The organism is Candidatus Blochmannia sansabeanus (nom. nud.) (assembly GCF_059935345.1).
The window spans coordinates 115,343-576,715 of record NZ_CP011795.1; the positions used below are offsets into that span (position 1 = coordinate 115,343).

Genomic DNA, 461,373 nt, shown 5'->3' on the forward strand with positions numbered 1-461,373 from the left:
TTTAATATAAAAATTCTGATTGTTTATTTAAGTGAAAATTAAAAATACTAATTGTTCTTATTTTATTAATATTGTTTGCGCAAAAATATTCAAGAAATAATTTGATATGGTAAATAAAAAATGTTCTATATATTCTTCAAAGTGGTTACAAAAATATCATAAAGACCAATATGTGATAGAAGCACGAAAACAGAAATTACGATCGCGGTCTTGGTTTAAATTAGAAGCAATAAATCGTATGGATATGTTAATTGCTTCCGGTATGACAGTAATAGATTTAGGATCAGCACCTGGCGGGTGGACGGTTTATGTAAAAAGTAGAATAGGTAACACAGGACGCATTATAGCATGTGATATATTACCCATGCGTAGAATTTCTGGAGTAGATTTTTTGCAAGGGGATTGTTCTGATCCTGATGTTTTTAAAATATTGTGCACATGGATAGGACAACAAAAGGCTCATGTTGTTTTATCCGATATGTCTCCTAACATAACTGGCATATCAATAATTGATGTTAATCAATCTATACGCCTTGGAAATATAGCATTAAATGTGTGCCGTGATATTTTAATGTGTGGGGGAGATTTTTTAGTAAAAGTTTTTCAGGGAAAGGGATTGGATAAATATATGTATGATCTAAAGTCTTTATTTAACATAGTAAAAATCCGTAAACCAGATGCTTCCAGGTCTCATTCTCGTGAAGTCTATATTGTAGCGAAAAAACGTAAATATAATTAATATGTCATGTAACATGTTACAACTATTCAAATTTTGTTGTAATACAATTGCGAGGTTAATCTTTTGAGTGATATGGCTAAAAACCTAGGTCTCTGGTTAGTTATTGCGGTAGTTTTTATATCTTTGTTCCAGAGTTTCGGGCCTAGCGACTCAAGCAGTCGTAAATTGGATTATTCTACTTTTATGTACGATTTAAACCAAGATCAGGTTAAAGAAGCTCGTATTAACGGTCGTGAAATTGTTGTTATAAAAAAGGATAGTAATCGTTACACCACTTATATTCCAGTAAATGATCCAAAATTACTTGACATTCTTTTAACCAAAAAAGTAAAAGTTGTTGGAGAACCTCCAGAAGAACCTAGTTTAATTACATCTATTTTTATTTCTTGGTTCCCAATGTTATTATTAATTGGAGTATGGGTTTTCTTTATGCGTCAAATGCAAGGAGGTGGAAAGGGCGCTATGTCTTTTGGAAAAAGTAAAGCACGTATGTTAACTGAAGACCAAATTAAAACTACTTTTGCAGATGTAGCAGGATGTGATGAGGCAAAAGAAGAGGTAAAAGAATTAGTGGATTATTTGCGTGAACCTACTAGATTTCAAAAATTAGGAGGAAAAATCCCAAAAGGAGTGTTAATGGTAGGACCTCCTGGCACTGGAAAAACGCTTTTAGCAAAAGCAATTGCTGGAGAAGCGAAAGTGCCATTTTTTACTATTTCAGGTTCTGATTTTGTAGAGATGTTTGTTGGTGTTGGAGCATCTCGTGTGCGGGATATGTTTGAACAAGCTAAGAAAGCTGCTCCATGCATTATTTTTATTGATGAAATTGATGCAGTTGGTCGTCAAAGAGGCGCAGGATTAGGAGGAGGACATGATGAACGTGAACAAACTTTAAATCAGATGTTAGTAGAGATGGATGGATTTGAAGGCAATGAAGGAATTATTGTCATAGCCGCCACTAATCGTCCAGATGTACTGGACCCAGCTTTATTGAGGCCAGGTCGATTTGATCGTCAAGTAGTTGTAGGATTACCAGACATTAGAGGTAGAGAACAAATATTACAAGTACATATTAGTCATGTACCATTATCATCGGATGTAGATATATTAGTAATCGCTAGGGGAACACCAGGATTTTCAGGAGCTGATTTAGCTAATCTTGTAAATGAAGCAGCATTATTTGCTGCTCGTGATAATAAGAATATGGTATCAATGGTAGAATTTGAAAAAGCTAAAGACAAAATTGTAATGGGCGCTGAGCGTCGTTCTATGGTAATGACAGAAGCTCAAAAAGAATCTACAGCCTATCATGAGGCTGGCCATGCTATAATCGGTAGATTGGTTCCAGAGCATGATCCAGTGCATAAAGTTACTATAATTCCTAGAGGACGCGCCTTAGGTGTAACGTTTTTTTTACCAGAGGGAGATGCAATTAGTACGAGCAGACAAAAATTAGAGAGCCAAATTTCTACGTTATATGGAGGTAGACTGGCTGAAGAAATAATTTACGGGCCCAATAAGGTATCTACTGGCGCATCTAATGATATTAAAGTCGCGACTTCTATTGCTCGAAATATGGTAACTCAATGGGGATTTTCTGAAAAGCTTGGGCCATTATTGTATGCAGAGGAAGAGGGAGAGATATTTCTCGGACGTTCAGTAGCTAAATCAAAACATATGTCTGATGAAACTGCGCGTATTATTGATCAGGAGATTAAATTTTTAATTGAAAGAAATTATGTTCGTGCTCAAAATCTTTTAATAGAAAATGTAGATATCCTTCATTCTATGAAGGATGCGCTAATAAAATATGAAACAATTAACGCATCTCAGATCAATGATTTAATGAATCGAAAATCAATTGAGCCTCCGTCTGGATGGGAAAATAGTTCATTGGATACAAGTAATGATAAGAATGCTGCTTCTTGTATTTCTTCTGTAAAAGCACCAGAATCAGTAAGAGAATCTTACAATGATAATCCTGATACTGCGTCACAATAATATATAATAATTTATATAAAGAATAAAATTAATATTCGTTATTGTTATCAAAAATTTTTCATAAAATAGAAAATAATATATAGATTAATTTAAAACAATATATTAAAGATGTATGTGGATCTATGAGTTTGATTATAAATAAACTTAATTTAAATTTGTCCGAAGTTCAAATTATGGGTATTTTGAATGTTACCCCTGATTCTTTTTTTGATGGAGGAAATTATTGTACTCTTTCTAAAGCAATTGATCATGTATTTCATATGATTTCTGATGGCGCTACTTTAATTGATGTTGGCGGAGAATCAACACGACCTGGGGCTGATATTGTCAGCGATGAAGAAGAAGCAGAACGTGTAATACCTGTAGTACGTGCTATAGCACAACGTTTTGATACTTGTATTTCAATAAATACATCATCAGCATTAATAATACGTGAAAGTGCGGCAATTGGTGCTCATTTAATTAATGATGTACGCTCTCTCACTAGTAAGGGATCAATACAAGCTGCAGTATATTGTAAGCTACCAGTATGTTTAATGCATATGAAAGGAGAACCTAAGACAATGCAAAATTCTCCCGAATATTCTAATATCGTGGCTGAAGTAAATAAATATTTTTCTGAACAAATATCTCGTTTTGAATTGGCTGGTATTACCAGAGATAAAATATTAATTGATCCTGGGTTTGGTTTTGGAAAGAATTTAGCACATAATTATCAGCTTTTAGCTAATCTGAAATATTTTCATCATTTTGGTTTACCTTTATTAGTTGGTATATCACGTAAATCGATGCTGGGCCTGAGTAATAATCAATATGATCCTAACAATAGGTTAATAGGTAGTATTACTTGTGCAGTAATTGCAGCCATACAAGGCGCACAAATCATTCGTGTACATGATGTCAAGGAAACGGCAGAAGCATTACAAGTTGTTCGAACTATGTTTCAACATACAAAAAAGTAAGGAAACCTAATATGAAGCACCTCAAATACTTTGGTACCGATGGTATTAGAGGTAGGGTTGGAAACATTCCAATCACTCCAGATTTTGTTTTGAAGCTTGGTTGGGCTGCAGGTAAGGTGTTGAGTCGGTATAGCAAATGTCGATCTAATCAAATTATTATTGGAAAAGATACTCGTATTTCTGGGTATATGTTAGAATCAGCATTAGAATCAGGGTTAGCTGCTGCTGGCTTGTCTGCAGCATTGACTGGTCCTATGCCTACTCCAGCTATTGCATACTTAACTCGTGCTTTTAGAGCTGAAGCTGGTATTGTAATTTCTGCCTCGCATAATCCTTTTTATGATAATGGTATTAAGTTTTTTTCTGTTAAAGGTACTAAATTAGATAGCGCAGTAGAGCATTCTATAGAGATAGAATTAAACAAATGTTTAACATGCGTTGATCCAAAAGAACTAGGGAAAGCTAGTCGTATTGTTGACGCAGCTGGTCGTTACATAGAATTTTGTAAAGGAACCTTTCCAACTCATCTTAGTTTGAGGAAATTAAAAATAGTTGTAGATTGTGCTAATGGGGCTACTTACCATATAGCCCCAAATGTATTTCGTGAATTAGGAGCTAATGTGGATACTATTGCGTGCCGTCCGAATGGAGTAAATATTAATAAAGAATGTGGTGCGACAAACATTCGGCAATTACGCACACAGGTTTTAGCAAAAAAGGCAGATTTGGGTATCGCTTATGATGGAGATGGTGATAGAGTAATTATGGTTGATCATTTTGGAAATAGAGTAGACGGTGATCAAATGTTATATATTATTGCTCGAGAAAAATTATATCGTAGTAAGCGACTCACAGGAGGCGTAGTAGGTACTCTTATGAGTAATATGGGACTCGTATTAGCATTAAAACAGTTAAATATTCCTTTTATACGCGCTGGCATCGGTGATCGTTGTGTGCTTAAAATGTTAAAAAAAAAAGGTTGGCATATTGGCGGAGAGAATTCAGGACATATTGTACTCTTAGATAAAACTACTACAGGAGATGGTATTATTGTTGGTCTCCAAATATTATCTGCAATGGTAAATAATTGTGTAAGTTTATATGAATTATGTAATGACATATATTTATTACCACAAATTTTAGTTAACGTATATTGTTCTGGTATTGATAGTCCTTTAGAATCTGATTTAGTTAGAAAAGAAGTTAAAGCAGTAGCAGGGGAATTGTCCGAACAAGGACGAGTGTTATTACGTAAATCCGGCACTGAACCGTATATCCGTATTATGGTGGAAGGAAAACATTACGATAAAATATCGTATTTAGCAAATAGAATGGCTTCTGTAATAAGATCACAAATAAAATAAACACGATGGCAATTGAGTTTAGCATTTGTTGTATATATTATATACTGCTAATTTTTTAGTCAATTATTTAATTATGATAATTTATGTTTATGTAAGGACAACATAATGTTATGTATCAAACTTTTTTAGTTATATTTGTAATAATAGCAGTAGCCTTAATTATATTGATTATGTTTCAACAAAATAAAGGTCGTAATTCTGGAGGAATGTTTAGTAATCGATCTTTAACTGATATGCTAAATTCAGGAGGTTTAAGTGATGGAATAACTCGTTTGATAGTAATTTTAGCTATATTGTTTTTTTTACTTAGTTTATTGTTGGGAAACATGAATAGTAAACAAAATCAGAAATATATTCAAAGTAGTGTACACAATGATCAATTTTGATATGGAACTAAATCATTTACATTTTCCTCTTGGAGTCCATGATATATAATGATTGATATCTGATAATATATCAGACAAATGTATTTATTCATGTATGATAAAAATGTATATAGACATATTTAATTGGTAATTAATATAAATAATAATGATGTACGTATGTCATTTTAGAATGGTGCGTCGCATCAATACCGAGGTGGTGGAACAGGTAGACACGCTACTTTGAGGTGGTAGTTTCTCTTGTCTGAGATTACGGGTTCGAATCCCGTCCTCGGTATTTCTTTATAATATAAATAGTTTGATTTTTTAGAGTTGTGTGGTGTATAATCTTGTTGTTTTGATACTAACGCGGGGTGGAGCAGTATGGTAGCTCGTCGGGCTCATAACCCGAAGGTCATCGGTTCAAATCCGATCCCCGCAACCCTATCAGTTAGTGCCATGCCGAGCAGTGTGCGCTTGACAAGTCTTGCATTATAAAACAAAATTATAAAATATGTTAGTATTTTTAATTCAAACCATCAATTATTCAATTGGGTTTTAGTAATCGATTAATATACAAAAAGTCTTGATGAACCTATTGTAATAATAATATATATTAATGGACAAATAGATTACTGATTATTTTATATGAAAATTTATCAAGATTCATTAGTTTCACAATATCAAATAGAATTCTGTTATGCGTACTATTAGGCTGTCTGATACATACAAGATACTAGATTAGCGTGTGTCTATATAATCATGATTTTATCATTTAAATCGATAATTACGGTAATTTTGTATTTTAAATAAAAATAACTGGAAGATTTTCATATTTAAAAGACTGACTTAAATTAAGTAATTCTTGTAGTTATTAAAAATAGATTTTTGAGATAACTAAGATGAATAAAGAGATTTTGGCTGTAGTAGAAGCAGTTTCTAATGAAAAAGCTGTGCCTCAGGAAAAAATTTTTGAGGCATTAGAGATTGCATTGGCTGCTGCTACTAGAAAAAAATATGAACAGGATGTTGAAGTGCGTGTTGTAATTGACCGTAAATCAGGTCAGATTAATACGTTTAGGAGATGGGTTGTAGTGGAACAAGTCACTCAGCCTACTAAGGAAATTACATTAGATGCTGCTCGGCTTGAAAATCCAAAAATTAAAATTTATGATTATATTGAAGATATGATTGAATCTGTTAGTTTTGATCGTATCACAACACAAGCTGCAAAACAAGTCATTGTCCAAAAAGTGCGTGAAGCTGAGCGAGCAATTATTATAGAACAATTTTTAAGTCGCCAAGGCGACATTGTAACTGGTATAGTAAAAAAAATTAATAGAGACAGTATTAATATAGATTTAGGAAATAATGCTGAAGGGATCCTTAATAAGGAAGAGATGCTGCCACGTGAAAATTTTAGATTAGGCGATAGAGTTCGTGGAATTTTATATTTAGTGCGACCAGATTTTAAAGGTCCACAATTATTTATAAGTCGTACTAGAATTGAAATGTTAGTTGAATTGTTTCGTATTGAAGTTCCTGAAATTGGAGAAGAATTAATTACAATTAAGACTGCTGCTCGAGATCCTGGTTCGCGAGCGAAAATTGCTGTCAAAACAAATGACAAACGTATTGATCCAATAGGTGCTTGCGTAGGTATGCGAGGAGCGCGTGTTCAGGCTATTTCTAGTGAATTAGGTGGAGAACGTGTAGACGTTGTGTTATGGGATGATAATCCCGTACAGTTTGTTATCAATGCTATGTCTCCTGCTGATGTTGCATCTATTGTTATAGATGAAGATAAGCATACAATGGATATTTCAGTAGAAGAATCTAATTTAGCTCAAGCTATCGGACGAAACGGACAAAATATCCGTCTAGTGTCTCAATTAAGTGGTTGGGAATTAAATATTATGACTGTAGATGAATCAGAAAAAAAACGTCAGGTTGAAGTATGTGCTGTCACTAATATTTTTATGAATACCTTAAATATTAGTGAGCAATCTGCTCAAATTTTAATTGATTCAGGATTTTCTTCACTTGAAGAATTAGCGTATGTACCTATAACAGAATTGTTATCGATAAAAAAAATTGATACTAAGACAATGGAAATAATTAGAAATCGCGCAAAAAACGCTTTAAAAAATTTTACTATTACACATAATAAAGACGTTAAAGATAATAATCATGCTGCTATTATTAATCCTATTATAGAGTTGTCAAGACTATCTAATATTGAATATGGATTAACATTAAAATTGATTGAACGTGGTATTTCTACATTAGAAGATTTAGCTGAACAAGATATATCAATTCTATCCGACATCGAAGGAGTAACCAAAGAAAAAATCGGAGAATTAATTATGGAAGCTCGCAATATTTGTTGGTTTTCTAACGAAAGTAAACATTAATATTATAGTAATAAATAAGGAACGCCATGATAGATAGCACCATACAATCATTTGCTATGGAAATGAAGACGTCAGTAGATCAATTAATACAATGGTTTTCATATCTTGGCATTTTTAAAACAGAAAAGGATGTTATAACTCAAATAGAAAAAGAAATTTTATTTAAACATATGAATGATAATAAAAAAGGGTTATCTAATAAATTAACATTGCAACGAAAAAGACGCAGTACTTTAAGTGTATCTGGTATTGGTGGTAAAAGTAAACAAGTACATATAGAAATACGGAAGAAACTTACATATATACAATATACTACTTTACAAGAACCAGAGTGTATTGACTTAAAAAATAAAATAGTATCTAATGTTGATCATGAATTAATTGAATTGACTGCAAAAAATAATTTAATAAATAAAAAAGTAGATGATACTATACATCCGTTTTTTTTAATACAAAGTTCTAAAAAAAATAATTATTATTCTGAATCAGTAAAATGTAAAGAAAAAGTGACGAGAAAAGCGTGTCATCGTAAAACTGAAGGTAAATATCTTCAAGAAAAAAATGAAACACAATCAGTTATTAAAAATAGATCTGAAGATAATTGGAATATTGAAAATTCAAAAATAATTCATCCTAATTTAGAAGATAATCATAACAATAGCAAATCGTATTGTATGCCTTCGCCTATAGAAAAGAATAACAATCAAAAATTGGAAAACGAACGACGTAATCGTTCTCGTATTCGTATGCGGAATCGAAGTGGAGGAAAACTAATTAAACAACAGCAACATAAAAGAAGTAATAATAATCGTCTGTATGCAATTATATCTGACGAATTTGGTAAAGAAGAAGAGTTGTATGTTTCAAATCGAATAAATAAAAATAAGCGCAAACAAAGTACATTACTACAAAGTTTCAATAAACCTGTTCAGATAATCACTCGTGATATTGTTATTGGAGAAACTATAAGTGTAGCTGACTTAGCTAATAAAATGTCAATAAAAAGCTCGTATGTTATTAAAGTGATGTTGCAATTAGGTATTACGGTAACTACTAACCAAATCCTTGATCAAGAAACGGCTCAATTAGTAGCGGAAGAAATGGGGCATAAAGTTATTTTACGCCATGATAACGAGCTAGAAGATTTGATTACAAATGATCGTATTAATAGTTGTACTATGATCGAAAATCGGGCACCGATAGTAACTGTTATGGGCCATGTAGATCATGGAAAAACTTCTCTTCTTGACCGTATTCGTTCGACCAAAATAGCATCTTCTGAAATTGGAGGTATTACTCAGAGTATAGGTGCATATAATGTAAGCACTGATAATGGAACGATTACTTTTCTCGATACCCCCGGACATTCGGCATTTACAGCTATGCGTGCTCGTGGAATTCAGTTAACAGATATTGTAGTTTTGGTAGTAGCTGCTGATGATGGGGTTATGCCTCAAACTATTGAAGCAATACAACATATCAAAGCCGCTAATGTTCCTGTGGTAGTAGCAATAAATAAAATTGATAAATCACAAGCAAATCCTGAACGAATAAAAAATGATCTAAATAATCATGGTCTTATTCCAGAAGATTGGGGTGGTGATACGCAGTTTATAAATGTTTCTGCTATTTCAGGGGATGGAATAGATAATTTATTGGATGCTATTTTATTACAGTCAGAAATATTAGAACTAAAGGCAATGCGTCATGGTATGGCAAGTGCTACAGTTATTGAGTCTTTTTTAGATAGAGGACGTGGTCCCGTAGTTTCTGTTTTGGTTCGTGAAGGCACACTAAAATGTGGTGATATAATTCTATGCGGAACAGAATATGGACGCGTACGTGCTATGAGAAATGAATTTGGGAATGATATTACTTCAGCAGGCCCATCAATTCCGGTTGAATTATTAGGGCTATCAGGGATACCTGATTCTGGAGAAATGGTTATTGTGGTTCGTGATGAAAGAAAAGCGCGAGAAGTGGCATTGTATCGTCAAGGAAAATCTCGAGAAATAAAATTAGCTCGTCAAAAAGAACCTAATATAGCAAATATCTTTGCTAATGTTAAAAATACTACCAGCGGCACTATTCCTGAATTGAATTTAATTATTAAATCTGATACACAAGGTTCTTCTGGGGCTATTCGTGAATCTGTAGAACGTTTATCAACCAATAATAATGTGATAGTAAAAATTTTATCTTCGTCTATTGGCGGTATTACTGAAACGGATATCGCATTAGCAGTAACTTATCACGCAGTTATTTTAGGGTTTAATGTTAGAGCAGATCCTTCTGCTCGACGTATAATTGAGTTAGATCAAATAGATGTACGTTATTATTCAGTAATTTACGATTTAATAAATGAAGTAAAGCAAATGATGAATGGTATGCTAGTGCCACGATATAAACATGAGAGTATTGGTTTAGCAGAAGTACGAAGTGTGTTTCGTTCTCCAAAATATGGAAATATTGCCGGTTGTATGGTTGTTGAAGGGATGATAAAATGTCATAAAAAGATTAGGATCATACGAGATAATATAGTTACCTATGAAGGTGAATTGGAGTCGTTGCGTCGTTTTAAAGATGATGTGAATGAAGTAAGAAGCGGAGTAGAATGTGGAATCGGTATCAAAAATTATAATGATATTCATTCTGGAGATATGATTGAAGTCTTTGATATCATAAAAATATCTCATATTTAACTTTAAATAAAACATAATTAATTATTAGATTCTTGTTTAATTAAGAGTATGGTTGTGTCTTTATATGAAACGTGAGGTAGTGATTATTTTATAAAAGGTAAGGAGAAATGTATATGCATAGTCAAAATAACTACTATCGCATTCAGCGTGTTTCTCAAGAAATACACAAAAATATTTCTATTATTTTGCAGCACAAGATCGATGATATCCGTATAGGTAAACCTACTGTTTCAGGAGTTAAAGTATCTAAAGATCTAAAAAACGCCAATATTTTCGTTACTTTTATTGATAAAGACAGTCCAGAAGAAATAAATTCTGCTATTGCAATATTACAGCACGCCTCACATTTCATTCGTTTTTTATTGGCTAAGACTGTATGTTTACGTATTATTCCCATTTTATTATTTAAATATGATTCTTCATTAAGTGAAGGAATAAAAGTATGTGATTTGATCGCTACTATTACAACAAAAATTGCAATAGAAAAATTAAATTAAATATATTAGAGTTATTAGTGAAGAGATATAAAAACAAATTAATTAGGGATATTGATGGAATTTTATTATTAGATAAACCTAAGGGAATATCTTCTCGTGCGTTATTAAATAAAATTAATAAGTTATTTTGCGCCCATAAAATAGGACACGCTGGTACTTTAGACCCTTTGGCTACAGGAATGCTTCCTGTTTGTTTTGGAAAGGCAACTAAATTTGCTAAGTATTTATTGAATTATGATAAAAGGTATAGAGTGACCGCTCAATTAGGAGCAAGTACTGATACTTTTGATTCAGATGGAGTGGTGGTTCGCATATCGCATCATGTACAACTAGATAATAGTAAATTAGAACAATGCTTACAATCTTTTATAGGAGTAACCAATCAGATTCCTCCTATGTTTTCATCATTAAAATATCGTGGATTACCTTTATATAAATATGCTAGAAAAGGAATAACCATCCCTAGAGAACCTAGGATAATTCATATATATAATTTAAATCTTCTTAAAAAAATAGAAAATATTATTGAGTTAGACGTTAGTTGTTCTAAAGGCACCTATATTCGGAGTATAATAAATGATATTGGGGAAACTTTAGGTTGTGGAGCGCATGTTACAGCATTGCGTCGTTTATCAGTCGGAAAATATATATCTTCTTCTATGGTCAATATTCAAACCTTGGAAGCTATTTTTTATAATGATTCTTTTGATGATTTAGAAGTTTTTTATAAGCTGGATGCATTATTGATACCAATAAGCTCAATTAGTGTTGGAACGCATTAAATATAGTTAATAAGTATAAGTTCAGTTACGGCATATTTATTATTACTAATTAAATTCAAAATGCAAATAGTGGAATATATTTTGATTATTTTGTTCTGTTAAATGGTATATATATAAATATCACTGTATTACTTACTGTGCGTAAAATAAAAGCAGATTAAAACAGCAATTCAAATTTGTGATAGTCACATATATAGCGCACAAGCATTACGGTTTTCGCTTATCTAATTTATTTATTTTTACATGGATGAGCAATGAAAATAAAACATTGATTTTAATTAAAGTTTTATTTGATTTCAATTTTAAATATAATTTATCGTTAAAAATATAGGTTTCTCAAACAAAAGGTGTTTTGCATGTCTTGGAGTGCTAAAAGAAAAATAGAAATAATTTCTAAATTTGGTCGTGATCTTAAAGATACTGGTTCTACTGAAGTACAAGTTGCTTTATTAACTGAACGTATCGATTATTTGAAGCATCATTTTTTAGAACATAAAAAAGACCATCATAGTCGCCGTGGATTACTTAAAATGGTTGCTCATCGACGAAAACTATTGAAATATTTAAAGGAAAATCATGTATTACGTTATACTAATTTAATAAAAAACTTAGGATTACGTCATTAAGACAAATTTTTAATTAAATTGAGATTACAGTAGTACATAATACTATTTTAAAATGAAAAAGTAAAACATGGAGTGTTTTTAACATATCATGGATGATTAATTCGGTACATAAAAATTATATTAAAATATAAAAGGACATTGTTTTGTTAAATCCGATTATTCATAAGTTTAAATATGGGAACCATACTGTAACTTTAGACATTGGAACTATAGCTCGTCAGGCGAACGCTGCAGTTATGGTGAGTATGAGTGACACTACAATACTTGTTACTGTAGTTAGTTCTAATCAAGTGAAATTAGAACAAGATTTTTTGCCTCTTGTTGTAAATTATCAGGAACGCACGTATGCTGCCGGAAAATTTCCAGGAGGCTTCTTTCGTAGAGAAGGTCGTCCAAGTGAAAATGAAACGTTAATATCTCGATTGATTGATCGCCCTATTCGACCATTATTCCCCAAAGGATTTACTAATGATGTACAAGTAGTTGCTACAGTAATGTCAGTAAATCCACAGGTGGATCCAGATATAGTAGCAATAATAGGAGTTTCTGCTGCGTTAAGTTTGTCCGATATTCCTTTTTTAGGGCCAATTGGAGCAGCTAGAGTTGGTTATATTAAAAATAAATACGTACTAAACCCAACAACAACGGAGTTATCCAATAGTCAGTTAGATTTAGTTATTTCGGGTACTGAATCTAATATTTTGATGGTAGAATCAGAATCATGTTTGCTAAGCGAAAAAGAAATATTAGATGCTATTATATTTGGGCATGAACAACAACAAGAAGTGATTTACAATATTAATAAATTAGTTAAAAAATCTGGAAAATCTAAATATTTCTGGAAAGAAAAAGAAATCAACATACCTTTAAAAACATATTTATCTGAATTATATGAATCTCGTTCTAAAGATATATATTGTTTTTTTGATAAACAGGAACGTCGTGTTCAAGTTGATAACATTAAGAAAGATATCATCAAGACTGTTCTTAATAGTAGCCATAACAGTAATGGTCTTATAGATGAAAAGGAAATAATATATCTTTTGAATTATTTAGAAACACAATCTATTCGTTATCGTATTCTAGCAAATAAATTACGTATTGACGGACGTTCAACAGATGTAATTCGCGAAATAAATATAAAAACAGGGATACTACCTCGTACTCATGGATCAGCATTATTTACTCGAGGAGACACCCAGGCATTAGTTACTGTCACACTTGGCACAGAACGTGATGCACAGAATGTTGATGGACTAATTGGAACGCGTATTGATAGATTTTTGTTGCATTATAATTTTCCGCCATATTGTGTTGGGGAAATAGGCATTATGGGCGCTCCAAAAAGAAGAGAGATTGGACATGGACGATTAGCAAAGCGTGGAATGTTAGCAGTGATGCCTGATTCTAATGAATTTCCTTATACAATACGTGTAGTGTCAGAAATTACTGAGTCTAACGGATCATCTTCCATGGCATCTATTTGTGGAACGTCTTTAGCGTTAATGGATGCTGGAGTACCAATTAAAGCATCAGTTGCTGGTGTTGCTATGGGGTTAATTAAAGAAGGAAACGATTTTGTAATATTATCCGATATTATAAGTGATGAAGATCATATTGGAGATATGGATTTTAAAATATCTGGTAGTCGTCAGGGTATAACGGCGTTACAAATGGATATTAAAACAGATGGAATCACTTATGATATTATAAGTATTGCGTTAGAAAAAGCAAAACATGCCAGGTTTAAGATACTAGATCTGATGGATAAAGTTATTCAGGTTCCTAAGAAGGAAATTTCGATATTTGCGCCAAGAATATACAGTATTAAAGTTAATCCAGGTAAAATTAAAGATGTTATAGGAAAAGGAGGATCTGTTATTCGTTCACTGACTGAAGAAACTAATACTATTATTGATATTGAAGATGATGGTACTATAAAAATAGTTTCTTTAGATCATGATAAAGCAAAACAAGCTATTCGCAGAATTAATGATATTACCGCAAACGTTGAAATAGGAGCTATTTATACTGGAAAAGTTACGCATATTGTTGAATTTGGGGCATTCGTAACTATTTTATCCGGAAAAGAAGGATTACTACATATTTCTCAGATTTCTGAAAAAAGAATAAATAAAGTTACTGATTATTTAAAATTAGGGCAAGAAGTATTAGTAAAAGTATTGGAAATAGATCGCCAAGGGCGCATTCGTTTGAGTATGAAAGGAATAATAACCGTATGATATAATTATCATTATAGTGATAATAGTTATTTAGTTATTATATGTGCATATAATAATATGCGATTTGTAGTTATTTACATAGATTGGTAATTATTTATTTACCTATCTGAATCGTGTTGCATTATGATTTATAGTAATTTAGTCGTATTTAAAATCGTTTAATATAAATATAATATATAGTTTAACAATATATTTATAGGAACAAATTTATAATTATTGATAAATAAAGATTAAAATGAGTAGATACTACAATAAAATATTTGTGAGTACACAATCAATTATATAGGTATTTAAGAAGTCAATAAACATTGGGATTTTGTTGTGTATATTACTATATGACAATATATAGGTTATTATTGTGTATGGATGATGATTTAGTGATATTTTGAGAATTAATATTTTTGTTTTTAGTAAAGGAGATATTTATATTTTTAATGTAACTTTTATAAATATCATACGAGTTTTTAATTGTAATTTGTTGCAATTTATATATATGATAATAGTAGTATTATATTTGAATAATTTTGATCCATATATGTACATATTTTTATATTAAAGAATATTACTTTTCTAAAAATTTTTATATTAAATTTATATAGTTAATTGGTTTATCAAACATGGAGTAATTACAGATGTCAAAAACCGCAGATTCTTTTATGGATTTAGGGTTGAATCATCATATAATTAATGTTTTACGTGATTTTGGATATGAAAAACCTTTACCTATTCAGACTCGGTGTATTCCATATTTATTAGCTGGATATGATGTATTAGGGATGGCGCATACAGGTAGCGGAAAAACTGCAGCATTTGTATTACCATTGCTGCATAATGTTGATATTAATGATTCTTTTTCTCAAAGCTTAATTGTGACACCTACTCGAGAATTAGCAATCCAAATTGGAAGAGTATGTTCTGATTTTACAAGATATATGAATAAAATAAATATTGTGACTTTATATGGAGGACAAAATTATAGCATTCAATTAAATGCTTTGAATAAAAAGCCTCATATTATTGTCAGTACTCCAGGTAGATTAATAGATCATTTAAATCGTGGTACTGCTGATTTATCCAAATTAAAAACTTTAGTGATAGATGAAGCTGATGAAATGTTACGTATGGGATTTATTGAAGATATTGAGCGTATTATTAAAAATGTTCCAATTAAACGCCAAACAGCGTTATTTTCTGCTACTTTACCTATAGGTATTCGCCGTATAAGTTATAGATTTATGCATAATCCAAAAGAAGTATATATTCATACTAACACAAATATGCGTGCTGATATTAAACAAAGTTATTGGTTAGTGCGTGGAATAGCTAAACATGAAGCATTAATGCGGTTTTTAGAAACAGAAAAGTTTGAAGCAGCCATTGTTTTTGTTCGAACTAAATGCGCAACATTAGAACTTTCTAAAATATTAGAGAAATTTGGTTATAATAGTGCGGCTTTGAACGGAGATATGAATCAATCAATACGACACCAAACGTTAGATCGATTAAGACATGGTAGTTTAGAGATTCTTATAGCTACTGATGTTGCTGCTCGTGGGTTAGATATTCATCGTATCAGTTTAGTAATAAATTATGATATACCAATAAATTCTGATGCCTATATACATCGTATAGGAAGAACTGGTAGAGCAGGACGCATCGGAAAATCTTTATTGTTTGTAGAATACAAAGAATATCGTCTATTGCGTAATATTGAACGTAAAATAAATGTAAATATTACAGAGGTTAAATATCCTACTGTCAGGACTTTACTTGCTTGCCGTTTGGCCAGATTTGCTAGTAAAATAGAATGTCAATTAAATACTAATAATGATTTAGATGTATATCGATCATTGTTACCACAAATAAAACCTAAAAAAGATTTGACAATAGAAAATTTAGCGGCTGTTTTATTAAAAATAGCACAGGGAAACCGTCCATTAGTGTTGCCTCCAGATCCAATTATTAAAAATAAATTAGATTATAAAATACATACTAAAAACAATCATAAAAATAATTGTCGTATCGATAATAGAGCTTTGAAAACTAGATTAAAATTTAATAAAATATCTTCTGAAAATATGGATATTTATCATATATCAGTAGGACGCAACGATGGAGTTAAAATCCGTCATATTGTTGGAATGCTTTCAAACAAAATTGATAATATTCGTTGTTATGAAATAGGTAATATTAGATTATTTTCATTCCATTCTATTATTGAATTAAATAAAGGATTATCTAACAATAAGATATTAACTCAGTTATCTCATGTGCGAATTTTGAATAAACCAATAAATATGAAATTATTAGGTAGCTCATCCTCGTGCAATAATATGTCTCAGAATTAATATTCTTCTGAAAAATATACGTGTATTCAATAAAATAGTACAACAAAATTAAATTAGTTAAACATATAATTACTGTTTAGCATTAATAATTTATTTTAGTTGTATATAATGCTCTATTTATACACATTTAATGTGAAGTAAGTATGCAGATTAATCACAAAGGTAAACAAAGTCATTCTGTTCTACAAAAATTAGGTATTACACTGTGGAAATTACGATATCCTGTAGTTCTAAATAATAATAATCAGATTAAATTACGGATATGTTTTCGTTTATTATTAATATCATCAGATTTTCCAATATCATTGAATGACTCTTTTGTTAAGGATGTGATACGTACTATGAAGTTTAATCTTAAAGAAGTATACGCATTAACTAATAACCAAATTGATCACTTAATTATTCCATCAGGATTTTCTTGTCACTGTTGGTGGATTGGCACTGAAGTATCAAAAAATTTTTATGGCGTGTGTATAAATACTCCATCATTGCCAGTATTAAAATGTAATGTTAAAGCTAAACGCGATTTGTGGCGACAAATTAATTGTATTAAATTTAACATTTAAATTTGTTTTAGAAACACTCTATTAAACATAGAAATAAATTAAATTATTATGATAATAAATATTTTTTTATATTTTAAGTTTTAAAAATATGTTTGTAGGTACTCTACGCATTTATTTGAAGCTATTAATGCAGAAATTAATTGATGACATATAGCTCAATGTAGTCTATGTAGATGGATAAGATAAAAGTATGTTGCACGATTGCAGTGAAGGTTGCAAGAAGTGACAAATTATTTTAGTATCATCATATCAGTGCCAATTGTGTAATTAATTAAATCGATATCTAATAATGTTGATTGCATCATTTTAATGCTCATACTTGCGCGAAATACGTATAAAATTATTTCTTATATTAACAATATATTTTATTTTAATAAGCGGTATTGTTTTGTTATTGTTCTATTAGCAGATATTATTTTGTTCCATATTTAACATAATAAATATTCAAGTATATGAAATATATAAACATTACCTAATTTAAATCTATTTAATAAATAATACATCTTTAATAAAGGCATGTTGTATATCTATGATAGTGAGACTATTTTTATATATAAATTTATTTATATATTTTAATTTTTAATTAAAACAAAAATACTTTGATTTTAGAAACGTTTTACTATACCTAAATAATAATCGATTATATTTCATTATGAAATTTTATTATAGATAGTATTTATATTAAGTGATATAATGATATTATTGATTATAATGTGTGTTTGTTCTAATTTTTAACTATTTATTATAATATTTCTCCATAAAATAATATGGTAAATAATATGGATAAATATTAAGGAATTTCTGTGTGGCTATTCTTATTATAATAAAAGCTCGAGATATTAGAAATCATATTTAGGAGATAAAACATGCGAGTATTGAAATTTGGTGGAACTTCGCTTTCTAACGCAAATCAGTTCATTCATGTCGCCAATATTATTGAAAAAAATGCTCAAGAAGAACAAATAGCAGCAGTATTATCAGCGCCTGCAATGATTACTAATCATCTAGTATCCATCATCGATCACACATTGAATGGTAATTTAATTTTAGAACATATTCACAATATAGAAACTATTTTTAATACTTTATTAAAAAATATAGATCAGATTCAACCAGGATTTAATCATACAGCTTTACATGCTATATTAGAACAAGAATTTATTTATTTGAAAAATTTACTACATGGAATTTCATTATTAAAATTTTGTCCAGATAATGTAAATGCTAACATTATTTGTTTAGGAGAGAAATTGTCTATTATTTTAATGGAAGGTCTGTTAATCGCAAGAAATCTTCAAATAACTGTTATTAATCCAGTAGATACTCTTGTAGCACAGGGAGGAGGATATCTTGCTTCTATGGTAAATATTGAAGAATCTGCACGACGTATTCAAAATATACCTATTTCTCATTCAAATATTATATTAATGGCTGGATTTACCGCAGGTAATGAGCAAGGAGAATTAGTTGCTTTAGGGAGAAATGGTTCTGATTATTCAGCTGCAATTTTAGCGGCTTGCTTAGGAGCTAATCGGTGTGAAATCTGGACAGATGTAGATGGTATTTATACATGTGATCCGCATCAAGTGCCTAATGCAAAATTATTACATTCATTGTCTTACCAAGAAGCCATGGAACTTTCTTATTTTGGGGCCAAAATTTTACATCCACGCACTATAGTTCCAATTGCTCAATTTCATATACCTTGTTTAATAAAAAATGTTTTTAAGCCTAATGCTCCTGGAACATTAATTGGACCAATTAATGATGATTCAACTAATATAGTTAAAGGAATTACATATTTAAATGATATGGTAATGTTAAATATTTCTGGACCAGGAATGAAGGGTATGATCGGCATGGCTGCTCGTGTATTTTCAGCAATGTCTAAGGCTATATGCTCAGTAGTATTAATTACTCAATCATCCTCCGAGTATAGCATAAGTTTTTGTGTACCTTATCAGGAATTATCAAAAGCTTGTACTTCATTGAATGAGGAATTTAATTTAGAGTTAAAAAATGGTCTTTTGGAGCCAATAGATGTAATGCAAGATCTTGCAATTATTTCGGTTGTTGGTGATGGTATGCGTACTCAACTTGGGTTATCCAATAAATTATTTGGGGCATTAGCTCGTGCTAACATTAATATTATTGCGATTGCCCAGGGATCTTCAGAACGTTCTATTTCGGTAGTTATAAAAAATAGTGTTACTGCTATTGGAATTAGGGTAGCTCATCAAATGTTGTTTAGTGTCGATCAACTAATAGAAGTATTTATTATTGGATCTGGAGGTGTTGGTACTGCTCTAATAGAACAAATTAAACGTCAGAAATATTGGCTAAAAAATAAACACATTGATTTACGCATATGTGGTATTACTAATTCACGAGTGATGTATATTAATACAAATGGAATTGATTTGAATCATTGGAGATCATCACTTAAAGAAACGCATGAATCTTGCGATTTAAAAAAATTAATAGATGTTATAAAAGAAAATCATTTATTAAATCCAGTTATTGTTGATTGCACTAGTAGTGTTGATGTTGCTGATCATTATGTAAATTTTTTACTAAATGGTTGTCATGTAATTGCTCCAAATAAAAAAGCTAATACAGGGTCTATGAAACGTTATCGGACGCTACGAGAAGCTGTAATAACATCACGAAGAAAATTCTTATATGATACTAATGTAGGAGCTGGATTACCAGTTATAGAAAATTTACAAAAATTATTGAATGCTGGAGATGAATTAATAAGTTTTTCAGGTATTCTATCCGGATCTTTGTCTTTTATTTTTGGAAAATTAGATGAGGGATTATCATTATCTACTGCAATTTTGTTAGCTAAGAATAAAGGATATACTGAACCAGATCCTAGAGATGATCTCTCTGGTATAGATGTTGCTAGGAAATTATTAATTTTAGCGCGAGAAGTTGGATATGAATTAGAGTTGGACGATATTCAAATTGATCCAGTGATCCCATATAATTTCATGAGCGAATATGATACGGATAATTTTTTTGAAAAATTATATTTGTTAGACGACATTATTTTGAGTAAAGCTAAGAAAGCATATGAATTAGGACATGTATTGCGTTATATTGCAAACATACAAAAAGGACAATGTCGTGTACAAATTGAATCTATAGATAATGATCATCCATTATTTAAAGTAAAAGATGGAGAAAACGCTCTTGCATTTTTTACACGGTATTATCAGCCGTTACCATTAGTACTGCGCGGTTATGGCGCAGGAAATGATGTTACAGCAGCAGGAGTATTTGCAGATTTACTACGTACTTTATCATAAAAATAGTAAGGATGTGTAGATATGGTTAAAGTTTATGCTCCAGCATCCATTGGTAATATTGGGGTAGGGTTTGATACATTAGGTATGGCAATTACTCCAATAAATGGTAGTTTAGTTGGAGATTGTGTAAGTGTTGAAGATTCTGATATATTTAGTTTAAAAAGTATAGGATGTTTTCATAAGCAATTGCCAACACAATTGGAAGAAAACATTGTATTTCAATGTTGGAAGAGGTTTTGCAAAACTTTAGGACAAACGTGTCCTTTAAGTATTAAGCTAGAAAAAAATATTCCTGTTTCTTCTGGTTTAGGTTCTAGCGCTTGCTCTATAGTAGCTACATTAGTAGCAATGAACTATCATTACGGGTCTCCACTCAATGAAGATCAATTGCTTACATTAATGGGAGAAATGGAAGAAAAAATTTCTGGGTCAATTCATTTTGATAATGTGTCGCCTTGTTTTTTGGGAGGCATGCGTTTAATTTTAAAAAATTGTAATAGTGTTAACCAAACAATCCCTAATTTTAATAATTGGTTATGGATTTTAGCTTATCCAGGTGTGAAAATATCTACTGCAATGTCTAGATCAATATTACCAAATAAATATGATCGTGAAGATTGTGTTAGTCACAGTCAATATTTATCCGGATTCGTTCATGCTTGTCATACTCAACAAGAATCTCTGGCAATTAAATGTATGAAAGATATTATTGCAGAACCTCATCGCTCGCGATTATTGCCAGTACAACTATCTTATATACGTCATAATATTATGGAAAAAGGAGCCATATCTTGTGGTATCTCAGGGTCTGGTCCGACAATTTTTGTATTATGTAATACTTATGATGTAATAGAGAATATTTCTGATTGGCTATCACGTTTTTATTTGCAAAATGATTCAGGTTTTGTTCGAATTTGTTCCCTTGATGAGCGTGGAGCACGTATTATAGTGGAATAATAATAATGAAATTATATAACATTAAACAACGTGGTGAACAAGTGACATTTTGTCAAGCTCTTATACAAGGATTAGGAAAAGATCAAGGGTTATTTTTCCCGGTAGATCTTCCAAAATTCTCCATACTTGACATTAATTCTATGTTAGAAATGAATTTCATAGAACGTAGTGTATATATTTTATCTACATATATTGGTTCTGAGTTATCAAAAAATAGTATATTGAGTTGCGTTCAGAATGCTTTCAATTTTCCAGTACCATTAGTATTTATAAAAAATAATATTGCTATTTTAGAATTGTTCCATGGACCAACTTTAGCTTTTAAAGATTTTGGAAGCCGATTGATGGCACAAATGTTGAATGCAGTTAATTATCGATTTGATAAACCTATGGTTGTTCTTACAGCTACGTCTGGAGATACAGGAGCAGCTGTAGCTCATGCTTTTGCGGGTTTAAATGATGACATACATGTTATTATCTTATATCCTAAAGGGAAAATTAGTGTATTACAAGAAAGATTATTTTGTACTTTAGGAGGTAATATTTCTACTATATCAGTAGATGGAGATTTTGACTCATGCCAATTTTTGGTGAAACAAGCTTTTGAAGACAGCATATTACGACAAACTGTAGATTTAAACTCTGCTAATTCTATTAATATTAGTCGTATATTAGCTCAAATTTGTTATTATTTTGAAGGAGTATCGCAATTACCACATCAAGTGCGTAATAAATTAGTTATCGCAGTTCCCAGTGGAAATTTTGGAAATTTGACTGCAGGACTATTAGCGCAATCTTGTGGGTTGCCGGTGAAAAAGTTTATTGCCGCTACTAATATGAATGACACTGTGCCTAGATTTTTAAGAAATGGTTGTTGGAAGCCTTATCCTACTATTTCAACATTTTCTAATGCAATGGATGTAAGTTGTCCAAATAATTGGCCTAGAATAGAAGAATTGTTTCATCGAGAAAACAGATCTATTAAAGAATTAAAATATGGTTGCGTCAATGATATATTTACCGAAAAAACAGTTCAAGAAATTGCGGATTTAGGGTATCTTTCTGAACCTCATACTGCTGTAGCATATCGATTGTTGTCTGATCAATTGGATTCTGATGAATTTGGAATATGTCTTGGTACTGCTCATCCAGTTAAATTTAAAGAACTAGTAGAATATTTTTTGGCAAAAAAGATACAGCTGATATTGCCAGAGACATTAAAAAAACGTATGAGATTACCTATTTTATCATATGAAATATCCAAATGTTTTTCTTCATTGCGTAATTTAATTTTAAAAATAGTATCTTAAATTTTATGTATAAACGATATTTATTATTATTAAAAATTTTTAATATATTTATATTTGCACACATTCAATTGATGCATTCAATGACCAACGCTTAATTAATTTCAGTCGCAATTAGTACAATAAAATAAAAATTTTATGGCAATAATAATTTAAACTGAATGTTATCTAACAATAGTCACATTGTATTATTAATATACATGTGTTTTATAATTTTGTTAATAATACATTTATAAAATAATAATTAAACTAAAATTTGTATGATGTTTTGAAAAGTTTTGAAAACAAACCTATTTTAAGGTTGAAAAGTACAGTTTTGACCGCATATCAGGTGCATAGTGTGATTGAATTGATTTTCAGTGGAGGCGTTTAGATGGGAAAAATTATTGGTATAGACTTGGGCACAACCAATTCTTGTGTCGCAATTATTGAAGGAAATAAGCCTCGTGTATTAGAAAATAGCGAAGGTGATCGTACAACTCCCTCTATTGTTGCTTATACACAAGACAATGAGATTTTAGTTGGTCAGCCAGCCAAACGTCAGTCTGTTACTAATCCTAAAAATACTTTATTTGCTATTAAACGATTGATTGGTCGTAGATTTCAAGATAAAGAAGTGCAGCGTGATGTTAATATCATGCCGTACAAAATAATCTCTGCTAACAACGGAGATGCTTGGTTAGATGTTAAAGGGCAAAAGATGGCTCCTCCTCAAGTTTCTGCTGAAATTTTGAAAAAGATGAAGAAAACCGCAGAAGATTATCTTGGAGAGCAAATTTTGGAAGCGGTTATTACGGTTCCAGCTTATTTTAATGATGCTCAACGCCAGGCTACTAAAGATGCTGGGCGTATTGCTGGGTTGGAAGTTAAACGGATTATAAATGAACCAACTGCTGCAGCGTTAGCTTATGGTTTAGATAAAGAAACTAGAGGTAACCGTACTATTGCTGTATATGATTTAGGTGGAGGAACGTTTGATATTTCGATTATTGAAATTGATGATGTTGATGGAGAAAAAACTTTTGAAGTATTATCTACTAATGGGGATACTCATTTGGGTGGTGAAGATTTTGATAGCCTTTTAATAAATCATTTAGTGGATGAATTTAAGAAAGATCAGCATATTAATTTACATAATGATCCTTTAGCAATGCAGCGATTAAAAGAAGCGGCAGAGAAAGCAAAAATAGAATTATCTACTTCGCATCAAACTGATGTAAATTTACCATACATTACAGCAGATAATACTGGGCCGAAGCATATGAATTTTAGGGTAACGCGTGCTAAATTAGAATCTCTTGTGGAAGATTTGGTAAATCGTACTATGGATCCACTTAAAGTGGCATTAAAAGATGCTAATTTATCTGTTACTAAAATAAATGATGTTATTTTAGTAGGCGGACAGACTCGTATGCCTCTTGTACAAAAAAAGGTTTCTGAATTTTTTAAAAAAGAACCACGTAGAGACGTTAATCCTGATGAAGCGGTTGCTATTGGAGCAGCGGTACAAGGAGGGGTATTATCAGGAGATGTAAAGGACGTGTTGTTGTTAGATGTAACTCCATTATCTTTAGGAATTGAAACTATGGGCGGAGTTATGACTTCATTAATCTCCAAAAATACCACTATCCCTACTAAGCACAGTCAAATTTTTTCTACAGCTGAAGATAATCAATCTGCTGTTACTATTCATGTATTGCAAGGTGAAAGAAAAAGAGCTAGTGATAATAAATCATTGGGGCAATTTAATTTGGATGGAATAGCGCCGGCAATGCGCGGTACACCTCAAATTGAAGTAACTTTTGATATTGATGCCGATGGCATTTTGCATGTATCTGCTAAAGATAAAAATAGCGGACGTGAACAAAAGATAACTATTAAAGCTTCTTCTGGTTTAAATGAGGAAGAAATTAAGAAGATGGTGAAAGAAGCAGAAGTTAACGCTGAATCAGACCGTAAATTTGAAGAATTAGTACAAATTCGCAATCAGGCTGATCATTTGTTACATAGTACAAAAAAACAATTAAAAGAAGTGCATGACAGTATATCATTAGATGATAAATCTTCTATAGAAAACGCATTAAAAGAATTGGAATCAGTCATAAAAAATGAAGATAAAAGTGAAATTGAAGATAAAATTCAATCTTTGATTAAAGTTTCTGGAAAATTATTAGAAGCAAGTCAAAAACATCAAGAACAACAATCTAAATCTCAAACTTCTAATAGCACTGCTGATCCAACTGGAGAAGTGGTGGACGCAGAATTTGAAGAAATAAAAAATAAAAAGTAATTTTTTGACAAATGAAATTTAGAACAGGAGAAAATAATATTAAAAGTACAACTCAAAAAATATTGCGAAAACAAATATGTTACATACCTAATGAATAGGTATATTGAGGGACATAAAGAAAACCATGGCTAAATCAGACTATTATGAGATTTTAGGCGTTTCCAAAAATGCGGATGAGCGTGAAATCAAAAAGTCCTATAAACGCCTGGCAATGAAATTTCATCCAGATCGTAATCCAGGAAATACTGCAGCTGAAACAAAATTTAAAGAAATTAAAGAAGCGTACGAAATATTAAGTAATGCGGAAAAACGCGCTGCTTATGATCAATATGGTCATACAGCGTTTGAACAAGGCAATATGGGGTCAGCAGCTAATTCAGGAAGGACATCAGATTTTAGCGACATTTTTGGCGATGTGTTTGGAGATATATTTGGAGGAAATAGAAGGAGTCGTTCAGGCAGAGGTTCAGATTTACGGTATAATATAGAATTAAATTTAGAAGATGCAGTACGTGGGGTTATTAAAGAAATCTGTATACCAACTTTATCAACTTGTGAGAAATGTCATGGAAGCGGAGCAAGGTCTAATGCAGCAATAGTCACCTGCATGACATGTCATGGTCAAGGACAAATTCAAATACGACAAGGTTTTTTTTCTGTGCAACAATCGTGTCCTGCATGTCATGGACACGGAAAAATTATTAAAGAAGTTTGTAATAGATGTCATGGAAATGGACGAATAGAGCGACCTAAAACTCTTTCTGTTAAGATCCCTGCAGGCGTAAATACAGGAGATCGTATACGTTTATCAGGTGAGGGTGAATCTGGAATAAATGGAGCGCCTTCAGGGGATTTGTATGTTCAAGTACAAGTTAGAAAACATCCAATTTTTGACAGAGAAGAAAGAAATCTTTATTGTGAAGTGCCAATTAGTTTTTCTATGGCAGCTTTAGGAGGTGAAATTGAAGTACCAACTTTAGATGGTAGAGTCAAATTAAAAATTCCTCCCGAAACACAAACTGGAAAGTTGTTTCGAATGAGAGGAAAGGGCGTGAAATCAGTACGTAGCAGTGGTAGTAATGGGGATTTGTTATGTAGAGTGGTAGTAGAAACTCCAGTTAGGTTAAGCAATACCCAAAAACAACTGTTGCAAGATTTATCAGATAGCTTTGATGGACCTAATGGTAATAGAAATAGCCCTAGGTCTAAAAGCTTTTTTGATGGCGTAAAAAAATTTTTCGATGATCTCACTCGTTGAGCCCCGAGTAAACGGGAGTTGTTGCTGTTTTTAATAAACAACCTTTCTAGCTCTTCATTTTCTTCTTATTATGAAGAACGAATCATTGACTTAATGCACGCATACGTTCTAGATTTATGCCTGGCGGCTTTATTTCTATGAATTAAACCTTTACGAGCCTGACTATCTATTATTTTTTGCATTGAAACAAACAATACCATTGCAGCATCTTGATCTTTGCTCGCAATTGCTATACGCACTTTTTTGATAAAAGTGCGTAGCATAGATCGACGACTTACATTATATTTGCGTTGATTCTTTGATTTTATAAGATTTTTTTTAGCGGATTTAGTATTAACCAATACATTACTCCCAAATATTAAATATAACAGCACAACACAAAATATATTATACTGTTATATTTAATATTACAATGATTATTTATAGTTTAAATATAATTATTTCTACGATAATAGTGTGTATTTATTTTTTGATTCTATTTTACAATTAAATTATTTTTAATTAATTAAATTATAGAATAATATAAATCTTTTCTAATAATTTAATTAAATTTTAACATGGAATTTATTAGAGGATTACACAATATAAAATCTCATCATAGAGGCTGTATACTTACTATTGGCAATTTTGATGGATTTCATCGTGGACATCAAGCATTAATTTCAAAATTACAAAAAGAAAAGAATAATTTAAAATTACCTGTTATGGTTATGATTTTTGAACCACAACCCAGAGAATATTTATCTAATATAATAGAAATACGATTAACTACGTTACGAGATAAAATTAATTATTTATATACTGCAGGTGTAGATGTTATTCTATGTATCACTTTTAATAAAAAATTTGCTTCAATAGAAGCATATAATTTTGTTAAGGATATATTAATCTATAAACTAGGAGTGCAGTTTATCTATATTGGAAATGATTTTAGGTTTGGAGCCTTTAGGAAAGGAGATTTTTTTTTATTGAAAAAAATAAGTAAATATGAAGGTTTTAAAGTAATACGTACCTCTGCTTATCTTGACTCAAATGGAAAAAGAATAAGTAGTACTGCAATACGTGCAGCTTTAATAGAAAATAGAATTTTGGATGCTGAATTATTACTGGGACATTCTTATTGTATTTCTGGTAGAGTAATACATGGAGACAGCTTAGGACACAAACTTGGATTTCCTACAGCTAACATATCATTACAGGGTAAAAAATTACCTATACATGGTGTATATGCAGTAGAAGTGTATGGTATTTTTAGTCGGCCATTACCAGGTATAGCTAATATAGGCGTACGTCCTACAATCACTGGTAAAAACCGACAACAATTAGAAGTGCATTTATTAAATATATCTACAAATTTATATACTTATCATATTAAAGTAGTTTTTTTAGCTAAAATACGCGATGAACAATATTTCTCTTCCATGAAAACATTACAACATCAAATTAAAAACGATATAATAAATGTACGTAGTTATTTTGATAAAAATAATATTAACAAAATTTATAAAAATGGAATAATTTATAAATGATGAACTATAAAGATACTTTGAATTTACCGCATACATTATTTCCGATGCGCGCTAATTTAACTACATGTGAGCCTGCCATATTAAAACGTTGGTATAAAAATAATTTATATGAAGCAATTCGTCTTAAAAAAATAAAAAAAAGACTGTTTTTGTTACATGATGGCCCACCTTATGTCAATGGCAGTATTCACTTAGGACATGCAGTCAATAAGGTCCTTAAAGATATTATTCTTAAATATAAAGGTTTCATGGGATATAATGCTCCCTATATCCCAGGGTGGGATTGTCATGGATTGCCTATCGAACTACAAGTAGAACGATTAATAGGACAACCGGGAATTAATATTAGTTCAAACGAATTTCGCAATATCTGTCGTAATTACGTTCTAGATCAAATAGAAATACAAAAAAAAGATTTCGTGAGGTTAGGTGTTTTAGGAGATTGGGATCAACCTTATTTAACGATGAACTTTAAGACTGAAGCAAACATTATTCGCACTTTAAGTAAAGTGATATCTTGTGGTTATTTTTATAAAGGTATTAAACCAATACATTGGTGTTGTCAATGTCATTCTGTATTAGCTGAATCAGAAATAGAATATAATAATCATTCATCTTCTGCTATTGATGTTGCTTTTGCCGCGGTGGACAGTATTCGTGTTTCTGAAATATTTAATATTAATTTATATAAGAATACAATTGAATTAGTTATTTGGACTACTACCCCTTGGACATTGCCTGCTAATCAAGCTATTTCTGTGCATCCTGATTATAGTTACCAATTAATTTTAATAAACAATAATAGATATATAATTGTTGCGGCTAATTTAGTAGATCTTGTAATGAAACGCATGCAATGCTTATCTTGGAAGATTTTAGGAGAAACTTTAGGTAATTCTTTAGAATCATTAAGATTTCATCATCCATTTATGCCTTTTGATGTCCCTATTATATTAAGTTGTCATATAGCGTTGGATACTGGAACAGGAGCGGTACATATAGCTCCAAATCATGGTATTGATGATTATATTATTGCTCAAAAATATAATTTAAAAAAAATTAACAATGTGATCAACGATGAAGGATATTATATGTCTGATATACATCCCATGTTAGACGGAGTACATATTTTTCAGTCAAACAGTATAATAATAAATTTACTAAATCAATTAGGAGCCTTATTACATGTAAATTACAATTATAAGCACAGTTATCCATACTGTTGGCGTCATGAAACTCCCGTTATATTTAAAACTACTTCACAGTGGTTCTTAAGTATAGATAAATATGACTTAAGAAATAAATTATTAAAAGCGATACATAAAGTATGTTGGATTCCAGAAAAGGGAAAATCTAATATTGAAACAATGATTATTAATAGACCTGATTGGTGTCTTTCAAGACAGCGTGTTTGGGGAGTACCAATACCTTTATTTATTCATAAACAAACGGATATTTTACATCCACGTACATTTGAATTGATAGAAATCGTTGCACAACGCGTAGAACAGTGTGGCATACAAGCATGGTGGGATCTAAAAGTTGAAGATATTATAGAAAAAGAAGCGGCGGATCAATATGAAAAAGTATTAGATACACTTGATGTTTGGTTTGACTCTGGTTCTACTTGCGACTCAGTAATACCAGAAAGATTCAAATATCATAAACATGTACCAGATTTATATTTAGAAGGTACAGATCAATATCGGGGTTGGTTTATGTCTTCTTTAATTATATCAACTGTAATTAAAGGAAAAGCGCCTTATAGAGAGGTATTAACTCATGGATTTACTGTAGATGCTCAAGGACGTAAAATGTCTAAATCTCTTGGCAATGTTATTAGTCCACAGGAAATAATAAAGAATTTTGGAGCGGATATTTTGCGATTATGGATAGCTTCTTCTGACTATTCTAAAGACATGACGATTTCTAATACTATTTTAAAACATACAACTGATGTATATCGACGTATTCGTAATACTGCTCGATTTTGTTTAGCTAATATTAGTGATTTTAACCCAGAACAAGATTGTGTTCATCCAGAAAAAATGATTGCAATAGATTGTTGGGCAGTAAATTGTGCTTTATCTGTACAATTAGGAGTAATATCAGATTATAAAAAATATAATTTTCATAATGTAATACGGCGAATTATGCAGTTTTGTTCAGTAGAAATGGGTTCGTTTTATTTAGATGTTATTAAAGATCGACAGTATACTATGAAAAGAAATAGCACGGCACGTCGTAGTTGTCAAACTGCATTGTATCACATTATTGAGTCCATGGTACGTTGGATAGCTCCAATTTTATCTTTCACTGCTGACGAAATTTGGAAGTATATTCCAGGAAATCGATCAGAATATGTATTTACCGAAGAATGGTATGATGGACTATTTAGTATAAATTCAACACAAGTCATGAGTAGTAATCATTGGAACACTTTTTTAAATGTTCGAAACGAAGTAAATAAAACAGTTGAACAAGCACGTCTTAATGGAATTATTGGAGGATCCTTAGATGCTAGTGTAACTTTATATGCTATTCCAGAATTAGCAAATAAATTACGTATATTAGATAATGAGTTGTCTTTTGGATTGATAACATCTTCTGCTATAGTTTTAGATTATTACGATAAATTTAATACAATTATATATAAACAAGAAGGAATACCGGGATTGCAGATTTTGTTAGAAAAAGCTAAAGGAAAAAAGTGTTTGCGTTGTTGGCATTATAGATTAGATGTTGATCAAAATAAAAATTATTCGAATATCTGTGCACGTTGTGTCTCTAATATAATTGGTCCAGGAGAAAATCGTAGGTTCTTTTAATAATGCAACATGAAAAATATAATTATAAAAATTTAAAATGGTTATGGTTATCTATATTATTAATGTTATTAGATATAGAAACTAAATATTTAATAAAGACTCATTTTTTGATTGGAGAAGTATCGTCAGTATTACCTGGTATTAATTTCTATTATATTCACAACTCAGGATTAGCTTTTGGAATATTTGCTAATCTTAATTTATATTATCATTGGATATTGATATGGATAACAATATTAATCATTATAGTATTTATTATAACTTTATATAAAATGATAGAGTATTCCAAGTGTTATAGTATATCTTGTTCTATGATTATTGGAGGAGCTTTAGGAAATCTATCAGATCGAGTGTTATATGGAACAGTAGTTGATTTTATTGATATATATATTAAAAGTTGGCATTGGCCAACTTTTAATATTGCAGATATGGCAATTTGTATAGGAACTATTATTTTAATGATAAAACACTATTATGATATTTAAGAAATTTTAATTTGCGTTGTTCATGTATGTTTATATAAACTATATTATGATACAACAAACAATTGTGTTAATATACATACAAATAAGGAGGTAATATTAAAGTTATATTAGCTAATCCGCGTGGATTCTGTGCAGGAGTAAATCGAGCAATTGATATTGTGGAAAAAGCTATTCAAGTATATGGCACTCCGATTTATGTGAAACATGAGTTAGTACATAATAGTTATGTAATAAATCAATTATCCAAGAAAGGTATTATTTTTATTGAAAAAATAAATGAAGTTCCTAATGGATCAGTTTTAATTTTTTCTGCTCATGGAGTATCAAAAAAGATACGGGAAGAAGCCAAAGTTAAAAACTTAGTCATACTCGATGCTACCTGTCCATTAGTTACTAAAGTACATATGGAGGTTTCACGCGCTAATCGTAATGATATGGAAGTTATTTTAATAGGTCACTCTGGTCATCCAGAAGTAGAAGGAACGATGGGGCAATATATTTCTAAAAATTCTAGAAGAAAAATATACTTAGTTCAATCTCAATCAGACGCTTGGTTGCTTCAAGTGAATTATCCAAATAATTTGTTTCTTGTAACACAAACAACTTTGTCAATAGATGATACTGCAAAAATTGTTACGATTTTACATAAAAGATTTCCTAATATTCTCAGTGCTAAAAAAAATGATATTTGTTATGCCACATTTAATAGGCAAAATGCTCTTAAAAATTTAGCTTTAGCCGTAGAGATAATATTTGTTGTAGGATCAAGAATGTCATCTAATTCTATGAGATTAATTGAATTAGCACATCGTATTGGAAAAATTGCATATTTAATTAGTCATGCTGATGATATTCAAGAAGATTGGTTACGTGGAATGAATAACATTGGCATTACTGCCGGAGCATCTGCTCCAGATATTTTAGTACATCAAGTCCTGAATAAGTTGCGCATCTTAAGTAAAGATCATTTTGTTGTTGAAGAAATGATTGGAGATAAAGAGAATATAGTCTTTGGTATACCTAAATTTAATATACTGAAACAATAATGTATTGATTAATTTAGTATAGTAATGAAGCTATAAGTTTCAAATAACATGAGACAACACAAAAACTACATAATAGCATATATTATTATATTTTACTAGACAAATGCAACAGGTAATGACTAAATATGCTGAAATTTATATATTATTATATTTATATCTTCTATATGTAAAACAAGTCATGTGATTGTATGATCTTCTGTTAGAATAAGTACTATTATAGGGTATACAAAATTATGAATGATACACTTCTTCGTATTGCCGTTACGGGAATAACCGGACGTATGGGAAAAAGAATACTACAATGTATTGTTGAGGGAGGGGAAAAAATTAGTCGAGAAATTACCTTAGGAGCTGCTATAGCACGTTCAAATGCTAGTATTTGTGGGATGGATGTTGGAAAGTTAATAAAAACTGATACTTTAGGTATAATAATTACTGATGATCTTGAGTTAGTCAAAAATGACTTTGATGTATTAGTAGATTTTACTGCTCCCAGTATATCTATAGAATATTTAAAGTTTTGTGTTAATAATAAAAAAAATATAGTTATTGGTACGACTGGATTTAATCAGGCTCATGAGCGTTTTATTACAAACGCGTCTCAAAAAATAGGAATTGTTTTTTCTTCCAATTTTAGTATAGGTATAGCGTTGATATTAAGATTGTTACACAGAATTACGCAGATTATGGGTGATAATTCAGATGTTAGTATTGTGGAAGCACATCATAATAGAAAAAGTGATATTCCATCTGGAACCGCTTTAATGGTACGAAATACTATTATAAATGCATTGAGATCTATCCGGTCAAATAAAGCTATGGGTTGTAACAATATAGATGATACAACATATTCATCAATATCTTCCGATCGTGATATTTTAATTCATTCAATACGTGCTGGGAATATTATTGGAGAGCATACTATTTTATTTATAGGACCAGAAGAACGTTTAGAAATAACGCACAAGGCGTTAGATCGTGCAATCTTTGCTAATGGAGCATTACATTCTGCTATTTGGTTAGGACGTGATAAAGTAGGATTATTTGATATGAAGGATACTTTAGAAATAAATACATTATTGTGATCGTTTGGATAAAAAATAATAGTAGTAGTATATTATATTGAATACTAAAACATTTATAAATTAATAATAAAATAAAACATGTGTAAATAAAATTTACACATGTTTTATTTTATTATACTATAGTATTAGTTGAAAATTTAGTACTTAGCTCATCAATTTCCTTTAATAAATTAAATATAAATTATATATTTAACGATTAATTTACTTAAAACATAGAGGTATTTTGATGAAACCAGCGTTATTAGTATTAGAAGATGGCAATCGATTTTATGGATATGCAATAGGAGCTGAAGGAGAAACGGTAGGAGAGGTAGTGTTTAACACATCAATGACTGGATATCAAGAAATAATTACTGATCCTTCTTATGCATATCAAATAGTAATTTTAACTTACCCTCATATTGGGAATGTTGGAACCAACGAAGTTGATAATGAATCTTCTTGTATCCAGGTAAGAGGGCTTATTATTCATAATTTAGCAGTTACTGCTAGTAATTTTCGCCATACGTTAACTCTTTCAGATTATTTAATACAACAAAATATTGTTGGTATTGCTGGAGTAGATACCCGTAAATTAACTCGACTAATACGAGAAAAAGGAATACAACATGGATGCATTACTGCTCGAGATGTTCCTAATGTTACATTAGCATTACACAGAGCTCGCGAGTTTTCTGGATTACATGGACTTAATCTTGCTCATAAAGTAAGCACTTCTCAACAATATATATGGAATCAAGGTACTTGGAATATTAAATCGGGAGTATTCGTTACTCCGTTAAGTTTACCTTATCATGTTGTAGTGTATGATTTTGGTATTAAACGGAACATCATGCGTGTATTAGTAGATTATGGTTGTTTACTAACTGTAGTTCCAGCGCATACCACAGCACGTGAAATAATTGATATGAAACCAGATGGGATCTTTTTAGCTAATGGACCCGGAGATCCAAATGTATACGAATATGCGATTAATGCTATTCAAATTTTTTTAAATACCACTAAAATACCATTGTTTGGAATTTGTTTAGGACATCAATTACTAGCGCTAGCCAATGGAGCAAAAATAATAAAAATGAAATTTGGTCATCATGGATCTAATCATCCAGTTAAAGATATAGAAACAAATAAGGTTATCATAACTGCTCAAAACCATAATTTTGTAGTAGATAAAAATACTTTGCCTGATACTTTAAAAATAACACATATTTCATTATTCGATGGAACATTACAAGGCATTCACCACATTAATAAACCTGCTTTTAGTTTTCAGGGTCATCCAGAAGCTAGTCCTGGGCCTCACGATGCCACATCGTCATTATTTAGTCACTTTATCAAACTAATTAAAAACTATCGTAATCAATAAAATACTATGTTTGGGAGAATACAAGCATGCCAAAAAGAACCGATATACAAAGCATTTTGCTATTGGGGGCTGGACCAATTATTATCGGTCAAGCCTGTGAATTTGATTATTCTGGAGCACAGGCTTGTAAAGCATTGCGTGAAGAAGGATATCGTCTTGTTTTAGTCAACTCTAATCCTGCCACAATTATGACAGATCCTGACATGGCGGACGCAACTTATATTGAAGCAATTCAATGGAAAATAATATCTAAAATTATTGAAAAGGAACGTCCAGATGCACTACTTCCAACTATGGGCGGACAAACTGCTTTGAATTGCACTTTAGATTTAGAACGTCACGGAATTTTAAGAAAATTTAATATCATAACTATTGGGGCAACGATAGATTCAATCTATAAAGCAGAAAATCGTCAAAAATTTCGAGAATCTATGAAAAAAATTAATTTAGATATAGCTCGATCTGAAACTGTACGTGATATAAATGAAGCTATGATAACTTTAGAAAAAATTGGATTGCCTTGTATCATTCGTCCTTCTTTTACTTTAGGAGGCAGTGGAGGTGGAGTTGCTTATACTGAAGGAGAATTTAAAAAGCTTTGCAGATATGGATTAAATTTATCCCCTAATCATGAACTGTTAATTGATGAATCTTTAATTGGTTGGAAAGAATATGAAATGGAAGTTATTCGTGATGTTAAAGACAATTGTATAATTGTATGTTCCATAGAAAACGTTGACCCCATGGGTATCCATACTGGTGATTCTATTACTGTAGCACCAGCTCAAACTTTAACCGATAAAGAATATCAAGTGATGAGAAATGCTTCAATAATGGTATTACGTGAAATTGGAGTAGAAACTGGCGGCGCTAACGTACAATTTGCAGTGAATCCAAATAACGGAAGACTTGTTGTCGTTGAAATGAATCCAAGAGTATCAAGGTCATCAGCATTAGCTTCAAAAGCAACTGGGTTTCCTATAGCTAAAATAGCTACTAAACTAGCAGTAGGATATACTCTAGATGAATTATCAAATGATATTACCAATGGATGCATTCCTGCATCTTTTGAGCCATCTATTGATTATATAGTAACTAAAATTCCCCGATTTGATTTTGAAAAATTTCCAGGACGACACAATAATAGATTGACAACTCAAATGAAATCAGTAGGTGAAGTGATGGCGATTGGCCGTAGTCAACAAGAATCTTTACAAAAAGCAATACGTGGACTAGAAATAGGAGCAACAGGGTTAGATTCCAAAATTAATTTAAATCATCCTAAAGCATTCAATACTATTAGGCATGAATTAAAAAACGCTAGTAGCAACAGAATATGGTATATCGCTGATGCTTTCCGATATGGAATATCTTTAGAACAGGTTTTTCATTTAACTAATATCGATCGTTGGTTTTTGGCTCAAATTGAAGAATTAATACAATTAGAAAATGATGTAATATCTAAAGGTATATCATATCTTAATAAAAAGAGATTATATTTTCTTAAAAAGAAAGGGTTTTCTGATGCAAGATTAGGGAAATTGACAGGTGTATCAGAAAACAAAATTCGAGAATTAAGATTTATGCATAATATACATCCTGTATATAAGCATGTAGATGCTTGTGCCGCAGAGTTTTCTGCTGATACTTCTTATATGTATTCTACTTATGATGGTGAATGTGAATTGCAATTCAATCAAAATAATAATAAAACTATCATGATATTAGGAGGAGGACCTAATCGTATTGGACAGGGTATTGAATTTGATTATTGTTGTGTGCATGCAGCATTAACATTGCGTGAGAGTGGATATAATGTAATTATGGTAAATTGTAATCCCGAGACTGTTTCTACTGATTACGATATATCAGATATGCTTTATTTTGAACCAATTACTTTAGAGGATATTTTAGAAATCATACGTATTGCCAAACCAATCGGGGTAATTGTTCAATATGGAGGGCAAACCCCATTAAAATTAGCTAAAGCAATAGAAGCAGCTGGAACATCTATTATAGGAACTAGTCCAGATGCAATTGATCAAGCAGAAAATAGAGAACGATTCCAACGTTCAATAAAATGTTTAGGATTACAACAACCCAACAATGTCACTGTTACATCATTAGAATCAGCTTTAAAAAATGCTAAAATTATAGGGTATCCTATGGTAGTTAGACCTTCTTATGTTTTGGGAGGTCGAGCTATGGAAATAGTATATAATAAAGAAGAATTATTATGCTATTTTAAAAATGCTGTTAAAGTATCTAATAACGCTCCAGTTTTATTAGACCGTTTTCTAGAAAATGCAATTGAGGTAGATGTAGATGCTATTTGTGATGGACAGCAGGTGTTTATTGGAGGAATTATGGAACATGTTGAATATGCAGGGGTGCATTCTGGAGATTCAGCATGTTCTTTACCGGCTCATACATTAAGTAAAAATATTCAAGATCAGATACGATGTCAAGTAAAAAAATTAGCATTTAAATTTAATGTGAAAGGTTTAGTTAATATACAATTTGCAATACAAAAAAATGAAATTTATATAATTGAAATTAATCCAAGAGCATCACGCACAGTGCCTTTCGTATCTAAAGCCACTGGTATAGCGTTAGCAAAAATTGGGACTCGAGTAATGATTGGGCAATCTTTGGTTGATCAAGGTGTTATAAAAGAAGTGATTCCTCCTTATTTCTCAGTAAAAGAAGTGGTGTTGCCGTTTAATAAATTTACTGACGTAAACCCAAAATTGGGACCAGAAATGAGATCTACAGGAGAAGTAATGGGTATTGGGCGTACTTTTGAAGAAGCGTTTGCTAAGGCTACGGTAAGTAGTCGGTCTTATATTAAAAAACATGGTGATATATTATTATCGTTATCTACAAGAGATACAAATAAAGCGATAGATTTAGTTACTAAATTTATTCAAAATGGTTTTATGTTAGATGTTTCATATGAAACTGCAAAGATGTTAGAAAGTGTTGGAATTGTTTCTAAAATGATTAGGCCAGTACATATAGCTAATGCATATATTCATAAAAAAATTAAGAATGGTGAATATAGTTATGTTGTAGATACTACTTCAACAGATAGAGTTAGCAGTAATCATATTGCATTGCTGTGTCGTACTGCGCTGCAACATAATATTAATTATGGTACTACAATAAATGGAAGTTTTGCTGCAGCAATATCGTTAACTGTTGATACTACGGAACACGTTGTATCCATTCAAGATATGCATTCTAAAATCAAACATTAATTATAATTAATTTGTATATAAGAGATATATATAATTATAATGATATATATATTTTACATGGAGTTTTTGTTGGTATTTTAGATATTCTTTAAAAATGTTTTGTTTAATTTAATACACATTAAAATTTTAATATATGATTATTAGTCTAATTGTTGCATTAACCACCAATCATGTGATTGGAAAAAAAAATGTTATTCCTTGGTATTGCCCTATAGATATTAAATGGTTTAAATATCATACTTTACATAAACCAGTAATCATGGGACGTAAAACATTTGAGTCAATAGGGAAAAAACCATTATTAAATAGATTAAATATTGTTTTGAGTCGCAGTTTAATAAATAATTGTAATGATATTCTTATGGTAGACAATCCAGATTATGCTTTATTTTTGACAAAAGATACATATGAAGTTATGGTAATTGGAGGAAGCGCAATGTATAATGTTTTTTTGCCTTACGCGCAACGTTTGTATTTAACGTATATCAATAGTATTATTGATATTGACGGTGATTCCTGGTTTCCTGATTATGATATAAGAGAATGGAAATCTGTTTTTAACAGTTTTTACAAAATAAACGATGGTTTTTTTTATTCTTTAAATTTTAAAATTCTAGAACGTTTTTAATAAGCAATTAATTATACAAGTATTCTATTTCGCAGGAATCAATGATATTCGAGATCAATAAATCATATTTTTTAAAAATATTGACAGATTGAATACAATTATTCATTTATTTTAGTTTATAATGTATTTATATATAAAATTATCAAAATATTAATGCTTATTTTTTAAGCATTAAGCAGGTGGAGTACAAGGTATACAGATAGTTTCTTTATTTTCCCATCGCAGTAAAGTAAGTGCACCGCCCCAACAACAGCCAGAATCTAAACCATAAATACCAGAAGGAACTTGTATGTTGGTTAATGCTGCCCAATGGCCAAAAATTATGTTATATGTAGGATCAATTAATTTTTTTAAAGAAAACCATGGATAAATATTTTTTGGAGCATTTTTGGGCGCTCCTTTGTACTTAAAATCTAACTGCCCATTTAAATAAACATAACGTATTCGAGTAAACACATTGATATTTTCTTGTATCTGTTTCAATTTTTTTTTATTTATTTGCATCTGATTTGCATCACATGCATCTTTATATGTATTTTTAAAAATTAAATAAGGATGATCGCTAACTAAGATTTCTTCTATTTCTTCAGCATATTTTTTAATAGTTTTAATATCCCAATTAGGACTAATTCCTGCATGTGTCATTATTATCTTTTTATTTTCATCTATGTATAGTATAGGTTGATGACGTAGCCAATACATTAATTCTTCTAAATCTGGAGCATTCAATATTGCATTGAAGTAATCTTTATGATTTGTACGATCCATTCCAAAATATGTTTTTAACAAATGCAACTCGTGATTACCTAATACTAGGCGAGCGCTCGAATTAAAATTGTGGATTAGACGTAACACCTCTAGTGAACTAGGACCTCTAGCTATTAAATCCCCGGTTAAATGTAAAGTGTCAATATTAGGATCAAAGCATATGCGATCCAGCATAGTTTCCAAGTTTTTATAACATCCATGTACATCTCCAATAAAATAAGTAGACATTTTTGATTATAACTTTTACTCTTAAAAAGTCGATGATATTTATTATTACGAATTCTACACTTTAGATAAAGATACGAGTCTCTTCTTGATAAAAATATTATAATTTATAAGATAAATTTATTTATAAAAATAATAAGCAAATACCTTTCCTTGCTAAAGGATTTTCCAATTATAAAATGACTGTTTTATGCGAACTATCCAATTGTTGAGATCTTTTAGAAACAGATCTCAACAATTGGACATCGTCCATATTGACGGTATGATATCACTTGATTAACTGAAATACAATTATTCATGATTGTATTTCAGTTATATATAAAATATCATTTTAAATTAAGTTTGTTTGTTGTTTAGTATAGACGTTAGCGCACAATATTGGTTAATGGTAATATTTTCTGCTCGTAATGCTGGATTAATTCCTTGTTGAATTATTTCTGTTTGGTTAAAAAATGTGGATAAACTATTACGTAAAGTTTTACGCCTCTGTCCAAATGCTAGCTTTGTAAGCAAGGATAGTTTTTTTACATCAACTATGGGATAAGGAGTACTAGTATGTGGAATGAAACGTATCATCAAAGATTCTACTTTTGGAATGGGAATAAAAGAAGTGGCTGGTATTTTAAATAATGGAATAATTTTATAATGATACTGTGTTATTATACTTAATCGTCCGTATTCTTTGCTATTGGGACCCGCACAAATTCGTTTTCCTACTTCTTTTTGAAACATAAAATGCATATCATCAATTACATTAACATACCTAAATAAATATATGATTAATTTTGTAGCTATATTATAAGGTAAATTTCCTATTAATCGTAGTTTTTGTCCGACTTGGTTGGATAAATCAAAAAAATTTGTTGTCATTGCATCTTGATGAAAAATTTTAATTTTTTTGCTAAACATCTGAATTAATCGATTAACTAAATTGGAATCGCGTTCTATTAATATTAAGAAATTAATATCTATAGTATTTAAAATTTGTTTGGTTAATGCGCCTAATCCAGGTCCAATTTCTACTATTTTTTGATATTTTTTAGGATTAATAGATTTAATAATAGCATTAATAATTTTGTGATCGCTAAGGAAGATTTGACCCCATTTTTTTTGTATAAAATGATTTTTATAATAGTATATCTTTTTCATAAAGTTTATTTATCATGCTAATTGCCACAGTAATAGCCATCATCATACTATTGGGTAACGCTAATCCTGTACCAGATAATTCAAGAGCAGTTCCATGATCTACAGAAGTTCTAATAAAAGGTAATCCAAAAGTAATATTTACTGATTGACCAAATCCAGAATATTTCAATACAGGTAGTCCTTGATCATGATACATAGCTAATATTACGTCTGCATGTTGTATATATTTTGATTGAAATATCGTATCAGCTGATAAAGGTCCTATTATTTCATAATTAGTAGTTTTTCTTAAAATATTTAGAGCAGGTATAATAGTTTCAATTTCTTCTTGTCCCATATACCCAAATTCTCCAGCATGCGGATTTAAACCACATACATAAATTTTAGGATGTAGAATACCAAAGTATTGATTTAATCCTTTAGCGAGAATAGTAATAGTATCACAAAGAGATTTTTGAGTAATTTCTTTTGGAACAGATGATATAGGTATGTGAGTAGTAGCTAACGCAACACGTAGCTTGATCTTACTATTACTTAACATCATAACAGTTTTATTGCATTTATTTATACGAGACAAAAATTCAGTATGTCCACAAAATGCTATATTTCCTTTATTCAGAATAGCTTTATGTACGGGACCAGTAACTAATGCTGCAAATTCTTTATTCAAACATCCTTGCGATGCCCTTTTTAAAGTATTAATAACGTAATCGTTATTATCAATATTTAAACGACCAGGTACAGATTTTTTTGGAAGCAATATTTCTAAAATAGATAGTTCTCCGGGCATACAAGGAAAGGCTATTGTCTCAGCATGATAAGAACGTAATTTTAAAGGTAAATTTATTTGATTTGCCCTATCTAATAGCAAATGAGGATCTGCGCATACAACTAATTCTACAGGCCATTTTTTTTGAGCACTCATGATTATTATATCAGGACCGATTCCAGAGGATTCTCCTGTAGTAATAACAATTCGTTGAAATTTTTTATTTTTTTTAATCATTTTAATTAATAATTTTAATATATGATGCAGATCGTAACTCTTGAATCCAATGTGTCATAATTTCATTAAATTTTTTACTTAACAAATATAAATAAGCACGTTCATGTATTATTTCGGTATAATCTAGTACGGAAAAATCTATTAATTGAATTAAATACCATCCATTGTAAATATGTATTGGCATACTAATTTCATTATTTTTTAGAGTAACTAAAATTTTCCGTATAGATGGTTCAAAATCATCTAAATCTTTATATATTATATTTTCTTCATAATTATCAAAACATATATCTTTTGACTTTTCTTTAGTAATTATATCAAACGTAGTATTGTTGTTTTCAACAAGTTCTTTAATCTGTAACAATTGTTTTACTATGTTTACATTTTTACATGAATCTTTTATACCAAATATTTTTGCTTTAATTTTAGTAACAGGTAATATTAGCTGTTTATAACGTATATCTTGTACTTCTGCAATATGTATTCCATCATGCGACAAAATGGGACCAATAAGATCACCTTTTTTTATTGTTTGTAAATATTGATCAAAAATCATTGGTATATCTTTCCATGAAACCCATTCTGTTTCTTGTGCTTTAATTATTGGAAGAATATCTTTATTAGAATAAAGACGTATTAATTTTTTAATATTATTATTTTTGTTACATTCTTTTTGTTTAATTAACAACCTTGAAAAACATTCTATTATATTTATTTGGTTTTGTGTTGGCTGTATTGGTAATGAAAATGTGATATGTATCAATTTAAATTGTTTATTAAAATCAATTATTTTTGAGTTATTAACAATTTTATTTATTTCATTAGTCAGTATACTAGCACGATGATAAATAATACGATCACATATACTGGTTTTCAGCATATCCTGATATTGTTGTGTACAATATTTTTCATAGTTTAGCCCAATATTATATAAATATACACGAAATTGATCTAGTGTCATATCATATAGATTTGCAACGCGACAAATCACCTGATTAAGTTGAGTATAATTATTTTTTGCACTCTCTTGTTGAGTAGCGATCTGAAAAATGAGTTTATCTGTAATTAATTGATCTAAAACTTGTTGATAATATACAGTATCTTGTAATGTATTGTTATCAATATTAGAAATGTGTTCTCGAAGCATATACGTACTGTTTCGCACATCACTATCTAATATAATGTGACGATTTACTAATGCTACAATTTTGTCTGTTGTTTTTATTTCTCCAAAAACAATTTCTGCATTTATTATAAATATTAAAATTAATGTTTTCCAAAATTTCATAAATAATTTAACAATATGGTGAGTATAAATTTCAAGTTCCTTACACAGAACACATAAAATTAGAAGATATGTTGATACGGTAAAATACCAATATTTAACATTTTATGCAGATGTTTTTGAAAATCTGATATAGAATTATATATTCTAATATCTAATCGTATTTTGCTATCATAGATATAATGATTCGATTGATTAATCCAATCAATGATTTTTCGTTCATAAGATATGTTAATTCCCCAACATGGAGTATGATATTGTATTCCTATTGTTTGATCAATAAATTGATTAGTTTTTATATTATGGTAATGCGAACAACTTATTCTCCAATTGTTACGTAATGGATAACAAGTCAAAAACCCTAATTGAGCAATTGTTTTATAATAAGTTAATTCATTAATTTTTGGTAATATTTTTTCAAGATATTGCCCATTGACATATCGATAATGTGTTTGTAATACTTGATTGTCTTTTGCTATATACTCCAATATTATAGTTCCAAAAGATAAAGTATGGTGCTGCATATCATATTGTATTTCACTGCTTGTATTCCAATAATTATTAATATTCCAACGACCTGTTCCAGAAAACAATTTAATATTGGGAACGCGATATTTATATTTAGTTACTTTTGAATATGTGGTATTAAATCGCGTTAAATCCAATATTTGACCTATAGATGCGTAAAAAAATTCATTTTTTTTCTTAAAACATCGTACTGCTATATCTCCTATAACTTGATTAGCAGGGAAAATACGATCCAATCCACTGCAGATAGAAGCATGAAATAAATTTTTATGATCTATATGAATCATATTGGTATCATATACACCGATGTTATCTTGAAAACGATATGGTATATATAAATATTGAAATTTTGGTTCTAAGAAACTTCTATATTTGTTAAAAACATATGTTTTTTTTTTAAGAATCATTTTTCCATTAATTTTAAATTGTGGAATAAAACGATTAACTGTATTTTGCAAAGAACAATCCATGCATTGCGTTTTGTTATAGTAATCGATATTTTTTTGCTGATAATGTGTCATTCTCAATTTTGCTTCAGCATTAAATCTGCCCCAACAATTATTGATTGGCCAATTTAAAGTTGGTTCTGTATGTATTCTGATTGTTTTTGGAAAATTATAGTTTACAGGTATAAATTGAGTTAATTGACTGAAGAATTTTAAATTAAACGGTGTATTTCGTATATTATTATAATAAGTATTGAATTCTAATTGAGGAGCTGCTTTATAGTTATAATGACTTAGGATCGTTGTCTTTTTAGTATTTGCAACACCAAAATAAGCAAAACTAGTGTTCCAATTTTTATCACTATAATTACATAAAATTTTTTGATTCATATGGTCGTTATGAGAGCATGTATATGCTGGTGTATTGGTATTAATATAATTATTAAAATCTGTAGTTAAGATATAATCAGAATAAAAATGCCATTTTTTATTCATGATACCATTGTGTTTCCAATATAGTTGCCAATTATTATTGTAACAATTATTATTAAATTTATTATTATGTATTTTTTCATTTCCTATGATATTTAAAATTAATAATCCAGTTCCTGGTTTAACTAAATAACGTATTTCTGTTTCTAATTTTGCTCCTAAGTTAGATATATAACATGGAGTAATACTGCCCGAATAATGTTTTGAGAAATTGATAGGGCAAGGTATTTTGAATCCTAATCCTTGTTTATTACTATATTTAATACTAGGTATATAGTGTTCTAAAATATTATCCTGTCGTAAATGTAACGATAAATAAGGGGTATAAAATATTGGTATTTTTTTTATTTTAAGGCATGCATTCCAAATATCTATGTTGCGTTTATGATGATCATATACCATTTCTGATCCTGTTATATTCCAATAATTATCATTTAGAATACAAGAGGTGCACTTCCCCTGTTTAACGATAGTATAACGATTTTCGCCTCGTTGCATAATAGAATTTGCTATCCCATAAATATGCGGTTCTAATAAATAATATGAGCCTTTATGAATGTCTATATTTTTGTTACAAAAATTAATCCAAGCATGAGTACCTGTTAACGCAATGTAATCGCTATTGTATTTTACATGACCATAAGCATATAAAGTATTATATAACACTTCGTTTTTTTCATTATGTGATATTACTAATTTATCAGACATTAAAATATGATTATCTTGTTTAATACTAACATGTCCAGAAAACTGAATTTTTCTAGGATAATAGATATCTAATTCGTCAGATTGGACACAAATAGGCTGATCAACATAAAAAAATTTGCTGATCATAGGAATTTGTATGCAATCAGACGCATGGACTAAAAAATAAAATTGAGCGTAGAATATGAAAAAAATTAAATTAACAAAAATGTTTTTAAAAAAAAACTTAATTTTATCAACTAAATTATTTTGATGCATATTTTATCAAAAATACGAAATTTTGATTGAGGCGAAGACAAATTTTATGTATTACTTAGCTACTATCAGATATACGTTTCATATTAATCAAATAATGTTATTGAAATATTTTATTATAAATTAAATAAAATAATATGTGCTGTAGTATATTAATTCTTAATTTTAAAAATATAACTTTTATTCACATATCCCAATATTACTTTTATCTTCTTTTTCTATAGAGGTATATTCTATCTTTCGTTATAAAACAATGATTAATACGTGTCTATCAGAATAACACGAAATTATAGTAATTATTTTTTAAGTTTTGATTATCTATATTAAATAAACGCTTCTGCAATTATATATTTTTTCAATAAAAAACTTAGCATATCCTATACATGCATAGTAAATTGATCGTCAATTAAACAATATAATAAATAAATAATTACAATACCCGAGGACTATGCTATTTAGATGATTTTTAATATTTATTTTTATTTTTAATTTATATCAACAAAACGCCATAATATATTATGCAATACTCTATTTAGATATTTATCTTAAATATGATGGTTGATTGTCTTCATATTTCTTAATAACAGCATCATATTGTAAAGTTAAGTTAATATCATCTATATTATTAAGCATACAATTTCTATAAAAATCATTTATTTTAAATAAATATTTTTTTTTGTTATCATATGTATAAATAATTTGCTCATGTAAATTTACAGTTAAGGACATACCTTTTTTTTGTATTAAAATTTCTTTAAATAAATCGTTGATCTGTAGTTCCGATAAAGTTATAAGTAATAAGCGATTATTAAAACTGTTTTTATGAAAGATATCTGCAAAACTTGGCGCTATGATGACTCTAAATCCATAATCTATAAGCGCCCATACTGCATGTTCGCGGGACGACCCGCATCCAAAATTTCTTTGACTTAATAAAATGCTAGCATTTTTATAACATGGTTTATTTAGCACAAAACTTGGGTTCATAATTTTAGTCGTATTTCCAAGAAAACGCCAATTAAAAAACAAGTATAATCCAAAATTGACACGAGTAATAGTTTGTAAAAATTGTTTTGGAATTATGCTATCAGTGTCGACGTCGGCGACATCAAGCGGTGCAACTACACCAGTGTGCTGAATAAACTGAGACATATTACATACATCCTTATATTATTTTATTTTCGGATATCTACAAAACGCCCGGCAATGGCTGCTGCTGCTGCCATTGCCGGGCTTACCAAATGAGTGCGACTTCCACGACCTTGACGACCTTCAAAATTACGATTACTAGTAGAAGCACAACGCTCACCTATATTCAGTCTATCATTATTCATAGCTAAACACATAGAACAACCAGGTAATCTCCACTCAAATCCTGCTCGTATAAAGATCTGATCCAGTCCTTCTGCTTCTGCTTGTTTTTTAACTAATTTAGACCCAGGCACTACTATTGCTTGTGTATTATTAGAAATGCAACGTCCCTTAATGATTTGTGCTGCTAAACGCAAATCTTCAATACGTGAGTTAGTACACGATCCTATAAATACTTTATCAATAGAAATATCTGTCAAATAAGTATTAGGTTGAAGTTTCATATAAGTTAAAGCTCGTTCAGCAGAACTACGTGCTATAGGATCTATAAAAGATTCTAAAGATGGAATCGGTTGATCAATAGAGATTACTTGGCTAGGATTAGTTCCCCAAGTTACTTGCGGTTTAACATGAGATACATCAAAATTAAATGTTTTATCAAAATAAGCGTCATGGTCGGAATGTAATGTTTTCCAATATAATAATGCTTGTTCCCAATTTTTTCCAGTTGGTGAAAATTTACGATTTTTTAAATAATCATAAGTAGTTTTATCTGGTGCTATTAAAGCAGAAGTTGCGCCCATTTCAACGGCCATATTACAAAGAGTCATACGCTCTTCCATAGTTAAAGAATTAATGACAGGTCCACAAAATTCTACTACATAACCAGATCCTCCTCCATGTCCAATTTTTCCAATAATTGCTAGAATTATATCTTTAGCTGTAATCTGAGGAGCAATAACACCGAATAAGTTCATTTGCATAGATTTATATCGAATTTGTTTCAAAGTTTGTGTAGCTAACACATGTTCTATTTCTGAAGTTCCTATTCCAAATGCTAAAGCACCAAAAGCTCCATGAGTGGCAGTATGAGAATCTCCACATACAATAGTCATACCAGGTAATGTAATTCCCTGCTCTGGAGCTAATACATGAACTATTCCTTGATAAGGATGATCCAAATCAAATAATTTAATTCCAAAATCCTTACAATTTTTAGTCAATCTATCTAATTGTGCTTTAGCCATATTCTCGGAAATGTTCATATTTTTTGTTGTAGTAGGAACATTATGATCCATAGTAGCAAAAGTTTTATTTGGTTGTCTAACTATACGTTTTTTAAAACGCAGTGCTTCAAAAGCTTGTGGAGATGTAACTTCATGTAATAAATGTCGATCAATATATAATATTGGAACGTCATCTTTATTTTCATATACGATATGCATGTCATATAATTTTTGGTATAAGGATTTTCCCATATTATTTTTCTCTTTTATTTTGAATTAAAGAAGCTATGATATCGCCCATCTCGTTAGTACTTATGCTTTTGTCGCATTCTGACGCTATATCAAACGTGCGATATCCCAACGTTAGTGCTTGATAAACTGCTTTTTCAATTGCAATCGCAATATGATTTAATTTTAAACTATATCTGAATAATAATGCGGTAGAAAGAATATGCGCAATAGGATTAGCAATATTTTTACCTGCAATATCTGGAGCGGATCCTCCCGCGGGTTCATATAAACCAAAGTCATATTCATTAATACTAGCAGAAGGTAGTGTACCAATTGATCCACTTATCATGGCACACTCATCAGATAAAATATCACCAAATAAATTTGAACATAAAATAATATCAAACTTAGATGGATTTTTGATTAATTGCATACTGGCGTTGTCAACGTATAAATGTTCTAATTTAACATCCGGATAATTTTTTGCAACCTGTGATACTACTTCTCTCCATAATATAGAAGTATGAAGTACATTAGCTTTATCTATAGAAGACACATGCTTACGTCTCGTTTGAGCTAATTTAAAGGCAACATTAGCAATGCGTTCTATTTCAAATCGATGATAAATGGCAGTATCAAAAGCATATTCATGCGAACCTACGCCTGAACGGCCCTGTGGTTTGCTAAAATAAATACCTCCAATCAATTCACGTACGCATATAATATCGATTCCATCTGGAATTATTTTTATATTTAAAGGAGATAATTCCTTTAATGTAGCAGAAAGATATATGGGTCTTAAATTAGCAAATAAATTAAAGTGTTTTCGTAAAGCTAATAAGGCCCCCTGTTCCGGTCCAGCTGACCCTTTTAAATGCGCCCACTTCGGCCCTCCTACCGCTCCAAGTAGTATTGCATCCGATTGATCACAATACTTTAAAGTACTATTAGGCAAAGGAGTCCCTTCACTATCAATTGCATCGCCTCCTACTTTATGTTCTGTAGTAACAATATTGATTTGAAATTTTTTTCTTATTACATTTAAAATCTTATACACTTGCTGTGTAATCTCTGGACCAATACCATCCCCTGGTAACATTGCAATTCTATAATTAATATTCATAAATGTTTAGGTTTTTTAAATTATTAGTTATTATCTTTTTTTAAATAGTGTCGCTGGATTATTACTTGTTTTGCACGCCAAATATTATTTAAAACATGGATCATAGCTTGGACTGAAGATTCTATTACATCTGTATCTAATCCAACTCCATGAAAATTGCGACCTTCATATGACACGACAATATCTACCTGCCCTAATGCATTCCGACCATGTCCTTTTGCATTAAGTTGGTATTTCTCTAAATTTATAGATAATTTTGTAATACACGTTAATGCTTCATAAATCGCATCTATCGGCCCGTTCCCAGTTGCTGAATAAGAGCATGTGTTATTTCCACAATATAATTTTACTAAAGCGGTAGCGATTCCAGAAGAACTAGAATGTACATTAAAACACTTTAATCTGAAGAATTCTGATTGTTCCTGTTGGTTATTAATAAATGCTAAAGCTTCTAGATCATAATCAAACACTTGGCCCTTCTTATCTGCTAATTCTAAAAAAACATCGTATAATTTGTCCATGTCATAATCACTTTCTTGATAACCCATTGCTTGCATATGATATTTTACTGCTGCTCTTCCAGATCGGGATGTAAGATTTAATTTGATATCTTTTAAACCAATACTTTCTGGTGTCATAATTTCATAATTTCTTCTATTTTTTAATATGCCATCCTGATGAATACCTGAAGAATGAGAAAACGCGTTTGATCCGACTACTGCCTTATTAGCTGAAATAGGCATATTACATAATTGACTAACTACTTGACTAGTTCTATAAATTTCTTGGCAACGAATATTAGTGTGTACTTTTAATAAATCTTCTCTCACTTTAATGGCCATAATTACTTCTTCTAGTGCAGTATTTCCTGCTCGTTCACCAATACCATTTATAGTGCCTTCAATTTGTCGAGCTCCTTCTTGTATGGCTGAAATGGCATTACCTACTGCCATACCTAAATCATCATGACAATGCACTGAAATAATAGCTTTATCAATGATAGGAACGCGATTATATAAAGAAGCAATAATTTGACCAAATTGATATGGAGTTGTATAGCCTACTGTATCAGGAATATTAATTGTGTTTGCTCCAGATTGAATAGCAATTTCAACAATACGGCACAAATTATCTATACTAGTACGTCCAGCATCTTCGCAAGAAAATTCTATATCATCGGTATATTTTCTTGCATAATGTATTGCATGAATGGTCATTTCTATAATTTGATTAAAATTTTTATTCAATTTCGATTGAATATGTACAGATGAGGTGGGTAAAAATATATGAATACGAAAATTTTTAGCACCTTTTAATGCTTCTGCCGCAATATCGATATCTTTGTCAACACATCTAGCCAAGGCACATACTAAACTATTTTTTATTTGTTTAGCTATCGTACGTACTGATTCAAAATCTCCTGGAGAAGATATTGGAAATCCAACCTCCATGATATCTACCCCTAATCGTTCTAAAGCAAAAGCAATTTGTAATTTTTCCTTTACATTTAAACTTGCTTGTAAAGATTGTTCACCATCTCGTAAAGTTGTATCAAAAATAATAACTTGTTGACTCATAGATTATCGATGTCTCATGAATGTTAAAAACAAATATACGCATGGTATTTTATAATCATAAATAAACCACAATTAATAATATCGGATTCAAATAATAATTTATTACATTAAATTTATTTAAAATCTATTGCATATTACTTGTCAACTACTAATACTGTATAAACAAAATATTATAATAGTAAATATTATAGTATTTCAGAACTAATTTTCGTATTATTATCATTTGTGATGATAATACGTTTTACATTTTTTTAAAATGATAGTAAGTATATTTTAATACCTACAACATAGAGCATAAGAATATACCACAATTATTAAATATTTTTATAGACACTAAGTATGATGAAGCATAGAATGCTACATATTTAGTAATGTTTATTATACTCAGATACTTTATATGTATTAAAATTTAAGTATACATATATAACGTATTTATATGTTAATGATTATGTGTACATTTCATATTAACTGCAATCATGAAAGTGTATTGTTAGAAGAAGCGATACAAGCATTGAATATTAATTCAACAGGAGTATACGTTGACGGAACATTTGGTTCGGGAGGTCATTCTAAGTTAATTTTATCTAAACTAACTAAAAAAGGCCGTTTATTAGCGATTGATAGAGATTGGTCAGCTGTAAAAATTGGGAATATAATAGCTGCACAAGACAGTAGATTTACAATAATACACAGTACATTTTCCAAAATACATAAACATATCAAAAATATGGGCCTTACTGGATCAGTAGATGGCATTCTATTAGATCTAGGGGTGAGCTCATTTCAATTGAATGATTATAATAGAGGGTTTTCATTCATGAGAGATGGTCCTTTAGATATGCGTATGGATATTAGTAGTGGACAATCCGCTGCTGAGTGGTTATCGAAAGCTTCATTGGAAAATATTGCTTGGGTATTGAAAACTTTTGGAGAAGAAAGATTTGCTAAAATTATTGCTAAGGTTATTGTATCTATAAGACGATATAAGCCTATTGTACGTTCCATCATTTTGTCTAAATTAATTTGCGACATTATTCCATATCACAACATGCGTAAGCATCCTGCAACTAAAAGTTTTTTAGCAATTAGAATGTATATTAATAATGAATTGGAAGAAATAATACAAATATTAGAAGATTCATTAAGAATGTTGTCTGCACGAGGAAGATTAGTAATAATTAGTTTTAATTCTTTAGAAGATCGTTTAGTAAAACATTTTATTCGTGATCATAGTCGTGTCTTACCTATACCCCCTAAAATTCCATTAACAGATTATCAAATATTTAGTAAATATAACAGTAAATATAAACTGAAAGATATGGGGAAATTAATGCCTTCAAAACAAGAAATTAAAAGAAATACATGTGCTCGTAGCGCGATATTACGTTATGCTGAAAAATTGGTTATTTAATTAAGTATTTAGGTATGATAAAAAAAAGACAATATAACCTTATTAATATTATTTATAATGATTTATTTTTTTATGGTAAACAGCAAATACTTTTATTGTTATTAATATTAATTTCAGCAATGCTAGTAATTCTGGTAACGTATCATACTAGATCAATGGTTATGGATCGCGAAAAAATTTTGTTAGAAAAAGATGCTTTAGATACTGAATGGAGAAATTTGATCCTTGAAGAAAAAATATTATCTGACCATAGTCGTATTGAACGTATTGCTATAAATAAATTACGAATGCATTATGTAGATCTAACACAAAATAATATGTTCCACTGACTTAATAAATATATGTTTGATGTGCAAAAAGTTATTTATGCAAAATCATACATCATCATATAATAACTTAATATATATTATATGAAGTTTAAACCTTATAACTTTCAAACAATTTTAAATGATAAACGTTTTAACTTATTATATAGTTGCATTTTTCTTATATTAGTTATTTTACTATCAAGATTAACTTATTTACAAGTTATTTATTCTAATAAGTTAATTAATGAAGGCGATTTGCGTTCATTGCGTGTACAACATATCTCATTCACTAGGGGTATTATTACTGATAGAATGGGGCAATTGCTAGCAATTAGTATACCTTCTGATTCTGTTTGGGCGGATCCTTATAAAATTAATAGGAGTGGTGGTATCGCTTCTGATATATATCGTTGGACGGAGTTATCTAAAATACTAAATATATCATTAGATAAATTATCATCTGTTGTTAACAATCACGCTACAGGACGTTTCATTTATTTAGCGCGACAAATAGATCCTTCTGTTTCTCAGCGTATTAGTCAACTAAAATTACCAGGAGTATATTTACAACAAGAATTAAAACGACATTATCCTGCTGGACGTACAACTGCTCATCTAATAGGAATAACGGATATAGATGGTCAAGGTATCGAAGGTATAGAAAAAAGCTTCAATACTTGGTTATCTGGTCAACCTGCCACAAAAGTAATACGAAAAGATAGATTTGGTAGAACAATTGAAGAAACTACTATAAACAATGGTCAAGCTTCTAAAAATATCATTCTAAGTATCGATGAACGGTTACAATATTTAGCATATCATGAATTAAATAATGCTATACGCATAAATAAAGCAGAATCTGGAAGTATAGTGTTAATAGATATTAATACTGGTGAAATTTTAGCTATGACAAATAGTCCATCATATAATCCAAATAATTTATCTATTATTGATAAATCTGTTATGCGCAATCGTGCTATTACTGATGCATTTGAGCCAGGTTCAACAGTGAAACCTATTGTAATTATGGCTGCATTAAAACACAACATAATAAAAACAGGTACTATTATTAATACATCTCCTTATATGATTGATGGATATCAAATTAAAGATGTAATTTATCGCGATAAATTAACTATTAGAGAAATATTGCAGAAATCTAGTAATGTTGGTGTTTCTAAATTAGCACTATCTATGCCTTCAACAACTTTAGTAAATACATATGTAAATTTTGGGATGGGTAAAGCGACAAATATAGGATTAATAGGAGAAAGTAGTGGAGTATACCCATACGATAAATGTTGGTCAGATATAGAACGAGCTGTATTTTCTTATGGATACGGCTTAATGATTACTCCGTTACAATTGGCTAAGGTTTATGCTACCATTGGCGGTATGGGAGTATCTAAGCCACTTTCTATCATACGAATTGATTCTTCTTTAACATTAGGGGATCGAGTTTTTCCGAAACCGTTAGTACGTACTGTTTTAGATATGATGGAGGGTGTATGCTTACCAAGCAATAGTTATCAGGAAACGATTAAAAAGGGATATCGAGTTGCAGTAAAAACTGGTACTATCAAGATAGTAGGATCACATGGGAAATATATTAATAAGTATATTTCATGTGCTGCTGGAGTAGCTCCAGTGAGTCATCCTAGATTTGCTTTAGCAGTAGTTATAAATGATCCTAAAAACGGTCACTATTATGGAAGTATGGTATCTGCGCCAGTGTTTCGCACAGTTATGGGTCATGCATTAAAAATAATGAATATTGCACCAGATTTTTTACAGTAATTTAGAAGAAATATTATAATTTTTTCATAAAACATTATATGCATAAATTACATAATTTATATAAATTTCTTCTGTCATGTGTTTCTAATAATTATGTTAGTCCCATGTTAACAGGAGTACAATTAGATAGTCGGGATGTTGTACTGGGAAATTTATTTGTAGCAGTTAAAGGTTATAAGACTGACGGAAGATTATATATCGATTGTGCAATTAAAAAAGGAGCTACAGCAGTTCTATCAGAATCTTGGAATAATACAATAATATTTAAAAAATATAGTTCTAATACAAATAAAATACCTGTAATTTATGTAAATCATTTGTCACAACATTTATCTAATATAGCAGGAATCTTTTATAATCATCCATCACGGTTTTTAAACTTAATTGGTGTAACTGGCACCAATGGAAAAACTACCGTCACACATTTATTAACTAGTTGGGTTCAATTATTAGGGGAAAAAAGTGCTGTGATGGGTACGCTAGGTAATGGGATATTGGACAATATGTCTTTATCCGATAATACAACTTGTTCTGCTATTGATACTCAAAAAATATTAGCTCAATTTGTTCAAGATAAGATTGTGTTCGTTGCCATGGAAATATCATCGCATGGATTATCTCAATATCGTGTAGATGCTTTGTATTTTAAAGTTGCTATATTTACTAATTTAAGCCACGATCATTTAGATTATCATGGTAACATGGGACAATATTTAATGTCTAAACGGCGATTGTTTAGTGAATTACATGCAGAGAAATATGTTATCAATGCTGATGATCGTGTTGGTTATCAATGGTTGTATGATTTACCACAAGCAGTTGCAGTCACCACAACAAGAAATTTACCGTTTTTTTGGAAAGGTAAATGGATATCTGCAATTAAAGTGAATTATTATTTGCACTGCACAGATATTGTTTTTGATTCAAGTTGGGGAGGTGGGGTAATTCATAGTCAATTATTAGGAGAATTTAATGTTAATAATTTATTATTAGCCTTAGGTACATTATTAATGTTGGGATATCCTTTATCGTTATTAATACATACATCATCTCAATTACGGCCTGTAATTGGTAGAATGGAGGTATTTCGTTCTTATGGATATCCTACAATTGTAGTAGATTATGCACATACTCCTGATGCATTAAAAAAAGCACTGATTTCAATTAGGCGATATTGTTATGGCCAATTATGGTGTGTTTTTGGTTGTGGAGGTGATAGAGACCCAAGTAAACGTGCTTTAATGGGTTATGTTGCAAAACAATATGCAGATTGCATAATTGTTACTAATGATAATCCACGCACTGAAGAACCACAATCAATTATAAATGATATTATGTGTGGTGTCGGTGTATTATATTCAAAAAAAATTATCAAAATTATTGAAAATCGTTATAGTGCAATACAAACTGTTATTTCCCAAGCGCGTTCAGAAGATATAATATTGATTTCTGGAAAAGGTCATGAACAGTTCCAAATTATAGGAAATAATTGCATATATCATTCTGATCAAGATATAGTAAAAAAAATTTTAAAAAAAATATCATGATTCCGTTTAGTCTTCATGAAATAGCACCAATTTTAAACGCAAAACATGTTGGCATAGATTTGATTGTTCATTCAATTACTATTCATTCAAATGTTATTTATAAACAATGTATGTTTGTAGCATTGATAGGTAAATATTTCAATGGTCATGATTTTGCTATTCAAGCAATTGAATCTGGAGCTAAGGCATTATTGGTAAATAATTACATTTTTTTAGATGTTCCTCAATTAATTGTACCTAATACTCATTATGCTTTACTAAAATTAGCACATTGGGTACGTCGACAAGCATCCGCTAAGGTCGTTGCTATAACTGGATCCAGTGGTAAAACATCAGTAAAAGAAATGACTAAATCTATACTAAAGAATAGTGGGTATACGGTAGCAACACAAGGCAACTGTAATAATACAGTTGGAGTTCCAATCACTTTATTACGTTTAACCAAACAAAGTAATTTTGCGATTGTTGAATTAGGTTCAAATCATCCAGGAGAACTAACACAATTAAGCAAGATCGTTGCTGCGCATTCAGCTTTAGTAAATAATATTTATCCATCACATTTATTAGGGTTTGGATCGTTAACTACAATAAAAAAAGAGAAAGGGAAGATTTTTGCTGAATTAGATTCACATGGGAAAGGTATTATAAATGCTGATAACCATGCTTTGGATTTATGGCGTAAAGTATTGCAAGGAAAATCTATATGGAATTTTTCTTTATATACTAATATTGGTGTGGATTTTTTTGCAAGTAATATCATTTCCGAAAAAAATGGAATGCGGTTTTTTTTGCATAGCCCATATGGGACTTCTTCAGTATTTTTATCAATGTTAGGCAGACATAGTGTATCTAATGCTTTGGCCGCTAGCGCTCTTGCTTTTTCTGTAGGCGCAGGGTTATCGGAAGTAGTTACTGGATTAGAAAATATAAAACCATTGCCCGGTAGGTTATTTCCAATTATTTTAGGTAAAGGTAAGTTATTATTGGATGACACTTATAATTCTAACGTTGGTTCTATGATATCTGCGATTTATGTATTAACTGCAACGCCAGGTTATCGAATATTGGTAGTGAGTGATATGTCGGAACTAGGAAAATATAAAGAAATTAAATATCACTCTTATATTGGGAAATTAATTGCAAGAACAAATATAAATAAAATTCTTACTATAGGTAGTGCTAGTTATTTTATTTCTAAAATGTGTAAACAAGGAAAACATTTTAAAAACAAACATCAATTAATTATTTATATTAAAAAAATGTTATCCAGCTATACATCAATTACTATATTAATAAAAGGATCTCGTGTTTTTAAAATGGAGAAAATAGTAAATGCCATCAAGGATGAGAAAAAATGTTATTTTGGTTAATAAAGAATATATTAATATTATATTCACCCAATTTTAATATTATTTGTCATTCAACTTTTAGGATTATTGCTAGTTTATTATCAGCATTATTTATTTCTTTAGGAATAGGTTCTTATATAATCAAACGGTTTCATAATTTACGTTTTTTTCAAATAGTACGTGAAAATGGGCCAAAAGCGCATATTCAAAAGCAAGGTACGCCTACTATGGGTGGAATTATAATACTTCTGTCTGTTTGTATAACGGTAATAATGTGGGCTGATTTATCTAATTTATATGTATGGTATGTATCATTTATATTGATAACATATGGGATATTAGGATTAATTGATGATCTTTTAAAAATAAAAAGAAAAAGTACTGCCGGTTTAAGTGCATTACATAAGTATTTTTGGCAATCATTAATTGCATTAACATTGATTATTACTATGTTTTTATTAGACCGCAATATTGTATCTACACCATTAATAGTGCCATTTTTTAAAAATTTTATGCCACAATTAGGTGTTTGGTATATTGTATTAGCGTATTTTGTCGTTGTCGGAACAAGTAATTCAGTGAATTTATCTGATGGATTAGATGGATTAGCTATTATGCCCATAATATTGATTACAGCTGGATTAGCTTTCATTGCATCTATAACTAGTGATATATACTTTTCTTATTGTTTACATATTCCTTATCTTGATCTTTCTGGAGAATTAATAATTGTATGCTCTGCCATTATTGGAGCTGGTGTTGGGTTTTTATGGTTCAATACCTATCCAGCTCAAATATTTATGGGTGATGTAGGTTCTTTATCCCTTGGAGGTACACTTGGAATAATGGCTGTATTATTACATCAAGAATGTTTATTATTAATTATGGGCGGGGTATTTGTAATAGAAACTATATCTGTGATCTTACAAATAAGTTATTTTAAATTATTTGGAAAACGAATATTTAAAATGACACCAATTCATCATCATTTTGAATTAAAAGGTTGTCCAGAGCCTCGAATTATAGTGCGATTTTGGATTATATCGTTAATATTGGTTTTATTTGGGTTAATTACTTTGAAGATACGGTAATAAAAATATGAGTAATTATCGAAGATCACGAGTTGTGATTATCGGTTTAGGAATCACGGGTTTGTCTTGTGTTCATTTTTTTTTAGCTAGAGGTGTAATACCAAAAGTAATAGATACTCGCGCGTATCCTCCGGGAATAAATCAATTACCACATATTGTAAAATATTGTTTAGGTGTGTTTAACGATATATGGTTGTTACGTGCTACATTAATTGTAGTTAGCCCTGGAATACGACTAGATCATCCTATTTTAATTGAAGCATTAAAATTGGGAGTAGAGATTATTGGTGATATTGAATTATTTGCTCGAGAAGCAACTGCTCCGATAATAGCTATTACTGGATCTAATGGTAAAAGTACAGTAACCCAATTAGTTTCTAAGATAGCTAAGAGTGCTGGATGGTATGTCGGTGTTGCAGGAAACATAGGTATACCTGTTCTTTCTTTATTAGATAAACCATATCAATTATATATATTGGAGATTTCAAGTTTTCAATTAGATACAACTTACAGTTTACGCGCAAAAGCGGCGATAATCTTAAATATTAGCGAAGACCACATGGATCGTTATCCTGGTGGATTAAAACAATATTATCTCTCTAAGCAAAAGATTTATAAAAATGCCACAGTTTGTGTAATGAACGCTTTAGATCCTTTAACAGTACCCATATATGATGGCTATGATTGTTGCGTAAGTTTTGGTATAAATCAAGATTCTGCAGATTATCATCTAAAATATTATAAAGGACATAATTGGATCATTGCATATAACGAATACGTACTTAATTGTTCCTTAATGAAAATTAATAGTCACATTAATTATATGAATGCATTATCTGCTTTAGCCTTATCAGATATTTTCAATATCCCTCGTTCTATTTCCTTACAAGTATTGTGTCAATTTTCTGGATTAACGCATCGTTGTCAGTTAATTTATAAAAATCATGGAGTTAGTTGGATTAATGATTCTAAGGCTACTAATGTTAATGCAACTACAGAAGCTATTAATAACTTAAGATTATCTGGAACACTGCATTTGATGATAGGAGGTGATGCTAAGTTAGCTGATTTTTCTGTGTTGAAACATTTAATTAAACAATATGAGATACATCTTTATTGTTTTGGAAAAGACGGATTATTTTTAACAAAACTAGGTTTTGATCATGTTATTCTCACAAATACGATGATACAAGCCATGCGCATTATTAGTCGGCGTGTAAAAAGAAAAGACATAGTTTTGTTATCTCCAGCTTGTTCTAGCTTAGATCAATTTAAGTCATTTGCAACTCGTGGATTTATGTTTGCCTATTTTGCACGAGAATTTGGATAATGAGAGTATTAAAAGAAAAAACTATTAATCAATTATTAAAATCACATAAAAAAAAATCATCGTATATTGATGTGTTATATGATCGTTTGTTGTTTTGGTGTGTATTAGGATTAATCTGTATTGGTTTTATTATCATTAGTTCAGGATCCATTCCTATTGGGATACGATTAATGAATGATCCGTGCTATTTCATAAAGCGTGCAGTTGTTTATTATAGTATAACGTTCTTGTTATCTGTAGTTATCTTAAAAATACCTATAATAATTTGGAAAAATTATAGTTTCATAATGTTGTTGTATAGTTACATAACTTTAATAGCAGTATTAATATTAAATAATTCTACTAATGGAGCATCACGTTGGATAATGTTAGGTTCGTTATGTATGCAGCCTTCAGAACTATCAAAGTTATTTTTTATTTGCTATCTTGCTAATTATTTAACACGTAAATCCAAAGAAATACGCGCTAATTTTTGGGATATATCTAAACCCATAGTAATAATGATGCTATTAGCTATATTATTATTAGCGCAACCTGATTTTGGTAGTATTATTATTTTATTTATCACTACCTTATCTATATTATTTCTTTTCGGAGCCAAATTATGGCAATTAGCATTGATTTTTGTATCTAACATATTTTTGATCGCATTATCGATTATAATTAAACCTTATCGTATACAACGTATACTTACTTTTTGGGATCCATGGAAAGATCCATTTGGTAATGGTTACCAATTAACTCAATCATTGATGGCATTTGGTCGTGGAAAATTTTTTGGAGAAGGATTGGGAAATTCTGTACTTAAATTAGAATATTTACCTGAAGCTCACACTGACTTTATTTTTTCTATTCTTGCAGAAGAATTAGGATATTTTGGAGCAATTTTAGTATTATTTATGTTATTTATAATTGTGTTTCGTGCCATGACTATTGGTTATAGTGCGTTGAATATTAATCATAGATTTTCTGGCATTTTGGCTTGTTCTATCAGTATCTGGTTTGGGTTACAAATATTTATCAATATAGGAACTGTTAGCGGAATATTACCTACTAAAGGTTTAACATTACCGTTTATCAGTTATGGAGGATCTAGTTTTTTAGCTACAATGATAGCAAGCATGCTGTTGTTAAGAATAGATTTTGAAACACGTTTATCTAAAGATCAAGCTTTTTTAAAGAGTACGAAAAATGAATCAAAAAAAGAGAATTTTAATAGTAGCAGGTGGTAGCGGAGGACATGTATTTCCAGGGTTGTCAGTAGCTCATTACTTAATTGAGAATGGATACCAAGTTGTTTGGTTAGGTACCTCAGATCGTATTGAAGCTAAACTAGTTCCAAAATATGGTATTGATATTAAATTTATTCATATTAAAAGATGGCATGGTGAGAAATTATACATCAAATGTATAATGCCACTATATATTTGCTTAGCAGTATATCAAGCAAGAAAAATTATAAAATTTTGGAAACCTGACATAGTCTTAGGCATGGGCGGATATGTCTCTGGACCTAGTGGATTAGCTGCATGGATATGCGGTATTCCACTAATAATACACGAACAAAACAGAATTATTGGTTTAACTAATCGGTACTTATCGATGTTCGCTGTAAAAGTATTACAAGGATTTCCTAATACCTTTCCTAATGCAAAAATAGTAGGAAATCCAATACGACGAACAATATTAGCTATTCCAAATCCAGTTAAACGATGGAAAGGCCGTGTTGGTCCTATTCGTGTTTTAGTGATTGGAGGTAGTCAAGGGGCTCATATATTAAATAAAATTATTCCAAACATGGCGGAAAAGTTATCTAATAAACTGATCATATGGCATCAAGTTGGAGAACAAGATTTCAAAAAAGTAAAATGGGCTTACCAAAAAATAAAGCAAAACTGTCACAAAATTGTAAAGTTTATTGATGATATAGCTCAAGCATATTCTTGGGCAGATATATTAATTTCTCGCGCTGGTGCGTTAACAGTAAGCGAGGTGTCGATTGTAGGATTGCCAGCAATATTTGTACCTTTTATACATCATAAAGATCGTCAACAATATTGGAATGCTATGCCTTTAGTACAAGTAGGAGCAGCAAAAATTATTGAACAACAAAACTTTACAAGTGATTATGTTAGCACAGTGCTAGAATCTTGGGATAGAAAAACATTATGTAATATGGCTCAGCGCGCTAGAAATATGGCTATTCCTAATGCAACTCAACAAGTTTCTCAGATAATAATTGAATATCTAAAGAAATAAATATATTAATCGTTTAAATTTATTGATATATATATAATATTTCAAATATATTAAATGAATTTGATTAATATACCGTTATTTAAATCAAGAGATTTAATGTTAATGATGAGTCATTTCAAAAAAATACATTTTGTTGGCATAGGTGGAACTGGTATGTGCGGTATTGCGGAAGTATTAATGTATGAAGGTTATGATATTACTGGTTCTGATATTGTACATAATAATGTAACGCGTCACTTACTCGAAATAGGAGTAAAAATTTATTTCGGCCATAAATATAGTAATATAAATAATGCTAATGTTGTAGTCATATCTAGCGCTATTACTTCAAATAATCCGGAAATTTTAGCTGCTAAGCAAGCCCAAATTCCTATTGTTAAACGCACAGAAATGTTATCTGAGCTCATGAGATTTAAATATGGAATAGCTGTGTCTGGAACGCATGGGAAAACTACTACTACAACAATGATAGCTAATATTTATACTGAATCAGGGTTAAATCCAACTTTTATAAACGGTGGCCTAGTAAAATCAGAAGGTGTATATGCTCGCCTTGGATATGGTCGTTATTTAATCGTAGAAGCAGACGAAAGTGATGGTTCATTTTTGCATCTACATCCCATAGTAGAGGTAATTACTAATATTGATACTGATCATATAAATGCATATCAAGGTAACTTTGAAGGTCTTAAAAAAGCATTTATTAGTTTTTTACATAATCTACCATTTTATGGATATGCTGTAGTATGCATTGATGATCCCATAATTTGTGAAATCTTACCCAAAATTAATAGAAAAATTATTACTTATGGTTTTAGTAAAAATGCTGATTTATGTGTGTTTGATTATCATCAAAATGTAGAAAAGAGTAGTTTTACCATATTACGTCAAAATAAATCAACAAAACTAAAGGTAATTTTAAATGCTCCTGGGCGCCATAATGCACTTAACGCTACAGCTGCTATTGCAGTAGCAACTGAAGAAGGAATTAGTGATGAACATATTCTTAAAACTATGTTATATTTCCAAGGAACGCAACGACGTTTTGAAAATTTAGGTCATTATCCTTTAAATAAAATAAATAGTCAAACAGGAGAATTTATATTAATAGATGATTATGGACATCATCCTTCTGAACTATATGTCACTATTATGACGGCTCGAATTGGATGGCCGAATAGACGATTAATTATGATATTTCAACCTCATAGATATACACGTATAAAAGAATTATATGATGATTTTGTTAATGTACTTTCTAGTGTAGATATTCTTTTAATATTAGATGTTTATTCTGCTGGAGAAACACCTATTTTAGGAGCAGACAGTCAGTCTCTGTGTTGTACAATTCGTGAACATGGTAAAATTAATCCAATATTTATATCAAATACACAGATGTTATCAAACATACTAGCTCAATCCTTGAAAAATAACGATTTGCTCTTAATTCAAGGAGCAGGTACAATAAGTGATATTGTGCGTAAATTAATTGTTAAAAAATAACGATATGTATATAAAATTATCATGATAAATAGTATTAAAATAAAATATAGGTATGTACAAAATAATAATGAATTTTATGACAGTAAAATCATTATAAAATGAAATAGATTACTAAACACTTCGAGCAGTGTTAAACGCACGTAAAAACACAAAAATTAAATATAGCTTAAAACCAAGTGTAAGTAGATATTATAAATTTCGTCATCCGTTATTAGATTGGATATTATTATCCATCGCTGTAATTGGTGTTGTTTGGAGTTTTTATTCTATAAAAACATGGATTTGTAGTTCTTGTTGTTACCCACTATCTTATATAATAGTGACTGGGAATCGCTATTACACTACTAATACTGATATTAATCAGATAATATTAAAATTAGGTGTATTGGGTACATTTATAACACAGGATATTAATATTATTCAAGAAAAAATTGAATATTTACCATGGATTCAGCAAGTGAGTATAAGGAAACAATGGCCAGATACATTAAAGATTCATATAGTAGAACATGTTCCATTGGCGTATTGGAATAATTTACAAAACATTAGCGCAACAGGTACTATTTTTAGTATACCTAGAGAATATCAAAATAATGCTCTAACAATTCCACATTTATATGGACCAAAAGACAGCGAAAAAACCGTATTAACTAATTACTTCATATTTAATGAAATATTAAAGTCTAGTAAATTTCAAATAAAATCAATAAAAATGGATGCACGTTATTCATGGCAATTGATTTTGCAAGATAATATTCATCTAAAATTAGGTAGAAATAATATAATCGAACGATTATATTATTTCATTAAAGTTTATCCTATTCTTCTTCAAGAAATTAATGACAATAATAAATATATTGATTATATAGATTTACGTTATCGATCAGGATTTGCTGTAAGATGGATTTATAGCTCAATTGCTCCCATACAATAAATAAAGAAAAAATAAATAAAGGCAAATACGAACATGATCAAAACTTCAGATAAAAAATTACTAGTAGGATTAGAAATTGGCACAGCTAAAGTTGCTACGATGGTAGGTGAAGTTTTACCTGATGGAATAATAAATATTATTGGATTAGGATATTGTTCGTCACGCGGTATGGATAAAGGAGGGGTAAATAATTTAGAGTCAGTGATAAAATGTGTACAATATTCTATTAATCAAGCAGAATTAATGGCGGGCTGTCAAATTTCATCTGTTTATCTTTCTTTATCTGGAAAACACATTAGCTGTAAAAATGAAATAGGTATGGTGCCTATTTCAGAGGAAGAGGTAACACAATCAGATGTAGATAATGTAGTACATATAGCTAAATCAGTTAAAATACGTGATGAACACCGAATATTACACGTTATTCCACAGAATTATGCTATTGATTATCAAGAAGGGATAAAAAATCCAGTTGGATTATCTGGGGTTAGAATGCAAGCTAAAGTTCATTTAATTACTTGCCATAACGATATGGCTAAAAATATTGTTAAAGCAGTAGAACGATGCGGATTACAGGTAGATCAACTGATATTTTCTGGATTGGCATCAAGTTATGCTGTCTTAACAGAAGACGAGCGTGAACTAGGCGTCTGTGTTGTAGATCTTGGTGGTGGTACAATGGATGTAGCAATATATACTGCTGGAGCTTTACGCCATACTAAGGTTATTCCATATGCTGGGAATGTAGTTACTAGTGATATTGCTTATGCTTTTGGAACACCATTATCTGATGCAGAAATAATTAAGATACGTTATGGTTGTGCTTTAGAATCGTTAATTAGTAAAGGAGAAAATATAGAAGTTCCAAGTGTTGGAGGCAGACCTCCTCGTACTTTACAACGTCATATGTTAGCAGAAATCATCGAGCCTCGATACATTGAGTTAATGATGTTAGTTAATCAAGAAATACTACAATTACAATTACAACTGCGCCAAATTAATATTAAACACCATCTTGCAGCAGGTATTGTGTTAACTGGTGGAGCATCTCTTATAGATGGATTATCAGCTTGTGCTCAAAAAGTATTTCATACACAAGTTCGCATTGCATCTTCCATAAATACAAGCGGAATAATAGATGATGTAAGAAATCCACAGTATTCTACTGTTATCGGATTGTTACATTATGGAAAAGAATCTCATTTGAATAATGAGATAGATATAGAAAAAGGAATAACAATTAAAAGTTGGATAAAAAAAATGAATAATTGGTTAAAAAAAGAATTTTAAAAAACTGTAATAAATATAAATATGCTAAATCCGTTAAAAATTTATTTTTAAAATAACTGAAGTAATATGGGGAAAAATATGTTTGAACCAATGGAATTAACTAGTGATGCAGTAATTAAAGTTGTCGGTATTGGCGGAGGTGGCAGTAATGCAGTTGAGCATATGTTGCGTGAACGTATTGAAGGCGTAGATTTTTTTGCTGTTAATACTGATGCTCAAGCCTTAAGAAAAATGACAATAGGCCAAACCATTCAAATTGGTAGTTCTATTACTAAAGGGTTAGGAGCAGGCGCTAATCCAGAAATTGGTCGTAACTCTGCAGAAGAGGATCGCGATGTATTGAAAGCTACTATAGAAGGTGCAGATATGGTTTTTATCGCCGCAGGGATGGGCGGAGGAACTGGAACAGGGGCTGCTCCGATAGTAGCTGAAGTAGCTAAAGATTTAGGCATTTTAACTGTAGCCGTAGTTACTAAACCTTTTAATTTTGAAGGGAAAAAACGTATGATGTTCGCTGAACAAGGAATTTCTGAACTATCTAAATATGTAGATTCATTAATAACGATTCCAAATGATAAATTATTGAAAGTTTTAGGACGTGGTATATCATTATTAGATGCATTTAGTGCTGCCAATGATGTATTAAAAGGAGCAGTGCAAGGTATTGCGGAATTAATTACTCGACCAGGTTTAATGAATGTAGATTTTGCAGATGTACGCACAGTAATGTCAGAAATGGGATATGCCATGATGGGGGCTGGAGTAGGATGTGGAGACGATAGAGCAGAAGAAGCATCTGAATCAGCCATTGCTAGTCCTTTATTAGAAGATATTGATTTGTCTGGTGCTCGCGGTGTTTTAGTAAATATTACTTCTGGTTTAGATCTACGATTAGATGAATTTGAAACTGTGGGTAATACTATACGTTCTTTTGCTTCTGATAATGCAACAGTAGTAATAGGTACAGCTTTAGATCCAGATATAAATAACGAATTACGTGTTACTGTGGTTGCAACAGGAATTGGTATTGATAAGCGTTCGGATGTCATTCGGTCAAATATTAAAGAAGAAAAAAAAATAGTACGAGATAATCATTATCATAATCATTCTTCTCAAAGAGTATCTACATTTTTCAAAGAATCTAGGAGGCATGCATCATCTGCTACAGTTAATCAGCAGAGTACAGCCCTTGATAAAGATACAGATTATTTAGATATTCCAGCGTTTCTAAGAAAACAAGAAGATTAAATTAAAGATAATATGAATGAGAAATTTTCACAAAAATGCCAATGTATGTCTATGTAATTTATTATATAGTAATAGTATAATAATTGTATGAAACAAGATCATGATAAAACAACGAACATTAAAGCGCATTGCACAAGTTAGTGGCGTAGGATTACATACTGGCAAAAAAGTTACATTAACTTTGCATCCTACTGTAGCAAATACTGGTATTATTTATCGTCGTACTGATTTACACCCTCCTGTAGATTTTCAAGTTAATATTAAATCAGTAGGCAGCACTGCATTATGTACATGTTTGATTAATGAGTACGGTGCTCAAATTTTTACTGTTGAACATTTAAGTGCTGCTCAAGCAGGATTGGGTATTGATAATATTATTATAGAATTGAATGCCCCTGAAGTGCCAATAATGGATGGCAGCGCTAATCCTTTTGTATGCGTATTATTAGATGCTGGAATAGAAGAACTTAATAGTGCTAAAAAATTTATCCGATTAAAACAAACTGTACGTGTTGAAGATGGTGATAAATGGGCTGAGCTAAGACCATTTGATGGGTTTACGCTTGATTTTACTATTGATTTTGATCATCCAGCTATCAATGTTAATACGCAGCATTATTTTTTTAATTTTTCTTCCGAATCTTTCGTTCATAATATTAGTAGAGCACGTACTTTTGGCTTTATGCGGGATGTAAAAGACTTACAATCTCGTGGATTCGCTTTAGGAGGAAGCTTCAATTCAGCTATAATAATTGACGATGATCGCGTACTCAACGAAGATGGATTACGTTTTGACGATGAATTTGTTCGACATAAAATGCTTGATGCTATTGGTGATCTATTTATGTGTGGACACAATCTTATCGGTTCCTTCATTGCTTTTAAATCCGGACATGCCCTAAATAATAAATTGTTGAAAACTGTTTTATCACGCCAAGAATCGTGGGAAATCGCTACTTTTTCTAAGGCATCTGATTTACCTTTAGGATTTTGAATATTCATTCATATTTTAAATGTGTGGTATAACAATGTTATCATAAATTTCAATATATAAATTTATTTAATTTATTTTAGATAATTTCGTTATTATTGTTTAATTATTTAAAAAAATTTCACATATTAATACATATGTGGTTGTACTGAACACTATATATTTCTAATCTATTAAATTAAAAACACTAAAAATGATTTACATGTATCTATAATAAACATTTTTATTTTATGGAATAGACAATATATATATATATCTAAGTATGATATGTCTAAACTAAAAATTTATATAATTACAAAAGTCAGAGATAAACGAATATTTTTGATATTTTATTGCTTTTTATTCGTATGCATATAAATTTTCTATACTATCAAATTAATATATATCTCTGTATATAAAATATGTTTTCATATTCGTATATAATAAATTTAATAGTTATGAGTAATGACTTAAGAGATGTTTAAACTTTATTTAAATAATTTCATATTCAGAATATCAAGTATGTTAATCAATCATTAGTCATATGTCAAATATATACAATATATCTAATACACAAACACAACACATAAATTTATGTAGCAAAAATTTATACTTTTATTATTCGCATATGCTTTTATTATTTAGATATTTCTATAAAAATATTTATGTTAATCAACGTGATTAATGATATTTAACATACATTTTATTCAATTTGTTCACATTTATTTTTAATAGATTGTAAAATAATATAAATTAAATCACTCTTATTAAGATAACTAATATATATAAAATATGCATCATCAACAATAATATATATTGCCACATTATTATTTATATAATATACCATCATTGTAATGAGATATAAACTGTTATGATAACACCATTTAAATTACTTACTAAAATTTTTAAAAATAAAAATGAACGTGCACTACATCGTATGAAAAAAGTGGTGGATATTATAAATTGTATGGAAAAAGACATAGAAAAGTTAAGTGATAATCAACTAGCATCTAAAACTGATGAGTTTCGTGTATCTATTAAGTCAGGTGTAAAATTTGAAGAACTGTTGCCACAAACGTTTGCTGTAGTACGTGAAGCTATCAAAAGAATATTTAACATACGTCTTTTTGATGCCCAATTATTGGGTGGAATAGTTTTAAATAATCGTTGTATCGCAGAAATGAAAACTGGCGAAGGAAAAACTCTAACCGCTACATTACCTGCTTATTTGAATGCGTTAAGCGGTAAAGGAGTACATATCGTTACAGTTAACAATTATTTAGCACATAGAGATGCGGTAAATAATAGACCATTGTTTGAATTTTTAGGATTGACTGTTGGAATCAATTTACCGGAACAATCAGCATCAATGAAACGTGCTGCATATGCAGCAGATATTACCTATGGAACAAATAATGAGTATGGTTTTGATTATTTGCGTGATAACATGGTTTTTGTTCCAGAAGAACGGGTACAACGAGGATTACATTATGCATTAATCGATGAAGTAGATTCTATTTTGATCGATGAAGCTCGTACCCCATTGGTTATTTCTGGTCCATCAGATGATACTTCTTTATTATATTTAAAAATAAACGAATTAGTTTCTACTATAATTCAACAAAATACAAAAAATATACACGATCTACAAAAAGAAAAATATTTCATAGTTGATGAAAAATCTAAACAAGTTATATTAACTGAGCAAGGATTGGTATTAATAGAACAATTATTAATTAAATCTGGTATCATGAATCAAGGCGAATCATTATATTCATCAGATAATATTATATTAATGCACCATGTTAATGCAGCATTTCGTGCGCATACTTTATTTGCATGCGAAGTGGATTATCTTGTTAAAAATGGTGAAATACTGATTATTGATGAACATACAGGACGTGTTATGCCTGGTCGTCGATGGTCAGATGGATTACACCAAGCAATTGAAGCTAAAGAACGAGTAACAGTTCAAAATGAAAATCAAACTTTAGCTTCAATTACATTTCAAAATTATTTTCGTTTGTATGAAAAATTATCTGGTATGACGGGAACCGCTCACACTGAAGCATTTGAGTTTCAATCTATTTATAAATTAGATACTATTATTATACCAACTAATCGTCCTATGATTCGCAACGATTTACCAGATGTAATTTATATGACGGAACATGAAAAAATTGATGCTATTATTCATGATGTTAAGAATTGTGTTAAACGTAATCAGCCAGTTTTGGTAGGAACGATATCAATTGATAAATCTGAAATTATTTCCCGTGCTTTAAAGAAAGCTGGAATTATTCATAAAGTTTTAAATGCTAAGTTTCATTCTGTAGAGGCAGATATTATAGCTCAAGCGGGTCATCCTGGCGCAGTAACTATTGCTACAAATATGGCTGGCCGTGGAACTGATATTATGTTAGGAGGAAATTGTCGAGCAGAAATTGCTGCATTGAATACAACGAGTACATATAAAATTTCAAAAATTAAATCTGCTTGGAAAAAACGTCATGATACAGTATTAAAATCTGGAGGGTTACATGTAATTGGTACTGAACGGCATGAATCTCGTCGTATTGATAATCAACTGCGCGGGCGATCTGGACGACAAGGAGATATAGGTTCCTCTAGATTTTACTTATCCATGGAAGATTCTTTAATACGAATTTTTGCTTCTGATAGATTAGTAAACATGATGAAAAAATTAGGCATGAAATCCGGAGAAGCAATTGAACATCCATGGATCACTAAAGCTATTGCTCATGCTCAAAAAAAAGTAGAAAATCGAAATTTTGATATTAGAAAACAATTATTAGAATATGATGATGTAGCTAACGATCAACGTCGAGTTATTTATGATCAACGCGAGAAATTATTAAACATGGCGAATATTGATGACATTATAAGTAATATTCGTTGTGATGTTATTGATAAATTATTTAATATTTATATTCCTTTACAAATCATAGAGGACAAAAATGATCTAATAAAATTAGAAGAATGTTTGAAAACTGATTTTTATTTAACGTTACCTCTTAGAGAATGGATAGATCTAGATCCTAAATTATATGAGGAAAAAGAAAGATTACGTCAGCGTGTATTGGACAGTATGATCCAACAATATGAACATGCAAAAAAAATAATAGGAACAAATATTGTGCGTTCTTTTGAAAAAGGAATTATGTTAAGAACATTTGATATCTTATGGAAAGAACATTTATCATCAATGGATTACTTACGTCAAGGAATTCATTTAAGAGGGTATGCGCAAAAAGACCCTAAACAAGAATATAAAAGAGAATCATTTGCCATGTTTACTAAAATGTTAGATCATTTAAAATATGAAGTAATAAGTGAAATTAATAAATTAGTGATGAAATCACTTAATAAAAAAGAATCGATTGTCTCAAAAGATAATAAGTATAATGAAATACAATCTATTAATCTACAAACAATTAATAGTAAATTATTATCTATAGACTGTTTTCTACATACAAATACATCAGTTAAAAAAAGTGGTAGGTCGTAATGATTCTTGTTCATGTGGATCTAATAAAAAGTTTAAGAAGCGTTATGGTAAAATTATATATAAGTATCATTAATATATATAAATTACTTCAAATTATTTTTTGAATTAATTACCATAATAGACAATGAAGTTACATTTTTATCTAAAAGTTAAAAGTGATATTTACAAATTATAAATAATGAATATTGTAAGTGTACATATTTAGTATAAAACAACTGCTTTATCTTCAGTTTATTATTATTAAGTCAGATCAAATGATAATTTGAGATATTTATAATTTTTATTATCGTGTATAATGTTGGTTCATTTGAAATTAGTTATTTATAATTTTAATCATGGGTTTTATTGTTTATATGTGTGAAGCGCGGGTATTAAATGATTATAATGATTATAAAATAATTAATATAAATTTTTAATTACTACATGACAATAGAGTCGTGTATACCATATAGTGAATAAATACATAATTTTGAAATTTTTTTTAATAAAAACAGTGGTATTAGTGATTATTTTTTTTTATATTCATATAATATTCATGTAATATAGAGATGTCTGTGTCGATTTCGTCCAGTTTTTTATTGTTGTTAATAATATCATCGGCAAAATCAAGCCTGCGTTGACGAGATACTTGTGATAACAAAATATTTTTAGCGTATTGTTGAGTAATTTTATCTCTGCGCATGATTCGATTCAATTGAATGTCAGGATGAATATCTACTACTAATATTCGATCTGCAAGTTTTTGTAAATTATTTTCTATTAACAATGGAGTAACCCACAACACATAATATGATTTATTGGATAATAGATTTATAGTTTTCTGAGTTTCTTTTCTAATGATTGGATGTAATAATTTTTCAAGCCATTCTTTGTCTTTAAGATTAAAAAAAATTATTTTTTTTAGCATAGATCTATTTAATGAACCGTCGGGAAATAATATACCTGATCCAAAATATTTGGTTATCATATGTAAAGCAATGCTTCCGGGTTGTGTGACTTGTCTAGAAATTACATCGGAATCTATTACAGATACTCTTGCTGATAAATCAGAAAATTTTTTAGAAACAACACTTTTTCCAGAACAAATACCCCCAGTTAATGCAATGATATAAGACATAATATATTTTTGTTAAGTAAAATTTTTTCTATAAAGTATAATTTTTAGAAATCATAAGATGAATATTATGGTGCTCTTGTATAAATATTTAATAAATTATGTATAATACTATTATTTATGATTAAAATCATAATATTCTTGTAAAGACTCAAGTAATATTATATGACACAATCCACAGTTTTAAACAGTGATCAATACTTATATTGTCGTTTCTATAAGCAACACAAAACATATATACAAACCAATTATAATATTTTGTCAAAATATTATAATTGGTTTGTATATATGTTGAGATGATTCTATAATCACGTGTATGTTTTACAAGTAATCAAGTATCGTAATAAGATGAAAAGGTTATTTGCTTGAAAAGATCTATTATGTTTTATTAAATAATAATATTTATTTTATTGGATTTTTTATTCATTATATGTTTGTAATATTATTAGTGAATTTTATTTAAATAATTAAATTTTATAGCATATTGATGTAAATTTGTTTTAGTATATATAAATTAGGAGCAGTTATATGCCGACCAAATCATCAAACCGTAGTAACAAATATTCTTCTTTAAATGTATTAATAATTGCAGGGGTTACACCATATCAGCGCAAACCTAATGAAGAATATATGAGCTATGATCAATTATTACATTTTAAACGTATTCTTGAAACATGGAAGAATCAACTTAAACATGATTTAGGATCTGCTGCATTGTGTGTACAAAATCAAGAATCTGTCAATTTTCCAGATCCAGTAGATAGAGCTGCACAAGAAGAAGAATTTAACATTAAATTACGTAATCGAGATAGAGAACGTAAACTTATTGAAAAAATTGAAAAAACTTTAAAAAAAATAGATACAAATGAATTTGGATTTTGTGCTTCATGTGATGTAGAAATCGGAATCCGAAGATTAGAAGCTCGACCAACAGCTGACTTATGTATTGATTGTAAAACTTTAGAAGAAATTAAAGAAAAACAAATGACTGGATAAAATTCCATAGTAAAAATCAATCTTTTTAGTATCTTCACTCTTATATGCAAATATAATTAAAATTAATTTTAATAATTCACATATAGTTTTATCGCGATAGTGAGCACAATTAATATTTTTTAATTATATTTAATATATACTAGGAGCGTAATTATATAAAAATATGTGTCATCTTTTAGTTTTAATGATATTTAAATTTTATAATTATAAAAATAAAAAATTGGTGATTTGATAGTTAATTAAGATTAGGAATATGATTAAATGGAACGAGTCTGGATAGGATTAGGCAGTAATATATTCAATCCTAAAAAACAAGCTAATAAGGCCGTGCGGGCTCTTTCTAAACTTCCAATGACCAAACTTATAGCCTGTTCGTCCTATTATCGTAGTCGGCCATTAGGACGAAAAAATCAGCCTGATTTTTTAAACGCAGTAATAATATTAGATACTAATCTTTCTCCAAAATCACTGTTGAGTCACATCCAATATATTGAAAAAAAACAAGGACGCATTCGGTTGCGTAATTCTCTTTTATGGCAATCACGCACATTAGATCTAGATATTTTATTATTTGGCAAACATAATATATACACCTCTGAATTAATAATACCGCATTATGATATATATAATCGAGAATTTATAATTTATCCGTTAATTGAATTAGATAATCATTTAATTTTTCCTAATGGAAAAATTATAACAGATATCGCTAAAACTATTCCTGAAAATGATTTAGATTTTTGGAAAAAATAAAATCTTATTATCTGTGATAGATGTGGTATAAGGATTATTATTTATTCTATAAAATAAATCATATACATAATTAGTTGTTTACAGGTAAATGAAAGATATTAACGTATCTATTTGTTTACTTAATATTATGAGAGTATCGATTTGATCTGATTATCTAAAATTTTATCTATAACAAATTCTATATTATTTTATTTTCGTTATCTTAATGCAAATTAAATAACAAAATTATTCCGTCATATTTAATAAAAATATCTAATAATAGTTACAATTTGTAGCAATATCTGTAAATGAAATAAATTTTAAAAACTGATATGCTAAAATATTAGGAAAACGTTTATAATTGAGATATAAATAATAACTTAATATTATTAATAGCGCGTATTATCATATTTTTATTGCTTAAGATAGTTATTTCATTGTAATAGTATACTTATTTATCAATAAATAAGTTAACACTTGAGAAACAAGAACTGCATATATAGTACTCACAAAAGTGTTTGCTATATGAATAGTTTGAAATTTAATTTAGAATAAATTAATTAATATTTATTTTTCACATATATAGGTATTAGTTTTTAATAATGTAATACTGCGTAAGTACATATTATACTTATAATAAAAAATATATTAATATTGGTAATTATTTGATTTATAAAACGTTATTATACTGAACTGTTATATTACTGATTAAAAATAAAAGTTATTTAATGATTTTAATTGAAGAATGCTACAATATAATAATGATAATAAAACTATGCCCTATATATATTTAATAATGTAAATTTTTTTAATCGTTAAATTTGATAACTTTTGTGCTTTTAAAATATTCATCAAAACTTTTATCTTTTAGATTTTCATATATAAATAAAGTTAACATTTTAATTGTATTTGTGGAACACACGTTAGATAAAATAGCACATGATAACAACTATTGCTATGTTCATACAATTTAATAAATTTATATAAAATTTACTATTAAATAAAATATAAATCGTTTTATTTTATTAGATAATGTGATTTTAATAATACAAAACACTGCTACTTAGTTAGTTTTAGTGATCTATATATAACAAGTACATGGATGAGTATAATAGTAACTCTCAGTAAAAAAGTTATTGTTAATGTATACAACAATAAATATATTTAATTATTTTTAAATTAGATTGAATGATTAAAGATATATATTAAATTTAAATATTTTCAAATTTCTTAATCTATCTCTAATTTCACAAGAGATTGATAATATATTTAGTTATTTTGTTATTATTAAAATTTTTTATTTATATACAATAATACAACATTTTAGATCAATTTTTAATGACATACTTATAACTTACATCACTAATTCTAATATGAAAATAAATTTCTATTATTATAAGAATAAACATTTTAAATAATAAAATATTCAATTTCTAATTATAGTTAATTAATATCCGAAAATTAATTATATCCTAAATTAAACTAACTAATGATAAATATAATGAATACAAAACACACGACACATTTGCAATCTATGCAATTGTTGTGTACATAATTTTATAATGTTTAACATAATGAATGTCAATTCCTACTGATCGATGTTGTTATTTTAAATATTTCATTGCCATCAATTAAACTATATCATATCCAAATAATATAAATAATTACAACTATTATATTTAATTTGTAAAATTATGTAGTATATAAAATACTAAACACTAATATACTTCATAAATTAAAACAAACTACATATCAATGTAGTACTATTTCTAAATTTAATTTATTAAAATTTAATAATTATATAAAATTTATTATATTCATATTTTTATATTAGGCATATCAGTACTCGATCCATCATAAATAGATGCTGCTGATGCTATTGATTCATATAAAGTTGGGTGAGCATGAATAGTTAAGATAATATCTTCTGCATCACACCCCATTTCAATAGCTAATGCAACCTCTCCTAATATTTCACTAGCGTTCGTGCCTAAAATAGATCCTCCAATAATTCTGTTTGTTTTTTTATCGAAAATCAATTTAGTCATACCTTCTTTACAATCTTCAGTAATTGCTCGACCTGAAGCCATCCAAGGGAAAACAGTAACTGTATAATCTATATTTTTTGCTTTCGCATCTTTTTCAGTATAACCAACCCATGCTATTTCGGGATTAGTATATATAATAGACGGAATTATTATTGGATCAAAATAACGTTTTTTACCAGAAATAACTTCTGCTGCTACATATCCTTCATGGATACTTTTGTGCGCTAACATTGGATGCCCAATAATATCGCCAATAGCAAAAATATGTTTTATATTAGTACGCATTTGTTGATCTACAGGAATAAAACCATATTTATCTACATGTACTCCTGCGTTTTCAATGCTCAACATATTACCATTCGGAGCGCGACCAATTGCTAGTAATAATACATCATAGCGTTTAATATTTTTTAATGAAGTTTGATTATCTTCCATAGTAACATAAATACCATCTGTTTTAGATTCTATTATGCTGACTGTAGTATTTAAAATTAAATTCACATTTCTACTCATTATTTTAGAAAAAAGATTGATAATATCTTCATCTAAAATTGGTACAATTTGATTATATACCTCTACTATATCAATTTCTGATCCAAACGCACGATATATTGTTGCCATTTCTAATCCTACAGCCCCAGAGCCTATGATAAGTAAACGCTTAGGTATTGATTGTAAAGATAAAGCATCAGTTGAACTCCAGATACGATTATCCTCAGGAACATGTGGTAAGGACACAGCATGTGACCCTGCTGCTATAATAGCATGATTAAATGTTATTTCTAAAGTCATTTGATTATTTTCAACTTGAATAGTATGCTCATCAATAAATTTCCCAATTCCATTAATTACTTTTACATTACGTGTTTTTGCCATAGCACTTAAGCTGCTTGATAGCTGCTTGATGATCTTGTCTTTCCAAGCACGTGTTTTGTCAATATCAACATCTGCTTCTGTTGATGTAAGAATACCATATTTATCTAAATGTTTTTTTGTTTCAATTAATTTAGCAATATGTAATAATGTTTTAGAAGGAATGCAACCAACATTAAGACATACTCCACCTAAAATGGGGTAACGTTCCACTATAGTAGTTTCCATTCCTAAATCAGCACAGCGAAAAGCCGCTGAATAACCTCCTGGTCCCGCGCCTAAAACAAGAATTTGGGTTTTTAGTTGCATATGCATAGCTCTCTCTTTTTTTACCTTTCAGATTTTAATTAACACTATAGATCAGTATATCTAATTTAATTAGATATGTATGTCTTTATTATGTTAATTTTTATATCTGATAATGATATATACGCTTATATTTTATGTGATATCATCATAATTTACATAATAATCAATTTACATAGCCAATAGTCGTATATCGGAAATTATTCTATTAATAAGTGTTATGAATCGAGCGCCATCTGCACCATTAATAACACGATGATCATATGATAATGATAAAGGCAATATTAAACGTGGAACGAATTTTTTTCCAGTCCACACTGGTTTTGTAAAAGATTTAGATATACCTAAAATAGCTACTTCTGGAACATTAATAATAGGAGTAAAAGTTGTACCTCCTATATTTCCTAGATTAGATATAGTAAAACTTCCTCCTTGCATATCAGAAGGAACCAATTGATTTCTAGAACGCGCTTTATTTGAAAGTGCTGTTAACTCTTGTGATAATAAAATGATACCTTTTTTATTTACATCACGTAAAACAGGCACTAATAACCCTTCAGAAGTATCTACTGCTATGCCAATATTAATATATTTTTTTAAAATTAACGTTTGACTGTCTTGAGATAAAGAACTATTAAATTGTGGTAATTCTTCTAATGCTTTTGAAACTGCTTTTATAACAAAACCTAGTAGCGTAATTTTACAATTTATTTTTTTCTTTTCAATTTCAAGATTTTGTTGCTTTCTAAAATGTTCTAAATCAGTAATATCAACTTCATCAAATTGTGTTACATGAGGAAGCATTATCCAATTTCTTTGCAAATTTGCGCCAGAAATTTTTTGTATTTTACTTAACGTTGTAGTTGTAATATTGCCAAATCTACTAAAATCTATTTTTGGCCAAGATGGTATAGATGATAAGAATTGATTAGATTGAATAGATGGCATACAGTTTTTATGATGTATTGACATATTATTCATGTAATCCTGAATATCTTCCTTTAAGATACGTCCTTTACGGCCACTACCTTTTACTTTTGATAAATCTATTCCGCATATACGAGCTATATGACGTACTAATGGAGTAGCGTGTATTGTAATATTGGGCGTAGAATAGATACTGTGGTTTGTCGTATTATTATATATGTCTCTGTTCTTTATGTTATTGGCTTCTAAAAAACAAGAAGAGGGGCTGGTATTTTTTTGATCATTAAAAGATGATACATTGGTCTCAGTTTGTGTGTTAAGTAATAAAATTAAAGATCCTGTGTGTACTTTATCTCCAACATGAACATAAATTGTAGTAACAATACCAGAACAGGAAGCTGGTATTTCCATAGAAGATTTATCGCTTTCTATTATAATAAGCGGTTGATTAATATTAATTTCGTCTCCAATTTTTACCATGACTTCTGTAACTTCTAATTCATCATCACCAATATTTGGCACATTAACTTCAATTGTCGTCATGCTACCTCCTATGATAGACGTGGATTAATTTTATCAGGATCAATATTAAATATTTTGATAGCATTTAGAACAACATTAGCATGAATATGGCCATTTTTTACTAATTGAGCTAATGCAGCTGTAACTACATAACCTGTATCTACTTCAAAATGATGCCTTAAATTTTCTCGACTGTCAGATCGCCCAAATCCATCTGTACCTAAAACAAAAAAATGATCACTTGGAACAAAACAACGAATTTGTTCTGCAAATAACTTCATATAATCAGTAGCTGCTATAGTAGGAAAATTACTTAACACGGTAGTAATATATGGTATTTTGGGTATATCCATAGGATGCAACATGTTCCAACGTTCACAATCTTGCCCATTTCGTGCTAATTCAGTAAAAGAAGTAACGCTATATACATCAGAACTTACATTATATTCTTGAGACAAGATTTGAGCTGCTTCACGAATAAGACGTAAGATAGCACCAGACCCCATTAACTGAATTTTTCCATTTTTTCCAGATAAAGATTCTAATTTATAAATTCCTTTTCGAATACCTTCTTCAACCCCTTCTGGCATTGCTGGCATATGATATTTTTCATTTAATGTAGTGATATAATAATATATATTTTCTGGATTATTACCATACATACGTACTAATCCATCTTGTATAATTACAGCAATTTCATATGCATATGCTGGATCATAGGAAATACAATTAGGAATTGTCAGTGATTGAATATGACTATGGCCATCAGCATGTTGTAGTCCTTCGCCGTTTAAGGTAGTACGACCAGATGTTCCTCCAATTAAAAATCCTCGAGCTTGTTGATCAGCAGCAGCCCAAAAAAAATCTCCAATTCTTTGAAAACCAAACATTGAATAATAAATATAAAAAGGAACCATAGGAAAATCATTAGTACTATATGAAGTGGCAGCAGCCAACCAAGAGGCTGCTGCTCCCAATTCGTTAATGCCTTCTTGTAAAATTTGCCCTTGTTTATCTTCGCGATAGTATGCAAGTATATCACGATCTTGAGGAGTATATTGTTGCCCCATAGAACTATAAATACCAATTTTTCGAAATAATCCTTCCATCCCAAAAGTTCGAGCCTCATCAGCAATAATAGGCACCAGTCTGTGTTTGATGGGCTCATATTGTAGTAGTATATTGAAGACACGCACAAATGCAAGAGTAGTAGAAATATCTTTATTTTGTTGTATTAATAAAGGATAAAAATGTTTTAATGTTGGCAGTTCTAATGAATAAGTAGAATGTTGCAATCTGTTCGGAACATATCCAAATAATTTTTTGCGTTGTTCATGTAAGTATATGTATTCCTTAGAACCCTCTTTAAATGTTAAATAAGGTAAAGATTCAATTTGATCATCTTTGATAAAATTAAGATTAAATCTATCTCTAAAATGACGTATTCCTTTTATATTAATTTTTTTAATTTGATGCGCAATGTTCATTCCTTCAGCACTGGAACCCATTCCATAACCTTTAATAGTATGCGCCAATATTACGACAGGCTTTCCTGAACTATTTTTAGCTTTTTCTAAAGCAGCAAATACTTTTTTAGGATCATGCCCACCTCGATCTAATGCCCAAATTTCAGCATCACTCATATCATCCACCAATGCATTAGTTTCTGGATATCTTCCAAAAAAATGTTTACGTACATATGCGCCATCTTTAGATTTAAATGTTTGATAATCTCCATCAACGGTTTCATTCATAAGCTTAATGAGTTTGCCACTAGTATCCTTATGTAATAAAGAATCCCATTTACTTCCCCAAATAACTTTAATTACTTCCCAACCTGATCCTTTGAATATATTTTCTAAATCATTGATAATTTTTCCATTTCCTATTACTGGACCATCTAATCGCTGTAAATTGCAATTAATAATAAAGATTAAATTATCCAATTTTTCTCTAGCGGCAATGTTAAGCACCCCTTTAGATTCAGGTTCATCCATTTCTCCGTCTCCTAAAAAAGCATATACTGTTTGTAAAGTAGTATCTTTTAAATTCCTATTTTTTAAGTATTTTAAAAATTTTGCTTGATAAATCGCACTAATTGGAGTAAGTCCCATAGAGACTGTAGGAAATTGCCAAAATTCTGGCATTAATTTTGGATGGGGGTATGAAGGAAGTCCCAGGTTTTTAATTTCTTGACGAAAATTATTTATTTGATCTTCATGTAATCGTCCTTCAAGAAAAGCCCGAGCATATATCCCAGGTGAAATATGACCTTGAAAATATACTAAATCACCTCCATCATGCTTATTACGCCCACGAAAAAAATGATTAAAACATACCTCGTACAACGTAGCTGAAGATTGAAACGAAGCAATATGTCCTCCTAGATCTAAATTTTTTTTTGATGCATGTAATACCATCATAATAGCATTCCAGCGAATAACAGCGCATATATGTTGTTCTATTTCCAAATTGCCAGGATATTTAGGTTCATCTTGAACTGGAATAGTATTTATATAATCATTTGTTATTATTTCATTACTAGAGATAACAACACCATTACTACGGGCTACGTGTATAATTTGATTTATTAAAAACTGAGCTCGTTTAACACCTTCTTTTTGAATAACTGAAGAAATAGATTGCAACCAATCTTGTGTTTCTATTGGATCCACATCATTAGATAAACATTCTAACATTGTAGCGTTTCCTTAATGTGTTGAAATATATGTATATTATTTATATTAATATTATAAATTTTTTTGCATGACGTATAATATAAATTATTTATATACGATTATGTTCATAATGAAACAAAATTATTCTTTAAAATATATTAATTTTGTTGTTTTAAGATAAAACTTTTGGTATGCAACGACAATTTAGTAATTCAGATGACTATAAAACATTCCTAGGATGTTCTATAATCACCTTTTAAAAGCAATAAATAACACAAATCAGATAAGTAAACATAATATATACAAATATTATTTATTAATTTTTCGTACTAATTTTTATAATATATTATTTATTTAAATAACTGTACTAAGATATATAATCAATTCATTTTTTATACCAATATTTTTTAGGATGATGTACATAATATATGTCACATATAAAACAATAATATTTTTAAATAGTTTTAAGATTATTTCATCATAAAATGAAATTATGTTTCATATTTTTTATAATGATCAACTAGAAAATACATATTAATTGGTATTTTATTGTTTCTTCATCGTAATATAATTTATATATTAAATCAATTTGTTGTTTATAAATTTATATATAACAAAAAATTTACTTAATACTTAAATTTTTTCTAATTTAAATTAGATGTTTACAAAATTATTATATTTATTTTTTCATTTAATTTTCACATAGTATTTTAAAATGATAATAATAAAAGAATAAATGTACCTTCATATCACACATTTGTATCTATTAAAACTATATAATTATTATATGTAATATATATTATTCAATATTTAACCGCGCTCAAATATAGTTACACGCGCAGCATATGCTCAATAATGCAAAAATAAATTAAAATATAAGTACGAATATTTTAAATTTTAAACACAAAACTGCATGCTTATATAGAAACAATATGGATTGAAATTATTTTCAACATTAATCGCAATGTAGATATATAAAATCATAAGTTTCTTGTGTGTATAAGAAATGATATTTATGTATATAAAATTTTATCAGATTTGTAATTATAAAAAATTTACAATTTTAGGTACTAAATCTGATTGATGATTAATATTAATTAATTAATTATATAAATCTATATAAATGTAATTATTTAAATAAATCATAAGTCAAAATAGTAATTTTACAATATAATTGTGATAAAATTTTTAAATATTTTTTGGAAAAACAAATGTGCGCAAACATCACTTCTTTATTTTCATAATAATTTACTTTATAAAAGTTATGAATAAAAATTTTATTTAGTTATATTAAATAAAAAAATCTATACATTGTTAAATTTGATTGTAATATTTTCATGACAATTTAATTTTTTATGTACTTCTAACACATATATTAAAGCTATTCTATTTTATTTAAAAATATTTACTTATGTATTTTATTCTGTAGAGACCTCAAGCAAATATTATAAAAAATTATTTAATATTTTTCATGAAGAAGTTTTAATTATATAAATATGTATATGAGATATATTCATATTTAAAAGATTTAAATAATACCTATGTATTATATTTATGAATACTACATAACTTCAATTTATTTTCATATAAATATAATCATTTACAATATTGTTTTAGTAGATTTCCAATCTTATTGAACTGATTTAATAAAAATTATTTATAATTTACCAGAGATGTATTCATATATAAAATATAAGTTAAAACTATTATATAAATATTTTTATATGATTTGTTTATAGCTTTCATGCTATATTTAATGTGTTTATGGTTTTGTTTATTAAAAATAATAAACAAAACCATAAATTCTTATTTAAAAAATGTATAAATTACTGTAAATTGATCGTAATATTTTAAATACTGTTACTTAAATATAGTAAATATATATCTCACATAATGTTTATCACATATAATAAAAAGCAATATCAAAGTAATTAATTGATAATTAATTTACCTTGAGTATCATAATGTGTATTGAAAACTACAATTTTATAGATCAATTACCATATAAGTATCATTTAATCATTGTGCAACGAACTTTACATTTTGTATATACTATAATATGCATTTTTGCATTTATTATTATTCTAATTGCAATGTATGGAATATTCTTAGATAAGACAATTCAAAGTCGGATTAACGGAAAAGTCTGGCAATTGCCTACTGTTGTTTATAGTCGTATGATTAATATTGAACCTAATATGTCATACAATAAAAATGATATAATTCATTTATTAGAATCATTACAGTACCGTCAAGTATCTAAAATTACTCATCCAGGAGAATTTATCGTACGTAATAATGAAATTGAGTTATTTCGTAGACCTTTTAACTTTCCAAGTGGAGAGGAAGGAGAAATACATGCATCCTTTTTTTTTAATCAAGAAAAATTACTACGCATTTATAATCAAGATACAAAAAATAATTTTGGATTATTTCGGTTTGACCCTAAAATCATCTCTATTATATATGCTCCTAATGGGCAACAAAGGTTATTTTTGCCAAGATCTGAATTTCCAGACGTATTAATAGATATGTTGTTGGCCATTGAGGATCGTTATTTTTATCGGCATGATGGTATTAAAATATCTTCTATTGGTCGTGCTTTTTTAGCTAATGTTATTTCCGGCCGCGCTGTACAAGGTGGGAGCACCTTAACTCAGCAATTAGTAAAAAATTTATTTCTGAATAATACCCGATCATTATGGCGTAAATTTAATGAAGCCTATATGGCTTTAATTGTTGATTATCGATATAGTAAAGACCACATTCTTGAATTATATTTAAACGAAATATATTTTGGTCAAAATAGAAATGATCAGATTCGTGGATTTCCTTTAGCCAGTTTTTATTATTTTGGAAGGCCAATAAGTGAATTAAGTTTAGATCAACAAGCAATGTTAGTTGGAATGATAAAAGGAGCATCGTTATATAATCCCTGGAAAAATCCACAGATAACATTGGAGCGCCGAAATTTAATACTAAAATTATTAGCACATAGAAATATTATTGACAAAAAATTATATACTATTCTTATTGCACGCCCTTTAGGAATACAATCAAAAGACGAGGTATTAATATTACGTCCTGCCTTTGCACAAATGGTAAACGAAGAAATACAAAATATTAATCAAATTAACAATTTTTCTGGAATAAAGATATTTACGACGTTAGACCCTATTTCTCAAAAATCAGCAGAAAAAGCAATGGAATTAGGTATCCATAATCTAAGACGTTTTTATAAAATAAAAGATTTAGAAGGAGCCATAGTTGTAGTAGATCGATTTAATGGAAAGATACGTGCTATGGTAGGTGGATCTGACCCATATTTTTATGGATTTAATCGTGCTATGTATGCCCGTCGTTCTATTGGTTCACTAGCAAAACCAGCAACTTATTTAGCAGCCTTGAGTAATCCTAATCAATATCACCTTAACACATGGATCGCTGATGAACCTATTACTTTAAAACAACCAAATGGAGTGATTTGGTCTCCTAAAAATTATGATCGAAAATTTAGGGGAAAAGTTGCGCTGATTGATGCATTTATTAAGTCTCTCAATATACCTACCGTCAATTTAGGAATGACAATAGGATTAGACGTAGTGTCTAATTTTTTAATAAAATTGGGTATTCCACCTGATTGTATTTCTTCTTTTCCATCTATTCTGTTAGGATCTATCAATTTGACGCCTATAGAAGTAGCACAAAAATTTCAAACCATTGCTAATGGTGGTCAATATTCTTCCTTATCGTCTGTTCATTATATTATGAATGAAGAAAATACGATACTGTATCAATATTTTCCTAAAACAGAACGTGTTATTTTTCCTCAAGCCGCTTATTTAATATTATATGCAATGCAACAAGTAGTAGCGCAAGGAACTTCTTATATTTTATCCGTAAAATTTCCTTATTTACAGTTGGCTGCTAAAACTGGCACTACTAATGATCTTCGCGATAGTTGGTTTGTCGGAATTGACGGCAAAGAAGTAACTGTGATTTGGATAGGTCGTGACAATAATGGAGAAACCAAATTAACAGGAACAAATGGGGCATTAACTCTATATAGTCTTTATTTGGAACATCACCATAAACCTACCCCTTTAAGTTTAATACCGCCTAATGGTATTAAACACGTACCCGTAGATAATCGTGGTAATTTTATCTCATATGATAGTAAAAATACCTGTTATCAGGTCTTACCAGTATGGACAACTGATCCACACTCACTATATAAATCACTCAATCAAACAAATATAATTTCATATGATCCACAATCAGCAGATAATATCATAGACAATAAAGATATTCATGATGTAATTGAATAAATTAAATAATTTTATCCATAAGTAAAATGTTACTTATTGTAAGTCACATTACAGTATAATTGTAATAATAATTTAACTATATTAATTAAGTTTATATAGTTTTTATACTATATTGCGAAATCAATATTATTAATTTAAATATTTTTAATAAAAATAAAAACAAAAAGTTTTATACATTTATTTTAACTAACTTATTGCTAACAAGTTAATTATAGCACTATATATCATGTAAAAGAAAAGGCTGGTAATTATGAACAGTAATGCAACGTTTCCTGTACAATTGACTGATTTTGCAGCTGATAAAGTAAGACTTTTAATTAAAAACAAAACAACAAACAATTTAAATTTAAAATTACGTGTGTATATTATAGGAGGAGGTTGTAGTGGATTTCAATACGGATTTACTTTAGATGAACAAAAATCTAATGATGATTATATTATAGAAAACAATGGTGTTACTTTAGTAATTGACCCTGTGAGTTTGCAGTATTTATTTGGAGGCATTATAGATTATTATGAAGGACTAGAAGGATCCCGATTCGTTGTAATTAATCCAAACGCTAAAACTACTTGCAGTTGTGGTTCATCATTTAGTATATAAAATGTATAGTACAAGTAATAATATATTTTACAAATGATACAACATATTATGGTTTTGTAATTAAAACATACATGTATCATGTTTCGTTCAGTATAAACTTTATCAAAATAAAAAATTAATATTATGGTAGTATAATTTATACTATTGTTATGTTACTAATATAAATATATATGATTATTCTCTAATAGTATTAGTAGGTGATTTAAACCCAAATATTCATTAACACTAAACCATTCACTATTAAAAGTTTAAATGACATTCAAGAATAATTATAATTTATATTCCAGAAACAAAGATAAGTATATCAAAAAATTAATATTTAACTAAATAATTCGCTATAATTTATAATAAAATTTAAATCATAGAAATTATATATATTTATATAATTTAGGTTAATGTGTGAAAATTAATTATATTTTTGTTACTGGAGGAGTGGTATCATCTTTAGGTAAAGGTATTGCTACAGCATCGTTAGCTGCAGTTTTAGAAGCACGTGGTTTGCGTGTGACTATAATGAAGCTAGATCCTTATATTAATGTAGATCCTGGTACGATGAGTCCTATACAACATGGTGAGGTATTTATTACTGAAGATGGAGCAGAGACTGATTTAGATTTGGGACATTATGAACGTTTTATCCGTACCAAAATGAGACATCATAATAATTTTACTGCCGGTAAAATTTATGCCGATGTTTTAAGCAAAGAACGTCGTGGTGATTACTTAGGAGCTACTATACAGATTATTCCTCATGTTACTGATACCATAAAAAAATGGATTATAGCGGGTGGTTCTGGTTACGATGTTTTATTGGTGGAAATAGGAGGAACAGTAGGTGATATCGAATCATTGCCTTTTTTAGAAGCTATTAGACAAATGGTAATAGAGGTACATAAAGAAAAAACCTTGTATATACATTTAACATTGGTTCCTTTTATTACAGCATCCGGAGAACTAAAAACAAAACCTACGCAACATTCAGTAAAAGAATTACTTTCTATAGGTATCCAGCCTGACATTTTAATTTGCAGATCTGATAGAGTAATCAGCAATAATGAACGGAAAAAAATTTCTTTGTTTTGTAATGTACCCAAACAAGCAATCATTTCTCTTCAAGATGTAGATTCAATTTATAAAATACCTGCTTTATTAAAATCACAAGGACTAGATGATTATATTTGTAAACGTTTTAATTTAAATTGTCCTGAAGCAGATCTATCAGATTGGGAAGAAGTAATTTATTATCAAGAACATCCAATAGGAGAAGTTACTGTTGGCATAGTAGGCAAATATATTGAATTAGTAGACGCTTATAAATCAGTAACAGAAGCATTAAAACATGCTGGAATAAAGAACCGTTTTATTGTCAATATTCGTCTTATTAATTCTCAGGAAGTAGAACAATTAGGTATAGAAAAAACTTTAAAGGGATTAGACGCAATTTTAGTTCCTGGAGGATTCGGTTATCGTGGAGTAGAAGGAAAAATTTTATCTGTACAACATGCCAGAGAAAACAACATACCATACTTCGGGATTTGTTTGGGTATGCAAGTAGCGTTAATTGAATTTGCCCGACATGTTGCTGGAATGCCAGATGCTAATTCTACAGAATTTATAACTAATTGTAAATGCCCAGTAATAGCTTTAATAACTGAATGCAAAGATGAAAATGGCACTATGATGACGTACAATACTAATCTAGGTGGTACTATGCGCTTAGGAAATCAAGTATGTTATTTAATTAAAGGAAGTTTGACATATCAAATATATGGAAAAAGCACTATATTAGAACGTCATCGACATCGTTACGAAGTTAATAATATGTTATTAAAAAATATAAAACATGCCGGATTAGCTTGTGTTGGATTTTCTGAAAATAATCATTTGGTAGAAGTTATTGAATATTCAAAACATCCATGGTTTATAGGTAGTCAATTTCACCCTGAATTCAATTCTACGCCTCGCGAAGGACATCCTTTATTTATAGATTTTATAAGAGCTGCAATGGAATATAAACATCGTCATAATAAATTAATTTAGTGTATATGAGTTCATGTTTATGGTACTATATTTCTAGTTTGCAATTAAAAATATAGATTCATTTATAAAGGAAATATACATGCCTAAAATTTTAAATATTGTTGGACGTGAAGTTATCGATTCTCGTGGTAATCCAACAGTGGAAGCTGAAGTATATATTAAAGGTGGCTCTAGATTAGCATCAGTACCATCTGGAGCATCTGTCGGTTCCCAAGAAGCTGTAGAACTGCGAGATAATGATAAAAATCGTTTCTTCGGAAAAGGGGTAATAAAAGCAGTTAATGCTATAAATGGGCCTATTAATAAAATATTAAAGGGCATAGATGTAACAAAACAACATACTATTGATAATACCATGATTGATTTAGATGGCACTAGTAATAAATCAAAACTTGGAGCTAATGCCATCTTAGGGGTTTCTTTAGCAATTGCAAAAACGGCTGCAGTATTTAAAAATATTCCGTTATACCAGTACATCGCCGATTTATATAGTATGTCAACAAATAAATTTTCTATACCATTCCCTATGATGAACATTATTAATGGCGGTAAGCATGCTGCTAATAATTTAGATATCCAAGAATTTATGATCATTCCAGTTGGAGCAAAAACAATTAAAGAAGCGATTCAGATGGGATCTAAAATATCACATGTTTTAGGTACGATACTAAAAAATAAAGGAATCTCTACGCAATTGGGCGATGAAGGCGGATATGCTCCTAATATCAATTCTCATACTACCGTTCTAGAACTAATAAAAGAATCTATTGAACAATCCAATTATGTCTTAGGAAAAGACATTGTATTAGCAATAGATTGTGCCGCATCTGAACTATTTGATAGAACAACTGCCAAATATAATATAAAAAGTGAAAAAAAATCCTTTACTTCTAAAGAATTTACTCATTATTTATCATTATTAACACAAAAATATTCAATAGTTTCTGTTGAAGATGGACAAAGTGAACATGATTGGGATGGATTTGCTTATCAAACTAAAGTTCTTGGAGATAAAATTCAATTAGTAGGAGATGATTTATTTGCAACCAATGTAAATCTATTACAAGCAGGTATTGACCAAAACATTGCAAATTCTATCTTAATTAAGTGTAATCAGATAGGATCATTAACTGAAACATTATATACCATCAAAATAGCTAAAAAAGCAGGATATACTACAATTATTTCACATCGTTCCGGAGAAACTGAAGATACTAGTATTGCTGACATAGCAGTGGGTACCAATGCAGGTCAGATAAAAACTGGACCTGTTCGCTGTTCTGAACGTGTAGCTAAATATAATCAACTTATTCGTATAGAAGAAATTTTAAGTAAAAAAGGGGCATTATGCGGGTTTAATAACATAAAGTACATATCAAATTCTGATATATAATTAAGTGTATCTAAAAATATGTAATACTTAATCAAGATATACTTTATTGTATAAAAATTAAATAACGAGAATATAATTCTCTATCACTTAATAATAGAACGTTAAGTACAAAGATAACTAGTTTTAATGATATTAATTATACTAGACAAATGATATTATATAACATATAGATATATGCAGAAGTAGTGATAATAAATTATTATTTTTAATATGTATTTATAGTAAATAAATATGTAAACTATTGCAAGTACTATTTCTCATACTATTATGGTAATAACAAAATATAATATATGATTAATATTATCGTAGGTTTATAGTATCTTCAAAGATCACAACAAGTAATTTTTTAAATTAGTATCTATTGACTAAATTAAACATTTGGATAAATTACACGCATACATTTGTATTTAGTGTATCTGTTTTATCTAAATATTATTGATCATAGTAAACAATCTTTGCTTTTTATAAGCATAAAAAATTAAGTTTTTAATTTAGTAATGAAAAAAATTGCACATGACAAGATAACACCATTAACTTCAAAACAATTAAATGATATTCAATCTATTTTTGTCACTTTGTCTAATTATCAATTGATTTGGATATCTGGATACTTGTGGGGATTAATAAATGCTATTCAATCCGATAGAATAACCAACATTTCTGAAAAAACTACAATTGCAGATTCTTGCTCTAATAAAACAATTACTCTTATATCTGCTTCCCAAACTGGTAATGCACGTCAATTAGCTGAACAATTACGTGATGATATTAATTCAATCAATTTAAATGTTGTATTATTCAATGCTAGAGATTATCAATTCAAAAAAATTGCTAAAGAAACATTATTAATTATTATCATTTCTACATACGGAGAGGGAGAGCCTCCAGAAGAAGCAATCGCTTTATACAAATATTTGTTTTCTAATAAAGCAGCTAAAATGGAAAACACTCATTTTGCTGTGTTTAGTTTTGGAGATCGATCATATGAATATTTTGCTAAAGCTGGAAAAGATTTTGACCGTCGCTTAGAAGAACTTGGAGCGCATCGATTATGTGACCGGGTTGATGTCGATACTGATTTTAAAGAAGAAGCTAATACATGGAGAAAAAAAATAGTATTTTTATTGAAAAAAAAGACAACAAATACTTCTATTTTCGATCAACTTAATAAAGTTCATGGTATCACACAAGTAAACCATACTGTTTACAATAAAAAATATCCATTAATTGCTTGTTTATCGACACGACAAAAAGTTACTAGTCGGAATTCACTTAAAGATGTTCATCATTTGGAAATAGATATTACTGATTCTAATATATGTTATCAACCAGGAGATGCATTAGGAGTGTGGTATGAAAATGATCCTAATCTTATTGATGAGTTATTAGAATTATTAGGTTTAAAAGGAACTGAAGAAATACAAATTGAAGGAAAATTAATATCTCTTAATGAGGCATTAAAAAATCACTATGAATTAACACATAATTCTGCAATTGTTGTAAAAAATATAGCTACTATTACTCAAAATAAAATATTACTAGATTTATTTAGTGATCAAAGAAAATTAAATACATTCATTTTAACTACGCCTATTATTGAAATGATGCATCATGTGTCAGTGAAAATAAATGCTCAAGAATTATTACAAATATTACGACCCATGCAACCTCGATTTTATTCTATTTCTTCTGCTCAATCAGAAGTAGGAGAAGAAATACATATTACAGTCAGCGCAATACGTTATAAAATAAACGAACGATTTAGAACAGGTGGTGCCAGCAGTTATTTAATAGATCGTATAAAAGAGAATGATAAGATACGTATTTTTATTGAACCTAATGATAATTTTAGATTACCAAAAGATTCTAATGTTCCAATAATTATGATTGGAGCAGGAACAGGTATTGCTCCATTCCGTGCTTTTATCCAACAACGCGCTGCAGATGAAGCATTAGGAAAAAACTGGTTGTTTTTTGGAAATTTAAGATTTATTGATGATTTTATTTATCAAATTGAGTGGCAACGTTATTTCAAAAATGGTGTATTGACTAAAATTGATACCGCTTGGTCTAGAGATCAAGATTATAAAATTTATATACAAGATAAATTATTAAAAAATAGCGCTGAAGTTTGGTCATGGATCCAAGAAGGAGCTCATGTATATGTGTGTGGTGATGCCAAACATATGGCTAAAGATGTAGATAAAGCTTTAATTATGTTAACATCTCGGCATGGAGGCATGACTTTGGATAAAGCAAACGAATTTTGGGATGAAATGCGAATACAACGGCGTTATCAAAGAGATATTTACTAATGAATATAAAACATAACGATAATAATAATGTAAAGTTATTATCTGAGAATGAACGAATAAAACAGACAAGTAACTTCTTAAGGGGCACTATTGCTCAAAATTTAGATAACAGCTTGACTGGAGGATTTAATGCAGAAAATATGCAATTAATTAAATTTCATGGAATGTATCAACAAGATAATCGTGATGTACGTGTAGAACGAGAAAATCAAAAATTAGAACCACTAATTAGTATGATGCTACGTTGTCGTTTACCGGGCGGTGTAATTACTCCAAAACAATGGCTAGCTGTTGATGATTTTTCAAAAAAGTATACTTTATATGGAACAATCCGTCTTACTACTAGACAAACTTTTCAACTACACGGTTTGTTAAAACCAAATCTAAAAAGTTTACATCATTTGTTAAATAAATTAGGATTAGACTCTATAGCTACTGCAGGAGATGTAAATCGTAACGTAATATGTACAGCTAATCCAATGGAATCAACATTACACTATCAAGTATGGGAATTAGCAAAAAATATTTCTGAGCATTTATTACCAAAATCTCGAGCATATGCAGAAATTTGGTTAAATGAAAAAAAAACAGAATCCACAGAATCTGAACCAATTTTGAGTGCTACTTATTTACCTCGTAAATTTAAAATAGCAATTGCTATACCACCAATGAATGATGTGGATATTCATGCCAATGATCTTAGTTTTATTGCTATTAAAAGTAATAATACTGAAAAAATAATTGGTTTTAATGTATTAGTTGGTGGAGGATTAGCGATGACTTACGGGGATATGACTACCTATCCCCGTACAGCTAGTGAATTTGGGTACATTGCCACAAAAGATATCTTAAAGATTACGGAAGCAGTAGTTACGACACAAAGAGATTGGGGAGACAGATCTGATCGTAAACATGCAAAAACAAAATATACTTTAGCTCGAGTTGGAATAACTGTATTTAAATCAGAAGTCGAACGTCGTTCTGGAATAAAATTTCACCCAATTCATCCCTATACATTTACAAATAGAGGAGATCGATTTGGATGGATACAAGGTATTGATGGCAATTGGCATTTTACTTTATTTATAGAAAATGGAAGAATATTAAATAATGATCCTAAAAAATTATTAAAACTAGGAATATCAGAAGTTGCACGAGTACATTCCGGTTCTTTTAGATTAACTGCAAATCAAAATTTGATTATTTCTGGGATATCTAAAGATAACAAATTACTGATTGAAAGTATATTGAAAAAATATGGTATAACAAATGATGACATTACGCCACAACGACGAGCATCTATGGCATGTGTAGCGCTTCCTACTTGCCCTTTAGCGATGGCAGAAGCAGAACGATTTTTGCCTGAATTCATTACTAAAATAGAAAATATTATGTCAAAGTATAAACTCGAAAAAGATGCTATTATTTTGAGAGTAACGGGTTGTCCAAACAGCTGTGCTCGTGCAATGTTATCAGAAATTGGATTAACAGGAAGATCAATCGGACGTTATAATCTTTATTTAGGAGGTAATAATATCGGTACACGTATTCCTAGATTATATAAAGAAAATATCACAGAAATAGACATCTTAAATATACTAGATATGACTATTAAACGTTGGGCAAAAGAAAGAATTAATCAAGAATCCTATGGAGATTATGTAGTAAGATCTGGGATAGTTAATGCTGTTGTAAATTCTGAAAAAGATTTTTATGAATAAATTATTAAATGTTATTGACCATTGTTGGACTATCACACAACTCAATTCATTTAACATAAATGAACAAAAATTGATATTAAATAAAATAAATCAACATCTAGAATCTTTAACGACGGAAGATAGATTTAAATGGGCCCTAGAACACTTGCCTAATCAGGCGGTATTATCTTCAAGCTTTGGTATTCAGTCATCAGTCAGCTTGCATTTAACTACTTATTATTATCCTAATATCCCAATTATTTTGATTGATACCGGTTATTTATTTCCAGAAACATATCGATTTATCGATCAACTAACAGAAAAAATGCAATTAAATTTACATGTATTTTCTCCAAAGCAATCTGCAGCATGGCAAGAAGCACGATATGGTAAATTATGGGAACAAGGTATAAATGGTATTAAACAATATAATAATATCAATAAAGTTGAACCGATGCATCGTGCTCTAAAAACACTCAAAGTAAAAACATGGTTTGCAGGTTTACGACGTAATCAATCAAATAGTCGTAAAAAATTACCAATAGTCACTATTCAAAATGGAATATTCAAGTTTTTGCCCATCATTGACTGGGATACTTCTCGAATTGATAGATATATGAAAACCCATTCTTTGGAATATCATCCATTATGGAAACAAGGATATTTATCAATAGGAGATGTGCACACCAGTATGAAATGGGAACCTGGTATGAAAGAAGAAGAGACACGATTTTTTGGATTACAGCGTGAATGTGGTTTACATATTATTGATTAAAATTTATTTTTATATAAATTATTTATATAATATACTTCAATTATAATCACATGGCATGCATTTAAATAACGAAACATATGATCACTAATAATAGTTAGTTCTAAAAACATGAACACTTATATTTTAGCGCTTATCTAACATATTTTAGTTATATATTATTTATAAATATTAAAGATTGCTTGAAAATTAAAATATATCTGTATATTAAAAAATTATGTATTTATATATAAATACATAATTTTTTAATACTTACAATTTCTGTCAATTTTAATATAGTAAAATACACAATATTACCGACTTATTATATCTGCTCATTAGGTATAACTCAATGGAATATTTACCATTATTTATTGATCTTAAAAATAGGCCAGTTTTGGTTGTTGGAGGGGGAAGTATTGCTGTACGGAAGATACAAATTTTACAAAGAGTTGGAGCTATTATTACAATAATAGCTCCAACTCTTTGTCCGGAGTTAAAAAAATTTTTATTTGTACAAAATATCAGTTGGATTAACAAAAATTTTAATCCCACAATGTTAAATAAAGTAATTTTAGTAATTGTGGCAACCAACGACACTAAATTAAATACTTTAATATATCAAAATGCTGAAGAACGGAATATATTAATAAATACTGTGGATGATAAGAATAAATGTTCATGTATTTTCCCTGCTATTATCGATCGGGATCCTATTTTAATAGGAATTTCTTCCTGTGGAAAAGCACCCATATTAATACGTATTTTACGTGAAAAACTTGAAGCATTATTACCAAAGTCTCTTGGTTTGATCGCAAAATTAGCTGGTGCATGGCGTAATCAAGTAAAACAACATATTATTGACGTAGTATGTAGACGTCGGTTTTGGGAAAAAATATTTTATAATGGGCACATTGCTAATTTAGTTGAAAAAAATCACTTGGAAGAAGCTAATACAACTATTAAATTTGCTCTTAAAAATATTGGAAATGACAACAATAATAAAAAAGGTAGTGTAACGTTGGTAGGTGCAGGGCCTGGAGATGTAGGATTATTAACTATTAAAGGGTTACAAATAATACAGCAGGCAGATGTAGTACTATATGACCACTTGGTAAGTTCAGATGTATTAGATTTAGTTCGCCGAGATGCCGATAAAATTTATGTTGGAAAACGCGCCGGAGATCATTCAATTTCTCAAAATAAACTTAATCAATGCATGGTGCAATTAGCTCAACAAGGAAATAAAGTTGTTAGGCTTAAAGGAGGGGATCCGTTTATTTTTGGTCGTGGAGGAGAAGAATTACAAATAGTATCAGAAGCAGGTATTTCTTTTCAAGTGGTCCCTGGGATTACAGCGGGTATTGGTGTTCCAGCTTATGCTGGAATTCCGTTAACTCACAGAAAGTATGCTCATAGCGTTATCTTTATTACAGGTCATAATATAAATAATAGTCAATTTAACTGGAATACTTTATCAAATAATCAACAAACATTAGTCATTTATATGGGTAAACTTAATGCCATAAATATTAGCAATAATTTAATTACTCATGGAAGAAATACACATACCCCAGTAGCTATAATTAGCCGAGGAACATATAGAGATCAAAAAATTCTAATTGGTACCTTAATTGAATTAGAAAAATTAGCAAAAATGGCTGATCGTCCAGCCTTGTTGGTTATTGGCAATGTTGTATCATTACATAGTACAATAAATTGGTTTGGAAAAAAAACATTGAGTTTTTATCCGATTAATTCAATTATTAATTTGATGTAAATTAAAAGGATAATTATGATACAAAACAGAAAATATATTACTTATTTAAATAAATTAGAATCAGAAAGTATCTATATTCTTCGTGAAGTAGTAGCTGAATTTCATAAACCAGTCATGTTGTATTCCATTGGTAAGGATTCTTCAGTAATGTTACATTTAGCAAGAAAAGCATTCTATCCTAGTAGATTACCTTTTCCTTTATTACATATAGATACTGGTTGGAAATTTCATGAAATGTACGTATTTCGTGATAATACTGTTAAATCTTATGGATTTGAACTATTAGTTCATAAAAATTTACAAGGTATATCTATGGGAATGAATCCATTTATTCACGGCAGTGCTAAATATACAGATATTATGAAAACAGAAGGACTGAAACAAGCATTAAATAAATATGGATTCGACGCAGCTTTTGGTGGCGCCCGTCGTGATGAGGAAAGAATTAGATCTAAAGAACGAATTTATTCGTTTCGGGATAAGTTTCATTGCTGGAATCCTAGAAATCAACGCCCAGAACTATGGTATAACTACAATGGGAAAATTAATAAAGGGGAAAGTATTAGAGCATTCCCATTGTCTAATTGGACAGAATTAGATATTTGGCAATATATTTTCTTAGAAAAGATCGAAATAGTATCGTTATATTTAGCTAAAAATCGTCCCGTAATACGCAGAGATGGGAATTTAATTATGGTAAATGACGAACGTATTAACCTTAAGCCTGGGGAAATTATAGAAGAACGCATGATACGATTTCGTACATTGGGGTGTTGGCCATTAACTGGAGCAATAGAATCTAAATCAGAAACGTTACCTAAGATAATTGAAGAAATGTTAATATCTAAAAATAGTGAGCGGCAAGGACGAATTATTGATTTTGATCAATCTGGATCTATGGAAATTAAAAAACGGCAAGGTTATTTCTAAGGAACTTATTATGACTAACACCATAGAGCAAGAAATTCTCAATTATGGAGGAATCGAAAACTATTTATATGCGCAACAATATAAAATATTGTTGCGCTTTCTCACATGCGGTAACGTAGACGATGGAAAAAGTACTTTAATAGGACGATTATTATATGATTCATATCAAATTTATGATGATCAATTATCTATTTTGCATATGGATAGTAAAAAAATTGGTACTCAGAAAAATAAATTGGATTTAGCATTGTTAGTAGATGGATTACAATCAGAACGTGCGCAAGGTATTACCATAGATGTTGCCTATCGTTATTTCTTTACTAAAAAACGGAAATTTATAATCGCTGATACTCCAGGGCATGCAGAATATACAAAAAATATGGTTACTGGTGCCTCTACTAGTGAATTAGCTATTTTATTAGTTGACGCACGTAAAGGAATACAGGGGCAAACCAAAAGACATTGGTTTATAAGCGTGCTTTTAGGTATTCGATATATAATAGTAGCAATTAATAAAATGGATTTAATAGATTATAATCAAGAGATATTTCAAAAAATTAGTCAAGAATATTTAGAATTTTCTCAACGATTATCCACTGATATAGCTACTAAATTTATTCCAATATCTGCTTTAGATGGAGATAATATTACAACACTATCAAAAAACATGAAATGGTATAAAGGCTCTACTTTGTTAGAAATATTAGAAGATATTAATATTAACAGTTCCTGTCGTTCCGAAAAACAAGAACTACGTTTCCCAGTACAATATGTACTGCGTCATAATCCAGATTTTAGAGGTTACTCTGGAACTATTGCGTCTGGTAGTATGCATACTGGACAACATGTTAATATTTTTCCTTCAAATACTACTTCTAGCATTAAACGCATTATTACTTTGAATAAAGATCAAAAATATGCTCAAACTGGAGAAGCGATCACTATAACTTTAGAAGATGATCTAGATATTAGCAGAGGAGATATGATAATCGATGCTCACACAACCATTACTCCTGTATGGTCTGCATTAGTAGATATAGTATGGATGAAAAAGGAAGAATTACAAGAAAACCAATATTTTAATATTAAGACTGCTACTAAAATTGTAAAAGTACAAATAAGCAACATAGAATATCAAGTAGATGTACAGACTTTACAATTCCAAAAAACGCAATCAATACCACTCAATGGTATTGGGTTGGTCAAATTATCATTTGATGAACCATTATTATTAGATCAATATTCTTATTATCCAATAACTGGAAGCATGATATTTATTGATTTGTTGACTAATGAAACCGTAGGAGCCGGAATGGTTCGAACCCCTGTAAAATATTGTCAGCCTAACAGTAAAAATAATCACAGTGAATTTGAATTGGCGTTACATGCATTAATTCGTGTTCATTTTCCGCATTGGAATATTAAAGATTTACCATGATCATACTTATATTATGACTAATAAGAATATCGGTTATGTTTCTAATAGAAATATTTTTTGGAACGCGTTTTATATAAAACGACAAGATCGTGAACTTTTACATAAACATCGTGCTATATTATTATGGTTTACAGGATTATCAGGCTCTGGTAAATCAATTTTAGCTAATGTTTTAGAAAAAAAATTACATAATAAGAATATTAGTACATACATATTAGATGGGGATAACACGCGACACGGATTATGTTGTGATTTGGGATTCAGTGATTATGATAGACATGAAAATATACGTCGAGTAGGAGAAACAGCGCGATTAATGGTTGATGCTGGGATAGTAGTATTGGCTACTTTTATTTCTCCTTATCATTATAATCGTCAAATGATACGTAACATGTTTCCTATTAATCATTTTATTGAGATATTTGTTGATACTCCTCTACATATTTGTGAAGAACGTGATCCAAAAGGTTTGTATAAAAAAGCTAGATCTGGTGAAATAAAAAATTTTACCGGCATAAGTTCTCCATATGAAAAACCACGAAACCCACATATATATTTAAATGGACAAAAATCGATAGTAGAATTAATTAACCAAATATTACAGTCATCGTTCCTTAAATCTTTATTTAAAATAGATCATCATCTGAAATGATACAAAACAAATGCATATATTTGATAATTTTATAATAATTAAATTTCTGTAATAAAGAAGATGATGCATATCAAAAATATTATTTGTTTTAATAGGAATTATTTATTAATTAAATAAAAATTAATTTTTAAAAAATATTCATTATAATAAATACAAATAATTCGCAATAATTTTTGAATTAGTTTATTTTAATGTGTATCATGTACGGTATGAATGGCCATATATTATACATTATAACAGAAATTATAATTACCTACTTTTTTAATTTTTATCTATTATATTTTCAAAGAGAAAAATTATTTATCTCACAAATACAATCGATACTAGTACAAAAACATAATAAATTATAGTAGGTAGTATAAATATGAATAAATTGAGTTGTTTATTACTGACGTTGCTTGCTTGGCTGCAATATTCACTGTGGTTAGGTAAAAATGGCATTTGTGATTTAATTAATATTCATAATACAATCAGATTATGTGAAAATATTAATGAAATTACCCAAATGAGACTTCGTAATAATCAATTATTGTACGAAATTTATGATTTGCTTCATGGATATGAAGCTGTTGAGGAGCGATCAAGATATAACCTCGGCATGATTAAGGTTGATGAAAATTTTTATCAAATAAAATCATAATCATAACAATATTAATTTCAATAAACATTAATAATGGTTTAACGAAATTGGTGTGTATGGCAATGGCATGCTTTATTAAACATGGCAGAAAGGATTTTCCAGATATTACAGCTATTCTTCCAGCAGCAGGTACTGGAAAGCGTATGAACAGTATGCTTCCGAAACAATATTGTACAATAGGCGATAAAACTTTACTTGAGCACTCCATTAGTACTTTATTATGTCAATCATGTATTCGTCGTTGCATAGTAGTGATTAATGCTCGAGATCGTTGGTTTAAAAAATTATCTATTGCTTGCGATCCTAGAATCAGTGTAGTTATTGGAGGAAAAACACGAGCCGATTCAGTAATGGCTGGCTTGCAACATGTAAAAAAATCGATTTGGGTGATCGTACATGACGCAGTAAGACCTTGCCTGCATCCTGAGGATCTATTACGATTATTTGAGATTACAAAATTTTCTCAAGTAGGTGGAATGTTAGCAATACCAATCTGTAACACTATTAAACAAACTTATTGTGGTACTAATTTCGTAAGATATACTCTAGACCGTAATAATCTATGGCATGCTTTAACTCCGCAGTTATTTAATTATAATCTTTTAAAAAATTGTCTTAAAAAAGCTTTAAAAAATAGAGTTACTGTTACTGATGAAGCATCAGCTGTAGAATATTGTGGATATACATCTATTTTAATACAAGGTCGTTCAGACAACATCAAAGTTACTCATCAAAATGATTTAAAATTAGCTAGATTTTACTTATCTGAATTAAATAAGAAAACTGAATAGGATTGATAAAATATGTTACGTATTGGTTATGGATTTGATGTACATCAGTTTGGAGGATATCGTCCGCTCATTATTGGAGGGGTAAATATTCCTTACACACAAAAAATAGCAGCACATTCTGATGGTGATGTATTAATACATGCGCTAATCGATTCTTTATTAGGAGCTGCTTGCCATGGAGATATTGGGTCCATGTTTCCAGATACTGATTCTAAATATAATAATATAGATAGCCGAAAATTATTACGAATCTCTTGGAAAAAAATTACCGCACAGGGGTATCTATTAGGAAACGTAGATATAACTATAATCTTGCAAATTCCAAGGATAAATACATATATTTATCAGATGCGTCATTATATTTCCAAAGATCTAAATTGCCCAGTAACTAATATCAACATAAAAGCCACTACTACTGATACTTTAGGTTATATTGGACGTTCTGAAGGTATTGCGTGTACAGCAGTAACATTATTGACAAGTTAATATTTATTACGATAAAGATATATCTTTATCTATGGTTGAAATATATATTTATATATATAAATATGTTAGCAAGCTGATATAGCTGTTATTAATTTAAATTAAATTAATAACATAAGCGTATAAGTAACAATAATAATATCAGTCAATTTGTCAATTTATTAAAGAATCAATAACTTTACATTTGATATGTAATAAATATACGAATTTGTACTAAATCTATAAGTTATTTTTAATATTAAAAATATATGTTATTTGTAATTTAATATTAGTATTAAATACATATATATTCTATTTATAATCTATAATTTATTTAATAAATAAATTATTAATAGAAATAAATAGAAATCAAAGGAATTCAGTATAGTCACTATGCTAAACAACAATATATTAATAATTTATACGATAATAATTTTTATGTTTATGGGAGGATGCTCGAATAACAATAATATTCACAGCAGATATCATAGTGGATATATGTCACGTTCTACGAATTTTGGGGCTAATATTTCTTCATCCCAAGATAAAGAGAAAAATTTATGGTATCAACAAAAAATACTTACCACTAGAGCTCATAAATATAATAATATAAATTATAGTTCTTATCATAAATCCACATATACGGTAAAATCTGGTGATACTTTATTTTATATTGCCTGGATTACAGGAAATAACTGCTCGAATTTATCAAAAATAAATAATATTAAAGATATAAATCAATTAAAAGTAGGTCAAGTAATAAGAGTGCCTCATAATACAGCATTGTCATCTTTTAAAAAATCCTCAAAAAATTTTTTTACAGATTTTAATTATAATAACAGTACTTTAAGAAAAATATTATTTTTTATTAAAAACCAATTATTATCTTTACGGGCTAACAAATATAATTCCTCTAACATAAAAGATATATCTCATAATATGGCTTCTTGCTTAAAAAAATCAGAATTAGTAGCAGTTAAGAATTGGTATTGGCCAACACATGGAATTATAATTAATGCTTTTTCTAATTCTGAAAGAGGCAATAAAGGAATTGATATATCTGGAGTTTTAGGTCAACCTGTATTAGCTACTGCGAATGGAAAAGTAGTATACGCTGGCAATACATTGAAAGGATATGGCAATTTAATTGTTATTAAACATGATAATAATTATCTCAGCGCTTATGCGCATAACGACACAATATTAGTAACAGAACAGCAAAAAGTTAAAATGGGAGATAAAATAGCTACTATGGGTTATAGTGGTACTAATGAAATAAAATTGCATTTTGAAATCAGATATAAAGGAAAATCAGTAGATCCTTTATATTATCTGAAACAATAGATAATCTAATCCTAATTAGACATAAATATTTTAACCACGAAACATATAAGAATGTATATTTATGAAAATAATAATTATTTTATCCGTTGAATTAATTTAATTATATTTTAATGTTTTAACTTTAATAATTGATCAAAATTATTAAAGTCACAAATATATGTAGCTAGTATTTAAATCAGCCTTTAAATAATATTAATCAAATATAACTATTTAATACGTTAAATATAAAATATAGTATGTATGCAATATATATATTGTTTTGATAAAATATTAATTTTATATTTTAATCTGAATATTAAGTTTTATTCTATTATTTGTAAATAAAAAGTTAATTATAATAAGTTACAGTCTTGATTATATTAATTTTTATTATCTAATGAAATAGATCATTGATTTTTCAATATACTTGCATTTATTGCATTGTTATGAACAACGTACATAAAAATTTCATGTATATAATACTGTATTGTTATAAAAATTTTTATATACCTATACCAGATTATTTCAATAATAAAAGATAAAATTATTTGATTACTAATATTTTAAAACACAGATTACGTCCAATAAATATATAATTCTAAACTTATTGAATTATTTATATTTATTAGTAAATATATTTAATAATAATATATTTATATAATGAATATATAAGAGATCTATTAATTAATTCATTTTACATATATCTTATGAATTACTTTTAAACAAAATTTGATGGGCTACTTAAATAAGTGCTGTATTGAAAATTAAATATAATATATGTATAAATACTTTTCTTTTTATTTCCGAAATATATCCGTACATGATAAAGTATTACTTACTGACAATACTTAATAAGTTTTTATACACATAACATTTAGTCTTCATTTATATGCATTCAAAATAAGTAATATTCTGAAATTTTAATTTCTATCTTTTTTAAAATTGTTTATAATATTTGATTATATAAATCAAATATATGGCATTTTCATTTCGTGATGGAATCTATATGTACAAAAATATTGATGATATTCGTCGGGAATTTCTTAATTTTTTTAAAAAAAAAGGACATGAAATTGTTTCTAGCAGTACTTTAATTCCTGACAATGATCCAACATTATTATTTACTAATTCTGGTATGAATCAGTTTAAAAATATATTTTTAGGTATTGATAAGCCGTTATTTAAGCGTGCTACGACCGCACAACGTTGCGTACGTGCTGGAGGAAAACATAATGATTTAGACAATGTTGGATATACTGAACGACATTTAACATTTTTTGAAATGTTGGGTAATTTTAGTTTTGGAGATTATTTTAAATATGAAGCTATCCAATTTGCTTGGGAATTATTAACTGATCGTAATTGGTTTAATTTATCTAAAAATAAATTATGGGTAACAGTACATATTAGTGATTTTGAATCTTATAATATTTGGATTAAACAAATAGATATACCCAACGAACATGTTGTTAGAATTGGTAATCATACAGATGATGTTTACGATTCTGATAATTTTTGGAAAATGGGAAACATTGGCCCTTGTGGGCCTTGTTCCGAAATATTTTATGATTATGGCGATCGATTTCAAGGAGACCCTCCTGGTAGTTTAAAAGAATTTGGAGAAAGATATGTTGAAATTTGGAATCTAGTATTCATACAATTTAATCGTCAATCGAATGGGCGTCTTTTGTCACTTCCTATGTTATCAGTAGACACCGGGATGGGTTTAGAACGCATTACTGCGATATTACAGGGAGTGCATAGCAGTTATTCCATTGATATATTTAAAAAATTGATATCTTCTATATCTCAAATTATTAACGTTAGTGATGATAATACTAATAGATCTTTATATGTGATAGCTGATCATATTCGTACATGTTCATTTTTAATTCAAGATGGGGTTATACCTTCAAATGAAGGACGTGGTTATGTGTTACGCCGTATTATCCGTAGAGCTATTCTTCATGGAAAAAAATTAGGTACAAATAATATTTTTTTCTATAAATTAGTCCTCCCTCTCGTTAAATATATGCAACATTTATCTGATAAATTATATGAAAAAAAAGACTTTATAGAAAAAATATTACTTAATGAAGAAAAATTGTTTGAAGATACTTTAAAAAAAGGTTTAAAATTATTGGAAAAAGAATTGGCATTATTAAAAGGAAATATTTTGAATGGTGAAATAGCATTCAATTTATACGATACTTATGGATTTCCTTTAGAACTAACTAAAGATATTTGTTTAAGACGTGGTATACACGTAGATCAAGTAAAATTTGATAAGTCTATGTCGAAACAGAAAAAAAATGCGAAAGAATCAAATAAATTTGATATAATTAGTGAAAATATATTACTTCGTAATATATCAAATACGTTTGTTGGATATCGTGAACTAACTTGTAGAACTAAAATAACAGCATTATATCACACAAATAAGCCAGTAAACAAAATATATACAGAAGAAGAAGGAATAGTAATTTTGAAGAATACTCCTTTTTATGGAGAATCTGGAGGTCAAATTGGAGATGCTGGTCAATTGAAAACTATATCTAGTTTATTTCAAGTTACTAATACAAAAAAATATGGACAAACAATAGGTCATTTTGGAGTAATGAAAGGTGGAGCTATTAGTGTAGGAGAAGAAGTAATTGCACAGGTAGATCAATATAAAAGGAAATATATTTCTTTAAATCATTCTGCTACTCATTTATTACGCGCTGCGTTATGTCAAGTACTCGGATCTCACATAGTACAAAAAGGATCATTAGTAAACGATCAATATTTACGTTTTGATTTTTGTCATCGTGACATAATAACACCGGTACAAATTGATACGATAGAGAATCTTGTAAATAAACAAATTTGGCACAATTTTTCTATTGTGGCTGACATGATGCCAATAGAAACTGCTCAGAGCAGCGGAGTTGTGTTGCTTATAAATAAGCAATATGAAAAAATAGTACGTGTTATAAAAATGGGAAATTTTTCTGTTGAATTATGTGGAGGGACCCATGCTAAAAGTACTGGAGAAATTGGGATATTTATCATTACTAAAGAATCTAGTATTGCTTCTGGTATTAGACGAATTGAAGCAGTAACTAATGATACGGCGTTATCTGTAATACATCAATATAAAAAATTACTTAAAAATATTTTTACTTTGACACGAAGTGATAACAAAAATATTTTAAATAAAATACATGAATTCAAATCTCATTGTCAAAAATTGGAAAAAGAAACAGAAAATTTAAGAAATAAACAAATTATGCACGACAGTTTATCTTTCATTAAGGAAATTTATTATATTAAAGATGTACAAGTTTTAATAAAACAAGTTGAAAATATGATGCTAAAGCCATTGACTAATTTAATAGATTGTCTTAAAAGCCAACTAAAATCAGGAGTTATTATTCTTCTTAATATTAATAAGAATAATAAAATTAGCGTAGTAATAGCTGTAACTAAAGATTTAATAGAAAATAATCGCATAAATGCTTTAAATTTAGTACATTCAATTATAAATACCCTTGGGGGAAAAGGTGGAGGAAAACCTCATTTTGCTCAAGTCGGAATTAGTAATATTGTAAATACGTCCAAAATTTCTACTAAAATAGACCACTTGTTGCATAATATATTATAAATAATTATGTAATATACTAAAATTATTTTAAGAAAAACTATTAATATATTGTTATTGTCAAAGCAGGATACATAGAATCTTTAATGCCATTAAAGTATTATATAAAGATATTTGTTTTATATTATTACATATTGTAAAAACAGTAAAAACGTTAAGAATTACGGCTATTTGAATTTTTCAAGGAGTAAAGGATGCTTATTCTAACTCGACGAGTTGGTGAAACTCTTATCATCGGAGATGAGATTACAGTAACTGTATTAGGTATTAAAGGGAACCAAGTTCGCATTGGTGTAAATGCTCCTAAGGAAATATCTATACACCGAGAAGAAATTTATCAACGTATTAAGGCTGAAAAATCACAACAAACTTTATGCTAAAGTTATTATTTTCAAATAAATTTTCTGTACAGATAGTAATTTTATGATTAAAAATTTAGTTGTAAATTGTATAAAAACAACGTAATGTGACAGAAAATTTTTGATCATAAAAATAAAAACGAGTTGAATGAAGAAAATAAATGAAAATATTTGGTGAGGTGGCCGAGAGGTTGAAGGCACTCCCCTGCTAAGGGAGTATATAGTTTTAGCACTGTATCGAGGGTTCGAATCCCTCCCTCACTGTTAGCAGAAATGATGCACCCGTAGCTCAATTGGACAGAGCACTCGGCTACGAACCGAGAGATCGGAGGTTCGAATCCTCTCGGGTGTATTTATATAGTATTTAGTTTTACATATATAAAATAGCTATTTAATTCTAATTATATAGATATTACTATTAAATTTTAATTGTTATTAAATAATGCAAAAATATTAATAATTGCAATTAATAATTACTTATTGTGATTTTTATAATTGAATTTATTATAATATCTACTTTTAATTTGAGTAACTGAAATGTTTGAAAACTTATCCAGAAAAATATCACAATCAATAAGTAATATTATTGGTTCTGGTCGTTTAACAGAAAATAATATTAAAGACACTTTGAATACAGTTAAAATTTCTTTATTAGAAGGCGATGTTGCATTATCTGTCGTACACAGTTTTATTAATACTGTTAAAGAAGGAATCATTGGAAAAAATATAAATAAACATTTAACTCCAGGTCAAGAATTAATTAAAATCATGCATGCTTCTCTAGTAAAAATTATGGGAGAAGGAACACATGATTTAAATTTACACACCCAAATACCTTCACTAATATTAATAGTAGGATTACAAGGTTCTGGAAAAACTACTACTGTTGGAAAACTGGCCAAATATTTAAAAAATAAAAAAAATAAAAAAATATTAGTGTCATCAACTGACATATATAGACCAGCAGGTATACAGCAACTAAAATCATTAGTAGGTTCTGAAGATATTAGTTTTTTTTCAAATTATAATATTAGCAGTAAACCAATTGATATTGCAAAAACTGCGATTGTCGCATCAAAATCATTATCTTATGATGTCTTATTAATAGACACTGCTGGTTGTTTAGATACAGATTGTACTTTACTTGCAGAACTTGCTGAAATTCATAATACTGTTCATCCAATAGAAACTTTATTCGTTATAGATTCTATGATTGGACAAGTAGCTGTTAATACCATAAACGTATTTAATAAAATTTTACCATTAACTGGAATTATTTTAACTAAATTAGATGGAGATTCACGTGGGGGTGTAGCTTTATCTATTAAATATCTTACTGGTAAACCTATAAAATTTATAGGAACAGGAGAAATGATTGATGAATTAGAACCTTTTAATGCATATAGAATAGCTGGACGTATACTTGGGATGGGTGACATACTTTCATTAATCGAAGATATTGAACACAAAACAGAATGGGTTAAAGAAAAAAAATATACCGATAAAAATAATACAAATTTTAATTTATGTGATTTTTTAGGTTATATAAAACAAATACATAATATGGGAGGAATTAACAAAATAATAAGCAAACTACCCTCTAATTTAGGAATTAAATTAAATGATATTCAATCACATGCTCATGACAATACATTTATACATATAGAAGCTATAATCAACTCTATGACTATTGAAGAACGCCTAAATCCAGATATAATTAAAGGATCCAGAAAAAAACGTATTGCTAATGGATCTGGAGTAAGCATACAAGATGTTAATAAGTTACTACATAAATTTAATAATATACGTATTACAATACAAAAAATAAACAAAAATGAAGTATTTAAGGTAATACGTACATTAAAAAATAAAATATCATCTAAATTTACAATTGGTTAAACATAGTTAATATGCTAAATTAATAGTTAAGTTATATATTATGTACATGCATCACAAATCTAATTACTTTTAATTTTCAGTTCAGGTAATGTATCTATGGTAAGAATTAGATTAGCACGAGGAGGCTATAAGAAGGCTCCTTTTTATCACATAGTTGTTACTGACAGTAGAAATGCACGTGACGGTCGATTTATTGAGCGTATTGGATTTTTTAATCCAATTAAATTTGGAAATAACAAAAAACTACATATAAATATAGAACGAGTAAAGTATTGGTTACATAAAGGAGCAAATCCATCTAAACGTGTTTCAAAATTAATAAAAATTTATAAATAATAATGCAATATGAAATATGAAAAAAGTATTATGACAACAACACCTATTACTAATCCTATAGTAATAGGAAAAATTGTGGGTACGTATGGTGTATTAGGATGGATACGAATCATTTCTTTTACTGAAAAAAGTGATAATATATTTTTTTATAGCCCATATTACGTCATCATCCAATCTGAATGGAAATCAATTTATTTGGATAAATGGAGATTACTTGGGAAACGTTATATCGCCAAGATACGGGAAGTATCGAGTAAGGAATCTGCTCAATTATTGAATCATTGTGAAATAATTATAGATGAAACACAGTTCCCTCATCTAAATACTGATGAATATTATTGGAAAGATTTAATAGGATGCACAGTAATTACAATAAAAGGAATTTTTTTAGGAAATATTATTAGCATAATAGAAACCACAGCAAATGATGTTTTAGTAGTAAAAATGAATCAAAATAAATTTACTGGAATAAAGAATTGTCTTATTCCGTTTCTTATAAAGAGAGTTATAAAACATGTTGATCTTATTATGCGTACTGTGACTGTAGATTGGGATCCTAGTTTTTAATTACTAATGAAATTAAAATTTTAAAAAATATGTGGTTAGGTGTAATTACTTTATTTCCAGAAATGTTTAGCTCTATTATTAATCATGGTATAACAGGGCGATCAATTCGAAATGGAATTATTTCGATAAAACTATGGAGCCCACGCGAATTTACACATAATCAACATCGCAGTATAGATGGCCGTCCTTATGGAGGAGGGCCGGGTATGGTAATAGCGATTGAACCTCTAAGAAATGCAATTAATCAAGCTAAAAGTGAATTAGGAAACGACATTAAAGTAATTTATCTATCCCCTCAAGGAAAAAGACTAAATCAGCGATATGTGCGTAGATTAGCATCTGATTGCCAAAAACTAATTTTGGTTTGTGGTAGATATCAAGGCATTGATGAAAGATTAATTCAAACAGAAATTGATGAAGAGTGGTCAATAGGGGATTATATCCTTAGCGGAGGAGAATTAGCTGCAATGGTATTAATCGATGCAATGTCTAGAGTCATGCCTGGTGTACTAGGCAATCAAGATTCAAAAGAATCGGATTCTTTTTCTAAAGGAAAATTAGATTGTCCACACTATACGCGACCAAAAATTTTTGAAGGAATGAAAGTACCATCAGTATTATTATCAGGCAATCATAACAATATTGCTCGTTGGAAACAAAAACAATCTTTAGGTCGTACTTGGATTAAAAGACCAGATTTACTGAATAATATACAATTAACTGACGAAGAAAAAGAGTTGCTTGCTGAATTTAAAAATGAACACTGTTTATCATGAATAAAATTAAGGAAATAACATGATATATGAATTAATAAATAATTTTGAAAAAAAACAAATAAAAAAAAATATACCTCACCTACATGCAGGTGATTCAATAGAAGTGAAGACTTGGATCATAGAAAATAATAAGAAACGTTTACAAACTTTTGAGGGTGTAGTTATTGCTATTAAAAATCGTGGATTGCATTCTTCGTTTACTGTAAGAAAAATTTCTAGCGGAGAAGGCGTAGAACGCGTTTTTCAAACACATTCTCCTATTATTGAAGAGATTAAAATTACACAATTTGGTTTTGTTCGCCGCGCTAAATTATATTATTTACGTAATCTCAGCGGAAAATCTGCACGTATTAAAGTAAAAATCCGTGCAAATCCATGAAATGCTTTTCATCTTATGAAAGAATTAATATATATCAATAATATTAGTATTTACCACTCAATTAAATATCTTACAATTAGTATTTCTTTACTTACTAAGATTAAAATTGCAATGTCCACCCAATTATAGTACAATGCTAAAAATGTATAATACGTGCTATATATATAGAATCTTAATTTTAATAAATTAAACTAGCAATCTATCACATAGGCAATAATTTTATTATTAATCAAACCCCACACAAATTAAAAAATTAAATAAATTCAATTAATCAATCTATAATAATTTATTAACGATTATAATATAAAACTATATTTACATTAGTTTTATATGTGTATCATAATATAGCTATATCTCATCACTTTTAATTGATTATTTAGTACTGTAGATTTGTACTATGACATCTTATTATATTAAGGTTAATAATATGCAGAACAACGAGCGTAATAGTGTCTATACTTGCGACACGTACCCAATCATTACTCCTAAGCAATTAAAAAATCAATTTCCTATAACACATGTAGAGCAACAAACCATTGTTGATTCTCAAGATGTAATTATAAATATTATTCATAAACGTGATCCACGTTTTTTAGTAGTATGTGGTCCTTGCTCTATCCACGATGTTAATGCTACTTTCGATTATGCCAATAAACTAAAAACCTTATCAATGGATTTACAGGATCAACTATATATTGTTATGCGAGTATATTTAGAAAAACCTCGTACTCATATCGGTTGGAAAGGGCTAATTAATGATCCGTATATGAATGGTTCTAATGATATTGAATTAGGATTAAAAACAGCTCGAAATTTGCTGGTACAATTAATAAAAATTGGATTACCACTTGCTACCGAAGTATTAAACCCAAATATTCCCCAATACATTGGGGAACTCTTCAGTTGGTCATCTATTGGAGCGCGTACCGCAGAATCTCAAATACATCGAGAAATAGCTTCTGGATTACATACGCCTATAGGATTTAAAAATAGTACTAACGGTAATTTTTCTAATGCAATCAATGCAATGCGTGCTGCAATGATGCCTCATCGCTATATTAGTATTGATCAATTCGGGCAAGTATGTTTGCTACATACAAAAGGCAATCCTAATGCTCATATAATTTTGCGCGGAGGCAAAAACCCTAATTACTATCCAGCAGATGTTATCTGCTGTGAAAAAAAAATAATAGAAGCAGAAGGATTACCATTGGCATTAATGATAGATTGCAGTCATGGCAATTCTAATAAAGATTATCGTCGTCAGGTTAATGTAGCACAATCTATTTCAGATCAAATTAAATATGGAAACCGTTCTATTATCGGTTTAATGATCGAAAGTTATATTCACTCCGGGAATCAATCTATAAATTTCTCGTCTTCATCTTCTACAGTACAGTACGGGGTATCAGTCACTGACGCTTGTATAGATTGGGAAACAACTCAACACTTATTATATAATTTATATAAAGAATTAAAACCATTTCTTATACAGCGTATATCAGGAGCCGAAACGGCATGATAAAGGAACTGAATATTTTACGAAAAAAAATTGATAAAATAGATCAAGATTTATTAAAGTTGTTATCTAAACGACTTTCTTTAGTCTCCGAAATAGGAGAGATAAAAAGTCGTTATGGATTATTTATTTATGCACAAGATAGAGAAGAAATAATAGTAACCTGTCGAAGGAAAGAAGCAATAAAATTAGGTATTTCCCCAGATTTAATAGAAGACATATTACGCCGCGTCATAAGTGAATCTTATTGCAATGAAAATGAAAAAGGATTTAAAACATTATGTCCGAATTTAGGGCCAATTGTTATAATTGGAGGGAATGGGAAAATGGGACAGTTTTTTTATAAAATGCTAACTTTATCAGGATATGAAGTACGAATTTTAGATAAAAACGATTGGACTCATGCAGAATCGATTCTAACAGATGCTGGAATGGTAATAATCAGTGTTCCTATTCATTTGGTTACTAATGTTATTTGTAAATTACCATATCTATCTCATAACTGTATTATAGTAGATTTATCATCTATAAAAAAAATATCTTTAAATGCTATATTGTCTACACATAGCGGACCAGTTGTAGGACTACATCCTATGTTTAATCCAGATCACGGAAGCATGGTGAAACAAGTAGTCATTTGTTGTGAAGGACGTTATCCAGAAGCGTATCAATGGTTATTGGAACAAATACAATTATGGGGTGCAAAATTATATTTTTGCAATATAACAGAACATGATCAGTATATGAGTTTAACACAAGGATTATTTCATTTTATTACTTTTATAGCAGGATATTATTTATTAAAAGAAAACATTAATTTAAAAAAAATATTATCTCTTTCTTCTCCAATATTCCGATTAAAGTTAATAACAATAGGACGGTTATTTGCTCAAGATCCACAATTATATGCAGATATCATAATGACCTCAGAAAATAATCTAATATTAATCAAACGTTATTATAAAAGACTCGGTAGAATGCTAACATTATTAGAACAAAATAAAAAACAAGAATTCATTGATCAATTTAAAAGCATTCAAAATTGGCTGGGTATATATACTGATCTATTTCTTACAGAAAGTCGTAAAATATTACGTCAAATGAATCACATGAAAAAATAATATATAAATTTAATAATAATTTAAATGACACTAACTAATTTTTATAATTATTTTTATTAAAATCATATTTATCTAGATTAAAAAAGTCTGCCATATAAAATTAATTATTTAAAATTTAAGATATTATTTCGAATATAAGAATATACATATTCTTATATTCGACAGCTACGTTTCTCAAGAATAGATATATAACTATTTCTCATTTATAACTGCATGTGGTCAGTCTTATATGAAAAACATATTAGTATCATCCTTCAAAAATACTCGTTATACATAAATATACTATTTAATATAGTATACAAATTTATTTTTATTGTAGTTCCGACTTATACTAGCAGTTGACGTACATTGATAACAACCTAATATTTTTAATGAAGATGAAATTTTCTGTAATTCAATTAAAACTTGTTGTGTATATATATCATTTATATGCGCCATCATTTCAATAATAATTATGTTGTCTGATTTACTATATGATAAAAACCGTGGTTTTAAATGAGTTGTTTTAATATTATAAAATTGTAATATTTTTAATATTTCACATAATTTTTCTGATTGCTGACTAATAGAGATAATAATCATAGTTTTTATGGCTGTAGAATTATTGATAGCTTCAATGTATGTATTTTTTAAGATAATAAATCTAGTTGTATTTTTATAATAATTAGATAAATTATATTTCAACAATGAATGTAATCCATAAACCGAGCCTCCTTGTATACTTCCTAAAGCCGCTAAATTAGATTGATTTAATTTAGCTACTGTTTCCATAGCCGCTGAGCTGCTTTCACAGAATACAATTTTCCATTTCGAAAAATGTTTTAAAAATTGACTACATTGTTGAACAGGTTGTGGATGACTATATATAATCTGAATTTGATTTATGTCAGTATTACTATTAACTAATATACAATGGTTGATAGGAATAGTAATTTCATCTACTAATAATAATCGGGTGTTAAGTAATAAATCACATACTTCGTTAATTAAGCCAGAATTAGAATTCTCAATAGGAACTACGCCATATTCCACATGACGACATTCTACTAAAGTAAAAATATCATTAAATCTTTGGCAACTACATTCTATCACTTGCTCAAAATGACAATTCGCATATTGCATAGCAGCAATATGCGAATAAGAACCCTTAGGACCTAAAAATGCTATATGCGCTATAGATTGGTAAATCATAATAATACTCATTTACTGTAATATTTTAATGTTTACAGATAGTATCTGCACAATAATTGCAATTACCATAACGATATGTTAAAAATTAACACTTAAATTGTAAATATTATACATACTTTATATTAATAAATATTTTAAATATTTGTTTCATTCTATATATATAAAATATAATAAGTATTATTAAAAACCATGTTGAATCAATATATTGGATTAGCAGCAATAATTTTTCCTACTTTGTCAGCTTGATCTGGCAAACATATTTTTTGATAAGCTTGTTGCATATAATATAATGCTTTATGAGTAGCTTGAGTATCTGGGAAAAAATATAACATTTTTTCTGCACGAACTATCACTGATATATAAGCATTTTTTTTAGCATAAAATTTTATAATAGCAAGTTCATATTCAGCTATTCTATTTTTTAAAAAAATTAAGCGTCTGTAGGTATCTGAAAAATATTGACTATTCGGATATTTATGAATAAGTGTTACAAAACTATGGAATGCTGTACGCGCATACTTCGGATTGCGATCAAACCAATTTATATTTAGATACTTTATTAATGTTTTATTGTCTTCATCTAAACACATATTGACTACGCCGTGCATATATAATACATAATCAAAATATTTATGATTAGGGTATAATTTGAAAAAACGTTTTATATAATTATTTGCCAATTTGAAATCATTTAATTTATAATAAGCATAAATTAAATCTAAATAGATTTGTTGTGGACAAGGATCAAATAATTGTAAATTTTGTAAATTTACTAAATCTTGAACCGCTCCTTTATAATCAGCGTTATATAATTTATTTTGAGCAAGTTTATAAAGATTATAAGCAGAACAATTTATAGTTCGATCAGATGCAGTGGCATAGGAAGTTATAATCATATTGACAATGATCATAATCAATGTATAAATCTGTACATATTTCATAAAAATTTTATTAATACTCCATGTTGTATGTAGATATTAATAAATCATATATAATGAATTCATTTTTAACGAAAAATCATATAATAATTTAATGAAATTTAATTATTCAACCATATGTTAATACAATGATATCTGAATACTATGCTATAGAACCTATAGTTGTACAGAAATCTCAATCTGGGAAACGATTAGATTGTGTTCTGTCTGAATTATTATCAAATCATTCACGTTCTCAAATAAAATGTTGGATTCTTTCTAAAAAAGTAAATGTTAATAAGCAAACAATTATTATACCTAAAAAAAAAATGATGGGCGGTGAATTAATTGAAATAAAAAATATTCTTCATATTAAGAATAGTAGCATAGCTCCTCAAAATATCCCTCTTGAGATTGTATACGAAGATAATGATATTGTGGTAATAAATAAATCAAAAAATATGGTAGTTCACCCAGGAGCTGGTAATTATTCAGGTACCATATCAAATGCTTTATTATATAAATATCCATCTATTATCAAAGTTCTTAGAACAGGCATTGTTCAGCGTTTAGATAAAGATACTACTGGTTTAATGGTTATAGCTAAAAATGTTATTTCATATCATCACTTATTACAACTATTTAAAAAAAAAAAATTACTAGAGAATATGAAGCCATAGTTTTTGGAAGATTTATACATAATGAAGGAATTATAAACGAACCAATTAGAAGGCATACTATTCATCGTACTCGCATGGCAGTGAGTCCTATGGGAAAATCAGCTATTACACATTACTATACTATAGAAACATTTAATATGCATACTAGGATTCGAGTACGTCTTGAAACCGGAAGGACTCACCAAATTCGCGTACATATGGCTCATATTAATCACCCATTATTAGGAGATCAGAAATATGGAAAATTAACTTATTCTGTTAAAGGTGTATCCAATGAACTCAATGACTATCTGCGTATTTTTAATCGACAAGCATTGCATGCAACCATGCTACAATTGTATCATCCTGTTACTAAAATTAAAATGAAATGGATTATACCTTTGCCTCAAGACATGATAGATCTAATAGATATATTACGAAAAACATAAGAATATGTGAAACGATACCATTTATTTGCAAAAAGACTTTGTTCGGATATCCTGTTTATTATAAATCTTAATCTGACTATTCAGATGGTATCATATAAAAATAATTACGTTAAATTAATTATAATTACATCTCATACATATAATAAATTACATATACATACTTGAGTATGTGCAACATGTATTTCATGTTTAGCGATTTATATGCTTGAATTTTAAGTATTTAATCTCCACATTACTATGATTGATACTAGCTAAATGAATATGATTTGGCGTTGTATTTTGTTATAAGAAGACGATAGACATTATGCGATTAGATCATTTTACTTATCATTTTCAATTAGCGCTTTCTGATGCTCAATCTATAGCGCTTAAAAAAGATAATCAATTTGTTGAACCTATGCATGTGATGCTTGCTTTTTTAAAACAAGAAAGCGGATCAGTATATCAACTATTAGTACGCGCTGGGTCTAATCTTTCTCAGTTAACTAAGTCAGTTGAACAAGCATGCAATTGCCTACCAAAAGTAGAAGGTATTGGAGGAGATATTCAATGTTCACGTGATCTAATTAAGATATTAAATATATGTGATAAATTATCACAAAAATACAATGATACTTTCATTGCATCAGAAATGTTTATTTTAGCGGTTATTGAGTCTGATGGAATATTAAATGATTTATTAAAAAAATCTGGAGTGATTCTAGAAAACATAAAAAAATCAATAAATTATATACGTAATAATTACTTAGTTAATAATCAAAAATCAGAATCTCAACGTCAAGCATTACAAAAATTTACTGTAGATATAACAAAATTTGCAGAAAAAAATAGTCTTGATCCTGTTATTGGTCGAGATGAAGAAATTCGTCGTACTATTCAAGTGTTACAGAGACGTACTAAAAACAATCCTGTTTTAATTGGCAAACCCGGAGTAGGAAAAACTGCTATTGTAGAAGGATTAGCACAACGCATTATCAATGGTGAAGTGCCAGAAGGATTAAAAAATAGTCGCATATTGGCGTTAGATATGGGGGCGTTATTAGCAGGATCAAAATATAGAGGAGAATTTGAAGAACGTTTAAAAAACGTGTTAAATGATATATCTAAAAAAGAAGGCAGTATTATTTTATTTATTGATGAACTGCATATTATGGTTGGAGCCGGTAAAACCGATGGAGCAATGGATGCGAGTAATATGCTTAAACCAAGATTAGCTAGAGGTGAATTACATTGTGTGGGAGCAACTACACTTGACGAATATAATAAATATATTGAACAAGATGCAGCTTTAGAAAGACGTTTCCAAAAAATATTTGTTGCTGAGCCTAGCGTTGAAGATACTGTAGCTATTCTTCGTGGATTAAAAGAACGGTACGAATTACATCATAATGTTCATATTACTGATCCAGCAATAGTAGCTGCCGCAACTTTATCATATCGATATATTTCTGATCGCCAACTGCCGGATAAAGCTATTGATCTGATTGACGAAGCTGCTTCTAGCATTCGCATACAAATAGATTCTAAACCAGAAGAATTAGATAGATTAGAACGACGTATCATGCAGTTAAGATTAGAACAACAAGCATTAAAAAAAGAATCAGATAACGCTAGTATGAAACGGTTAGAAGTATTAACCGCTGAATTAATGCAAAAAGAACAAGATTGCGTTGCCCTTGAAAAAGAGTGGAAAAATGAAAAGATTTACTTATCTAACGCTCAAAACATTAAATCTGATTTAGAACAAGCTAAAATTGCAATTGATAAAGCACGTCGTATTGGTGATTTAGCTCGTATGTCTGAACTGCAGTATGGTACCGTGCCTGAATTAGAAAAAAAATTATCAACAGCGTTACGATATAATAAAAAAATACGTTTTCTACGAAATTGTGTTACTGATGTAGAAATTGCTGAAGTTCTATCTCGATGGACTGGAATTCCCGTTTCTCGGATGTTAGCTAGCGAAAAAGACAAATTATTACATATGGAACATGCTCTACATCAATTAGTTATTGGACAACATGAAGCAATACAAGCAGTATCTAATGCTATTCGTAGAAATCGTTCTGGATTATCTGATCTTAAACGTCCGATCGGTTCATTTATGTTTTTGGGACCGACTGGAGTAGGTAAAACTGAATTATGTAAAGCATTGTCTATATTTCTTTTTGATACTAATCATGCAATAGTTCGTATTGATATGTCTGAATTTATGGAAAAACATTCTGTATCAAGGTTGTTGGGAGCTCCTCCTGGTTATGTTGGGTATGAATCAGGGGGATATTTGACTGAAGCAATACGACGTCGCCCATATTCTATTATTTTATTAGACGAAATAGAAAAAGCACATATAGAAATTTTCAATATATTGCTACAAGTATTAGATGATGGACGATTAACAGATGGACATGGACGAACAGTAAATTTTAGTAATACTGTGATTATTATGACATCTAATTTAGGATCAGATTTAATTCAAAAAAAATTCGGAATCATAAATTATCAAGAAGTAAAAACTACAGTATTAGATATAGTTAATCGAAATTTTAGACCAGAATTTATAAATAGAATAGATGAAATTGTGGTATTTCATCCACTGAGCGCTGAACATTTGATCAAAATTGCTAATATTCAGTTACAACATCTATGTAATCGTTTAGAAGAAAGAGGATATCCTAATACTAATATCACCAATAAAGTTTTAGTATTTTTATCAAAAGTTGGATTTGATCCATTATACGGTGCTCGCCCATTAAAACGCGCTATACAACAACATATTGAAAATGAATTATCTAAAAAAATTTTATCTGGAGAATTACTACCAGGTAAGAATATTACCTTAGATGTTATAAAAAATGCAATTGTTTTTCTGCAGTAATTGATAATTAATTTAAAACATACAATTACCTACCCAGGTATTGTTGGAAGAAATTATTAAAAAATTTAATTATCTTGGTGTAAATTTAAGTTTAATTTGATTCATTAGTACTTAGTTATTATTTGATGTAGCCAATTAATTACACGTACAAAAATTATCATATTAATTTATATATCATGTCATATAGTATAACTATATTGTATCTTTTACATCAAAAATATACTAAATTATCTTTATAGTTTCAAAAATATTAGAATTAATATTCTATAACGTTCGATAAAAATAAATATATATATATATATATATATCAGAATATATGATTTCTAAGTGCAATGAACTTTATATAAAGTTATTTATTAAAAATTTTTTATATTCATAATATAAGTATATATCTTATATTTTGTTAAAAACAAATATATGAATCACTGCATTCAATTAAAATCATTAAATACTTTTTCAATTGGGGTATTTGCTAAACATGTAGTAACTGTGAATAATGAATATGATTTACTAAGGTTTTGGAAAAAAGCTTATAATAAAGGAAATCCTGTTCTTATTCTAGGAGGTGGTAGTAATATCTTATTTCTAGAAAACTATATTGGAACAATATTATTAAATAGGATAAAAGGTATTGTCATTACCGAAAATAAAGTGGCGTGGAAACTGCACGTTGGATCTGGAGAAAAATGGCATGAATTAGTAACTTATACTATGAATAAAAATATACCAGGTTTAGAAAATTTAGCTTACATTCCAGGATACGTAGGAGCTGCCCCAATTCAAAATATCGGAGCTTATGGTGTTGAGTTATCTCAAATATGTGAATATGTAGATGTTATAGATTTACATAACGAAAAGAAAATTCGTTTCTCTCATTCCGAATGTAATTTTCGATATAGAGATAGTATTTTTAGAAACCGTTTAAAAAAATACGCTATCGTGTCTGTTGGGCTAAAGTTAAATAAAAAATGGAAACCAGTACTAGATTATCATGAATTAATTCATTTAAATAAAGATTGTGTCACGCCGCGTCAAGTTTTTAATTTTATTAATATAATTAGACAAAAAAAATTACCAGATCCTATTGTAGTAGGAAATGCTGGTAGTTTTTTTAAAAATCCAATAGTGGATGTTAGCGTAGCACGTTGTTTATTTAAAATTTATCCAAATATGCCTCATTATTCTCAAAAAGATGGAAAAATAAAATTATCAGCAGGATGGTTAATAGAACATTGCCAATTAAAAGGTTGCGTGTTTGGAGAAGCAGCAATATATTCTAAACAATCATTAGTATTAATTAATCGTAGAAAAATAGCCACTGGAACCGAAATTGCAGCATTAGCTCTTTTTATATATAATCAGGTTGCAGATAAATTTCATATTTATCTGCAACCTGAAGTTAGATTAATTGGAAAGTATGGAGAGATAAATCCAAAAAAATTGTTTATATAATAAGTGGTGAACATGTTTATGTTCATTAAAAACTTAAGATTATATATGTTTTTATAATTTTTATCATATATACAATTTATCAATTGATCTTTAATTACTAAAAATTAAATAAATATTAAAATATAAACGTCAATTTTATTTTTTGAAAGTTTGAAAATTTTGTTAATACCTAACGACAACAATAGTTTATTCACATATTCTCCTTTATTAAATGAACTTAAGATTTTAACACGATTACTTGAAGGTAAAGTAATCGTGTTAAACGAAGTGCATTCAACAAACCAATATATAATAGATAATATTCCATATATAAGATCCGGTGATGCTTGTGTTGCGGAATACCAAACACAAGGAAGAGGAAGGAGAGGAAAAATTTGGGTTGCTCCCTTTGGAGAAAATATTTGCTTATCCATTTATTGGGCATTAAATAAAATCCCCCTAGAAATTACTGAACTCAGTATAATGATCAGTATCGTTGTAGCAAGAATATTAAAGAATTTAGGCGCATCTCAAATTAAAATTAAATGGCCTAATGATTTATATATCTACGGAAAAAAATTAGCAGGGATATTAATTGAAATTATAACACGTACTGATAACATCACTCATATAATTATAGGTATTGGTATTAATTTATCTATACGTACAAGTATAATATTAAATAATAAAATTGGTAAGGATTGGATTGCTCTAAAAGATATTGGAATAATGCCTGATCGAAATATTTTAGTAGCAACTCTTATTAACACATTACATAAGAAATTAAAAGATTTTATGCGTTTTGGATTTAACCCGTTTATTGCCTACTGGAAAATTTTTGATTATTTATATAACAAACCAGTAACATTGTTAATTGACGATCGTATAATATACGGCACAGCTCTTGGAATAAACATGCATGGAGCATTAATAGTAAATCAATCAGATTTAATAAAGCATTATTCAGGAAATAATATTTCTGTTTATCTATCCTAAAATCCAAATTTTATTAAAAGTTTCCTACTAGAATGGGACACATGATAAAATCATACATATTAATTTTTTCGTAAAAACTATTTTTATTAATAAAAATTACAAAAAAATAAAAAATTATTATTTCTTTAATCACTATTATTTTCTCAACTGAATATTATCTACTGTATGATTAATGCCTTTTTTCAAAATTACATTTGCTCGTTCACGAGTAGGTAAAATATTTTTTTTTAAATTAAGTCCATTTATTTTAGCCCATATCTTCAACGCTATAGAAATAACTTTTTTTTTAGATAATTGAGTATAACGATAAAAATAAGAATTAGAATGAGAAAAAGTAGTACGATAAAATTGTAAAAATCTATCAATATACCATTTTTGTAGTAAATATTCTGGAGCATCGATATAAATAGAAAAATCAATAAAATCAGATACAAAAACACAAGGTAAATTATAATTATAATCGTAGTTGGTTTGTAAAACATTTAATCCTTCTAAAATAAGAATATCTGGCTTATAAATTATCTGTTGAACATTAGGAATAATGTCACATTTTATATGAGAATATACAGGAATCGTCATTGATCGTACTTCTCCAGATTTAATTTTTGAAATAAAATTTACCAAGCTAGCAATATCATAAGATTGTGGAAAACCCTTTTTTTTTATTAAATGTCGTTTTTTTAATATTTTATTAGAATATAAAAATCCATCAGTTGTCACCAATTCTACAATACGATGTTCAGGCCATCTACTAAGTAGCGCTTTTAATATTCTAGCTGTAGTACTTTTTCCAGCAGCAACACTGCCAGCAATACCAATAATATATGGTATACGTTGTTCCTGAGTGTTCAAAAATTGCCCTAAAACATTTTGTCGTCTTATATTTGAATGAATATATAAATTAAGCAATCTAGATAATGGTAAATAAATTTCTACTACTTCGTTTATAGAAATATTATCATTTATATTTCGTAAATTTAGAATTTCTTTTCGAGATAATACACCATTGGTATTATCTAAAAAAGATGCCCATTCTTTACGATTAAAAGTTAAAAATGGTATATAGGAAGCATGTAACATATTGTTTCTATTATTACAAAATATGTAGATAGGTACTTTATATAATTAAATCTTCTATTTTAATCCTTGATCAGAATAGAAGATTTAATTATAATTACATATTATAATTGAAGTGTTATAAAACGTGAAAATAATTTATGTTTATAAAATAAAACTCTATTTTTTAAAATATTTTGAGTACTTTAATTACATTAAATATTATAGTACAATAAAAGTTTTAGTATGTATTCATCAAAATAGAATAGTGCTCGTTTTGTTAAATAATAATTAACATGATGCCGGTGTAGCTCAATAGGAAGAGCAACTGATTTGTAATCAGTAGATCAAAGGTTCGAATCCTTTTGCCGGCATCTGCAAGATTATGATGGGGTTCCCGAGTGGCTAAAGGGAGCAGACTGTAAATCTGCCGTCGTAGACTTCGAAGGTTCAAATCCTTCCCCCATCATATATGTTAATTTTATTATTATTTATTGTTATATAGTGGGCATTGTATAATGGTTATTACCTCAACCTTCCAAGTTGATGATGTGGGTTCAATTCCCACTGTCCACTTTATATAAAGTGTGGTAGTATTATGCTGATATAGCTCAGTTGGCAGAGCACACCCTTGGTAAGGGTGAGGCCAGCAGTTCGAATCTGCTTATCAGCATTGACATGTGTCTTTTCCATAAAGAAATTAACAATTTTATAATAAAAAGATGATCTGAATATAATAAATAATTTTTAATTATAAATTATATATATACAATACTAACACTGCCATTTAGGAGCTTTTATGAAAGGAGATGATCGTCTTATTATTCACCTTAATAATTTACTAAGCGATGAATTAATAGCCGTAAACCAATATTTTTTACATTCTAAAATCTTTAAGAATTGGAGATTAAAACGTCTTCATGATATAGAATATCAAGAATGTATGGATGAATTAGATCATGCAGACCTTTATACAGAGCGTATTTTATTCTTAGAAAATACGCCTACCTTAAAAAAAATTGATTCTTTAAAGATTAACAAAAATATTGAAGATATTTTGCATGCTGATCTTAACCTAGAATATCATAGTGTTGACAATTTACGTAAAAGTATCAAATATGCTGATTCAATACAAGATTACATATCTAAAGATATAATGATAAAAATTCTTAATGATGAAGAAAAACATATTGATTTTTTAGAAACAGAATTAAATCTTATAACAAAAATTGGTATGCATAATTATATACAATCCCAATTACGCAAATGATTTTTTATATTATTAAAATTACTAAAAATTATCAAAAATACGTTAAAAATTTTTATTCCAAATTGATCTTGTTTTTTATGTGGTTACTGGTACACTAAGTTTACGTGGCGCTTCTTTTGTAAAAATAGAGTATAACTAATTACTGTATTACACTAAATATAAAATACTATTTTACGCATTAAACGTAGTGGAACAGAAAATATTTTAACTTCAGCTCTAAACTAGGAGACTGCAAAGTATCAACAGTATATATACAAATTTATTCACAAATAATTCATTTTTGGAGCTATATATTTAAATATGCAGAATCAAAGGATACGAATTCGCTTAAAAGCATTTGATCACCGATTAATAGATAGATCAACTGTAGAAATCGTGGAAACTGCCAAACGTACTGGAGCCCAAGTACATGGACCTATTCCATTACCTACTAAAAAAGAAAGATTCACTGTTTTAATTTCTCCACATGTTAATAAAGATGCAAGAGACCAATATGAAATACGAACTCACAAGCGTTTAATAGATATTGTTGAGCCTACTGATAAAACAGTAGATGCTCTAATGCGTCTGGATTTAGCAGCAGGAGTAGACGTACAAATTAGTCTTGGATAAAATAGTAAATTGTATGGCTTCGTATACACAAAATAAATGAAAATTTTATTTTAAAATAAAAAGAGGTTATATCCGGAATAATGAAAGGTTTAATTGGTAAGAAATTGGGTATGACTCGACTATTTAATAAAGATGGCGTATCTATTCCTGTCACCATGATTGAAATAACACCTAATCGTGTAACACAAATAAAAAATATAAAAAAAGATGGATATTTCGCAGTACAAGTAACTACTGGCATTAAAACAATTAAATATGTTAATAAGCCAGAAATGGGACATATGCTAAAATCAGGAATTGATCCTGGTCGTGGTTTGTGGGAATTTCGTTGCAAGAACGAAGAAGAAATATCAGTAGGAGATATCATTACTATACAAATTTTTATAGATGTTAAAAAAGTCGATATCACAGGAATTTCCAAAGGAAAAGGATTTTCAGGCACAATAAAACGCTGGAATTTTCATATGCAAGATGCAAGTCATGGAAACTCTTTGTCACACAGAGCTCCTGGGTCCATTGGACAGAATCAAACTCCTGGTAAAGTATTCAAAGGTAAAAAAATGGCAGGACAGTTAGGAAACTACAGAGTTACAATACAAAATCTGGATATTATAAATGTTGATGTGAAACAAAATTTATTACTAGTTAAAGGTGCTGTTCCAGGAATAATTGGTGGTAATTTAGCTATTAAAAAATCCATTAAAGTACAATATTAAAGAGAAAATGTAAATGGAATTAAAAATTAAAGACTTTACAACTGATATAAATATATCAGATGCAACTAAATTTTCTGTATCTGATGAAATTTTTGGATGCCCTTTTAATCCAGAATTAATACATCAAGTTATTTCTGCTTATTTAATTAATTCTCGTCAAGGCACAAGATCTCAAAAAGGGAGATCAGAAGTTTCTGGTTCTAATAAAAAACCTTGGCGTCAAAAAGGAACCGGAAGAGCTCGTGCTGGATCAATAAAAAGCCCCATTTGGCGTTCTGGAGGAGTAACTTTTGCAGCTAAACCTAAATTGTACAACCAAAAAATAAATAAAAAAATGTATCGGGGAGCTATAAAAAGTATTTTATCTAAATTAGTTCATGATGATCGTTTGTTCTTAATAAGAAATTTATTTATAGAACAACCGAAGACTAAATTGCTATTAGAAAAATTGCAAAAAATAACATCAAAAAAAAGTATATTAATTTTTACTGATTTTTTAGATAAAAATTTACTCTTAGCATCACGTAATATTTACAAAATAGAAATACGTACTGCAACACATATGGATCCAGTGAGTTTAATAAATTTTAATACCACTTTAATTACTGATACTACTATAAGAAAAATTGAGCAGCAGTTAATATGATTTATCAAGAGCGTTTATTAAAAATATTAAGATCTACACACGTTTCTGAAAAAACATCCATGACATCAGAAAAATATAATATTTTTGTTTTTAAAGTAGCAAGATATGCAACTAAAACGGACATTAAAAATGCTATGAATATGCTATTTTCAATAAAAATAAATAATATAAATACTGTAGTTATCGCAGGAAAATCTAAAGGCACAGCCAATAACCTCGGTCGTCGTAGTAATTGGAAAAAAGCATATGTTGTTTTAAAAAAAGATCAAAAAATAGATTTTATTAATGCAATCGAATAGATAAACATGGAAAATTAAAAGACATGCCTATTATCAAATGCAATCCAACTTCTCCAGGTAGAAGACATGTTAACAAATTAGTTAATCTTGATTTATATAAAGGCAGTCCTTGTTCTTCACTATTATCTAATAGCATTCATAAATCAGGTGGGCGTAACAATTATGGTCGTATTACTGTACGCCATATCGGAGGGGGACATAAAAAACGTTACCGAATAATTGATTTTAAACGTAATAAAGATGGAATTCCAGCCATAATAAAAAACTTAGAATACGATCCAAATCGTTCAGCAAATATAGCATTGATTTTGTATAAAGATGGAGAACGTCGTTATATTTTGGCGCCAAAAAATATAAAAATAGGAGATGAGATTATCTCTGGACTACATGTTCCAATAAAACCAGGAAATTCCTTACCCATGAGTAATATCCCAATTGGATCTTCCATTCATAATGTAGAAATGAAAATAGGAAAAGGCGGGCAATTGGCACGTTCTGCAGGATCCTATATACAAATTGTAGCCCGCGATGGAGAATACATGATTCTTAGACTACGATCCGGCGAAATACGTAAAATTCGCTGTGAATGCCGAGCAACTATAGGAGAAGTTGGTAACTCTGAACATATGCTACGCATGTTAGGTAAAGCTGGAGCAAATAGATGGCGTGGCACTCGTCCTACCGTACGTGGCACGGCCATGAATCCAATTGATCACCCTCATGGAGGGGGGGAAGGTAAAAATTTCGGGAAACACCCCGTGTCTCCTTGGGGAACGCAAACCAAAGGAAAAAAAACACGTAATAATAAACGTACTAATAGATTTATATTATCTCATCGAAAACAATAAAATTTAGAGATTTAGGAAAAATTAATGCCTCGTTCTATTAAAAAAGGTCCGTTTATAGATCTGCATCTTCTGAAAAAAGTAGAAAAAGCAATAGAAATAGGTGATAAAAGACCTATTAAGACCTGGTCGCGACGATCAACAATATTTCCAAGAATGATTGGGTTAACTATATCAATACATAATGGACATAAACATATACCTATATTCATTTTAGATGAAATGGTTGGGCATAAATTAGGCGAGTTTGCCCCCACTCGTACATATCGTGGCCATTCAGTGGATAAAAAAACAAAAACCATTGTTAAAAAATAATTATAACATTAAAATAGATTTACTATAGGGAATAATTTGGTATGCAAACAATTGCTAGGTACCGTTATATTCGTTCTTCTGCCCAAAAACTTCGCATAATAATTAATATGATTCGAGGGAAAAAAGTATCTCAGGCACTTGATATTTTAGAATATACCAATAAGAAATCTGCAAAATTAGTCAAAAAGACTTTAGAATCTGCTATCGCTAACGCAGAACATAATGATGGGTTAAATTTTAATAATTTAAAAATTATTAAAATTTTTGTTGATAATGGGCCTACTATTAAAAGAATCATGCCACGAGCTAAAGGACGATCAGACAAAATTATGAAACGAACAAGTCACCTTACCATAATGGTATCTAATTAAAAATATATTTAAATGGATGGAGTATTACAAATGGGTCAAAAGGTACATCCGAATGGAATACGGTTGGGTATCACGAAAACATGGCATTCCACTTGGTATGCAAATAATAAAGATTTTTCTGATAACTTAGGAAACGATTTTTCGGTACGTCAGTTTTTAGAAAAAAAACTCTCAAAAGCTTCAGTATCTCGTATAATTATTGAGCGCCCTGCTAAAAGCATAAGAGTAACTGTTTATACAGCTAGGCCTGGGCTCATAATTGGAAAGAAAGGAGAGGATATTGAAAAATTACGTAAGAATATAGCAAAAATTTCTGGAGTTCCAACACAACTAAATATTGCTGAAGTTCGTAAACCAGAATTAGATGCTAAATTATTAGCTGATAATATAGCATCTCAACTAGAACGCAGAATAATATTTAGACGGGCAATGAAACGAGTTGTACAAAGCGCTATGCGTTTAGGTGCAAAAGGAATTAAAGTAGAAATAAGTGGTAGATTAAGTGGCGCTGAAATTGCTCGTACTGAATGGTATAGAGAAGGACGTGTTCCGCTACATACTTTTCGTGCTGACATCGATTATAGTCTTGCAGAGGCACAGACTACATATGGAGTAATTGGAATTAAAGTGTGGGTATTTAAAGGTGAAATTTTAGGAGATATATTACCTACTACAACAGGTTACCCAAATCAATCAATCAATCAATCAACTAAAAAATACAAAAATAGCACATAAAGGATAGTAATAGGATGTTGTTGCAACCAAAGCACACAAAATTTCGTAAAATGCACAAAGGGCGTAATCGAGGAATCATAACAAATGATAGTATTAGTTTTGGAAAATTTGCTTTAAAAGCTACTAGTCGTGGACGATTAAAATCCTGTCAAATTGAAGCTGCACGGCGTGCTATAAGTCGTGCTATAAAACGTCAAGGACAAATTTGGATTCGCGTCTTCCCAGACAAGCCTATCACTAAAAAACCTCTCGAAGTACGAATGGGAAAAGGAAAAGGAAATGTAGAATATTGGGTAGCATTAATACAACCAGGAAAAATTTTATATGAAATAAATGGAGTACCAAAAGAACTTGCATATAATGCTTTTAAATTAGGTGCTGCAAAATTACCAATTAAAAGTACTGTAATAGGAATATAATGAATAAAATAACAGAACAACCATTAAATAAAAAAAAAAAGAATACCTTTACTTCATGTAAAGAAGAACTGATAAGCGTATTACGTGAATATTTTAATTTACGTATACAGGCAAAATCGGGTCAATTAAAACAATTACACTTATTAAAAAAAGTGCGCCGTAATATAGCATCTATTAAACATTATTTGTCTAATAATAAAAATATGTAAAAGGAGAATATTTCATGGTTGATAGGATTCGTATCCTGACAGGTCGTGTGATTAGTAATAAAATGAACAAATCTGCTGTTGTTTCTGTTGAACGCTTAATTAAACATTCAACATACGAAAAGTTTATTAAACGCACCACTAAATTACATGTGCACGATCCTAATAATGAAACTAATATTGGAGACATCATTGCAATACGAGCATGTCGCCCCATCTCTAAAACAAAATCTTGGATACTAACTTCTATTATCAAAAAATCAGATTTTTTTTAAATACAATATAATATATAATCAATAATAGATTATTTAACTGAACTAATGTAATAAGTTTTACAAGTATATATCCTTTGAAAATGTCAATTAATTATTATTATAATTATTATGGAGTTTTATGTGATTCAAGAACGTACTATTTTAAATGTTGCTGATAACTCTGGCGCACGATATGTAATGTGTATTAAAGTCTTAGGAGGGTCTGGTCGTCGTTATGCTAATGTCGGTGACATTATTAAAGTTGCTATTAAGGAAGCAGTGCCGCGCGCTAAAGTAAAAAAAGGTGATGTATTAAAAGCTGTTGTAGTACGTACAAAAAAAGGCGTACGTCGCTTAGATGGATCTGTTATCAGATTTGATAATAATGCCTGCGTACTACTACATGATATGAGCGCTCAACCTGTAGGAACTCGTGTTTTTGGCCCAGTAACCCGTGAATTACGTAACGAAAAATTTATGAAGATTATTTCTTTAGCCCCCGAAGTTCTTTAATGGAGATTATTATAATGGCAGCAGCTAAAATTAAACGTAATGATGAAATTATTGTATTGAGTGGAAAAGATAAGGGGAAAAAAGGGATAGTAAAGCACATTTTTTATGATAAAGGTAGAGCTGTAGTAACAGGAATAAATTTAGTAAAAAAACATCAAAAACCTATTCCAAACAAAAATCAACCAGGAGGAATCATTGAAAAGGAAGCGTCTGTCGATTTGTCTAATATTGCAATATTTAATACTACTTTAAATAAAGCAGATCGTGTAGGATTTAAAATAAAAAATGGTAAAAAAATACGAATTTTTAAGTCTAATGGAGATGTGATCAAGTAGTTGGAACAATATATGACTAATTTATATGATTATTATAAAAATAATGTAATACAAAGTTTAATGCACAAATTTCAGTACCAATCTGTTATGCAAGTTCCTACAATCAAAAAGATTACTATTAATATGGGAGTAGGAAAATCTATTACTAATAAAAATTTTTTGGAAAAAGCAATAGAAGATTTAATGAAAATTTCAGGTCAAAAACCAATCGTGACTAAAGCGCGTAAGTCTATTTCCAGTTTTAAAATTCGACAAGGCCAACCAATTGGATGTAAAGTAACTTTACGAGGAGCGCGCATGTGGGAATTTATCGAGAGATTCATTTCTATTGCCATGCCTCGTATTCGTGATTTTCGTGGTTTATCTATTAAATCCTTTGATGGTCATGGTAATTACAGCATTGGAATACGTGAGCAAATTATCTTTCCTGAAATTGATTATGATACTGTTGATGATTTGAGAGGCATGGATATCACTATAACTACGAATGCTACTTCTGATAATGAAGCACATGCTTTATTATCCGCTTGTCGTTTTCCATTTCGAAAACAATTGCATCCCTTCAAAGGAGAGTTAAAGCATGACTAAAGAATCCATAAAAGCGCGTGAAATCAAGCGTTTAAAATTAGTTAATAAATATTATACACAACGTATGTCCCTAAAAAAAATTATTATTAACCCACGTATTTCTAACAAAGAACGTTGGAACGCTGTTTTAAAATTACAAACTTTACCACGCGATTCTAGCCCATCTAGACAACGTAATCGTTGTCGTCACACTGGACGTCCTCATGCTTTTTTAAGAAAATTTGGATTAAGTCGTATGAAGTTACGTGAAGCTGCCATGCGTGGAGAAATACCTGGTTTAAGAAAAGCTAGCTGGTGATCAATTATTTATTATCGGAGTCCTATATAATGAGTATGCAAGATTCGATCGCAGAAATGTTAACTACTATACGTAATGGGCAAATTTCTAAAAAAGAAAAAATTTGCACCCCATCTTCTACAATTAAATTAGCAATTGCTAATGTGTTAGAAGAAGAAGGATTCATAAAAAAATATAATCTTAAAAATAATGTTAAACCTGTTTTAGAAATATTTCTAAAATATTATCAAAAAAGAAAACCTGTCATAGATACTATTAAACGTATTAGTCGACCTGGGTTGCGTATCTATAAAAAGAGAAAAGAATTACCTCAAGTAATGTCTGGTATGGGAATTGTTATTATTTCTACTTCTAAAGGCATAATTACAGATAAAAAAGCTCGTCAGCTTAATGTTGGTGGGGAGATTATATGTTATGTATCCTGATACTGAACATATTTCTACGCCCCATATATATAAAACAATAATTTTTATTCCCAATATAACCACAATAAAACTACAAGATCGTTACGTTCATGTTACAGGCACACTTGGTACATTAACTTTAAAATTACATAAATCAATTAGTGTGCAATTACATAATGAAAACAAGCTGCTGGTATACACTAACGAAAATATTAATAATAAAAATAAAGCTTTAATAGGAACAACGCGCGCATTAATTAATGGTATGATTACTGGTGTTACTACAGGTTTCACTAAGAAACTACAATTAATAGGCATAGGTTATCGTGTAACTATTAAAAATAATATAATAAATCTAACTATAGGATTCTCTCATTCTATTAATTATACATTGCCTGTAGAAATTACAGCGACGTGTCCAAACCAAACCGAAATTGTTATAACAGGGATAAATAAGCAGATTGTTGGGCAAATTGCAGCAGATTTGAGATCACTACGTCCTCCTGAACCTTTTAAGGGGAAAGGTATTCGCTACATTAATGAAATAATACACAATAAAGATGCTAAAAAAAGATGATAACCATCTATAATATAGAGAACAATATAATATGAATAAAAAAGATGCTCGTATTAAAAGAGCTACAAAAGTACGAAAGAAATTATATAAATTAGGTGCCACCAGATTAGTAATACATAGAACTTGTAAGCACATTTATGCGCAAATAATTTCAAAAGATAATTCAAATGTATTAGTAACAGCTTCTACAACGGAAAAACTAATTTCAAATCAAGTACAAACAACTAGCAACAAAAAAGCTGCAGCTATAGTAGGAAAAATTATTGCGGAACGTGCAACAAAAAAAAATATTACACACGTATCTTTTGATCGTTCTGGGTTTAAATATCACGGTAGAGTGCAAACACTAGCTACTCATGCTAGACAAGCTGGGCTAAGATTTTAAATCAAGGAAAATAACATGAAATATATCGATAAACAGCCCGGTGAATTGCAAGAAAAATTAATTACAGTAAACCGAGTCTCTAAAACTGTTAAAGGAGGTCGTGTATTTAGCTTTACAGCATTAACCGTGGTAGGAGATACAAATGGTCGAGTAGGATTTGGTTACGGTAAAGCTCGTGAAGTTCCATCGGCTATTCAAAAATCAATGGAAAAAGCTCGCCGTAATATGATAATTGTCTCTTTATATAAGGGAACTTTACAACATGTAGTTAAAGGAACATATACAGGTTCTCATATTTACATGCAACCTGCTTCTGAAGGAACTGGAATTATCGCGGGGACTACAATGCGTGCTATCTTAGAAGTAGTTGGAATACATAATGTGTTAGCAAAAGCTTATGGATCTACAAATCCTATCAATATAGTTCGTGCGACTCTAAATGCTTTACAAAAAATGAAATCCCCCCAAATGATTGCAGAAAAAAGGGGTAAATCAATTAAAGAAATTTTAGGTTATTATAATTATGTTAAAAACTATTAAATTAACTCAAACTAAAAGTTCTATTGGGCGTCTGCCAAAACATAAAGCAACTTTACGTGGTTTGGGATTATCCCATATCAGAAATACTGTTGAAACGGTTGATACACCTTCCATTCGTGGTATGATTAATTTAATTGCTTACATGATTAAAGTGGAGGAATAAATCATGTATCTTAACACTATTTCTCCGTCTAAAGGATCTAAACGTTTAAGTAAACGAGTAGGCAGAGGTATAGGGTCTGGATTAGGTAAGACAGGAGGACGTGGACACAAAGGACAAAAATCTCGTTCTGGAAGTAAAATACGTCTTGGGTTTGAAGGCGGACAAACCCCTTTATATCGTAGATTACCGAAATTTGGCTTTACGTCTCGTAAAGCTATGGTTACCCAAGAAATCAGATTATCTGATTTATCCTGCATTCCAAATAAAATAATAGATATGAATGTTTTAAAAGCACATAATATTATTAAGAAAAAAATTAAGTTTGTTAAAATTATCATGTCTGGAGAAATTACACATCCTATTATTCTACATAGTAGTTTGCGCATTAGCAAAGGCGCACGAATTGCCATTGAATCTGTAGGCGGACAAATAAAAAGGGGTAATTTAAAAAATTAATGATGATAGTTACTAAAAAACGGCAACCTAAATCTACTTTTAAAAGTGTACAAGGCGGATTACATGAATTGAAACGAAGAATTATATTTGTGATTGTTGCTTTAATTATTTTTCGTATAGGATCGTTCATTCCAATTCCAGGAGTAGATTTAATTGTTTTAGAAAAAATTATCGAACAACAACAAGGCACTATTATTGAAATGTTCAATATGTTTTCTGGAGGATCCTTAAGTCGTGCTTCTATTTTTAGTTTAGGAATCATGCCATATATTTCATCTTCAATTATTGTGCAACTATTAACCGCGGTACATCCTACTTTGATAGAAATTAAAAAAGAAGGAGAAAGTGGAAGAAAACTAATTAACCAATATATTCGCTATGGTACTTTAATACTAGGAATATTACAGTCAGTAGGTATTGTTACTAGTTTGCCTAGTGTATCTGGATTAGTGATTAATCCAGGATTCTCTTTTTATTGTATAGCGATTATTAGTCTTGTTTGTGGTACTGTTTTTTTAATGTGGTTGGGGGATCAAATTACTAACAAAGGAATAGGTAATGGCATTTCAGTTATTATTTTTTCAGGAATAATCGCTGGATTACCACTCGCTATAGGTCATACCATAGAACAAGTAAGACAAAATGAATTACATTTTTTCATATTAATTTTAGTTATCTGTTTAATATGTAGTATTACTTTTTTCGTTGTATTTATAGAAAGAGGACAACGTCGCATTTTAGTACATTATGCTCAACGTCAGCAAGGTCGTCGTATTTATGCCGCTCAAAACACACATTTACCGCTTAAAGTAAATATGGCTGGTGTTATTCCTGCTATTTTTGCTTCCAGTGTAATTTTGTTTCCAGGAACCGTTGCTTCTTGGTTTGGCAGTAGCACCAATTGGCAATGGTTAACTATAATTTCTTTGTATCTACAACCAGGTCAACCATTATATATTTTACTTTATGCAGCAGCTATTATGTTTTTTTGTTTTTTTTACACATCTTTAGTATTTAACCCGCGTGAAACAGCCGAAAATCTAAAAAAATCTGGAGCATTCGTTCCTGGGATTAGACCAGGAGAACAAACTGCAAAATACATCAATAAAATTATGATTCGTTTAACTTTCATCGGGGCGATATATGTTACATTTATTTGTTTAGTACCAGAATTTATGAGAATTGCTATGAGAGTGCCTTTTTATTTTGGAGGAACATCTTTACTGATTGTAGTTGTAGTTATTATGGATTTTATGGTTCAAATACAGACTTTAATGATGTCCAGTCAGTATGAATCCGTATTAAAAAAAGCAAATCTGAAAAATTTTAATCACTAAACTTTATATAGGAAAAATTATGAAAGTACGTGCATCAGTTAAAAAGCTATGTCGTCATTGTGAAATTGTAAAAAGAAATAATACTGTTCGAATAGTTTGTCGTGTAGATCCAAAACACAAACAACGACAAGGATAATTTTTATTAATATCAATTTTAGGAGTATAAATAGTGGTACGTATAGCAGGTGTAAATATTCCTGACCGCAAACACACCGTTATTGCTTTAATGTCCATTTATGGAATTGGTAAATCTCGTGCTCGATTAATTTGTTCAAATACAGGAATAAATGGACATGTACAACTTTGTAAATTATCTGAAATTCATATAGATAAATTACGTGATGCAGTAGGCAAATATATTGTAGAAGGAGATTTACGCCGAGAAGTTACTTTAAATGTTAAACGTTTAATCGATCTTGGTACTTATCGTGGATTACGACATCGTCGCAATTTACCAGTACGAGGTCAAAGAACTAGAACAAACGCAAGAACCCGTAAGGGTCCTCGAAAATTAATAAACAAATAACTTAAGTACATTTAATAAAAATATATACACACACAAAATGATTAAATCATCCAATCTTAGAGCGCGCAGACGACTCAAAAAACAAATTTTAGACGGCATAGCACACATACATGCATCCTTTAATAATACTATAATCACCATTAGTGATAAACAAGGTAATACTCTAGGATGGACTACAGCTGGAGGCTCTGGTTTTCGTGGATCTCGCAAATCCACACCGTTCGCTGCACAAATTGCAGCAGAACGGTGTGCTGAAATAGTTCAAGAATATGGAGTAAAAAATTTAGAAGTTATGATTAAAGGGCCTGGACCAGGACGTGAATCTGCAGTACGAGCATTAAACGCATCAGGGTTCAATATCATTAGTATCACTGATGTTACTCCAATCCCTCATAATGGTTGCCGTCCTTCCAAAAAACGCCGTGTCTAAAAAATAAACTAATATTATTTTCAAGGAAATCAAGTATATGGCAAAATATTTAGGACCTAAACTTAAACTCAGTCGTCGTGAAGGAACAGACCTTTTTTTAAAATCGGGAATTCGTCCAATTGATTCTAAATGTAAACCTGAACAACCCCCAGGACAACATAATATCCGTAAATCTCGTTTTTCAGATTATGGAATACAGTTACGAGAAAAACAAAAAGTTAGACGTATATATGGTATTTTAGAGCGTCAATTCTCTAATTATTATAAAAAAGCTACACGTATTAAAGGAAATACCGGTGAAAATTTGCTAAAATTATTAGAAAGTAGATTAGATAATGTCATATATCGTATGGGATTTGGAGCAACACGTGCAGAAGCTCGTCAATTAGTAAGCCATAAATCCATTATGGTGAACGACCATATTGTTAATATAGCTTCATATCAAGTTATGCCTAATACAATTATTAAGATACGTAAGAAATCACATAATCAATCTAGAATTCGTGGTGCTTTAGAACTCGCTGAACAACAACGAGAAAAATTAGCATGGATTGAAGTTGATCCTGTTAAATTACAAGGCATATTTAAACGTTATCCGGAACGCAACGAGCTATCTGCAAATATTGATGAACATCTAATTGTGGAATTATATTCAAAATAAACAAAACTTGTAAGATAATAAAAGAGAGGCAGTAATGCAGAACTCTGCAATAGAATTTTTGAAACCTCGTTTAGTAGAAATTGAACAAATTACTAAAACTCACTCTAAAGTTACTCTAGAACCATTAGAACGAGGATTTGGTCATACTTTAGGAAACGCCCTACGTCGTATTTTACTTTCCTCAATGCCTGGATATGCAATAACAGAAGTTGAAATCGACGGGGTATTACACGAGTATAGCACAAAAGAAGGTATACAAGAAGACATTTTAGAAATTTTACTTAATCTAAAAAAATTAGCTATTAGAGTTGAAGGAAAAGATCACATTACTTTGACTCTAAATAAATCTGGTATCGGCCCTGTAATTGCAAACGATATTACATATGATACTAATAATGTGAAGATTATTGTGCCAAGTCATGTTATATGTCATATAACCGATAAAAATACATCTATTAATATGCGTATAAAAGTACAACGTGGAAGAGGTTACGTTCCAGCTGCTTCTAGATTTAATCCTGAGTCAGATATCTTACCAATTGGTCGATTATTACTAGACGCGTGTTATAGTCCAGTAGAAAGAATTTCTTACAATGTAGAAGCTGCTCGTGTTGAGCAACGTACAGATTTAGATAAACTAATCATTGATATAGAAACTAATGGCACTATAGAACCTGAAGAAGCAATTAGGCGTGCAGCGACAATTTTATCTGAACAACTCGCAGCTTTTATTGATTTACGAGATATACATCAACCAGAACACAAAGAAGAAAAACCGGAATTCGATCCAATTTTACTACGTCTTGTTGATGATTTAGAATTAACCGTACGTTCTGCTAATTGTTTAAAAGCAGAATCTATTCATTATATTGGTGATTTAGTACAACGGACAGAAGTGGAGCTATTAAAAACTCCCAATTTAGGAAAAAAATCATTAACAGAAATAAAAGATGTATTAGCTGCTCGTGGATTATCCTTAGGAATGCATCTGGAAAACTGGCCTCCTACAAATATTTTAGATAGTTAATAACATTTACAATTTATTATTTTAATATGATAGAGGTGAAGTATATGCATCATCGAAAAAGCGGTTCTAAATTAAATAAAACTAGTGCTCATCGTAAGGCTATGTTTCGCAATATGGTTATTTCATTAGTAACCTACCAAATTATAAAAACTACTTTGTCTAAAGCCAAGGCGCTACGTCGCATTATTGAACCGTTAATTACATGTAGTAAAATAGATACAGTTGCAAATCGGCGTTTAGTTTTTTCTAAAATCAGAAATAATAATATTGTTGCAAAATTATTTACACAAATCAGTCCACATTTTTTTAATCGTCCTGGAGGATATACTCGTGTATTAAAATGTGGATCACGTAAAGGAGACAATGCGCCAATGGCATACATCGAGCTAGTGGAACGGTCTAAAATAACAGAAAATGGAAAATAATAATTAAAAACAAATAATTTTCACCTACATAATATAAAAACTATTAATCCATATAATTTATTTTATTTTATTCTAGTATGGAGTTAGGCATAAACCATGTTTTATATGCATTGAGGATATCACGTATCAACACTCTTTTTTTACCTGCAATTTGTAACATAGTAAGTATTAATACTCCGGAACCAGTAACAACATGAATACCATATGGATTAATTGATAATATAGTACCAGGATATGATAACAACTGATGACGACAACCCACCGTATTTCGATTACTTACCTCAGAGTCCCATACTCTAACACGACAATTTCTTACTAAAAAATAACTGATTGGCCATGGATTAAAAGCACGAACACATCGTTCTATTTGAATTGCTGATAATTTCCAATCGATACGTGCTTCCTGTTTAGTTAATTTATGCGCATATGTAGTAGATGCAGCACAGGTTGCATCTTGAGATATTAGCGTATATGTTCCCGAAACAATCTGATCTAACACTTGTAGTAACATGGTAGATCCCATTTTTGCTAATCTGTTAGAAAGAGTATAACTAGTATCTTTTGCTAAAATATTACAAGGCATAATATGAAAAATATCCCCAGTGTCGATACCCAAATCCATTCGTATAATAGTTATTCCTGTGATATCATCACCATATTGCAATGCACGTTGAATCGGAGCTGGACCACGCCAACGAGGTAATAACGAACCATGCACGTTGATGCACCCTAATCGCGGTATACCTAATATTTCTTTCGGTAAAATTAAACCATAAGATACAACTACTATTAAATCTACATTAAGTTTTTTAACAATATGAATAATTTCGGAAATAGATAAAAAACTAGATTGAAATAACGATATACCATGCTTTTTTGCTATATCATGCAAAGATGAAAAGGATTTACGTTTCGATACTTGTATTTCTTGGGTAAAAATCGCTATTATTTGATGTATAGAAAAATAAACTAACGCGTGTAAGTGCTGGACCGCAAAATTTGTAGTTCCAAAAAAAGCAATGCGTAATGATTTCATATGCCCCATAATATACAATACACTAAAAAATAAAATAAACACCTTTTAATATTTAATCAAGATAATTTTTTCATTTTTTTACAAATTCTTTTAATTTTTAATGGAGATAAATAATCAATAAAGAGCTTGCCACACAAATGATCTATTTCATGTTGAATGCAAATTGCTAATAAATTATTCGCTTCTATCTCAAATTTATTACCATTTTGATCTAATGACCGAACTGTTATATTTTCTGAACGCGAAATGATTTCATGTATTTGAGGAATTGACAAACAACTTTCAGTCATACTAATAATTCCTGTTCTTTTTATAATATTAGGATTAATGAAAACTAATCGTTGCTTATTTTTCATGCATAAGTCAATAACAATAATTTGTTGTTGAATATCAACTTGTGTTGCAGCTAAACCAATGCCTTTATTAAAATACATCGTATCAAACATATCATGTATAATTTTCCTAGTATCATTAGAAACTGCAATAACAGGATCAGCAATTTTTCTGAGACGTGTATCAGGATAACGCAATATTTCTAATATCGACATAAATAAAAACTATTAAAGTTAAATTTTGAGTAAATTGTATATGATCTAACAAATTATAGATATATTTCATAACAATAAATGTAAAATATTTATTTGTATCATATATTCAAAAATTGATTGATTGTAACTAAATTTTATAAATACTTAACTACTGAAATTCAAGTGTAGTTAAATAATTCAGTACATATGCAACTGTATATAAAACTATATATATTGAATGTTTGAGCATACTGTAATACAAAATATAATAAAAACATCAAATCATGTCTATATAATATAAAACATATTAAGATATCAGAACTTGAAATATTATAATTTTATATTTAAACTTAAGAAGATTAATTAATAGATAACTTTAAAATATTTTATAAATAGCAATTCAAATCAAGGAATATTATATGTTAGTTTATTAACTGGTAATCTATGATACGCATTTTGTCTTCATCGAATATAAAAGATTTATTGGTGCAACTAAAGCGGGGTAGGGTGATAGTTTATCCAACAGAATCTGTCTTTGGATTAGGATGTGACCCAGATAATGAACATGCAATACGTACTTTATTGAAAATAAAAAATAGATCATGGAAAAAAGGTTTAATTTTAATTGCTGCGCATTACACACAATTATTGAAATATATTGATGATAGCTACTTAAACGTAAAACAACGATCTCGAGGATTTTCTATTCATGCTAAACCGACGACGTGGGTGTTTCCAGCAAAAGTAGATAGCCCATATTGGTTAACAGGCCAGTATGCTTCCTTAGCGGTACGAATCAGTAATTTTGAACCCATTCAACGTCTTTGCATAGCCTTTGGAAAACCTTTGGTATCTACTAGTGCAAATCTATCTGGACAACCTCCTGCACGTACTATCGCAGAGATATATCAGCAATTTGGATATGATATACCTATAATGCATGAAAACGTACTTGGAAGACCGAATCCTTCAGAAATTAGAGATATTGTAACTGATAAATTAATTCGTGAATGATTTCTGTTACTGAGGAGAATACATAAATGAGTGCCTTTGCTGTTTTTGGTAACCCAATTAAACATAGTAAATCAGCAGAAATTTACGCATTATTTGCAAATGAAATCGGGATGAAAAAAGAATATGATTTAAAATTAGTATCACAAAATAACTTTGAGAATCTATTATATAATTTCTTCCAATTAGGTGGATTAGGTGCAAATATTACCACTCCATTTAAAGAGCATGCATACCTTATATGTCATCAATTAACTGAACGGGCTGTTTTAGCCCGTTCAGTTAATACAATTAAAAAACTAAAAAATGACATTTTACTAGGAGATAATACCGATGGTATAGGATTTATTAGCGATTTAAAACGTCTTACTTGGATAAATAACAACAATTGTATCACTGTAACAACATCTCACGATAAACCCATAAAAATAAATATTTTATTAATTGGTGCTGGAGGAGCTGCAAAAGGAATTCTTCTAGCATTATTAACTACAGTAACAGAATGTTACGTATATATAGTCAACAGAACATTTCATACAGCCCAAAAATTGGTATCTTATTGCCATGAAATAGGATATAAAAATGTATCATGTATGCCTTTATGTGAATTAAGCTATAATGTTAATAAATATAGTTTAATTATTAATGCTACAACTAGCAGTATGATTAATACTATTCCAAAAATACCGCCCTCTATTATCACTCCTTCAACTAAATGTTACGATCTATTTTACCAAAAACAAGATACATCATTTATAAAATGGTGTAAAAACCATGGATCAAACTACTGTTCAGATGGATTAGGTATGTTAGCAGAACAAGCGGCTCATGCATTTTTATTATGGCATAACCTACTTCCTTCTGTTGGCTCTATATTAAATCATTTAAGATCTACCCTTTATATGTAATTATTTAATTTTTTATTAGGAATAAAATGAACATAAAATTCTTAACCATTAAGACTTATTCTTATAGGATAAAATTTATGAATTTAAATATATTTTACTTTGTAAACATTTTAAAATAATATACAATGTTGCGTGAAAGTTATTAAAGAATCTATTTTTATATAAATAGATGGTATACGTTTTTAAATTAACTTGGCGGCGTTAGCGCGATAGTACCACCTGATTCCATTCCGAACTCAGAAGTGAAATGTCGTAGTACCAATGGTAGTGTGGGGTTTCCCTATGCGAGAGTAGGGGGCTGCCAAGTAGATTGACGCGCTTCAGTCAACATAGTTATAGTTATCAAAAATTACAGAAATAGTACAAAAATAAAAAATTAAAATTGTTTTTATTGAAAAGCTTGATCTACCAATCAATAAAATTGGAGTAAAACATAGATATTTTATGTCTTAATAAAAAATTTTGCATTTAAGTATAGACGTTATCATATATAATAACGATATGCTTTAGTTATTATGTTATATTTTATGAAAATGATTTAAATCTTCTATAAAATATTACTAAAAATTAATTATGATAATAATCATCGATAGAAGTTTCGTCCCAGTATTTTAATAATTATTCGTTAATAATTATTAAAATACTGGGACGAAATTAGATTAGAACAAATCTTTTTTTTTACGTAACTCATGAAAAGCTTGCCAATTTTCTTTGATATCAGACGACAAATTCAGTGATTTTTTTATATCTACATCATTACAACGAAAGAAAGGATTAACTTTTAATTCTAAACCTACCATTGTTGGTACAGTAGATTTATTATCTTCACGTAATTTAATCACCTTATTACGATAATTAATAATAAACTGATCGTGAGGTAAGATAGAAACAGCAAAATTAACATTAAGTAAAGTATATTCATGTCCACTAAAAATCAAAGTATTACAAGGAAAATGCCTAATTTTTATAAAAGACTCATACATCTGTTGCGCAAGCGCTGCGCAAAATGTACCACAACCCGCAGAAAATACAGTATCGCCACAAAATAACCAAGGTGCACTGTAAAACCCAATGTGTCCTAACGTATGTCCAGGAAAATGAAATACTCTAAATTTTTTCTGTAATAACACAAAATTATCCCCTTCTGATACTAAAACATGAATATTATTATTTTCAATTTCTTCAGGGCCATAAACAACTGTTTTTGGAAAATATTGCATTAATGTACTCACTCCATTGAAATGATCGGCATGATTATGAGTTAATAAAATTGCCCGTAGTATAAGCTGAAATTTTCTTAAAATTTTTAATACTTCTATCGCTTCTCCAGGATCAACAAGTATGCATTCATTTCTGTGATTATATAGAATCCAAATATAATTAGTATTTAATGCCGGAACTCTAATGATTTTCATAATTAATTATAGTTACTTAATAAATTATAACCAAATATTTTAAGATTTTTTAGCAACACACAGTATATAAAATTTATTATCTTTAGTATTTTGGATTAAATTTTTCAAATATAAATACAATCCATCAAAAAGATTCAATAATTATTTTTAAATACATCATGCCACTAAAAAGTAGAAAATAATATATATAATATAATTTATAAAAAATTTTTATAAAAAATAAATTTTAATATTTATTAATTTTTTATTGATGATCAAAATATATGTTTATTTAAGTAAAAATAATTACCACATTAATATTGTTATCATTGATAAAAATCTTCATGTAAAGGATACTTGGCGGCTAATCGAGCTAATTGATCACATCGTTCATTATCTGGATGACCAGTATGACTTTTCAACCAATTCCATTGGATAATAGAATGTGGTTGTGTCGCTATATCTAAACGTTGCCATAAATCAATATTTTTTACTAATTTTTCTTCAGCAGTTTTCCAATGATGCTTTTTCCATATATGAATCCATTGAGTAATCCCATGCAATAAATATTGACTATCAGTATTTAGAATAATTTGACATGAATTTTTGAGTGATTCTAATGCAATAATAGCTGCCATTAATTCCATACGATTATTAGTAGTTAAACGATATCCAATACTAAATTCTTTCCTATATTGCTTATATCGTAATATAGCAGCACAACCACCTGGGCCTGGATTACCTAGACATGATCCATCAGTGAAAATTTCTATTTTTTTATACATATATAAGATATTATAATGTTAATTATAAATTAAACTAGTGTGACAGAAATAAGAAAAACTATGAACACTAATATTATACGACAAATTGTTCTAGATACCGAAACCACTGGCATGAATAAATTTGGTCTTCATTATGAAGGTCATAGAATTATTGAAATCGGGGCAGTAGAAATAATTGATCGTCATTTAACTGATAATAAATTTCATGTGTACCTCAAACCAAATCGTGTAGTTGATATTGAAGCTTTTCAAATACACGGAATTAGTAATCAATTTTTAAAAGATAAACCAACTTTTTCAGAAATAAAAAATGAATTTTTAATGTTTATTCGCAATAGTGAATTAATCATTCACAATGCTTCATTCGATTTAGGTTTTCTTAATCAAGAGTTACAGATGTATAATAAAAACCAAAAAAAAATAGAATCTTATTGCACTATAATTGATAGTCTAAAATTGGCTCGAAAAAAATTTCCAGGACAACGTAACAATTTAGATGCATTATGTGAACGCTATTCCATTAATAACGATAAACGACGAAACTTACATAGCGCATTAATCGATGCACGACTTTTAGCTAATGTATTTTTATTAATGAGCGGAGGACAAACAAGCATAAAATTTATGAAAACAACAAATATATCAAATAACAAAATTAATAATATAACGCAATTAGATAACAACAGAAAATATATTAACGCTAACCCAACAACATCATTAAAAATTATTTATGCTGATAAACAAGAAAAGTTAGCTCATGAAGAATATTTAGATCGTATACAACAAATAAATAAAACCTGTATATGGCGGCAGCGATAATACTGTAAGAAATAATAAATTGTTTAACTATATTTCAAACAAATTACATAACTTAAATAAATAAATTTGTTATTAATAACAGTTAAAGAAATTCATATGTCTAATTATTATATGCGATATAATGTAATTCATCATAATTATGATATTATGTATATTCCATATATATTCTTATTTTTAGGAGTTATTATGTATCACGATTTAATTCGTAACGAATTTAATGAAACCATAAAAATGATGAAGCTTTTCACTCATAAAAAACATAATATTCATACAGTAGAATCTTCTGCAAAACTTATCGCTAATACTTTTAAAACAGGAGGAAAAGTATTATCCTGCGGGAATGGTGGTTCACACTGTAATGCTATGCACTTTTCAGAAGAACTAACCGGACGTTATAGAAATAATCGCGCAGGCTATGCCGCTATAGCGATTTCTGATCCGTCATATTTATCATGTGTCAGCAACGATTTTGGCTTTGAATATGTATTCTCACGCTATGTCGAATCCATCGGAAATGAAAATGATTTATTATTTGCCATTTCTACTTCTGGTGAATCGACTAATATATTGTATGCTATAGAAGCAGCTCATAAACAAAACATGAAAACAATCTTTTTGACTGGGGAAAAAAAAGAAAACAAATTATCTAATTCTGTAGACATAGAGATCTGTGTGCCATACTTAAGTTATTTTGATCATATTCAAGAGATTCATATTAAAATTATTCATTTGCTTATTCTTATAATAGAAAAGGAAATGACATCTTCTTCTTAAAAAGAACCAAAAGTCAACATTAATTTACAATATACATACAAAAAGATTCGTTCATAATTTGTGCGATAAAATAAAAACCGTTTAATATAAGTCATATTCCAAACTTTAAAAACTAAACTAGTAAGTTTAAACTAAATTATTATAATGTATGCCGACAATAGGATTTGAACCTATATCCTTCGCATTACGAATGCGCTGCTCTACCTTTTATATGAGCTATATCGGCATACATTATATAATCACACCAAAACTAATACCGTGTGTATTAGTCTATTATTTCTATGTATTGAACATTCTATTTTATAATTGAGAAAAATTATTAATTAGATAATTCATCGTTCCCTTCTGAGATGCTTCTAATCCCTCTTTATCTTTATTCCATTGAGCAGGACATAAAAGACCATGAATCTCATGGAACTGTAATGCATCTACCATACGAATCATCTCGTCAAAATTCCTACCAAATGGTAAATCATTCACCACCTGATGTCGTATCACTCCTAATTTATCTATTAGGAAAGAAGCACGTAAAGCGATTCCTTTATCTAAATGTTCAATACCGTATTTTTTTATAATTTCATGTTTTACATCAGAAACCATAGCATACTGCAAAGCTCCAATTCCTCCCTGACTTACAGGGATTTTTCTCCATGCACTATGCACGAAAACTGAATCTATAGATACTCCAATAACTTCTACATTTCGTTTCTTAAACTCAACATAACGTTTATTGCAAGCAATCAACTCTGATGGACAAACAAAAGTAAAATCCATAGGCCAAAAAAACACTATTGCTTCCTTTTTATCAATATAATTTAATAAACTAAAATTATCTACAATTTCACCATTTCCTAATACTGCAGAAGAAGTGAAATCTGGGGCACAACGACTAACCAATACCATATTGACCTCTTAACCTCTATTAAGATATTAATATATTAAATATATGAATTAATTTCACACTAATAATCAATATTTTATTGTATCGTTTAACCTATTCCTATGCAAATAATATCAAAGGAATATTATTAAAATAAAATTACTATTCTTTTAAAAATATAATTTCTGCTAATTTTAATTATTTTACAATAAATTATTTATCAGATTATCATATAGATAACATAGATATCATTAACTATATATTATATAGTTTAAAAATAAATTTATTTCTTGCTATTAAAATAACGATTTTTCATATACTATGCTATCTATATATACATATAATATCCATTAATTATTTATATATTAAATTACTTCATGACAAACTTATTAAAATTTTTCACTAAAAACAAATGTTTTAGTGAAATTTTATGAAAAAATTCGGACTTTTATTTAAGTTGAGTATACACTCAATTATTAAACATCTACATGTAAACAAAAATTTAATTAATTATAACTGTATTAAGAGGATCATTACCTAATAGTCACATTATATGGGTTAAGTCTCCTTAAAATTGGCATTAGAATAATTTAATATTTAATAAGATTAAAATAGTGCTAGTTAAATTATATAATATATAATAGAGAAAAATTAATATTTTGTGGCAACATTAATTATATATGATCCTTCAATTAATAAAATTGATGTCTATATAATTTAATACCATTCAACAATAAGAATATACACGTTAAAATAGCAGATATAGACTTAATAATCTTTATAAAATATTTTATAAAGTTTATTTATTAATAACGATAATTAATAATTACACATATAATATCAAACAATACTAACTAACTGAGCGTCTATCTAATCGCATCTTAATACATAAACAAAACAAATTATAATACATAACATATTAAAAGTTATAACATTTAACCTAAGTTTTAATGATCATTTCAATAATCAAGTGAGATTTCTGATAATTTTTTATTGACCAAATAACACAATAATATGAAAATAGTCTCATAAACCTTATATAAATCATCTTATTTTATTAATTAATACAAATTATCCAGATAACACTGGACCGATATAATAAACATATACAGATATTCATAACCGATATAGTTAATATTACATTAAAATAAAATATATGTATTAAATAATTGATATAAATTAACTAACATAAAGAAACCGAATACTACATCAATATGTATCATATGTAACATGATTATTAATTTTTACTCTTTAATGATATATTTAAACGATTGTATTTATTAAAATTAATAACTATCATACCAAGAAATAAAAACTATCATCATATGTTTATTAAAAACCCATGCGCTATATTATACAAACAATAAGTACATAATTATACAAAACAATGCATTTTATTTATAATATATCTAAATGTAGATACATAATAACTTATCCAAGTTTATAGACACTTACTGCCATATTTGTATTTGATTGATAAATATTTGTTTAATTAGGATAAAAATTATGACATTTCAATTATTACAAACAGATGGCTGCGCTCGACTTGGTAGACTTATTTGTAGCCGAGGAATAGTAGATACGCCTGCCTTCATGCCAGTAGGAACCTATGGATCTATAAAAACACTAACTTCGGAAGAAATTAAAGCAAGTGGAACACAAATTATTTTAAGTAACACTTTTCATTTGTGGTTACGTCCTGGTTTAAATGTTATAAAATTACATGGTAATTTACATAAATTTATGAGCTGGATGGGCCCTATAATTACAGATTCAGGAGGATTTCAAGTATTTAGTTTAAGTAAAACGCGCATAATTACAAAAGAAGGAGTATACTTTAAGAGCCCAATCGATGGGCATCGCGTGTTTTTAACTCCGGAAAAGTCTATAGAAATTCAACACGATTTACAATCTGACATAGTTATGATATTTGACGAATGCTCATCTTATCCTAATACTTGGGATTATATAAAAAAATCAGTAGATCTATCTTTACACTGGGCTGAACGTAGTCGTTTGCGTTTTGATAGATTACATAATTCAAATATGTTATTTGCTATTATTCAAGGCGGCATGTATGAACATTTAAGAGATATATCGACAAAAGAATTAATAAATATCGGTTTCGATGGATATGCAATAGGAGGCTTATCAGTAGGCGAACCGAAAAAAGAAATGTATCGTATTTTATCTCACGTATGTAAAATGATTCCTAAAAATAAACCACGTTACTTGATGGGAGCTGGTAAACCAGAGGACTTGATAGAAGCCGTACGTCAAGGCATTGATATGTTCGATTGTGTTATACCCACGCGTAATGCTCGTAATGGATATTTATTTGTTTCTGATGGAATAATTAAAATTCGTAATACACAATATAAACAAGATACGTCTCCGATAGATAAAAACTGTGATTGCTATACTTGTCGATATTATAGTCGTTCGTATTTACATCATTTAGATCGTTGTAAAGAAATTCTTGGTGTACGTTTAAATACCATTCATAACTTACGATATTACCAGAATTTAATGGAGGGATTGCGCCAGGCTATAAAAATAAAATCATTACAAAATTTTATTGATATCTTTTATCAGCGCGCCAATCATATTGAATACTAATTTAAAAATTTAATATTTTTTACATTAAACCAATAAAACAACTATTTTATATCATAGGAAGTATACATGAATATATTTATCAACACTGCTTGGGCAAGTACCACTTCTAATTCCCAGAGCAACCCGTATTCTTTAGCAATTATGTTAGCAATATTTGCTGGAATTTTTTATTTTATGATTTTTAGACCACAACAAAAACGTAATAAAATTCATAAAGAATTATTAAGTTCTATCTCCAAAGGAGATGAGATTCTAACCAACGGAGGACTAATAGGTCGTGTAGTTAAAATTACAGAAACAGGTTATATTTTTATTATTCTTAACGAAAAAAATGATACTAGCGGTAATGAAATATTGATTAAACGCGATTGTGTTACTGCCATTTTACCTAAAGGTACGATGAAAGCGTTATAATTCTTATCTTAATATTATGTACCTTGAGATAAAAACTGGTGTTAAATCATTATTCTTTATGGAAATATCTTGCGGTTATACTAGTATTCATTACTGGTCTAATTTATGCATTACCTAGTTTATATGGAAATAATCCTACAATATATATTACTCAACATATTACAGAAGAAAATCATCAAACATTTGATAATATTTTATTATCAAAAATTAAAAAAATACTAGAAAACGAAGAAATCACTAATAAATCCATTTCATTACAAACAAATAAAATTTTAATACAATTTTTTCATGAAAAAGATCAACTGAAAGCTTATCAAAAATTATCAACTATTTTTATAAATAAATATCAAATATTTCTTTGTACTACCCCATCAGCACCGTATTGGTTGTCTATAATAAAAGCTAAGCCTATAAAATTAGGATTAGATTTACGTGGGGGAATATATTTTGTAATACATGTAAATACAGAAATTTTGCTAAAAAAATTGCAAGAACAACATATTGATACTTTAAAAACTATCTTATCTGAAGAAACAATTTCCTATATAAAAATGTATAAAATTAAAAATCATGGAATTGAAATTACTTTTCAAGATTCTAATGATAGAAATAAAGCAATTATACCGTTATCTAAAATAGATCATGATTTAATAATACATAGAATAGAAGACAACAAGTTACATGTTATTTTTTCTGAAAAGAAAAAACATGAAATTTGTGAACATGCAGTACAACAAAATTCTACTATTTTATATCATCGTATACATCAATTAGGTATTACCGAGCCATTAGTACAACGTCACGGAACTGATCGTATTATTATAGAATTACCCGGTATACAAGATATTAAAAAAGTTAAAAAAATACTTAGTACAACAGCAAGCCTAGAATTCCGACTAGTTAATTCATCAATAAGTGATTTTGAAATGAATAATAATTTAATTCCAGAAGATTCTGAAATAAAACTGACTAATAATGGCTATTCAGTACCATTATATAAACAAATAATTTTATCTGGAAATTATATTGTAAATTCTAATACTAGTTTAGATGAATATAACCGTCCTCAAGTAAATATTATCTTAAATAAAATAGGTAGCACTATAATTTCAAATTTTACCAAAAATAATATTGGAAAAACTATAGCTACTTTATTTATAGAATATAAAGATAGCGGAGAAAAAGACTCTAAAGGTCATCCACTTCTCATCAAACATGAAAAAATTGTCAATATTGCCACTATTCAATCTCAATTAGGTAATAGTTTCCGTATTGTTGGAATCAATAATTTAAATGAAGCACGTCATTTGTCACTATTATTACGTATGGGAACCCTAATAACACCTATTTATGTTGAAGAAGAAAGAATTGTCGGCCCTATGCTTGGTAAAAAAAATATTATACAGGGATTTACTGCATGTATTTTAGGCATGTTAACCTCTATATGTTTTATGATACTGTGGTATCATTATTTTGGATTAATTGCTAGCATTGCGCTCATTGCTAATCTAATACTTATGATCAGTACAATGTCTATAATTCCAGGTATGGTATTAACTATGCCAAGCATAGCAGGGATCATATTGACTTTATCTGTAGCTGTAGATGCAAACGTATTAATTAATGAAAGGATCAAAGAAGAATTAAGACAAGGTAGACCGGTGCAATATGCCATACATACAGGATATCGTAAGGCATTTACTAGCATTGTAGATGCAAATATTACAACTATTATCACCTCTATTATATTATATTTAATTGGAACAGGACCAATTAAAGGATTTGCTATTACTACAATTATTGGGGTAGGGACGTCAATGTTTACATCTATTATTGGTACTCGTGCTGTTGTTAATTTGGTTTATGGAAAAAAAAACGTTAATAAACTATCTATTTAATTTTATTGAATTTTTAAAATTACATATTATATTGTTGATATAACTTTAATTTAATCTATTAAAATGAATGATACTTACTATAAATTTTATAATTTTCTCTCATGGAGACGCGTAATATTTTTTTTATCAATATCTTTATTTCTTATTTCATGTTGCACGATGGTGGTACGTGGCTTTAATTGGGGGTTAGATTTTACCGGAGGTATATTAATTGAAATTATCTCAGAAAAAAATATAGATCCTATTAACATTAAAAATATTTTAGTGCAGTCAGGATTTAAAAAAATTATAGTACAACATTTTGGTACCCCTAAAAATATAGGAATACGAGTCCCGTTGGATTCAAATAAACATCAGATTAATCAAAATACGATAAATAATATCTTACATATTTTAGAAAAGACCATTGCTCAAAAATTTTTTATTAAACAAACAAATTGGATTGGCCCAAGTGTTAATAACCAATTAATAAATACAGGAATAATAGCCTTATTAGTAGCATTAATATGCATCTTAATATATATAACGCTTCGTTTTGAATGGAGATTAGCTACTGGAGTTGTTGTATCTTTAGTATATGATATAATAATTATTTCAGGTACTTTATCTTTAATAGCCATAAAGATAGATTCAACTATCATTGCTGCCCTAATGTCAGCGATTGGCTACTCTATCAATGACAAAATTGTTATTTTTGATAGAATTAGAGAAAATTTCCGTCGCATATCTATAGTAAAATCTATAGATATTTTTAATATATCGTTAAGTCAAGTACTAAATAGAACCATTATCACTTCAGTTACAACTATTATAGTACTGTTTATATTATTAATTTTCGGAGGAACTATGTTACGTGGATTTGTAATAACTTTACTACTTGGCTCTATTATTGGAACAATGTCTTCTATATTTATTGCTTCAACGTTAGCATTTAAACTTGGAACTACACGTAATCATTTTATTAAAAAACAACTCCAAATCAAATGAAATGTTGTACTACTGATATATTTTATATTTTTTAGTTGACGAACTAAATATGTAATTGTTTTTTAGAATACAACTTACAATCAATCTATAATTACATTTTAAAAAGTTATGTCTATAATAATCTATATACCATATAAATTATCTACATGCATAATTATAATTTCAACTTTCGCTAAACATGAGTAATAACGTAATCAAAAGATTTAAATAAATGTATTCTTATAGTATCAAATATAAATAATTATTGTTGATACAATCAAACTCATATAAAAAATTACATTTAGTTTTATAATCTTGTGGATACTAAGACAGATCCATCATGCTGCATGACAAAACATACTTAACACGAGCATTACAATTGGCATGGAAAGGTCGCTTTACTACAATGCCTAATCCTAACGTAGGGTGTGTTATTGTTCGCGATAATAAAATTGTAGGAGAAGGATATCATATACGAGCTGGAGAAGCACATGCTGAAATACATGCATTACGTGTTGCTGGGAATTTATCACAAGGAGCAACTGCTTATGTTACTTTAGAACCATGTAGCCATTATGGACGCACTCCTCCCTGTACTTCTGCTCTAATTAACGCAGGAATTAAACGTGTCGTAGTAGCTATGCTAGATCCTCATTGTTATTCTAGAGGCAGAGGATTGCGTTTACTAAAACAAGCAGGCATTGAAGTAGAATATAATAATCTTATGTTATCTGAAGCAGAATCAATAAATCGAGGATTCATCAAACGTATACGTACTGGATTCCCGTGGATCAAATTAAAATTAGCTGCATCTTTAGATGGTAGAACTGCTATGTCTTCTGGGGAAAGTAAATGGATTACATCTATTCAGTCACGCCAAGATGTTCAGCATTTTCGCGCAGAAAGTGATATCATTCTTTCTACTGCTAGTACCGTTTTAGCAGATAATCCAAAGTTGAATGTACGTTGGTCGTGTTTTTCAGATGAGATTAAATGTATTTATGCACATAATGAGATTAGACAACCATTACGAGTAATTATTGATAGCTCAAATAGAATTCTTCCTTCACATCGCATAATACGATGTGAAGGAAGAATTCTGCTTGTTCGTTTAAAAAAAGATCACCGAGATTGGCCTCCAACAGTAGAACAACTATTACTGCCATCAATTAATTACTATGGCCGTCCTTACGTAAATCTTATAGAACTAATGCAAAATCTTGCGCATCGGGAAATCAACAATATTTGGGTAGAAGCAGGAGCTACCTTTTCAGGAATACTGTTGAATATCGGATTAGTAGATGAACTTATTTTATACCAAGCTATAAAATTTTTAGGATCTGATGCACGACCTTTGTGTGTATTACCGAATATTAAATGTCTTCATGATATTAAGTCTTTTAAATTAATTGATATCAAAAATATTGGACCAGATCTTCGTTTAAGATTAATACCAAAACACATATAATATATTGTACTTATCAGTTATTTTTATGTTTGTGTTACAATATATCCCATACACAAACATAAATAATATAATTCACATAATAGATAAATAGTAAGGATTATTATGAATGTCATTGAAGGTAGTACTACATCAAACAAATCAAAAATTGCCATCGCTGTAGTTAGATGTAACCGTTTCGTTAATAATAATTTACTTGAAGGCGCTTTAGACATTTTAAAAAGAATCGGACATATAAAAGATGAAAACATAACTACAGTATGGGTTCCAGGAGCTTATGAATTGCCATTAATTGTACAAGCATTAGCTATTAGCTACAAATATGATGGAATCATAGCTCTAGGAACCGTGATTCGTGGACTTACTGTACATTTTGAATTAATTGCAAGAGAATGTAGTGCTGGTTTGTCCAATATTTCAATAAAAAATACACTGCCCATTGGATTTGGATTACTTACTACAGACAATATTAGCCAAGCTATAGAACGTTCAGGTATCAAGGCTAATAATAAAGGATCAGAAGCTGCTTTAGCCGTTTTAGAAATGATTAATATATTACAAATAATTAAAAAATAGTTTTACTTATATAAGATTATAAAAGGAATTATGTGAAAACAATTAGTCGAAGACATGCGCGCGAATGTGCGTTACAAGCATTGTATTCTTGGCAATTATCTAAAAATAATGCTAAAGAAATAGAAAATTATATTATAACAGAACGAGATATCCAAAATTTCAATATTTCTTATTTTCATAAATTATATATTGGAGTAATACGCTGTGCCGAAGAACTAGATAAATTAATGATACCGCATTTATCCCGAAATTTAGAAAAATTAGGATATATTGAACATGTAGTTTTACGTATCGCATTGTTCGAGCTGATAAAATGTAATGACATACCATATAAAGTTGCTATTAATGAAGCAATTGAACTTGTAAAAATTTTTGGAGCTGAAAAAAGTCATAAGTTTATAAATGGAGTATTAGATAAAATAGTTGCAGCGCAGACTTATATTCATACAAAATAAATTTTAATAAAACAATAATTTATATTTTTACTTATACCTTCCGCTAAATATAATAAAGTCACATGAAATTATCTAAGATATGGTATTTATTCGCTACTGGTTTTGGAGTAGGAACGATTGATTACATACCTGTAGGAACCGTAGCATCTTTATTGGCAATACCAATATGGTGGTCATCGATATATCTATTTCCGTATCAATTTTATTTTTTTTTCCTGATCGCAGGAATAGGATTTGGAGTATTTTTCTGTGATCAAGCTACTAAAACAATTGGCATTCATGATCATAAATCAATCGTTTGGGATGAATTCGTTGGTATGTGGACTATATTAACTATAATCCCTACAGACAATTGGCTATGGATAACTATTGCATTTTTATTATTCAGAATATTAGATATCACAAAACCTTGGCCAATTTCCTGGTGTGATCGTACAATAAAAGGTGGATTCGGAATTATCATTGATGATATATTAGCAAGTGTCATATCTATTGGTATTATTTTATCTCTGATGCATTTATATAATTAGGATGCTCTTTATAGAATAAGTATCGATAATGTTATAAACTAATTTACGATTTAATAATATATTAATATCACACCACAACCGATAATAATTTAATACATCCATGCCATAATTTTTTTATAAATTCCTATACTATCTAGTCCAAGCTCAGAGAGTATTTCTGATTGCGAACCTTGAGGAATAAAAAAATCAGGCAAACCAATATTTAAAACCGGAATTAATAATTTATTTTTCATGATAAACTCATTTACACCACTTCCTGCTCCACCTATTATTGCATTTTCCTCTAAAGTTATTAAAAATTGATGATTTTTAGCAAGAGTTTTTATCAAAATCTCATCTAATGGCTTAATAAACCTCATATCTACTAATGTTGCATCTAATTCAGATGCAACATTATAGGCCGACCGTAATAAAGTGCCAAAATTAAGAATAGCAATACGATTGCCTTGACGACGTATTATACCTTTACTTAATGGAAGGGGAAATAATTTTTTCGAATCAGAATTACCAGGAACAGCATATCCTTTAGGATAACGAACAACACTAGGCCCATATGGATAGCAATATCCTGTGTATAACATTAATTTGCATTCATAAGCGTCACTTGGAGCCATGATTATCATATTTGGGATACAGCGTAAATACGATAAATCAAAAGCACCTTGGTGAGTTTGTCCATCTGCTCCAACAATACCGCCTCGATCCACAGCAAATAAAATAGGCAAACTTTGAATGGCCACGTCATGAATTACTTGATCATATGCGCGTTGTAAAAACGTTGAATAAATAGCAACAACTGGTTTATATCCTGCTATAGCTAAACCAGCAGCAAATGTTACAGCATGCTGCTCAGCAATCGCCACATCAAAATACTGTTTTGGATATTTTTGAGAAAATATATTCATTCCAGAACCCTCTCTCATAGCAGGTGTAATCCCTATAACTTTATTGTCATGAGCTGCAACTTGACATAACCAATCACCAAAAATTTCAGAATAAGTTATATCTTTAGTCTTTTTTATAGGTAATGATCCAATTTTAAGATCAAATTTTGGCACTGCATGCCATTTAATAGGATCTTTTTCTGCAGGTCTATATCCAAAACCTTTTTTAGTAATAACATGTAAAAATTGAGGTCCTTTCATGTTACGTATATTTCTTAAAGTATGTACTAATTCTAATACATTATGCCCATTGATAGGTCCAATATAATTAAAACCAAGTTGTGTAAATAATGAACTCGACGTGCCAAAATTACTGATTTTGTTATCCGTATGCTCAATTAATTTTTTAGCCATAAAACCATTAGATAATATTTTATTACTATCTAATTTTAAATCAGAACATATTTTTTTTGAAAAAATATAAGAATAATGCTTATTCAACGCTCCCACATTTTCTGAAATAGACATTTCATTATCATTCAATATGACCAATAAATCAGATTTAATAGATCCAGCATGATTCATTGCTTCAAAAGCCATACCAGCAGTTATTGCTCCATCTCCTATAACACATACTGTACGACGTCCTAACATTTCGCGTTCTGCAGCGATTGCTAATCCTAATCCTGCGCTAATAGAAGTAGAAGAATGTCCTACCGACAACACATCATACTCACTTTCATCTCGACAAGGAAATGGATGTAACCCATGCCTACGCCTAATACTAAAAATGAGCTCACGACGTCCTGTCAGGATCTTATGTGGATATGCTTGATGTCCAACATCCCAGATTAAATAATCAAATGGAGTATTATATATATAATGTAATGCTACAGTAAGTTCTATAGTCCCTAATCCAGATGCGAAGTGTCCACTAGATCTACTAACACTAGTTAAAAGAAATTGGCGTAATTCATTGCATAATTTTATTAAATTATCTTCAGATAATCGTCGTAATTCTTTTGGAGTGTTAATTAAACCTAACACGGAGTATTTATTTAAGCTGCAGTTCATATTAAATTATATGTAATATATTATGTTCGAAAAAATTAATCACTACGTTTCATGATATAACGTGAAAATGCAGATAAAGTACTAGTGTTATAACCTAATTTAGCAATATGTTTTAAAGATGCTAATGATTCGCGACATAATTCTTCAGCCTTAAAGCGGGCCGCATTTAACCCAAATACTTTTGAATAGGTATTTGTATTATTGTGTTTTAATTGTATACTTTGTATGCGACCTTCTTTCGTTTTATCATATGATGCATTCAACGAAAGCATCATATGATATCATCTTGCATTTGAAAATCTAAACCTATGCATAGTTTTAGCATAATACTCTAGAGGCGCCAATACGTCATAACTTTTATTTCCTGCCGATAAAATTTCAATACGAACTGCTGCTCGAATTAACGATCCTATTTTATATTGGTATATAATTTCTAACTGTGTAGGTGGTATATTTTTATTATTTTTATTAACTAAACCTAAAGACTGTCCTAAACACATTTCCGTTAGAGCCACTGGCGGACGCTAATGTGGCAATCATTTTGAAACGATCTTGGTCTGTAATTGTTGGCATATGTGCTTCTTAAAAGAATAGTAAAAACCAATGTATATAGAGCATGCCCGCTAAAACAGCAATAGCTATGCCAAATTTAATATGACATCTCGAATATCCCCTTCGTAATTTATCATTATTCATAGCAGGCGAACCATCATGAATTAAAGAATAAGCATGCATACATTTAATAGCCACCGCTGGAGCATTAAGTTTTGACGATTTAATACTTATTAATTTTACTGTTTGATACTTTCTTAAAAAAGGACGTAATCGCTTTCCGCCCAATGAAACACTATAACATTTTGCTTGTGCAAGAATAGATATCTCCTGATTAAGAAATATAACTAAATAGTGTTTGATAGCGTCATCTACTTGTTTATGACTATCATGTAATTCGGCAAAAAATTAAACATAAATACAATATTTCAATTTTATACACTAAACTCTGATTAATATATACTTACTTGAATTACATTCACACATAATTATATATTATAAGAATATTTAATATGTTATTATGACTATGATCTATTTTAACAAATTTAAATATCATTTGCATAAATACTATAACAAACTATAAAATAATACATTAGACTTCTTGTGTCCATACAAGAGATAATTAGATGATATTAAAGGTGATTAATATTCAATTTAATATAATAGATTTAATATAAAGTATTGATGCTCATGTATTTTTTAAGAAACCAAAAACATTAATATGAAAATAATCATCAAATTTTCACCAGAGATTACAATAAAAAGTCGTGCTGTACGGATGTTTTTTATAAAAATTCTTGTTGCCAATATCAGGACTATTTCAAAAAAAAATAAAGAATCAATATCAGTTATACGTCATTGGGATTATCTTGAAATAAAATCTAATAACAATCAAAAAATATGTACTATATTAATGAATATTCCTGGTATTCATCATTTTTTATTAGTTAGAGAGAGTGTATTTAGTTCCTTAGAAGATATTTATAGGGAAATTATACTTAGTTTGAACTGTGATATGACATTGTCAGGAAAGGATTTTTGCGTACGAGTTAAACGTCATGGTACACATAATTTTACTTCTCAGGAAGTCGCACATTATTTAGGTAAAAAATTATGTCAACACATAAATAATACTAGAGTCAATTTAATAAAACCTGAAAAAATTATATATTTGGAAATTAAGAATAATCAACTTTTTATAATTATCGAACGTTTTGAGGGGTTAGGAGGATTACCAATAGGGACACAACAAGAACTTATATCATTAATTTCAGGAGGATTTGATTCAGCGGTTGCTAGTTATATGTTAATCCGACGTGGATGTAAGGTAAACTATTGTTTTTTTAATTTAGGAACCCCTATCCATACTATGGAAGTATCTAGAATAATATATTATTTATGGAAAAAATTCAGTAGTTCTCATAAAATAAAATTTATTTCTATTGATTTTTCAGAAGTCATTAAAGAAATCGTTTCTAAAATAAAAGATAATCAAATAGGAATAGTATTAAAACGTATGATGATACGCTCTGCATCATTAATAGCTGACCGATGGAAAATACCTGCATTAATAACAGGAGAAGTATTAGGACAGGTATCTAGCCAAACTTTGAGTAATTTAGCGCTGATAGATAGTGTATCTAATCATATAATATTTCGACCTTTAATTTCTTATGACAAAGAAAAAATTATTAATTTAGCCCGAAAAATAGGAACAGAAATATTTTCAAAATCTATTCCAGAATATTGTGGTACAATATCTCAAAAATCAGCTGCACAAACTACAAAAAAACACATCGAACTTGAAGAAAAGAATTTTGATTTTACCATATTAAACCGTGCAGTATCTCAATCTTATATCATAGATGTGCAAAATATTCCTGATCAGATAATCAATCAACATTTATTTGAAGTAGAAACTAAAAAAATATTAAATCACAACGATATAATATTAGATATACGCACAGAAACTGAACAAAAAAAAAATCCCCTACATTTACATAATATAGAAATAAAAAAGATACCTTTTTATAAATTAATCGATCAATTTTCTAAATTAGATCCAAACAAAGCGTATGCACTATATTGTGATCACGGCATAATGAGTCGTTTACAAGCAATGTATCTATACAAACAAGGATTTCGTAATATTAAAATTTACCGACCTTAATAATTATTACCCCGTTATAATTGATTAAAAATATCAAACATACTACGTAAAGACATTTTAGTATATGTATTTATAATAACTATTGATTCCTTAATTTTATGCAAGGACAACTAAGTTTTCTTTCAATATTTAATACTATTAAGATGTAAATAAAAATTTTTACAATGTATGAAATAAATTATCGTAACATATAGCTCATCATAATACACAACGTTGATATAATTAACGCAAAAAATAATACCAACCATATTCCTTTTATTTCTAATAAAAATCCACCTACAATTCCTCCGAATCCTACCCCTAAAAATTGTCCAATAGAATAAATACTAATAGTAGTTCCTTTATATTTTTTTGGAGAGTTTTTATTGATTAAAGTAGGCAATATTGCTTCAATTAAATTAAATGCTATAAAAAATAACTGCATACCACACAAAAACATTCGATAATGACACATACTCATCAACATAATGAACTCAGATAAAAATAAAGTGTTCATACAAATAATTAATATTTTTCCTGTATAATTTTTACCCTCAGAATATGTAAAGCATGCAAATACTGTCATTGCAGATATAATCATAATAATACTATAAATTTTCCAATGCACTGCAAGTGGAAATCCCAAATTTGTTATCACTTTAGGCAAAGCAATAAAATTTAGTATTAAAATAGTATGCACGCAAAATATACTAAAATTTAATTTTACTAATTGAGAATGCACAAATATTTTTTTAATTTTATTAAACGTAATAAAGAAATTTTCATTATTTTTTATAGGATAAATAGAAATTGGTGTTATTACAATATACGAAAAGACTATAGCTAATACAGTTAATATAGTAATAGTGTGAAATAACCCGTTTAATCCAAACATATCTGTAATTACTGGACCAAAAATCATAGACATAGCAAAAGTGATACCAAAACTTATTCCGATTGAAGCCATGGATTTTATATGATGTTGTTCTGGAATCGATTCTAATAACAATGCTATCAATGAACTGCCTATAGCCCCTGATCCTTGTAGTGCACGTCCAATAATAAGCCCCCAAATATTATCAGTAATTGCTGCTATTTCACTACCAATAGCAAACAAAACCAAACCCCCAATAATAACAAACTTACGTCCGATTCTATCAGACATTAATCCAAATGGTAATTGGAATATTATTTGCATTAAACCATATATTCCAATAGCTATACCTATTAAATATCCATTTACTCCTGTAAGAGAAGTAACATGAAGAGTTAAGACAGGTAAAACCATAAATACGCCTGACATACGAAGCGCAAATATTATGCCCAATCCTAATATAATATGTAATTCTTTTTTAGTCATTAAAACATGAAATATATAAACATTCTAAGTACAAATTAATATAGTTTTTTAATATCCATACATACGGATATTAATATAACAATTTACAAATATTACAATTCCAAGCTATTTTTTAAAGTGATACTTCAGATATAGTTGTAATTAATTTCACTAAGTGATATTAAAATATGATTTATGCATATCACTTACATATGAAATAAAATAGGATCTAAAGATAAAAACAAATTTAAAAATACCACAACAACAATAGATAATCGAAACATTTTCTTTGCCCATAAACTATCATCATTAATTATTCTATATCCATAGAATCCTATATATAACCACCATAAATTCATAATGCTAATTATTATTAAAAATATATAACTAGTATACCCCATGATAGTGAATAATATAGTTGCTATCATAAATCCAATAATACATGCAATTATATGATTCCTAGTGAACTTCACCCCTTTTTTAATAGGAACAGTCGGAATTAGAGCTACTTTATAATCATGTAATCGTAAGATGGCAATAGCATAAGAATGTGGGATTTGCCATAAACTAAAAATCATTAATAATATTAAGGCTCCTATATCAAATCGATGTGTAGCAGTACAATATCCAATTACCGGTGGCATTGCTCCTGCAATACTTCCAACTATTACACTATAAATAGATCTACGTTTCATCCATAAACTATATATACCGACGTATGTAAGTAAACCTATCGCTCCTAGATATACTACTAAAAAATTTTTTGTACAACTCAAACATAAAAAACCAAATATACTTAAAATTACTGCATAATATATACTTTTATTTAAAAATAATGTACCATGTTGTACTAATACTCTGTTTTTAGTTCTTTCCATAACCGAATCAATATCTCGATCAATAATGTTATTTAATACACAACTAGCAGCGATAACTAACGACATCCCTACAATCATTTTAATAAACAACAGATAATACATATGACCGTGTGATGCTATTAAAAAACCCCCCATAACCGACATTAAATTTCCTATGACAATCCTCGGTTTTATTAAGTGTAAATAATATTTTTTCATAAAATAAAATTATCTGATTATTCAAATCATCAAATTATGATGTAAATGAGTCATAATCCATATACTTCCGAATATAAGAATTAAAACAATAAACACCGTAAATACCAAAGATATCAAATTCCATACTTGATGAGATGTGTTTCCCAAATGCAAAAAGAAAATTAAATGAACAAAAATCTGAATTACTGCGCACGATATAATGATGTTCACTAATATCTTTTTATTAGTTATATCATATGCAACCATAAAAAACGGAATAATTGTCAAAATTACAGATAATATAAACCCAATTAAATATGAATTATGTGTATAACTATTTTTCATAAATTATAACATTCCCATCAAATACACTTCAGTAAATACGCATATCCAAACGATATCAAGAAAATGCCAAAATAAGCTCAAGCATTGCAATCGTGTATAATTAATTTTAGTTAATCCCTGATATGTAACATGTACAATCATTACTACAATCCAAATAAGTCCTGCCATTACATGTAGCCCATGGGTTCCTACTAAAGTAAAAAAAGAAGAAAGAAATGCGTTTTGACGTGGATTGTATCCTGATTTAATTAAATGAAAAAATTCATAAGCTTCTATTCCAATAAAAAATAGGCCTAATAAAAAAGTCATCCCCATCCAAATATTTACTTGTTTTACATATAATTTTTCTGCATATATCATAACCTTACCATAAGTAAAACTACTTAATAACAAACAACAAGTCTCTACGAATATAAGAGGTAACTTAAATACCTTACCCGAATAAAAACTTTCTACGCTATTATACAGTACTGCATACATTGCGAACAAGCTTGCAAATAAAATACAATCACTCATTATATACAACCAAAAACCAAATATTGTTTTTTTATTTAAATTATTGTGTTTATACATTATGTATATATTCAACTTCTTTAATTTTGTCTACTGATACAGTATACTCTGTATTATCATTAAATGTATGAATAATCCAGGTTGCAATAATTCCAAATATACTAAAAATAACTAACCACCATATATACCAAATCATGCCAAATCCAAATAATAACCCAAAAAAAGATATTAAAATTCCAGAATAAGTATTTTTAGGCATATGTATTGATTTATATTGATCAGAATAAAAATTAATATTTTTATTATTTTGAACATACCAACACACATCACGATCATCATTTATTATAGGAATAATTGCAAAATTATAAAATGGCGGAGGAGAAAGCACAGACCACTCTAAAGTAGATCCATTCCATGGATTTCCATTTAAATCCTTATACTTGTCACGATTTAAAATACTGACTATTATTTGGATACATTGACACATGATGCCTAATCCAATTAATATAGTACCTATTGACGCTGTTATTAACATTGATGAAAATATTGGATCGATATGTTGACTTAATCGACGAGTCATACCCATAAACCCTAAAATATACAACGGCATAAATGCTACATAAAATCCAATGATCCAAAACCAAAAAGCTCTTTTTCCCCATTGTTCATTTAAAATATACCCAAAAGCTTTAGGAAACCAATAAGTAGCTCCAGCAAAACAACCAAACAATACGCCCCCAATGATAACGTTATGAAAATGAGCGATTAAAAATAAACTATTGTGTAATACAAAATCAGCACCAGGTACAGCTAATAATACCCCGGTCATTCCTCCTATAGAAAATGTAATAATAAATCCAATAGTCCATAACATTGGAGAAGCAAAAATAATTTTTCCTCGATACATAGTAAATAACCAATTAAAAATCTTCACACCAGTAGGAATAGCAATTATCATAGTCATGATACCAAAAAATGCATTAACATTGGCACCTGCTCCCATGGTAAAAAAATGATGTAACCATACACAAAAAGATAATACGGTAATAGCAATAGTAGCCCACACCAACGAAGTATATCCGAATAATTTCTTTTGAGAAAAAGTAGAAACAACTTCTGAAAACACACCAAATACAGGTAAAACTAAAATATACACTTCTGGATGTCCCCAAGCCCAAAATAAATTAATATACATCATCATATTTCCACCCAAATCATTAGTAAAAAAATGGGTTCCCAGATAACGATCCAACGTTAATAATGCAATAGTAACAGTTAAAATCGGAAAAGCCGCAATAATTAACGTATTTGTACACAATGCAGTCCAAGTAAATACTGGCATTTTCATCATTGACAATCCTGGAGCTCTCATGTACAAGATCGTGGTAAAAAAGTTTATGCCAGTTAAAGTAGTCCCTATTCCTGAAATTTGTATACTCCATATCCAATAATCAACACCAACACCAGGGCTGTACTCTTTACTTGATAACGGCGGATAGCCTGCCCATCCTGTTTGTGCAAATTCCCCGATCCCTAGAGAAAGATTTATCAAAATTACACCCACCATAAACAACCAAAAACTTAAAGAATTCAAAAAAGGAAATGCAACATCTCGTGCGCCAATTTGTAACGGAACTATCAAATTCATTAATCCTATTACAAAAGGCGTAGCCATAAATATAATCATAATCACACCATGAGCAGTAATTACTTGATTATAGTGATGAGCTGAAAGAAATTCATATAATCCAGAAGAAGACAGAGCTTGTTGTGCTCTCATCATGATCGCATCAGCAAAACCACGTAAAAACATAACACATGCAACTACAATGTACATAATTCCAATTTTTTTATGATCTACAGATGTAATCCATTCATCCCAAATATATCGCCACTTATTATAATAAGAAATACTACCAGTAAGTATTATTCCAATAAAAAGAATAACAACAATTGTTGACATAATAATTGGATCATCATATGGAATAGAGTGTGTTGTCAATTTTCCAAACATTACTTTATTATCCTTACATATTTGTAATATCGCTCAAAATATGTCATTCTTACATTAAGGCATTAAAAATTAAATATTAAAAATGTTCTTTCTTTTGATGTTTAAATTTATTAATCACATTGTAAAATAAGTTAGATTGTACATTGGAAAAATAAATTATTGGATGATATTCGCTAGGTTGAGCTAACTCTTCATAAATTGACATATTATTAATGTGATAAGATGATTGTTGCACTTTTTGTATCCATTGATCAAACTCTTTTTCAGTTTGTGTAACAAAAACAGTAAATTTCATATTGGAAAATCCCTGTCCGCTAAAATTTGATGAAATACCTTTATAGTGTCCTACTTCGTTGGCTATTAAATTTAATTCTGTATGCATTCCAGCCATTGCATAAATTTGCCCTCCTAATTGAGGAATAAAAAAAGAATTCATCACTGAATTAGAAGTAACATTAAACTTTATAGGTACGCATGTTGGGAAAACAAGTTCATTAATAACTGCTATATTTTGTTTTGGGTAAATAAAAAGCCATTTCCAATCTAATGATATGACATCAATAATTATTGGTTGTACAGCAGAAGATATAATAGGTTTTTTAGGATCTAATTTATGAGTCGATTCCCAAGTTATCACTCCTAAAAAAATAATAATTATAATGGGTACGAACCATATCGCACATTCGATTTTTCTGGAATTCACCCAATTAGGATTATATTTTATATTTTTAATATTAGATGCTCTGTATGTTACGGTAAAAAAAATTGTCATTCCAATTACCGGAATAACTATAATGAGCATTAATCCACATGCGGTCAATATTAACGAACGTTCTTCTATCCCAATTTGCCCCTTAGGATATAACAACACTAAATCATTACACCCACTCAATACTGCTATATAACTATACAGCAAGCAACAAGACACATATTTTTTGATATTATATACACTGAATTTCATACAACAAATTTTAATGTAATTAAATATTTAATTTCTACATTGACTATTTTACCGCAAGCCTTTATTAATGTAAATCAATTAATATATGCTTAAAAAGCATTCTGTATTTGTCATATCCTAATAAACATGAAATTATAATTATATATGTTTATAATCAAAATTAATTTCTTTCTATAAGATAAATAAAATTAAATATTCAGTTATTTAAAATTGGTCGTTTAAACATTTTGGATTGATAGATATAATTAATTCTAATACTACTACGCTATATAACTTAAATTGATTAACGAAATTAATAATTACATTATAGATTTATTATATGCGTTTATAATTTTGCACGATTTCATATTTTCCTGATTATATTTCATCTATAAAATTAATACAAATAAATTAGATACACACGTAATTATTTAAAAAATATTAAAAACTTATGAAAACGAGCTACACTACCATGCTTATTTTGAAATATCATTATATGTAACATAATACCACACTCGAATGAGCGTACCTTTTTCAAAGATATGCTTGTATAAGATTTATGTTAAAAAATTATTATTTTTTCGTTTTAAAATTATAAAGTAATTATTTACCAGAAAATTATAATAAAAACTTAACTAAACTATAATCTCATACGTTTTATTATTCAAAACAAGTAATTTAATAAACGTAGTTTATGATATACAAAATCATCTTTTAATACAAATATTAATGTTTCTGCATGAATATTATTAATAAAATTTAATGAAAATATACAGCTCTTCTTATCGTTTTAAAGAATGAAAATTCTAAATTTTTTAGAATTATATAAGAATAAAATTAAAAATTCTAATCCATACAACAACATAATATATAGATAAAATATCAAAAAATGGTGCTAGCATTTTAGTGCTATCAAACTACCTGCTATATTAATAATATATATTTAATCATTTAAAGTAATAAATCAGTAAAACACACAGTGTCAATAAAAATTAAAAATAAAATCATTTAACTTTTAATAAAATCTAATTTTAGAATCCAAAACAGATATCGTATGAAACCAAATTATTATGCAATAAAATTATCTAAAATATTAATGTTAATTATTTTTTAATTTAAGAATTGACAATTCTTAAATTAAAAAATCAGATCAACTTGATTTATCATAAAAACCGATTATTTAAAACCAAAATTACAATTATGCAACATATTTGTGATCTTCTTTAACGCTAAAAACAATTTATTTTATTCTTAATCGATTAAAATTTAAAAAAGATACTGCATTCAACAAGTTTATACATTATGATTACATGTTCTAATATACATTTAAAAAATGTAGATAATAAATTTGTATATACACTGCAATAGAAATGAAACAATATATGTATATACAAATTTTTTATTATAATAATAAATATCTGACAGATAACAAGTCATTACAGACTGTAACATAGTTATTTAATTAATAAAAAACCAGATCTTATAAATTTAATTTGAAATTTTCCACGAATTGTATTATATCAAGATTACGATAATACTTCTATTTATTAGATATCTAACAAAGGAGGATACAGTGCATGCCATGGCAATATTCAGCAAATAATCTCAAAGCACTTTATTGTTGTCGAAGTATGGCAATAGTACCAACGGTAATAGAACAAACTATCCGAGGAGATCGTGTGTATGATATATTTTCTTTACTACTAAAAGAAAGAATTATTTTTATGACAGGGATAATAGAAGATAATATAGCTAATTTAATCGTTGCACAGATAATGTTTTTAGAATCAGAAAATTCAAAAAAAGACATCCATTTATATATTAATTCTCCAGGAGGATTAATAACTGCAGGTATGTCGATATATGACACCATGCAATTTGTAAAACCCAACATTAGTACGTTTTGTATGGGGCAAGCTGCTTCTATGAGTGCTTTTCTATTAGCTTCTGGTACTAAAGGAAAACGATTTTGTTTGCCGAACGCTCGAATTATGATTCATCAGCCATTAGGATGTTTTCAGGGACAAGCTACTGATATTGCTATTCATACCAAAGAAATATTAAAAATTAAAAATAATATAAATGAATTAATGGCAAAACATACAGGACAATCTATTGATAAAATCAGCAAAGATACAGAACGGGATTGCTTTTTATCTGCTGATGAAGCTATGGAATATGGATTAGTAGATTGTGTATTAACCCAACGAATATAAATAAATTCGTATTATTACTTGCTTTATATTTTACCATCATCATTATCTGTAAACATAATTTATATCTGAATTTATTTTTTTTACTTTCAAATAGATTTGCAGTTCATTTACATTGATTTCAGCATCAAAAGTAAGGATATTAAACTGTGAACGATAATCATCAAAATCATTCAAAAAATATATTATATTGTTCATTTTGTGGAAAAAACCAAAATCAAGTATTAAAATTAATTGCCGGAATATCAGCACATATTTGTGATACATGTATTGGTTTATGTACAGATATAATTAATCAAGAACTTAAAGATAAAGTAATCAATGAAAATTTAATTAAATTTCCAACACCCTGTGATATTAAGACTCATTTAGATGATTATGTAATTGGACAAGAGCATACTAAAAAAGTGCTTGCAGTAGCAGTATATAATCATTATAAACGTTTACGTAATGAAGGTGTATGTATATGTGATAATGGTATAAAATTATTTAAAAGTAATATTTTATTAATCGGACCTACAGGCAGCGGAAAAACGTTATTAGCAGAAACATTAGCTAGTTTTCTTAACGTACCGTTTGCTATATCAGATGCTACTACTTTAACAGAAGCAGGATATGTAGGAGAAGATGTAGAAAATGTTGTACAAAAATTACTACAACGATGTAATTATGATGTAAATAAAGCACAACAGGGTATTATTTATATAGATGAAATAGATAAAATTTCTAGAAAATCAGAAAATCCTTCTATTACCCGGGATGTTTCTGGAGAAGGAGTGCAACAAGCTTTATTAAAATTAATTGAAGGAACTATAACTGCAGTACCACCACAGGGAGGACGTAAACATCCACAGCAAGAATTCATACAAGTAGATACGACTAATATTCTCTTTATTTGTGGAGGTACTTTTTTTGGTTTACATCAAATTATTCAGCAACGTACTACTAACAAACGTACAATTGGTTTTCAGATCTCAGAAAATAACGATACCCCCCAAAATAATGAATATTCACTATTAAAACAAATTGAACCAGAAGATTTAATTAAATTTGGTCTAATTCCAGAATTCGTTGGAAGACTTCCAATAATTTCTGCTTTAGATGAACTGGGAGAAAAAGAATTAATAAAAATCCTAAAAGAACCAAAAAATGCCTTAATAAAACAATATGAAATTTTATTCCATATAGATGGAGTAAAATTGGAATTTTCAGAAACATCATTGACTGCTATTGCTAATAATGCCATGAAAAGAAAAATTGGTGCTCGTGGGCTTAGAACTATCTTAGAAGATATATTACTAGATATAATGTATGAATTACCTTCTCAAAACAATATAGATAAAATCATAATTGACGAATCAGTAGTATTTGGAGATTCAAAACCACTATTAATCTATAATAAAAATAAATTAGCTGATTTTAAATAAAACACTTATTTTAAAAACACTGTTAATAAAAAACATACTCAATTATTAGTTTAATTAATAATTTTTTTATCTAAAAAATCTTTTCCAAATAAAAAAAATTTCATTTCTCTTTCAAGTATTCTACGATCTGAAATATTCATCATATTCAATTTATTTTCATTTATTAAAATAATTTCTTTATTTTTCCATTGCTTCCATGCGTCTTTAGAAATATGCTCACAGATGTACTTTCCCAACAATCCTGGATAACACGGATCATCTAAGCCTTCAGCATATTTTTTTAAAAAAACGCAATAAATTATTCTAGGCATTATTATAAATCTTTTATTACAGTAGCTATTTTAATTTAAATTTTCTTCAATATTTTTATTATAATTACAATTGCAATTTTTGTAATATTATAGAAATTGGTCTAGGTAATCCAACAATTGGAGGATCTGCTAAATTGTACCAGATCCCATCTTTTTTACAATTTATCTTGTTATTTATATGAAATAATATCGGTCTAATTTCTAAATCAATATTACTTAACTTATGTTTTATAATGGATAAGTCTATACGTTGATTATTATGTAGATTATAATTTAATAACCATATACTCAACATATCAAGATTAGAAAATTCAGGAAAACAAAATAATCCTCCCCAAATCATTTGATATGATCTTTTCTCAAGCCATATCATTTTTACTTTACGCCACTGTAATAACAACAATAAAAACCAAATAGTTTTTTTTAATAACTTTTTAGATGGTTCTTTTCTAGGAAATTGTTTAACTTTGTGGTTTAAAAAAGCTTGACAATCCTCTTGAAGAGGACAGTCTTTGCAGACTGGGTACGTATTAGTACATATTAATCTTCCTAAATCCATCATAGCTTGGTTAAAAACTCCTGTTCTTTTATCAGGAAGCAGTTGTTCACTCAATGACCACAGTTTGTTATTTATCTTAGATTTATTTTCTAATAAACAAAAATCAAAAGCATAATATCTTGTTAATATTCGTTTTATATTACCATCAAGAATAGGATGATGTTGGTCCAATGTTAATGACAATATAGCTCCTGCAGTAGATCTTCCAATGCCAGGAAAAGAAATAAGTGTATCAAAATCTTTTGGAAAATTACCATGATAATACCTAACTATAATTCTAGCTGTTTTATGTAGATTTCTAGCCCGTGCATAATAACCTAATCCACTCCATAAAAATAATACTTCATCTAATTCTGCGTTTGCCAATTGTATAATTGTTGGAAATCTTACAATAAATCGCTTATAGTAAAAAATTACAGTTTTTACTTGTGTTTGCTGTAACATAACTTCGGATAACCATGTTTTATACATTGTTTTATTCAATTGCCATGGTAAATCTTGCGTCCTATACTTCTGATACCAAAGTAATATTTTTTTAGAAAAAATTAAATTCTGAGTCATATATATTTAAAATATTAAACTTGCATTACATATAACTAATATGTTCTATAATCAACGTAAATTTTACTAAAAGATGTTTGATAAATTAAAAACAAACTCAAAATAAATACCAATCGATACATTTCAAAATAACCATAAGATTCTAATATAAACAAAATACAAAAATATAACCTAAAAGTTAATACATAATTTTATAAATACTTAGTTTTTAAAAATAACAACATTCATATAAAATACATTAACTTATAAAAATTTCACAACCTTATTGTTTAATGATCCATAAAACACAATATTTAGTAATCAAAATATATCTTTATTATTGATAAGTCATTAATTTGTACCAAAACACCAGCATCGCATTCATTTAATGCAATATTTATACTAATTTGTATTTTCAGTAAGATATCTGTTTATTTTTATTCGTCGTAAAACTCCTAACTAATTCGGTTTTTATTTACACTTACATTTACTTAATTAGTATACATATTCAAAAATAAACACCACTTTTTAAATTAAAAATTAATTGATAGAATATGTGCGATTCAATTGCTAATCTAAATTTAAAACATAACCTTTTAATTTTGATTAGATCATGTAAAAGTAACAAATATATGATTTTCTAAAAAATCAATAAATATTTTTCTGTAATATATATATTCACTTGCATATACAATAGATCTTTAAAAATTACTTATACTTTCAGTTAAAAATATTAATTGTGTATATACTACAAATCATGCTATTTATAAATAAATATACATGTAGTAATACTATTCTTAATATTATTCATTAAAAACTTTCAAACAACACAACATAAAATAACTATTTAATTTTTTAAATTATAATCCTATTAAAACTAATATTGAACATCAAAAATACCTGTTCATTAAAATACTATTCCTCATATTTAAAAAGACTGATTCAACCAACTTTTTAAAATTACTCCAGCTGCTATTGCATTTATTTTAATATCTTGTCGCGCATATAAATAGTTGCGATTATTTTCAAAATAATCCAACCGTGCTTCACTCGTACTAAACCGTTCATCATGCATCTTGACGATAACAGGAAACTGTTTCTTTAATTGTTTAGCAAACTTTCTCGCTAAAACAGTAATAGGCTGTTCACCTCCGTTTATCTTCAAAGGTAACCCTACTACCATTACTACTGGCTTCCATATGTTATAAATATCTTTAATTTCTTCCCAATTGGGTATGCCATATTGCGATTTCAATACTGCAAGGGGCCTGACAGTACAAGTCAATTTTTGACCAATTGCAACTCCTATATTTTTGGTTCCAAAATCAAAAGCCATTATTATATTAATAATTGACATTAAGCGCGCCCCATTTGATCTGTAATATTACAAATATCAATTCCTAATATTTTTGCAGCTGCACGCCAACGAGCAACAATAGGAGTATGAAATAAAATTGTTTCATTAGCAGGAACAGTAAGCCAAGTATTTTCCATTAATTCATGTTCTAATTGACCTTTAGACCAACCAGAGTAACCAAGTGCTACCAATACATCTTTTGGTTGATTAGGAGTTCCTAAGGTCTCTAAAATATCTCTAGATGTAGTAATCATAGCTTTTGAAGAAATATTAACACTGGATCCAAAACCTTTTTTAGGAGTATGTAAGATAAAGCCCCGATCGTCTAATAAAGGACCTCCAGAAAATACTGGACTATCTAATCGAATAGATGGATCTCGCGCAGGAGGTACAACTTTTAAGTTGTGTAATATAGTTTCTACCGTACATTTTTCAACTAGCTTATTGATGACTATACCCATAGCTCCTGTATCATTATGTTCACAAATATATACTACTGACTGTTTAAATAATGGATCTTGCAGAGCGGGCATAGCTATCAGAAAATAATTTTGTAAGTTTTTTATTTCATGTATTAACATAAATTATTTCATACATCTCTTTGACTAAAGATAAACAGTTTAAGAAACGATAACTAATTAATTTTTATAAAAATGCCATAATTAATTTAAACTGTTGTATTCAAAAATTTTAATTATTAGTCACAATAGCCACCACATTGATATCATTATCTTATCAATTATTGATAAAAATTTCTTTAAACAATGAACTACCTAAAATTAAACTATAAATAATTATAGTGCTTACAATAATTTTTTATTCCATAGATTTTTATACAGTACACTCTGTGAAATATTATTTCTCTTTCATCATAAAGATACACTTTACTGTTTTCTAATATAGATATATCTATCTAATATAGACATTAAAACAAACCTTTTACATTCTACTATATTTAAAATAAAAATTACCTAGAACACAACAATAATTATTCACGTAATTTTATAAATATAAAACCTATTCCTATAAAACTCGTTATCAATTTATAAATAAAATTGTTATAACCTCATACTAGCAATATTATTATACTTTAATCAAATAATAATATGCAAAATATTACAAAGATATAAATTTTAAACCAGCTGCATCACGAAGTAACTCAACTTTATCAACTTGCTCCCAAGAAAAATGTTCACGACCAAAATGTCCATATACAGCTGTGTCTCTATAAATTGGTTTTAACAAATCTAACATAGTAATTAACCCATAAGGACGAAAATCAAAAAAATTATTTATTAGTTTTATCAAAATATCATGTGAAGTTTTCTCTGTACCAAAAGTTTCAATACTAATAGATATTGGATTCGGTATTCCAATTGCATAGGAAACTTGAAGCTCACACCGATCCGCTAACCCAGCTGCTACAATATTTTTAGCAACATATCTCGCCCCATAAGCAGCTGAACGATCTACTTTTGATGGATCTTTTCCGGAAAATGATCCTCCACCATGTCTTGCCATGCCTCCATAAGTATCCACAATAATTTTTCTTCCAGTTAAACCACAGTCACTAATAGGTCCTCCAACAATAAAACAACCACCAGGATTAATAAAAAATTTAGTATTATCAGACAACCATTTTTTAGGCAATACTGGTTTAATAATTTCTTCCATCACAGCTTCTTGCAGATCTATCAATTTTATGTCACAAGTATGTTGAATGGATAACACAACTGCAGCTATTCCGATGATCTTTCCGTCTTCATAAGCAACTGTTACTTGACTTTTAGCATCTAATCCTAACCAAGGTAACACTCCACTTTTTCTCATTTGAGAATTTCTTTTGATTAAAAGATGCGCATATGTTATCGGAGCAGGCATTAAAACATTAGTTTCATTAGTAGCATATCCAAACATCAATCCCTGATCACCCGCTCCCTGTTTTACAACATCACTGTGATCTATACTATATTTAATCTCTGAAGATTGTTGATTAATCACACTTAATATCACGCAAGAATTTGCATCAAATCCCATATCTGAATGAACATAACCAATATCACGAATGGTATTTCTGGCAATTTCTTCCATATTCACCCAAGCAGTAGTAGTAATTTCTCCCCCCATTATTACTATACCCGTTTTGATAAATGTTTCACATGCAACACGAGCCTTTGGATCTTGCACTAAAATAGAATCCAATACAGCATCAGAAATTTGATCTGCAATTTTATCTGGATGTCCTTCTGAGACAGATTCAGATGTAAACAAATATTGCGTCATTCATTGTATTCCTTTAAATATACGGTATAAAACTTACTATCAGTACATTCGATATACATATAGCAAATATTTTAAAATAAACTACATGTAAAACCAATCTACATACGAGTATTAAAATACTATCATTTATTTTATTTATTTAAAAAATAATCTAAATATTATTTAATTAATAAATTATAACTACATTTGTTTATACAAACCTCTACTATAGAACTACTTTTTATCTATTGTTTATACTAAGAATCATATTAATCTTTAAATATTTACATTTATTCGTTTTCATCATCAAATATATATTTAAATTAGTTTATTAAACATCACAAATATATCCCAACATAATATAATCCTTCAAAATTAATCATCAAATTCTAATAAATACCTACTAACTACGCAAATAAAACCTATCTTATTTATTATTTTTCGAAAATATCTTTATGTTTATAAAATAATTAAAATTAATAACAAATTACAATATACTCTATTTATAAAATTCATCATCTATAAATCAAATTATTGAATTATAAATAATAAATATAACATATTATATAGATATCACTACATGCTTCATGTTTAAATTAATTTAAATAGACTCCTAAAATTTATAGGTCATACACTGATTTATATTCAATTTACCAATAGGTAATATAAATATTAAATATTGTTACTTTATATTAATATTCTATTTAGTTTTACTCAAAACTATATTTTATATATAATGAATCGTTTGTAATATTAATTAAACACAGGAAATATATGTATACTTTAAATTATCAATATGATAACTCTTTGTTTTCAAATGCTTTTGGGTTTTTAAGATTTCCATTAGAATTCAATCCTTATGATAATAACAGTGATTGGGTAATTACTGGAGTCCCTTTTGATATGGCTACTTCTGGACGCTCAGGAAGTAGGTTTGGGCCAACTGCTATTCGACAAGCATCTATAAATTTAGCTTGGGAACGTTGTCATTGGCCTTGGAGGTTTGATATACGAGAAAATTTACATGTAGTCGATTGTGGAGATTTAATATATAAATCTGGAAATATACAAGATTTCGTACACTCTCTACAAAATCATGCTGAACATTTATTAATTTCTGGAAAAAAAATGCTATCACTTGGAGGTGATCATTATATTACATTGCCTATATTACGTGCATATTCAAAAATTTTTGGAAAAATAGCAATAATACACTTTGATGCACATGCAGATTACTATGACAATGATAGTAAATATGATCATGGTGTTATTATATTACATGCGTTAAATGAAAAATTAATCGATCCCATGCATTCAATACAAATTGGTATTCGTACTGAATACAAAAATAATTTCGGATTTACAGTATTAGATGCAGAATATGTTAACGACATCAGCGTAGATATTGTCATAAATAAAATAAAATCAGTTGTTAAATCTTTTCCAATATATTTAACATTCGATATTGATTGTTTAGATCCGGCTATAGCACCTGGCACTGGGACTCCAGTGATTGGTGGATTAACAAGTTATCGTGTTCTACAATTAATACGAAGTTTTACAAACCTAAATATTGTAGGAATTGATTTAGTAGAAGTAGCCCCAGCCTATGATTGCGCACAAATCACTGCTTTGACAGCTGCTACACTAGGATTAGAAATGCTTTATACTCAAGCAAAATTAAAAAGCTAAAAATTAATTTCATATATTATTAGTTGTCCGATAGTTATTATTAATAATCCACACTAAAGCAACAATATTAACTTATAAAATTACATTATATTCTAAATACTTGATACTGATATAAAATCGATACTATAATATTAACTAATTACTATACTTAATCACTATATAATTAGGAATATCAAATCTATAAATAATTCAAAAATTAAATTATTATTAAATTGATCGAAGATAAAACTATATTCCTATAAAATAATTCATATTTTGCCTGTATAAATATCGATATCGCCAGTATCATCACCATATGCTGCTCTTGCATTACGTTAATTTTTAAGAGTTTCATGTTATTGATTGGCTAATTAATTAATAACAACCTAAATTTATTCCCAATCATATATTATTATAAAAAATTAATTATTAAAGAATAAACCTAATTATTAAACATAATATATAGTGAAAGAAAATATTTTTATTATTAATATATGATTATTTTGTTAATATATTTTTATACATAAAAGGTTTTCATTATGAATATCATAAAAATAAGTGATCTAGACCTAACGAATAAGCGCGTTTTAATTCGTTCTGATTTAAACGTACCTATTAAAAATGGAATTATTACTTCTAATAGAAAAATTAATGCATCATTACCTACTATTAAACTAGCTTTAGATAAAAGTAAATATGTCATGGTAGCCTCTCATCTAGGGCGACCAACAGAAGGAAATTACGATATGCAATTTTCTTTACAACCCGTAGTTGAATATTTAAAAAAACAATTAATTAATCAAGATATTAAAAAAATACGGCTAGTTACAGATTATTTAGAGAATACAAACTTTATGGAAAAAGAACTGTTAATTTTAGAAAATGTACGATTTAACAAAGGAGAAAAAAAAGATGATGAAATATTATCAAAAAAATATGCTATGTTATGTGATGTGTTTGTCATGGATGCATTTGGTAGTGCTCATCGTACACAAGCTTCTACGCACGGTATAAGCAAATTTGTTTCTTTAGCTTGTTCCGGGCTCTTACTACAAAAAGAATTGGAAGCTTTAAATAAAGCATTACATAATCCTATGAGACCGATGGTTGCAATAGTTGGAGGATCTAAAGTATCTACTAAATTAACTGTTTTAGACTCCTTGTCAAAAATTTCAGATTACCTCATAGTAGGAGGAGGTATCGCAAATACCTTCTTAGCAGCTCAAGGAAAAAAAGTAGGCAAATCTCTATATGAAGAAGAACTAATATTCACAGCAAAACGCCTGTTAGAAAATTGTGACATACCTGTTCCTACTGATGTAAGAGTAAGCACAGAATTTTCAGAAACGGCTCAAGCAACTATGAAAGCTGTAATTGATATTAAAGATGATGAACAAATACTTGATTTCGGTGATGAATCTATTGAAAAAATATTAGATATTTTAAAATATGCTAAAACTATTCTTTGGAATGGCCCTATAGGAGTATTTGAATTTCCAAATTTTAGAACAGGCACAGAAATGATATCTCATGCTATTGCTAAAAGTAATGCTTTTTCTATTGTTGGAGGAGGCGATACTTTAATGGCTATTGATTTATTTGGCGTGTCTGATCAGATTTCTTATATTTCTACCGGAGGTGGTGCTTTTTTAGAATTTATTGAAGGAAAAACATTTCCATCAGTAAAAATGCTTGAAAAACACGCTATTAAATAATTAAAAGTATACATATTATGGATTAATAAGTATTATGTATACAGATACATATAACACGTATATAAATAATACTATATGAATATATATTCATCAAAAAGAAGAAAATAAATGATTAAAATTATTGATTCTATAAAACCAGGTGTAGTTACTGGGAATGATGTGCAAAAAATCTTTGATCTCGCAAAGAAAAATAATTTTGCTTTGCCAGCGGTAAACTGTATAGGTATGGATTCAATTAATGCTGCATTAGAAGCTGCAGCTAATATGCGGTCTCCAATTATTTTACAGTTTTCTAAAAAAGGATCTGCTTTTATGGCAGGATACGGTTTAAATAATTATAAAGATGACGATTCTACAGCAGTATTAGGAGCTATTTCTGGCAGTTTACATGTACACCATATTGCCAGACATTATAATATCCCTGTTATTTTGCATACTGATCATTGCACTAAAAAAAATTTATCTTGGATCGATGCTCTACTAGATTTAGGATCTAAACATTTTTATAAAACCGGCAACCCATTATTTTCATCTCACATGATAGACTTATCTGAAGAATCGTTAAAAGAAAATATAGAAATTAGCTCAAAATACTTAAGTCGTATGGATAAATTAAATATGACTTTAGAAATAGAGTTAGGTTGTACTGGAGGGGAAGAAGATGGCATTGATCATCATCATTTAAATCATGAACTTTTATACACAAATCCAGAAGATATAGCCTATGCTTATGAAAAATTACATATTATCAGCCCACGGTTTATTATAGCTGCATCATTTGGAAATGTTCATGGTGTATACAAGCCTGGAAATGTACGATTAGACCCAAAAATACTACAGAAATCACAAAAATATGTTTCTAAAAAATTTGGATTACCTAATAACTTTTTAAGTTTAGTATTTCATGGAGGGTCTGGATCTACAGAAAAAGAAATTAAAGAAGCCATCAATTATGGTATTGTAAAAATGAACATTGATACTGATATACAATGGGCTACTTGGGAAGGAATTTTAAAATATTATCAACACAATAAAAATTATCTCCAAACTCAATTAGGAAATCCATATGGACATGCTCAACCAAACAAAAAATTTTATGACCCACGAGTTTGGATTCGTGCAGGACAAAAATCAATGGTTAGATACTTAGAAAGAATATTTTCTACTTTAAACGCTACCAACATTTTATAATAATCATTTTTTATTCATAACATTTTTAAACATATTAAAACAGATTTATACATCGATAAAATCGAAATCATTTAAAATTTAATCTGATAAAAGATGCTGATTATGCCTATAAATAATATTTAATTTAAAAATCAGTATAAATTATAAAATCTGTTGTTCAAATCAGAAAATTACCATACATTGTATTATAATATAATAGCACAACGTATAAATTTAATTCGCATTAAATATCATTTTTAATCTATAGTAAATAAAATCCTTGTCGGAAATTCAGCAATAATAGATTAAAAAATAATACGCACTAAATATATAATATACATCACGTATAGGTACAATATGATAAAAGATAAATTAAAAAGATCAGTAGGTTGGGCAGCCTTAAAATACATCCAATCTAGCAAAATTATAGGAATAGGCACAGGTTCAACCGTTACATATTTTATTGAAGCATTAAATAGTATAAAAGAAAGAATAGAAGGTGTAGTTTCTAGCTCAAACTATTCATCCAATCAATTAAAAAAATTGGGTATTCCTATATATAATCTCAATAATTTGAATGAGCTAGATGTATATGTTGATAGTGCAGATGAAATTGATACTCATATGCAAATGATTAAAGGCGGAGGCGGAGCCTTAACCAAAGAAAAAATTATTGCTGCTGCAGCTAAAAAATTTATTTGTATTGTTGATAGTAGTAAACAAGTAAATATATTAGGACGTGGGCCACTACCAATAGAAGTTATTCCTATGGCTCGTTCATTAGTAGCAAGAGAATTAGTACGTCTAGGTGGTTTACCAGAATATCGACACAATGTAATTACTGAAAATGGCAATCATATCTTGGATGTATACAATATGAAAATTTCTAATGCATCGTTATTAGAAACAAAAATTAATAATATTCCAGGAGTGGTGAGTGTTGGCATATTTGCACAAAGACGAGCAGATATCGCATTAATTGGAACAAAAGAAGGTATAAAAACAATCATTTAATTCTTTAATATACTGAGTGTATGTAATTTTAAATAAATATATACACCTAAAATAGTTTAAATTTTAGTCATACTGGTTAATCTATATTCTTAGTATGGCTAAAAATCAGAAAAATCTGGAAAAACTGAATTAATTAACATGCATTATGAAAATTGTAAAAATTAACTATTTATATTTAAGAAAATACAATTTATCTACAGAAGTAAAATACTACTAAAATAATAGTATAACTTTATAGCATAAAATATATATTATTTAATAAATATCTAAAATTAAACGATAAGATGGAGTGATAATTTCCGGTAGCGTGAGATCCCATTTTTCCATAGGAAGTAATTGAGTAGGTATTCTTTGAAAATCATATGCTAGTCCTATAGGAACATAATTACTCTGATTTTTCCAGTTTTTTAAGGTTCTATCATAAAAACCACCACCCATACCTAATCGATTTCCATAATTGTCAAATGCAACTAACGGAACGAATATAATGTTCAGTTTCTCTATAGGTATAATGGAATTGATATTCCATACAGGCTCATATATATTTAAACGATTATATATGAGAGGTGTTGAAAACGTATATCGTAAAAATAACAAACATTCACCTTTTGCATTAGGTAGAACTGGTAAATATATTTTTTTATGCATACATAACAAGGTTCGAATAAGTAGAGAAGTTCTTATTTCTCCATCAAAAGCAATAAATATTGCTATATGCTTTGATTTATGTATATAATCCATAGTCATAAGTTTATTAGTGATTAGTTGAGCGGCTGTATGTTGCTCTTGAAATGTCAAAGAACGGCGTACAATACGCATATACTCACGAATAGATTTTTTATATAATTTATTATGACAAATATACATATTATCTACTATCGTGGAATATATAAATGTATAATACCTTTACTTACTTTAACACAAGATTAAAACAAGGTATAATACATTGATCATGGTTATTGTTTTATCGTTTAATACAACAAATATAATCTATATATGTTTAGAACATTCTAGTGTTCCATCAACTCGTTCAGTAATATGAGCGTGAGTAATTAAAGCTTCTTCGATTGTTTTTTGTAATAACAAAATATGCTGCTCGATATTAGCTGCGTATTCACGTGTTTTCAATTTTTCTTGGGCTAATTCATAACATATATTTAAAGCAGCTATAAATACTAATTGCTCGGCATTAGTCACTCTTGTCTTAATTTTTAAAGCCTGTAAACGTTTAGTCAAATCTTCTACCGCCTTATTTAAAGCATCTTTTTGTTTAGACGGACAATTAATTCGCAACGTTCGACCAAAAATTTGAATATCTATTGGCTTTTCAGGCATATATTTCTTCCCTAGAATTTTATCTTATATTTCAATAATCGTACAACATAATAATTTATGTCATGTAGTTTGTATACATGTAAAACTTATATTCTTGTCAATCTTAAACAGAAATCAAAACAGCCCCCGATTCATCAGAAAATTTTATAAAAATTAACATAACTAATATTTATTTAAATATGATCTAAAAATTAAGTATCTCAAAAACTTTATAAAATACTGCATATAGACCATATACAAATTTTCATATCATCTCTATATAGCTAAATTAGCTTAGAAAATAAATCTAAATAAATATACTTATATACATAAATTCTACAATACATCAAAAATACTGAATAATTTATTATTACAAATAAACACTAATTTAACTTAAAAACATAAGATCATTTGTTATCACAGCAAATAACTCACAACTATATCCCAGTAATATATAATATTTTATATATTTTACCATCATGATATGCATAGATTTTATTATCTATGACAAGTCAATAATTTTACCAAATTAAAATCAATCGATATACATTTTGCAATTAAATAATGAATTTCTATCAGAATATTTTAAATTATATACAATATAGTTTAAGTACCACACTTAATAGTGGCTATAATGTAATAAATACGCTGAACACTAACATATTAAATCTCATCATACTAATTTATATGTTATAGTTTTTCAACATTAAAATTTTTAATATTTATGCGTTAAATAAACACTTTATGTCTATTATTATACATGGCGGAGGAATGACAGGAACGATACTAGCGTTCATGTTATTTAAACTAACTAAAGGAGATTTAGAAATATCTTTAATAGAACAACACTCTCCTTATTTGTATGATACACAATTATCTTCGAATATATGTCCTCCTCATGTAATAGCATTATCACGAGGGGCCTATTATGAATTGATGCGAACTAATATAGCTTCAATTTTATCTTCTTGCGCTACTGTTATAAAACAAGTAGAAATTAGTGAATATAATAGATTACATGAAGTATCTATCAATGCCCAAAATCATCAATTATCCGAACTAGGTTATGTTATTGAGTCAAATATTTTTAGAAAAAAGTTATTTGATTTTTTACGAAATAAATCAAGTGTAACCATATATTGTCCTGCTACTTTAAGAAAAATTGAGCGCGAAAAAAAAAAAAATATAGTCACTTTAGATAATGGTCATCAAATAGTTTCAAAATTAATAGTAGCAGCAGACGGCGCTTATTCAACATTAGCTACTAATTGCGGTATAAAATGGTTTAGGTATAATTATCAACAAATTGCTGTAGTTTCTAAAATTACTACTGAAGTACCTCATTTTGGAAGAGCTTTTGAAAAATTTACAGAACATGGACCATTAGCTATGTTGCCTATGTCTAATAATTTTAGTTTTTTAATTTGGTGTATATCTAATAAACAACAGCAAGAAGTATCTACATGGAACAAAAAAAAATTTTCTCAAGAACTACAAAATATATTTGGGTGGAAATTAGGAAAAATTTTAAATATAGAAACACGATATTTTTATGATCTTTGGCTAACACGTGCTCAAAGCCACATTAGTCATAGATTAGCATTAGTTGGAAATGCAGCTCAAAATTTACATCCTATAGCCGGACAAGGATTTAATCTTGGATTACGTGATATTGTAGTTTTATCAAAAATAATTACACAAGCATTATATCAAAACATAGATATTGGAGATTATTCCGTATTAAATACATATCAGAAACACAGATATTTAGATCAATATAGAACTATTAAAATCACCGATGGATTAGTACGTTTATTCAGTAATCATTATCTACCATTAATTATTGCTCGAAATGTAGGTTTATTTTTTATTAGCTATAGTAGCTTTCTGCAACATCTTTTAGTCAATACAATATTAAATTGGAAAACCGATTAATCTTTTATTAAATTGAAAAGTAATGTGGAAAATTTTGATATACTTATTATAAATCAAGGAATTTCCGGACTAGCATTAGCTTGTGGGTTGAATGATCGTTTTCGTATTGCGATCATAGACAATAAAAGTTATTTAAATGTTTCTGAAACAGATCAACGAGATATTAAAACATCTTTCGTTAACATCACCAGTTTAAAAATACTTCAGTATCTAAAAATCTGGAACTGGAATATAGCACGCTTTTCCAGTTTATTATATAAATTAGAAATTCTTAAAAAAAACGATATAAAAAAAACCGTTTTCCATTCCGGTTATTTAGGATATCCTGAACTAGGATATATTATTAATGATTGTTTAATATATCAGGCTCTGATTAATCGCGCGCGACAATTAAGAAATGTTACATTTATTAACTCATATTTACCTGAGGCAATAAATTATCATGAAGATTTCGTGCTTATTACAGTAAATAACAATTATATATTTAAAGCTAAATTAGTAATAGGTTCAGATGGAGTCGATTCTTTCATAAGAGAAAATGCAAGTATTTCATTAATATTTAAAGATACCAAATATTATGGACTGACAACTATTATTTGTACTGAAAAAAGTCACAAAAACACTCTTCGTTTTATTATTCACAATGATGGTTTGTTAATATTATTACCATTAAAAAATACACATTTTTCCATTGTTTTTTGGTTATTACCCCCACATGCAGCTAAAAAATACTTATATGCCTCTAACTCCGCTCAATGTGTTAATTATGATCTAATTGAGATCTGTAACATATTATTAGGTCAATGTATAATACATAATAATACAAAACATAAAATTTTTATACCAAGAATACAATATGCGCATAATTTTATAAATCATCGTTTAATACTACTAGGAAAAGCCGCATATCTTATATGTCCTTTATTTTTTCAAAATATCAATTCAGAACTTATGGATGCAGCAGTACTATCAAATTATCTAAAGAAACTAAAAAAAAACAACAAAGATATTGGACATTATAATTGTTTAAAATATTATGAATACAGTATAAAACGTAGGATCACTAAAAATTTAATACACACCTCATATATTCATATGTTACTTCATGATAAGAATTATTTCTTAGAAAATATGCAACATTTTATTTTTTATCTCATCAATACCGTGCCCAATTTAAAAATACATATACTACATCACATTATGGGTTTAAATGATTTACCAAAATGGTTGCTACAAGATCATTATCCTTAAAAAATTTATATAATTAAAAATTATTTAAATTTATTAGAATCAATGATAAAAAAAATAAAACTATCATGAGTTTTCATATTTATGATTTTTAATTCTGAGGAATTTAAAATTGGTCTATTTAATACTACTTGCAACCACACATTATTTTTTTTAATTTGACAAGATTGTAAAATGACACCAATTTTTTTCCAATATTGATTATTTAATTTTAATTCTATCCAATCACCAGCCGCTGGAATGTTGTTTTTACTCTTATAATCAATGGTCCCTATTAATCGATATAATTCTTGCTTATTCTTCCCACGATACTGAACACGTGCAATAGATTCTTGCCCAAGATAACAACCTTTATTAAAACTAATCCCCTGTAATATATCCATATTTACTGCCTGGGGCACAAATAACTCACTAGTTACTAATTCAATAGTTGGATAACCTGCTTCTATATCTAACAACGCCCATTGACTACTATCGTTAAATTGCATACAATAAAGCTGGTTTTTGCTCAACAAATGATCTAGTATTGATTTTTTATTAATAATTAGTAAAAAACGTTCTGTTGGAGCGCTGAAATATAATAAAGTAACATCTTGATCATGCACCACTGTATTTTTTTGGGTTGGTACAACTGAAAAAAACATGCTTAAATAATTTCTTGCATTTGCTCCAGCAATTCCGATAAGTATAACGTCATAATCAGGAATAATGGTAACATGAGAAGAAACTATATATTTTCTCATTTCTGCAATCTGTTTTTCACATACGTTTAGACGTTCGATAAACGCCATTTCTTGATTTTTAAGATGAAAAACGTACATATTGCTAAGCATTTTCCCTTTTGGATTACAATATGCTGAAAACCTATATTCATGTTCATCTAAACTTTTAATATTACAAGTAAATTGGTTGTGTAAATATTGTATCACATCTTGTCCACACAATCTCACTAAGATCCATTTTTCTAAAGATATAAATGTTAATGGTAAATCTGCTGAAGATACAGGGCATTGCTTCGAAAAGACTATATTAGGCAAAATAATATATCTCCTTATAAATAAAAACATTAATAAAGATTACACATTATAAACTATATAATATTAATATATTAAACATTTACATACTTCAAAATAATAAGATTACATTTTCTATAAATATTGATTATTATGATCTATAATTAACTTTATAATTAAATAATTTATCAGTTTTTCACTTTATGTAAATGATTTAAATAATAAATATATATCCATATATGGTATAGCATATATGCTAATAGCCGAAAATGCTATTTATTGATTAAATATGTAGTCATTAAAATATTACTTAATACAAAACAAATAAAAATATAAACATAGTTATTTACATTAAAACTGTATAATAAATTTAAATAAACTATAATTAAAGATTAAACTAATCTTATATGATAGGATATTACGATATGAATATATCATTATATATCAAAATTTTTGTTTAAAACCCATACGACTTGAGGAACAAAATTTTTATGATAGACATAAAACTTATTAAACAACATATTCAACTTATGTTAAATAGAATATTTAAGTTTAAGGATGATTTTTGACTATAATTTCAAAAAAAAACGTTTAAAAATAATTAGCGCCAAATTAAAATCACCTGATATTTGGAAAAATCCTAAAACAGCAAAACTTCTCAGTCAACAATCTTCTTCTTTAAAAATTTTTATTAGCATTGTTGATCAACTTTATACAAGCTTAATGGATTTAAATAATTTACTAAAATTAACAGAAGAAAATGACGACAGATTACTTACCGAAATTCATGATCAATTAATTGCTTCAGAACGTACATTATCTCAATTAGAAATTAGTCGTATGTTTATAGGAAAATATGACCATACTAATTGCTATATCGATATTCAATCAGGATCTGGGGGCATAGAGGCACAAGATTGGGCCGGTATGTTATTGCGTATGTATTTACGGTGGATGGACCATAAAGGTTTTATAACCGATATTACTGAAGAATCTCCAGGAGAAATAACCGGGGTTAAATCTGCTACTGTTCAGGTTATTGGGCCACATGCGTATGGCTGGTTACGTACTGAATCTGGTGTGCACAGACTAGTACGAAAAAGTCCTTTTGATTCCGCTAAAAAACGCCATACTTCATTTGCTTCAGTATTTGTATACCCAGAATTAGATGATAGCATCAATATTCACATTCGCCCAGAAGATCTACGTTGTGATGTCTATCGAGCGTCTGGAGCAGGAGGTCAACATGTTAATCGTACAGAATCTGCAGTACGAATCACACATATACCAACAAATACCGTTACTCAATGTCAAAGCGATCGCTCGCAACATAAAAATAAAAACCAAGCAATGAAACAACTAAAGGCTAAATTATATGAACTTGAATTACAAAAAAAAATATATGAAAAAAAAATGAGAGAAGATAATAAAGTAAATATTACCTGGGGAAATCAAATACGATCTTATATTTTAGATAATTCTAGGGTTAAAGATTTACGTACTGGTTTTGAAAAACGTAATATCAAAGCTGTTTTAGACGGAGATTTAGATGATTTTATACAAATTAGTATCAAAAAATATTCTAAGCGAGATTTATAATGCCTAAATATGTACACTCAAAACATCAACCATATCAAAAATTTAATATCGATAATGAATTAAGTATTCGTAAAAAAAAACTATCTCAAATTCGTAAAAAAGGTATAGCGTTTCCAAATGATTTTCGTCGTGATGCCAGTTCTAATCAATTACATAAAAAATACAAACATACATCTAACACAGAATTAATGCAATTAAACATTGAAGTAAATATAGCAGGCCGAATAATAAGTCAACGTATCATGGGAAAAGCATCTTTTATAACTTTACAAGACATTGATGGCTGCATGCAGCTATACATTACTGCTAATTCATTAGCAACGAATGTATATGAAGAGAATGTAAAACAATGGGATTTAGGGGATATATTAGGAGCGCGCGGTACACTATTTAGAACACGTACTGGAGAGTTGTCGATACATTGTAAAGCAATTAAACTATTAACTAAGTCATTACGTCCTTTACCAGATAAATTTCATGGTTTGAATAATCAAGAAACAAAATATCGTCAAAGATATTTAGATTTAATTATTAATGAAGACACAAGAAAAATATTTAAAATACGTTCTCTAATTATTTACGAAATACGTCAATTTATGGAAAAAAATAATTTTATGGAAGTAGAAACACCAATGATGCATACAATAGCAGGAGGAGCTATAGCCAGCCCTTTTATTACACACCATAATAAATTAGGAATAGATATATATCTACGTATTGCTCCAGAATTATATTTAAAAAAACTAGTGATAGGTGGTTTCGAGCGAATATTTGAAATAAATCGTAATTTTCGTAACGAAGGAATATCCTCCTATCATAATCCCGAATTCACAATGATGGAAGTATACATGGCTTATGCCGATTACCGTGATATAATAATTTTAATACAAAATCTACTACGTTCAGTAATACAGCGAGTGCTAGGTAGCAACATAGTTCATTATGGAAATTATGAATTGAATTTTAATAATCCGTTTACTCAAATGAGTATAAAAGAAGCAATTTATTGTTACTTACCAGAAACTAGATCCCAAAACGTAGACGATATACATACTGCCATTTCCATTGCAAAATCATTTGGAATTACAATCAATAATTACTGGACATTAGATAAAATACACATGGTTATTTTTGAAGAAATAGTAGAAAAAAAAATAATTCAACCAACCTGTGTTACTTCTTATCCAATAGAAATGTCTCCATTAGCACGTCGCAACGATAATGATCCAAAACTTGCTGATCGTTTTGAGCTCTTTATTGCTGGAAAAGAAATAGGAAATGGTTTTTCAGAGTTAAATGACCCAGAAGATCAAAAAGAACGATTTTTAAAACAAGCAAAAGAAAAAAATAACAAAAACAATGACATTCACACAAATTATGATGAAGATTATTTGATTGCGTTAGAATACGGATTGCCCCCTACAGCAGGTATTGGAATAGGAATCGATAGGTTGATCATGTTATTAACCAATAAACATACTATTCGTGATGTAATTTTGTTTCCTACACTTCGTCCAAAATAAAACCCTTATATATATAACTAAAATCATTAAACACCACATAATTTTAATAATGCAAATCTATATTCTAATTACATTTAACTATATTCAGTGATAAAATTTTGAAATGTTTCAATACTAAATCATATCCCAATGAGATAATAAATATAGTATGATACGTAATATCATAAGTCAAATGAATATCCTTAATCATAAAAGTTTAATAAAATTGCATCAAAAATATAAAGGGCCAGTATGGGTATATGATGCATCAGTTATAATCAACCGTATTACACAATTAAAACAATTCGATATTATAAGATTTGCTCAAAAATCTTGTTCTAATATTCATATTCTACAATTAATGCGCAGTCATGGAGTTAAAGTAGATGCTGTCTCTTTAGGAGAAATTAAGCGGGCATTATTAGCTGGTTTCAACACAGGCAAACAAAGTGATGAAATAGTTTTTACTGCTGATATTTTAGAAGAAGAAACATTATTTAAAATATCAAAATTAAATATTACTGTTAATGCAGGATCAATAGATATGCTGGCACAATTGGGAGCTTGTTCTCCTGGGCATAAAATATGGTTACGTATTAACCCCGGATTTGGGCATGGACATAATCAAAAAACCAACACTGGAGGAGAAAATAGTAAACATGGTATTTGGCATGAAGATATACTAACTGCTCTCTCTTATGTCGATCATTATCATCTACAGTTAGTTGGGCTTCATATGCATATTGGTTCTGGAGTACATTATCACCACTTATCTAAAGTATGTAGTGCGATGGCCCAACAAATATTGAAATATAAAACAGATATACAGATTATTTCTGCTGGAGGAGGATTAACAATACCGTATCAACATAATGATACAGTATTGGATGTAAATCATTATTTCCATTTATGGGATGATACAAGAAAACGTATTAGCCAACATTTAGGACATTCAGTAAAATTAGAAATAGAACCTGGTCGCTTTCTTGTTGCTGAGTCAGGAATATTGATTACACAAATTAGAGCAGTAAAAGAAATGGGTTGTCGTCATTTTATACTAATAGATGCAGGATATAATGATCTAATGCGTCCAGTAATGTACGGCAGTTATCATCGTATGTCATTAATACCCGGAGATCATCGAAATATTACTTTAGAAGGATTACGTGACACTGTTGTTGGAGGCCCACTATGTGAATCTGGAGATATTTTCACACAAAACATGAACGGAACAATATTGACACGTAAGCTACCTTATTCAGCAAAAGTAGGAGATTATTTAATATTTCACGACACCGGTGCATACGGTGCCTCAATGTCTTCTAATTATAATACTCGCCCACTGCTACCAGAAGTTCTGTTTGAAAATGGAAAAATGCGCCAAATTCGCCGAAAGCAAAAATTAGAAGATTTGCTAATGTTGGAAATAACAGAATAATTTCATATAAAAATCTTTTAATTATTAAATAATGTTATTAACAAATATTATATCACGTAAATTTTTTATATACTTAAGTCAATAACTTAATCCTTTAAAGTTTTAATTCAATGTAATTAACATTGCAGTAATCTTATTTTTCATTGTATTTAACAATAATTTTTGACTACGTATATTTTAAATAAAAAATAATAAACTGTAAAATACAGTATGTATTTCATACATTTTTATGTTTTCTTATTGCAAACAACCATTAATTATTAATAATATTAGTTATCTAAATAACACATTTAATTTCATCATAACCAAATTTTAATGAAATATTTTATAAACATCATTAATTAATTAAGTACATAAAACTATATTCAAATTCTTGAATTACAGTTAATTGCAAGATAACATATAGAATATATATTTAGTTATATGATAATGGTATTAGTAAATACACAATACATAACATAAATAATTATTATATACTTTAATAATAATAATTAATGATGCCCATCTTATCTTGTATAAGGTAATCACATATTTTCATAATATTTATTAAATTAATAAAATATTTCAATAAAACTGAAGAAATCCAGTGATTGATAGTAATAGTTATCGGATTAAATGTCAGCATTGTGCTATGTAATACTCACAAATAGATATTATGGGTGCGAAGATGCAAGCGACATTATTGTCAGAAATTTCCTCAAAGTGGAACGAACTTCAGTGAAAAACCAGAACACAGTAATGTATAGAAAACTATTTGAAGAAATAAGATTAAATTATCAAGATATATGCATTTTATCTTCTACACAATATTGAATATGTTATAGATTACCTAAAAAATTAATCCTCTAGAAAATATAAACCAATTTGTTTTGGATAAAACAAATTGGTTTATATTTAAAGTTTTTATCTCAAGATACGAAAATTAACATAAAAAATAATAAGGATTACACATTTGATAATTGGCAATGGATCAGTTTGTGGTATCCTATACGTCGAGTTGTATTTTTTAAAATATATATAATGGAAAAGTAATGAAAGAATTTGTTAATAGGATAATATCCTAAAATTAAATTATCGTATCTTATAAGAAATAAGATATTATAAAGCATTTTTAATAAAAAATTAAATGAACTTTTAATTAAAATATATCTGAGTATAAATTAAATTTTTATTAATTTTAAAACATCTCAATATTTTAGTGTAAGTTGAACACCGATTCTAATAATGAATATGTTTTAGAACATTACATATCATCAAATATGCAGTATTTTTATTATCACACGTGTAACCCGGTAATTTGTACAATCGGACCTATTTCATTACATTGGTACGGCATGATGTATGGGTTAGGTTTTATTTACGCTATGTGGTCATTGTTATATCGTGCACAACACACTAATAATATTTCATGGACTAACAAAGACATAGAATATTTATTATTTTTATGCTTTTTTGGTGTTGTATTGGGTGGTCGTATTGGATATGTATTATTTTATCAATGGTCTTTTTTCACTCAAAACTTACTGTGGATTTTTAAGATATGGACAGGAGGTATGTCTTTTCATGGTGGATTAATAGGAGTAATTATATCAATTATGTGGTTTTCTTATAAAAAAAATTTAACTTTTTTCCAAGTATCAGATTTTATAACTCCGGCGATACCATTTGGACTAGGCCTAGGTAGATTGGGAAATTTTATTAATGGAGAATTATGGGGCCGAATAGCTATTGACATTCCTTGGGCTATGTTATTTCCTAATTCTATATATCAAGATTTATTAATACTACCAAATCACCCTAAATTGCAATTACTATTTGATAATTATGGCGCGCTACCTCGCCATCCATCTCAATTATATGAAATGTTTTTAGAAGGAATAATCTTGTTTATTATTATAAATATGTTTATTGATAAACCACGTCCTGTAGGTAGTGTATCTGGATTATTCCTCATTTTTTATGGTTTCTTTCGCATTATAGCAGAGTTTTTTCGTCAGCCCGATAGTCATTTGGGATTAATTTACAACATAGCCACTATGGGTCAAATTTTATCGTTTCCTATGATCATATGCGGAATAGCTATAATGTATATTTCTTATAAAGGCTATCGCATATAACTAAAAATTATCATAAAAACTAAAACCATGTGGCAGAAATATATATACAACATATCTTCTTTACTGTAATAATCTATAAAAAATGTTTACTATTTACCATTCTAATCAAGCGAATTCATTTAAAAAACTATTAATCAACATCATATCGAATAAATTATTATCTAATCCAATGCAATCTGAAATAATATTAACAGAACATAGTATTATAGATCAATGGATACAAATTGAACTAGCCAACCACTTTGGTATCGCATGCAACATCACATTTATGACTTTAACGTCTTTTATACAGCAGAATATTATTAATAATATAAAACCTGATGGTTCTATGGATAAAAATTTTTCTCGTTCTGTTATGTATTGGAAATTTATGAAAATATTATCTCAACCACAAATTCAAAAAAATTGCCCTATTATAGAAAAATACCTGAATCATGACATAAATCAACAAAAAATTAGTCAATTTTCCGAACAACTTGTCAACCTATTTACCCAGTATTTAATATATCGTCCAGATTGGTTGAATAGTTGGCAATCTAATAAAATAATAGATTATTTAGATAATACACATCAAATTTGGCAATCAAAAATATGGCGTTATTTCTTAGAAGAAATACAATACAATCAACAAGAACCAAATAGTAATATAAACCCCCTACAACGCTGTATCTATTTTCTTAAAAATTTAAAAAAAATAAATTGGGATTTACCAAGTAGAATATTTATTTTTGGAATAACATCTATACCTCCTATATATTGTAAAATTCTGAAATTTTTAAGTTATCACATTGATATTTATTTATGGTTTATCAGTCCTTATTATCATAATCCTAATGATATGTCTTACCAAAATTCATATGCTGTCACACAACAAACAAACCAATTACACGGTAATAATTCATTACACTCATCTTCATCCATTTCTGATTGTACTTACAGAAGCAATCATCATACTGATATAAACCATCCTTTGTTACACTCATGGAGCAATACCGCTCGTAACACCTCGTTTCTATTCGCTCAATTAAACAACAAAATTGAATTAGAATCATTTATCATTCCCAAAAAAGATTCTGTACTTCACATTATACAAAAAGATATCTATGAATTTCATAATTGTAAAATAAATACACAAACTTACGACAATATTCTAACATCAAAATCCCGTCAACGATATATTCTAGCTCCAACAGATCAATCGATTACTTGTCATATTTGCCATAGTGTTCAACGAGAAATAGAAGTATTACATAACAATTTATTATTAATGTTTACAAATAATCCATTGTTGACTCCAGGAGATATCATAATCATGGCTTCTGATATACACCGTTATGCACCAGCGATTCAAACTGTGTTTAATAACACACAGGGTCGACACTTACCATTCAGCATTGCAGATAATCATCAAAAAAATACACATCCGATTATATCAACTTTTCTTAATATACTTAATATACCATTTAGTAGATTTACTTCTGAAGAAATTTTATCATTTTTAAAAGTACCATCTATTGCTGCTCGATTTAATATGAGTAAAGAAGAAATTGAGTTATTAAGCCAATGGATATCTAAATCTGGTATTAGATGGGGTCTTGATAATTTCACTATGTATAACTTTAATTTTCCTATTACTAATCAAAATACTTGGAATTTTGGATTAACTCGAATGTTATTAGGTTATGCTATAAAAACCCAAAATAAAATATGGGAAAAAATTTTACCATATGATGATCTCACAATCAGAGAACATACTAATATTATCGGTCAATTAGGAGAATTTTTAAACACATTAAAAAAGTGGAGAGATCGATTAAATCGCCCTTACACTCTGAAAAAATGGATATTTTATTTTAAAGAGTTAATTGATGATTTTTTTTATTATGGTTATCCAGATTCAAAAGACAACAAAATTTTACTTTTATTAAAAGATTCTTGTAGAAATGTATTAGAATCAGGTATACAAGCAGAATATACTCAACCAGTCAGTGTAACAGCTTTACGAGAAAAACTATGTCACACATTACAAAAAAATAAAATAATGCATCGATTTATACCAAATGTGATCAATTTTTGTGATATTACTTCAACTTTCTGTATTCCTTGTAAGATAGTATATTTTTTAGGTATGAATGATCACTTATTCCCTCGTAATATAATACTACCAGACTTTAATTTAATAGCTAAAAACCCACAGAAAAATGACAATAATATATATGAAAAAGATTGTTATTCATTTTTATTAGCATTTTTAATAGCTCAAGAACGAATATATATTAGCTTTATTGAACACTCAATGTATGATAATACTATAAGTTATCCTTCTGCGTTAATTAATGAACTTTTTGAATATATTGCTTTAAATTTTTACTTGAAAGAACATAAAAATATAGAAATAGATATTAATATAAAATATATACGCCAACGTTTATGCACATGGCATACTCCATTTCCTTTTTCTCCTGAAAATTTTAATCCTGATAGTAATAAACAGAGCTTTGCTGCAGAATGGCTACCTGCACTAAATATTAGTACACTTAACACTTCAGTAATCTGCCAAAATTTCAATACCCAAATCCCCAATTATACCATAAAAAAAATAATATTTAAAGACTTATATAATTTTTATCGCCATCCAGTACGCATGTGGTTTCAAAAACGTTTAAATGTGTATTTTGATCAAAATACATTAAAATTACTAAATGATGAACCTTTCTCTGTAGATGATTTGAATCGCTATAAACTAAATATGAAATTAATTAACTATTTAATCTATGATAAAAATATCAATGAATTATATAATAGTATATGCGTTTCTGGAATTTTACCTTACGGCGCATTTGGAGAACTATTTTGGACGAGACAACACTCAAAAATGACAGTATTAGCAAATGAAATAAAGAAATACCATTATGTCGAAAAACATAACTTAGATATTTCTTTAGTATTTAATACGATTGAACTGATTGGACAATTAACTACAATTCAAAAAAATGGATTAATACGTTGGACAGTTAAGTGTCTTTCTATGAAAGAAATATTATTATTATGGTTAGAGCACATAACATATTGTGCTATAGGCGGAAAAGGAGATAGTAGACTATTTGGTATTGATGATGTATGGCATTTCCCTAATTTCTCAAAACTGCATGCAAAAAAGTTACTACTAATTTTAATATTAGGTTACTGTACCGGGATGAATACACCAGTACTATTATTATATCAGTCTGGAGGAGCTTGGATGAATCATATATTTGATTGGAATACTAAAAAAATATCTTCGAACCCTTCTTGTCAAAAAAAAGCGTGTCGAAAACTAATACAAATTTGGCAAGGTACTAAATATTCCTTGTTTAGAGAGAGTAACGATCCTTACTTACGTAAAATTATCCCATTTGACTTAAGTGAAGAAGATATTGCAAAAATTACTACAACCGCAGAACATTACCTGTTCAATTTGATGAAATATAGAATAATATAACAACTCAAAATATATGATGTGTCAATTGTAAAATACTTAAAAAATCTTGAATGACTATACATTAGATATAATCATCTACCATATAATAAACTCTATAAATAATAAAGGCATAAAAATTTAATATGGTATTATAGTCTCTTTTATTCTATCGTATAACCCACTATAACGTTGAGTGACAAGACTAATACTGCGTATAATTACATGATCTGTTGCATATAAAAAAATACATTGACGAGATCTAGTAACAGCAGTATACAGTAATTCTCGCGTTAATATTGGTGTGTGCTTATTAGGTAATACTATTACAATATATTTAAACTCAGATCCTTGTGATTTGTGTATAGTCATAGCAAAACAAGTTTCATATTCCGGTAATTGATATAATTGCACAACTTTTACTTTATTTTCTGGTAAAATAAAATATGCAGATAATTGATTTTGGCCATTTAGTAACATTACTCCAACATCCCCATTACATAATCCTAAAGATGGTTTATTTCGTAATATAATAATGGGTCTACCTATATAGTTACCAAAATTGTTTACTTTAATTAATCCCTTTTCAGTTAATATTCGCTCAATACAATAATTAATTCTTATCACGCCAAATGGACCATCACGTAATGCACATAATATTCGATAATGATTAAAAAATTCTAAGATATTTGTTTTCGACATTTTAGCATGTTGCAATTTTTGTAAATAATTAGAATATTTCATTGCGCAATCAATAATCATTTGAATATAGCTTTTTTTTTCGAACACATAGATATAATACAAATCCTTGTATATGTTTGAAGTCAGTAACGATAAAACTCGATTATAATCTCCCAAATTTATAGCATCAGCCAATTGGCTAATTCCTGATCGCTTACTAAATCGATAATTTTTCTTTAGTATACACATACCATCAATAATACTGTTATAATTATAATGTGTAGATGAATTAGAGTAAGATTCAATAGGCAATGAATAACCTGTAAGATTTATAATTTCTTGACAACGTTTATAAGAATATTGAAAACTAGCAAATTGACATATATCTTTAAATACAGATCCGGGTTCTACTGGATATAATTGATATTGATCACCGAACAAGATAACTCGCGTTTGAGGTGAAAGTGTCAAAAATAACTGAGCAAACATAGATAAACTGACCATAGAAGCTTCATCAATAACCAAAAGATCTAAGCGCATAGGATTTAAGCAATCGTATTGGATATACTTATTATTTAATTGTGTTCCTAATAAACTATGTAAAGTAGTAGCTTTTTCTGGTAAATTATGTAACCAAGCTTTATCTAATTGGAAGATATTATTTATATTTGTTTTAAAATACTCAGTTAAAAGAGCTGCTGCTTTTCCTGTTGGAGCAATCATTTTTATTTTTAGGTCATTACGGTTATTACATAGCAATAATGCTGCTATGATTTTAGCTATAATTGATGTTTTTCCAGTACCAGGTCCTCCGGAAATTAACACTCTTTGATGTGTTATTCCAATAGCAGTAGCTACTTTATGCCAATCAATTTTTGTATAAATTACAGGAAATAATTGATTTAACACGGAAATTATTTTTTCTTTTTTCAGAATATTTGACTGATGTTTATAATTAAAAAATCGAGCAACTGTACATTCGTCTTCCCACATATGGTACAAATATAAACGCTTATTTTCCAATACTAACGGGGTAACTTTTGATCCATCACTAACTGCAGAACAAGAAAGTAACAATTCTTGCCAATTATCTAACGATAATTTTCCTAATTTTTTATATATTAAATAAACTAACTCAGGATGATTTCCTTGAAATAATCTATCAAAAGTAATTAAATGTAAAGGTAAACAAACATGACCAGATCTAACGTGAGCGCTTAATGTCGCTCCAGCTAACGTTAATGCTTCTTTTATATTATATCTATTATCATCAGAAATAGGAGTAGTTAACACATCAGCAAATTGCACATCCAATGCATTCCATAATCCTAATTTTAAAACTCTTTTGGTAATATCTGTCATTCATACAAAAATCATAAAAATTAATCTTATTAAAGTTAATAATATTATATTATATTAATTATCAAAAAATTATTTATACATTTTTATAATCCAGTTATTTATTATACATCATTATATTGTGTATAAATTATTTTACTCTTAAAATGAATAAATATACCAATATGTATAAAATTTCATACTGCACGTATTTTTATTTAATTTATTTATGTAAAAATGTACTTTTGTGGTTTTTGTGAAAATCAAGTATTATGTATGTAATGCTGTTTTTGATCATTATTCTCTAGAAAACAAATTATCTAATTTACTAATAAATATCGATGGTGGACGGAAAAAATAAATACCATTACTAAACGGGGTTCCATCCATTCCTCGTATAAATAAATAATATACTCCTCCAAAATCTTTTTCATAATCATAAGATACAAGTTTGTTACGTAAGAATCGATGCAATGCTAAAGTATAAAGTTGATATTGTAATTCATAACGATGGTTAATCATTGCTTGTTCTATTTTAGAACAAACATAAGAATTGTTATTTGTTCCTAACCAATTAGTTTTATAGTCTAACAAATAATATCGATGATTCCAATAAAAAATTAAATCAATAACACCTTGTAACATACCTGTTAATCCTAAAAATTCGAGCGAATTAGATCTACATGATAAAGGATCATAATATTTACATAAACGATCTAATTTTTGTGGCGTTAAATATGTATTAATAGGTAAATAAAATTTAAACTCAGTTTTTTTATTTTCATTCATTATTTGTGAAAGAGTTAAATTTTCATTATTAAGCGGGGTGTTAAGTATTAAATATATCCACTCTCGAATGACATGTTTCCAAATGGGATCAATATTATATTTTTCCATATATATGCGTAGCCATTTCATATCCACAAATTTTTTAAAATCTAAATTTTCAAAAATGCTATGAAAAAAGCTCCCACATACTTTTCCTTTCGGAAAAGTATGTGGGGTCAATAAAATATCATTTTCTTGCAATCGAATATCTTCATGAATATCTAATTGTTCTTGAAAACCTAAACATGTTTCAACACCAGTATTTTTTAATGCACTAAAACTTGTTACACTCCACGGAGTGTAATTTTCAGATATTTTCCATTTTTTTACAGATAAAAATTGATTAGACATGATGGATGGTGCATAAGAACACAAACTTTGAAATCGCGAAATAACACGAAAAGAAATATCACCGTTCGAACAAACACTCAAACTTTTTAAATTTTTCTTTAACGTTTCTATATTGCCAACTTTTTTTTTTTGAACTAAATGCCCCAAAGCACTATGATGTAAATCATTGATGACAGGTTTCTTTTTATGTCCGCGTACTATTGAACCAACACCTATGGAGCAATGATAAATACTGCGAGTTATTGCTACATATAACAATCTTAAGTCTTCTGCTAAACGCTCTTCATCTGCTAATATTAAATTTGATTCTGATATATTAAAATCTAAATAGGTTTCATATGATTCCCTATCATGAAAAACACTATTTTTTTTATAATTTAAATCTGCTGCAAATGGTAAAAATGTTAATGGAAATTCTAATCCCTTAGATTTATGTATTGTACTAATTTTTATTGATTGATGGACATTGCCTAATCGTAAGATTTGATCAGATATTTTTTTATTTTTTGGTTGTATTATTTTTAGTATTAACCATTCTACAAGCGCATACTCATCTTGTAATTGCATTGAAACATTTTGCAATAATTCACCTAAATGTAAAATGTTTACTAAACTAATTTCACCTTTTTCTTTTTGTACAGATAATAATTTTTCTGGTATTTTATAGCAAAAAATTATTTTTTGTATCATCAGATAAACGCCTTGTTTTTTCCAAATTGAATGATATTGGAAAAATTCTTCAAGTATTTGTTCCCATTTAGATTCATTATTATTAATTTTTTCAATTTCAGTTGCATTTAATCCAAAAAAAACAGTTGTTAAAGCAGTACAAATTACATGCCGTTTTGGAAATAAAATTGCTCTTAGCAATAATGATAATTCATAAGATTCTATTGTTTCAAAAATATTTTTAGAATTAGATAAAAATACTGTTGGCACATTTACTTGCGATAAAGCAGTACGAATAAGTAATGCTTCTTCGTGATTTCGTACTAATACAGTTATATCTGATATTTTCAATTTTCTTTTATGGTTTTCATCTTCTAGCCAAGCCATCCCGTTATGTATTTTGTGTAATAAATTACACAAAACAGTGGCACATTCCCTTGCCATTGTTTGTTTATAGTCATCTATTGTGATTAAATTATCAGGATGAACCCAAAAACACATAGCTGCTTGTAACTGATTATTAATCACAAATCGATACATATTATTTTTATTAGCTGCTACCGAAGGAATAAAAGGAATATCTTCAAAAATAAATGGATTAGATATAAATTGGAATAATTGATTAACAGCATTAACCATACTTGATGATGAACGCCAATTAATATTAAGACTGTATTTATTATATATTGCTCGACGTATTTTCATATATGCAAATATATCTGCCCCACGAAAAGCATAAATTGATTGCTTAGGATCTCCTATGAGGATAAGACCATTTTTTGAATTATTATTATTATATAACGTATGAAAAATTTTAAATTGCTGCTGATCTGTATCTTGAAATTCATCAATAATTGTTACTGGATAACGTGTACGTATTGTGTATGCTAATTTATTGTCTTTATCTTTAATTAAACCAGTAACTACAATCTTAATGAGATCATTAAAAGTAATGTCTGATCTTAAATGTTGGGTATCAATTAAATTATTGCGCACTGCATTTATCGCGATATTAAATATTAGTGCTTTGAATGACAACAACTGCTTGTACAATTTTTCTATAGTATGAAACAAAAAATACACATGGCCGGATCTATGATCATTGTGTATTTTTAACTCTGTTTCCCTAAAACGCCTTAGTTCATTAGGTATAGTATGATCAATTGTTGGTTGTTTAACCCATTGATTAATTATATTTATCCAACGTGTTAAATTACTTTTGTTATATATTCTGCGATTAACATTATAAGTATTAATAACAATAATTATATTATTTTCATTTTCACACCATTTCTTTTTAATACTATCAATATACATTAAGATTTGTTCATAATAAGTCACAATGCTCTTTTTGTCTTCATACTTACCATAATCATGAAAATTATTGGGTCTAGATCCATAAATATAAGGGAAAATATCAGTTAAAAGAGCATTTGGATCATTCCAATATTCTTTAATTAAACTTACTATATTTAATGGAAGCACATAAAAATTCTGTCTCCAAAAATCAGTGCACACCTGTTGATATAATATTGTTTCATTATCAATGATATTTGTATTAAACAACATGTTTAATTCTATTGTATTATGATTTAGAACATTTTGACAAAAACTATGGATGGTAAATATAGATGCTTGATTGATTTTTTTTTCTGCTTCAGATAATTGATATATAGCCGCGCTCATATTACCTATCTTTGATAATAATTTAGAAAATAAAAAATTGCTACTACATCTACGTATACAATCTAATCGAAATTGACGAATATTTTCTCTTATTCGATAACGTAATTCTTGTACTGCAGATTGAGTAAAAGTAACTACAAGTATTTCTTGTACTGTTAAAGGACGGTAAAAATCTGATTTATTCCCCAAACATAATAATAACCTAAGATAAATTATTATCAGTGTATATGTTTTACCAGTTCCTGCTGAGGCTTCAATTAAACTAATTCCATGCAAAGGCAATTCTAAAACATTTAAGTTATGCATAGTCTATAATCTCATCATGCTTAAACATAACCAAGACTATTTAATATCACCAAAACTGCATTATTATAGAGTCTTTACCTGAAATAATGTATCAAAATGACATGATAACGAAACTAGAAAGATTATATACTTATAAAATAAGTAGGTAATCTTTCTTAAAAAGAAATACAATATATTTTCAAAATCATTTATAAAATTAATTATTAATCAATTTATATACACAAATAAAACTAAAATGTAATCTAAATAGAAAATTTAAACAATACTACGCCATAAAATCTTAAATAATAAAAATTGTTTTATCAGTATGTATCACGCAATAACTCATTGATCTGAACTTTGTTTTTAGTTTTATAATCAACTGTTTTCACTATTACTGCACAGTAGATATTAACACGACCGTCTTTAGACGGCAAACTCCCAGGAACTACCACTGAACCAGACGGAACACGTCCATAGTATATATTTCCACTATCCCGATCATATATTTTAGTGCTTTGTCCTATAAATACTCCCATAGAAATTACAGACCCTCTTTCAACAATCACGCCTTCAACAATTTCAGAACGAGAGCCAATAAAACAGTTATCTTCAATAATAGTTGGATTAGTTTGAATCGGCTCTAAAACCCCTCCAATACCAACACCTCCAGATAAATGGACATATTTCCCAATCTGTGCGCACGATCCAACTGTAGCCCAAGTATCAATCATAGTACCCGTATCAATATACGCGCCAATATTAATATAAGAAGGCATAATTACTGTATTATCAGCAATATAAGCTCCATAACGTACAGTAGCTGGAGGAACCACCCGAAGTTTTTTATTTTGAAAACATGTAGCAGACCATCCGAAAAATTTTACAGGAAACTTATCAAAAAAACGACCATCTCCCCAAGTTATTAATTTGTTATCCAAGATATAAAATGACAGAAGAATTGCTTTTTTTAGCCATTGATAAGTAATCCACTTACCATTAATTTTTTCTGACACTCGTAATTTACCGCTATCTAATCCATCTATAATTTCACAAACAGCATCTCTGACAGTACAATCAATATTATTTTTTGAAACATATTCTTTTTTGTCAAAAACGCTTTCAATTATTTTTTGTAACTGATTCATGTATTGTACATCCATGACATATAATTTGTTTAAAATCTTATTTTTTAATAATTTTATTGTCCATATAGTATAATTATACTCAGACATGTCTGTAATTTTAATTACATTATCCTATATCAAAAGATCTGTCCACATTTAATAATGTATATTTTCATAACTCTAATTTTTAACCTTTCCATATTATTATTTATATTGATTCGATAATATACATTATTAACAAATTTATTAAACAATATATACATATAAATTTCTATATATATCTTTCAATGTTATGCCGTTCATTTCAATCAATCTATTCACTATAATTTATAACATATTTATTTAAAAATTTTAAACACAAAATATATAACTATTGACCCCTATGACTAATAGTAGATGGGAAAGATTCCTCAGTACGTAATGTTAAAACTTCACATCCATATTCTGTAACAACAATAGTATGCTCATATTGTGCAGATAAATTATGATCTCTTGTTTTTACTGTCCATCCATCATTTTCGGTATAAATATGACGACTGCCTGCATTTATCATCGGTTCTATTGTGAACGTCATTCCAGATTGTAATATAACACCTTCATCATCAGCATCATAATGTAATACATGAGGAGATTCATGGAAAAATTTTCCAATTCCATGTCCACAATATTCTCTTACTATTGAAAAATTTTGTTTCTCTACAAATCTTTGAATAGATTGACCTATACGTTTTAAACGTATCCCTGGCTTAATCAGATTAATTGCTAAATATAGACTTTTTTGAGTCACTTGACATAAATCAGATCCCAATTTAGTTGATTGACCAACAATAAACATTTTAGAAGTGTCAGCATATAAACCATCTTTAATCACCGTAATATCAATATTTATAATATCGCCTTCTTTTAAAGTATGTAAATCACTCGGAATTCCATGGCATACTACATCATTAATTGAAGTACAAATAGATTTAGGAAACCCGTGATAACCAAGAGGAGCAGAAATAGCATGTTGTATTTTCGTAATATAATTGTGACAAATTGTATCTAATGTTCCAGTACTAATTCCAGGTTGAATATAGGGTTTAATCATTTCTAATACTTCTGCAGCTAATTTTCCAGCAATTCGCATTTTTTCTATATCTTCAGATGTTTTAATAATAATTGCCATAATATATAATTACAGATTTAATATTGATTAATATGCGACATCCTAACATTTCAACTATACGAGACGATTTTCTACATGAAAATAAATTACATTAAATCAAATTTGCTTATTTATTACTATAAAATGGTAAATACATATATTTTATTTCAAAATGTTTATTAACTATTTCCCTGTTTTATTTTATTGTAAAAACTATTCTTAGTTTTTAGCTTACTAAATTCATTATAACATATACAATATTATCTATCTATGTTTAGATGCCAACAATTGTCAATATTATAAGTAATACATTTAACAATCAATCGAGGTGTATAATAATGGAAAAACTTTCTATACGTAGTATGCTTCAAGCTGGTGTTCATTTCGGTCACCAAACTCGTTATTGGAACCCTAAAATGAAACCTTTTATTTTTGGCATTCGTAACAAAATACATATTATTAATTTAGAAACAACCATATTAATGTTTAAACAAGCTTTAGTTGAATTAAATAAAATTGCTTCATTAAAGGGAAAGATTTTATTTGTAGGTACCAAACGCGCAGCTAGTGAAGCCATTAAAAAAACAGCACTTGCCTGTAATCAGTTTTTTGTCAATCATCGTTGGTTAGGAGGAATGTTAACCAATTGGAAAACAGTACGTCAATCTATAAAACGTCTAAAAGACTTAGAAACTCAATCTCAGGATGGTACTTTTAAAAAATTAACCAAAAAAGAAGCATTAATCTTAAATCGCGAGCTTATTAATTTAGAAAATAGTTTAGGAGGTATTAAAAACATGGGTGGACTGCCAGATGCAATTTTTGCTGTCGGCGCAACACATGAACATATTGCTATAAAAGAAGCAAATAGTTTAGGCATTCCAGTTTTTGCAATCGTTGATACAAATTCTAACCCAGATGAAATAGATTTTGTTATTCCAGGTAACGATGATGCCATACGCGCGATTAATCTATATTTAGATGTAATATCCAACGTAATACATATAGATTACGCTCAATAATTAATAATAGATAACTACACGCAAATTATATTAATCATACACGTGTAGAATCATATATACTCTGAATATGATAATATTACTATGAAAAAAAAATTAACTAACATTAATAATGATTTAATTAAAGAATTACGCAAACGTACTAGCATTGGTATTGTAGAATGTAAACAGGCTTTAGTTAAAGCCAATGGCAATATTGAATTGGCCATAGATAATATGAGAAAATCTGGCCTAAAAACTGTTTATAAAAAATCCGGTCGCACAACATCATCAGGATTAATAGTGGTAGAAACTACATCCAATAGACAATATGGTGTTATGATAGAAATAAATTGTGAAACTGATTTTGTAGCAAAAGATAGCATTTTTAAAGAATTTGCCAAAATTGTTAAAACTACGGCATTAAATGAAAAAATTAACAATATTGACACATTAAAAACTAGATTTGAAGAACCACGTTCCAATATAATTTCAAAAGTTGGAGAAAACATAAATATTCGTAGACTTATTGTATTAACAGGTAATTTTTTAGGATCTTATATACATCATGGCTCCAAAATTGGGGTGATAGTAAATGTTAGTGGTGAAGTAACTGAAGATTTAGTTAAACATATTGCTATGCATATCGCAGCTAAAAACCCCAAATACATTAATGTAGATGATGTTCCGAAAGATATAATGATTCGTGAATACCATATTCAAATGGACATTGCCGTAAAATCTGGAAAATCATATAAAATTGCAGAACAAATAACTGCAGGACGCATGAATAAATTTTTAAATAACATTGTATTAATAAAACAAAACTTCATAATGGATACGAGCAAAACAATAGAACAATTATTAACTGAGTATCGCATCAAAATTAATGATTTTGCTCGTTTTGAATTAAGTGAAAATATGTAAATTAATATTTAATAATTATTAATGTGAAATATTTAATTACTAAATACAACAGCTTATTATTATTATTTTTTTAGCTAATGTATTAAATATTTTGAGAATAGAAATTGTATTAACTACATTATATTATATCAGAATAATTATTGACATACATATTTTACTTTAATAACTTAACTAAGTTAACGCCTATTTTTATTTATACCATTTTGTGAGGAATATAATTAATGGTAACTCACACAAAACCAATTTATCGGCGTATCATGCTTAAAATGAGCGGGGAAGCTCTACAAGGCGCTGAAGGTTTTGGAATAGATACTACTGTATTAAATAGGATGGTTATAGAAGTTAAAGAATTAGTAAACATAGGTATTCAAATTGGTATAGTTATGGGAGGAGGTAATCTGTTTCGTGGTACTGGACTAGTAGCTAAAGCTGGTATGAATCGAATAGTAGGAGACCATATTGGAATGTTAGCAACTATAATGAATGGATTAGCAATGAGGAGCGCGCTACATCGTGCTTATGTCCATTCCCACTTAATGTCAGCAATTCCATTAAGTGGGGTATGTGATCATTACAATTGGGTAAAAGCTATTAATTTGCTATCTAATAATTGGGTAGTAATTTTTGCTGCTGGCACTGGCAATCCTTTATTTACTACTGATTCTGCAGCTTGTCTACGCGGTATTGAAGTTAAAGCGGATGTAGTACTTAAAGCAACTAAAGTCGACGGAGTTTTTTCCACGGATCCAATCCAACATCCTGATGCTACACTATACGAACAATTAAGTTATCGAGATGTATTAGAGCGTGAACTGAAAGTGATGGATTTAACCGCATTTACATTGGCACGAGAACATAACTTACCAATACATATATTTAATATCAACAAACTTGGAGCATTAAAAAGAATAATAATGGGATATAAAGAAGGAACTTTAATAACCAAATAATTTAAAAAATTTACTAAAATTAAATATAAAATTTACATCAATTAACTTATTAATATAACAATATAAATCAGAGATATATGATGTGATGAATAAAATTAACAACATTCAAAAAAATTTAGAAACAGATATGAAAAAATGCATTAAAAACTTTAAAATGAATATAAATAATATTCATGTAGGTCGTGTTTCTCCAAATATTTTAAATAATATTCGAATAGATTACTATGGCGCACCAACCCCATTATCTCAATTAGCAAATGCTATAGCAAAAGATTCGCGCACATTAGCTATTACTGTTTTCGATCAAAAAATAATTAAATCAATAGAAAAGGCTATTTTTATGTCTAGTTTAGGATTAGTGCCTATTTCTCATGGTAATATTATTCAGGTTACATTGCCTCCATTAACTGAAGAACGCCGTCATACTTTAATAAAAATGGTAAGAACTGCATCAGAAAAAAGTAAAATATCCATAAGAAATGTACGGCGTATTGCTAATGATAAGATAAAAATTTTGACTAAAAATAAAGAAATTAATGAAGACGAAGAGCATGATTTTCAAAAAAAAATTCAAAAATTAACCAATACTTGGATTAAAGAAATTGATGCTATCTCAATAGCAAAAGAATCAGAATTAATGAAATTTTAAATATTAAATTATAAACTATATACAGCCCTGTATATATGAACGGCAAACAGAAACTTTTTAATTTATATATTCTAATACTTATGACTTACACATACATATGCAATCTCTAACAATTTTAGGTAGTACTGGATCTATTGGAAAGGCCACCCTTTCTGTAATACAACAACACACCGATAAGTTTTTTGTATACGCATTAATAGCTAAAAACAATGTCTCTGTAATGACAGAACAATGTATAGTGACGCATCCTAAATTTGCATGCATGATATGTGCAGATGCTGCAAAAACATTAAAAAAAAATTTAATCACAGCTGGAAAATATGATATTAAAGTACTATCTGGATTAAAAAATGCTTGTGAATTAACAGCGATTGATGATGTTGATATGGTTATGTCAGCTATAGTTGGAATTGCTGGGTTAAAACCCACTTTTTCTGCAATACGTGCTGGTAAAAAAATATTGTTAGCAAATAAAGAAATTTTAGTTACTTGTGGAAAATTGTTTATGCAAGAATCTAGACGATGCCATTCATGTATACTACCCATAGACAGTGAACATAATGCAATTTTTCAAAATTTACCAGTGACATGTCAAAAAAATTTAGGACATTTATCTTTATCTGAATATGGAATCTCTCGTATCGTATTGACTGCATCTGGAGGAATTTTTTTCAAACTACCACAAAAACAATTAGCCACAGTAACGCCAGAACAAGCTTGTATTCATCCCAATTGGTCTATGGGACGTAAAATATCAGTAGATTCTGCTACTATGATGAATAAGGGATTAGAATATATAGAAGCCCGACATTTATTCAACGCTAAATCTCATGAAATAGAAATCTTGTTACATCCTCAATCTATTTTCCACGCTATGGTATACTATACAGATGGAAATATCTTGGCACATTTAGCGCCTCCAGACATGACAATTCCTATAGCATATGCAATGGCTTATCCTAATAGAATTAAATTGCAAACTTTATCTAATATCAACGTAGATTATCTTAACAAATTAAGTTTTGATCGATTAGATAGTCAAATGTACCCTTGTTTGCAATTAGCAATAGATGCTGATAATTGTAGTCAAGCAGCGACTATTATTTTAAACGCAGCAAACGAAGTTGCCGTAGAAGCATTTTTAAATAGAATGATTTCCTTCACTGCAATTCCTGATATTATTCGTCGTGTACTTGATGAAATAAATTTAGATGACCCTAATGATATAGAAGATGTTTTATACATTGATCAAAAAGCTCGTGAAAAAGCAATATCAATATGTGCTGTATAATAATCAATACTGTCTCAAATAAACTATTACACTTTTAAAAATATAAAATTATGTAGAAATTTAATTCATCTATAATTATCAGTATTTATTTTTATAAGTAATATTTTAATTAATATGTAGGCATTTAGTTTGGAAAATAAATAAGTGTGACATTATCTCAACATAACCAAGACCTTAGCGCTTTTTCATCTGATGTGCTGCCACGCCATGTTGCCATTATCATGGATGGTAATGGCCGTTGGGCAAGAACACGAGGGAAATTACGTATTATTGGGCATCAAGCTGGATTTAGTGCAGTTCGGCGCGCTGTTCATTTCGCTGTTAATTATAGATTTGATGCGTTAACTCTATATGCATTTAGTAGCGAAAATTGGAAACGTCCCAATAAAGAAATTGATTCCTTGATGCAACTGTTCGACCAAGCACTAAATAGTGAAATCGATGCCCTACATAAGAATAATATTAAACTGCAAATCATCGGAGACACTAATCGATTTACTATTGAATTACAAAAAAATATACGCCGTTCTGAAAAACTCACCTCTAAAAATAGTGGGCTAAAACTTAATATCGCTGCAAATTATGGAGGACGATGGGATATCATTCAAGGAGTAAAACAACTTGCAACACAAGTACAAAAAGGAATATTAAGCCCTAACCAAATTGACGAAGATACTTTATGCAGATATGTATGTATGCATGAATTAGCTCCAGTAGATTTAGTGATCCGAACAGGCGGGGAGCATCGTATTAGTAATTTTCTGCTTTGGCAAATAGCATATGCTGAATTATTTTTTACAGATGTATTATGGCCTGATTTTAATGATTTTACATTTAAAAGAGCATTAAATACTTTTATGAAACGAGAGCGTCGATTTGGAAACAGCGTATCTATTTAATTTATATAAAACATAAAAATAAGGAAAATATGTGTTAAGAAATCGTTTAATTAGTATGTTTATCTTGATTCCTATTACTATTTTTATAGTATTTTTGTTACCTATTATACAATTCTCAATTATTACATTTATTATCTGTTTAATCAGTGCATGGGAATGGGGTAAAATAATGCATTTCCCTATTTATATACACCGAACATGGATATATATTATCTTCGGATTATTGTGCGCTATAACAATTATTATGATATTTAAGAATCATTTATATTTTAGTAACTGGCGTATTTTTTGGTGGATTCTCAGCAGCATTATTATAATGTGGTGGATATTGGCATTGATGTTAATATTGTCTTATCCTAATTCTGCTATTTTTTGGAGAAAATCTAGTATATTGCAGTTTTTTTTCGGAATACTAACAATTTTACCATTTTTTTGGGGAGTATTAACATTATATCAATTTCATTACATCAACAATAACATTATTGGGAAATGGTATTTACTATATATTATAATACTAGTCTGGATTAATGATTCAAGTGCATATGTCATTGGAAAAACATTAGGAAAACATAAATTATTAAAAGCTATATCTCCTAAAAAAACCTGGGAAGGATTTATCGGAGGTATGTTAACATCAACAGGTATTGCATGGTTATTTATAAGATATATACCAATAAATATTATAAATCCATCTATCATATTTATTTATTCTACAATCGCAATTATAGCTTCTGTAGTAGGAGATTTAACTGAAAGTATGTTTAAACGGGAATCTGGCATAAAAGACAGCGGCAATCTAATCCCTGGACACGGAGGAATGTTAGATCGTATAGATAGCTTAATTGCTGCAGTCCCAATTTTTACTTGTCTAATATTATTAAGTCAATATTAATAATAATTAAAAATAAAAAACAACACATAAAATCATGTTATCACACTTTTTTTGGAACTTAATTGCATTTATCCTAGCATTAGGAATACTTATCACAGTTCATGAATATGGACATTTTATAGCAGCACGAGTTTTAAAAGTAAAAGTAGAAAGATTTTCTATAGGATTTGGTCCTATTTTATGGAGTCGACGTGATTCAAAAAATACTGAATATGCGATTTCTGCTGTTCTGTTAGGCGGATATGTAAAATTGTATAACACACAAGAAGAACAATCCATCTCTTGCAATAAAGAAAATAATAATGCTTTTAATTGCCAACACATTTGGAAAAAAAGTATTATCGTAGCTTCAGGACCTATTTTTAATCTCATTTTCTCGATTCTATCCTATGTAATAATTTTTATAATAGGAATACCTGCATACAAACCAATAATACATTCTGTCATACCCAATTCTATTATTGCTCAATCAGGGATCCAGTCTGGAGTAGAAATTACATCAATTAACAATATTCAAACACATGATTGGGACTCAGTCCGCTTAGAAATTTTCAATAGTATAGGTAAAGAAAAAATTATTATTTCTACAACGTCAATAAATGACACGTATATTAATAAAACTTATATCATTAACTTATCTCGTAACTGGTTTAATAATTCTACTAATACACCAGATCCTATAATAACATTAGGTATTCTTCCTTTTAATACAAAAGTAGTCCCAATCTTATCTGAAGTAAAACCTAATTCTTCTGCAGAACAGGCTGGTTTAAAAATTGGAGATAAAATTATATCAATCGACGGTCAATTAATACGCCACTGGGAATCAGTGATCACAGTTTTTAAAAACAATCCAGAAAAAAATTTTAAAATTTCTGTGGAACGAGCAAATAAAACACTAAATTTAAATTTAATACCAAATAAAAAAAATCTGATTCATTCTGATAAAATAGAAGATATTATAGGTGTTTTTCCAAAGATCATTAATGACAACACCCCGGCTGAATATTATACAATTCACCAATATAGCTTGTATACTGCTATATTGCAAGCTTTCAAAAAAACTTGGACACTCATGTGCCTCACAACCAACACATTATTCAAATTGATTGCTGGAGACATTAGAATCACTCACCTTGGGGGACCGATCGCGATAGCAAAAGGAGCAGGCGAATCGGCTCAATCCGGACTAATCTATTATCTCATTTTTTTATCATTAATCAGTATCAATTTAGGAATTGTCAATTTATTACCCTTTCCAACTTTAGATGGTGGACACTTGTTTTTTTTTATAATAGAAAAAATAAAAGGAAAAGCAATATCAAAAAAAATACAAAACTTTGGTTATATCATCGGATCTATTATGCTCATAATAACAATGTGTTTAGCATTGTTCAATGATATATCCAGATTATGGTAATAACAAATATAATTCAATTAAAATATTAAAATAAATAATAATGTGATGAAAAAAATATTTATAGTATTATTAATAATTAGTGATGTAGCATACAACGCTGATTCTATCATAAACAAAATTTACTTTGACGGATTAAAAAGAATTTCTTCAGATACAGTATTGTTTAATTTACCTTTAAAAATTGGGGCCATTATTAATGATGAAGATATTGCAAATAGTATTAAAACGTTATTTTCTACAAAATATTTTGAAGAAATTAGTATATCTAACGATAAAAACGGAATAATTATAATTCAGGTACAAGAACGTCCAATTATTAATAACATTAGTTTTTATGGAAATAAAATAATTAAAGAAGATATAATAAAAAAGATATTAAATGAAAAAAAAATACAATTAGGGCAACCATTTAATGAATTTTATATTTTTGAAATAAAAAAAGAATTGGAAAAATTATATTATAATTTTGGTAAATTTACAGCCACAATCAAAACTGTAACTATACCTCTATCAAGAAACCGAGTTGATATACAAATAATATTTGCCGAAGGTAAAACCGCTCAAGTACGACAAATCAACATTTTCGGCAATCATATATTCCATACAAAACAATTATTGTCACAATTTAAGTTATACAGAAAAATTAAATGGTGGAACATATTATCTCGTCAGAAATATCACAAACAAAAATTATTTCACGATTTAGATGTGTTGTATAATTTTTATGTAAACCATGGTTATGCCAAGTTCCGTATTGATGAAACACAAATTGATTTGACACCAGATAAAAAAAATATTTATATATCTTTATATATTACTGAAGGCATGCAATATGCATTTGATTCTTTAGAATTGTATGGAAATGTATTAGATTATTTCCATGATATTAAGGAATACATTAAAATTTCTTCTGGAAGATTATATAATAGTAATCAAATTCAAGAAATAGAATATAAAATACGATATTTTTTGAGTAAACACGGTTATATTCAACCTATCATATCAATAGATCCCAAAATCGATGATAATAATAAAACAATAAAATTGTACATATATGTTGATGTAGGACATCGCTTTTATGTACATGAAATACGCTGTGAAGGTAATAATATTACTAAAGATGCAGTAATTCGAAGAGAAATACATCAAACAGAACAAATGCAATTAGATTATACTTGTATCATGCAGGATCAAAACCGACTTAAACGCCTTGGCTATTTTAAAACTGTAGATACTCATATTGAGCATGTTCCAAATACGTTAAATCAAATTGATATTATTTACACAGTTGAGGAACATAATACTGGCAATTTAAACTTAAGCGTCGGATTTGGAACAGAGAGCGGCATGAATTTACAGTTTGGAATGTATCAAGAAAATATATTAGGTTCAGGAAATGCTATATCTATTATCAGTACCAGAAATCACTATCAAACTTATTCTGAAATATCGGTTTTAAAACCTTACTGTAACATTAACAATACTAGCATAGGTGGAAAAATATTTCATAATAATTTAAATACTAACAATACAGGTTTATCAGATTATAATTTAAAAAATTGTGGATTTAATATCAATTATTTATATCCAATTACTGCATACAATACATTTAATTTGGGATTAAACTATGCATCCAATCATCTAAGTAAAATAGCCCCTCAAGTAGCAATATGTCGTTATCTAACATCTACAAAAATTTATCCAAAAAAAACAACTAATAATAAAATTTTTGATAATACTATTAATTTTAATACAAACGATTTTTTATTAGCTTCAGGATGGACTTTTAACAACACGAATCATGCTTATTTTCCTACAAATGGCATGCACGCTAATGTAGCCGGTACAATAGCATTACCTGGTTCTGATAATCAATATTACAAAATTATAATTAATAGCAAAAAATATATATCTTTAGATCAAAATTGTAATTGGATATTAATGAGTTCCATACATACTGGTTATGCAGGAAGCATACATAAAAAAGAAAATCCTTTTTATGATAATTTTTATGCTGGAGGTATTGGAACAATACGTGGATTTAAACTAAATAGTATAGGACCAAAAGCTGCCTATTATCATTGTAACTACTCTGAAAACAATTATGCTATTTGTTCAATACAAAACTCTCAGGATTCTGTTGGAGGAAATGCGATGACTCTATTTAAAACTGAGTTAATTATCCCCATTACATTTTTTAATGTACAATACTCTGATACAGCACGTATTTCTCTTTTTCTAGATACAGGTACTGTGTGGGACACTTTTTGGAAAAATACAGAAGAAACACAAAGAGCTGGTATTATAGATTATAGTATTCCAAGTAATATCCGCATGTCTGGTGGTGTGACATTAAAATGGATATCCCCAGTTGGACCAATAATTTTTTCTTATTCAAAATTAATAAAAAAATACCTTGGAGATGTAGAAGAACCTTTTCAATTTAGTATTGGAAAAACATGGTAAATGTAGATATTGTACATACACAATAAATATTATATTAAAACAATAAATTTTGTATTTTATTAAAAACTAAGAGGTTTACAGTGAAAAAGTGGACATATATATTAAGTATGATTATTTGGGTTATACAAATTAATCCCGTTGGTGCTACAAATAAAATTGCGATAGTTAATATTTCCAATATCTTTCAACAATCTTCACAACGTGCAAAAATAATTAAACAACTTGAATATGAATTCAAAGATCGTGCTACCGAATTAGAAAAGATGGAACATGATTTACAAATGAAAATACAAACATTACAACAAAACAGCGCCACTATGAAAGCAATTGAACGTAGTGAATTAGAAAAATCATTAATAAATCAACGTGAAATTTTTTCCAATAAAGCTAAAGAATTTCAACAAGACAATCATTCTCGTCAAGCAGAAGAAAGAGATAAAATTCTTAATATAATTCACAATGTAGTATCTAATGTAGCTAAAAAAGAGAATTATGACATAGTAATAGATACTAATGCCGTAGTATATTATGGCGCTCATATTTCAGATATTACTAATTCCGTAATGAAACAAGTTGGATAAATTATGATTGCAATGAAACTATCTGATCTAGCGCTACAATTAGGAGCTAAATTATATGGCGATAAAAATATAATTATTACTGGTATTGCTTCTATAAACAATGCACAAATAGGACATATAACTTTTTTAAAAGATCAAAAATTTTTAAATCAATTAAGTTCTTGTCACGCTTCAGCAGTAATATTATCTCAAAATAATTTAGCTTTCTGTAAGGTTGCAGCATTAGTAGTACAAGATCCTTATCTTGCATATATCAAGATTGCACAATTAATGGATAATACTTCTAAACCAACTAAAAGTATCGCATCCGGAGCAATAATTGCCCCGGATGCGATACTAGGAGAAAGAGTAAGAATCGGTGCTAATACAGTTATAGAATCCAGAGTAATTTTAGGTAATGATGTAATAGTTGGTCCTGGTAGTTTTATAGGAAATAAAACTAAAATAGGAACAGGCACCCGATTATGGGCTAATGTTACTATATGCCACGAAGTAGAAATTGGTGAATGCTGTTCAATACAATCTGGAACTATAATTGGATCGGATGGATTTGGATACATTAATGACCATGGTGTTTGGATTAAAATTCCTCATTTAGGAAAAGTAAAAATTGGAAATAATGTAGAAATTGGAGCTGGTACTACCATTGATCGCGGGACATTAGATGATACTACAATTGAAAACGGAGTAATTATTGATAACCAATGTCAAATTGCACATAATGTTGTAATTGGAGCACACACAGCGATAGCAGGCGGTGTTATCATGGCAGGCAGTGTAACCATAGGACGATACTGCATGATAGGCGGAGCTAGTGTTATTAATGGTCACATTAACATTTGTGATAAAGTTACAATAACTGGAATGAGTATGGTAATGAAAACAATAACACAACCTGGTATTTATTCATCAGGTATTCCTGTTCAACCAAAGACAATATGGTGGAAAACTGCTGCATTAATCATGCGGATTAGTAGTATAAACAAACGTATGAAAACCATAGAACAAAAACTAAAAAAATTACTGTGCCTATAATTTTTTAAGATAATTAGGACAGTTTATTTTTTATCCTGTTAGGATTAACAGGATAAACGTTATAAATGCAACTTTTTATCTTAAACAGGAATAAAAATCTTGATAACTGACACTTGTATTTTGCATATTGAAGAAGTTTTAGAACTTTTACCGCATCGATTTCCATTTTTACTAGTTGATCGTGTACTAAATTTTGAAAAAGGTAAATTCTTAAGAGCAGTAAAAAATGTTTCTTTTAATGAACCATTTTTCCAAGGTCATTTTCCAGGAAAACCCATTTTTCCTGGAGTATTAATTTTAGAAGCCATGGCTCAAGCTACAGGTATTTTAGCCTTCAAAAGTACAGGTAAATTAGCTCCAGGAGAATTATACTATTTTGCTGCTATAGATTCAGCTCGATTTAAGCGCCCAGTACAACCTGGCGATCAAATGATACTTGATGTTGAATTTATTAAAGAAAGACGTGGTATTGCACGATTTAAAGGAATTGCTACAGTAAACAAAGAAATGGCTTGTGAAGCATCAATGATGTGCGCTCGTAGAAAGGAAATTTAAACTGATGATTAACCAATCTGCCATTATACATCCTAATTCTATAATAGAGAAAGGAGCTATCATTCACGATAATGTGTATATCGGGCCATTTTGTTTTATTGGTTCACAAGTTGAGATAGGAGCACGAACTATACTAAAATCTCATATTGTAATTAATGGAATTACTCACATTGGAGAAAATAATCAAATCTATCAATTTGCTTCTCTTGGAGAAGTAAATCAAGATTTAAAATATGCAAAAGAACCTACTCGCATAGAAATTGGTCATTATAACAAAATCAGAGAAAACGTTACTATTCACCGTGGTACTATACAAGGCAAACAAGTTACTAAAATAGGAAATAGTAATTTATTCATGAGCAATGTACACATTGCTCATGACTGTATAATAGGAGATCATTGTGTCATGGCCAATAATGTTACTTTAGGAGGTCATGTAAAAGTAGATGATTACGCTATTATCGGAGGAATGACTGCTATTCATCAATTTTGTCTCATTGGAACTCATGTTATGATTGGTGGCTGTTCCGGTGTAGCTCAAGACATTCCCCCATTTATAATAGCTCAAGGCAATCATGCGACACCTTTTGGACTAAACATTGAAGGATTAAAACGACGAGGTTTTAGCCGTTCTTCCGTACACGCTATTAGAGATGCTTATAAAATACTATATCGTAGCAACAAAACTATTGAATCAGCCAAAATAGCCTTAAAACTATTAGCTATTGAACATCCCATCATCAATAAATTTGTAGATTTTTTAATACATTCGCAAAGAGGAATTATTCGTTAACAATGTTTACGAGCAATAATCGTACTATTATTATAGGTATAGTAGCAGGAGAAGTTTCTGGAGATATATTAGGAGCAGGATTAATTCGATCATTAAGAAAACACTTAAAAAAAGTATGTTTTTTTGGAATTGGCGGTCCTTACATGCAATCTGAACATATGAAATCTTGGTATAATATAGAAGAATTATCAGTTATGGGCTTCGCTGAAATCATTATGAAACTACCACGATTATTACATATTCGTAGAAACTTAATTCGTAGATTTCTTAACTTACAACCTGATATTTTTATCGGTATCGATTCTCCAGACTTTAATATTGCATTAGAAATTAGTTTAAAAAAACATGGAATTCATATAATTCATTATGTTAGTCCATCAGTATGGGCATGGAGAAAAAATCGTATTTTTGCTCTTAAAAAAGCTACCGATAATATTTTAACTATTTTTCCGTTCGAAAAAAAAATATACGATCGTTTCAATATACCATGCCAATTCATTGGACATTCATTAGCAGATCAAATACCACTCCACCCGGATAAAATTTCTGCTCGTCAAAAATTAGGTATTCCGCTCGACGTATATTGCTTAGCATTATTACCAGGGAGTAGAATCAGAGAAATTAAAATGTTAACTCATGATTTTTTAGCATGCGCTGAACTATTAAAAGATCGTTTCCCTAATCTTGAGGTTTTAGTACCATTAGCCAATCAAACATCTATCAAACAATTCATTAAGTTTGCATCAACATCAGTTAAATATCGTATACTACATAATAAAATAACATGGGAAATAATGATGGCAGCAGATATTTCTTTGGTAACTGCTGGAACAGCAACTTTAGAATGCATGCTAGTAAAATGTCCAATGGTTGTAGCTTATCGTATGCATCCCTTAACATTTATGTTAGCTAAATATTTAATAAATACCCCTTGGATATCCTTACCTAATTTGTTAGCAGGGCATGAATTAGTAAAAGAATTTATTCAAAACGACTGTCTTCCTAAAAACTTAGCGCAAACATTAATTAATTTACTCAATTATAATGACAATCAGCGTATGATATTACAAAAAAAATTTAGACAATTACATTACAGTATTAAATATAACGCAGATGAACAAGCAGCGCGTGCTGTTTTAAAATTAATTCAGTCACAACCATATTGTTGAATAAATGAGTATAAAAATTAAATGAAATATCAAAAATTCTATTTATCAAAAAAATTAAAATTAATTGCAGGCGTAGATGAAGCAGGATGCGGATCATTAGTTGGATCAGTAGTAGCTGCAGCAGTAATATTAGACCCAACGCAAACAATTTTTGGATTAGCTGATTCTAAAAAACTAAGTAACAATAAGCGACTAAATTTATATAAAAATATTATACAAAAATCACTAGATTGGAGTATTGGACATGCTGACGTTACAGAAATTGATCGTTTTAATATTTTACAAGCTCGATTATTAGCAATGAAACGAGCTGTACAAAATTTATCTATTAAACCAGATTTAATTCTAATAGATGGAAATCATGCTCCAAGATTTGTAGGAACACCTTATCAATGTTTTAAAAAAGGAGATTCCAAAATCCCAACTATAAGTGCGGCTTCTATTATAGCTAAAGTTACTCGTGATCAGGATATGATTATGTTAGATATACAATATCCAAAATATGGATTTGCTCAAAACAAAGGATATCCTACTGCTTTTCATCTAAATCAATTAGAATTATATGGTCCTATATCGTATCATCGAAAAAGTTTTTCTCCTATAAAACATAGAATTTGTCATATCAAAAAATAACTTTTATTTAGATCAATCAATATACATTATTAATTATAACTTATGAACTATGATAGAACCACGTTTTATTCATTTGCATGTACATAGCGATTACTCCATGATTGATGGGTTAGCTACAGTAAATAAATTGATAAAAAAAGCAGCGGTCCTTAAGATGCCCGCATTAGCTCTTACTGATTTTAATAATCTGTTTGGATTTATCAAGTTCTATACTGCTGCTTATAAAGCAGGTATTAAACCAATTATCGGGGCTGATTTTTTAGTACAAGATGCTATCATCGGCAATGAACCTAGCGAACTTACATGTTTAGTAATTAATAAACAAGGTTATTATAATTTAATTATGCTCATTTCAAAGGCATATAAAAATAGAAGTAACAATAGTACTCTCACTATTAAACGCCATTGGTTCATAGAATATAATAATGGCTTAATTATACTTTCTGGAGGATATAAAGGAGATCTTGGTAGATACTTACTAAGAAACGAAAAATCTAAGATAGAACAATGTATACGTTTTTATACAAAATATTTCCCGAATAGATATTATTTAGAATTAATACGAACTGACCGACAGCATGAAGAATCCTACTTACAATTAGCAATTGAATTGTCAATGATCAAAGGATTGCCGATAGTAGCCACAAACGACGTACGTTTTCTTAATAAACAAGACTTTTTAGCACATGAAATTCGCGTGGCCATATACAATAATACTACATTAGAGAAAACTAAGCAACTATGCAAATATAACGCACAGCAATTTATGAAAAGTGAACAAGAGATGTGTAAATTATTTGCTGATATACCAGAATCGTTAACAAATAGTGTAGAAATTGCTTATAGGTGTAATTTTACTATTAATTTAGACAAATCTTTTTTACCACAATTTCCTACTGGATCTATGTCCGCTAAAGACTTTCTTATCATGTATGCAGAAAAAGGATTAGAAGAGCGCTTGATTTTTTTGTTTCCAAAAATCGAAGAACGTCTTGTTAAGCGAAAACCATATGATTTACGATTACAACATGAATTGCAAGTAATTAATAATATGGACTTCCCGAGTTATTTTCTAATCGTTATGGAATTTATTAAATGGGCTAAAAATAATGACATTCCAGTTGGACCCGGAAGAGGCTCTGGCGCTAGTTCATTAGTAGCCTATGCTTTAAAAATTACAGAACTTGATCCATTAAAATTTGATTTACTATTCGAACGTTTTCTTAATCCAGAACGTATATCTATGCCTGATTTAGATATTGATTTTTGTATGGAATGCCGTGATTCAGTCATCGATCATGTTTCAAAAACTTATGGATCAGATTCTGTATCTCAAATTATTACATTCGGAACCATGGCAGCTAAAGCGGTAGTACGTGATGTAGGACGTGTATTGGGTCATCCTTATACATTTATTAATCGTATTGCTAAATTAATTCCATTAGAACCTGGAATAACACTAAAAAAAGCTTTTTCTACCGAACCTCAACTTGAATTACTTTATAAGAATCATGAAGATATCAAAACACTAATAGATATGGCTTGTCAATTGGAAGGTATTGTTAGAAACGTTAGCAAACATGCAGGAGGAGTAGTAATTGCGCCAACAAAAATTACCGATTTTTCTCCTTTATATTATGACAATGAAAATATTCGCCCAATGACTCAATTTGATAAAGATGACATTGAACGCATTGGTTTAATAAAATTTGATTTTCTTGGTTTACGTACTTTAACTATTATTAATCGTGCATTAAAAATGATTAATAATACATATCTTAAACATGGTCTCGCTGCTGTTGATATATACTCAATATCGTTACATGATCAAAAAAGCTTTCACATGCTTCAATCTTCAGAAACTACTGGAATATTTCAGCTAGAATCACACGGTATAAAAGAACTAATTAAACGATTGAAACCAGACTGTTTTGAAGATTTAATAGCATTAATTGCATTATTCAGACCTGGTCCATTACAATCAGGTATGGTGGATAATTTTATTAACAGAAAGCACGGATACGAAACTATTTCTTATCCTGATTCTAAATGGCAACATGAATCTCTACGTCCAGTACTACAATCAACTTACGGAATTATTCTATATCAAGAACAAATAATGCAAATAGCTCAAGTATTATCAGGTTATACGCTAGGACAAGCAGATATATTAAGACGTGCTATTGGCAAAAAAAAACCGGAAGATATGGCTAAACAACGTTCTTTTTTCAATTTAGGCGCTATAAAAAATGGAGTGGATACTACATTGTCAACTAAAATTTTTGATCTTGTAGAAAAATTCGCTGGTTATGGATTTAATAAATCTCATTCTGCTGCATATGCTTTAATATCCTATCAAACTTTATGGTTAAAAACACACTATCCTTCTGAATTCATGGCTGCAGCATTAAGTTCCGATATGGATAATTTAAATAAAATAACACATCTAATAAGCGAATGTAAAAACATGACCCTTACGGTTCTACCACCAAACATTAATACTAGTCAATATTATTTTTACGTCAATGAAAATAAAGAAATTGTCTATGGATTCGGAGCTATAAAAGGCATAGGAAAAACTTCCATAGAAACAATAATAACATCCCGTAAGAAAGATGGCAAGTTTAAAGGATTATTTGATTTCTGTATTCGTGTCGATAATACAAAAATAAATAATCGTATAATTGAAAAATTAATTCTCTCTGGAGCTTTTGATTCTTTCGGAATTCATCGCGCAAAACTAATAGCATCTCTCAATGATATATTAAAACACGTTAATCAAAATATCAAAAATAAATATAGCGGACAAACAGATATATTCAAAATATGTTTAGATACAAATACTAAAATAGTATCTGTACCTAAACAAACTATATTACAGTGGTCTAATCAACTATTATTGGAAAAAGAAAAAGAAGTTCTCGGTTTATATTTAACTAATCATCCTACTATTCAATATATAAAAATAGTAAAACACTGTATGCCTAATACCATCAAGATAAAAGATGCTATACTGGAAAAAACCAATAAAATCATACATGTTTTTGGTTTGATTATATCAATACGAACTAAATTAAACAAACAAGGTAAATATTTTGTATTTTGTATTATAGAAGATTATTCAGGTCGACTAGAGATAGTGATATTTGAAAAACTAATTAATAAATACCAATATTGTTTAAAAGAAAATAATTTTTTATTTGTTACGGGAATAATCAGTATTGATAAGATACATAGTCATTGTAAAATGATCGCGCAAAAATTAAAAGACATAAATGATATTTATAAGAAAAACGCACGCAGTTTATCTATCATATTAAATGATAAACAAGTTGATGATCAGTTATTAACCAATATCCGTATTTTTTTAGAAAAAAATAAATTTGGAACCTTACCAATATATTTTTTTTATCAAAAAAATGGTATGCAAATAAGATTGCATTGTGGAGAAACATGGTATATTACTTTAACGAATCAGTTACTAAACGATCTACGTAATCTTGTTGGAAATAAACAAGTCAAATTAGAATTATATTAATTTAACAATAGGAATTTTATGGGTTTAAATTTTCTTGATTTTGAAAAACCTATCCTAGATTTAGAAGAAAAAATTAATTCTTTAGCATCGATGGCACATCCAAATAAGAAATTAGAAATAAATATCAATGAAGAGATTGATCGTCTTCGTTCAAAAAAAATTGATCTTACTAAAAAAATATTCTCTAACTTAAATTCTTGGCAAATTGCCCAATTAGCACGACATCCTAAACGTCCATATACTTTAGATTATATAGAACATATATTTAATGATTTTGACGAATTATCCGGTGACCGAGTGTATGCCGATGATAAAGCTATTATAGGAGGAATAGCAAGACTTGATTCTCGTCCAGTCATGATTATTGGACATCAAAAAGGTCGTGATACTAAAGAAAAAATTAAAAGAAATTTTGGTATGCCTGCTCCGGAAGGATATCGAAAAGCACTACGTATTATGAAAATGGCAGAACGATTTAAAATACCCCTTATTACTTTTATTGACACTCCAGGAGCTTATCCTGGAATAGGGGCAGAAAAACGTGGACAATCTGCAGCAATAGCTAAAAATTTACGTACAATGTCAATATTGAAAATACCAATTATTTGTACTGTAATTGGAGAAGGAGGTTCTGGAGGAGCTCTGGCTATAAGTATTGGAGATAAAGTCAATATGTTACAGTATAGTACATATTCTGTAATATCTCCAGAAGGGTGTGCATCGATTTTGTGGAAAAATGTTAAAAAAGCCCCGATTGCTGCTGAAGCAATGGGTATTACCGCTTTTCGACTAAAAAAACTTAAACTGATTGATAGCGTGATCCCTGAACCATTAGGCGGGGCACATAGAGATATGCTGGCTACATCTGTTGCATTAAAAACACAATTATTATTAGATTTAATTGAATTAGATTCTTTCAAAGAAAAAGATTTATTAAATCGACGATATAACAGATTGATGAATTACGGGTATTGTTAATTTTAATATATATATATATTAAAATTAACAATACCCGTAATTCAAATTATTCATTAAATATTAAGTACATCTACATTATTATAATTATTAAATCATCGCTACCTTGTATAATCCATTTTAATAAAAATTATGTTTGTAATAAATACATTTCCAGAAGATTATAAATTATATCATAAAGTAGCTAATTGCCTCATAGGACATAAGAAATTGCTATTATCTTACAGTGGAGGGCTAGATTCTACGGTACTTCTAGATATTTTAACAACATTAATACACAATACCAATCACTTAATATCGTCTCCGTTCATTTTGAGAGCAATATATGTACATCATGGTATTAGTAATCATGCTAATGATTGGGCTAATCATTGCTCTGAACAATGTGAAATACGAAACATACCTTTTTCTATAATTTATATTAATTGTTATAATTCAAAAAGTAAAAAACGAAATATAGAAGAATTAGCGCGAAATCTTCGTTATAAAAATCTGTATAATCATTTAAGTTCAGAAGAAACACTTTTAACTGCGCATCACATGAATGACCAAGTAGAAAGTTTATTCCTTGCATTAAAAAGAGGAAGTGGTCCAGCTGGATTAAGTGGAATAGCTCGGAATACTTTATACGCTAATAAACATAAATTATTAAGACCTTTATTAGATTGTTCTCGTGAACAATTAAAAATATATGCTCATAGAAAGAATCTTACTTGGATTGAAGACGATAGCAATACAGATATGCGTTTTGACCGTAATTTTTTACGTATAAAAATTTTACCATCACTATGTCAACGATGGCCTTGTTTTAATCAAGTTGTTGCTCGTACTGCACAGTTATGCAGAGATCAGGAAAATTTATTAAATGAATTTTTGTCAGAATTTTTACAGAAATTAATTGACATATCAGATCATTCTTTATTATTTAAACCATTATTTCAATGCAGTATACCAAAAAGACAAGCTTTACTACGCCGTTGGTTAGCGCTCTTTTCTATAAATATGCCTTCTTATCAACTTATAAATCGCATTTGGAAGGAAGTAGTATTAAGCCGAGAAGACGCTACTCCAATGTTACAATTAGATACATGCTTATGTCGTCGTTTTCGGGAAAAGTTATATATCTTACCAATAAGTATGAAATCTTCTTTAAATAAAACTAAATTATTTTGGAAAATAATACATAATACAATACTATTACCGCACAGCTTAGGTATGTTAACATATCAACCATTAGAAATTAATCAATCTTTATCTACAGATATATTAGATTCTACCTTAAACATAAATTTCCCATTAAATACTCCTAATATTCTTAAAAACTCCCAAAGAATATTAACACATTGTTTTGTGCAAGCTCCAAAATCTGATGAAGAAATATCAATTATTTTTGGACATATAGATGGATTATTATACATAATAGGTAGAAATCATGGTCGGTGTTTAAAAAAAATTTGGCAGGAATTGAAAATACCTCCGTGGTTAAGAAGTCGTATTCCTTTATTGTTTTATAATAAAACCTTGATTGCTGCCATAGGGATATTTATTACCAAAAATGGAAAGATCACAAATGAAAATAGCATATCATGGAAAATATCTTGGGTACAAGAAGACATTATCTCTTATAAAATTTTTAGAAATAGTATTAAACACTATCTTAAATAAGATAGATTATTATTATTCATTACAATAGAAATAATAAATCCTGATATAGGGAAGGGATACAAAGATTTGGTTATTTTTTAAAAATATAAATTACTTGATTTTACCTAAATTACCACTACGTACCATGACACGTAATCACATACATATGTATCCATGATATTACTAAAAAATTTAATTTTCATATAAATATTAATTTCTTATTAAGGTTTAGTGAGACATTCATAAATAAGCAATTTTTTTGACCAAATATTGCGTTAATGTTTCAAGTTTAATTTTCTTAATCTCATTTTTTTTACGATATCTATATTCTACTTCTTGATTAGCTAAACAACGATCACTAATAATGATAATATGTGGTATTCCAATTAAATCTATATCAGAAAACATTATTCCTGGATATTCTTTACGATCATCAACTAATATATCTATTCCTATGGCAAATAAAAGTTGTTTATAAATTTTTTCTGTAATATTTCTTACATTAGCAGAGCGATGCATATCAATTGGTATGATAGCTAATCTGAACGGAGCTATAACATCCGGCCATAAAATTCCATTTTTATCGTGATTTTGTTCAATAATCACAGCAATAATCCGAGTAATCCCTATTCCATAACAACCCATTTCTGCTATTAAATTATGTTTATTATTTTTTTTTATATAATTGATACCTAATTTTGAGTATTTTTGTCCTAATTGAAAAATATGTCCTATCTCAATACAATTATTAATTAATAACATATTATTATCATTAACATATAAATTATCGTGCAACACGGCATGTAAATCTGCTACTTTTGGAAGAGGTATATCACGATTCCAATTAACCCCAAAAAAATATTTACCGCTAATATTAGACCCGGCAACAAAATCACTCATTATAGCTACATTGTAATCTACAATATATGGTATAGATAAATTAATAGGTCCCAATAAATTGGGATGCGCCCCGGTAAGTACATGCATATCGTTTGGATCGATATAAGATAAAGGAACTGATATTTCTGGAATCATCGCAATTTTTTTATTACAAATCTGATGATCCGCTCTAATTACTAATCCTAATAAAGAACAAGAATTATTTGTATATTTATTCTTAACACGTACAATTATCGTTTTTACAACTTGATGTATAGACAAATTAAATTGATTAATTAATTCTTCTACAGAACTAATATGAGGGGCTTCTATTAATCGCATGGTTTCTATAGCTATTTTTGGTTGTATTTTAACAGGAGAAACGTTATGCCTTAGTTTAAGCTCACCTGAGTTATCAATTATTATAGGTACCGCTATGTTATCTTCACCATTTTCAGAATATGCCTGAAATTCATGAGATAACATCCCTCCGATCCTACCAGGTTCAGCTTGAACAACACAAAAATGTAATCCAATTCGATTAAAAATAGTATGATATGTTTGGTACATGTTGTTATATGTACTTTGAAGAGATTCTTGACTTACATGAAAAGAATATCCATCTTTCATAATAAATTCTCTAGCGCGTATTATTCCAGCTCTGGGACGCGCTTCATCTCGATATTTAGTATGAATTTGGTATATATTTAACGGAAACTGTTTATAAAACATTATTTCTTTACAAATAATTTCGGAAATCATTTCTTCATGAGTTGGACCTAATACAAATTCTCGATTATTACGATTTTTAAAACGTAATAATTCTGTGCCATATTCTATCCAACGACCACTCTTTTTCCATAATTTTGCAGGCTGAACTATCGGCATAGATATTTCAATAGCACCAATTTTATTCATTTCCTCTCGAATGATATTTTCTATTCTTCGTAATACACGTAAACCGGTTGGCAACCAAGTATAAAGACCAGATGATACTTGACGAATTAATCCAGCTCGTAACATTAATTGATGACTAATTGTTTTACAACTTTTAGGCGCTTCTTTAAGAGTAGCTAACAAATATTGACTGGTACGCATTATCATTTGCCTAATACAAAAGATTTCATCATTATTATAAATAACAACAAATAATAAAAAATTTAATATATTTATATATACTATGACGTTTGATTAAAAAATTTTACTATTTTATAGGATAAATATAGCAATACAGTTGCTAATATAATATATATACCATATCCCTATTAATCTAAAGTAGAATATATGATTATACGTTAAAATTAGAATAATATAAGTTTTTTAACGATACTATTTATTTAATACGTATTTATAACTATAAGATATATATAAAATACAAATATGAATAATGCTATATTTATGGACCGAGATGGTACAATTAATGTATATAAAGATTATGTACATAACATTAATAATTTTTTTTTCATTGAAAATGTTATCGATGCAATGATAATTTTAAAAAAAATGAATTTTTTTTTAATTATAGTTACTAATCAATCTGGAATAGCACGAGGTTTATTTACTAAAAACGACTTTTTGTTGTTAACAAAATGGATGGTTTTCTATTTAAAATTACGTCATGTGCATATAGATGCTATTTATTTTTGTCCACATTATAAAAAAGGAATAATAAAAAAATTTAAACAAACCTGTTTATGCCGTAAGCCTAACCCAGGGATGCTATTAGATGCAAAACAATATTTCAATATCAATATGACTAACTCTTATATGGTAGGAGATACTGAAAGTGATATGTTGGCAGGGCAATCAGCAGGTATCGGAACTAATGTATTAGTATGCAGTGGGAAAAAAATAACAAAAAAATCCAAAACCATAGCAACTTGGACTATAAAAAGCCTAGCATACCTTCCAAACATGATAAAAATACATAAAAATATAAACCTCGGTTTATAATAATATTCGTATTAATATCTTATTTGGTTTATTCAATGCTACTATTTCCTATAGTTAAAGATTTTATGTACTCTTCTCTTATTTATAATTAAAATTAATAATCAGCTATGTAAAACTTACTCTACATACCTTACATCTATATATTTAATTTATTTTCTAAGTAATGCACATTCATATTATTACCTCTTTGAAAAGCTTCATCAGTCACAATCTTCAATTGTAATTCAATATTAGTATTAATACCATCAATAATTAGTTCTGATAATGCATTTTTCATACGCGCAACAGCTATATCACGTGTTTCTCCAAAACAAATTAATTTTCCTATCATTGAATCATAATAAGATGGCACTGAGTATCCAGAATAAATATGAGATTCCCAACGCACACCTAACCCTCCAGGTGCATGAAACCTAGTAATACGTCCCGAGCTAGGCATAAAACTATAAGAATCCTCAGCATTTATGCGACATTCTATAGCATGTCCTACGGATTTAACAGTATGCTGCTTAATATCTAGCGTATACCCAGAAGCAATTTTTAATTGCTCTTTAATAATATCTATTCCGGTAACCATTTCCGTAATCGGATGTTCAACTTGGATTCGAGTATTCATTTCTATGAAAAAAAATTTATCATTTTCATATAAGAATTCAAATGTACCCACCCCCCGATATCCAATATTATAACAAACCTGCACACAACTCTCTCCTATATGTTGTCGCATTTCAGAACTAATACCTAATGCAGGAGTTTCTTCTACTATCTTCTGGCGCCTTCTTTGTATAGAACAATCACGTTCTGTCAAATAAATTATATTTCCTTTGCCATCAGATAAAATCTGTATTTCTATATGTCTTGGATTTTCCAAGTATTGCTCTATATAAATAACATCACTATTAAACATATTTTTTGATTCCAATCGCATCATACGTATAGCGTCTTGTAAATCTGATTCTTTTCTAACTACACGCATTCCACGACCTCCTCCTCCGTGAGCAGATTTTATAATAATTGGATAATTAATATGTAAATTCTGACATGAAACAGTTGAAACATTGTCATTTATATTCTTATTAAGTTCATAATTCCAACCCGGAACAGTCATTATCCCTGATTTTTTCATAATATTTATAGCAGATATTTTATTTCCCATTAAACGAATAGTTTCTGAACATGGCCCAATAAAAACGAAACCAGAACGCTCTACTTGTTCTGCAAAATTAGCATCTTCTGACAAAAACCCATAACCAGGATGAATACCTGATGATCCAGTAATTTCTGCAGCTGAAATAATAGCTGGAATATTTAAATAACTATACATGGCAGGTGGCGGACCTATACAAATAGTTTCGTCTGCTAAAAGCACATGTTTTAAATCACGGTCTATAGTTGAATATACAGCCACTGTCTTTATTCCTAACTCTTTACACGCACGCAAAATACGTAACGCTATTTCTCCTCGATTTGCAATAACAATTTTCTCTAACATTCCATTCTCATTATTCGATGATAAGTAACGGTTCATTAAATTCAACTGCTTGGCCATTATCAAGTAAAATTGCTTTTACTATACCTGATTTATCTGATTGAATTTGATTCATAACTTTCATAGCTTCAACAATACATAAAGTATCTCCAACTTCAACTGTCTGTCCTATTGATACAAATGGATCAGAATCTGGACTAGAAGTAATATAAAAAATACCTACCATTGGAGAACGTATGACATGTCCACCATCTATTAATTTAATATTTTTGTGCGTTTCTATATTTGGAGTATATACTAATTTTTCTGAATTCTTTGTGATAGGTGAACACGTTGACGAAGATGATCTGCTAGACACAGAGCGAGTAATGCGCACTATTTTATTTCCTTCACAAATCTCTAATTTAGAAACATTAGATGATTCAATTAATGCGATTAATTTTTTAATTTTACGAATGTCCATAGTAAACCTATGTTAATATATTATCTATTAATCTTTTTAGATAAATATTTGTATGCCATATGTAATGCACAATGATACCCATATGCTCCAAACCCGCAAATCACCCCAAGAGCAATACTGGATAAATACGAATAATATCGGAATTTTTCTCTTGTATGTATATTAGAAAGATGAATTTCTATAAAAGCAATGTTTACGGATAACAACGCATCTCGTAATGCTATGCTAGTATGAGTAAAAGCTGCAGGATTGATTATTATAAAATCTGTATTATTATAACTTTTATGTATACAATTAATTAATTCATGTTCTGCATTGGACTGAAAATGATCCATATGCATACCTAAAGAATCAGATGTTTTATATAAACTTACTATAATATCAGATAAGGTTTCATCTCCATATATATGTGGTTCACGTGTGCCTAACAAATTTAAGTTTGGTCCATTTATTAACAAAACACGAAATCTGCTGATCATTACGCTCACGTATCCTTACTAAATATAAATATACTATTATAACTGATGCAACTAATTATGTTATGCACAACTTGCAATTAACATTTATTCATATGATTTTAATAATTTTCAAGCTATTCGTAAAACATTACCATAAGAACAATTATTATTCATATAATCCAATAATACCAACAACCATATGATCGGAGCATCATTTTTTAACTTTTTGTTAAATCACAATAATATCTATTGTACAATTATACAATACAAAAACTTATTTTCTTAAACCCCATCGTTATAATCTTAAGTTATAATATTTTCAATGTATACATAAATCATCATTTTATCCTAATTACAGTTAATATATATTAAAATAATATTAATATACTATTGTAAATATTATACAGCATAATTTACAATGCATATATGATTATATTTATTATGTAGTACATTCACATCATATATTATATAGCGCATTTTGATATAATCAGTATTGTACCATAAATTCAAATAAATAAGAAATTGGATAATATGTAATACTCCTAGCATCAGAACCATAAAATATATTTATCAGTATCATATGGGCATTTTATTTTCATCATTCTTCAGGAGACTCTATACAAATGGATAATTTTAGAAAGCTTAATAACATTATTTGTATTCATTATGTTTAAAAAATTCCGTGGTATATTTTCTAGCGATCTATCTATTGATCTCGGAACTGCTAACACTCTTATCTATTTAAAAGGTCAAGGTATTGTTTTAAATGAACCTTCTGTTGTTGCTATTCGACAAGATCGCGGAGGAATGCCTAAAAGTGTAGCTGCTGTTGGATATGCAGCTAAACAAATGCTAGGACGCACCCCAGGAAACATTGCAGCTATTCGTCCTATGAAAGACGGAGTAATAGCTGATTTTTTTATTACTGAAAAAATGTTACAACATTTTATCAAAAAGGTACACAGCAATAGCTTTATGAGGCCTAGTCCTAGAGTATTGGTATGTGTCCCAGTAGGTGCTACACAAGTTGAACGTAGAGCTATACGTGAATCTGCGCAAGGAGCAGGGGCTCGTGAAGTTTTTTTAATAGAGGAACCTATGGCAGCAGCTATTGGAGCAGGATTACCGGTATCAGAAGCTACTGGATCGATGGTCGTAGATATTGGAGGAGGTACCACCGAAGTCGCAGTAATTTCACTTAATGGAGTAGTATATTCCTCGTCTGTTAGGATTGGAGGGGACCGATTTGATGAAGCAATTATTAGTTATGTACGGCGTCATTACGGTTCCTTAATTGGAGAAGTAACCTCAGAAAGAATAAAACATACTATAGGTTCTGCATATGTAGACGATGAGCTACGTGAAATAAAAGTACGTGGACGGAATTTAGCAGAAGGTATACCACGGAGTTTTGTGCTAAATAACAATGAAATCTTAGAAGCGTTACAAGAACCATTAACTGGTATTGTTAGCGCGGTTATGGCAGCGTTAGAACAATGTCCACCAGAATTAGCATCTGATATTTCTGAATATGGTATGGTATTGACTGGCGGAGGGGCATTATTAAAAAATATCGATCGTCTATTAATAAAAGAAACCAGTATTCCTGTAGTAATAGCAGAAGACCCACTTACTTGTGTTGCACGAGGAGGAGGTAAGGCTCTTGATATGATCGATGTACATGGTCGAGATTTATTTAGTGAAGAATAATTTTACACTATAAAAATATTATATATTTGCAGTTGATAAAATCATATAAGTAGAAATTATATTTCTTGTATAATATATTCAATACATATCATTAGAATCAAAGGTACTAAATCCTATGTATAGTGCTATAAATAATAAATTTCCTTATTTAGAGTTACGTTTATTTTTAGCAATTATTATGTCCATTATGATAATTATTGCTGACGGAAAATTAAATATGTTCCTCCAATGTAAAAAATACATAGAAAATTCTATTTGTTTATTTTATATCTTATGCGATAAACCACGCTATATATTTAATTATACTTTAAAAATATTAGAAGAATCCAACAAATTAATATTAGAAAATCATGCATTACGTCAGGAATTATTTTTAAAGAACAGTGAATTATTATTAATAGATCAATACAAACAAGAAAACAGAAAATTACATGAATTACTTCACTCTCCTTTATGTTATAATAAACGAAAAATAATTACCAAAATTCTCCCTTCTAACACAGATCCATATGATAATCAAGTTCTTATAGGTCAAGGCACAAATAATGATGTGTATATAGGGCAACCAGTTATTACCGATACAGGAATAATAGGACAAGTAGTCTCTACTAATGTATTTAGTAGTCGTGTTATGTTAATTTGTAATCCTGCACATGCTTTACCTGTACAAATAAAAAGAAACAACATACGCTTTATTTTAATGGGTTGCGGATATAATACAGATTTACGCGCAGAATACCCAGGAAATCTTGATATATGCATCGGAGATACATTGGTAACATCTGGACTAGATGGTCGTTTCCCAGAAGGCTATCCAGTAGCAATAGTATCCAACATAATAGTGAAGCCAGAGCAAGATTTTACTATCATTCGAGCATATCCAATAGTTAAATTACATTGCCTACGTTATGCAATATTAATTTGGGAGTAACGATAACATTGAATATAAAAATATTAAAATAAAAGTAATGCATAAAAATGCATACATTTTATAATTATAAACTATGGATGGTGTACTGTTCCTTTATAGTTGCAATTACATTACAAATTATTCCTTTTTCCCCACAAATATGGTGGATACAGCCATCTTGGATAATGATATTATTAATTCATTGGATTACAGTACTCCCAAATCAAGTTAGTATAGGCACTGGGTTTATTTTAGGATTAATAATAGATATTATTATGGGATCTACCTTAGGAATACACTCTTTATCTTTAAGCATACTTGCATATTTAGCAACACGAAATATTTATTCCTTTAGATATATATCTGTTTGGCAACAATCTTTTGTTATTATATTTCTCTCATTTGTTAATCAAGGTATTATATTTTTAATAAAATTCTTAATGATTAAAGTGTTTATTATTACACCAGAAATATTTTGGAATTGCTTATTAAATGGTATATCATGGCCATTTGTAGTTTTTTTAATGCGTAAAATTTGTCATAATTAATATATACCTGATAATTTATAAAAAACTAATAAAATTATCACATTAATTATATGCTATTTTAGTAAAAATAAATTTTAATTATTTAAACTTTATAAATTAATTATTAATAAATAATAATACTGTTTAAAATACTATCTTAATTACTATCAAGATTAACTAAATAAATAATCTTTGCTAGTACATAAATAATCTTGAAAATTAATCTATATAAACTTTTAATTAACTTATTAAATTATAAATATTAATAACTTAAATATTAATTAAAATTATTAAATGTACTTATGTACATATTTAATCATAACAAATAACAATATTTTTAAAAATATTATTTAATCCGTCAAAAATGAAGTATACTGAAAACAAAATTTATATGTTTAATGAAATGAGATATTTTAACTGATATAAAACTGACATATTCAACCGTTGCATTTCAATGCATAAACTAAATTAAAAATTATGAACTTCAAGTTCACACTCAACGGGGAATTTGTGCTAAAAATTGATTGAAAATGTAACAATATGCAGTTTTAATACATAAACAAATTATGGTTATACAAAAATATTAATCCAATAATTTCAGTGAGAGTTATATGAATTTAGATCTTGTTAGTGAACAGTTGCTCACGCCCAATAAATTGCAACATGCTGATCTATCATATTTGTTAAATATGACAGAAAAATTCAAAGTAGATTATGCGGATCTTTATTTTCAATCGTGTTTTCATGAGACATGGGCTCTTGAGGATAGTATTATAAAATCCGGATCTTATGCCATAAATCAAGGTGCCGGCATACGAGTAATTATAGGTGAACAAACAGGATTTGCTTATACCGATCAATTAACTTTAGATGCATTAATTTGTAGCATGAAAGCTGCTACTAGCATTACGCATAAACATCACCATAGTAATAATACTATTATTACTCCTAATCCTAAACATGAATTTATTCGTCCTGTTCATAAACGTTCTTACCCACCCATATATTCCTATATAAACCCATTGTCTAGTATATCTAAAGAAGAAAAAATTGAATTATTAATGAGGATAGATAAAATAGCACGAACTACTGATTCTAGAGTACAAAAGGTTAACGCCAATTTATCAGGTATCTATGAACAAATTTTAGTAACAGCCACAGATGGTACTTTAGCTGCAGATATTCGACCATTAGTGCGTTTATCTATATTAGTACAAGTAGAACAAAACGGAAAACGAGAACAAGGAATAAGTGGTGGTGGCGGAAGATTTGGATACGATTTTTTTAACTCTGTTATACAGGGAGAAACGCAAATAGACCATTGGACAAAAGATGCTGTTCAAATGGGACTAATTAATCTTGAGTCTATAGCAGCTCCAGCAGGAATTATGACAGTAGTTTTGGGATCAGGTTGGCCCGGCATTTTATTACATGAAGCAGTAGGCCATGGATTAGAAGGGGATTTTAATAGAAGAGGCAGTTCTGTATTTTCTAATAAAATTGGAAATATAGTAGCATCTGAATTATGTACAATAGTGGATGATGCAACATTAAAAGAATTACGTGGATCCTTAACTATTGATGATGAAGGAGTTCCTGGTCAATATAATATTTTAATCAAGAATGGTATTCTGGTAGGATATATGCAAGATAAGCTAAATGCTAGACTAACGGGATGCAATCCAACAGGAAATGGTAGACGTGAATCTTATGCTACTTTACCTATGCCTCGCATGACTAATACTTATATGTTAGCAGGTCAATCAACACCTGAAGAAATTATTGATAGTGTAGATTACGGAATATATGCTTCAAATTTTGATGGTGGCCAAGTAGATATCACGTCAGGTAAATTTGTATTTTCTGCATCCGAGGCTTTTTTAATTGAAAAAGGTCATATAACAAAATCTATCAAAGGAGCCACCTTAATAGGATCAGGAATAGAAATAATGAAAAATATTTCTATGGTTGGCAATGATCTATATTTAGATAAAGGAGTAGGAACATGCATAAAAAACGGACAAAGTATACCAGTTGGCGTAGGCCAACCAACAATAAAATTAGATAAAATTACCGTTGGAGGGACCAAATAGTTAAATTATATATGTATATAATTTAACTATTATTAGTAATTAATAAAGATGATTGTGTTATTACATAATGATTGCTTTATATTTATATTTATAATATAAAGTATATGTTTTATTTATTATCTATAATACTGAGCTGCATTTAAATTACTTTACATTAAACATATAAAATTATGTCAGTATTTAGATACTTAATACTAGTCGTATTGTCTATATTCCGTATAGTTTATCTTTAATAAAGGATTCTTACTACAGGAGAATAATATGGATGTGATATATAATATGATACAACAACGTAACTTTCTAGAAAATATAGTAGATCAAGCTTTAAATTTAGCACATGCATATTCAAATGAAGTAGAAGTATCAATCGTTAAAACTACGGGAATTACTGTTAGCACACGTTATGAAAAACTTGAGAACGTTGAATTTAATAGTCATAATGTCTTAGATATAACTATATTTCGTCAACAACGAAAAGGCACTGCTCTTTCAAATGACTTACATGAAAAAGCAATAATCCGTACTATTGAAGCAGCAGTGAATATAGCATGCTATACCTCTCCAGACCCATATTCTGGTATTGCTGATAAAGAATTATTAGCATTCAATTCTATGAATCTTGACCTATTTCACCCCATTGATTTAAATACTAAATTAGGTGTAGCTTTAGCGTCTACAGCAGAACAAACAGCATTACATCATGATAAACGTATTATTGCTACCGAAGGAGGTAGATTTAATAGCTATTTTATTACTAAAGTATTTGGAAATAGTCATGGTATGTTACAGAGTTATACCAGTAGTCGATATTCTTTATGTTGTAGTGTAATTGCTTCAAGTAATGGTATTATGGAACAAAATTACGCATATACATTAAGCCGTGTATTCAATGACCTACGTTCACCAGAATCAATTGGACAAGAATGCGCCCAACGAGCATTAGATCATTTAAATTCAAAAAAAATTAAAACGACAGAATCTCCAGTATTGTTTTCTGCTGAAATAGCCACAAGTCTATTCCATCATTTATCGGAAGCTATTTACGGAAATAATGTATACCGAAAATCTACTTTTTTACTAAATTGTTTGAAAAAGAAAATTTTCCCTTCTTGGGTATCAATCAAAGAACGTCCACATATTCCAAAAGGATTAGGATCTGCCCCGTTTGACGGTGAAGGAGTACAAACACTAAATCGCACTATCGTAGAAAATGGAATATTAAATAGTTGGATTTTAAATAGTTATTCTGCGCGAAAAATGGGACTGAAAACTACTGGGCATGCTGATGGTATTTATAATTGGTATATTAGTTACCAAGATTTAAGTTTTATAGAATTAATAAAACACATGCATCGTGGGCTGATTATCACTAGTATAATGGGACAAGGGATTAATATTATGACCGGGAATTATTCACGCGGGGTGTCTGGATTTTGGGTAGAAAATGGAAACATTCAATATCCAGTAAATGAAATTACTATTGCTGGAAATTTAAAAGAAATGTTTTGCAATATTGTTGCTATTGGACATGATACTGAAACAAGAAATCATATTCATTGTGGATCCGTTTTAATATCTTCCATGAAAATAGCGGGATTTTAAATAAATGATTAAATATATTATTTTATTATTAAAAATCATGTTGCTAAATTCTGCACATCTGCATTATGCACAAAACATCTGCATTCAAAAATAAATTATACTGTTTATACAATCTACAATATATGTAGACATATATTGACTATAACTTAAAGTCTTACATACAAATAATTAGTGATGAATATGAATAATTAATACATAAAGTAAAACAATAAATAAAGCCAGTATTCATTATATTATTTAATTTAAACACGGAACAAATATAAACCAAAATAAAATACTATGTTAATTTAATCAATAATTACTACATCTTATTTAAGATAAGATGTCTAAACAAAATTTTTGAAAAATTTAACACAATAGATTTTATCCTACACTATATAGTTTTACATTTTATTACAATTAAATATATGCATAATACTATGCAATGCTAACCACATTTGAGATACTCACAGTTAACTATAACATAAACACTTATATGTAATAAAATAACTTATTTATATAAATAGATTACCTAATAATTAAATAACACATGACTAAACTCATTAAAGATATTTATCCCCTAAAGTTATTAATCCTTTATACCGCAATATGTTTATTTATTTTATAGTAAAAACATTTCTAAAGGTAAAATATTAACCACTTTCAAAACAAAATCAGCATTTTACTCTAATATATAGAGCAGAAAAATTAAATTTAAAACTATACTATTAGTACTATTAATTTTTTAATAAATAATATTTATTATCTTATTTGTTTATTTTAAATTGAATAAAAAATTATTATTCAATAATAATTAATAATTTAAATCAAAAATATAATTAATATATTTTTAGATCACTTAATTAATGTAATATTAATCTAAAATACATATGTGACAATGACTTACTATTTATTTTATTGTAAATAAAATAAATAGTTGTATTTAAAACCTGAAATAATTAATCATTCCATTTAAATGTTAAAAATACTAAATATTTTTTAAATAAACAAAAAATGATTTAAATCAAAAATCTAATTTAAAAAATAGAATTTTAAAATCATTAAAATTTTGATAAATATTAAATGATAAAGCAATTTATCAATAAATGATTATTTATTCTTCTTTTCATAATGCTCAATATTGAATATAACTGATTTGCCCCCATATCCTTTAAATATCTAGTTAATAAAGATGATATAATTAAATATTTAAAATTGTTATAATCTAAAAAGATTTAACTAAGAGAGATAGCTCTATGAATAGTGAGCAACCTGAGAGCATTGAAATCCCTGTATTGCCTCTGCGCGATGTAGTAGTATATCCACACATGGTGATCCCGTTATTTGTTGGACGAGACAAATCAATTAGATGTCTTGAATCTGCTATGGATGGCGACAAAAAAATTATGTTGGTAGCTCAAAAAGAAGCATCAACTGATGAACCAAGCATTAATGATCTTTTTGCAGTTGGCACAATATCTATGATATTACAAATGCTAAAACTTCCAGATGGGACAGTGAAAGTATTAGTTGAAGGGTTGATACGAGCTCGTATTATTGAATTAACAGATACTGGAAATCACTTTAAAGCTAATATCATCTCTTTAGAACTTAAAACATTAAACGAACGTGAACAAGAAATACTAATGCGTGCTGTTATTAATCAATTTGAAGGATATCTTAAACTTAACAAAAAAATACCACCTGAAGTTTTAGTATCACTCAGTAATATTAAAAATGCGGATCGTCTTGCTGATACCATTGCTGCTCATATGCCACTAAGACTAAATGATAAACAATCAATATTAGAAATGTCAGATGTTACAGAACGATTAGAATATTTAATGGCAATGATGGAATCAGAAATTGAATTACTGCAAATTGAAAAACGTATTCGCAGTCGTGTAAAAAAACAAATGGAAAAAAGCCAACGTGAGTATTACTTAAATGAACAAATGAAGGCTATTCAAAAAGAACTAGGAGAACTAGATGAAATCATTGATGAAAATGAAGCTCTTAAACGTAAAATAGAAGCAGCTAAAATGCCTAAAGAAGCACGAGATAAAGTAGAATCAGAATGGCAAAAATTAAAATTGATGTCTCCTATGTCAGCTGAAGCTACTGTAGTGCGTGGATATATTGATTGGATATTATCAGTACCATGGCATGCAAGAAGTAAAATGAAAAAGGATATACTTAAAGCCCAAGAAAGTCTGGACAAAGATCATTATGGATTAGAGCGCGTTAAAGATCGTATTTTAGAATATTTAGCCGTACAAAACAGAATAAATAAAATAAAAGGACCGATTTTATGTTTAGTAGGACCACCTGGAGTAGGAAAAACATCGCTTGGGCAGTCTATTGCTAAAGCCACTGGGCGTAAATATGTACGTATGGCTTTAGGTGGTATGCGTGACGAAGCAGAAATTAGAGGTCATCGTCGCACTTATATTGGATCTATGCCTGGTAAACTTATACAAAAAATGTCTAAAGTTGGTGTAAGAAATCCATTATTTCTTTTAGATGAAATAGATAAAATGTCCTTAGATATGCGTGGAGATCCAGCTGCTGCTTTATTAGAGGTGTTAGATCCTGAACAAAATACTGCTTTTAATGATCATTATTTAGAAATAGATTACGATTTATCTGATGTTATGTTTGTTGCTACTTCTAATTCAATGAATATTCCAAGTCCTTTATTAGATCGCATGGAAGTAATACGCTTATCTGGTTATACCGAAGATGAAAAATTAAATATCGCACGACAACACTTATTAACTAAACAAATAGAACGAAATGCTTTAAAACCGGAAGAATTAACTATTCAAGACGATGCTTTGATAGGAATTATTCGATATTATACACGCGAAGCTGGGGTACGAAATTTAGAACGTGAAATTTCTAAATTATGTAGAAAAACAGTTAAAATGCTATTAATGAATAAAAAAATCAAATATATAACCATTGATAAAAACAATTTAAAAAATTTCCTTGGTGTACAACGTTATGATTGCACCCGTGCAGATCAAGAAAACCGTGTTGGACAAGTAACTGGGCTGGCCTGGACTGAAGTAGGGGGAGATCTTTTAACGATTGAAACTGCCTGTGTTCCAGGAAAAGGAAAGTTAACTTATACCGGTTCCTTAGGTGAAGTTATGCAAGAATCTATTCAAGCTGCATTAACTGTAGTACGAGCACGTGCAGATAAACTAGGCATTAATACTGATTTTTATGATAAAAAAGATATTCATGTACATGTTCCTGAAGGAGCTACGCCAAAAGATGGACCGAGCGCTGGAATTGCTATGTGTACCGCTTTAGTTTCTTGTCTAACAGGAAATTCTGTTAAATCTAGTGTAGCTATGACAGGAGAAATAACTTTAAGAGGACAAGTATTACCTATCGGAGGTTTAAAGGAAAAGTTACTAGCAGCACATCGAGGAGGTATTAAAACGGTATTAATACCATATGAAAATAAAAGAGACCTAGAAGATATGCCTGCCATTGTAGTAAATAACTTGAATATTCATCCAGTAAAGCAAATTGACGAAGTTTTAATTTTAGCACTACAAAATGCTCCATTTCATTATGAAACAATACCTCATACATCATCACTATCATGAAATTATAAAATATTTTCAAAAAATATATAAAATAAAGAGAAATATATACTTCCCGTTACATCATTGCTACAACATATCAATAAATTTAAAAATTGCAGCTACGAGTTTGAGTTATTCAGATAATAATATATCCTCTTTATAAGATTAAAAAATTACTGTAATCTTAAAAAGAAAACTATTAATTTTAATTACTAAATTTTAAAAACAGAAGAATTCTATATTAATAGAACCAATCTTACAATATTAAGAAATCATAAATAAACACAGCTAACTTAACCACATTGACATTGCCGTCTATTCTATCAAAAACATTCTACATAAAAATTATAGAGACCTACACAATCAATTACCCATCGATTAACAAATATAATTAATAAAGATTTATAAAACTAATTAAATACTTCGTTCTAACAAAAATATTAAACCATTTAAACACTATAAATGTATACAAATCACATCATCCATAATAACTGAAAATTTAATTTGTTTCACTAAATATTAATAAACTAATTTTAATATATAAGATATACTAAATTATAGTATATATAAACAAAATATCTTATATTTAAACGAGATTTATGCTTAAGTACGTAATTATTTCTTGAAAAATTTAAAATAATCACAGATAATCCTCCGAGGGGATGCTATTAAATGACACATAATAATTTTTGTAAAACCCGGTCAGGTCTGGAAAGAAGCAGCCGTAGCAAAAATTAAGATGATTCTTTATTAGCATCCCAGTATAAAATACTACTTAATATTAGTGTAATTGTATAAACAATATTCCAAAATAAAAATTAAACGAACTATTATAACAATAATTTAATTTGTTTTATTATACTGATAGTACCTATCATTAGGAGAAAATTATTTCTTATGTCACATAAACAAACAGGTGATTAAAATAAACGATTAAATATTGCTTAGTAAATAATAATATAATACAATTTCTAGCAACGCTACGTTGCTATAATTATTTTTAATCAAAATATTAAGTACACAATTTTTAATTATTAATTTAATAAAATATAATAAATTAAACATGTAAGAATTAGCAGTTTTCAATACTAGAATCTGTATCTTTAGAATATAAATTATAACTTACAAAAATACCTAAATAATTAAATAATCACTAAAACATTAAATATGTATCTTTACTAAGATAAATCATTAATTGTATTATTTCTAAAAAATTACACATTAATTTGCAATTAATTAAATTTATAGATTTTCATAAATATTAATAGATTGACTACTATATTTAAATATAGTGTAATAACGCTATTATACTTTAAAGTATTTTATTTGATAAATTTGGATATAATTCAGAATAAACACTTGAAATTTTATCTAAAAATGGATATATAGATCCACATGTACTATATAGATTTATTATATTAAATAACAGTGTAACTATTTATAGTATCCAGTCATTTGATCATGTAAAATACATATTTTTTAAATAAAATTACAGCTTATATAAAATATGGCATTTATGTTTATAATCATAATATTATGAAGTCTGATGCACAAAAAATTCTAATAAATAATATATGAATTAAATTTAAATTATTTTTATATTTTGGAATTAAATATGATCCATGTTATGGACCAACAATTAGAATTAATTAAAAAAAATATTAAATTTGTACCTAACTACCCAAAAAAAGGAATTTTATTTCGCGATATAACTGAACTATTAAAAAACCCACAAGCATATTCGACAAGCATTACTCTTTTAGCCCATCATTATAAAAACTATCAATTAACTAAAATAGTAGGAATAGAAGCAAGAGGATTTTTATTTAGCGCTCCGTTGGCGTTAATATTGAAACTAGGTTTTATCCCTGCTCGTAAATCAGGAAAATTACCACGTGAAACTATTAGTGAGCCATATATTTTAGAATATGATAGTGGATGCCTAGAAATACACGCTGATTCTATTATGCCAGGTGATAAAGTTTTGGTTATAGATGATTTATTAGCGACAGGCGGAACAATTGCAGCAGTAGTGAAATTAATTAGACGATTGGGAGGAGAGGTAAATAATGCTGGATTTATAATAGATTTAGAAAATTTAGGTGGTAGATCACTATTAAAAAAAATAGGAATAAATTCTTACAGTTTAGTAATATTTTCTGATTATTAACAATATGTTGCTCACTAAACCTAATTAGATTTAATTTTTCTGTTTATAACACTATTATATGAGTTGTATATTATGAATTATCAAGTACTTGCCCGTAAGTGGCGTCCAAAGAAATTTTCCGATATTATAGGACAACAACATATTATTAAAGCAATTACACATAGTTTTGAGTTGAATAAAATTCACCAAGCTTACATATTAACTGGTACAAGAGGGATAGGAAAAACTACTATTGCCCGATTGTTTGCAAAAGGATTAAATTGCGAACAAGGATTAACATCTAATGTGTGTGGGCAATGTAATAACTGCCAAGATATTGAATCAGGCTGTTTTATTGATCTTATCGAAATAGATGCCGCATCACGTACTAAAGTAGAAGATACCAGAGAATTTCTAAACAACGTACAATATTCTCCATCACGAGGCCGTTTTAAAGTATACCTTATAGATGAAGTGCATATGTTGTCTCGTCACAGTTTTAATGCTTTACTAAAAACACTGGAGGAGCCACCTACGCATGTCAAATTTATTTTAATTACCACTGAATATCAAAAATTGCCAGCAACCATATTATCCCGATGCCTACAATTTTGCTTAAAACCGCTAAGCGTTTCTCACATCATAGCTCAACTAACATATATCTTCAAGCAAGAAAATATCAAGATAGAATCTTCTGCTTTAGAAATATTAGCTCATGCGTCAAAGGGCAGCATGCGAGACGCACTTAGTTTAGCTGAACAAGCTATTGTATTAGGCAATAATGAAATAACCAATAATGTCATCGATGATATGTTTGGTATATTAAATATCGAATATCCGTTATCTTTACTTGAAAGCTTAATACATGGCAGTATACATGATATACTGCACCAAATTGAAAACTATGAAATTCTAGGAATTAATTGGGATAGTCTTTTAAGCGAAATACTTACCATTTTACAGAAAATAGCTATAAGTCAATTTCTATTAAATTCTATAAAAACGGAAGATGATAATACAATACAACATATAAACCAACGCATATATAAATTAAGTAATCATATTACCCCAGAAAATGTACAATTATATTACCAAATATTTCTATTAGGTCGTCAAGAATTGCCTTATTCTCCTAGCCATCGTATGGGAATAGAAATGACTATGCTGCGTGCATTTGCTTTTCGTCCAGATTCAAAGCAGACTACAAATAAAAAAAATAATAATGATGACAATAGTATATCTACACATTTTATTCATTCAAATAATAATCCTATACTTAATGCCAACAACAAACAACCTACTGTTACCGACGGTATTCAGCCAAAAAATGATAATAAAGATAAAAATCTATTAAATACAACTAATCAACAAAAGAAAATAAACGATATGTTATGTTTAAATTTGAAAAAATCTAACAGTAATACCAATAATACCAATAATACCAAACCAAAATTATCAAAACCTACATCTAACATTGATAATACAGATAATATTTCCAAAATATTAGAAGCTCGGTCAAAACTACTACAATATAAAGAAAGTAATAAATTAAAAAAAATAGAAAAAAAATCAAATTTAACTTCAAAATCTCAACAAACAATAAAAGACATATTAGAACGATTTTCCAATATTAATGTAAACGTTATAAAAAATAATTCTAATAACATTGAAAAAATTAATAAAGATTTATCAGATTCTTTAGAGTATAACAAGAATGATAATAATAACGAAAACTGTAGTAGTAAAAATCGTCAAAATAAAAGTATATCTAATTTCATAAAAGAAATCCTTCAAGAAGCAATGAAAACCGACTCATGGACGTCACAAATATATCGATTGACATTGCCAAAACCAGCAAAAAAATTAGTTATGAATTCTTGGAAAGAAAAAATTTCTTCAAATGAAATATGTCTACACGTTCGCTCTAATTATCAATATTTAAATTCTGTAAAATTGCATGATACAATACAGGAATCACTCAGCAATGATATCGGTATACCAATCACATTACATATTAAAAAAAATGATAATTACGATATAAGAACACCAATAGAACATATGTATATTTTGTACAAAGAAAAAATTTTAAAAATAAAACAAGAATTTTCAAGTGATCCATATATTAACATGATTAAAACTTTTTTTGATGCTGAAATTGACGAAAGTGAGATTAAAATGATTTAATATCAAACGATACCCACTAGATAAAACGTACTACTTATTTACTTAAAGTATATCAATCAGGTGATTATTAAATTAATATTGAATTATTCGTGGAAATATCGTTTGTAATTGCATAATTATGTAATATTTTAACTATTAAAATTTAGTTTAAATCTATCGCAAATATAATTTTTCTCATTAAAAATAAAAAAATCAGCTGTTAAATAATTGTACTAAATAAAAATTAATTTGAAATTATACATAAATAACTTAAATTTGTTAAATATATTCTTTCATTTTTAATTAATTATTTCCCACTATCTATAACAATAATATTACATACTATATGCTTTATTAAATACAAAAATGTAACAAAATACATTTTTATAATCTATAATAATCAATCAATAAAATATTAAATCAATATTTAAATTATGATATAATAACAGCTCTTTTCTGAAAATTAACATAACAATATTACATATTTCATGTGTACAAATATTAAGTAATATTTTTCTTACATCTAAAAATGCTGCCGTAAATATCAATATTATTTAATAATTGTTATACAATTTCGACCGAGAGTTAAATGTGATACGTATTATATTTCTTGGGCCTCCTGGATCTGGAAAAGGAACCCAAGCTCATCTTGTTGCAAATAGATATAACATCCCAAATATTTCCACAGGCAGGATGTTGCGTCAGTCATTTGTCAAAAGTCCGCACCAGGCTGATAAAATTCAAAAAAATATCATGAAGATAATGCATGCCGGGAATTTAGTAAGTGATGATTTTATGGTTCAATTAATTAACACACGTATCAATAAAAATGATTGCTGTAATGGATTTTTATTAGATGGATTTCCCAGAACAATTCTACAAGCGGAATTTATGAAAAAATATAAAATTTTTGTAAATTACATCATAGAATTTGTTATATCAGATTCTATAGTAATTAATCGTATTACAGGTAGACGAATACATATAAAATCTGGTAGAACATATCATACTCAATTCAATCCACCTAAAATTTGTGGACTAGACGACATTACTGGTGAATTTTTGAGTACTCGAAAAGATGACTGTGAACAAGCTATACGTAAAAGACTACATGATTACTATCAATATACTGAACCAGTATTAGATTATTATCGTAACGAATCTAAATCTAATAAAATACAATATTTTTCTATTGATGGAAATCGAAAAATTACTGAAATCTATGAAGAATTAATTAGTTTATTAAATAATAAATAATTGAGCAACAACTAATCATAACTTAACTAACATTAAATATAAAAAAAATAATATCAGGTTTATATATACGATACCTTTATCAACTAACTAAATAACAAATTACCTTACCACATTATTAAAAATTCACATTATTATTTAAAATACTAATGTAACAATCAGAACGGCTAATAAACGTTAATTTCAGTAAAACATAAAATACTATACTTATAAATCTCTATAAGTAAATATCTCTATTAATTAGAAAATTTGGTAATAGTTCAGTATAAACTCTCTAAGTGTTTCATACAAAAATATAATGAAAATATTTTCTTTAAGCATTAATAAGTATATTATCACAAAATTTATTTAAAACGTTTAAAAACCCCACTTACTACTTAATATTAATTTCCTAAATAAAATCTCTTGAGTAGTATACAAACACAACAATGTACAATTCATTTTCTAAATTTCAAATATAAATACCTATATCTATACATTGTTTCCTTAACGCCATAAATCGAAAAACTTTTTATCTGAAAACTCATTATATACAAAATTAAACATAATAATAATAACAAACCCATATTTTAGTAAAATTACTACTTATTAAAAATCTTAAAAAACTAAAAATAAATACATTAAAAAATTTTCAAAATAACCATAATTATCTTTACTAAGATAATAGTACGCCAAAAATACATTAAATAATCACAATAAACAATCGCTAAACCAAAACTATCATTCTAAATTTTCACATAAATAGAAATATAATAAACTAATATATCTCTCTTTAAACACAATAAACACTCTGGTAATTATATTACATATAACAAACAAATCAAAACAAAAATATAATTTAATTTTTTAACTATTTTATATCGGAAATTCCATAAATATAATATTATTATTTTCTTCATTTATTTCTATCATTGAACCATATTTATTCCAACCTCCTAATGCTATTATATTTAATATATCTCTTTTAGATTCCAAAATTTTATAAATCATTGGTTGATGAGTATGTCCATGAATCATAATATCTGCATGATTTTTAATTAATATATCTGTAGCCATTCTTAAATTAATATCCAATTTTTTTTTTGATTTACATTGTTTATGCTGCATGCAGCATAAACGTATCATACTAGAAATACGTAACCGTACAGATAACGGTAATAATAAAAAAAATCGCTGTACTATAATATGTCGAAAATATTTTCTAAATAATCGATATGATTTATCATCAGAACATAAAGTATCTCCATGTAAAATAACAATCTTTTTTCCTGATTCTAATTTTAGAACTTGTTTTGAGGATAATAATGTCATTCCGCAGGCTTTAGCATACTCTTTCCCCAACAAAAAATCGCGATTGCCATGAATAAAATAACACGAAATTTTTTTTTGATTTAATCTTTTTAAAGCTTTAGCAATATTACTATGCAATAGTTTACAGTCATCATCTCCTAACCAAATTTCAAACAAATCTCCTAAAATATAAAGGGCTCGAGCACGTATTGCACAATAATCTAAAAAATTCAAAAACCCATCAGTGATATCTGGAGATTCTGAACGCAAATGAACATCTGAAATAAATAAAATTGACATATCTACTATATAAAATGATGACTGTTATAAATTTTTAATATTCCATATTAAAATTATCCAATTAAAATATAATTAACTAAAGAAAATACATCATATCTATATATAATCAATCATATAATACAATATAACCATCGGTTTCAACCATTTTAATTATACAACAAACATTAATCACATATTTATTGTTAAAATAACATATGTTATATTTTATCATAAAAGTTATGACTATCAATATGATACTAATACAAATCACTTATAATGACTTTATTTAAAAGTATATAACTTTCAATAAGTATTTACATGCCATATAATACTATATCTAACACTATAGAATAAATTAAAATGCTCAGAATTTTTAATACTTTAACAAGAAAAAAAGAAAAACTTATATCTTTTATTGACGGAGAAATTAAAATATATGTTTGTGGTGTTACAGTATACGACTTGTGCCATCTTGGTCACGCTAGAACATTTTTAGTATTTGATACCATTATTCGCTATTTGCGTCATTGTGGATATCAAGTAAATTATGTTCGTAATATTACAGATATAGATGATAAAATTATAAAAAGAGCTTATGAAAATAACGAAACGACTAAACAATTAACTAATCGTATGATTCAGGAAATGCATTTAGATTTGGATTCTCTAAATATATTACGTCCAAATTACGAACCAAAAGTAACCGATCATATTGATATAATTATTAAATTTATTCGCCTACTAATCAAAAAAAACCACGCATATATATCTTCTAATGGAGATATAATGTTTTCTGTAAAAACCATGAATAATTACGGCATTTTATCTAAAAAAAAAATACCTGAAATTTACAATATATTAAACACACAACATACAAAAAAATCTCCTATAGATTTCGTTCTTTGGAAAACATCCAAACCGGGTGAACCCTGTTGGCCATCTCCATGGGGAGTAGGGCGTCCAGGATGGCATATTGAATGTTCTGCTATGAACCATTCTATTTTTGGTAATCAATTAGATATTCATGGTGGAGGATCTGATTTAATTTTCCCGCATCATGACAATGAAATTGCCCAATCTGTTTGTGCTTATGACATGCCTTATGCAAAGATATGGATACATTCCGGCATGCTATTATTAAACCATGAAAAAATGTCAAAATCATCAAACAATTTTTTTACTATACGTGATATTTTAAAACGTTATGATCCTGAAACAATAAGATATTTTTTAATGTCTGCGCATTATCGTAACCAATTAAAATATGATAATAATAGTCTTAAAAATGCACGAGCATCCCTTAAACGACTTTATCTCTCTTTAAGAGATACTAAACCTAATCCTGAGATCAAACTTAATAATAGGGACTACTTTATATCCAAATTTATCTCTAAAATGAATGATGATTTTAATACGCCAGAAGCATATTCAGTATTGTTTGATATAGCGCATAAATTAAATGACTTAAAAGTTAAACGTCATTCTCTCACTCCAAAAATAGCAGCCACTTTAAAATATTTAGCAAACATTATTGGATTATTATATGAAAATCCAGAAATATTCTTAAAAAAAATAGCGTCAAAAAATAATAAAAAATTTAATATTGAAACAATTCAAAAATTAATTAAACGTCGTGAAGATGCTCGAAAAAACAACCAATGGGAATTATCTGATAGAATACGAAATCAACTGACTATCATGGGAATAACATTAGAAGATAGTTCTACAGGAACAACAAAATGGCATTATAATGACACATAATAAATATAAATAATTAAAAATAGAATGAATTACAAATATTTTTTTCATTTCTACATCATCTCATCAGATGATGATTGTAGTAAGCTTGCAAGGTATTTTGAATAAGCGTAGCTACTGTCATAGGACCAACTCCACCTGGAACTGGTGTAATATACGCAGCACGTTCATAAGCGCTAGAGAAATGAACGTCGCCAACTATATCTCCATTATTTAAACGATTAATACCAACATCTATTACTATGGATCCTCGTTTTATCCAACTACCAGGAATAAAATTAGCTATTCCTACTGCCACAATTAATAAATCAGCATGTTCAATATACGCTTTTAAATTCTGAGTAAAACGATGTGTAGTCGACACGGTGCATCCTGCCAACAATAATTCCATCGTCATAGGACGGCCAACAATATTCGATGCCCCGACTACAACTGCATTCAATACAAACATATTTACATTATACCATTCTAACAATGTTATAATACCTCGAGAAGTACAAGGACGCAGTGTAGGGGATCGTTGGCATAAACACCCAATATTATATGGGTGAAAACCATCTACATCTTTATCAGGAGCTATATGCTCGAAAATACTTACTTTTCTTAATTTATTTGGTAATGGTAACTGAATTAAAATACCGTCTACACGATCATCATTATTTAAAGTTTCAATTAATTTGAAAATTTCATTTTCAGTTGTCGTAACAGGTAAAATATATAGAAACGAAATAAAACCAACTTGTTCACATGCTTTTTTTTTGTTAGCCACATATATCTTAGAAACTGGATCTTCCCCTACTAAGACCATAGCTAATCCTGGCGCACGCCTTCCAGAATCCACATGCTGGCATACTTGCTTAGCTATCTTTTGTTTTATTTCCTCAGACACATATTTACCATCAATTACCTTAGCAATCATTTTAACGATATACCCAATAATTTATGTTAATACAATGATGTTATTTTTCTAAATATATATTACTATTAACTTTAAATTATATACCTTCTTTTAAACAACTTTTTATTAAAAAGAAAATATTTAACTTAATTAGGTAAATATTAAAACACTATTGTTTTTATTAAAACATATATACGACACGTCTAATGCGCCCTTAACTCAATCGGATAGAGTAACAGCCTTCTAAGCTGTAAGTTATAGGTTCGAATCCTATAGGGCGTATTATCTATCATATTAGATACTTGTAGTATATTCATCTAATTAATATAAATAAATAACTCTTAATTAAATAATCATATAACATTGTTTAATCAAAATGTGTATACTCAACAACGTATGCTTTTAACTTAATAAAATAGATTGTTACCAAATAATAGTATCCAGTATGTTTAATTAGTACAACAAAGGTATTATGATACTAGGAATTGCTTTTGCTGTAATCTCAGGATTGTTATGGGGATTAATCTTTATCGGTCCCTTACTGATACCAGAATATCCCAGTATATTACAAGCATCTGGTCGTTATATTGCATTCGGATTAATTTCAATACCACTATCATGGTATGATAGAGCACGTTTACGTAAATTACTATTACAGGATTGGTTAGAAGCAACAAAACTAGTTTTAGCAGGTCATCTTATATATTACACATGTTTAACAAGTGCTATTCAACGCATTGGGGCTCCAATTTCAACAGCTATTATTGGAACCTTACCTGTAATGTTAACTATAACAACACATACTATTGCTAATAATGAACAGAAATTACCATATCACACTTTACTAGCATCATTATTTCTAATAGGAACAGGATTATTATGTGTAAATGTTTCTGAATTGAAATCTGAGTCATTTATGTTTAATATATGGCAATATATCAGTGGAATAATTTTAGCGATTATTTCTGTTTTATGCTGGGCATGGTACGCATTAAGAAATGCACATTGGTTAAAAACACATCCCCACAACAAACCTATGACTTGGGCTAATGCACAAGGAGTAGTTACATTGCCATTATCGTGTCTAGTTTATTGTGTTGCATGTATCTGTTGTTCAGATCTTATTCAAGACGAATTCATATTACCCTTTGGCCCCAGACCAGTTTTTTTCGTTTTATTAATGATCTTAATTGGATTCTGTTGTTCCTGGCTAGGAACATTTTTTTGGAATGAAGCTAGTCAAAGATTACCGACAACATTAATAGGTCCACTAATTGTAGTAGAAACTATTGCAGGTTTAACATACTCATTTATACATCGTAAATTATGGCCATCTCCTTTAATTTTAATTGGAATTTTTTTATTAATTTCTGGGGTTACATGTATTATTAAAATTCGAAAAACCATGCACTAAAATATTATTTTTCAATCATGCATCGTTTTGTTTTACCATATAAACTTAATTAAGTTATTAAATAAACACATATTTAACTGAGCTAAATAATATGCTCTTTCTAACATGAAAGAACTAGTTCTTTTTTTTATTCCCACCAAATCATGTGTTATACAATTTTTATTTTTATATTAAAAACACATATCTGCAATTTATACAATTAACTTATTTAATAAAATACTTTATATTATACGTAGTAATAAACGTTTTATGTCAAAAAACCATTATATTACATGAATAATATTAAAATTCACTACATATTTTATATATAACAAACACTTTTTACATATTTTAAGATTTGAAATTTTTAATCTAATACCATTAGATACAACAACAATATTAATTATCGATTTCATAATGCTACTGATTGATTAAACTTACTATAAAATTTTGGAGATCATTTTTCTATGCCCATTTATTGACATAACCATACCAAATCCAGCCATTAATACCAATAGAGATGAGCCTCCATAACTTATTAATGGCAAGGGAATACCTACTACTGGTAATAAACCACTGACCATACCAATATTCACAGAAATATACATAAATAGTACTAACATAAAACTACCAATAATTAGCCGTCCAAACATATGTTTAATTTTAACGGCAATAATAAATCCACGAAATATAATCCCTAAATATAACAATAACAATACTAATATCCCCAAAAATCCTAATTCTTCTCCTATTACCGCAAAAATAAAATCAGTATGACGTTCTGGCAAAAATTCCAATTGCGATTGTGTTCCATGCAACCATCCTTTTCCAGTTAAACCACCTGAACCGATAGCAATTTTTGATTGAATAATATGATATCCAGCACCTAATGGATCAAGTTCTGGGTGTAATAACATTGTTATTCTAGATCTCTGATATTCATGCATACAAAAAAACCAAAATATAGGAGTAAACAAAACCATAAGTAACAACGTAAATATAATTAATTTCCAACTAATTCCAGATAAAAACAATACAAACAAACCAGAACTAACCGTTAAAATCGCTGTACCTAAATCTGGTTGTGCTAACATAAATGCAGTAGGAATCATAATTAATAATAGCGCTATACCAACATCTTTCAAAGATGGTGGGCGTTGTCCTCTATCAACATAATATGCCACCATAAGCAAAACAGAAATTTTTACTATTTCCGATGGTTGAAACCTTATGATACCAAAATCCAACCAACGCTGAGCTCCTTTGCTAATTTGTCCGATCATATTAACTGATATTAATAATATAAGACATAAAAAATATACATAAGGCGCCCAACATTCATACACTCTAGGTGAAACTTGCGCTAAAAAAAACATAAGCAATAATCCTCCCATAATTTGCAATATTTTTAGTCGCATCATTTCAAAATTTTGACCGCACGCGCTCCACATTATGAAAATTCCATATAACAACAAAAAAATAATAAGTAAGAATAATATTAAGTCAATATGATATCTATCCCATAATGAATTTTGTCGAATAATTTGATTCATGCATATATCTTACTAATTAGTTAAATTGATAAAAAATAAAATAGCTTAATTAAATATTGATTCATTGTAACAAAACATAGTCAAATATTTTTCTTGTAATTGTACCTACTGATATACCAGCCTTAGCATTTTCTAAAATTACTACTACTGCTATCGTAGGGTTTTCGTATGGGGCAAATGCAGTCATTAATTTATGGTCTCTAAGAGATTCAGATATTCTATTTGGATCATAGTTTTGATTATTTTTTAAACTAAATAATTGTGCTGTACCAGATTTAGCTGCTGCTTTATATGCAGCGTCAGAAAAACTGCCACTCACTGTCCCATTTGGACGATTAGCCGCTCCAAACATCCCATCTTTAGCAATTTTCCACACATCCGATTTTGGATCACCTACTTGATCACATTCCGTTTGATGATACGGGATATAATCTTTTTCTAACAAAATACTATCAAGCAAATGGGGAATAAGCACATTACCATCATTAATTAAAGTAATTAATGCCTTAGACATTTGTACAGGAGTAGCAGTCCAATATCCTTGTCCTATGCCTACCGGTATAGTATCTCCTTGATACCATGGTTTGTTAAATCGTTGTATTTTCCATGCTTTAGTCGGCATGACACCAGTTAATTCTTCAAATAAATCAATCCCAGTGTATCTACCATATCCAAATTTATTCATCCATTCAGATAAACTATCTATTCCCATTTTATAAGCTATTTGATAAAAAAAAGTATCAGAAGATTCTTCAAGAGCTTTTGTAATATTTAATTCTCCATGTCCCCACCGTTTCCAATCGCGAAAACGTTTTTCTGAACCAGGTAATTGCCACCAACCAGGATCGAAAAATAAAAAATTTTGATTAACTACTCCTAAAATTAAAGCAGACACAGAAATATAAGGTTTTACTGTAGATGCAGGGGGATACATTCCCTGAGTGGCGCGATTCAGCAAAGGACAATTATTATCTTTTAACAAAATACTATATTCTGTATTAGATATACCATCAACAAATAAATTTGGATCATAACTAGGATTTGAAATCAAAGCTTTAATACCGCCATTTCTCGGATCAATAACTATTACAGAAGATCGACTGCCTAACAGCAATTTTATAATGTATTGTTGTAAATTCAAATCTAATGTTAAAACAATACTTCTTCCTGGGATCGGAGATCTTTTATATAATTCTCTAATAATTTTACCACGATTATTTATTTCTACAGCCCCGTAACCTGGAGTACCATGTAAAATATTTTCATAGTAACGTTCAATGCCTAATTTTCCTATATTAGGAGCAGAAATGTATTTACCTAAAATACCTTGTTTATTTAATCTTTTTATTTCCTCTTCATTAATTTTAGAAACATATCCAATAACATGACTTAAATCAGATCCATAAGGATAGTAACGACGTTGATAACTTTTTATTGCTACCCCTGAAAATTTAAATCTATTAACAGCAAACCGAGCCTGTTGTTCTTCTGTTAAACCAACCTTAATAGGTAAGGACATAAACTGAGAAGAACGTTTTCTAGCTTTTTCAAAACGCACTATATCGTAATCACTTAAATTTAACAATAACTGCAATTCACGAACCGTTTGATTTAAATTAGTTGTTTTTTCCGGTGTTACTTCTAATTGATAAATAGTGCGATTTAACGCTAAAGCTAGGCCATTACAGTCATAAATAATCCCTCTTTTAGGTGGAATAGGGATAATTTTAATACGGTTTTCGTTAGAACGAGTAGTATACATATTAAAATTAACTATTTGTATCTGATATAAACGAATAAATAGAATACTAGTGATTAATAAAACAAAAATACTTGCAATAGTCACACGACGTACAAATAACAATAACTCAGCCGAATAATTATAAAAAATTTGAGAATCATTTAACTTCATGCAATTAAAGTTAACTTATATCAATTATTAATATCAGATATAAATGATTGTATACTTATTGAACAGAAACTCTTTATTTACACTAACACCAAAGCTTTTCTAATTCATACAGAGTACGAATTTCCTTTTGCATTACATGTATCACCACATCTCCTAAATCTACTAAGACCCATTCGCCAAAATTAATACCTTCTATACCATAAGGTTTCACACCTATACCGCGAGATTTTTTCAATATCTCTTTAGATATTGAAATTACATGGTGACTAGACATACCAGTACAGATAATCATAATATCTGTCATATATGTTTTCCCATACATATCAAAACATATAATGTCCTGTCCCTGTATATCATTGATAACATTAACTACAAATTTCTTCAAAATATCAGATTGCACAGTTTAATGCCTAAATATATATTTATATGATATTATACCATCGCATAAATATCCTTAATATATAATACCTATTATGTAACACAATATTTATTTTTAAAAATTTATAATTTTTAAAAATAAATATAAATAGCCTCACACAGCGAACCCGCATTCATGAATCTATGTACTCAATAAATAATACTTTATTTCTCTTAATATATTTTATCTCACAAATCATATGATTATTTAAACAATTAATTCTGTTAATTCTAATAAAAAGTAATTACTTTGCCATCGCCTACTACTGTACATATATTTATTTATCATTGTAAAAACTAAAACAAAAAATACCGATTCAAAAAATACAAACATTAATTACATTATATTATATCAGACTTGCGTTATAAAAAATTTGTACGATAACAATTACAACTTTTCAGTCTTTTAAATTGCCATCAAAATTGTTACATACAACCACACACATATACTTTTACCTATTAATAATAAAAATCAAAGCCCACTTTTCATGTATATTAAAATGATCTAATCATAATTAGTGACAACGCTAGTTTTAATATATTTTATAATTGTAATATATATTATAAATAATCCACACGCTATATCATAACAACTATGATATAGTGATTACATAAAAACTTCAAAGTCTTCCTATAAACAAGACCAAAATGATATATAATATCACTTACACAATTACATATTTAAGCGCCGATTTTTAGATATAACATAATATACCCGATAATACCTCAAAACTAGACCATGAAAGAGAAACATAATCCTTTTTATGTCTTAATTCTATTTGTACTAACAATTCAACTGATTGATACAATTTAAATAAACTTAACCGCTTTACTGCACTAGACAGCAACATGCAGTGATACTTTTTATATACTTTATATTGTTTTAATAAACTAAATAATGATTTTCTTTGTACCATACCGTATTTTATATTAATTATCATTAATACTTCAGATTTAATTTTACACAACAATTTTTCTAAATCAACTTCCATATATTCTAACTGCCGTAAAATTCGATCAGCACGTTGTTTTTTACCTACCAAAATTGCTTCCACCCAATGATTGATATTAAAATATGCTGAATCAGTCACTACTTTTTTAACACGTGTAAAACTTAAATTTCCATCAGGATAAATTAAAGATAAATTTTGTAACATTTGATTTAATAAAATTAAATTACCTTCATAATAATAACATAATAGTTGACAAGCTAAATGCTCTATAACAAGTTTCATATGCCTTGCTTTGTTTTCTATCCATACTGTCATCCGTTCATATGTAAGTGTGCTACAATCAACAAATATTCCTTTTTTATTAAAAAATTGCAACCAAATGTTATTTTTGATAATTTGATTCAATTCTTGAATATATATAATCAATACTACTTCATCATGAAGTAATGAAAATAATAAAGGCACATTTTTCTTAAAATAAGAAACAGGGTAGTTTTGAGTAAATTTCAATGAAAATATTTTTCGTTTTTCAAATAAACCTGCCGTTTTAAATAAATTAAATACCTCCTTCCAATCAGAATGGATATCCAATTCTATATTAACAAATGTATTAAAATGTAATATCTTAGCTGCCTTTGTAATATTAAGATAACTTTCCTGCAACAGATAAGAATCATTTCCTATTAATAAATAGACCGACTTAAGCTCTTTTTTTAATTCTAAAAACAATTGTTCTGGATATATCCAAATCATGACATGCTCTAATAATAAAATATTAATATTAAATATAAAATAATTTTTTCACATAGCTCAATCAAACTCCTTCAAATCTTAAAAGTAATTGATGTATAAGTTGTTGAGCTGCATCTCGATACATATCTTTACGTATATCATTCTCGTATGTATCGTTAATTAAAGCACTATTAGGATTTCGTATAAAAGAACGATACACACGAACATTAATGGGGTAACAATTTTTATTTGGTACGAATAAATTAGTTTGTATATCCAATATTAATTGATACCCAGCTTCTATTCCATTCTGAAATAAAAAAGTAGTTATATACTTTTCTGAAGCACCAATAATATGCAACCAAGGAATATGTGCTTCTCGTACACATAAGTTATTATTTAATCCATCAACGACACCAATTTGGTTAATATGCAACTCGGTCATGATAGCACGAGTTATTGGTCCAAACGGATCATAACTATCTAATGATATAGAACTTATATTGTTAATTATTTGTAATTTTTTTTCCTCTATATCTGTAGACAATCGATAACCGCAACCTCCGAACATAATCATAGTAACAATACTTACGATTATTAAAAGATAATTTTTGATATGCAAAGAATGCTTAACGTTCACTATACAATAATATTGATTACTCTATTTGGAACATAGATTATATTATTTACTTTTTTTCCAATAAGATATTTATTTAAAACATTCTCTGATTCTAATAACTTATAAATTACATTCTTATCGCTATCTAATGGTACATATATTTTATGTCGCATTTTTCCATTAATTTGAACTATAATAAGCGTTTTCTCATTTCTTATTGCTTGTATATCTACAGTTGGCCATGTTGTATGATCAATATTTCCTAAACCTCCTAAAGCCTTCCATAAAACAAAACTAATATGTGGAGTAAATGGATATAACAATCGAACTATTACTAGCAAAGCTTCTTGCAATACTGCTCTGTCTTGCATACTTTTTTTTGGAACATTGTATAATTCATTAACTAATTTCATAATTGCAGCTAAAGCGGTATTAAATGACTGTCTACGATCAATATCATCAGTAACTTTTTCTATAGTTTTATGTACATTATACCGAATAAATTTTTGCGTATAATTAAGCATTACAACGTGCAATGCATTCACAGGCCCATCTTGGATATGTTGGTATACTAAACTCCAAACACGCTTAAGAAAACGCTGAGCACCCTCCAATCCAGATTCTTTCCATTCTAATGTTGCCCCAACTGGAGCGGCAAACATTATAAAAAAACGTACTGTATCTGCTCCATATTTCTTAATAATTATATTCGGATCAATACCATTATTTTTTGACTTTGACATTTTACACATTCCAGCGTAAACTAAATCATGTCCATTTTTATCTACCGCTTTTACAATACGTCCCATTTTATCACGTTTTATTTTAACATGAGTCGGATCTACCCATACACGCTGGTTGTTAGAAGATAAATAATAAAATGAATCTGCTAATACCATACCCTGACATAATAAACGTATTGCAGGTTCATCAGAATAAACCAATCCTTCATCGCGCATTAATTTATGATAAAAACGAAAATACAATAAATGCATGATGGCATGTTCAATCCCGCCTATATACTGATCAATTGGTAACCAATAATTAGCAGAACACACATTCACCATAGCCTTGTCATAATGAGGACATGTATAACGAGCATAATACCAAGAAGATTCCATAAAAGTATCAAAAGTATCAGTATCACGAATAGCTGTCTGTCCTTTATAAGTAGTTTTCATCCAATTCGCATACATCTGCAAAGAACTATCTACATAGGTAGTATTCCTATTATTATTTTGCACAAATTCTATTTTTTTTGGAAGAATTACCGGTAATTGATCAAAAAGCACTGGCTTAACAACCCCATTTTCTAATGTTATCATGGGAATAGGAACTCCCCAATAACGCTGACGTGAGATACACCAATCCTTTAGGCGATAACATATCTTATATTGAGCTATACCACGTGTAATTAATTCTGTAGAAATTGCTTTAGCCGCTATACGAGAGCTTAATCCATTAAACTCGCCAGAATTAAATAATATTCCGTCTCCAGTCATTGCTTTCATTATAACGTTTGGTCTAGTTCCATCCAGATTCTTTATAACAGTTTTAACTGGTAAATTATATTTGTGAGCAAACTCCCAATCTTGTTGATTATGGGCCGGAACTAATATAGCCGCTCCTATTCCATCAGATTCAATGGATATTACAAAATTAGCAACCCAGATTGGCAATCTACTATTAGTCATTGGATGTATCGCATACATATTAATAGGCATTCCCTTTTTTTCAAAAAAATAAATATTTTTTTTACTTGATTTAATATCAAAATAATTATTTTTTTGAATAAAATGAGCTAAATTTAGATCAATTTCTGCCATTTTTAATACTATCGGATGATCTATAGATACTAATAAACAAGTAATTCCCATAAAAATATCTAATCGAGTTATGTATACCATTAATTTATCATCACAATTTGCAATATTAAAGGTAACATTTATACCTTCCGAACGTCCTATCCAATTTCTTTGCATAATTTTTACTTGTTTAGGCCAATTTTTTAATCGATCTAACCCATATAACAATTGATCTGCGTAATTAGTAATTTTTATAAACCATTGCGGGATTTTTTTATATTTCACACGAGTATGACAACGCCAACAACAATTATCAATAACTTGCTCATTCGCTAAAACTGTTTTATGATACGGACACCAATTTACTAATGAAGTTTTTTTATATACCAAGCCTTTTTTATATAAAATAGTAAAAAACCATTGTTCCCATCGATAATATTGAGGTTGACAGGTTACAATTTCTCTACCCCAGTCATAAGCAAAACCTAACGATTGTAATTGACTTTTCATATAATAAATATTAGATCTTGTCCAAATTTCTGGATCGGTATTATTTAAGATTGCAGCATGTTCTGCAGGCAAACCAAAAGCATCCCAACCTATAGGTTGTAATACATTTTTTCCAAGCATGCGTTGATATCGAGAAATTACATCTCCAATTGTATAATTACGCACATGACCCATATGTAAGTTTCCGGATGGATACGGAAGCATAGATAAGCAATAATACTTTTCTTTACTATTATCTTCTATTACTGAAAAAGTCTTATTTTCATACCAATACTTCTGAATGATACTTTCAATTTGACTGGGAACATATAATTTCTGCATAACGATTTCACTATAAATAAAAATTATTAATTGATAATTAAAACTAAAAGTCATTAAAAATATCAATATTTTTTAGATTAAAACTATTTTTTTTGTTAAAGTGAAAAATTAATAATTAAAAACAAAAAATGCACATCATTAATACATTAACCAAATTTTTATAGATATATAATAAAAATTGGTTAATGTATTAATAAATAAAAATAAATCCTATATAAACTCAAAGTTTTCATAAAATTATACACTACACGCTTTATATATTTAATAAAAAATTTTCTGTTAAAACAACATATAATTTCTGTATTTAAAGATTAAAATAACGTATGTAATAATAATACCTAAAAAAAACCAAGATCCAAACTTTGCATACGGAGTCAAACCTGTAGTTGGAATAACTGTATCATTAAGTACTGTTGAGCTAAACTGAGGAAGTTGCGCTTGAATAGAACCATCTGCGTTTACAATAGCAGTAACTCCATTATTAGTGCTGCATAATAAAGGTCTACCTAATTCTAATGCACGCATGCGAGCCATTTGAAAATACTGCCATGGCCCAATAGAATCCCCAAACCACGCGTTATTTGCAACAGTTAACAAAAAATCAGTATCAGATTTAAAATTATCACGAATCTGCTTGCCAAAAATTATTTCATAACAAATGACCGCGGTCATTTTAATAAACGACACAGTCAATTGTGGTTGCAAATAGTAACCTTCTTGCATAAAAGGAACAGGAATATTAAATAAATGCAACAATGGACTAAAAAATCTTTGAAATGGAAACCTTTCAGAACATAATACTAGATGATGTTTATCGTACCGATTATAACTTGGATATTTGTAAGGTTTAGAGTTTCCAATAACTATAATACTATTATAGTAATAGTAATCGTTTTTAACATAACGTATTCCAATAATCCCGGTAATCAAATTTGTGTGATCTTGTCTTAATTGATGATCTAATAATGTTAAAGCTTGGTCATGATCAATTTCGTTCCCTGGAATAGCTGATTCTGGCCAAACAACTATTTTTGTTTTTCCGAGTAAGGGTAAAGTATGATCCAAATATATTTGCATTATTTTTTCCAAATACTTAGCATCCCACTTTACATGTTGGTCAATATTACCTTGTACTAAGGAAACATTTACAGCACGCTGTGGTTGTACATAATACCATTGTATCCATGTTAAAGGCCACAAAAACAATAATATCCCTAAAGGTATAATCGTTAATAATAACTGAGTTCTGTGAATAGACAGAGCTATTAATCCGCTTATTAAAACAAGAACAAACGTAATACCTTCCACCCCAAAAATAGGAGCAATTCCTTTGACAGGCCCATCAATTTGACTATAGCCCAACTGTAACCACGGAAATCCAGTAAATATATTCCCTCTAATATGTTCAACCATTAACCATAATACTGGAGCAATAGCTACCGCATACCACATAGTTGTACTTAAACGTATTACCGCAAGTACAACAGAAAATAATATAGGAAACAGTGTCAAATAAAAGACAAAAAAAACGATTAACGCAGTATTTATACAACTACACATATTACTAAATTGATCTATACTTATATAAATCCATCGTAACCCACTACCAAAAAAACCAATACCCCAAAAAAAAGCATACCATATAACTTGTTTCCATGTAGAATCTAAAACTATTTTCAGTAAAACAGTGAATGAAATAATGCTAGCTGGCCAAAAATTATACGGAGAAAATCCTAAAATCCCAAATGCTCCAAATAATAATGCTATGAACAACCAAAAAAACTGTTTGTATTTATAATATATAGTAACAACAAACATCATGCATAAAAACTATTTTATTTAGATACATATAATGAGTTTTTAGGAATTTGTACAAGTAATTGCATAATACGATGACTATCTGTAAGTGTAACTTTAAACTTATAACCTAAAATATTTATAGACTCTCCATTTGTAGGTAAATGTCCAAAAGATTGCATTACAAAACCTCCAACAGTATCTATTTCTTCATTATGAAAACAAGTATTAAACATTTTATTAAAATCTATAACAGGGGTTAATGCATTAACAATAAAAGTATATTGACTTATCTGACGAATGTCACAACTATCTTTATTATCATATTCATCCTCAATTTCACCAACAATCAACTCCAATATATCTTCAATAGTAATAAGTCCAGACATACCTCCAAATTCATCTATTACAATAGCCATATGGCAGTGTTGTATGCGAAATTCTTGTAACATTCTATCTACGCCTTTATGTTCTGGCACGACTAAAGCTGGGCGTAAAATTTTATCAATACTACATGATTGAGATTTTTTTAATATAAATGGTAGCAAATCCTTAGCAATTAAAACTCCTTTAATTCTATCCTGATTGCCATGCAATACTGGAAATCTGGAATGCGCAGACTCTATAATAATAGACAGTTGTTCATCCCAAGATTGAGTATTTTTTAAAAAAATAATTTGTGCCCTAGGTACCATAATATCTTTAACTTTTTGTTCGACAATATCCATAACTCCTTCCAGCATATCTCGAGTATCTGCATCTATCAAAGAATTTTGTTCAAAATCACGTATTAAATTTAGCAAATCATCACGACTTTTAGGGCTACTATGAAAGAGATGATGTAATATAAAAGCAAAAAAGCTCTTTTTACGAATAGAACTAACATTCTCCTCTAAATTATGGTTATTCATAATTTTTTACTTTACTATATCTTATAGAAATTTAAATTACCTACTTATAATAGAACAACACGTTTGATATCCGCATTGCTGCAGTATACTTATTTCTGCTTGTTGCATTAATATAGCTTCTTCATCAAGAAGATGATTATATCCCAATAAATGCAATGAGCCATGAATTATCATATGTGCCCAATGAGCGCTAGTAGATGGTACATTTCTTTTATTAGATTCATACTCAATCACTTGACGACATAGGACTATATCTCCAAGTAATGGAGATACAGTCCCTAACGGTGGTATAAAAGGAAACGATAAAACATTAGTAGGATAATTTTTTCCTAAATAATACCAATTTAAATAACGCATTTCTTTTGTGTCTACTATACGAATAGTCAATTCTATTTTTTTTTTATAGACAGAAAATATACCACGCATCCATGATTTAAATAATTTTCTATTAGGTAGTCCGTTTACATTTTTACATGCTAATTGCAAATCAAGAATTACTTGACTATTTGCCATCAGTTAATCCTCTTATTATAATAATTATTGTAATCATTGTTTATTTCTTTATAATTTTATTTACAATTATTTTTATATTTGTTACAACGTGCGGTCAAAGCGCTTTTATTACTATCCCATGCTTCATACGCATCTATTATTCGAGTTACTATAGAGTGACGTACCGAATCTTCTTTATTAAAAAAATTAAAACTAATATCTTTAATGATGGGTAATACTTTAATAGCATGTGTCAATCCAGATGATTGATTAGGTGGTAGATCGATTTGCGTAACATCTCCAGTAATAATTACCGTAGAGCGAAATCCAATACGTGTTAAAAACATCTTCATTTGAGTAATAGTTGTATTTTGACTCTCATCAAGAATGATGACAGAATCATTCAATGTACGCCCACGCATATAAGCTAGAGGAGCTACTTCTATTATTTTTTTTTGTATTAATTTCTCCACTCTTTCATATCCAATTATATTAAACAAAGCATCGTATAACGGTCGAACATAAGGGTCAGATTTTTGATGAAGATCTCCTGGCAAAAATCCTAATTTTTCCCCGGCTTCAATAGCAGGACGAGTTAAAATAATATGTTTGTTTTTTTGACGCTCTAACAAATCTACTGCAGCAGCTATTGCTAGATACGTTTTCCCGGTTCCTGCGGGCCCTATACCAAAAGTAACATCATGATTAAAAATATTAGAAATATATTGTGCTTGATTCTCTGTACGAGGCTTGATTATTCCATATTTTGTTTCAATCCTTATTGAAGTATTACTAATCGTTTTTGTATATTTTGATTTTTTATGCAATATTTGAATCTTTTTAATAGTCAAGCATATCTGTTCTGGATTGATATCATTAATCATTCCATGTTCAGACTCTGTCTTCGAATACAAAGACACTAAAACATCAGTAGCCATTTCGACTGATGTTGATGAACCTACTAATCTAAAAAAATTATTGTACCTATTGATAGTCATTCTCAATTGATATTCTAATTGTTTTAAGTTATCATCTAGGGGGCCGCACAGACTTATCAGACGTTTATTATCAACCGGATGCAATTTAATTTCTTTAATTACTAAATTCAAATATCACTCCTAAATCATCGGAACTAAAATAATTAATAATATCACTGCATTTAATACCTTTTTAAAATAAACAATATTAATAAATATATATCATAAATTATAAAACACCATAAACAGTATAATATACCAACATGTACGCAATATACAATTATTCATAAATAATTAATCAAATTATTGATTTAATAATATTAAAATGTAACATATTTAAGATTTAAATATACTTATTCATGTATTAAAAATATAAACTTATAATTAAATCCATAAAATTTTTAATATTTATTTAAGTATACATTTTTATATGTTATATATTTATGTATAAATAATTATTTACTCATATCTAATCAATCTTACAATATCATTCAGCATACACTATGTGTAAGTCAACCTTTACGTTGAATCATAATATTATGAAAAAGTTACTTTGCGATGTGTTAATATTTGGAGGTGGCATTATAGGCGCATCTTTAGCATTACGTCTTTCTCAATCTGGAATTAAAATAATTATAGTAGATCGTAAATATCCTATTCCAATTAAAGAAAAAACCACACCATATATTCGAGTTGCTGCTATTAATTATGCTTCGGTAAAATTCTTAAAAAAAATTAATATATGGGAAAAAATTCCTTCTAATTTTTGCACTCCATATCATTATTTAGAAGCGTGGGAATGGCCATCAGCAAAAATAACTTTTCATGCTATATCCGTAGGCGTATCTACAATGGGATGCATTATCGAAAATAATCGTTTACAATTGGCACTATGGGAAAACTTTTTAAACTTCAAAACAATAACATTATGTTGTCCATCTATACTAACCTCTATGTATTATGACGGTTCCTCTTGGCGATGCCTTCTTGATAACGGTATCACAATCATCAGTCGTCTATTAATAGGGGCTGATGGAATTTATTCTCAGATTCGAAAAAAATTAGGAATTGGAGTAATTGGTTGGAAATATCGTCAATGTTGTATGTTACTTACTATCAAAACAAAAAAATACCAATATGGTACAATTTGGCAAATATTTACTCCTAATGGTCCTATAGGGTTTTTACCTTTATATGATCATTGGGGATCATTGATGTGGTATAATACTCCTGAATATATACAAAAACTACAACAACTACCTACAGAAATATTGGAAAAAAAAATTAGAAATAATTTTCAAAACCAATTAGGTAACATTAAACTATACAACGCAATTGTAGTCCCTCTCATTCGTCAACATGCACATAGTTATGTAACTTCAGGAGGAGCATTAGTTGGCGATGCCGCACATTCTTTGCATCCTTTAGCAGGACAAGGAATAAATTTAGGGCTAAGAGATGTTGCAAGCTTATCACGCTTATTAACTAATTCACGTGTTTTTGATGAACGTTCCAGTATTTCAGAAGTTTTGACATCTTATCAAAATAACCGGAAATACGACTCCTTCCTAATGCAAACTAGCATAGACTGGCTGTACCTTATGTTTCATAACAACTTTTGGCCACTTAAAATAGCAAGAAATATGGCATTTATGACAATTGAACGCTCCATTTACCTAAAGAAAAAAATATTATTATACGCTTTAGGCATCATATAATGATATCTTTTTCTTAATTAACATCACTCTTTCATACCATCATATACATACAGCAGATCCCCAATCTTTTATTAATAAAAAACTATTTATAAATACACAAATACGTAATAGCATCTATTATTTGAGATATAATAGTGTGTAATTTTTTAACTAACTGGGGCACCAGGATTCGAACCTGGATATGACGGGATCAAAACCCGCTGCCTTACCATTTGGCTATGCCCCATAATTATTAAGACATTTTTATGACAGACATCATATATACTTTATATTTTTATATTTCTTCTTTTATTACACTAATCGACAAATAGCATACGGGAGACGAGATTTGAACTCGTATACTTATTAGTATCAGATCCTAATTCTGACGCGTCTGCCTATTTCGCCACTCCCGCGTGATATCTTACTTATACTAATAGCTACGACGGGACTTGAACCTGTGACCTCAGCATTATGAGTGCTGCGCTCTAACCTACTGAGCTACGTAGCCAAAGAAATTGCGATTAATTTAAACTATAACATTCAATTACTTACTTACATAAAAATAATGAATTATCATTCTTGTGGTAATCATAAAACACCTGCTAGTCTTTTTATGTTCATCTAAATAATAATATGAACAAATTCATCAGATAATCCCATAATATTTATTGTTAAAAAATAATAAAAATATAATTATCATTTAATCAAAAGTAAAAATCATTATCACATAAAATAATGCTGACACTCTATTTATATATAATAATTTAGTTTTACCGAAATATAACAAATTACTACTGATCTACAGTAATAGAAAACTACAATCTACCCAAATTGGATTTAATAATATTAATACTATAAATATATAAAAACCACAAAAATCACATATTAACTATTTTACCATTAACAATAGTTTTTTGTATTTTATAGTCTTTGTCAAAAACGGTTAAATTAGCAATTTTATTTATTTCTAAACTACCCAAATAATGATCCACTTTTATAGCTTTTGCTGGATACAAAGTAGCCATACGCAAAGCTTCGTCCAACGGTATTCCAATATATTGAACACTGTTTTTTATTGCTCGTATCATTGTTAAAGTTGATCCACTAAGTACCCCTCTATTATCCACACACATATGATTATGATGATATATAGTTTTATTAGAAAAAGTAAAATTAGATTTTACCTTATTAGTCCCTGCAGGACTAGTCGCATCAGTGACTAAAATTAAACGATCCCCTTTGATCTGTTTAGCATATCTAAGATTAGCCCAGTGGACGTGAAACCCGTCAGCTATAATACTACAGTATATTTCTGGTGTATCAAAAATAGCCCCAATAATACCAGGTTCACGAGCAATTAACGGAGGCATAGCATTAAATAAATGAGTTCCAAAACTAACACCATACAAAAAACTAAACCGTGTTTGTTGATACGTAGCATTAGAATGTCCAATTGCGACACAAATTCCAGATTCATGCAACTTCTGCATAAATGTCATCTTTAATTGTTCAGGAGCAAGAGTTATCTTTTTAATAACGTCACTGTTATTACATAAATAATTTACCATTTCTTCTGTTAATAAACGAATGAATATAGGATTATGTATACCTCTCTTTTTAACATTTATAAATGGACCTTCCAAATGCAATCCTAAAGCTTGGTTTTTATTTTGAGATAAAAACCCACGCATAACCCTGACAGCTCTTCTAATCAAAACATCGCTGCTAGTAATTAATGTCGGAAGAAAGCTGGTGCAACCTGATATTTGATTGGTTGTTTGCATTGCTTTCAGTGTGTATATTGATATTGCATTTATATGATCATTGAATTGTATCCCACCACATCCATTAACTTGCAAATCTATAAATCCAGGTGTCAATATAGATCCTGACAAATCGTGTATATCTATATTCTTGGGTAATTCACTAATAGAACAAATAGTTCTAATAATCCCTTCAGAAACCACAAGCGCATGATCATGAAGAATTTCTTTACCAGTATAAATTTTACTATTAATTAAAGCATACATATTCTAAATATCTACATTATGATCGTTGGATTACTGATTTCTAACTCTTGAAAATATTTAACCGTTTTTATTTTTAACTCCATAGTTGACAACTCATCGCATACCAATATTGATTTGGGATGTAACTGTAAACAACTAATCATCCACATATGATTAATACTACCTTCAATTGCTGCTTTAACTGCTTTAGCCTTGTTTAGTCCAGTTGCAATTATTATTATTTCTCGTGATTCTAATAATGTAGCAATCCCAATAGTTAATGCAAATTTAGGCACAGAATTCACATTATTGTTAAAAAAAATAGAATTTGATACCCGCGTCGCTTTACTTAAGTTTTTAATTCTGGTACGCGACGCTAAAGAAGAACCCGGTTCATTAAAAGCAAGATGCCCATTATTTCCAACTCCTCCTATAAATAACCGAATACCTCCGTACGATTTTATTTTCTCTTCATATTGTTGACATTCAGCCTTAATGTTATCGGCATTTCCATTTAAAACATACACATTCCCTTTAGGAATATCAACATGATTAATAAAATTTGTATATATAAAAGCATGATAACTTTCAGGGTTTACACAAGATAAGCCAAGATATTCGTCCATAGTAAATATTACTACATATTTAAAGCTAACCTGACTAGACTGATACATTGATATAATATTTTTATAAGTTTTTATTGGTGTTCTACCCGTAGGCAATCCTAATACAAATGGATTTTCAACAGTAGGATTGAAAGAATTAATACGATAAACAACATAATGTGCAACCCATTGAGCCACGTGATCGGCAGTATCAAGAAATATAACCCTCATTCTACATCTCTATTCCATTACATTAATAAAATTAAACTAATCTACAATAATTTTAAAAAATACTTAACAAAAAATTAAACACAAAAGTATTTATTTCACGTTTATCATTAATACTAATGAATCACTAATACATGCATTATCGTACATCCGTTTATTTTGAGAAAGTTGTTTTAATACGTCCTTAGATCAATAATTACAAAACAATATGCATATGTAAATAAGTATTATAAAATTATCTAACAATAACTTACTAATTGCAGCACACAATCTTATAGCTTATTATAAGCGAACTCCTGTTCACACATCATTCACGTTTATAATTATAATATAACCTACACGTCTATTTTCATTTGTTTTAAAGACTGCTACTCAACTTTAATATAAACTAAAATGAATAGACTATACCAAATATAGTATAATTTACAATAGTAACACCAAATTCCTGCATATTATTAGATATCTTTCATGCAAACAAATATCTGTAAATTATTATTTCACATTGTAAAATATAAATGGCATGTAATATCATCTTATGCAAAGAATAATTAGTATAATTACATATTAGTTTATAATAGAGATATATTTTAATTATCAAAAAATAAGATTTATACTAGCCAGTACTATTTTTATAAAAATTATACGCAAAGTGTTATCGTTACAATATAAAATACAATATATATTAATAAACAGATTATATCCGCATAAAAGAATAAACAAATGAAGATTCTTATTAACTATCGACCTAATTTTATTCACCGTATTATTAATAAAGATTTGAAATCAAAAAAATATACTAATATACGTACACGCTTTCCTCCGGAACCTAATGGATATTTACACATTGGACATGCCAAAGCCATTTGTCTCAATTTTGAGATTGCTCAATATTATCATGGTCAATGTAATTTACGATTTGATGATACCAATCCGGAAAAAGAACATAAAGAATATGTTGAAGCTATCAAATATGATATCCAATGGCTTGGATTTACATGGAATGGAGACATACATTATTCATCAGATTACATTAAAGAATTATATAACTACGCTATCAAATTAATCAAAAAAGGATTAGCATATGTGGACGAATTGTCCATAGACGAAATCAGAAAATATCGTGGCACATTAACACGTCCTGGACAAAATAGTCCATATCGATCTCGCAGTATTGAAGAAAATTTAATTTATTTCTATAAAATGAAAAATGGATATTTCCCAGAAGGCGGCGCTTGTTTACGGGCTAAAATTAATATGTCTTCTTCTTCCATAGTAATGCGAGATCCAGTATTATATCGTATTAAATATACTCCACATCATCGTATCGGAGAAAGTTGGTGTATATATCCAACATACGATTTTAGTCATTGCATTTCAGATGCAATAGAAGGCATTACTCATTCTTTATGTACTTTGGAATTTCAAGATAATCGTATTTTGTATAATTGGATATTAAATAATATTGATATTGATACCCGTCCTACTCAACATGAGTTTTCTCGTCTTAATTTAGAATATGTAATTACATCTAAACGCAAACTCAATATTTTAGTTACAAAAAAAATAGTTGACGGATGGGACGATCCTCGTATGCCTACCATCTCTGGGTTACGACGCAGAGGATATACAGCTAGATCCATTCGTGAATTTTGTCATCGTATCGGCATTAGTAAACAAGAAAGTCAAATAAAATTATCACTTTTAGAATCATGTATCCGATCAGATTTAGACAAACATGCCCCACGACTTATGGCAGTAATCAATCCAGTAAAAATTATTATTAATAACTTGCCTATAGGATATGAAGAAATAATTGAAATGCCAAATCATCCTAATAATCCTAAAATGGGAGTCCGTTATGTAGTTTTTAGCCAAGAAATTTTTATTGATCGTCTTGATTTTTGCGAAACATTAACTGATAGTACGTGCTATAAATTATCGTTAGGCCAAGAAATACGATTACGATACGCTTATGTCATAAAAGCAGAAAATATAGAAAGAGATCATAATGGAAATATCATGTGTATTTATTGTAGTTATGATCCATACACTTTACATAGAAACCCAATAGATGGTAGAAAAATAACTGGAGTGATTCACTGGGTATCAGCAGCAAAAAATATACCAGCAGAATTTCGCTTATATAACACGCTATTTACTAACCCTAACCCTTCTATAATGAGTCATTTTATAGATAATATTAATCCTAAATCTTTAATAATCTCTAAAGGAGTTGTTGAAAAAAACATAATTAAATTTAATAATCTTGGTCCCTATCAAATTGAACGTGAAGGATACTTCATTATAGATCATCAACTTTCTAAAAAATCTTATCTAGTATTCAATAGAACAGTAACTTTGAAAGAATCTAAACACTAAACAAATAAATTTAAAATGATACATCCACACCACATACGTTTATGATCATAATGTCAATCGAGTATCTATTAGATATAATACTTAAAATGAAACTTATAATAATTTTAATCAGATAAAAATATAACGATATGAATTAATTATTATTTGTAATTAATCTTCATCTCATCCCGAATTTGATTAACCCAATGTTGAACACGTATCTCTGTCATTTCAGGCTGACGATCTTCATCAATAGCTAATCCAACAAATTTATCTGTGTTAATTAAGCTTTTTGATGTGCTAAAATGATAACCAGATGTAGACCATGATCCAATAACGACAGCACCATTTTTTAAAATAATGTCATATAAAATACTCATCGCATCACAAAAATATTCCGAATAATCTTCCTGATCTCCACATCCAAAAATTGCCACTTTTTTACCGGAAAAATTAATATTTCTTAATACAGGCAAAAAATCATCCCAATCACATTGAGGTTCTCCATAATACCAGGTAGGAATACCAAATAATAATTTATCATAACTTTCTATATCTTCTTTAGAACTCACAGCTATATCAAAAACATCTGCAACATTTTTTCCTAATTTCGCTCGAATCATCCTAGCAAGTTTTTCAGTGTTGCCCGTATCGCTACTAAAAAAAATACCTACTGATGCTGCTCTCATAATGTTCTAACCTTATATTTATTTACACACAAACACACTTCCCTATTGTAAAATCAATCATGTATCTGATCTTGTAATATTAAGACGTTAATGATACTATGATTTTATATAATACCAGTAATGTACTATCTAATCAATTCAATAATTACTTATATCAGTATTTATAATTAAATTAAATTTTTGCAACGAGATGATGAAGTAATATATATATATATTTATAAATTAAAATATTTACTAAAATCAATAAACGATAAATTTATTAATTACCCTTAATACATGTAAGGGATTATCCCAATGCACCCAATGACTTGCATTAGATATCACACGAATACATGCTCTAGGAAACTGATGATATATATCATGTAAATAACGATTATTAATATATGAGGACAATGAACCTTTAATAAATAATATCGACCCCCACCAAGTTTGGTATGTATTCCAATCACTAATATGCTTATAATTGTCTTTAATAGACGAAAAATTAAATATCCAAGATCCTTGACGGAAAGATTTTAGTAAAAATAATATTAACCTTTGATCAATAGAATACTGTTGCATAAGGTATGCAGCTTCGTGTTTATTTTTTACTCCAGATATATTAACACACTCAATCGCACTAAAAACATCATCATGCTTATGAATATTATATTTTATTGGAGCTATATCGATAACCACAACTTTACTTACGCGTGTAGCTGCCAATGAACACAATTTCATTGCAACTTTTCCACCCATTGAGTAACCAATAACTATGCATTTCTTTATTAACAACTGATCAAGTAAGTCCAAAATATCTCTTGCCATTATAGAATAAGTCATAGATTCTTCGTGGGGAGAACGACCGTGATTGCGTAAATCAACCTGCACAACACAGCAATACCGGGCTAAGCTTTCAGCAATAACTCCAAGATTACTAAGATTACCAAAAAGTCCATGGATCATGACTATTGGTATTCTCTGACACGTAGTTTTAAACATTCGTAATCTATAATTAAGCTGCATAGTATATATTATAATATTTAAATATTTTATTAATAACAACTAAACAATACATGTTTAGTATATTTAAAATATTCATTTAATCAATATATACAGTAATTTATTAGATATTAGACTAATGATAATCTAAAGGATATTGTAATATTTATCTAATTACGTAAAATAACCAGTTAAGGATGTTTTTATATGAAGAATCACACACGTGCCGGAAAACTCGCATCACAGAATGAAATTCCTAACACATCTCAATTAATAACACAATATTATACGTTATCTCCAGATCCAAACAATGATGCTCATAATGTTATATTTGGTACATCTGGTCATCGTGGAAGTTCCCAAAAATGCAGCTTTAATGAAGCACATATATTAGCAATTAGTCAATCGATTGTGCAAGTACGTACACAACAAGGTATAACTGGGCCATGTTATGTCGGAAAAGATACTCATGCTCTTTCCGAGCCAGCATTTATATCCGTACTTGAAGTATTAGCAGCTAATAATATTGACATTATTATACAAAAAAAAAACGGGTATACTCCCACTCCTGTTATTTCTCATGCTATTGTTCAATATAATAAGAATTATCATAATAATCATACAAAAAAAGCTGATGGTATTATTATTACATCTTCTCATAATCCGCCTGAAGATGGCGGAATAAAATATAACTCAATATATGGAGGACCAGCTTCTATTGATATTACTCGTGCAATTGAACAAATCGCTAATAAGTTTTTAACAAATAATTTACAAAATGTACATCGCATAACATTAGATAACGCTTGGAAAAGCGGGTATATACATGCACAAGATTTTGTTCTAGATTATGTAAAAAAACTATCTACAATAATTAATATGAAAGCTATACAAACATCTGGTTTAAAGTTAGGAGTACACCCCTTAGGCGGATCAAGTATAGATTATTGGGAAAATATTGCTCAATATTATCGATTAAATTTAAATTTAATCAGTAAAAAAATTGATAAAACCTTTAGTTTTATGCATCTTGATTATGACGGTTGTATCCGAATAGACTGTTCTTCTGAACTTGCAATGACTGGAGTATCAAAATCATCTGAAAATTTTGATCTGATTTTAGTTAATGACCCCGACTGTGATAGACATGGCATTATTACTCCTTTCGGTTTAATTAAATCCAATCATTATCTTACTATTGCAATTGATTATCTTTTTAACAATCGTCCATTATGGTGTAATCATGTATTATCTATAGGAAAAACTTATATATCCAGTATTATGATTAATCGGATAACATATCATCTTAATCGTCAGCTATTAGAAGTACCGGTAGGTTTTAAATGGTTTGTGAAAGGATTATTTAATAGTTGTTTAGGTTTTGTAGGCGAAGACAGCGCAGGAGCATCTTTTTTAGATTTTCATTGTTCTCCATGGTCTACTGATAAGGATGGAATTATTATGTGTTTATTAGCAGCTGAAATCATTGCTGTTAGCGATAAATCTTTACAAAATTATTATAAGCAGCTAGTCAAAAATTTTGATATATCTAGTTACAATTGTATTCAATTGCCTATTAATTGTACACAAAAATCCCTGATTGCTAGCACTTTGTTCAATCCAGTTAACATGCTAGAATTAGCTGGCGCTCCTATCATTAGAATCTTAAATATAAAGCCAAAGCTATTAAAATATCAAACATTTACCATGGATGATATAAAAATAATAACTCGCGATGGTTGGGCAGCGTGTAGATTATCTGGCACTGAGCCAGTATATAAAATTTATTGTGAAAGTTTTTTACATGTCTCTCATAGAGAAAAAATTGAAAAAGAAATGATAAACATCGTCCATACTATAATAAATACATCGTGATACGATGCGTCATAATACGTAAATTAAAGTGAATTTTTATTCAACAACAATCGCATATTATAAATTGACATCATTGAATCATGACATTGACGGATGTCACATCCACTTTTTATACATATTACTCTTGAATAAAAACTCAGTTAGTATATAAACCTAATGTTATTTTCCATTAATTTTCCATCATCATTATATGATATAATGTTACATACATCAATGAAGAGGATATCTCTTACTATAATCTTTCATTTTATTCAATCTATTACTATTTATCTTATAAAATCTATTACGCAAAACCATAATAAATATGAATACTTAAAATGCTGTAGCTCTCTTATAACAATCTTTATATAAAATTAATACTGCAATGATTTTTTATTTAATATGATAAAAATCATACAAATAATTCATTTTAATATTAGGATCATGACTGTTCTCAATAAACATCTATTGTATGAAAATACACATACTTTATCAATAAAACTTTCAACATGTGAATACATTGGTTATTACTTTCATAAATGATCCTAATCTTATACATGCCTTTGAATTAAATTATTACACTAAATAATCACGATCTATATCTATTTAAATATACTTGTAAAAACATATATTAATCATCAAATTAATAGCATACATGAGTGAGTAAAATACGATTTATTTCTAACTTTACAATAAATACATAGATGGCCGTTGTATAAAAATACAACATTATGCACAATTAAAACCAATATAAAATTTTTTTTAAGAATAAATAAAACTTAACCTTACTTCATATATTAAACAGTAACACAAACATTAATACTGAATAAAAACTAAAAAACTCCAGAATAAACTTATTTATAACATATTTTTATACTTATTAAAATAATTACAAACTTTGTAAATATTTATATACCAGTGTTTCGTGATGTTATAATTTCAATGATTTTTAAAAAATTTAATGGAAACATACTAATACTATTTATTATACATCTACTATTAATATAATTGTTTTTTATTTACAAACAAAGACCTTCAGAATCTATAAAATCAATAGGTACAAAAGCAAAATTTCAAAATAAAATACCCAAAACTATTTATTAACTAATATCCTACTAAATTATACATATCTCCCTTTTAACAAGACTGATAAATACATCAATTTTTATAAAATAATGAGTATTATCCTTTAGCCTATATCTAGATATAGGCTAAAGGATAATAGGCTAAGAGCTAAAATTTTATAATTAATCTACTTCATTTTTGAAAAATATATTATTGCTTAAACACAACAATAACTGAATTCATTTCAAATTTTATAATATTATTAATATTGTTAATAATATACAAGATATAGTATTACATATAAGCTGATCATTTGTTATAATGTGATGGAAATTAACATAACTTAAAGATTTAGATTAAAAGATAACACGGTATTAGAAATAATTATATTCACAATATAAATCACAACAACAATCAATTGTTATATTATTGGTTGTCTTTTGTTGTATGATTTTTAGATAATAAAACATATTATTATGAGATATATTTGTTGTTATATAACTTAATAAGAGTATTTATATGATCAAAGAAAATCAAAAACCAATACATTTAAACGTCAGGACCATACGATTTCCTATCACTGCTGTTGCTTCCATTTTACATAGAATCTCAGGAATTTTATTGTTCATAATCATTGGACCAATCCTTTGGCTATTAAAATTATCTTTATCTTCCAATAACGAATTTTGTAAAATTTACGACTTTTTACTAAAAAATTATCATATTTTAAAATTTTTATTTTGGATAATTACAATAACGATAATTTATCATATAGTTGCTGGCATTCGTCACATGTTAATGGATTTTGGATATTTGCATCAAACACTACTAATAGGAAAAATAAGCGCAAAAATTATATTTATCTTAACTATTTTATTATCTGTCTTAAGTGGAATTTTAATATGGTACCCATTAAATCAACCTTGAAATATCATGGGGTACATGAGTGGTTGTGGGTTAGAGTTTCCGCCATTCTAATGTTATTATACATTATGTATATATCTATTTTTATCATTTTTATTAACACTTTGTCCTATGATGAATGGTATGATTTTTTCAGCAAAAATATCACTAAAATTTTTAGCATAATGGCCCTAATTTCCGCTTTAAGTCATACTTGGATTGGGATACATCATGTTTTAGAAGATTATATAAAATTAATTATATTAAGACAAATAAGCATATGGGTAACTAATTCTGTGCTATTCATGTACCTATTATTCGGAATAATTATTATTTGGAGTGTATAGATGCACTATCATATACCAGTTAAAGAATTTTTTTCTATTGTCATCGGAGCTGGAGGAGCAGGTATGCGCGTCGCTCTGCAAGTTTCTAAAATGGGATTTTCTTGCGCCCTAATATCTAAAGTTTTTCCTACACGTTCGCATACAGTATCAGCTCAAGGAGGGATTACAGTTGCTCTTGGTAACAATCACGAAGACGATTGGCAATGGCATATGTATGATACTATTAAAGGATCTGATTACATTGGGGACCAAAATGCTATCGAATACATGTGCAAAACAGGACCTAAGGCAGTTTTAGAATTAGAACATATGGGGTTACCATTTTCTAGATTGAAAAACGGTCGTATTTACCAACGTCCATTTGGGGGACAAACCTTATATTACGGAAAAAAACAAGCCGCACGTACTGCTGCGGCTGCTGATCGTACTGGACATGCATTATTACATACTTTATATCAACAAAATTTAAAAAATAAAACTACTATATTTGCAGAATGGTACGCATTAGATCTAGTAAAAAACCAAGATGGAAGAATACTTGGTTGCACTGCTTTTTCTATTGAAACAGGAGAATTAGTATACTTCAAAGCACGTGCCACAGTACTTGCAACTGGAGGAGGAGGACGTATTTATCAATCCACTACCAATGCTCATATAAACACCGGTGATGGAATTGGAATGATATTACGTGCAGGTATTCCTGCTCAAGATATGGAAATGTGGCAATTTCATCCTACTGGTATAGCTGGCGTTGGAATTTTGGTAAGTGAAGGATGTCGTGGCGAAGGAGGATATCTGCTAAATATTTTAGGAGAAAGATTTATGGAACGATATGCTCCTAAAGCAAAAGATTTAGCCAGTCGAGATGTAGTAGCTCGGGCAATTATGCTAGAAATTCAGGGAGGACGAGGTTATTCGGGCGCATACGGGCCCCACGTCAAATTAAAGATAGACCATTTGGGCAAAGAGTTGTTAGAATTACGACTACCTGGGATTTTAGAATTAGTACGTACTTTTTCTTGTATAGATCCTGTAAAAGAATTAATCCCCGTCTTTCCGACTTGTCATTACATGATGGGTGGTATCCCTACCACAATACATGGAGAGGTAATCACTGTCAACAATGCAGGAATAGATACAACAGTACCAGGTTTATTTGCAGTTGGAGAAACTGCCTGTGTATCAGTACATGGTGCAAATCGACTTGGTGGAAATTCTTTACTAGATTTGATCGTATTTGGACATGCTACCGGAACATATATACAATCATATTTATCAGAAGAAGAATGGCCAATTCGTAGTCCTACCAATTCTGATATAGAAATATCATTAGCCCGTTATATTCGTTGGAATAGTAATAAAAAATCAGGCACAAACGAAAATCCAGTAACAATACGTCATGATTTACAATCGTGCATGCAAAATAATTTTTCTGTTTTTAAAGAAAAAGAAAAAATGTTGAAAGGCTTATCAAAACTAAAAGAAATACGTAATCGATTAGATTATGCTACCTTAGATGACAAATCTCGCGCGTTCAATACACAACGTGTTGAATGTTTAGAATTAGATAATTTATTAGAAACTGCTTATGCAACTGCTATGGCTTCAATCTTTAGAACTGAAAGCAGAGGAGCTCATAGTCGTTATGATTTTCCCATGCGTGATGATACAAATTGGCTATGTCATACATTATATTTACCAAAGAATAATACTATGATTCGCCGCAATGTGAATATGCAACCAAAATTTCGTCCTCCTTTTCCTCCAAAAACCCGTGTATATTAAAAGTAGAGACTTAAAATATGCAAATTAAATTTTCTATCTACCGTTATCATCCTGAATTCAATAAAAGTCCCTATATGAAAAATTACACTCTTAACTTGTTAAGTGCAAAAAATATGACATTATTAGATGCTTTAATTAAATTAAAAGAACAGGACCCAACTCTAACATTTCGTCGTTCTTGCAGAGAAGGGGTATGTGGTTCTGATGGAATGAACATAAATGGTACAAACAACCTAGCATGCATCACCTCCTTAACAAAGTTATATGATGATAATCATCATAATATAATTACAGTACGCCCATTACCTGGTTTTCCAATAATTCGTGATTTAGTAGTAGATATGAGTCAATTCTATCTGCAATACGAAAGAGTACAACCGTTTCTAATTAATGATGATTCCAATAAACCATCTAAATTACTACACGAGCATTTACAATCTCCACAGGAACGTTCTAAATTAGATGGATCTTATGAATGTATACTATGCGCGTGTTGCTCCAGTTCTTGTCCATCTTTCTGGTGGAATCCAGATAAATTTATTGGACCTGCCGGATTATTAACATTATATCGTTTTTTAATGGACAGCCGTGATACTAATCATAAAGAAAGACTAAAAAATTTTAAAGATTCTTTTAGCGTTTTTCGTTGCCATAATATTATGAATTGCGTTAGTGTATGTCCCAAAAAATTAAACCCAGCTAAGGCTATAGGCCGCATTAAACGAATGTTAGCAAAAAATGTAATAAATATTAAATAACAACATAACATATAAATAGCAATAGTAATTATAAAAAATAATTTAAATAATATACAGATAATAATTTCATGAAATATTCATATATACATCTATGCATAACTGTCACAACTTTAATAGTTAAAAAATTAATTTATTCCAAACAAAATATAATACCTAATCATATTATTTAATTTAATATTAGATATTAAAAATATAAATACAACAGAATATAAGGATTTTTGTAATGTATAATAATACACTAAAAAATTGGTTAGATTCTTCTTATTTGTCAAAAAATAATCAATCTTACATAGAGGAAATTTATAAGGATTTTTTAAAAAATCCTAACTCTATAGATTCTAGTTGGATAAAAATTTTTAAAAAATTATTTATTGAAAAAAAATATGAACATAAATCATTTGATAATTTAACAAATAATACTTATATTCAACTAAAAAATAATGCCACACCTAATGAATCATATACAAAAACTGATACACACTGCAGCAATATTACTTATATACAAATAGCACAACTGATAAATGCTTTCAGAACATACGGACATCAACATTCTACATTAGACCCTTTAAAATTATGGAACCATAAACCTAAAAATAATCTTTTAAATTTAGAAAATTATAACTTTTCCTTACAAAATATTCACAAAAAACTCGATACGAAGCTTTTTGGGATAAACAAAGAATCAATGACTGTATCAGACATACATCAATTCCTTAAAAAAACTTATTGCGATTCTATAGGCGTAGAATATATGCACATTCTTGATATAAATACAATGCTGTGGATTCAAAATAATTTTGAATCCACAGCAGGAATGTTTGATTTCAATTCCGACGAAAAAAAACAATTTCTTAAAGAAATAATTGCAGCAGAAGGAATTGAACATTATTTAGGAGTAAAATTTCCAGGAGTTAAAAGATTTTCATTAGAAGGAGGTGATGCTTTAATTCCCATGTTAAAAGAAATTATACGTTATTCCGTTTGTCATCATAACATTAAAGAAATATTTTTGGGAATGGCTCATCGGGGACGCCTAAATGTCTTAATTAATATTTTAGGCAAAAACCCTCAAGATTTATTTAATGAGTTTTCTAATAAACACCAACCCACATTTGGCAGTGGTGACGTAAAATATCATCAAGGATTTTACTCAGATGTTACAGTTAATAAACAAATTATACGTTTATCTTTATTATGCAATCCTTCTCATCTCGAAATTATTAGCCCAGTAGTAATGGGATGCGCTAGAGCACGAATTGATCAACTACTAAAAAAATCGATTTATAACAATAATGAAAAAGAACATAACATAGTACTTCCAATCTCGATTCATGGAGATGCAGCAATTAGTGCTCAAGGAATAGTTCAAGAAACTTTTAATATGTCTCAAACCGATGCATACAACGTAGGAGGAACAATACATATTATTATCAATAATCAAATAGGATTTACAACATCTAATACCCATGATATGCGTTCTACACAGCATTGTACAGATATTGCAAAGATGATACAAGCCCCTATTTTCCATGTTAATGCAGATAATATAGATGCCGTTATTTACGTTACTCGCGTTGCATTAAATTTTCGCAATACTTTCAAACGTGATGTAATGATTGATCTAATTTGTTATCGTAGACATGGACACAATGAAGCTGACGAACCAAGTGTCACTCAACCTCTTATGTACAAAAAAATCCGTAATCATCCAACTGTAGTTAATATTTACTCCAACATTTTAAGTAAAAATGGAATACTAGATATAAATGAAACTTCTAATATAATTAATGCATATCGTAAAAAATTAGACAAAAAATGTTGTGTTCTACAAAATTGGCAGCCAATTCATGTTCACAATTCTCTAAACACAATCAATTTAAATAATAATAATAATAATAATAAAACTATGCTGCATGTTAATAAAATAAATAGCCAGTACTTAAAAAATTTAGCCTATCGCGTCAATGATATTCCATCAAGTATCACCATGCATTCTAGAGTAGAAAAAATATACCATGAAAGAATAGAAATGGCGTTAGGTAATAGATTATTTGATTGGGGAGCGACAGAAATTTTAGCATACGCAACTTTATTAGATCAAGGGATTTCTATCCGTTTGTCTGGAGAAGATGCTGGGAGAGGAACATTTTTTCATAGACATGCTGTAATATATGATCAAAATAATGGAAAAAAATACATTCCCTTAGCATATATTAATAATAAAAAATCAAATGAAAAAGGATCTTTTTGCGTCTGGGATTCAATCTTATCTGAAGAAGCAGCTTTAGCATTTGAATATGGTTATGCCAGTTTATCAAATGATATGTTAGTAATTTGGGAAGCACAATTTGGAGATTTCTCTAACGGAGCACAAATCGTCATCGATCAATTTATTAGTTCTAGCGAACAAAAATGGGGTCAAGTATGTGGATTAGTAATGCTTTTACCTCACGGATACGAAGGTCAAGGACCAGAACATTCTTCTTCTCGAATAGAACGATATTTACAATTATGCGCTGAACACAATATATACATCTGTGTGCCTTCTACTCCAGATCAGCTCTACCATATATTACGTCAACAAGCAACATATAGTATTAAAAAACCACTAATCATTATATCTCCAAAATCCCTATTAAGACATCCTATGGTAACGACTTCATTAGAAAATTTAGTACACGGATCATTTAAAACAGTGTTTGATGAAATAGATAATAGTATCATACCACAGAAAACCAATCATGTAATAATATGCACTGGGAAGATATATTATGATTTATTAAGTCAACGACGTAAAAATGAACAATATAATATCGCTATTATTCGTATTGAACAACTATATCCTTTCCCTTATGAAAATGCACAGACTATTCTAAATTCCTATTCGCATGTAAAAAATTTTACCTGGTGTCAAGAAGAACCTAAAAATCAAGGAGCGTGGCATTATATACAACGTTATCTTCACAGCGTAATTCCTTCACATATTACATTAAATTATATAGGACGACCTGATTCTGCTGCACCTGCAGTAGGATTTTTTTCGATACATCAACAACAACAAAAAAAGATAATTGACGATGCATTAAATCTCAATTAATTATTAAAAGGATATAAAATGAGTAGTATAGACATTTTGGTTCCGAATTTACCCGAATCAGTTTCAGACGCCACTGTTGCTGTTTGGCATAAAAAAGCAGGGGATGAAGTTAAACAAGATGATATCTTACTTGAAATTGAAACAGATAAAATAATGCTGGAAGTACCTGCGCCAAACACAGGAACATTAGAATCAATTTTAGAACAAGAAGGATCAATAGTAATATCTGGTCAAATTTTGGCCCGTCTAAATATTATTGATCAAATTGTTACTAAACAAGATATAAATCAAACCATTCAAAATCAAAAATCTGTTACATCAATAGCATCTCAAGAACATATCATCCGAAACAACGAAAAGGAAAGCCATAAAATTTTAACTCCATCTATTCGAAAATTAATAGCAGAACACAATTTACAACCAAAAAATATTAAAAGCAGCGGAACAAAAGGGCGTCTGACTCGTCAAGATATAGAAACACATATTCGTTCTACAGAAAAGACACGCTGTACTGATCAAAAAAATTATATAGACACAGAGCACCATCAAATAAAAAATATAGAAAATGATCGTAAAGAAACACGTATCTTGATGAATCGCTTACGCAAAAAAATTTCAGAACGTCTGCTGGCTGTCACTAACACTACAGCTATGTTGACTACTTTCAATGAAGTGAATATGCAACCCATTATGGTGTTACGGAAAAAATATGGAGAGCTATTTGAAAAACGTTATGGAATTAAATTAGGATTAATGTCTTTTTACGTAAAAGCAGTTTTAGAAGGTTTAAAAAACTTTCCTGTAATCAATGCATCTATTGATGGGGAGGAAATAGTATATTATAACTATTTTGATATAAGTATTGCAGTATCTACAATACGTGGACTAATTACGCCAGTATTAAGAAATATTGATACATTAAGTATATCTGACATCGAAAAAAGTATAAAAACTTTAGCTGAAAAAGGGAGAAATGGAAAACTAACGATTGAAGAATTAAATGGCGGTAATTTTACTATTACTAACGGTGGAATTTTTGGGTCATTGATCTCCACCCCTATTATTAATCCTCCTCAAAGCGCCATTCTAGGAATGCATGCAATAAAAGATCGACCTATAGCTTTAGATGGGAAAATAGTAATTTTACCTATGATGTACTTAGCCTTATCTTATGATCACAGATTAATAGACGGGAAAGATTCAGTTAGTTTTTTGATATGTATTAAAGAACTATTAGAAGATCCAATGCGTTTATTTTTAGAAATTTAATTATAATCATATCATATACACGTATAATCGTATAATATGCGTATATAACTAACAAATTAGTACTATTAGTTTTTGATTATTATACTAATCTTCAGAAACCACAGTAAAAATGGCTACATATTATGAATCTATATGAATATCAAGCAAAAAAACTATTAGGAAAGTATAATCTGCCTATTTTAAAAGGTTGCCTGTGCGCTCATTTAAATGATATAGAGCATTATATATCATCATGCAGTATCAAAGGTCCATGGGTAGTAAAATGTCAAATACAAGCAGGTGGTCGTGCAAAATCTGGAGGAGTACGTATTATACACGATATAGCAGATATATTATCTTTTGGTAATAAGTGGTTTGGAAATAGTTTAATAACATATCAAACAACTGATACCGGGGAATTAGTAAATTATATTTTAATAGAACCATCCGTTAAAATTATTCAAGAACTTTATTTAAGCATACTTATTGATAGAGATGAATCACAAATAATATGCATCGCCTCTACACAAGGTGGTATAAACATTGAAAAAATAATACAAAAAACACCTCATCTTATTCATAAGACCGCTATAAACCCTTTAGTTGGAATATATCCTTACGAAGGACGAATTTTAGCATGCAAGTTAGGTTTATCTGGGGTAAAAATAAATCAATTTGCCAAAATTATCGTTGATGCAACACATATGCTTCTTGAAAAAGATCTCATATTAATCGAAATAAATCCATTGGCTATTACTGATAAGGATCAATTTTTTTGTTTAGATGCCAAAATTATTACGGACGATAATGCTAAATTTAGACAATCAGAATTATTAAATATATGTGCTACAAATAATACCTATAATACATTGCCCAATAACCAATGGGATGATTCTATTAACTATGTTCCATTAGATGGTGGAAATATTGGTTGTATGGTCAACGGAGCCGGATTAGCAATGGCTACGATGGATATAATTAAATCATTAGGTGGAATGCCTGCTAATTTTTTAGACATAGGAGGAAATGCCAATAAAGAATGTATAGTATCGTCTTTTTATATGATTTTAAAAGATACTAAGGTAAAGGCGATACTCGTAAATATCTTTGGAGGTATTGTATGTTGTGATTTAGTTGCTGATAGTATAATAACTGTATTGTCTGCATATAATACAACACATATTCCTATCGTAGTTAGATTAGAAGGCAACAATTCTGTGTTAGGTGCTAATCGATTAATTAATAGTAAATACGATATTATTGTTACTGATAACTTAATTCATGCAATTCAACAAATTGTAACCATGGTAAAATTAAAAAATGCCAATTTTAATTAACAAAGATACAAAAATAATTTGTCAAGGATTTACTGGTAAACACGCTACCTTTCATTCTCAGCAGGCATTAAGATATGGCACAAAAATTGTAGGTGGAGTTACTCCAGGAAAAGGAGGAAACGTTCATCTCGGATTACCAATATTTAATACTGTTAATGAAGCAATAAATAATACTCATGCAACGACGTCTATTATTTATGTGCCTGCTCCTTTTTGCAAAGATGCAATTTTAGAATCAATACATGCAGGTATTAAATTAATTGTTTGTATTACTGAAGGAATTCCAATATTAGATATGTTACTAATAAAACAACAATTAAAAAAACATAATACATGTATGATTGGACCAAACTGCCCGGGAGTTATTACTCCAGACCAATGCAAACTTGGAATAATGCCAAGTAATATTTATAAACCAGGTTATGTGGGGATTGTATCTAGATCAGGTACTTTAACATACGAAGTAGTAAAACAAATAACTGATCTTGGACTTGGCCAATCTACATGTGTTGGTATTGGAGGAGATCCAATACTTGGTTCTAATTTTATCGATATACTATCATTATTCGAACAAGATCCCCAAACTTTATTAATGATCATGATTGGTGAAATTGGAGGAAGATCCGAAGAAAAAACAGCTATTTATATTAAAAAATATATTAAAAAACCAGTAATCGCATATATTGCTGGGGCTACAGCCCCTAAAGGGAAACGTATGGGACATGCAGGAGCTATTATTTCTGGAATTGGTAGTACTGCTTATGAAAAATGTGCAATTTTATCTAAATCTGGAGTACATGTTGTTAATGATTTTACTAAAATTGGTCAATATATCAAATCCATTAATATGAAATAATAAAAGATAACGTTTATATACAAAAAATCTATACTATTTTAGGTATAAAAATATTGTTTTATAATATACGCAGCTTTAAGAACGTAATAATTTTATTTTTACTTTTATCTAAACGTGTAAGTCATATTTTATTCTATATGCTTTCAAAATGTTTAGTTCTAACAGGTTTTTATACAAACTATGTTTTACAATTATTATATACTACAATTGTATCATGTTAATCCTAAATTACCTTTAATATGATTAAAAGTATTTGATGTAATAATCAATATTATCAACTATTATGCAACATAAAAATTAATAATCAATATGAATATCTTTGATTTTTTTTTAGAAGCTGATATTTTAGTACAAATTAGCATATGCGTTTTACTTGGGTTTTCTGTCTTATCTTGGAGTATTATTTTACATCGTGTTTTTACGCTTAATATAGCTCATAAAAAATTAAAATTATTTGAAAACGAATTTTGGTCTGGAATAAACTTAACTAATTTATATCAAAAATCCTTATCTCGTCGCAACAAACTAAACGGCGCTGAACGAATTTTTTATGTAGGTTTTAAAGAATTTTCTAGATTATACCAAATAAAACATTGTTCATCTGAAACAATAATATCTAGAACATTAGATACTATGCATACTGCAATAAATGTAGAATTAAAAACATTAGAAGATTATACCCCATTGATTGGTACAATAGGAGCCATTAGCCCATATCTTGGTCTATTTGGAACCGTACTGGGAATTATACATGTTTTTATCGAACTAGGTAAAACTACTAATAATACTGCTACTCAGATGATTCATATACATATCATTGCACCGGGTATTGCCGAATCATTAATCTCTACAGCAATTGGCTTATTCGTAGCTATTCCAGCAGTTATGGCATTTAATTATTTAACTACACAAATAAATAATTTAGATCAAAGTTATAACAACTTTATAGAAGAATTTATCACAATTCTATATCGTCAAATTTTTCTTAACATTGACACTATTGTGCTAAATAAGGAAAATAAACATGAAGAAACAAAGAATAAAACGCGCTATTAATTCAGATATTAACATCATACCATTTTTAGATATATTATTAGTTCTTTTGATAATCTTTATGATAATGCCATCTAAATTAATACAAAGCTTTGAAGTAAATCTTCCAAATAGTGAAGTAACATCAAATGTTGTCAATAATGAAAAACTTATAATGACTATTGAAATTTTAGGAATGGAGCTTTATAATCTTGCAATCAATAATAAACACATAAGAAAAGTATGTCTAGATCGAGTTTCATCAGAAATAAGTCATCAAATATATGTTACTCCTAATATAACATGTCTGATAGCTGCGTCTAAAGCCATAGCGTATGATGAAATCATAAAAGTGTTAAATTTGCTAAGTAACATTGGTGTACATTCTATTGGCATGATAACGAATCCTGCTATTTAGCCACTGCTCTATATTGCTCAATGAAATTAGTACATTTACTGAATAAATATAGTAAACAATTAAAATTTGCTATTATGGCATCAATCGTTATACATGCGATTATGTTTTTATTATTAAATAAACATATAATCGCAAAAAAACAGCAGTATACTACTAACACCACTGATAATAAAAGCTCAATCAACACTTTTATACAACCCCCTTATACGAAAACTGAAAAAAAGAAAAACCAAGATCAATCAAATCGATTCAACATATCAGAAACACAGCGTCCATTGGAAGGACGTACGATAAACAACATTCCTGAAAAAAAGAAAAACCAAGATCAATCAAATCGATTCAACATATCAGAAACACAGCGTCCATTGGAAGGACGTACGATAAACAACATTCCTGAAAAAAAGAAAAACCAAGATCAATCAAATCGATTCAAAATATCAGAAACACAGCGTCCATTGGAAGGACGTACGATAAACAACATTCCTGAAAAAAAGAAAAACCAAGATCAATCAAATCGATTCAACATATCAGAAACACAGCGTCCATTGGAAGGACGTACGATAAACAACATTCCTGAAAAAAAGAAAAACCAAGATCAATCAAATCGATTCAAAATATCAGAAACACAGCGTCCATTGGAAGGACGTACGATAAACAACATTCCTGAAAAAAAGAAAAACCAAGATCAATCAAATCGATTCAAAATATCAGAAACACAGCGTCCATTGGAAGGACGTACGATAAACAACATTCCTGAAAAAAAGAAAAACCAAGATCAATCAAATCGATTCAAAATATCAGAAACACAGCGTCCATTGGAAGGACGTACGATAAACAACATTCCTGAAAAAAAGAAAAACCAAGATCAATCAAATCGATTCAAAATATCAGAAACACAGCGTCCATTGGAAGGACGTACGATAAACAACATTCCTGAAAAAAAGAAAAACCAAGATCAATCAAATCGATTCAAAATATCAGAAACACAGCGTCCATTGGAAGGACGTACGATAACCAACATTCCTGAAAAAAAGAAAAACCAAGATCAATCAAATCGATTCAAAATATCAGAAACACAGCGTCCATTGGAAGGACGTACGATAAACAACATTCCTGAAAAAAAGAAAAACCAACACGCTATCTCCACAAAAAATACATCAATACGTAATGAATCAAATAATTCGCTGCACGACTCTAACATACTAAGCAACCTATTAAACACACTAATCAATAAACAAAGTTCCGCAAAAAATAATGAAAAAATTAAATTAAACTTTATAATAAAAAAAGATAATAATCATAATGATATCGCAAGTAACATAATTAAAAACAATGAAATTAATACGTACAAAAACATGATTAGTGAATCAATTCAACAAAAATTTTACAACGCCTCTAACTATATTGGCAAACAATGCGACCTACGTATCAAATTAGCACCTGATGGTACACTGTTATCAATAACCGCTATATCTGGAGATATTTCGTTATGTCAAGCAGCAATTATTGCCACTAAATCAGCAAAAATACCTAAACCACCAAATACAGATGTATATGAAGTCTTTAAAAACATAATTTTAAATTTTTCTCCTCAATAAACAAAACATTTACACATTCAAAAAATAAGAATATATTAATCTATTAAATAAATTTAATTTTCATGCAAAATTTTTCAATGCATTTAATAATTAAAAAAATTAATATATCATCAATATGGAAAAACTGGTCGATGCAGATCTCTCTATCGATGATACTGATACTATATTTATGCCAATTCTCATCGCTTGCAGATATGCATATTGAAATTACATGTGGAGTCAATACTGCGTATCCCATTGCTGTCATGCCTTTTGAATATATTAATAACCAATATAGTAATAAATTACCCGATCCAGATGAAGATATTGCATCAATAATAGCCTCTGACTTACGCAATAGTAGTAAATTTAATACTATACCCATAGAATATTTACCGCACAAACCCACCAAAATATCTGATGTAATCCCAACATTCTGGGAAAAATTAGGTATTAATACTATTGTATTAGGAACAACACATGCAAATTACAATGGAAATTATATTATTTCGTATCACTTAATTGATACCTCTAAAAATCCTGCATTGATAATTTTAGAAAATCAATATTCGATAGAAAAAAAATGGCTACGTCATGCAGCTCACACTATAAGTAATGAAATTTTTGAGAAATTAACTGGTATACAAGGTGTATTTTGTGCACGTATTGCTTATATATCACATATTAAAAACAATAAATATCCTTATGAATTATATATTGCTGATTACGATGGCCATAACCAAATTTCGGTTTGCCGATCAACTGAACCATTAATGTCTCCAGCTTGGTCTTCAGACGGAAAAAAAATTGCTTATGTCACTTTTGCTTCCGGACATTCAGAACTTGTTATTCAAACATTACGAACTGGATTAATTAATAATGTCGTTAATTTTCCAAATCATAATGGTGCTCCCGCTTTTTCTCCCGATTGTAAAAAAATAGCCTTCGCTTTATCAAAAACAGGTAGCTTAAATTTATATATTATGGATTTAGAATCCGGAGAAATAAAGCAATTAACTAAAAATAGAAATAATAATACTGAACCTAGTTGGTTTCCAGATAATAAAAATATAGCCTACACTTCTGATCAAGGAGGAAAACCGCAAATATACAAAATTAATATTAATACCACTGATACCCAAAGACTATCTTGGCTACACACTAGCAATCAAAATCCACAAGTCAGTTCAGATGGCACATTTATCATGATGGTTAATAGACATCAAGGGAAGCAAAATATTGCTAGATTGAATTTATCAACTGGTCAAGAAAAAATATTAACAAATGTATTATTAGCTGATACCCCTAGTATAGCACCTAACAATACCATGGTGGTGTACAGCAATATTAAAGATTACGCAACAAAATCTAGTTTAGAATTAATTTCTGTAGATGGACATTTTGAAGCTCATATAAAAGGAGGGCCAGGAGATATAAGATTTCCAACTTGGTCTCCATTACATGCAGAATAAATATGCAATTTTATTTCCGTTACAATCAATAATTTGATAAAATTACAGATAATGTGGTATATAATGAAACTAAATAATTCTTTTAGACAACTAACATTTGCAGTAAACATAAGCATAATTATAACTGCGTGCTCTGGATTCCCTAAACACGCTGCCATTCATAGTCAAAAAATTGAACTAAATCCTTTTGAACAAATCAACATAAGAGATAATAAAATAACCGATAAAAAATTAGCACTCACAACAAAAGAATTACAATCTAATAACATTATTTATTTCCCTTTAGATCAGTATGATATTTCTTCTCAGTTTTTTTGTACATTAAACATGCATGCTAATTTTTTATATAATAACCCATCATATCGTATTAAAATTGAAGGCCATGCAGATGAACGCGGTACTCCAGAATATAATATTGCATTAGGTGAACGTAGAGCTAACTCGATCAAACTATATCTACAAAGTAAAGGTATATTATCCGATCAAATATTTACTGTATCCTATGGTAAAGAAAAACCTGCTGTATCAGGACATAATGAGGAAGCTTACTCTAAAAATAGACGTGCTGTATTAATATACAAATAATATTTAATATAATGAAATTATCATCATTTTTATTTAAACCATATATAATCATCATTATAATCACTGGATATTCTAATATTACGAATTATAATATAACACATGCTAAAGACACAAATAGAAAAATATACAAGAATCAAAGCATTAATCAATTACAACAAATATCCGACGTTCACAGTCAATGTTTAATTCAAATACAACAACAATTAGCTGAAAATCAACAAGATATTGACACTTTGCGTGGATGTATTCAAGACATGCAACACCACATATCAGAAATTATAAATAATCAAAACGAATCATATCAAAAAATTAATACTATCTTAAAACAATATAACAATACACACGATTCTCATGATGATTCTAATAAATTATCCACTAATTCAAATACTGCAAAACGCAAAGAAACTAATAATACAATAATTATTGATGCAGATACCGCTTATAAAAACGCAGTATTATTGGTATTAGAAAAAAAACAATACAATCAAGCAATAGAATCTTTTCAAAATTTTATCAAAAATTATCCAAAATCAATTTATCAAGCCAATTCCCATTATTGGTTAGGACAACTTTATTACAATAAAGGAAATAAAGATGATGCCTCTTATTATTTTGCTTTAGTAGTAAAAAATTATCCTAAATCAATAAAAGCATCAGACGCATTATTAAAAATTGGTATTATCATGCAAGAAACAGAACAGAAAGATAAAGCTAAAACAATATACAAACAAGTAGGTAAATTATACCCTAATAGTGAGGCGGCTAAACAAGCACAAAAACGCCTAATACATTTATAACATAACAACACATATTATATTATATTAAAATCAAACATTATATAGAAATTATATAATCTTAACTATAACGATCATAAATAAACAATAATCGTATTAATTAGTATTAAATAATAAAAAATCTAAAATTATCTGCAACCTATCATTATTACTTATTTATAGTAACAACATAAAGAAAAATTTATTTCAAACAATAGCCACGCCCTATCTCATAAGTACATGACCATTAATCACTAAAACATTATCTATAATTAAATCTTATTATATATCCATTCTTATTATAAGGAACATATAAACTATAATCACCACAATAATTTTAGTGATTATTAATCACAATAATTTATTCGCTGATATATAATAAGATTACATAAGAAATATTTCATAACATAACTAATTTTCTATATTCATTCATAAAAAGGTACTACATTAATCCACATAGGACCTTTTCCTGATAAATAACGAGATAATACGGTTAATTTCCCATTATTTGTATCAATTTGATATAAAGTAATATAATTCGATTTTTGTCCTGCAACAACTAAAAATTCTCCTGTATAATCAATTGCAAATCCGCGCGGCTGTTCCTCAGTAAATTGATAATTAACAAATTTTAATTCTTTTGTGTCCTTTAATACTTCAAAACAACTGATGATATTAGCGGCTCTATCAGAACAATATAACCAACGACTATCAGGAGTGATATGTATATCAGCTGCCCAACATCGTTTAAGATTTATATCTTTAGGTATTAGACTTATTGTTTGCACGACACTTGGAATTTTTTGAAAAATATCATATTTTATAACATCAACAGTACCTGATAATTCATTGATTATATATGCAAAATAACTAAAATCATGAAAAACCATATGACGAGGACCAGAGCCAATACTAGTTTTGATAACACATGGATTATCTGATGTTAAAATACCAAACGAATTTATCTTAAATATTCTAATAGCATATTCTTGTAAACATGGAACCCAAAGTGAATCCGCGCATTTCTTATCTATATTAGCAGAATGACAACCTAATAAACCTTTTATAATTTGTATAGGACGATGCCCAAGAATACCTGACTCCCCTATAGGAATAATGCTTACTGTATTATCCCTATAGGATGTACAATACAAAAATTTACCTTTTTCATCACTAATCAAATGAGTAGGACTACTGAGTAATTTAATTGTTCCAACATCGGTTAACAATCCTTCCTGACTAACACAGTAAGTAGTAATTCCAAAATTAGGGCGCACTCCAACATATAAAAATTGCTTATTAGGATGCACAGCTATAGGTTGAGCGCCTCCAAAAGTAGATACTACCTGAACTAATTCTAATAATCCATGCTTGTCATCCAACTTCCAAATATAAATTTGTTGACTGTCCGGACTTGCTACATAAACAATTTGCATCGTACATTTATTCATTTTTATGATAATATGTCATGTATAAACTATGAAATTATATTTTTTGTTATGTTAATATCACATGTGTATACATAAAACTGATAAAATCTCGCTAATAGTTATATAATAACTTAATAAAGAAATTATTATTTCTAACTATTCTAAAGATGTTGCTAATATATGCACATCTTATTATGCATTAAGTAACTTAATTATTAAGCGCTGCCTCAATATTACATATACTAATAACATATCTAATATAAAACAAACAGTATATAATCTATTTACATATTTATGAACAAAAAATAAGAAAATAAAATTATGAATATAACTAAACTTGTTCTTATAAGACATGGAGAAAGTCAATGGAATAAAGAAAACCGATTTACTGGATGGGTTGATATAGATTTATCAGATAAAGGACGTATTGAGGCGCAATGTGCTGGTCAAACATTAAAAAAAAATGGATTTTTTTTTAATTACGGGTACACTTCGGTATTAAAACGAGCAATTCATACCCTGTGGATTATACTAGACCAACTAGATCAAGCGTGGTTACCAATTGAAAAATCTTGGAAACTAAATGAGAGACATTATGGAACACTGCAAGGATTAAATAAGGATGAAGCCATTAAAAAATACGGCTACGAAACGATTCAAAAATGGCGTCGTAGTTTTGATGTTGTTCCCCCAAATATCTGCAAAAATAACCAATTTCTTGCAACAAATGATAACCGTTATCATGGTATAAATACTGACGAGTTATCTAAAGGTGAAAGTTTAGCGCTAACTTTTAATAGAGTAATCCCATATTGGAATAATTCTATAGCCCCCCATATTAAAAATAACAAAAATCTTATTATTGTTGCTCATGGCAATTCTATACGCGCTATAATAAAATTTTTAAATAATTTAAACGAATCAGAAATATTTCACATTAACGTGTCAACTGGCGTGCCATTAATATATGAATTCGATAACAACGCAAATCTCATTCAATATTACTATTTGAATAACTATTAAATAATAATATTTAATTATACATTAATTTTAATGAAACAATATATACACTATATTCGGTATTTATTAAAAACAAACCAACCACAATAATATTCATACTTTTAGGATATAAGTGTTATTATCTGTACAGTTTAATTTTTAATTTGGTTTTAAAATAATGTTATGTAACATTTTGTTGCTCACATGCTTTGCTTACGATATAATTCACAAAAATGTTTTATATTTCAATTATTTCTGAAGGTGATGATTATGGATCGATTTACCCGTTTTCAAAATACAGTATCAGAACGAGCTAATAACGTAATCCAACCATATATAGCACAAGTATTTGGTTGGATGTCTTGTGGATTACTGTTAACTGCTTTTGTTGCTTGGTACGCTTCTAGGACCCCAGCAATACTTCAATTACTCTTTGCTAATCAAATAATATTTTTCAGTTTAATTATTGGTCAGTTAGCATTGGTATTTGTTCTATCAGGTATGGTAGAGCGATTAAATGGTTCTTTAGCAACTACATTGTTTATGCTATATTCCATGTTAACAGGATTAACTTTATCCAGCATATTTATACTATATACTACGTCTTCTATATCTAGCGCATTCGTAGTGACATCTGGTATGTTCGGAGCTATGACATTGTATGGATATACTACTAAGCAGGATCTAAGCAGCTTTGGTAATTTATCATTCATGGCATTAATTGGAATAATATTAGCTTCAATAGTTAATATATGGTTAAAAAATACAGCTTTAATGTGGTTAATTACATATGTTGGAGTTATAATTTTTGTTGGTTTAACTGCATACGATACTCAAAAGCTAAAATCTATAGGAGCTTCTTTATCTATAGACAATCAAGATCAGTTTCGTAAATATTCAATTATAGGCGCATTAACTTTATACTTAGATTTCATTAATTTATTTTTAATGATAGTTCGTATTTTTGGAAATCGACGTTAATTCTAGTACATATTGGCACATTTTATTTAAAGTTACTATTTTTTCAAATAGTAACTTTAAATAAAATGTGCCAATATGTATTCTTGTTATCACGTTATACTTTAAATAGAAACTTCAATATATCCCCATCCTCTACACGGTAATCCTTACCTTCATAATATATTTTACCAGCTCTCTTTACACCTAATTCTCCGTTATAAATAATAAAATCATTAAACTTAATAACTTGAACACGAATAAAACCCTTTTTAAAATCACTATGCACCTTTTTAGCTGCTTCCAACGCAGTAGTTCCAATAGCACATACCCAAGCCCGTGTCACGTTTAAATTAATTGTAAAAAAAGTACACAAATTCAACACAGAAAAAATGGTCTTATTTATATCATGTAATACACATTCTTTCTGTTCCGTAGTGATTTGAGTATAATTATTCTTATTTTCTAATAAAGACACCATTACGCAACACGAAACTAATGGCGCTTGTTCATTAAATGCTAATGTACGTAGCCTATTTAAATAGACATTGTTTGTAACAGGTTCTTTACCAATATTAGCAACATAAATAATTGGCTTAATAGTTAAAAGGTTAAACTTTTCAAGATTCACTTTTTCTATACTAGAAAACTGTATTTTTCTCAAAACAACACCATTATATAAACAATCCAAACATTTTTTTAATAAAAATAACTGTTGCTTATTACTAGCAGTAATAATCTTATACTTTTTTCGCAAAGCACAAACATTTTGTTCACACTGAAAAATATCAAATAATATCAACTCATTATTAACAACACTAACATCTCTGCAGGGATCTATATTATTAAAAACATGAATAATTTGATTATTATCAAAACAACGCACCACATGACATAATACTTTTGTTACACGAATACGATTTAAAACTTGAACACCCATCCCAATCCCTTGAGCAGCCCCTTTTATTAAACCAGCAACATCTATAAATCTTATTGTACCATGCACTATTTTACGTGATGGAAAAATATCTGTTAACTGATATATACGTAAATCAGGGATATAAACTATAGATATATTAGGTTGAACAGTACAAAAAGGGAAATTGTCCGCTCTAACAGATACATGAGTTAAGGAGCTAAATAATGTAGATTTACCTACGTTAGGTAATCCAATTATACTACAATCAATTTGCATAATACTTTAACAATTAAAATTAAATAAAATATCATCATCAATATTCTATAAAAATAATAAAATTTTCTAAATAAATATTTCCTTAAACATCAGACTTATAAGAATGCAATTGATTCATAACTTTAACAAATTTTTTAGTCACTATACTTTCAGTATGAGATATTGCTTCATTAATTGCGCTATCAATTCTAAATTTCTCATACATGGATGGTTTATTTAATACAAAATTAATCACTTTACTTTTTTTACCAGGATGACCTATACCAATACGTAGTCGATAAAAATTAAATTTATTATTCAATCTAGTAATAACATTTCTTAATCCATTATGACTATCATCAATTTTTTTACCTAATTTAATACGTATTACACCTGGTGGTAAATCAAAATCATCATGTGCTATCAATATTTCTTCTACGTATAATTGATAAAAATCAACACATTTAGATACTGCAAGCCCGTTATTATTCATATATAAATCTGGTATTAATAAATATACAACATTATCTGCTAATTTTAATTTCCCAATATACCCATATAATCTATCACTTTTATTCAACATGACTCTGTATTTTTTAGCTAATAACTCAACATATTTAGAACCAAAATTATGTCTTGTATTATGATAACTCACTCCAATATTACCCAAACCAGCAACAAGTTTAATAGTCATCTTTCACGCGCAAACCATTATATAGTTTTATAAATTAATATTTATTCAACATTATTATCAAATTACTAATACGATTATTAATTCAAATGTAAATATCTTCTCAAAAGATTTTACACATCCTTTTATTGAAAACTAACAATCCCTTATCCTTATAACTATATTGACATAGCAACAGAATACATTAAAATTAAAATATATGAATAATTTTCGTTTAATGCTCAAACATAGCAGAAATAGATTCCTCATTACTAATGCGACGAATTGTTTCAGCAAGCATACCAGACAAAGTCAACGCGCGTACATTAGGTAAAGATTTTATTTTTGGTTTTAATGGAATAGTATCACAAACAATAATTTCATCAATCATGGAATTTTGAATATTCTCATAAGCATTGCCAGAAAAAATTGGATGAGTAGTATACGCAAAAACCCGGCAGGCGCCTTTTTCTTTTAAAACATCTGCAGCCTTACATAAGGTTCCACCAGTATCAATCATATCATCTACCAATATGCAATCACGATTACATACATCTCCAATAATATGCATAATTTGAGCAATATTAGCGCGAGATCTCCGTTTATCTATAATTGCCATATCAGTATCATTAAGTAATTTTGCAATGGCACGAGCACGTATTACTCCTCCAATATCTGGAGACACTACGATAGGATTATTAAAATTTTGCTGCATCATATCCTCTAATAAGATTGGGCTCCCAAAAACATTATCTACTGGTACATCAAAAAATCCCTGTATTTGTTCAGCATGCAGATCTACTGTCAAGATACGATCCACCCCTACACTAGATAAAAAATTTGCCACAACTCTAGAAGTAATAGGTACTCTAGAAGAGCGTACCCTTCTATCTTGACGAGCATAACCAAAATAAGGGATTACGGCAGTAATCCTAGCAGCTGATGCACGTCTTAATGCGTCTACCATAACAATTAATTCCATTAAATTATCATTTGTTGGAGCACAAGTAGATTGAATAATAAATATATCGCCACCACGTACATTTTCATTAATTTGCACACTTACTTCTCCATCACTAAAACGACCGACGGAGGCCTTTCCAAGATTAGTGTATAATCTGTTAGCAATACATTGAGCTAATTCTGGGATAGCATTTCCAGTAAAAAGTTTCATATTAGAAACATCTCATAGTTTTACATTCGATAATCTTATCTCTATACCTCAGAATATATAATAATATAACAGTGTTTTTAATGAAATAAAATTTCATAATACTAATGTATCAGATTTTAATAATTTTTGATGCAACGGAGACAAGTTAATTCCTCGTGTTACAATACTTTTTATCCATGACGGCAAATAACTTTGAACCCGATAAGCAAGATGTTCAGTATTAAATTCAGAAAAAATACAAGAACCTGTTCCAGTAATTCGCGTAGATGCATACTGTGATAAATATGTAAAATATATTTTTATTTCAGGAAATATCTCTTTTACAATTTCTTCAAAATCATTACTAAAAGATACAGATAATAACTCTCTTACTGAACGATACGGGGAATAAAAACGATTTTTTGATTTATACATTTGAAAAACCCACGAAGTACTGATACTAATCGGTGGTATGACAAGAAGATACCACTTTTCAGGTATAAAAACTGGTGTAAGCACATCACCAATTCCTTCAGCAAACGCTGAGTACCCACATATAAACACTGGTACATCAGATCCTAACATTAAACCTAAACGCATTAAAATATTCTTATTCAAGTAACAACGCCATTTCTGATTAAGTATCATTAATACAGTTGCAGCGTTAGAAGAAGCACCACCTAAACCAGAACCAATAGGTAACACTTTATTAAGAAAAATATCTGCACCAAGTGATGATTTTTTATCAGGCCAACAATAATGTTGTAATAACTTTGCCGCTCGCACAATTAAATTATCACAGTGCATTAAACCATCCACCTTAGTAAATAATCTAATTTTACCACTGTCTGTTACAAATACTTCAATACTATCACCATAATCAATAAATTGAAACAAAGTCTGCAAACAATGGTAATCATTTGTATGATACCCAGTAATATACAGAAATAAATTAAGTTTTCCTGGAGATGGCCATTGATAATTCATCGTATATTCCAGTTATTTATTATTAACCTAATGTAATATTGATCACAATATATATCTAAAATTTTAGGTAACATTGGGATGTGATTAGTATGATAATGACGGTAATATATAGATATTTTCTTGTTCTGATAACAATAATTTATATGAGATAAATAACCAATAGAATTTAGATCATATTCTGAGTTACTATTAGGCAATCCGAGAAACCATTGTTGTAGTTGTCCTAAAAAATAATTAATATCCATCATAAACCATTTTTGAATTTCATTTTTTAAATCATTATTTTGATGGGGCGTATGATTTAAAATAGAAACTACTCCATTTTCCACAGATATAGAGATTACAGTTAATCCAAAAACATTAAATAACTTTATATGAAAGTTATCATTTTCTTTAGTCCAAATAAATGGAAGATACATCTTTCTATAATTATTAATCATATAAATAATAACGCCTTGTGCTTGATAATTAAGAATGTGGGATATTAATTCCTTGTGATTATTCCACATATGCACTACTAATTTATCTTCAAACAAGGTAAAGTTCTGATGATGAACGCAAGAAACACAAATAAACACAACTATTCCAAATAATTGAAAACATATATGTCGATACATCTAAAGGTTAACTTTTAAAAAGTTTTTATACAAAATGTAGATTTTATTATATTACATACAGATTCATACCATATTTTGCATATAATTATCTACCTACCCAATCACGAACAAAGCTTTCAGTCATATCAAATATTGATTTGATCTAGTATTTAAACAAACACTCAGTAATAACACACGATTATATGATTAGTTTATTTAATTTTTAAATTTCAATATTTTCTTTCTTATCTAAAAGATTTACTCGACCATATTATATAACATTAATTTCATCGTAAAATACTCATAATAATGAAATATTTAAATTAAACAACAAAATTTATACTGTTTTAATAACTTTAACTTATGTACATATACGTAAGTTAACCTTTAATAAAAATACTTCATAAACTATCTAAATAAATATAGATTTAGTTGCTATGTATCCAAAAATTTTCTAAACTATTTTATTTAAATAAATATATGATATCAATTATTATTGATACTAGTTATGTTAATATTACTCATAACAAGCATACGATATCTATTCAAATTTAGATCCAAATATAATTAAGATACAATTTATTTTATACAAACATGATTACAGAAATATTATCTAAATAAAAAACGGTAAGCTTCAGCTATACTGATAATAATTAATATCAATAATTTCATATAAAATAGAATATGTATCACTCTAACATAAACATATATGAATCCTATTATCACTAAAAAACTAATAATATTACAAGAACGTTTTAATGTATTAGAAAAATTGCTCAATAAACCTGATATTGTTTGCGATAAAAAACGTTTTTGTGTCTTAGCTAAGGAACATGCACGATTATCTGAAATAGTTATTTGTTTTAAACGTTGGTTAAATACGCAACAAGAAATAACTAATATAAAAAAAATGCTTTCAGATATAGATATGCGCGATATTGCTCAAGATGAATTGAAAGAATTTTATTTAAATCAATATAATCTTGAACAGAATTTAAAAATACTCTTATTACCCACAGACCCTAATGATAAATTAGGTTGTTTTATAGAATTACGAGCTGGCACTGGTGGGAAAGAAGCAGCAATTTTTGCAGGAGAATTATTCCGAATGTATGCTCGTTATTCAGAGGTGCGTCGATGGAAAATAGAGATTATCAATGCCACTTATGGCGAATACGGTGGTTATAAAGAAATAATTGCCAAGATTCCTAACAAAGGGACATATGGACAATTAAAATTCGAATCTGGAGGACATCGTGTACAAAGAGTACCTCACACCGAATCTCAAGGTCGAATTCATACTTCTACTTGCACGATCGCTGTAATTCCAATAATACCAAATATTGAACTACCCACTCTTAATCCTTATGACTTAAGAATTGATACTTTTAGATCATCAGGTGCAGGAGGACAACATGTAAATACTACTGATTCAGCGATTCGCATTACCCACATACCAAGTGGATTAGTTGTAGAATGCCAAGACGAGCGATCGCAGCATAAAAATAAATCCAAAGCATTATCAGTACTGGCTTCCAGATTGCATGCTATTGAAATAAAACGCCGACAAAAAGAAGTATCGTGTACCCGACGTAACCTACTAGGTACTGGAGATCGATCTGATCGAATCCGCACGTATAACTTCCAACAAGGTCGCATTACTGATCATCGTATTTCTTTTACATCATATAAACTAAATGATATAATGAACGGAGATTTGGATATTTTAATGCAACCAATCTTCGATAAGCATCAAGCTAATCAACTCGATAAACTATTAGAGTCAGAATAATGACATGGGATCAATGGCTATATTGGGCTAGCTTAAATTTAAAAAAGTCTACAAGTCCAAGAAGAGATGCTGAAATTATTTTAGAAAAAGTTACAAATAAACCTCGTGCCCAATTATTAGCATTTGGAGAAACATTATTAACATACGATACAGCCACTCAACTCAAATCATTAATTTATCGTAGAAAAAAAGGAGAACCTATAGCTTATATAATTGGTTCAAAAGAATTTTGGTCCTTAAATTTTAAAGTAACTCCAGGTGTATTTATTCCTAGACCAGACACTGAATGCTTAGTAGAACATGTGCTTGGCTTGCTATATACGCCTAAACTAAGTGTTTTAGACCTAGGCACTGGAATAGGAACAATAGCTTTAGCTCTTTCGTCAGAAAGACCAAACTGGAATATTACAGGAGTAGACTGCCAACAGCAAGCATTAGTTATTGCTAGAAAAAATAAAGTTCTTCTCAATTTAAAAAACGTAGGATTTATATATGGAAACTGGTTTAAATATTTAGTAAGAAAAAAATTTGATCTTATTGTCAGTAATCCGCCATATATCGCTAAACATGATTCATGTCTAAAAATTAAGGACATGAATTTTGAACCTAAAAACGCATTAATATCAGGACAATCAGGGCTAGCAGATTTAACAACAATTTGTAAACTTTCTACTCAACATTTGTATCAAAATGGATGGCTGTTTTTAGAACATGGTTGGAATCAAGGAAAATATATGCGCACATTATTTTATAAATTTGGATTTACTCATATTCATACAGTACGCGATTATCAGCATTATGAACGTGTAACATACGGAAAATGGATACCCCATTAAAAATCTTATAGTTTATTAACAATATGTATACATATCTGATTTATTGCAACAATACGATTTGTAATAACTAGATTTAAAAATAAGTAAAAATAAATTATAAAAATTAAAATTTAAAAAAATAAACTATATACATAGTATAATAGAATATATTTAATTTAAAATCTAATTAATACTGTGCATTTAACATGATAACACTTGGAAACGCGACACATGCAACAATTAACAGTTGATATTATTGATATAAAAGTATCAAATAATTTACCGTTAGTACTATTTGGAGGCATGAACGTTTTAGAGTCACGAGACATAGTTATGAAAGTTTGTGAACACTATGTTCACATAACTAAAAAATTAAACATACCTCATATATTTAAAGCATCTTTCGACAAAGCAAACCGCTCATCAATTAACTCATATCGTGGGCCAGGATTAGAAAAAGGTTTACGCTTACTCCAGGAATTAAAACAAATGTTCGACGTTAAGCTTATGACTGACGTACATGAAATTCATCACGCAAATATTGCATCAGAAGTAGTAGATATATTACAAATTCCAGCATTTCTAGCTCGTCAAACAGATTTAATTGAATCTGTAGCAAAAACTGGAATGCCAATTAATATAAAAAAACCACAATATATGAGTCCAACACAAGTCGTACATATTGTTAATAAATGTCGTTCGTTTAAAAATGACAAGATAATTTTATGTGAACGAGGTACTTTATTTGGTTATGATAACTTAATAGTAGATACATTAGGATTCAATATAATGAATCGCATTTCTCAAGGTTGCCCAATAATAGTAGACGTTACACATTCTTTACAAACGCGTGATCCTTTAAGTCCTACTTCTGGAGGAAGAAGATATACACAAATGTATGAGATAGCTAGAGCCAGTACAGCAGTAGGTATAGCAGGATTATTTCTTGAAGCACATCCAAATCCAGATTATGCTAAATGCGATGGGCCTTCTGCATTACCATTAAATAAACTAGAAGATTTTTTAAAACAAATGAAAGCTATCGATGAACTAATAAAATCTTTTTAGAAGTTACATGCCCGTATCATCAAATTAACTACGAACAGACAACATTATTTAAACTCATAACCAATTTGTACATCACCCTTATTTTAATTTTAATTTAATTAAAAACTCTCACAGATCAGGTCAAAACCGACAACACTATAATAATAATAATGCCTACAACACCAAAACACCCATAAACAGTACTATAAATTAAATACAATTAGAACGAACACTCAAAAATATCTTAAATTAAATTTTCATCCTATATCAAGATGATAATACATTTGAAGCATAACTATAAAAAATTTACCCTTACCATATATGTTTTTAAACTTTCATTAACCGCGACAAAAAAATTATAACAGACATATTGATGCAATAAAAAAATTTGTAATACTAAATGATATTATATCAATACAATAATTAAAACTACATAATATAACTCGAAAGAAAAAATTAAATAACATGAAAATATAATCAAATTTACATTATATATTAATTTATTAAAATAAAAAACAAACCCACACTCACTTTTTTTTCTTACACCAGAAAAATAAATTTCAATTTAAATATAGTAATACCAATTACTATAAATATTATTTTTATTTATAAATTCTAATACGTTGCATTGTCAAATTATTTATAATTTAAACATTTTTGATATCTCATGTAAATTTCAATCAAAAATTATAAACTTTAAAAAATTAAATTTAATTAACAATTCATTATTAAAAATTAATGATAATTTAGATAAAACAGTTTCTATATCCCTAAAATAATATAAATTATAAAAATTATTTTAAATAAATCTATTGAACAAACAATTACAATTATTACTTAATAAAAAATACCTTAGTATAACGCAAGAGTAATTCAGCCCAGATATTTATCCAAATATTTTTATTGTAAAAAAAATAATATTAATATCATCGTTATTAATCATTTTTAAAAACTATATCAATTAAATTAAATATAATTTTCATATTTATACTTCTTATATATAAGAATAATATGCTAGAATTATTTAGTTTTATATTAAAAATATATAATAAACTTATTATAATTATCAACGATAATCTACAATTTTATGTAAGAGATTTAATTATTATAATTTATAATAGATATTATTTACATATAAAATAAAATGAAGATATGATAAGGTGTGTAATACTCGATAAAGCTACATTATAAAATGATATACGATGAAAAACTAAAAAATAAACTTAAAAATTTAAGCTCTTATACGATAAAACACAAATAAGATGTGAACAATATAAGGGAATAATCAATGCTTGTAATCATTTTAAATAACAAAAATAAATATCAATATAATCACCCGGTATCTCCTTTACAAATTTCTAAAGATACGGATTCAGTATTATCTAAAAATTATATAGCTGCACGAGTAAACGGAAAGCTTATTGACATTACGGATTTAATAAATCACGATTCAACATTAGAATTTGTCAACGCAGAGGATGACATAGGATTAAATATAATTCGCCATTCTTGCATACATTTATTAGGACATGCCATAAAACAATTATGGCCTTCAACCAAAATGGCATTGGGTTCAGTAATAAATACAGAATTTTATTATGATATAGATCTTAATTATTGCCTTACGAACAACGACCTAATAATTCTAGAAAACCACATGATTCTTCTTGCTAGTAAAAATTACAATATCATAAAAAAAAGCGTTACCTGGGAAGAAGCCAAAGAAATTTTCTTATCCCTTGGAGAAAAATACAAAGTATCTATTCTTAATGAAAATATTAATCCAACTGAAGATATTACATTATATTATCATGAAGAATATATAGATATGTGTCGCGGGCCACAGATACCTAATATTAGTTTTTGTCGGAATTTTAAATTATATAAGATCTCTACATCTTATTGGCATAGAAGCAATAACAATAAAAAATTACAACGTATCCATGGCTTTATTTGGGTTAATAAACGGCAATTCAGAATATCAAAACATAATACATTACAAAATTCTAAAAAACATGATCATCGCAATCTTGCTAAACAATTACACTTATATCACATAGAAAAAGACGCTTCTGGTATGATATTTTGGCATGAAAATGGATGGATTTTATTACAAGAATTAAAGAAAATTATACGAACACAACTTAAAATATATAAATACCAGGAAATTAAAAGTCCCATTATGATTGATCATGCGTTATGGAAAAAAACAGGCCATTGGGATAATTATCATGAACACATATTTACTACTTCTTCAGAAAATCATGAATATTGTATTAAGCCAATGAATTGTCCAGGACATATTCAAATTTTTAATCAAAACATTAGATCTTATAAAGATTTACCTTATCGTATAGCTGAATTTGGAAATTGCCACAGAAATGAACCATCTGGATCTTTACATGGACTATTAAGAACACGAGAATTTACTCAAGACGACGGCCACATTTTTTGCACAAAAACACAAATATTCGATGAATTAAACCACTGTATTAAAATGATGTATGACGTATACAATACATTCGGATTTAAAACAATTGTAGTAAAATTATCTACTCGCCCAAAAAAACGGATTGGAACAGATTTAATATGGGATATAGCGGAACAACATTTATCGACTGCACTTCAGCATAATAATATCTCATTTCAATATCAACCTAATGATGGTGCATTTTATGGTCCTAAAATAGAATTTATCTTACTTGATTCTTTTAATAGAACTTGGCAATGTGGTACAATACAATTAGATTATTCTTTACCAAATTTACTAAATGCACGTTATATTGATCATAAAAATAATCGAGTAGCCCCTATAATGATTCATAGAGCCATCCTTGGTTCCATGGAACGATTTGTTGGTTTAATTACAGAAGAATACGCAGGATTTTTTCCAACATGGCTAGCCCCAACACAAGTTGTCCTGATGAATGTTACCAATCAACAATCTGAGTATGTTGCTGATATAGAAAAAAAACTACTAAACAAACAAATAAGAACAAAAGTAGACTTGAGAAATGAAAAGATAGGATTTAAAATTCGCTATTACACTTTACAACGTGTACCTTATATGCTTATTTGTGGTAATCAAGAAATGAATCAAAACACAGTAGCCATACGCACTTATCGTGGTAAAAAATTAAATAATTACAATATTGATGTATTTATAAAAAAATTATTATATGAAATTAACAATTACAGTTTTCATCAAATAGAGGAATAAAATATTATTAAATTAGGAAAAAAAATACAATCAATGCGATTAAATCGTATCAATAGAGAAATTAATGCTCACAAGGTTCGGTTGACTGGAGTAGACGGAAAACAAATCGGTGTGGTTAGTTTACATGAAGCGCTTAAGCAATCTGAAGATATTGGTCTTGATTTAGTAGAAGTTAGTCCTAATTCTGATCCACCTGTATGTAGAATTATGAACTATGGTAAGTTTTTGTACGAAAAAAATAAATCTACAAAAGAACAAAAGAAAAAACAAAAAGTGATTCATATTAAAGAAATAAAATTCAGACCAGCTACTGAGGAAGGTGATTATCAAATTAAATTACGTAAGTTAATTAAATTCCTCAACGAAGGAAACAAAGTAAAGATAACTTTGCGCTTTAGAGGAGGTGAATTAATTCACCATCAACTTGGTACAAAAATGTTATACCGTATACGTAATGAGTTACATGAATTAACAACAGTAGAATTTTTCTCCAATAAAATCGAAGGACGTCAAATGACCATGATTTTAAACCCAAAAAAAGAAATAGTAGGCACGAAAATCCAAAAAATTGAATAATAATTATATTATTTACATACACATATTAGCGCTCAAAACATATAATTTAAAAATAATTATCGAGATTGATTTATGCCTAAAATTAAAACACTTCAAGCAGCCAGTAAACGATTTAAAATAACAGCTTTAGGAAAATATAAATATAAACACGCCCATATGCGACATATTTTAACTAAAAAATCTACCAAACATAAACGACATTTACGTCAAAAATCTATACTCTCTAAAATCTATCTAACTACAATGATGAGATGTTTACCATATATATAAAACAATCTAATTTGATCTATTATTGAAATTATTTTAAATATCATGGCCACAATCGTTTGCATTATTAGAGGAAATAATACATATGACACGCGTAAAAAACAGTGTAGTGGCACGTGCTCGCCATAAAAAAATACTAAAACAAGCAGCTGGTTACTATGGCGCAAGATCTCGTACTTATCGCGTTGCCTACCAATCAGTAATAAAATCTGGACAATATTCTTATCGAGATCGTCGTCGAAAAAAGCGTTTATTTCGCAGACTATGGATTAATCGCATCAATGCCGCATCACGAATGTGTGGTATTTCTTATAATTATCTAATAAATGGATTGTACAAATCCAATGTTTGGATTAACAGAAAAATGCTGGCTGAAATCGCTGTTTGCGATAAAGAAACATTTTCTGTTTTAGTCGACAAGTCAAAAATTGATTTATAATCATCTATATTTCATTGCAATATACATGCAATTCTAATTAAACATTAAATTTTTGATATCCATTCAATAATATTTTTTTGAATAATCCGAACAAAAACTAGTGTTAATAAGTGATTATACACATGCAGCTTCCTTATATTACAATTTATACACAATTATATATCACGTAATTATTAATTAAATTTAATTATAAGTTCACACACATAGTTAATAATAACACGAGGATTTATATATGTCATTAGATCTTATACACAAAATAGTTACACAAGCACAATCAGATATAATGAAATCTAATAGTATAAGTACTTTAGAATTGATACGTATCAAATTTTTAGGAAAAAAAGGATACTTAAATCAACAAATTAAGACTCTTAATAGTTATTCTTTAGATGCACGACCTAAATTAGGCGCAGCTATTAATCAAGCGAAAAAAGATATATACACATCATTTATCGAACGACAAAATATTTTAAAATCAAAAAACATAAGAACAGCCTTAATTACTGATACAGTAGATGTCACTTTGCCAGGACGTTTATCAACTCTAGGTACACGTCACCCAATAACAAGTACTATAAACCGTATGAAGCTTTTTTTTAATACTTTAGGATTTTCCGTAACACACGGACCAGAAATCGATAATGATTACTTTAATTTTGATGCACTAAATATCCCCGTGTACCATCCTTCCCGAGATGAACATGACACCTTTTGGTTTGATGAAAAACGATTACTTCGCACACATACTTCTAGTATTCAAATACGCGCAATGACTCATAAAAACCCTCCGATTCGAATCATTTCTTTCGGACGAGTATATCGCAAAGATTATGATCAAAATCATACACCTATGTTTCATCAAATGGAAGGTCTACTAGTAGATTATAATATTAATTTATGCCACCTAAAAAAAATATTATATGACTTTTTATATAATTTTTTTGAAAAAAAAATTCCTTTACGTTTCAGACCATCTTATTTTCCATTTACAGAACCATCTGCAGAAATAGATGTAATCAATCAAAAAACAGGAAATTGGTTAGAACTATTAGGATGTGGTATGATACATCCTAACATATTGCGTCAAGCAAATATTAATACAAAAAAGTTTTCAGGATTTGCTTTCGGAATAGGAATAGAACGACTAACAATGCTGTTTTATAATATCAACGACATACGAAATTTTTTTAAAAATGATTTACAATTTCTTAATCAATTTCAATAATATAGAGATACTGGAATGAAATTTAGTGAAATGTGGATACGAGAATGGATAAACCCATCTATTAGTAGCATTGAATTAGTTAATCAATTAACTATGGCTGGATTTAAAGTTAATGAAGTAAAACCTATTTCTAATATTTTTCATGGAGTAGTTATTGGAGAAATTGTAGAATGTAAACCACATCCAAACTTCAATAATATATGGATAACAAAAATAAATAACGGTAGTAATAAATTATTGAATATTGTTTGTGATGCTACTAATTGTCGTAAAAATATCCGAACAGTTGTTGCTAATATAGGATCAGTATTACCAAATGGACATAGAGTTGAACTAACTATTATACGAGGACAACAATCAGAAGGTATACTATGTACTTTTTCAGAATTAGGAATAACTCATCACACAGTAGGTATAATAGAATTACCTATGGATGCGCCTATTGGGCAAGACTTTTATAATTATTTGCGCCTTAATGATAATATCTTTGAAATAAATATTACTCCCAATAGAGGAGATTGTCTGAATATAATCGGAATTGCTAGAGAGATAGCAGCTATCAATCGGCTAAAATTAAAAAGAATAAAAATAAATTCCACTACACCAACAATCAATGAAACCATTCCAGTTTCTATTGAAGTTCCTGATGTGTGTCCACAATTTCTAGGAAGAATTTTAAAAAATATTCATATTACTGTTCCTACACCCTTATGGATATCAGAAAAACTACGTCGTTGCGGGATCTGTGCAGTAAATGTAGTGATTGATATTGCTAATTATGTATTATTAGAACTAGGACATCCAGTTTATATCATTGATTATGAAAAAATTGAAGGTAATATAATACACATACGATTTTCACAAGCAGGAGAAATATTAAAACTATCTAATAACAATAATTTAAAATTATTTCCTAATACAATAATAATCTCTGATTCTAAAAAACCACTATCAATAGCTGGAATAACCATTCCTAATCAATATTGTATTTGTCCTAATACCCGTCACATCATGTTACAATCTATTTTTTTAAAACCATCTACTATCGCTAATCAATCTAAATTATATCATATGCATGATCTTTTTTCCTTTCGTTATGCAAGAGGCATTGATCCAAATATATCTAAATTAGCTTTAGATCAGATTACATCACTATTATTAAAGATCTGCGGTGGTTATCCCGGTCCAATAATACACATAATAAATAATGATATGTTACCGAAACCAGCCAATATTACATTAAATCGCACTAAATTAGACAGAATTCTTGGTTTTAATATCCTGGATGAAGAAATCACACATATTTTAACACGACTTGGTTTTAAAATTGAATTTTTAAATAATAACTGGACAGCACTGACGCCAACTTGGCGTTTTGACATTTCTATTGAAGAAAACTTAATAGCAGAAATAATACGTATTAATGGATACAACAATATCCCTCATGTTTTAATCCCTACAAAATTAATAACAAACTATCACCGTGCATCAACTATATCATTATCAAGAGTAAAAAATCTATTAATAGATCGTGGTTATCAAGAAATAATAACATATAGTTTTGTAGATCCTAACATTCAAAAATTATTGCACCCGCAACAAACTCCATTAATGTTAAAGAACCCAATTACATTAGACATGTCCACTATGAGACTATCTTTATGGCCAGGATTAATCAAATCAGTGATTTATAATCAAAATAGACAACAAAAACAAATTAAATTATTTGAAAGCGGTATATGTTTTATTCCAGAAAAAACTGCCGAAAACCAGGTGCATCAAAATTTTATGATAGCTGGGATACGCTCTGGTTTTAGATTTGATGCACATTGGGATTTAACAGAATATCCAGTAGATTTTTACGATATAAAAGGAGATGTAGAATCATTACTCAATATAACTAACAAATTAAATTATGTAAAATTTAAGAAACACACACATCCCGCACTACACTCTGGACAAAGCGCAGCAATTTATTTAAATAATACATGTATTGGATATATTGGAATGATTCATCCTGCTATACAAACTAAATTAAATTTACGGTTACACACACTAATATTTGAACTATCATGGAATATGATTTCTCAATCCACATTATCTAAAATTACTACCATTTCTAAATTTCCTAAAAATTACCGTGATATTTCTGTAATAGTACCGGACAATATTTCTGCAGAATCTGTTATTACTGAATGTAAAAAAATTACTCATAAAGATCAGTTAGTTGGAATCAAGTTATCTGATGTTTATAAAGGCCAAGGTATACCAAAAGGTCATAAAAGCTTTACTATTAAATTATTTTTACAAAGCAAAACCCATACTTTAAAAGAAGCAGACATATCTAATATTATTAGTGAATGTTCAACAATTTTAATAAAACGTTTTCATGGTACTTTAAGATAAAAACGTAAATATTGTTTTATGTAAATCTCATGCAAATATTATTAACAGAGCGATAAATACATAAATAAATTAAAAGATTATTTTAAATATATTATATAAAAATAAATATAAATGTTTTAATCTTTTGGTTACATAATTTTTTCATAAAACAAAAAGTTTTGTGTAAACTATTTAAATAAATATACTATATTTATAAAAAATTAAAAACATATATAAAAAGTTATTTGCAATACTAATGATTTAATAAAAATAATTTAAAAATTCACTATTATTAATAATAAAATAGTATACTGATCATATGTATATGCATGTGGATTTATATATAAGTTGTATATCAAATATTAAATATTGATAAGGGAAGATTTATGTCTTGTTTGAGATTATTACTATCCAACTCTTATGATCCATGGTTTAATTTATCACTTGAAGAATATATGTTTAAAAATATATCTAAAAATCAATCTATATTATTTTTATGGAGAAATCAAAATACAGTGGTAATAGGACGCGCTCAAAATGCATGGAAGGAATGCAACACTCGCCGTATGGAACGAGATGGAATTAAATTAGCTAGAAGGAGTAGTGGAGGTGGTGCTGTATTTCATGACTTAGGTAATACTTGTTTCACCTTTATATCTACTCAAGAAAATTATAACAAACACTTATCCACTAATATAGTTTTAAATGGATTAAATCGTATTGGAATTAAAGCTTTCTTCTCTGGAAGAAATGATCTTGTTATCAATACAACAGAAGGAGAACGTAAAATCAGTGGATCTGCATATCGTGAAACGCCTGGATGTCAATTTCATCACGGAACATTACTTCTACATGTCGATATTGCTAAGCTTAGTTATTATCTTAATCCAGATCCTAAAAAATTAGAAACTAAAGGAATTGCTTCTGTTCGGTCTCGTGTTGCTAATTTAAATAAATTAAAACCTGATATTAATCACGAAGAAGTATGTCAAGGATTAGCAGAAGAATTTTTCGATCATTACAAAATGAGAGTAACACCAGAAATATTATCTATAGATAATTTTTATCATATGCCAGGGTTTTCTGAGCAATTTAACAAACAACGTGACTGGAATTGGAATTTTGGCAATACTCCTATATTCACACATCAACTAGACACTCATTTTAGTTGGGGTAATGTAACATTATATTTTAATATAAAACGCGGAATAATTGATTGTTGTCGCATTTTTACCGATTGTTTAGAACCAGCCCCTTTAGAAATATTAGAACAAAACTTAATAGGTATACCATATAATGTCAAAAGTGTTGCATATTGTTGCAAAAAATGGATAAATAACTGGCCTCAACATAAAAAAGAATTATCAGAAACTTCCGATTGGTTAATTAAAAATATATCATAATTTTATTAACTTTATGTTAATCTTAATTACTAACTAATGTATTTATTATTTTTATATGACTACATATATTTGTTCATGCCTACTAATTAGCAATAAAATCATACATAATATAATTTCGTTGATCTTAAAAATAGATCATATATATAGTATATGATACTATAGTGTAGTATCTGAATCATTTCATATTTACTGTTCGAAAGTACAAACCATTAATTAAAAATGAAATCTATGCTGCTTATATAAATTGTGCTATATGATAACATAATACAGTATATAAATAAATCACGTAATATACGAAAATATTTTACAATTATAAATATCTAATACGATAAAAATATTTACTTTAATGAGAATATTACATAATAAATTTAAAGGTAATTTATAATGAAAAATAATATCCAACAAAATACAAATTATATGCCTAAAAACCATGCTTATTGGGATGGGCTAACCTTAACTGATGCAGCAGTGCGACAAATTCTTTATATAAAAAATAAAGATCCCAACGTTTTAGGATTAAAAGTAACCGTAAAAAAATCAGGGTGTGCGGGATTTACGTATATTATGTCTAAAGTTGTATCATTAAATGATAATAATCTAATTTTTGAACGTAATGGAGCTAAATTATTTATACCACTAGATATAATGCCATTTCTTGATGGAACTGAATTAGATTATGTAGAAGAAGGACTAAATCATATGTTTAAATTTAATAATCCTAAAGCTCAATATTCCTGTGGATGCGGTGAAAGTTTTGGAATTTAACAAAACAGGTATCATTATAATGATAAATAACTTTAACATATACAACAATATTAATGAAAGTTTAACTAAAAATAACGATTCATATTATAAAGAAGGATTTTTTACTAAACTAAATAATGAAGAACTTAAACAAGGTATTAACGAAAATGTAGTATGTGCTATTTCAAAAAAAAGATCAGAACCAAAATGGATGTTGGAATTTAGACTTGCAGGCTATCGTGCTTGGTCTAATATGGAAGAACCACATTGGTTAAAAGGACATTATCAAAAACTTGACTATAATTCTTATAGTTATTTTTCTGCTCCAGCATGTGTCGAAAACAAAAAAGAACACACAACACAAAAAAATGAAAATGCTCTTTTAAATAAATCAAAATACTTAACTAAAGAAGTAAAGAAAACTTTTGATAAACTAGGTATCCCAATACATGAAAAAGGAAATGTAGCAGTTGATGCTATCTTTGACTCAGTTTCTGTATCTACTACATTCCGTACTACTTTATTAAAAAAAGGCATTATTTTCTGCTCATTTCACGATGCAATTCGTGATTATCCAAATTTAGTACGTCAATATTTAGGAAGTGTAGTATCTTTTAAAGATAATTTTTTTGCTGCACTCAATGCCGCAGTTGTATCTGATGGGACATTCGTATATATTCCAAAAAATGTACGTTGCCCTATGGAATTATCAACTTATTTTCGTATGAACTCTAAAAAAACTGGACAATTTGAACGCACTATTCTGATTGCCGATACAGGTAGTTATGTTAGCTATATTGAAGGATGTTCGGCCCCGATACATAATAGTTATCAACTTCACGCAGCAGTTGTAGAAGTTATAGTATTGCAAGATGCCCAAGTAAAATATTCAACGGTACAAAACTGGTTTTCTGGTAATCAACGTTCTCAAGGCGGAATTTTAAACTTCGTTACTAAACGAGCACTATGTGCTGGAGAAAATTCTAAAATGTCTTGGACTCAATCTGAGTCTGGTTCTGCTATTACTTGGAAATATCCAAGTGTAATCTTAAAAGGAAATAATTCTATTGGAGAATTTTTCTCCGTTGCTATTACCAACGGTGCACAACAAGCAGATACCGGAACAAAAATGATTCATATTGGAAAAAATACACACTCAACTATTATTTCAAAAGGCATTGCTCTTGGTAATAGTCAAAATACTTATCGAGGATTAGTAAAAATTGAGAAAACTGCTTCAAATTCACGTAATTTTACACAATGCGATTCAATGCTAATAGGTAAACAATGTAGTTCTCATACATTTCCAATCATTGAATCACATAATAATAATACACAACTAGAACATGAAGCTACAACTTCACGAATCAGTGATAATCAACTGTTTTATTGCAGACAACGAGGTATTAATGAAGATGATGCCATCTCTATGATTGTAAATGGATTTTGCAAAGATATATTTTCTAAATTACCTCTAGAATTTTCTATAGAAGCACAAAAATTACTGGCAATTACTCTAGAACACAGTGTTGGATAAAATTGATATTTTAAATATCATAAAACATAGTCATTCAAACAGGAGAAACCACAATGTTGTCAATAAAAAATTTGAATGTCAGTGTAAAAAATATATCTATTCTGAAAAAACTAAATTTAGAAATTAAGCCAGGTGAAATACATATTATTATGGGCCCTAATGGATCCGGAAAAAGCACATTGTCTGCTACACTATCTGGCCAACAAGATTATATTATTACCGATGGGGAGATTTTATTTAAAAATAAAAATTTATTACTTCTAAAACCAGAAGAACGCGCCGGAGAAGGAATTTTTGTAGCATTTCAGTATCCAGTAGATATTCCAGGAATTAGCAATCAATTATTTTTACACAGCGCTGTTAATGCCATACGGAAATATCGGAATCAATCTCTTATTGATCGATTTGATTTTATCCAACTTGTTAAAAAAAATATGAGATTATTAAAAATGCCATCTGATCTTTTAACTAGATCAGTAAACGTTGGATTTTCTGGGGGGGAAAAAAAACGTAATGATATCCTTCAAATGATAATGCTAGAACCATTACTATGTATTCTTGATGAAACAGATTCTGGGCTAGATATAGACGCGGTAAAAATTGTTTATAACGGTCTTAATATGTTAAGTAATAAAAAACGTTCATTTATCATCATCACCCATTACCAAAGAATTTTAGAATACATTAAACCAGACTATGTGCATGTACTACACAAAGGTCATATTATAAAATCTGGCAACATCGATTTAGTCAAAAAGCTTGAGGAAAAAGGCTATGGCTGGTTATCCTGATAATAAGAATAAAGTACTAAATGAATGGTACCAATTATTTAAACAAAAAAATAATAACGGGTCACGAATACATAAGCATTGGAAAAACATTGAAACACTCGGATTACCAGATCTCAAAAGTAATAATTGGAAATACACTGCACTTGAAGAATTATTAACCTACAATTTTGAATTCTCCAAAAATGTCGAATTTAATGAATTTCAATATAAAAAACTAGGACTTTCTATAGATTCCTATCGTCTGATATTTATCAACGATAAATTCTCACCGGAATTAAGTGATAAAAACATTGATCCATGGATAATGAAAATCAATCGTAATCCTAATCGTTATGAATTATCTAATCCAATTCAACCAGAAATGTTCTTATATTTAACTGAGTGCCTCAGTGACGCAACAATACATATAACTTTACCTGAACAAAAAATAACAAAAAAACCACTATATTTATTGTATATTAATGCAGGATCTGATGCAGAAAATAAATTAATTACATCGCATTACTATCATTATCTTGAAATCGGATCCTATTCAAACGCCTGTATTATAGAACATTTCGTTAGTGTCAATAAAAACGCGCACTTTACCGGCGCACGTATGTCTATCAAAATAGGGAATAACGCCAAGTTACACCATATTAAATTAGTATGTGAAAATCATGAAAGTTACCATATAGCACATAATGATTTAAACATAGGACAATATGCACATGCAGACAGTAATATCTTTGCGATTCTTGGCCCTAAACTTACGCGTCATCAAACTAGCGCGCAGATTAATAACTCAGAAGCATCTTTGTCACTGAATAGCTTAATTTTACTGTCAAAAAAAAATATTGGAGATATACGAACTTATTTAGAACATAACAATCAAGAATACGCTATAAGCAGACAATTACATAAAATAATTGCATGTGATTGCAGTACTGGTATATTTAATGGATTAATAAAAGTAAACCCAAATTCTATGAAAACTGACGGAAAAATGACAAACAATAACTTACTATTACATCAAGATGCAAATATTAGTAGTACTCCTAAACTTGAAATTTACTCCGATGATGTAAAATGCAGTCATGGATCAACAATAGGACAAATTAATGCTGAACATCTATTTTACCTAAGTACACGAGGTATTCTAAAAAAAGATGCATTAAAAATGCTTATTTATGCTTTTTCTGTTGAAATTATAGAATCAATTAATAATCCTATAATACAAGATACCATTTTGACAAGAATTAACAAAGCCTTATCAGGGATTACAACATGACAATGTATCCTATAGAAAAAATTAGATCAGATTTTCCTATATTAAATCGTATTATAAATCAACATCCTCTTACTTATCTTGACAATGCTGCAGCCACTCAAAAGCCTAGTGTTGTTATAGACGCACAAACTCATTATTACCGCAATGAATATGCTGCTGTGCATCGAGGCATTCATACACTAAGTACTGAATCAACTAATCAAATGGAAATAGCACGCTTACATATAGCTAATTTTATTAATGCATCTAGAGAAGAAATCATTTTTACTAAAAATACTACTGAAGCTATTAACTTAATCGCCAATAGCTGGGGTCATAATTTTATAAATTACGGAGATAATATTATCTTAAGTGAAATGGAACACCACTCTAATATCGTTCCATGGCAAATATTAGCAAAAAACAAAAAAATAACATTGCGTTATATACCATTAACTCCTAATGGTACATTAGATATATCCAACCTATCAAAGCTTATAGATCATCGTACTCGACTCTTATCAATATCACATATATCTAATGTTTTAGGAACAATTAATCCATTAATAGAAATAATTAACATAATGAGGAAAAAAAGTGATGCTTTGATACTAGTGGATGGCGCGCAAGGAATTGCACATCATCCAGTAAATGTACAGAAATTAGATTGTGATTTTTATGTATTTTCTGGACATAAAATATATGGGCCTTCTGGTATTGGTATTATGTATGGAAAAAAAGAATTACTTCGCAAAATGCCTCCATGGATAGTAGGAGGAGGAATAGTCAAGAATGTAAGTTTAAGCCAAGATACGACGTTTATAGAGTCTCCTTGGAAGTTTGAATCAGGTTCTCCTAACATTGGTGGTATTATAGGATTGAATAATGCTATAGCATATGTAAAAACAATAGGAATTGACACAATTTACACCTACGAAGACCAATTAATACATTATGCTACAAATATATTACAAAAAATTCCAGATTTAATATTATACGGACCAAATGTACGAAGTAGCATTATCTCCTTTAATGTAGGCACACATCATTCATATGACATTGGAATGTTATTAAACCAATACGGTATTGCTATACGAACAGGACATCATTGCGCAATACCTACTATGAATTATTTTAAAGTACCAGGTATGTGTCGAGCATCGTTGGCTATGTATACAAATAAAGAAGATATCGATCACTTAGCATATGGATTAACTAAAGTACAAAATTTACTTAATCAATAATAATTATACTAAAACAAAACAATGATAAATTTCCCAACAAAAGCTCAATTACTACGAAATTTTTTAAGTTGTAACAATTGGGAAGAGAAATATATGTATATCATCGATCTTGGGAAATTATTACCTGAATTACCAAAAGACATGCAAATAGAAAAATATTTAATTTCTGGATGCCAAAGCCAAACATGGATTGTTTTAACTAATTCCACAATTTCCTACAACAATTTAATAACACTACACGGATATAGCGATTCTTCCATTGTCAAAGGAATTATCACTATAATATTCAGCTTATACCAAGGATTAAGTTTGCAAGAAGCTATTGACATCGATATTAAACCATTTTTAATAAATCAATTACAATTGAAACAAAACCTAACCATATCTCGATCACAAGGAATATATTTAATATTAAATGCCATATATTCTCAAGCTCATGCCTTATTATATAAACTATAATCCTTACATTCTACATAAATTAAAAATTAAAATTAATTTTTTAAAATTATTAGTAAAAACCACAACATCATTCATAGCAATGAATGATGTTGTGGTTTTTACTGCTTTTATTTTATCGTAATAAAGATACCTACAAATCACATCAAATTTTATGTATGATTTCATCGTCATAAATATATATTTTCTATATTCTTTTTTTATTAAATTACTTATGGTAAGAAGTAATTTGATTGTCAAGACGTTGATTAGCTCGTGCTGCCTCGCTTTTGTTTTTTTCCACTTCAGGACGTAAATTATCTATATCACTACTAATCTGATCAATTTTCCCACTTAAATCACGAACCTCAGAAGACAATTCTATTATTTTAGTCGTACTCGCACAACTAGCTAATATAAAAGAACTTAAAATAATTACAGAACATATTAATCTATCACGATTCATCTTTATATTCTCCTTTGTTTAATAAATTATATATAACCCATCTCGAAATATATATATCATAAATATGTTACTTTAATTCTTGTTTTTAATCAAACATCCTTACATTATAAATATAATTATACATTTATAACTTTTTACATTTTTTATAAAACCACGCTACGTATTTTATATAAATAAAAATCACAGTTTTACTTTAAAATTTAAGTACTTACTACAATACATCAATTCATATAATTTTCAACACCATACAAAACATAACTTACTACAATTTATTTAGCATGTTCGGTTGCTAAACCAATGCGTTCTAATGGACTTGAACCATCGACCTCTACCATGTCAAGGTAGTGCTCTAACCAATCTGAGCTAAGAACGCACATGCTAATAATATAACTTTCACTTTATTGATATTATATATTTTCATCGGTGTCATTACATTTTATTCACTTTAATTATTTTTTTAAAACTTAACTAACATACTTTAAAATAAAATTAAATAATCTACATAGTAAAAATACTAAACTGTATATAACTATATCACATATTAAATATTTTGAAAATATCTCATATCATGAAAACATATGTTTGTTACAGCTATTTAAATGTCTTCAAGATATATTTAACAAAAAAAAGGTATATGTTATACTAAGGATTAAATAAAATTTGACATTATACATGATAGTATTTGAAAAATATGTTTTCAGGTATTATACAAGCTATCGTTCCCGTTCATGCTATTAATGCAACAACTAATTTTAAAACATATACAATTATATTACCCATACATTTGCTTTCAAATTTAAAAGTTGGTTGTTCTATATCAAATAATGGGTGCTGTTTGACAGTTATTGCAATTAAACACAATTTAGTCAGTTTCAACCTAATACATGAAACATTAAAACTAACTAATATGAATATATTAAAAATAGGAGACTTAATTAATATAGAAAGACCACTGAGTTATCATTCTGAAGTTGGTGGACATTTAATGACTGGACATATTGATTGTATTGGAGAAATAAAAAAAATAATTACTTCAAAAAATAATAAAATAATATGGTTTAACATAAAAAATAAATATTTTCAAAAATATATCCTACGACAAGGATCAATTGGCGTAGAGGGAGTAAGTCTTACAGTAAGTAAAATTCTTAATAATTATATACGTGTTTGCTTAACTCCATATACTGCAATAAAAACAACACTTGGAGATAAACAAATAGGAAATATAATAAATATTGAAATTGACATTATCACAAAATCTGTTATAAACAGTGTTGAAAGAACATTATCAATTATTAATTTAAAAAATAATACTTATATTAATAATAAATAAAATATATAACTAAATTTTAAAGTTTGTTATAGACACTAGACTTGTTTTAAACATAAGAATATAAACAAAATTATACAATAAATTTATTAAATATAATTTAAACTTTTTAGAAACAAATACAAATGAATAATGTAATAGAAAAAATTAAAAATCAAATAGAAACAAATTCTGTTGTTTTATATATGAAAGGTACTCCAAACGATCCTAAGTGCGGATTTTCTTCAAAAGCTGCACAGGTGTTGTCTACTTACATACAATCCTTTCTCTATGTTGATGTATTGATTCATTTAGATATTAGATATGCTTTACCAAAATTTGCTAATTGGCCTACTTTTCCGCAACTATGGCTAGAGGGAAAATTAATAGGCGGTACAGATATAATAATTAATATGCATCGAACAGGAGAACTAAAAACTCTCATCGATCAAATTAAATTAAAACATAACTTATAACTATATTAATTTACTTGTTTAAAATAATCATGAATAGTACATAACACATGCTATATATTATCCTCAACATTTAATTTGAAAACATAAAATAAAAAGATTATAAAATAATAATAATAATAATTTGATTAAAAATCAGAGTTACAAGAATTCAAAGGCCAACCTCCAAGTCTTTTCCATCTATTTACCAATTCGCAAAATAACATCGCAGTCCGCTCAGTATCATATAACGCAGAATGCGCTTTTTTTTTATCAAAAAAAACTCCTGCACGAGCACATGCCTTAGCTAATACAGTTTGTCCAAATACTAAACCACTTAAAGTAGCAGTGTCGAATGTAACAAAAGGATGAAATGGATTATTTTTCATGAAACTTACACGTTCTACCGCTGCCATTAAAAAACTATGATCAAAAGATGCATTATGCGCTACAATAATAGCACGAGTACATTCTTGGGTCTCAATACCCTGATGTACCATTTCAAAGATTGCACGTAATGCTTCTTGCTCTGTTACTGCAGATCTTAAAGGACTATTTGGATCAATTCTATTAAACGCTAATGATTCTGGTTGAATAATAGCTCCTGGAAATGATTTAATATGAAAATTAATAGAATCATCGACGCATAACCAACCATATTCATCCATTTTAAGAGTAACAACAGCAATTTCTAATAAAGCGTCAGTATTAGCATTCAGACCTGCCGTCTCTACATCAATTACAACTGGATAAAAACCGCGAAACCGCGCTCGAAGAGTATTTTGATCATCTTTATACATCATATTTATTATAAGATTATATCTACATAAGATAAACGATTAATATTACCACAGATTCTAATATATCTTCACCATTTATTGTATAAATTAAAATGGTTTCATTACGAATATGTAACAAACAATCAGTTTATTAAAACAAAATATGTACCTACCTCAAACATAATGTAATAAATATAAACATCTTTACAAATTTAAAATATTAATTAAATTTTTAATACAACACTACTATCAAAATTTACTATTTAGTAACAAAATATTTTTGCTCAATTAAATCATTATAATATCTTATGTCAAAACATATTTAAATATAAAAACAAACTATAATAATTTCATTATATATATCTAAATATGTAAATATTTACATACATTATTTATATGAAACTATAAATTAAACTAATTAAGCTTAAATAATTATTAATAATTTATTTACCCTTACATTTTAGATAATATTTATTATTGTAGGTGAATTATTTTAATATAAATATTAAAATAATTCACCTACAATAATAAATATATGCTATACTTTAAAGAATTAAATTCCAATAATAACATATTGCAATTGTTAACCTATAATTGTAATCGTGTATTATATATCATATTTGTTATTATAAATAATATACTTATATAAGTGGTAATTAACATACTTATAACCTCAATAACATATCTAAATAGAATAAACTTAATTATAATTAAAAGGAAACAAAATTGGAATCACCATTAGGATCAGATTTAGCGCGTCTTGTAAGAATATGGCGCGCTTTAATTGATCATCGTTTAAAACCTTTAAAACTTACACAAACACATTGGATTACATTGCATAATATTTATCAATTACCTCCAGAACAATCTCAAATCCAATTAGCAAAAGCCATAGGGATCGAACAACCATCTTTAGTAAGAACACTAGACCAACTTGAAGAAAAATCATTAATTATCAGACATACTTGTGTGCATGATCGACGAGCTAAGCGAATTAAATTAACTGAAAAGGCCCAACCTGTCATTATAGAAGTAAATCGGGTTATTTCTACTACTAGAAACGAAATTTTCAATGGAATTAATAATGAAGAAATAATTTTTCTAAATAACATCATTTCTAAATTAGAAAAAAATATCATAAATTTACATAATAAAAATTAAGAATATCTATAAAATTTAAAATATATATTTATCATGTAGTACCAATGAACTTATACAGTAATGAGAAAACTTTATAATAACAAACCTCCTCAAATTCCATCTTATCATAAATACCTAATAACTACTATTTGTAATTCATAAATAGTGATTACTTCATAAGACAATATGACTATTTTATGAGCACTAAAATAGATTAATCATTATTCCTATTTTTTCTCATGCTATTATTTACTTTAAATAGTAACGCAAAATATGTTATTGTATCTTACAATAATTAATAAAAAATCAATATTTTATGTCAGTAAATAACACTAATATCTCTTGTATCAGACGAGAATATACATTTGGACAACTGCGCTATTCAGACTTGACTGACCAGCCTATTCAGTTATTTTCCACATGGTTAAATCAAGCTTATTTTGCACAAGTACCTGATCCTACTGCAATGTGCCTAGCTACAGTAGATCATGTTGGTCAACCTCACCAACGTATAGTACTATTAAAGGGATTTACCAACAAAGAAATGGTATTTTTTACTAATCTTAATAGTCATAAAGCTATACATTTAACTAATAACCCAAAAGTTAGTTTATGCTTTCCTTGGAATATAATGGATAGACAAGTAATAGTAACCGGAACCGCTTGCAAACTGTCAGAACGAGATGTTTTACAACAATTTTATACACGCCCAAAAAATAACCAAATCAGCACATGGACATCCAATCAGTCTCAAGTTATTTCTTCTAAAAATGTCCTGAACAATAAATTTTTAGAATTAAAAAAAAAATATTTAGATACAAAAATACCATTTCCTGAATTTTGGGGTGGATACAAAATCAATATAAATAGCATGGAGTTCTGGCAAGGAGGAATAAATAGATTACACGACCGATTTATATATCAACGATATAATCATACATGGTATATTTATCGTTTATCCCCTTAATTATAACTACTGTAATTCCAATGAATTTAATAATATATTAAAATAAAATCAGATTAACATAATAATATTTAATATATAAGTACATATAAAATCCTTAATTTAATTTGCTAAAACATATCTATATGAACAATAAAAATTGTGACATAATACAGTATTTATATGAACGTAATTTAATCGCACAAATTACAGATAAAAAATCATTGATTGAAATATTAAAATCAAAATCAATAACTTTATATTGCGGATTCGATCCAACATCTGATAGTCTACATATTGGACACTTAATTCTACTATTATGTTTAAGACAATTTCAGAGATCTGGACATCGCCCTTTAATTCTGATAGGAGGAGGTACTGGATTAATAGGCGATCCAAGTTTTAAAAAATCAAAGCGAAATACTAATTTAATTGATACAATACAAAAATGGTCAGAAAAAATAAAACATCAAATTTCTCTATTTGTAGATTGCTCTTATGGACCACATTCACAAGCTTGTATAGTTAATAATTATGATTGGTTGTCTTCCATCCCATTGTTAACATTTTTAAGAAATATTGGAAATTTTTTTTCTGTGAATAAAATGATTAATAAAGATTCTATAAAAAAAAGATTACAAAAAAACAATTATGGGATCTCTTATTCTGAATTTTCCTACAATTTGTTGCAAAGTTACGACTTTGCCTATTTATATAAAAAATACAATGCAATACTACAAATTGGAGGTTCTGATCAATGGGGAAATATTGTTTCAGGAATCGATTTAGTACGTCGCATGTATAAAAGCACTGCCTATGGACTTACTGTTCCGTTGCTTACTAAATCTGATAATACCAAATTCGGAAAAACAGAAAAAAATACAATATGGCTAGATAGAAAAAAAACCAGTCCTTATAAATTTTATCAACATTGGATTAATTCTTCTGATAAAGAAGTATATTATTTTCTTAAACTCTTTACCAATATAGACATAGATACAATTAATATATTAAAACAAGAAGATAATATAAGTAATACAAAACCACAAGCTCAAACCATACTAGCAGACAAAATTACCCGATTAGTTCATGGAAAAGAAGGATTGAAAACTGCTCAAAACATTACTAATAATCTTTTCACGGGACAAACACATAAATTAACTTTAAATGATTTCGAACAATTATTACAAGACGGCATACCGACTGTGCTGCTTAAATTAGGTATCACATTACAACAAGCATTAGTAGAATCTAATTTAGTATCTTCTCGAGCACAAGCCCGAAAATTAATTATGTCCAACAGTATTACTATAAACTCAAAAAAACAATTAAAAACAGAATATGTATTCCATGCATCTGATAGATTACATAATCGTTTTACTTTGTTAAAACGCGGAAAAAAACACTATTGCTTAATCCAATGGGAATAAACTCACTATCCATAAATTAATGATGATAATACATTGATTTGATTATTGCTATAATGCAATCAAATTTATATTTTTATTAAAAATATAAAAGTTTATACCCCATTCCATCTACAATATTTTAGTAATCCACTATATATTTCTACCCACACATATAATAAATCATAATTTTTTTTTAAATTCACACAAATCTTTAATTACACAAATCCAACAATTTGGACGCTTAGCACGACACACATTCCTACCATGCAACATTAACCACTGATGGCAATTATTTTTAAATTCTTTTGGCACCACCGACAGCAATTTTTTTTCTACAGACAAAACATTATTTCCCGGCGCAAAACAACTACGATTACAAAATCTAAAAACATGCGTATCTACCGCAATTGTAGGTCGGCCAAAAATTAAATTTAAAACAATATTAGCAGTTTTACGCCCAACTCCAGGTAAAGCTTCTAATCCAACGCGAGTTGATGGCAACGTACTGTTATAATTTTCTACTAATAAATAACAAGTTTTAATAATATTCTTGGCTTTAGTATTAAATAAACCAATAGATTTAATATAATTTTTAACCCCGTCCAAACCAAGTCGTAACATATCCTTTGGTGTATTAGCTATTTGAAACAACCTCTGTGTTACTTTATTAACTTGAATATCACTTGTTTTAGCTGAAAGTAATACTGCAATTAATAATTCAAACTCCGATCGATAAATTAATTCAATAACTGGATATTTATTATTATCTCGTAATTTACACAAAATTTGATAACGTTTAATTCGATTCATTGATGGAACTTCTTTATATTATTTTATAAAACAATATATAATATTTACTGTTAATTAACCCTTATATATTATCGTTATTCACAACGATAGTTTTTATAATTTTTTAGAAGAATTAATCATATTTTTAGGGCAAACCCACATATCAAATTGTTTTTCATTTACATATCCTAATTGCAATGCAGATTCTTTTAAACTTAACCCTTCTAAATGTGCTTTTTTAGCAATTTCTGCTGCTTTATCGTATCCAATGTAAGGATTTAATGCAGTAACCAACATAAGCGAACTATCAAGTAATTCTGAAATCCGTTGATGCTTCGGTTGAATACCTGCAGCACAGTATTTATGAAAGCTATCTATACCATCTGATAGCAAACGTACTGATTGTAAAAAATTATATATAATTAATGGCCTATATACATTCAACTCAAGATGCCCAGATGATCCACCAATGTTTATACTAACATCATTTCCCATAACTTGAGCGCATAACATAGTCATAGATTCACATTGAGTTGGATTCACTTTTCCAGGCATAATCGAACTGCCTGGCTCATTTATAGGAATACTTAATTCGCCTATACCACATCTAGGTCCAGAAGATAATAAACGTATATCATTAGCAATTTTCATCATAGAAACTGCCAAACCTTTCAAAGAACCATGACTGTGCACTAATGCGTCGCATGTTGATAGAGATTCAAATTTATTTGGTGCACTAACAAAATGATATTTAGTAATAAGTGATAAAACACCAGCGACACGTTTAGCATATTCCGGATGAGTATTAATACCTGTGCCCACTGCTGTGCCTCCTAATGCTAACTCACATAAATGAGGAACAGTAACTTCTATGTGATCTATACTATGCTTCAACATAGATACCCAGGCAGAAATTTCTTGCCCCAAAGTTAATGGAGTAGCATCTTGAAGATGAGTACGCCCTATTTTAATAATATCATTAAATTCCACAGACTTATCAATCAGAGTTTTTTGCAATATTTTTACTTTAGGCATCAATTGTTCGTTCAAATTCACTACTGCTGCGATATGCATAGCGCTAGGAAAAACATCATTCGAACTTTGACTCTTATTGACATGATCATTTGGATGCACAAATTTATTATCTACATTTTGTTCATTACTCAATAATTCATTAGCTCTATTAGCTAAAACCTCGTTCATATTCATATTGCTTTGAGTTCCAGATCCAGTTTGCCAAACAGATATTGGAAACTCATCTTTATGTATTCCAGATAATACTTCATCTGCAGCTTGAATAATTGCTTGAGCTCGTTTACAGTCTAATAATCCCAAATCATAGTTTACCTGTGCCGCTGCGCGTTTAATTTGTGCTAATGCATTTATTAATGAAAAAGGCATTTTTTCATCAGAAATATTAAAATATTTCAATGCACGTTGTGTTTGAGCTCCCCATAACCGATTGCTTGGTACTAATACTGTACCCAATGTATCTTTCTCTATACGTACCGTCATAATAATGATAATTTTAACTATTAAAATTCATTAATTTATCTGTCTTTATTAAATTTAAAATTATATATACTAATTTTCACACTATGTCAGTTATTAGTGATATTATTCTCAAGTTTAGATTTTAAAATCTAAATTTTATTCATTTAATAGATTCAAATACAATATTAACTTATTTGAAATAAAATAAGATTAAAATGTAAACGTAGGATACATTATTTATATATACACAAATATATCAATTAACATAAAAGTCGTATCATGTTGATATTCATTATACTAGGAATAATATTACAAGCATTTATATATGACGAAATCGCTTGGTGTAATACAGCTGCTCGCCCTAAATTTAACATTAATGATAATATATTTCAAGTTGATTCATATCAACAAAAAATGAAACTATATACATATGATGATCACAAGCATAACACTCTGAATATTTATCCCTACACAATTAATAAACCAAATGTTCGTAGCCATTATAATTATACATCTCCCTTATCTTCTACCTATAGATCTAAAATACAATTACAAAATGATTCAGTAAATGTATTTCATTCATTTCAAGCACGACACAATATACATCAAGAAAATCTATCCTTTATGCAATTAGGAATACATAATCTTTTATCAAAACAGATTTTAAATTTGGGGGGGGGTAAGAGATATCTATATAACAACAAATATGCTATTGGATGTAATACCTTATATCATTGCCCTATGTCTAATAAAAACAACCAACCATACTCAATTAATTTTGGTATAGAATATTGGCTACATAATACATTATTTATGCTAAGTAATTATTATAATTTAGATAATATTTTTACTTCTAAAAAATCATTACAACAGTATGATATACATACGCCAAACAGTGGTTATAAAATGCATATTCAATTTAAATTTCCATATTTTTTAGCATTTACTGGTAAAATAAAATTAGAACAATTTCTTTATAATAAAGAATATAGAAAAATTTTTAATACAAAAAATAATGATTACTATTTATCATTAGATCTAAACTATAAACCTATTCCCATATTAGGTTTAAATATAAATAATATTTTTATAAACAAGAAATATTGTAATACTGCTTGTCAAATATTAATTGACTACCAATTCGGCATTCCTATTTCAGAACAAATACGATATATAAACAAAAGCAATACATCCTTATTGCAATCCCTTAATAATACTATAATACAACCATTTATACCGACTATAATTCAATACAATGAATGCGTATTTTTGAATAATTATAGTAACAACAAATCGTTATCGTATACTCAACAAATAACAGGTTATCCTGGAGAAATTAAAATAATTGAAACTGACGATCATCAGGATAAATATGCGCAATGGAATTTAAATTTATTGAAAAATCAGGGAGGTAATATTGTTCCAATAACAAATAGTACTTACGCCCTTTGTTTACCTAATCATCCTATTACTAGAGAAGACGACATTTTCATTTCACATATTACTAATATAACCAAAAATAGTGGTCAAAAACAAAAAAAACAAAATATACACATTTTGGTAAAAAATTTTTCACAGAAAAACCTAGCTACTGCTAATTCACAACAAAATAATGTCTCTGCTATTACTGCTAATAATGACTCTGGAATCAATGTTACAGAAAATACAATCCAAAATGTACCAATATACAAAGAAGAATATTATAATGTTAAAGCTAATACATCAATGTCTCATCTTACCATACAAGATGATACTGCAACGAAAACTATACAAAATACCGATCAGATAGAAAATGATTTTGTATTCCCAGCACCGCCTCCTCCTCCAATTCCTGTTACATTTTCAGAACAACAACTAACGACGGAGATTGCATCTTCCACACCAAATAATACATTGTTATCATCTTCGTCTTACACAACAATTCCTTCGAATAATCAACATCAAACTTATTCCTCAATCAATAATGAAGAGGAGCATCAAATAACACACGACAATGACTTTACAGAATGTTCTAATCTTGAATTTAGTCTACATGACGATTTATCACAACGCTTATCAATACACAAAAAATCTAAATTTTCTTTAATAGGTACTGAAGAACATATAAATAAACTTGAAAGTGTCATATCAGAGCGCAAAAAAACTAAACCCCCTAGTAGTGATATGGCACAGATATTTTTCAAATTAAATCTTAATCAATCTTCCTCATCTGTTAGCGAAGATGGTGATACGGACAACAGCAATGATAGCTTTAATTCAAGAAATTAAAATTAATGCTTTTTATAAAAATTATAGATTACTACATTGATTTTATTTTTAAAGATTTTAAATCTAAATTAAGTATTATACAAAATTATCAACATCTATTATTCACATATTGATAATATTTAATTCAAAATATTATATAAAAAATGGTCATGATTTTTTTAATACTTTATCCCTAACCAAATAGAAGAAATATTGGATTTGATTCCAAATAAGTTTAGTGCTCTTGCCACAGTGTAACAAACAATATCATCTATAGTTTTTGGATGTACATAATATGCAGGAACAGGTGGCATAATTACTGCTCCAAATTCTGTTAATTTAACCATTGTACGCAAATGTCCCAAATGTAACGGAGTTTCCCTAATCATTAATACTAATCTACGCCTTTCTTTTAACGTTACATCTGCAACACGACTAATCAATGATGACGTCATTCCTGAGCTAATTTCTGACATAGTTTTTATAGAACATGGAGCAATTAACATACCTAAAGTTGGATATGATCCGCTAGCGACTGATGCTCCCATATCTTGCGGAAAATGAACAACATCTGCTAATTCATATACAGCTTGTTTATTCATCTTTAGTTCTTGCTGTAATGTAATCAATGCATTTCGAGTCACAATAAGATGAGATTCTATATTTAAATTACATTGTTTTAACATAGTTAACGCACGAATTCCATAAATACCTCCAGAAGCCCCTGATATTCCCACCACCAAACGTAATTGTTGCTGCATAATTATTTTTATGTCCTACACTAATATAAACAAAAACATTAATTATTCTCAATAATGAAGTATTATGTAACATTTAATATTTTGGCATTACAATTAACAAAAATTACCCATATATTTCCAAAATCTAATGCCCACATTAAAAGTGTATATTGGTTATATTTACTATTATTAATAGTACTACTTTCCAACTAAAATATTAGTAATAATATGAAAATAAAAATAATGAACAAAACACTTAACTTTTTTTGTTCGTAGTATTAATGATTTAAAACATACCGTATTATATAATAAATTGACAATAATATTATTACCAATAATGATTAAATTTATTTAATCATTTATTTTTAAATAATATGTTGACACGTCTCAATGATTCTGGAGTATCTACACTAATATTAAATACATTATCGATTACAGATACATATATTGATTCTCCATGCCACAGTACTCTAAGCTGTTCAAGTTGCTCAAGTTTCTCCAATGGGCTTCTAGTCCATCCAATATAATGACGCAAAAAATCAACTTGATATGAATAAATACCGATATGACGTAATAAAATACTAGATGACTTATCATCTGAATCAGTATCAAAGTATCCCCGATTCCATGGGATCATAGAACGAGAAAAATAAAGAGCATTGTTATGTATGTCTATAACAACTTTGACGACATTATCATCGCGTGCTTCTTCTAAAGAATTCAACGATGTTGCTAAGGTCACCATACCAGCTGTAAGTCTAACTGAATCTAAAGTATTAGCAACTTGACGAATCATAATAGGAGAAATTAAAGGTTCATCACCTTGAAGGTGTACAATAATTTGATTATCTGGAAATTTATAATTAATAGCTACTTCTGCAAGACGTTCGGTTCCTGATTGATGATCAGAACGCGTTAAATATACCTCTCCTTCAGATTGTTCCGATTCAACTGCTTCCGCTATACGAACACTGTCAGTAGCAACAATTACCTTATCAGCACCAGAATCTAAAGCTTGTTCCATAACACGAACAATCATAGGTTTTCCATGAATATCTGCTAAAGCTTTCCCTGGAAAACGTGTCGAAAAAAATCGGACAGGTATAATTACTACAAAATTCATTTTTGATCCTTTTGTGGCACAACATTACGAGCATTTCTTTTTAAAAGAACTGGAATTCCCTTTCGTATCGGAAAAGCTAAATTATCAACATTGCAAATCAATTCTTTTTGTTCTAAATCAAAATATAATTTTGAATAACATACAGGACATACAATGATACTTAGTAGTCGACATCTCATCATAACATAATTAATCTATCAAATATTAATTTTTTCACGCATTTTATATATCTTTGTTGTATACATGCATTCTGCATATACAAAATAACTCGTCCAAATTACAATATAAATTATCGTAATTAAATAACCGCATATATATTGATGATATATATGCGGTTATTTAATTCCAACTCATAGTGATCATGTCGTTGATAAATTTTCATGATCACTATGAGTTGGAATTAAAATTTTTATAACACTCAATCTTATCTTCTACCGTACACAATAAATTGTCTGTATCTATTTTAGATATCTTAACCTCCATGCGTACATACCACCAATTATTATGAGCAAAATCTAGACATTTAACTGCGTCTTTTTCAGTCATCAATAATGTTTCATTTTTTTTAGTCAAGGATGTTAGCATTTTTTCATAATATATCTGATGATCAGAAAACGAAACCGTTCTAACAGGAGTAATGCCATAATTTTGTAAAGTACCGAAAAACTGTGTAGGATATCCAATTCCTGCTATAGCTACAACATTACTCAAAAAATTAAGAGGCCTACTTTCTCCTGTTAACATATTTATTACAGCGCTAGGATATAATTGCATTAATATCTCTCCAGAAATTAAATCTTCTTTTGATCCATTTGCAATAATTGCTTGTACTGTATGCAGTCTGTTTGTTCGCTCACGCATAGGACCTGCTGGCAACCAACAACCATTGCCAAATCGAAACAAACTATTAACCACTACCCATTCTATATCCCTAAAGAGCGCATAATGTTGCAGCCCATCATCACTTATTATAATATCTAGTTTTTGCATTCGTAACAATGCAGCAACTGCATCAGCACGTTTCGGAGAAACTGCTACTAAAACCCCAGTGCGCTTCCAAATCAGCATAGGTTCATCCCCACATTCATTACTGTGAGTATTTATATTAATAACAATCGGATAATTCTTTGATTTACCTTTGTAACCTCGTGAAACAACTCCAACCTTCCAACCACGATGTTGCAACTGTTCTACTAACCATAATACCATTGGTGTTTTTCCATTTCCTCCAATTGTTACATTTCCTATAATTACTATTGGAACCGAAAATCTATATACTTTACGCCATCCATACTTATAACTAATACGATTCAGCGTACTTACTAACCCATATAACCAAGAAAATGGTAACAAAAATAAATAACACAATGACGATCTAAACCAAATACAAGCAAACATTAAGAAAATTGTAATCTATGTAATTGAGCATAAATCCCTTGATGACGTATTAAAACTGCATGAACCCCACGTTCTATAATATAGCCATTTTCAATCACCAATATTTCATCTGCATTTTCAATAGTAGATAAACGATGCGCTATGACCAATGATGTTCTATTCTTTTTTAACGCATCAAGTGATTTATGAATAACATACTCTGATGCAGAATCTAAAGCAGAGGTAGCTTCATCAAAAATTAAAATCGGACAATTTCTTAATAAAGCACGTGCAATAGCAATACGTTGACGTTGTCCACTAGATAACAAAATACCATTTTCACCTACAACAGTGTCCAATCCATTTTTCATTTTAGAAATAAAATCCATGGCACATGCCATACGAGCTGCAGTTTCAATAGATTCTCTAGAATAAATATTTTTACGTGCATACGCTATATTATTAGCGATAGTATCATTAAATAAATGAACATGCTGAGATACTATAGCTACCTGATTACGTAAAGAAGAGAGTTTATAATCGTTTAAGTTGAATCCATCGAGTAATATACGTCCTTTATTTATTTCATAAAAACGAGTTAACAAATTTACGATAGTAGATTTTCCAGAACCAGACCGTCCCACCAAAGCAACGGTTTTTCCTGCTTCAACAGTAAAATTAATTTTATAAAGCGATGGTGTACTTTTATCAGGATAAAAAAAAGTAACATTGTCAAAAACAATATGACCCTTTACTCGTTTAATATTCAGTGTGCCTTGATCTCTTTCTGTCTCTAAATCCAGAATTGAAAATAAAGTTTGACAAGCTGCCATTCCACGCTGGAATTGAGCACTAACATTAGTCAAAGATTTTAATGGCTTCATCAAAACTATCATAGATGAAAAAATAACAGTAATCGTTCCAGCAGTCAGCATTTCCATGATACTTGGAATACTAGCTGCATACAGTACGCACGCTAATGCTAATGATGCAAAAAATTGAATCAAAGGATCAAAAATGGATGAAGTTTGTACCATCTTCATACTTTGTTGTCTCATGCAATTACTTACATGATTAAATCTATCTTTCTCTGTATGTTGTCCTCCAAATACTAACACTTCTTTATGTCCTTTAAGCATTTGTTCAGCGCTACTAGTTAATTGACCCATAGCGCTCTGCATCTTTTTACTGATTGCTCTAAATCTATAAGAAACGCATTTAATAGTGATAGACACTATTGGAGCAATTAGTACCAAGATTAATGATAATTGCCAACTATAATAAAACATCATGATACATAAACCAATAATAGATGCCCCTTCTCTAATAACAGTGATTAAAGCTCCAGAAGAAGAAGAAGCAACTTGGTCAGAATCATAAGTAATTCTAGACACCAACGTACCGATAGATTGTTTTACAAAAAACGAAACTGGCATGTTCATAATATGCTTAAACAATGCACGTCTCATCTGCATAACTACTTTTCCAGATACCCAAGATATACAATAAGTAGACGCAAATCCACTAAACCCACGAATTCCCATTAATCCAACTAAAGCTAATGGCATCCATACAAATACATCTCTATTAGCTCTTCCAAATCCATCATCAAGTAGAGGTTTTAATAAAGCTAACATTAAAGCATCACTTGTTGCGTTTAAAATTAAAGTAATAGTTGCAACAACTAACCCTACTCTAAAAGGGAAAATTATTGGCCAGAGACGACGAAAAGTTTTCCAAGTAGAAGAATAATTTTTATTGTACCGCGACATTTATGTCCCTGACACCAGAGTTTATTTTTGTACTAAAACATATAGACAAATCTTATCTAAGATAACTATAGATATGGAACAGTTTAAAATTTATCAAATATCTCCCGCCGCACTCTTATGAAATAAACCATATTAAAATATAAACACTACCATATCTATACATAAAACGTATATACAAATTTTATATATATATATATATCATCAAAACTTTCCTTTATTTTATATTTATTATTTACTTATACATTCTTTTATATAAGAACCCAACAAATTAACATATATATATATATATAAAAACTTATAACATAGTAGTTAGTTATTCACTTTTAGTTGCCGCTTTAAATGCCTCTACCATAACATTAGAAAAATTTTTATCTTTCTCTTTTCTATGATTGTCGACAACATTTATTTCTGATTGTTTATTTACATCACGTATATTATATTCAGACAAAGTAATTATTCTATTTTTTCGATCTACGCCATCTAATATTGCTTGTATATCATTACCTACATGTAATGTAGTATATCTCTTGTCAATAGACTTATTATGTGATGTATTAGTTATACATAAATAGCCAGTTACAGTATCATCACTCAATGTTACAGTGATTCTATTATCATCTATAGAAATTATTCTTCCAGATACTATGCTCCCTTTTTTATGAGTAACCAAATAGGTATTTAAGGGATCTTCTGTTAATTGTTTAATACCCAAAGAAATACGTTCCCGTTCAGCATCTACTTGTAGCACCACAGCCATTATTTCATCGCCTTTTTTATACTTATTCACAGCTTCTTCATTTGATAAATGCCAAGAAATATCAGAAAGATGTACTAATCCATCAATACCTCCTTCTAATCCTATAAAAATACCAAAATCAGTAATCGATTTTATCCTTCCCATAACTCGATCGCCTCTGTTATATAGATCTGAAAATTTCTGCCATGGATTAATTTTACATTGTTTTAATCCTAAAGAAATTCTTCGGCGCTCCTCATCAATATTTAATACTATTACTTCAACAGATTCTCCTATCGTTACTACTTTAGAAGGATGAATATTTTTATTAGTCCAATCCATTTCAGAAACATGTACTAATCCTTCAATCCCGCCCTCAATTTCAATAAAACACCCATAATCAGTCAAATTAGTTACTTTTCCTATCAATTTATTTCCTTCTTGATAACGTTTAATAATTCTTGCCCATGGATCTTCGATTAATTGTTTTAGCCCTAAAGATACGCGAATACGTTCTCGATCAAATTTTAATACCTTGACAATAATTTCATCTCCAACGTTTACTATATCGCTAGGATGTTTAACACGTTTCCATGCCATATCAGTAATATGTAATAATCCATCCACTCCTCCTAAATCGATAAAAGCACCGTAATCAGTTAAATTTTTAACCATTCCTTTAATTTCTATTCCTTCATGTAATTTATTTAATAATTGATCACGTTCAACACTATTTTCAGATTCAATCACAGCACGACGAGATACTACAACATTATTACGTTTATGATCTAATTTAATTACTTTAAACTCAAACTCTTGTCCTTCTAAAAATGAAGTATCACGTATTGGTTTAACATCCACTAAAGAACCAGGTAAAAAGGCGCGAACTCCATTTATTTCAACAGTAAATCCTCCTTTCACTCTACCATTAATCATTCCTGTCACAGTGGTCATTTCTTGATATGCCTGTTCTAATAATAACCAAGATTCATAACGTTTAGCTTTTTCACGAGACAACACAGTCTCTCCAAATCCATCTTCTACCGCATCCAATGTAACATCAACATGATCACCAACTGAAACCTCTAATTCTCCTTGAGAATTATAAAATTGCTCAATAGGAATAGCAGATTCTGATTTTAATCCTGCATCGACTAACACAATATCTTTAGAAATCGAAACTACAACTCCATGAACAATAGATCCAGGACAGGTTTCTATTTTTTTTAAAGATTCTTCAAATAGCTGAGCAAATGATTCTGTCATCTTTATAATCTTCAATTTTTAATTAACGACCATCATATATCCATGTTTGATGACGTTATAACAAATATCTCATCACTATCCTTGATTATGAGTGGTTATTATATCGCACTGTTTCTGATAATACTAGACTCTCTCTAATATACATAAGAACTTTAGCTTTTACTTCTTCTGCAGATAAATGAGTTGAATCTAACATCAATGAACCAATCGCGGGAATCAACGGTGCTAATTTTCGGTTATAATCACGTTCGTCTCGTTCTCTTATTTGTGATAATACAGTTCTAAAATTAACATTAAAACTTTTTTTACGCAACTGATGTAACCTACGGCTCCTTCTTTCTTTAAAAGAAGCATAAAGAAAAATTTTTAATTCTGCATGAGGAAATACTATCGTTCCCATATCACGTCCATCAGCAACAAGTCCTGGACACTTACAAAATGTACGTTGATATATCAACAAATTTTTACGTACTTGGGAAAAAGTAGCAATTTTAGATGCACAATTGCCTACATTTTCTGTAAAAATATTTTTTTTAACTTCCTTGCCATTAAATAATATTATCACTCTATTTTTATTATTTATAAAAGCTATTTGCATGGTATCAATAAGTGCTGCTATTTTTTCTTCATGATTAATATTAATTTTATTTTCTAAAGCTACTAACGCTAAAATTCGATAAATAACTCCTGAATCTAATAAATTCCATCCAAGAATCTTTGCCAACTTTCTAGATAATGTTCCTTTACCTACTCCGCTTGGCCCATCAATAGTAATAACCGGAAACATGTTGTGCACACACGATCTCCTTATAGCAAACAATATGCATTATAAATTAAATTACATTTCACATATTTCAATAAAACTTAATAATCATCAACTTTTCCACATACAACATATATTTATGTATACACGTTTCGTATCATATAACACGTTACCGCAATATACTTACATTAGATAATTCTGTAAAAAAATTAGGAAAAGTTTTATATGTACATTGAGGATCATTAATTACTATAGAAACATCTGATAATGCTGCTAAAGAAAAACACATTGCTATGCGATGATCGTTATAAGTATTAATATAAGCCGATTTCATTTTAATTGGAGGCATTATTTTCAAATAATCATGACCTTCCACTACTTTTGCTCCTATTTTTCTCAACTCAGTAGCCATAGCAACTAGTCGATCACTTTCTTTAATTCTCCAATTGTAAATATTGCGTAATACTGTAGGACCATTACTAACAAATAATGCAGTAGTAGCAAGGGTCATTGCTGCATCAGGAATATCGTTAACATCTAAATCGACAGCGTTAAGATCAGATCTGCGACTACATTCTATATAATTATCATGCCACGAAATTTTTGCCCCCATCTTTTCTAAGATATTAGCAAAATAAATGTCTCCCTGTTTACTATGTTTTCCAACACCTATAACTCGAACAGTCCCTCCTTTGATAGCTGACGCTGCCAAAAAATAAGAAGCGCTAGAAGCATCCCCTTCCACTACATAATGTCCAGGTGATTGATATACTGCATTCCCTTTACAATAGAAAATACGGTAATTTTCATCATGCTCTATATTGATTCCAAAATTTCTCATAAGAGATAAAGTAATATCAATATATGGTCTGGATACTAATGCACCTTTTACCTTAAGATAAGTATCTCGAGGAGCTAATGGAGCCATCATAAGAATAGACGATAAAAATTGACTAGAAATATTTCCTTGAATAGAAATTTCACCTCCATCATACCCTCCACATAAACGAACCGGAGGATAATTATCACGTTCCATATAATTAATATTCGCTCCTCCTTGTCTTAAAGCATCTACTAAATGTAAAATAGGTCTATCTTTCATACGAGGATAGCCAGTAAGAATAACATTCTGTGGTTTTATAGACAATGCTGCAATAAGAGGCCGCATAGCGGTTCCAGCATTACCCACAGACAAAATTAATTGATTACTGCTTTTTGATTGCAACGGACCACCAATACCATTAATTTCACAATGTTTCCTATCACTTGAAAGATGATATACTACCCCTAAAGTACCTAATGCATCTAACATACAACGTACATCATCACTATCCAATAAATTAGTCAATTGAGTAGTACCTATAGATTGTGCTGCCAATAATAACGCTCGATTCGATATACTTTTAGAACCAGGAAGATAAACGTTTCCCTCTATTTTCTTGATAGGATCTAATTTAATAAAATTATTCACATTTCACCAACTTTTATACAAAATCAGATTTAATAAAAAATTAATAACTTATTTATCGCTTAATAGCAAACATATACCAACTATATTGAATGCATAATAGATTTGTATAAAACATCTCTATACTCCAATTTAACTATATTTTTCAGAAAATAATTTCATAAATTCAACTAATTTTTGTACACCTTCTAATGGCATGGCGTTGTACAGTGATGCTCTCATGCCTCCAACTATTCTGTGTCCTTTTAATCCATGTAATCCAAAACATATTGACTCTTTTAAAAAAAGATTATTTAACTTATTGTTTTTCAAAAAAAAGGGAACATTCATACAAGAACGATTAGATAAATCAACATTATTATAATAAAAACTACTAGAATCAATAGCATTATACAAAAGATTAGATTTTTCTTGATTACGTTTACTAATTGTTTTTAACCCTCCTTGTTTTTTTAACCATTTAAATATTAAACTAGCAATGTACCAAGACATAGTCACAGGTGTGTTAAACATTGAATAATTATCTGCTAAAACTTTATAATTTAAAATAGAAGGAACTTCTCGATGAGGGATTTTCAATAAATCTTTTCTAATAATAACTACTGTCAGCCCGGCTATACCAATATTCTTTTGAGCTGCAGCATAAATTATACCAAAATGACTTACATTAAGCGGACGAGATAATAAAGTTGAAGAACAATCTGCTATCACTATTTTATCAAAAAAATTTGGAGTTTCATATATAGCTATACCATCAATAGTTTCATTAGGACAATAATGTATATAAATACTATCTGTAGAAATATCCCATTTCGATAGAGGTTGAATATTATGCAATCCATTTTTTTTGTTAATCACGTTAATTATACGCGGATTACAGTATTTCTTTGATTCTATCGCTGCACTGTATGCCCAATACCCAGTATTTATATAATCAACATTTTCTGAAGATGTTTTTAATAAATTCATAGGAATTGCTGAAAATTGTGCTCGAGCTCCGCCATGGCAAAATAGCACTTCATAATTTTCTGGAATATCAAGAAGCTCACGAATATCTTGTTTTGCGTTTTGCATCAATTTCACGAATTCTTTACTACGATGACTTATCTCCATCACAGATATGCCCATATTATTCCAATTATATAATTCTTGTTTAACTTGTCCTAAGACTTGTTGTGGTAACATTGATGGACCTGCGCTGAAATTAAATATTTTATTCATATAATTAGTGATCAGAAATACTTAAATTAACAAAATAATATCTTTTATAATAAACTATCATAACAAACAATATCGGACATATTTCCATCATAAATAGTTAATTACACTTTATATATATAAAATAATATATAAATACAATACATATATTTATCTACTATTATAGATAAACCATCTATTACTAATAATAAATAATATACACAGATAACTTCTCAAGTTTTATAAAAACAGCGAACGTAAAATTTTTTGAAATGAAATAGTTTTTTATACACAAAACACAAGTCCATTTAATTAATATGTGTCATCCCATCCATATACGGATATAATACCGCAGGAATTTCTATACGCCCATCTTCTAATTGATAATTTTCAAGAACTGCCGCTAATGCCCTACCTACCGCTACTCCAGAAGCATTTAAAGTGTGTAAAAATTTTGCTTTTCTATGATTCTTTCCCCGATAGCGTGCTCTTATACGACGTGCTTGAAAATCTCCAATATTCGAACAAGAAGAAATCTCGCAATAAGTATTGCATGCTGGAAGCCATACTTCTAAATCATACGTTTTACAAGAAGAAAATCCAATATTTCCCGTACATAATAACATTTTTCGATATGGTAATTTAAGTAATCGTAAGACTTGTTCTGCATGACCAGTTATTTCTTCTAGTGTCTGCATAGATTTATCTGGATGAACTATCTGAACTAGTTCAACTTTATCAAATTGATGCATTCTAATCAACCCACGAGTATTATGGCCATATGATCCAGCTTCAGAACGAAAACATGGAGTATGAGCAATCATTTTAATTGGTAATTCCTTTTCATCAAAAATTACGTCACGAGCTAAATTTATTAATGGTACTTCAGCTGTTGGTATTAATGTATAAGGATTGGTTTCAGATCCTAAGTACTGAATATGAAATAAATCTTCATAAAATTTTGGTAATTGACCTGACCCATATAGAGATATTTTATTTACTAGATATGGCAAATAATACTCTTCATATCCATGGGTTTTAGTATGTAAATCTATCATAAATTGAGATAAAGCACGGTGCAAATGTGCTATTTGTCCTTTCATTACAACAAAACGCGACCCAGTTAACTTCGTTGCGTCAGAAAAGCTTAAACCATTAGTTGACACGCCCAGTTCCGTATGATCTTGTAATGGAAAATCATATTGACCCGGTTCTCCCCAACGCATTATTTCTAAATTATCTTGATCACTAAATCCATAAGGCACTTGATCATCTGGAATATTTGGTAAAGATAATTCATACTGTCTAGTTATTTTTTGTAATGTTTTACTTTCTAGTTTAAGTGAAGCTAATTTTTTTCCTAAAGCATATGCTTCTTGACATAAAAATTCTACATTCTCCCCACGCATCTTGGCTATTCCTATGATTTTAGCCTTAACTTTACGTTCAGTCTGTAAACTTTCAGTTTGTTTCTGCAAAATTTTACGCAAACTCTCTTGTTGATGAAATTTATCGGTATTAAATATAAATTTTCTACGAGCAAGTTTTTTAATAACTAAATCAAGATTACTACGTAATAAATTGGGATCTAACATATTTAACCTACATTATCTGTTTCATCAAATATAAAAATATACTAATAATTTATTTTTAGCGACTACAATAAAAATTTCCCACTTATTTATTATACTTATATAAAATAAGACTATTTTTAATAAAAGTAATTTATTTATTAATTTTATGCACGCTACACGCATGCTAACAATTAGCATTCTTTATTTAAAAAATTGTCTTTTCTTATAATGCAAACATAAGATTTATCAATTAGTATAAAACCAATACATTATATAGTTAATTTTCATTAAATTTTTAAACATATACGTAAACTAAACATAAAACGTATATATTTTTTGTTTATAAATAATACAAATGCTTTTGTTACATATGCATTAGAATAATAAATACATCAACATATAAAAATTTTATACCACCACGTGCAAGCATGCACATTTGTATCGTCCACCAGTTCCGTAATATATATATGACCACACGCAATTGATATTTCATTTAAAATATTGCATATATACATATTAATTAAACAAACTTTATTATTATAAATATGCTAGATCATAAGTTTTATATAATTTTTGTTATAAAACGTAATGTTCACTCATTACTAAAAATAAGCTACAAATTTCTTTAACGTAATCTTAATATATAAGACAAACCAAATTTTTGTTAACTTCACAATGAAATTTTACTTATACATTTTGTATATGCTTTCAGTCTTGACATGAAACAACAATACTAATAACTATTAAGTTAAAATATAAATTTATTAATTAATATATATTATTCTCTTTGCTCGTCTAATTGAATCTCTTCAGAGATAGTAAAATAAAATTTTCTTACATCAATTGTATTATTATTTTGATCTAATAAATAATAATCTACATATTGGTCCTTTTTTTCAAAAATACTAAACTGCCTGATTGTACCACAATCAGTTATTTCAACTCTACATTCCTGTAAATTACAATTGTCGTGCACTGGTATCAAATAAAAAAAATCCTCTTTCTGAGATACATTATAATCATCCCACTTATGTACGTTATTATCAGAAAATAACATAAAAAAAATATTATCAGAAAAATTGTGTAACCAATATGCAGTAACTTGTTTAATAAGAGGGATATAAAACCAAAGTGTTTTTCCATCAGAAACTAAAAAATTTTCTTCAGGAGATATCATATGCCAATTAAATAAGTTAGGGCGTTTTATCCACAGTTCTCCGTGGCTTTGCAATAATATACCATTGTTAGCGTTAATAACTTGTTGAGTAAATCGTGCATAAAAATCATTAATTTTTTTTAGGCGATTTCGTAACGTAACAACAGCTGTATCATCAGCTACTGCTGAAATAATTATAGAAATACTCAAACAAATAGTATATATTACTCGATTGATCATATTTAATTAAATATTTAGTTCATAATTTGATATACACTACACATACTAAAACTATACGACTACATGCATATATAAATTACGTTTATATAACGGTTCTATATATGTAAAACGACGTAGTCTTATGCCCAAATACCTAAAAATTAGGAATTAGCCGTCTGACTTTTCCAAAAATTAGCTACCGCGTATATTTCCTGATCTTCTATAAACGCACCATGAACTCGGGTAGATGTCGAAGCATTAGGCCCTAAATACAACATATCGCCTATACCCAACAACGATTCTGCTCCAGATTGACCAAGAATAGTATGAGAATCTATTTTGCTTGACACAGTAAAAGATATACGCGCTGGAATATTTGCTTTAATTAATCCAGTAATCACATTTACTGAAGGCCTTTGTGTTGCCAATATAACATGAATTCCAGCAGCACGAGCTTTTTGTGTTAAACGAATCACTAACTCTTCTACTTTTTTTGTTGTTGCTATCAAATCTGAAAATTCATCTACAATAATTACAATATAAGGCAATTTTTCCAAAATATCAGAAAAAATTACCGTCTTATCATTAATCAATTTGCTGGCAGTATTATTTTTTATATATTTTTTAGAATAAAACTGTTCTATGCGCCTGTTATAATTCTCCAAATTTCGTACACCAAGCATAGCCATCAACTTATAACGACGCTCCATTTCTTTTATGCACCATTCTAATGTTTCATAAACTTCTTTCATATCAGTGATAACCTGTTTTAACAAATGAGGAATACCTGAATATATTGATAATTCTAAAATTTTTGGATCAATCATAATAAAACATACTTCTTCTGGCATTGCCTTATACAAAATACTAACAATCATAGCATTAATGCCTACAGATTTACCTGATCCAGTAGTCCCAGCAACTAATAAATGAGGCATATCTTTCAAATCCACAATCACAGGATGTCCTGATATATCTTTACCCAAAACTAACGGCAACACAGTGTTAGTATTTCTAAATTGCTCTGAACCTATTATATCGCCTAAATATACTATACTGCGCTTTTTATTAGGGATTTCTAATCCAACATATGGGGTACCAGGAATTACTTCTATCACTCTAACAGAAGCTGTATATAAAACACGTGCTAAATCACGTGATAAGTTAACAATTTTTGAAGATTTTATACCTGGAGATAAATTTAATTCAAATCGAGTAATTACTGGACCAGGAATAATATTAGCTACATTTGCAGTAATCTGATATTCTGCTAATTTGGATTCCAATAACCGAGAAATTTTTTTTAATTCCAATGAGTTAGTATTTTTTTCTAATTTAGATGTAGTTAACAGATTTGTATTTGGCAACATAAAAACTTGCTTGTCATAACATATTTTTCCCTGTACCGTTTCAGATTCTACATGTTTTAATAAAGGTACATGTCTCATTGTATCTTTATTAAGAAATGTAGACATTTTTATATTCTGATTATTTTTTATATCAACACGTACCATACCTGAATCTTGCGCCAATACTACATTATCTTTTTGTTTTTTTTCCTCAATACAATACATTTTAACATTGTTTGGCATCTGATTATCATATTTATTAATTCTTACAGAACAACTTTTTTGAATAAAAAAAATACTATTCATATATTTTTTTATATAGTACTTATAACTTGTCTTATTTATATGTTCTTTAAAAAAAAAGAATTGATTCTTAATAAAATTAAAATTTTTAATAAATGTTTTTACTAGTACAATATATTGTTTTTTAAAAAAATTGTTTTTTAGAACAGGATTAAATTGTTCAATAGATCTATTAATATTTTCAGATGCATTAGGGATAATATGTATATCTGATAAATTGTTTACCAATTTTTTTTTCAAAAAATTAGATTCTTGTAGAGAAAAAACTGATGGAGATATACGTTGCTTAATACATGATTGTCGATAATTGAATTTATATCTATATTTTTTGTGATATAAAATTAATACTCTTAGAGAAACTGCAAAAAGAGATAATTGATTTTTAGTAGTGTTTACAATTATCTTAAAAAATCGATTAAAAAACACTATAACATCAATAATTATAATCAAAACAAGCAAAACAAGACCAATATGATAAGTTATTTTTTCGTAAGATAAAAGAAAATCACATAATATACCTCCTATTATACCTCCAGAAGAAAAATAAAAAAGATCATCAACCATTAAATGAGTTAATCCACAACATACAAATAATAATATTAATATTCCTACTAATTTAAAAGAAAACTCAAAAACAGTAATATGATGCTCTTGCGTATAAATCTTCCAAATATAAAATAATATAAACAATGGAATCATATAAGCTGGAAGACCAAAAACAAAAAATAAAAAATCAGAAAGTTTTGCTCCTAATATTCCTCCAAGATTATGTATTGATCCATGCCATTTAATCTGCAACCATCCAGGATCTGCAGGATCGAAACTAATTAATATAATAATTAAATATAATACAATTGTACTTATACTAATAAATATAAAATTAATCACCAAAATATCTCTTATATTACTAAAATATCCAACAATATACATTAATAGTTATTCGTATATATCTCTAATTATTATTAGATTTAAAAGTAATACTTTTAATTCGTATAAAAATTTAATGTTTAATGTTATATATATTATATATATATAATACATTTAATCATATTAACATACTAATTTACACAAATTATGAAAATAATTAGTTTACTACTTTATTTAAGCGCCATATCAATATATTTAACAAACATCAATATCTTGAGTAAAATTAAAAGGATTTTTAATTTTTTGTGAAAACTTGCTATATTATATACATTATCTTATAATGTGTTTCATAGATACAAGAGTTAAAAGTAGTCACGGAAGTTTTTACATGACGAAAATGTATTATTTTGTTATAGTCTTTATTTGCGCTTATTTAAAAAATTTAAATTGTCTGACTGCATATTGATATCATTGTTAGTATATTCTTGTGACAATAATTAAATTTAAAGATTAATATTTTTAATACAGTAACATAAGTAAAGCAGCAATCTAATACAATTAGAAAGCTATATAAGGTACGTCACATGACAATAATTAAAAAACATTGCAAATTACTTATATTGGGAGCAGGTCCCGCTGGATATACCGCAGCTATCTACGCAGCACGAGCTAATTTAAATCCTGTACTAATCACTGGATTGGAAATAGGAGGGCAACTAAACACTACTGCAGATATAGAAAATTGGCCTGGAGATCCTAAAAATCTTACTGGACCTATATTAATGGATCGTATGAATGCACATGCTGTTCATTTACACACCGAAATAATCCCTGATCATATCATTAAGGTGAATTTTAAGAAATATCCTTTTTATTTATGTGGAAACATGTATGAATATACATGCAATGCATTAATTATAAGCACGGGAGGATCTGCTCGAAGCCTTGGAATACCTTCTGAAGAAAAATACAAAGGTGCAGGAGTATCTTCATGCGCTACTTGTGATGGATTTTTCTTTAAAAAACAAATTGTTGCAGTTATTGGTGGTGGTAATACAGCGGTGGAGGAAAGTTTATATTTATCTAATATTGCTTCTGAAGTTCATCTTATTCACCGACGTAATCAGTTTAGAGCAGAAAAAATATTAATTAACAGACTGATGAACAAAGTTAGAAATGGTAATATTTTTTTACATCTCAATTGTATTGTTGAAGAAATATTAGGTGATGGGACAAATGTTACTGGATTATATTTAAAGGACGTTACTCAACAACATAAAAATCACACAATAACTGTTCAAGGTGTATTTATTGCCATTGGATATAATCCAAATACTGTTATGTTTAACGATCAACTCGTATTAAACAATGGGTACATACATGTACAATCTGGTACTAATGGCAATACAACAGCTACTTCTATCCCAGGAATATTTGCAGCAGGAGACGTAATGGACCACAATTATCGTCAGGCAATTACTGCAGCAGGATCTGGTTGTATGGCTGCAATAGATGCTGAACACTACTTATCCGCTATTAACAATTAACAATTAATATTATAATTTTAAAAATTAAAACATTATAATAAACAGGAGTTATGAAATAACTACCTATTAATTATAAAATAAAATAAATAATACCGCGTATATATACTTGTTTACACTAAATTTTCGTGCACAGTAGTATTAAATAAAAATACAGTTCATGCTAAACGTTACCATATTTATTCATTATTACAATGCTAACGTTTTCATAATACAATCACAGTAATAATGCATTTATTAGAACTAAAACATGAATCACCGATATATCTTATAATGAAATTTCAAATTATCATTTAATTTAGTAGAGAATCCAATGACAAAAGAAGATAATTTCGAAATGCATGGTGTCGTATTAGACACTTTACCTAATACGATGTTTCGTGTAGAACTAGAAAACGGACACATCATTGTAGCACATATTTCTGGAAAAATAAGAAAAAATTATATTCGAATACTAACAGGCGATAAAGTAACTGTTGCTCTTACACCATATGATTTGAGTAAAGGGAGAATTATTTTTCGCAGTAGATAATAACATTGCAAATTAATACCTTCATACACATATTTAAAATATTAATTAGCGTAATTTGCATATTTACACAAATTATATTATCCTGCTACACACATTAACTTAACTCCGTTAACGTAAATTAAATTTTTTTTATCTTTTTTAATAATTTACAGAGTTATTCCTAATTTCATCCACCAAATACGTCCTGGTTCATACATTAATGTTCCGGAAGGATACCCAAGCCGCTTATGTACATATAAATTAAAATATTCTCTATAATTATGGTTCAACAAATTTTCTATACCAATACTAAACTTATAAAATTGAGAATTAGTCCATGCTAAATGAGCAGATAATACCCCAAATCCTGAAGTATTACAATCTTCACGTGTGTGTTGTAATAATTTATTCTTATAAGTAATAGGAGCTGAAGAAATAAACAAATTATTGGATTGTGGAAACGCAAATCTCCATAAAGCGGTAACGCTGCAACATCCCTTTACCCATTGACATGTTACTTTACCTTCCAATGGAGGAATTTTAGGCAAAGAAACGTTATTATCTACATTTATACCCCAAGACCATGATAGATTACTTTCAGCATGCCAATGATCATTAAATTGATAATTTAATCCTACTTCAGTTCCACATATCTTAGCATGAATATTTTCTGTATAATCAATACCACCACCATCATATGGCGTATTATCATTATAATAGCCGCACAAGATAAAATCTCTAACATATCCAGCATAAGATGATATCCATCCGCTTGTTTGTAGATGTTGTACATTTGCTCCTATATCTATCTGTACAACCTTTTCAGGTTTTAGTTCCAAAATATTTTCTATATTACTATTAATATTTTGACGAAACCTACCAGAAAATAACTCCCAATAATCAGGCAAACGAAAACTTGTTCCTAAACCAACATAATATGATAACAATGGATTAACATTATCTTCATATCGTATAAATCCTGCAGGATACACAATACTATACCGTTTGTATTTAGAAAAATTATTAAAATTAATTACACTGTATTCCAGTCGAGTTCCTCCAATCAATTTTTTACTTGACAATGAATTTGCAATTAATTCAGCAAATATACCAAAATCTTGAGAAACAATATCTTTTCCCCAATTAAAACTAGATTTTACGTATTCTCTGTGTTTATCAATTTGCACATCTACTCCACTATAACATTTAATATTATCCCATTGAGTCGTTGTAATACCCCGAGCGCCCCATATTAATCGATCAACATTATTTTCAATATCATTATTAAAACCACAACATTTTTTGAAAACTAATCCTGTGTCGCAAGGAACAGTATTGGCCATAATATGGCTTACATAATTATGCCAAGCTTGCAACTCAATTTTATCTAAATTTTTAATCATGTCTGTAATTTCTACTTTCATTCCATAACTTTCTCTAGCAAAACATAGTCCATCCATAGATCGAGCAGCATAATTTGCATTACCATTACCTTGTCCTAAACTGACCTCCAAATGTGTATCCTCATTTAAATTTAATGATAAAATTGCATCAGCATTCCATTTATACCATGCAGAATGCACTCTATGTTTATTACCATCATAATAATCGTCTGACTGAGAAAGATTACCTATTAATCTAAGATAACCATATTTACTTCCTATAATACTATCTATATTTTTATTTACTTTATTATTTGCGCCAATCATTACATTACTGCGTAATTGAATTTTTGATTTATCAAAATGAGGATTATATCGTTCGAATTGCAGTGTAGCCCCAGATGTTACAGGACCCCATAGCACTGTCTGTGGTCCTTTAATAACATTTAAAATATCAAAAGTTTCTGGAGAAACGTAAGCGGTCGTAGGATCCATATGAGCAACACAAGCGCCAAGTATTTCACCATTATCCATCAGAACACGTATTCGAGATCCAAACATCCCACGAAAAACCAGTTCGTTGTTAACTCCGCCGTTACGAATAGTAGTAAACCCTGCGATATTTTTTAAATAATCAGCTGCATCAGTTACATATAATGCTTGCAACGACCTTGCAGGAGATGCGGTAAAAATTAATGGAGAATCTTTTAATGAAATAATAGTCATTATATCATCATGCATTTTTACTTGATGATATAATGTGGATGATCTTTGTATATCATCGGATACTGATATTAAAGTATCTTCAGATCTATCTCCAATAGAAATATCATTCAAATTAGCTTGAGAATTATTAAAAGTAATCATAATTAAATTAAAATATATCAAAAATAATATTCTATAAATTAATAGTTTAAAACTATAAAAAAATATGCTACACTTTGCATTCATATTCATGGCTATTGAATGATTTTTAAAAATACTAATACAGAAACTACAACATACATTTTAAAACTTAACATTATTCAGTAAAATATCAAATACCCAGTAATACAAAACAACCCCAACCTGAAACATAGATCCTCTAATCATATAAGTATATCATTTTGAATTACTTATAACTGTTATAACGTTTAAAATTATATATAACTATTCATATTAAAATATCATTTTAATATGAATAAAACTAAATATTTTTCGTGTTACAATCAGACAAAATCTTAACACATACATATTTATTTAATTTAATAGGCAACATTAACTAAATAACTTTTTATTGTCAAAATATATGATGCATAATAATATCATACATATATTATTGTTAAGCAATATATATTTATTAATATACTAGATTTTTATAGTGTATTATTATATTATCTGAAATAGATTATTAAAATTCCAAAAGATACAACCATATTATTAACATTATGTTGATCACAAATTTAATAATAAAATGCTATTTTACAGTCCTTATATAGGTTAATCAAAAACACTATTATTTTAGATTATATATAAACAATCGTCATAAACGTGCTTAATCCATATACAAGTTCATATGGAGTAACTAAATGAAATATGTGATCCAATCAACTATAATATTTAATACTGCAGAATACGTTTTGACATCACTAACTGACTCTAACACATCAGTGAGACTATCTAATTCTGCAGGACGAGTGCTAGAAGAACTTATTAAACAACGAAATATTGATTCCAGCACTCCAGTCACTCGAGATCATTTATTTTCAGTTATATGGAGAGCTTATGGACTCGAACCATCTAACGGCAACTTAAACCAACAAATTAGTTTAATACGAAAAACTTTAACCTATTTTGGGTTAGATCCCTCATCTATTATAACTATTCCTAAACGAGGCTTGAAACTAAATAGCCAATTGACTATAAAACAAATGAGCGACGAAACCCCTTATGTGTCTTCTACTCTACATAAATCTATAGATAAAAACAACAATTTGCCATCTACTTTACTAAATATAAAAACTCATATAAAATACATGATAACTCTTACAACGATGATCGTGATCTTATTAGGTGTTAGTTTTATTTACTTATACACTAAGAAAGACCATATTAAATTATATTGCTGCAAAGAAATAAACTCATGTAGTATTTGCACTTTCCATTCAGAACCAGGATTGGATTGCAGTAGCTGTGCTATACAATGTACTGAAATCACATAATGTAACCAGATTATAACCTAACTTATACAAACTTTATTCCATCAATGTCTCAAGTTCTAAGTTATCAATCAGTAAACTAATAAATATCTATAACCATAATACATCTGAACAACTACCTGTAACTATAAAGTATAATATCCAAGATTACTAGTTTTAATATAAAAAAATTAATAAATATACTTTCATATATTCCTTTAATAACAAGGACTATTTCATAAAAATTTCTATTCATATATATGATACAAACCAGTCAAATTAAAACTAATCCTACCTTTTTATCAAAACTTAAAATATCAACATATGATTGATAATCATTATTATCAATATTATTTTTATAAAAGATTATATTGAAAATATCTAATTCAAATAAACTAATCATTCAAAATATATTATAAAATTACAATCTTCAGAATTAATATAAATATGATATATTTATATTAATTCTGACCATTAACCAAATATAATCTTTATATGAATATAATTGGGCTATAAATATACTTACGTACAGATATAGATACAATATAAAGTTTTGATCAGAAAAAATAAATATATTTAATTTTATTTATTTAACTTAAATACAGTTTGTTTGTATTTATAAAAATTTTTAATTAAATAATATAGAATAAATCATTGCTATATTTGTAATACCATTATGTTCTATATGCTTTATCAATTGATATATTCCGAACAATAAAACATCACTTAAATCCTTTTATTACTTAATTTAATAAATAATTACAACAAAATATATCGACGATTTATATATATAAATTTAAAAAAATTAACTTACAATAACTAAACATACTAACGTATGATAATCGTTCCAGCGTTACTTATCATCATTGATATGTAAAAATTTTAATTATAATCAACATATATACATATCAATTATCTCGATAATTAATCCTGACCAACATAAATAGAGTTCACTTTAAACAAATAACGTTGCGCCTGCACAGATGGATGATGGGATTGTATATATTGGTAAAATTGATCTGGACTAAGCTTGTTTATTTTTTCAATAGCATAACTACGATCAATAGAAAATGTTTTTAACAAAGCACTTAAACCATTTACATAAGCAACAATAATAGCATAACGTCTAGTTTTTAGATTAATAATACCTTCTAATTGTTTTTGTAATATAGATAGATAAGCAGTACCAAGATCAATATTAATAACAGCATTTTTTAATTCATGAATACTAGGCTCTCCTTTCCATCCCTTCAAACGATAAGCATCTCTTCCTGCAGTATCCGCTTTAAGCTGCATTAATCCAACCGCATTAGATTTACTAATCACAACAGGATTATAATTAGATTCTACTTGAATAATAGCCTTCACTAAAGATGCATCGACTCCATAATTAATAGCACAACGATGAATGCAATCATTATATATTGATGATGTAATCATTTTAGGAGAAGTAATCGCTTTGCATCTTAAATCATTAGATAATGTACGCATCATATTATCTTTATTATTTTGTTGGATACAAGTTGTTAAAAATAAAATAATAATTACATGTATTACGCATATCTTCATAATTTTATTATTTTACGGTCAAAATATATATTTATACATATAATATTATGGAACGAGATAATTTCTTATATTTTAAAAATCTGTTTTCTATAATGCTAAAATATATAAAATAGCTATTGATAACATTCATATTAAAATATAAATACATATCTAAATAAACACCGATTTATTATCAATAGTAAAATACACAAAACCTCAACTGTACCATGTAGCAGAAAACATCTCATTTATTAAAAAATCAATACATCCGTAATCTGTATATATATCAAAATAAATAAACATACTACATTATGATCATATACATCGAAAAATTTAAATCGTGCATATATCGCACGATGCACAATATACAATATTCAATTATTTATTAACTCGCTTAGAAAATTGCCTAAATGCTAATAACGTTTCATTGCTAACATGATGCTCAATACCTTCTGCATCTCTCTGAGCAATTTTTTTATTAATTCCCAAATCTATTAGAAATGTTCTCACAGTTTTGTGTCGTATATGATTTTCATCAGCTAATCGTCTTCCTTGTTCCGTTAATAATACTCTACAGTAACGTTTATGTTCAATTAATGAATAAGCGATTAATTTCTTTAGCATTTTTGCTACTGTTGGTTGTGTTACTCCCAATCGTACAGCTAAATCTACCTGACGCGCTTCTCCATATTCTTGAATCAAATCTGAAATCAACTCAATATAATCATCGATCAGCTCACGACGATGTGCTGCTCTAACCTGAATAAATCCTTGTGAATTATCTACTTTTTTCATATAATTTTAAATTATTAGATAATGTCTTTATATAATCTTTAGTTGTAAAAACATATTATTTTCATTAATAAATAATATACTTTTCCAACACATACGGGTTATAATATATTGTTAAAAATAACATTTTTATCATTATACTATTTTATAGTCACATATAAATACAACTTACATTATAATATTCTATATTTATAAAATAAATATATTAAATGATTTATATATAATAAATATGAAATATAATAAACATATAAATAAAATTAACCAATATAACAACTTACCTAAATAAAAAATAAACTTAAATTCTTTACTATACTAGTAAACAAAAATTATTTATAATTATCTATAGTTATTACATATGTTTTTGACAGCTGATTGAATTTAAAAATGCACCAACTTTATCATATTTTATCTATATAATTAATAAAATAATAACACTTAACTTAGCCTAAAAATAAATCAATTACCTTATAATATATATCTACATAACACTATTATTATCTTTATAACATAAATATAATATTATGATATTCGTATTTCATACAAATAAAAATATCTTTTTTCTGAAAAATATCCCAAGTATTTAAATTACAAATAGTATAAATTATTTAATGTATTATTACTAATATATAACATTCACATCATTACATCTTTCTGAACATAAAAGTTGCTATATAATAAAATTTATAATACTATCCGTTCAGCTTTTATAATGAATATGACTAAAAAAATAATATGTTTTAATGTTGAGTTATAGATAACACAAATAATTTAGATTTTATCTCGTAGTAAATATTATGTTACATACCCATCGTAAAAAAAAAGTGATTGTTGGTATGTCTGGAGGAGTAGATTCGTCTGTATCCGCATGGATATTACAACAACAAGGATATAAAGTAGAAGGATTATTTATGAAAAATTGGGAAGATGATGATAGCAATGAAAATTGCACATCAGCATCTGATTTAGCGGATACTTATTCTGTCTGTAATCATTTGGGTATATACTTACATACTATAAATTTTTCTAAAGAATATTGGGAAAACGTATTTCAAGTATTTTTGAAAGAATATAAAATGGGTCGCACTCCCAATCCTGATATACTCTGTAACAAAGAAATTAAATTCAAATGTTTTTTAGAATTTGCGCTTAAAGATTTAAACGCAGATTTTATTGCAACTGGACATTATGTACGTCGTATTGATACGAATCAGGGAACTTGCCTCATGCGTGGTTTAGACAAAAATAAAGATCAAAGTTATTTTCTATATACACTTAGTCATATACAACTTAGGCAATGTTTATTTCCTGTCGGAACGTTAAATAAACCACAAGTAAGAAATATCGCTAAAAAATTAAACTTAATTACAGCAAATAAAAAAGACTCCACTGGTATTTGCTTCATTGGTAAACGAAAATTTAGAAATTTTATTAGTAATTACATACCAATACAACCAGGAATTATAATTAATATACATGGGGATAAAATCGGCACGCATCAGGGAGTACCATTTTATACCTTGGGACAAAGAAAGGGATTAAATATAGGTGGGATCAAACTAGGAAATGGTAAACCATGGTACGTAATAAACAAGGATATAAAAAATAATACGTTAACTGTAGCACAGGAACGTTATCATCCACTTCTCATGTCTGTTGAATTTATCACTAAGCAAACACAATGGATAAAAAGAAACACGCTTACATCACCATTATGGTGCACAGTAAAAACTAGATACAGACATCCAGATGTTCAATGTCATATATATCCTATTTTTAATAATAACCTGAAAGTTGTTTTAAAAGATCCAGTATCAGCAATTACTCCGGGGCAATCAGCAGTATTTTACTTACATGAAAATTGCTTAGGTGGCGGAATTATTGAAAAAACTACCTCTTTATAGTTATACTCAAGTTCTAAAACTTTTTATTCCTCAATAAAAATAGACAATATCTCTTAAAAAAATATTAGCGCAACAGTACATTACCAAATATATTAAATACTGCTATAATTAAAAATAACTCAATCATCATTATCATAAATCTACAATTTCACTGTAGATTTACAAGTTTTGTAAAAGTTTCTAATGTTTACTTAAAACTAAAATTATTTAAATACAAATATTGATAGCCTCACTCATATAAATTAATTAATAATCAACTTATAATTACAATCAATTACAATTTATTATAATTATTTCATACATTTTTAATATTAATGATAAAATGCGCATAATCATAAACATTAAATTTTTTATTATAAATAAATACAAAAGATCTGCAAAATATACATGTTATTTTTTGTAAAAAATAAATTTTCAAAAATCATATAAGTATAAATCTTACATTAGTTTAATTATAAAAGGATAAAAAGTGATCAAATTATCACCTTTAACCGTAGTATCACCTATTGATGGTCGTTACCATAAACAAACTGATTCCTTACGTAGTATTTTCAGTGAATTTAGTTTATTAAAATTTCGAATAAAAATTGAAGTTAATTGGTTACAAAAATTAGCTCACACAACAACTATTAAAGAAATACCTCCTTTTACACAAATCGAATATGACTTTTTAAATAAATTAGTAGTTAATTTTAATATTAAAGATGCAGAACGTATTAAAGAAATAGAACAAATTACTCAGCATGATATTAAAGCAATAGAATATTTTTTAAAAGAAAAAATAAGTATATTACCTAATTTAAAAAAAATAAGTGAATTTATCCATTTTGCTTGTACTTCGGATGATATTAACAATCTAGCATATGGATTAATGCTTACTCACGCAAAAAAAACTCTTATCTTGCCTATTTGGAAACAAATTATTAATGAAATTAAAAAAATGAGTATTAACTATAAAAACATTCCTTTATTATCTAGAACTCATGGACAACCCGCTACTCCTTCTACGATTGGAAAAGAAATGGCTAACATTGCGTATCGATTAATACGTCAATATAATCAATTAAAATCAATAAAAATTTTAGGTAAAATGAATGGAGCTGTAGGAAATTACAATGCTCATACAATAGCATACCCAGAAATAAATTGGCGTAAATTCAGCAAAGAATTTGTTACATCTTTAGGAATTGAATATAACCCATATACAACACAAATAGAACCACATGATTACATTGCTGAATTATCCGACTGTATTACGCGATTCAATACAATATTAATAAATTTTAATAGAGATATATGGGGTTATATTTCACTCAACTATTTCAAACAACACCATAATGAACCTTCAATTGGATCTTCTACGATGCCACACAAAATAAATCCTATAGATTTTGAAAATTCTGAAGGAAACTTAGGATTAGCGAATGCCATATTTAATCATTTTTCTGCCAAGTTACCAATATCACGTTGGCAACGAGATTTAAGCGATTCTACTGTACTAAGAAGCTTAGGAATGGCTATAGGATACGCTTTAATTGCCTACCATAGTGTACTAAAAGGAATTAAAAAATTAACAGTCAATAAACAATACGTATTAAGTGAATTAAACAAGCATTGGCTAATATTAAGTGAAGCTATTCAAACAGTTATGAGACGACATAATATTCATAAATCTTATGAATATACAAAAAAATTTATAGGCAGCACGGATATTAATCCTGAAAAAATAAAAATTTTTATTGAATCACTACCATTACCAAAAACTGAAAAAATACGTTTACAACAAATAACCCCATCTGATTACATAGGTTTAGCAGTAGAAATGGCCAATGAAATTGATGATATAACAATAACAACATAAGTGTACTTATGTTGTTATTGTTATATCATCAATTTCATTGAATTAACATTCCGTCACATAAACTTATGTTTTAATATATATACTGCTGAAAATAAAAAATTAATGTTTACGCTATTTAATATAATCTAATGCAGCTGTCACATCTATTCTAAAAATCGGAAGATACAATATAAAATAAAATCAAAAATAAATATTAACATTGTAACTCACGACACATATAATTAAATTTAATCTCCAAAAAAAATAATCTATAATACAAAATACTAATTCAATCATCCTACACATAATAAGATATATTATCTTATAATAATTCATCATATAATTATGAATATAAATATTTAATATTATTCAATACAACATATATAAATATCAAAATTATCAAATTATAAATATTAAGAATATATATACTATTCATCTACAGTTAATGCTCATATTCTATTTACAACTCAACTATATAATTAAATAAACCATTCTGAATATTGCCCTCTAAAAAAATCACAATTGTAATTTTCATTTTAATATTCTAGAGAAATCATCTTTTTTTGTTTTTAAAACTGTATACCAACTAGTAACTACTCCAAGTAATAATGTTATACCTAAAACCGACAATATATCCCACCCATTTAATTTAACAGGTAAAAAATTAATAAAATAGATTCCTTTTGATAAAATCTTATTTCCTAATAAATCGTTGCAAACTGCAATTAAACTTGTTAGATTTAAGGAGATAAAAATACCTAATCCTGTTCCTATAACACCAGAAATAATATAAATAATTAATCCATACCAAAAAAACACACGTCGAATTAAGATTTTTTGACCTCCTAAAGCACAAATCAGAGCAATATCATAATTTTTATCTTTTATTGATAAAATGAGCGTAGCGATCACATTAAAACAAGAGATAATCATTATTAATATCATTGATAAATATATAATTACACGAACCATTTGAATATCTCTATAAATATACCCATAAGTATCCATCCAGCTTCTTACATCAACCTGATAGTTGAGTATTTTTTCTATTTTACGTGCTATTCTATCAGCAGAAAAAATATCATCAATTTTAATAGCTATCCCTGTAATATTCGATGTTTTATGATATAAATGCTGTATAATATCTGATAAAGACATTACAGCAACACTGCAGTCTAATTGACTATTCAAATTTAATATACCAGCCACTTGTAAACGGATTTTTTTAGATAATAATAATTTATTATCCATACGAAAATTATGAGCAATTATAATAGTAATCCAATCGCCTACCTTAATGCCTAACGCATCCGATATTCCTCTACCTAAAATAATTTGTTCCTTTTTTTCATAAAAATTTTTCCAAGAAAAATTTTTCTCTACAAAATATAATAATGTGTTTTTATTTATTTTTTTCGTTACATCTATGCTCCTAACATAAACCACGTGCCACTTATTATTAAATTCAACAACTCCAGAAAAATTAACATAAGGATTTGCACAAATAATTTCTGGAATGCGGTGGATACACTTCAAAACCGTCAACCAATCAATGATGGATGTACCTACTGACTCAATCTCTACATGCGGAACAATTGCCAAAATACGATGACTTAATTCATATTTAAACCCATTAATAGCACTTAATGCAATTATAGATATCGCGATTCCTATAGTAATGCTAATAATAGCAATTAAAGATACTAAAGATATTAGAACATTATTGTTCGAGCCTCGATGAAATTTTAAAGCAATTTGTAAAGATAATATCATTTTCAAATGTTACCTAAACGATAAGTCCTATGTCAGTATTATTTTACCATCAGATATCGTTAATATTCTATGACATTGCTTAGCCAAAACTAAATCATGCGTTGCAATTAAAAAAGTTGTTCCATAATGAGTATTTAATGTTTTTAGTAATTGAACAATATTACTTGAATTTTTTTCATCTAAATTGCCAGTTGGTTCATCAGCCAATACTAAAGCTGGATTATTTATTATAGCTCGAGCTATAGCCACTCTTTGACTTTCTCCGCCAGATAATTCATGTGGAAAAAAATGAATACGATTTTCTAAACCAACTAATCTTAATATACACCGTGCTTTATTTTTTGCTCGATTAAATCCCATACCTCCAATCAACAATGGCATTGCTACATTTTCCAAAATATCAAAATCTAGTAATAAATGATGGAATTGATAAATAAAGCCTAAACGTTTATTGCGTATCATAGCACGTGCATTATCAGATAATTTATGTAATGCATACCCTTCAAAGAATATCTCGCCTGAAGTTGGTTTATCTAATCCTCCAAGTAAATGCAATAATGTACTTTTACCTGATCCAGATATCCCTACAACAGCAATAATCTCATTAGGTTGTATATTTAAAGTAATACGATTCAAGACTTTAATTAAAAAATTAGCACGACGATAATATTTCGTTAATTGAGCGCAATATAGCAATGGAATATCAGCCATGACGCAAAATTTTTGCAGGATGAATAGAAGCTGCGCGCCATGATGGATACAACGTAGCTAAGAAGACTATCAAAAGCGTTATGAATACGATACCCAAAATTTGATAATATTGTATTTCAACAGGTAATTGTACAGTATCTGGCAATATCTTAAAAAACAATAATATTTGATTTAATTTATTAGATAACAATAATCCTAATCCTGTACCAAATATAATACCTAAAATACCACTGCTAAATCCTTGACTCATAAAAAGCAGTATAACCTGTCGACGAGTAAAACCATATGTTTGCAGCACTGCAATTTCTGTCTGTTTGTCTAATATTAGTAGCGCTAAAAAAGAAATAATATTAAAACCTGCTGCTATTATAATTAAAACTAATAACAAAGACATTACATTTTTTTCTATTTTCATAGCTTGAAATAAAGATCCTTTATACTCTCTCCAGTCCCTCCATACCCAATCCTTATATAATTCTGAATAATGATTATAATAATTATTCAGTAAAAATGGTTTATGTAACCACAAACGCCACCCAGTAACACATTGCGATGGATAACGCATTAACGCAGAAGCGTCAGACTGATGTATTAATACTTGATAAGAATCAACTTCACTAGTAGTAATATAAATATCTAATATCGTAAATAATCGTTGACTAGGAATATAACCAATAGGGGTGATTTGCATAACAGAAGGAATAATTAAACGAATTTGATCATTTATACGTACTTCAAGTTGTTTTGCCAAAGTTGACCCAATAATGACATAATATTTTCCTGGAATTAACCAATCTATATGTTTATTGATTAAATACAGATATAATGGTTCAAAATGATTTGGATCAATTCCTAACATGACTCCAAATGATGCTTTCCTAGGACTCTGCAATATCACATTGGATGTGACCAGTGGCTGCATACATGCTATATTACGTTCCTGACGTAATACTAATTTGGGTTTATCCTCGATGTGTACATATCCTTTTTCAGTAGTAAGTAATACATGAGGTATAAAATTAAGAAGATTTTGTTTTATATCACGCTCGCAACCATTCATGATTGATAACACAGTTATCATTACCATCACTCCTAACATAATGGCAATGCTAGAAATCCAATAAACATTGCGACCAAACTGATCTATTGATCTTCCCAAAATATAACGCAGAGCAATGAATAACACAGTTGATCGATACGTCAAAATTTGCTGTATTACCCCCCCCCATTAATATATTTTTAAATTCTTATATATAATGCAACATTTACCATTAAACGCATATAACGACTACACAACAAATATAGTCATTCTTTAAATTTGATAATCTAATTATCTGCCATAAGATCATGTCTTTAAACCTTTTATAACTTGTAAGCGTCAAACCTTTAATACTATTTTAAAATCTATTCATATCTTATGCAGAATGACTGACAACTCTCAAAATCTCACCAGTCTTAACCGATATTAATTGTAATTCCAAATTTGGTTTATTTGAATTTCCAGAAGCAATACCATATAAAACATAATTCGCTTGCAAATAATTTGCAATTTTTATAGAAAAATTATAAGTGTTTCTATTATCTTCTGGAAACACGCCTAATTTTCTATATACAGAATATAATGTCTCTATATCAATAACATTATACTTTTTAGTATTCTCTACAATACATTTAATTAATATATTTGTGACATTATTAGTTTGAAAAATACCATCAGTGTTATTTTTTATAATATTTACTAACAATACACTACCGCGCTCAATGTTATCAAAAAAAAATACATTCTGCAGCATATTTAATAAAATTGGTTTCCAATGAATTAAGTTAATGTAAGATGGTACTGATAATGCAGGTTTTGTATTATGCATAGGTACGCAATCATGACTGCATAAACCAATAATACAATGTACAGAAATTATACTAATCACTAGACATATCATCTTTTCCCCATAAATGGGATATGTACTATTAATAATGAATTTAATACTATTTTTCATAATAATTATTATATAAAAATATAAATTTTTATTAAACGCATTATCATGTTACTCTCTACACATCAATAAACGTATATTTAAATTCTTATATAACATAAAAAATTTGCCTGTTATAAAAAAAATACTAATTTTAACAATTAATTTCTGATTAAACTATAATACACAATTACTCTATTACTTATTTCTGCAATAAAGGACCTAAAGGCATTCCTCCTAATAAATGCATATGAAGATGATAAACTTCTTGACCAGCATGATGGTTACAATTAACTATTAAACGATAACCTGAAGAATGTATATTTTTTTGCTTAGCAATTTTTGCTGCCACCACAAATAATCTTCCTAATGTTATCTCATCATTAGTTGAGACATGATTAACGGTAGGAATTAATACATTAGGGACAATTAATATATGAACAGGCGCCTTAGGGTTTAGATCATAAAATGCAGTCACTAGTTCATCTTGATATAAAAAATCAACTTTTACTTTTTTTTTAATAATATTTATAAAAATATTCTCTTCTTTCACGATGTATCCTATTACTTAAAAAATTATATAAATACTACAATAATTTTCGACCGCATTAGCCAACTTCCTATTCTTAATATAGTACAACACAAATACTATATCTATTTTTAGATTATTAAATATTATACTATATTATAATTATACAGTAAATTAATTACGATATTAATTAAATTATATTCAATATAGCATAATTACTACGTTCTACTGTTCGTAATAATATGACATTAATAATCTATCTGGAATATCTATTCAACATATTTATATTATTTTTTATATCACAAGTGAAACAAGGTTCGAAAATTAACTGTAGTAATCAACGCTAACTCATCTATATTAATATGCTTTACAAGTGCTATATGATTGGCAATTTCATATATATAAGCTGGCTGATTCTCTTTCCCTCTATAGGGAACAGGAGTTAGATAAGGAGAATCAGTTTCTAATAATATACGATCCAAGGGAACATATTTAATTACTTCTTGAATCATATAAGATTTGCTAAATGTTACCATTCCAGAAAAGGATATATAAAAATTAAGATTTAATAACAATCTCGCAGTATCTATATCTTCACTAAAGCAATGTAACACACCACCACACTCTTCTGCCGATTCTGCGCGCAAAATAGCGACAGTATCCTGACAAGCAGCACGACTGTGCACAATAACTGGCTTCTGTACTGCTCTAGCAATACGAATATGCTCCCGAAACGCTTCTTTTTGTTTTTTCTTATTATCTATATCTAATCTTAATTTATGATAATAATCCAATCCAGTTTCACCTATAGCTACTACATTTCTTCTAGAAGATAAAATATATAATTTCTCTTTATTAAAATTATTAGAACAATGTATATACGTAGGATGCACCCCACAAGAAAATACAACGTCATTTCTATCCCCAATTAACTCAACCATATGATTATAATCTGACATAGCGACACTAACTGATAAAACTAATTTGACTCCTCTTTTTTTAGCTTTATTCAGTACATCTGAAACATCTTTATGAATATTCTGATAATTTAATTGATTCAAATGACAATGAGAATCTACTAAAAACATAATGTCATATACTCCATGCATGAAAACAAGATTCAACAATATCTTGTTTCCAATTTAACAAGCGATAAGTCAGTAATAATTCACGGTCAATATTAGTAAATTTCTGAAAATAACACAGCAATGCTAACCATTGTCGTAATTGACGACTTAAGGACGAAACGCTCCAATAATCTGCAATAACAATAATCAATTCTATTTGATCTAAATTTGTGATAAATCTTTGATTTATTCCGTGTTTCCATTTTAACGCATCTGCAAGTACAGTAATAAACCAATATAAATGTGTATTATTTCGACAGATATTTAAAAATGGTACAAGTTTTAAAAAATCTTTGTTTATAATACTATAATATATAGATTTACATAATTCTAATCGTTTTTTCCACATCCCTAATTTAAACATAGCTTCCGCTTCTATAGGAGCTCCATTGCACAAACGTAATGCACATTGTGCCAATGCAATATCGTCTATTTCTTCCTGTTGCTGCATTAACCACTGTATTCCAAGTGATTCATTTGGAGGCATAATTGACCATTTCATGCATCGACTCAAAAATGTTAATGGTATTCTCATATAATCTCGAGTTTTAAAAAAAAAATAAGTATGCATTGGAGGTTCATCGAGTGTTTTAAGCAATACATTAATAGATTGATCAGTTAAATATTCTACATACTTTATAAATATAATTTTTACTCTACTTTGATAAGCGTGACGATATATAGAATTAATACAAGCACGCATAATATCAACACCTATAATTTGAGTATTATTTTCAGGATTTATTTGATAATAATCAGGATGATTACCTAAATTCATTAACTTGCAATTACGACAAACATTGCAGTATCGAGTTTCTCGAGGATTAGAACAACTTAACCATCGTACAATAGCATAAATCAAAGCATCTTCTCCATTATCCCATTTAGAATTTAAAAGTAATGCATGATGTCCTCTATTTTTTTGATAAGAATTCAATATTCTACTATAAATAATATCCAACCAGGGATACCATCTCATTATAACTCACTCCTGGAGTGTATTAACCACCAATCTAAATATTTGTAAATAATAGCAGAAACTTTTTCTACACTTTGAGAAGCATCAATCATAATAATATTTTTTTTTTCAGAAGCTAGTTTCTTATAACAAGCACGCACACGAGCAAAAAAACTTAAAGGCTCTTGTTCAAGACAATCTAACATGATTCTATTCTTTATTCGAGATACACTTAATTCTGGAGAAATATCAAGATAAAATGTTAAATCTGGATATAAGATACTTGTAACCTTATCAGATAAAACATGTAACAATAGCCAATCCACACCCCTACCACCTCCTTGATATGCCTGAGACGACAAATCATATCTATCCCCAATTACCCAATAACCTCTAGACAAAGCTGGTTTAATTACATTTCTTACTAATTGAAACCGCGCAGCATATATCATCAATAATTCTGATATATTATCGATTGGCTCACTTACAGGTCCACCATATTTAATAAACACACGTAATAAATCTGAAACTGGCGTACCCCCTGGTTCATGAGTGGTTACAACATTTACAATCCCACATTTATTTAAATACTTAATTATTTTATAAACAACAGTTGTTTTCCCGGCTCCATCTAATCCTTCGATTGTAATAAACTTATTACCCACGTCATACCTTATATCAAAATTATTAATATTATTAATAGCATACTTTTATTATTCATTAAAGTTATAAAATTTATGTATTTATATATGCATATACATTCAAAAATAATAAAATTTAATTTTTTATAAGAATATAATTAACAACAATAATAACAAATATTTATACAGTATATGATTTAAATATTATTTCTAATATCATTTATGTAGAATATCTTCAATAACAATTCTTATGAAGAAGGTTAATTATTATTTTTGAATTATCTTATTAGAGATAATTTTATTTTTAACAACAATCATAAAAAATTTTGCACATACAATTTCCTAAAAAATAATAAATACTACTAAACTTTATTATTTGTGACATAAGATTGCAACAAATGAAATAATGTCTTATCTGAATAAAAGTAATCATCAATTGAGTTAACCGATGCTAATGGCAATAAAGCATTTGTAATAAACACTTCATCTGCATTTTTTAAATGCTCAGGACCGACGACCACTGTCTGTGTACAGTATCCTAATTTTGGTAGTAATCTTAATACCATCTGACGCATAATACCATTAACACCAGCATAATGTATGGAAGGAGTAAATACTTGATAGTTATACCGCCAAAAAATATTAGAACTACAACATTCTATAACATTTCCATCAGTATCTAAAACTAATGCTTCATCAATCGCCTCGTTTTTACTTATCCAAATAGAAATCATAACTTGTTCTAATCTATTGAGATGCTTGATTCCTGCTAAAAAAGTGTTTCGCGCTAATCGTACAACACTTGTTTTCATACAAATTCCAACATCAACCCACCGCATGTAATATTTTGGCAATCGCCCAATATAAATGATACGTAACGGTTCAATATTATCTTTGCATTTATATCCATGTACCCTATAATTGGTCCCTCTGCTAATTATTACTTTAATGACATCATATGCATTACTAAAAGAAGCTGCTTGTAACATTTCTTTATATAAAAGGTTATAATTGAAATTATCAAACATTAACTTTTTTGCTGAAAAAATTAATCGATCCATATGAAAATCTAAAAGCTCTATTTTCCCATTTCGTAATCTAGCGGTCGTAAAAAATCCATCTCCAAAATGTAAGGCACGATTATATAATGATACTGTTTTTTTTGAAATGCCGTTCACCCAATACATTACTATCTCGATTTATCCACGGTAAATAATATTCGTCATATCTTCATACAATAGATACCGCAACAATTATTCCTTAACTCTATACAATAATAATAATGTAACATTATTTTTAACATAAATTGTATAATTTATAATATTCAATAAATATAATTATTTATTCTTGACATAATATTTACAATTACTAAATCTATACTTTATTACCCACCCTCTGCTTCTAAATAATAAGTTTCATTGTGATTTAATTATTTACAATGCTTATGATATATTACAGTATTGTAATTAAAAAATTAATATCAACGTTAACAAAAATATCAATGTACTAATTTTTCAAATTACTATTTTTAATTTTCATATATTATTAATATAATATGTTATATTTACCATTTCTTACTTGTAAAACAATTTATCAATTTACTAAAAAATACTTATACGCTAACATAAGTAAAATATCATACCTCCTTATAATTAATTGTTTTTATTTTGATGATTATTACTAATAAAGTCTATTGCTGCTTGGACAGTTGTAATTTTTTCAGCTTCTTCATCTGGAATTTCAGTATCAAATTCTTCCTCTAATGCCATCACCAACTCAACAGTATCAAGAGAATCAGCCCCAAGATCATCGACAAACGAAGCATGATTCACAACTTCTTCTTTTTTAACCCCCAATTGTTCAGAAATAATTGTTTTTACTTTTTCTTCTATAGTATTATTCATATTCTTCATTTTCCTATCAAAACACGCTCATACGATAGTTTTAAAAAATAAAAACTATCATACTATCCCGGCAATTTAAAAGTCATACCTTCTTTCTTCAATCTTTAATAAATACATCACATAATTATCCCATATACATTCCTCCATTAACATGTATTGTTTGTCCAGTAATATATTCTGAATAATCAGAAGCGAAAAACATCACAGCATAAGCAATATCTTTGGGATTTCCAAAACGATTAACTGGTATTTTCGACAAAATATCATTTTTATGTTGATCAGTGAATTTTTTAACCATATCCGTGCAAATAAATCCTGGTGATATCAGGTTAACTGTAACACCTCTAGAAGCAACTTCACGAGCTAAAGACTTTGTAAAACCAATTAATCCAGACTTAGCAGCTGAATAATTTACTTGTCCAGCATTACCCATAGTACCTACCACGGAACCAATGTTGATGATTCTACCATAATGTTTCTTTATCATTGATTTTATTACTAATTTAGACATACGATATACAGCAGTCAAATTGACATCAATAACAGATTGCCACTCATTATCTCTCATATGTAGCAAAATATTATCTTGAACGATACCAGCATTATTTACTAGAATATCAATGTTTCCAAATTCTTGATGCATCTTTTTCGCAAAAATATCAATAGAAGATTGATCAGTAACATCTAGTTCCATCCCTTTTCCTTGGCTCCCTAAATACGTATTAATATCTTTAACACCCAACTCACTAGTTGCAGTGCCTATTACAGTAGCTCCATATTTTGAAAACATTTCAATAATAGCGCGACCAATACCACGACGAGCACCAGTTACTAAGACAATTTTTTCATTAAAAGTCATCTTGCATGCACTCCTATACAAATATATTAATTCCAATTAATTTTCATTGCTTCTGATAACGAAACAGGATCATTTACTGACAAACTAAACACATTACTAACAGTACTACGTATCAATCTAGTTAATATTTTTCCCGGGCCCATTTCTAAAAATTTTTCAATTTTTTGCTGAATACAATATTGCACGATCTCACTCCAACGCACTGGAGTATATAGTTGCCGTATTAACGCGCTACGAATAGCTCCTGGTTCCTGCTCAATATATACATCAGTACTGTTTAACACTGATATATTAGGAGTCTTAATAGTTATTTTTTCTAATTCTTTCCTGAGCTTTTTAGCTACCGGTTTCATTAATGCACAATGCGCTGGAACACTAATTGGAAGTACACATATATATTTTGCTCCTGCATTTTTACAAAATAAATTAACACGATCTACTGCTTCTTTATGCCCAGAAATAACTACATGTCCAGGTGCATTAAAACCAGCAATAGAAACAATTTGATCTTGTTGCGCTACTTTACAAAACTCAAAAACAACATCATCATTTAGACCAATAATTACAGACATAGCTCCACGTCCATGCGGGACTGCTTCTTGCATCAACATACCACGTATCATTACTAATCTAACCCCAGAACATAGGTCCATACTCCCTGCGCATACTAAAGCAGAATACTCTCCCAAACTATGACCTGCCATTACTTTAGGCATACAACCTCCTTGTTGTCTCCATATTCTCCAAATTGCTACTGAAGCTGTTAAAATAGCTGGTTGCGCTCGATAAGTTTTATTTAGTTCTGTAACAGATCCATATTGCACTAATTTCCATATATCATAACCTAACACCTCTGATACTTCAGAAAAAGTCTCTTCTACTAACGAATAATGTACTGCCAGAGTTTTTAACATCCCTACTTTTTGACTCGCTTGTCCTGGAAATACTATAGCTAATGATGTATTCATAATAATACTTCTCTCTTATATTAAAATCGTAATAACGCTGAACCCCAAGTAAACCCGGCCCCAAACGCTTCTAATAATACTAATTGGCCTGATTTAATACGACCATCACGAACAGCTTCATCCAAAGCCAAGGGAACAGAAGCAGCAGATGTATTTCCATGTTTATCAAGCGTAACGACTACTTTTTTCATATCCATATCTAATCTTTTAGCAGTAGCAGAAATAATTCGCAAATTAGCCTGATGAGGTACTAGCCAATCTAATTCATCTTGATGCAAATTATTAATATTAAGAGTTTCATCAATAACACGCGCTAAAACAGCAACGGCTATTTTAAATACTTTATTTCCAGACATTGTTAAATAATTAGATATAGTCGGATTTTTTCTATTATAATTAGGAAGAGTTAGTAAATCTCCATGATGTCCATCTGCGTGTAAATGAGTAGAAATAATACCTGGTGTTTTTGAACGACCAAGTATTACCGCACCTGCTCCATCACCAAACAAAATTAATGTCGCACGATCGCTAGGATCTAAAGTATGACTTAAAGTATCTGATCCTATAACTAAAGCATAATCCACGCTTCCGCTTTTTATATATTGATCTGCTACGCCCAACGCATAAACGAATCCAGAACAAGCTGCTGACAAATCAAAAGCAATAGTATCTCGTATATGTAAATCGCGTTGAATTTGACATGCTGAACTAGGAAATGCATGACTAGAAGAAGTGGTTGCAACAATAATAATACCTACTTTATCAGCATGTATACAAGACATATCTAAAGCTCGTTTAGCAGCAAGATAACCCATTTTAGCCACAGTTTCGTCAGAACTAGAAATTCTACGTTCTTGAATACCAGTACGAGCAACAATCCATTCATGCGATGTATCTACCATTTTTTCTAAAACAACATTAGATCTAATGTGTTGAGGTAAGTAACTCCCTGTTCCAAGAATTCTAGTAAACATGTATATTTAATTATTATTTTTTAGATAATACTGTACTTAATCGAGCAGAGATCCTTTCTGGAATCTTTCGTTCTATAGCATGAATTGCCTGTGCAATAGCAGCAACAAATGCGCGTTGATTAGCCGCACCGTGACTTTTTATTACTGTATTACGTAAACCTATCAAATAAGCACCATTATACCAATCAGGATGAAATTGACTAAATTTATTAAATAGATACTTACTTATCCAAAAATTAATACTTTGCATAAACCAATTCAACTTATTTTCTTTGTTTGATGATTTCAATGTCGATAAAATCACTCTTATGACTCCCTCCATAGTCTTTAAAGTAATATTACCAACAAAACCATCACACACTAAAACATCTGTTCTTCCGATTAATAACTCATTTGCTTCAATGTAACCAATATAATGCATTGATGAAATGGTGCGTAATATCTCTGAAGCATGACGAATATTATCTAATCCTTTAGTTTCTTCTGATCCAATATTTAATAATGCCACTCTTGGATTACTTATTCCCAAAATTTGTTCTGATAATACCGAACCCATAATTGCAAATTGTACTAACATTGCACCATCACATGAAATATTAGCCCCTAAATCTAAAATAACAGTTTTTCCTTGTTTTTGGTGTGGCAGTAATGTTGTTAAAGCAGGACGTTCGATACCGTTTATAGACTTAAGAACTAATTTAGATAATCCCATGAGCGCACCTGTGTTACCTGCGCTAACGCAAGCTTGAGCGCGATCTGACTTAATCAGCTCTAAAGCCACACGCATCGAAGTATCTTTACTTACTCTAATTGCTTGCGCAGGCCTAATATCTCCACTTATTACCAATTTTGATGGAATAACAGTTAATCTATCAAGACATTCAGATCTTGATGCTGACAAAATAGGTAAAATCATATTAGGATTGCCAACAAGTAACAATTCAAGTTGCGGATACAAAGACAATGCTTGTAATGAAGCAGGCACTGTCACGACTGGACCGAAATCACCACCCATCGCATCTAATGCAAGAACCACATTTTGTGGCTGTATATCATTATTCAAAAATCACTTCTCAATCATTTTTTTTCCGCGATAAAATCCATTAAAAGTAATACAATGGCGTCGATGTATTTCTCCAGATATTCGATCTACTGATATAGCAGCTGAACGTATTGCATTATGAGAACGACGCATTCCTCTTGTAGAACGAGTAGACTTATTTTGCTGTACAGCCATATTGTACCCCTTTTGTTCTATTTTAATATTATTTGTTTACTAGATAACTAGTATCATATTAATTATTATCGACCAAACAATTAAAATGCATGCTTATTTAATTAAATATGATACATTTTTAAAATTTAATAATATTTTCTAATTTCATTCTATAAAACATATTTTACTATCAAACATACTTTATTCGATTATTCAATCAATCCGCATATATTAAACCTATCTATATTATTTTGGTTCAATTACAAAGAAATTCTATCACTTTTATTTGGATTAAATAAAAGTGATAGAATTGTCAAACCCATACATATATATACTAAACTATATATAAATCATAGTATATTATTTAATTATTAACATTACACATAATAATGTATGATTTCTTGTTCTAATTTTAAAAACTTACTGAACTTCTCATAGTCACATACGTATCTAAGCCAGTTAGCACCGACTCCAAGTCGTCAGCACTATCAATCATATTAATACATCACCTCAATAATAAAATTAAATAATATATCTAATAAAACTAAACTATTTAAATAAATTTCATCCTATATACAGGATTGCGTAACTATACCCTAAACATATAAATTTTATTTATAATCGTTTACAATTAAAATTATTAAACACATACATTATTCATAACCTATTAAAATAATCAGTTAACTTTTATTTTTAAGATAAAATCATCTAAATATTGTTCAATAATATTAACTTAAACATAATTGATTACACGATCGGTATAAAACCTATCATTTAGTAATATTAAAATTTGTCCTTTTACAAAAAATACGTAATTCAGTCAACATTTTTGTTAATTATATCTTTATGATACAAAGAAATAATGCTAAACTTATTAAGAGTTAATATAATATACGATATCTTCTAGTATGGGATTAATTACGTCAAGATATAAAACAACAAAAATTACGATATTTTTCTTTTAATTTTAAGATATATATATAATTTATTTGCATTACATTAATAAAAAATTTTTAACTATTATCTATATTTTTTACAATACTTTCTAATGAAGAATTAGAATTAGTCATAGTTAATTTTCTCAAAAAAGATAAGCAATTGTAAAATAGTGGATCTAATGGTGCATATACATGGAAATTTTTTCTTGTCTTTGGATGAATAAAACACAACATAGAAGCATGCAAAAATAATCGATTAAATCCAAATTGTTCAAATTGAATATTAGATTTATAGTCACCATACATACGATCTCCCACAATAGGATGATCCGAATATTTAGTATGTTTCCTAATTTGATGAGTACGTCCAGTAATGGGTTTGATTACCAGTAAAGTTGCTATTCTTTCAAATTGCTCTTTAATTTGAAAATGAGTCGTGGATAATTTCTTTTTTTCTGAATCTCTATCAATAATCTTATTGTTCAATACAACGGTTTTCTTTAACAACGGCTCAGATATTATCTTTACATTTATGTCCCATTTTCCATGTACTAAAGCCAAATATTCTTTCTTCATATTTTTTGAACGTAGCTGTTCATGTAAAAACACTAAAGCAGTCCGTTTTTTAGCCACTAATAATACGCCAGAAGTTTCCCGATCTAAACGATGTACTAACTCTAAAAATTGATCCTTAGGGCGCAACGCTCGTAATCCCTCAATAATACCAAACTTAAGACTACTTCCTCCATGCACAGCAATGCTAACTGGTTTGTTAAGTGCTAATAAATAATCATCTTCATAAATTATAATATTCTGCAAGAAAGCAATTTCCTTCATATATTTTATATTAAACCCATTTGAATATGTCCTTCTTACTGGGGGAATTCGTAATACATCTCCTATTTGCAGCTTATATTGAAATTTAATTCTTTTTTTATTAATACGTATTGCGCCAGTTCGTATAATTCTATAAATCATAGATTTAGGCACTACTTTAAAATAAGTATTCAAAAAATTATCAATCCTTTGACCAGAAAAATTTTCAGAAATTATAATAAAATGTACATGAATATCATGTTCTTTCATAAGAAACCATAGTAATTACGTAATTGTTTGAATATAATAACAAATTAAAAAATAATAATGTATATAAATATGTATCTGTACAAGTATAGTTAAATATTAAAAAAATTAATAATTTTAAAATAATTAATTATATTAATTTTATGTATTTATTCTTTAATTTAAGCTATTTTAGCCTGTTACAATTATTATTTTTTAATTTGTTATTAGGCATAGCTATTGATTCATATAATTACAATAAAATTACTTATAAAAAATATATTACAAAAAATACACATAACGCACATCATCATAAATAATGTTATGTGAATGTAATAATCTATCAGTAACTAATATTATAGTTTGCATAAATATATAGTTATTAATAATATCAAATACCTTATAAATAAAAATAATTATATATTTAAGTTATTACTGAAAATCTATTGAATATCAAATTTAGAATAATACTGAAAACTATTAGATATTTAAATTAAAGTATCTACATTTCAATATATCAACATTGAGTAAAAATTATAATGAAAAGAATGTTAATTAACGCTACTCAAAAAGAAGAGTTACGAGTAGCATTAGTAGATGGACAACGATTATATGACCTAGATATTGAAACGATAGGTCATGAGCAAAAAAAAGCAAATATTTATAAAGGTAAAATTATTCGAATAGAACCTAGTTTAGAAGCAGTATTTGTAGATTATGGAGCTGAACGACACGGATTTCTTCCAATAAGAGAAATTACTCATGAGTATTTTATTTCTTCATCATCTTCCCACAATAAATTTAATATTAAAGAAATTTTATACGAAGGACAAGAATTACTTGTACAAGTAGACAAAGAGGAAAGAGGAAATAAAGGCGCTGCACTAACCACGTTTATTAGTTTAGCAGGAAGTTATTTAGTACTTATGCCAAATAGCCCTAAATCTGGAGGAATCTCAAGACGTATTGAAGGTAATGACCGTGTAGAATTAAAAGAAACTCTATCTACTTTAAATTTACCCGAAGGAATGAGTTTAATTATTCGTACTGCTGGAGTAGGAAAATCTATTGAAGCATTAGAATGGGATTTAACTTCTCTCTTACAACATTGGGAAACTATTAAAAATACCGCGACTAATCAACTAGCTCCTTTTTTAATTCATCAAGACAGTAACGTTATCGTACGTGCATTTCGCGATTACTTACGTCCAGACATAGGAGAAATTTTAATTGATAATCCTCAAATTTTAAATCTAGCCAAAAAACATCTAATTTCTTTAGGTCGTTCAGATTTCGCTAAAAAGATAAAATCATATAACGGAGATATTCCTTTATTTAGTCACTATCAAATAGAGTCCCAAATAGAATCAGCATTTCAACGTGAAGTACGACTGTTATCTGGAGGATCCATTGTTATCGATACCACTGAAGCTTTAACAGCAATCGATATTAATTCTTCACGTTCTACCAAAGGATTAGATATTGAAGATACAGCTTTTAATACTAATCTAGAAGCAACCGATGAAATAGCACGTCAGCTACGTCTTCGTGACGTAGCTGGTTTAATTGTTATAGATTTTATAGATATGACCTCAATTCAACATCAACGTGAAATTGAAAATAACTTAAAAATAGCAGTACATCAAGATCGTGCTCGCATTCAGATAGGACGTATTTCTAAATTCGGTTTATTAGAATTATCTAGACAACGGCTAAGTACATCATTAGGAGAATCAAGTCATTATATTTGCCCACGCTGTAGCGGAACAGGCAGTATTCGCGACAATGAATCTTTATCCTTGTCTATTTTACGTTTAATTGAAGAAGAAGCGCTAAAAAATAATACCTATGAAGTACACGCTATCGTTCCAGTAGTCATCGCCTCATATTTGCTTAATGAAAAACGAAAAGCCATTAGCGATATAGAACAACGACAAAAAGGAGTACGCGCTATCATAGTTCCTTATGAACACATGAAAACTCCAAACTATGAAGTACGCCGTATACGCAAAGGAGAAATAAATAACAAACCAAGTTATTTGTTAGCAACAAATCAAAATCATGAATCAATTCAATCATCAGGAGAAACAACGCCTTCATTTTACACTGATAATTCAGAACAACTACGACTAAAAACAGATATCGTTCCAAATGTAACATTTACTTACAATAATATTTTTCATGATATAAATTATACGTTACAATCTAAATCAAAAAAAGAAATTTCATGGCTTAATAATATAAAACAAAAATTACTAGAAATAATAAAAAAATATATTAGTTGGATATATTTTAAATTTTTACATAAAACCAAAACATCCCAAAATTTAAATTATAATTATAAATTACATCAAAATTATTACTCTAAATATGTTAATTATAATAGTAAAAAAAAATATAATAACAATATACAACATAAAATTGACTTAAATAATAATGAAAAAATAAAAAATTATCTCGATAAAAACAATAATAACATTATATCTCTATCAAAATTTATTAAAAATACTAACAAAATTAAATTTGGTTATGGCTATCTTAATCAAAAATTATCCATCAAAAAAATAATAAAAAAAATATCCGAACAAAAATGTAAAAAAAGATATAACCAAGATATTGAACATAAAAACTTAAAGAAAATAGATAACTTAGAACCTTGGATACGGTTCAAAACAAATCAATTTAAATATCCAATAAATATAACAACAAACGAAGAATTAATGCCTATAAGTATAAGCCATTATAAAACAAATAATACATCACATTCCCATATTCTTGAAAAAAGAATCATAGCTACTAAGTTAAATACTACTTTTACTAAACATACTAAAACTACTAATAATACTGTTATCCACTATCCATATATCAATCATAATGATATTACACATTCTAATAAAATATATCACCAAGAAGGGAAAAATCACTGTAACTATCCACGGCTTATTCGTCGATTGCGCCGTTCTTCTCGGCATTTTCGTATAAATCTCAAACAGCGCTTACAACAACAACGTCAGTACAAAAATGATCATAAAAAATGCAATAATGCTATTAAATAGTAACTAAATAATTTCTAAAAATTAATTTTAATGCAATTATTTTACATATGTCTAGATAAACATTTAAATCTTAAAAGATTAATTTTAATTTTTTTTATAAAATAAACTTATTTAAAAGATAGACAAATCAGATAATATTATCACAACTTAATACAAACGATTAATTAACATAAACATAGCTTTTTACCTAAAAACATGTATATAAAGAATGTTTACAATTTTATTAACTAAAAATTATACAGATTTTATTAGATAATATAGTAATCGCAATTTATTGATAAATATATACTTATACGTTTATGTATTCATTTGATACAATTACTTAGACATGAAGAAACTTCCAGTTTTTAATTATTCTTTTTTACACCCACGATTCTGGTTTATTTGGTTAGGAATAGGAACACTATATATTTTAGTATTACTCCCCTATCCCATAATACACTATCTTGGTACTAGAGTTGGTCGTATTACAAAATATTTTATGCTAAATCGTATGCATATAATTCGACGAAATTTAGAGCTCTGTTTTCCTCATTTACCCAATCAAGAGCAAAAAGATTTATTCAATAAAAATTGTGAATCAATAGGTATGGGAATATTTGAAACTGGAATGGCTTGGTTTTGGTCAGAACATAGAATTAAACGTTGGTTTAAGATTAACGGACTAAAAAATATAATACAAGCACAACAAAAAAATAAAGGTATATTACTAATCGGAATGCATTTTCTTACCTTAGAATTAGGCGCTAGAATTTTAGGTATAATAAATCCAGGCATTGGCGTTTATCGTCCTAACAATAATCCATTATTAGATTGGTTACAAACTAAAGGAAGATTAAGATCTAATAAAATGATGTTAGATCGTGCTAATATTAAAGGCATGATTAAAGCTTTAAAAAATGGTGAAATTGTTTGGTATGCACCAGACCACGATTATGGATATAAAAATAGTGTATTTGTTCCCCTATTCGCGGTATCAAATGCTGCAAGTACAATCGGAACCTATATACTCACAAAAATAGCTAAACCTGCAATTGTTCCTTTTGTAGCACGCAGATTACCTAATGTTATCGGATATGAATTATTAATTTTACCAAACAAACAAGATGAAATACCTATAGAAACCAATATTGATATGATCAAACATATTAACAAAGTCATCGAACAAGTGATTCTATTAGCTCCTGATCAATACATGTGGCTACATCGTAGATTTAAAACTCGTCCACCTGGAGAATCTTCTTTATATTAATTCATAAAATAAAAAGTTATACCCCAAAATATAAAATTATTTAAATATCAACAAATAACCACAAAATTACATATATGATCAAAATAAAAACAACAAAAATAAATACTAGACACAGTTCTCATATTCATAAAACTTTGTAATATAATATAGTTTCTTAAGATACTTTCATTTAATTAAAAAATAATTTTACGAATCGACACACAAAATTATTATTTATATTATCAACATTGACTATAATTTTGTTGTATGGTATAAATTTTTTATTTGATTATAAATGAATACTAAATTTTTTAAAAACTATTAAAAATGAATGTACACAATATTTGTTGTTGCACATTAAATGTAATTTAAACATAAATTCAATAGCAGTAATACAAGTATTTATGAAGGTAAAAGTATATTTTTATAATGTGATATTTACCCTAATAGGATTATTAAGCCATTATCTTGCCTATTCTATTGTTTATACGTTACCTGAGGGTAGCAATAGATTAGTTGGAAAAAATTTAGAAATTGTCACACCTAAAAACAATATACACCCTCTCGAATTTTTTTCTGAACGGTTTCAAGTGGGAATTAGTAATATGTTAGAAGCTAATCCAAATGTTGACGTATATCTTCCGGATTCAGAAAAAAAACTAATCATTCCACACCAATTAATTTTACCCAACACGCCCCATTTAGGTATTGTCATTAACAGCGCTGAAATGCGATTATATTACTATCCTGAAAATAGTAATACTGTCATTATATTACCAATTGCTATCGGAACAATCGAAAACGCAACACCATATTACTGGACAACTTCAGTAAAACATAAAAAAAAACCCAGTTTGGATCCCTACCAAGAATATGCGTGATGAATATATCAAACGTGGAGAAGTTCTGCCTACAATATTTCCAGCAGGATCTGATAACCCAATGGGACTATATGCTTTATATTTAGGTCAAAACTATGCAATTCATGGAACTAATAGTAACTTTGGTATTGGACTCAGAGTAACTCGCGGTTGTATTAGATTACGTCCCAAAGATATTGAATTTCTTTTTAAAATTGTACCTGTAGGTACTAAAGTGCAATTCATTAATGAACCTATAAAAAGCACTATTGAAACAAACGGCATGCAATATCTTGAAGTCCATAATCCATTATCTCATGATAAAGAGGAAAATCATTTAAACACATCAGCAATAGCATATTTAAAAAAAAAGATACCATCCATTTTAATTGATGATACTAGCATAGATTACAAAATAGTTAATGAAGCACTAGAAAATCGTTCTGGTATACCGATAAATATTACGCACAAACTTAGCAAAAACTAAAAACAAATAACACTTGCAGTCATCATATCACATAAGTATATATAATATTTCGTATCAAAATAAATTAATAACAACCAATTATTATTAAATTGAATAAAGAGCTATTTTTAATGTTTAAACAATCTTTTAGTACACACGTTTTTTAAATCAACCCTACCCGGGACGAGACTCGAACTCGTACAGCTAAAGCCGAGGGATTTTAAGTCCCTTGTGTCTACCAATTCCACCACCCGGGCTATTATTAAACACAAAAAGCGCGTCTCGGAATTGAACCGAGCTACACGGATTTGCAATCCGCTGCATAACCACTCTGCCAACGCGCTACATAAATAACGTAAAACAAATGTGACACAATTAAAAATCATATTAAATTAATTAAACATTAATACACTTTACTTATGCATCGACAAAATCCATTATAAATTTATTATTGATTACACTGATCAACTAAATATTTAAATTTTAAAAATATAAATTTTAGATTTAAAAACTAGAAATATTAACCATTATCAAAGCCATTTTCAATATCACAATTACATTATGCAAAATCAGCAACTACTAAATAAGTGATGCCACGCATAATATAAATAAGCGCACATAGACCAAAACGTTAATAAAACCGAAACATATAATGCAATAACTCCTGCAATCACTATCCACTCATAAGGACTCCACAATAATGCAGTTAAAGCTAACATTTGTACACATGTTTTAATTTTACTAATCCAAGACACTTTAATTCTATTACTACTACCAATGCCCGCTACCCATTCGCGTAATGCTAATATAATAACTTCACGGATAATTATACTAGAGGCGGGTAATGTAACCCACCACACATGAAAATGCTCAGCTATTAAAACAAGCGCTGCAATTATCATCACTTTATCTGCGACTGGATCTAAAAATTTACCAAAATTAGTAGTTTGTTGCCAACGGCGAGCTAAAAATCCATCAAACCAATCTGTAATAGCTGCAATAAAAAATGTAACAGTGCACACCATCGGCGCCCAACTCATGGGTAAATAAAACAACATTGTAAACAATGGCGCTACAACAACTCTAAATAAAGTAAGATATGTTGGTATATTAATAAAATCCATAATACTTAAAATAACTAATTTAATATAATTACAATACTATTAATCTTTAAACCTGGCTACGTATTAGATACGTACAGCAACAACATACTTATATTGCAAAATATACGCTATATTAAATGCGGTAATTATTCACTGACACGTAGTTTCCATTATATTATGTATAAAACACAAATAAATCAAATTATCTTCAAAACACCTCAAAATTGTTGTTATACATAACAAGATTGCCATAATTTTAAAAATAATCGATACTCAGAGCTACAATTTCAATTCTAGTATGTTACTATTACCACAGAGGTGATTGGGTCGTTAGCTCAATATGGTAGAGCAGTTGACTCTTAATCAATTGGTTGTAGGTTCAAATCCTACACGACCCAGAGTAAATCCCGGATCCATCTTCCTGCTATAATAATACAATGAGATTTTATAATACTAAACCTTCTTAAATTCACTGTAGTTTTATACTAATTCCTACTACTATAAAATAATTAATATAAAAATTATATGTTTTGAATATGATCCTCATGCCAATAATATTAATTATTCTAATATGTTAATCAATTTATAAAATACTTGTTGAACATCATAATTAATGCAATCTCTCGGAGGAGTAGAGATTCGAACTCTAGAATGTTTTTCACTACCGATTTTCAAGACCGGCGCCTTAAGCCACTCGGCCACTCCTCCAAAAATTAAAATAATAAAATTAGTTCTGTTAATTCCTAGCAGTACAACATCCATATTTTTATATAAAATGAAAAGTATACAATCAAAACTATTGGTCTTATATTTAAGATAATACCAAATATTTAAAAAATAATTCCCATAAATAATGATCTAAAAATAATATTAAGTATATATTAAACTTAATATATAAGATATATTTAATAACAAAATTGTACAAAATATATAATTATTAAAATGCGCATACCAATAAAGAATATTTCTTCTATTTATATTTAAATTTAAATACTATTAAACTTTCTGAGTATTATTGTTCAATAATAACAACGATTAAAACAATTTGGGAGAAATTTATGAAATACAACCAAATAAACGCAAATATTAATGAGCAAGGCTATTTAATTCATATTGAAGACTGGAATGAAGATATTGCGATCAATATAGCTAAACTAGAAGGTATTACACTGAATACGATACATTGGGAAATTATATATTTCGTACGTAAATTCTACATGGAATTCAACGCATTACCAAAAATAAGAATATTAATTAATGCCATAGCACTTAAATATGGTCAAGAAAAAGGAAATAGTCAATTTCTTGCTCGATTATTCCCAAAAGGATCTGTAGCTCAAAAAATCGCAAAAATTTCAGGGCTTCCTAAACCTGTTAAATGTTTATAGTATAATAAATTCTGGTTAGGATTTAAGATAAATTGTTTTATTATAAAATCAACGTTTAAAATAGAATCCATTACACTTCTCCAAAACTAAATAATAAAAATAATTCTTTATTTATATTTAATTCACTTAATAATAATTTACCCTTGATTTTACTATATCGTCCCATATCTATTGTTCCCAATAGATAATATTTTACAGGAGATTATATGATAACTAGTAAATTTGGGATCGGGCAACAAGTACGACACAAACTGTTAGGGTATCTAGGAGTAGTAATAGATATAGATCCGGAATATTCTCTTGAAAAACCGACTTTAGATGAAATTACAAAAAACGATACTTTACGTAAATCTCCATGGTATCATGTCGTGATGGAAGATGAAAACGGAAAGCCTATACATACTTATTTAGCAGAAGTACAATTAGGATACGAGGATACCCATATACATCCGGATCAAAGCACTTTAGATGAACTTTCTGCATCCATTCGTTTACAACTTCAAACACCACGACTAAGAAATTAACTACTCATGTACCATAAAATCTGCTATATAGCGAATCTTATGAAATATATAATTGCACCCACTATATTTACTTTTTCTAGCAGATTATCTACTAACTAAGCTACTACCATAATATACTATAATCAACTCTAAATTTATTTTTGCTATCTACCCCTACTTATGACTCAGCATGAAATTCAATAAATAACACAATAATTAACTATAATTAAAATTATACGATTTAACTAATCATTCCTCTAATTTTATAAGGTATAGATTCCATACTTTATATATATTAATTACTACCTCAAATATTAAACCGCCAGCTATTATACTAAATTTTATTACATCACGATCGTGTTAAATATAATAGAATTAATTTATAATTATTTATAATAAAACCCAAATTTCATTAGATCGTAATAACTTAAAATTTTTTAATAAAAAATTTTTTATTATCTAATAAAACAACTATATATTATAAAATAACTGTTTTTCACCGTATGGTGTATTCACATTTAGTAATTATTATATTTTATTATCTTTAATACAAGAAGATACATACATAGAATGAGATATACTATGATTAATAGGCGTGAATCATATACAAAAGAAGATCTATTAGCTTCTAGCAGAGGCGAATTATTTGGCAAAAATGGACCTACACTTCCAGCTCCTAATATGCTTATGATGGATCGAGTAATAAAAATGACTAAAAATGGGGGAAATTACAATAAGGGATTTATAGAAGCAGAATTAGATATTCAATCAGACATGTGGTTCTTCAACTGTCATTTCATAAAAGACCCAGTTATGCCAGGATGTTTAGGATTAGATGCTATGTGGCAACTGGTAGGATTCTATCTTGGGTGGCTTGGAGGAGAAGGGAAAGGCCGTGCTTTAGGAGTAAAAGAAGTAAAATTTACTGGTCAAATTTTGCCTACATCTAAAAAAGTTACTTATCTTGTTCATTTCCGCAGAATTATTAACAGAAAACTAACTATGGGCATGGCTGATGGTGAAGTATTATGTGATGGGAAAATAATTTATACCGCAACTGACTTAAAAGTTGGATTATTCAAAAAAAATACAATATTCTGATATACTTACATATATTAATTAAATCAAATACTGTATTAAATTATAACAATTATTTATGACGCAGACACAAATATATCCCAAAAAGTTATATACACTATATCTCGTAATATCTTTATTCAATTAAAACATACAATATTGTATGTTTTAATTGAAATTATAAATAACACAGAAATATTGTCAGTTTAAAAAATTTGGAGGACCATAATATGAATGTAGTATCAGTAGCAGATATATTGCGCGGTTATATATCGAAAAATACTGAAATTACTATACAAGGTTGGGTTCGCACCCGACGTGATTCTAAAGCTAAAATTTCCTTTCTTGATATCTACGATGGTTCTTGTATAACCCCACTACAAATAATTGCGTACGATAATTTATACAATTATAAAAACGAAATATTACATTTGACTAGTGGTTGCTCAGTTACAATTGACGGCATCGTATCTGAATCCATTGGAATGAAACAACGTGTCGAAGTAATTGCAAAAAATGTTAAAATATTAGGATGGATAGAAGACCCCAGCACTTATCCAATAACAGCTAAAAACCACACCATGAAGTATCTACGTGAAGTTTCTCATTTAAGACCACGTACCAATATAATTGGAGCTGTTGCACGCATCAGACATACATTATCACAAGCTATTCATAACTTTATGCACAAACAAGGATTTATATGGGTTCCTACGCCTATAATTACTGCATATGATACTGAAGGAAATGGAAAAATGTTCTGTGTTTCTACTTCAAAAAACCAGAAATTTTTAAATAACTCAAAAGAAAAAACGAATACTTATAACACCCGTAATTTTTTTGGTAAAGAAGCTTTTTTAACAGTATCAGGTCAATTGAATGCTGAAGCCTATGCTTGTGCACTATCAAAAGTATACACTTTCGGCCCAACTTTTAGAGCAGAATTTTCCAATACCAATCGTCATTTATCTGAATTTTGGATGGTAGAACCAGAAGCAGCATTTATGACTTTAGATGATATTATTGTTTTAGCAGAATCTTTACTTAAAAATATAATCATAATACTCCTTAAAGAACGCTATGATGACATTAAATATTTCATTGATAAAATCGATAAAAATATCATCACTCGATTAGAAAACTTTACTCATATTAAATTTAATTGCATAGAATATACTGAAGCAATAAAATTATTAAAAATATGCAATAAACAATTTGATATTCCAATACATTGGGGAGCAGATTTATTTTCTGAACATGAAAAATATCTATCAGAAGAATATTTTAAATCTCCCGTAGTGGTAAAAAATTATCCAAAAAATATCAAAGCTTTTTACATGCGTTTAAATGATGATAATCAAACTGTAGCATCCATGGATGTTTTAGTCCCTGGAATTGGAGAAATAATTGGAGGTTCACAAAGAGAAGAAAGGTTATCAACCTTAGATCAAAGATTACAAGAAAATAATTTAACACGGGAAAATTATTGGTGGTATCGCGATTTAAGACGATACGGAACAGTGCCTCACTCAGGATTCGGTCTAGGCTTTGAAAGATTGATGATATATGTTACAGGAATAAAAAATATTAGAGATGTTATTCCTTTCCCTAGAGTGCCAAATAACATTAATTTTTAATAAAAATTACATTTATATAAATTTACATAAATAAAATATATGTTTTTACAATATTAAAAATAAATAATCTATAAGATATAATAAATATCCAAAAGTATAAAATTCATTATATTTCACATTTAAATTAAAAAATATAATATTAATAGTTGGAAAAAAATAATAGTTTTGATATAAATAGGAGATCCTGCACAATTACAATAAATTTGGACGTGCGTTATGTTTAAATCTATTAAAATGGCACCTGCCGATCCAATTCTTGGTTTATCAGAAATTTATGACGCTGATGAACGAAAACACAAAATAAATCTAGGTATAGGCGTATACATTGATAAAATTAAAAATACTCCTATTTTGACTAGTGTTAAACAAGCTGAGGAATGGTTATTAAAACATGAAACCACAAAAAATTATCTTAGCATAGAGGGTATGCATTCTTTTAATACAGCCACTCAGTGTTTATTATTTGAAGTAAATGATGATAGCTCAATTATTTCAAAAGAACGCATAAGAACCGTTCAAGCACCTGGAGGAACTGGGGCATTACGTATAGCAGCTGAGTTTATAGTAAAAAATACTAAATCCAAACGAATATGGATAAGCTCTCCCAGTTGGGTAAATCATATAAATATCTTTCTCTCCGCAGGATTTGAAATATGCACCTATCCTTATTATAATAACACAACTCATTCACTAAATTTTGACGAACTATATTCAAGTTTAAAAAATGTTAAATCTAATGATGTAGTTTTGTTTCATTGTTGTTGCCACAATCCTACAGGTATCGATCCTAATATTGAACAATGGAATATTCTGTCAGAATTATCGGAAAAAAATGGATGGTTACCTTTGTTCGATCTAGCTTATCAAGGATTTTCTCGTGGATTAAAAGAAGATATTGAAGGATTATATGTTTTTTGTAAAAAAAATGCAGAATTGATAGTATGCAATTCTTATTCAAAAAATTTTGGATTATATAATGAAAGAATAGGAGCATGCACTGTAATAACTAATAATAACGATGATTCAAATCGAGTGTTAAGTCAGTTGCGTGTTATTATTCGTGGTAATTACTCTAATCCACCAGCTCATGGAGCATCTATTGTTTCTTTAATATTAAACAACAAAAATTTGCGTTCTATATGGGAAGAAGAATTAAAAACCATGCGGGAACACATCAATAATATGCGAAAATCATTTTTTAACACTTTACAAAATAACAACGAAAATATAGATTTCAGTTTTATTAAAAACCAACGTGGAATGTTTTCTTTTATGGGATTAAATAAAAATCAAGTAATGAAACTACGAGACACCTTCGGTATCTATCTAGTAGGCGCTGGCAGAATTAACTTAGCTGGCTTATCAAGTGATAATATCGTCTATGTGTGTAGATCTATTATTAAAACTTTAAATGAAGCGTAGCCACATCTGAATAAACAGATCATTGTTTTCATCTTAGCAAATAAAATAATGATCTGTTCCATTTACGTATATACCCTGAAACTACGTTATGAAATTATGTTACACTGTAAAATAAACGAGCTTTATTTTACACGACAAAAGTGTTGTTTGTACGCTCGTGCCCAATCGTAGACCGGGCACCATGACCCGGTAAAAAAACAATTTCGTCTCCTAACGGAAACAACTTATTTTTAATAGAATTAATTAAAGATGTAATATTACCTCCTGGCAAATCTGTACGACCAATATTTTCTTTAAATAATACATCTCCCATAATTATAAATTTCTGTATTTTATTCCAGTACACTACATGCCCTGGAGAATGGCCAGGGCAATGCAATACATTAAAAACTTCATACCCTACCTGTACTATATCACCGTCTTTTAACCAAACATCCGGAACAACCGCAGCAGTATTATGAGGAACATCCACACCCAACATATTACATTGAGTAATCAAACTATCCAATAATATCTGATCAGCTTTATTTGGTCCTATTATTGGAACACCATAATATTTTTTTAATTCGACTGCGCTACCAACATGATCAATATGACCGTGAGTTAATAAAATTTTATCTATCTTCACATCCAACTTATTCACTTCTGTTTGTATTTTATTGCTTTCTCCTCCAGGATCTACTAAAGTTGCTTTATGCGTTATTTCGCACCAAATTATCGAACAATTTTGATTAAAAGAAGTAACTGGCACAATACGATATTGCATATTCATATATCCTATTATTAGGTATAGATCTGATATTAAAAATATTTAACAATTTTTAATTGCTATTTGTTAAAAATTTTGAATTTATACTATATTTTAATTAAAAACACCATAATTCAAACTCTTTAAAATAAAAAATAACTTTATATATAATGCTCTATACAAATGTAACCATACAGACTACATTTAAAATATAACACGATTATTTACATAAATCATTTTTCATCATTCATTGTGGAAACAATATTAAATCCACCATCAACATAAATTATTTCCCCAGTAATTCCAGACGATAAATTAGAACACAAAAATGCAGCAACATTTCCTATTTCTTCTATAGAAATAGAACGCCGCATAGGTGATTGTCTCTGAAAGTATGATAACATCTTTTTAAAATTCTTAATGCCAGAAGAAGCTAAAGTACGCACAGGTCCACAAGAAATTGCATTCACACGAATTCCCTCTGGTCCCATAGAATTAGCCATATAACGAGTATTGGCTTCTAATGAAGCTTTAACTAATCCCATTACATTATAATGGGGTACAGCGCGTATAGAACCCAAATAAGTTAATGTAACTAAAGATGCTTCTCTGTTTAGCATACTTCTACATGCTTTAGCTATTCCTACAAAACTATAAGAACCAATAGCATGAGACAACGCAAAACCTTCACGGGTAACAGTATCAATATAATCACCCTGTAACTGTTCAGTAGGAGCAAATGCTATCGCATGGACAAACCCGTCAAAAGTTAACCATTTTTTTTTTAATTCAATAAATAACTGATCTATACAACAATCCTCAGATACATCACATGGTAATATAATATCAGAATCAAAATTCTTAGATAAATTCTGTACTCTTGATTTTAATTTATTAGTATGGTAAGTGAAAGCCAACTCAGCTCCTTCTCTATATAAAGCCTGAGCAATCCCATAAGCTATCGACCGATGACTAGCCATCCCAGTAATTAAAATCCGCTTATTACTAAGCAATGCCATACTTGAATCTCCAAACTATGATAGTTTATCGTAATTACACTAAAATATGTTTAATATAAACAATACTTAAGATTAATCTAATAACTATTGCTATATTTTTATTAAAATATCTCTTACTCCCAAGTATACAAATTAACATTGAAATATTTCTAAAAACATCAAAAACGCCACCATTATAGCAATATAACCTAAAATAGGTATAAATATTTGTATCATTGAACATATAACTTTAAAAATATCAAAACAAATGGATAGATATATACAGTATTAAACAAATGTTAAAATGCCTCTATCATAAAAAGAAATAAACTATATTATTTAATAATAAATAACTTTAATTGATAAAAACATGTGATGATATTGATCAAATCAAAATTTACTTGCCATTATTTTAAAAATATACCACGCCATTTAATTCTGTTCAAATAACCATTAATCTACAAAATATCTTCTAAAAAATCCTATATTTACACAAATTATTAAATCATTATAACTAATAATTAAAATTCAAATACCTCATGTTATATTAATCAATTTATTTACAAAAAGTTAACCAGTCATAGTAGATTCATTTTTAAACTACTTCACATACTAACTGATATTGTCAGTATTAAAATGTTACATAAATAATCAACAATTTTTAATAATTTATAACAACTTTACCATCATGATTAAAAATTAATTTTTTTAAAATCATTATATTTAATATACAGGCACTACTCTGATTATATTTGTTCATATAGAACCTTATAATACATCGTCTGAAATTAAATATTATTTAATATTATTATCATTTTATTTGATTACTAAATATATATTTAGTAACTGTCAACTATATTCAATTAATCTTATAAAAGATATAAAAATTAATAATTTTATTTTATTATCTTTGACAATTTTTATATATTTAGATCTTAAAAATAACATTCAAAACACAAAAATAAAATATACAAAATTACAATCGTATAATATAATTGAAACATAAATGTTATTGATTTATATTGATTATTATATTAATTTATACGTTAAAATAAAATTAAAATACATATGATATTTTAGGTACCAATAATGCGTATTCTCATTATAAATATAATTAAACACTAACTGTTACGAATTGCTTATATAAAAAATTTATCCTAAATCAACAATCTATAATAAATACTTATAAATCCTATTCAGAATATTTCATTGTTATCATTCTATAATTTTAAGAGATATTCATATTTATAACTATATAATATAATTTTTATTATTTAATAAATACTATCTTTTACATATAGTTTTTAAAAAAAATAACTGATAATAAAACATTCACATATAATTTATAGATATTTTATACAAATAAAACATATAATAAACTTTAGTAATTACACGTATCATCATACCATAATCATATATACTAAATGATTCGTTATTAACTAAAATATATTGTGCTACAAATAACCATAATATAGATATCATATAATATGACATATTTTTTCCAATACAATGCAACTGTTAAGAAACCATCTATTCTTTAATAAAAACAAACAGTATTGATGACATCTTTAAAGAGGTAGCAAATATGCGACTTAGGCGTGTAACAGAAGCAAAATTACCAACAATTTGGGGCAATTTCTTAGTGGTAGGATTTGAAGAAAAATGTACCGGACATAATCATGTCGCGTTAATATACGGAAATATCACTGGATCTGATCCAGTATTAACACGAATACATTCCGAATGTTTAACAGGTGATGCCTTATTTAGTTCACGCTGTGATTGCGGATTTCAACTAAAAACAGCACTACATTGTATTACAGAAGAAAAACGCGGTATTTTAATCTATCATCGACAAGAAGGACGTAACATAGGATTGTTAAATAAAATCCGCGCTTATGCATTACAAGACAGCGGAGCCGACACAGTAGAAGCAAATCAATGTCTAGGATTTGCTCCAGATGAACGAGATTTTACTATTTGTGCAGATATTTTAAAATTATTATACGTAAAAAGAATACGTATTCTAACAAATAATCCAAAAAAAGTAGAAATTTTAAATACATCATGTATTAACATCACAGAACGAATTCCATTAATAGTAGGAAGGAATCCAGAAAATTCTAGATATTTAGATACTAAAGCATCTAAATTAGGACATTTATTTATAACTAATAAGAAATAATTAATACCTAATATAATTAGCTGTTAATTATTATATAGCGTTATTAACATAAACTAAAGTATTCTATTACAGAATACTATTTCTATAATTAATTTATGTATGGAACTACATCAATAGTATACATATAACATACATAGTTATATGTATATATACATTTAATTATATTAATACTATCTTTAAACACTATTAAATTATATTTAAATACTATCAAAATGCTGACTCATTATAACAAATATGAATAATCTGTTATTAATAGATAGCTCATGTATTCAATTATTTAATTTAATGCCTTATATAAAAATTATTTCCTTTCATCTACATAAAATTGATTAAAAATATTGGTTCTATAATTTTTACAATTTATTAAATAATAACATTATTTATTTAAATTTAATCAAATATCCAAATTTATAATATAATTACACTTTATTTTTATACAAAAAATCTATTATAAATTAATACTAATTTATAATAGATAATATCAGTTATCATCCAAACCATATGAAAAATTCTAATAATACTAAACTATTAATTAACTATGGATAAAATTATGTTAATAAATTATAAAAAGTTTTAAAATTTACTTTTTTAATTTTATACTTCTTAAAATATATACAACCACAATTTACAATAAATAATATTAAAAATATAAATTATTTAAATAATAAAATTAATCAGCATCTTTAAAACACCAATTTATATAATTAACAACCAATTTATCTAACAATAGACATTGTTATCATGTATCCTTAATATAAATACACCCTCTATTATTAATCATTTTTATTTTATACTAAATAAATACAATACATTTCTATATATCACTAAACTTTATTTCTATATCTAAACGCAATTACTATAGATTTATATTTCATTTAAATTATTTACTACATTGTATATACATACTTACACGACATAATTTCATCTGAAATATATTCAATACCATGAAAACAATCTATACTTTAATTAAAATATTCTATAAATCCAACACAATCCCGTTTCAAAAAATAAATACTATTCTATATATCTGTTTACATTACTGATTAAAAGAAAGATAATAAATATTTTTATCCATACTAAATTATATTAATCATTACATATCTCAAACATCATAACGACTGCTAATCCATAACTTATTATATATAATACACAAACATTTGATCCCATATTCTACGTACCATAAACTTTATGGATTTTAAGTCAAACGTATTTTCATATATTTCTATAAACAATCTATATTTGACAATCAATCGCACATACAACAATCCATAATAAATAGTAACAATTTTAAATAATTAAAATGTGTTTAAACAATTAATTTGCCAATTCTCAATAGATTTTAAGTGCATATAATCAAAGATAAAATATATCAATTTTATTTTCTTTAATACAAAACATGATTTTTATTAAATTAAAATTAATTATATACTCGATTCAAATTAAATGCATACATAAAAAACTATTTTATAGCAAGATTGAATTCTTCACTTAACATAAATATTTAACAATCTAAAATTTGTTAAATATTTATACATTAAATTTAATAAACACTCATTAAAAATTTTTATTAAATTTTAACGAACTATTACTATATCTTTCTATACTTAGATTAATATAATTTAATTAATACTAAATTTGTAAAAAATAAAATAAAACTATAACGTCTATTTGTTAATACTTTATTTTAATATTTGTTAATTTATCAGATACACCATTAACTAAAATAAAACTATATGGTAATTAGTTCAAAATTAAATAATAATTAATACTCAATCTATACAACACCAAAAATAATAACGATTCATATACCATGTATATAATACAAATTTAAATAATCTAAAATAGAAATAATACAAATATTTACTTTCATACATTTATAATTTATTATTTTGATATATTTATGTTTATCAAAACAATTATACTATCAAAAACCACAAAATATAATTGCTTGCCATAAGAACACATAAAAAATTATATTGAATAAACAGTTTTACTATCTTTACAATAATTGTAATTTGACATTTTAAAAAAAGATAGTAATACTAAGATAATGCACATTCATATCTTTTATAAAATAGATACGTAATCATATTAAGATAAAACTGAATATTCTGTCTACTTAATCATTTAATAGTATTTAAACAGTTATTGAGAATGTTTAATATACTTGAAAATATTTTCATCAAACCGTTAATATATAGTCTTAATAAATAACTGGAAAAATCAAATAATGGAATTTCAAAAAATTCATATAGAGTGTTTAAATATTCCGGTACGTTACCATGCTAATCCTGCAGAAGTTTTTAACCAATTATGCAATAACCGTAATTCGACATTATTATTAGAATCATCAGAAATTAATAAGAAACATAATATAGAAAGCATGATGATCATTGACAGCGCATTACGTATTACCGCTTATGGAGCAAATGTCACTATAGAAGCTCTCACTAAAAATGGTGCAAGTCTACTTCCATTACTAGGAAAAACTTTCCCAACACAAGTAAAGATTAATAAAACTGTTGACAAAATCAAATTAATATTTCCTTCAATACAAACAATGCTTGATGAAGATGCACGTTTGCAATCAATTTCAATATTTGATTGTTTACGATCATTATTAATGATAGCACAACCACTGGAACATATTCCTAAAGCCATATTTTTAGGCGGTCTATTTTCTTATGATTTAATATCTTGCTTTGAGTATTTTCCTAAACTAATTAATACTTATAAATGCCCAGACTACTGTTTCTACTTAGCTGAAACATTATTAATTTTTGATCATCAACAACACACTGCTTTATTACAAAGTACTTTATTTAGTTCAAACACTTTAGAAAAAAATAGATTAGAAACCAGAATGAACCAATTAAAAACCCAACTAAATCAAACACCTCAAACTATCCCATATCAAAAAATACATAATATGACACTACGTTGTAGTCCAAATGATGAAAAATATAAAAAAATTATACGTAAAATAAAGCGAGCTATACGTCAAGGAGAAATTTTACAAGCTGTCCCCTCACGACGTTTTTTCCTTCCATGTCCTTCACCATTAGCAGCATACCATATATTAAAAACTAACAACCCCAGCCCTTATATGTTTTTTATGCAAGACATAATATTTACACTTTTTGGAGCTTCTCCAGAAAGTTCTTTAAAATATAATGCAGATACTCGACAAATTGAAATCTATCCCATTGCCGGAACACGAGCTAGAACTTATCATATTGACGGATCATTAGATACAGATGCAGATAACCGCATAGAATTAGAAATGCGTTTAAACCATAAAGAACTATCCGAGCATTTAATGTTAGTAGATTTAGCAAGAAATGATCTAGCACGTGTCTGCAAAGCAGGTAGTCGGTATGTAGCTGATTTGTTAAGAGTAGATAGATATTCTTTTGTTATGCATTTAGTGTCTAGAGTAGTAGGAGAATTGCGCCATGATCTTGATGTATTACATGCCTATCGGGCATGCATGAATATGGGTACATTAACTGGAGCTCCTAAAATTCGAGCTATGCAACTTATCTACGAAATTGAAGGCGCACGGCGTAATACTTATGGTGGTGCTATTGGATATTTAACTGGTTCTGGAAGTTTAGATACATGCATTATTATACGATCAGCTTATGTTACAAATCAAATAGCTACAGTACAAGCAGGAGCTGGTGTAGTGATTGACTCCATACCTCAATCGGAAGCAGACGAAAGTCGTAACAAAGCACGGGCTGTTTTACGCGCAATTGCTACAGCACATGCTTCTGAGGAGTTATTTTAATAATGAGCAACATAGTATTATTAGATAACATTGACTCGTTCACATATAATTTAGTAGATCAGTTACGCACCGATGGACATAGGGTAATAGTGTATACTAATAAATTACCAATGTCAATAATCACAAATACTCTGTTGAATATGATAGACCCAATTTTGATATTATCACCAGGTCCTGGATCCCCCAGTCAAGCTGGGTGCATGACGCAGTTAATAAAAAAATTAATCAGACAAATTCCTATAATTGGAATTTGTCTGGGATATCAAGCTATCGTAGAACTTTATGGAGGACGTGTATCTCAATCAAAAAAGATTTTCCATGGCAAATCCTCTTTAATATACCATGACAATTTAGCTATGTTTTATAATATACCAAACCCTTTTTTAGTAGGACGATACCACTCACTAATAGGCAATTATATACCAAATAATTTAAAAATTAACGCCTATTACAATAAGCATATAGCAATGGCAGTACGTAATGATTCTGATCGAATTTGTGGATTTCAATTTCATCCTGAATCTATCTTAACCACTCATGGTACACAACTTATTAAACAAACTATTATATGGGCACAATGTTTATCGCAAGGAAAAAAATAATATGCAAGATATCCTAGAAACTTTATATCAAGGCAAAAAAATCAATCAAGAACAAAGTGAAAAACTATTTTATGACATAATAAAAGAAAAATTATCTTCTATACAAATAGCATCTGCACTTATTAGCATGAAAACACGTGGGGAAACATCCGAAGAAATTATGGGCGCTGTAAATATATTATTAACTCATGCTAAACCTTTTCCACGTCCAAATAACTTGTTTGCAGATATCACAGGCACTGGAGGAGATCATAGTAATACTATTAATATTTCTACAGCAAGCGCTATTGTTGCTTCAACTTGTGGCGCAAAAATTATTAAACACGGCAATTGCAGTATATCCAGTCTAACAGGATCAATAGATTTTTTAGAAAAATATAATTTATACATAAAAACCGACGTGCAACAAGCACGCAAAAATTTTGACACATTAGGTATATGTTTTTTATATGCTCCTCAATACTACGAAGTATTATCTCGTATAATGCCTATACGCAAACAATTAAAAACCCCCACTATATTCAATATAGTAGGACCATTAATTAATCCATCTAAGCCCTCATTGACATTGATTGGTGTATATAAAAAAGAATTATTATCACCTATGATTCAAGTATTACAACTACTTAAATATGATCACGCAATAGTAGTGCATTGCGGAGGAATAGATGAAGTAGGATTACATGCCCCTACTCATATAGCAGAACTACACAATAATATAGTAAACTATTATATTTTAACAGCGTCAGATTTTGGATTAAACCCCTACCCAATAGAAGCACTATGCTGTCACTCAAAAAACCAAGCTCACGAATACATGATTAATTTACTAAAAGGAAAAGGAAAACCTGCGCATTCAGCCGTAATAGCAGCTAATGTAGCTTTATTATTAAAATTATTTGGATATAGTAATTTACGTGATAACACACAGCTAGCTTTAGATAAAATACACCATGGTATTCCTTATACTTGTTTGTTATCTTTATCAAAAAATAGGATGTAAAACCATGCAACACACAATACTTGATGAAATTTTATTATATAAAACAATATGGATCACTGAACAAAAAAAACAACACCCGTTACATATTTTAAAAAATAAGATACAAGTAAGCAATCGTGATTTTTATAATGCTGTATCTAATAAAAAACAAACAGTATTTATATTAGAATGTAAAAAAGCATCACCTTCTAAAGGTATTATCTGTAATAATTTTAATCCTATCCAAATAGCCCAGACCTATAAAAAATATTCTTCAGTTATTTCAGTATTAACTGATGACAAATACTTTCACGGAAATTTTGAGACTTTACACCAAGTAAGTAACATCGTAAAACAACCAATATTATGTAAAGACTTTTTTATTTCAGAATGGCAAATCTATTTTGCCCGACTACATCAAGCTGATGCCATTTTATTAATGCTATCCATTTTGGATGATGAAACTTATAAAAAATTGGTTAAAATAATCCATACGTTACATATGGGGGTATTAACAGAAATAGTAAACGAAAATGAATTAAAACGTGCCAAATATTTAGGAGCTAAAGTTATTGGTATAAATAATCGCAATCTACATGATCTTTCCGTTGATCTAAATCGTACTATCACGCTCAGTAAATATATACCCAACACAATAACAGTAATTAGCGAATCCGGTATTAATAGTTATTGTCAAATCAGAAAACTTAGACAATATGTCAATGGATTTTTAATCGGAACAATATTGATGTCTCAACCACATATCGATACAGCGGTTAAAAAATTAATTTTAGGCGAAAACAAAATATGTGGACTCACGCGAGTTAGTGATGCTTATATTACTAATAAACTAGGAGCAATATATGGAGGATTAATTTTTGTTTCCACTTCACCTCGCTATATAAATATCATTACCGCTCAACATATTGTTTCTAGCGTAAAAAATTTAAGTTATGTTGGTGTATTTCGTAACGCTACTATTTCTTATATTATCAATACAGTAAACATATTAAATCTATCAGCAGTACAACTACATGGAACAGAGGATCAGGATTATATTAATACTTTAAGAAAACAACTACCAATTACATGTCATATATGGAAAAGCATTAATATGAATCGCAGACTTTTATTACCATGTAATATACTAAATGTAGATCGCTATTTAATGGATAATGGAGGAGGTAGTGGACAAACTTTTGATTGGTCACTTCTTTCTAATATGCAATTAGAAAAAGTAATTTTAGCAGGAGGATTAACAATAAATAATTGTACAGAAGCAGCACGTATAGGTTGTTTAGGTTTAGACTTCAATTCCGGAGTTGAAATTAGACCAGGCATCAAAAATCATAAGAAACTTATAAAAATATTTCAAATACTAAACTCGTATTAAACAATCAATACATTTAAAATAATTACAGGAACCAAATATAATTAATATGATAAAATTACAATCCTATTTTGGTGAATTTGGAGGTATGTATGTACCACAGATTCTAATGCCAGCTCTTACTCAATTAGAAGAAGCATTTATATCAGCTCAAAATGATCCTGATTTTCAAAAAGAAATTAAATATCTTTTAAATCATTATGCTGGTAGGCCCACTCCTTTAACATTATGTAGAAACTTAACAAAAGGAACTCGTGCTAAACTATATTTAAAACGTGAAGATTTATTACATGGAGGATCTCATAAAACTAATCAAGTACTAGGACAAGCTTTATTAGCTAAACGTATGTGCAAAAAAGAAATAATTGCTGAAACTGGTGCCGGACAACATGGAGTTGCTGTCTCTATTGCAGCATCTCTTTTAGGATTAAAGTGTCGTATTTATATGGGATCTAAAGATATAAAACGTCAAGAGCTCAATGTTTTAAGAATGCAATTCATGGGGACACAAGTAATCCCGGTACATCATGGATCCGGAACCTTAAAAGATGCTTGTAATGAAGCTATGCGGGAATGGTCTAAAACTTATGAATACACTCATTATATGCTTGGTACAGCTGCTGGCCCTCATCCTTTTCCCACAATTGTTAGAGAATTTCAACGTATTATTGGAACAGAAACACACAAACAAATACAAATATATGAACAACGTTTACCAGACGCAATTATTGCTTGCGTAGGAGGAGGGTCTAATGCTATCGGAATATTTTCTGATTTTATTGATATACCATCAGTACAATTATTAGGTGTAGAAGCCGGGGGCTTAGGAATAAGCACTGAATATCATGGTGCTGCTCTACAACACGGAAAAATAGGAATTTATTTCGGTATGAAAACCTCAATCCTACAGTCTTCAGATGGACAAGTAAAAAATTCCTATTCTGTTTCTGCTGGTCTCGATTTCCCATCTGTTGGACCAGAACACGTTTATCTAAAACACATTGGTCGAGTGCAATATGTATCTGTTAGTGATATAGAAGCCATAGAAGCTTTTCAACAATTATCTGCTCACGAAGGAATTATTCCAGCTTTGGAATCTGCTCACGCTTTAGCATATGCGCTAAAAATAATTAAAAAACAACCAAATAAAATACAAATTTTAGTAGTTAATTTATCTGGACGTGGAGATAAAGATATTCATACAGTTAACAATGTATTAGCAGAACAAAGAGAGACATAAAATGGATCGTTATCAAAAATTATTTACACGCTTACATCAAAATAAATCAGGAGCATTTGTCCCTTTTATTACTATAGGAGATCCTAATGCTGTTTCTTTTATGCATATTATAGATTCTTTAATTTCATCAGGTTCTGATGCATTAGAACTAGGCATACCATTTTCTGATCCTATATCAGATGGACCTATGATACAGAAAAGCATAGCACGAGCCTTCAAATCAGGTATAAATTTTTCACGTTGTTTTATCATATTACAAAATATTCGTAACAAATATCCAAATATACCTATCGGGTTATTAATCTATGCAAATTTAATTTTTAAAAATGGAATAAACAATTTCTATTCACATTGCTCAGAACTAGATATAGATTCTGTGCTAATTCCTGATCTGCCTATAGAAGAAAGCCTGCCATTTTATAAAGCTGCCATACAACATAATATAGCGCATATCTTCATTTGCCCGCCTAATGCTACTGAAGAATTAATATATAAAATTACAAGACAAGGATGCGGATATATCTATTTATTATCCCGTCCCGGAGTCACTGGGGTTGAAATTAACAACAACGTAATTAACACTACTGTTTTACATAATTTAATTCAATATATTCAAAAACAAGAAAAAAAAATACCTATTTTACAAGGTTTTGGTATACATCAACCACTACAAGCTCAAGAATCAGTATCATTAGGAACCTCTGGAATTATTTCTGGGTCTGAAATTGCAAGAATTATTGAAGAAAATATATCTAATCTAGAATTAACACTAGAACAATTAAAAAAACTAGTACATCTGATGAAAACGTCTATGCGCAAAATCAACGCTTAACATTAATCTAAACATGTTATTACATATTACATATAATTATTAATGTAATATAATAACAACAACGTAAAACCTGCATATACGAAACATGAAGTATTAAAATAAAAATATTCAATTTATTATAAACTATTAATGCTACTAAGAATTATAAAATAACTTAATCATATCTCATTAATTTCATTTTAAAAAATATGATTTTTTATTTTCAAAAAATGTTTTTGGAGAAAAATTATAGAAACTATGATAATTAAATTATCTCGAGATGTATTACATTTTATTCATAATTATTGCACTAATATCATAATATTAATATTGATTACAACATTAATTCAAATTTGTTTAGACTATGTTTTATTCCCAGAACAAGAAGCGCTGACATTCATGAATAATTTTATTGGAATAGGATTACGTAACGTAATCAGAGAATTATCAGTAGATCAGCAATACGTTTTATTTAGAGTGTCTGCTGCTAATAGTATTTCTAAAATATTAAGTAGTACCTTTTTATCTGGAAGTATCCTAACTATGCTCCATCTAATATCTACCGCTAATAAAAGTAATCAACATTTAAACATAGGAAACGTTATTACATCAGCAATGTTAATATTTCCAAAATTCTTATTATTAATTTTCTGCACTACATTACTTGTGCAATTAGGACTTATGATAGCAATTATTCCGGGTATTATATTGGCTATTATTATAAGTCTAACTCCGGTTATAGCCATTACTGACAATCTACCCATTATAAAATCTGTATGTCTTAGTATAAAAATCAGTTCTCGTAATTTTCATTTAATTACACCACCAATATTACTATGGTTTTTTATTAAAACAATGTTGATGCTAATTTTATTCCATCATTACAATTATTGGATATTTATTACTAAAATTTTAGTAAACAGCCTTAGTAATACATTATCTGTAATCATTTTAATATATCTATATCGTTTATATATGATCGTTCAGGACACATAAATTATCATGTGTATAAAATATTTAATATCATTAATTTTTAATTTAAAAACCCATCCCATATAGGGTGGTCTGTACATTAATTTAATTCAGATCATTATTTTATTCTATATAAAATATATTAGTAATTACTAACTATTTAACTATTAAAATGTTTAATTACTAAAATTTTTACTAGAATTTAAACAAAATTTAAAAGTAATAATTAAATCTTTTTTTGGTTTATTATCCTCATATACCCAGCGACGCATGGCCGATCTAATACTTTCTTCAAACATGCCAACAGGAGTAGCTGACAATATACGTATACCATCAACTTTACCTTTAATACTAACATTATATTGTACAATTACTACTCCTTCTATACCTAATATTTTTGCTTTATTAGGATATTCAGGATATATACGATTGACTACACAAGAAGATATATCACTTTGATTATGATTTATTTTAAAAGAAGACATAGATTTTTCTGTAACTTCTGAAATATTTATATTATTTTTCTTAACTACAGGAAAATTGTCATTAGAATTTAATATATTTTTAGAATTATTTGCGACCTGCTGCTGTTCGGGGTGAATTATAGTTTTTGAGTTTAGATGATTATGATTTTTTTTTAGTAATCTTAATGACTGATTTTCTTCCAATGAATCATGTAGCTCCGGATCAGGTTGCAGAAGCGACAGTGTAAATATGTTAGATTTTTCTATACAAACAGACTTATTGACAACATGAGAAAACTGATACAATAGTATATTCATTATAAACATATGTATTGTACACGATAAAAAAACACAAAAACAAATTGATGCATGTAATTTATACCAAATACGTCGATAATTATTTATAATTAAATTTTTTAAAAACCTATATTGCATTATGTAAGTTAAATAATGTATTATTTTATACAAGAAATTAATCTTCTATCATGCTCCTTAATACTTTTAAAAAATTTTTTGTTACTCCATGTATACAACACATTTATATTTTGTATGTTTCTTTTGCTATATACGTTAAAATAATAATACATGTATGTCAGTATTCAGTTCAAATTCACTTAAATATGTATCACTTATTTATACGATTATCCTCATTATACTCATATATATATTAAGCATGTTTTAAATTTACATATTTTATATATATAAAATATTTTTTAACAACACTCTTTCACATGCATTGAATAATAAATATATTTTTCTACTAAAAATATTAATAAAATTAACCACAACTAATTAAAATCAAAATATTTTAATTCAACACATATATTAAGTTTTATATTTTAACTATATACTAATTTAACATCAAATAATAAATAAATTTTAGTTAAAGATGAGCAATAATTGCTAATTTTGCAATGACGGATACCTATTTATTTAATAGACAAAAATTTTATGTAATTATTGTATGTTTATGATTTATAAAAACGTAACATAATCAATATTATTGATATAAATTTATTAATATTTAACCAGTATGGTTTACTAATTAAAATTTTGATTATTATAAATATGTAGACCTCTTATATAATTGTAAAATTTGTCACAAAATAAATATCCAATAATAATCAAACAACCTTTTGTTAAAAATATTCCACAATATTCTAAATAGGATTTATTATAATCATGATCGCGATATATACTATTTTTAATTGTATTTTTTTATGCAGTTATTGGTTATTAATCGCGTTAGTTACATTTCGAGTTTTAATAAAACGTCGAGCAGTTCCATCATCTATGGCATGGTTACTGGTAATTTACATTTTACCTGTAATAGGCATAATTACATATCTGCTATTTGGAGAATCTAATCTTGGTAAACAACGATCTACTAGAAGTAAAATAGCATGGTTATCTACTGTACGTCGCATACAAATATTAAAAACCTACAAACATATTTTTTCAACTGAACACAGCACGATTGCCTCATCATTATTTAAGCTTTGCGAACATCGTCAAGGAATAGGTGCTCTAAAAGGTAATCGAATACAATTATTTAAAAAAACTAACGATGCTATTACTTCCTTAATTAAAGACATTGAATTAGCCCAACACAGTATTGATATGATATTTTACATTTGGGAATCCGGAGGATTAGTAGATCATGTTATTAAAAATTTAATTATAGCAGCTCACAGAGGCATCCAATGTCGTATTATATTAGATTCTGCTGGATGTGCTAATTTTTTTAATAGTTCGTATCCTAATATAATGCGACAAGCTGGAATTAATGTAGTAGAAGCGTTACATGTCAATTTACTACGTATCTTTTTGCGACGCATGGACTTACGACAACATCGAAAAATGATATTAATTGATGAACGTATTGCCTATGCTGGCAGTATGAATATGGTAGATCCACAGTTATTTAAAAAAAATATAGGAATTGGACAATGGATTGATATTATGGTTAGAATTGACGGGCCTGCAACTTCAATGATGAGTATAATATTTTCTTCCGATTGGGAAATTGAAACAGGACAACATATATTATTACCAGTATTATTAAACACTCGCATAGTAGCAGCTAACGAATTAATGCCAACAGGACACACCATTCAAATTATTCCTTCTGGACCGGGATGTCCAGAAGGAATAATTCATCAAATATTACTAATATCATTATATGAAGCTCGTAAAAAGCTTGTAATTACTACTCCATATTTAGTACCTAGCGATGACTTATTGCATGCGATTTGTACAGCAGCACAGCGAGGAGTAGAAGTACATATCATTATTCCGAAACACAACGATTCTTTACTAGTAAGTTGGGCTAGTAGAGCATTTTTTAGTGAATTATTGAATGCTGGTGTTTTAATACATCAATTCCACAGTGGATTATTGCATGTAAAAAGCGTACTAGTTGATCAACAATTAAGTCTAATAGGTACCGTAAATTTAGACGCACGAAGCCTGTGGCTAAATTTTGAAATTACTTTAATCATTGATAGCCAAGAATTTAGTGATGAACTCGAAAAAACACAACAAAACTATATTTCTCATTCTAAAGTAATTGATCCTCAAAAATGGGCTAATCGTCCTTACTGGGAACGAGTCATTGAGCGTTTATTTTATTTCCTAAGTCCTTTATTATAGAAAATTTTAATTTGCAATATAAATAATAATATCATTCAACTTAATTTAAATCCACCGATATAAATACTGATAATAACATTTAATATAATGTATATTACTTTACCAAACATCCCTCAATAATTATAACTAATTTACACAGATAAAAAATATTTATACACTATACATAAAAATTTGTCCCCTTCAATACCATTAATTTAACATTTGTGCTTAACTTCATAATTAAATTACAAAAAATTTAACCATTAAATACACATACCACAACCAAACAAAACGTATAATATATATTATTATCGCTATAAATAATCACAGCACAAATCATAATAAAAAATATATATTAAATATAAAATAAAAAATTAATGAAATCAAAAAAATCTAGCATCCACATTATATCCATTTTCAATTTAATATTATAATATCTTTAATATAACAAAGATATATATTTTTAAAACAAGATATAACATATATAAATATATATATAAATATATGCATAAAACTAAATAACTTTTTATCCATTTTAATAAACATATTTTATTGGATGAAGATGGTAATTAAAATTTTTCCAAAAAATGCTTACGACATACTGAAGTATAACGATTATTACCGCCAATTAATTTTTGATCACCATCTCGTATTACTAAACCTTGATCATCAATTCTAAGAACTCTATTAGCTTTACGTCCACAATAGCAAATAGTTTTTAGTTCAATTAATTTATCCGCCCATGCTAATAACCACAAACTCCCTGGAAATAAATCAGCTTTAAAATCAGTACGTAAACCATAGCACAATACCGGAATATTTAATATATCTACTATTTTTCCTAAATCAGTCACCTGATCACGATTAAGAAAATGACACTCATCTACTAATACACAATGTATTGTGTCATCTTGATACATAGCTGCTATTTGACCAAAAAAATTAGTTTTGACATTAAATATTCTAGCAGAAGCAATTAATCCAACACGTGATTTAATTTTTGCATACCTACGATTTTTACAATTCATTTCAGCAGTATATAGAACAGTACGCATGCCTCGTTCCCGATAATTATAAGAAGACTGCAATAATGCGGTAGTTTTCCCAGCATTCATTGCAGAATAATAAAAATATAATTGCGCCATAAATTAAAATCCTATCTAGTCACAGTATTAAATACTATCCACATAACATAATTCTACTGTGTCAAAATTAAATTTATTAAATTAATTTACCTATAAAATTTATAAATAAAAATATTATATATATTAATTTTAATTTTCTATCTAATACAAATACTCTATATCCTAAAAAGATTTTATGCCTCTAATAAAAATAATTTCAAAATTAATAGACAACTTTTATTTATATTTAAAATTTTTATAAAAAAAATAATCATTTAAATTAAATAATTAGATAATATTAAAATAATTTTACAAAAAATATATCAATTTATTTAATGTAATTAATAAAATAATTTTAGTAAAATATTACATGTCACAATACCTTACTTCTATTTATGACTCTATATATAATTATCTATTGATACAAAATTTAATAGAATTATTTATAAATTAAGACACCCTAGGTATTGCAGAAAATAAATTAGCGCTCTATCCTTATCAATAGATTTGTTATTTATAATATTTGAGATTAAATCAATGAATGACACATTAAAAATTCTTAATAATATACGCACGTTACGAGCGCAAGCTAGAGAATATACTCTTGAAACATTAGAAGAAATGCTAGAAAAATTAGAAATAGTTGTTAATGAGCGACGAGAAGAAAATAATCAAGCCCAAGCTGAAATAGAAAAACATGCTCAAAAATTACAACAATACCGCGATATGCTTATAGCTGATGGAATAGATCCCAACGAACTATTGCAAAATTTAAGTACTACTAAATTATTCCATAAAAATAAACGTGCCACTCGTCCAGCAAAATATCAGTATACCAATAAAGAGGGTGAAATTAAAACCTGGACTGGACAAGGGCGCACACCTTCAATTATTAAGCAAGCTATCGATGAAAAACAGAAAAAGTTAGAAGATTTTTTACTATAATTAATAGTACTGTTACATTTTATATTTAATATAAAATCAAAGGGCTTGCTATGGTACTACTAAGCTCTTTGTTTTATATAAATGCGAATACACACAATATACATAATTATTTTACAGAAAATAATATCTAATAATTAGATTAGTAAATAACATTATACATTATTTTATATATACATATTTAAAATATTATTAAACACATCCTAAAAAATTGTTATTATTTTCAACTCAATAATTGAAATATTAATCTAATAAACTTTTAAATTATTAATAATATTATTCTAATAATGATGAATATTTATTATTTCTTAACAGATTTATCCTTATATTAAGCTATTATAATATTCTAACTGAATACATATATAAATACATCTACATTTTAATATTATCAGTAAACGTCATGATATATTTACGCCTACACTATCAGTTATAACTTTATAATTTTTATTATTAAATAGATTTATATTGTGTAAAAATATAAATCCTGAATAAATTAAATATCAATCATATCAACATCAATTGTAGCTTTGGTAATAATAATAATAATTTTTAAACAATAAAAATACTACTACAAATATAGTTATTAAAATAAATTATAATTATTATTCCTTTTATTACTTTGTTTTAGACATGTAATAAAATAAAAACAATGCATGGAATTTTATTAAAGAGTGATACTATTCATGATGCAACAACTATTTTTATCAGTCACATTAGTATGTACGCTATATAATGCATGAAATTACATAGAAATCTAAATAACTAACTATTATACAAACATTCGCCATATTAATTTACAGTAAAATCATAAATTAATAATACATAATTTATGGTTACTAAAATAATCATTATGTCTATCTACAGTTATCAAATTAATTAAAAATCACCTACATATAATTAATACGTAAACAAAAAATTAAAAACACAATCATTCGTTAAAGTAATAATACAACAATTTCATCACAATATATAAATATTATTTATAAACTAAATACATTTGCTAAATACAACAATTCTTTTTTAATTAGTTTCGATTATTGCATTATACAGAAACATTTATATATAATGTCCAAGTATCTTTTAGATACAAACTGTTACTTTAAAAATAAAATACTATATACTAAAATCAATTTAAAATTAATCAATATAATCAATAATTATCTGTTATGTATTCTATATAAGCTCATGAAATTTATTTATTGATTATAATGAAGTGCCCACAATAATGAATAAATCAACCATACATTATGCTTATAATACGTATAAACAATTTACAGGTTAATATTATATGAAATTTGTTTCGTTTAATATAAACGGATTACGCGCTCGTATGCATCAGTTAACTGAAATCATCTTGCAGTTGCAACCTGACGTCATCGGTCTACAAGAAACTAGAGTACATGATGATTTTTTCCCCATAAAAGAGATTTTAAAATATGGTTATCACGTATACTATTACGGACAAAAAAAATATTATGGTGTCGCATTACTTCTTCGTCAGATACCACTAACCGTGACCCGAGGTCTTATTAACGATGATCATTCATCTCAAAAACGAATAATCATGGCTGATATTATGACATCAATAGGCATATTAACTATTATCAATGGTTATTTCCCTCAAGGAGAAAATAAAAATCATACTGAAAAATTTATGTATAAAAAATTTTTTTACAAAAATTTTCAAGACTATATAGAACACACGTACCATAATGATTCATTATTACTAATTATGGGTGATATGAATATCAGCCCTACAGATTTTGATATTGGTATTGGTGAAAAAAACAAAAAAAATTGGATTTCGTCAGGACGATGTTCTTTCTTACCAGAAGAAAGGACATGGATAAACAATTTAATAAATTGGGGATTAATAGATATTTATAGAAATATGCATCCTCATAAAAACGAGCGTTACTCTTGGTTTAGCTATAAATCTAATGGATTTAATAGAAATAGTGGTTTACGTATCGATTTAATATTAGTAACTTGTTCTTTAGAAAATCGTTGTAAACATAGTGATATAAGTTATAGTATTCGCGGTATGAGTAAACCTTCTGATCATGCTCCAGTATGGGCAGATTTTAATATTTAATTCATATTTTTAATAAGATAAAAGCTATATATTTAATCTTCATGATTTATCGAAAAATAATATGCCGTTGGTTTTTATAAACTACAAGTATATGTATCTATAAAATACCTGATATAATTTCATGGTGATTAATAAATTGTTCATTGGATCATCATATAATGTCTTTAATAATTAGAGAGTTCATGCAACACACATGGCAAACAATTCGTAAAATAATTAAATATAGTGTACGTACACTATATTTAATACGAACGATAATAATAAATATATTTTTTATAGTTTTAATAATCATCGCTATAGGAACATATTTAAACTTAAGGAATAATTCTACTAAATCGCCATCAAAAAACACTGCTTTAATTTTAGACATTTCTGGTACCGTTGTTGATAAACCGGTAACATCAAATAATAAACTTCACAAACTCAGCCAACATTTATTAAATACAAATCAATCAAATGCTAAAGAAAACTCATTGTTTGATATTATTAATATAATACGTCAGGCTAAAAATGATCCTAACATAACCGGATTAATATTATCATTAAAGAACTTTTATGGAAGTAATCAAACATCGTTAGAATATATTGGAAAGGCTTTAAATGAATTCAAGAATTCTGGTAAATCGATTTATTCCATTTCTGATTATTATAACCAATCGCAGTATTTTCTAGCTAGCTACGCAAATAAAATTTATCTTACACCCCATGGTTTCATAGATTTACGAGGCATCTCTACCAACAGATTATATTATAAATCACTATTAGATAATTTAAAAATTAATACTCATGTTTTTAGAGTAGGCGCATATAAATCTGCTGTTGAACCATTTATTCAAGACCAAATGTCTGATCATGTACGACACGAAGAAAAAAAGTTAATCAATCATTTGTGGAATCAATATTTAAAAACAATATCCATTAATCGTAAGATGACAATTCAAGAAATTTTTCCAGAAACTAATAAAATGTTAAATGAATTACATCAAATACAAGGCGATACTGCAGCTTATGCTCTTAGAAATAAATGGATAGATAAAATTGCTTCTCACTGTGTTATAGAAGACACAATGCAAAAAATATTTGGATCTAATAAGCAAGGCACTTCATTCAATGCAATTAGCATGTATGATTATAATCTTATAGAGCCGATAAAACAAAATAATCAAATAGCAATAATTTGTGTTAATGGACCAATTGTAGATGGGTCCGATATACCAGGTTCAATTGGCGGTGATACTATAGCTCATAAAATTAGAAGCGCCCGATTTAATCCTAAAGTAAAAGCAGTAATACTTCGTGTAAATAGTCCTGGAGGAAGCGTAAGTGCTTCTGAATTAATTAGATCAGAATTGACATCTGTCAGAGACTCCGGTAAACCAGTAGTTGTTTCTATGGGAGGAATAGCAGCATCTGGTGGGTATTGGATATCAACTCCAGCCAATGCTATTATTGCAAGCAATAATACTATTACAGGCTCTATAGGAATATTTGGTATCATTAATACATTTGAAAAATCTCTAGATGCTATCGGTATTCACAATGATGGAGTGAGTACATCTCCTATTTCGAACATTTCGATAACTACATCTCTACCTGCTGAATATATAAATATGATGCAACTTTATGTAAATAATAGCTATCATTATTTTGTTAACACAGTAGCTGCATCCCGTTATAAAACTATAGAAGATATTCATAAAATCGCTCAAGGGCACGTATGGCTTGGATATGATGCAGTAAAAAATGGACTAATTGATAATATAGGAGATTTAGATGACGCAATAAATAAAGCTGTTAAATTAGCTTGTTTAACAGAATATCAACTCAATTGGTATGAAGATAAAACAAATTGGATAGATATTCTATTACAACAAACTAATAAAATTATTCATAATATAACTATACATTGTTTAAATCATTATCTTTTATTAACTAATATCAACGAAAAATTAAAAATTCATAATTCTAATGTCTTAAATTTTATATGGAATGACCCCAAAAATTGTTATGCTCTTTATTTAGATCATTTAACACAATTATAATAATATATTAAAGCTTCATTTAACTATATAAAAGTATTAAATTATATTTGTGCGTATAGCCACATCAGATAATAAATATGCTTGATATTAATTTCCATAAAAAGTAGAATGTGCGATATTTTCGTTTCTATATTTTATTATCACATAGTGATTCACTATTATCACTAATTAAACACATATACTCTGTTTAATGTTACGATAGCATGTAATTAATTAACATTAACATACGAAATATCAAAATATCAAAACATACTTTATATTTTAAATTATTAATTTATATATCACAGATTATATATATATTATAACTGAATTTTATTAATAAAAATAACTACAATTACTTACACAGGAGTATATAATACATGGCTATTAAAATAGGCATTAATGGATTTGGAAGAATTGGTCGTGTTATCTTCAGAGTTGCACAAGAACGAAAAGACGCAGATATTGTTGCTATTAACGATTTATTAGATATTGAGCATATCGCATATATGCTGAAGTATGATTCAACTCATGGACGGTTTAAAGGTACAATCAATATACATAACGATCATTTAATTATTAACAATAAAGTTATACACTATACTTCACAAAAAGATCCAAGAAATTTATATTGGAAAGATTTTGATGTCGATGTTGTCACCGAGTCTACAGGAATTTTCTTAACTCAAGAACAAGCTCATGGACACATATCTTCTGGAGCTCATAAAGTAGTACTAACAGCTCCAGCAAAAGATGATACCCCAATGTTTGTTATGGGCGTAAATAATCACCTCTATAACGGAGAAAAAATTGTATCTAATGCATCTTGTACTACTAATTGTTTAGCTCCATTAGCCAAAGTTATTAATGATAACTTTGGAATTATTGAAGGCATAATGACTACTGTTCATGCTACCACTGCTACCCAAAAAACTGTCGATTCTCCAATATATAATGATTGGAGAACTGGACGCGGTGCTTATCAAAACATCATTCCATCTTCTACTGGGGCAGCACAAGCATTAGGAAAAGTTATTAAAGAATTAGATGGTAAGTTAACTGGAATGTCATTCCGTGTTCCCATCCCAAATGTTTCTGTTGTCGACTTTACTGTTCGATTGGAAAAACCAACCTCTTATGAAAATATTTGTACAGTTATTAAGCATGCTTCTTATGAAAATTTAAAAGGAATTATGGGGTATACCGATGAAAAAGTAGTATCCAGCGACTTTAATGGAGAAAAATTAACTTCTATATTCGATGCGCAATCCAGCATGTTGTTAAATAAGAACTTCGCTAAATTAATATCTTGGTACGATAACGAAACAGGTTATTCTGATAAAGTGATTGATTTAAGCATATATATCACAAAGCATAAATAATAATACAAATCAAATAAAAATATTAATATATTGGATAAATACTTAAAGCCATGTAAAATAATTCCGCTATAATTTATATAGGGAAGTTGTTTAATTAAATTCATAAAAACAGCCTCCCTATATACAAATATTAAAATTTAATTTGAGAATTAAATTTTAATATTTGTACCATCATGTATAATTTGACAATTTTAGAAGATTTTAATATATATATATGTAATTTGCACACACAAGTAGAACAATAGTTAATACACAACAAATTAATTATATAATAAATATTTTTATTCTATTTTAAACAATTACACATTGAACCAAAAATATTTTAAATTTAGGTAATTATTTATGTTGTATTTTATACATATTTGTTCCAAAAGTAGAAAATTCTGGGGTTTTCTAATTTTTACCATTATTAGTTTAGAATTAATAGCCCTATATTTGCAGCATATTATTTTGATTAAACCTTGCGTATTATGTATCTATCAAAGATGTGCTCTATGTGGCATAGGAATTGCTGGATTCATTGCAATAGCCGCTCCTTCATATACTCCTTTACGATTATTTGCTATATCAATTTGGACATACAGCGCTTATAAAGGATTATTACTAGCTAAAAAATATATTAATATTCAATTATACCCTTCCCCGTTTTTTACGTGTGATTTATTCGTCAAATTTCCCAATTGGTTACCTATCAATAAATGGTGGCCCGCTATATTTGACGCTAACGGTAATTGCTCTGAATATAAATGGTATTTTTTATCTCTAGAAATTTCTCAATGGATGCTTATAATTTTTTCTATCTATTTAATAATAGCATTACTTGTGAGTATATCACAAATCGTCAATTTTTTGAAACATAATGCTAAATAAAATTTATACATACAATCAAATTACTATATTGTAAATACATAGTTTTCATTTATTAAAATACGCACATTAATTACAATTGACTTTTATATATATAAATTCTATCTCGATTAATGTATGTATATAACTAATAAGTGACACAAAAGTTATTTTAAACACATATTTGTATCGCAGAATAATATTTACAACAGAAATAATCTCTTATATTAATTAACAACTAATAACACCACTGGAAAATAGTACTAATTATTCAGTATTTTATTATTTTAAAAATTAAAATTTTCATTACACTAAATAACAGCATAATAAACTCTATACTCTACTAACAAATAACATATTTATTGCAAGTATTTATAAAAACATACATTATTAATATGATAAAGTTATGTAGTATTATTTTTATTGTAACCTTACAGAAATTATAATATAGTGCTTTACCGAGGAGATATATAAATAATATTTATTGCATATAAGTGCATAATGTATGTTTAAATTGTGAACCGTTATAGCATGTCTATTAGAATAAAAGGAAGCAATTTCCCATTATTAGTAGTGCATGTGTATAGTACATGCTTGGAATCAATTCGTAAATCATTACTAGAAAAAATGGAACAATATCCTGATTTTTGGTCAAAAAATACCCCAGTTGTTGTAAATGTTGGCAATCTTAATTACCACAGTAATTGGGATGCTCTATATCAAACAATATCAGATTCTGGATTATTTATAATTGGAGCATGTTGTTGTCACGATAATAAATTAAAAGAAATAATCATTCGTAGCGGACTGCCAGTCTTATCACAAAATATAACTATATTACATAAATATTTTCCAGAATATCTTCTAAATAATACTTTAGTAACATTCAAAACACAATTAATTAAAACACCAATACGTTCTGGTCAAAAAATATATGCTCGTAATAGAGATTTAATTGTTATTGCAAATGTTAGCGCTGGCGCTGAAATTATTGCCGATGGAAATATCCATATTTATGGAACAATGAGAGGACGTATATTAGCTGGCGCATCTGGAAATAAAGAATCTCAAATTTTTTGTACTCATTTATCTTCTGAACTAGTATCTATTGGGGGGCGTTATTGGCTAAGCGATCAAATTCCAAAAGAATTTTCAGGCAAAGCAGTAAGACTTAGTTTAAAAAATGACGCTCTTATCATTCAAGATTTATAAATGTATACTGCAAATAAGGAATTTATTGATGGCACGCATAATTGTTATTACTTCAGGAAAAGGAGGAGTTGGTAAAACAACATCTAGCGCAGCGCTTGCTACCGGACTAGCGTGTAAAGGTAAAAAAACAGTTGTTATTGATTTCGATATCGGTTTACGTAACCTTGATTTAATTATGGGATGTGAACGTAGAGTGGTGTACGATTTTATTAATGTTATTCAAAACGAAGCCACATTAAATCAAGCATTAATTAAAGATAAGCGCACTAACGATCTATATATCCTGCCTGCTTCACAAACACGCGATAAAAATTCCTTAACTCTCATCGGAGTAGAAAAAATATTAAATGATCTTAATAAAATGAATTTTGAATTTATAATATGTGATTCTCCCGCAGGTATTGATAGTGGAGCATTAGCAGCTCTATATTTCGCAGACGAAGCTATCATCATTACCAATCCAGAAATCTCTTCAGTACACGACTCAGATCGTGTTTTAGGTATTTTATCTTCTAAATCCAAACATTCTGTAAATAATATATCAAGCATCAAAGAATACTTATTACTCACTCGATATAATCCTATTCGTGTAAAACATGGAGATATGCTTAGTTTAGAAGACGTAATGGAAATATTAAGAATCCCCCTCTTGGGTGTTATACCAGAAGATAAATCAGTACTAAAAGCATCTAATCAAGGTGAGCCAATTATTTTAGATATCAAATCTCATGCAGGTCAAGCTTACTCAGATACAGTAGATCGTTTATTGGGAGAACAACGTCCTTTTCGATTTACTGAAAACAAAAAATTCAACTTTCTAAAACGATTTTTTAAGAGATAATACTTATGGTATCAGTCAATTTCCTATTTTTAAGAAAAAAAACGCCAGCTAATATTGCCAAAAGAAGACTAAAAAACGTTATTTCAGAACATAAGATAAAAAATATAAACAACTATGCCCCATATTATCTATATCAATTTAAAAAAGATTTAACCCAAATACTACACAAATATATATCTGATCCATACATACTTTCAGTACGATTAGAAAAAGAAGACAGCACATTTGTTTTAAAATGTAAAGTAATTTTTTCTAATGAAAAAATATAATAAATCAAGCTTCATACGTATTATTTAAATTAAATATGCCAATATAAAATACTTACAAACATCACATCGTCATAAAAACATCTTATTAATTCATAAAATAAACTAATATTATAAACATATATTCACCCCTCATTATCATTCATTAACGTTCGAATAGATCACCTTGTGGTGATAACACAAACACTACAAGTTTAATATATGGATGTTATCCATATATTTTCTTATTTACAAATAAGACCAATTCTGCAACAGATCGTATTCTAACATGTCAGAACGTCTATAATACACAATAAATACTTTCAATTTACTATATTACCCGCAAATAACATTACGTATTCAATAAATACCCTTAAAAATGAATCCGTATTGTTTTTATGTAGAAACTATTTTATTACGTAAATAAATAGGCTGAACCTGACTTGGGGTCAAAAAAATTTTATTTCTCCAATTATGCATTCCTAATGGCAACATATCTTGTGCTTCAGGTGACATAACTATCTTTCTTAAAAAAATAGTATCACTTACTTTTATATTTTCTAACTCTGAATAATTATTCCAACCTGTACCTGCAAGTACCCAACTACCTTGCAGAATTGTATTACAATGTGTTAACTCTTCCGCAATAATTCCCGCTGTCATAATAGATTCATTACCGCAACATATCCAGCAATTATTGTCACTTATCCGGTAATAACGAGCGCAATATAATTCTCCCATACGTGCATCAATGGTAGATATAACTTGTTTAACAGAAAAGATGCGCCAAACCCCTTGAGCTAGTACCAGCAAAGAAGATACCTCAACTAATGGCAAATCAGCTCCCAATGCTAACCCTTGCGCAACACATATCCCAATTCGTATCCCCACAAAGCTACCCGGACCTCTATTGAATATAATACAATCAAGAGATTGAAGGGTAACACCTGTCTCTGCTAATAATTTATTAATCATAGGTAATATCTTTTCCGCATGATGTCTTGATGCTACAATTTTATGATCATATATATTATGATCAATCATTAAAGCAACAGAACATAATTCGGTGGTAGTGTCAAGAGCCAAAATTCGAGTAGACATAACATATACATATAATAAAGTTATATATACATTGACAATATCATCAACAAAATTATATTATTAATGTAGTATTCATAAAATTCAAACTAAGATTTCCAAATTTAATTCTCTTTAATAGTAGATATCATATCATCGTTAATAATCGTTATTTTACATTTTCTCCGAAATAAAACACAGTATGGAATCATTATATCTAACATATATAAAATAATACATTATTACGCATTCTTCAATACTTTTGAAAATGACAAAATATTACACAAATAATATCAATACTTTGTGTTCATTTATGTAATGAACATAAAAATTATGTACATATTTCTAAAACAAAATGGAACATCTATTTCTAATGAAAACACATATTATAGAATTACCTTATTATCCTGACGCTACACTAAATCTTTTCGAACCTTTATCTAAAATAGCCTGGTCTATGTTATTGTACTCTGGACATAACAATCAACACCCAGATGGTCGTTTTGATATATTAGTGACTGACCCAGTATTAACATTAGTAACTAAAAATAACATCACTACAATTTCTCACAACAACAACCATCAAAGTAGTAATACTGATCCATTTATGTTATTAAAAGAATATACTCATATTACTAATATGGAATCCTATAATGATCATAAACTTAAACTACCATTTCAAGGCGGATTTTTAGGTGTATTTGGATACGACCTCGCAAGATACATTGAATCATTACCAAAATTAACAGAACAAGATCTCCCATTTCCAGACATGGCAATAGGTTTATATCGCTGGGCGATCATTTCTGATCATAAACTTCATACAAACTACCTTGTTACTCATGATGAGCCAAACCAAATATTACCTTGGATATATCAACAGTATACAAACAACAATCGCTCTGATCATCAGACATCATTTCGCATTATGAAACCATGGAAAAGTAACATTAGTCGATCTGAATATTCGAAAAAATTTAATATTATAAAAAAACACATAACTATAGGCAATTGCTATCAAGTATGTCTTTCTCAACGTTTTATTAGCCCATATATAGGCAATGCTTGGATAGCATTCCGTTATTTATTAAATTATAATCATGCGCCTTTTTCAGGATTTATTAGGCTACCAAACAAATTAAGTATACTTAGCTTATCTCCAGAACGTTTTTTACAACTACGTGATTCAAAAATTAAAACTCAACCCATTAAAGGAACATTACCCAGACTAAAAAATACACAAGATGATTATCACCAAATTATTAAATTATCCAAATCTACAAAAAATCAATCAGAAAATTTAATGATCGTTGATTTATTAAGAAATGACATTGGAAAAGTAGCTATTCCAGGCAGTATTCATGTGCCTAAATTATTCGATATCCAATCATTTGCAGGAGTACATCATATGATCAGCACAATTACAGGAAAGCTTGCTAATAATTTTTCTGCTTGCGATTTATTACGCGCATGTTTTCCAGGCGGCTCTATAACTGGAGCTCCAAAGATTCAAGCAATGAAATTAATTGAACAACTGGAACCACATCGTCGAAACATTTGGTCTGGAAGTATTGGATACTTAAGTTGTTGTGGAAACATGGATACCAATATTGCTATTAGAACACTATTATCTGATAGACAACATCTCTTTTGTTCAGTAGGAAGTGGTATTGTTTACGATAGTGACGAAAACATAGAATTTCAAGAAATGAAAGACAAAATATACACTCTGTTACTACCGTTATTAAAAAAATTTTATTTGATATAATTATTACAACTTACCAACGGAAATATTTTTTTAGATATATCTGTACAATAATGCTATTATTGATGTGTGTTATTAAAAAAAGTACAGTTTTCTATTTCTACTAATTCAATACGATACTCTATCATTTTTCGGATTATAAAACGCCATCTATTAATTGTTAGTACATCACCCTCTTTGGGTATACGATCACAACGAGATAATAATAATCCAGCCAAAGAAGCAACATGATCACATTCATGCATTAAATCATGAGCTTGTAATGCTTGTTGCAATGCATGTAAGTCCATACTACCTTTTGCCAACCAACCTGTTCCATTATTAATTATTTCAATTTCTGGTGTTTCATCTTCATCAGGAAATTCACCAGCTATAGCTTCTAAGACGTCCAAAGGGGTTATTAGTCCTTGAATAATACCAAATTCATTAGATACAACAACCATACTCCCTTTTGCACGACGTAATTCTTTTAACAGATTTAAAACGTCTAAAGTTTCTGGAACTACAATCGGCAAATTTTCTGCAGCATGCGTTTCTACTTGTTCTCCATGGGCTATTGCTGCCATCAAATCTTTAGCACGAACAATTCCTATTAATTGATCCAATTCACCGTTACATACAGGAAACATATTATGAGGAGTATTCATTAAAATAGAATATAATTCCTGTACTGGTTTTTGAGAATCTAACCATGAAATTTCATTTCTAGGGGTCATTATACTTCGTAAGGTACGTGAAGCTAACGATAACACTCCAGTAATCATATGTCGCTCCTCTTCGGCAAAATGTGTTGTGGATGAAGAAATAGAATAATTTTTTTCTGTAGTAGAACTCCATTGATCTGTATTACCCATTAGTCTTATAATCACTTCTGCAGTACGTTCACGCATTGACTTAGTTGATTGGCCTTTCATAAAATTGCAATGAGCAATTTGATTAAATAACTCAATTAATACTGAAAATCCAATAGCAACATATAAATAACCTTTTGGTATATAAAATCCAATTCCCTCCGCAATTAAACTTAAACCGATAATTAATAAAAAACTCAAACATAAAACTACTACAGTTTGGTGATTATTAATAAAATTAATTAATAAACGAGATAATAATAACATCAACGTTACTGCTATTATAACCGCCATTATCATGATGATTAAATTTTCTACTGTACCAACAGCTGTTATTACTGCATCAAGAGAAAAAATAGCATCAAAAACTACAATTTGTATTACTACTATCCAAAAACTAGCATACCCACGAGTAGTGTTATTATGTGTTTTATGTTCTAATTGTTGGTGTAATTCAGTGGTTGCCTTAAATAAAAGAAAAATACCACCAAATAATAAAATTAAATCTCTGATAGAAAATGAAAAATCAGCGATTTTACATAATGGTTTTGTAAGGGTCGCAAACCATGAAATTAAAGATAATAATGCCACACGCATTATTAATGCTAACGTTAAACCAATAATACATGCACGTTCACGTTGTTTCTTTGGCAATTTGTCTGCCAAAATAGTAATAAACACTAAATTATCAATACCGAGTACAACCTCCAAAATCACTAAAGTTAATAATCCTACCCACATTGATATGTCTGTTAAAAATTCCATGATAATCTCCATTGAATATTAGATAACACATCATTTAATGGCATGTTTATATAAATATATTAAAATATCTGATTACAGAATGAAGTTTTAAACAATAAATTAAACATGATCACATATAAATTTACGTAGGAAAGGGTATTAATAAAAATGAATATACATTGCCATAAGGTTATATGCACTTTACTTAAGTAAAGAAATGCGCATATCATGATATGATGTAAAACATATCTTGCATATTACTGTAAAGGATACTTTTTAACATTAAAGATAATTAACTGTTATCATTATGATAAAAAGACAGTATAATGTAGTTGATTGTCTTTTAAAGCATCTTAATGCTTACTGATATATGTATTAATTGAAATAAAATCAGAAACTAAAATATTATAAACATATAATTTTTTATTTTGAAATATTAAAGAAATATTAACTACATATTGTACATAACATAAAATAAATCGTAAACAACATGACAAATAACTAAAATGTACACCATCGTATTATTTTAAAAATTAAAATAATATAAAATAAATTATTAATAATGTATTAAAGAGGACAAAGTAGTGACTATTGCTATTATATTAGGAGCTCATGGTTCTGTGTCTGAACAGTTACTTAAAACCACTGAAATGATTGTAGGAAAACAAAAAAATGTTGCGTGGATTGAATTACTTCCCGAAGAAAATACTGAAATGCTAATTAAAAAATATAATACATGTCTATCAAATCTTAACACTAATGCAGGTGTATTATTCTTAGTAGACACTTGGGGAGGCAGTCCTTTCAATGCTGCTCATAGCATCATCTTAAACAAAAAGCAATACGATATTGTCACAGGTATGAATATCCCTATGTTAATTGAAGTATTCATGGCGCGTGATGATACTCATACTTTTCAAGAATTAATACAAATTGCATTAAAGTCTGGTAATGAAAGTATAAAATCTGTAAAATATTGCTCTAACTCTAATCAATTAGAGGCTGATCAAAATGCTAATAAAAATAAAGTTATACATTCATTGTTAAATAAAAATAATAAAAACCACATGACCATTTGTGTGGCGCGTATTGATGATAGGCTAATTCATGGGCAAGTGGTAACTCGTTGGGTTAAAGAATATAACATTAAACGTATTATAGTAGTAAACGATGAAATATCTAAAGATATGATCCGAAAAACTTTACTGACTCAAGTAACACCTCCTGGAGTAACTGCTCATGTTCTAGATATCGATAAAACTATACGTGTATATAATAACCCTAAATATGCTGGAGATAAAGTAATCATGTTATTCACTAATCCCACAGATATCGTGCGCCTTATTGAAGGAGGTATCCCTATTAGTTCAGTAAATATTGGAGGGATGGCTTTTTATAAAGATAAAAAACAAATAAATAATGCTATATCAGTAAATAACATAGATATTGAAGCCTTTAAAAAACTTGATCAGTATGGTATTGAATTAGAAGCACGTAAAGTACCATCAGATCCATCATTAAAAATAATGAAATTAATACAAAAAATAAATCATTCCTAATTAATTTACATATGTATATTACTTAATAAATTCATATGAAAATTATATTAATAAAATATTTTATTTTCATATTTTCAGGAAAAATGAAATGGAAATTAACACACTTCAAATTGTTTTATTATTTATTATATCTTGCATTATCGGAATGGGCTCAATACTTGACGAATTTCAATGTCATAGACCATTAATAGCATGTACATTAATTGGTTTGATCTTAGGAGACATAAAAACTGGGATCATTATTGGAGGAACATTAGAAATGATAGCGCTGGGGTGGATGAACATAGGAGCTGCCGTAGCACCTGATACCGCCTTAGCGTCAATTATTTCCACCATTTTAGTAATTATGGGACAACAGCCTATTGGAGCAGGAATTGCTTTAGCAATTCCATTAGCTGCTGCCGGACAAGTATTAACCATTATTGTACGTACTATTACTGTAGCATTCCAACATGCTGCTGATACAGCAGCAGAACGCTGTAATTTAACAATTTTAAATTGGATTCATATCACAGCCCTTATGCTGCAGGCTATGCGTGTTGCAATTCCAGCTACTATTGTTGGAATTTCAGTTGGAACTGAAACTGTACATCATATGCTTCACGCAATCCCAGAAACAATAACTAATGGGTTAAATATTGCCGGAGGCATTATTGTTGTAGTTGGTTATGCAATGGTTATTAATATGATGCGTACTGGATATCTAATGCCATTTTTTTTTCTAGGATTTGTTATCACAGCATTCACTGAATTTAATTTAGTTGCATTAGGTATTATTGGTGTGATTATGGCGATCCTATATATTCAATTATCTCCACAATATAATCAAATTTCACAAAAAAATCTCCCTGATCCAAAAACTATTCAAATTAAAAACAACAAACTTGATGACGAATTAGACTAGACAGATAGGTAATTATAATGACTAATAATCCTAAAAAAATCCATACTAAAACAAAAATAATAAAATTAAGAAAAAGTGATATACGCGCAGCTTTCATTCGTTCTAATCTTTTTCAAGGATCTTGGAACTTTGAGCGTATGCAAGCATTAGGATTTTGTTTTACTATGATTCCAATAATTAAACGTTTATATCCTAAATACAGCGAAAATCAAAAAGAAGCAATTAAACGACATTTAGAATTCTTTAATACACATCCTTATGTCGCCGCTCCTATATTAGGTGTTACCATGGCTATGGAAGAAGAAAAAGCTAATGGTGCTGCTACTATAGATAATGCTTCCATTAATGGTTTAAAAATAGGATTAATGGGGCCTCTTGCTGGAGTAGGTGATCCAATATTTTGGGGAACCGCTAGGCCAGTGTTTGCTGCCTTAGGGGCAGGCATCGCTATGAGTGGAAATCTATTAGGTCCATGTCTGTTTTTTGTTCTATTTAACATAACTAGATTAGCCACTCGTTATTATGGAATTATATACGGTTATAAGAAAGGAGTAAGTATTGTTAATGATATGAAAGGAGGGGTTTTAAAAAAACTAACAGAAGGCTCTTCAATTTTAGGCTTATTTATTATGGGGGCATTAGTTAATAAATGGACACATGTAAATGTTCCATATGTACTTTCTAAACTTACTGATAATGATGGAAATACAGTGGTTACAACTGTACAAAATATTTTAGACCAACTCATGCCTGGATTTATTCCTTTATTACTAACATTTGCTTGTATGTGGCTTCTAAACAACAAAATAAATGCACTATGGATTATTATAGGATTTTTTGGAATTGGAATTTTTGGATACTGGATTGGACTATTAGGTCTTTAAAAAATTACACTAACACGGTGAGTGAGTAAGGTAAGGCTACAAAAAATAGAACCTGATTAAAATTTTAATCAGGTTCTATTTTTTGTAGCCTTACCTTACTCACATGGATACAGCAGTAAACCATTATACACTTTTTATATCTCCGCCAAAATTACTAAATTAACACATCAATACTACATATATAGAGCTCTATATATAATTTTTACACCTTAAAAATTAAGGTACTATGATTTCATATATCAACAGTAAATTTGGTATACCATGATACTCACCGCTGTTTATTTAGTATAATATCCTTTTTACACCACCTTATACCTTTAATACCCTTAATTATATTATAAAGTACTAAACAACATACATTTATAAAGTCGTCACGTTAACAGCAGATGGGCCTTTGTGTCCATCCTGAATTTCGAATTCTACGCTTTGCCCTTCAGATAAAGTCTTAAATCCGTTTCCTTGAATAGCAGAAAAATGCACAAAAACATCCTTACTACCATCTGACGGTGTAATAAAACCAAAACCTTTAGACTCATTAAACCACTTTACTTGACCTTTAATTTTTGCCATATTACGTATTTCCTTTAGAGTGTTTACATTTGCCGTAACAGCGATTAAAAGACAAACCAGAGTTATTATTCTCGTGAAACATTCAAATAAGAGGAAATTATATTATTCATACATAACAATACTTCTTCTGAATTTATCAACATACCACTTACATACGGAAGCATATCTCGGTTTACCTGATACCTTATCATATAATTATATGATCATATAATTATATGATATTAATCAATAATACACGTAAATTTCTTTATTCTTGCAAATCATTTTTATATGAAGAATAAATACATTTACAAAAAAGTTTAATTCAACTAAACTCTGTTTGCATAGTAACATTTATTTTTTATTTTGCAAATCATATGATAGTATGATGCGCAAAACCTCATAAATCAACCACTTTATAAAATAAATAAAACATATAATTCACTTAGAATAAATAAGACGACTTATTTAAATAAGTGCCACGTTGCAACGCTTCTATTCGTTTATCTAAAGAAGGATGAGATGCAAATAAATCGCTTATAAAAGTATTTTTTTTTACACTATTAATATACAACGTAGCAATGCTATTAGATGCAGATGTTTTAGGCTCATGACTACATTTTAACTCTTGTAAAGCAGAAATCATATTTTTACAGCCTACTAATTTAGCAGACCCAGCATCTGCATAAAATTCACGATGGCGAGAAAACCAAAACACAATTACGCTTGCAAACATGCCAAATAAAATCTCTAAAAGAGCAGATATGACAACATACGTTAAAGAACTATTAATATCTTCATAACGATAATTATTAGTATCAAATGGTTCATGATCTTGATCATTCATAAATGAAGTCCAATAAGAAACCAATTTAGCAAGACTACGTGATATAAAAATGACAAAAGTATTGACTACGCCTTGAATAAGAGTCATAGTAATCATATCACCAGAAGAAATATGATTCATTTCATGAGCAATAACAGCTTCAATTGATTCTTGCTTCATGTTTTTTAAAAGACCAGTGCTAACTGCTATTAATGCTGCATTTTTTCGTGCTCCTGTAGCAAAAGCATTCATATCCATAGAATCATAAACAGCTAATTGTGGCGCAACAATATCTAATTTATTGGCCTGTTTATGTATTATTTTTAATAACCAATTTTCCATATCGTTAGACGCTTTATTAATAATTACACCATTAACCATAGATAAAGCTACAGATTTTGACAACAATAAAGAAATAATAGCGCCCCCAAAACCAAATATTCCAGCCATTCTGATTAACCCAAATGTAGCAGAAGACCAAAACCCCAACAAACTTAATACACTACCAAATAATATCATTACCGACAAATTGGTAATTACAAATAATATGACACGTACCATAAAAAATAATTTTCCTCTTTAACAAAAGACCAAAATATTCAGACATCACTTTACTATAACATCATCCTTCTTAATTTTTAAATAATTCCTTACATAAAACACATATATTTGTACTTCAATATTGAACACAATCTAAAAGGTCCAATTGTAATATACATATTCTTATATAAAAAATACAAATTCAAAACTTTATTAATTAACAATATTAAAAAATTAATAATGACTACCATGTATGAAAAATTAATTACGTACATAATTTATATTCATTCCAAAAACGACCATCTTTAGCAATCATAGTCATCGAATCTACAGGCCCCCAAGTACCAGCTTGGTAAAGCTTTGGTACATTATTTTCTAATTCCCAAGATTGTATGATAGAATCGACCCATTTCCAAGCTCCTTCTATTTCATCATGACGAACAAATAATGCTTGAATCCCACGCATTGTTTCTAACAATAAACGCTCATATGCATCAACTATGTGATCTGGACAAAAAGTTTTATAAAAACTCAAATTTAATTTAGTAACTTGTAACTGATGCTCATGACCTAATCCAGGTATTTTATTCAAAATCTGAACATCTATACCTTCATCTGGTTGTAATCGAATAGTCAACTTATTATTAGGTAAATCTTGATATGAATCAGGAAATAAATTAATCACTGGCTTTTTAAAAAAAATTACAATTTCAGAACATTTCGTTGGTAATCTCTTTCCAGTACGCAAATAAAATGGAACACCGGCCCAACGCCAATCGTCTATATTAACACAAATAGATACAAATGTCTCAGTATTACTACTCTTATTGGCTCCCTTTTCTTCTAAATAACCTGGGACTGGCTTTCCATGAATAAAACCAGACGTATACTGTCCACGAACTGTAACATTATGTATATTATTACAATCAATTCTCCGCAATGATCGAAGTACTTTAACCTTCTCATCTCGAATACAATCAGCACTTAAATTAGATGGGGGAGACATAGCTATAATAGTCAAAATCTGTAACAAATGACTTTGTATCATATCACGCATTTGACCTATCGAATCAAAATAACCCCAACGACCTTCAATACCTACTTCCTCCGCTACAGTAATTTGCACGTGATCAATAGTACTATTATCCCAATTTGAAGAAAATAAATAATTTGCGAAACGCAACGCTAACAAATTTAAAACTGTTTCTTTTCCTAAATAATGATCGATACGATAAATTTGTCTCTCTTCAAAATATTTTGATATCTGTGCGTTAATAATACGAGCAGAATCCAAATTAGTACCCAAGGGTTTTTCTATAACTATACGATTTGATTTCTTATTTAACCCGATGGTACTTAATCCTTTACATATAACACCAAAAGTATCAGGTGGGGTAGCTAAATAATTTACTGTTACTATATCTATATTCCGTAATTTATCCAATAAATGAACAAATTGTTCAGTGTGATGTACATCTAAATTACAAAAATCAAGTCGTTCTCTAAAAATACACCACAAAGATTCGTCAATAGGATCTTTCATAAATTTTTTTAAAGAAGCATATACAACTTCTATATACATAACAAGGCTCCATTCTGCACGACCTACTCCTATAATACGTGTATCAGGATGAATGGCGCCTATTTTTTCTAATTGATATAATGATGGAAACAATTTTCTACGCGTTAAATCACCTTTAGTTCCAAAAATAATTAAATTACATGCTTGAGTAATAGATGTGGCTTGCATATTCCTTCTCTGATATGTTAGTTGATGATTGTTATATTTAATTACAATATAGACGTAAGTGACTTAAATAAACGTAGATACGTCAATTGAACATCGAATCAAAAGCCCACAATTAAATATAATATATAGCGTCTATTAGACATTATCCTTGTGTAACAAGTATCAACATAATTTTAAAATATGTAATTAAAACTACGTATTCTAAAAAACTTTATATATTTAAATATTATCGTAAATAGGCATAATATCTATCCATCATAACTAAATTACCGTATCACAAATTTATTTATAATTAAAGAATTTATCTATCTAAAGATAATGACATCTACTTGCAACTAGAACATTGCCATGTTTAGCTGACATAGTTAATTACGAAATTCTAACATTAAATTCAGTCATACCACTACACTACTAATATTTTCTATAAAAATTAACAAATTATCTTATAGATATTTAAAATAGATATTATATTATGTATCAAACTACCATATAACATATTAAGATTTCATATAAAATAATGAAGATTATTATACATAATAATATGATGATTATTTATCATTCTTTAATATTTGTTGTTTATATGTAAGTCCATAGGGAATTATTATATGCCTCGCCAATTGAGAAGAACTAAAATTATCGCCACTCTAGGACCTGCCACAGATAAGGATAACAACCTTGAGAAAATAATTGTTTCAGGGACAAATATAGTACGACTAAATTTTTCTCACGGAGAAACAAAAGAACATTTTATCCGTGCAAAAAAAGTACGTGAGATTGCTTCGAAACTAAGCAGATATGTCGCTATTCTTGGAGATTTACAAGGCCCTAAAATCCGTATCTCAACTTTTCAAGGTAATAAAATATACCTAAAATCTGGAGATAACTTTTTGATTGATGCTATGCTGACAAACAATATAGATGATTATAAATGCATAGGCGTTGACTATGAGGAACTAGCACAAGACGTACGTTCAGGAGATCTACTTTTATTAGATGATGGAAAAATTCAACTAAAAGTCATTACAATCCATAACACTAAAATTTATACTAAAGTAATTACTGGAGGTATTTTAACTAATAAAAAAGGACTAAACAAATTAGGAGGTGGACTTTCAGCAAAAGTATTAACAAATAAAGATAAAATCGATATTATGACTGCAGCCGAAATTGGAGTTGACTACCTAGCGATATCATTTCCACGTAGTAGTATAGATTTAAATTTTGCACGAAAATTAGTTGCAAATGCTGGTAGTCACGCAAAAATTATTTCTAAAATAGAACGCGCAGAAGTAGTTGCATCCGACGAAACAATAGATGATATTATTTATGCATCAGATGCAGTTATGGTAGCTAGGGGAGATTTAGGAGTAGAAATTGGGGAACCAGAGTTAGTAGGTATTCAAAAAAAAATAATAAAAAGAGCATGTGCTCTTAATCGAGCAGTAATTACTGCAACCCAAATGATGGAATCTATGGTTAATAATTCTATGCCTACTCGTGCAGAAGTAATGGATGTAGCTAATGCAGTATTAGATGGTACTGATGCAGTTATGTTATCCGCTGAAACTGCTACAGGTCAATATCCATCTGAAACTGTAGCAACAGTAGCAAATGTCTGCTTAGGCGCAGAAAAGATTTCAAACGTCAATTTTTTAACACATAATAATCAAAAAAAATTCAATAGCGTCGAAGAAATTATAGCTATGTCGGCGATGTATACTGCTAATCACTTAAAAGGAGTAAGTGCTGTTATCGCTCTTACTGAATTCGAACACACATCATTATTGATGTCTCGCATCAACTCAAAATTACCTATTTTTGCATTATCTCAACAAAAAAGTACCTTACATACAGTCACTCTTTATAAAGGAGTTATTCCTATTTATTTTAATCGAACAGGCGATAATGTGATGGATGCCAAATATGCCAAAAATTTATTACGTGACAAGGGATTTCTAATGTCTGGTGAATTAGTAGTTATGATACAAAACAACGTGTACAATAAATGCGATATGATGAATATAAGTCATATCTTACAAGTAGAATAATCATCCTCATTTTATACCTCTGTAAGCTAATTTAGAAATATATACATCCATCTCTACTATAACTATACAACATTTAAAATATTTACTGATGCATTAAATGCAGATCCTCGTTATTAATAATAACCATAGTAAACTATGTATCTAATTAAAACATAGTTTTGGAATAATATCTTTTACTTGATTTAAATATATTATACGTTCATTACCTAATAATTTATCAATATTTAAAATCTTAGTAGTTAATGGATTCACAGGACGATGATTAATCCATATTTCAAAATGCAAATGAGGGCCTGTTGATCGACCTGTATTACCAGATAATGCTATATTGTCGCCTCGTTTAATTTTTTGTCCAGGTATAACTAGTAACTTTTTCAAATGCATATATCGAGTTATACAATGACAGCTATGTCTAATTGTTATATAATTACCGGCAATTTTACTATATGTACTTACCATCACCTCTCCATCTCCTACCGAAAAAACTGGAGTACCAACAGGAACAGCAAAATCAACCCCGGCATGGGGAGACACTTGTCCAGTTACAGGATTTAATCTATTTAAATTAAAATTAGAAGATATGCGAAATGGTTGTAATGTAGGATATCGTATAAAATTTCCTTCTACTCTCACAGCCTCCCGGTCATAAAATTTACCATTATTTGCGCGAAATATATAATAATTTTTACCAGAAGTGTATAATCTTGCCCCGAGTAATTTACTTTTAATATTATGACTGCTATCCATCATTATTGATATTAATACTGCAAATCTATCCCCTTGGTGCAATTTACGAAAATCTAATTGATATTGTAATGCATTGCTTATATCTACAATATAGTTTTCTTCTATACCTAAAGAACGAGCGCTGTCGATAAATGTTCCATTTAATTCACCTATAAATAAAATTGCAGAATATAAACTATTATTTAATTGATTTACAATTCTAATAACGCCTTCTGTAAAACCAGCATGCCTCCGATTATATACACGAGTTTCCTGTGGAAAAATATCCCAAACCAAATACTGCAATTTTTTTTTTGTAATTGTCATCCAAGAAAGTATTTGTCCTGTTTCTAACTTCCTGAGTATTGGATATTGTTGCAATAACAGTGAAATCCCAGAAGTATCAACACCATTACTACTATATTTTAGTAAAATTTCACTTAAAACATCATCCTGACGTACTATATAACTATAAATATTTATTTCTTCTGATAATTTATTAAAACATAGGTGCTTCTTTAAAGTATTGAAATACATCATTGTGCTATTGCAAAATTTTCCATTTTTTACAATTTCAGATTTATGAGACTCATCTTTCTTTAAATAAAATTCCTTATTAATTTTTTTTTTGCTTTCATTTAATACACATGGAACAAAAAAGTTCCAAACAGTCATAACTATAATAATTAATAGTAATATAGATGACATTATAAAATAACACTTATAGAAATAACGATATAATAACTTAATGGAACGAACTATAATACTACACACTAATTAATAGCCTTATATTACGATTTCTAACAAATAAAATAATTCTTAATAAAACTTAAAAAATATAAAAAGAATAAACACTTTAATATTAATAATACTACCTTTTAAAAAATCATGTTGCTTATAAATCTACTTAAAATAACATGAACCTAAATATTCTACGTATTACTTTTATATTTTAAAATAACTAGAGATACTCCTCTTAAACACTTTTTAAAGTATAACTGACAGATACACTACATAAAATGCTATGGCACTAAACCAACTACTTAATTCAACATATTAATCAGGCGCATTAACCATTAAATCTACTGCTGCTGTAGTTTTAGGAAAAGCAATAACCTCTCGAATACTATTGACTCCAGTTAACAACATAGTTAAACGATCTAAACCAAATGCTAAACCAGCATGTGGAGGCGCTCCATATTTCAAAGCATTCATTAAATATCCAAATTTTTTTTGCTGTTCATTTTGAGCAATACCTAAAATGTTAAACACTGCTTGTTGTATATCACATGAATGAATGCGAACCGACCCACTACCAATTTCACACCCATTAACAACCATATCATAAGCTTCTGAAATCGCTAATAACGGATCTTTCTGTAAAGCATGAACATCACAATTTTTTGGAGAAGTAAAAATATGATGCATGGATACAAGTTGCCCATAGTTATCTTTTCTAAACATCGGAAAATCTGTTATCCATAATGGAGCCCAAGAATCTTTTTTAATTAAACAAAGATCATTGCCTAATTTTGATCTTAAAGGGCTTAATATTTTTGTAACAGATTTATTTTGATCTTCACTAAATCCAAAAAATAAAATATCACCACTTTTAGTATTAGTTTTTTCTAAAATAGTATCCAATACCGAATTATCTAAAAAGTCAATCACTGGTCCGTTAATTTCTTTTTTAGCATTACCATTATTATATTGCACCTTCATCCACATTAATTCCTGCAGACCACATTTTTTGGCGTAGTAAATATATTTATTAATCTGTCTTTGTGTCAATTTACTGCCATTAGGCGCTTTCATCACTGCTACCTGTATATCAATATTATTTGTTCTAATAAAAATCGGTCTATTTTGGCTTAACTTAAATAAATATGATATATCAACTATTTCTATTGGATTTCTTAAATCTGGAGTATCAGATCCAAAACGTTGAATTACTTCAGAATACGTCAACTGAGGGAATGTTCCTAATTCCACATCTAAAATTTCACGCCAGATAATACGAATAAAAACCTCCATAAGTTCTCGTATTTTTTGCGCAGACATAAAAGAAGTTTCAATATCTATTTGGGTAAACTCTGGTTGACGATCTGCACGTAAATCCTCATCTCTAAAACATTTAGTAATTTGATAATACCTATCAAATCCAGCAATCATTAATAATTGCTTAAATATCTGAGGTGACTGAGGCAAAGCATAATTTTTACCTATATGTAGCCTACTAGGCACAATATAATTACGCGAACCTTCTGGAGTAACTTTTGTTAACATTGGCGTTTCAATATTTAAAAATCCTTCTAATTCCATAAAACGATGAACAATTGATATGATACGCGATCGAATTTTCATACGATGTAACATAATTGGACGTCTTAAATCAAGATAACGATATTTTAATCTATTTTCTTCAATGTTATTATGATTAATATCTAATGGTAATGGATCAGAAGTATTAAGAATAATAAAATTTTTTGCAGCTATTTCAATAGCACCAGTACACATATTGCTATTAATTTGATTTTTAGGACGAGCACGAACCATGCCTGTTAACTGAATACAAAATTCTTGTTTCAATGCAGTTGCAAATATACACATTTTTTTGTTTTGATTCACATCAAAACATACTTGTATATATCCTTCTCTGTCACGTAAATCAATAAATATCAACCCGCCGAGATTACGATATTTACTTACCCAGCCACATAATGTAACTTCCAATCCAACATGGGACAAATTTAATTGCCCACAATATGCAGTACGCATATGAATCCCTCTAATCATGAATATTTAATTACATAAAGTATATTTAACACATTGAATATCAAAAACGTTGTATTATATATAATATAATAATTTTAATAATTTATAAAAATAAAATCATTGTCTGATGTTATATTAATCATGTCTTAAAATTACAAAACACCCATTCTAAACCACACGTAAATATATTAAAATCAATCCTAACTTATGTTAATCTTCCAATGAAGTAATATCTCGATATTTAACAAAAATTATGTATTATCGTAAAATAATAATGTAAATAAATTTAATTAAAATTGGAATAAATCTCCTACTCAAATTAAAGTTAACCTCCTCAATTCTTCACAAATAAAGTGTATTATATTCCTTACATATATAATTGTTATTTCATTAGTATTCAAAATAATTTTGATCTAACTTAGTGACCATCCAACATAACAAACATATTCAATGAATAAAACATAATCCAAAAATATATTTTGTAATTATAGAATCAATTTGTAATTTACATTACTAGAAATTAATATATTATCTAATATTATTAGATAATATATTTTTGAAATATCTATATGAATATTCAGACATTTTTATTAAAAAAAATAAACCAAGCTCTATTATTAATTACGAATAAACCCATTTCTAATCTAATACAAATACAACAATCAAAAAAGAAAAAATTTGGGGACTATCAAGTTAATGGATTGATAACTGTTTCCAAAGAATTAAATCTTCCTGTTGAAGAACTTGCTAATAAAATTATAAAACTTATAGATCTAGATGACATCGCTCAAACAACAAAAATTGAACAACCAGGATTTATTAATATATTTTTAAATCCAAAATGGGTATCCCATCAAATTAATAATATTTTTTCAGCGCCTCGTTTAGGTATTGCCCCGATTACACCAAAAACCATCGTTATTGATTACTCTAGTCCAAATATCGCAAAAGAAATGCATGTTGGACATTTACGTTCCACTGTTATAGGAGATAGTGTTGCTCGTGTATTATCCTTTCTAGGACATAATGTCATTAAAGTTAATCATATAGGAGATTGGGGTACTCAATTTGGTATGCTTATTGCTTACATAGAAAAAAATATTAAGCCTGAATTTTTATTAAAAAAATCTATACAATTATCTACGCTAGAGCATTTTTATCAAGAAGCTAAAAAAATATACGAAATTGATCCTGATTTTGCAGAACTATCTCGAAGTTATGTTTTAAAACTACAAAAGGGAGACAAATATTGCTGTCAGATATGGCGACATTTAGTAGATATCTCTATATCAAATAATCAAAATACATACATGCGATTAAATGTGACTTTAAAAAAAAGAGATATCATGGGAGAAAGTTTTTATAATAATATGCTTCCTAAGATTATATCAGATTTAAAAAATAAAGGCTTAGCGATCACAAGTAATGGGGCTATTGTAGTGCCTCTAAAACATTATACCAATAAAAAAGGTATTCCTTTCGGAGTAGTGATTCAAAAAAAAGATGGAGCTTACTTATATAGTACTACTGACATTGCATGCATAAAATATCGCTGCAAAATATTACATGCTGATAGAATTATTTACTATATTGACAGTCGTCAAAAACAACATATAATGCAAGCACAGGAAATTGCTCATAAAGCAGGTTATCTAGATAAATCAGTGCTATTAGAACATCACGTGTGTGGTATGCTGCTTGGAAGAGATAAAAAACCACTTAAAACACGATCTGGTAATGCGTTAAAATTAAACACATTACTAGATGAAGCTTTAAGACGCGCTCGTTTACTAATATTAAGTAAAAACTCTAATTTAAAATATGCTCAAATCAATAAACTTGCGCATATTATTAGTATTGGTGCTATCAAATATTCTGAACTCTCAAAAAACCGTATTATAAATTATATATTTGATTGGAATAATATGTTAAGGTTTGAGGGGAATACTGCACCTTATATACAATATGCATGTACTAGAATTTTTTCTATTTTTGAACGATCTAAAAAACTAGATTCTCAACTAAAACAAAATGATATTCAATTAGAAACTGAAGAAGAAAAAATGTTAGCAATTTGCTTGCTTCAATTTGAAGAAACAATCGCTATAGTAGCAAATCAAGGAACCCCTCACATATTATGTTCTTATTTATATAAATTATCTGTATTGTTTTCTTCTTTTTATGAAAACTGTTCAATTATTAAAGTAACGAATATGCACGTAAAATACAGTAGATTAAAATTAGCATCAATTACTGTTCGTATTTTAAAAAAAGGATTAAATTTACTAGGAATTAAAACAGTAAAACATATGTAACATTATATTATATACACACGTCTTTTATTTAATGGAACAAATTTTTACTATTCTCTGCTTAAAAAAATAAAATCTTTTAAACGAATACCTACACACCATAACGTTATGCAGTAACTACTACTAACTAATATTAAAACAACTATCATTCTAATTAATCTATAAAAAATATGCCCTTGTGTCCAATCAGATATATACATTAATAATCCCAAACATACTGCACACATTATAATAAGCGCAATAATCAATTGACTACAAAAAAGTAACCATCCAGATTGTAATTGAAATAAATACTTTTTTTTCAATTTCCAATATAATAACCCTGCATTTAACCATGCTCCCAAACTAATAGAAAAAGAAAAAACAACATGCTTTAATGAATTAATGCACATTAAATTTACAAATTGAGTAAACGTAAGTACAATGACGATTATATGGACTGGAGTTTTAACATCATGACGTGTGTAAAAAGCAGATGTTAATATTTTAGTTAACATTAATCCAGGTAGTCCTATTGCATACGCAATTACAGAATATTGTGTCATTAGTACATCAAATTCCAAAAATTTTCCGTACTTAAACAATGTTGTTATTAACGGTTCAGACAAAACTCCCAAAATAACAGCACTAGGTAAACTTAATATAAAACATAACTTAATACCCCAATTCATCAAACAAGAATAATCTTCATAATTTTTATTAGATATAAAACGAGACAAATATGGATATAAAATAGTAGTTAACGTTATACCAAAAACTCCAATAGGTAACTCCATTAATCTATCAGCGTAATACATCCAAGAAATAGAACCATCACTTAAAAAAGAAGCAAGAATAGTATTGATAATTAATGATATCTGACCGCTTGAAACAGCAATTATAGCAGGAATCATTGATCTATATACTCTACATACTCTAGGGTTATAAAATTGCATTTTTGGAATAACTAACATGTTAACTTTTTTTAAAAACAACACACAATAAACACACTGTAGTACTCCTCCTACAATAACTGACCAAGCTAACCCCATAATAGGAATATGAGAATATAAATGCTCTGCAAACAACATAAAACTGATCATACTTACATTCAAAAAAATTGGAGTAAACAATGGTATTGAAAAAAAATTAAAAGTATTTAAAACAATCCCCATTAATGATGTCAATGATGCTAATAAAATATAAGGACACATTACTCTAAACATTTTAATGGCCATAATAAATTTTTCTGTAGAACTATCAAAACCTGGAGCAGTAACCGCAATAACCCAAGGTGCTATTAATAATCCAATAACAACTACAATAGTTACAATAAATATTAACGTACCAGATACTTTAGAAATAAATACCCGCGTCTCTTCTTCACTATCGCTACATCGATATTCTGATAATATAGGCAGGAAAACTTGATAAAAAACTCCTTCAGCAAAAATACGTCTTAATAAATTAGGTAATTTAAAAGCAATAAAAAATGCATCTGTCATAACACCGGCGCCAAACATTCGAGCTATCATGGTATCTCTAATAAAACCCAAAATACGAGACAACATAGTTATAAAACTCATTGAAGTCAGCAACTTTAACAGATTCATTATATTTAAAAATTTTCAAAAATTCAGTATAAATATAGTATTATATAAACACAATTTTTATCACAAAATGTAAAATTACATTGAGTTAAATAAAATCATAACAATTAGTTCTATCAAAAATAGTGTTATTTTAGAAATATTTTCTATTTAAAAATCATCTATTTAAAATACTAATACAGTGTATATATACTACAATTATCATATATCTCTGTTACAATATCATGTATATATTGATGTACATAAAACATGATACTTATCAAAAATAACTAGTAACAACAACCATATTTCTTATGCTGTATATTTTACAAATAAAACGACCGCTTAAAATGCTTTCTTTAAAGAAATCATAAACTTGATTAACTATGTGTAACACAAATATTTGCACATATTAATAACCTGTAATAAAGATAATCACTTTTATTATTAAGTATTATATTTAAAATAAAATGTATAAGAAATAAACATATACAAATATTAATATTATTACATTCAAATGTTTCATTAAAATATAAGATACATGTCAATTTACACAGTGATTAAAAATAAAAACACACAACTATTAAAAATATTTTTAATACACACAGTAAATAAAAATATATACAAAATACACAAAAGAGGAGCCATGTATACAATATCGCAAGCTAGAAGACTAGGTAAATATTTTTTAATTATAGATAACATGTTTGTAGTTATAGGTTTTTATGTTGTTTTCCCACTTATTTCAATATATTTTGTCGAACAACTAGGATGGGGAGCTTTTTTAGTAGGATTTGCTTTAGGATTACGACAATTTATTCAACAAGGATTAGGAATTTTTAGCGGCGCCTTCGCTGATAAATTAGGCGCCAAACCCATGATCGTATCCGGATTATTTATGCGTACTTTAGGATTTATTATAATGAGTATTGCAAATACTCCTATATTATTATGTTTATCATGTATATTATCTGCATTAGGTGGAACGTTATTTGATCCACCACGTACTGCGCTAGTAATTAAATTAGTTCGCCCATGGGAGTTAGGGAGATTTTACTCTATATTAATGCTAGAAGATAGCATGTGTGCTATAATAGGTATTGTGTTAGGCACGTGGTTATTACAATATAACTTTAAGTTGGTATGCTTTACTGGAGCAACATTATTTTTTATCGCTGGAGTTTTTAACGCCTGGCGATTACCTGCATACAAAATTTCTAGTTCCCATGATTCATTATTGGAAGGTGTAAAAAAAGTACTTAATAATCAAAGATTTATAATTTATGTTTTTACCTTAACCGGATATTATATCTTGTCAGCTCAAGTAATGTTAATGTTGCCTATTCGTATACATGAAGTATCTGGACAACTATCATATATAAAATGGATGTATATTATAGAAGCAATTTTATCTTTACTATTAATTATTCCTATCACTTGGTGGAGTGAAAAATATTTCACATTGGAAACACGCTTGATGATAGGGCTAATAACTATTATTGTTAGTTTATTTCCTATTGGGTTAGTAAAAAACTTACATATGTTATTAATTCTAATTAGCTTGTTTTACATAGGTTCTATTATTGCTGAACCTGCGAGAGAAACTTTAGGAGCTTTATTAACAGACTATAAGGCACGTAGTAGTTATATAGGTTTTAGTAAACTAAGTTTAGCTTTGGGAGGTACTGTAGGTTATAGCGGTAGCGGATGGTTATATGATATTGGTAAAGCACAAAATTTTATGCAATTACCTTGGATCGTTCTGAGTATAATCGGTTTAATTACTTTACTTGGATTATATTTTCAATTTAAATATTATTCCTTTCAATCTTTACTTAATAATAAAAATGATAAGAAACGTAAAATATAACTAATAATACATAATTTTTATATAAAATATAATCTTATATACATCATTCATTCAAGATACCAAAGAATTTTTAATTTTTAGAATTTACAAGACTAATGAATTTAATTGATACTAACACACAAGCAGATTAATTTAATTCATCATATTCAACATAAAATAAACGAAATTCTATACTATTATTATATATACTTCCACACAACAGTGTTTCTTGTCTATTTTTGCATGGTGAGGTGTCCGAGTGGCTTAAGGAGCGTGCCTGGAAAGCATGTATACATACAACTTATGTATCAAGGGTTCGAATCCCTTCCTCACCGTCATCATCGTAATTATATAAATTTACGATCAATTATTACATTTTATAAAAATTAAAATTTATATATATCCTCAAACTACTAATACAACCAACTTTAATTACTTAAACAAGCAAAATAACATTCATTTTGTTCTATTTATAATATTTATAAACCACCTTCTTGCAATCTATGTAAAATAAAATCGTATATTTTATAAATATATACATTAAATCCATAACATTTATTTCATAAAGCATAAAATATACAATCATCCCTTAAATTAATCATAAATAAATTATATTATATAAATACATGAGACATCACTAAATAGAATAAATATCTATTTTTATTTTTTATCTACAATAAAACATTAAAAATAATCTTCAACATATTATAATAAATAGTAATAATAATATTATATACATTAACGTTATTAAAAACAAAACTCATACAAATCAATATAAATCTCATTATCAATCATTTAATTATTTTAAATCAATCATCATACTCCAATATAATATTCAAATATTACATAGTATTAATATTTATACTCTTAAAATAACGGAGAGAAAGGGATTCGAACCCTTGAAAGATATTATTTCTTTAAAACGGTTTTCGAAACCGCTCCGTTCAACCACTCCGGCATCTCTCCCTATTGTTGAAAATATAAAGAATTTTATTTTCTTTTATATATAGAAAAAACATACAAACACACCTATTTTAATTTAAATATAATAGATTTATTATATTTAAATTAAAATATCACAAAAGATGATAAAAACGATCAAACTGTTAAACTAATAAAATAGTATATACAATTCTTTCCACCATATTTAAATATCTTTTTCGCTCAACTAGTTGTCATTAAACACTTGTATTATCAAATATATTCATATAGTATTGTAGATCTCATTTGTTGATTCCTCTGTAGTTCAGTTGGTAGAACGGCGGACTGTTAATCCGTATGTCACTGGTTCGAATCCAGTCAGGGGAGTCAAAATAATTAAAGATACTTTTAGTTATTTCAAAAAATCATTAAAATTAAATTTAAACCGCTCACTCTATTATAGCTTGATGTAAATCATGTATATTAATTGAACCCACCAATATCCCAGATTTATTCACCACTGGAGCTGCAGCTATTTTTCGTCGATACAACGCCTTCAATGCTACGCTGGCACGCCACTCTTTTGGAATACAGTACCCAGGTTTAGTCATAGCAATTTCAATAGGATCATCAAGAGATTTACCTTTAACCATCCAACGTCTCAAATCTCCATCAGTAAACACCCCTATAACACGAATATGATTATCACATACTGCGGTCAAGCCAAGCCCAGTACGACTTAATTCAAACATCGCATCCATTACTGTCACCTCCCAAAAAACTTTTGAAATATGTTCCCCAGTACGCATTAAATGATGTACGCAATTGAGTAATTGAGCTCCTAATATACCTCCTGGGTGAGATCTAGCAAATTCTTCTAAACTAAATCCTCTATATCTCATAAGAGCCATTGTTAATGCGTCCCCCATCATTAAAGTATTAACCGTACTAGAAGTAGGAGCTAGTTCCATAGGGCACGCTTCTCTTTTTATTTTAATATTAAGCACACATGTAGCTCCTTTAGCTAAAGGAGAATTAACATCACCAGTAAATGCGATCACAGGAATTCCGCTCTCTACTAAAAATGGCATTAAAGTAATTATTTCACAGGCACGACCCGAATAAGAAATAAATATCACTACATCTTGCATTCCAATCATACCTAAATCACCATGCAAAGCTTCTGCAGGATGAACAAAAAAAGCAGGAGTACCCGTGCTTGCTAAAGAAGCGGCAATTTTTTTACCAATATGGCCTGACTTCCCTATACCAGAAACTACAACCTTTCCCGTACAATTCAATAATATATGACAAGCGAACACAATGCTTTCATCTAATCTACCCAACATACTTTGAGCTTCATTAATTTCGATTTCTAAAGTTTCTTTAGCAAATTCTAGTAGCACTGCATCATTAACTATTACCATAACTATTAAATAATCAATTTCAAACTATAACACTATTAAATAATTTATATTATTCAACATGAATTCAATTCTTCTATTCACATCAAAAAAAATATATTTTTATGAATATTATACAAAATATAAATACTTAAAATGTACTTATAGTTACCTGATTAAACCTAATTAAAACACATAATAATACTTTATTATTAAAACAAAAAATACATAAATATTTTGATCAAATATTGAAATATTACATAATAATAACATTTTGAGATTGATGACTTGCGCTATCATACTTCCGTTAAATTAATAATAATAACATAACAGACGCAGCATAACTTTATAATTTGTATCAACCCATTACCCTCTCTAATACTACATTATATATAAAGATAAAATCCTACTTCTATGTATTAATTTATTACAAATAAATCAAAATCAATATTTCAATATAAATCAATTTTCTATGAAATTTAATCAACTGTAGATTCTTTAAAACCATTTAATTTTTTTGATAATTCACGACGCTCTTTTGATAATTCAGCATTTTTTATTATATATTCATCAACTCGATCTTCATAATCATTACGCATATTAGAAATAATAACTTGTATTCCTTCTACAGATGTTTCAGTCTTAATATAATCACTTAAATTACCCAATAATAATACTCTTTTTTGGTTATCTCTAATTTTTTTTTCATTATCAATAATTTCTCGTTGCAGTTTATTTTTACGACGAAATATGCGGACAAATTCCAATACATCATAAAACGATTTATTAACATCATTGCTCATAAATCATCTCCTATCTATATTTATTTTAAAATATACACGTAATATAATAGTTTCTACAACTTGGCTAAATCAAAATTTAAATTTATATTTATAAATATTATAAGTAGTATAGAATACTTAATTTTAATCAGATTGAAAAATCACAATATTATTCGATTGTACCAATCAATATTACTCATATTGATATGATGATTTTATATTTATAAATATTTATACTAACACTACATTAGTCATGATAAATTAAATTAACTATATAATATGCGATTATATTTTGTTTATATTGTGTCAGAAAATGTAATATATTATACATAAGTCTAAACATATAATTTATTCATACCAATAAATAACTTAAATACTACTTATTTATATTGAAAGCATCGATGGAATTATGTTAATAAATAAAAATACTAAAAATGCTAGTTTTTTTTTTATGATTATGAAACTTTTGGAATGAATCCAGCGCTAGATAAACCAGCACAGTTTGCTGGAATCCGTACTAACGATTCTTTCTCTCCAATAGAAAAAGAAAAAGTTTTTTTTTGTCGCTTACCCAATGATTATCTTCCCGATCCAAAATCTGTACTGATTACAAACATTACCCCTCAAGATACTTTACACAACGGTTTGATAGAAGCCGAATTTGCCCGTCGTATCAACCAAATATTCTGTATTCCTAAAACTTGCATACTTGGATATAACAATGTTCATTTTGATGATGAATTTAGTAGAAATATTTTCTATAGAAATTTTTATGATCCTTATATGTGGGCTTATCAACAAGAAAATTCACGTTGGGACTTATTATATGTATTACGCGCTTATTATTCATTATGCCCAAATGGCATTAAATGGCCATTAAATACTCAGAACAAACCTAGCTTTCGTCTCAAAGACTTAACACACGCAAATTCTATAACACACCTTAGCGTTCACGATGCCATGTCAGATGTATATGCTACTTTAGAATTAGCAAAATTAATAAAAACAGCTCAACCAGAATTGTTTCAATTCTTATTTCATCATCGCACCAAACACCAACTGAAAAAAATAATTGATTTAGAAACCACGCAACCTCTAATACTTATAACCAAAAAAATTAACAGTAAATACCATAATTTTATAGCTTATATAGCTCCAATTATGTGGCATCCCACAAATGCTAATATTTTAATCGCATGTAATTTAAATGAAAATATTGATACTTTGTTAAATTTAAACATAAACACAATATATCAAAAATTATATTCCAACAATATAACGATAGACAACATATTAAAAAATATACCATTACAACTGATCCGATTAAACGCATGTCCCACTTTAATACCAATAAGTTTTTTAAATAAAAATAACATCAATTCCAATGAGTTCATGCAGTTGTCTATCAATTATCAACATTGTTCAAAAAATTTAAATTTTCTCAGAACTCATGAGAATGGTATGCACCTGCGTAAAAAAATAAATACCCTATATACTATCATCGAATCGTACATGCGCCAAAAAACTCTAAGCAAAACCCTCCATGTAGATTCCTTATTGTATCACGGATTCTTCAATAATGCTGATAAAAAAATAATCTTACATATCCAAAAAACTCATCCAAAAAATTTAAAAAATTTATATATCAACAATGTTGATAGTCGCTTAAAGCCATTATTATACTATTATAGAGCTCGCAACTTTCCCAACACTTTAAATCAGCAGGAACAAAAAGAATGGTCAAATTATATAAAAGATAAATTATTTACTGAAAATCAGTCAAAATCTTATAATGATAAATTAAATATACTTTTATCAATCTATAGCTATAATAAACAAAAAACTAAAATTTTACATTTATTACAACAGTATTATCAGTATCTTTATGCAAATTGCCTTAATTTTCATTAAAATAATAATTTTTTAGTATTTGTATCTGTGAATACAAATACTACACGATCTGGTATAAACTAAATTAAATAAAAGTTGCACATAAATATAAAATATTATAAACATATGACACATACCGCATTATGATTACTAATCATACATGGTCATAACTATGACGCTAAAACTTTTTGCATAATTATTTTAGGCTAAAACATATGACAAACGTCATAAAATATTTTTCAATTTAATTAAAATATTAATTATACACGTATAAAATAAAGTAACTGAATAACATTTAACCCTATACAAATTTAATTATATTAGTTAAAATATTAGAATATTAAAAATTTTTTAATGAAAAAAATTGTGCTTCATATGTTAATTTATCATCATAATCCTAGCCGATTCTCCAAATAAATTAACAATAGAAATAATTTGAATCCTTTATTCATTAAAACTCCAAAATTACTTCTATTGTACAAATTTTGTTAAAGTATTTAGTTACAACAAATTCTTTACATAAGGTAAAATACCATGTTGGATAGATCACGATTACGAATAGCAATGCAAAAATCAGGAAGATTAAGCAAAGAATCTCAACAGCTTCTTGAACAATGTGGCATCAAAATTAATTTACAACAACAACGCCTACTAGCATTTGCAGAAAATATGGCTATCGATATCATGAGAGTACGAGATGACGACATCCCTGGTTTAGTTATGGATGGTATTGTAGATTTAGGAATTATTGGAGAAAATGTATTAGAAGAAGCATTATTATCAAGACGGTCACAAGGAGATAATCCTTGTTATGTTATGTTGCGTCGATTAGATTTTGGAGATTGTAGACTATCCATGGCTTTACCAATAGATGAGCCATGGGACGGGCCAAAATGTTTACAAGGAAAACGAATTGCAACTTCATATCCACATCTATTAAAACAGTATTTAGATAAATTGGGTATTAATTTTAAATCCTGCTTGCTAAACGGTTCGGTGGAAGTAGCGCCACGAGTTGGTTTAGCGGATGCAATTTGCGATCTTGTTTCTACTGGAGCCACATTAGAAGCTAACGGATTACATGAAGTAGAAGTGATTTATCGCTCTAGAGCATGTCTTATTCAGAGATCTGGAAAATTATCAAATATAAAACAATCATTAATCAATAAATTAATGATTCGTATCCAAGGGGTTATACAAGCTAGAGGTTCCAAATATATCATGTTACATGCTCCTACTGAACAATTAGAAGAAATTATTAATTTACTACCTGGAGCAGAAAGTCCAACAGTATTACCATTAGCAGGAAATCAACATCGTGTAGCAATATATATGGTAAGCAATGAAACATTATTTTGGGAAACAATGGAAAATTTAAAAAATCTTGGAGCTAGTTCTATTTTAGTATTACCAATAGAAAAAATGATGGAATAATATTATGAGTTCTTATGAACATCCTATATCTATTTATTGGAACTGTTATTCTGAACCTGAACGAAAGAAATTACTTATCCGTCCAATAGACAATAACTCAAAAAAGGATATTAGTATAATTGTTGCAGACATCCTTCATCAAGTTTATAACGAAGGGGACCGTGCTTTATTTAAATTTAATCTACATTTTGATAACGTACAAACTAAACAATTGAAGATTCCACTTGAAACTATTATAAACTCAGGTAATGAGTTATCTAACACAATAAAAAAAGCAATACACATCGCGATAGAAAATATTACACGATTTCATCAAGCACAATATCCTTCAGAAATAAATTTAGAAACTTTCCCAGAAGTATATTGTCAGCAAGTTATTCGACCATTAAATATTGTTGGATTATATATTCCAGGAGGAACTGCGCCATTAGTATCAACAGTGATGATGTTGGGCGTTCCAGCTCGTATTGCTCAATGTACACGTGTTATATTATGTTCTCCCCCTCCAGTACCCGACACAATTATATATACTGCACAACTTTGTGGAATCAATGAGATCTATCAAATAGGAGGAAGTCAAGCTATAGCTGCTATGGGGTTCGGTACTGAATCTGTTCCAAAAGTAGATAAAATATTTGGACCGGGTAATGCCTGGGTTACCGAAGCAAAACGGCAAATTAATTTTGCACCAAATGGAACAGCTATTGACATGTTGGCTGGTCCCTCCGAAGTATTGATTATTGCAGATAATACAGCTAATCCTATTTTTATTGCAGCAGATCTTTTAGCACAAGCAGAACATGGACCTAATTCACATATGATACTAATCACTCCCGATATACACATTGCAGAACAAACAAAACAAGAACTACACAAACAATTACAAATACTACCACGTAAAAATATAATTAAAGATTCATTAATTAATGGTCGCATAATTATTACTGATAATTTAATAGAATGTTTTTCTATAAGTAATAACTATGCTCCAGAGCACTTAATTATGCACATTAAAAATGCTCAAGATTATTTGAATCACATCATTAATGCTGGATCAATATTTCTTGGTAATTGGTCTCCGGAAGTTGCTGGAGACTATGCAAGCGGACCTAATCATGTGTTACCTACATATGGGCGTGCAATCACTACATCTGGTTTGGGAGTTGCAGATTTTCAAAAAAGAATATCAGTACAACAACTAACGCAAAATGGATTCTTGAGATTATCATCAACAATCAAAACATTAACACAAGTTGAACAATTAAAAGCTCATGAATATGCTGTAATATATCGCATTAACCATATCAAGGAACAAAATGAACATTCGTGACTTGGCTAGAAATAATGTACTAACTCTACAACCTTACCAATCTGCTAGAAAATTAACACATTCAGGTAGTATATGGCTTAATGCTAATGAATTTCCAGTAGCTCCTGATTATCAATTACATTATAAAAAAATTCACAGATATCCTGCGTGCCAACCGCAAGAAATAATTAATAAATATGCTTACTATGCTGGAGTACGACCTGATCAAATTTTAGTATCCAGAGGAGCCGACGAAAGTATTGAGTTATTAATGAAAGTATTCTGTAACCCTGAAAAAGACGTTATTGTATTTTGTCCTCCAACATATGGTATGTACAAAACCACTGCGGAAATTTTAGGAATTAATTATCGGATCATACCAAAAAATAAAAACTGGCAACTTGATTTAGTATCTATTAAGTCACAACTAAATAACGTTAAATTAATTTACATTTGTAATCCAAATAATCCTACTGGTAATATTATTCATTTAAATAGTTTAAAAAAGTTATTAAATATTATCCAAAATCGAGCGCTATTAATAACTGATGAAGCATATATTGACTTTTGTCCCGATGCAAGCTTGGTGCGCTGGCTGTCTATGTATCCACATTTGGTTATTTTAAGAACTTTATCCAAGGCTTTCGCGCTAGCAGGAATACGTTGCGGCTTTACTTTAGCTAATCCAGAAATTATCAAATTATTAAACAAAGTTATAGCACCATATCCATTATCTATTCCAGTAATTGACATCGCAGAACAAGCTTTAACCCCAATAAATATACAATATACCAAAAACAGAATAGCTATGATCAATACAAACCGAGACATATTAGTTACGGGTTTAAAACAATGCTCTTGTGTCCAAAAAATATTTAATAGTAATGCTAATTATATATTAGTTAGATTTAATCCAAACTATCAAGTTTTTAATGAACTATTAAATCAAGGTATAGTTTTAAGAGATCAAAGCAATCAACTAGGATTAATTAATTGCTCACGCATTACTATCGGTACATTTAATGAATGTAAACGCGTAGTTTCTGTTTTAAAAAAGCTACGCGTTTCATCGTCATCTACGTAAATAAATATAGGAGCACTCATGGGTCATAAAATTTTATTTATAGATCGAGATGGAACTCTAATTAACGAACCAAAAGACAATTTTCAAGTAGATTCTTTAGATAAATTCTCATTAGAACCACATGTTATTCCTGCTCTTATAGCGCTGAAAAATATAGGTTTTGAATTTGTTATAGTTACTAATCAAAATGGATTAGGAAGCGTTTCATTTCCTAAAGCAAAATTTAATGAGCTACATTACCTAATGATCCAAATTTTTCAGTCTCAAGGTATTGAGTTTAACCAAATATTAATTTGTCCTCATTTTCCTGAAGAACAATGTAGTTGTCGCAAACCAAAAACTGCTTTAGTAGATTCTTGGTTAAGCGATAACAGATTAAATAAATTTAATAGTTATGTTATTGGAGATCGAGATACTGATATGATTTTAGCTACCAATATGGGTATTCAAGGAATACGGTATCATCGTGTTAATTTTGGTTGGAAAAAAATTAAAAACTATTTAATACAACATTATAGATCAGCACATATTCATCGCACCACTGCAGAAACTAATATAGATATAAAAATATGGTTAGATCAAAATGATAAAAGTTATATTAATACCGGAATTAATTTTTTTAATCATATGTTGCAACAAATAGCCATTCATGCTGGATTACGTATGAATATTATAGCAAAAGGAGATTTATATATAGACGACCATCATACTGTTGAAGATACTGCTTTAACATTAGGAGAATCCTTAAGCGCAGCGCTAAACAATAAATGCGGTATTAGAAGATTTGGATTCACCTTACCTATGGATGAAAGTATTGCACAATGTATATTAGATCTTTCTGGACGAACATACTTTCACTATCAAGCTAAATATAATTTTCAAAAAATAGGAGATCTCAGCACTGAAATGATAGAACATTTTTTTCGTTCATTATCTTCAAAAATGAATTGCACTTTACATTTACAAGCAATCGGAGATAACGACCACCACAAAGCAGAAAGTTTATTTAAATCTTTTGGTCGAGCATTACGCCAAGCTATTTATGTAGATAATAATAATATACCAAGCTCTAAGGGAACATTGTTATGAATATAGTTATTATAAACACCAATTGCGCTAACTTATTTTCTGTAAAAACCATGTTACATAAATTAGGGCACAATCCAATAATTAGCGATAGAGCTGATATTATATCTAAAGCAGATAAACTGTTTTTACCAGGAGTAGGCACCGCTGAAGCCGCAATGCAGCAATTAAAAAAAAAAATCTAATTGCGTTAATACAAAACTGTACTAAACCAATATTAGGTATTTGTTTGGGAATGCAGTTATTCGGTGCTTATAGCGATGAGAATAATGGCACCAAGACCTTAAAAATTGTTAATATACCTGTTAAACGTATGAAATATTATGGTTTTCCGCTACCACATATGGGATGGAATACTATTACTGTTCCTAAAAAAAATTCTTTATTTGATGGTATAAAAAAAAACAACTATTTTTATTTTGCGCATAGCTATTTCATAGAAATATGTCATATAACCATTGCCGCAACAAATTATGGCCAATCATTTAGTTCAGTTATAGAATATAATAATTTTTTTGGTGTACAGTTTCATCCAGAAAAATCAGGCACACCTGGACAACAATTAGTAAAAAATTTTTTGGAGATTTAATTTGTGATTATTCCCGCGCTAGATATTATTAACGGAAAAATAGTTAGACTATATCAAGGATCTTACCATATGGAAACTAGTTACGGAAACCCTGTATCATTATTACGACAATATGTATGTCAAAAAGCAAAAATGATACATTTAGTTGATTTAACTGGTGCGCAGAATCCAGAAAAAAAACAAAGTGTATTAATTAGCCAATTAATAAAAGAAGCTACTCCTTTATCAAATATACAAGTAGGAGGAGGTATACGTAACACTGCAGATATAGAATACCTTCTGAAAGCAGGAGCAACACGTATAGTGTTCGGTTCTGTAGCAGTGACAAATCCAAAAATGGTAAAGAAATGGTTTGAATATTTTGATCCAAATAATTTAGTTTTAGCAGTAGATATACGAATTTCTTCTACAAAAGATCAAAAAATAGCTATTTACGGTTGGAAAAAAGAAACTAATTTGACATTAAAACAAATAATAGAGGAATATTACACTATAGGATTAAAACATGTTCTTTGTACAGATATTTCCAAAGACGGAACTTTATTAGGCAGTAATATATCTTTATATCAATCTATATGTCGTTCTTGGCCAAAAATATTATTCCAATCGTCTGGAGGTATTTATAAATTAACAGAAATTCCTAAATTACGTTACGCTGGAGTCAAAGCGATCATTATCGGCCGTGCTTTTTTAGAACATAAATTTACTATTTCTGAGGCGATATCATGTTGGCAAAACGAATAATTCCTTGTCTTGATGTAGCTAATAATAAAGTAATCAAAGGAGTACAATTTAAAGACCATAAAATTGTAGGAGATATTTTAGATTTAGCAAATCGTTACGCAAGAGAAGGAGCAGATGAACTAGTATTCTACGACATTACTGCATCTCCTAACAATCAAGTAGTAGACAAAAAATGGATTTCTCGAATTGCTGAAATAATAAATATCCCATTCTGTGTTGCTGGAGGAATCAGTACAGTAAAGCAAGCTAAACAAATTCTTGCATATGGAGCTGATAAAATTTCAATTAATTCTCCTGCTTTAATCAATCCAACACTAATCCAAAAATTGGCTGATCATTTAGGTACACAATGTGTTGTCGTTAGTATAGACACCTGGCGTAATCCTAAAAAAAAAATATACCAAGTACGATGTTATACTGGGGATAGTTATCGTACAAAAACTACAACATGGCAAACATTAGATTGGGTTAAAAAAGTACAAGAATATGGGGCCGGAGAAATAGTATTAAATATGATGAATCAAGACGGAATGAAAAATGGTTATGATTTAGATCAATTAAAACACATTAAAAAACACTGCAAAGTGCCACTTATAGCTTCTGGTGGAGCTGGTACTTATCAACATTTTTTAGAAGCTTTTCGTGATGCTAATGTAGATGGCGCATTAGCAGCTTCAGTTTTTCATAAAAAAATTATTAATATTCATAAATTAAAACAATTCTTATCTAAAGAAGGAATACAAATTAGATTATGCTAATCAAAAATAAACATCAACAATTAAACTGGACTAAAAATAACGGTTTAATACCTGCTATTATACAACATGCTAGGTCAGGAGAAGTGTTAATGCTAGGACATATGAGTAAAGAATCGATGATAAAAACAGAACAAACTAAGTATGTTACTTTTTTTTCACGCAGTAAAAATAGATTATGGACTAAAGGAGAAACATCTGGAAACACATTAAAATTAATCAATTGGCATTCAGATTGTGATCATGACGCATTATTAATTTTTGCGTTACCTTGCGGGCCTACTTGTCACAAGAACACTAGTAGCTGTTTCCATCCTGGCATTGCAGATTTAAGCTTTCTTTACCAACTAGAAAACATTATATCTGCAAAAAAAAATATACCATCTCACTCGAACAATTCATCTTATACATCTTATTTATATACTAGTGGTATTAAACGTATTGCTCAAAAAGTTGGGGAGGAAGGTTTAGAAACCGCACTTGCAGCTCTCTCTGATGAACGCAACACAAAAGAAGAACTAATTAATGAAGCGTCAGATCTAATTTATCATCTGCTAGTCCTTCTACAATGTAAATCAACAACTTTTAATGAAATTATTCAAGAACTAAAAATACGCAACCATAACAATAAACATATAAAATATGACATATAAAATCAAGCAATATAATAAACCAAATATCATCAGTATTAGTGTTATGATTATTATTCATTTTTATGCACAAATACAAGTATAACAAGTATACAGAAGAACACTATTCAAATTATCAGGTTTATATTAACAAATATACCATTTCTAATAAAGCAGATAAAAACCATGTCGTCAAATATATATGTTAACAAACATATACCTATCCATTCTATCTATAGCACATAATACGTACTAACAGTGCTATTAAATTCACTTTTAATTCACACAGTAATATTTTATATATTTATTCTAGCCAATTAGTATGAAACGAACCTTTTTTATCAACGCATGTGTAAGTATGCGCTCCGAAACAATCTCTTTGAGCTTGAATAAGATTTGTAGGTAATAAATCACTACGATAACTATCATAATATGCTATAGCAGAAGATAATGCAGGCATTGGAATACCATATTGAATACCACAAACTACAATATCCCTCAACATCTTTTGATAATTATTTGCAACAGAAACACAATATGGAGACAACATTAAATTAGTTATTTCTGGATTTTGAGAATAAATATCAATAATTTTTTGCAAAAATCTTGCTCTAATAATACACCCTGCGCGAAAAATTTTAGCTATTCGTTTATAATTTAAATTCCAATGATACTTATCAGATGCTATTTTCAACTGATAGAAACCTTGTGCATATAAAATAATCTTACCAAGATACAATGCTTTTTGTGCTTTTTCTAAATACGAATATTTATTTTCAAAACAATCTTTTCTATTTGGTCCTAGAAACATTTTTGATGCTTTAATACGTTGAGTTTTAAGAACGGATACATACCGAGCAAACACTGATTCAGTTATCATATTTAATGGTATCTCTAGATCAATAGCATCCTGACTAATCCATGCTCCGGTACCTTTACTTTCCGCCACATCCAACACAGAATCAATAATATATTTATCATTGTCATCTCGTTTAACAAATATACGACTTGTTATTTCAATAAGATAACTATTTAATTCACCTTTGTTCCACTCATTAAAAATTTTTCCTAATTCTTCATGAGTAAAATGAAATATATTTTTTAGAAAAAAATATATTTCGGCAATTATCTGCATATCTCCATATTCTATACCATTATGTATCATTTTAACATAATGACCAGAACCGCTCGGTCCTATATATGCAACACAAGCTTCATCATTAACACGAGCTGCAATTTTTTTAAAAACTGATTCAACCATTTCGTATGCGTCTATTTGTCCTCCAGGCATAAGAGATGGCCCTTTCAAAGCTCCTTCCTCCCCTCCGGAGATTCCAGTTCCAATAAAATTTATTCCTCTTTTTGATAATTCAACATTTCTACGCATGGTATCTTTATAAAATGAATTACCGCCATCAATTAAAATATCTCCTGGATTTATATACATTAACAATATTTTTATAATATCATCAATATATATTCCTGATGTGATCATTAAAAATATGAAACGAGGCTGTTTTAAAGATAGCACAAATGTTTTTACTGAATAAAACGGGATAATATTTTTTTTTGGATTATTAGCAATAACCGCATTGGTTTTATCTTTAGAACGATTATAAATAGAAACGCAATAACCTCTACTTTCAATGTTTAGCGCTAAATTTCGCCCCATAACACCCATCCCGATAATACCAATTTTTTGTTCTGTAAACACATTCGCTCCTGCATAACATAAATATGTTCTACATTATAACAGAAATAGTTTTGTATTACTAACTATATCTAATTTATGGTACAAAATATTATACATAAATATATTAAATATAAAAATAAAAACATTTTAGATACAAATTACTCATAAATATAAATTATTAGTTTAAAACACTTATTATTCATATAAGCTGATATAATCAATCATATATTTTAAAAAGCACTCATATATGAAATATATGTTTCATATGTATGAACACAACAAAATTTACGTTTTACTTATACTACATTTAAATCTAAAATATATCATAAATTTATAGAAATATATTTTATTAGTCAAAACATTGACTCTGTCAACAACCATATAAATTATTTATATACGCTATTAAAAAATAAATTTGATCTAATTTTTATTATTTTAATATTGAATAATTTATTACATTATTATACTCAACAACGTTACTTATAAAATATAAGAATAATTTTTAACAACGTTAAATATATGTTATCGTATAGCATATTTAGGTATTTCAATTGATTTTTTGTGATATGACTACAAAAAAAATGCTAGTTACTTGCGCCCTACCTTACGCTAACGGGTCCCTTCATATTGGGCATATGTTGGAACATATACAAGCAGATATATGGGTGCGTTATCAACGTATGCAGGGAAATCATGTGTACTTTATTTGCGCAGATGATGCGCATGGAACTGCTATTATGTTAAAATCACAAAAACTTAATATAACACCAGAAAAAATGATTGCTCAAATACAACAAGAACATACACAAGATTGTTACGCATTTGGCATCAGTTATGATAACTATTATTCTACTCACAGTGAAGAAACTCATAAATTACTAAATAATATCTATTTTCGATTAAAAAAAAATGGATTTATTACATCTAAATTTATTCATCAATTATATGATCCTGAAAAAAATATATTTTTACCAGATCGTTTTATAAAAGGTGTATGCCCAAAATGTAAAGCATCAGAACAATACGGAGATAATTGTGAAATATGTGGCGCCATTTATACATCTTTAGATCTTATAAATCCAAAATCAGTTCTTTCTGGAAAATCTCCAATAATACGCAAATCTGAACATTTATTTTTTGATTTACCAGCTTTTACCGATACATTACATACATGGATAAAATCTGGAAGCATACAAAAGGAAGTAGCCAATAAAATAGAAGAATGGTTTAAATTAGGTTTAAAAAAATGGGATATTTCTAGAGATGCACCGTATTTTGGATTCAAAATCCCTAATACCTCAGAAAAATATTTTTATGTCTGGATGGATGCAACTATAGGATATATGGGAACTTTTAAAAACTTGTGCAAAAAAAATAAAAATATATCTTTCAAATATTTTTGGAACTTAAACTCCAAAGCAGAATTATATCATTTTATAGGTAAAGATATTATCTATTTTCACAGTCTATTTTGGCCAGCCATTTTGTTAGGTAGCCAATTTAGAAAACCAACTAATATATTTGTTCATGGACATGTTACTATCAATGGAGCTAAAATATCAAAATCAAGAGGTACATGTATTAACGTCAGTACCTATTTATCATATTTAAATCCGGATTATTTAAGATACTACTATGCTACCAAACTTTCATCTCATGTTAACGATATAGACTTAAATCTATCAGATTTTACCACTAAAGTAAATGCAGATCTCATTAATAAAGTATTAAATCTAGCATCTAGAAATTCTGGATTCATACACCAATATTATAATGGACAACTAGCAAACACATTAGCAAATCCAGTTCTATATGATATTTTTGTTAAATCTAAACACTCTATAGGAGAATTATTTCAAAAAAGAGAATTTAATTATGCAATGCGTAAAATAATGAAATTAGCAGATGAAGCAAATTTTTACATCGATCAAACTGCCCCATGGATTATTGCAAAAAATCTAAACCATAAACAGGAAGCTTTATCCATTTATTCTATGGGCATCCAGTTATTTCGCATTATAATGATCTACCTAAAACCCGTCTTGCCTAAATTAGCTAAATATAGTGAACATTTTCTTAATACTCATCTCACATGGGATAGTCTTTCTTCCCCATTATTAAATCATCGAATTAATAAATTTAAAATAATTTTTTTCCGTATTAGTGCCGATCAAATTTCATCTATAGAAAACAAATCACAATCACATAACTCTTAATTATAAATATAGAAATAAATTTACTACAGTAAAAATTATCTACAACATAACGATATTAAAATATAACGGTCAAATTATTCGACAATATATATTTACGAATCAAACCATACAAAAATTTAAATATTATTAATGAACATATATTTTGATTTAAAATCAATATATATATATATATATATATAAAGATTATTATAAAAATACATTATGACATAATGCAATGATTGTCATCTTTTTACACAACCCACATATAGATTTAATATGTAAAAACACGCAAATATAAAAACTTAAGTTAGTAAAAAGATTTAATTTATTGAAATAATTTCTAATATATACCATCCTATAATATGTATTTCCGTGACACTTAGATACTAAGTATAATTAGAATAATAACTAATTAAAACAATTAATAAAACAAGAATACACAATGAAAATTATACCATTGAAATTATCTCGCGCATTCACATACTATCATCATGCAATTTAATTTATTTTATGTATAAAAACTTTCAAATACGTAAAACTAATATGAATAACGAATGTTTAATTTATGATAATCATCCTATTTTTCTAATAATTAGATACATTATTCTAGAATAAATACTGAATTATTTCTCAACTTAAATAAATAAATTTAAATAATAAAAATCATATTTTTTTATAAACAAATATAACTTTCATTAAAAATTTATATCTATATATTATATGTATGTAAAAATAACTTACATATCATAAAATCTATTTATTTTAATCATTATTTGAAACAATTAAAATAAATAGATTTTTATATAAAAAACACAATATTATAGTATGATAAATGATTCTAAATGATTGCTATGTCTTGCAAATTTTATTTTTCTGCATATAAATACTATAAATTTTATAAAAAATAAAATTCAATGATTACAATACACAATTGTATGTAAAAACTCTTTTCGAATATTTTCGTTAGACTTAAATACTCCTTCTAATGCAATAGTAGTTGTGGTGCTATTAATATCATGTATACCCCTAGATTTTACACAATAATGTACTGCATCAATAAATATTGCTACATCATTAGTATTGAGCAATGTTTGTAATGCTAAAGAAATTTGTTTTGTCAGTCGTTCTTGTAATTGTGGTCTTTTGGAAAAAAACTGCACTACTCTATTTATTTTTGATAGACCAATCACTTTTTTTTTTGGAATATAAGAAACAGTAGCTGTACCATTAAAAACAATGAAATGATGTTCACAAGTACTAGTGATATTAATGCCTCGCACTGTGATCATTTCATGGATTTGCATTGTATTTTTAATAATTGTAATTTTAGGAAAATTTGAATAATCTAAACCAGAAAAAATTTCTTCTACATACATTTTAGCTATGCGTTTGGGAGTATGTGACAAACTATCATGTTTTAAATCAAGATTAAGAAGATGCACAATAGCTTTCATATGATCTTCAATACGACGTTTACGAATTTGATTATTGATATTCAATGCTATTAATGGATTTTCTAATCCTTGCACTAATAAAGCATCACGTACTAATAGTGCTTCTTGCGTCAAGATAGGCATACAGCTTGCTCTAAATAGATATTTTTCTAATTGTTTAGTATAATATAATGTTTATAATAATATTAAAACAACTAGCATAATTAAATTCATATTAATAAATATTAAAATCTTAAATTTAATGACTATAATAACTTATTATCAAATATATTAATTTTTAAATTCCTTAATCTTTATTTATATAATTAGATTCTCTTATAATATCATCTATATGAACCATATCTTTTATTATTTTTCATAACAAAACAATCTCATATAAAACTTGAATAACCAAATAATACATATTTTAACTATTACATAGTCCTATCTATGTAGAGAAGACTTAATTATTTAATAATATACACTTATATTACACTTATTCATTTCATTGTTTATGCTATATATTTATATTATCGTCTAATTTTCATAAATAAAAACAAGTCATTATTCATGTATGATATAAATGACATAACAAATACTACAACCACTTTCCAAAAACAAATGAAATAAAAATTTATATTTTAATTTTTTAAAGCATATACTGTTTGAAATTAAAAAATTTTAATTTTCAATAAAATAACGCACTGTTATACCTCATAAATTAAAAATAAAATTATGAATACACATTTGATTATCATAAATGTACTCAACTATCATTTTTATGATCAAATATATATTGACATATTTAATGCAAATAAATTACAATATAAGTGACATAACCACACTATACTTAATAGTATGTAGATTATAACTTATAATTTATTTGTAATAATAAAAATAATAATAAATAATTCACATAAAATATAAAAATTTTATCAAAAATAGATATTATAATTTAATCATAATATTATATTTGTAGGCATTAAATCAATGTTAACACTCAAAGCTAGCTTGCGTATGTATCAAAAAAAAAGCGCAACAAGGCGCTTACGTAAACAAAATAAATGTCCAGCTATTATCTATCAAAAAGGAAATAAAAAAAATTTATCCATTATACTTAATCAGAATGAAATTCTGCATCCTGATTCAGTAGCACAACTGTATAAACATAACCTAATTCTATTATTTATTGAAAATAAAGAATCTATTACAGTTAAAATACAAGAGATACAATACCACCCTTTTAAACCTAAACCAATTCATATTGATTTCGCATATATTTAATGTTAATTAAAAATAGTAAGTTTATTTGTAATACTAAGGCTATTAAGTTAGCAGATCTAAAATTTAAATATAAGTCTTCCGCTTTTTCTTGTTGTAATAAAGAAATACCATAAAAATAGTGTAAATTAAACTAAGTTAATATTATATATAAAATTAACAATCTATTTTATAGCTCACAAACATTCATCAGATCATTATTATTTATATTATGCATGCTTCTATTCTGATTTGTTATTAATCAAACAAGGTAGACTTACTAACTAATAAAGAGCACAACACGCTACATAATATATAAGATTTGACTATTATAAATAAAAACTTTGCAAGTATATTGTATATAATGTCAGCATCTATATTTTTGGAAAATTAATTTTCTGTTTTTGCAATTTTCATAATAAAACTCAGGAAACGGCATGTGGCGTAGTTTGGTAGCGCGCCGCCATGGGGTGGCGGAAGTCAGAGGTTCAAATCCTCTCATGCCGAAAATACTTTAATAAAACCCACTATCTGCACGATAAAAACAATTGTTTTTATCGTGCAGATCCAATGCTAGCTCTATCAATTTAGTAACTAATTTTTGAAAATTCAATCCACTTACCTCCCATAACTTAGGATACATACTATCATAAGTAAATCCAGGTAATGTATTCACTTCATTTATAAAAATCTGATTATCTGAAGTTAAAAAAAAATCTACACGAGCCATTCCAGAACAATTTAATATCTGAAATGCACGTAAAGCAATACTACGAATCTCATCACTTATTAAATCATTAATTAAAGCAGGTATCAAGATCTGAGCATCATGTGCGATATATTTATCATAATAAGTATAAAAATTATTATTTAACAACATAATTTCACCGCATACACTAATCTCTGGTTTGTCATTACCCAACACTGCGCATTCTAATTCTCTTCCAATAATAGCTGGTTCTATCAATATTTTATGGCTATAATAAAAAGCTTTCGCCAATGCTTGATTAAAATATTTATAATTAGTAACTTTTGACACTCCTATTGATGATCCTTGATTTACTGGCTTCACAAAAAAAGGTAAACTAAACGTAGAAACAAGATCATCAAAATCTATATTATGTTGATCATTTACTAAAAAAGTTTTAAATGGCACCACCGATAAACCTGCATCACGTAATAAACGTTTAGATACATCTTTATCCATACCTATAGATGAACCTAAAATATGGGACCCGACAAATGGTAAATTCATCATACATAATAAACCCTGTAAAGCCCCATCTTCTCCTAATGTCCCATGAATAATAGGGAAAATAACATCAAATTTTAATAAATCATTTATGTGTTTAGTATTCGATGAAAAACAATGAGGATAATTTTTCAATAATATCGAAATATGTGTATCATCTTTATAACAAAATAAAGTGTCAAAGTTTATATTTTTTACATGCCAATACCCCTTTTTATCTATCAACAGAATCGTTGCTTCAAATCGACGTTTATCAATAGATTGCGCAATACACATAGCTGATTTTAATGAAATTTCGTACTCTAAAGAACGCCCCCCACAAATGATACCAATACATAATTTAGACATATGCTATCCCTCAATAACATATTTTTCTGTTTTCTACTGTACTAAAAAGGCGAGTTATATAAATAACTCGCCTTTTTAGTACAGTAGAAAACACATAAGCGAAACAACTAAAATACGTAGGCTACTCCTAATGCAATAATATCATCAGGATTAATATTAGATGCATCAGTAAAGCTATTTTTATTTAGTAAATCAATTCTATAATCTATAGTAGTACAAATATTTTTATTAAACACATAACTAGTTCCAACTGTAATACATTTTTTTAAAAAATTACTGTAACCACTTTCAAAATCACTAGCTTTTGAATGTAAATAAGATATAGAAGGGCGTAATCCAAAATCAAATTGATACTGAGCTACCAATTCCAAATTTTTTGCTTTATTAACAAATCCGTAAATATTTTCTGTAGTAATGTTATCACAAAAACTTCCAAATGGTGTCATATTATAAGTCTCTCCATAAGTAGCCGCAACATACATCCCTTTTCCATCATATTTTATTCCAAAAGAAAATGCTTCAGCATTATCATTACTGCTACCGCTACCACCATTATTATCTAAAAAACATTGTTCAGCAATACGCTTACTATTAGCATAGGCAGCAGATGCAGCTAATCCATTATCCAGTGAATAAGACGCAGACACTCCATATCCCTCTCCGTTAGCTGTTTTCAAAGTACGACCCGTTTCTTTATTAACATCATTTTTACCTTGATATTGTAAAGCAAAATCTAAACCATTTACGAAACCAAAAAGATTTTTATTACGATATGTAACCACATTCGAACTACGATTAGACAAAAAATTATCTATAAACGATATATCTCCCCCAAATCCGGGTATTACATCCGTCCATGATCCTACGTCATACAGGATTCCATAATTCCGACCATAATCAACGCTTCCAAAATCTCCAAATTTTATTCCAGCATAACCAAGCAATACCTTATTACCACCACTATTACTTACATTAATTCCCTCAACATTTTTTAATGAAATTTCATGCTCCCACATACCAAAACCTACAATTTTATCATTAACATATGTCTTTCCAGAAAATCCATATCTTAAAAATGAATTATCCCCATCTTTCGTATTTTCTCTAGAAAAATAATGACCTCCAATAACACTACCAAACATATTTAATATATTTCCATCTTTATTATAAATTTCAGCAGCCCCAGCAGTGCTTGCCATAACCATAGTCGCAACCAGGCTAGTAAAACACCGTAATTTCATATTCATACCTCATTATATGTAATAAGTAATACTACTAACAATTCCACTCCTAAATCTGACATTAATTTTTTTAGTAACAATCAACACATATTAATACCTATTAATTGATATCGCATATTAAAATCATCTAATACCATTACAATATACTAACCATATTATAGTATTAAAAACAAGATGAAATTTTCAAATAACTCAACCATATTTAACAATATATATATTAAAATCTAAATCTTTTGTAAAATACAACCAACCCCCCCAAAGTAACCTAACCTCTATAAACATAATTTGTTATCCAATAAATAACCAGTTCCCCCAGTGATTGTAAACCACCCATCTAATCCATTTCTATTATTAAGTATGATATTACGTCTAATCATTATATTCAACATGAATAACAAATGATTTTCTCATAATTTAAATTTATATATTTATCATCCTTATCTCAATTTAAACCACCACACTATCAATTAATTATTTTATCGATTATAAAGTAGTTATCTAAATTTTAATTTTTATAAAGTATTCAATACATATCATTTCTTAATAAAAAATGCCAAACACCACGCAATTACGCAATGGATAATATAACATTAATTTCAAAGAAATAAAATCTTTCAAGACTATTTAATATACTTCCTAATTAAGAAAGTTAATAATTAATATCACAATCAAATTGTATATTGAAACTCTGAATCAACAAACAAACCCATTTTCACTTTCTACAGACTCCACAACACGCTGTAATCCAACTACACGCTCATCAGGAGCAATACGAATTAACATAACTCCTTGAGTATTACGTCTAATAATATTAACTTCAGAAACACGAGTACGAACCAATCTACCTAAATCAGTAATCATCACTATCTGATCAACTTGATTTACTTGTATAGCGCCAACTACATCACCATTTCGCTCCGTAACTTTAATAGAAATAACACCTTGAGTAGCACGTGACTTAATTGGATATTCTGATTGATTAGTACGTTTTCCAAAACCATTTTGAGTAACAGTAAGAATAGAACTCTTATCTTTTGGTATAATTAAAGATACTACACGATCACCTTGCAATAAATGAATACCTTTTACCCCAATTGCTGAACGTCCCACACTACGTACTTGTGTTTCTTTAAACCGTACCACTTTTCCATAAGCAGTAAATAACATTACTTCATTACTACCATCAGTTATATCAGCGCCAATCAATTCATCACCATCATTAAGATTCAACGCAATAATACCAACATTACGTGGTCGACTAAATTCAATAAGTGATGTTTTTTTAACCACTCCACTACTAGTTGCCATAAACACTTGATATCCTTTTGTATAATTCTGAATAGGCAAAATAGCAGTAATTCGCTCATTTGTATCCAATGGTAACAAATTAATAATTGGTTTACCTCGCGATCCACGACTAGCTTCTGGCAATCGATAAACCTTCATCCAGTATATACGCCCATGATTAGAAAATAACAAAATTGTATCATGAGTATTAGCTACTAATAATCGAGTAATAAAGTCTTCTTCTTTAATTCGTGTTGCTAACTTTCCTTTCCCTCCTCGTTTTTGTGCTTCATAATCTGTCAATG

At 28.7% G+C, this 461,373-nt stretch carries 366 protein-coding genes, 22 tRNA genes, 1 rRNA gene, 1 other RNA gene and 7 pseudogenes (1 of these 397 running past the window's edge); 261 read left to right on the top strand and 136 right to left on the bottom strand.

Going from position 1 to position 461,373, the window contains the following annotated elements:
• Positions 1-106: 106 nt before the first annotated feature.
• The 20 genes from rlmE (at position 107) to dnaJ (ending at position 26,732) form a co-directional block, all read left to right on the top strand.
• Positions 107-739 carry a 23S rRNA (uridine(2552)-2'-O)-methyltransferase RlmE gene (gene rlmE, locus Bsans602_RS00495; RefSeq protein ID WP_500837167.1) on the top strand — a complete coding sequence of 211 codons (633 nt, stop codon included), beginning with the start codon at positions 107-109 and terminating at the stop codon, positions 737-739.
• A gap of 72 nt (positions 740-811) precedes the next feature.
• Positions 812-2,740 (top strand): ATP-dependent zinc metalloprotease FtsH, encoded by a 1,929-nt coding sequence (gene ftsH, locus Bsans602_RS00500; protein ID WP_500837168.1) that lies wholly within the window; start codon positions 812-814, stop codon positions 2,738-2,740.
• A gap of 122 nt (positions 2,741-2,862) precedes the next feature.
• Positions 2,863-3,702, top strand: coding sequence for a dihydropteroate synthase (gene folP, locus Bsans602_RS00505; RefSeq protein WP_500837169.1), 840 nt, complete (start codon positions 2,863-2,865; stop codon positions 3,700-3,702).
• An 11-nt stretch (positions 3,703-3,713) separates the two neighbouring features.
• On the top strand, positions 3,714-5,066 hold the full coding sequence (gene glmM / locus Bsans602_RS00510; protein ID WP_500837170.1) for a phosphoglucosamine mutase: 1,353 nt from the start codon (positions 3,714-3,716) through the stop codon (positions 5,064-5,066).
• Between the two features lie 110 nt (positions 5,067-5,176).
• The gene (gene secG / locus Bsans602_RS00515; protein ID WP_500837171.1) at positions 5,177-5,452 is read left to right on the top strand and encodes a preprotein translocase subunit SecG; all 276 of its coding nucleotides are present in this window, start codon (positions 5,177-5,179) and stop codon (positions 5,450-5,452) included.
• 187 nt (positions 5,453-5,639) lie between these two features.
• Positions 5,640-5,726: transfer RNA gene (locus tag Bsans602_RS00520), tRNA-Leu, on the top strand.
• 70 nt (positions 5,727-5,796) lie between these two features.
• Positions 5,797-5,870 (top strand) — tRNA-Met (locus tag Bsans602_RS00525).
• Positions 5,871-6,330: 460 nt separating this feature from the next.
• On the top strand, positions 6,331-7,842 hold the full coding sequence (gene nusA, locus Bsans602_RS00530) for a transcription termination factor NusA (protein WP_500837172.1): 1,512 nt from the start codon (positions 6,331-6,333) through the stop codon (positions 7,840-7,842).
• Positions 7,843-7,868: 26 nt separating this feature from the next.
• Complete coding sequence (gene infB / locus Bsans602_RS00535; RefSeq protein ID WP_500837173.1) at positions 7,869-10,544, top strand: translation initiation factor IF-2; 2,676 nt, start codon at positions 7,869-7,871, stop codon at positions 10,542-10,544.
• 107 nt (positions 10,545-10,651) lie between these two features.
• Positions 10,652-11,041, top strand: a complete 390-nt coding sequence (rbfA, locus tag Bsans602_RS00540) for a 30S ribosome-binding factor RbfA (protein ID WP_500837174.1) — start codon at positions 10,652-10,654, stop codon at positions 11,039-11,041.
• Between the two features lie 17 nt (positions 11,042-11,058).
• On the top strand, positions 11,059-11,823 hold the full coding sequence (gene truB, locus Bsans602_RS00545; RefSeq protein ID WP_500837175.1) for a tRNA pseudouridine(55) synthase TruB: 765 nt from the start codon (positions 11,059-11,061) through the stop codon (positions 11,821-11,823).
• Between the two features lie 356 nt (positions 11,824-12,179).
• The gene (gene rpsO, locus Bsans602_RS00550) at positions 12,180-12,449 is read left to right on the top strand and encodes a 30S ribosomal protein S15 (RefSeq protein ID WP_500837176.1); all 270 of its coding nucleotides are present in this window, start codon (positions 12,180-12,182) and stop codon (positions 12,447-12,449) included.
• A gap of 143 nt (positions 12,450-12,592) precedes the next feature.
• Entirely contained in the window at positions 12,593-14,692 is a 2,100-nt protein-coding gene (gene pnp, locus Bsans602_RS00555; RefSeq protein WP_500837177.1) for a polyribonucleotide nucleotidyltransferase, read from the top strand.
• Between the two features lie 632 nt (positions 14,693-15,324).
• Positions 15,325-17,040 carry a DEAD/DEAH box helicase gene (locus Bsans602_RS00560; RefSeq protein WP_500837178.1) on the top strand — a complete coding sequence of 572 codons (1,716 nt, stop codon included), beginning with the start codon at positions 15,325-15,327 and terminating at the stop codon, positions 17,038-17,040.
• 143 nt (positions 17,041-17,183) lie between these two features.
• Positions 17,184-17,606 carry a DNA polymerase III subunit psi gene (locus tag Bsans602_RS00565; RefSeq protein ID WP_500837179.1) on the top strand — a complete coding sequence of 141 codons (423 nt, stop codon included), beginning with the start codon at positions 17,184-17,186 and terminating at the stop codon, positions 17,604-17,606.
• Positions 17,607-18,472: 866 nt separating this feature from the next.
• Complete coding sequence (thrA, locus tag Bsans602_RS00570) at positions 18,473-20,920, top strand: bifunctional aspartate kinase/homoserine dehydrogenase I (protein WP_500837180.1); 2,448 nt, start codon at positions 18,473-18,475, stop codon at positions 20,918-20,920.
• Positions 20,921-20,941: 21 nt separating this feature from the next.
• The gene (gene thrB, locus Bsans602_RS00575; protein WP_500837181.1) at positions 20,942-21,877 is read left to right on the top strand and encodes a homoserine kinase; all 936 of its coding nucleotides are present in this window, start codon (positions 20,942-20,944) and stop codon (positions 21,875-21,877) included.
• Positions 21,878-21,882: 5 nt separating this feature from the next.
• Positions 21,883-23,187, top strand: a complete 1,305-nt coding sequence (gene thrC, locus Bsans602_RS00580) for a threonine synthase (protein WP_500837182.1) — start codon at positions 21,883-21,885, stop codon at positions 23,185-23,187.
• Between the two features lie 370 nt (positions 23,188-23,557).
• Positions 23,558-25,474, top strand: coding sequence for a molecular chaperone DnaK (gene dnaK / locus Bsans602_RS00585; RefSeq protein ID WP_500837183.1), 1,917 nt, complete (start codon positions 23,558-23,560; stop codon positions 25,472-25,474).
• A 124-nt stretch (positions 25,475-25,598) separates the two neighbouring features.
• Positions 25,599-26,732: a molecular chaperone DnaJ gene (dnaJ, locus tag Bsans602_RS00590; RefSeq protein ID WP_500837184.1), complete on the top strand. Its 1,134-nt coding sequence runs from the start codon at positions 25,599-25,601 to the stop codon at positions 26,730-26,732.
• A 68-nt stretch (positions 26,733-26,800) separates the two neighbouring features.
• Here the strand turns inward: dnaJ and rpsT are convergent, their stop codons facing one another.
• Positions 26,801-27,073: a 30S ribosomal protein S20 gene (gene rpsT, locus Bsans602_RS00595; RefSeq protein ID WP_500837185.1), complete on the bottom strand. Its 273-nt coding sequence runs from the start codon at positions 27,071-27,073 to the stop codon at positions 26,801-26,803.
• 216 nt (positions 27,074-27,289) lie between these two features.
• Here rpsT and ribF point away from each other — a divergent pair, with 216 nt between their 5' ends.
• The 8 genes from ribF to Bsans602_RS00635 all read left to right on the top strand — a co-directional run bounded on the left by ribF (position 27,290) and on the right by Bsans602_RS00635 (position 38,959).
• Positions 27,290-28,261 (top strand): bifunctional riboflavin kinase/FAD synthetase, encoded by a 972-nt coding sequence (gene ribF / locus Bsans602_RS00600; protein WP_500837186.1) that lies wholly within the window; start codon positions 27,290-27,292, stop codon positions 28,259-28,261.
• A complete protein-coding gene (ileS, locus tag Bsans602_RS00605) occupies positions 28,258-31,089 on the top strand; it encodes an isoleucine--tRNA ligase (protein WP_500837187.1) in 2,832 nt (943 codons plus the stop codon). The genes ribF and ileS overlap by 4 nt, the downstream gene beginning before the upstream one ends.
• 2 nt (positions 31,090-31,091) lie before the next feature.
• Complete coding sequence (gene lspA, locus Bsans602_RS00610; RefSeq protein WP_500837188.1) at positions 31,092-31,574, top strand: signal peptidase II; 483 nt, start codon at positions 31,092-31,094, stop codon at positions 31,572-31,574.
• 95 nt (positions 31,575-31,669) lie between these two features.
• Positions 31,670-32,620 (top strand): 4-hydroxy-3-methylbut-2-enyl diphosphate reductase, encoded by a 951-nt coding sequence (gene ispH, locus Bsans602_RS00615; RefSeq protein ID WP_500837374.1) that lies wholly within the window; start codon positions 31,670-31,672, stop codon positions 32,618-32,620.
• Between the two features lie 233 nt (positions 32,621-32,853).
• Complete coding sequence (dapB, locus tag Bsans602_RS00620) at positions 32,854-33,705, top strand: 4-hydroxy-tetrahydrodipicolinate reductase (RefSeq protein ID WP_500837189.1); 852 nt, start codon at positions 32,854-32,856, stop codon at positions 33,703-33,705.
• Positions 33,706-33,928: 223 nt separating this feature from the next.
• Complete coding sequence (carA, locus tag Bsans602_RS00625; protein ID WP_500837190.1) at positions 33,929-35,071, top strand: glutamine-hydrolyzing carbamoyl-phosphate synthase small subunit; 1,143 nt, start codon at positions 33,929-33,931, stop codon at positions 35,069-35,071.
• Positions 35,072-35,097: 26 nt separating this feature from the next.
• Positions 35,098-38,331 carry a carbamoyl-phosphate synthase large subunit gene (gene carB, locus Bsans602_RS00630; protein ID WP_500837191.1) on the top strand — a complete coding sequence of 1,078 codons (3,234 nt, stop codon included), beginning with the start codon at positions 35,098-35,100 and terminating at the stop codon, positions 38,329-38,331.
• Positions 38,332-38,464: 133 nt separating this feature from the next.
• Positions 38,465-38,959, top strand: a complete 495-nt coding sequence (locus Bsans602_RS00635) for a dihydrofolate reductase (protein WP_500837192.1) — start codon at positions 38,465-38,467, stop codon at positions 38,957-38,959.
• A 171-nt stretch (positions 38,960-39,130) separates the two neighbouring features.
• On the opposite strand, the gene Bsans602_RS00640 is transcribed toward Bsans602_RS00635, so the two are convergent.
• The 9 genes from Bsans602_RS00640 to leuA all read right to left on the bottom strand — a co-directional run bounded on the left by Bsans602_RS00640 (position 39,131) and on the right by leuA (position 51,067).
• Complete coding sequence (locus Bsans602_RS00640; protein WP_500837193.1) at positions 39,131-39,955, bottom strand: symmetrical bis(5'-nucleosyl)-tetraphosphatase; 825 nt, start codon at positions 39,953-39,955, stop codon at positions 39,131-39,133.
• Between the two features lie 333 nt (positions 39,956-40,288).
• On the bottom strand, positions 40,289-41,101 hold the full coding sequence (rsmA, locus tag Bsans602_RS00645; protein WP_500837194.1) for a 16S rRNA (adenine(1518)-N(6)/adenine(1519)-N(6))-dimethyltransferase RsmA: 813 nt from the start codon (positions 41,099-41,101) through the stop codon (positions 40,289-40,291).
• Positions 41,079-42,107, bottom strand: a complete 1,029-nt coding sequence (gene pdxA / locus Bsans602_RS00650; RefSeq protein WP_500837195.1) for a 4-hydroxythreonine-4-phosphate dehydrogenase PdxA — start codon at positions 42,105-42,107, stop codon at positions 41,079-41,081. Before pdxA ends, rsmA begins: the two co-directional genes overlap by 23 nt.
• Position 42,108: 1 nt before the next feature.
• Positions 42,109-43,395 carry a peptidylprolyl isomerase gene (locus Bsans602_RS00655; protein WP_500837196.1) on the bottom strand — a complete coding sequence of 429 codons (1,287 nt, stop codon included), beginning with the start codon at positions 43,393-43,395 and terminating at the stop codon, positions 42,109-42,111.
• A 59-nt stretch (positions 43,396-43,454) separates the two neighbouring features.
• Entirely contained in the window at positions 43,455-45,692 is a 2,238-nt protein-coding gene (lptD, locus tag Bsans602_RS00660; RefSeq protein WP_500837197.1) for an LPS assembly protein LptD, read from the bottom strand.
• 666 nt (positions 45,693-46,358) lie between these two features.
• Entirely contained in the window at positions 46,359-46,970 is a 612-nt protein-coding gene (gene leuD, locus Bsans602_RS00665; protein ID WP_500837198.1) for a 3-isopropylmalate dehydratase small subunit, read from the bottom strand.
• A gap of 23 nt (positions 46,971-46,993) precedes the next feature.
• Positions 46,994-48,388: a 3-isopropylmalate dehydratase large subunit gene (gene leuC / locus Bsans602_RS00670; RefSeq protein WP_500837199.1), complete on the bottom strand. Its 1,395-nt coding sequence runs from the start codon at positions 48,386-48,388 to the stop codon at positions 46,994-46,996.
• A gap of 1 nt (position 48,389) precedes the next feature.
• Positions 48,390-49,490: a 3-isopropylmalate dehydrogenase gene (gene leuB, locus Bsans602_RS00675; RefSeq protein ID WP_500837200.1), complete on the bottom strand. Its 1,101-nt coding sequence runs from the start codon at positions 49,488-49,490 to the stop codon at positions 48,390-48,392.
• A 23-nt stretch (positions 49,491-49,513) separates the two neighbouring features.
• Positions 49,514-51,067, bottom strand: a complete 1,554-nt coding sequence (gene leuA, locus Bsans602_RS00680) for a 2-isopropylmalate synthase (RefSeq protein WP_500837201.1) — start codon at positions 51,065-51,067, stop codon at positions 49,514-49,516.
• 442 nt (positions 51,068-51,509) lie between these two features.
• On the opposite strand from leuA, the gene rsmH reads away from it, so the two are divergent.
• The 15 genes and pseudogenes from rsmH to secA all read left to right on the top strand — a co-directional run bounded on the left by rsmH (position 51,510) and on the right by secA (position 71,706).
• On the top strand, positions 51,510-52,478 hold the full coding sequence (gene rsmH / locus Bsans602_RS00685; protein WP_500837375.1) for a 16S rRNA (cytosine(1402)-N(4))-methyltransferase RsmH: 969 nt from the start codon (positions 51,510-51,512) through the stop codon (positions 52,476-52,478).
• A gap of 14 nt (positions 52,479-52,492) precedes the next feature.
• Positions 52,493-52,807, top strand: a complete 315-nt coding sequence (gene ftsL / locus Bsans602_RS00690; protein ID WP_500837202.1) for a cell division protein FtsL — start codon at positions 52,493-52,495, stop codon at positions 52,805-52,807.
• Between the two features lie 81 nt (positions 52,808-52,888).
• Positions 52,889-54,583 carry a peptidoglycan glycosyltransferase FtsI gene (gene ftsI / locus Bsans602_RS00695; protein ID WP_500837203.1) on the top strand — a complete coding sequence of 565 codons (1,695 nt, stop codon included), beginning with the start codon at positions 52,889-52,891 and terminating at the stop codon, positions 54,581-54,583.
• 38 nt (positions 54,584-54,621) lie between these two features.
• On the top strand, positions 54,622-56,130 hold the full coding sequence (murE, locus tag Bsans602_RS00700; protein WP_500837204.1) for a UDP-N-acetylmuramoyl-L-alanyl-D-glutamate--2,6-diaminopimelate ligase: 1,509 nt from the start codon (positions 54,622-54,624) through the stop codon (positions 56,128-56,130).
• Entirely contained in the window at positions 56,127-57,500 is a 1,374-nt protein-coding gene (gene murF / locus Bsans602_RS00705; protein WP_500837205.1) for a UDP-N-acetylmuramoyl-tripeptide--D-alanyl-D-alanine ligase, read from the top strand. Before murE ends, murF begins: the two co-directional genes overlap by 4 nt.
• The gene (gene mraY / locus Bsans602_RS00710; RefSeq protein ID WP_500837206.1) at positions 57,485-58,570 is read left to right on the top strand and encodes a phospho-N-acetylmuramoyl-pentapeptide-transferase; all 1,086 of its coding nucleotides are present in this window, start codon (positions 57,485-57,487) and stop codon (positions 58,568-58,570) included. The genes murF and mraY overlap by 16 nt, the downstream gene beginning before the upstream one ends.
• A gap of 7 nt (positions 58,571-58,577) precedes the next feature.
• Positions 58,578-59,900, top strand: coding sequence for a UDP-N-acetylmuramoyl-L-alanine--D-glutamate ligase (murD, locus tag Bsans602_RS00715; RefSeq protein WP_500837207.1), 1,323 nt, complete (start codon positions 58,578-58,580; stop codon positions 59,898-59,900).
• Positions 59,900-61,132 (top strand): cell division protein FtsW, encoded by a 1,233-nt coding sequence (ftsW, locus tag Bsans602_RS00720; RefSeq protein WP_500837208.1) that lies wholly within the window; start codon positions 59,900-59,902, stop codon positions 61,130-61,132. Before murD ends, ftsW begins: the two co-directional genes overlap by 1 nt.
• Positions 61,092-62,159: an undecaprenyldiphospho-muramoylpentapeptide beta-N-acetylglucosaminyltransferase gene (gene murG, locus Bsans602_RS00725; protein ID WP_500837209.1), complete on the top strand. Its 1,068-nt coding sequence runs from the start codon at positions 61,092-61,094 to the stop codon at positions 62,157-62,159. The genes ftsW and murG overlap by 41 nt, the downstream gene beginning before the upstream one ends.
• 96 nt (positions 62,160-62,255) lie before the next feature.
• Positions 62,256-63,662: a UDP-N-acetylmuramate--L-alanine ligase gene (gene murC, locus Bsans602_RS00730; RefSeq protein ID WP_500837210.1), complete on the top strand. Its 1,407-nt coding sequence runs from the start codon at positions 62,256-62,258 to the stop codon at positions 63,660-63,662.
• A 127-nt stretch (positions 63,663-63,789) separates the two neighbouring features.
• On the top strand, positions 63,790-64,596 hold the full coding sequence (locus tag Bsans602_RS00735; protein ID WP_500837211.1) for a cell division protein FtsQ/DivIB: 807 nt from the start codon (positions 63,790-63,792) through the stop codon (positions 64,594-64,596).
• A gap of 33 nt (positions 64,597-64,629) precedes the next feature.
• Complete coding sequence (ftsA, locus tag Bsans602_RS00740) at positions 64,630-65,886, top strand: cell division protein FtsA (RefSeq protein ID WP_500837212.1); 1,257 nt, start codon at positions 64,630-64,632, stop codon at positions 65,884-65,886.
• Between the two features lie 78 nt (positions 65,887-65,964).
• Positions 65,965-67,134, top strand: coding sequence for a cell division protein FtsZ (gene ftsZ, locus Bsans602_RS00745; RefSeq protein ID WP_500837213.1), 1,170 nt, complete (start codon positions 65,965-65,967; stop codon positions 67,132-67,134).
• A 100-nt stretch (positions 67,135-67,234) separates the two neighbouring features.
• Positions 67,235-68,128 (top strand): UDP-3-O-acyl-N-acetylglucosamine deacetylase, encoded by an 894-nt coding sequence (gene lpxC, locus Bsans602_RS00750; RefSeq protein ID WP_500837214.1) that lies wholly within the window; start codon positions 67,235-67,237, stop codon positions 68,126-68,128.
• A gap of 847 nt (positions 68,129-68,975) precedes the next feature.
• Positions 68,976-71,706 (top strand): annotated as a pseudogene (gene secA / locus Bsans602_RS00755) (preprotein translocase subunit SecA).
• 426 nt (positions 71,707-72,132) lie between these two features.
• On the opposite strand, the gene coaE reads toward secA, so the two are convergent.
• Positions 72,133-72,750, bottom strand: coding sequence for a dephospho-CoA kinase (coaE, locus tag Bsans602_RS00760; RefSeq protein WP_500837215.1), 618 nt, complete (start codon positions 72,748-72,750; stop codon positions 72,133-72,135).
• A gap of 525 nt (positions 72,751-73,275) precedes the next feature.
• On the opposite strand from coaE, the gene dksA reads away from it, so the two are divergent.
• Both dksA and folK read left to right on the top strand, forming a co-directional pair.
• The gene (gene dksA, locus Bsans602_RS00765) at positions 73,276-73,743 is read left to right on the top strand and encodes an RNA polymerase-binding protein DksA (RefSeq protein ID WP_500837216.1); all 468 of its coding nucleotides are present in this window, start codon (positions 73,276-73,278) and stop codon (positions 73,741-73,743) included.
• Positions 73,744-74,004: 261 nt separating this feature from the next.
• Positions 74,005-74,496 carry a 2-amino-4-hydroxy-6-hydroxymethyldihydropteridine diphosphokinase gene (gene folK, locus Bsans602_RS00770; RefSeq protein WP_500837217.1) on the top strand — a complete coding sequence of 164 codons (492 nt, stop codon included), beginning with the start codon at positions 74,005-74,007 and terminating at the stop codon, positions 74,494-74,496.
• A gap of 1,796 nt (positions 74,497-76,292) precedes the next feature.
• Here the strand turns inward: folK and lpdA are convergent.
• From lpdA to aceE, 3 genes are all read right to left on the bottom strand, one after another.
• Positions 76,293-77,711 (bottom strand): dihydrolipoyl dehydrogenase, encoded by a 1,419-nt coding sequence (gene lpdA, locus Bsans602_RS00775; protein ID WP_500837218.1) that lies wholly within the window; start codon positions 77,709-77,711, stop codon positions 76,293-76,295.
• Positions 77,712-77,873: 162 nt separating this feature from the next.
• Complete coding sequence (aceF, locus tag Bsans602_RS00780; RefSeq protein WP_500837219.1) at positions 77,874-79,172, bottom strand: dihydrolipoyllysine-residue acetyltransferase; 1,299 nt, start codon at positions 79,170-79,172, stop codon at positions 77,874-77,876.
• An 8-nt stretch (positions 79,173-79,180) separates the two neighbouring features.
• A complete protein-coding gene (gene aceE / locus Bsans602_RS00785) occupies positions 79,181-81,850 on the bottom strand; it encodes a pyruvate dehydrogenase (acetyl-transferring), homodimeric type (protein WP_500837220.1) in 2,670 nt (889 codons plus the stop codon).
• 1,943 nt (positions 81,851-83,793) lie between these two features.
• On the opposite strand from aceE, the gene mrcB reads away from it, so the two are divergent.
• From mrcB to tyrA, 26 genes are all read left to right on the top strand, one after another.
• On the top strand, positions 83,794-86,157 hold the full coding sequence (gene mrcB, locus Bsans602_RS00790) for a bifunctional glycosyl transferase/transpeptidase (RefSeq protein ID WP_500837221.1): 2,364 nt from the start codon (positions 83,794-83,796) through the stop codon (positions 86,155-86,157).
• 250 nt (positions 86,158-86,407) lie between these two features.
• A complete protein-coding gene (gene erpA / locus Bsans602_RS00795) occupies positions 86,408-86,758 on the top strand; it encodes an iron-sulfur cluster insertion protein ErpA (protein ID WP_500837222.1) in 351 nt (116 codons plus the stop codon).
• Positions 86,759-87,157: 399 nt separating this feature from the next.
• The gene (pyrG, locus tag Bsans602_RS00800) at positions 87,158-88,798 is read left to right on the top strand and encodes a CTP synthase (protein ID WP_500837223.1); all 1,641 of its coding nucleotides are present in this window, start codon (positions 87,158-87,160) and stop codon (positions 88,796-88,798) included.
• Between the two features lie 79 nt (positions 88,799-88,877).
• Positions 88,878-90,191, top strand: coding sequence for a phosphopyruvate hydratase (gene eno, locus Bsans602_RS00805; RefSeq protein ID WP_500837224.1), 1,314 nt, complete (start codon positions 88,878-88,880; stop codon positions 90,189-90,191).
• A gap of 497 nt (positions 90,192-90,688) precedes the next feature.
• Positions 90,689-92,506, top strand: a complete 1,818-nt coding sequence (gene cysJ / locus Bsans602_RS00810; RefSeq protein ID WP_500837225.1) for an NADPH-dependent assimilatory sulfite reductase flavoprotein subunit — start codon at positions 90,689-90,691, stop codon at positions 92,504-92,506.
• Complete coding sequence (cysI, locus tag Bsans602_RS00815) at positions 92,506-94,227, top strand: assimilatory sulfite reductase (NADPH) hemoprotein subunit (protein WP_500837226.1); 1,722 nt, start codon at positions 92,506-92,508, stop codon at positions 94,225-94,227. Before cysJ ends, cysI begins: the two co-directional genes overlap by 1 nt.
• On the top strand, positions 94,220-94,981 hold the full coding sequence (locus Bsans602_RS00820) for a phosphoadenylyl-sulfate reductase (protein WP_500837227.1): 762 nt from the start codon (positions 94,220-94,222) through the stop codon (positions 94,979-94,981). Before cysI ends, Bsans602_RS00820 begins: the two co-directional genes overlap by 8 nt.
• Before the next feature lie 328 nt (positions 94,982-95,309).
• Positions 95,310-96,737 carry a siroheme synthase CysG gene (gene cysG / locus Bsans602_RS00825; RefSeq protein WP_500837228.1) on the top strand — a complete coding sequence of 476 codons (1,428 nt, stop codon included), beginning with the start codon at positions 95,310-95,312 and terminating at the stop codon, positions 96,735-96,737.
• 15 nt (positions 96,738-96,752) lie between these two features.
• Complete coding sequence (gene cysD, locus Bsans602_RS00830) at positions 96,753-97,667, top strand: sulfate adenylyltransferase subunit CysD (protein WP_500837229.1); 915 nt, start codon at positions 96,753-96,755, stop codon at positions 97,665-97,667.
• A 10-nt stretch (positions 97,668-97,677) separates the two neighbouring features.
• The gene (gene cysN, locus Bsans602_RS00835) at positions 97,678-99,105 is read left to right on the top strand and encodes a sulfate adenylyltransferase subunit CysN (RefSeq protein ID WP_500837230.1); all 1,428 of its coding nucleotides are present in this window, start codon (positions 97,678-97,680) and stop codon (positions 99,103-99,105) included.
• A 13-nt stretch (positions 99,106-99,118) separates the two neighbouring features.
• A complete protein-coding gene (gene cysC, locus Bsans602_RS00840) occupies positions 99,119-99,757 on the top strand; it encodes an adenylyl-sulfate kinase (protein ID WP_500837231.1) in 639 nt (212 codons plus the stop codon).
• Between the two features lie 364 nt (positions 99,758-100,121).
• Positions 100,122-100,397, top strand: a complete 276-nt coding sequence (locus Bsans602_RS00845; RefSeq protein WP_500837232.1) for a septum formation initiator family protein — start codon at positions 100,122-100,124, stop codon at positions 100,395-100,397.
• Between the two features lie 62 nt (positions 100,398-100,459).
• Positions 100,460-101,188 carry a 2-C-methyl-D-erythritol 4-phosphate cytidylyltransferase gene (gene ispD / locus Bsans602_RS00850; protein ID WP_500837376.1) on the top strand — a complete coding sequence of 243 codons (729 nt, stop codon included), beginning with the start codon at positions 100,460-100,462 and terminating at the stop codon, positions 101,186-101,188.
• Positions 101,189-101,200: 12 nt separating this feature from the next.
• Positions 101,201-101,674, top strand: coding sequence for a 2-C-methyl-D-erythritol 2,4-cyclodiphosphate synthase (gene ispF / locus Bsans602_RS00855; protein WP_500837233.1), 474 nt, complete (start codon positions 101,201-101,203; stop codon positions 101,672-101,674).
• 414 nt (positions 101,675-102,088) lie between these two features.
• Positions 102,089-102,994, top strand: coding sequence for a peptidoglycan DD-metalloendopeptidase family protein (locus tag Bsans602_RS00860; RefSeq protein ID WP_500837234.1), 906 nt, complete (start codon positions 102,089-102,091; stop codon positions 102,992-102,994).
• 985 nt (positions 102,995-103,979) lie between these two features.
• Positions 103,980-106,619 carry an alanine--tRNA ligase gene (alaS, locus tag Bsans602_RS00865; protein WP_500837377.1) on the top strand — a complete coding sequence of 880 codons (2,640 nt, stop codon included), beginning with the start codon at positions 103,980-103,982 and terminating at the stop codon, positions 106,617-106,619.
• Between the two features lie 191 nt (positions 106,620-106,810).
• Positions 106,811-106,996, top strand: a complete 186-nt coding sequence (gene csrA, locus Bsans602_RS00870) for a carbon storage regulator CsrA (protein ID WP_250236520.1) — start codon at positions 106,811-106,813, stop codon at positions 106,994-106,996.
• 152 nt (positions 106,997-107,148) lie between these two features.
• A tRNA-Ser gene (locus Bsans602_RS00875) sits at positions 107,149-107,239 on the top strand.
• Between the two features lie 14 nt (positions 107,240-107,253).
• Positions 107,254-107,327 (top strand) — tRNA-Arg (locus Bsans602_RS00880).
• Between the two features lie 185 nt (positions 107,328-107,512).
• On the top strand, positions 107,513-108,874 hold the full coding sequence (gene ffh / locus Bsans602_RS00885; RefSeq protein ID WP_500837235.1) for a signal recognition particle protein: 1,362 nt from the start codon (positions 107,513-107,515) through the stop codon (positions 108,872-108,874).
• Between the two features lie 96 nt (positions 108,875-108,970).
• Positions 108,971-109,210 carry a 30S ribosomal protein S16 gene (gene rpsP, locus Bsans602_RS00890; protein ID WP_500837236.1) on the top strand — a complete coding sequence of 80 codons (240 nt, stop codon included), beginning with the start codon at positions 108,971-108,973 and terminating at the stop codon, positions 109,208-109,210.
• A gap of 9 nt (positions 109,211-109,219) precedes the next feature.
• Entirely contained in the window at positions 109,220-109,777 is a 558-nt protein-coding gene (gene rimM, locus Bsans602_RS00895) for a ribosome maturation factor RimM (protein WP_500837237.1), read from the top strand.
• A 29-nt stretch (positions 109,778-109,806) separates the two neighbouring features.
• Positions 109,807-110,553, top strand: a complete 747-nt coding sequence (trmD, locus tag Bsans602_RS00900) for a tRNA (guanosine(37)-N1)-methyltransferase TrmD (protein ID WP_500837238.1) — start codon at positions 109,807-109,809, stop codon at positions 110,551-110,553.
• 19 nt (positions 110,554-110,572) lie between these two features.
• The gene (rplS, locus tag Bsans602_RS00905; protein ID WP_500837239.1) at positions 110,573-110,932 is read left to right on the top strand and encodes a 50S ribosomal protein L19; all 360 of its coding nucleotides are present in this window, start codon (positions 110,573-110,575) and stop codon (positions 110,930-110,932) included.
• A gap of 427 nt (positions 110,933-111,359) precedes the next feature.
• Positions 111,360-112,454 carry a 3-deoxy-7-phosphoheptulonate synthase gene (locus tag Bsans602_RS00910; RefSeq protein ID WP_500837378.1) on the top strand — a complete coding sequence of 365 codons (1,095 nt, stop codon included), beginning with the start codon at positions 111,360-111,362 and terminating at the stop codon, positions 112,452-112,454.
• Entirely contained in the window at positions 112,451-113,572 is a 1,122-nt protein-coding gene (gene tyrA / locus Bsans602_RS00915) for a bifunctional chorismate mutase/prephenate dehydrogenase (protein WP_500837240.1), read from the top strand. Before Bsans602_RS00910 ends, tyrA begins: the two co-directional genes overlap by 4 nt.
• A 282-nt stretch (positions 113,573-113,854) precedes the next feature.
• Here the strand turns inward: tyrA and Bsans602_RS00920 are convergent, their stop codons facing one another.
• The gene (locus Bsans602_RS00920; RefSeq protein WP_500837241.1) at positions 113,855-114,763 is read right to left on the bottom strand and encodes a prephenate dehydratase domain-containing protein; all 909 of its coding nucleotides are present in this window, start codon (positions 114,761-114,763) and stop codon (positions 113,855-113,857) included.
• A 197-nt stretch (positions 114,764-114,960) separates the two neighbouring features.
• Complete coding sequence (bamD, locus tag Bsans602_RS00925) at positions 114,961-115,659, bottom strand: outer membrane protein assembly factor BamD (protein ID WP_500837242.1); 699 nt, start codon at positions 115,657-115,659, stop codon at positions 114,961-114,963.
• Positions 115,660-115,829: 170 nt separating this feature from the next.
• On the opposite strand from bamD, the pseudogene rluD reads away from it, so the two are divergent.
• The 4 genes and pseudogenes from rluD (at position 115,830) to Bsans602_RS00945 (ending at position 122,093) form a co-directional block, all read left to right on the top strand.
• Positions 115,830-116,788 (top strand): annotated as a pseudogene (gene rluD, locus Bsans602_RS00930) (23S rRNA pseudouridine(1911/1915/1917) synthase RluD).
• A 304-nt stretch (positions 116,789-117,092) separates the two neighbouring features.
• The gene (clpB, locus tag Bsans602_RS00935; protein ID WP_500837243.1) at positions 117,093-119,666 is read left to right on the top strand and encodes an ATP-dependent chaperone ClpB; all 2,574 of its coding nucleotides are present in this window, start codon (positions 117,093-117,095) and stop codon (positions 119,664-119,666) included.
• A 417-nt stretch (positions 119,667-120,083) separates the two neighbouring features.
• Positions 120,084-121,118 carry a UDP-N-acetylmuramate dehydrogenase gene (gene murB, locus Bsans602_RS00940; protein ID WP_500837244.1) on the top strand — a complete coding sequence of 345 codons (1,035 nt, stop codon included), beginning with the start codon at positions 120,084-120,086 and terminating at the stop codon, positions 121,116-121,118.
• A 150-nt stretch (positions 121,119-121,268) separates the two neighbouring features.
• Positions 121,269-122,093 carry a biotin--[acetyl-CoA-carboxylase] ligase gene (locus tag Bsans602_RS00945; RefSeq protein WP_500837245.1) on the top strand — a complete coding sequence of 275 codons (825 nt, stop codon included), beginning with the start codon at positions 121,269-121,271 and terminating at the stop codon, positions 122,091-122,093.
• 135 nt (positions 122,094-122,228) lie between these two features.
• On the opposite strand, the gene coaA is transcribed toward Bsans602_RS00945, so the two are convergent.
• Positions 122,229-123,173: a type I pantothenate kinase gene (coaA, locus tag Bsans602_RS00950; RefSeq protein ID WP_500837246.1), complete on the bottom strand. Its 945-nt coding sequence runs from the start codon at positions 123,171-123,173 to the stop codon at positions 122,229-122,231.
• A gap of 277 nt (positions 123,174-123,450) precedes the next feature.
• On the opposite strand from coaA, the gene Bsans602_RS00955 reads away from it, so the two are divergent.
• The 33 genes from Bsans602_RS00955 (at position 123,451) to rplQ (ending at position 138,502) form a co-directional block, all read left to right on the top strand.
• A tRNA-Thr gene (locus Bsans602_RS00955) sits at positions 123,451-123,523 on the top strand.
• 13 nt (positions 123,524-123,536) lie between these two features.
• Positions 123,537-123,618 (top strand) — tRNA-Tyr (locus Bsans602_RS00960).
• Between the two features lie 35 nt (positions 123,619-123,653).
• Positions 123,654-123,725, top strand: a tRNA-Gly gene (locus Bsans602_RS00965).
• Positions 123,726-123,749: 24 nt separating this feature from the next.
• Positions 123,750-123,822, top strand: a tRNA-Thr gene (locus Bsans602_RS00970).
• A gap of 126 nt (positions 123,823-123,948) precedes the next feature.
• Positions 123,949-124,419 (top strand): bacterioferritin, encoded by a 471-nt coding sequence (gene bfr, locus Bsans602_RS00975; protein WP_500837247.1) that lies wholly within the window; start codon positions 123,949-123,951, stop codon positions 124,417-124,419.
• Positions 124,420-124,719: 300 nt separating this feature from the next.
• A complete protein-coding gene (gene rpsJ, locus Bsans602_RS00980; protein WP_250232109.1) occupies positions 124,720-125,031 on the top strand; it encodes a 30S ribosomal protein S10 in 312 nt (103 codons plus the stop codon).
• 80 nt (positions 125,032-125,111) lie between these two features.
• Positions 125,112-125,747 (top strand): 50S ribosomal protein L3, encoded by a 636-nt coding sequence (gene rplC / locus Bsans602_RS00985; protein ID WP_500837248.1) that lies wholly within the window; start codon positions 125,112-125,114, stop codon positions 125,745-125,747.
• 13 nt (positions 125,748-125,760) lie between these two features.
• A complete protein-coding gene (gene rplD, locus Bsans602_RS00990; RefSeq protein WP_500837249.1) occupies positions 125,761-126,393 on the top strand; it encodes a 50S ribosomal protein L4 in 633 nt (210 codons plus the stop codon).
• Complete coding sequence (gene rplW / locus Bsans602_RS00995) at positions 126,390-126,692, top strand: 50S ribosomal protein L23 (RefSeq protein ID WP_500837250.1); 303 nt, start codon at positions 126,390-126,392, stop codon at positions 126,690-126,692. Before rplD ends, rplW begins: the two co-directional genes overlap by 4 nt.
• A gap of 23 nt (positions 126,693-126,715) precedes the next feature.
• Positions 126,716-127,540 (top strand): 50S ribosomal protein L2, encoded by an 825-nt coding sequence (gene rplB, locus Bsans602_RS01000; protein WP_500837251.1) that lies wholly within the window; start codon positions 126,716-126,718, stop codon positions 127,538-127,540.
• A 24-nt stretch (positions 127,541-127,564) separates the two neighbouring features.
• Positions 127,565-127,852, top strand: a complete 288-nt coding sequence (rpsS, locus tag Bsans602_RS01005) for a 30S ribosomal protein S19 (RefSeq protein ID WP_500837252.1) — start codon at positions 127,565-127,567, stop codon at positions 127,850-127,852.
• 41 nt (positions 127,853-127,893) lie between these two features.
• Complete coding sequence (gene rplV / locus Bsans602_RS01010; RefSeq protein ID WP_500837253.1) at positions 127,894-128,223, top strand: 50S ribosomal protein L22; 330 nt, start codon at positions 127,894-127,896, stop codon at positions 128,221-128,223.
• A gap of 30 nt (positions 128,224-128,253) precedes the next feature.
• Complete coding sequence (gene rpsC, locus Bsans602_RS01015; protein ID WP_500837254.1) at positions 128,254-128,958, top strand: 30S ribosomal protein S3; 705 nt, start codon at positions 128,254-128,256, stop codon at positions 128,956-128,958.
• 17 nt (positions 128,959-128,975) lie between these two features.
• The gene (rplP, locus tag Bsans602_RS01020) at positions 128,976-129,377 is read left to right on the top strand and encodes a 50S ribosomal protein L16 (RefSeq protein ID WP_500837379.1); all 402 of its coding nucleotides are present in this window, start codon (positions 128,976-128,978) and stop codon (positions 129,375-129,377) included.
• Positions 129,377-129,586 (top strand): 50S ribosomal protein L29, encoded by a 210-nt coding sequence (gene rpmC, locus Bsans602_RS01025; RefSeq protein WP_500837255.1) that lies wholly within the window; start codon positions 129,377-129,379, stop codon positions 129,584-129,586. The genes rplP and rpmC overlap by 1 nt, the downstream gene beginning before the upstream one ends.
• A 14-nt stretch (positions 129,587-129,600) precedes the next feature.
• Positions 129,601-129,858: a 30S ribosomal protein S17 gene (gene rpsQ, locus Bsans602_RS01030; protein WP_500837256.1), complete on the top strand. Its 258-nt coding sequence runs from the start codon at positions 129,601-129,603 to the stop codon at positions 129,856-129,858.
• A gap of 120 nt (positions 129,859-129,978) precedes the next feature.
• Complete coding sequence (rplN, locus tag Bsans602_RS01035; RefSeq protein WP_500837380.1) at positions 129,979-130,350, top strand: 50S ribosomal protein L14; 372 nt, start codon at positions 129,979-129,981, stop codon at positions 130,348-130,350.
• A 14-nt stretch (positions 130,351-130,364) separates the two neighbouring features.
• Positions 130,365-130,685 (top strand): 50S ribosomal protein L24, encoded by a 321-nt coding sequence (rplX, locus tag Bsans602_RS01040; protein ID WP_500837381.1) that lies wholly within the window; start codon positions 130,365-130,367, stop codon positions 130,683-130,685.
• A 12-nt stretch (positions 130,686-130,697) separates the two neighbouring features.
• Complete coding sequence (gene rplE / locus Bsans602_RS01045) at positions 130,698-131,273, top strand: 50S ribosomal protein L5 (protein WP_500837257.1); 576 nt, start codon at positions 130,698-130,700, stop codon at positions 131,271-131,273.
• The gene (rpsN, locus tag Bsans602_RS01050; protein ID WP_500837258.1) at positions 131,266-131,571 is read left to right on the top strand and encodes a 30S ribosomal protein S14; all 306 of its coding nucleotides are present in this window, start codon (positions 131,266-131,268) and stop codon (positions 131,569-131,571) included. The genes rplE and rpsN overlap by 8 nt, the downstream gene beginning before the upstream one ends.
• 29 nt (positions 131,572-131,600) lie before the next feature.
• The gene (gene rpsH, locus Bsans602_RS01055; RefSeq protein WP_500837259.1) at positions 131,601-131,996 is read left to right on the top strand and encodes a 30S ribosomal protein S8; all 396 of its coding nucleotides are present in this window, start codon (positions 131,601-131,603) and stop codon (positions 131,994-131,996) included.
• A complete protein-coding gene (gene rplF, locus Bsans602_RS01060; RefSeq protein WP_500837260.1) occupies positions 131,986-132,552 on the top strand; it encodes a 50S ribosomal protein L6 in 567 nt (188 codons plus the stop codon). The genes rpsH and rplF overlap by 11 nt, the downstream gene beginning before the upstream one ends.
• A gap of 31 nt (positions 132,553-132,583) precedes the next feature.
• Positions 132,584-132,937: a 50S ribosomal protein L18 gene (rplR, locus tag Bsans602_RS01065; RefSeq protein WP_500837261.1), complete on the top strand. Its 354-nt coding sequence runs from the start codon at positions 132,584-132,586 to the stop codon at positions 132,935-132,937.
• A 15-nt stretch (positions 132,938-132,952) separates the two neighbouring features.
• Positions 132,953-133,477 carry a 30S ribosomal protein S5 gene (rpsE, locus tag Bsans602_RS01070; protein ID WP_500837262.1) on the top strand — a complete coding sequence of 175 codons (525 nt, stop codon included), beginning with the start codon at positions 132,953-132,955 and terminating at the stop codon, positions 133,475-133,477.
• A complete protein-coding gene (gene rpmD / locus Bsans602_RS01075; protein WP_500837263.1) occupies positions 133,461-133,640 on the top strand; it encodes a 50S ribosomal protein L30 in 180 nt (59 codons plus the stop codon). Before rpsE ends, rpmD begins: the two co-directional genes overlap by 17 nt.
• Positions 133,641-133,643: 3 nt before the next feature.
• Positions 133,644-134,096: a 50S ribosomal protein L15 gene (gene rplO / locus Bsans602_RS01080; protein ID WP_500837264.1), complete on the top strand. Its 453-nt coding sequence runs from the start codon at positions 133,644-133,646 to the stop codon at positions 134,094-134,096.
• Positions 134,097-134,098: 2 nt separating this feature from the next.
• Positions 134,099-135,433: a preprotein translocase subunit SecY gene (secY, locus tag Bsans602_RS01085; protein WP_500837382.1), complete on the top strand. Its 1,335-nt coding sequence runs from the start codon at positions 134,099-134,101 to the stop codon at positions 135,431-135,433.
• Between the two features lie 19 nt (positions 135,434-135,452).
• A complete protein-coding gene (gene rpmJ / locus Bsans602_RS01090; RefSeq protein ID WP_500837265.1) occupies positions 135,453-135,569 on the top strand; it encodes a 50S ribosomal protein L36 in 117 nt (38 codons plus the stop codon).
• A 33-nt stretch (positions 135,570-135,602) separates the two neighbouring features.
• Positions 135,603-135,959: a 30S ribosomal protein S13 gene (rpsM, locus tag Bsans602_RS01095; protein ID WP_500837266.1), complete on the top strand. Its 357-nt coding sequence runs from the start codon at positions 135,603-135,605 to the stop codon at positions 135,957-135,959.
• A 37-nt stretch (positions 135,960-135,996) separates the two neighbouring features.
• Positions 135,997-136,389: a 30S ribosomal protein S11 gene (rpsK, locus tag Bsans602_RS01100; RefSeq protein WP_500837267.1), complete on the top strand. Its 393-nt coding sequence runs from the start codon at positions 135,997-135,999 to the stop codon at positions 136,387-136,389.
• A gap of 37 nt (positions 136,390-136,426) precedes the next feature.
• Positions 136,427-137,050, top strand: coding sequence for a 30S ribosomal protein S4 (gene rpsD / locus Bsans602_RS01105; protein WP_500837268.1), 624 nt, complete (start codon positions 136,427-136,429; stop codon positions 137,048-137,050).
• A gap of 34 nt (positions 137,051-137,084) precedes the next feature.
• Positions 137,085-138,077, top strand: a complete 993-nt coding sequence (locus tag Bsans602_RS01110) for a DNA-directed RNA polymerase subunit alpha (RefSeq protein ID WP_500837269.1) — start codon at positions 137,085-137,087, stop codon at positions 138,075-138,077.
• Positions 138,078-138,121: 44 nt separating this feature from the next.
• On the top strand, positions 138,122-138,502 hold the full coding sequence (rplQ, locus tag Bsans602_RS01115) for a 50S ribosomal protein L17 (RefSeq protein WP_500837270.1): 381 nt from the start codon (positions 138,122-138,124) through the stop codon (positions 138,500-138,502).
• A 67-nt stretch (positions 138,503-138,569) separates the two neighbouring features.
• On the opposite strand, the gene fmt is transcribed toward rplQ, so the two are convergent.
• Both fmt and def read right to left on the bottom strand, forming a co-directional pair.
• Positions 138,570-139,547: a methionyl-tRNA formyltransferase gene (gene fmt / locus Bsans602_RS01120; RefSeq protein ID WP_500837271.1), complete on the bottom strand. Its 978-nt coding sequence runs from the start codon at positions 139,545-139,547 to the stop codon at positions 138,570-138,572.
• A gap of 47 nt (positions 139,548-139,594) precedes the next feature.
• Positions 139,595-140,086 (bottom strand): peptide deformylase, encoded by a 492-nt coding sequence (gene def / locus Bsans602_RS01125; RefSeq protein WP_500837272.1) that lies wholly within the window; start codon positions 140,084-140,086, stop codon positions 139,595-139,597.
• A gap of 423 nt (positions 140,087-140,509) precedes the next feature.
• Between def and tsaC the strand changes: the two genes are divergently transcribed.
• From tsaC to rrf, 3 genes are all read left to right on the top strand, one after another.
• Entirely contained in the window at positions 140,510-141,079 is a 570-nt protein-coding gene (tsaC, locus tag Bsans602_RS01130; RefSeq protein WP_500837273.1) for an L-threonylcarbamoyladenylate synthase type 1 TsaC, read from the top strand.
• A 26-nt stretch (positions 141,080-141,105) separates the two neighbouring features.
• Entirely contained in the window at positions 141,106-141,984 is an 879-nt protein-coding gene (gene aroE, locus Bsans602_RS01135) for a shikimate dehydrogenase (RefSeq protein WP_500837274.1), read from the top strand.
• A 191-nt stretch (positions 141,985-142,175) separates the two neighbouring features.
• Positions 142,176-142,291, top strand: a 5S ribosomal RNA gene (gene rrf, locus Bsans602_RS01140).
• 352 nt (positions 142,292-142,643) lie between these two features.
• On the opposite strand, the gene gloB is transcribed toward rrf, so the two are convergent.
• Together gloB and rnhA are read right to left on the bottom strand one after the other, a co-directional pair.
• Positions 142,644-143,399 carry a hydroxyacylglutathione hydrolase gene (gene gloB, locus Bsans602_RS01145; RefSeq protein ID WP_500837275.1) on the bottom strand — a complete coding sequence of 252 codons (756 nt, stop codon included), beginning with the start codon at positions 143,397-143,399 and terminating at the stop codon, positions 142,644-142,646.
• A gap of 305 nt (positions 143,400-143,704) precedes the next feature.
• On the bottom strand, positions 143,705-144,163 hold the full coding sequence (gene rnhA, locus Bsans602_RS01150) for a ribonuclease HI (protein ID WP_500837276.1): 459 nt from the start codon (positions 144,161-144,163) through the stop codon (positions 143,705-143,707).
• 60 nt (positions 144,164-144,223) lie between these two features.
• Here rnhA and dnaQ point away from each other — a divergent pair, with 60 nt between their 5' ends.
• Entirely contained in the window at positions 144,224-144,982 is a 759-nt protein-coding gene (gene dnaQ, locus Bsans602_RS01155) for a DNA polymerase III subunit epsilon (protein ID WP_500837277.1), read from the top strand.
• 186 nt (positions 144,983-145,168) lie between these two features.
• On the top strand, positions 145,169-145,756 hold the full coding sequence (lpcA, locus tag Bsans602_RS01160; RefSeq protein WP_500837278.1) for a D-sedoheptulose 7-phosphate isomerase: 588 nt from the start codon (positions 145,169-145,171) through the stop codon (positions 145,754-145,756).
• 149 nt (positions 145,757-145,905) lie between these two features.
• Here the strand turns inward: lpcA and Bsans602_RS01165 are convergent.
• Positions 145,906-145,982: transfer RNA gene (locus Bsans602_RS01165), tRNA-Thr, on the bottom strand.
• Between the two features lie 74 nt (positions 145,983-146,056).
• Complete coding sequence (locus Bsans602_RS01170; RefSeq protein ID WP_500837279.1) at positions 146,057-146,659, bottom strand: peroxiredoxin C; 603 nt, start codon at positions 146,657-146,659, stop codon at positions 146,057-146,059.
• Positions 146,660-148,142: 1,483 nt separating this feature from the next.
• Between Bsans602_RS01170 and tgt the strand changes: the two genes are divergently transcribed.
• The 8 genes from tgt (at position 148,143) to Bsans602_RS01210 (ending at position 155,559) form a co-directional block, all read left to right on the top strand.
• A complete protein-coding gene (gene tgt / locus Bsans602_RS01175) occupies positions 148,143-149,255 on the top strand; it encodes a tRNA guanosine(34) transglycosylase Tgt (RefSeq protein ID WP_500837280.1) in 1,113 nt (370 codons plus the stop codon).
• Positions 149,256-149,321: 66 nt separating this feature from the next.
• Positions 149,322-149,669 carry a preprotein translocase subunit YajC gene (gene yajC / locus Bsans602_RS01180; RefSeq protein WP_500837281.1) on the top strand — a complete coding sequence of 116 codons (348 nt, stop codon included), beginning with the start codon at positions 149,322-149,324 and terminating at the stop codon, positions 149,667-149,669.
• 38 nt (positions 149,670-149,707) lie between these two features.
• Positions 149,708-151,567 carry a protein translocase subunit SecD gene (gene secD, locus Bsans602_RS01185; RefSeq protein ID WP_500837282.1) on the top strand — a complete coding sequence of 620 codons (1,860 nt, stop codon included), beginning with the start codon at positions 149,708-149,710 and terminating at the stop codon, positions 151,565-151,567.
• 63 nt (positions 151,568-151,630) lie between these two features.
• Complete coding sequence (secF, locus tag Bsans602_RS01190) at positions 151,631-152,554, top strand: protein translocase subunit SecF (protein ID WP_500837283.1); 924 nt, start codon at positions 151,631-151,633, stop codon at positions 152,552-152,554.
• Between the two features lie 319 nt (positions 152,555-152,873).
• Complete coding sequence (ribD, locus tag Bsans602_RS01195) at positions 152,874-154,001, top strand: bifunctional diaminohydroxyphosphoribosylaminopyrimidine deaminase/5-amino-6-(5-phosphoribosylamino)uracil reductase RibD (protein ID WP_500837284.1); 1,128 nt, start codon at positions 152,874-152,876, stop codon at positions 153,999-154,001.
• A gap of 102 nt (positions 154,002-154,103) precedes the next feature.
• A complete protein-coding gene (ribH, locus tag Bsans602_RS01200) occupies positions 154,104-154,574 on the top strand; it encodes a 6,7-dimethyl-8-ribityllumazine synthase (RefSeq protein WP_500837285.1) in 471 nt (156 codons plus the stop codon).
• A gap of 32 nt (positions 154,575-154,606) precedes the next feature.
• The gene (gene nusB / locus Bsans602_RS01205; protein WP_500837286.1) at positions 154,607-155,029 is read left to right on the top strand and encodes a transcription antitermination factor NusB; all 423 of its coding nucleotides are present in this window, start codon (positions 154,607-154,609) and stop codon (positions 155,027-155,029) included.
• A gap of 62 nt (positions 155,030-155,091) precedes the next feature.
• Positions 155,092-155,559, top strand: coding sequence for a phosphatidylglycerophosphatase A family protein (locus Bsans602_RS01210; protein WP_500837287.1), 468 nt, complete (start codon positions 155,092-155,094; stop codon positions 155,557-155,559).
• A gap of 89 nt (positions 155,560-155,648) precedes the next feature.
• Here Bsans602_RS01210 and dxs read toward each other — a convergent pair whose 3' ends face one another.
• The 4 genes from dxs to Bsans602_RS01230 form a co-directional block, all read right to left on the bottom strand.
• Positions 155,649-157,517: a 1-deoxy-D-xylulose-5-phosphate synthase gene (dxs, locus tag Bsans602_RS01215; RefSeq protein WP_500837288.1), complete on the bottom strand. Its 1,869-nt coding sequence runs from the start codon at positions 157,515-157,517 to the stop codon at positions 155,649-155,651.
• A gap of 35 nt (positions 157,518-157,552) precedes the next feature.
• Positions 157,553-157,792 (bottom strand): hypothetical protein, encoded by a 240-nt coding sequence (locus Bsans602_RS01220; RefSeq protein ID WP_500837289.1) that lies wholly within the window; start codon positions 157,790-157,792, stop codon positions 157,553-157,555.
• A 6-nt stretch (positions 157,793-157,798) separates the two neighbouring features.
• The gene (locus Bsans602_RS01225) at positions 157,799-158,017 is read right to left on the bottom strand and encodes a hypothetical protein (RefSeq protein WP_500837290.1); all 219 of its coding nucleotides are present in this window, start codon (positions 158,015-158,017) and stop codon (positions 157,799-157,801) included.
• An 82-nt stretch (positions 158,018-158,099) separates the two neighbouring features.
• A complete protein-coding gene (locus Bsans602_RS01230) occupies positions 158,100-158,357 on the bottom strand; it encodes a polyprenyl synthetase family protein (RefSeq protein WP_500837291.1) in 258 nt (85 codons plus the stop codon).
• 433 nt (positions 158,358-158,790) lie between these two features.
• Here Bsans602_RS01230 and thiI point away from each other — a divergent pair, with 433 nt between their 5' ends.
• Entirely contained in the window at positions 158,791-160,239 is a 1,449-nt protein-coding gene (thiI, locus tag Bsans602_RS01235; protein WP_500837292.1) for a tRNA uracil 4-sulfurtransferase ThiI, read from the top strand.
• 178 nt (positions 160,240-160,417) lie between these two features.
• Here thiI and Bsans602_RS01240 read toward each other — a convergent pair whose 3' ends face one another.
• The 6 genes from Bsans602_RS01240 to cyoA all read right to left on the bottom strand — a co-directional run bounded on the left by Bsans602_RS01240 (position 160,418) and on the right by cyoA (position 166,445).
• Positions 160,418-161,578, bottom strand: a complete 1,161-nt coding sequence (locus Bsans602_RS01240; protein WP_500837293.1) for an MFS transporter — start codon at positions 161,576-161,578, stop codon at positions 160,418-160,420.
• Between the two features lie 185 nt (positions 161,579-161,763).
• A complete protein-coding gene (gene cyoE, locus Bsans602_RS01245; protein ID WP_500837294.1) occupies positions 161,764-162,633 on the bottom strand; it encodes a heme o synthase in 870 nt (289 codons plus the stop codon).
• A gap of 21 nt (positions 162,634-162,654) precedes the next feature.
• Complete coding sequence (cyoD, locus tag Bsans602_RS01250; RefSeq protein WP_500837295.1) at positions 162,655-162,957, bottom strand: cytochrome o ubiquinol oxidase subunit IV; 303 nt, start codon at positions 162,955-162,957, stop codon at positions 162,655-162,657.
• A gap of 3 nt (positions 162,958-162,960) precedes the next feature.
• Complete coding sequence (cyoC, locus tag Bsans602_RS01255) at positions 162,961-163,530, bottom strand: cytochrome o ubiquinol oxidase subunit III (RefSeq protein ID WP_500837296.1); 570 nt, start codon at positions 163,528-163,530, stop codon at positions 162,961-162,963.
• A complete protein-coding gene (gene cyoB / locus Bsans602_RS01260; RefSeq protein WP_500837297.1) occupies positions 163,523-165,484 on the bottom strand; it encodes a cytochrome o ubiquinol oxidase subunit I in 1,962 nt (653 codons plus the stop codon). The genes cyoC and cyoB overlap by 8 nt, the downstream gene beginning before the upstream one ends.
• Positions 165,485-165,560: 76 nt before the next feature.
• Positions 165,561-166,445: a ubiquinol oxidase subunit II gene (gene cyoA / locus Bsans602_RS01265; protein WP_500837298.1), complete on the bottom strand. Its 885-nt coding sequence runs from the start codon at positions 166,443-166,445 to the stop codon at positions 165,561-165,563.
• A 1,610-nt stretch (positions 166,446-168,055) separates the two neighbouring features.
• Here cyoA and clpP point away from each other — a divergent pair.
• Entirely contained in the window at positions 168,056-168,640 is a 585-nt protein-coding gene (gene clpP, locus Bsans602_RS01270; RefSeq protein WP_500837383.1) for an ATP-dependent Clp endopeptidase proteolytic subunit ClpP, read from the top strand.
• Positions 168,641-168,786: 146 nt separating this feature from the next.
• Complete coding sequence (gene clpX / locus Bsans602_RS01275) at positions 168,787-170,064, top strand: ATP-dependent Clp protease ATP-binding subunit ClpX (protein ID WP_500837299.1); 1,278 nt, start codon at positions 168,787-168,789, stop codon at positions 170,062-170,064.
• Between the two features lie 50 nt (positions 170,065-170,114).
• Here the strand turns inward: clpX and Bsans602_RS01280 are convergent, their stop codons facing one another.
• The 5 genes from Bsans602_RS01280 to metK all read right to left on the bottom strand — a co-directional run bounded on the left by Bsans602_RS01280 (position 170,115) and on the right by metK (position 175,114).
• The gene (locus Bsans602_RS01280) at positions 170,115-170,375 is read right to left on the bottom strand and encodes an oxidative damage protection protein (protein ID WP_500837300.1); all 261 of its coding nucleotides are present in this window, start codon (positions 170,373-170,375) and stop codon (positions 170,115-170,117) included.
• Positions 170,376-170,439: 64 nt separating this feature from the next.
• Positions 170,440-171,495: an A/G-specific adenine glycosylase gene (gene mutY / locus Bsans602_RS01285; RefSeq protein ID WP_500837301.1), complete on the bottom strand. Its 1,056-nt coding sequence runs from the start codon at positions 171,493-171,495 to the stop codon at positions 170,440-170,442.
• 907 nt (positions 171,496-172,402) lie between these two features.
• On the bottom strand, positions 172,403-172,831 hold the full coding sequence (ruvX, locus tag Bsans602_RS01290; RefSeq protein WP_500837302.1) for a Holliday junction resolvase RuvX: 429 nt from the start codon (positions 172,829-172,831) through the stop codon (positions 172,403-172,405).
• The gene (locus Bsans602_RS01295) at positions 172,831-173,412 is read right to left on the bottom strand and encodes a YqgE/AlgH family protein (protein ID WP_500837303.1); all 582 of its coding nucleotides are present in this window, start codon (positions 173,410-173,412) and stop codon (positions 172,831-172,833) included. Before Bsans602_RS01295 ends, ruvX begins: the two co-directional genes overlap by 1 nt.
• 535 nt (positions 173,413-173,947) lie before the next feature.
• Complete coding sequence (gene metK, locus Bsans602_RS01300; protein WP_500837304.1) at positions 173,948-175,114, bottom strand: methionine adenosyltransferase; 1,167 nt, start codon at positions 175,112-175,114, stop codon at positions 173,948-173,950.
• Between the two features lie 753 nt (positions 175,115-175,867).
• On the opposite strand from metK, the gene speB reads away from it, so the two are divergent.
• From speB to rpiA, 4 genes are all read left to right on the top strand, one after another.
• Positions 175,868-176,785, top strand: a complete 918-nt coding sequence (gene speB / locus Bsans602_RS01305; protein ID WP_500837305.1) for an agmatinase — start codon at positions 175,868-175,870, stop codon at positions 176,783-176,785.
• 518 nt (positions 176,786-177,303) lie between these two features.
• The gene (locus tag Bsans602_RS01310) at positions 177,304-178,479 is read left to right on the top strand and encodes a phosphoglycerate kinase (RefSeq protein WP_500837306.1); all 1,176 of its coding nucleotides are present in this window, start codon (positions 177,304-177,306) and stop codon (positions 178,477-178,479) included.
• 108 nt (positions 178,480-178,587) lie between these two features.
• Positions 178,588-179,670 (top strand): class II fructose-bisphosphate aldolase, encoded by a 1,083-nt coding sequence (gene fbaA, locus Bsans602_RS01315; RefSeq protein ID WP_500837307.1) that lies wholly within the window; start codon positions 178,588-178,590, stop codon positions 179,668-179,670.
• A 336-nt stretch (positions 179,671-180,006) separates the two neighbouring features.
• Complete coding sequence (rpiA, locus tag Bsans602_RS01320) at positions 180,007-180,663, top strand: ribose-5-phosphate isomerase RpiA (RefSeq protein WP_500837308.1); 657 nt, start codon at positions 180,007-180,009, stop codon at positions 180,661-180,663.
• A 255-nt stretch (positions 180,664-180,918) separates the two neighbouring features.
• Here the strand turns inward: rpiA and Bsans602_RS01325 are convergent, their stop codons facing one another.
• Both Bsans602_RS01325 and zapA read right to left on the bottom strand, forming a co-directional pair.
• Positions 180,919-181,530, bottom strand: coding sequence for a 5-formyltetrahydrofolate cyclo-ligase (locus Bsans602_RS01325; protein ID WP_500837309.1), 612 nt, complete (start codon positions 181,528-181,530; stop codon positions 180,919-180,921).
• Positions 181,531-181,653: 123 nt separating this feature from the next.
• Positions 181,654-181,998, bottom strand: coding sequence for a cell division protein ZapA (gene zapA / locus Bsans602_RS01330; RefSeq protein WP_500837310.1), 345 nt, complete (start codon positions 181,996-181,998; stop codon positions 181,654-181,656).
• Between the two features lie 723 nt (positions 181,999-182,721).
• Between zapA and ubiH the strand changes: the two genes are divergently transcribed.
• A complete protein-coding gene (gene ubiH / locus Bsans602_RS01335) occupies positions 182,722-183,912 on the top strand; it encodes a 2-octaprenyl-6-methoxyphenyl hydroxylase (RefSeq protein WP_500837311.1) in 1,191 nt (396 codons plus the stop codon).
• Positions 183,913-183,936: 24 nt separating this feature from the next.
• Positions 183,937-185,163, top strand: coding sequence for an FAD-dependent monooxygenase (locus tag Bsans602_RS01340; protein WP_500837312.1), 1,227 nt, complete (start codon positions 183,937-183,939; stop codon positions 185,161-185,163).
• A 20-nt stretch (positions 185,164-185,183) separates the two neighbouring features.
• Here the strand turns inward: Bsans602_RS01340 and ygfZ are convergent, their stop codons facing one another.
• Positions 185,184-186,197, bottom strand: coding sequence for a tRNA-modifying protein YgfZ (gene ygfZ / locus Bsans602_RS01345; RefSeq protein WP_500837313.1), 1,014 nt, complete (start codon positions 186,195-186,197; stop codon positions 185,184-185,186).
• Between the two features lie 467 nt (positions 186,198-186,664).
• On the opposite strand from ygfZ, the gene prfB reads away from it, so the two are divergent.
• The 5 genes from prfB (at position 186,665) to recC (ending at position 196,310) form a co-directional block, all read left to right on the top strand.
• Positions 186,665-187,772, top strand: a protein-coding gene (gene prfB, locus Bsans602_RS01350) for a peptide chain release factor 2 (protein ID WP_500837314.1) whose coding sequence is annotated in 2 segments (ribosomal slippage) — positions 186,665-186,718 and positions 186,720-187,772 — 1,107 coding nt in all. Because the reading frame shifts where the segments join, the coding sequence is not laid out codon by codon here.
• The gene (gene lysS, locus Bsans602_RS01355; protein WP_500837315.1) at positions 187,772-189,295 is read left to right on the top strand and encodes a lysine--tRNA ligase; all 1,524 of its coding nucleotides are present in this window, start codon (positions 187,772-187,774) and stop codon (positions 189,293-189,295) included. Before prfB ends, lysS begins: the two co-directional genes overlap by 1 nt.
• Before the next feature lie 148 nt (positions 189,296-189,443).
• Positions 189,444-190,712, top strand: coding sequence for a diaminopimelate decarboxylase (gene lysA / locus Bsans602_RS01360; protein WP_500837316.1), 1,269 nt, complete (start codon positions 189,444-189,446; stop codon positions 190,710-190,712).
• A gap of 1,259 nt (positions 190,713-191,971) precedes the next feature.
• Complete coding sequence (gene lgt, locus Bsans602_RS01365; protein ID WP_500837317.1) at positions 191,972-192,829, top strand: prolipoprotein diacylglyceryl transferase; 858 nt, start codon at positions 191,972-191,974, stop codon at positions 192,827-192,829.
• Positions 192,830-192,911: 82 nt separating this feature from the next.
• Positions 192,912-196,310, top strand: coding sequence for an exodeoxyribonuclease V subunit gamma (recC, locus tag Bsans602_RS01370; RefSeq protein ID WP_500837318.1), 3,399 nt, complete (start codon positions 192,912-192,914; stop codon positions 196,308-196,310).
• A gap of 117 nt (positions 196,311-196,427) precedes the next feature.
• Here the strand turns inward: recC and recD are convergent, their stop codons facing one another.
• The 4 genes from recD to map form a co-directional block, all read right to left on the bottom strand.
• Complete coding sequence (gene recD, locus Bsans602_RS01375) at positions 196,428-198,329, bottom strand: exodeoxyribonuclease V subunit alpha (protein ID WP_500837319.1); 1,902 nt, start codon at positions 198,327-198,329, stop codon at positions 196,428-196,430.
• A 273-nt stretch (positions 198,330-198,602) separates the two neighbouring features.
• Positions 198,603-202,145, bottom strand: a complete 3,543-nt coding sequence (recB, locus tag Bsans602_RS01380) for an exodeoxyribonuclease V subunit beta (protein ID WP_500837320.1) — start codon at positions 202,143-202,145, stop codon at positions 198,603-198,605.
• 302 nt (positions 202,146-202,447) lie between these two features.
• Positions 202,448-203,272: a 2,3,4,5-tetrahydropyridine-2,6-dicarboxylate N-succinyltransferase gene (gene dapD / locus Bsans602_RS01385; protein ID WP_500837384.1), complete on the bottom strand. Its 825-nt coding sequence runs from the start codon at positions 203,270-203,272 to the stop codon at positions 202,448-202,450.
• 349 nt (positions 203,273-203,621) lie between these two features.
• Entirely contained in the window at positions 203,622-204,419 is a 798-nt protein-coding gene (map, locus tag Bsans602_RS01390) for a type I methionyl aminopeptidase (RefSeq protein ID WP_500837321.1), read from the bottom strand.
• A gap of 317 nt (positions 204,420-204,736) precedes the next feature.
• On the opposite strand from map, the gene rpsB reads away from it, so the two are divergent.
• From rpsB to tilS, 18 genes are all read left to right on the top strand, one after another.
• The gene (rpsB, locus tag Bsans602_RS01395) at positions 204,737-205,420 is read left to right on the top strand and encodes a 30S ribosomal protein S2 (protein ID WP_500837322.1); all 684 of its coding nucleotides are present in this window, start codon (positions 204,737-204,739) and stop codon (positions 205,418-205,420) included.
• Positions 205,421-205,501: 81 nt separating this feature from the next.
• Positions 205,502-206,323, top strand: coding sequence for a translation elongation factor Ts (gene tsf / locus Bsans602_RS01400; protein ID WP_500837323.1), 822 nt, complete (start codon positions 205,502-205,504; stop codon positions 206,321-206,323).
• A 221-nt stretch (positions 206,324-206,544) separates the two neighbouring features.
• Positions 206,545-207,273, top strand: coding sequence for a UMP kinase (gene pyrH, locus Bsans602_RS01405; protein ID WP_500837324.1), 729 nt, complete (start codon positions 206,545-206,547; stop codon positions 207,271-207,273).
• A gap of 82 nt (positions 207,274-207,355) precedes the next feature.
• Entirely contained in the window at positions 207,356-207,922 is a 567-nt protein-coding gene (frr, locus tag Bsans602_RS01410) for a ribosome recycling factor (protein ID WP_500837325.1), read from the top strand.
• A gap of 97 nt (positions 207,923-208,019) precedes the next feature.
• Positions 208,020-209,213: a 1-deoxy-D-xylulose-5-phosphate reductoisomerase gene (gene ispC / locus Bsans602_RS01415; RefSeq protein ID WP_500837326.1), complete on the top strand. Its 1,194-nt coding sequence runs from the start codon at positions 208,020-208,022 to the stop codon at positions 209,211-209,213.
• 146 nt (positions 209,214-209,359) lie between these two features.
• A complete protein-coding gene (gene uppS / locus Bsans602_RS01420; RefSeq protein ID WP_500837327.1) occupies positions 209,360-210,112 on the top strand; it encodes a polyprenyl diphosphate synthase in 753 nt (250 codons plus the stop codon).
• 31 nt (positions 210,113-210,143) lie between these two features.
• A complete protein-coding gene (locus tag Bsans602_RS01425; RefSeq protein ID WP_500837328.1) occupies positions 210,144-211,004 on the top strand; it encodes a phosphatidate cytidylyltransferase in 861 nt (286 codons plus the stop codon).
• Between the two features lie 34 nt (positions 211,005-211,038).
• Positions 211,039-212,424: a sigma E protease regulator RseP gene (rseP, locus tag Bsans602_RS01430; RefSeq protein ID WP_500837329.1), complete on the top strand. Its 1,386-nt coding sequence runs from the start codon at positions 211,039-211,041 to the stop codon at positions 212,422-212,424.
• Between the two features lie 45 nt (positions 212,425-212,469).
• Positions 212,470-214,890, top strand: a complete 2,421-nt coding sequence (gene bamA, locus Bsans602_RS01435) for an outer membrane protein assembly factor BamA (RefSeq protein WP_500837330.1) — start codon at positions 212,470-212,472, stop codon at positions 214,888-214,890.
• An 80-nt stretch (positions 214,891-214,970) separates the two neighbouring features.
• Positions 214,971-215,471: an OmpH family outer membrane protein gene (locus Bsans602_RS01440; RefSeq protein ID WP_500837331.1), complete on the top strand. Its 501-nt coding sequence runs from the start codon at positions 214,971-214,973 to the stop codon at positions 215,469-215,471.
• A 3-nt stretch (positions 215,472-215,474) separates the two neighbouring features.
• Positions 215,475-216,506, top strand: coding sequence for a UDP-3-O-(3-hydroxymyristoyl)glucosamine N-acyltransferase (lpxD, locus tag Bsans602_RS01445; RefSeq protein ID WP_500837332.1), 1,032 nt, complete (start codon positions 215,475-215,477; stop codon positions 216,504-216,506).
• 99 nt (positions 216,507-216,605) lie between these two features.
• A complete protein-coding gene (gene fabZ, locus Bsans602_RS01450) occupies positions 216,606-217,061 on the top strand; it encodes a 3-hydroxyacyl-ACP dehydratase FabZ (protein ID WP_420022268.1) in 456 nt (151 codons plus the stop codon).
• A gap of 4 nt (positions 217,062-217,065) precedes the next feature.
• On the top strand, positions 217,066-217,854 hold the full coding sequence (gene lpxA, locus Bsans602_RS01455; protein WP_500837333.1) for an acyl-ACP--UDP-N-acetylglucosamine O-acyltransferase: 789 nt from the start codon (positions 217,066-217,068) through the stop codon (positions 217,852-217,854).
• 2 nt (positions 217,855-217,856) lie between these two features.
• Positions 217,857-219,023, top strand: coding sequence for a lipid-A-disaccharide synthase (gene lpxB, locus Bsans602_RS01460; RefSeq protein WP_500837334.1), 1,167 nt, complete (start codon positions 217,857-217,859; stop codon positions 219,021-219,023).
• Between the two features lie 21 nt (positions 219,024-219,044).
• Positions 219,045-219,656 carry a ribonuclease HII gene (gene rnhB, locus Bsans602_RS01465; protein WP_500837335.1) on the top strand — a complete coding sequence of 204 codons (612 nt, stop codon included), beginning with the start codon at positions 219,045-219,047 and terminating at the stop codon, positions 219,654-219,656.
• A gap of 49 nt (positions 219,657-219,705) precedes the next feature.
• The gene (dnaE, locus tag Bsans602_RS01470; RefSeq protein WP_500837336.1) at positions 219,706-223,194 is read left to right on the top strand and encodes a DNA polymerase III subunit alpha; all 3,489 of its coding nucleotides are present in this window, start codon (positions 219,706-219,708) and stop codon (positions 223,192-223,194) included.
• An 18-nt stretch (positions 223,195-223,212) separates the two neighbouring features.
• On the top strand, positions 223,213-224,172 hold the full coding sequence (gene accA, locus Bsans602_RS01475; RefSeq protein ID WP_500837337.1) for an acetyl-CoA carboxylase carboxyl transferase subunit alpha: 960 nt from the start codon (positions 223,213-223,215) through the stop codon (positions 224,170-224,172).
• A gap of 129 nt (positions 224,173-224,301) precedes the next feature.
• Positions 224,302-225,834 carry a tRNA lysidine(34) synthetase TilS gene (tilS, locus tag Bsans602_RS01480; RefSeq protein ID WP_500837338.1) on the top strand — a complete coding sequence of 511 codons (1,533 nt, stop codon included), beginning with the start codon at positions 224,302-224,304 and terminating at the stop codon, positions 225,832-225,834.
• Positions 225,835-226,053: 219 nt separating this feature from the next.
• Here the strand turns inward: tilS and Bsans602_RS01485 are convergent, their stop codons facing one another.
• Positions 226,054-227,790 (bottom strand): proline--tRNA ligase, encoded by a 1,737-nt coding sequence (locus Bsans602_RS01485; protein WP_500837385.1) that lies wholly within the window; start codon positions 227,788-227,790, stop codon positions 226,054-226,056.
• A gap of 282 nt (positions 227,791-228,072) precedes the next feature.
• Between Bsans602_RS01485 and gmhB the strand changes: the two genes are divergently transcribed.
• Positions 228,073-228,645: a D-glycero-beta-D-manno-heptose 1,7-bisphosphate 7-phosphatase gene (gene gmhB, locus Bsans602_RS01490; protein ID WP_500837339.1), complete on the top strand. Its 573-nt coding sequence runs from the start codon at positions 228,073-228,075 to the stop codon at positions 228,643-228,645.
• A gap of 136 nt (positions 228,646-228,781) precedes the next feature.
• Here gmhB and accC read toward each other — a convergent pair whose 3' ends face one another.
• The 3 genes from accC to aroQ are packed head-to-tail and all read right to left on the bottom strand — an operon-like array spanning position 228,782 to position 231,076.
• On the bottom strand, positions 228,782-230,137 hold the full coding sequence (accC, locus tag Bsans602_RS01495; RefSeq protein ID WP_500837340.1) for an acetyl-CoA carboxylase biotin carboxylase subunit: 1,356 nt from the start codon (positions 230,135-230,137) through the stop codon (positions 228,782-228,784).
• Between the two features lie 10 nt (positions 230,138-230,147).
• Complete coding sequence (gene accB, locus Bsans602_RS01500) at positions 230,148-230,597, bottom strand: acetyl-CoA carboxylase biotin carboxyl carrier protein (RefSeq protein ID WP_500837341.1); 450 nt, start codon at positions 230,595-230,597, stop codon at positions 230,148-230,150.
• A gap of 20 nt (positions 230,598-230,617) precedes the next feature.
• A complete protein-coding gene (gene aroQ, locus Bsans602_RS01505; RefSeq protein WP_500837342.1) occupies positions 230,618-231,076 on the bottom strand; it encodes a type II 3-dehydroquinate dehydratase in 459 nt (152 codons plus the stop codon).
• Between the two features lie 645 nt (positions 231,077-231,721).
• On the opposite strand from aroQ, the gene Bsans602_RS01510 reads away from it, so the two are divergent.
• The 10 genes from Bsans602_RS01510 to adk all read left to right on the top strand — a co-directional run bounded on the left by Bsans602_RS01510 (position 231,722) and on the right by adk (position 247,047).
• Positions 231,722-232,765 (top strand): rod shape-determining protein, encoded by a 1,044-nt coding sequence (locus Bsans602_RS01510; RefSeq protein ID WP_500837343.1) that lies wholly within the window; start codon positions 231,722-231,724, stop codon positions 232,763-232,765.
• Between the two features lie 115 nt (positions 232,766-232,880).
• Positions 232,881-233,696, top strand: a complete 816-nt coding sequence (mreC, locus tag Bsans602_RS01515; RefSeq protein ID WP_500837344.1) for a rod shape-determining protein MreC — start codon at positions 232,881-232,883, stop codon at positions 233,694-233,696.
• A gap of 47 nt (positions 233,697-233,743) precedes the next feature.
• The gene (gene mreD, locus Bsans602_RS01520) at positions 233,744-234,223 is read left to right on the top strand and encodes a rod shape-determining protein MreD (protein ID WP_500837345.1); all 480 of its coding nucleotides are present in this window, start codon (positions 233,744-233,746) and stop codon (positions 234,221-234,223) included.
• A 590-nt stretch (positions 234,224-234,813) separates the two neighbouring features.
• Positions 234,814-236,295 carry a metalloprotease TldD gene (tldD, locus tag Bsans602_RS01525; RefSeq protein ID WP_500837346.1) on the top strand — a complete coding sequence of 494 codons (1,482 nt, stop codon included), beginning with the start codon at positions 234,814-234,816 and terminating at the stop codon, positions 236,293-236,295.
• A 261-nt stretch (positions 236,296-236,556) separates the two neighbouring features.
• Positions 236,557-237,897 carry a metalloprotease PmbA gene (gene pmbA / locus Bsans602_RS01530; RefSeq protein WP_500837347.1) on the top strand — a complete coding sequence of 447 codons (1,341 nt, stop codon included), beginning with the start codon at positions 236,557-236,559 and terminating at the stop codon, positions 237,895-237,897.
• Positions 237,898-239,132: 1,235 nt separating this feature from the next.
• On the top strand, positions 239,133-241,499 hold the full coding sequence (gene lon / locus Bsans602_RS01535; protein ID WP_500837348.1) for an endopeptidase La: 2,367 nt from the start codon (positions 239,133-239,135) through the stop codon (positions 241,497-241,499).
• Between the two features lie 645 nt (positions 241,500-242,144).
• An RNA gene (gene ffs, locus Bsans602_RS01540) (signal recognition particle sRNA small type) lies at positions 242,145-242,237 on the top strand.
• 856 nt (positions 242,238-243,093) lie between these two features.
• Positions 243,094-243,648, top strand: a complete 555-nt coding sequence (gene apt, locus Bsans602_RS01545; protein WP_500837349.1) for an adenine phosphoribosyltransferase — start codon at positions 243,094-243,096, stop codon at positions 243,646-243,648.
• 72 nt (positions 243,649-243,720) lie between these two features.
• Positions 243,721-245,811, top strand: a complete 2,091-nt coding sequence (dnaX, locus tag Bsans602_RS01550; RefSeq protein WP_500837350.1) for a DNA polymerase III subunit gamma/tau — start codon at positions 243,721-243,723, stop codon at positions 245,809-245,811.
• 573 nt (positions 245,812-246,384) lie between these two features.
• On the top strand, positions 246,385-247,047 hold the full coding sequence (gene adk / locus Bsans602_RS01555; RefSeq protein ID WP_500837386.1) for an adenylate kinase: 663 nt from the start codon (positions 246,385-246,387) through the stop codon (positions 247,045-247,047).
• 852 nt (positions 247,048-247,899) lie between these two features.
• On the opposite strand, the gene Bsans602_RS01560 is transcribed toward adk, so the two are convergent.
• On the bottom strand, positions 247,900-248,634 hold the full coding sequence (locus tag Bsans602_RS01560; protein ID WP_500837351.1) for a UDP-2,3-diacylglucosamine diphosphatase: 735 nt from the start codon (positions 248,632-248,634) through the stop codon (positions 247,900-247,902).
• A gap of 339 nt (positions 248,635-248,973) precedes the next feature.
• Here Bsans602_RS01560 and cysS point away from each other — a divergent pair, with 339 nt between their 5' ends.
• Positions 248,974-250,374, top strand: coding sequence for a cysteine--tRNA ligase (cysS, locus tag Bsans602_RS01565; protein WP_500837352.1), 1,401 nt, complete (start codon positions 248,974-248,976; stop codon positions 250,372-250,374).
• A 55-nt stretch (positions 250,375-250,429) separates the two neighbouring features.
• Here the strand turns inward: cysS and folD are convergent, their stop codons facing one another.
• A complete protein-coding gene (folD, locus tag Bsans602_RS01570; RefSeq protein ID WP_500837353.1) occupies positions 250,430-251,290 on the bottom strand; it encodes a bifunctional methylenetetrahydrofolate dehydrogenase/methenyltetrahydrofolate cyclohydrolase FolD in 861 nt (286 codons plus the stop codon).
• 187 nt (positions 251,291-251,477) lie between these two features.
• Here folD and Bsans602_RS01575 point away from each other — a divergent pair.
• Positions 251,478-251,551: transfer RNA gene (locus tag Bsans602_RS01575), tRNA-Arg, on the top strand.
• A 190-nt stretch (positions 251,552-251,741) separates the two neighbouring features.
• A complete protein-coding gene (locus Bsans602_RS01580; protein ID WP_500837354.1) occupies positions 251,742-252,683 on the top strand; it encodes a DMT family transporter in 942 nt (313 codons plus the stop codon).
• A gap of 419 nt (positions 252,684-253,102) precedes the next feature.
• Here the strand turns inward: Bsans602_RS01580 and rodA are convergent, their stop codons facing one another.
• The 10 genes from rodA to Bsans602_RS01630 form a co-directional block, all read right to left on the bottom strand.
• Positions 253,103-254,215, bottom strand: coding sequence for a rod shape-determining protein RodA (gene rodA / locus Bsans602_RS01585; RefSeq protein ID WP_500837355.1), 1,113 nt, complete (start codon positions 254,213-254,215; stop codon positions 253,103-253,105).
• A 61-nt stretch (positions 254,216-254,276) separates the two neighbouring features.
• On the bottom strand, positions 254,277-256,127 hold the full coding sequence (mrdA, locus tag Bsans602_RS01590) for a peptidoglycan DD-transpeptidase MrdA (protein WP_500837356.1): 1,851 nt from the start codon (positions 256,125-256,127) through the stop codon (positions 254,277-254,279).
• An 82-nt stretch (positions 256,128-256,209) separates the two neighbouring features.
• Positions 256,210-256,527, bottom strand: coding sequence for a ribosome silencing factor (gene rsfS / locus Bsans602_RS01595; RefSeq protein ID WP_500837357.1), 318 nt, complete (start codon positions 256,525-256,527; stop codon positions 256,210-256,212).
• Positions 256,528-257,239: 712 nt separating this feature from the next.
• Positions 257,240-258,250: a DNA polymerase III subunit delta gene (gene holA, locus Bsans602_RS01600; protein ID WP_500837358.1), complete on the bottom strand. Its 1,011-nt coding sequence runs from the start codon at positions 258,248-258,250 to the stop codon at positions 257,240-257,242.
• A gap of 61 nt (positions 258,251-258,311) precedes the next feature.
• Entirely contained in the window at positions 258,312-258,806 is a 495-nt protein-coding gene (gene lptE / locus Bsans602_RS01605; protein WP_500837359.1) for an LPS assembly lipoprotein LptE, read from the bottom strand.
• A 62-nt stretch (positions 258,807-258,868) separates the two neighbouring features.
• Complete coding sequence (gene leuS / locus Bsans602_RS01610) at positions 258,869-261,484, bottom strand: leucine--tRNA ligase (protein ID WP_500837360.1); 2,616 nt, start codon at positions 261,482-261,484, stop codon at positions 258,869-258,871.
• Positions 261,485-261,763: 279 nt separating this feature from the next.
• On the bottom strand, positions 261,764-263,305 hold the full coding sequence (gene lnt, locus Bsans602_RS01615; protein ID WP_500837361.1) for an apolipoprotein N-acyltransferase: 1,542 nt from the start codon (positions 263,303-263,305) through the stop codon (positions 261,764-261,766).
• 14 nt (positions 263,306-263,319) lie between these two features.
• On the bottom strand, positions 263,320-264,192 hold the full coding sequence (gene corC, locus Bsans602_RS01620) for a CNNM family magnesium/cobalt transport protein CorC (protein ID WP_500837362.1): 873 nt from the start codon (positions 264,190-264,192) through the stop codon (positions 263,320-263,322).
• 36 nt (positions 264,193-264,228) lie between these two features.
• Entirely contained in the window at positions 264,229-264,705 is a 477-nt protein-coding gene (gene ybeY, locus Bsans602_RS01625; protein WP_500837363.1) for an rRNA maturation RNase YbeY, read from the bottom strand.
• A gap of 56 nt (positions 264,706-264,761) precedes the next feature.
• A complete protein-coding gene (locus Bsans602_RS01630) occupies positions 264,762-265,793 on the bottom strand; it encodes a PhoH family protein (RefSeq protein WP_500837364.1) in 1,032 nt (343 codons plus the stop codon).
• 407 nt (positions 265,794-266,200) lie between these two features.
• Between Bsans602_RS01630 and Bsans602_RS01635 the strand changes: the two genes are divergently transcribed.
• On the top strand, positions 266,201-267,379 hold the full coding sequence (locus Bsans602_RS01635; RefSeq protein ID WP_500837365.1) for an FAD-dependent monooxygenase: 1,179 nt from the start codon (positions 266,201-266,203) through the stop codon (positions 267,377-267,379).
• A gap of 154 nt (positions 267,380-267,533) precedes the next feature.
• Here the strand turns inward: Bsans602_RS01635 and Bsans602_RS01640 are convergent.
• The 5 genes from Bsans602_RS01640 to nagB all read right to left on the bottom strand — a co-directional run bounded on the left by Bsans602_RS01640 (position 267,534) and on the right by nagB (position 270,206).
• Positions 267,534-267,605 (bottom strand) — tRNA-Gln (locus Bsans602_RS01640).
• Between the two features lie 87 nt (positions 267,606-267,692).
• Positions 267,693-267,774 (bottom strand) — tRNA-Leu (locus Bsans602_RS01645).
• 21 nt (positions 267,775-267,795) lie between these two features.
• Positions 267,796-267,869, bottom strand: a tRNA-Met gene (locus tag Bsans602_RS01650).
• A gap of 370 nt (positions 267,870-268,239) precedes the next feature.
• Entirely contained in the window at positions 268,240-269,391 is a 1,152-nt protein-coding gene (nagA, locus tag Bsans602_RS01655; RefSeq protein WP_500837366.1) for an N-acetylglucosamine-6-phosphate deacetylase, read from the bottom strand.
• An 11-nt stretch (positions 269,392-269,402) separates the two neighbouring features.
• Positions 269,403-270,206: a glucosamine-6-phosphate deaminase gene (gene nagB, locus Bsans602_RS01660; protein WP_500837367.1), complete on the bottom strand. Its 804-nt coding sequence runs from the start codon at positions 270,204-270,206 to the stop codon at positions 269,403-269,405.
• Positions 270,207-270,923: 717 nt separating this feature from the next.
• Between nagB and glnS the strand changes: the two genes are divergently transcribed.
• The gene (gene glnS, locus Bsans602_RS01665) at positions 270,924-272,582 is read left to right on the top strand and encodes a glutamine--tRNA ligase (protein ID WP_500837368.1); all 1,659 of its coding nucleotides are present in this window, start codon (positions 270,924-270,926) and stop codon (positions 272,580-272,582) included.
• A 140-nt stretch (positions 272,583-272,722) separates the two neighbouring features.
• On the opposite strand, the gene fldA is transcribed toward glnS, so the two are convergent.
• Positions 272,723-273,250, bottom strand: coding sequence for a flavodoxin FldA (fldA, locus tag Bsans602_RS01670; RefSeq protein ID WP_500837369.1), 528 nt, complete (start codon positions 273,248-273,250; stop codon positions 272,723-272,725).
• Between the two features lie 240 nt (positions 273,251-273,490).
• Complete coding sequence (locus Bsans602_RS01675; RefSeq protein WP_500837370.1) at positions 273,491-274,195, bottom strand: alpha/beta fold hydrolase; 705 nt, start codon at positions 274,193-274,195, stop codon at positions 273,491-273,493.
• Between the two features lie 243 nt (positions 274,196-274,438).
• On the opposite strand from Bsans602_RS01675, the gene Bsans602_RS01680 reads away from it, so the two are divergent.
• The 15 genes from Bsans602_RS01680 (at position 274,439) to ybgF (ending at position 293,362) form a co-directional block, all read left to right on the top strand.
• Positions 274,439-276,106 (top strand): phosphohexomutase domain-containing protein, encoded by a 1,668-nt coding sequence (locus Bsans602_RS01680; protein ID WP_500836812.1) that lies wholly within the window; start codon positions 274,439-274,441, stop codon positions 276,104-276,106.
• Between the two features lie 1,563 nt (positions 276,107-277,669).
• Positions 277,670-278,077: a succinate dehydrogenase, cytochrome b556 subunit gene (gene sdhC, locus Bsans602_RS01685; protein ID WP_500836813.1), complete on the top strand. Its 408-nt coding sequence runs from the start codon at positions 277,670-277,672 to the stop codon at positions 278,075-278,077.
• Positions 278,053-278,400, top strand: a complete 348-nt coding sequence (gene sdhD, locus Bsans602_RS01690) for a succinate dehydrogenase, hydrophobic membrane anchor protein (protein WP_500836814.1) — start codon at positions 278,053-278,055, stop codon at positions 278,398-278,400. Before sdhC ends, sdhD begins: the two co-directional genes overlap by 25 nt.
• The gene (sdhA, locus tag Bsans602_RS01695; RefSeq protein WP_500836815.1) at positions 278,401-280,185 is read left to right on the top strand and encodes a succinate dehydrogenase flavoprotein subunit; all 1,785 of its coding nucleotides are present in this window, start codon (positions 278,401-278,403) and stop codon (positions 280,183-280,185) included. It abuts the gene before it with no gap.
• 17 nt (positions 280,186-280,202) lie between these two features.
• Positions 280,203-280,943, top strand: coding sequence for a succinate dehydrogenase iron-sulfur subunit (locus Bsans602_RS01700; RefSeq protein WP_500836816.1), 741 nt, complete (start codon positions 280,203-280,205; stop codon positions 280,941-280,943).
• A 223-nt stretch (positions 280,944-281,166) separates the two neighbouring features.
• A complete protein-coding gene (locus Bsans602_RS01705) occupies positions 281,167-284,040 on the top strand; it encodes a 2-oxoglutarate dehydrogenase E1 component (RefSeq protein ID WP_500836817.1) in 2,874 nt (957 codons plus the stop codon).
• 18 nt (positions 284,041-284,058) lie between these two features.
• Positions 284,059-285,309 carry a 2-oxoglutarate dehydrogenase complex dihydrolipoyllysine-residue succinyltransferase gene (gene odhB / locus Bsans602_RS01710; RefSeq protein ID WP_500836818.1) on the top strand — a complete coding sequence of 417 codons (1,251 nt, stop codon included), beginning with the start codon at positions 284,059-284,061 and terminating at the stop codon, positions 285,307-285,309.
• Between the two features lie 122 nt (positions 285,310-285,431).
• On the top strand, positions 285,432-286,625 hold the full coding sequence (gene sucC / locus Bsans602_RS01715; RefSeq protein WP_500836819.1) for an ADP-forming succinate--CoA ligase subunit beta: 1,194 nt from the start codon (positions 285,432-285,434) through the stop codon (positions 286,623-286,625).
• A complete protein-coding gene (sucD, locus tag Bsans602_RS01720) occupies positions 286,609-287,481 on the top strand; it encodes a succinate--CoA ligase subunit alpha (protein WP_500836820.1) in 873 nt (290 codons plus the stop codon). Before sucC ends, sucD begins: the two co-directional genes overlap by 17 nt.
• 309 nt (positions 287,482-287,790) lie before the next feature.
• Positions 287,791-288,537 (top strand): protein TolQ, encoded by a 747-nt coding sequence (gene tolQ / locus Bsans602_RS01725; protein ID WP_500836821.1) that lies wholly within the window; start codon positions 287,791-287,793, stop codon positions 288,535-288,537.
• Positions 288,506-288,931 carry a biopolymer transporter ExbD gene (locus Bsans602_RS01730; protein WP_500836822.1) on the top strand — a complete coding sequence of 142 codons (426 nt, stop codon included), beginning with the start codon at positions 288,506-288,508 and terminating at the stop codon, positions 288,929-288,931. Before tolQ ends, Bsans602_RS01730 begins: the two co-directional genes overlap by 32 nt.
• 74 nt (positions 288,932-289,005) lie before the next feature.
• The gene (tolA, locus tag Bsans602_RS01735) at positions 289,006-290,529 is read left to right on the top strand and encodes a cell envelope integrity protein TolA (RefSeq protein WP_500836823.1); all 1,524 of its coding nucleotides are present in this window, start codon (positions 289,006-289,008) and stop codon (positions 290,527-290,529) included.
• A 131-nt stretch (positions 290,530-290,660) separates the two neighbouring features.
• Positions 290,661-291,980, top strand: a complete 1,320-nt coding sequence (gene tolB, locus Bsans602_RS01740; protein WP_500836824.1) for a Tol-Pal system beta propeller repeat protein TolB — start codon at positions 290,661-290,663, stop codon at positions 291,978-291,980.
• A 63-nt stretch (positions 291,981-292,043) separates the two neighbouring features.
• Positions 292,044-292,565 carry a peptidoglycan-associated lipoprotein Pal gene (gene pal / locus Bsans602_RS01745; protein WP_500836825.1) on the top strand — a complete coding sequence of 174 codons (522 nt, stop codon included), beginning with the start codon at positions 292,044-292,046 and terminating at the stop codon, positions 292,563-292,565.
• Between the two features lie 8 nt (positions 292,566-292,573).
• Positions 292,574-293,362, top strand: coding sequence for a tol-pal system protein YbgF (gene ybgF / locus Bsans602_RS01750; RefSeq protein ID WP_500837387.1), 789 nt, complete (start codon positions 292,574-292,576; stop codon positions 293,360-293,362).
• Between the two features lie 401 nt (positions 293,363-293,763).
• On the opposite strand, the gene pgl is transcribed toward ybgF, so the two are convergent.
• The gene (gene pgl, locus Bsans602_RS01755) at positions 293,764-294,774 is read right to left on the bottom strand and encodes a 6-phosphogluconolactonase (protein WP_500836826.1); all 1,011 of its coding nucleotides are present in this window, start codon (positions 294,772-294,774) and stop codon (positions 293,764-293,766) included.
• A 315-nt stretch (positions 294,775-295,089) separates the two neighbouring features.
• Between pgl and gpmA the strand changes: the two genes are divergently transcribed.
• Complete coding sequence (gpmA, locus tag Bsans602_RS01760) at positions 295,090-295,791, top strand: 2,3-diphosphoglycerate-dependent phosphoglycerate mutase (RefSeq protein ID WP_500836827.1); 702 nt, start codon at positions 295,090-295,092, stop codon at positions 295,789-295,791.
• A 246-nt stretch (positions 295,792-296,037) separates the two neighbouring features.
• Positions 296,038-296,748 carry a Bax inhibitor-1/YccA family protein gene (locus Bsans602_RS01765; protein ID WP_500836828.1) on the top strand — a complete coding sequence of 237 codons (711 nt, stop codon included), beginning with the start codon at positions 296,038-296,040 and terminating at the stop codon, positions 296,746-296,748.
• 94 nt (positions 296,749-296,842) lie between these two features.
• On the opposite strand, the gene ychF is transcribed toward Bsans602_RS01765, so the two are convergent.
• The 5 genes from ychF to lolB form a co-directional block, all read right to left on the bottom strand.
• Positions 296,843-297,919, bottom strand: a complete 1,077-nt coding sequence (gene ychF, locus Bsans602_RS01770; protein WP_500836829.1) for a redox-regulated ATPase YchF — start codon at positions 297,917-297,919, stop codon at positions 296,843-296,845.
• An 82-nt stretch (positions 297,920-298,001) separates the two neighbouring features.
• Positions 298,002-298,592 carry an aminoacyl-tRNA hydrolase gene (gene pth / locus Bsans602_RS01775; RefSeq protein WP_500836830.1) on the bottom strand — a complete coding sequence of 197 codons (591 nt, stop codon included), beginning with the start codon at positions 298,590-298,592 and terminating at the stop codon, positions 298,002-298,004.
• 211 nt (positions 298,593-298,803) lie between these two features.
• Positions 298,804-299,742 carry a ribose-phosphate pyrophosphokinase gene (locus tag Bsans602_RS01780; protein WP_500836831.1) on the bottom strand — a complete coding sequence of 313 codons (939 nt, stop codon included), beginning with the start codon at positions 299,740-299,742 and terminating at the stop codon, positions 298,804-298,806.
• 93 nt (positions 299,743-299,835) lie between these two features.
• Positions 299,836-300,708: a 4-(cytidine 5'-diphospho)-2-C-methyl-D-erythritol kinase gene (gene ispE / locus Bsans602_RS01785; protein ID WP_500836832.1), complete on the bottom strand. Its 873-nt coding sequence runs from the start codon at positions 300,706-300,708 to the stop codon at positions 299,836-299,838.
• The gene (gene lolB / locus Bsans602_RS01790) at positions 300,705-301,325 is read right to left on the bottom strand and encodes a lipoprotein insertase outer membrane protein LolB (protein WP_500836833.1); all 621 of its coding nucleotides are present in this window, start codon (positions 301,323-301,325) and stop codon (positions 300,705-300,707) included. Before lolB ends, ispE begins: the two co-directional genes overlap by 4 nt.
• A 688-nt stretch (positions 301,326-302,013) precedes the next feature.
• Between lolB and prfA the strand changes: the two genes are divergently transcribed.
• The 16 genes from prfA to Bsans602_RS01870 all read left to right on the top strand — a co-directional run bounded on the left by prfA (position 302,014) and on the right by Bsans602_RS01870 (position 320,497).
• Positions 302,014-303,096, top strand: a complete 1,083-nt coding sequence (gene prfA, locus Bsans602_RS01795) for a peptide chain release factor 1 (RefSeq protein WP_500836834.1) — start codon at positions 302,014-302,016, stop codon at positions 303,094-303,096.
• Positions 303,096-303,932, top strand: coding sequence for a peptide chain release factor N(5)-glutamine methyltransferase (gene prmC, locus Bsans602_RS01800; RefSeq protein ID WP_500836835.1), 837 nt, complete (start codon positions 303,096-303,098; stop codon positions 303,930-303,932). Before prfA ends, prmC begins: the two co-directional genes overlap by 1 nt.
• 210 nt (positions 303,933-304,142) lie before the next feature.
• Positions 304,143-304,979 carry a 3-deoxy-8-phosphooctulonate synthase gene (gene kdsA / locus Bsans602_RS01805; RefSeq protein WP_500836836.1) on the top strand — a complete coding sequence of 279 codons (837 nt, stop codon included), beginning with the start codon at positions 304,143-304,145 and terminating at the stop codon, positions 304,977-304,979.
• A 1,267-nt stretch (positions 304,980-306,246) separates the two neighbouring features.
• On the top strand, positions 306,247-308,178 hold the full coding sequence (gene thrS, locus Bsans602_RS01810) for a threonine--tRNA ligase (RefSeq protein ID WP_500836837.1): 1,932 nt from the start codon (positions 306,247-306,249) through the stop codon (positions 308,176-308,178).
• A 6-nt stretch (positions 308,179-308,184) separates the two neighbouring features.
• Positions 308,185-308,754 (top strand): translation initiation factor IF-3, encoded by a 570-nt coding sequence (infC, locus tag Bsans602_RS01815; RefSeq protein WP_500837388.1) that lies wholly within the window; start codon positions 308,185-308,187, stop codon positions 308,752-308,754.
• 72 nt (positions 308,755-308,826) lie between these two features.
• Positions 308,827-309,024 (top strand): 50S ribosomal protein L35, encoded by a 198-nt coding sequence (rpmI, locus tag Bsans602_RS01820; protein ID WP_500836838.1) that lies wholly within the window; start codon positions 308,827-308,829, stop codon positions 309,022-309,024.
• An 82-nt stretch (positions 309,025-309,106) separates the two neighbouring features.
• Positions 309,107-309,460, top strand: coding sequence for a 50S ribosomal protein L20 (gene rplT / locus Bsans602_RS01825; protein WP_500836839.1), 354 nt, complete (start codon positions 309,107-309,109; stop codon positions 309,458-309,460).
• Positions 309,461-309,692: 232 nt separating this feature from the next.
• Positions 309,693-310,685, top strand: a complete 993-nt coding sequence (gene pheS, locus Bsans602_RS01830; protein ID WP_500836840.1) for a phenylalanine--tRNA ligase subunit alpha — start codon at positions 309,693-309,695, stop codon at positions 310,683-310,685.
• 15 nt (positions 310,686-310,700) lie between these two features.
• On the top strand, positions 310,701-313,091 hold the full coding sequence (pheT, locus tag Bsans602_RS01835; protein ID WP_500836841.1) for a phenylalanine--tRNA ligase subunit beta: 2,391 nt from the start codon (positions 310,701-310,703) through the stop codon (positions 313,089-313,091).
• 365 nt (positions 313,092-313,456) lie between these two features.
• On the top strand, positions 313,457-314,473 hold the full coding sequence (gene lplA, locus Bsans602_RS01840) for a lipoate--protein ligase (protein ID WP_500836842.1): 1,017 nt from the start codon (positions 313,457-313,459) through the stop codon (positions 314,471-314,473).
• A gap of 384 nt (positions 314,474-314,857) precedes the next feature.
• Positions 314,858-315,238 (top strand): Fe-S cluster assembly scaffold SufA, encoded by a 381-nt coding sequence (sufA, locus tag Bsans602_RS01845; RefSeq protein ID WP_500836843.1) that lies wholly within the window; start codon positions 314,858-314,860, stop codon positions 315,236-315,238.
• A 19-nt stretch (positions 315,239-315,257) separates the two neighbouring features.
• Complete coding sequence (gene sufB / locus Bsans602_RS01850) at positions 315,258-316,754, top strand: Fe-S cluster assembly protein SufB (protein WP_500836844.1); 1,497 nt, start codon at positions 315,258-315,260, stop codon at positions 316,752-316,754.
• A gap of 53 nt (positions 316,755-316,807) precedes the next feature.
• Positions 316,808-317,545: a Fe-S cluster assembly ATPase SufC gene (sufC, locus tag Bsans602_RS01855; protein WP_500836845.1), complete on the top strand. Its 738-nt coding sequence runs from the start codon at positions 316,808-316,810 to the stop codon at positions 317,543-317,545.
• Positions 317,529-318,815, top strand: coding sequence for a Fe-S cluster assembly protein SufD (sufD, locus tag Bsans602_RS01860; protein WP_500836846.1), 1,287 nt, complete (start codon positions 317,529-317,531; stop codon positions 318,813-318,815). Before sufC ends, sufD begins: the two co-directional genes overlap by 17 nt.
• A complete protein-coding gene (locus tag Bsans602_RS01865) occupies positions 318,812-320,038 on the top strand; it encodes a SufS family cysteine desulfurase (RefSeq protein ID WP_500836847.1) in 1,227 nt (408 codons plus the stop codon). Before sufD ends, Bsans602_RS01865 begins: the two co-directional genes overlap by 4 nt.
• Before the next feature lie 21 nt (positions 320,039-320,059).
• Positions 320,060-320,497, top strand: coding sequence for a SufE family protein (locus Bsans602_RS01870; protein ID WP_500836848.1), 438 nt, complete (start codon positions 320,060-320,062; stop codon positions 320,495-320,497).
• Positions 320,498-320,702: 205 nt separating this feature from the next.
• Here Bsans602_RS01870 and Bsans602_RS01875 read toward each other — a convergent pair whose 3' ends face one another.
• Entirely contained in the window at positions 320,703-320,939 is a 237-nt protein-coding gene (locus Bsans602_RS01875) for an LPP leucine zipper domain-containing protein (protein WP_500836849.1), read from the bottom strand.
• A 298-nt stretch (positions 320,940-321,237) separates the two neighbouring features.
• A tRNA-Val gene (locus Bsans602_RS01880) sits at positions 321,238-321,312 on the bottom strand.
• Between the two features lie 318 nt (positions 321,313-321,630).
• On the opposite strand from Bsans602_RS01880, the gene Bsans602_RS01885 reads away from it, so the two are divergent.
• Both Bsans602_RS01885 and grxD read left to right on the top strand, forming a co-directional pair.
• Positions 321,631-322,272: a riboflavin synthase subunit alpha gene (locus Bsans602_RS01885; protein WP_500836850.1), complete on the top strand. Its 642-nt coding sequence runs from the start codon at positions 321,631-321,633 to the stop codon at positions 322,270-322,272.
• A 122-nt stretch (positions 322,273-322,394) separates the two neighbouring features.
• On the top strand, positions 322,395-322,724 hold the full coding sequence (grxD, locus tag Bsans602_RS01890; protein ID WP_500836851.1) for a Grx4 family monothiol glutaredoxin: 330 nt from the start codon (positions 322,395-322,397) through the stop codon (positions 322,722-322,724).
• A gap of 125 nt (positions 322,725-322,849) precedes the next feature.
• Here the strand turns inward: grxD and rnt are convergent, their stop codons facing one another.
• The gene (rnt, locus tag Bsans602_RS01895) at positions 322,850-323,503 is read right to left on the bottom strand and encodes a ribonuclease T (RefSeq protein WP_500836852.1); all 654 of its coding nucleotides are present in this window, start codon (positions 323,501-323,503) and stop codon (positions 322,850-322,852) included.
• A 702-nt stretch (positions 323,504-324,205) separates the two neighbouring features.
• Here rnt and slyA point away from each other — a divergent pair.
• The 3 genes from slyA to tyrS all read left to right on the top strand — a co-directional run bounded on the left by slyA (position 324,206) and on the right by tyrS (position 326,992).
• A complete protein-coding gene (gene slyA / locus Bsans602_RS01900; RefSeq protein WP_500836853.1) occupies positions 324,206-324,640 on the top strand; it encodes a transcriptional regulator SlyA in 435 nt (144 codons plus the stop codon).
• A 295-nt stretch (positions 324,641-324,935) separates the two neighbouring features.
• Entirely contained in the window at positions 324,936-325,586 is a 651-nt protein-coding gene (gene pdxH / locus Bsans602_RS01905; RefSeq protein ID WP_500836854.1) for a pyridoxamine 5'-phosphate oxidase, read from the top strand.
• A gap of 122 nt (positions 325,587-325,708) precedes the next feature.
• On the top strand, positions 325,709-326,992 hold the full coding sequence (gene tyrS / locus Bsans602_RS01910; protein WP_500836855.1) for a tyrosine--tRNA ligase: 1,284 nt from the start codon (positions 325,709-325,711) through the stop codon (positions 326,990-326,992).
• Between the two features lie 159 nt (positions 326,993-327,151).
• Here tyrS and nth read toward each other — a convergent pair whose 3' ends face one another.
• Entirely contained in the window at positions 327,152-327,781 is a 630-nt protein-coding gene (nth, locus tag Bsans602_RS01915) for an endonuclease III (RefSeq protein WP_500836856.1), read from the bottom strand.
• A gap of 93 nt (positions 327,782-327,874) precedes the next feature.
• A complete protein-coding gene (gene fumC / locus Bsans602_RS01920) occupies positions 327,875-329,278 on the bottom strand; it encodes a class II fumarate hydratase (protein WP_500837389.1) in 1,404 nt (467 codons plus the stop codon).
• Between the two features lie 255 nt (positions 329,279-329,533).
• Here fumC and Bsans602_RS01925 point away from each other — a divergent pair, with 255 nt between their 5' ends.
• Positions 329,534-331,522, top strand: a complete 1,989-nt coding sequence (locus Bsans602_RS01925) for an inverse autotransporter beta domain-containing protein (protein ID WP_500836857.1) — start codon at positions 329,534-329,536, stop codon at positions 331,520-331,522.
• 158 nt (positions 331,523-331,680) lie between these two features.
• On the opposite strand, the gene Bsans602_RS01930 is transcribed toward Bsans602_RS01925, so the two are convergent.
• The 13 genes and pseudogenes from Bsans602_RS01930 to Bsans602_RS01990 form a co-directional block, all read right to left on the bottom strand.
• Positions 331,681-332,262 (bottom strand): UbiX family flavin prenyltransferase, encoded by a 582-nt coding sequence (locus Bsans602_RS01930; RefSeq protein WP_500836858.1) that lies wholly within the window; start codon positions 332,260-332,262, stop codon positions 331,681-331,683.
• A gap of 334 nt (positions 332,263-332,596) precedes the next feature.
• A complete protein-coding gene (kdsB, locus tag Bsans602_RS01935; RefSeq protein ID WP_500836859.1) occupies positions 332,597-333,364 on the bottom strand; it encodes a 3-deoxy-manno-octulosonate cytidylyltransferase in 768 nt (255 codons plus the stop codon).
• A complete protein-coding gene (locus Bsans602_RS01940; RefSeq protein ID WP_500836860.1) occupies positions 333,361-333,546 on the bottom strand; it encodes a Trm112 family protein in 186 nt (61 codons plus the stop codon). Before Bsans602_RS01940 ends, kdsB begins: the two co-directional genes overlap by 4 nt.
• Positions 333,547-333,751: 205 nt before the next feature.
• The gene (gene lpxK, locus Bsans602_RS01945) at positions 333,752-334,762 is read right to left on the bottom strand and encodes a tetraacyldisaccharide 4'-kinase (RefSeq protein WP_500836861.1); all 1,011 of its coding nucleotides are present in this window, start codon (positions 334,760-334,762) and stop codon (positions 333,752-333,754) included.
• The gene (gene msbA / locus Bsans602_RS01950) at positions 334,762-336,513 is read right to left on the bottom strand and encodes a lipid A ABC transporter ATP-binding protein/permease MsbA (RefSeq protein WP_500836862.1); all 1,752 of its coding nucleotides are present in this window, start codon (positions 336,511-336,513) and stop codon (positions 334,762-334,764) included. The genes lpxK and msbA overlap by 1 nt, the downstream gene beginning before the upstream one ends.
• Positions 336,514-336,826: 313 nt before the next feature.
• Positions 336,827-338,515 (bottom strand): 30S ribosomal protein S1, encoded by a 1,689-nt coding sequence (gene rpsA, locus Bsans602_RS01955; RefSeq protein WP_500836863.1) that lies wholly within the window; start codon positions 338,513-338,515, stop codon positions 336,827-336,829.
• An 85-nt stretch (positions 338,516-338,600) separates the two neighbouring features.
• Complete coding sequence (gene cmk, locus Bsans602_RS01960; protein WP_500836864.1) at positions 338,601-339,302, bottom strand: (d)CMP kinase; 702 nt, start codon at positions 339,300-339,302, stop codon at positions 338,601-338,603.
• 145 nt (positions 339,303-339,447) lie between these two features.
• Positions 339,448-340,749 carry a 3-phosphoshikimate 1-carboxyvinyltransferase gene (gene aroA, locus Bsans602_RS01965; protein ID WP_500836865.1) on the bottom strand — a complete coding sequence of 434 codons (1,302 nt, stop codon included), beginning with the start codon at positions 340,747-340,749 and terminating at the stop codon, positions 339,448-339,450.
• 129 nt (positions 340,750-340,878) lie between these two features.
• Positions 340,879-341,967, bottom strand: a complete 1,089-nt coding sequence (gene serC / locus Bsans602_RS01970) for a 3-phosphoserine/phosphohydroxythreonine transaminase (RefSeq protein WP_500836866.1) — start codon at positions 341,965-341,967, stop codon at positions 340,879-340,881.
• A 284-nt stretch (positions 341,968-342,251) separates the two neighbouring features.
• The gene (serS, locus tag Bsans602_RS01975) at positions 342,252-343,538 is read right to left on the bottom strand and encodes a serine--tRNA ligase (RefSeq protein ID WP_500836867.1); all 1,287 of its coding nucleotides are present in this window, start codon (positions 343,536-343,538) and stop codon (positions 342,252-342,254) included.
• 757 nt (positions 343,539-344,295) lie between these two features.
• Entirely contained in the window at positions 344,296-344,913 is a 618-nt protein-coding gene (gene lolA, locus Bsans602_RS01980; RefSeq protein WP_500836868.1) for an outer membrane lipoprotein periplasmic chaperone LolA, read from the bottom strand.
• Between the two features lie 155 nt (positions 344,914-345,068).
• A pseudogene (locus tag Bsans602_RS01985) lies at positions 345,069-346,259 on the bottom strand (DNA translocase FtsK); the annotation flags it as partial.
• A gap of 720 nt (positions 346,260-346,979) precedes the next feature.
• A pseudogene (locus Bsans602_RS01990) lies at positions 346,980-347,474 on the bottom strand (DNA translocase FtsK 4TM domain-containing protein); the annotation flags it as partial.
• 521 nt (positions 347,475-347,995) lie between these two features.
• On the opposite strand from Bsans602_RS01990, the gene trxB reads away from it, so the two are divergent.
• Both trxB and infA read left to right on the top strand, forming a co-directional pair.
• Positions 347,996-348,958: a thioredoxin-disulfide reductase gene (gene trxB / locus Bsans602_RS01995; protein WP_500836869.1), complete on the top strand. Its 963-nt coding sequence runs from the start codon at positions 347,996-347,998 to the stop codon at positions 348,956-348,958.
• A gap of 310 nt (positions 348,959-349,268) precedes the next feature.
• Positions 349,269-349,487 (top strand): translation initiation factor IF-1, encoded by a 219-nt coding sequence (gene infA / locus Bsans602_RS02000; RefSeq protein ID WP_500836870.1) that lies wholly within the window; start codon positions 349,269-349,271, stop codon positions 349,485-349,487.
• A 146-nt stretch (positions 349,488-349,633) separates the two neighbouring features.
• On the opposite strand, the gene Bsans602_RS02005 is transcribed toward infA, so the two are convergent.
• A complete protein-coding gene (locus tag Bsans602_RS02005; protein ID WP_500836871.1) occupies positions 349,634-351,715 on the bottom strand; it encodes a TonB-dependent receptor domain-containing protein in 2,082 nt (693 codons plus the stop codon).
• 701 nt (positions 351,716-352,416) lie between these two features.
• On the opposite strand from Bsans602_RS02005, the gene Bsans602_RS02010 reads away from it, so the two are divergent.
• On the top strand, positions 352,417-353,049 hold the full coding sequence (locus tag Bsans602_RS02010; protein ID WP_500836872.1) for a winged helix-turn-helix domain-containing protein: 633 nt from the start codon (positions 352,417-352,419) through the stop codon (positions 353,047-353,049).
• Between the two features lie 900 nt (positions 353,050-353,949).
• Here Bsans602_RS02010 and Bsans602_RS02015 read toward each other — a convergent pair.
• On the bottom strand, positions 353,950-354,594 hold the full coding sequence (locus Bsans602_RS02015) for a transglycosylase SLT domain-containing protein (RefSeq protein ID WP_500836873.1): 645 nt from the start codon (positions 354,592-354,594) through the stop codon (positions 353,950-353,952).
• A gap of 357 nt (positions 354,595-354,951) precedes the next feature.
• Positions 354,952-355,368, bottom strand: coding sequence for a manganese-binding transcriptional regulator MntR (gene mntR, locus Bsans602_RS02020; protein WP_500836874.1), 417 nt, complete (start codon positions 355,366-355,368; stop codon positions 354,952-354,954).
• A gap of 791 nt (positions 355,369-356,159) precedes the next feature.
• Between mntR and mnmA the strand changes: the two genes are divergently transcribed.
• Both mnmA and purB read left to right on the top strand, forming a co-directional pair.
• Positions 356,160-357,266, top strand: coding sequence for a tRNA 2-thiouridine(34) synthase MnmA (mnmA, locus tag Bsans602_RS02025; protein ID WP_500836875.1), 1,107 nt, complete (start codon positions 356,160-356,162; stop codon positions 357,264-357,266).
• Positions 357,267-357,738: 472 nt separating this feature from the next.
• Positions 357,739-359,127 (top strand): adenylosuccinate lyase, encoded by a 1,389-nt coding sequence (gene purB / locus Bsans602_RS02030; RefSeq protein ID WP_500837390.1) that lies wholly within the window; start codon positions 357,739-357,741, stop codon positions 359,125-359,127.
• Positions 359,128-359,637: 510 nt separating this feature from the next.
• Here the strand turns inward: purB and Bsans602_RS02035 are convergent.
• The 16 genes from Bsans602_RS02035 to rluC all read right to left on the bottom strand — a co-directional run bounded on the left by Bsans602_RS02035 (position 359,638) and on the right by rluC (position 374,763).
• Positions 359,638-360,879 carry an FtsX-like permease family protein gene (locus Bsans602_RS02035; protein ID WP_500836876.1) on the bottom strand — a complete coding sequence of 414 codons (1,242 nt, stop codon included), beginning with the start codon at positions 360,877-360,879 and terminating at the stop codon, positions 359,638-359,640.
• A gap of 27 nt (positions 360,880-360,906) precedes the next feature.
• Positions 360,907-361,590, bottom strand: coding sequence for an ABC transporter ATP-binding protein (locus Bsans602_RS02040; protein WP_500836877.1), 684 nt, complete (start codon positions 361,588-361,590; stop codon positions 360,907-360,909).
• Entirely contained in the window at positions 361,583-362,776 is a 1,194-nt protein-coding gene (gene lolC, locus Bsans602_RS02045) for a lipoprotein-releasing ABC transporter permease subunit LolC (protein ID WP_500836878.1), read from the bottom strand. The genes Bsans602_RS02040 and lolC overlap by 8 nt, the downstream gene beginning before the upstream one ends.
• A 229-nt stretch (positions 362,777-363,005) precedes the next feature.
• Positions 363,006-363,587, bottom strand: a complete 582-nt coding sequence (locus Bsans602_RS02050) for an LpoB-related protein (protein WP_500836879.1) — start codon at positions 363,585-363,587, stop codon at positions 363,006-363,008.
• 178 nt (positions 363,588-363,765) lie between these two features.
• Complete coding sequence (locus Bsans602_RS02055; RefSeq protein ID WP_500836880.1) at positions 363,766-364,116, bottom strand: HIT domain-containing protein; 351 nt, start codon at positions 364,114-364,116, stop codon at positions 363,766-363,768.
• Positions 364,117-364,391: 275 nt separating this feature from the next.
• Positions 364,392-365,180, bottom strand: coding sequence for a YchF/TatD family DNA exonuclease (locus Bsans602_RS02060; protein ID WP_500837391.1), 789 nt, complete (start codon positions 365,178-365,180; stop codon positions 364,392-364,394).
• Between the two features lie 4 nt (positions 365,181-365,184).
• On the bottom strand, positions 365,185-366,198 hold the full coding sequence (locus tag Bsans602_RS02065; protein WP_500836881.1) for a DNA polymerase III delta subunit-related protein: 1,014 nt from the start codon (positions 366,196-366,198) through the stop codon (positions 365,185-365,187).
• Entirely contained in the window at positions 366,198-366,842 is a 645-nt protein-coding gene (tmk, locus tag Bsans602_RS02070; RefSeq protein WP_500836882.1) for a dTMP kinase, read from the bottom strand. The genes Bsans602_RS02065 and tmk overlap by 1 nt, the downstream gene beginning before the upstream one ends.
• Positions 366,843-367,180: 338 nt before the next feature.
• Positions 367,181-368,005 (bottom strand): aminodeoxychorismate lyase, encoded by an 825-nt coding sequence (gene pabC, locus Bsans602_RS02075; RefSeq protein WP_500836883.1) that lies wholly within the window; start codon positions 368,003-368,005, stop codon positions 367,181-367,183.
• A 465-nt stretch (positions 368,006-368,470) separates the two neighbouring features.
• Positions 368,471-368,722 (bottom strand): acyl carrier protein, encoded by a 252-nt coding sequence (acpP, locus tag Bsans602_RS02080; RefSeq protein WP_500836884.1) that lies wholly within the window; start codon positions 368,720-368,722, stop codon positions 368,471-368,473.
• Positions 368,723-368,846: 124 nt separating this feature from the next.
• Entirely contained in the window at positions 368,847-369,581 is a 735-nt protein-coding gene (gene fabG / locus Bsans602_RS02085; RefSeq protein ID WP_500836885.1) for a 3-oxoacyl-ACP reductase FabG, read from the bottom strand.
• Between the two features lie 26 nt (positions 369,582-369,607).
• Positions 369,608-370,549 carry an ACP S-malonyltransferase gene (gene fabD / locus Bsans602_RS02090; RefSeq protein ID WP_500836886.1) on the bottom strand — a complete coding sequence of 314 codons (942 nt, stop codon included), beginning with the start codon at positions 370,547-370,549 and terminating at the stop codon, positions 369,608-369,610.
• 20 nt (positions 370,550-370,569) lie between these two features.
• Entirely contained in the window at positions 370,570-371,523 is a 954-nt protein-coding gene (locus tag Bsans602_RS02095; RefSeq protein ID WP_500836887.1) for a beta-ketoacyl-ACP synthase III, read from the bottom strand.
• A 13-nt stretch (positions 371,524-371,536) separates the two neighbouring features.
• Positions 371,537-372,559 carry a phosphate acyltransferase PlsX gene (gene plsX / locus Bsans602_RS02100; RefSeq protein ID WP_500837392.1) on the bottom strand — a complete coding sequence of 341 codons (1,023 nt, stop codon included), beginning with the start codon at positions 372,557-372,559 and terminating at the stop codon, positions 371,537-371,539.
• A gap of 30 nt (positions 372,560-372,589) precedes the next feature.
• Entirely contained in the window at positions 372,590-372,760 is a 171-nt protein-coding gene (rpmF, locus tag Bsans602_RS02105; protein WP_500836888.1) for a 50S ribosomal protein L32, read from the bottom strand.
• A gap of 992 nt (positions 372,761-373,752) precedes the next feature.
• A complete protein-coding gene (gene rluC / locus Bsans602_RS02110) occupies positions 373,753-374,763 on the bottom strand; it encodes a 23S rRNA pseudouridine(955/2504/2580) synthase RluC (protein WP_500836889.1) in 1,011 nt (336 codons plus the stop codon).
• A gap of 515 nt (positions 374,764-375,278) precedes the next feature.
• Between rluC and rne the strand changes: the two genes are divergently transcribed.
• The 4 genes from rne to Bsans602_RS02130 all read left to right on the top strand — a co-directional run bounded on the left by rne (position 375,279) and on the right by Bsans602_RS02130 (position 380,373).
• Positions 375,279-377,795 (top strand): ribonuclease E, encoded by a 2,517-nt coding sequence (gene rne, locus Bsans602_RS02115; RefSeq protein WP_500836890.1) that lies wholly within the window; start codon positions 375,279-375,281, stop codon positions 377,793-377,795.
• Positions 377,796-378,123: 328 nt separating this feature from the next.
• Positions 378,124-379,047 carry an LpxL/LpxP family Kdo(2)-lipid IV(A) lauroyl/palmitoleoyl acyltransferase gene (gene lpxL, locus Bsans602_RS02120; protein WP_500836891.1) on the top strand — a complete coding sequence of 308 codons (924 nt, stop codon included), beginning with the start codon at positions 378,124-378,126 and terminating at the stop codon, positions 379,045-379,047.
• A 410-nt stretch (positions 379,048-379,457) separates the two neighbouring features.
• A complete protein-coding gene (locus tag Bsans602_RS02125) occupies positions 379,458-379,907 on the top strand; it encodes a L,D-transpeptidase family protein (protein WP_500836892.1) in 450 nt (149 codons plus the stop codon).
• Positions 379,900-380,373, top strand: a complete 474-nt coding sequence (locus Bsans602_RS02130) for a L,D-transpeptidase family protein (protein WP_500836893.1) — start codon at positions 379,900-379,902, stop codon at positions 380,371-380,373. The genes Bsans602_RS02125 and Bsans602_RS02130 overlap by 8 nt, the downstream gene beginning before the upstream one ends.
• A gap of 154 nt (positions 380,374-380,527) precedes the next feature.
• On the opposite strand, the gene Bsans602_RS02135 is transcribed toward Bsans602_RS02130, so the two are convergent.
• From Bsans602_RS02135 to pgsA, 3 genes are all read right to left on the bottom strand, one after another.
• A tRNA-Leu gene (locus tag Bsans602_RS02135) sits at positions 380,528-380,609 on the bottom strand.
• Positions 380,610-380,625: 16 nt separating this feature from the next.
• Positions 380,626-380,696 (bottom strand) — tRNA-Cys (locus Bsans602_RS02140).
• Between the two features lie 225 nt (positions 380,697-380,921).
• Positions 380,922-381,476, bottom strand: a complete 555-nt coding sequence (gene pgsA, locus Bsans602_RS02145) for a CDP-diacylglycerol--glycerol-3-phosphate 3-phosphatidyltransferase (RefSeq protein WP_500836894.1) — start codon at positions 381,474-381,476, stop codon at positions 380,922-380,924.
• Positions 381,477-381,779: 303 nt separating this feature from the next.
• Here pgsA and Bsans602_RS02150 point away from each other — a divergent pair.
• Positions 381,780-381,853, top strand: a tRNA-Lys gene (locus tag Bsans602_RS02150).
• Positions 381,854-382,079: 226 nt separating this feature from the next.
• Here Bsans602_RS02150 and Bsans602_RS02155 read toward each other — a convergent pair.
• Positions 382,080-382,163: transfer RNA gene (locus Bsans602_RS02155), tRNA-Ser, on the bottom strand.
• Positions 382,164-382,513: 350 nt separating this feature from the next.
• Here Bsans602_RS02155 and Bsans602_RS02160 point away from each other — a divergent pair.
• The 5 genes from Bsans602_RS02160 (at position 382,514) to Bsans602_RS02180 (ending at position 387,482) form a co-directional block, all read left to right on the top strand.
• Positions 382,514-382,843 carry a TusE/DsrC/DsvC family sulfur relay protein gene (locus Bsans602_RS02160; RefSeq protein WP_500836895.1) on the top strand — a complete coding sequence of 110 codons (330 nt, stop codon included), beginning with the start codon at positions 382,514-382,516 and terminating at the stop codon, positions 382,841-382,843.
• Positions 382,844-383,049: 206 nt separating this feature from the next.
• Positions 383,050-383,367: a heat shock protein HspQ gene (gene hspQ / locus Bsans602_RS02165; protein WP_500836896.1), complete on the top strand. Its 318-nt coding sequence runs from the start codon at positions 383,050-383,052 to the stop codon at positions 383,365-383,367.
• 561 nt (positions 383,368-383,928) lie between these two features.
• A complete protein-coding gene (gene fabA, locus Bsans602_RS02170) occupies positions 383,929-384,447 on the top strand; it encodes a bifunctional 3-hydroxydecanoyl-ACP dehydratase/trans-2-decenoyl-ACP isomerase (RefSeq protein WP_500836897.1) in 519 nt (172 codons plus the stop codon).
• Positions 384,448-384,653: 206 nt separating this feature from the next.
• On the top strand, positions 384,654-386,060 hold the full coding sequence (gene asnS / locus Bsans602_RS02175; protein ID WP_500836898.1) for an asparagine--tRNA ligase: 1,407 nt from the start codon (positions 384,654-384,656) through the stop codon (positions 386,058-386,060).
• Positions 386,061-386,276: 216 nt separating this feature from the next.
• Positions 386,277-387,482, top strand: coding sequence for an amino acid aminotransferase (locus Bsans602_RS02180; protein WP_500836899.1), 1,206 nt, complete (start codon positions 386,277-386,279; stop codon positions 387,480-387,482).
• Positions 387,483-387,609: 127 nt separating this feature from the next.
• Here Bsans602_RS02180 and Bsans602_RS02185 read toward each other — a convergent pair whose 3' ends face one another.
• Entirely contained in the window at positions 387,610-388,248 is a 639-nt protein-coding gene (locus tag Bsans602_RS02185; RefSeq protein ID WP_500837393.1) for an MBL fold metallo-hydrolase, read from the bottom strand.
• Positions 388,249-388,463: 215 nt separating this feature from the next.
• Complete coding sequence (locus tag Bsans602_RS02190; RefSeq protein WP_500836900.1) at positions 388,464-389,249, bottom strand: SDR family oxidoreductase; 786 nt, start codon at positions 389,247-389,249, stop codon at positions 388,464-388,466.
• 1,564 nt (positions 389,250-390,813) lie between these two features.
• On the opposite strand from Bsans602_RS02190, the gene ribA reads away from it, so the two are divergent.
• From ribA to Bsans602_RS02230, 8 genes are all read left to right on the top strand, one after another.
• The gene (gene ribA / locus Bsans602_RS02195; RefSeq protein WP_500836901.1) at positions 390,814-391,413 is read left to right on the top strand and encodes a GTP cyclohydrolase II; all 600 of its coding nucleotides are present in this window, start codon (positions 390,814-390,816) and stop codon (positions 391,411-391,413) included.
• Between the two features lie 2,230 nt (positions 391,414-393,643).
• Positions 393,644-395,206, top strand: coding sequence for an anthranilate synthase component 1 (locus Bsans602_RS02200; RefSeq protein WP_500836902.1), 1,563 nt, complete (start codon positions 393,644-393,646; stop codon positions 395,204-395,206).
• A gap of 2 nt (positions 395,207-395,208) precedes the next feature.
• Positions 395,209-395,808, top strand: coding sequence for an aminodeoxychorismate/anthranilate synthase component II (locus Bsans602_RS02205; RefSeq protein ID WP_500836903.1), 600 nt, complete (start codon positions 395,209-395,211; stop codon positions 395,806-395,808).
• 1 nt (position 395,809) lies between these two features.
• Positions 395,810-396,811 (top strand): anthranilate phosphoribosyltransferase, encoded by a 1,002-nt coding sequence (gene trpD / locus Bsans602_RS02210; protein WP_500836904.1) that lies wholly within the window; start codon positions 395,810-395,812, stop codon positions 396,809-396,811.
• A 4-nt stretch (positions 396,812-396,815) separates the two neighbouring features.
• The gene (gene trpCF, locus Bsans602_RS02215; protein WP_500836905.1) at positions 396,816-398,183 is read left to right on the top strand and encodes a bifunctional indole-3-glycerol-phosphate synthase TrpC/phosphoribosylanthranilate isomerase TrpF; all 1,368 of its coding nucleotides are present in this window, start codon (positions 396,816-396,818) and stop codon (positions 398,181-398,183) included.
• A 46-nt stretch (positions 398,184-398,229) separates the two neighbouring features.
• Positions 398,230-399,420, top strand: a complete 1,191-nt coding sequence (gene trpB, locus Bsans602_RS02220) for a tryptophan synthase subunit beta (RefSeq protein ID WP_500836906.1) — start codon at positions 398,230-398,232, stop codon at positions 399,418-399,420.
• Position 399,421: 1 nt separating this feature from the next.
• On the top strand, positions 399,422-400,252 hold the full coding sequence (gene trpA, locus Bsans602_RS02225) for a tryptophan synthase subunit alpha (protein ID WP_500836907.1): 831 nt from the start codon (positions 399,422-399,424) through the stop codon (positions 400,250-400,252).
• 237 nt (positions 400,253-400,489) lie between these two features.
• Entirely contained in the window at positions 400,490-401,227 is a 738-nt protein-coding gene (locus Bsans602_RS02230; RefSeq protein ID WP_500836908.1) for a YciC family protein, read from the top strand.
• Positions 401,228-401,379: 152 nt separating this feature from the next.
• On the opposite strand, the gene Bsans602_RS02235 is transcribed toward Bsans602_RS02230, so the two are convergent.
• Positions 401,380-401,985, bottom strand: a complete 606-nt coding sequence (locus Bsans602_RS02235) for a TonB family protein (RefSeq protein WP_500836909.1) — start codon at positions 401,983-401,985, stop codon at positions 401,380-401,382.
• Between the two features lie 864 nt (positions 401,986-402,849).
• On the opposite strand from Bsans602_RS02235, the gene cls reads away from it, so the two are divergent.
• Positions 402,850-404,319 carry a cardiolipin synthase gene (cls, locus tag Bsans602_RS02240; RefSeq protein ID WP_500836910.1) on the top strand — a complete coding sequence of 490 codons (1,470 nt, stop codon included), beginning with the start codon at positions 402,850-402,852 and terminating at the stop codon, positions 404,317-404,319.
• A 548-nt stretch (positions 404,320-404,867) separates the two neighbouring features.
• On the opposite strand, the gene Bsans602_RS02245 is transcribed toward cls, so the two are convergent.
• Complete coding sequence (locus Bsans602_RS02245; RefSeq protein ID WP_500836911.1) at positions 404,868-405,443, bottom strand: thymidine kinase; 576 nt, start codon at positions 405,441-405,443, stop codon at positions 404,868-404,870.
• A 516-nt stretch (positions 405,444-405,959) separates the two neighbouring features.
• Between Bsans602_RS02245 and hns the strand changes: the two genes are divergently transcribed.
• The 8 genes from hns (at position 405,960) to Bsans602_RS02285 (ending at position 415,030) form a co-directional block, all read left to right on the top strand.
• On the top strand, positions 405,960-406,367 hold the full coding sequence (gene hns, locus Bsans602_RS02250) for a histone-like nucleoid-structuring protein H-NS (protein WP_500836912.1): 408 nt from the start codon (positions 405,960-405,962) through the stop codon (positions 406,365-406,367).
• A 1,285-nt stretch (positions 406,368-407,652) separates the two neighbouring features.
• The gene (gene xthA / locus Bsans602_RS02255) at positions 407,653-408,459 is read left to right on the top strand and encodes an exodeoxyribonuclease III (protein WP_500836913.1); all 807 of its coding nucleotides are present in this window, start codon (positions 407,653-407,655) and stop codon (positions 408,457-408,459) included.
• 182 nt (positions 408,460-408,641) lie between these two features.
• On the top strand, positions 408,642-410,501 hold the full coding sequence (gene sppA / locus Bsans602_RS02260; RefSeq protein WP_500836914.1) for a signal peptide peptidase SppA: 1,860 nt from the start codon (positions 408,642-408,644) through the stop codon (positions 410,499-410,501).
• 359 nt (positions 410,502-410,860) lie between these two features.
• The gene (gap, locus tag Bsans602_RS02265; RefSeq protein ID WP_500836915.1) at positions 410,861-411,862 is read left to right on the top strand and encodes a type I glyceraldehyde-3-phosphate dehydrogenase; all 1,002 of its coding nucleotides are present in this window, start codon (positions 410,861-410,863) and stop codon (positions 411,860-411,862) included.
• A gap of 342 nt (positions 411,863-412,204) precedes the next feature.
• Entirely contained in the window at positions 412,205-412,732 is a 528-nt protein-coding gene (dsbB, locus tag Bsans602_RS02270; RefSeq protein ID WP_500836916.1) for a disulfide bond formation protein DsbB, read from the top strand.
• A 507-nt stretch (positions 412,733-413,239) separates the two neighbouring features.
• Positions 413,240-413,920: a septum site-determining protein MinC gene (gene minC / locus Bsans602_RS02275; protein WP_500836917.1), complete on the top strand. Its 681-nt coding sequence runs from the start codon at positions 413,240-413,242 to the stop codon at positions 413,918-413,920.
• Between the two features lie 28 nt (positions 413,921-413,948).
• Positions 413,949-414,761, top strand: coding sequence for a septum site-determining protein MinD (gene minD / locus Bsans602_RS02280; protein WP_500836918.1), 813 nt, complete (start codon positions 413,949-413,951; stop codon positions 414,759-414,761).
• 5 nt (positions 414,762-414,766) lie between these two features.
• Entirely contained in the window at positions 414,767-415,030 is a 264-nt protein-coding gene (locus Bsans602_RS02285) for a cell division topological specificity factor MinE (protein ID WP_500836919.1), read from the top strand.
• A 372-nt stretch (positions 415,031-415,402) separates the two neighbouring features.
• On the opposite strand, the gene tsaB is transcribed toward Bsans602_RS02285, so the two are convergent.
• A complete protein-coding gene (tsaB, locus tag Bsans602_RS02290; protein ID WP_500836920.1) occupies positions 415,403-416,107 on the bottom strand; it encodes a tRNA (adenosine(37)-N6)-threonylcarbamoyltransferase complex dimerization subunit type 1 TsaB in 705 nt (234 codons plus the stop codon).
• A 349-nt stretch (positions 416,108-416,456) separates the two neighbouring features.
• On the opposite strand from tsaB, the gene pabB reads away from it, so the two are divergent.
• Positions 416,457-417,851: an aminodeoxychorismate synthase component I gene (gene pabB / locus Bsans602_RS02295; protein WP_500836921.1), complete on the top strand. Its 1,395-nt coding sequence runs from the start codon at positions 416,457-416,459 to the stop codon at positions 417,849-417,851.
• A gap of 56 nt (positions 417,852-417,907) precedes the next feature.
• Here pabB and Bsans602_RS02300 read toward each other — a convergent pair whose 3' ends face one another.
• Positions 417,908-419,464, bottom strand: coding sequence for a TerC family protein (locus Bsans602_RS02300; protein WP_500836922.1), 1,557 nt, complete (start codon positions 419,462-419,464; stop codon positions 417,908-417,910).
• A gap of 563 nt (positions 419,465-420,027) precedes the next feature.
• On the opposite strand from Bsans602_RS02300, the gene manX reads away from it, so the two are divergent.
• From manX to Bsans602_RS02315, 3 genes are all read left to right on the top strand, one after another.
• Positions 420,028-421,002 carry a PTS mannose transporter subunit IIAB gene (gene manX, locus Bsans602_RS02305; protein WP_500836923.1) on the top strand — a complete coding sequence of 325 codons (975 nt, stop codon included), beginning with the start codon at positions 420,028-420,030 and terminating at the stop codon, positions 421,000-421,002.
• Between the two features lie 88 nt (positions 421,003-421,090).
• Complete coding sequence (locus tag Bsans602_RS02310; protein WP_500836924.1) at positions 421,091-421,906, top strand: PTS mannose/fructose/sorbose transporter subunit IIC; 816 nt, start codon at positions 421,091-421,093, stop codon at positions 421,904-421,906.
• Between the two features lie 17 nt (positions 421,907-421,923).
• Entirely contained in the window at positions 421,924-422,790 is an 867-nt protein-coding gene (locus Bsans602_RS02315; protein WP_500836925.1) for a PTS mannose transporter subunit IID, read from the top strand.
• Positions 422,791-423,150: 360 nt separating this feature from the next.
• Here the strand turns inward: Bsans602_RS02315 and cspE are convergent, their stop codons facing one another.
• The 4 genes from cspE to zwf all read right to left on the bottom strand — a co-directional run bounded on the left by cspE (position 423,151) and on the right by zwf (position 426,455).
• A complete protein-coding gene (cspE, locus tag Bsans602_RS02320) occupies positions 423,151-423,360 on the bottom strand; it encodes a transcription antiterminator/RNA stability regulator CspE (RefSeq protein ID WP_250232384.1) in 210 nt (69 codons plus the stop codon).
• Between the two features lie 65 nt (positions 423,361-423,425).
• Entirely contained in the window at positions 423,426-423,551 is a 126-nt protein-coding gene (locus tag Bsans602_RS02325) for a hypothetical protein (protein WP_500836926.1), read from the bottom strand.
• A 233-nt stretch (positions 423,552-423,784) separates the two neighbouring features.
• Positions 423,785-424,726, bottom strand: a complete 942-nt coding sequence (gene htpX, locus Bsans602_RS02330; RefSeq protein WP_500836927.1) for a protease HtpX — start codon at positions 424,724-424,726, stop codon at positions 423,785-423,787.
• Positions 424,727-424,970: 244 nt separating this feature from the next.
• Positions 424,971-426,455, bottom strand: a complete 1,485-nt coding sequence (gene zwf / locus Bsans602_RS02335) for a glucose-6-phosphate dehydrogenase (RefSeq protein ID WP_500836928.1) — start codon at positions 426,453-426,455, stop codon at positions 424,971-424,973.
• A gap of 605 nt (positions 426,456-427,060) precedes the next feature.
• Between zwf and pyk the strand changes: the two genes are divergently transcribed.
• A complete protein-coding gene (gene pyk, locus Bsans602_RS02340) occupies positions 427,061-428,503 on the top strand; it encodes a pyruvate kinase (RefSeq protein WP_500836929.1) in 1,443 nt (480 codons plus the stop codon).
• A 141-nt stretch (positions 428,504-428,644) separates the two neighbouring features.
• Here the strand turns inward: pyk and mepM are convergent, their stop codons facing one another.
• Complete coding sequence (gene mepM / locus Bsans602_RS02345) at positions 428,645-430,003, bottom strand: murein DD-endopeptidase MepM (protein ID WP_500836930.1); 1,359 nt, start codon at positions 430,001-430,003, stop codon at positions 428,645-428,647.
• 282 nt (positions 430,004-430,285) lie between these two features.
• On the bottom strand, positions 430,286-432,007 hold the full coding sequence (aspS, locus tag Bsans602_RS02350) for an aspartate--tRNA ligase (protein ID WP_500836931.1): 1,722 nt from the start codon (positions 432,005-432,007) through the stop codon (positions 430,286-430,288).
• A gap of 566 nt (positions 432,008-432,573) precedes the next feature.
• Between aspS and argS the strand changes: the two genes are divergently transcribed.
• Positions 432,574-434,319 carry an arginine--tRNA ligase gene (argS, locus tag Bsans602_RS02355; RefSeq protein WP_500836932.1) on the top strand — a complete coding sequence of 582 codons (1,746 nt, stop codon included), beginning with the start codon at positions 432,574-432,576 and terminating at the stop codon, positions 434,317-434,319.
• A 47-nt stretch (positions 434,320-434,366) separates the two neighbouring features.
• Here argS and murJ read toward each other — a convergent pair whose 3' ends face one another.
• Positions 434,367-435,908 (bottom strand): murein biosynthesis integral membrane protein MurJ, encoded by a 1,542-nt coding sequence (gene murJ / locus Bsans602_RS02360; protein ID WP_500836933.1) that lies wholly within the window; start codon positions 435,906-435,908, stop codon positions 434,367-434,369.
• Positions 435,909-436,530: 622 nt separating this feature from the next.
• Between murJ and mdtH the strand changes: the two genes are divergently transcribed.
• Together mdtH and Bsans602_RS02370 are read left to right on the top strand one after the other, a co-directional pair.
• Positions 436,531-437,754, top strand: coding sequence for a multidrug efflux MFS transporter MdtH (gene mdtH / locus Bsans602_RS02365; RefSeq protein WP_500836934.1), 1,224 nt, complete (start codon positions 436,531-436,533; stop codon positions 437,752-437,754).
• A 224-nt stretch (positions 437,755-437,978) separates the two neighbouring features.
• Positions 437,979-438,068: transfer RNA gene (locus tag Bsans602_RS02370), tRNA-Ser, on the top strand.
• 541 nt (positions 438,069-438,609) lie between these two features.
• On the opposite strand, the gene Bsans602_RS02375 is transcribed toward Bsans602_RS02370, so the two are convergent.
• Positions 438,610-438,699: transfer RNA gene (locus tag Bsans602_RS02375), tRNA-Ser, on the bottom strand.
• 269 nt (positions 438,700-438,968) lie between these two features.
• Here Bsans602_RS02375 and Bsans602_RS02380 point away from each other — a divergent pair.
• Positions 438,969-439,041: transfer RNA gene (locus Bsans602_RS02380), tRNA-Asn, on the top strand.
• A gap of 62 nt (positions 439,042-439,103) precedes the next feature.
• Here Bsans602_RS02380 and gutQ read toward each other — a convergent pair.
• Both gutQ and tmaR read right to left on the bottom strand, forming a co-directional pair.
• Entirely contained in the window at positions 439,104-440,081 is a 978-nt protein-coding gene (gutQ, locus tag Bsans602_RS02385) for an arabinose-5-phosphate isomerase GutQ (protein WP_500836935.1), read from the bottom strand.
• A 455-nt stretch (positions 440,082-440,536) separates the two neighbouring features.
• A complete protein-coding gene (gene tmaR, locus Bsans602_RS02390) occupies positions 440,537-440,860 on the bottom strand; it encodes a PTS system regulator TmaR (protein WP_500836936.1) in 324 nt (107 codons plus the stop codon).
• 432 nt (positions 440,861-441,292) lie between these two features.
• On the opposite strand from tmaR, the pseudogene sbcB reads away from it, so the two are divergent.
• From sbcB to hisIE, 9 genes and pseudogenes are all read left to right on the top strand, one after another.
• Positions 441,293-442,750 (top strand): annotated as a pseudogene (gene sbcB / locus Bsans602_RS02395) (exodeoxyribonuclease I); the annotation flags it as partial.
• A gap of 513 nt (positions 442,751-443,263) precedes the next feature.
• The gene (hisG, locus tag Bsans602_RS02400) at positions 443,264-444,163 is read left to right on the top strand and encodes an ATP phosphoribosyltransferase (RefSeq protein ID WP_500836937.1); all 900 of its coding nucleotides are present in this window, start codon (positions 443,264-443,266) and stop codon (positions 444,161-444,163) included.
• 4 nt (positions 444,164-444,167) lie between these two features.
• Positions 444,168-445,493 (top strand): histidinol dehydrogenase, encoded by a 1,326-nt coding sequence (gene hisD / locus Bsans602_RS02405; RefSeq protein ID WP_500836938.1) that lies wholly within the window; start codon positions 444,168-444,170, stop codon positions 445,491-445,493.
• The gene (gene hisC / locus Bsans602_RS02410; protein ID WP_500836939.1) at positions 445,480-446,556 is read left to right on the top strand and encodes a histidinol-phosphate transaminase; all 1,077 of its coding nucleotides are present in this window, start codon (positions 445,480-445,482) and stop codon (positions 446,554-446,556) included. Before hisD ends, hisC begins: the two co-directional genes overlap by 14 nt.
• Before the next feature lie 18 nt (positions 446,557-446,574).
• Positions 446,575-447,645 carry a bifunctional histidinol-phosphatase/imidazoleglycerol-phosphate dehydratase HisB gene (hisB, locus tag Bsans602_RS02415; RefSeq protein WP_500836940.1) on the top strand — a complete coding sequence of 357 codons (1,071 nt, stop codon included), beginning with the start codon at positions 446,575-446,577 and terminating at the stop codon, positions 447,643-447,645.
• Positions 447,642-448,231, top strand: a pseudogene (gene hisH / locus Bsans602_RS02420) (imidazole glycerol phosphate synthase subunit HisH). Before hisB ends, hisH begins: the two are co-directional and overlap by 4 nt.
• Positions 448,232-448,234: 3 nt before the next feature.
• On the top strand, positions 448,235-448,975 hold the full coding sequence (locus tag Bsans602_RS02425; protein ID WP_500836941.1) for a 1-(5-phosphoribosyl)-5-[(5-phosphoribosylamino)methylideneamino]imidazole-4-carboxamide isomerase: 741 nt from the start codon (positions 448,235-448,237) through the stop codon (positions 448,973-448,975).
• The gene (hisF, locus tag Bsans602_RS02430) at positions 448,957-449,733 is read left to right on the top strand and encodes an imidazole glycerol phosphate synthase subunit HisF (protein WP_500836942.1); all 777 of its coding nucleotides are present in this window, start codon (positions 448,957-448,959) and stop codon (positions 449,731-449,733) included. The genes Bsans602_RS02425 and hisF overlap by 19 nt, the downstream gene beginning before the upstream one ends.
• Positions 449,727-450,383, top strand: coding sequence for a bifunctional phosphoribosyl-AMP cyclohydrolase/phosphoribosyl-ATP diphosphatase HisIE (gene hisIE, locus Bsans602_RS02435; RefSeq protein WP_500836943.1), 657 nt, complete (start codon positions 449,727-449,729; stop codon positions 450,381-450,383). Before hisF ends, hisIE begins: the two co-directional genes overlap by 7 nt.
• Positions 450,384-450,663: 280 nt before the next feature.
• On the opposite strand, the gene gnd is transcribed toward hisIE, so the two are convergent.
• Positions 450,664-452,073 (bottom strand): NADP-dependent phosphogluconate dehydrogenase, encoded by a 1,410-nt coding sequence (gene gnd, locus Bsans602_RS02440; protein WP_500836944.1) that lies wholly within the window; start codon positions 452,071-452,073, stop codon positions 450,664-450,666.
• A gap of 545 nt (positions 452,074-452,618) precedes the next feature.
• Between gnd and metG the strand changes: the two genes are divergently transcribed.
• Entirely contained in the window at positions 452,619-454,268 is a 1,650-nt protein-coding gene (gene metG, locus Bsans602_RS02445; RefSeq protein WP_500836945.1) for a methionine--tRNA ligase, read from the top strand.
• Between the two features lie 890 nt (positions 454,269-455,158).
• Here the strand turns inward: metG and folE are convergent.
• Positions 455,159-455,824: a GTP cyclohydrolase I FolE gene (folE, locus tag Bsans602_RS02450; RefSeq protein ID WP_500836946.1), complete on the bottom strand. Its 666-nt coding sequence runs from the start codon at positions 455,822-455,824 to the stop codon at positions 455,159-455,161.
• A gap of 846 nt (positions 455,825-456,670) precedes the next feature.
• On the opposite strand from folE, the gene rplY reads away from it, so the two are divergent.
• On the top strand, positions 456,671-456,964 hold the full coding sequence (gene rplY, locus Bsans602_RS02455; protein ID WP_500836947.1) for a 50S ribosomal protein L25: 294 nt from the start codon (positions 456,671-456,673) through the stop codon (positions 456,962-456,964).
• A 409-nt stretch (positions 456,965-457,373) separates the two neighbouring features.
• Positions 457,374-457,447, top strand: a tRNA-Pro gene (locus Bsans602_RS02460).
• Here Bsans602_RS02460 and Bsans602_RS02465 read toward each other — a convergent pair.
• The 3 genes and pseudogenes from Bsans602_RS02465 to gyrA all read right to left on the bottom strand — a co-directional run.
• Positions 457,429-458,540 (bottom strand): annotated as a pseudogene (locus Bsans602_RS02465) (D-alanine--D-alanine ligase family protein). The gene Bsans602_RS02460 and the pseudogene Bsans602_RS02465 sit on opposite strands and share 19 nt — an antisense overlap.
• 107 nt (positions 458,541-458,647) lie before the next feature.
• The gene (locus Bsans602_RS02470; RefSeq protein WP_500836948.1) at positions 458,648-459,781 is read right to left on the bottom strand and encodes a porin; all 1,134 of its coding nucleotides are present in this window, start codon (positions 459,779-459,781) and stop codon (positions 458,648-458,650) included.
• Positions 459,782-460,474: 693 nt separating this feature from the next.
• A protein-coding gene (gene gyrA, locus Bsans602_RS02475) for a DNA gyrase subunit A (protein WP_500836949.1) crosses the window boundary here: on the bottom strand, positions 460,475-461,373 show its 3' end. Its footprint extends 1,657 nt past the window's final position; the window shows 899 of its 2,556 coding nt (coding positions 1,658-2,556); the start codon falls outside the window, past its right edge; its stop codon occupies positions 460,475-460,477.

What these genes read in the sequence shown, in the direction of transcription:
- odhB (WP_500836818.1), top strand. Translation starts at nt 284,059, where the DNA reads ATGAGTAGTATAGACATTTTGGTTCCGAATTTACCCGAATCAGTTTCA.
- rpsP (WP_500837236.1), top strand. Translation starts at nt 108,971, where the DNA reads ATGGTAAGAATTAGATTAGCACGAGGAGGCTATAAGAAGGCTCCTTTT.
- Bsans602_RS00560 (WP_500837178.1), top strand. Translation starts at nt 15,325, where the DNA reads ATGTCAAAAACCGCAGATTCTTTTATGGATTTAGGGTTGAATCATCAT.
- rpsA (WP_500836863.1), bottom strand. Translation starts at nt 338,515, where the DNA reads ATGACAGAATCATTTGCTCAGCTATTTGAAGAATCTTTAAAAAAAATA.
- yajC (WP_500837281.1), top strand. Translation starts at nt 149,322, where the DNA reads ATGAATATATTTATCAACACTGCTTGGGCAAGTACCACTTCTAATTCC.
- tsaB (WP_500836920.1), bottom strand. Translation starts at nt 416,107, where the DNA reads ATGTCTACTCGAATTTTGGCTCTTGACACTACCACCGAATTATGTTCT.
- fmt (WP_500837271.1), bottom strand. Translation starts at nt 139,547, where the DNA reads ATGGGGCATATGAAATCATTACGCATTGCTTTTTTTGGAACTACAAAT.
- rpiA (WP_500837308.1), top strand. Translation starts at nt 180,007, where the DNA reads ATGATAAAAGATAAATTAAAAAGATCAGTAGGTTGGGCAGCCTTAAAA.
- rpmJ (WP_500837265.1), top strand. Translation starts at nt 135,453, where the DNA reads ATGAAAGTACGTGCATCAGTTAAAAAGCTATGTCGTCATTGTGAAATT.
- pheS (WP_500836840.1), top strand. Translation starts at nt 309,693, where the DNA reads ATGTCATTAGATCTTATACACAAAATAGTTACACAAGCACAATCAGAT.
- nth (WP_500836856.1), bottom strand. Translation starts at nt 327,781, where the DNA reads ATGAATCGAATTAAACGTTATCAAATTTTGTGTAAATTACGAGATAAT.
- lpxL (WP_500836891.1), top strand. Translation starts at nt 378,124, where the DNA reads ATGAAGAAACTTCCAGTTTTTAATTATTCTTTTTTACACCCACGATTC.
- nagB (WP_500837367.1), bottom strand. Translation starts at nt 270,206, where the DNA reads ATGAGGGTTATATTTCTTGATACTGCCGATCACGTGGCTCAATGGGTT.
- Bsans602_RS01280 (WP_500837300.1), bottom strand. Translation starts at nt 170,375, where the DNA reads ATGCCTAGAATAATTTATTGCGTTTTTTTAAAAAAATATGCTGAAGGC.
- lpdA (WP_500837218.1), bottom strand. Translation starts at nt 77,711, where the DNA reads ATGCATATGCAACTAAAAACCCAAATTCTTGTTTTAGGCGCGGGACCA.
- cmk (WP_500836864.1), bottom strand. Translation starts at nt 339,302, where the DNA reads ATGTTTCCGGTTATTACTATTGATGGGCCAAGCGGAGTAGGTAAAGGA.
- hisG (WP_500836937.1), top strand. Translation starts at nt 443,264, where the DNA reads ATGTTGGATAGATCACGATTACGAATAGCAATGCAAAAATCAGGAAGA.
- sucD (WP_500836820.1), top strand. Translation starts at nt 286,609, where the DNA reads ATGCCAATTTTAATTAACAAAGATACAAAAATAATTTGTCAAGGATTT.
- rbfA (WP_500837174.1), top strand. Translation starts at nt 10,652, where the DNA reads ATGTATATGCATAGTCAAAATAACTACTATCGCATTCAGCGTGTTTCT.
- sucC (WP_500836819.1), top strand. Translation starts at nt 285,432, where the DNA reads ATGAATCTATATGAATATCAAGCAAAAAAACTATTAGGAAAGTATAAT.
- fbaA (WP_500837307.1), top strand. Translation starts at nt 178,588, where the DNA reads ATGATTAAAATTATTGATTCTATAAAACCAGGTGTAGTTACTGGGAAT.
- lpxD (WP_500837332.1), top strand. Translation starts at nt 215,475, where the DNA reads ATGATTGCAATGAAACTATCTGATCTAGCGCTACAATTAGGAGCTAAA.
- rplC (WP_500837248.1), top strand. Translation starts at nt 125,112, where the DNA reads ATGAAAGGTTTAATTGGTAAGAAATTGGGTATGACTCGACTATTTAAT.
- dksA (WP_500837216.1), top strand. Translation starts at nt 73,276, where the DNA reads ATGCCGACCAAATCATCAAACCGTAGTAACAAATATTCTTCTTTAAAT.
- Bsans602_RS02050 (WP_500836879.1), bottom strand. Translation starts at nt 363,587, where the DNA reads ATGAAAAATAGTATTAAATTCATTATTAATAGTACATATCCCATTTAT.
- rplQ (WP_500837270.1), top strand. Translation starts at nt 138,122, where the DNA reads ATGCATCATCGAAAAAGCGGTTCTAAATTAAATAAAACTAGTGCTCAT.
- lptE (WP_500837359.1), bottom strand. Translation starts at nt 258,806, where the DNA reads ATGATTATGTTCGGAGGTTGCGGTTATCGATTGTCTACAGATATAGAG.
- rpsK (WP_500837267.1), top strand. Translation starts at nt 135,997, where the DNA reads ATGATTAAATCATCCAATCTTAGAGCGCGCAGACGACTCAAAAAACAA.
- recB (WP_500837320.1), bottom strand. Translation starts at nt 202,145, where the DNA reads ATGCATAACTTAAATGTTTTAGAATTGCCTTTGCATGGAATTAGTTTA.
- tolQ (WP_500836821.1), top strand. Translation starts at nt 287,791, where the DNA reads ATGAATATCTTTGATTTTTTTTTAGAAGCTGATATTTTAGTACAAATT.
- trpCF (WP_500836905.1), top strand. Translation starts at nt 396,816, where the DNA reads ATGCAACACACAATACTTGATGAAATTTTATTATATAAAACAATATGG.
- lspA (WP_500837188.1), top strand. Translation starts at nt 31,092, where the DNA reads ATGCAACATGAAAAATATAATTATAAAAATTTAAAATGGTTATGGTTA.
- fldA (WP_500837369.1), bottom strand. Translation starts at nt 273,250, where the DNA reads ATGAGAGCAGCATCAGTAGGTATTTTTTTTAGTAGCGATACGGGCAAC.
- xthA (WP_500836913.1), top strand. Translation starts at nt 407,653, where the DNA reads ATGAAATTTGTTTCGTTTAATATAAACGGATTACGCGCTCGTATGCAT.
- Bsans602_RS01325 (WP_500837309.1), bottom strand. Translation starts at nt 181,530, where the DNA reads ATGTATATTTGTCATAATAAATTATATAAAAAATCTATTCGTGAGTAT.
- fabG (WP_500836885.1), bottom strand. Translation starts at nt 369,581, where the DNA reads ATGACTTTTAATGAAAAAATTGTCTTAGTAACTGGTGCTCGTCGTGGT.
- murC (WP_500837210.1), top strand. Translation starts at nt 62,256, where the DNA reads ATGTTAATGATGAGTCATTTCAAAAAAATACATTTTGTTGGCATAGGT.
- lpxA (WP_500837333.1), top strand. Translation starts at nt 217,066, where the DNA reads ATGATTAACCAATCTGCCATTATACATCCTAATTCTATAATAGAGAAA.
- Bsans602_RS01295 (WP_500837303.1), bottom strand. Translation starts at nt 173,412, where the DNA reads ATGTTAATACATGAAATAAAAAACTTACAAAATTATTTTCTGATAGCT.
- cysN (WP_500837230.1), top strand. Translation starts at nt 97,678, where the DNA reads ATGACTAACACCATAGAGCAAGAAATTCTCAATTATGGAGGAATCGAA.
- dnaX (WP_500837350.1), top strand. Translation starts at nt 243,721, where the DNA reads ATGAATTATCAAGTACTTGCCCGTAAGTGGCGTCCAAAGAAATTTTCC.
- apt (WP_500837349.1), top strand. Translation starts at nt 243,094, where the DNA reads ATGATCCATGTTATGGACCAACAATTAGAATTAATTAAAAAAAATATT.
- aceF (WP_500837219.1), bottom strand. Translation starts at nt 79,172, where the DNA reads ATGACGACAATTGAAGTTAATGTGCCAAATATTGGTGATGATGAATTA.
- zapA (WP_500837310.1), bottom strand. Translation starts at nt 181,998, where the DNA reads ATGCCTGAAAAGCCAATAGATATTCAAATTTTTGGTCGAACGTTGCGA.
- corC (WP_500837362.1), bottom strand. Translation starts at nt 264,192, where the DNA reads ATGAATAACCATAATTTAGAGGAGAATGTTAGTTCTATTCGTAAAAAG.
- Bsans602_RS01780 (WP_500836831.1), bottom strand. Translation starts at nt 299,742, where the DNA reads ATGAAACTTTTTACTGGAAATGCTATCCCAGAATTAGCTCAATGTATT.
- folD (WP_500837353.1), bottom strand. Translation starts at nt 251,290, where the DNA reads ATGATTGCTAAGGTAATTGATGGTAAATATGTGTCTGAGGAAATAAAA.
- recC (WP_500837318.1), top strand. Translation starts at nt 192,912, where the DNA reads ATGTTTACTATTTACCATTCTAATCAAGCGAATTCATTTAAAAAACTA.
- accC (WP_500837340.1), bottom strand. Translation starts at nt 230,137, where the DNA reads ATGTTAGAGAAAATTGTTATTGCAAATCGAGGAGAAATAGCGTTACGT.
- hspQ (WP_500836896.1), top strand. Translation starts at nt 383,050, where the DNA reads ATGATAACTAGTAAATTTGGGATCGGGCAACAAGTACGACACAAACTG.
- thrA (WP_500837180.1), top strand. Translation starts at nt 18,473, where the DNA reads ATGCGAGTATTGAAATTTGGTGGAACTTCGCTTTCTAACGCAAATCAG.
- rimM (WP_500837237.1), top strand. Translation starts at nt 109,220, where the DNA reads ATGAAATATGAAAAAAGTATTATGACAACAACACCTATTACTAATCCT.
- Bsans602_RS01940 (WP_500836860.1), bottom strand. Translation starts at nt 333,546, where the DNA reads ATGATGAGATGTCGACTACTAAGTATCATTGTATGTCCTGTATGTTAT.
- holA (WP_500837358.1), bottom strand. Translation starts at nt 258,250, where the DNA reads ATGATTTGGATATATCCAGAACAATTGTTTTTAGAATTAAAAAAAGAG.
- Bsans602_RS01675 (WP_500837370.1), bottom strand. Translation starts at nt 274,195, where the DNA reads ATGATCCATGGACTTTTTGGTAATCTTAGTAATCTTGGAGTTATTGCT.
- dapB (WP_500837189.1), top strand. Translation starts at nt 32,854, where the DNA reads ATGAATGATACACTTCTTCGTATTGCCGTTACGGGAATAACCGGACGT.
- Bsans602_RS01310 (WP_500837306.1), top strand. Translation starts at nt 177,304, where the DNA reads ATGAATATCATAAAAATAAGTGATCTAGACCTAACGAATAAGCGCGTT.
- pmbA (WP_500837347.1), top strand. Translation starts at nt 236,557, where the DNA reads ATGGATGTGATATATAATATGATACAACAACGTAACTTTCTAGAAAAT.
- Bsans602_RS01925 (WP_500836857.1), top strand. Translation starts at nt 329,534, where the DNA reads ATGTTGATATTCATTATACTAGGAATAATATTACAAGCATTTATATAT.
- ftsZ (WP_500837213.1), top strand. Translation starts at nt 65,965, where the DNA reads ATGTTTGAACCAATGGAATTAACTAGTGATGCAGTAATTAAAGTTGTC.
- cyoE (WP_500837294.1), bottom strand. Translation starts at nt 162,633, where the DNA reads ATGAAAAAATATTATTTACACTTAATAAAACCGAGGATTGTCATAGGA.
- Bsans602_RS01765 (WP_500836828.1), top strand. Translation starts at nt 296,038, where the DNA reads ATGGATCGATTTACCCGTTTTCAAAATACAGTATCAGAACGAGCTAAT.
- Bsans602_RS00635 (WP_500837192.1), top strand. Translation starts at nt 38,465, where the DNA reads ATGATTATTAGTCTAATTGTTGCATTAACCACCAATCATGTGATTGGA.
- lpxK (WP_500836861.1), bottom strand. Translation starts at nt 334,762, where the DNA reads ATGTTTGCTTGTATTTGGTTTAGATCGTCATTGTGTTATTTATTTTTG.
- Bsans602_RS02035 (WP_500836876.1), bottom strand. Translation starts at nt 360,879, where the DNA reads ATGATATTATCTTTACAAATTGCTTTAAAATTTCATCGAGGCTCGAAC.
- sppA (WP_500836914.1), top strand. Translation starts at nt 408,642, where the DNA reads ATGCAACACACATGGCAAACAATTCGTAAAATAATTAAATATAGTGTA.
- alaS (WP_500837377.1), top strand. Translation starts at nt 103,980, where the DNA reads ATGTACAAAAATATTGATGATATTCGTCGGGAATTTCTTAATTTTTTT.
- Bsans602_RS01865 (WP_500836847.1), top strand. Translation starts at nt 318,812, where the DNA reads ATGACAATGTATCCTATAGAAAAAATTAGATCAGATTTTCCTATATTA.
- minD (WP_500836918.1), top strand. Translation starts at nt 413,949, where the DNA reads ATGGCACGCATAATTGTTATTACTTCAGGAAAAGGAGGAGTTGGTAAA.
- hisC (WP_500836939.1), top strand. Translation starts at nt 445,480, where the DNA reads ATGAACATTCGTGACTTGGCTAGAAATAATGTACTAACTCTACAACCT.
- rplS (WP_500837239.1), top strand. Translation starts at nt 110,573, where the DNA reads ATGATATATGAATTAATAAATAATTTTGAAAAAAAACAAATAAAAAAA.
- sdhC (WP_500836813.1), top strand. Translation starts at nt 277,670, where the DNA reads ATGATCAAAGAAAATCAAAAACCAATACATTTAAACGTCAGGACCATA.
- Bsans602_RS01560 (WP_500837351.1), bottom strand. Translation starts at nt 248,634, where the DNA reads ATGTCAATTTTATTTATTTCAGATGTTCATTTGCGTTCAGAATCTCCA.
- ftsA (WP_500837212.1), top strand. Translation starts at nt 64,630, where the DNA reads ATGATCAAAACTTCAGATAAAAAATTACTAGTAGGATTAGAAATTGGC.
- ribD (WP_500837284.1), top strand. Translation starts at nt 152,874, where the DNA reads ATGCTGCATGACAAAACATACTTAACACGAGCATTACAATTGGCATGG.
- tyrA (WP_500837240.1), top strand. Translation starts at nt 112,451, where the DNA reads ATGATAAAGGAACTGAATATTTTACGAAAAAAAATTGATAAAATAGAT.
- leuD (WP_500837198.1), bottom strand. Translation starts at nt 46,970, where the DNA reads ATGTCTCAGTTTATTCAGCACACTGGTGTAGTTGCACCGCTTGATGTC.
- aceE (WP_500837220.1), bottom strand. Translation starts at nt 81,850, where the DNA reads ATGTTAGAATGTTTATCTAATGATGTGGATCCAATAGAAACACAAGAT.
- pheT (WP_500836841.1), top strand. Translation starts at nt 310,701, where the DNA reads ATGAAATTTAGTGAAATGTGGATACGAGAATGGATAAACCCATCTATT.
- pgsA (WP_500836894.1), bottom strand. Translation starts at nt 381,476, where the DNA reads ATGGATTTTATTAATATACCAACATATCTTACTTTATTTAGAGTTGTT.
- kdsB (WP_500836859.1), bottom strand. Translation starts at nt 333,364, where the DNA reads ATGAATTTTGTAGTAATTATACCTGTCCGATTTTTTTCGACACGTTTT.
- Bsans602_RS02010 (WP_500836872.1), top strand. Translation starts at nt 352,417, where the DNA reads ATGAAATATGTGATCCAATCAACTATAATATTTAATACTGCAGAATAC.
- pgl (WP_500836826.1), bottom strand. Translation starts at nt 294,774, where the DNA reads ATGCAAATTGTTTATGTAGCAAGTCCGGACAGTCAACAAATTTATATT.
- rlmE (WP_500837167.1), top strand. Translation starts at nt 107, where the DNA reads ATGGTAAATAAAAAATGTTCTATATATTCTTCAAAGTGGTTACAAAAA.
- secG (WP_500837171.1), top strand. Translation starts at nt 5,177, where the DNA reads ATGTATCAAACTTTTTTAGTTATATTTGTAATAATAGCAGTAGCCTTA.
- ispE (WP_500836832.1), bottom strand. Translation starts at nt 300,708, where the DNA reads ATGAATTATCAATGGCCATCTCCAGGAAAACTTAATTTATTTCTGTAT.
- Bsans602_RS02040 (WP_500836877.1), bottom strand. Translation starts at nt 361,590, where the DNA reads ATGGCTGATATTCCATTGCTATATTGCGCTCAATTAACGAAATATTAT.
- hns (WP_500836912.1), top strand. Translation starts at nt 405,960, where the DNA reads ATGAATGACACATTAAAAATTCTTAATAATATACGCACGTTACGAGCG.
- rsmH (WP_500837375.1), top strand. Translation starts at nt 51,510, where the DNA reads ATGATTATGTGTACATTTCATATTAACTGCAATCATGAAAGTGTATTG.
- grxD (WP_500836851.1), top strand. Translation starts at nt 322,395, where the DNA reads ATGAATAATGTAATAGAAAAAATTAAAAATCAAATAGAAACAAATTCT.
- Bsans602_RS02190 (WP_500836900.1), bottom strand. Translation starts at nt 389,249, where the DNA reads ATGGCATTGCTTAGTAATAAGCGGATTTTAATTACTGGGATGGCTAGT.
- dnaQ (WP_500837277.1), top strand. Translation starts at nt 144,224, where the DNA reads ATGAACACTAATATTATACGACAAATTGTTCTAGATACCGAAACCACT.
- pyrH (WP_500837324.1), top strand. Translation starts at nt 206,545, where the DNA reads ATGGTAACTCACACAAAACCAATTTATCGGCGTATCATGCTTAAAATG.
- cyoD (WP_500837295.1), bottom strand. Translation starts at nt 162,957, where the DNA reads ATGAAAAATAGTTATACACATAATTCATATTTAATTGGGTTTATATTA.
- rodA (WP_500837355.1), bottom strand. Translation starts at nt 254,215, where the DNA reads ATGAATCAAATTATTCGACAAAATTCATTATGGGATAGATATCATATT.
- Bsans602_RS02300 (WP_500836922.1), bottom strand. Translation starts at nt 419,464, where the DNA reads ATGGAATTTTTAACAGACATATCAATGTGGGTAGGATTATTAACTTTA.
- csrA (WP_250236520.1), top strand. Translation starts at nt 106,811, where the DNA reads ATGCTTATTCTAACTCGACGAGTTGGTGAAACTCTTATCATCGGAGAT.
- ftsI (WP_500837203.1), top strand. Translation starts at nt 52,889, where the DNA reads ATGAAGTTTAAACCTTATAACTTTCAAACAATTTTAAATGATAAACGT.
- gpmA (WP_500836827.1), top strand. Translation starts at nt 295,090, where the DNA reads ATGAATATAACTAAACTTGTTCTTATAAGACATGGAGAAAGTCAATGG.
- rnt (WP_500836852.1), bottom strand. Translation starts at nt 323,503, where the DNA reads ATGATGTATAAAGATGATCAAAATACTCTTCGAGCGCGGTTTCGCGGT.
- cspE (WP_250232384.1), bottom strand. Translation starts at nt 423,360, where the DNA reads ATGGCAAAAATTAAAGGTCAAGTAAAGTGGTTTAATGAGTCTAAAGGT.
- Bsans602_RS02005 (WP_500836871.1), bottom strand. Translation starts at nt 351,715, where the DNA reads ATGATTACTTTTAATAATTCTCAAGCTAATTTGAATGATATTTCTATT.
- secY (WP_500837382.1), top strand. Translation starts at nt 134,099, where the DNA reads ATGATAGTTACTAAAAAACGGCAACCTAAATCTACTTTTAAAAGTGTA.
- murG (WP_500837209.1), top strand. Translation starts at nt 61,092, where the DNA reads ATGAATCAAAAAAAGAGAATTTTAATAGTAGCAGGTGGTAGCGGAGGA.
- mrdA (WP_500837356.1), bottom strand. Translation starts at nt 256,127, where the DNA reads ATGAAGTTAAATGATTCTCAAATTTTTTATAATTATTCGGCTGAGTTA.
- mraY (WP_500837206.1), top strand. Translation starts at nt 57,485, where the DNA reads ATGTTATTTTGGTTAATAAAGAATATATTAATATTATATTCACCCAAT.
- accA (WP_500837337.1), top strand. Translation starts at nt 223,213, where the DNA reads ATGGGTTTAAATTTTCTTGATTTTGAAAAACCTATCCTAGATTTAGAA.
- murB (WP_500837244.1), top strand. Translation starts at nt 120,084, where the DNA reads ATGAATCACTGCATTCAATTAAAATCATTAAATACTTTTTCAATTGGG.
- ribF (WP_500837186.1), top strand. Translation starts at nt 27,290, where the DNA reads ATGGAATTTATTAGAGGATTACACAATATAAAATCTCATCATAGAGGC.
- Bsans602_RS01580 (WP_500837354.1), top strand. Translation starts at nt 251,742, where the DNA reads ATGATACTAGGAATTGCTTTTGCTGTAATCTCAGGATTGTTATGGGGA.
- ubiH (WP_500837311.1), top strand. Translation starts at nt 182,722, where the DNA reads ATGTCTATTATTATACATGGCGGAGGAATGACAGGAACGATACTAGCG.
- rsmA (WP_500837194.1), bottom strand. Translation starts at nt 41,101, where the DNA reads ATGAAAAAGATATACTATTATAAAAATCATTTTATACAAAAAAAATGG.
- lgt (WP_500837317.1), top strand. Translation starts at nt 191,972, where the DNA reads ATGCAGTATTTTTATTATCACACGTGTAACCCGGTAATTTGTACAATC.
- acpP (WP_500836884.1), bottom strand. Translation starts at nt 368,722, where the DNA reads ATGAATAATACTATAGAAGAAAAAGTAAAAACAATTATTTCTGAACAA.
- folK (WP_500837217.1), top strand. Translation starts at nt 74,005, where the DNA reads ATGGAACGAGTCTGGATAGGATTAGGCAGTAATATATTCAATCCTAAA.
- def (WP_500837272.1), bottom strand. Translation starts at nt 140,086, where the DNA reads ATGTCGATATTAGAAATATTGCGTTATCCTGATACACGTCTCAGAAAA.
- ribA (WP_500836901.1), top strand. Translation starts at nt 390,814, where the DNA reads ATGCGACTTAGGCGTGTAACAGAAGCAAAATTACCAACAATTTGGGGC.
- thrB (WP_500837181.1), top strand. Translation starts at nt 20,942, where the DNA reads ATGGTTAAAGTTTATGCTCCAGCATCCATTGGTAATATTGGGGTAGGG.
- mutY (WP_500837301.1), bottom strand. Translation starts at nt 171,495, where the DNA reads ATGACTCAGAATTTAATTTTTTCTAAAAAAATATTACTTTGGTATCAG.
- glnS (WP_500837368.1), top strand. Translation starts at nt 270,924, where the DNA reads ATGAAGATTCTTATTAACTATCGACCTAATTTTATTCACCGTATTATT.
- rpsO (WP_500837176.1), top strand. Translation starts at nt 12,180, where the DNA reads ATGTCTTGGAGTGCTAAAAGAAAAATAGAAATAATTTCTAAATTTGGT.
- sufD (WP_500836846.1), top strand. Translation starts at nt 317,529, where the DNA reads ATGGCTGGTTATCCTGATAATAAGAATAAAGTACTAAATGAATGGTAC.
- rplD (WP_500837249.1), top strand. Translation starts at nt 125,761, where the DNA reads ATGGAATTAAAAATTAAAGACTTTACAACTGATATAAATATATCAGAT.
- mnmA (WP_500836875.1), top strand. Translation starts at nt 356,160, where the DNA reads ATGTTACATACCCATCGTAAAAAAAAAGTGATTGTTGGTATGTCTGGA.
- gap (WP_500836915.1), top strand. Translation starts at nt 410,861, where the DNA reads ATGGCTATTAAAATAGGCATTAATGGATTTGGAAGAATTGGTCGTGTT.
- Bsans602_RS01870 (WP_500836848.1), top strand. Translation starts at nt 320,060, where the DNA reads ATGATAAATTTCCCAACAAAAGCTCAATTACTACGAAATTTTTTAAGT.
- Bsans602_RS02285 (WP_500836919.1), top strand. Translation starts at nt 414,767, where the DNA reads ATGGTATCAGTCAATTTCCTATTTTTAAGAAAAAAAACGCCAGCTAAT.
- cysI (WP_500837226.1), top strand. Translation starts at nt 92,506, where the DNA reads ATGAATATAAAACATAACGATAATAATAATGTAAAGTTATTATCTGAG.
- Bsans602_RS01170 (WP_500837279.1), bottom strand. Translation starts at nt 146,659, where the DNA reads ATGGTATTGGTTAGTCGTTGTGCCCCAGATTTCACTTCTTCTGCAGTA.
- Bsans602_RS02160 (WP_500836895.1), top strand. Translation starts at nt 382,514, where the DNA reads ATGAAATACAACCAAATAAACGCAAATATTAATGAGCAAGGCTATTTA.
- Bsans602_RS00565 (WP_500837179.1), top strand. Translation starts at nt 17,184, where the DNA reads ATGCAGATTAATCACAAAGGTAAACAAAGTCATTCTGTTCTACAAAAA.
- serC (WP_500836866.1), bottom strand. Translation starts at nt 341,967, where the DNA reads ATGAATAAAATATTTAATTTCAGCGCAGGTCCATCAATGTTACCACAA.
- htpX (WP_500836927.1), bottom strand. Translation starts at nt 424,726, where the DNA reads ATGGTACGTGTCATATTATTTGTAATTACCAATTTGTCGGTAATGATA.
- aroE (WP_500837274.1), top strand. Translation starts at nt 141,106, where the DNA reads ATGAGTGCCTTTGCTGTTTTTGGTAACCCAATTAAACATAGTAAATCA.
- rplW (WP_500837250.1), top strand. Translation starts at nt 126,390, where the DNA reads ATGATTTATCAAGAGCGTTTATTAAAAATATTAAGATCTACACACGTT.
- lnt (WP_500837361.1), bottom strand. Translation starts at nt 263,305, where the DNA reads ATGATGTTTGTTGTTACTATATATTATAAATACAAACAGTTTTTTTGG.
- ftsH (WP_500837168.1), top strand. Translation starts at nt 812, where the DNA reads ATGGCTAAAAACCTAGGTCTCTGGTTAGTTATTGCGGTAGTTTTTATA.
- clpP (WP_500837383.1), top strand. Translation starts at nt 168,056, where the DNA reads ATGGCAATAGTACCAACGGTAATAGAACAAACTATCCGAGGAGATCGT.
- thrS (WP_500836837.1), top strand. Translation starts at nt 306,247, where the DNA reads ATGCTTGTAATCATTTTAAATAACAAAAATAAATATCAATATAATCAC.
- cysJ (WP_500837225.1), top strand. Translation starts at nt 90,689, where the DNA reads ATGAAAAAAATTGCACATGACAAGATAACACCATTAACTTCAAAACAA.
- Bsans602_RS02205 (WP_500836903.1), top strand. Translation starts at nt 395,209, where the DNA reads ATGAGCAACATAGTATTATTAGATAACATTGACTCGTTCACATATAAT.
- rpsE (WP_500837262.1), top strand. Translation starts at nt 132,953, where the DNA reads ATGAAATATATCGATAAACAGCCCGGTGAATTGCAAGAAAAATTAATT.
- tsaC (WP_500837273.1), top strand. Translation starts at nt 140,510, where the DNA reads ATGATACGCATTTTGTCTTCATCGAATATAAAAGATTTATTGGTGCAA.
- nusA (WP_500837172.1), top strand. Translation starts at nt 6,331, where the DNA reads ATGAATAAAGAGATTTTGGCTGTAGTAGAAGCAGTTTCTAATGAAAAA.
- leuC (WP_500837199.1), bottom strand. Translation starts at nt 48,388, where the DNA reads ATGGGAAAATCCTTATACCAAAAATTATATGACATGCATATCGTATAT.
- glmM (WP_500837170.1), top strand. Translation starts at nt 3,714, where the DNA reads ATGAAGCACCTCAAATACTTTGGTACCGATGGTATTAGAGGTAGGGTT.
- lolA (WP_500836868.1), bottom strand. Translation starts at nt 344,913, where the DNA reads ATGATCAATCGAGTAATATATACTATTTGTTTGAGTATTTCTATAATT.
- Bsans602_RS00655 (WP_500837196.1), bottom strand. Translation starts at nt 43,395, where the DNA reads ATGAAATTTTGGAAAACATTAATTTTAATATTTATAATAAATGCAGAA.
- cysG (WP_500837228.1), top strand. Translation starts at nt 95,310, where the DNA reads ATGGAATATTTACCATTATTTATTGATCTTAAAAATAGGCCAGTTTTG.
- trpD (WP_500836904.1), top strand. Translation starts at nt 395,810, where the DNA reads ATGCAAGATATCCTAGAAACTTTATATCAAGGCAAAAAAATCAATCAA.
- aroQ (WP_500837342.1), bottom strand. Translation starts at nt 231,076, where the DNA reads ATGATCAGCAGATTTCGTGTTTTGTTAATAAATGGACCAAACTTAAAT.
- Bsans602_RS02230 (WP_500836908.1), top strand. Translation starts at nt 400,490, where the DNA reads ATGATAATTAAATTATCTCGAGATGTATTACATTTTATTCATAATTAT.
- Bsans602_RS02015 (WP_500836873.1), bottom strand. Translation starts at nt 354,594, where the DNA reads ATGAAGATATGCGTAATACATGTAATTATTATTTTATTTTTAACAACT.
- ispD (WP_500837376.1), top strand. Translation starts at nt 100,460, where the DNA reads ATGGCATGCTTTATTAAACATGGCAGAAAGGATTTTCCAGATATTACA.
- prfA (WP_500836834.1), top strand. Translation starts at nt 302,014, where the DNA reads ATGAATCCTATTATCACTAAAAAACTAATAATATTACAAGAACGTTTT.
- Bsans602_RS01885 (WP_500836850.1), top strand. Translation starts at nt 321,631, where the DNA reads ATGTTTTCAGGTATTATACAAGCTATCGTTCCCGTTCATGCTATTAAT.
- rpmI (WP_500836838.1), top strand. Translation starts at nt 308,827, where the DNA reads ATGCCTAAAATTAAAACACTTCAAGCAGCCAGTAAACGATTTAAAATA.
- map (WP_500837321.1), bottom strand. Translation starts at nt 204,419, where the DNA reads ATGGCAATTATTATTAAAACATCTGAAGATATAGAAAAAATGCGAATT.
- sdhA (WP_500836815.1), top strand. Translation starts at nt 278,401, where the DNA reads ATGCACTATCATATACCAGTTAAAGAATTTTTTTCTATTGTCATCGGA.
- bfr (WP_500837247.1), top strand. Translation starts at nt 123,949, where the DNA reads ATGAAAGGAGATGATCGTCTTATTATTCACCTTAATAATTTACTAAGC.
- gmhB (WP_500837339.1), top strand. Translation starts at nt 228,073, where the DNA reads ATGAATAATGCTATATTTATGGACCGAGATGGTACAATTAATGTATAT.
- dsbB (WP_500836916.1), top strand. Translation starts at nt 412,205, where the DNA reads ATGTTGTATTTTATACATATTTGTTCCAAAAGTAGAAAATTCTGGGGT.
- Bsans602_RS01875 (WP_500836849.1), bottom strand. Translation starts at nt 320,939, where the DNA reads ATGAATCGTGATAGATTAATATGTTCTGTAATTATTTTAAGTTCTTTT.
- rpsJ (WP_250232109.1), top strand. Translation starts at nt 124,720, where the DNA reads ATGCAGAATCAAAGGATACGAATTCGCTTAAAAGCATTTGATCACCGA.
- carB (WP_500837191.1), top strand. Translation starts at nt 35,098, where the DNA reads ATGCCAAAAAGAACCGATATACAAAGCATTTTGCTATTGGGGGCTGGA.
- ileS (WP_500837187.1), top strand. Translation starts at nt 28,258, where the DNA reads ATGATGAACTATAAAGATACTTTGAATTTACCGCATACATTATTTCCG.
- Bsans602_RS01510 (WP_500837343.1), top strand. Translation starts at nt 231,722, where the DNA reads ATGTTTAAAAAATTCCGTGGTATATTTTCTAGCGATCTATCTATTGAT.
- Bsans602_RS01730 (WP_500836822.1), top strand. Translation starts at nt 288,506, where the DNA reads ATGAAGAAACAAAGAATAAAACGCGCTATTAATTCAGATATTAACATC.
- cyoB (WP_500837297.1), bottom strand. Translation starts at nt 165,484, where the DNA reads ATGTTTGGAAAATTGACAACACACTCTATTCCATATGATGATCCAATT.
- speB (WP_500837305.1), top strand. Translation starts at nt 175,868, where the DNA reads ATGTATACTTTAAATTATCAATATGATAACTCTTTGTTTTCAAATGCT.
- pabC (WP_500836883.1), bottom strand. Translation starts at nt 368,005, where the DNA reads ATGTATTGGGTGAACGGCATTTCAAAAAAAACAGTATCATTATATAAT.
- hisF (WP_500836942.1), top strand. Translation starts at nt 448,957, where the DNA reads ATGTTGGCAAAACGAATAATTCCTTGTCTTGATGTAGCTAATAATAAA.
- Bsans602_RS01635 (WP_500837365.1), top strand. Translation starts at nt 266,201, where the DNA reads ATGAAAAAGTTACTTTGCGATGTGTTAATATTTGGAGGTGGCATTATA.
- tyrS (WP_500836855.1), top strand. Translation starts at nt 325,709, where the DNA reads ATGAACAATAAAAATTGTGACATAATACAGTATTTATATGAACGTAAT.
- secF (WP_500837283.1), top strand. Translation starts at nt 151,631, where the DNA reads ATGAATGATACTTACTATAAATTTTATAATTTTCTCTCATGGAGACGC.
- minC (WP_500836917.1), top strand. Translation starts at nt 413,240, where the DNA reads ATGTCTATTAGAATAAAAGGAAGCAATTTCCCATTATTAGTAGTGCAT.
- dapD (WP_500837384.1), bottom strand. Translation starts at nt 203,272, where the DNA reads ATGAATCAGTTACAAAAAATAATTGAAAGCGTTTTTGACAAAAAAGAA.
- lolB (WP_500836833.1), bottom strand. Translation starts at nt 301,325, where the DNA reads ATGTATCGACATATATGTTTTCAATTATTTGGAATAGTTGTGTTTATT.
- ispC (WP_500837326.1), top strand. Translation starts at nt 208,020, where the DNA reads ATGCAATCTCTAACAATTTTAGGTAGTACTGGATCTATTGGAAAGGCC.
- rplT (WP_500836839.1), top strand. Translation starts at nt 309,107, where the DNA reads ATGACACGCGTAAAAAACAGTGTAGTGGCACGTGCTCGCCATAAAAAA.
- Bsans602_RS01930 (WP_500836858.1), bottom strand. Translation starts at nt 332,262, where the DNA reads ATGCAGCAACAATTACGTTTGGTGGTGGGAATATCAGGGGCTTCTGGA.
- Bsans602_RS00640 (WP_500837193.1), bottom strand. Translation starts at nt 39,955, where the DNA reads ATGTCTACTTATTTTATTGGAGATGTACATGGATGTTATAAAAACTTG.
- cls (WP_500836910.1), top strand. Translation starts at nt 402,850, where the DNA reads ATGATCGCGATATATACTATTTTTAATTGTATTTTTTTATGCAGTTAT.
- rpsD (WP_500837268.1), top strand. Translation starts at nt 136,427, where the DNA reads ATGGCAAAATATTTAGGACCTAAACTTAAACTCAGTCGTCGTGAAGGA.
- trpB (WP_500836906.1), top strand. Translation starts at nt 398,230, where the DNA reads ATGATAAAATTACAATCCTATTTTGGTGAATTTGGAGGTATGTATGTA.
- folE (WP_500836946.1), bottom strand. Translation starts at nt 455,824, where the DNA reads ATGCCTATCTTGACGCAAGAAGCACTATTAGTACGTGATGCTTTATTA.
- clpB (WP_500837243.1), top strand. Translation starts at nt 117,093, where the DNA reads ATGCGATTAGATCATTTTACTTATCATTTTCAATTAGCGCTTTCTGAT.
- Bsans602_RS02095 (WP_500836887.1), bottom strand. Translation starts at nt 371,523, where the DNA reads ATGTTTACTAGAATTCTTGGAACAGGGAGTTACTTACCTCAACACATT.
- infA (WP_500836870.1), top strand. Translation starts at nt 349,269, where the DNA reads ATGACAAAAGAAGATAATTTCGAAATGCATGGTGTCGTATTAGACACT.
- rplO (WP_500837264.1), top strand. Translation starts at nt 133,644, where the DNA reads ATGTATCTTAACACTATTTCTCCGTCTAAAGGATCTAAACGTTTAAGT.
- sdhD (WP_500836814.1), top strand. Translation starts at nt 278,053, where the DNA reads ATGGTACCCATTAAATCAACCTTGAAATATCATGGGGTACATGAGTGG.
- Bsans602_RS01220 (WP_500837289.1), bottom strand. Translation starts at nt 157,792, where the DNA reads ATGATGCTTTCGTTGAATGCATCATATGATAAAACGAAAGAAGGTCGC.
- Bsans602_RS01110 (WP_500837269.1), top strand. Translation starts at nt 137,085, where the DNA reads ATGCAGAACTCTGCAATAGAATTTTTGAAACCTCGTTTAGTAGAAATT.
- Bsans602_RS02325 (WP_500836926.1), bottom strand. Translation starts at nt 423,551, where the DNA reads ATGATAAGGTATCAGGTAAACCGAGATATGCTTCCGTATGTAAGTGGT.
- pyk (WP_500836929.1), top strand. Translation starts at nt 427,061, where the DNA reads ATGCCTCGCCAATTGAGAAGAACTAAAATTATCGCCACTCTAGGACCT.
- Bsans602_RS02180 (WP_500836899.1), top strand. Translation starts at nt 386,277, where the DNA reads ATGTTTAAATCTATTAAAATGGCACCTGCCGATCCAATTCTTGGTTTA.
- gloB (WP_500837275.1), bottom strand. Translation starts at nt 143,399, where the DNA reads ATGAAAATCATTAGAGTTCCGGCATTAAATACTAATTATATTTGGATT.
- Bsans602_RS01680 (WP_500836812.1), top strand. Translation starts at nt 274,439, where the DNA reads ATGAAGAATCACACACGTGCCGGAAAACTCGCATCACAGAATGAAATT.
- sufC (WP_500836845.1), top strand. Translation starts at nt 316,808, where the DNA reads ATGTTGTCAATAAAAAATTTGAATGTCAGTGTAAAAAATATATCTATT.
- ispF (WP_500837233.1), top strand. Translation starts at nt 101,201, where the DNA reads ATGTTACGTATTGGTTATGGATTTGATGTACATCAGTTTGGAGGATAT.
- Bsans602_RS00920 (WP_500837241.1), bottom strand. Translation starts at nt 114,763, where the DNA reads ATGATTTACCAATCTATAGCGCATATAGCATTTTTAGGTCCTAAGGGT.
- Bsans602_RS00820 (WP_500837227.1), top strand. Translation starts at nt 94,220, where the DNA reads ATGAATAAATTATTAAATGTTATTGACCATTGTTGGACTATCACACAA.
- folP (WP_500837169.1), top strand. Translation starts at nt 2,863, where the DNA reads ATGAGTTTGATTATAAATAAACTTAATTTAAATTTGTCCGAAGTTCAA.
- rpsC (WP_500837254.1), top strand. Translation starts at nt 128,254, where the DNA reads ATGGGTCAAAAGGTACATCCGAATGGAATACGGTTGGGTATCACGAAA.
- hisD (WP_500836938.1), top strand. Translation starts at nt 444,168, where the DNA reads ATGAGTTCTTATGAACATCCTATATCTATTTATTGGAACTGTTATTCT.
- leuB (WP_500837200.1), bottom strand. Translation starts at nt 49,490, where the DNA reads ATGAATATTAATTATAGAATTGCAATGTTACCAGGGGATGGTATTGGT.
- rpsS (WP_500837252.1), top strand. Translation starts at nt 127,565, where the DNA reads ATGCCTCGTTCTATTAAAAAAGGTCCGTTTATAGATCTGCATCTTCTG.
- lysA (WP_500837316.1), top strand. Translation starts at nt 189,444, where the DNA reads ATGATACGTAATATCATAAGTCAAATGAATATCCTTAATCATAAAAGT.
- Bsans602_RS02310 (WP_500836924.1), top strand. Translation starts at nt 421,091, where the DNA reads ATGGAAATTAACACACTTCAAATTGTTTTATTATTTATTATATCTTGC.
- rpmF (WP_500836888.1), bottom strand. Translation starts at nt 372,760, where the DNA reads ATGGCTGTACAGCAAAATAAGTCTACTCGTTCTACAAGAGGAATGCGT.
- sufA (WP_500836843.1), top strand. Translation starts at nt 314,858, where the DNA reads ATGAAAAATAATATCCAACAAAATACAAATTATATGCCTAAAAACCAT.
- dnaJ (WP_500837184.1), top strand. Translation starts at nt 25,599, where the DNA reads ATGGCTAAATCAGACTATTATGAGATTTTAGGCGTTTCCAAAAATGCG.
- tmaR (WP_500836936.1), bottom strand. Translation starts at nt 440,860, where the DNA reads ATGAGCAATGATGTTAATAAATCGTTTTATGATGTATTGGAATTTGTC.
- Bsans602_RS02470 (WP_500836948.1), bottom strand. Translation starts at nt 459,781, where the DNA reads ATGAAATTACGGTGTTTTACTAGCCTGGTTGCGACTATGGTTATGGCA.
- rpmD (WP_500837263.1), top strand. Translation starts at nt 133,461, where the DNA reads ATGTTAAAAACTATTAAATTAACTCAAACTAAAAGTTCTATTGGGCGT.
- Bsans602_RS01210 (WP_500837287.1), top strand. Translation starts at nt 155,092, where the DNA reads ATGAAATTATCTAAGATATGGTATTTATTCGCTACTGGTTTTGGAGTA.
- dxs (WP_500837288.1), bottom strand. Translation starts at nt 157,517, where the DNA reads ATGAACTGCAGCTTAAATAAATACTCCGTGTTAGGTTTAATTAACACT.
- rplR (WP_500837261.1), top strand. Translation starts at nt 132,584, where the DNA reads ATGAATAAAAAAGATGCTCGTATTAAAAGAGCTACAAAAGTACGAAAG.
- tgt (WP_500837280.1), top strand. Translation starts at nt 148,143, where the DNA reads ATGACATTTCAATTATTACAAACAGATGGCTGCGCTCGACTTGGTAGA.
- nagA (WP_500837366.1), bottom strand. Translation starts at nt 269,391, where the DNA reads ATGTATGCTTTAATTAATAGTAAAATTTATACTGGTAAAGAAATTCTT.
- tolA (WP_500836823.1), top strand. Translation starts at nt 289,006, where the DNA reads ATGGCATCAATCGTTATACATGCGATTATGTTTTTATTATTAAATAAA.
- erpA (WP_500837222.1), top strand. Translation starts at nt 86,408, where the DNA reads ATGAACAGTAATGCAACGTTTCCTGTACAATTGACTGATTTTGCAGCT.
- accB (WP_500837341.1), bottom strand. Translation starts at nt 230,597, where the DNA reads ATGGACATTCGTAAAATTAAAAAATTAATCGCATTAATTGAATCATCT.
- lpcA (WP_500837278.1), top strand. Translation starts at nt 145,169, where the DNA reads ATGTATCACGATTTAATTCGTAACGAATTTAATGAAACCATAAAAATG.
- rpsH (WP_500837259.1), top strand. Translation starts at nt 131,601, where the DNA reads ATGAGTATGCAAGATTCGATCGCAGAAATGTTAACTACTATACGTAAT.
- coaE (WP_500837215.1), bottom strand. Translation starts at nt 72,750, where the DNA reads ATGTCTTATATCATTGCATTAACTGGGGGTATTTGTTCTGGAAAAAGT.
- mntR (WP_500836874.1), bottom strand. Translation starts at nt 355,368, where the DNA reads ATGAAAAAAGTAGATAATTCACAAGGATTTATTCAGGTTAGAGCAGCA.
- Bsans602_RS02235 (WP_500836909.1), bottom strand. Translation starts at nt 401,985, where the DNA reads ATGAATATACTATTGTATCAGTTTTCTCATGTTGTCAATAAGTCTGTT.
- pal (WP_500836825.1), top strand. Translation starts at nt 292,044, where the DNA reads ATGAAACTAAATAATTCTTTTAGACAACTAACATTTGCAGTAAACATA.
- Bsans602_RS02065 (WP_500836881.1), bottom strand. Translation starts at nt 366,198, where the DNA reads ATGAGATGGTATCCCTGGTTGGATATTATTTATAGTAGAATATTGAAT.
- Bsans602_RS02200 (WP_500836902.1), top strand. Translation starts at nt 393,644, where the DNA reads ATGGAATTTCAAAAAATTCATATAGAGTGTTTAAATATTCCGGTACGT.
- tsf (WP_500837323.1), top strand. Translation starts at nt 205,502, where the DNA reads ATGAAAAAAAAATTAACTAACATTAATAATGATTTAATTAAAGAATTA.
- lplA (WP_500836842.1), top strand. Translation starts at nt 313,457, where the DNA reads ATGTCTTGTTTGAGATTATTACTATCCAACTCTTATGATCCATGGTTT.
- Bsans602_RS00910 (WP_500837378.1), top strand. Translation starts at nt 111,360, where the DNA reads ATGCAGAACAACGAGCGTAATAGTGTCTATACTTGCGACACGTACCCA.
- murD (WP_500837207.1), top strand. Translation starts at nt 58,578, where the DNA reads ATGAGTAATTATCGAAGATCACGAGTTGTGATTATCGGTTTAGGAATC.
- recD (WP_500837319.1), bottom strand. Translation starts at nt 198,329, where the DNA reads ATGACAGATATTACCAAAAGAGTTTTAAAATTAGGATTATGGAATGCA.
- asnS (WP_500836898.1), top strand. Translation starts at nt 384,654, where the DNA reads ATGAATGTAGTATCAGTAGCAGATATATTGCGCGGTTATATATCGAAA.
- eno (WP_500837224.1), top strand. Translation starts at nt 88,878, where the DNA reads ATGCCTAAAATTTTAAATATTGTTGGACGTGAAGTTATCGATTCTCGT.
- rnhB (WP_500837335.1), top strand. Translation starts at nt 219,045, where the DNA reads ATGAAATATCAAAAATTCTATTTATCAAAAAAATTAAAATTAATTGCA.
- leuA (WP_500837201.1), bottom strand. Translation starts at nt 51,067, where the DNA reads ATGAGTCAACAAGTTATTATTTTTGATACAACTTTACGAGATGGTGAA.
- tldD (WP_500837346.1), top strand. Translation starts at nt 234,814, where the DNA reads ATGAATTTAGATCTTGTTAGTGAACAGTTGCTCACGCCCAATAAATTG.
- pdxH (WP_500836854.1), top strand. Translation starts at nt 324,936, where the DNA reads ATGTCAGTAAATAACACTAATATCTCTTGTATCAGACGAGAATATACA.
- rplY (WP_500836947.1), top strand. Translation starts at nt 456,671, where the DNA reads ATGTTAACACTCAAAGCTAGCTTGCGTATGTATCAAAAAAAAAGCGCA.
- gutQ (WP_500836935.1), bottom strand. Translation starts at nt 440,081, where the DNA reads ATGGTAATAGTTAATGATGCAGTGCTACTAGAATTTGCTAAAGAAACT.
- cyoC (WP_500837296.1), bottom strand. Translation starts at nt 163,530, where the DNA reads ATGTATAAACACAATAATTTAAATAAAAAAACAATATTTGGTTTTTGG.
- Bsans602_RS01700 (WP_500836816.1), top strand. Translation starts at nt 280,203, where the DNA reads ATGCAAATTAAATTTTCTATCTACCGTTATCATCCTGAATTCAATAAA.
- Bsans602_RS01225 (WP_500837290.1), bottom strand. Translation starts at nt 158,017, where the DNA reads ATGTGTTTAGGACAGTCTTTAGGTTTAGTTAATAAAAATAATAAAAAT.
- msbA (WP_500836862.1), bottom strand. Translation starts at nt 336,513, where the DNA reads ATGTCGCGGTACAATAAAAATTATTCTTCTACTTGGAAAACTTTTCGT.
- rne (WP_500836890.1), top strand. Translation starts at nt 375,279, where the DNA reads ATGAAAAGAATGTTAATTAACGCTACTCAAAAAGAAGAGTTACGAGTA.
- zwf (WP_500836928.1), bottom strand. Translation starts at nt 426,455, where the DNA reads ATGCAAGCCACATCTATTACTCAAGCATGTAATTTAATTATTTTTGGA.
- mrcB (WP_500837221.1), top strand. Translation starts at nt 83,794, where the DNA reads ATGTGTATTGAAAACTACAATTTTATAGATCAATTACCATATAAGTAT.
- murJ (WP_500836933.1), bottom strand. Translation starts at nt 435,908, where the DNA reads ATGAATCTGTTAAAGTTGCTGACTTCAATGAGTTTTATAACTATGTTG.
- mdtH (WP_500836934.1), top strand. Translation starts at nt 436,531, where the DNA reads ATGTATACAATATCGCAAGCTAGAAGACTAGGTAAATATTTTTTAATT.
- rplX (WP_500837381.1), top strand. Translation starts at nt 130,365, where the DNA reads ATGGCAGCAGCTAAAATTAAACGTAATGATGAAATTATTGTATTGAGT.
- Bsans602_RS02060 (WP_500837391.1), bottom strand. Translation starts at nt 365,180, where the DNA reads ATGTTTTTAGTAGATTCTCATTGTCATTTGAATCAATTAAATTATCAG.
- rplF (WP_500837260.1), top strand. Translation starts at nt 131,986, where the DNA reads ATGTATCCTGATACTGAACATATTTCTACGCCCCATATATATAAAACA.
- Bsans602_RS02315 (WP_500836925.1), top strand. Translation starts at nt 421,924, where the DNA reads ATGACTAATAATCCTAAAAAAATCCATACTAAAACAAAAATAATAAAA.
- trmD (WP_500837238.1), top strand. Translation starts at nt 109,807, where the DNA reads ATGTGGTTAGGTGTAATTACTTTATTTCCAGAAATGTTTAGCTCTATT.
- bamA (WP_500837330.1), top strand. Translation starts at nt 212,470, where the DNA reads ATGAAAAAAATATTTATAGTATTATTAATAATTAGTGATGTAGCATAC.
- thiI (WP_500837292.1), top strand. Translation starts at nt 158,791, where the DNA reads ATGAAAATAATCATCAAATTTTCACCAGAGATTACAATAAAAAGTCGT.
- serS (WP_500836867.1), bottom strand. Translation starts at nt 343,538, where the DNA reads ATGTTAGATCCCAATTTATTACGTAGTAATCTTGATTTAGTTATTAAA.
- fabA (WP_500836897.1), top strand. Translation starts at nt 383,929, where the DNA reads ATGATTAATAGGCGTGAATCATATACAAAAGAAGATCTATTAGCTTCT.
- rplV (WP_500837253.1), top strand. Translation starts at nt 127,894, where the DNA reads ATGCAAACAATTGCTAGGTACCGTTATATTCGTTCTTCTGCCCAAAAA.
- rseP (WP_500837329.1), top strand. Translation starts at nt 211,039, where the DNA reads ATGTTATCACACTTTTTTTGGAACTTAATTGCATTTATCCTAGCATTA.
- Bsans602_RS02245 (WP_500836911.1), bottom strand. Translation starts at nt 405,443, where the DNA reads ATGGCGCAATTATATTTTTATTATTCTGCAATGAATGCTGGGAAAACT.
- dnaK (WP_500837183.1), top strand. Translation starts at nt 23,558, where the DNA reads ATGGGAAAAATTATTGGTATAGACTTGGGCACAACCAATTCTTGTGTC.
- lpxC (WP_500837214.1), top strand. Translation starts at nt 67,235, where the DNA reads ATGATAAAACAACGAACATTAAAGCGCATTGCACAAGTTAGTGGCGTA.
- trxB (WP_500836869.1), top strand. Translation starts at nt 347,996, where the DNA reads ATGACAATAATTAAAAAACATTGCAAATTACTTATATTGGGAGCAGGT.
- rplB (WP_500837251.1), top strand. Translation starts at nt 126,716, where the DNA reads ATGCCTATTATCAAATGCAATCCAACTTCTCCAGGTAGAAGACATGTT.
- Bsans602_RS00860 (WP_500837234.1), top strand. Translation starts at nt 102,089, where the DNA reads ATGTTTATGGGAGGATGCTCGAATAACAATAATATTCACAGCAGATAT.
- rluC (WP_500836889.1), bottom strand. Translation starts at nt 374,763, where the DNA reads ATGAAAGAACATGATATTCATGTACATTTTATTATAATTTCTGAAAAT.
- lptD (WP_500837197.1), bottom strand. Translation starts at nt 45,692, where the DNA reads ATGATCAGCAAATTTTTTTATGTTGATCAGCCTATTTGTGTCCAATCT.
- ybeY (WP_500837363.1), bottom strand. Translation starts at nt 264,705, where the DNA reads ATGGCAAATAGTCAAGTAATTCTTGATTTGCAATTAGCATGTAAAAAT.
- hisB (WP_500836940.1), top strand. Translation starts at nt 446,575, where the DNA reads ATGGGTCATAAAATTTTATTTATAGATCGAGATGGAACTCTAATTAAC.
- rplE (WP_500837257.1), top strand. Translation starts at nt 130,698, where the DNA reads ATGACTAATTTATATGATTATTATAAAAATAATGTAATACAAAGTTTA.
- fabD (WP_500836886.1), bottom strand. Translation starts at nt 370,549, where the DNA reads ATGAATACATCATTAGCTATAGTATTTCCAGGACAAGCGAGTCAAAAA.
- rpsQ (WP_500837256.1), top strand. Translation starts at nt 129,601, where the DNA reads ATGGTTGATAGGATTCGTATCCTGACAGGTCGTGTGATTAGTAATAAA.
- ftsW (WP_500837208.1), top strand. Translation starts at nt 59,900, where the DNA reads ATGAGAGTATTAAAAGAAAAAACTATTAATCAATTATTAAAATCACAT.
- Bsans602_RS00845 (WP_500837232.1), top strand. Translation starts at nt 100,122, where the DNA reads ATGAATAAATTGAGTTGTTTATTACTGACGTTGCTTGCTTGGCTGCAA.
- murF (WP_500837205.1), top strand. Translation starts at nt 56,127, where the DNA reads ATGATTCCGTTTAGTCTTCATGAAATAGCACCAATTTTAAACGCAAAA.
- argS (WP_500836932.1), top strand. Translation starts at nt 432,574, where the DNA reads ATGAATATTCAGACATTTTTATTAAAAAAAATAAACCAAGCTCTATTA.
- pdxA (WP_500837195.1), bottom strand. Translation starts at nt 42,107, where the DNA reads ATGATTAAAAAAAATAAAAAATTTCAACGAATTGTTATTACTACAGGA.
- ruvX (WP_500837302.1), bottom strand. Translation starts at nt 172,831, where the DNA reads ATGTCAATTATTAATATAATAATGGCTTTTGATTTTGGAACCAAAAAT.
- mreD (WP_500837345.1), top strand. Translation starts at nt 233,744, where the DNA reads ATGCATACATTTTATAATTATAAACTATGGATGGTGTACTGTTCCTTT.
- rnhA (WP_500837276.1), bottom strand. Translation starts at nt 144,163, where the DNA reads ATGTATAAAAAAATAGAAATTTTCACTGATGGATCATGTCTAGGTAAT.
- ribH (WP_500837285.1), top strand. Translation starts at nt 154,104, where the DNA reads ATGAATGTCATTGAAGGTAGTACTACATCAAACAAATCAAAAATTGCC.
- thrC (WP_500837182.1), top strand. Translation starts at nt 21,883, where the DNA reads ATGAAATTATATAACATTAAACAACGTGGTGAACAAGTGACATTTTGT.
- sufB (WP_500836844.1), top strand. Translation starts at nt 315,258, where the DNA reads ATGATAAATAACTTTAACATATACAACAATATTAATGAAAGTTTAACT.
- lysS (WP_500837315.1), top strand. Translation starts at nt 187,772, where the DNA reads ATGCCTAAATATGTACACTCAAAACATCAACCATATCAAAAATTTAAT.
- coaA (WP_500837246.1), bottom strand. Translation starts at nt 123,173, where the DNA reads ATGTTACATGCTTCCTATATACCATTTTTAACTTTTAATCGTAAAGAA.
- Bsans602_RS02130 (WP_500836893.1), top strand. Translation starts at nt 379,900, where the DNA reads ATGCGTGATGAATATATCAAACGTGGAGAAGTTCTGCCTACAATATTT.
- leuS (WP_500837360.1), bottom strand. Translation starts at nt 261,484, where the DNA reads ATGCAGAAATTATATGTTCCCAGTCAAATTGAAAGTATCATTCAGAAG.
- rpmC (WP_500837255.1), top strand. Translation starts at nt 129,377, where the DNA reads ATGAATAAAATAACAGAACAACCATTAAATAAAAAAAAAAAGAATACC.
- murE (WP_500837204.1), top strand. Translation starts at nt 54,622, where the DNA reads ATGCATAAATTACATAATTTATATAAATTTCTTCTGTCATGTGTTTCT.
- tilS (WP_500837338.1), top strand. Translation starts at nt 224,302, where the DNA reads ATGTTTGTAATAAATACATTTCCAGAAGATTATAAATTATATCATAAA.
- infB (WP_500837173.1), top strand. Translation starts at nt 7,869, where the DNA reads ATGATAGATAGCACCATACAATCATTTGCTATGGAAATGAAGACGTCA.
- tolB (WP_500836824.1), top strand. Translation starts at nt 290,661, where the DNA reads ATGCAGATCTCTCTATCGATGATACTGATACTATATTTATGCCAATTC.
- cyoA (WP_500837298.1), bottom strand. Translation starts at nt 166,445, where the DNA reads ATGAAATTCAGTGTATATAATATCAAAAAATATGTGTCTTGTTGCTTG.
- rpsN (WP_500837258.1), top strand. Translation starts at nt 131,266, where the DNA reads ATGACTAAAGAATCCATAAAAGCGCGTGAAATCAAGCGTTTAAAATTA.
- cysD (WP_500837229.1), top strand. Translation starts at nt 96,753, where the DNA reads ATGATACAAAACAGAAAATATATTACTTATTTAAATAAATTAGAATCA.
- cysS (WP_500837352.1), top strand. Translation starts at nt 248,974, where the DNA reads ATGCTCAGAATTTTTAATACTTTAACAAGAAAAAAAGAAAAACTTATA.
- lon (WP_500837348.1), top strand. Translation starts at nt 239,133, where the DNA reads ATGAATAGTGAGCAACCTGAGAGCATTGAAATCCCTGTATTGCCTCTG.
- prmC (WP_500836835.1), top strand. Translation starts at nt 303,096, where the DNA reads ATGACATGGGATCAATGGCTATATTGGGCTAGCTTAAATTTAAAAAAG.
- rpsB (WP_500837322.1), top strand. Translation starts at nt 204,737, where the DNA reads ATGGAAAAACTTTCTATACGTAGTATGCTTCAAGCTGGTGTTCATTTC.
- hisIE (WP_500836943.1), top strand. Translation starts at nt 449,727, where the DNA reads ATGCTAATCAAAAATAAACATCAACAATTAAACTGGACTAAAAATAAC.
- trpA (WP_500836907.1), top strand. Translation starts at nt 399,422, where the DNA reads ATGGATCGTTATCAAAAATTATTTACACGCTTACATCAAAATAAATCA.
- Bsans602_RS01705 (WP_500836817.1), top strand. Translation starts at nt 281,167, where the DNA reads ATGTATAATAATACACTAAAAAATTGGTTAGATTCTTCTTATTTGTCA.
- pth (WP_500836830.1), bottom strand. Translation starts at nt 298,592, where the DNA reads ATGACTATTAAACTTGTTGCTGGTTTGGGTAATATTGGAGTGAGTTAT.
- ychF (WP_500836829.1), bottom strand. Translation starts at nt 297,919, where the DNA reads ATGCAAATTGATTGTAGTATAATTGGATTACCTAACGTAGGTAAATCT.
- lpxB (WP_500837334.1), top strand. Translation starts at nt 217,857, where the DNA reads ATGTTTACGAGCAATAATCGTACTATTATTATAGGTATAGTAGCAGGA.
- Bsans602_RS02185 (WP_500837393.1), bottom strand. Translation starts at nt 388,248, where the DNA reads ATGCAATATCGTATTGTGCCAGTTACTTCTTTTAATCAAAATTGTTCG.
- ffh (WP_500837235.1), top strand. Translation starts at nt 107,513, where the DNA reads ATGTTTGAAAACTTATCCAGAAAAATATCACAATCAATAAGTAATATT.
- metG (WP_500836945.1), top strand. Translation starts at nt 452,619, where the DNA reads ATGACTACAAAAAAAATGCTAGTTACTTGCGCCCTACCTTACGCTAAC.
- dnaE (WP_500837336.1), top strand. Translation starts at nt 219,706, where the DNA reads ATGATAGAACCACGTTTTATTCATTTGCATGTACATAGCGATTACTCC.
- metK (WP_500837304.1), bottom strand. Translation starts at nt 175,114, where the DNA reads ATGACGCAATATTTGTTTACATCTGAATCTGTCTCAGAAGGACATCCA.
- kdsA (WP_500836836.1), top strand. Translation starts at nt 304,143, where the DNA reads ATGCAACAATTAACAGTTGATATTATTGATATAAAAGTATCAAATAAT.
- ftsL (WP_500837202.1), top strand. Translation starts at nt 52,493, where the DNA reads ATGATAAAAAAAAGACAATATAACCTTATTAATATTATTTATAATGAT.
- bamD (WP_500837242.1), bottom strand. Translation starts at nt 115,659, where the DNA reads ATGATTATAACTTCCTATGCCACTGCATCTGATCGAACTATAAATTGT.
- pabB (WP_500836921.1), top strand. Translation starts at nt 416,457, where the DNA reads ATGAAAACACATATTATAGAATTACCTTATTATCCTGACGCTACACTA.
- Bsans602_RS01485 (WP_500837385.1), bottom strand. Translation starts at nt 227,790, where the DNA reads ATGCGTACCAGTCAATATTTGTTAGCTACTCTTAAAGAAGCGCCTAAA.
- mreC (WP_500837344.1), top strand. Translation starts at nt 232,881, where the DNA reads ATGTATAGTGCTATAAATAATAAATTTCCTTATTTAGAGTTACGTTTA.
- cysC (WP_500837231.1), top strand. Translation starts at nt 99,119, where the DNA reads ATGACTAATAAGAATATCGGTTATGTTTCTAATAGAAATATTTTTTGG.
- aspS (WP_500836931.1), bottom strand. Translation starts at nt 432,007, where the DNA reads ATGCGTACTGCATATTGTGGGCAATTAAATTTGTCCCATGTTGGATTG.
- Bsans602_RS01240 (WP_500837293.1), bottom strand. Translation starts at nt 161,578, where the DNA reads ATGACTAAAAAAGAATTACATATTATATTAGGATTGGGCATAATATTT.